At 53.2% G+C, this 392959-nt stretch carries 338 protein-coding genes, 2 tRNA genes and 1 pseudogene; 152 read left to right on the top strand and 189 right to left on the bottom strand.

Features of this window, described 5'->3' with window-relative positions; all coding sequences use genetic code 11:
* The 13 genes from A3841_RS20440 to A3841_RS19195 all read right to left on the bottom strand — a co-directional run.
* On the bottom strand, nt 1–1755 hold a 1755-nt coding region (locus A3841_RS20440; protein ID WP_073854938.1), incomplete at its 3' end, for an Ig-like domain-containing protein.
* 615 nt (nt 1756–2370) lie between these two features.
* Complete coding sequence (locus tag A3841_RS19250) at nt 2371–3621, bottom strand: glycosyl hydrolase (RefSeq protein ID WP_139308020.1); 1251 nt, start codon at nt 3619–3621, stop codon at nt 2371–2373.
* The gene (locus A3841_RS19245) at nt 3622–4461 is read right to left on the bottom strand and encodes a glycosyltransferase family 2 protein (protein WP_073854936.1); all 840 of its coding nucleotides are present in this window, start codon (nt 4459–4461) and stop codon (nt 3622–3624) included.
* 18 nt (nt 4462–4479) lie between these two features.
* Nucleotides 4480–5727: a glycosyltransferase family 4 protein gene (locus tag A3841_RS19240; RefSeq protein ID WP_073854934.1), complete on the bottom strand. Its 1248-nt coding sequence runs from the start codon at nt 5725–5727 to the stop codon at nt 4480–4482.
* A 7-nt stretch (nt 5728–5734) separates the two neighbouring features.
* Nucleotides 5735–6670, bottom strand: coding sequence for a nucleotide-diphospho-sugar transferase (locus tag A3841_RS19235; protein WP_073854932.1), 936 nt, complete (start codon nt 6668–6670; stop codon nt 5735–5737).
* Between the two features lie 63 nt (nt 6671–6733).
* Entirely contained in the window at nt 6734–8029 is a 1296-nt protein-coding gene (locus A3841_RS19230; RefSeq protein ID WP_073854930.1) for an O-antigen ligase family protein, read from the bottom strand.
* Nucleotides 8030–8050: 21 nt separating this feature from the next.
* Nucleotides 8051–9256: a glycosyltransferase family 4 protein gene (locus A3841_RS19225; RefSeq protein WP_073854928.1), complete on the bottom strand. Its 1206-nt coding sequence runs from the start codon at nt 9254–9256 to the stop codon at nt 8051–8053.
* 10 nt (nt 9257–9266) lie between these two features.
* Entirely contained in the window at nt 9267–10814 is a 1548-nt protein-coding gene (locus A3841_RS19220) for a lipopolysaccharide biosynthesis protein (protein WP_073854926.1), read from the bottom strand.
* A gap of 72 nt (nt 10815–10886) precedes the next feature.
* Nucleotides 10887–13259: a GumC family protein gene (locus tag A3841_RS19215; RefSeq protein ID WP_073854924.1), complete on the bottom strand. Its 2373-nt coding sequence runs from the start codon at nt 13257–13259 to the stop codon at nt 10887–10889.
* A 2-nt stretch (nt 13260–13261) separates the two neighbouring features.
* Nucleotides 13262–14029: a polysaccharide biosynthesis/export family protein gene (locus A3841_RS19210; protein ID WP_073854922.1), complete on the bottom strand. Its 768-nt coding sequence runs from the start codon at nt 14027–14029 to the stop codon at nt 13262–13264.
* A 342-nt stretch (nt 14030–14371) separates the two neighbouring features.
* A complete protein-coding gene (locus A3841_RS19205) occupies nt 14372–14593 on the bottom strand; it encodes a hypothetical protein (RefSeq protein ID WP_073854920.1) in 222 nt (73 codons plus the stop codon).
* A gap of 276 nt (nt 14594–14869) precedes the next feature.
* Nucleotides 14870–16165 (bottom strand): sensor histidine kinase, encoded by a 1296-nt coding sequence (locus A3841_RS19200; RefSeq protein ID WP_073854918.1) that lies wholly within the window; start codon nt 16163–16165, stop codon nt 14870–14872.
* Nucleotides 16149–17528, bottom strand: coding sequence for a sigma-54-dependent transcriptional regulator (locus A3841_RS19195; protein WP_073854916.1), 1380 nt, complete (start codon nt 17526–17528; stop codon nt 16149–16151). The genes A3841_RS19200 and A3841_RS19195 overlap by 17 nt, the downstream gene beginning before the upstream one ends.
* 181 nt (nt 17529–17709) lie before the next feature.
* Here A3841_RS19195 and A3841_RS20760 point away from each other — a divergent pair, with 181 nt between their 5' ends.
* Nucleotides 17710–17832 carry a hypothetical protein gene (locus tag A3841_RS20760; protein ID WP_262502626.1) on the top strand — a complete coding sequence of 41 codons (123 nt, stop codon included), beginning with the start codon at nt 17710–17712 and terminating at the stop codon, nt 17830–17832.
* 394 nt (nt 17833–18226) lie between these two features.
* Here the strand turns inward: A3841_RS20760 and A3841_RS19190 are convergent, their stop codons facing one another.
* The 5 genes from A3841_RS19190 to A3841_RS19170 all read right to left on the bottom strand — a co-directional run bounded on the left by A3841_RS19190 (nt 18227) and on the right by A3841_RS19170 (nt 24861).
* On the bottom strand, nt 18227–19405 hold the full coding sequence (locus tag A3841_RS19190; protein WP_073854914.1) for an ABC transporter permease: 1179 nt from the start codon (nt 19403–19405) through the stop codon (nt 18227–18229).
* On the bottom strand, nt 19402–20643 hold the full coding sequence (locus A3841_RS19185) for an ABC transporter permease (RefSeq protein WP_073854912.1): 1242 nt from the start codon (nt 20641–20643) through the stop codon (nt 19402–19404). Before A3841_RS19185 ends, A3841_RS19190 begins: the two co-directional genes overlap by 4 nt.
* 2 nt (nt 20644–20645) lie before the next feature.
* Complete coding sequence (locus tag A3841_RS19180; RefSeq protein ID WP_073854910.1) at nt 20646–21347, bottom strand: ABC transporter ATP-binding protein; 702 nt, start codon at nt 21345–21347, stop codon at nt 20646–20648.
* Nucleotides 21348–21905: 558 nt separating this feature from the next.
* A complete protein-coding gene (locus tag A3841_RS19175; protein WP_073854908.1) occupies nt 21906–23399 on the bottom strand; it encodes a TolC family protein in 1494 nt (497 codons plus the stop codon).
* Nucleotides 23400–23616: 217 nt separating this feature from the next.
* Nucleotides 23617–24861, bottom strand: coding sequence for an efflux RND transporter periplasmic adaptor subunit (locus A3841_RS19170; protein WP_073854906.1), 1245 nt, complete (start codon nt 24859–24861; stop codon nt 23617–23619).
* Nucleotides 24862–25399: 538 nt separating this feature from the next.
* Here A3841_RS19170 and A3841_RS19165 point away from each other — a divergent pair.
* From A3841_RS19165 to A3841_RS19135, 6 genes are all read left to right on the top strand, one after another.
* Entirely contained in the window at nt 25400–26002 is a 603-nt protein-coding gene (locus A3841_RS19165; protein WP_073854904.1) for a short chain dehydrogenase, read from the top strand.
* A 66-nt stretch (nt 26003–26068) separates the two neighbouring features.
* Entirely contained in the window at nt 26069–27844 is a 1776-nt protein-coding gene (locus A3841_RS19160; protein ID WP_073854902.1) for an aminopeptidase P family protein, read from the top strand.
* A gap of 636 nt (nt 27845–28480) precedes the next feature.
* A complete protein-coding gene (locus A3841_RS19150; RefSeq protein WP_073854898.1) occupies nt 28481–28918 on the top strand; it encodes a GNAT family N-acetyltransferase in 438 nt (145 codons plus the stop codon).
* Nucleotides 28919–28921: 3 nt separating this feature from the next.
* Nucleotides 28922–29626, top strand: a complete 705-nt coding sequence (locus tag A3841_RS19145) for a 3'-5' exonuclease (protein WP_073854896.1) — start codon at nt 28922–28924, stop codon at nt 29624–29626.
* A complete protein-coding gene (locus A3841_RS19140; protein WP_073854894.1) occupies nt 29623–31530 on the top strand; it encodes a DUF294 nucleotidyltransferase-like domain-containing protein in 1908 nt (635 codons plus the stop codon). The genes A3841_RS19145 and A3841_RS19140 overlap by 4 nt, the downstream gene beginning before the upstream one ends.
* 146 nt (nt 31531–31676) lie before the next feature.
* Nucleotides 31677–32576: an AEC family transporter gene (locus A3841_RS19135; protein ID WP_235861499.1), complete on the top strand. Its 900-nt coding sequence runs from the start codon at nt 31677–31679 to the stop codon at nt 32574–32576.
* A gap of 64 nt (nt 32577–32640) precedes the next feature.
* Here the strand turns inward: A3841_RS19135 and A3841_RS19130 are convergent, their stop codons facing one another.
* The 3 genes from A3841_RS19130 to hemN all read right to left on the bottom strand — a co-directional run bounded on the left by A3841_RS19130 (nt 32641) and on the right by hemN (nt 36273).
* Nucleotides 32641–33270: a hypothetical protein gene (locus tag A3841_RS19130; protein ID WP_073854890.1), complete on the bottom strand. Its 630-nt coding sequence runs from the start codon at nt 33268–33270 to the stop codon at nt 32641–32643.
* 423 nt (nt 33271–33693) lie between these two features.
* Entirely contained in the window at nt 33694–34224 is a 531-nt protein-coding gene (locus A3841_RS19125) for a CopD family protein (protein ID WP_073854888.1), read from the bottom strand.
* A 672-nt stretch (nt 34225–34896) separates the two neighbouring features.
* Nucleotides 34897–36273, bottom strand: coding sequence for an oxygen-independent coproporphyrinogen III oxidase (gene hemN / locus A3841_RS19115; RefSeq protein ID WP_073854884.1), 1377 nt, complete (start codon nt 36271–36273; stop codon nt 34897–34899).
* A 154-nt stretch (nt 36274–36427) separates the two neighbouring features.
* Between hemN and A3841_RS19110 the strand changes: the two genes are divergently transcribed.
* Together A3841_RS19110 and A3841_RS19105 are read left to right on the top strand one after the other, a co-directional pair.
* Entirely contained in the window at nt 36428–37537 is a 1110-nt protein-coding gene (locus tag A3841_RS19110) for an alanine racemase (protein ID WP_235861496.1), read from the top strand.
* Between the two features lie 45 nt (nt 37538–37582).
* Complete coding sequence (locus tag A3841_RS19105; protein WP_235861495.1) at nt 37583–38419, top strand: glycoside hydrolase family 25 protein; 837 nt, start codon at nt 37583–37585, stop codon at nt 38417–38419.
* Nucleotides 38420–38936: 517 nt separating this feature from the next.
* Here A3841_RS19105 and A3841_RS20115 read toward each other — a convergent pair.
* The 3 genes from A3841_RS20115 to A3841_RS19095 all read right to left on the bottom strand — a co-directional run bounded on the left by A3841_RS20115 (nt 38937) and on the right by A3841_RS19095 (nt 42154).
* Complete coding sequence (locus tag A3841_RS20115; protein WP_139308019.1) at nt 38937–39119, bottom strand: hypothetical protein; 183 nt, start codon at nt 39117–39119, stop codon at nt 38937–38939.
* A 245-nt stretch (nt 39120–39364) separates the two neighbouring features.
* Nucleotides 39365–40276, bottom strand: coding sequence for a hypothetical protein (locus tag A3841_RS19100; RefSeq protein WP_073854880.1), 912 nt, complete (start codon nt 40274–40276; stop codon nt 39365–39367).
* Between the two features lie 75 nt (nt 40277–40351).
* Nucleotides 40352–42154 carry a glycosyltransferase gene (locus tag A3841_RS19095; RefSeq protein WP_083610437.1) on the bottom strand — a complete coding sequence of 601 codons (1803 nt, stop codon included), beginning with the start codon at nt 42152–42154 and terminating at the stop codon, nt 40352–40354.
* A 219-nt stretch (nt 42155–42373) separates the two neighbouring features.
* Here A3841_RS19095 and A3841_RS19090 point away from each other — a divergent pair, with 219 nt between their 5' ends.
* The 3 genes from A3841_RS19090 (at nt 42374) to A3841_RS19080 (ending at nt 45426) form a co-directional block, all read left to right on the top strand.
* The gene (locus tag A3841_RS19090; protein WP_235861493.1) at nt 42374–43687 is read left to right on the top strand and encodes a glycoside hydrolase family 2 TIM barrel-domain containing protein; all 1314 of its coding nucleotides are present in this window, start codon (nt 42374–42376) and stop codon (nt 43685–43687) included.
* A gap of 236 nt (nt 43688–43923) precedes the next feature.
* Nucleotides 43924–44679 carry a nucleotidyltransferase gene (locus A3841_RS19085; protein WP_073854878.1) on the top strand — a complete coding sequence of 252 codons (756 nt, stop codon included), beginning with the start codon at nt 43924–43926 and terminating at the stop codon, nt 44677–44679.
* Nucleotides 44680–44682: 3 nt separating this feature from the next.
* Nucleotides 44683–45426 carry a metallophosphoesterase family protein gene (locus tag A3841_RS19080; protein ID WP_073854876.1) on the top strand — a complete coding sequence of 248 codons (744 nt, stop codon included), beginning with the start codon at nt 44683–44685 and terminating at the stop codon, nt 45424–45426.
* 171 nt (nt 45427–45597) lie between these two features.
* On the opposite strand, the gene A3841_RS19075 is transcribed toward A3841_RS19080, so the two are convergent.
* From A3841_RS19075 to A3841_RS19055, 5 genes are all read right to left on the bottom strand, one after another.
* Nucleotides 45598–45858 carry an acyl carrier protein gene (locus A3841_RS19075; RefSeq protein WP_073854874.1) on the bottom strand — a complete coding sequence of 87 codons (261 nt, stop codon included), beginning with the start codon at nt 45856–45858 and terminating at the stop codon, nt 45598–45600.
* A gap of 132 nt (nt 45859–45990) precedes the next feature.
* Nucleotides 45991–49170 (bottom strand): efflux RND transporter permease subunit, encoded by a 3180-nt coding sequence (locus tag A3841_RS19070; protein WP_073854872.1) that lies wholly within the window; start codon nt 49168–49170, stop codon nt 45991–45993.
* Nucleotides 49171–49367: 197 nt separating this feature from the next.
* Nucleotides 49368–50423 (bottom strand): efflux RND transporter periplasmic adaptor subunit, encoded by a 1056-nt coding sequence (locus A3841_RS19065; RefSeq protein ID WP_073854870.1) that lies wholly within the window; start codon nt 50421–50423, stop codon nt 49368–49370.
* A 20-nt stretch (nt 50424–50443) separates the two neighbouring features.
* Nucleotides 50444–51799: a TolC family protein gene (locus A3841_RS19060; RefSeq protein ID WP_235861491.1), complete on the bottom strand. Its 1356-nt coding sequence runs from the start codon at nt 51797–51799 to the stop codon at nt 50444–50446.
* An 83-nt stretch (nt 51800–51882) separates the two neighbouring features.
* Complete coding sequence (locus A3841_RS19055; RefSeq protein ID WP_073854866.1) at nt 51883–52344, bottom strand: GbsR/MarR family transcriptional regulator; 462 nt, start codon at nt 52342–52344, stop codon at nt 51883–51885.
* A 285-nt stretch (nt 52345–52629) separates the two neighbouring features.
* Here A3841_RS19055 and glgP point away from each other — a divergent pair, with 285 nt between their 5' ends.
* Complete coding sequence (gene glgP, locus A3841_RS19050; RefSeq protein ID WP_073854864.1) at nt 52630–54285, top strand: alpha-glucan family phosphorylase; 1656 nt, start codon at nt 52630–52632, stop codon at nt 54283–54285.
* 773 nt (nt 54286–55058) lie between these two features.
* Here the strand turns inward: glgP and A3841_RS19045 are convergent.
* From A3841_RS19045 to A3841_RS19035, 3 genes are all read right to left on the bottom strand, one after another.
* Nucleotides 55059–56519 (bottom strand): aminoacyl-histidine dipeptidase, encoded by a 1461-nt coding sequence (locus A3841_RS19045; protein ID WP_073854862.1) that lies wholly within the window; start codon nt 56517–56519, stop codon nt 55059–55061.
* Nucleotides 56520–56612: 93 nt separating this feature from the next.
* Nucleotides 56613–57668 (bottom strand): ferredoxin--NADP reductase, encoded by a 1056-nt coding sequence (locus tag A3841_RS19040; protein ID WP_073854860.1) that lies wholly within the window; start codon nt 57666–57668, stop codon nt 56613–56615.
* A gap of 324 nt (nt 57669–57992) precedes the next feature.
* Nucleotides 57993–58583 (bottom strand): RNA polymerase sigma factor, encoded by a 591-nt coding sequence (locus tag A3841_RS19035; RefSeq protein ID WP_139308018.1) that lies wholly within the window; start codon nt 58581–58583, stop codon nt 57993–57995.
* A 234-nt stretch (nt 58584–58817) separates the two neighbouring features.
* On the opposite strand from A3841_RS19035, the gene A3841_RS19030 reads away from it, so the two are divergent.
* The 6 genes from A3841_RS19030 to A3841_RS19005 all read left to right on the top strand — a co-directional run bounded on the left by A3841_RS19030 (nt 58818) and on the right by A3841_RS19005 (nt 69907).
* Nucleotides 58818–59855 (top strand): FecR family protein, encoded by a 1038-nt coding sequence (locus A3841_RS19030; protein WP_073854858.1) that lies wholly within the window; start codon nt 58818–58820, stop codon nt 59853–59855.
* 87 nt (nt 59856–59942) lie between these two features.
* On the top strand, nt 59943–63212 hold the full coding sequence (locus tag A3841_RS19025) for a SusC/RagA family TonB-linked outer membrane protein (protein ID WP_235861490.1): 3270 nt from the start codon (nt 59943–59945) through the stop codon (nt 63210–63212).
* Nucleotides 63213–63227: 15 nt separating this feature from the next.
* Nucleotides 63228–64715, top strand: coding sequence for a RagB/SusD family nutrient uptake outer membrane protein (locus A3841_RS19020; protein ID WP_073854856.1), 1488 nt, complete (start codon nt 63228–63230; stop codon nt 64713–64715).
* Between the two features lie 123 nt (nt 64716–64838).
* Complete coding sequence (locus A3841_RS19015) at nt 64839–66557, top strand: SusE domain-containing protein (RefSeq protein WP_073854854.1); 1719 nt, start codon at nt 64839–64841, stop codon at nt 66555–66557.
* Between the two features lie 378 nt (nt 66558–66935).
* Complete coding sequence (locus A3841_RS19010) at nt 66936–68375, top strand: glycoside hydrolase family 30 protein (RefSeq protein WP_073854852.1); 1440 nt, start codon at nt 66936–66938, stop codon at nt 68373–68375.
* 89 nt (nt 68376–68464) lie between these two features.
* Nucleotides 68465–69907 (top strand): glycoside hydrolase family 30 protein, encoded by a 1443-nt coding sequence (locus A3841_RS19005; protein WP_235861489.1) that lies wholly within the window; start codon nt 68465–68467, stop codon nt 69905–69907.
* Nucleotides 69908–70000: 93 nt separating this feature from the next.
* Here the strand turns inward: A3841_RS19005 and A3841_RS19000 are convergent, their stop codons facing one another.
* The 27 genes from A3841_RS19000 to A3841_RS18875 all read right to left on the bottom strand — a co-directional run bounded on the left by A3841_RS19000 (nt 70001) and on the right by A3841_RS18875 (nt 100828).
* Entirely contained in the window at nt 70001–72439 is a 2439-nt protein-coding gene (locus A3841_RS19000; RefSeq protein WP_073854850.1) for an outer membrane beta-barrel family protein, read from the bottom strand.
* A gap of 541 nt (nt 72440–72980) precedes the next feature.
* Nucleotides 72981–73619 carry a DUF3347 domain-containing protein gene (locus tag A3841_RS18995; RefSeq protein WP_073854848.1) on the bottom strand — a complete coding sequence of 213 codons (639 nt, stop codon included), beginning with the start codon at nt 73617–73619 and terminating at the stop codon, nt 72981–72983.
* A gap of 101 nt (nt 73620–73720) precedes the next feature.
* Nucleotides 73721–74188 carry a hypothetical protein gene (locus A3841_RS18990; protein WP_073854846.1) on the bottom strand — a complete coding sequence of 156 codons (468 nt, stop codon included), beginning with the start codon at nt 74186–74188 and terminating at the stop codon, nt 73721–73723.
* Nucleotides 74189–74202: 14 nt separating this feature from the next.
* Nucleotides 74203–74331, bottom strand: coding sequence for a hypothetical protein (locus A3841_RS20755; RefSeq protein WP_262502624.1), 129 nt, complete (start codon nt 74329–74331; stop codon nt 74203–74205).
* Nucleotides 74332–74343: 12 nt separating this feature from the next.
* Nucleotides 74344–76113, bottom strand: a complete 1770-nt coding sequence (locus A3841_RS18985; RefSeq protein ID WP_073854844.1) for an efflux RND transporter periplasmic adaptor subunit — start codon at nt 76111–76113, stop codon at nt 74344–74346.
* 149 nt (nt 76114–76262) lie between these two features.
* Nucleotides 76263–77687: a TolC family protein gene (locus tag A3841_RS18980; protein ID WP_073854842.1), complete on the bottom strand. Its 1425-nt coding sequence runs from the start codon at nt 77685–77687 to the stop codon at nt 76263–76265.
* Nucleotides 77684–81454: an efflux RND transporter permease subunit gene (locus tag A3841_RS18975; RefSeq protein WP_073854840.1), complete on the bottom strand. Its 3771-nt coding sequence runs from the start codon at nt 81452–81454 to the stop codon at nt 77684–77686. The genes A3841_RS18980 and A3841_RS18975 overlap by 4 nt, the downstream gene beginning before the upstream one ends.
* 97 nt (nt 81455–81551) lie before the next feature.
* The gene (locus A3841_RS18970) at nt 81552–81989 is read right to left on the bottom strand and encodes an HYC_CC_PP family protein (RefSeq protein ID WP_073854838.1); all 438 of its coding nucleotides are present in this window, start codon (nt 81987–81989) and stop codon (nt 81552–81554) included.
* A 128-nt stretch (nt 81990–82117) separates the two neighbouring features.
* Nucleotides 82118–82612, bottom strand: coding sequence for a DUF2231 domain-containing protein (locus A3841_RS18965; protein ID WP_073854836.1), 495 nt, complete (start codon nt 82610–82612; stop codon nt 82118–82120).
* Nucleotide 82613: 1 nt separating this feature from the next.
* On the bottom strand, nt 82614–82931 hold the full coding sequence (locus tag A3841_RS18960) for a hypothetical protein (protein ID WP_073854834.1): 318 nt from the start codon (nt 82929–82931) through the stop codon (nt 82614–82616).
* Between the two features lie 127 nt (nt 82932–83058).
* The gene (locus tag A3841_RS18955; RefSeq protein WP_073854832.1) at nt 83059–83709 is read right to left on the bottom strand and encodes a CatA-like O-acetyltransferase; all 651 of its coding nucleotides are present in this window, start codon (nt 83707–83709) and stop codon (nt 83059–83061) included.
* 57 nt (nt 83710–83766) lie between these two features.
* Entirely contained in the window at nt 83767–84408 is a 642-nt protein-coding gene (locus A3841_RS18950; RefSeq protein ID WP_139308017.1) for a hypothetical protein, read from the bottom strand.
* An 82-nt stretch (nt 84409–84490) separates the two neighbouring features.
* The gene (locus A3841_RS18945) at nt 84491–85951 is read right to left on the bottom strand and encodes an NADH-quinone oxidoreductase subunit N (protein WP_073854828.1); all 1461 of its coding nucleotides are present in this window, start codon (nt 85949–85951) and stop codon (nt 84491–84493) included.
* A gap of 180 nt (nt 85952–86131) precedes the next feature.
* Nucleotides 86132–87703: an NADH-quinone oxidoreductase subunit M gene (gene nuoM, locus A3841_RS18940; RefSeq protein WP_073854826.1), complete on the bottom strand. Its 1572-nt coding sequence runs from the start codon at nt 87701–87703 to the stop codon at nt 86132–86134.
* Nucleotides 87700–89586: an NADH-quinone oxidoreductase subunit L gene (gene nuoL / locus A3841_RS18935; RefSeq protein ID WP_073854824.1), complete on the bottom strand. Its 1887-nt coding sequence runs from the start codon at nt 89584–89586 to the stop codon at nt 87700–87702. Before nuoL ends, nuoM begins: the two co-directional genes overlap by 4 nt.
* Nucleotides 89587–89590: 4 nt before the next feature.
* Nucleotides 89591–89899 (bottom strand): NADH-quinone oxidoreductase subunit NuoK, encoded by a 309-nt coding sequence (gene nuoK / locus A3841_RS18930; RefSeq protein WP_073854822.1) that lies wholly within the window; start codon nt 89897–89899, stop codon nt 89591–89593.
* Nucleotides 89896–90432: an NADH-quinone oxidoreductase subunit J gene (gene nuoJ / locus A3841_RS18925; protein ID WP_073854820.1), complete on the bottom strand. Its 537-nt coding sequence runs from the start codon at nt 90430–90432 to the stop codon at nt 89896–89898. Before nuoJ ends, nuoK begins: the two co-directional genes overlap by 4 nt.
* A 3-nt stretch (nt 90433–90435) precedes the next feature.
* The gene (nuoI, locus tag A3841_RS18920) at nt 90436–90951 is read right to left on the bottom strand and encodes an NADH-quinone oxidoreductase subunit NuoI (RefSeq protein ID WP_073854818.1); all 516 of its coding nucleotides are present in this window, start codon (nt 90949–90951) and stop codon (nt 90436–90438) included.
* 320 nt (nt 90952–91271) lie between these two features.
* Nucleotides 91272–92237: an NADH-quinone oxidoreductase subunit NuoH gene (gene nuoH / locus A3841_RS18915; protein ID WP_073854816.1), complete on the bottom strand. Its 966-nt coding sequence runs from the start codon at nt 92235–92237 to the stop codon at nt 91272–91274.
* The gene (gene nuoG, locus A3841_RS18910; RefSeq protein WP_073855001.1) at nt 92207–94939 is read right to left on the bottom strand and encodes an NADH-quinone oxidoreductase subunit NuoG; all 2733 of its coding nucleotides are present in this window, start codon (nt 94937–94939) and stop codon (nt 92207–92209) included. Before nuoG ends, nuoH begins: the two co-directional genes overlap by 31 nt.
* Entirely contained in the window at nt 94921–96222 is a 1302-nt protein-coding gene (gene nuoF, locus A3841_RS18905) for an NADH-quinone oxidoreductase subunit NuoF (RefSeq protein WP_073854814.1), read from the bottom strand. The genes nuoG and nuoF overlap by 19 nt, the downstream gene beginning before the upstream one ends.
* Nucleotides 96223–96239: 17 nt before the next feature.
* Nucleotides 96240–96704 (bottom strand): NADH-quinone oxidoreductase subunit NuoE, encoded by a 465-nt coding sequence (gene nuoE, locus A3841_RS18900; protein WP_073854999.1) that lies wholly within the window; start codon nt 96702–96704, stop codon nt 96240–96242.
* A 122-nt stretch (nt 96705–96826) separates the two neighbouring features.
* Nucleotides 96827–98575: an NADH-quinone oxidoreductase subunit C/D gene (gene nuoC, locus A3841_RS18895; protein WP_073854812.1), complete on the bottom strand. Its 1749-nt coding sequence runs from the start codon at nt 98573–98575 to the stop codon at nt 96827–96829.
* 240 nt (nt 98576–98815) lie between these two features.
* A complete protein-coding gene (locus tag A3841_RS18890) occupies nt 98816–99001 on the bottom strand; it encodes a DUF4242 domain-containing protein (RefSeq protein WP_235861512.1) in 186 nt (61 codons plus the stop codon).
* A 171-nt stretch (nt 99002–99172) separates the two neighbouring features.
* Entirely contained in the window at nt 99173–99811 is a 639-nt protein-coding gene (locus A3841_RS18885) for an NADH-quinone oxidoreductase subunit B (RefSeq protein WP_073854810.1), read from the bottom strand.
* A gap of 95 nt (nt 99812–99906) precedes the next feature.
* A complete protein-coding gene (locus A3841_RS18880) occupies nt 99907–100335 on the bottom strand; it encodes an NADH-quinone oxidoreductase subunit A (protein ID WP_170866236.1) in 429 nt (142 codons plus the stop codon).
* 61 nt (nt 100336–100396) lie between these two features.
* Complete coding sequence (locus A3841_RS18875) at nt 100397–100828, bottom strand: CBS domain-containing protein (RefSeq protein ID WP_073854808.1); 432 nt, start codon at nt 100826–100828, stop codon at nt 100397–100399.
* Nucleotides 100829–101457: 629 nt separating this feature from the next.
* Here A3841_RS18875 and A3841_RS18870 point away from each other — a divergent pair.
* From A3841_RS18870 to ilvA, 8 genes are all read left to right on the top strand, one after another.
* The gene (locus A3841_RS18870; protein WP_073854806.1) at nt 101458–102591 is read left to right on the top strand and encodes a DmpA family aminopeptidase; all 1134 of its coding nucleotides are present in this window, start codon (nt 101458–101460) and stop codon (nt 102589–102591) included.
* Entirely contained in the window at nt 102578–103429 is an 852-nt protein-coding gene (locus tag A3841_RS18865; RefSeq protein ID WP_073854804.1) for an aminotransferase class IV, read from the top strand. The genes A3841_RS18870 and A3841_RS18865 overlap by 14 nt, the downstream gene beginning before the upstream one ends.
* Nucleotides 103430–103876: 447 nt before the next feature.
* Nucleotides 103877–104758, top strand: coding sequence for a branched-chain amino acid transaminase (locus tag A3841_RS18860; RefSeq protein ID WP_073854802.1), 882 nt, complete (start codon nt 103877–103879; stop codon nt 104756–104758).
* A gap of 276 nt (nt 104759–105034) precedes the next feature.
* Nucleotides 105035–106756: a dihydroxy-acid dehydratase gene (gene ilvD / locus A3841_RS18855; RefSeq protein ID WP_073854800.1), complete on the top strand. Its 1722-nt coding sequence runs from the start codon at nt 105035–105037 to the stop codon at nt 106754–106756.
* Nucleotides 106719–108452 (top strand): biosynthetic-type acetolactate synthase large subunit, encoded by a 1734-nt coding sequence (gene ilvB, locus A3841_RS18850; RefSeq protein ID WP_073854798.1) that lies wholly within the window; start codon nt 106719–106721, stop codon nt 108450–108452. The genes ilvD and ilvB overlap by 38 nt, the downstream gene beginning before the upstream one ends.
* A 23-nt stretch (nt 108453–108475) precedes the next feature.
* Nucleotides 108476–109084: an acetolactate synthase small subunit gene (gene ilvN, locus A3841_RS18845; protein ID WP_073854796.1), complete on the top strand. Its 609-nt coding sequence runs from the start codon at nt 108476–108478 to the stop codon at nt 109082–109084.
* Nucleotides 109085–109230: 146 nt separating this feature from the next.
* Complete coding sequence (gene ilvC, locus A3841_RS18840; protein ID WP_073854793.1) at nt 109231–110271, top strand: ketol-acid reductoisomerase; 1041 nt, start codon at nt 109231–109233, stop codon at nt 110269–110271.
* 9 nt (nt 110272–110280) lie between these two features.
* Entirely contained in the window at nt 110281–111549 is a 1269-nt protein-coding gene (gene ilvA / locus A3841_RS18835) for a threonine ammonia-lyase IlvA (RefSeq protein ID WP_073854791.1), read from the top strand.
* An 870-nt stretch (nt 111550–112419) separates the two neighbouring features.
* On the opposite strand, the gene A3841_RS18830 is transcribed toward ilvA, so the two are convergent.
* Nucleotides 112420–113976 (bottom strand): protein adenylyltransferase SelO, encoded by a 1557-nt coding sequence (locus tag A3841_RS18830; RefSeq protein ID WP_073854789.1) that lies wholly within the window; start codon nt 113974–113976, stop codon nt 112420–112422.
* A gap of 377 nt (nt 113977–114353) precedes the next feature.
* On the opposite strand from A3841_RS18830, the gene A3841_RS18825 reads away from it, so the two are divergent.
* From A3841_RS18825 to A3841_RS18815, 3 genes are all read left to right on the top strand, one after another.
* On the top strand, nt 114354–114566 hold the full coding sequence (locus A3841_RS18825) for a hypothetical protein (RefSeq protein ID WP_073854787.1): 213 nt from the start codon (nt 114354–114356) through the stop codon (nt 114564–114566).
* A gap of 289 nt (nt 114567–114855) precedes the next feature.
* The gene (locus A3841_RS18820; protein WP_073854995.1) at nt 114856–115785 is read left to right on the top strand and encodes a 2-hydroxyacid dehydrogenase; all 930 of its coding nucleotides are present in this window, start codon (nt 114856–114858) and stop codon (nt 115783–115785) included.
* Nucleotides 115786–115787: 2 nt separating this feature from the next.
* On the top strand, nt 115788–116201 hold the full coding sequence (locus tag A3841_RS18815) for a VOC family protein (RefSeq protein ID WP_073854785.1): 414 nt from the start codon (nt 115788–115790) through the stop codon (nt 116199–116201).
* Nucleotides 116202–116251: 50 nt separating this feature from the next.
* On the opposite strand, the gene A3841_RS18810 is transcribed toward A3841_RS18815, so the two are convergent.
* Together A3841_RS18810 and A3841_RS18805 are read right to left on the bottom strand one after the other, a co-directional pair.
* Complete coding sequence (locus tag A3841_RS18810; protein ID WP_073854783.1) at nt 116252–117634, bottom strand: TonB family protein; 1383 nt, start codon at nt 117632–117634, stop codon at nt 116252–116254.
* Nucleotides 117621–118220, bottom strand: coding sequence for an RNA polymerase sigma factor (locus tag A3841_RS18805; RefSeq protein ID WP_073854781.1), 600 nt, complete (start codon nt 118218–118220; stop codon nt 117621–117623). Before A3841_RS18805 ends, A3841_RS18810 begins: the two co-directional genes overlap by 14 nt.
* Nucleotides 118221–118316: 96 nt before the next feature.
* Here A3841_RS18805 and A3841_RS18800 point away from each other — a divergent pair, with 96 nt between their 5' ends.
* Nucleotides 118317–120176, top strand: coding sequence for a vWA domain-containing protein (locus A3841_RS18800; RefSeq protein WP_073854779.1), 1860 nt, complete (start codon nt 118317–118319; stop codon nt 120174–120176).
* 151 nt (nt 120177–120327) lie between these two features.
* On the opposite strand, the gene A3841_RS18795 is transcribed toward A3841_RS18800, so the two are convergent.
* The 3 genes from A3841_RS18795 to A3841_RS18785 form a co-directional block, all read right to left on the bottom strand.
* A complete protein-coding gene (locus A3841_RS18795) occupies nt 120328–120765 on the bottom strand; it encodes a hypothetical protein (RefSeq protein WP_073854777.1) in 438 nt (145 codons plus the stop codon).
* 90 nt (nt 120766–120855) lie between these two features.
* Nucleotides 120856–122214, bottom strand: coding sequence for a sensor histidine kinase (locus A3841_RS18790; RefSeq protein WP_073854775.1), 1359 nt, complete (start codon nt 122212–122214; stop codon nt 120856–120858).
* On the bottom strand, nt 122204–123559 hold the full coding sequence (locus A3841_RS18785; protein ID WP_073854773.1) for a sigma-54-dependent transcriptional regulator: 1356 nt from the start codon (nt 123557–123559) through the stop codon (nt 122204–122206). The genes A3841_RS18790 and A3841_RS18785 overlap by 11 nt, the downstream gene beginning before the upstream one ends.
* A gap of 277 nt (nt 123560–123836) precedes the next feature.
* Between A3841_RS18785 and A3841_RS18780 the strand changes: the two genes are divergently transcribed.
* From A3841_RS18780 to dacB, 9 genes are all read left to right on the top strand, one after another.
* Nucleotides 123837–126263 carry an ABC transporter permease gene (locus A3841_RS18780; RefSeq protein ID WP_073854771.1) on the top strand — a complete coding sequence of 809 codons (2427 nt, stop codon included), beginning with the start codon at nt 123837–123839 and terminating at the stop codon, nt 126261–126263.
* 300 nt (nt 126264–126563) lie between these two features.
* Nucleotides 126564–129056 (top strand): TonB-dependent receptor, encoded by a 2493-nt coding sequence (locus tag A3841_RS18775; RefSeq protein ID WP_073854769.1) that lies wholly within the window; start codon nt 126564–126566, stop codon nt 129054–129056.
* A 171-nt stretch (nt 129057–129227) separates the two neighbouring features.
* Nucleotides 129228–129794: an RNA polymerase sigma factor gene (locus tag A3841_RS18770; protein WP_083610435.1), complete on the top strand. Its 567-nt coding sequence runs from the start codon at nt 129228–129230 to the stop codon at nt 129792–129794.
* Nucleotides 129791–130600 (top strand): HEAT repeat domain-containing protein, encoded by an 810-nt coding sequence (locus tag A3841_RS18765; RefSeq protein WP_073854765.1) that lies wholly within the window; start codon nt 129791–129793, stop codon nt 130598–130600. The genes A3841_RS18770 and A3841_RS18765 overlap by 4 nt, the downstream gene beginning before the upstream one ends.
* 6 nt (nt 130601–130606) lie before the next feature.
* Nucleotides 130607–131476, top strand: a complete 870-nt coding sequence (locus A3841_RS18760) for a DUF4097 family beta strand repeat-containing protein (RefSeq protein WP_073854763.1) — start codon at nt 130607–130609, stop codon at nt 131474–131476.
* Nucleotides 131477–131520: 44 nt separating this feature from the next.
* A complete protein-coding gene (locus A3841_RS18755; RefSeq protein ID WP_073854761.1) occupies nt 131521–132336 on the top strand; it encodes a DUF4097 family beta strand repeat-containing protein in 816 nt (271 codons plus the stop codon).
* A 79-nt stretch (nt 132337–132415) separates the two neighbouring features.
* A complete protein-coding gene (locus tag A3841_RS18750) occupies nt 132416–132973 on the top strand; it encodes a DUF1543 domain-containing protein (RefSeq protein ID WP_073854759.1) in 558 nt (185 codons plus the stop codon).
* A 93-nt stretch (nt 132974–133066) separates the two neighbouring features.
* Nucleotides 133067–133750 carry a hypothetical protein gene (locus tag A3841_RS18745; protein WP_073854757.1) on the top strand — a complete coding sequence of 228 codons (684 nt, stop codon included), beginning with the start codon at nt 133067–133069 and terminating at the stop codon, nt 133748–133750.
* A gap of 661 nt (nt 133751–134411) precedes the next feature.
* A complete protein-coding gene (gene dacB, locus A3841_RS18740) occupies nt 134412–135806 on the top strand; it encodes a D-alanyl-D-alanine carboxypeptidase/D-alanyl-D-alanine endopeptidase (RefSeq protein WP_073854755.1) in 1395 nt (464 codons plus the stop codon).
* An 84-nt stretch (nt 135807–135890) separates the two neighbouring features.
* Here the strand turns inward: dacB and A3841_RS18735 are convergent, their stop codons facing one another.
* The gene (locus tag A3841_RS18735) at nt 135891–136223 is read right to left on the bottom strand and encodes a hypothetical protein (RefSeq protein WP_073854753.1); all 333 of its coding nucleotides are present in this window, start codon (nt 136221–136223) and stop codon (nt 135891–135893) included.
* Nucleotides 136224–136522: 299 nt separating this feature from the next.
* Between A3841_RS18735 and A3841_RS18730 the strand changes: the two genes are divergently transcribed.
* The 8 genes from A3841_RS18730 (at nt 136523) to A3841_RS18690 (ending at nt 147532) form a co-directional block, all read left to right on the top strand.
* Entirely contained in the window at nt 136523–139693 is a 3171-nt protein-coding gene (locus A3841_RS18730; protein ID WP_139308016.1) for an AsmA family protein, read from the top strand.
* Between the two features lie 174 nt (nt 139694–139867).
* On the top strand, nt 139868–140293 hold the full coding sequence (locus A3841_RS18725; RefSeq protein ID WP_073854749.1) for a DoxX family protein: 426 nt from the start codon (nt 139868–139870) through the stop codon (nt 140291–140293).
* Nucleotides 140294–141040: 747 nt separating this feature from the next.
* Nucleotides 141041–142123 (top strand): efflux RND transporter periplasmic adaptor subunit, encoded by a 1083-nt coding sequence (locus A3841_RS18715; RefSeq protein ID WP_073854993.1) that lies wholly within the window; start codon nt 141041–141043, stop codon nt 142121–142123.
* Entirely contained in the window at nt 142120–143379 is a 1260-nt protein-coding gene (locus A3841_RS18710) for an ABC transporter permease (RefSeq protein ID WP_073854745.1), read from the top strand. The genes A3841_RS18715 and A3841_RS18710 overlap by 4 nt, the downstream gene beginning before the upstream one ends.
* 102 nt (nt 143380–143481) lie before the next feature.
* A complete protein-coding gene (locus tag A3841_RS18705) occupies nt 143482–144162 on the top strand; it encodes an ABC transporter ATP-binding protein (RefSeq protein ID WP_073854743.1) in 681 nt (226 codons plus the stop codon).
* 298 nt (nt 144163–144460) lie between these two features.
* Nucleotides 144461–145615, top strand: coding sequence for a zinc-dependent alcohol dehydrogenase (locus A3841_RS18700; protein WP_073854741.1), 1155 nt, complete (start codon nt 144461–144463; stop codon nt 145613–145615).
* An 11-nt stretch (nt 145616–145626) separates the two neighbouring features.
* Nucleotides 145627–146145, top strand: coding sequence for a hypothetical protein (locus tag A3841_RS18695; protein ID WP_073854739.1), 519 nt, complete (start codon nt 145627–145629; stop codon nt 146143–146145).
* Between the two features lie 850 nt (nt 146146–146995).
* Nucleotides 146996–147532, top strand: a complete 537-nt coding sequence (locus A3841_RS18690) for a hypothetical protein (RefSeq protein WP_073854737.1) — start codon at nt 146996–146998, stop codon at nt 147530–147532.
* A 256-nt stretch (nt 147533–147788) separates the two neighbouring features.
* Here the strand turns inward: A3841_RS18690 and A3841_RS18685 are convergent, their stop codons facing one another.
* Nucleotides 147789–148553 (bottom strand): SDR family NAD(P)-dependent oxidoreductase, encoded by a 765-nt coding sequence (locus A3841_RS18685; RefSeq protein ID WP_073854735.1) that lies wholly within the window; start codon nt 148551–148553, stop codon nt 147789–147791.
* 284 nt (nt 148554–148837) lie between these two features.
* Between A3841_RS18685 and A3841_RS18680 the strand changes: the two genes are divergently transcribed.
* Complete coding sequence (locus tag A3841_RS18680) at nt 148838–150217, top strand: HTTM domain-containing protein (protein WP_073854733.1); 1380 nt, start codon at nt 148838–148840, stop codon at nt 150215–150217.
* Between the two features lie 157 nt (nt 150218–150374).
* Nucleotides 150375–150554: a DUF1059 domain-containing protein gene (locus A3841_RS18675; RefSeq protein ID WP_073854731.1), complete on the top strand. Its 180-nt coding sequence runs from the start codon at nt 150375–150377 to the stop codon at nt 150552–150554.
* 56 nt (nt 150555–150610) lie between these two features.
* Here the strand turns inward: A3841_RS18675 and A3841_RS18670 are convergent, their stop codons facing one another.
* From A3841_RS18670 to A3841_RS18655, 4 genes are all read right to left on the bottom strand, one after another.
* Nucleotides 150611–151387: a hypothetical protein gene (locus A3841_RS18670; RefSeq protein ID WP_073854991.1), complete on the bottom strand. Its 777-nt coding sequence runs from the start codon at nt 151385–151387 to the stop codon at nt 150611–150613.
* 73 nt (nt 151388–151460) lie between these two features.
* On the bottom strand, nt 151461–152240 hold the full coding sequence (locus tag A3841_RS18665) for a bestrophin-like domain (protein WP_073854989.1): 780 nt from the start codon (nt 152238–152240) through the stop codon (nt 151461–151463).
* A gap of 165 nt (nt 152241–152405) precedes the next feature.
* Complete coding sequence (locus tag A3841_RS18660; RefSeq protein ID WP_073854729.1) at nt 152406–154481, bottom strand: PAS domain-containing sensor histidine kinase; 2076 nt, start codon at nt 154479–154481, stop codon at nt 152406–152408.
* A 262-nt stretch (nt 154482–154743) separates the two neighbouring features.
* Nucleotides 154744–155259, bottom strand: a complete 516-nt coding sequence (locus A3841_RS18655) for a hypothetical protein (RefSeq protein WP_073854727.1) — start codon at nt 155257–155259, stop codon at nt 154744–154746.
* A 450-nt stretch (nt 155260–155709) separates the two neighbouring features.
* On the opposite strand from A3841_RS18655, the gene A3841_RS18650 reads away from it, so the two are divergent.
* From A3841_RS18650 to A3841_RS18640, 3 genes are all read left to right on the top strand, one after another.
* A complete protein-coding gene (locus tag A3841_RS18650; protein WP_139308015.1) occupies nt 155710–156258 on the top strand; it encodes a hypothetical protein in 549 nt (182 codons plus the stop codon).
* A 233-nt stretch (nt 156259–156491) separates the two neighbouring features.
* Nucleotides 156492–157331 carry a hypothetical protein gene (locus A3841_RS18645; protein WP_073854723.1) on the top strand — a complete coding sequence of 280 codons (840 nt, stop codon included), beginning with the start codon at nt 156492–156494 and terminating at the stop codon, nt 157329–157331.
* A 244-nt stretch (nt 157332–157575) separates the two neighbouring features.
* Nucleotides 157576–157758, top strand: coding sequence for a hypothetical protein (locus A3841_RS18640; protein WP_073854721.1), 183 nt, complete (start codon nt 157576–157578; stop codon nt 157756–157758).
* Between the two features lie 83 nt (nt 157759–157841).
* On the opposite strand, the gene A3841_RS18635 is transcribed toward A3841_RS18640, so the two are convergent.
* Both A3841_RS18635 and A3841_RS18630 read right to left on the bottom strand, forming a co-directional pair.
* Complete coding sequence (locus A3841_RS18635) at nt 157842–158261, bottom strand: hypothetical protein (RefSeq protein ID WP_073854719.1); 420 nt, start codon at nt 158259–158261, stop codon at nt 157842–157844.
* 164 nt (nt 158262–158425) lie between these two features.
* Nucleotides 158426–158905, bottom strand: coding sequence for a hypothetical protein (locus A3841_RS18630; RefSeq protein WP_073854717.1), 480 nt, complete (start codon nt 158903–158905; stop codon nt 158426–158428).
* A 792-nt stretch (nt 158906–159697) separates the two neighbouring features.
* On the opposite strand from A3841_RS18630, the gene A3841_RS18625 reads away from it, so the two are divergent.
* Entirely contained in the window at nt 159698–161446 is a 1749-nt protein-coding gene (locus A3841_RS18625) for an ABC transporter ATP-binding protein (RefSeq protein ID WP_073854715.1), read from the top strand.
* 64 nt (nt 161447–161510) lie between these two features.
* On the opposite strand, the gene A3841_RS18620 is transcribed toward A3841_RS18625, so the two are convergent.
* The gene (locus tag A3841_RS18620; RefSeq protein WP_073854713.1) at nt 161511–162125 is read right to left on the bottom strand and encodes a c-type cytochrome; all 615 of its coding nucleotides are present in this window, start codon (nt 162123–162125) and stop codon (nt 161511–161513) included.
* A 498-nt stretch (nt 162126–162623) separates the two neighbouring features.
* Here A3841_RS18620 and A3841_RS18615 point away from each other — a divergent pair, with 498 nt between their 5' ends.
* Both A3841_RS18615 and A3841_RS18610 read left to right on the top strand, forming a co-directional pair.
* Complete coding sequence (locus tag A3841_RS18615) at nt 162624–162944, top strand: ArsR/SmtB family transcription factor (RefSeq protein WP_073854711.1); 321 nt, start codon at nt 162624–162626, stop codon at nt 162942–162944.
* Nucleotides 162941–163450, top strand: coding sequence for an SRPBCC family protein (locus tag A3841_RS18610; RefSeq protein WP_073854709.1), 510 nt, complete (start codon nt 162941–162943; stop codon nt 163448–163450). The genes A3841_RS18615 and A3841_RS18610 overlap by 4 nt, the downstream gene beginning before the upstream one ends.
* Before the next feature lie 359 nt (nt 163451–163809).
* On the opposite strand, the gene truA is transcribed toward A3841_RS18610, so the two are convergent.
* From truA to A3841_RS18585, 5 genes are all read right to left on the bottom strand, one after another.
* The gene (gene truA, locus A3841_RS18605) at nt 163810–164619 is read right to left on the bottom strand and encodes a tRNA pseudouridine(38-40) synthase TruA (protein WP_073854707.1); all 810 of its coding nucleotides are present in this window, start codon (nt 164617–164619) and stop codon (nt 163810–163812) included.
* A gap of 202 nt (nt 164620–164821) precedes the next feature.
* Nucleotides 164822–165226 (bottom strand): spore germination protein GerW family protein, encoded by a 405-nt coding sequence (locus A3841_RS18600; RefSeq protein WP_083610432.1) that lies wholly within the window; start codon nt 165224–165226, stop codon nt 164822–164824.
* A gap of 219 nt (nt 165227–165445) precedes the next feature.
* A complete protein-coding gene (locus A3841_RS18595; protein WP_139308014.1) occupies nt 165446–166342 on the bottom strand; it encodes a zinc metalloprotease in 897 nt (298 codons plus the stop codon).
* 736 nt (nt 166343–167078) lie between these two features.
* On the bottom strand, nt 167079–167360 hold the full coding sequence (locus A3841_RS18590; RefSeq protein WP_073854703.1) for a transposase: 282 nt from the start codon (nt 167358–167360) through the stop codon (nt 167079–167081).
* A 297-nt stretch (nt 167361–167657) separates the two neighbouring features.
* Nucleotides 167658–170453, bottom strand: a complete 2796-nt coding sequence (locus tag A3841_RS18585) for a TrlF family AAA-like ATPase (RefSeq protein ID WP_073854701.1) — start codon at nt 170451–170453, stop codon at nt 167658–167660.
* A gap of 246 nt (nt 170454–170699) precedes the next feature.
* Here A3841_RS18585 and hrpB (A3841_RS18580) point away from each other — a divergent pair, with 246 nt between their 5' ends.
* Nucleotides 170700–173147, top strand: coding sequence for an ATP-dependent helicase HrpB (gene hrpB / locus A3841_RS18580; RefSeq protein WP_073854699.1), 2448 nt, complete (start codon nt 170700–170702; stop codon nt 173145–173147).
* A gap of 1131 nt (nt 173148–174278) precedes the next feature.
* On the opposite strand, the gene A3841_RS18575 is transcribed toward hrpB (A3841_RS18580), so the two are convergent.
* The 6 genes from A3841_RS18575 to gltB form a co-directional block, all read right to left on the bottom strand.
* On the bottom strand, nt 174279–174743 hold the full coding sequence (locus tag A3841_RS18575) for a COG2426 family protein (protein ID WP_073854697.1): 465 nt from the start codon (nt 174741–174743) through the stop codon (nt 174279–174281).
* Nucleotides 174744–175328: 585 nt separating this feature from the next.
* Nucleotides 175329–176783: an alanine/glycine:cation symporter family protein gene (locus A3841_RS18570; RefSeq protein WP_073854695.1), complete on the bottom strand. Its 1455-nt coding sequence runs from the start codon at nt 176781–176783 to the stop codon at nt 175329–175331.
* Between the two features lie 234 nt (nt 176784–177017).
* Nucleotides 177018–177755: a hypothetical protein gene (locus A3841_RS18565; RefSeq protein WP_139308013.1), complete on the bottom strand. Its 738-nt coding sequence runs from the start codon at nt 177753–177755 to the stop codon at nt 177018–177020.
* Nucleotides 177756–177942: 187 nt separating this feature from the next.
* Nucleotides 177943–180492, bottom strand: a complete 2550-nt coding sequence (gene hrpB / locus A3841_RS18560) for an ATP-dependent helicase HrpB (protein WP_235861487.1) — start codon at nt 180490–180492, stop codon at nt 177943–177945.
* Nucleotides 180493–180956: 464 nt separating this feature from the next.
* Nucleotides 180957–182414, bottom strand: coding sequence for a glutamate synthase subunit beta (locus A3841_RS18555; protein WP_073854691.1), 1458 nt, complete (start codon nt 182412–182414; stop codon nt 180957–180959).
* A complete protein-coding gene (gene gltB / locus A3841_RS18550; protein ID WP_235861486.1) occupies nt 182414–186940 on the bottom strand; it encodes a glutamate synthase large subunit in 4527 nt (1508 codons plus the stop codon). The genes A3841_RS18555 and gltB overlap by 1 nt, the downstream gene beginning before the upstream one ends.
* A 435-nt stretch (nt 186941–187375) precedes the next feature.
* Between gltB and A3841_RS18545 the strand changes: the two genes are divergently transcribed.
* The gene (locus A3841_RS18545) at nt 187376–188236 is read left to right on the top strand and encodes an ROK family protein (protein ID WP_073854687.1); all 861 of its coding nucleotides are present in this window, start codon (nt 187376–187378) and stop codon (nt 188234–188236) included.
* Nucleotides 188237–189091: 855 nt separating this feature from the next.
* On the opposite strand, the gene A3841_RS18540 is transcribed toward A3841_RS18545, so the two are convergent.
* From A3841_RS18540 to A3841_RS18525, 4 genes are all read right to left on the bottom strand, one after another.
* Nucleotides 189092–190903, bottom strand: coding sequence for an AMP-dependent synthetase/ligase (locus A3841_RS18540; protein WP_235861484.1), 1812 nt, complete (start codon nt 190901–190903; stop codon nt 189092–189094).
* A gap of 13 nt (nt 190904–190916) precedes the next feature.
* Nucleotides 190917–191900, bottom strand: coding sequence for an ABC transporter ATP-binding protein (locus tag A3841_RS18535; RefSeq protein ID WP_073854683.1), 984 nt, complete (start codon nt 191898–191900; stop codon nt 190917–190919).
* Nucleotides 191901–192284: 384 nt separating this feature from the next.
* The gene (locus A3841_RS18530) at nt 192285–192677 is read right to left on the bottom strand and encodes a hypothetical protein (RefSeq protein ID WP_073854680.1); all 393 of its coding nucleotides are present in this window, start codon (nt 192675–192677) and stop codon (nt 192285–192287) included.
* A 153-nt stretch (nt 192678–192830) separates the two neighbouring features.
* Nucleotides 192831–193889: an LLM class flavin-dependent oxidoreductase gene (locus A3841_RS18525; protein ID WP_073854678.1), complete on the bottom strand. Its 1059-nt coding sequence runs from the start codon at nt 193887–193889 to the stop codon at nt 192831–192833.
* A 194-nt stretch (nt 193890–194083) separates the two neighbouring features.
* Here A3841_RS18525 and A3841_RS18520 point away from each other — a divergent pair, with 194 nt between their 5' ends.
* The 4 genes from A3841_RS18520 (at nt 194084) to ygiD (ending at nt 197835) form a co-directional block, all read left to right on the top strand.
* Nucleotides 194084–194998 carry a pirin family protein gene (locus tag A3841_RS18520; RefSeq protein WP_073854676.1) on the top strand — a complete coding sequence of 305 codons (915 nt, stop codon included), beginning with the start codon at nt 194084–194086 and terminating at the stop codon, nt 194996–194998.
* Between the two features lie 89 nt (nt 194999–195087).
* Nucleotides 195088–195915: a helix-turn-helix domain-containing protein gene (locus A3841_RS18515; protein WP_083610430.1), complete on the top strand. Its 828-nt coding sequence runs from the start codon at nt 195088–195090 to the stop codon at nt 195913–195915.
* A gap of 48 nt (nt 195916–195963) precedes the next feature.
* Nucleotides 195964–196569 (top strand): reactive chlorine resistance membrane protein RclC, encoded by a 606-nt coding sequence (gene rclC / locus A3841_RS18510; protein ID WP_073854674.1) that lies wholly within the window; start codon nt 195964–195966, stop codon nt 196567–196569.
* A 432-nt stretch (nt 196570–197001) separates the two neighbouring features.
* Nucleotides 197002–197835 (top strand): 4,5-DOPA-extradiol-dioxygenase, encoded by an 834-nt coding sequence (gene ygiD / locus A3841_RS18505; protein ID WP_073854672.1) that lies wholly within the window; start codon nt 197002–197004, stop codon nt 197833–197835.
* A gap of 173 nt (nt 197836–198008) precedes the next feature.
* On the opposite strand, the gene A3841_RS18500 is transcribed toward ygiD, so the two are convergent.
* The 3 genes from A3841_RS18500 to A3841_RS18490 all read right to left on the bottom strand — a co-directional run bounded on the left by A3841_RS18500 (nt 198009) and on the right by A3841_RS18490 (nt 201903).
* Nucleotides 198009–198881 carry a creatininase family protein gene (locus tag A3841_RS18500; RefSeq protein ID WP_073854670.1) on the bottom strand — a complete coding sequence of 291 codons (873 nt, stop codon included), beginning with the start codon at nt 198879–198881 and terminating at the stop codon, nt 198009–198011.
* Between the two features lie 221 nt (nt 198882–199102).
* Nucleotides 199103–200335 carry a nucleoside recognition domain-containing protein gene (locus A3841_RS18495; protein ID WP_073854668.1) on the bottom strand — a complete coding sequence of 411 codons (1233 nt, stop codon included), beginning with the start codon at nt 200333–200335 and terminating at the stop codon, nt 199103–199105.
* A 116-nt stretch (nt 200336–200451) separates the two neighbouring features.
* The gene (locus A3841_RS18490; RefSeq protein ID WP_083610429.1) at nt 200452–201903 is read right to left on the bottom strand and encodes a M14 family metallopeptidase; all 1452 of its coding nucleotides are present in this window, start codon (nt 201901–201903) and stop codon (nt 200452–200454) included.
* Nucleotides 201904–201987: 84 nt separating this feature from the next.
* Between A3841_RS18490 and A3841_RS20750 the strand changes: the two genes are divergently transcribed.
* Complete coding sequence (locus tag A3841_RS20750; RefSeq protein WP_262502621.1) at nt 201988–202116, top strand: hypothetical protein; 129 nt, start codon at nt 201988–201990, stop codon at nt 202114–202116.
* Nucleotides 202117–202121: 5 nt separating this feature from the next.
* On the opposite strand, the gene mreB is transcribed toward A3841_RS20750, so the two are convergent.
* Nucleotides 202122–203144 carry a rod shape-determining protein gene (gene mreB, locus A3841_RS18485; RefSeq protein WP_073854664.1) on the bottom strand — a complete coding sequence of 341 codons (1023 nt, stop codon included), beginning with the start codon at nt 203142–203144 and terminating at the stop codon, nt 202122–202124.
* A gap of 51 nt (nt 203145–203195) precedes the next feature.
* Complete coding sequence (gene rnk, locus A3841_RS18480) at nt 203196–203603, bottom strand: nucleoside diphosphate kinase regulator (RefSeq protein WP_170866235.1); 408 nt, start codon at nt 203601–203603, stop codon at nt 203196–203198.
* 1055 nt (nt 203604–204658) lie between these two features.
* Here rnk and A3841_RS18475 point away from each other — a divergent pair.
* From A3841_RS18475 to A3841_RS18445, 7 genes are all read left to right on the top strand, one after another.
* Nucleotides 204659–205240 carry a Crp/Fnr family transcriptional regulator gene (locus A3841_RS18475; protein ID WP_073854662.1) on the top strand — a complete coding sequence of 194 codons (582 nt, stop codon included), beginning with the start codon at nt 204659–204661 and terminating at the stop codon, nt 205238–205240.
* Nucleotides 205241–205354: 114 nt separating this feature from the next.
* Nucleotides 205355–206017 (top strand): NADPH-dependent F420 reductase, encoded by a 663-nt coding sequence (locus tag A3841_RS18470; protein ID WP_073854660.1) that lies wholly within the window; start codon nt 205355–205357, stop codon nt 206015–206017.
* Nucleotides 206018–206070: 53 nt separating this feature from the next.
* Nucleotides 206071–206643 carry a YceI family protein gene (locus A3841_RS18465; RefSeq protein WP_073854658.1) on the top strand — a complete coding sequence of 191 codons (573 nt, stop codon included), beginning with the start codon at nt 206071–206073 and terminating at the stop codon, nt 206641–206643.
* Nucleotides 206644–206664: 21 nt separating this feature from the next.
* A complete protein-coding gene (locus tag A3841_RS18460) occupies nt 206665–207117 on the top strand; it encodes a DoxX family protein (protein ID WP_073854656.1) in 453 nt (150 codons plus the stop codon).
* A gap of 63 nt (nt 207118–207180) precedes the next feature.
* Nucleotides 207181–207831: an NAD(P)-dependent oxidoreductase gene (locus A3841_RS18455; protein WP_073854654.1), complete on the top strand. Its 651-nt coding sequence runs from the start codon at nt 207181–207183 to the stop codon at nt 207829–207831.
* 67 nt (nt 207832–207898) lie between these two features.
* Entirely contained in the window at nt 207899–208390 is a 492-nt protein-coding gene (locus A3841_RS18450; RefSeq protein WP_073854652.1) for a VOC family protein, read from the top strand.
* 674 nt (nt 208391–209064) lie between these two features.
* A complete protein-coding gene (locus tag A3841_RS18445) occupies nt 209065–209613 on the top strand; it encodes a cysteine hydrolase family protein (RefSeq protein ID WP_073854651.1) in 549 nt (182 codons plus the stop codon).
* A 113-nt stretch (nt 209614–209726) separates the two neighbouring features.
* Here A3841_RS18445 and A3841_RS18440 read toward each other — a convergent pair whose 3' ends face one another.
* Nucleotides 209727–210419 carry a GNAT family N-acetyltransferase gene (locus A3841_RS18440; protein ID WP_139308012.1) on the bottom strand — a complete coding sequence of 231 codons (693 nt, stop codon included), beginning with the start codon at nt 210417–210419 and terminating at the stop codon, nt 209727–209729.
* Nucleotides 210420–210431: 12 nt separating this feature from the next.
* Nucleotides 210432–211586 (bottom strand): LLM class flavin-dependent oxidoreductase, encoded by a 1155-nt coding sequence (locus A3841_RS18435; RefSeq protein WP_235861482.1) that lies wholly within the window; start codon nt 211584–211586, stop codon nt 210432–210434.
* A gap of 315 nt (nt 211587–211901) precedes the next feature.
* On the opposite strand from A3841_RS18435, the gene A3841_RS18430 reads away from it, so the two are divergent.
* Nucleotides 211902–212774 (top strand): helix-turn-helix domain-containing protein, encoded by an 873-nt coding sequence (locus A3841_RS18430; RefSeq protein WP_073854648.1) that lies wholly within the window; start codon nt 211902–211904, stop codon nt 212772–212774.
* A gap of 201 nt (nt 212775–212975) precedes the next feature.
* Here A3841_RS18430 and A3841_RS18425 read toward each other — a convergent pair whose 3' ends face one another.
* Nucleotides 212976–213119, bottom strand: a complete 144-nt coding sequence (locus A3841_RS18425) for a hypothetical protein (RefSeq protein ID WP_235861481.1) — start codon at nt 213117–213119, stop codon at nt 212976–212978.
* 187 nt (nt 213120–213306) lie between these two features.
* Between A3841_RS18425 and A3841_RS18420 the strand changes: the two genes are divergently transcribed.
* Nucleotides 213307–213804 carry a DinB family protein gene (locus A3841_RS18420; RefSeq protein ID WP_073854646.1) on the top strand — a complete coding sequence of 166 codons (498 nt, stop codon included), beginning with the start codon at nt 213307–213309 and terminating at the stop codon, nt 213802–213804.
* A 622-nt stretch (nt 213805–214426) separates the two neighbouring features.
* On the opposite strand, the gene A3841_RS18415 is transcribed toward A3841_RS18420, so the two are convergent.
* The 3 genes from A3841_RS18415 to A3841_RS18400 form a co-directional block, all read right to left on the bottom strand.
* Nucleotides 214427–214627, bottom strand: a complete 201-nt coding sequence (locus tag A3841_RS18415) for a hypothetical protein (RefSeq protein WP_073854644.1) — start codon at nt 214625–214627, stop codon at nt 214427–214429.
* Nucleotides 214628–214767: 140 nt separating this feature from the next.
* Nucleotides 214768–216468: a T9SS type B sorting domain-containing protein gene (locus A3841_RS18410; protein WP_083610428.1), complete on the bottom strand. Its 1701-nt coding sequence runs from the start codon at nt 216466–216468 to the stop codon at nt 214768–214770.
* Between the two features lie 841 nt (nt 216469–217309).
* A tRNA-Glu gene (locus A3841_RS18400) sits at nt 217310–217381 on the bottom strand.
* Nucleotides 217382–217559: 178 nt separating this feature from the next.
* Between A3841_RS18400 and gap the strand changes: the two genes are divergently transcribed.
* The 4 genes from gap to A3841_RS18380 all read left to right on the top strand — a co-directional run bounded on the left by gap (nt 217560) and on the right by A3841_RS18380 (nt 221080).
* Entirely contained in the window at nt 217560–218552 is a 993-nt protein-coding gene (gene gap, locus A3841_RS18395) for a type I glyceraldehyde-3-phosphate dehydrogenase (RefSeq protein WP_073854638.1), read from the top strand.
* Between the two features lie 254 nt (nt 218553–218806).
* Nucleotides 218807–219655, top strand: a complete 849-nt coding sequence (locus A3841_RS18390; protein ID WP_073854636.1) for a universal stress protein — start codon at nt 218807–218809, stop codon at nt 219653–219655.
* Between the two features lie 111 nt (nt 219656–219766).
* Nucleotides 219767–220648, top strand: coding sequence for a diacylglycerol/lipid kinase family protein (locus A3841_RS18385; RefSeq protein ID WP_073854634.1), 882 nt, complete (start codon nt 219767–219769; stop codon nt 220646–220648).
* A gap of 84 nt (nt 220649–220732) precedes the next feature.
* Nucleotides 220733–221080 (top strand): translation initiation factor, encoded by a 348-nt coding sequence (locus A3841_RS18380; RefSeq protein ID WP_073854632.1) that lies wholly within the window; start codon nt 220733–220735, stop codon nt 221078–221080.
* Nucleotides 221081–221472: 392 nt separating this feature from the next.
* On the opposite strand, the gene A3841_RS20745 is transcribed toward A3841_RS18380, so the two are convergent.
* From A3841_RS20745 to A3841_RS18350, 8 genes are all read right to left on the bottom strand, one after another.
* Nucleotides 221473–221604, bottom strand: coding sequence for a hypothetical protein (locus A3841_RS20745; RefSeq protein WP_262502619.1), 132 nt, complete (start codon nt 221602–221604; stop codon nt 221473–221475).
* A gap of 58 nt (nt 221605–221662) precedes the next feature.
* A complete protein-coding gene (locus tag A3841_RS18375; protein ID WP_073854631.1) occupies nt 221663–222088 on the bottom strand; it encodes a hypothetical protein in 426 nt (141 codons plus the stop codon).
* A 61-nt stretch (nt 222089–222149) separates the two neighbouring features.
* Nucleotides 222150–222884, bottom strand: a complete 735-nt coding sequence (gene kdsB / locus A3841_RS18370) for a 3-deoxy-manno-octulosonate cytidylyltransferase (protein ID WP_073854628.1) — start codon at nt 222882–222884, stop codon at nt 222150–222152.
* A gap of 64 nt (nt 222885–222948) precedes the next feature.
* Nucleotides 222949–223650, bottom strand: a complete 702-nt coding sequence (locus A3841_RS18365) for a DNA alkylation repair protein (RefSeq protein WP_073854626.1) — start codon at nt 223648–223650, stop codon at nt 222949–222951.
* 228 nt (nt 223651–223878) lie between these two features.
* The gene (locus tag A3841_RS18360) at nt 223879–224220 is read right to left on the bottom strand and encodes a hypothetical protein (protein WP_073854624.1); all 342 of its coding nucleotides are present in this window, start codon (nt 224218–224220) and stop codon (nt 223879–223881) included.
* A gap of 16 nt (nt 224221–224236) precedes the next feature.
* Nucleotides 224237–224566: a hypothetical protein gene (locus A3841_RS18355; RefSeq protein ID WP_073854622.1), complete on the bottom strand. Its 330-nt coding sequence runs from the start codon at nt 224564–224566 to the stop codon at nt 224237–224239.
* 125 nt (nt 224567–224691) lie between these two features.
* Nucleotides 224692–224805, bottom strand: coding sequence for a lipoprotein (locus A3841_RS20435; RefSeq protein WP_170866234.1), 114 nt, complete (start codon nt 224803–224805; stop codon nt 224692–224694).
* A complete protein-coding gene (locus A3841_RS18350) occupies nt 224802–226163 on the bottom strand; it encodes an NfeD family protein (protein WP_073854620.1) in 1362 nt (453 codons plus the stop codon). The genes A3841_RS20435 and A3841_RS18350 overlap by 4 nt, the downstream gene beginning before the upstream one ends.
* 107 nt (nt 226164–226270) lie before the next feature.
* Here A3841_RS18350 and A3841_RS18345 point away from each other — a divergent pair, with 107 nt between their 5' ends.
* Nucleotides 226271–227038, top strand: a complete 768-nt coding sequence (locus A3841_RS18345; RefSeq protein ID WP_235861508.1) for a DUF4905 domain-containing protein — start codon at nt 226271–226273, stop codon at nt 227036–227038.
* 6 nt (nt 227039–227044) lie between these two features.
* A complete protein-coding gene (locus tag A3841_RS18340) occupies nt 227045–228004 on the top strand; it encodes a DPBB and LysM peptidoglycan-binding domain-containing protein (protein ID WP_083610427.1) in 960 nt (319 codons plus the stop codon).
* 570 nt (nt 228005–228574) lie between these two features.
* Here A3841_RS18340 and A3841_RS18335 read toward each other — a convergent pair.
* The 6 genes from A3841_RS18335 to A3841_RS18310 form a co-directional block, all read right to left on the bottom strand.
* On the bottom strand, nt 228575–229573 hold the full coding sequence (locus tag A3841_RS18335; protein WP_073854616.1) for a beta-ketoacyl-ACP synthase III: 999 nt from the start codon (nt 229571–229573) through the stop codon (nt 228575–228577).
* A gap of 143 nt (nt 229574–229716) precedes the next feature.
* Complete coding sequence (gene plsX, locus A3841_RS18330) at nt 229717–230658, bottom strand: phosphate acyltransferase PlsX (protein WP_073854614.1); 942 nt, start codon at nt 230656–230658, stop codon at nt 229717–229719.
* Nucleotides 230659–230710: 52 nt separating this feature from the next.
* A complete protein-coding gene (gene rpmF / locus A3841_RS18325; protein ID WP_073854612.1) occupies nt 230711–230908 on the bottom strand; it encodes a 50S ribosomal protein L32 in 198 nt (65 codons plus the stop codon).
* A gap of 50 nt (nt 230909–230958) precedes the next feature.
* The gene (locus tag A3841_RS18320) at nt 230959–231504 is read right to left on the bottom strand and encodes a YceD family protein (protein ID WP_073854610.1); all 546 of its coding nucleotides are present in this window, start codon (nt 231502–231504) and stop codon (nt 230959–230961) included.
* Nucleotides 231505–231575: 71 nt separating this feature from the next.
* On the bottom strand, nt 231576–232598 hold the full coding sequence (gene pdxA, locus A3841_RS18315) for a 4-hydroxythreonine-4-phosphate dehydrogenase PdxA (protein ID WP_073854608.1): 1023 nt from the start codon (nt 232596–232598) through the stop codon (nt 231576–231578).
* Nucleotides 232599–232604: 6 nt separating this feature from the next.
* A complete protein-coding gene (locus A3841_RS18310) occupies nt 232605–234038 on the bottom strand; it encodes a leucyl aminopeptidase family protein (RefSeq protein WP_073854606.1) in 1434 nt (477 codons plus the stop codon).
* Nucleotides 234039–234194: 156 nt separating this feature from the next.
* Here A3841_RS18310 and rsmA point away from each other — a divergent pair, with 156 nt between their 5' ends.
* The 6 genes from rsmA to A3841_RS18280 all read left to right on the top strand — a co-directional run bounded on the left by rsmA (nt 234195) and on the right by A3841_RS18280 (nt 239045).
* Entirely contained in the window at nt 234195–234980 is a 786-nt protein-coding gene (rsmA, locus tag A3841_RS18305) for a 16S rRNA (adenine(1518)-N(6)/adenine(1519)-N(6))-dimethyltransferase RsmA (protein WP_073854974.1), read from the top strand.
* A 1-nt stretch (nt 234981) separates the two neighbouring features.
* Nucleotides 234982–236334, top strand: coding sequence for a magnesium transporter (mgtE, locus tag A3841_RS18300; protein ID WP_073854604.1), 1353 nt, complete (start codon nt 234982–234984; stop codon nt 236332–236334).
* Between the two features lie 9 nt (nt 236335–236343).
* Nucleotides 236344–236877, top strand: coding sequence for a hypothetical protein (locus A3841_RS18295; protein ID WP_073854602.1), 534 nt, complete (start codon nt 236344–236346; stop codon nt 236875–236877).
* A gap of 29 nt (nt 236878–236906) precedes the next feature.
* A complete protein-coding gene (locus A3841_RS18290; RefSeq protein ID WP_235861479.1) occupies nt 236907–237860 on the top strand; it encodes an NAD(P)-dependent oxidoreductase in 954 nt (317 codons plus the stop codon).
* Nucleotides 237861–238166: 306 nt separating this feature from the next.
* Nucleotides 238167–238640: a transcription elongation factor GreA gene (greA, locus tag A3841_RS18285; RefSeq protein ID WP_073854600.1), complete on the top strand. Its 474-nt coding sequence runs from the start codon at nt 238167–238169 to the stop codon at nt 238638–238640.
* 3 nt (nt 238641–238643) lie between these two features.
* On the top strand, nt 238644–239045 hold the full coding sequence (locus tag A3841_RS18280; RefSeq protein WP_073854598.1) for an HIT family protein: 402 nt from the start codon (nt 238644–238646) through the stop codon (nt 239043–239045).
* Between the two features lie 695 nt (nt 239046–239740).
* Here the strand turns inward: A3841_RS18280 and ruvC are convergent.
* The gene (ruvC, locus tag A3841_RS18275) at nt 239741–240313 is read right to left on the bottom strand and encodes a crossover junction endodeoxyribonuclease RuvC (RefSeq protein WP_073854596.1); all 573 of its coding nucleotides are present in this window, start codon (nt 240311–240313) and stop codon (nt 239741–239743) included.
* A 24-nt stretch (nt 240314–240337) separates the two neighbouring features.
* Between ruvC and A3841_RS18270 the strand changes: the two genes are divergently transcribed.
* From A3841_RS18270 to A3841_RS18230, 9 genes are all read left to right on the top strand, one after another.
* On the top strand, nt 240338–241327 hold the full coding sequence (locus A3841_RS18270) for a lysylphosphatidylglycerol synthase domain-containing protein (RefSeq protein WP_073854594.1): 990 nt from the start codon (nt 240338–240340) through the stop codon (nt 241325–241327).
* Nucleotides 241324–242472, top strand: coding sequence for a glycosyltransferase (locus A3841_RS18265; protein WP_073854592.1), 1149 nt, complete (start codon nt 241324–241326; stop codon nt 242470–242472). The genes A3841_RS18270 and A3841_RS18265 overlap by 4 nt, the downstream gene beginning before the upstream one ends.
* Complete coding sequence (locus tag A3841_RS18260; RefSeq protein WP_073854590.1) at nt 242453–242710, top strand: hypothetical protein; 258 nt, start codon at nt 242453–242455, stop codon at nt 242708–242710. Before A3841_RS18265 ends, A3841_RS18260 begins: the two co-directional genes overlap by 20 nt.
* A gap of 572 nt (nt 242711–243282) precedes the next feature.
* A complete protein-coding gene (locus A3841_RS18255; RefSeq protein WP_073854588.1) occupies nt 243283–244506 on the top strand; it encodes a PP2C family protein-serine/threonine phosphatase in 1224 nt (407 codons plus the stop codon).
* 122 nt (nt 244507–244628) lie between these two features.
* Nucleotides 244629–245258, top strand: a complete 630-nt coding sequence (locus A3841_RS18250) for a polysaccharide deacetylase family protein (protein ID WP_170866233.1) — start codon at nt 244629–244631, stop codon at nt 245256–245258.
* Entirely contained in the window at nt 245255–246346 is a 1092-nt protein-coding gene (locus A3841_RS18245; protein WP_073854586.1) for a glycosyltransferase, read from the top strand. Before A3841_RS18250 ends, A3841_RS18245 begins: the two co-directional genes overlap by 4 nt.
* Nucleotides 246347–246550: 204 nt before the next feature.
* Entirely contained in the window at nt 246551–247318 is a 768-nt protein-coding gene (locus A3841_RS18240; RefSeq protein ID WP_073854968.1) for a TatD family hydrolase, read from the top strand.
* A 1-nt stretch (nt 247319) separates the two neighbouring features.
* A complete protein-coding gene (locus A3841_RS18235; RefSeq protein ID WP_073854584.1) occupies nt 247320–248390 on the top strand; it encodes an asparaginase in 1071 nt (356 codons plus the stop codon).
* Nucleotides 248391–248451: 61 nt separating this feature from the next.
* Nucleotides 248452–248539 (top strand) — tRNA-Ser (locus A3841_RS18230).
* Between the two features lie 232 nt (nt 248540–248771).
* Here A3841_RS18230 and A3841_RS18225 read toward each other — a convergent pair.
* From A3841_RS18225 to A3841_RS18185, 9 genes are all read right to left on the bottom strand, one after another.
* Nucleotides 248772–249659 (bottom strand): DUF5777 family beta-barrel protein, encoded by an 888-nt coding sequence (locus A3841_RS18225; protein WP_073854582.1) that lies wholly within the window; start codon nt 249657–249659, stop codon nt 248772–248774.
* On the bottom strand, nt 249653–250228 hold the full coding sequence (locus tag A3841_RS18220; RefSeq protein WP_073854580.1) for a YceI family protein: 576 nt from the start codon (nt 250226–250228) through the stop codon (nt 249653–249655). Before A3841_RS18220 ends, A3841_RS18225 begins: the two co-directional genes overlap by 7 nt.
* A gap of 9 nt (nt 250229–250237) precedes the next feature.
* The gene (locus tag A3841_RS18215) at nt 250238–250618 is read right to left on the bottom strand and encodes a hypothetical protein (RefSeq protein ID WP_073854578.1); all 381 of its coding nucleotides are present in this window, start codon (nt 250616–250618) and stop codon (nt 250238–250240) included.
* Between the two features lie 82 nt (nt 250619–250700).
* Nucleotides 250701–251195 (bottom strand): CHRD domain-containing protein, encoded by a 495-nt coding sequence (locus tag A3841_RS18210; RefSeq protein ID WP_073854576.1) that lies wholly within the window; start codon nt 251193–251195, stop codon nt 250701–250703.
* A 110-nt stretch (nt 251196–251305) separates the two neighbouring features.
* A complete protein-coding gene (locus A3841_RS18205; protein ID WP_073854574.1) occupies nt 251306–252532 on the bottom strand; it encodes a hypothetical protein in 1227 nt (408 codons plus the stop codon).
* Nucleotides 252525–253091, bottom strand: a complete 567-nt coding sequence (locus A3841_RS18200) for an RNA polymerase sigma factor (RefSeq protein ID WP_073854966.1) — start codon at nt 253089–253091, stop codon at nt 252525–252527. Before A3841_RS18200 ends, A3841_RS18205 begins: the two co-directional genes overlap by 8 nt.
* Before the next feature lie 361 nt (nt 253092–253452).
* The gene (locus A3841_RS18195; RefSeq protein WP_073854572.1) at nt 253453–254304 is read right to left on the bottom strand and encodes a cyanophycinase; all 852 of its coding nucleotides are present in this window, start codon (nt 254302–254304) and stop codon (nt 253453–253455) included.
* A gap of 4 nt (nt 254305–254308) precedes the next feature.
* On the bottom strand, nt 254309–254644 hold the full coding sequence (locus tag A3841_RS18190) for a plastocyanin/azurin family copper-binding protein (RefSeq protein ID WP_083610426.1): 336 nt from the start codon (nt 254642–254644) through the stop codon (nt 254309–254311).
* Nucleotides 254641–255189, bottom strand: coding sequence for a DUF4142 domain-containing protein (locus A3841_RS18185; RefSeq protein WP_073854570.1), 549 nt, complete (start codon nt 255187–255189; stop codon nt 254641–254643). The genes A3841_RS18190 and A3841_RS18185 overlap by 4 nt, the downstream gene beginning before the upstream one ends.
* A 294-nt stretch (nt 255190–255483) precedes the next feature.
* Between A3841_RS18185 and A3841_RS18180 the strand changes: the two genes are divergently transcribed.
* Nucleotides 255484–256734, top strand: a complete 1251-nt coding sequence (locus A3841_RS18180; RefSeq protein ID WP_073854568.1) for an amidohydrolase family protein — start codon at nt 255484–255486, stop codon at nt 256732–256734.
* A 32-nt stretch (nt 256735–256766) separates the two neighbouring features.
* Here the strand turns inward: A3841_RS18180 and A3841_RS18175 are convergent, their stop codons facing one another.
* From A3841_RS18175 to A3841_RS18165, 3 genes are read right to left on the bottom strand one after another with little or no spacing between them, the layout of a single operon-like run.
* Nucleotides 256767–257237, bottom strand: a complete 471-nt coding sequence (locus tag A3841_RS18175) for a hypothetical protein (protein WP_073854566.1) — start codon at nt 257235–257237, stop codon at nt 256767–256769.
* A complete protein-coding gene (locus A3841_RS18170) occupies nt 257224–259059 on the bottom strand; it encodes a glycoside hydrolase family 15 protein (RefSeq protein WP_073854565.1) in 1836 nt (611 codons plus the stop codon). Before A3841_RS18170 ends, A3841_RS18175 begins: the two co-directional genes overlap by 14 nt.
* A gap of 16 nt (nt 259060–259075) precedes the next feature.
* Complete coding sequence (locus tag A3841_RS18165) at nt 259076–259765, bottom strand: RNA polymerase sigma factor (protein ID WP_073854563.1); 690 nt, start codon at nt 259763–259765, stop codon at nt 259076–259078.
* A gap of 115 nt (nt 259766–259880) precedes the next feature.
* Here A3841_RS18165 and A3841_RS18160 point away from each other — a divergent pair, with 115 nt between their 5' ends.
* On the top strand, nt 259881–260321 hold the full coding sequence (locus A3841_RS18160; protein WP_083610442.1) for a tRNA (5-methylaminomethyl-2-thiouridylate)-methyltransferase: 441 nt from the start codon (nt 259881–259883) through the stop codon (nt 260319–260321).
* 211 nt (nt 260322–260532) lie between these two features.
* Here the strand turns inward: A3841_RS18160 and A3841_RS18155 are convergent, their stop codons facing one another.
* Complete coding sequence (locus A3841_RS18155; RefSeq protein ID WP_083610425.1) at nt 260533–262218, bottom strand: mechanosensitive ion channel family protein; 1686 nt, start codon at nt 262216–262218, stop codon at nt 260533–260535.
* 172 nt (nt 262219–262390) lie between these two features.
* Entirely contained in the window at nt 262391–263269 is an 879-nt protein-coding gene (locus tag A3841_RS18150; protein ID WP_073854562.1) for an AraC family transcriptional regulator, read from the bottom strand.
* Between the two features lie 278 nt (nt 263270–263547).
* On the opposite strand from A3841_RS18150, the gene A3841_RS18145 reads away from it, so the two are divergent.
* The 7 genes from A3841_RS18145 (at nt 263548) to A3841_RS18115 (ending at nt 268304) form a co-directional block, all read left to right on the top strand.
* Nucleotides 263548–263841, top strand: a complete 294-nt coding sequence (locus A3841_RS18145; RefSeq protein ID WP_235861478.1) for a DUF983 domain-containing protein — start codon at nt 263548–263550, stop codon at nt 263839–263841.
* Nucleotides 263842–264349: 508 nt separating this feature from the next.
* Entirely contained in the window at nt 264350–264889 is a 540-nt protein-coding gene (locus A3841_RS18140) for a YceI family protein (protein ID WP_073854559.1), read from the top strand.
* A gap of 81 nt (nt 264890–264970) precedes the next feature.
* Nucleotides 264971–265906: a ring-cleaving dioxygenase gene (locus A3841_RS18135; RefSeq protein WP_073854557.1), complete on the top strand. Its 936-nt coding sequence runs from the start codon at nt 264971–264973 to the stop codon at nt 265904–265906.
* Between the two features lie 53 nt (nt 265907–265959).
* Nucleotides 265960–266328 carry a cupin domain-containing protein gene (locus A3841_RS18130; RefSeq protein WP_073854555.1) on the top strand — a complete coding sequence of 123 codons (369 nt, stop codon included), beginning with the start codon at nt 265960–265962 and terminating at the stop codon, nt 266326–266328.
* Nucleotides 266329–266365: 37 nt separating this feature from the next.
* Nucleotides 266366–267001: an alpha/beta hydrolase gene (locus A3841_RS18125; RefSeq protein WP_073854553.1), complete on the top strand. Its 636-nt coding sequence runs from the start codon at nt 266366–266368 to the stop codon at nt 266999–267001.
* A 4-nt stretch (nt 267002–267005) separates the two neighbouring features.
* Nucleotides 267006–267302 (top strand): GNAT family N-acetyltransferase, encoded by a 297-nt coding sequence (locus A3841_RS18120; RefSeq protein WP_073854551.1) that lies wholly within the window; start codon nt 267006–267008, stop codon nt 267300–267302.
* A gap of 45 nt (nt 267303–267347) precedes the next feature.
* Entirely contained in the window at nt 267348–268304 is a 957-nt protein-coding gene (locus A3841_RS18115) for an adenylate/guanylate cyclase domain-containing protein (protein ID WP_073854549.1), read from the top strand.
* A 1-nt stretch (nt 268305) separates the two neighbouring features.
* Here A3841_RS18115 and A3841_RS18110 read toward each other — a convergent pair whose 3' ends face one another.
* Nucleotides 268306–268890 (bottom strand): NADPH-dependent FMN reductase, encoded by a 585-nt coding sequence (locus tag A3841_RS18110; protein ID WP_073854547.1) that lies wholly within the window; start codon nt 268888–268890, stop codon nt 268306–268308.
* A 401-nt stretch (nt 268891–269291) separates the two neighbouring features.
* Here A3841_RS18110 and A3841_RS18105 point away from each other — a divergent pair, with 401 nt between their 5' ends.
* Nucleotides 269292–269858 (top strand): HdeD family acid-resistance protein, encoded by a 567-nt coding sequence (locus tag A3841_RS18105; protein WP_073854545.1) that lies wholly within the window; start codon nt 269292–269294, stop codon nt 269856–269858.
* A gap of 383 nt (nt 269859–270241) precedes the next feature.
* A complete protein-coding gene (locus A3841_RS18100; RefSeq protein WP_073854543.1) occupies nt 270242–272812 on the top strand; it encodes a phosphoenolpyruvate carboxylase in 2571 nt (856 codons plus the stop codon).
* On the opposite strand, the gene A3841_RS18095 is transcribed toward A3841_RS18100, so the two are convergent.
* Nucleotides 272804–273166, bottom strand: a complete 363-nt coding sequence (locus tag A3841_RS18095; protein WP_073854541.1) for an STAS domain-containing protein — start codon at nt 273164–273166, stop codon at nt 272804–272806. The two genes, A3841_RS18100 and A3841_RS18095, sit on opposite strands and share 9 nt — an antisense overlap.
* A gap of 279 nt (nt 273167–273445) precedes the next feature.
* Between A3841_RS18095 and A3841_RS18090 the strand changes: the two genes are divergently transcribed.
* From A3841_RS18090 to A3841_RS18070, 5 genes are all read left to right on the top strand, one after another.
* Nucleotides 273446–274117, top strand: coding sequence for a response regulator transcription factor (locus tag A3841_RS18090; RefSeq protein WP_073854539.1), 672 nt, complete (start codon nt 273446–273448; stop codon nt 274115–274117).
* A gap of 420 nt (nt 274118–274537) precedes the next feature.
* A complete protein-coding gene (locus A3841_RS18085) occupies nt 274538–274810 on the top strand; it encodes a hypothetical protein (RefSeq protein ID WP_073854537.1) in 273 nt (90 codons plus the stop codon).
* Between the two features lie 218 nt (nt 274811–275028).
* Entirely contained in the window at nt 275029–275367 is a 339-nt protein-coding gene (locus A3841_RS18080) for a hypothetical protein (RefSeq protein WP_073854535.1), read from the top strand.
* A 73-nt stretch (nt 275368–275440) separates the two neighbouring features.
* Nucleotides 275441–276337 carry a cyanophycinase gene (locus A3841_RS18075; protein ID WP_073854533.1) on the top strand — a complete coding sequence of 299 codons (897 nt, stop codon included), beginning with the start codon at nt 275441–275443 and terminating at the stop codon, nt 276335–276337.
* 9 nt (nt 276338–276346) lie between these two features.
* Entirely contained in the window at nt 276347–276736 is a 390-nt protein-coding gene (locus A3841_RS18070; protein WP_073854531.1) for a hypothetical protein, read from the top strand.
* Between the two features lie 231 nt (nt 276737–276967).
* Here A3841_RS18070 and A3841_RS18065 read toward each other — a convergent pair whose 3' ends face one another.
* The gene (locus A3841_RS18065) at nt 276968–277885 is read right to left on the bottom strand and encodes an isoaspartyl peptidase/L-asparaginase family protein (protein WP_073854529.1); all 918 of its coding nucleotides are present in this window, start codon (nt 277883–277885) and stop codon (nt 276968–276970) included.
* Nucleotides 277886–278153: 268 nt separating this feature from the next.
* The gene (locus A3841_RS18060) at nt 278154–280256 is read right to left on the bottom strand and encodes a sensor histidine kinase (protein ID WP_235861477.1); all 2103 of its coding nucleotides are present in this window, start codon (nt 280254–280256) and stop codon (nt 278154–278156) included.
* 313 nt (nt 280257–280569) lie between these two features.
* Between A3841_RS18060 and msrA the strand changes: the two genes are divergently transcribed.
* Nucleotides 280570–281103 (top strand): peptide-methionine (S)-S-oxide reductase MsrA, encoded by a 534-nt coding sequence (msrA, locus tag A3841_RS18055; protein WP_073854525.1) that lies wholly within the window; start codon nt 280570–280572, stop codon nt 281101–281103.
* A gap of 168 nt (nt 281104–281271) precedes the next feature.
* Here msrA and A3841_RS18050 read toward each other — a convergent pair whose 3' ends face one another.
* The 5 genes from A3841_RS18050 to A3841_RS20430 form a co-directional block, all read right to left on the bottom strand.
* Nucleotides 281272–281538, bottom strand: a complete 267-nt coding sequence (locus A3841_RS18050) for a hypothetical protein (RefSeq protein WP_139308010.1) — start codon at nt 281536–281538, stop codon at nt 281272–281274.
* 312 nt (nt 281539–281850) lie between these two features.
* Entirely contained in the window at nt 281851–282936 is a 1086-nt protein-coding gene (locus A3841_RS18045; RefSeq protein WP_073854521.1) for an ABC transporter permease, read from the bottom strand.
* Entirely contained in the window at nt 282933–284060 is a 1128-nt protein-coding gene (locus A3841_RS18040; RefSeq protein WP_083610424.1) for an ABC transporter permease, read from the bottom strand. The genes A3841_RS18045 and A3841_RS18040 overlap by 4 nt, the downstream gene beginning before the upstream one ends.
* An 8-nt stretch (nt 284061–284068) precedes the next feature.
* Nucleotides 284069–285700, bottom strand: a complete 1632-nt coding sequence (locus A3841_RS18035) for an ABC transporter substrate-binding protein (protein ID WP_073854958.1) — start codon at nt 285698–285700, stop codon at nt 284069–284071.
* A gap of 160 nt (nt 285701–285860) precedes the next feature.
* On the bottom strand, nt 285861–286019 hold the full coding sequence (locus A3841_RS20430) for a hypothetical protein (protein WP_170866231.1): 159 nt from the start codon (nt 286017–286019) through the stop codon (nt 285861–285863).
* Nucleotides 286020–286362: 343 nt separating this feature from the next.
* On the opposite strand from A3841_RS20430, the gene A3841_RS18030 reads away from it, so the two are divergent.
* Genes A3841_RS18030 through A3841_RS18020 form a run of 3 tightly spaced genes read left to right on the top strand, consistent with a single transcriptional unit; the run spans nt 286363 to nt 290741 of the window.
* Nucleotides 286363–287844 (top strand): hypothetical protein, encoded by a 1482-nt coding sequence (locus A3841_RS18030; RefSeq protein ID WP_073854956.1) that lies wholly within the window; start codon nt 286363–286365, stop codon nt 287842–287844.
* Between the two features lie 13 nt (nt 287845–287857).
* Nucleotides 287858–289348 (top strand): hypothetical protein, encoded by a 1491-nt coding sequence (locus A3841_RS18025; protein ID WP_073854517.1) that lies wholly within the window; start codon nt 287858–287860, stop codon nt 289346–289348.
* Nucleotides 289349–289406: 58 nt separating this feature from the next.
* Nucleotides 289407–290741, top strand: a complete 1335-nt coding sequence (locus A3841_RS18020; RefSeq protein WP_073854515.1) for an MFS transporter — start codon at nt 289407–289409, stop codon at nt 290739–290741.
* Between the two features lie 303 nt (nt 290742–291044).
* On the opposite strand, the gene A3841_RS18015 is transcribed toward A3841_RS18020, so the two are convergent.
* The gene (locus A3841_RS18015) at nt 291045–292706 is read right to left on the bottom strand and encodes an amidohydrolase (RefSeq protein WP_073854513.1); all 1662 of its coding nucleotides are present in this window, start codon (nt 292704–292706) and stop codon (nt 291045–291047) included.
* 8 nt (nt 292707–292714) lie between these two features.
* The gene (locus A3841_RS18010; RefSeq protein ID WP_073854511.1) at nt 292715–293488 is read right to left on the bottom strand and encodes an AMP nucleosidase; all 774 of its coding nucleotides are present in this window, start codon (nt 293486–293488) and stop codon (nt 292715–292717) included.
* Between the two features lie 150 nt (nt 293489–293638).
* On the opposite strand from A3841_RS18010, the gene A3841_RS18005 reads away from it, so the two are divergent.
* Complete coding sequence (locus tag A3841_RS18005) at nt 293639–294028, top strand: type I restriction enzyme HsdR N-terminal domain-containing protein (protein ID WP_083610422.1); 390 nt, start codon at nt 293639–293641, stop codon at nt 294026–294028.
* 259 nt (nt 294029–294287) lie between these two features.
* On the opposite strand, the gene A3841_RS18000 is transcribed toward A3841_RS18005, so the two are convergent.
* The 3 genes from A3841_RS18000 to A3841_RS17990 all read right to left on the bottom strand — a co-directional run bounded on the left by A3841_RS18000 (nt 294288) and on the right by A3841_RS17990 (nt 298426).
* Nucleotides 294288–296162 carry an LTA synthase family protein gene (locus A3841_RS18000; RefSeq protein WP_073854507.1) on the bottom strand — a complete coding sequence of 625 codons (1875 nt, stop codon included), beginning with the start codon at nt 296160–296162 and terminating at the stop codon, nt 294288–294290.
* Between the two features lie 129 nt (nt 296163–296291).
* Nucleotides 296292–297404 (bottom strand): alanine dehydrogenase, encoded by a 1113-nt coding sequence (gene ald, locus A3841_RS17995; RefSeq protein ID WP_073854505.1) that lies wholly within the window; start codon nt 297402–297404, stop codon nt 296292–296294.
* Nucleotides 297405–297640: 236 nt separating this feature from the next.
* Nucleotides 297641–298426, bottom strand: a complete 786-nt coding sequence (locus A3841_RS17990) for a DUF1573 domain-containing protein (protein ID WP_073854954.1) — start codon at nt 298424–298426, stop codon at nt 297641–297643.
* A gap of 190 nt (nt 298427–298616) precedes the next feature.
* Between A3841_RS17990 and A3841_RS17985 the strand changes: the two genes are divergently transcribed.
* A complete protein-coding gene (locus A3841_RS17985; RefSeq protein ID WP_073854503.1) occupies nt 298617–301025 on the top strand; it encodes an alpha-ketoacid dehydrogenase subunit alpha/beta in 2409 nt (802 codons plus the stop codon).
* 209 nt (nt 301026–301234) lie between these two features.
* On the opposite strand, the gene A3841_RS17980 is transcribed toward A3841_RS17985, so the two are convergent.
* The 4 genes from A3841_RS17980 to A3841_RS17965 all read right to left on the bottom strand — a co-directional run bounded on the left by A3841_RS17980 (nt 301235) and on the right by A3841_RS17965 (nt 303796).
* Nucleotides 301235–301669 carry a putative quinol monooxygenase gene (locus A3841_RS17980; protein ID WP_073854501.1) on the bottom strand — a complete coding sequence of 145 codons (435 nt, stop codon included), beginning with the start codon at nt 301667–301669 and terminating at the stop codon, nt 301235–301237.
* A gap of 6 nt (nt 301670–301675) precedes the next feature.
* Complete coding sequence (locus A3841_RS17975; RefSeq protein WP_083610421.1) at nt 301676–302581, bottom strand: MBL fold metallo-hydrolase; 906 nt, start codon at nt 302579–302581, stop codon at nt 301676–301678.
* Between the two features lie 131 nt (nt 302582–302712).
* Nucleotides 302713–303183 carry a hypothetical protein gene (locus tag A3841_RS17970; protein WP_073854499.1) on the bottom strand — a complete coding sequence of 157 codons (471 nt, stop codon included), beginning with the start codon at nt 303181–303183 and terminating at the stop codon, nt 302713–302715.
* A gap of 70 nt (nt 303184–303253) precedes the next feature.
* The gene (locus A3841_RS17965; protein ID WP_073854497.1) at nt 303254–303796 is read right to left on the bottom strand and encodes a hypothetical protein; all 543 of its coding nucleotides are present in this window, start codon (nt 303794–303796) and stop codon (nt 303254–303256) included.
* Between the two features lie 69 nt (nt 303797–303865).
* Between A3841_RS17965 and A3841_RS17960 the strand changes: the two genes are divergently transcribed.
* Genes A3841_RS17960 through A3841_RS17955 form a run of 3 tightly spaced genes read left to right on the top strand, consistent with a single transcriptional unit; the run spans nt 303866 to nt 305812 of the window.
* Complete coding sequence (locus A3841_RS17960) at nt 303866–304864, top strand: acyl-CoA synthetase family protein (protein ID WP_073854495.1); 999 nt, start codon at nt 303866–303868, stop codon at nt 304862–304864.
* Nucleotides 304865–304897: 33 nt separating this feature from the next.
* Nucleotides 304898–305101, top strand: coding sequence for a hypothetical protein (locus A3841_RS20660; protein ID WP_235861475.1), 204 nt, complete (start codon nt 304898–304900; stop codon nt 305099–305101).
* On the top strand, nt 305102–305812 hold the full coding sequence (locus tag A3841_RS17955; RefSeq protein WP_317042503.1) for a M90 family metallopeptidase: 711 nt from the start codon (nt 305102–305104) through the stop codon (nt 305810–305812).
* Nucleotides 305813–306685: 873 nt separating this feature from the next.
* On the opposite strand, the gene A3841_RS17950 is transcribed toward A3841_RS17955, so the two are convergent.
* Both A3841_RS17950 and A3841_RS17945 read right to left on the bottom strand, forming a co-directional pair.
* Nucleotides 306686–307852 carry a sigma-54-dependent transcriptional regulator gene (locus A3841_RS17950; RefSeq protein WP_073854493.1) on the bottom strand — a complete coding sequence of 389 codons (1167 nt, stop codon included), beginning with the start codon at nt 307850–307852 and terminating at the stop codon, nt 306686–306688.
* Between the two features lie 178 nt (nt 307853–308030).
* The gene (locus A3841_RS17945; RefSeq protein ID WP_073854950.1) at nt 308031–308501 is read right to left on the bottom strand and encodes a DUF4126 family protein; all 471 of its coding nucleotides are present in this window, start codon (nt 308499–308501) and stop codon (nt 308031–308033) included.
* 314 nt (nt 308502–308815) lie between these two features.
* On the opposite strand from A3841_RS17945, the gene A3841_RS17940 reads away from it, so the two are divergent.
* The 4 genes from A3841_RS17940 (at nt 308816) to A3841_RS17925 (ending at nt 312291) form a co-directional block, all read left to right on the top strand.
* A complete protein-coding gene (locus A3841_RS17940) occupies nt 308816–309631 on the top strand; it encodes an MlaE family ABC transporter permease (RefSeq protein ID WP_073854491.1) in 816 nt (271 codons plus the stop codon).
* Between the two features lie 9 nt (nt 309632–309640).
* On the top strand, nt 309641–310414 hold the full coding sequence (locus A3841_RS17935) for an ABC transporter ATP-binding protein (protein WP_073854489.1): 774 nt from the start codon (nt 309641–309643) through the stop codon (nt 310412–310414).
* A 3-nt stretch (nt 310415–310417) separates the two neighbouring features.
* The gene (locus A3841_RS17930) at nt 310418–311467 is read left to right on the top strand and encodes an MlaD family protein (protein ID WP_073854487.1); all 1050 of its coding nucleotides are present in this window, start codon (nt 310418–310420) and stop codon (nt 311465–311467) included.
* An 89-nt stretch (nt 311468–311556) separates the two neighbouring features.
* Nucleotides 311557–312291: an EcsC family protein gene (locus A3841_RS17925; protein ID WP_073854485.1), complete on the top strand. Its 735-nt coding sequence runs from the start codon at nt 311557–311559 to the stop codon at nt 312289–312291.
* A gap of 69 nt (nt 312292–312360) precedes the next feature.
* On the opposite strand, the gene A3841_RS17920 is transcribed toward A3841_RS17925, so the two are convergent.
* The 3 genes from A3841_RS17920 to A3841_RS17910 form a co-directional block, all read right to left on the bottom strand.
* Nucleotides 312361–316857, bottom strand: a complete 4497-nt coding sequence (locus A3841_RS17920; protein ID WP_073854483.1) for a DUF7619 domain-containing protein — start codon at nt 316855–316857, stop codon at nt 312361–312363.
* Nucleotides 316858–317069: 212 nt separating this feature from the next.
* Nucleotides 317070–317519 carry a 6-pyruvoyl trahydropterin synthase family protein gene (locus A3841_RS17915; RefSeq protein WP_073854481.1) on the bottom strand — a complete coding sequence of 150 codons (450 nt, stop codon included), beginning with the start codon at nt 317517–317519 and terminating at the stop codon, nt 317070–317072.
* 152 nt (nt 317520–317671) lie between these two features.
* On the bottom strand, nt 317672–318958 hold the full coding sequence (locus A3841_RS17910) for a citrate synthase (RefSeq protein ID WP_073854479.1): 1287 nt from the start codon (nt 318956–318958) through the stop codon (nt 317672–317674).
* Nucleotides 318959–319343: 385 nt separating this feature from the next.
* On the opposite strand from A3841_RS17910, the gene A3841_RS17905 reads away from it, so the two are divergent.
* Complete coding sequence (locus A3841_RS17905; RefSeq protein ID WP_073854477.1) at nt 319344–319799, top strand: DUF4268 domain-containing protein; 456 nt, start codon at nt 319344–319346, stop codon at nt 319797–319799.
* Between the two features lie 5 nt (nt 319800–319804).
* On the opposite strand, the gene A3841_RS17900 is transcribed toward A3841_RS17905, so the two are convergent.
* The 4 genes from A3841_RS17900 to A3841_RS17885 form a co-directional block, all read right to left on the bottom strand.
* Nucleotides 319805–320116, bottom strand: coding sequence for a hypothetical protein (locus A3841_RS17900; protein WP_073854475.1), 312 nt, complete (start codon nt 320114–320116; stop codon nt 319805–319807).
* Between the two features lie 915 nt (nt 320117–321031).
* Entirely contained in the window at nt 321032–322249 is a 1218-nt protein-coding gene (locus tag A3841_RS17895; RefSeq protein WP_073854473.1) for an MFS transporter, read from the bottom strand.
* A gap of 229 nt (nt 322250–322478) precedes the next feature.
* Nucleotides 322479–322904, bottom strand: coding sequence for a hypothetical protein (locus A3841_RS17890; protein ID WP_073854471.1), 426 nt, complete (start codon nt 322902–322904; stop codon nt 322479–322481).
* A 48-nt stretch (nt 322905–322952) separates the two neighbouring features.
* On the bottom strand, nt 322953–323420 hold the full coding sequence (locus tag A3841_RS17885; RefSeq protein ID WP_073854469.1) for a MaoC family dehydratase: 468 nt from the start codon (nt 323418–323420) through the stop codon (nt 322953–322955).
* Nucleotides 323421–324171: 751 nt separating this feature from the next.
* On the opposite strand from A3841_RS17885, the gene A3841_RS17880 reads away from it, so the two are divergent.
* From A3841_RS17880 to A3841_RS17860, 5 genes are all read left to right on the top strand, one after another.
* Nucleotides 324172–326100, top strand: a complete 1929-nt coding sequence (locus A3841_RS17880) for a PrkA family serine protein kinase (protein WP_073854467.1) — start codon at nt 324172–324174, stop codon at nt 326098–326100.
* A gap of 118 nt (nt 326101–326218) precedes the next feature.
* On the top strand, nt 326219–327481 hold the full coding sequence (locus A3841_RS17875; protein ID WP_073854465.1) for a YeaH/YhbH family protein: 1263 nt from the start codon (nt 326219–326221) through the stop codon (nt 327479–327481).
* Nucleotides 327482–327644: 163 nt separating this feature from the next.
* Nucleotides 327645–327986 (top strand): endonuclease domain-containing protein, encoded by a 342-nt coding sequence (locus A3841_RS17870; protein ID WP_317042502.1) that lies wholly within the window; start codon nt 327645–327647, stop codon nt 327984–327986.
* A gap of 75 nt (nt 327987–328061) precedes the next feature.
* Nucleotides 328062–329576 carry a SpoVR family protein gene (locus tag A3841_RS17865; protein ID WP_073854463.1) on the top strand — a complete coding sequence of 505 codons (1515 nt, stop codon included), beginning with the start codon at nt 328062–328064 and terminating at the stop codon, nt 329574–329576.
* 161 nt (nt 329577–329737) lie between these two features.
* Complete coding sequence (locus A3841_RS17860; protein ID WP_073854461.1) at nt 329738–330634, top strand: aldo/keto reductase; 897 nt, start codon at nt 329738–329740, stop codon at nt 330632–330634.
* Between the two features lie 1167 nt (nt 330635–331801).
* On the opposite strand, the gene A3841_RS17855 is transcribed toward A3841_RS17860, so the two are convergent.
* From A3841_RS17855 to hsdR, 5 genes are all read right to left on the bottom strand, one after another.
* Entirely contained in the window at nt 331802–332131 is a 330-nt protein-coding gene (locus A3841_RS17855) for a hypothetical protein (protein ID WP_073854459.1), read from the bottom strand.
* Between the two features lie 35 nt (nt 332132–332166).
* The gene (locus A3841_RS17850; RefSeq protein WP_073854457.1) at nt 332167–332418 is read right to left on the bottom strand and encodes a hypothetical protein; all 252 of its coding nucleotides are present in this window, start codon (nt 332416–332418) and stop codon (nt 332167–332169) included.
* 373 nt (nt 332419–332791) lie between these two features.
* Nucleotides 332792–333559, bottom strand: coding sequence for a restriction endonuclease subunit S (locus A3841_RS17845; protein WP_073854456.1), 768 nt, complete (start codon nt 333557–333559; stop codon nt 332792–332794).
* Nucleotides 333559–335019 carry a type I restriction-modification system subunit M gene (locus A3841_RS17840; protein ID WP_073854455.1) on the bottom strand — a complete coding sequence of 487 codons (1461 nt, stop codon included), beginning with the start codon at nt 335017–335019 and terminating at the stop codon, nt 333559–333561. The genes A3841_RS17845 and A3841_RS17840 overlap by 1 nt, the downstream gene beginning before the upstream one ends.
* 237 nt (nt 335020–335256) lie before the next feature.
* Nucleotides 335257–338502: a type I restriction-modification system endonuclease gene (hsdR, locus tag A3841_RS17835; protein WP_073854454.1), complete on the bottom strand. Its 3246-nt coding sequence runs from the start codon at nt 338500–338502 to the stop codon at nt 335257–335259.
* Between the two features lie 211 nt (nt 338503–338713).
* Here hsdR and A3841_RS17830 point away from each other — a divergent pair, with 211 nt between their 5' ends.
* Nucleotides 338714–339898 carry a serine hydrolase domain-containing protein gene (locus A3841_RS17830; protein ID WP_073854453.1) on the top strand — a complete coding sequence of 395 codons (1185 nt, stop codon included), beginning with the start codon at nt 338714–338716 and terminating at the stop codon, nt 339896–339898.
* A gap of 148 nt (nt 339899–340046) precedes the next feature.
* On the opposite strand, the gene A3841_RS17825 is transcribed toward A3841_RS17830, so the two are convergent.
* Complete coding sequence (locus A3841_RS17825; protein ID WP_235861472.1) at nt 340047–340712, bottom strand: 3'-5' exonuclease; 666 nt, start codon at nt 340710–340712, stop codon at nt 340047–340049.
* A 246-nt stretch (nt 340713–340958) separates the two neighbouring features.
* Here A3841_RS17825 and A3841_RS17820 point away from each other — a divergent pair, with 246 nt between their 5' ends.
* Nucleotides 340959–341627 (top strand): porin family protein, encoded by a 669-nt coding sequence (locus A3841_RS17820; RefSeq protein WP_235861471.1) that lies wholly within the window; start codon nt 340959–340961, stop codon nt 341625–341627.
* Between the two features lie 133 nt (nt 341628–341760).
* Here A3841_RS17820 and A3841_RS17815 read toward each other — a convergent pair whose 3' ends face one another.
* On the bottom strand, nt 341761–342834 hold the full coding sequence (locus A3841_RS17815) for an MBL fold metallo-hydrolase (protein ID WP_235861470.1): 1074 nt from the start codon (nt 342832–342834) through the stop codon (nt 341761–341763).
* 144 nt (nt 342835–342978) lie between these two features.
* Here A3841_RS17815 and A3841_RS20110 point away from each other — a divergent pair, with 144 nt between their 5' ends.
* From A3841_RS20110 to pcaF, 12 genes are all read left to right on the top strand, one after another.
* A complete protein-coding gene (locus A3841_RS20110) occupies nt 342979–343266 on the top strand; it encodes a hypothetical protein (protein WP_139308009.1) in 288 nt (95 codons plus the stop codon).
* 603 nt (nt 343267–343869) lie between these two features.
* Nucleotides 343870–344310 carry a hypothetical protein gene (locus A3841_RS17810; RefSeq protein ID WP_073854451.1) on the top strand — a complete coding sequence of 147 codons (441 nt, stop codon included), beginning with the start codon at nt 343870–343872 and terminating at the stop codon, nt 344308–344310.
* Between the two features lie 4 nt (nt 344311–344314).
* Nucleotides 344315–345400 (top strand): toxic anion resistance protein, encoded by a 1086-nt coding sequence (locus A3841_RS17805; RefSeq protein WP_073854450.1) that lies wholly within the window; start codon nt 344315–344317, stop codon nt 345398–345400.
* Nucleotides 345400–345576 carry a hypothetical protein gene (locus A3841_RS20425; protein WP_170866230.1) on the top strand — a complete coding sequence of 59 codons (177 nt, stop codon included), beginning with the start codon at nt 345400–345402 and terminating at the stop codon, nt 345574–345576. The genes A3841_RS17805 and A3841_RS20425 overlap by 1 nt, the downstream gene beginning before the upstream one ends.
* Nucleotides 345573–346418, top strand: a complete 846-nt coding sequence (locus tag A3841_RS17800) for a hypothetical protein (protein WP_073854449.1) — start codon at nt 345573–345575, stop codon at nt 346416–346418. The genes A3841_RS20425 and A3841_RS17800 overlap by 4 nt, the downstream gene beginning before the upstream one ends.
* Nucleotides 346419–346528: 110 nt before the next feature.
* Nucleotides 346529–347416 carry an AraC family transcriptional regulator gene (locus A3841_RS17795; RefSeq protein ID WP_073854448.1) on the top strand — a complete coding sequence of 296 codons (888 nt, stop codon included), beginning with the start codon at nt 346529–346531 and terminating at the stop codon, nt 347414–347416.
* Nucleotides 347417–347575: 159 nt separating this feature from the next.
* The gene (locus A3841_RS17790; RefSeq protein WP_073854447.1) at nt 347576–348697 is read left to right on the top strand and encodes a muconate/chloromuconate family cycloisomerase; all 1122 of its coding nucleotides are present in this window, start codon (nt 347576–347578) and stop codon (nt 348695–348697) included.
* A gap of 3 nt (nt 348698–348700) precedes the next feature.
* On the top strand, nt 348701–348997 hold the full coding sequence (gene catC, locus A3841_RS17785; RefSeq protein WP_073854446.1) for a muconolactone Delta-isomerase: 297 nt from the start codon (nt 348701–348703) through the stop codon (nt 348995–348997).
* Nucleotides 348998–349071: 74 nt separating this feature from the next.
* Nucleotides 349072–349989 (top strand): catechol 1,2-dioxygenase, encoded by a 918-nt coding sequence (gene catA / locus A3841_RS17780; RefSeq protein ID WP_073854445.1) that lies wholly within the window; start codon nt 349072–349074, stop codon nt 349987–349989.
* A gap of 123 nt (nt 349990–350112) precedes the next feature.
* The gene (gene pcaD, locus A3841_RS17775) at nt 350113–350904 is read left to right on the top strand and encodes a 3-oxoadipate enol-lactonase (RefSeq protein ID WP_073854444.1); all 792 of its coding nucleotides are present in this window, start codon (nt 350113–350115) and stop codon (nt 350902–350904) included.
* Between the two features lie 26 nt (nt 350905–350930).
* Complete coding sequence (locus tag A3841_RS17770; RefSeq protein WP_073854443.1) at nt 350931–352277, top strand: 3-oxoacid CoA-transferase; 1347 nt, start codon at nt 350931–350933, stop codon at nt 352275–352277.
* Nucleotides 352278–352322: 45 nt separating this feature from the next.
* Entirely contained in the window at nt 352323–353531 is a 1209-nt protein-coding gene (gene pcaF, locus A3841_RS17765; RefSeq protein ID WP_073854442.1) for a 3-oxoadipyl-CoA thiolase, read from the top strand.
* A gap of 1025 nt (nt 353532–354556) precedes the next feature.
* Here the strand turns inward: pcaF and A3841_RS17760 are convergent.
* The 4 genes from A3841_RS17760 to A3841_RS17745 form a co-directional block, all read right to left on the bottom strand.
* On the bottom strand, nt 354557–355960 hold the full coding sequence (locus A3841_RS17760; RefSeq protein ID WP_073854440.1) for a M16 family metallopeptidase: 1404 nt from the start codon (nt 355958–355960) through the stop codon (nt 354557–354559).
* Between the two features lie 6 nt (nt 355961–355966).
* Nucleotides 355967–357424 carry a M16 family metallopeptidase gene (locus A3841_RS17755; RefSeq protein ID WP_206073111.1) on the bottom strand — a complete coding sequence of 486 codons (1458 nt, stop codon included), beginning with the start codon at nt 357422–357424 and terminating at the stop codon, nt 355967–355969.
* Nucleotides 357425–358207: 783 nt separating this feature from the next.
* Nucleotides 358208–359350: a serine hydrolase domain-containing protein gene (locus A3841_RS17750; RefSeq protein ID WP_073854438.1), complete on the bottom strand. Its 1143-nt coding sequence runs from the start codon at nt 359348–359350 to the stop codon at nt 358208–358210.
* Between the two features lie 124 nt (nt 359351–359474).
* The gene (locus A3841_RS17745) at nt 359475–361019 is read right to left on the bottom strand and encodes a hypothetical protein (protein WP_073854436.1); all 1545 of its coding nucleotides are present in this window, start codon (nt 361017–361019) and stop codon (nt 359475–359477) included.
* A 157-nt stretch (nt 361020–361176) separates the two neighbouring features.
* On the opposite strand from A3841_RS17745, the gene A3841_RS17740 reads away from it, so the two are divergent.
* The 4 genes from A3841_RS17740 to leuB are packed head-to-tail and all read left to right on the top strand — an operon-like array spanning nt 361177 to nt 365447.
* A complete protein-coding gene (locus A3841_RS17740) occupies nt 361177–362343 on the top strand; it encodes a 2-isopropylmalate synthase (RefSeq protein ID WP_073854434.1) in 1167 nt (388 codons plus the stop codon).
* A 1-nt stretch (nt 362344) separates the two neighbouring features.
* On the top strand, nt 362345–363742 hold the full coding sequence (gene leuC, locus A3841_RS17735; RefSeq protein ID WP_073854432.1) for a 3-isopropylmalate dehydratase large subunit: 1398 nt from the start codon (nt 362345–362347) through the stop codon (nt 363740–363742).
* On the top strand, nt 363742–364338 hold the full coding sequence (leuD, locus tag A3841_RS17730) for a 3-isopropylmalate dehydratase small subunit (RefSeq protein WP_073854430.1): 597 nt from the start codon (nt 363742–363744) through the stop codon (nt 364336–364338). The genes leuC and leuD overlap by 1 nt, the downstream gene beginning before the upstream one ends.
* On the top strand, nt 364326–365447 hold the full coding sequence (gene leuB / locus A3841_RS17725) for a 3-isopropylmalate dehydrogenase (protein ID WP_073854428.1): 1122 nt from the start codon (nt 364326–364328) through the stop codon (nt 365445–365447). The genes leuD and leuB overlap by 13 nt, the downstream gene beginning before the upstream one ends.
* Nucleotides 365448–365537: 90 nt before the next feature.
* Here leuB and A3841_RS17720 read toward each other — a convergent pair whose 3' ends face one another.
* Nucleotides 365538–365942 (bottom strand): hypothetical protein, encoded by a 405-nt coding sequence (locus A3841_RS17720; RefSeq protein ID WP_073854426.1) that lies wholly within the window; start codon nt 365940–365942, stop codon nt 365538–365540.
* A 237-nt stretch (nt 365943–366179) separates the two neighbouring features.
* On the opposite strand from A3841_RS17720, the gene A3841_RS17715 reads away from it, so the two are divergent.
* Together A3841_RS17715 and A3841_RS17710 are read left to right on the top strand one after the other, a co-directional pair.
* Nucleotides 366180–367898: an arylsulfatase gene (locus A3841_RS17715; RefSeq protein ID WP_235861469.1), complete on the top strand. Its 1719-nt coding sequence runs from the start codon at nt 366180–366182 to the stop codon at nt 367896–367898.
* A gap of 14 nt (nt 367899–367912) precedes the next feature.
* The gene (locus A3841_RS17710; protein WP_073854422.1) at nt 367913–368242 is read left to right on the top strand and encodes a hypothetical protein; all 330 of its coding nucleotides are present in this window, start codon (nt 367913–367915) and stop codon (nt 368240–368242) included.
* A 22-nt stretch (nt 368243–368264) separates the two neighbouring features.
* Here A3841_RS17710 and A3841_RS20880 read toward each other — a convergent pair.
* From A3841_RS20880 to A3841_RS17645, 12 genes and pseudogenes are all read right to left on the bottom strand, one after another.
* Nucleotides 368265–368372: pseudogene (locus A3841_RS20880) on the bottom strand (IS982 family transposase); the annotation flags it as partial.
* Between the two features lie 550 nt (nt 368373–368922).
* A complete protein-coding gene (locus A3841_RS17700) occupies nt 368923–369510 on the bottom strand; it encodes a TlpA family protein disulfide reductase (protein WP_235861466.1) in 588 nt (195 codons plus the stop codon).
* Nucleotides 369511–369779: 269 nt separating this feature from the next.
* Nucleotides 369780–370121 carry a hypothetical protein gene (locus tag A3841_RS17690; RefSeq protein ID WP_139308008.1) on the bottom strand — a complete coding sequence of 114 codons (342 nt, stop codon included), beginning with the start codon at nt 370119–370121 and terminating at the stop codon, nt 369780–369782.
* A gap of 232 nt (nt 370122–370353) precedes the next feature.
* A complete protein-coding gene (locus A3841_RS17685) occupies nt 370354–370653 on the bottom strand; it encodes a hypothetical protein (protein ID WP_206073110.1) in 300 nt (99 codons plus the stop codon).
* A 17-nt stretch (nt 370654–370670) separates the two neighbouring features.
* The gene (locus A3841_RS17680) at nt 370671–371084 is read right to left on the bottom strand and encodes a DUF6691 family protein (protein WP_073854412.1); all 414 of its coding nucleotides are present in this window, start codon (nt 371082–371084) and stop codon (nt 370671–370673) included.
* 105 nt (nt 371085–371189) lie between these two features.
* Complete coding sequence (locus A3841_RS17675; protein WP_073854410.1) at nt 371190–371753, bottom strand: YeeE/YedE family protein; 564 nt, start codon at nt 371751–371753, stop codon at nt 371190–371192.
* Nucleotides 371754–371807: 54 nt separating this feature from the next.
* On the bottom strand, nt 371808–373151 hold the full coding sequence (locus tag A3841_RS17670; protein ID WP_073854408.1) for an MBL fold metallo-hydrolase: 1344 nt from the start codon (nt 373149–373151) through the stop codon (nt 371808–371810).
* 414 nt (nt 373152–373565) lie between these two features.
* Nucleotides 373566–373829, bottom strand: coding sequence for a ferritin family protein (locus A3841_RS17665; RefSeq protein ID WP_073854406.1), 264 nt, complete (start codon nt 373827–373829; stop codon nt 373566–373568).
* A 29-nt stretch (nt 373830–373858) separates the two neighbouring features.
* Nucleotides 373859–374998: an efflux RND transporter periplasmic adaptor subunit gene (locus A3841_RS17660; protein ID WP_073854404.1), complete on the bottom strand. Its 1140-nt coding sequence runs from the start codon at nt 374996–374998 to the stop codon at nt 373859–373861.
* A gap of 4 nt (nt 374999–375002) precedes the next feature.
* Nucleotides 375003–379370 carry a CusA/CzcA family heavy metal efflux RND transporter gene (locus A3841_RS17655; RefSeq protein ID WP_073854402.1) on the bottom strand — a complete coding sequence of 1456 codons (4368 nt, stop codon included), beginning with the start codon at nt 379368–379370 and terminating at the stop codon, nt 375003–375005.
* A gap of 10 nt (nt 379371–379380) precedes the next feature.
* A complete protein-coding gene (locus A3841_RS17650) occupies nt 379381–379854 on the bottom strand; it encodes a hypothetical protein (protein ID WP_073854400.1) in 474 nt (157 codons plus the stop codon).
* A 333-nt stretch (nt 379855–380187) separates the two neighbouring features.
* Nucleotides 380188–380574, bottom strand: coding sequence for a hypothetical protein (locus tag A3841_RS17645; protein WP_073854398.1), 387 nt, complete (start codon nt 380572–380574; stop codon nt 380188–380190).
* 646 nt (nt 380575–381220) lie between these two features.
* Between A3841_RS17645 and A3841_RS17640 the strand changes: the two genes are divergently transcribed.
* The 3 genes from A3841_RS17640 (at nt 381221) to A3841_RS17630 (ending at nt 384665) form a co-directional block, all read left to right on the top strand.
* Complete coding sequence (locus A3841_RS17640) at nt 381221–382945, top strand: ArnT family glycosyltransferase (RefSeq protein ID WP_139308007.1); 1725 nt, start codon at nt 381221–381223, stop codon at nt 382943–382945.
* Nucleotides 382946–383512: 567 nt separating this feature from the next.
* Nucleotides 383513–384268 (top strand): DUF2249 domain-containing protein, encoded by a 756-nt coding sequence (locus A3841_RS17635; RefSeq protein WP_073854394.1) that lies wholly within the window; start codon nt 383513–383515, stop codon nt 384266–384268.
* A 55-nt stretch (nt 384269–384323) separates the two neighbouring features.
* Entirely contained in the window at nt 384324–384665 is a 342-nt protein-coding gene (locus A3841_RS17630; protein WP_139308006.1) for a S41 family peptidase, read from the top strand.
* 34 nt (nt 384666–384699) lie between these two features.
* On the opposite strand, the gene A3841_RS17625 is transcribed toward A3841_RS17630, so the two are convergent.
* The 8 genes from A3841_RS17625 to ureA all read right to left on the bottom strand — a co-directional run bounded on the left by A3841_RS17625 (nt 384700) and on the right by ureA (nt 390601).
* A complete protein-coding gene (locus A3841_RS17625) occupies nt 384700–385386 on the bottom strand; it encodes an urease accessory protein UreH domain-containing protein (RefSeq protein WP_073854392.1) in 687 nt (228 codons plus the stop codon).
* Entirely contained in the window at nt 385383–386225 is an 843-nt protein-coding gene (locus tag A3841_RS17620) for an urease accessory protein UreD (RefSeq protein ID WP_073854390.1), read from the bottom strand. Before A3841_RS17620 ends, A3841_RS17625 begins: the two co-directional genes overlap by 4 nt.
* On the bottom strand, nt 386222–386860 hold the full coding sequence (gene ureG, locus A3841_RS17615) for an urease accessory protein UreG (RefSeq protein WP_073854388.1): 639 nt from the start codon (nt 386858–386860) through the stop codon (nt 386222–386224). The genes A3841_RS17620 and ureG overlap by 4 nt, the downstream gene beginning before the upstream one ends.
* A gap of 46 nt (nt 386861–386906) precedes the next feature.
* A complete protein-coding gene (locus A3841_RS17610; RefSeq protein WP_073854386.1) occupies nt 386907–387596 on the bottom strand; it encodes an urease accessory protein UreF in 690 nt (229 codons plus the stop codon).
* Between the two features lies 1 nt (nt 387597).
* Nucleotides 387598–388104, bottom strand: coding sequence for an urease accessory protein UreE (ureE, locus tag A3841_RS17605; protein ID WP_073854384.1), 507 nt, complete (start codon nt 388102–388104; stop codon nt 387598–387600).
* An 82-nt stretch (nt 388105–388186) separates the two neighbouring features.
* Nucleotides 388187–389908, bottom strand: a complete 1722-nt coding sequence (ureC, locus tag A3841_RS17600) for an urease subunit alpha (protein WP_073854382.1) — start codon at nt 389906–389908, stop codon at nt 388187–388189.
* Entirely contained in the window at nt 389905–390279 is a 375-nt protein-coding gene (ureB, locus tag A3841_RS17595) for an urease subunit beta (protein ID WP_073854380.1), read from the bottom strand. Before ureB ends, ureC begins: the two co-directional genes overlap by 4 nt.
* A gap of 19 nt (nt 390280–390298) precedes the next feature.
* Complete coding sequence (gene ureA / locus A3841_RS17590) at nt 390299–390601, bottom strand: urease subunit gamma (RefSeq protein ID WP_073854940.1); 303 nt, start codon at nt 390599–390601, stop codon at nt 390299–390301.
* 708 nt (nt 390602–391309) lie between these two features.
* Between ureA and A3841_RS17585 the strand changes: the two genes are divergently transcribed.
* Nucleotides 391310–391570: a hypothetical protein gene (locus A3841_RS17585; RefSeq protein WP_073854378.1), complete on the top strand. Its 261-nt coding sequence runs from the start codon at nt 391310–391312 to the stop codon at nt 391568–391570.
* Between the two features lie 609 nt (nt 391571–392179).
* On the opposite strand, the gene A3841_RS17580 is transcribed toward A3841_RS17585, so the two are convergent.
* On the bottom strand, nt 392180–392959 hold a 780-nt coding region (locus tag A3841_RS17580; protein ID WP_073854376.1), incomplete at its 5' end, for a hypothetical protein.

The raw sequence follows: 392959 nt of genomic DNA, 5'->3' as shown, positions 1-392959 counted from the left end.
TTCACCTGCGATCCAGAAAGTATACTGGCCGCTCTCCGGCGCCGTCACGTAGCCGCGGATGCGCTGGCCGTAGTTGTCGCCCACGTTGGAGGGTGCCTCGAACAGGGTCAGCTCCTTGGTGCTGCTAGGCGCGGTGTTCACCGGGATGTCGTTCACGTTCTCGCTCTGCACGCCCTTCCAGTGCTCCAAAACAATCTTGCCTGTGCCCGATGAAGTGCCACTTGTGGACGGAACCTGAGCAATCGGGCTCTCAACCGGTGCCGATATGTTTACAACAGCAATGCCTACTGCGGCAGATGTCTTTGATGCGCCGGCATTGTCATACGCCTTGGCTGTAAGTGAGTAGGTGCCAGTGGCGGCGTTAGTCCAGGTATAGCTGAAAGGCGCACTGGTGTCTTCACCCAGTTTCACAGATCCCTGGTAAAACTCCACCTTCGTAACCGAGCCGTCAGCATCAGTTGCGTTTGCGTCTATCACGATAGAAGAACCGGTAGCGATAGAGGCATTAACAGTTGGGGAGGTGATGGCGATGGTTGGCGCCTGATTAGCCGGGGCCGAGCTGGCTGACCCGTTAGGTCCCAGTACGATGCCGTTCTTGCTAAGCTTGCTCTGCCACATGCTGTACTCATCTTTCTCCATTTGCTCTGTGATGGCCGCAGTAAGTGGCAGGAACGTATTGTTCTTGAAATCAGCGTTCTCAGCTACAGAGACATCGTTACGGTTGTTGGTGTAACCCCAGGCTGTGATACCTACCACGTTGTTGTCTACTGAGTTAGAGAAGGTCGTGTTGTTTCTGTAGTAGTCTTTGCTCCAAAGGCCGGAAGTATACATGTTATACTTCGTACCATTGTCGAAAGTGGCTGCGTTCACGGCTCTGTTGTGGTGGTAGCGGATATTGTTACCGCCGGCAATACCCATAGAGTAGTTGCCAAGGCCAACCAGTTGGTTGTCATGCGCCTCGATGTAAGCAGGGCAGGTGTTAATATCTCCGTCGCCGTCAGTAATGATACCGCCACCGGAGTACGACTTGCTTTCTGCCTGAACAGGGTAAGCACCTTCGATGTAGTTGTTATGGATCTTGATTGGAGAAGACTGTGTGCCTCTGGAATTGTGAATATTGATGTTGTCCTCAACAGCAGAGTTGTTTGGGGTGTTTATTACCTGGTTCCAGGCTACCTCTGCATGGTTGATAGGCTTCTTGAAGTTAAACTGCACGAATTGTGCAAAAGTCGTTCCTCCATATACACGGCCGTCGATGTTTTTAGCTACGTTATAACGGATTTTGATTGTTTCCGAAGAAGTTCCGTTACCCTCATAGCTTTGGCCGATATAGATGCCTGCTGTATTCTCCATATAGCAGTTCTCCACCACTACACTCTTAAAAACATCTATACCCAGGAAGCGACGCGCTTTTGCGGAACCGCTGTAAGGTGTTGGAGCAAGTCCATAGCCATTCGTATGACGAATGGTAAGGTTTATCTTGTTGCCTAAGCTTCTGATCAGCGGACCGGCTCCGCGGATGTTGGAATGCTCAATAATCACGGGCTCACTTGTTTTGATCTCTATTGCAGCGACATCCGAGTTTCTGGATTCCCAGTTGCCTTTGTAGGTGCCGCCCTTGGTGATAACCAGGGGGCCGCTGTAGGTTTGTGCGTGTACTGTGTCAGGAAGAAGCACGAACAAAATATAGGCAAATAGTTGAGCTACGATTGCTCGACCTGCCCTCTTGCTCAGGTTAGAGGCTTTGGTGTTCATTTCCTTTGGCTAAAAGTTGAAAATAAGATTTTTTAATGTTTTGTTTTCTTTAAAAGTCTCACAGTGTCCTTTGGCTAATGCACTGTTAATAAGATTTTTTCTGTTTTTGAGTTTTACCTCCGTAGTTGTTAATGTGGCTAAAAACTTAATATATAATCTGTTGCAAATATAATGGGGAAAAATTTACATTTCATACATATCCCTAAAGAAAATCATAAAAATTTATATAGTTCATTAAATAGTTATATGCTAATATGACCGTTTTTTATTTAGAAACTCGCTTATAAGTTTGTATGAGCACCTTTAAGAAGGTTACAGTAAAATGAAGTTTCATACTTTTGTCCTATACTTATTTCTGGTGTAAAAGTGCCTATATAGTGAATTGACAATGATTTTTCCATCATTACTGTGATAAATTACCCACCAGGAGTATCAGATAGATTATATAAATATGCAATGTTTGTTATATTGTATTTAACTAATGTTACAAAGTTGCATTGATTGTACTTTTCGTGTGTGGAATTTATCCACACTTTAGGTTTGACCGGAGGAGAATATGCGTTTGGGGTAAATTGGAGGGGATGTGGATTCCACACATTGTGGATTTATGCTGTGTTATAGCGTTGGAGTGGGGCCTGGCTTGATGCCATTCAGGCGGAGCTTTCGCTGCCAGCGAACATACTCGGCGTCTTCCAGTTTTGTGGTTATACTATCCGGAAGTATGGTATTGGCAAATTCATCTGCTGCGGCAAAGGTACTGTCAAAAATTTCGTTGCGCCAGTCATGGTTTTTGCCCAGCACCGCCAGGGTATTGTGGTGCATGCTGTTGCTAAAGGTATTGCCCATCTTGTAGTAGTCCTTGGCCCAGATGCCGCTGGTCCAGAAGTGGAAGGGCTTGCCATCGGGGAATACTGCTGCTACTATAGCGCGGTTGTGGTGCATCTCGATGTGGTTGCCACCCGCTATGCCCAGGCAGTAGTTACCCAATCCCACCAGCTGGTTCTCATACACGCTCACATAAGCCGTGGCCTCCAGGGAGTCAGTGCCCGGAGAATCCATGATGATGCCGCCGCCGGAGTACTCAGGTAAATCCAGTGGGTAGGGGAAAGCGCCCTGAATGTAGTTGTTATGGATGCGGATGGGTGACTGTGGGGTGCCCCTGGAGTTGTAGATGTTGATGTTATCCTCCACGGCGGAGGCCCCGGGCTCGTTTATCACTTCATTCCAGGCGATCTCGGCATGGGGAACCTCGCCACGGTAGTTAAACTGCACGAACTGCACCGGCTCCAGGCCATTATACACCTTGCCGTTTATGTTGCGGGCTCTGTTGTAGCGTATCTTTATACTTTGATCGGGGCTCTCGTCGCCGGTATACGCCACACCCAGGTAGATGCCGGCAGTGTTCTCCAGGTAACAGTTCTCCACCACCACATTCCGAAACACATCCACCGCCAGAAAGCGCCGCGGCTTGGGGTAATCGCTGTAGGAGGTAGGAGGGAGGCCGTAGCCTTCTGTATTGCGCACGGTAATGCTGGCGTCGTGCCCCTGGCTGCGAATCAGGAAACCGGCACCGCGTATTTTGGAGTTCTCTATAATCACCGGCTCCTTAGTACGAACCTCTACTGCCGCCACGTTGGAGTCACGGGATTCCCAGTGCCCGCTATAGGTGCCTCCCTTGGTGATGACAAGCGGGCCTTGGTAGGTGGGGGAGGCGGCATGGGGTGAAAAGTTAAGCACGCGCAGCAGGCTGAGCGCCGCCAGTGCCATAAGCAGAACGGCTACCACAGCAAAAAGCCACCCTTTGCCTATCCGCAGCGTGTGGCTGCGGTGCCAAAGGGTGGCTTTTATACTTGCGCTTTGCTGCATTTACTTCAGCATATACCCAAAAATCCGGCGGGCATAGCCATTCGCCAGGTAATAGGGGATGTAGGGAGGAGGGCAGTTCTTGAAGGTGAAACGGGTGAAGTCGCGCAGGTTGCCGCCGCCCTTGATGTCGAACAGGTGCTTGTAGAAGTTCTGCAGCGATTTGCTCTGGCGGTTCTTGCGCTCCCCGCTTTCCTCCGGGTACGTATAAAGCCTGGCGTCGTAGTTCACGTATAGCTCAAACCCGTTGCGCAGGGCAGTGTGGGTAAAGTCGTAGTCGGCCACGTAGTGCGGGAAACGGTCCTGATCCAGCAGGCCGATCTTCTCAAACACGGCGCGGGGTACAAGCAAGCCGCGTCCCGGCAGTTGTGATACCGCGTGCAGCCCCACCTGTTGCTCTTTTGGCAGCTCCTGCAGCAGGTGCCGCACCTTGTTCAGCTTAAAGTCCACTATCTCGCCCCCAAAGGCAGGCTCGCGGGTTCCGGCATCCATCTCCAGGGCTCCAAGTATGGCGTCCGGCTTTTTAGCCATCCACTTGTAGGTATTCTCAATATAGTCCCCGGCTACCTCCAGGTCGTTGTTCAGCGTCATCACATAATCGGCGCCCAACTGCAGCGCGTGCTTGATGCCCATGTTCACGCTGGCGGTCCAGAAGAGGTTGCCGTCGCCGAACAGGGTCTCCACTTCCGGAAATTCCTCGCGCAGCATGTCGGCGGTGCCGTCGGTGGAGCCATCGTCCACCACAATCACTTTGTAGTTTTGGTTGGTGCCACGCTTCAGGGAGAGCAGGCATTCTCTGGTGAAACTCTTTCTGTTAAAAACAGGGATAACAAGGTATATCATTTCTAATAAGGGCTAATGCTAAGGTTGAACGGTTAGTTCGGCAGGCTTGGCCTGGGTATACTTACTGTAAAACTCGTTGATGTGTTGTGTCTTTAGCGTCCAGGTCTGGGATTTGGAGAATTTATAGCCGTTCATGCCCATCTGGCGGCGCAGCAGGGGTTGGTCGTATAATTTCTCCACGGCAGCGGCGATGGCTTTCACCGTCTCGTTTGCCGTGCTCACCGGCACTTTAATTCCGGCATCGTCGGGCACCAGGTTCCGGGCGCCGTGCAAATCCAGGGTGATGATCGGCAAACCGTAGGCCATGGCCTCCAGGAACTGGGCGGCGCTGGAGTCGCGCAGGCTGCAGAACAGGAACAGGTCATGGCTGGTGTAGGCACGCTTCACCTCATCCCAGGGAACCTGGCCTTTCCAGTTTACCTTGCCTTGCAGCTTATACTCCTCTATCCAGCGCGGCACGTAATCGTGCATGGGGCCATCGCCCAAAATGGTCAGCTCATACTTTACGTCCGGGCGAAGTTGGCTCAGGGCCTCCAGCACCAGCGGCAGCCCTTTGCGCGCGAACAGGCGGCCCACCCACAGAATCTTGAGTGTTTCCTCGGGTATGCGCTCCGGGTAAGCCTCGGGGTAAAAGTCCTCCGGCAGGCTGGTATCAAGGAACATCCTGGGGTTGAGGGCGCCGATGCGCTGGGCCATGTCGTAGGTGTCCTGGTTGGTGGTAAGCACCAGGGAAGCATGCTGCATGGCTCTGCGGGCATTCGGGTTAAACGTCAATAGCAGCTCGCTGATAATCTTGCGCATTACCTCTGTTTTCCAGCTGCTGTAGAAATACTTTTTAAATGCCCTTGGTGCTTCCTGTCCGCCACCGGTTGGGCCAAAAATAAGTGGTTTGTTCAGGCGCCACAGCGCCGTGCCCATCTGCAGGCTGCCGATGGTCACGTGGTGCACCAGGTCGAAGTTTACCTTCTCGTCCAGTTCCTTTGCCTTTTGGTAGGCGCGTTGCTGCCAGTACATGTAGTGTGGGTAAAAGCCCAGGTGGTACTCGAACAGCTTATCAACCCAGGCCGGGAGCTCCACAAAAACAATGTGCAGGTTAGGCAGGGCCAGTCTTTCTACTTCTTTCTCGATGCTTTCCCTGCCTTCCACCGTGGTCAGGCACCATACATCGTGGCCGAGCCTGGCGTTGTTGAGCGCCCAGTTCCAGCCGTTGCCCAGTTCGGTGCCCCGGTTCGGTTCGCAGGCGTATGCAGATAAAAGTAACTTCATAAGCTAATTAAAGACTAAAGCTGAACAGCGCTTTCAGCTTGGCGCTTGCCTTGTCGCGCATCAATTTGTTAAAGTTGCGGCGGTCCGACTCCACATCGCGGATCACGAACTTAGGATGGCGCAGCGGGAACGCAATCTCCTCCTCATGCACCTGCGCCTTCTTGTCGTGCAGGTTAAAAGTATGGGTGGCATCCTCGCCAAAGCCGATGTTGCGGACCAGGTTCACCTCCGGCACAATGCAGAGACCGGAGTTGCTGTATACGGTAAACTCCCACTGGTAATCCCACACATCGCCTTTCCGGATGTTGTCGAAGGTTTCCTCCAGCTTGCTCAATCTATACTTCTCCTCCAGTTTGTTCAGGAAAATGCCGTTGAGGTAGCCCTTGTCCTTCAGCTCCGGGTAGTTGCCCAGGTTAAAGTCGTAGAGCTGCCAGGCGCGACGCCAGGTGGCCCAGCCCCAGCTGTTCACCTTGTCGGAGAAGTAGTAAGAGTAGTCGGAGTCGCGGCGCCAGCCATCGAGGTAGTTGTTGCCGCTGATGTGCATCACGCGGGTGTCGTGCTTATACTTCTCTAGCAGCTCCTGGCAAAACCAGAAGAAGCTTTGCGATGGGATGCAGTCGTCCTCCAGGATAATGCCGTACTCCTCGTGCTCGAAAAGCCAGGAGATGGCGCGGGAGGGAGCCACGCCGCAGCCCATGTTCTGTTCCTGGAAAAGCGTCTTCACCTCACACTCCCAATCCACCTGCTCCACAATGCGGCGGGTTTCGGCGCAGCGCTCGGCATCGGTGGTTACGTGCGGCCTCGGACCGTCGGCGGCCACGTAGAGTTTCTTTGGCTTTACCTGCCGGATGCGGTCGAATACTTTCTGGGTGGTATGGGCGCGGTTAAATATGATCAGCAACACCGGGGTGTGCAGTTGTTCTTGCGGTATAGCGGTACTCATACAAGTAATAAGGGTTATGGTATATACATGTACTGCTATTCTGTAGAAGAGGTTATGTAAGATTTAAACAGAATGCAGTGTTTTTTGGAGGGCCCGCCGGCGGGCTCTCATGCGCATGCCCGATTCGCGGATAAACGTGTAGCTCTCCGGCTGTTGCTCCAGGTAGGCTAAGGCCAGACCCAGGAAAGCATAGAAGAAGAAGGGAAGAATATAGGAGATGCCGTAAATGAAGCCGCTGGTTATAAAAGCCAGGATCACGATCTGCTTTTCGTTAAGGGCCTTGCTTGTAAAACCCTTCTTCACAGCATATACCTGCATCATCATAAACAGGGCCATACCTACAAACCCTATGTAAAACAAAACATCTACATAGAAGCTGTGGAAATGGTGGCCGTTGCCATCTTCAAAAACAGGTGCGTCAATATCATCGCGGTAAAACTGGATAGGCAACTCAAAGCCTTCGAACCGCATACCCATCAGGAAGTTATCCTGGATAAAAGGAAGGTAGGATAAGAATTGATTATACCGCCATCCGCCGGTACCCTGCTCACTGGCATTCTCGATATCAGAAAAGTTCTCCTGGAACTTTGTCAGGATCTCAGGGTGCATGGAGAACAGGAAGGCACTGCTTAAAATGCCCAGCACGGCGATGACGAGCACAATAGGCAAAAGCTTCCCAAAGTTTACCGGCTTGTACGCCTTGAACTTCACCAGGTATACATACACCACAATGATACCCGACATGCAAACCCATATGGTTCTGTGCTGGAAGAATATGATGGCAAAGATCACCACGAAGCTCATCATCAGGTTGTACACTCCGCCCTCGAATAAATACTTGCTGGCAAAGTATAGGAAGGGTATCACAATCATGTACATCGTGCTGGCATTCACCCCCCTTTCATGATTGGTGAAAGAAGCAATGCTAAGGGCCTCCGGGTGGATCAGGACTACATTCAGTATAAAGCCAATCAATATGATGTTGATGATATGCCGCAGCTGCAGGTAGTCGTTGTTCTTATAAAAGGTGTAAATAAAGAACACAAAGTAGAAGAGCAGGATCCGCTGGAAAACATGCGGGTAGATGAAGAAGCTACTATACTTGTAATACGACTCCATGATCATTCCGAACAAGTAAATCGTGACCAGCGCAAAGACAAGCCGCATGAAAGGGGACATGGTCTGGAAACGGTAGGCACTGTACAGGAGAGCTACTCCTGCATTCAGCTTTACCAGCATACTCAGTATGGAGCCCAGCGTGTTTTCATCATTCCCGGAAATCAACTCCAGGTACATAGGGTCAAGGAACATGACCATAAGCAGCGGAATGGCGAATATGATACTGTAGTTTAGCTTCATGGTATCAAGTACGAACTATATTCAGGTGTTAAAGAGGGGACTATCAGCCTTCTCTTTCATTAACTTAGGAGGATACGTGTTTCCTGTGTTAAGGATCGAGCTGAACAACTGCAGGTGCTGATTTAAAATCACTTCCTCAGAAAAGTTGGCTTTAGCAAAGGCATTTGCCTTTTTAGAGATTCCGTTGGCCAGGTCCTGGTCGAGCAGCAGCCGCTCTACTGCAGTTGCCATATCGGCTGCTGAGGTCACATCGCACAAGATCCCTGCATTTCCGTGGTCTAGCAAGTATGGCACAAAGCCGCTGTCCTTGCCACCAACCACCGGGGTGTGTGCAAGCATAGACTCCAGTACAGCCATGCCAAAGGACTCCTCGACTGACGGGTGTAAAAGGAGTTTTGCCTTAGCCACATGCTGCATCAGATCATCCTGTGAGAAGGAGCCCAGAAATTGCACGCCTTCCTGTAGGTTGTGTTGTTGCGCATACTGCTGGGCTGCACCTCCTGGCTCCATGTCTACCCCAATCAGGTGATACTCCAGCGACGGAAACTTCTCCCTCAGCTTTGAGAAGGCGTGTAGTGCCCTGGGGATTCCTTTTCGCTTGGTGAAACCATTTACCACGGACACTATAAAGTTTTCCCTGGGCACGCCTGTAGGGATGAGGTCGCCTAAGTATGGCGCGTAAAAGTTGTTGATAACAACCGCCTTCCTTTTACTTCCGGCAGGCAGGTTATCGTATGTGTAGGCTGAGTTTGCTACCAGCCATCTTGCTTTACGCAATACCACAGTATTGATTAAGTAGCGCACCAACCTGAACATATCCGTTTGGGTCAGTAGGATTTTGAGGGCGTTATCGTGTATGCTAACAACGGTGGGGATTCCGCTGTCGATTGCGGCCCAGGCATACTCGTAGGTCCAAAAAGCATAATTGATATCAGCGGGGTTCTGGCGCATGATGGCCTTCAACTGCTCATACTCAAATCTGAAGAACCTTCTGCCGGGCTGTTGCCTGGCCGGGCTGATGCACAGCGTTACCTGTTCGCCACGGATCACAGCTGGCTCCGTTACCTCCAGCGAGTTAGTATATACTACAACGTGATGTCCTTTTTTCGTTAATCCGTTTATGTAGTAAGATACGAGTGGGAAAGAGCTGATCGCGGGTATAGGCACATTTCCAAAGTCACACTCCAACAAATCAATATCTACCGGTCCTGATACTCCAATAACCATAATCTATAACTTAACCTTCTGTACTGTTTGCTACAGTCTTTTTATACTTCGATATCATCCTGCCGTAGTAGCTTGTCGGGTTTTCCTCAACCCCAAGCTTCGAGAGGAACATGTTTATTTGGCTCTTTAGGGTCTTTTGGGGGAAGAATAACGTCAAGACAAGAAAGAGAATGGCCCCCGTGCTGATTTGAATGCCAAGTATAAGTATATGCGACAGCCCGACACTTCTAAGCATTGTGCTGAGCACATAGATTACAGATCCTATTATCGCCCCGTTCACCACACCAGGTATGTATGCCTGCAGCTGCTTTAAGTAGCTGAGCTTCAGGATCCGGTTGAGTACTGTTTGATAGAAAAGGGTCCGGACCAATTCCCCTGCAAGTATGGCAAACGCAAAACCAACGAGTCCATACTGCCTAAACACAAAGAAAAACCCGGTAATCACGGCTATAAATACAAGGGTGAGCACGATCTTGATGTTGAGTACGGCTTTAGCGTCACAGACAATACCGGCAAACATGGTAATAAAGCTCAGCGGGATCGCCAGGCAAAGCACCTGAAGCACAGGAATCGACTCTCCCCACTGGTCACCCAGAAGTAGGTACACCACCTCTGGCGCCGCCGCTAATAATCCCAGGCAGGTGGGTATGATAATGGTTGCCAGTAATGTGGTGCTGGAAATATAAGCGCTCGCCAGCTTTTCGGTTTCTGCCTGTAGCTTACTGAAAGACGGGAATATGACACGGCTTATGGTGCGGGTAAGCATGTACATGGGCAGGTTCACCAACCGGTGAGCCCTGTCGTATATACCGAGACTGTATGGCCCGAGCGTTTTCCCGATAAGTATGGTGGCCATGTCCTGGCTGAGAAACTCCAGAAAACTGATGATAGACATTTTGCTGCCATAGCTGAACAGGGGCTTGTAAGACTCCCACTTAAAGAGCGGCAGGACGTTATGCCTTGTTATAAAGTAGGCCCCAACGGCTACAAGTGTTGCCTGCGTAAGCGTGGCGATAACAAGACTCCACACACCATACCCCAGGAAGGCAAGCAGCACCCCCACGCCTAAGTATGAAATAACGTAGGAAAGCGTCTCAACAATGCTCAGCTCCTTGAAGCGCATGTTGCGCTCAGTCAGACTAGTGGCCGTGGCCGAAAGGCCAGCGATTAAAAAAGCGAGCGACATGGCACGAACAATCGGTATGACAGCCTCGCTCTCAAAGGTGCCATTGTCAAAAAACAAGGCAGCCATAGGGGCCAGGGCCCACACCAGCAGCATGAATAGTAAGCCTAGCAGCGTTGAGGATGTGAATGCTGCCCGGATATTATCCGCTGTTAACTCCTCCTTCTGAATGATTGCCTGCGATAGGCCAAGGTGCGCAAAGTAGCTTCCGAAACGGATGATAACACCGGCAATGGCCACCAGACCAAAAGTCTCCGGGGCCAGCAGGCGGGCCATGGCCGAAGTATAACCAATCTGCATGATGGCATTGGCTATGGTGGACACTGTTCCCCACTTCAGGCCGCTGACAGCTTTGGAGGCTAAATTCTTACTCATCTGTGATACGGTAAAATAGAAGCAGACAGGGTGCAGCTGTTAGAGCTGCACCCGCTGCATGTTGGTATAGGCTTAGGCGTAATAGTACTTGGCGTTCTTCTTGTAGCCGTACTCGTAGGTCTTGTTGTAGTTCAGATCGTTCATGATCATGTAGATGTTCTTGATCCGCTTGGCATTGTAGAGCTCGTTTATTTCCGCCAGCATGTCCTTGTTGGTATACTTGTGCTTCACCACGTACAGGTTCACGTCCATGTGGCGCATCAGCACGAAATACTCCGATACATACCCGATTGGCGGCGTGTCGATCACGATGTAGTCGTAATGCTCCTTCAGCTCGGCTATGAGCTGCTGCATGCGCGGTACTTCCAGCAGGTGCAGTGCATTGTTCGGGATCGGTCCGCATGGGATGATGTCGAGGTTCTCCAGCGGAGTCTTCTGCACCACTTCCCCCAGCGGGAGCCCCTGCGTCAGGTACGAGGAGAGACCAACCGACTCTGCCACCGGGAAGTACTTGCTGAAGGTAGGCTTGCGCATGTCCGACTCGATTAGCACCACGCGCTTGCCCGACATGGCGATCTCCGAGCTCAGGTTCACGGAGCAGAACGTCTTTCCCTCGCCCGAGATGGACGAAGTCAGGCCGATCACCTTGAAATCCTGGTTCGCCATCAGGTACTGCAGGTTAATGCGTATCGACCGGAACGACTCGGCGATGGCGGAGCGTTGGTTGTTCAGCACGGCCAGTTTATCGGACTTGGAGCCATGCGCCACCACCCCCAGAAACGGTATGTTGGTCAGGTTGCTCAGGTCGTTCTTACCCTGTATGGTGTTGTCTACGTTTGATAGCAGCACAATTACGCCGGCAGGTATGGCCAGGCCAATGATCAGGGCCAGCAGGTAGATCATCTTCGGCTTCACGTTGACCGGCGCGGTGCCCACCATGGAGGCCTTGTCCACTATCTTTTTGTCGGTGGCGTTGGTAGCGAGGGCGATAGATGCCTCAGCGCGTTTCTCCAGCAAGAAATCATACTTCTTATCAATAAACTCAGACTGGCTCTGCAGGTCCATGAGCCTGCGCTCATTTTCCGGCAAGGAGGCCAGCGTTGCTTCAATCTTATTGATACGCTCGCTCACGTTGGTAATAGAGATGTTAGCCGACTCCACCAGGTTCTGCAGGTTCGCCTCGATGGCGCCGCGCGTGTTGGCAATCTCGCCCTCGATCTTGCGCAGCATCGGGTTTTCCTCCGTGGCTGTGGTTCTGTAGCCTGCCTTTTTCTGGTTCAGCTCGGCTAGCTGCAGGAACAGATTGTTGAGGATCGGGCTCTGGATACCGCCCACCGTGGGCGAAACCGACTGCGCGATGCCGTTTCCGTTACGGATCTGGTCCAGGATGTTCTCATAGTATGTCTTATCAGTGTTCAGGCGCGCTCGCTCGGCCTCCAGTTGCGAGAGCTTCTCGTAGTTGAGGTTAGACTGCACGTTGATGTTGGCGATGCGGTTGTTGGAACGGAACGAGGAAAGCGCGTTCTTGCTCTGGCGCAGCGAGTCCGAAAGTGTTCCCAACTGGCTGTCGATGAACTCCAGCGTTTTCATGCCGTTCTCGTTCTTGTCTTTCAGGTCGTTGGCCACGTACTCGGCCATCAGCGTGTTCAGGAAAGCCACCTGCTTGTCGGGTATGCTGCCCTTGCTGCCCAGCACCAGCACCCGCGCCTCACGGTCGATCGGGGCGATGCCCAGCGAGCCCTGCTGCTGCTTCACGAGGCTTTCCAGGCTGTTGATCACAAAGTAGTATTTCGTGGCCGGGGGCAGGTTCTCCACATCGCTGCGCTCCAGCGTCAGGCTCAGGTTCTCATCCTTGTAGGGCTCGCCGAACTTAAGCGTTTTCTTAAAGCTGAGTTGCGGGATAGAGCCTATAACGGCATTGGTACGGAAGTCGTAGCGCGGGGCGTTCTGGGCCTCAATCTCCAGCTCGTAGGTGTTCTTGTCCAGCAGGCGCACCGTTATCGGGATATCCACCAACTGAATGGAGCTAGTGTCCAGCTCCACCTCGTACGGGGCTGATTTGTACTCTTCCTCCACCACCAGGTCGCTTATGTTATTAAGCCAGTGATCGGTTACCCGGTAGTAGGCAACGGTAAAGTCCAGTTTCCGAAGGGCCTGCTTTATCATCTCGGCAGACGATAAAAGGCCGATCTCGTCCTCAACCTTTATACCCCTGCTTTGCACATCCAGCACCTCCAGCAGTTCCTGCGCCTTTTTGGAGCCGGTCTGCTGGTCACCGAGCAACAGCGTGGATTTAAACTCGAAAACGCGCGGGGAGCTCTTTACATACACGTACCCTGCAGCCAGGGCAATCACAGCACTCAGGGCGAACCAGTACCAGTTAGACCTGAACTTGAACAACCAGCTCTTTATGTCTATCTCGTGCTCCTGTTTATTTCTTCTCATCGTTATTTAAACAAATTGTACAATAATGCCCCTGTTGAAATTACCCCCAACACCGCGTTCCATACAATCAGGTTGTCGCGCTTTAACTGTGTTTTTCGGGGCTCGACATAGATCATGTCGTTGGGCATCAGGTAATAGTATTGGGATTGTACGAGGTTCGGGTCTTTGAGGTCTAATAATACGATCTCGGAGGAGCTGTCCTTTTTCTGTCTGATGAGTTTCACGTTGTCACGGTCGGCGCCCAAGGTCAGGTCGCCGGCCAGGCTCAGGCCCTCCAGCAGGTTGGCGCGCTCGTTGTAGATGTAAAAGTAGCCGGGGTTGCGCACCTCGCCTAAAACACTCACCTTAAAGCTAATAAGCTTTACTACCACGGTGGCGTCGGTGATGTAGCGGTCCAGGTTCTTCTGGATCAGCTCCTGCGTTTGCGAGGTGGTAAGACCCTCTATCTTGAGCTTGCCCACGGTGGGCAGGTTGATGAAGCCCTCCGTGTCGATGGCGTAGCCGCTCAGGAAAAGGCTGGCCGGCTCCGACATGCCCATGCCATTAACGGGGTTGGTGATGTTGAACAGGTTGGACATGTCCGGGTCCACGCTCAGCACCTTTATGGAGAGGACATCGTTTGTCTGCAGCTGGTAGGCCGCATACTTGGTCTGGAAATCAGTGGGAACGTTCTCTTTAAGATTGTCATTCTGGATGTATACGAGTTCTTTTTTCGTCATGCAGGAGCTAACACCTAGCACAAGCAGGAGAAGGTATACTATATTTCTCATAATAAAGGGTTAAGGGTGATCCTTCAGGGCGGCAGCTTGGTCATGCGCCTGCAGGCTTTGAAAATCGTGCGTTAAAGTATAAGCTTAGGCGTACCGGAAATCCGGTTCAGGCATATATACTTCTGGTTGCATAAAAGGATACCTAATCGGGCCAAATTTTTGGATATTTGTCAGAAAGCTTGTTTTAAGTACAGCCGGGGGTTGGCATAGTGCAAGATGGGCTCGCGCTGGAAGTATGCGAGCGGAAGGAGGGGTAAAAGGGAAAGCCATTTCCGGAGCTGCCTTGGCAAGGCCCCGGAAATGGCTGTTAAATATGTGGGGAAGTATAATCGTAACGAGCCGCTACTCAATCCACCTGGTGCGGCGCTGCTTGGCGGGTTTGCTGTGCTTCAGTTGCTGCTGCTGTACCCGCAGCTTATCCTTGGTGTTGCGCACCAGTTGCTGGGCAAACCCGTCGCCGTGCTCCAGGATGCTGCCCTTCAGTCTCCAACCCTGCGGCAGGAAACCCGCCACTTCCGATGCCAGGCCCTCCAGGTCCGGCGCAATGATAATGTTGTACTCCATGAGTGTTTGATTTGGCTAAAAGTGTAGGTACAATGTATGGAAAAATAAACATAGGACGCACGTCGGCGCTACGAAAATGAATGCAATTATGTTACATTCTTTTGAAAATAAAGGTCAGGCTTGGAATCGTATAGTTTTATGCTGAGGAATAGACTGGATTTAAGCTAATAATCCTATTTGCTAATTATAACTACCCGTGGTTGCAGTTGCATGCTTCTGACAGTCTGCATGGGCCATGCAACAGACACGAAGTAGTAAAGATGCGGGAAACCGTTTTTAGAAGCGGATGTGGAAGGTGGTGTGGCTATTTTCAGAGCTGAGGGAGAAGGCAAAGCCATGGTTCACCAGAATGTCGCGCACCAGGGTAAGCCCGATGCCCTGTCCGTTGGCTTTGGTAGTGTAAAAAGGAGTGAAAAGGTTGCCCAGAACATCTGCCGGTATCCCACCTCCGGAATCGGTTATACGTAGCTGTGGCGGGTTATTAATCGTTTCTACGTGTATCTCTCCGTCTGTACCGATAGCCTCCATAGCATTTTTGAGAACGTTGAGCAGCACCTGCTCCAGCTGCTGTGCATCCAGCGGAACCACCAGCGACACGGGCGCCAACTGCCACTGTATCTGTATATTTCGCCGCTGCAGTTCGGGTTGCAGCAGTCGGTGCAGGCTCTGTAACAGCGTGTGCACATCGGTTGGTACTTTTTTGGGTTGCGGCAGGCGCACTACCTCAGCAAAGTTGGCCATAAACCGGCTTAGGTTGGTGTTACGCTCGGTGGCCACCTGCAGCACGTGGGCAAAGTCCTCCTGGTCCTCGGGCTGCAGCTGCAACGTATAAAATCCCAGTGAGCCAAGTATGGAATTGATGGCTCCGGTCGTATTATTCACCTCGTGCGACATCACCCGGATGACCTTTTCGTAGGCCTGGCGCTCGTTTTGAAGGATGGCCTCGGTGAGTTCCTCGATCAGTATAAAGTAGTGCTGAAAGCCCCGGTCCAGGAAGTGGGCGCGGTGGCAGCGGTAGGTCCAGATGCCGTTGATGCGGAAGGTGACGGACTGGCCGGTGTGCAGGTCCCGTAGCTCCCTGGCCCATACGTCGGGCAGCTGGCTGACGTGTTTGCCTGCAAGCGACGCGGCCGGTTGCCCCAGAAAACGCTCTGCAGCCGGGTTTATACTTTCCACTTGGTTATCAAAACCTAAAAGTATGATGCCGGCAGGGGAGGCCTGGATGAGCTTGTCGAGCAGGAAATGCTTCTCAGCCTGTGCCACGCGCTCGTGCCGCAGCTGGTCGATCATGCGGTTGTACACGTTCACCAGCTCATCCAGATCCTTCTGGCCCACGGCCATGAACTTGGTGGAAAAATCCTTATCCCGGATAGATTCTATCCCCGAGCGAATCAGCTGCAAGGGTTTAAAAAAGGACCGGTAAAGCTGAAAGGTAACGTAGGCGGATACAAAGATCAGCAGCTCCATGCCCAGGAACAGGAACTTATTCTGCTGCAGTACAAACCACGACAGCGCCAGCAAGAGGCCATGCACCAGCACGGCGAAAAGTATAAACTTAGTCCGCAGGGTCATATGGGATGTTGAACTTGTCGAGGCGGCGGTACAGGGCAGCGCGGCTCAGGCCCAGGGCGCGGGCCACTTTGCTGATGTTGTTGTGGTAAAAGCTCATGGACTTGCGAATCATCGAGGCCTCCATCTCTTCCAGCGTCATGGTGCCCACGGCGGGCAGGGTTTTGTCGCCGGGTTTGGCCGGGCTCTGCTGTGCCTGCGCCCGGAAATCCTCGGCCTGCAGTACATCCCGCTCGGCCACCAGCACCGTACGCTCCACCAGGTTCTTCAGCTCCCGGATGTTGCCGGGCAGGGGCAGTTCCTTGAGCCACTGCAGCGCCCGCGGGCTCACCTCCAACTCCGGGCGCTTGTACGTCTTTTTGAGGTTGTCTGTAAAATACTGCACCAGCAGCGGCACGTCTTCCCCGCGCTCGCGCAGGGCCGGCAGCTTTACCTTTATCAGGTTGATGCGGTAGTATAAATCCTCCCGAAACTTGCCCTCCTCCACTAGTTTTGCCAGGTCCTTGTTCGTGGCGCATACTACGCGGATGTCGAGTTTGCGGGAGCGGCTGTCGCCGAGCACTTCGTAGGTGCGGTCCTGCAGCACGCGCAGCAGTTTTACCTGGCTACCCAAATCCAACTCACCGATCTCATCCAGAAAAATAGTGCCTTTGTTGGCCAGCTCGAAACGGCCCATGCGGTCGGACTTGGCATCGGTAAAGGCGCCGCGTTTGTGGCCAAACATCTCGCTCTCGAAGAGGGTGGAGGAGATGCCACCCAAGTTTACTTTCACGAAAGGCTGGCTTTTGCGCAGACTGTTGTAGTGGATGGCCTCAGCGATGAGTTCCTTGCCCGTGCCGCTTTCGCCCTCAATCAGCACCGAGGCATCGGTAGGAGCGATCTGGCCGATCTTTTTAAGGATCTGCAGCAGCTGCGGGTCCTGCCCGATGATGTTGCTAAAGTCGTACTGCTGGTCCAGCTTTTTGCGGGTAAGAGCTCCTCCGGTGTCCACCGTTTGCTGCGACAAGCTCAGTGCCGTACGCACCGCCTGCAGCAGGTAGTCGTTGCTCCAGGGCTTGGTGATAAAGTCGGCCGCGCCCAACCGCATGCCCTCTACTGCAAGATTAATAGAGCCCCAGCCGGTAATAAGTATAACCGGCAGCTTGGGGTACAGCCTTTTGAACTTACCCAGCAGGTCCAGCCCGTCGTGGCCGGTGGTGTTGATCGAGAAGTTCATGTCCATGATCGCCAGTTCCAATGGATGCAGCTCCGCCAACTGCAGCGCCTCCGGTGGGGTGGCAGCCTCCTGGGTCTTGAAACCGTTCTGCTTGAGCAGCAGGCTCAAGGAGGCGCGTACGGCTACATCATCGTCTATTATCAGGATCATGGTGGAGGTTTAAAGTATAAAGGTAAGGGTTTGGGATATAAATAGGTAAGGGAGTATGGTTTCTGTGGTTATACTTTCCTTTCTCGTTTTGCTGTGGATTTTCAGGTTTGTGTTCGTTATACTTTATACTTCTCTTTCATGGCGCAAGTCTTCAGACTTGTGTCCTACAATGAGGTTAAGTTTGCAACTTGACTGGCTTGAAAAGCCATACTTTATACTTGATCTATACTTTTATACTTGCCGGTTTATACTTCTCTGGCGCAAGCGTCCGCTTGTGCCTTATACTTTGGCTATACTTTTTTAGCTGCTGCTTCCTTCTGCTTGAACTAAGCTATTCTTACTAGCTCCCGTTCATCCTCCAGACTTACTTACCTATCGCTTTAACTCCTGCTTTGGCTCCCTCCAGCCCGGGAGGGCTCGTCCTTTGGCATCGCGCTGGGAGCTTTTCCTGCCCTCGTGCCTCGGGCTGCCTCACTATCGTTCGGCACCGGAAAAACTCGCATAGGCGCTCAACCCAAGGACTGGGATCAGATTCGATAGCTGCTGCTTATGCAACTACCACCAAGTCTCCTCCTCAGAGGTGCTAGGGGTGGTTGGAGTCTGCATTGCAAAAACTCCCTCCCCTGTTTTTAGGGGTGGTTGGAGTCTGCACTGCAAAAACTCCCTCCCCTGTTTTTAGGGGAGGGTTGGGGAGGGGTCTACTCTTCATGCAACGCCATGGCCGGGTGTATTTTAGCAGCTTGCCGGCTGGGGCAGAAAGCGCAGATGGCGGTGAGCAGGTAGATGATGCCCACGGCACTCAGGAGCGCTATAAAGTATACTTCCGACTCTACCTGAAAGACCTGCAGCAGCGGAAACTGCACCGCAAAGAACACGCCCAGCAGCAACCCAAACGTGGCCAGCACCAGCACCTCGCCAATGAACTGCCAGTAGATCTGAGAGGAAGCCGCTCCCAGGGCTCTGCGCAGGCCTATCTCGCTGTTGCGGCGGCTGATGTTGTGCCACAGCACGCCAAACAGGCCCAGCGCCACATTAAAGATCAGGAAGCCGCAGACCAGACCCAGCGCGATAAGCGGGACCAGGGCAAGCTTGGATTTGTTCTGCCGCATTTTCTCCAGCGTCGATACTTCGAGCGTCCAGTTTTTGGCCACCTGGCCCAACTGCCTGATCATCTTCTCCTCAAAGGCCACCCCTGTTCCGGGCTTTACCCGAATCAGCATTTCGCCCCAGAACGCTTTCTCATTTTTGGCGGGAAGTATACGTTCGAAATAGCCTGGCTCCTCGGCCGCGTATTCGCTGGCGGGGCGGAAGTGTGCCACCACGCCCACCACCTGAAAGTTGGTGCTGTCGTTCTGTGGGATGAGCTTTCCAAGCGGGTTTTCATCTCCAAACAGTTGCTGGTGCATCACCTCGTTTATCACGATGGGGATGTGGTGCGATGCGTCGTCTTCCTGGCTAAACCAACGCCCTTGGCTCAGTTCTATTTGCATCACGTCTTTAAAGTCATCCTGCACCTCGAAGATGTTGGACAGTATCTTTTTGTTATTGTAGGTGACGTTGTTGTTCATCGTGCTGAAAGAAAACGGGGCGTTGCTGCTGGTCAGCGAGGCGGCCTCTACCTCCGGCATACTTTTTACAAGCTGCAGCGCCTGTGCCATGTTCTGGCGGTTTAGTGCAGTCGAGTCAAGGTCGGGGCGCATGGTCAGCAGCCACACTTGCTCGTGCTTAAAGCCAAGCGGTTTGCTGTAGTTGCGGACGTTGTACACGACCAGGCTGAGTACCCCGAACAGTACCAGAAAGCAAATGAAAATCTCCGTGATCAGCAGGAAGTTGCTTTTCTTCCGGTTCCAGATCAGTTTAAACAGATGGCGTATCATTTTGAACCTCCTCTCAGTGCCTCTACGGCTTGTAAGCGTGACATCTTAAAAGCGGGGTATACCCCGGAAACCAATCCAAAGACAAGGCAGAGCAGTAAGCCCATCCCAAATATGCGCAGGTTCAGGCTCAGGTCTGCATAAACGATAATCCCGCTATCGTTAATGAGCCACAGCGCCAGGGCAGACAGCACAAAACCCAGTAAGCCACCCAGTAGTGTCAGGAAGACATTCTCGACCAGAAACTGCCCGATGATGGTGGAGGAGGAGGCGCCAAAGGCCTTGCGCACCCCAATCTCAGAGGAACGCTCCATAATGCGGCTGATGTTGATGTTGACCAGGTTGATGGCTGGCAGCAGCATAAATAACAGGGCAAGTCCCATCAACAATCCATACAGAATCCCCACACTGGCGTCTTTCCCGTTGCCTAAGAAAGTGCGGGTAACGCTCTCCAGAAAGGTGTCGGGGAAAGAACTTAGCTCCACCCCTTTTTCAGGACGCTGGCGCTCCACTTCGGCCATCATCGTGGCAAACTCTTTTTTGATCTGCGGTACATCCGAAGCCTTTGCCGCTTTGATGGTGGCAAAGTAAGTTCCGTTTAGCCCCGGTTTGTTAAACTCCTGGCTTTTGAGCGAGATAGGCACCCACACATCGGCATAGGAGTGCAGGCGCAGTACGGGTACATTCTCCACCACACCCACTACTTTATACTTTACCTGGTCTACTTCCATGTACTGCCCCAGGGCCTTGCCGCCTCCAAAGTACTTTTGGCGGGTGCTCTCGTTTATCACGGCTACGCGGTTGGCGCTTTTCACGTCCTGCTGCCCGAAAGCAGCTCCTTCCACGAAGTTAAAATCCAGGATATCCCAGAATTCCCGGTCGGTATACTTGATGTCGAGGGCCAGTTTGCGGTTGTTGATGTAGCTGTTGACTTGGAAAAACATGGAGTTGATGGATACCTTTTCAGGCGTTTTCAGCGTGCGTACGTGGCGGTCGAGGAAGTGGTAGCTGAGCGGGCCGCTTCTGGTATGGCCTTCTTTTATCTCCTCGCGCATCATGTTCACGAAAAGCAGTTTGTCGGTGTCGCGCTCCGGCATTTGCGGCCCAAAAGTATGGTCGAAGAGGGATGTGGCCACCACCAGCACCATCAGGGTAAAGCTAATGCCAAAGAGGCTGATGAAGGTGAAGAACTTGCGTCGCAAGAGCACCTTCCAGGCTATTTTCAGGTAATTCTTCAGCATGGCTATACTTGTTGAAGGTTGGCAAAAACCTTAGCGTCAGAAACCTGCTGCCCGTCGAAGAAGCGCACCAGGCGCTCGGTTTTCTGGGCCATGTTCTCGTCGTGCGTCACCATCACGATGGTAGTGCCATCCACCCGGTTCAAGTCCAGCAGGATGTTCATGATTTCCTCACCCATCACTGAGTCCAGGTTACCGGTCGGCTCGTCGGCCAGTATAAGTTGCGGTTGCCCGATCAGTGCGCGGGCGATGGCTACGCGCTGGCGCTGTCCGCCGGAGAGCTGCGTGGGGTAGTGTTTGGTGCGGGCGCTAAGGCCTACTTTCTCCAGGGCGGTTTTGGCGCGTCGGGTACGCTCGGAGGCGGAAATGCCGTTGCGGTAGAGTAGGGGCAGCTCCACGTTGTCGAGCACGCTCAAATCGTTCACCAAGTGGTAGCTCTGGAAAACAAAGCCGATTTTCTCGTTGCGGATGTGCGCCAGTTCCTTGTCTTTATAGCTCGTGATGGGATGTCCGTCTATCTCCACAGTGCCCTGGGTCGGCACGTCCAGCAGACCCATGATGTTGAGCAGCGTGGATTTGCCGCAGCCCGATGGCCCCATGATGGAGAGGAATTCGCCTTTGGGAACCACCAGGTTTACGTGCTGCAGGGCCACCGTCTCGATGGACTTGGTTTGGTAGACCTTTTCGATGTTGGTTAACGTGATCATAGTTTTGAATATAATGTCTTTTGGTTTTTATAGTGATTCTGTGTTTTAGCTGCTTTATCATCTCTAATCCCTGGCGCGAGTCTTCAGACTTGTGTCCTATGATGGTGTCAAGTTTGCAACTTGACTGGCTTGCAAAGCCATACTTATACTTCGGCGATATTTTATACTTAAGCTATTCGGCTGTTCCGGACATCCGTGTCTGGAACTTTTCTGCTGCGGATCTCCAGATCCGCAGCAGCCATACTTTATACTTGACTTGCCTAGCTGCTGCTTCCTGTAACCTGATGCCAGCTATCCTTATTAGCTTCCGTTCATCCTAAGTATTATAAACCTACCGTTGCATTTCATACTTTGGTGCTCTCCAGCCCGAGAGGGCTCGTCCTTTGGCATCGCGCTGTGTACATTTCCTTTGCTTGACCTGCGGTCTCCGCAATTTCGCTGAAGCGAAACCGGAAATCTACAAGGCGCTCAACCCAAGGACTGGGTATCATTTCGATAGCTACAGCTATTACTACTGTCCCCTTGAGGGGACCATAGGGGTGTAATCGTCTGCAGAAATTAGGGGAGGGCCGGGGAGGGGTTATGCGCCTCCGCTACTATCGGCTCCTGCTTCTCAAAATCAAAAAGCGTCAGTTGTCTTAAAGTATAATGTGCTTCCCAGAACGCGCTGAGCGAGGCGATGTAGGCGCGGCGTGCCTGGTCTTTCTCTGCCAAGGCGATGTTCAGTTCGGTAATGCTGATGCGGCCAATCAGAAAAGTATTCTTGGCGATCTCATAGCGTTCAGCGGCGATGGCGTCTGCTTCGGCGGTGGTGCTGATGCGGGTTTTGAGGGTGTTGTACTGGTTTACCTGCGTGAGCACGGCCTGCTCAAAATTTGTCTCTTCCTGGCTGATGGTGTACTCTACCAGCTTCTGGTTCAGCTGCGCCACTTTGGTAACCGAGCGCTGGCGGCCCCAGTCGAGTATGGGCATGGTAAAGCCGATGCGGGCGCGCTGCTGGTTGTCCGGGCGGTCGTAGATATCGCTGAAGGCAACTCCCTGGTTGGTAAGGCCAAAGGTGGCAAACAGGCTGGCGTTAAAGCCGTTGTCGCCGTGGGCTTTTGCTACCAGGCTCTCGGCCTCCAGCATCCTGCGCCGGAAGTTTATACTTTCCTTGCGGTTCTTTTTGGCTTCGGCCAAAGCTACCGCTGCTGCCACGGTGGTTTCGGGTATACTTTCAGGCACGTGCAGGCTGAACTGGGCGCTGTCTTTCAGGCCGATATAGTTGCGCAGGGCCAGCGCGGCTGTCTGGGCATCCAGGTTGGCCTGGGCCAGCGCCAGATCGGAGTTAAGGACCGCCAGGCGCAGCTGCAACAATTCATTTTTGGAGAGACGGCCCAGTTTATACTTTTCCTGCGCTACCTGGTACAGGGTGTCGTTGTTGGCCAGGTTCTTGGCAGCTATACTTTGGTTGGACTGGGCCAGCAGCAGATCAAAGTATAAACCGGTGGCCTTTACGGCTATAATTTCCCGGTTCTCTACATACTCCTTTTGGGACTCCTCGTAGCGCAACGGCTCTATCTTTTTGTTCCAGCTCAGGGCGTTGTAGGCAAACAGCGGCTGCTCCAGCCCGATAATGGCCGGGTTGCCGTTGTAGCGGGTCTGGTCGCGGTCGAAGTCGTCGAAGCGCTGCATCAGGGAGGTCACGAAAATCTTGCCGCCTGTCGGGCTGATGACCTGGCTCAGCGTCAGGCCCAGATCCGTATTGTTGATGGAAACGGGTCTGAACTCAGTGGTACCGTCTGGTTGCGTTACCGGCGTAATCGTGCGGCTGAAGTCGGGCAACGTACCTTCCAGGCTAAGCTGCGGCCTGTATTCGGATTTCACGCTGCGCCATTTCCAGTAGCTGTTCTCCCGGCTGGTCTCCACCTGCAGCGCCTCTGCCGACTGCGACTGCGCCAAAGCGATCACTTCCTGCAGGCTCAGTTGCCGGGTGCCAGGCTGTGCTATACTTTGGACGCAGTGCAGGGCAAACACTACAAACAGCAAACAGTATGGGTAATGCTTTTTCATAGTTTTATGTTGCGTATCACGATGCTCGTATCAGGTAGCACGATTTTTAAAGTATAAATTCTGCGGTTCCTGCTGTTCCGGATTTGCAATCCGGGACTCAGCTAATTGTGGATTTGTAATCCGCTTGTCCCTAATAATCCCTGCGGCTCCATACTTTCGGCTTGCGAATCCCAAAAGCGGAATCGAGCTACGTCTGTCGTGATACTTGATTCGGATCTCACTTCAGCCGCACTTTCTGCACGTGCTCAAAGTCTTTCATGTCGGAGATTACCACCACATCGCCGGGCTGCGCGCCGTTTTCCAGTTCTACAAAGTCCGTGTTGCTCATGCCGGTGCGGGCCGGTACTTGTACCAGTTCATCCTCGCGCAGCACAAACACGTTGTCGGGAGAGCCGCTGTTAAAGTAGGGGCCATTTTTTATGCGGAGGGCGTCGTTTTTGCTGGCGGTCGTCACAAAGAGGTCCACGCGGAGGCTGGGGCGCAGCAGTTGGTGACTTTTCTCCTCCAGGGCCACATAAAACGTCACAGTGCCGTTCTTTACCGAGGGTTCTATGGCCACAATACTGCCTTTCAGGTCGGTGTTGTTGATGCGGGTAATGGCGTCGCCGCCCACGTGCAATTGATCGGCAAAGGCATCCGAAATGCTGGCCTGCACCCGGAAGCTGCTCAGATCGGCCAGTCGGGCGATGACCTCGCCGGTGTTTACGCTGCTGCCAATTTCGTTTTTTACCCAGGTCACCACGCCGGGGCGGGTGGCGCGTACTTCGGCCTGTTGCATCTTGCGCTCCAATTCTTCCAATGAGCGGCCATTCATGGCCAGCGTATATCTCAGTTCCTGCTCGTCGGCTCGTAGCAGTTTGCGCTCGCTTTCAATGTCCAGCTCCAGCTGCGCCAGTTCCTGCTGCGCTATTTTCAGATTCAGCTCTGCCTGTTTTACCTGCTCCTGAGTGCCGCCGCCAATTTTAAGGAGGTACTGCTCATCCTCCAGCCGCGCCTGTAGGCTTTTCACGTTCATGCGTTTAATGGCCAGCTGCGACTCCAGGCTGTTGAGTTTTTTATCCAGTTGCAGGCGCATCTGCACGCTCTTGTGCTGGTTCAGCTGCTGCTCGTCTTTCAGTTTGTCGTAGGCCAGTTGGGTGAAGGAGCGGTCGAGGAGGAGCACCTGGTCGCCGGGTTTTACCTGCTCGCCGGCGTTGCGCACCACCTGCTCGATGCGCGCCTGAATGGGGCTGGTGATAGCTTGCTCATGCTCCGGCACCACCACGCCCGAGGCGCTCAGGGTAGCTACTACCGGACCGCGCTCCACCACAGCCGTGCGGATCTCGCTGCGGCTGATACCCGGCGCCAGCAGGCTTCTGACTCCGAAGATAGCTGCCAGCACCAGGGCCGCAGCTATACTTACCTGCCAGATGCGCTTGCGGCTATGGGCTTGTTTGGTAGCGGCTGATAATTCACGATCCATAGTTTTATTTTATACTTGCTAGGGAGGGTATAGCCAATTTAGATGCCAGTTATGTATGTTATTGGTTTTCTAACCTTTATGCTTTAAAATACTAGTTTTTAGACTTTTAGAAGTGTTCAGTATTGAACAGGTTGTGCGGTTTTGGGAGGGGGAAGAAGCCCTATCGAGATTAAATTCTGAAAGGGGTAAATACTACCTTAGGAAAGCAAGTATACGCTTGATTAAATCTTCTCAGGCAGCTGTCATTCTGTTCTTACAGAGCTGTCATTCTGTTAAGAATCTTGGTAGAAATAGAGGGCCCCTTCTCCGGGAGATGTAGCCTTTGCTACTCGCCAACAAGATCCTTTCAGGATGACAGAAACCGGGTCTTGGCTCTAAATCATTGTGCTTGGTTAGAAATGAAATCAAACAAGTGAAAAAATTACTTTGCTGCCTGCCGTATCCCCCACAAAACTTCTATACTTCCTCCCGCCTTTACTTTCTCTAAAAATCAAAGTAAAACCGTATACTTTACACATCAACCTAAACCTGAAAAACTATGAAAATTTTACTTGTTGGGGGCACCGGCACCATTGGCAAACGCATTTACTGGCGGCTGCAGGACGCGCACGAAATCCTAACAGCGGGCTCCAAGAGCGGCGACGTGCAGGTGGACATGACAGACCCGCGCTCGATTGAGGAAATGTTTACCAAAATAGGCAAGGTAGATGCCCTTGTGGTGGCTGCCGGTAGTGCGCCCATGGCGCCAGTACAAGACCTGACACAGGAGCATTTCCAGGAAGGTATCCGCAGCAAAATGATGGGACAGATAAACCTGGCACTTATCGGGCAGAAGCACCTGAACCCGGGCGGAAGTATAACGCTTACCTCTGGCATACTATCAGAAGACCCGATTGCGCTGGGCGCGGTGCTGAGTACGATAAATGCCGCCGTGAACGGCTTTGTGATAGGGGCGGCAGGAGAGCTGTTGCAGCGGGGAATACGGATTAATGTGGTGAGCCCCGGCATCGTGGAAGATTCGGCGGAGGCCATTGGTAGTTACTTCCCTGGCCATAACCCGGTGCCGATGGAGCGAGTGGTGAACGGCTACCTGAAAAGTATACTGGGCATCTGCACCGGGCAGGTCATCAAAGTATATTAAAACCGCTTCCCTGAGCATTTCTCCCCATCTTTCCTTAATTTGCCCCGAACCTAATGCAAGATTTACATGACCTATAAAGATAGATTAACAGCCATCCGAAGCCAGATGAAAGGGGAGGGCGTGAGCGCCTACATCATTCCATCGGCCGATCCCCATATAAGCGAATATGTGCCCGACAGGTATAAATGCATCGAGTTTGCCTCCGGTTTTACCGGTTCGGCAGGCACTTTGGTGATTACCGAAGAGGCCGCCCACCTGTGGACGGATGCGCGCTACTTTGTGCAGGCCGGCGAGCAACTGGATGGAACCGGCTATGAACTGGCGAAGCTGCGCGTGCAGAACGCCCCGGAGTACATCGACTGGCTGGCGGAGCGGCTGCCGGAGGGGGCCACTGTGGCCTTCGATGCGAAGCTGATTTCGGTGAGCCTGGCGCAGTTGCTGGAGGCGCAGCTGACCCCGATCGGCCTGATAATCAACAGCAACCGCGATTACCTGGACCCGATCTGGCAAAACCGGCCGGACCTGCCTACGGCCCCGGCTTTCCTGCTGGGCGAGGACGTAGTGGGGGAGAGCCTGGAGAGCAAGCTGGAGCGCCTGCGTGCGGCCCTGAAAAAGTATAGAGCCGAGTACCACCTCATCTCCTCGCTGGATGACTTGGCCTGGCTCTTTAACATGCGCGGTTCCGACGTGAAATGCAACCCGGTGGTGCTGAGCTTCGCCCTCATCAGCCAGGACAAGGCCATGTTATTTATAGATGCAACCAAACTTTCGGAAGAAGCACAGGCAAGGCTCGCAAAGGCCGGTGTGGAGCTGGAAACCTATGACATGATCGAAAGAGCTGTGTCGGCCATACCCGGTGACAGTATCCTGATCGACCCGCGCCGCAACTGCTTCGCGCTGTACAAGGAGCTGCCAAAAGAGGTGCGCGTGATTCAGGACACCAACCCCACCACTTTCTTCAAGGCGATGAAGAACGAGGTGGAAGTGCAGCATACGCGGCAGACGATGGTAAAGGATGGTGTGGCGCTTACCCGTTTTTTTAAGTGGCTGGAGGAGAACATTGGCAAGACCCGCATCACGGAGCTGACAGTGGTGGAGAAAGTACGCGAGCTTCGGGCACAGCAGGAGGGCTTTATGGGCGAAAGCTTTGATACTATATCAGGGTACAGAACACATGGCGCACTGCCGCATTACAGGGTAACCGAGGAGAGCGATGTAGAGCTGCAGCCTGAGGGCCTTTTGCTGGTAGACTCCGGCGGGCAGTATACTTCCGGCACCACCGACATTACGCGCGTGGTGTCTTTAGGCAATTTAACGGAGGAGGAAAGTATAGATTATACCCTGGTACTGAAAGGCATGATAGACGGCTCCACGGCCCGCTACCCGAAAGGCACCAAAGGTTACCAGATCGACGCCATCACCCGCAAGCCGCTCTGGGATTATGCCCGCAACTATGGCCACGGCACCGGCCACGGCGTCGGTTTCTTCCTGAACGTGCACGAAGGCCCGCATGTGCTTAACCCAACGCCAACGGCTGTAGACCTGGAGCTGGGGATGATCTCTTCGGTGGAGCCAGGCATTTACCGGCCGGGCAAGCACGGCATTCGCATCGAGAACCTGGTGCTCACCGTGCCCGACGAAACCAACGATTTCGGCGAGTTTTATACGTTCGAGCACCTCACGCTGGCCCTCATCGACACCACGCCGGTGAAAAAAGAGCTGCTGGAGGCCCACCAGATTAAATGGCTCAACGAGTACCACCAGCGCGTTGTAGAAAAGCTCGGCCCACACTTGACAGCGGACGAACTGGCCTGGCTAAAGGATAAAGCGAAAGCAATATAGGGTGAACCCCTCCCCAACCCTCCCCTAAGAACAGGGGAGGGAGTTCTACTTACACCTTTTTCTGTCATCTCGAGCAGGGCGAGAGATCTATTGGGAATACTGAACATATCTCTCGCTTTGCTCGAGATGACAAATAGCCACATCTATCGAATTGATCCCAGTCTTTGGGTTGAGCGCCTATGCGAGTTTTTCCGGTGCCGCAGGCAGCCCGAGGCACGAGGGCAGGAAAAGCTCCCAGCGCGATGCCCGAAGACGAGCCCTCTCGGGCTTGAGAGCACCAAAGCTAGAGATGAAGCGGTAGCTTATGTAATTCTGGAGGATGAACAGCAGCTAGCAAGGATATCTTGTGTCAAGCAGAAGGAAGCAGCGGCTATGGAAGACACAAGCGGACGCTTGCGCAAGGAAATTATAAAGTACAGCTCAAGTATAAGTATGGCTTTTCAAGCCAGTCGGGTTGCAAACCCGACCTCATCATAGGATACAAGTCTGAAGACTTGCACCATGGGAAAAGACAGGTATAAAAGTATAGCCAAAGTATAAGTTTAGCTTTTCAAGCCACTCGGATTGCAAATCAGACAACATAGGAAGACACGAGTTGCAAACTCGCGCCAACGGAAGATATTTCCACAACATCAAATGCAGATAAAAGAAATAACAGCCCGGGAAACCTGGCAACTCAGGCGCGACGTGATGTGGCCGGAGCAAAGTATAAACTATGTGCAGCTGCCGGAGGATGAAAGCGGCCAGCACTTCGGCCTATACTTATCCGGTGAGCTGGTGTCGGTGGTGTCGCTGTTCGTGGAGGGGGAGCGGGCGCAGTTCCGTAAATTTGCTACCTTGCCGCAGAACCAGGGCAAAGGCTACGGCACAGCCTTGCTGCAGCACCTTATACTTCAGGCGGCGGCGCAAGGCATAAAGCAGCTCTGGTGCAATGCCCGGCAGGAGAAAGCAGGTTTTTACAAGCGCTTCGGGCTGCAAGAGACAAATCATACGTTCGGGAAGGGCGGCAAAGATTACGTGGTGATGGAGGGAAGTATACGTTTACCTGAACCGGCCGTAGGGGCAGCAGAATAGGCCATGCGGGACTTTATACTTTTCATCGATACCGAAACAACGGGAATTCCGCAAGACTGGGACGCGCCCTACTCTGACAATGAGAGCTGGCCCTACTCCGTGCAGGTTGCCTGGGCGGTACACACCAAGGACGGGCGGGAGCTCAGGTCCGAGAACCATTACATCTACGAGCCGGAGCTGGAGATATCCGACGCTTCGGGCCGGATCCATGGGATTACGCTGGAGTTTCTGAAGGCGCACGGCAAACACCGCAGTCAGGTGCTCTCCTTGCTCGCGCGGGACCTGGAGCACTATAAGCCGCTGGTGGTGGGCCATTTTATGCGGCTCGATTACCACATGCTGGGCGTTGGATTTCATAGGGCCAACCTGCCCAATCCGCTGCCGCAACTCCCTACTTTCTGCACCATGAACGCGTCGGCTGACTTTGTGCTGCAGCCCCGCCAACGCTTCCTGAGGCTGGGGGAACTGTACGAGCGCCTGTTTCAGGAGCCGCTGCAGCACCAACACGATGCCGCCGTGGACGTAAAGGCCACTGCGGCCTGCTTCTTTAAGCTGGTGGAGCAGGGCGACATCACTGCTGAAACCATTCTGCAGCAGCAGGAGGCGCTACGGAAACCGCCTAAAGGTTGGCGGCTTAAACTAAAAGAGTCCCTGCTGCTTATAGTTGCCCTGTTTATACTTGTAATTTTACTCATCATCCTTCTATGACTGACAAACTAGCGTTTCTGAAAACGGTAAAGCCCTTTAGCCTGCTGCCCGAAGAGGTGCTGCTGGGCGTGGCCGATCTGCTGCAGGAGGTAACCTATACCAAAGACACCGCCATCTACCTGCAGGAAATAACCAGGATGAAAGGGGTGGACCTGATAGCGGAAGGGGAGTACGAGAGCTTTTTTTACGACAGCGAACAGAACAAGCGGGTGCCGGAGCACCACCAAAGCGGCTATTGCTACGGCGGCATTTCGGTGCTGCTGAACCGTAAAAGGTCGCTGCGCTCGGTTATCGCTAAAAAGGGGACGAAGGTATACTTTCTGCCGCGCCGCGATTTCAGGCAGCTTTGCCTGGGCTACGAGGATTTCTTCCACCACTTTACGGCGGAGTTTGGCCGCCGCATGCTCAACGACGAGTTTGCCCACTTTGTGAAGCGGCCCTCTGCCTTCCAGGATAATTTCATCGCCTCCGACCAGCTCTACTCCCGCAAGATAGAAATGCTCGTGTACCGCGACCTGGTAACCTGCCCCGGCGATACGCCCATCTATGAGGCAGCCAGAATGATGGCCGATAAAAAGGTCAGCTGCCTGTTTGTGCACGATGCGCAGGGGCAGATCATCGGCTACCTCACCGACATCAGCATCCGCGATAACGTGGTGGCCCGGCAGGTAAGTGTGCAGGAGCCGGTGCAGCAGGTGATGGACAACCCGATCGTGAGCATCAGCACGCAGGCGTACGTGTATGAGGCCATACTCTTGATGTTCCGCACGAAAACCCGCTACCTGCTGATAGAGCAGAACGGGCAGTACTTGGGCTTTATCAGCCGCAACAAGCTGCTGAGCGAGCAGGCGCAGTCGCCGTTCGTGTTCATACAATCAGTAAAGCTGGCCCAGTCGGTGGAGGAGCTGAAGCGGAAGTGGGAGAAGGTGCCCGAGATCGTGTACCAGCTCCTGGACCGCGGCGTGAAGCCCGAGATCGTGAACCAGGTCATCACCACCGTATCGGATACCATCACCACCAAAGTGATCGAGGGCGTGATAGAGGAGCTGGGAGCCCCGCCCGCCAAGTTCGTGTTCATGGTGTTGGGCAGCGAGGGCCGCAAGGAGCAAACGCTGAATACCGACCAGGACAACGCCATTATTTACGAGGACAAGGCCAACGAGCAGCGGGAACTGGTGCGGGCGTACTTCCTTCAGTTTGCCGAACTGGTGTCGGAGCGGCTGGATACGATCGGGTTTAGCTACTGCAAGGGCGGTTTTATGGCCAAAAACCCGAAATGGACGCACTCGCTCTCGCACTGGAAGCGCAACTACAGCAGCTGGATGCAGGAGCCCGACCCGGAAACGGTGATGAAATTCTCCACCTTCTTCGACTGCCGCTACATCTATGGCGAGGCACCGATCATGGAGGAGTTGCGCGCGTTCCTGGACGAGGAACTGCAGAAACCACTAGGCCGCTTCCTCTACCACATGGCCCAGAATGCGCTGCAGTACGTGCCCCCGCTCACCTTCTTCAAGAACATCAAAACCATTACCAAGGGCAGCCAGGAGGTATTCGACATTAAGAAAACGATGACACCGATTGTGGACCTGGTGCGCGTGTATGCCCTGAAAAGCAGGGTTTTCAAAACCAACACCGGCGAGCGGCTGGAGGACCTGAAGGCGCTGGGAGAGTTTACAGACACAGATTTCCAGGAGCTGATGCACTCTTACTATTACCTGATGAGCCTGCGTCTGAAGAAGCAGGCCGTGCAGATGATTCAGGACAAAGCGGCCCCCGATAACTTCATCGATATCCGCAGCCTGACCAAAATTGAGCAGGTAACCCTGAAGGAGATCTTCAAGACGATCGCCAACTTCCAGGCAAGTATAAAACTCAAGTACACGAACTCGCTGCTGGGGTAGTAGGGTGGGTGACGATGTCTGCTATACTTACCGCCATTTTCTAACCTGCAGCCTCATGGAAAATAACGTTACAGCCGTACCTTTGCCTGCCGCTCCGGGTAAGGGCGGCATGATGTTCTGAGACAGCGATGGGCAGTTTTATACTTTTGTTTGGATGTTTGGGGCTGGGCGTGCTGCTGCAGCGCGTAAAGGAGTTTCCGAAGAATTCGGCGCAAGTGCTCAACCAGTTCATTATCTACATCTCGATGCCGGCGCTGGCGCTCTACTTTATACCTGAGATAGAGCTGAACAGCACGGTGCTGCTGCCGGTGGGGGTGGCCTGGATCTGCTTTGGCGCGGCTGCCCTGTTCTTCTGGAGCCTGGGCAAGGCCTTTGGTTGGTCGCGCAAGCTGGTGGGCTGCCTTATACTTACCGGAGGGCTGGGCAACACCTCTTTTGTGGGGCTGCCGGTCATAGAGGCGCTCTTCGGTCCAGACAGCCTGGAAACCGTGATTCTGATCGACCAGCCGGGAACGTTTGTGGTGCTCTCCACACTGGGCATCGCGGTTGCGGCGAGTTTCTCTAGAGGCACGGCCAGTGCCGGTGTCATTGCCCGCAAAATCTTCCTTTTCCCGCCGTTCGTCGCTTTTCTGCTCGCGCTTTTGCTCAACGTGCTCCACCTGCACTTCCCCAGCGAGCTCAAAGAGGTGTTCCAGCGTTTGGGCAGTACGGTGTCGCCGCTGGCGCTGGTGTCGGTGGGGCTGCAGTTGCGGCCCGAGTGGCGCAGCAAGCACTGGGGATTTCTGGCACTGGGGCTCACCTTCCAGCTTATACTTGCTCCAGCCCTTATACTTGCGTTATACTATGGAGTATTTGGCCTGCGGGGAGAGCTACTACAAATCAGTGTTTTAGAAGCCGCCATGGCTCCCATGATCACGGCTAGTATCGTAGCGGCATCGCATGGCCTTAAACCAAGGCTGGCCAGCATGATGGTGGGTTTCGGCATCCCGCTGTCCTTCATCACGCTCGCTTTCTGGTACTGGGTTTTGAATGTGGTTATCAGTTAAAAGTTGTTAGTTATTAGGGTTAGTAGAGAACAAAAACTAATAACGAGTAACTAACAACTAAAAACTACTCCTCCTGGTACGTGTCCAGCTTTATCTTCTCGATGAGAAGGTAGTTTTTGAACTGGTGGATGATCTTGTCCATCTCGCGCTCTTTCTCCGTCAGGGCCTCTACTTCCTCATCGGAGTCCTGCAGCACGGGGCGCAGGCGCGATAAGCTGTCCTGCAGTTGCGGAAGTGCGGCCTCTGTGTGCTGGCGCAGGCTTGGTTCCATGTCTACATTTAAAGACTCCTCCAGTTCCTTGATGTACAGTTCCAGAAACTGCACCATATGCCAGGGGTTGTTAGGGCGGTTCCAGGTAAAGGAGGTGTTGCAGCGGCGGCAGCGGTAGGTGTTCAGTTTCCAGCCATGCTCGTTGGTGGTTACGGCCTGCTGCTTCAGCATGTCAGCCTTGCGGCACTTCGGGCACTGGGCATTATCCTCGATCAGTTTCTCCAGGCGGGCGCGCTTGTCCATGATGGCTTCGCGGTTTGCAGCGTGCTGCAGCAGTTGCCGCTCCAGGTTCTCGCAGGCCTGCGTCAGCTGCCGCTGGTCCTCACTCAACTCTCCATCCACAGCTAGCTGCTCGGCCCGCTTGCTGAAAAAGCGCGCCAGTTTAATCAACTCTCTCTCGTTTGCCTTCAGTGCTTTGTTCATAGGTGCAAAGGTAAGGCTTATAGTTAAAAAGTTAGAAAGTTTGGAGGTTAGAAAGTTGAGGGAGTGAAAGAGTTGAGGAGTTAGAGCGTTAAAGAGTTGGAGAGTTATGCCGCAAGTGTAGCGACAGCGTAACTTGTGGCGAAGTATGGTAGCAGTTTATAACTGCTTTGCTTTGAAAAAGCAAGGGCTGCAAAGGCTTTAGCGATACTTTATTTTAAAGACTGCGAAAGTATAGGAAGTATTAATTGTTGGTGATAACACCAACAATTAATACTTCCTATACTTTCGCAGAAAGCCAGTTGCAAACTGGCGTCAAAGCTAGCCACAAGTTACGCTACCGCTAAACTTGCGGCATGAACCTAAATTTTTAACTCTCTAACTTTCTAACTCTCTAACCTTTTAACTCCCCAACTCTCTAACTTCCTAACTCTTCTCCCTGGCTCTTTTATAGATGCGGATGGCCAGCATGAGGATGGCGGAGAAAAGGATGAGCCCGATGATGCCCCAAAGCATGCTGAGTGAGCTTTTGAGCACCACCAGGAACACGATGCTGATGAGGAAAAGCGTGGCCACCTCGTTCCAGATGCGGAGTTGGGTGGAGGTATACTTGATGAGCCCCTGCTGTTGTTGCTTAAAAATGGCGTGACAGAGGAAGTGATACACATACAGGCCCACCACAAAGCTGAGTTTCCAGACGAGCCAGCTAGGGATGGAGCCGTACAGGTAGAGCATGATACCGCCGAAAATAAGCGTGAGGATGGCCGAGGGCCAGGTGATGCCGTACCACAGCCTTTTCTGCATCAGGGCCAACTGTTTCTGAAGTATGGATTTCTCCGGCTCGGGCTTTTCGGCGGCCTCGGCAAAGTATATAAAAAGGCGCACGATGTAGAAGAGCCCGGCAAACCAGGTGACCACAAAAATGATGTGCAGCGCCTTGACGTAGAAATAGCTCATAGCAGCGGGTCGTGTTTCTGCAAAGGTAAGCCGAAATGTTTAATTGCGGGAGCAGAAGTATGATTGGAGGGATAGGGCAGGTTTATACTTTGTAGGGACAGGTCGCGCCTGTCCGCGCGATAGCCTCAACTATGAAACTTATACTTTGGAAGCAGCAGTAACAGACTCCCCTCCTTGGCTAAGGAGGGGTAGGGGTGGTTGGACCCCGTGTGCTAAAATCTCCCTCCGAGGCTATAATTTGGACACACCTTACTTTCTTCCCCACTCATTCAGATCTATATGCTGCAAGTATGCTATTGCCAGGATTTTAAATCCGGTTTTATACTTTGCTCGCTGTAGAGCTGCGACTATAAGCTGAAAGTCGGACTGCAAATCCTCATAGCAGGGGCTTCGGGATTCCAAATCCCGAATAGCAATTGGCTTTTATACTTGTGTCCTGATCGTAGCCTCGGAGGGAGAGGGGCGGTTTATCCAATAGTTTAAAAAGATACAAGCGGATATCTGCGCCATGAGCAAAGTATAACCCTCATACTTTAGAGCGAGTATGGAGACTCGCTGCACACCTGGCGTCACCGGTTGGATACCGGCGCCAGTAATGCCAGCAAAGAAAAAGAGACGCCTGTTATGGCGTCTCTTCATCCCCAAACCAATCAAATCACTAAACTCTATTCATTATACTGACTTGCTGAACACCGGCGTGGTTGGCTGGGCCTCCCAAAGCCTGGCGTCGAAGCACATAGCGATGTTGCGCAGGAACGGCCGACCGGCCTCCAGCACCTGTATGTCGTGGTTGCTGTATTCCAGCAGGCCATCCTCCTCCAGCGGCTGCAGCCTGATCAGGGCGTCCACAAAGTAGGGTAGCTCCTCCTCGGTCCAGGAAGTATACAGGCGGCACATCAGGTTCAGGATATGCTTGCGGATGATGAGGTCTTCCTCGGTCAGCTCGTGGCCTTTCAGCAACGGCAGCACACCCAATTCGATTACCTCCTCATAAGCCTCCACTTCCTTGATGTTCTGCATGAAGGCCGTGCCAGTGTCGGAGATGCTGGAACAGCCCAGGCCGATGAGCAGTTCGGTGTGGCGCGGGGTGTAGCCCATAAAGTTACGGTGCAGGGTGCCGTTCTGCGCGGCAATGTATAACTCATCCTCCGGCAGGGCGAAGTGGTCCAGGCCAATCTCCACGTAGCCGGCTTCCTCCAGCATGTTTCTGCCCAGTTCGTACAGGCCGCGCTTCTCGGATGGCTCCGGAAGGTCCTTATCAGAGTAGCGGCGCTGCGATTTGCTCTTCCAGGGCACGTGGGCGTAGCTGTAGAAGGCGATGCGCTCGGGGCGCAGCTCTTTTACACGCTCAATGGTATGGCGCACGCAGTCCGCGTTCTGGAACGGCAGGCCGTATATAATATCCGCGTTGATGGAAGTATAACCGATCTCACGGGCAATGTCAAACGTCTCCTTGGTGCGCTCAAAGGTCTGCATGCGGTTAATCACGAACTGCACGCGCGGGTTAAAGTCCTGGATGCCGACACTCAGCCTCCGGAAGCCCAGGTCGTAGAGCACCTGCAGTTGTTCGGCGTTGGTGGCGTTCGGGTGAACCTCGATGCTAAAGGCCGCATCAGGCGTAACTTCCACTTTCTCCAGCAGGGCCTCCAGCAGCTTTTTCAGGTTTTGTGCGCTAAAAAAGGTGGGTGTGCCGCCTCCCAGGTGCATTTCCGTCAGGCGGGGCTTTTCATCAAACTCGGCCAGGTACATGTCCCACTCCTCCACCATCGCCTGCAGGTAGGGCTCCTCCACCGCGTGGTTTTTGGTGATGCGCTTGTTGCAGCCGCAGTAAGTGCACAGGTTCTCGCAGAAGGGCAGGTGCAAGTATAGACTGATGCCCTCCGAGCTGTTCGTCTTCCGGAAAGCCTGCTTTACGTGCTGCATCCATTGCGCCTGCGTCAGTGGCTTCTCGTCCCAATAGGGCACGGTCGGGTAGCTGGTATAACGCGGCGATGGCACATCATACTTGGCCAGCAGTTCGGCGGGGGTGGTTTTCAGTGCTTCTTGCATTCTTTTCTCCTCTTCTACTTTGTTCTATGCAAATGTCAGGAGTATGGGCGTTTCAGGAAATGATATTTATCACCTAAAGGTATAACAGGCTGTGTTTCTTTCTAAAAAGTGCTTAAATTCACAGGATCAGCTACTTTTTGTATCTTTTACACTTATGAAAATAACGACGCCCACGCTACTGATAGATAAAGAGAAAGCCCTGCGTAACATTAGCCGCATGGTGGAGAAGGCCCGGCGAAACAAGGTGCGGCTGCGGCCGCATTTCAAAACGCACCAGTCGGTGCAGGTGGGGGAGTGGTTCCGGGAGTTCGGGGTGGAGGCCATCACCGTGTCGTCGGTGCGCATGGCCCGCTACTTTGCCTACCATGGCTGGCGCGACATCCTGGTCGCCTTCCCGGCCAACGTGCGGGAGCTGGAAAGTATAAACGAGCTGGCCTCGCGCATAAAACTGCACCTGGTGGCCGTAAACCCGGAAACCGTAACGGCGCTGGCGAAAGGCCTGCAGCACCCGGTGCAGCTCTCTGTTAAAATCGACACCGGCTATCACCGCACCGGCATCCCTGCCACAAACTATGCCGAACTGGATGCCCTGCTGAAGTTGATACAGGGGCAGGAGAAGCTGCAGTTCGCCGGTTTTGTGGTGCACGACGGCCACACTTACAAGCAAACTGACGCAGCTGCTATCCATGCCATTTTCAACAACTCAGTGACGCAACTCAACCAACTGCGCGAGCGCTACAAGGCTGATTTTCCGAACCTGCAGCGCTCCCTCGGCGACACGCCCTCCTGCAGCATCGTGGAAGACCTGCAGGGATTGGAAGAGATACGCCCGGGTAATTTCGTGTTCTATGACCTCACGCAGCAGCACATTGGCTCCTGCTCTTTCGAAGATATTGCCGTGTGTATGGCCTGCCCGGTGGTAGCCAAGCACCCTGATCGCGGTGAGATCATACTTTACGGCGGCAGCGTGCACTTCTCCAAAGATGTGCTGCTGCAGCAAGAGGACGCTCCGCTCTTCGGACGGGTGGTGGAGCTGACGGAGAATGGTTGGTCGGAGCCGCTGGAAGGGATTGCTGTGGTGTCGCTCTCGCAGGAGCATGGGGTGGTGAGAGCCTCTCCGGAGCACTTTGCAAAGTATAACATAGGCGATCTGATGTACGTGCTGCCGGTACACTCCTGCCTTACCGCCGACCTGAGAAAGGCTACCTCACCACGGAAGGCGAGCCGATCGAGCACCTGTCGGGCCTGCCGCAGCGGGAGTTGAATTCTTAAGTATAAAGTATAGCAAATTGCCCCCGGGTTTATACTTTTGCAGGCGAGAGACATGGCCACCACCACCAAACCACCCCTTCCTAAGAAAGCCGCTGCCGTAAAGGCGCCCGCCAAGCGTGTTGCCAGGCCCAGGCAGCCCCGCAAGAAGCAGGCGAGCCAGCCGCCCAGACGCTTCTGGATCGGTGTGGCTGTGCTGCTGGGTATTGCGCTGCTGGTGTTCTATGTGGAGTATTTTGTGGTGAAACCGAAGCCCGTGTGGCCCGAGGGACATACCATTTACGGGGTGGATGTGAGCCATTATCAGAAGGAGATTGCCTGGCCCAAGGTGCGGGAGAGCGAGATTACCTTTGCCTTTGTGAAGGCTACCGAAGGTGTGTCGCTGAAGGACAGGAAATTCAAGGAGAACTGGGAAGGCGCGGCCGGCGCGGGCATTATCCGGGGAGCTTACCATTTCTACCTGCCCTACCTCGACCCCGAGAAGCAGGCAAAGCACTTTACGGCCACGGTGCAGCTGCAAAGCGGCGACCTGCCGCCCGTGCTGGATGTGGAGGTGCGCGGCCGCAAGCCCATCGCGCAGCTGCGCAAAGACCTGAAAGTATGGCTGGACTACGTGGAGAACGCCTACGGCTCCAAACCCATTATCTACACCGGCTATCACTTCTATAAAGATTACCTGGCAGGCCACTTCGACAGCTACCCGCTCTGGATCGCGCACTATGAGGTACCCCGGCTAAGTATAGACAAGACCAACACCCGCAAGCTCTCTTTCTGGCAGCACACCGACAACGGCTTCATAGGCGGCATCGATGCATCTGTAGACTGCAACGTTTTCTACGGTAGCATGCGGGATCTGAAGAGTCTCTGTATTCCGTAGGAGTTGGATAAACTCACCTTGCCCTAAGAACAGGGGAGGGGGTTCTGCAGCACCGGGTCCCACCACCCCTACCCCTCCCCCGGAACAAGTCCGGGATCCGAGACTTAGCCAAGGAGGGGAGTCTGTAGCTGCTGCTTCCAAAGTATAAGTTTCATAGTTAAGGCTATCGCACGGACAGGTCGCGACCTGTCCCTACAAAGTATAAACCTACTTCTCCTGAGAAGGGAGCTATACTTGCTATAACTCCTTGTCATCTCGAGCAGGGCGAGAGATCTATCTGGAATTCTATAGAGATCTCTCCCGAAGGTCGGGATGACAAAAAGCGGGAGCTATCGAACTGATACCCAGTCTTTCCGTTGAGCGCCTTGTGAGATTCCGGTGCCCGTAAGGGCATTGCGACGTCAGGAGCAAAGGAAGGGAACACAGCGCGATGCGGGAAGACGAGCCCTCCCGGGCTGGAGGGAGCCAAAGTATAAATGCAGCGGTAGGTTTATGGGAACTAGAGGATCGGCAGAAGCTAGAAAGGATAGCTTGGTTCAGGTTGTAGGAAGCGGCGGCTAGGGGAGTATAGCCGAAGTATGAAGTATAAATAATAAGGTACAAACGGACGCTTGCGCCAGGAAAGTATAAAGTATAGCCAAAGTATAAGTATGGCTCTGCGGGCCAATCGAGTTACAAACTCGATTTCATAAAAGGACACAAGTCTGAAGACTTGCGCCAGAAGGAGGAAGTATAAAGTTTAGCTTCAAGTATAAATCAGCAAGTATAAAGTATAAAAAGGCAGGAGCTTCAAACCCGCGCCAGCGAGCCCGCTTCAGGTTAAAGGAAACGGAGGGCATAAAATAGCAGCAGGAATACCAAAGGAAAGAACTATCTCCAGAGCTATAAAAGTATAAAAGCGCGACCAAACAGCCGCGCTTTTATACTTTCTATACTTTCTCTGGCTTAATACCTATTCCGGTCCCAGGTGCGGCCGCGGTTGTGGCTGGCAACATAGTAGGGATCCCTTTGCACGTCAAAGCTGTGGTTCGGGTCGTAGTCGTAATCGCTGTCACGGTGCTGGATGCGCGGGTTTTCCCTGTCGCGGGCGTAGGTTTCGTTCGGGTACCCGGTGTGGCGGCGGCTGTAGTCGCCGGCCCCGTAGGGTTCGCCGTAGCTCATGCTGGAACTGCCCCGGTCGTAGCTGCCCATGGAGCCATAGTTGCCGGTGCCGTAGTCGCCCCGGGTGGTACGGTTATAACCGCTGCCCATGTAGCCTCCCTCGGAACCTCCGTAGCCCGAATAGCCCCTGTTACTGTCGCGGTCGGAGCCGCGGAAACTGCCGCTGCCCCGGTTGGAGCTGCCGCGGTCAAAATCGTAGCGGCCCTGGTCTGAACCCTGAAACCTGCGCGAGGTGTCGGAGCCGTATAGCCGGGAGTTGGAGTCGTTCTGGAAGGTCGAGCCATGGCTGTCGTAATCGCTCTCATAGCCGTGGCTACGCGGGCCAGAGCCTCTGTTGCTCCTCTCGCCACCGGAACTTGCGCCGCTGTAGAAGTTGTAGTCGCTTCCCTGCGGGTGCCGGCCGCCCCTGTAGTCGCCGAAGCCCTGTGCGCCCCCATAGCTGCCCATGTTGCCATAGTTGCGGGAGGTGCTGTAAGTGTCCTGGTTGCCCGTGTTGCGGGATCCGCCCATCTCATTGCCCTGGTTACCCCAGGTGCCGCTGTGGCCCTCGTTGCCATAGCCGCCGCGGGCCGAAGAGCCGTAGTCATCAAAGCGGTAGCTGCTGTCCCTTTCGGGGTAGCGGTAGCGCTCGGAGCGGTGCGTACGGTAACCGTGGTTCTCGTTCCTGTCGTAGTGGTTGGAATAATCTGTGTTCATAGCCTTATGGTTTTCGGTTAAAAAGCGATTTGTTCTATCCTCTTAACGCACAGAAAAGGCAGGGGTTGAGGTGAATTACTTCACAGGCTTCCGGGGCTTCGCATCGGGCAGTTGGTAGGCTTGTGCCGATGGCTGTGAGGTCGTTACTGCTTCCGCCGGCTGCTGCTGCCAGAAGTGCAGCAGCTCATCCTTCCCGAAAATATAACTGGCAGAGATTACCGTGGCCAGCAGCACCATGGCCACGGCCACGTGCCGAATGCCGTCGTAAAAGCCGTGCCGGGTGCGCCACACCGCGTAGCGCAGCGGCATGATCAGGGGCTGCAGCAGCGAGGCGTGCAGCAAATACCGGCGTACCCACTCCATAAAGCGTTCCTGGCCGATCACTACAATGCTGCCGAGTATCACCACGTTGGTAAGCGTGAAAAGCGCCATCATCTGCACATAGGGGTTGTCGTAGAGGTGGCCGTACTCCAGTTGGCTGTAGGCAATGGCCCCAAAACTCAGCAGGATCACCATGATGTTCGGAAGGCTGAGCAGCAGGTTGTTCTTGGGCTTGTCGTCCTTTGGAGTAGGGATGTAGGGTACTTTGATTCGGAGAATGGAGTATACCAGCCCCAGCAGGAAAATCCACCAGGTGCCCGTGCGCAGGATGCCGCCGAACAGGTGGAATCCCTTCTCATTCTTTTCGTGGTACCAGCGCTGCGCAAACTGCCTAATGCAGATGGAGATGCAGAAGAAGGGCGCGAACATCACCACAAACTCACCCAGCGACACATACCACGGAAACTCCACCAGCACCAGCGCCAGCACCGGGATCAAGAAGTCCACCAGGTTGAAAACACCGAACAGGTAGTAGAGCGGCAGCGTGAAGTAGTGAATTTTCTGGCGCATAGTGAAATGGCGGAACAGCTTGGGGTACACCATAAAGAGGAGCTCGAAGGTGCCGCGTGCCCATTTTATCTGCTGCTTGTAATAGGCCGACAGCGTGCCCGGCACCAGCCCCCGGCTCAGCATCTTGGGCACATACTTCGATGTCCAGCCTTTGGCGTGCAGCTGCATGGCCGTGTGCATGTCCTCGGCCAGGCCAGGCGCATGCCCGCCTATGCTATCCAGCGCCTTCCGGCGGAACGTGCAGTTGGCCCCGATGGCCTGCACCGTGCCGTAGCTGTTCATGCCCATCATCATGGGACCGTAAAAGCTGTAGGTCTGCTCGGCCGCGCCGTAGGCAATCAGGCTCTCCTTTTGGTTGTAGTAGCCCTGCACCACCTGCACAAAGCCCACCTCCGGGTCCTCGAAGTAGGGCAGCACCTCGTCCAGGAATTCCGGCACGGGCACGTGGTCGGGGTCAAGTATAAGGCAGATGTCGCCAGTGGCCTGTTTCAGGGCGTTGTTGATGTTGCCGGCCTTGGCGTTTATTTTCTCGGTGCGGGTAACGTGCACCACCCCCAGCCGCTCGCATACCGCCTTCAGTACCGGGTCATCGCCCTCGTCGCAGAGGTAGGCGGTGTGGGGGTAGCGGATGTTCTGGATCGCCTCCAGCGTGTTAATGACCATGCTGTGCGGCTCGCCGGGGCAGTAGGTGGTCAGTATGTCCACCGTGAACCTGGTGCGCAGCTCCGGCCGTTCGGGTATGCTGACGGCGTAGTAGTGGTACCACTCATGGAGCGTGCGCAGCAGCTTGAATACCAGCGCCGTGGTCAGCAGCCAGTAGAGCGGCTCGTACCCGATGTGCGACTCGTCCAGAAACCAATAGAGGAAAAGTACCATTGTAACCAGGCCCATCCAGATCATGAACCGGATGGTGCGTACATCCCGGCGGAGTGGCTCCTGCTCGTTTAACAAAGAAGAAGTATAAGTAGAAGAAAAAAAGTGTCGCATGGAAGAACCTCTGCTTTTGGGTGTAAATGTGAAGTGGTGTAAGGTTATTTGGGCGGAGAACTGCTGTTTTAATGGATTGCTATATAGTCCAGCTTAGGCTTGGTTCAGGACTTTATACTTGAAACAAGAAGAAATGTTATGCGTACACCTCCTGATTCTATAGATAAATTTTACCATTTCGCCCCACCTGCCATGCTTCACCCTTTGCTACGGAAGCTCTTGTCCCATACCTTTCTGCCTGCCTTGCTGTGCCTGCTGCTGTTCTCCTGCAGCAGCACCCCCGATCTCTCCGAAAAGTATAAGCCGCAGGGCCGTAAGGTGGAGGTGATCAGGAAGGGGGAGGCGTACGTGCTGCTGCGCAACGGCGAGCCATACTTTATAAAAGGCGCCGCCGGCTACGAATACTACGACCGCCTGAGCCAGTATGGCGGCAACTCGGTGCGGGTATGGCATACCGATGACGCCCAGCAGGTGCTGGACTCGGCCCACGCGCACGGCCTTACCGTGACGCTGGGGCTTTGGATGGCCCGCGAGCGTGAGGGTTTTAACTACTACGATAAAAAACTGGTGGCGCAGCAGCGCGAGGAGCTGCGCGAGGTGGTGCTGAAGTATAAAGACCACCCGGCGCTGCTGATGTGGGGCATCGGTAACGAGCTTTATGCCGATGGCTCCAACGTGAAAGTATGGGATGCCGTGAACGGGATAGCCGAGATGATCCACGAAGAAGACCCGGACCATCCCACCACCACCACCATCATGAACGTGCCGCACAAGGTCGTGAACCTGATCGCCAAGCGCGCACCTGCCCTGGACATCCTCTCCATCAACTCGTTCGGGGCGATGCACAACCTGCCGCAGGAGCTGGCCAAGACCGACTGGGAAGGCCCATACGTGATCTCAGAGTTTGGCGCCCGCGGGTACTGGGAGTCCTACTATACCTGGTGGATGGCGCCCATCGAGCAGACCAGCTCGGAGAAGGCCGAGTTTGCCCGTGCTCGCTACGAGCAGTCGGTGCTGGCCGATACCAGCCGCTGCCTGGGAGCCTACGTGTTCCTGTGGGGCAACAAGCAGGAAACCACGCCCACCTGGTTCAGTTTGATCAACGAGAAGGGAGAGGAAACGGGCCTTGTGCACGAAATGCGCCAGCTCTGGGGCGATACCACCCATACGTTGAACAAGCCGCCCTACATCGCCTACCTTACCCTGGACAACAAGTTCGCCTTCGACCAGATCTACCTGAAGCCGGAGCAGACCTTTGAGGGAGCCGCCTTTACCTTCGACCCGGAGCAGGATTCGGTGGAGGTGCAGTGGGAACTGCTGCCCGAGGCCGAGCAGCAGGATGGCAACGCCGACAAGCAGGTAAAGCCAAAGCCCGTGGAGGATGCGTTTGTGAAGCAGGAGGGCACCAAAGTATGGCTGCGCACGCCACGCCGGCAGGGCGCCTACCGGCTGTATCTTTACCTGCGCGATGGGCAGAATAACCTGACCACGGCCAACATCCCTTTCTTCGTCACGAACGAGCCACTGAAATAATTATACTTGCTATAGTGCAATAAGGTCTTCGTTTATACTTTATTTTACGCTGTTATAGCCTTTAAAACGCATTATTTGTTCAAAAGCAGGCAACCAACGGCACCTTAAGGGAGTACAATCTTTTTACGCTGCTTTGGAGGATACACGTACCTGGCTGCTCCCAAAGCAGACCCTCCATTGCCAGCCGCAGCCTGCCCCGGCGGCTGCCTTACATCTACCATCAGAACAAAACCATAATGGCTAAAGTAATAGAACTACAGGAAGGGATTCACCGGCAGGCTGCGCACGATTTTTACCGGGAGGCCCTGACCATCATGACAGAGAGCAACATTGATTTTATGGTGGGAGGGGGCTTTGCCCTGCGCCTCTACACCGACATCATGCGCGACACAAAGGACCTGGACGTATTTTGCAAAGGGAGCGACACCCCGGCATTACTGAAGGCTTTTAAAGAGAATGGCTTCGAGACAGAGCTGACCGACGTGCGCTGGCTGGCCAAGGCCATCAAGGACGAGCACTTCATGGACATCATCTTTAACAACCCCGGCAACCATTGCGCCGTGGACGATAGCTGGTTCGAGCGCTCTACCCCAAGTGAGCTGCTGGGCGTGAAGGTACGGGTGATCCCGGCCGAAACCCTGATCTGGTCGAAGCTGTACGTACAGAACAGGGAGCGCTACGATGGCGCCGACATTAACCATATTATGCTGCGCTTCGGCGAGCGGCTGGACTGGAAATGGCTGTGGCAGCACATGGAAACCCACTGGCAGCTGCTGCTGGCGCAGTTCCTGTCGTTCCAGTTCGTGTACCCCTCGGAGCGCGACCTCATCCCGAAATGGCTGGTGGATGAGCTGTTTAAACGGGCGCAGGATGAGCTGGAGATGCCGGCACCGAAGGAAAAGATCTGCCGCGGGCCGCTCATCGACCAGACACAGTACAAAATAGACATCACCGAATGGGACTTTAAGGTAGTTACCATCAGATCAGTATAAGGCATGGCTACAAAAAAGGAGAAAAAAACCAGGATTGCGGCAGTTGGCGATATTCATGTGCGGGAGACAGACAGCGGGAAATGGAAGGATTACTTTGCGAAAGTATCGGAGGAGGCGGACGTACTGGTGCTGTGCGGCGACCTGACCGACACCGGGCGCACCGCCGAGGCCGAGGTGCTGGTGGAGGAGCTTAAGTCCTGCAACATACCGGTGGTAGCCGTGCTGGGCAACCACGACTATGAGCGCGATAACCAGAAGACCATCCGCAAAATGCTGATAAAGCAGAACGTGCACATGCTGGACGGCGACAGCGTGGTGATCGGGGACGTGGGCTTTGCCGGGGTGAAGGGCTTCGGCGGCGGCTTCGACAACGCCATGCTGGGCATGTTCGGGGAGCCGATGATAAAGCAGTTTGTGCAGGAGGCGGTGGATGAGGCCCTGAAGCTGGACGGCGCCCTCTCCCGCATCGACAGCGATAACGTGGAGGTGAAGAAGATCGCCGTGCTGCACTACGCGCCGATCAAAGCCACGGTAGTTGGGGAGCCGGAGCAGATTTTTCCGTACCTGGGCTCCTCCCGGCTGGCCGAGCCAATCAACCGCCGCGAGGTGATCGCCGCCTTCCACGGGCACGCGCACATCGGCACGCTGAAGGGCGAAACCTCCAAGGGCGTCAAGGTTTTCAACGTCTCCAAGCCCATACTTGTAAAAGAGGGCTACGACCCGCCTTTCTTTATCTTTGAAGTATAAATGCTGAAGCAAAAGTATGGCTTGAGCTTATACTTTGCTCTGGCTCGTCGGAGGCGAGAGAGTATACAGAGATAAAGGTGTGGCAAAGTGAATTTATACTTTGCATGAAACGAAAAGGGAGCCGCAAGTATAGATTGCGGCTCCCTTTTCTGCTTTTATACTTTTGCCGGCTTAGCTGGCCTTCTTAAAAGTATGGGTATACACGTAGTTCACGAAGTCATCCACCGTGTAAACGGGCACCTCGTCAGGTATGGTCAATTGGTAGGTTTTCTCCACTTTCAGGATGATGTCCACCACATCGATGATATCGAGGCCCAGCCGGGTCAGGTCGCGGACCTTAAGCAGCCGGTTAGGATTAATGTTGGTAACGGAGGTAATGATGTTCACCACCTCGTTCTGGATTGCCTGTGTGTTTTGAATTACATTCGTCATGGCATAAAGGTAAAAGGTAGACTATGGGCTGCCGTTTCAGCAGCTGGCCTGGCGAAGATAAACCTGCAGGGGTCGGTGACTCCCGCAAGCTTATCATCACTAAACCGGTAAGTATAAAATTCAACTACTTTCTTAATGCGCGAACTCGTGCGCCATTTTCTTCTCTTCCAGTTCCTTGGTTTCGTGTTCCAGCTCTTCCAGCGTTTTCTCTTCCAGCTCGATCCTGGTTTTCTTATCCAAACCGAATCTGGCAAGTATGCGGTCGAAGCCATAGTAGATGATCGGCACCACGATCAGGGTGAGGAACATAGACGAGCTCAGACCACCGATCAAAGCCCATGCCAGACCGTTTTTAGTTGCAGCTACTGAACCACCTGCCAGCGCGATCGGCAACATACCAATCACCATCGCCAGCGTCGTCATCAGGATCGGACGGAAACGGATTCTTACTGCTTCTGTCAACGCTTCTTTCACTTCCACGCCTTCGTCCTTCAGCTTGTTGGTAAAGTCCACCACCATAATCGCGTTCTTCGCTACCAGACCGATCATCATAATGATACCCAGGATAGAGAAGATGCTCAGTGACTGTGAAGCCAGCGCCAGGGCCAGCAAGGCACCGATGATCGCCAACGGAATAGAGAACAATACCACCAGCGGGTAAATGTACGAGTCATACAGGGCCACCATGATCAGGTACACGAAGATGATAGAGGCAAGCAGGGCAACACCCAGCGTACCGAAACCTTCGCTCTGGTTTTTCAGGTTACCACCGTACTCTAAGCTAACACCAGCAGGCATTTTTATTTCCGCCATCTTCGCCTGTATGTCAGCACCCACCGAACCGGTTGGTCTACCAATTACCTGCGAGTTCACATTTACCGAAGTTACACGGTTGTATCGCTCCAGCTGCGACGGACCAGTAGACTGGCGAATATCAGCGAACTGTGCCAGGCGAACAATCTGCCCTTTACTATTCACAAAAGACAGGTTACCGATGTCGGTTACGCTACGGCGGTCAAACTCATCCAGGCGGATATTGATGTCGTAGTCTTCGGTACCGGAGCGGAAGGTAACATCAGAGTTACCACTAAAGGCCAGCTGCATGCTCGCACCTACGCTCTCCAGCGACAGGCCAACATTTGCCATCTTATCACGGTCCACTACTACTTCAATTTCCGGGTTACCACCTTCCACTGACATTTCCACGTCGGCGGTACCGTCCACACCTTCTGTAATGGCCAGCACTTTCTGCGAGAAATTCATCACGCTGTCCAGGTTAGAGCCCGAGATGATGATCTGGATCGGGGCCTGTGAGTTACCTACCAGACCAACCGGAACCGGCGTTACTTCCACATCCGGAATACTGCTTTCAATATCGGCCTTTGCCTGGCGGCTGAACTGGTCTGTACTGAAATCTCGTTCCTTTACATCTACCAGTGTTACTGAAACATCTGACTTATAAGCTGTATTCTGACCGGCCTGTGCCGAAGTGGTGGTACCTACCGTGGTAAATACTTTCTTTACTTCAGGCTTGGCAAGCAGGTAGGCTTCTACCTGGCGCGTGGCAAAGTTAGTCTGCTCTACGGTAGCGTTCTTCGGTAATTCCAGCTGTAAGCTAACTTCACCACGGTCACCGGCTGGTATAAATTCAGAACCTATAAAGCCCATTGGCACCAGCGCAAACGAAGCAACTAATAATAGCATGGTTACACCCAGCGTGATGAACTTGTGATTAAAAGCCCACTTCAATGTAGCTGTAAAACCATCGATCACCCGGTCCAGAAAGCGCTCAAAAGCAAGTATGAAGCGTCCAAAAATGTTCTTGTCAGAGATGTGCTCTAATCTGGAGAAACGGCTGGCAAGTAATGGGATCAGGGTAAAGGCTACAAACAAGGAAATCATAGTTGATACGGCAACCACTACGGCAAACTGACGCAGGATATCCGAAACCAGACCTGTTGAAAGTGCGATCGGGATAAACACTACTGTGATTACCAGCGTGATCGAAGTTACAGTTGCCATGATCTCACGGATACCATCGTAAGCAGCCTGCGCTGGCTTTTTGCCCATCTCCATGTGGCGGTGAATGTTCTCGATTACCACAATCGCATCATCCACAAGTATACCAACCACCAGCGACAGTGCCAGCAGCGACATCAGGTTAAGCGAGTAGCCAAACAGGTACATGAAAATAAAGGTCGCTACCAGGGATGCCGGGATCGAGATCATTACAATTACCGCATTACGCAGCGAGTGTAGGAACAGCAACATCACGATCGCCACCAGTATAACGGCAATGATCAAGTCATGTATCACCGAGTCGGCTGCTTCTAACGTAAAGTCAGAAGAGTCGTTGGCTACGTTGAATTTCAGTCCTTCAGCAGCGTAGGTTTTCTCCAGGGAGGCAAGCGCTTCTTTTGTTAAACGACTTACTTCTACCGCGTTGGCATCTGACTGTTTCTGTATTGTGATACCTACCGACGGATTACCGTTAATACGGTTCATTACTTCAATGTCCTTCTGGGTATCCTGCACTTCGGCTACGTCAGCGAGACGTACAATCCCTTTGTCATCCTGGCGGATGATCAGGTTATTCAGCTGCTCCAAAGACTGGAACTTACCAGCCAAACGGATCTGTGTCTGGCCGCTTTCCTGCTTTATTTTACCAGTCGGGAAGTCGAGGTTGGAGTTACGGATCTTCTGCTGTACCTGAAGGATAGACAGGTTGTAGGCTTCCAGTTTGTTGGCGTCGATGTTTACTTTGATCTCACGTTCCTGGCCACCCAGTACTTTTATGGCAGCCATACCCTGTATGCGCGACAGCTCCGGTTTGATCTTCTTGTCGATCAGGTCATAGAACTCCGTAGCCGACATGTTAGCCGTAGCACCCATTTTAATGATGGGCAGGTCATCAAGGTCAAATTTGTTCAGCGTTGGGGCATCGGCATCTTCCGGTAACCTGGCCAGAATGGTGTTGATCTTACGCTGTGCTTCCTGTAAGCTCAGGTCCACATCGGTGCCCTGATTCAGGTTGATCACGATCATCGAAAAGCTTTCCATCGACGTGCTTTTCATTTCCTTCACGTTCTCCAGAGAGGCAAGTGCATCTTCAATCTCTTTGGTAACCGAATTCTCCACCTCATTAGGCGAAGCACCCGGATACAGCGTCATGATGGTAAGCACCGGTGGGTTGAACTTCGGTAGAAGCTCGTAGTTAAGCGATTGGTAGCTGACAACGCCCAGCAGCGTGAGGATGGTAAACACCACCACCACCAAGGTTGATCGCTGTATCGATAATTTGGTTATGTTCATTTTGTAGTTTCTTATTTAAAAGAAATATTCTTGTTTACTCTTATGCTGCTTCGGATTTGCAATCCGGAGCTAAGCAATGTGCGGATTTGTAATCCGCTTTTTAACTATAGCTGCTGCCATAGCCTTTGCGGATTACAAATCCGCAGGTACTATACTTTCGGATTGCAAATCCGAAAGAGCAATTAAACTATAGTTGCTTACTTCAGCACAGACACCTTCATGCCTTCGCGCAGGTTGATCTGGCCGCTTTGTACTACCTGTTCGCCTGACTGCACCCCTTCCAGTATCTCTACTTTATCTTGTGTAACCACACCAACTTTCACTTTGCGCATGTTGGCAACACCATCTTTCACGACATAAACACTTGGGTTTTGGATGCTGCCCACTATAGCCTGGCGCGGTAACAGCATGGCATCACGCTGGTCGTCTACTTTAAAGTAGGCAGTGCCATACATACCGGCTCTCAGGTTATTGTCAGCGGCATTTTTTACTTCCACTTCCACATCAAACTTCAGGGTAGGGTCGGCTTGCGCAGCGATGGCAGTTACCACGCCCTCGTACTCCTGGCCGGCACCGGCATCGGCTTTCACCGTTACTTTATCGCCTTTGCTGATCAGCAATACTTCGCTCTCCGATGCTTTAACCTGTAGTTTCAGCTTGTCCACGTTCACGATGTCGTACAGCTTGGTACCCATGTTCAGGTAAGAACCAACTTCCACGTAAATCTCGTTTATCTCGCCACTGATAGGGGCCGTGATGCGGGTTTTGGTCAGGCGCTGGCGGGCAGCTACCAGTTGAGCCTGCGTGGACTTGGCAGCCAGACGGGCATCTTCCAGCTGACGCTGCGTGATCGCGTCGCCGGCAGCCAGTTTCTCGAAACGCTCCAGGTCTTTTTTGGCTTTCTCGGCGTTGGTCTGGGCCGTGGCCAGGTCTGCGGCCATGGTGTTGCTCTCTACCTGCAGTAGCAGCTCGCCGGCTTTTACCTTCTCTCCTTTGCGCTTCAGCACGCGCTGTATCTGGCCCTGTGTTTCCGAGAGCAGCGTCAGGCTCTGGATAGGGGCGAAGTTGCCCTGCGCCGTAAAGGACTTGTCCAGCCTCTCTGTTTTCACCTCGGTTATACTTACCGGGATGGCATCGCTCTTAATCTCTGCTATGGCTGCATTGGCCGCCATCTGCTCTTTGTTTGCCATCAGCTTATAGCCAACCGCTGCCAGGATAACCAGTACAACTACGATATAAATTACCTTCTTCATGTTCGTGTGTGGTGTATGTCTTATTTGGTAAGTGATTCTAATTCTCCGGTGGCCTGCAGGTAGTTCAGCTGGGCCAGTTTATACTTTAGTCTTTCGTTGTTGAGGTTCGTTTGCGCCTCCCGAAGCGATGTTTCGGCGTTGAGCAGGTCTGTCAGCGGCGAAAGGCCTTCCTTGTAAAGCTCGTTGGTGGTGTCGTATACTTCCTGTGCCAGCTTCACATTCTCTTCCTGGGCCACAATGGAGTTCTGGCTGTTTTGCAGCTGCGCGATGGCGTTGGTCAGCTCTACCTGGGTGTTTTTGTTGTATTGCTGGATATCCACATCCAGCTTTTGCAGCTCCACCTCACGCTGCTGCACCTGCGCCCTCTTGCGCAGGCCATCAAACACCGGGATGTTTAACTGCAGGCCTACTTGGGCGTTAGGGAACCACATGGCCTCCTGGTTAAAGAGCTTGTCGTTGTACTGCGACTGGTAGTTGTAGCTGCCAAAGGCCGACAGGGTAGGGTAATAGCCCGATTTGATGCTTTCCTTTTCCAGCGACCGGAGCTCTTTCTGCTTTTGCAGCACCTGGTACTGGGCGCGGCCCTGTGCTGGCGCGGCGGCATCGGCCAGCGTTGGTTGCTGCGGCAGCAGCACATCGTCGGCGGAGCCGGTAAGGGCTATGGCTTGCTCCAGCGGCATGCCCATGAAGAACTTAAGCACATTCTGTTGTTGCTCGTAGGCCGTGAGCAGGTTTTGCTTCTGATTCTCCAGGTTTATCTTGCTTACCTTAATGCGGTTCACGTCCACTTTCTTCACCAGGTCGTTCTCGTACTGCAGCTGCAGGATGCGCTCCAGCTTGGTGAGCTTGTCAAGGTTGGCGTTGATGTTATGAAACTGCTCCTGGGTTTGCAGTACCTGGTAATAGGCGCTGCCTACGTTGTAGATCACCTGCTCCTCGGTCATCTCCTTGCGGATGCGGTAGAGGTCCTCGGCCGACTTGGCCGCCTTGAGGCCCACAAAGTAGGATTGGCTGAACAGGAGCTGCGACACAGAGAGTCCTCCCTGCATGTTATAGTCGGAGCCGATGGGCAGGATCACCGGGCCGGTGCCTTCTTTATTAAGTTCTGCGGGCAGCACCATCCGTTGTTTTTCCAGCGTTCTGACGGCTGTTCCTTTAATGTCTACCTGCGGCAGGCCTGCGGCGCGTGCTTCCTTTACCTGGTACTGGGAGCCTATTTCGTCCAGAGAGGCTTTCCGAATATCCTCGTTGTGCTCCAGGGCGTAGGTTATACTTTCCTGCAGCGTCAGCTCCTGCACGCCAGTGGCTGGCTGCTGGGCAAAAGCCGGCTTCAGGAAAACCGCCATCAGGCCAATTAAAAAATATTTCTTTATCACGGTTGCGTTGTTATTAATAAATTATTAAGTACTAGATAGTTATGGTTAGTTCTGTATAAAAAGAACCAATTGGGGTAAAAAAATTACTTTTTCTGCTGCTCCCACTGCGTCAGAAGCTTCGGAAGCTCCTGGTGCAGGTATTTCAGAAAATCAGCCACCTCCAGCAGGTTTTGGTTATACTCCTTCGTTTCCCCGGTGCGCTCGGCTACTACCTCCTGCAGTGTCTCCGAGAAGTCGGTGATGGACTCCACGCCCTGCAGCACCAGGTCACGCCATTTATCGAGCTTCAGGCGGAAATAGCGCTTGCGGTCGCCGCTGTAGGTAATGTACTCCAGGCGGTTGAGTTGCTGCAGCAGGTTAAGGGCATTGCTGGTGGCACTCTTGCTGATGCCCAGCGTTTCCCGGATCTCATCGAAGGTAAGCTCCGGCTTGTCAGACACGTAAAGCAGGCCCATGATCCGGCCAGCCACCGGCTGTAATCCCGCTTTCTCCTGGAAAACGCCGATACGCTCTATCAATTCCCGCTGCTTGTCTGTTAGGTTCATGTTTTTATACTTTGCACTTGTGTTTCTATGGTAAGAACAGTGCAAAGGTAAGGCATAGTTCTTTTGGTTCCTAATTTCAAGAACCATACTTTATAAAAAAACCTGCTGCCACAGAAAGTACAGCTTTATTGCCTGAAACAGGGCCCTTGTGGCATATTAAGGCGATAACTATCTATAAAGCTGAAACCTGCGTAGGAGGTTAGGGTATATCAGATATTCCGGGTTGTGGCGTTATGCTACCGGACGATGAAAATGATAGTTTAAAGTACAAAATACCAGCTACACATGGCTTCACAATACAACAGGTGGTTTCACCCCTACGAGATAGATGAGCAGTACAAGAAACGCGTGGCCTACTTCTGCATGGAGTATGGCATTGACCAGGCGCTGAAAGTATACTCCGGCGGCCTCGGCTTTCTGGCGGGCTCGCACATGCGCAGCGCCTTCGAGCTGCGGCAGAACATGATCGGCATTGGCATGCTCTGGAAGTATGGCTATTATGACCAGGAGCGCAACGAGGACCAGACCATGCGGGCGCACTTCCAGCAGAAGTTCTACTCTTTTCTGGAGGATTCGGGCATTACCGTTCGGGTGCTGGTAAACGAACACCCGGTGCTGGTAAAGGCCATGGTGCTCAAACCGGAGGTTTTCGGCACCGTACCCATGTACTTCCTCACCACCGACATCCCCGACAACGACCACCTGGCGCGCACCATCACGCACCGCCTCTATGACCCTGAGCCGCAGGCGCGTATCGCACAAAGTATAGTCTTGGGCGTGGGAGGCGCCAAGGTGGTGGAGGCCCTGGGCGGTGCCGAGATCTACCACATGAACGAGGGACACGCGCTGCCGCTTGCCTTCAAGCTCTTCGAGGACTACGGGAAACTGGACGAGGTGCGGAAGCGCCTGGTGTTCACCACCCATACCCCTGAGAAGGCCGGCAACGAGCAGCACGACATTCACTTGCTGGACAGGATGAGCTTTTTCAACAGCGTTCCGCTGGAGGAGGTGCGGGAACTCACAGCGATGCACGGGCAGCTGTTTGACCATACTTTGGCGGCGCTCCGCCTGGCAAAGGTAGCCAATGGCGTGTCACAACTGCACGGCGAGGTGGCCCGCGATATGTGGTACGAAAACGAAGGCGTCTGTGAGATCAAGGCCATCACCAATGCGCAGAACTTTAATTTTTGGGCCGATGTGGAGCTGTGGCAGGCGCAGGAGCGCGATGATGACCAGGCGCTGGGCAAGCGAAAGGAGGAGCTGAAGCGCCAGCTTTTCAAGGAGGTGGCCAACCAGGCTGGTAAGCTTTTCCGCCCGGATGTGCTCACTATCGTGTGGGCCCGCCGCTTTGCCGCTTACAAGCGCGCCGACCTGATCGTGCGCGACATCGACCGCTTTATAGACCTGGTGAACAACACGGAGATGCCGGTGCAGGTGATCTGGGCCGGTAAGCCTTACCCGTTTGACTATGGGGCGATCAATGTATTTAACAAACTGGTACGGCTCTCGCAGCAGCTGGACAACGTGGCGGTGCTGACAGGTTATGAGATAGAACTATCGCGGAAGCTGAAGCAGGGTTGCGATGTATGGCTGAACACGCCGCGCCGCCCGCGCGAGGCCTCCGGCACCAGCGGCATGACGGCAAGTATGAACGGTGGCGTGAACGTGTCGGTGCAGGACGGGTGGCTGCCTGAGTACGCCCGCCATGGCGAGAACAGCTTCGTGCTGCCCATAGCCGATACCAGCCAGCCCAACGAGGCGCAGGACGACGAGGACCATGGCAACCTGATGCGCCTGCTGGAGAAGGAGATCGTGCCGGTCTACTACCACAACCAGGAGCGCTGGCGCCACATCATGAAGCAAAGCATGCGCAACGTGGTGCCGCACTTTGAGTCGAACCGCATGGCGCATCAGTATTATGAGGAGCTCTTTAATAGTTGATGTTTATTGACGTAGGGGAGAAGCCACATCCGGAAGTATAAAACAGCCTTCCGCTACCCGCGGAGGGCTGTTTTCTTTCTGACGCAAAGCGTATTTATACTTGGGCTACACGTTTATACTTGAACCAGTTGTAGTTTTTGCTTGAGCTATACTTTATACTTGCCATTTCCATGGTGCAAGTCTTTAGACTTGTATCCTATGATGGCGTCGGGTTTGCAACCCGACTGGCTTGAAAAGCCATACTTATACTTGCTTCTATACTTTATACTTTTCTGGCGCAAGCGTCCGCTTGTGCCTTGCCACCGCTTCCCTCCACTAGAACCAGGCTATACTTATTAGCTGCTACTGATCCTCTAGTTCCCACAAGCCTACTGTTGCATCTCATACTTTGGTGCTCTTAAGCCCGAGAGGGCTCGTTTTCCTGCTCGGCGCTGGGAGCTTTTCCTGCCCTCGTGCCTCGGGCTGCCTCGCTGTCGCTCATCACCGGAAAAACTCGCATAGGCGCCTCACAGAAAAACTGGGTTCTAATTCGATAGCCACTGCTTTGAAACTTGAACCGAGCTCCCTTCCCTGTTTTGGGGGTAGGGCCCCTCGATAAAAGGAGAGGGCTAGGGTGAGGGGAAAATTCCCCTCCTTAGCCAAGGAGGGGCAGGGGTGGTTGGACCCACTACTGCATAAAAAAAGCCGCCCAAAGTATGGGCGGCTCTCCTGTTTATACTTAGCTGCGTGAGGAAAGCAGATGAAGCAAGTATACTTCAACCATCAACTAACAACTACTTCATCGGAATTTGCTGCAGGGTCTCCAGCAGGTAATCCCAGTACTTCTGTACCGAGCTGATCTGTACTTTCTCGTCGGGGGAGTGGGCGCCGCGGATGTTGGGGCCGAAGGAGATCATTTCCATACCCGGATAGTTAGCGCCCAGGATACCGCACTCCAGCCCGGCGTGGCAGGCGTTTACATCCGGCTCGCTGTTGAACTTGCTGCGGTACAAATCGCTCATCAACTTAATAATGGAAGCATCCGGGTTAGGCGTCCAGCCGGGGTAGGAGCCGCTCAGCGTCACCTCAGCCCCCGCCAGTTCCAGCGCTGACTGTATGGCCGCCGCCAGGTCCATTTTCTCGGTATCCACCGCGCTGCGGGTCAGGCACAGGATTTTGTAAGCTCCGTCTTTCAGTTCCACACGGGCTACGTTGTTAGAAGTCTGTACCAGTCCCTGTATCTCCGGGCTCATGCGGTAAATGCCGTTTGGCGTGGCGTAAATAGCACGAAGGAAAGTCGATACGAAGGCCTCGGTAACAACCTGGGCAGGCGCTTCCGTCGACTCCACTTGCACCTGCAGGTTGGGGTCGGTCGTTTTATATTCCTGGGCAAGTATGGCGTGCTGCTCGGCCACATACTTTTCAAAAGCAGCCTTGTCTTTTTCTGCCACAGCCACTACCGCTGTAGACTCGCGGGGAATAGCGTTGCGCAGTCCGCCACCGTCTATACTTGCCAGGCGCAGGTCGAATAGCTTGTCGGCCTGGTGCAGCAGGCGGTTCATGAGTTTGTTAGCGTTGGCGCGGCCCAGGATAATGTCCATGCCGGAGTGGCCGCCGGTCAGCCCTTTTACCGTGAGCTTGCAGCCCGCCATACTTGCCGGTGTGGCTTCCTGCTCATACGTTCCGGTAGCCGTTACGTCCACGCCGCCGGCGCAGCCGATGGTCAGCTCGCGGTCGTCTTCGGTGTCCAGGTTTAAAAGTATACTTGCCTCCAGCAGGCCGCCTTTCAGGCCCAGCGCGCCGGTCATGCCGGTTTCTTCATCAATAGTAAAGAGCGCCTCAATGGCCGGGTGGGGGATATCCCTGGAGGCAAGTATAGCCATGATGGTCGCCACGCCGATGCCGTTGTCAGCGCCCAGCGTGGTGCCGCGTGCTTTTACCCAGTCGCCGTCCACATACATGTCGATGCCCTGCGTGTCGAAGTCGAAGGTGGTGTCGTTGTTTTTCTGGTGCACCATGTCCAGGTGGCTTTGCATGGCCACGGTCTGGTGGTTTTCCATGCCCGGGGTGGCAGGCTTTTTAATGATCACGTTGCCCACCTCATCCTTGAAAGCCTCCAGGCCAAGTTTGTGGCCGAAATCAAGTATAAACTGTATCACGCGCTCCTCTTTTTTAGACGGGCGAGGCACAGCATTTAAGTCAGCAAAGTTTTCCCAAAGCGCCTTCGGCTCCAGGCTGCGTACTTGAGTGCTCATAGTATAGATCGTTTAAAATTCCAGATTTTGATGCGGGGCTAAAGTTACGGGTTTCGGCCGGAAAAACGGGCAGCGTATACAGAAAGCCTTTAATCAGGACTTCAACTCCAGCCGGGCAGGGCCGCCCACCGGGTAGCCGACGCAGGTCAGTACCAGCCCCTGGTCCAGGTCGCGCCCGGTCAGCACCTCGTTGTACGACATCCATACGTTGCCCTCGGTGCAGCGGGCGGTGCAATTGCCGCATTTGCCGGCCTCACAGCTGTAGGGCAAGCTCAGTCCCGCTTTCCGGGCGGCGCGTAGGATGGTATCGGGGTACTCCACCGTTAAGTTATACTCCTGGCCTTGGTAGTAAAGTATAACTTGGTGCGGGTCGGTGTCGGGTGGCATTTGTTTGATGGCAACCTTGGTGGTGTCGAAGTTCTCCCGGCGGATGTTCTCCATCGGCACGCCTTGCTGCGTTAGCGCCCAGAAGCACATGCGCATATAACCATGCGGGCCGCAGACGTAGAACAGCACCTGATCCAGCGGCGCCACGGCATATTTCCGTACCAGCTGTTGCAGCAGGTCCCGGTAGAGTCTTGCCTGCGCCAGATCGGGGGAATTGCTGAACAGGAAGTGGAGGCGGAAGCGCTCCGGAAAGGCCGCGGCCAGCTCTTCCAGCTCATTTTTGTAAAGGGTCTTCTCAGGGTTGCTGTTGCTGTAGATGAGCGTTACAGCTATGTCGGGCAATGTATAAAGTATAGTTTTTAGCAGCGAGAGTTCCGGCGTAATGCCGCTGCCGGCTGCCAGCAGAAAAACCTGCCGGTAGTCGGGCATGTTCTCCGGAAGTATAAACAAGCCGGCTGCCCCGGCCGCATAGAGCTTGTCGCCCACCTGCACATCATCCACCAGCCTTCTGGAAAAAAAGCCGTTGGCAATGCGCTTCACGCCGATACGTAAAGGCTCCTGTAGCGCGGGGGAGGAAATAAAGGAGTAAGACCGGCGGTTGTCCTGTTCTTTTTCAGGGTGTACCAGCGTGAGGTATTGGCCGGCTTTGTAAGCGAGGGGCCTGTCCGGCTCCAGAGTGAATGTCTTGAAATCCGGCAGCTCCTCTCGGATGCCGGTCACGGTCAGGGTGTAGTGGTCGGTGGGCAGGGGTTGATTTTCCATAGTATGGTGAATACGGCAAAAGCACGCGGGAATTATCCTTCAACACAAATTAACTTCTTTTCTAAACCAGAACAGCTTTATAAGCGGTGTGTTTATTTTAGGTCTGATCTAACCACCCCTGCCCCTCCTTGTTTAAGGCTGGGAGCCTGTAGCTACTTTGGCTGAAGTATATGTTTTATGGCCGCGGCTGTAGCGAATACAGGTCGCGACCTATCCCTACAAGTATAAACTACACCTCCTAGGAGGGGAATTATACTTGTTGTATCGCTAAAGTGCGGGAGGCGGTACGTTTTAGAGTTAATGCTGCCGGTGAAATCAGAAGCGCTAGAACAGCAGAAATGCAAAGAAGGTAGTGTATACCATTTCGTGAGTCTGCAGCTTTTCCCGGATAAAACGCAGCGCCTTATGCAGGTGGTTCTCGATATTACTGGTGCTGGTATGAAGCTCTGCAGCGATTTCGTTATTACTGAGGCCCTGTATGCGGCTCATTAAAAATACTTGTCGTCGCACAGGGGGCAAGGCCTCATAAATCTTATCAAGCAACGCGCTCAGCTCGTCGAAACTTAGTTCATTCTCAGTGGTGCGGCAGATATCCTGTTCAGAGGCTGCCAGGTGTTTCTGAAAAGCAAAGTGATAGGCACGCTGCTTTGCCTTGTTATATACAATGTTTTTGGCAACCGTATACAGAAAACCGCTAAAGTTCTGCTCGGGATTTAATACCTGACGCTTTTCCCACACCTTTAGAAAAACCTCCTGCACTACTTCCTCAGCGTCATCCTTATCTTGAGTCAGTTTATAGGCAAAGGTGTATAGCCTTGCTTCAAACCTCCTGTACAGGTGGACAAAAGCATCTTCTTTTCCGTTTAGGAGTGCATATACCAGTTGTTCAGTCCCCTCTTTATCTACTGCTTGCATAACGTCCCCGTTGATTATCTGTGCTTCGGAAAACAATAGTGTGCCCGCGGCTTTATAGCGATCAATCGCTTAAAGGTAAAAATTTCTATTTGTAAACGATTGTTTAAACCTTTGTTTTTTCTATATATGATATGCAATTATCGTGGTAAGTGCTTACTGACTTTTATTTTGTTTCAGAAGTGGTGGATGACGCATCTTAATTGTAGTAGTAGGTATAGCTATAGAAATAGGTAAATGGACATTCAGCTCCTTAAAAAATTTTACAGACATGAGTGCACGCCTGATGAGGTAAAGGAGGTGCTAAGCTGGTTTAAGCAGGAGGAACTACAGCAGGCAGAAGAGGAGGCCCTTAGCACTTTGTGGCAGCAGGCTGAGCATGAGAAAAACGAACCGGCCAACTGGCATGATGCAGATAAGGTGCTTTTAAATATCCAAGCACAGAAAAACCTACATGCAGCGCTTTCCGGCGACGAAGTACAGCCTGTGCGAAGATTTTACTTCAGTGATCCTTGGAAGCAGTATCTAAAACTTGCCGCAGCTTTGTTATTGCCCCTTTGCGCTGTGTGGTTACTTACCCAGAAGCTACAAAGCAGTCAGGAGCCGAAACTTTTGACCGTTGAGGCTCGGCCAGGCATGAAGAAAACAATCACCCTGGCCGATGGCTCCGTTGTGAAACTGCATTCTGGAAGCAGCATTTCCTTTTACAGCGACTTCAAAACAAACCGGACTGTCTCTTTAAATGGGGAGGCCTTCTTTGAAGTTGCTAAAGATAGTCTATATCCTTTTACAGTTCGCTCCGGAGCTATACATACCCAGGCATTGGGTACTTCTTTTAACATCGATTATCAAAAGGGAGACTCTACCATACATGTGGCGCTGGTAACCGGGCGTGTGAAGGTCTCCCATCAGGAGCAAAAAGGGGCAGATCCTCTGGCGGTTCTTGAACCAGGGCAGCAACTGGTTTACAGCAAGCCAAGCGCAAGCTATCAGGTAGCACCCTTTAAGGAGCGCATAGTTTTAGGGTGGAAAGACGGAGTACTGCAATTCGAGGATGCTTCCTTACCCGAGGTGATACACGAACTGGAGCGCTGGTATGGCGTCCGGGTAGAGGTTAGGGATAGTGGGGAGAGTGCGGTAAGAGCAGACTGGCACTTTACCGCATCCTATGACCGCCAACCGCTGGAAACCGTGCTACAGGGGATAAGCTTTGTGAAGAAGCTGACCTACACCCGACCAGATAGCAATACAGTTTTACTCTCGCTCGGGCAATAACTATAACATAAGGTGATCATACAGTAGTATAAACGCTTTAATATTAGAAGTATAAATCTGTCTAAAATTCAATAACCTAACCTATTTATGGAAATAATTTACCACTACCTTACCACAAAGGTTGCCAGGGGTAGTCTGCCATTAGTGCTGGCGTGCCTGGTTCTCTTATACTCTTCTGGTGCAGCGGCGGGAGACATTCAGGCGCCAGACCTCCGGGATGTGAAAGTGTCCATGGAACTGAAAAATGCCTCTATGAAGGATTTTATACGTCAGGTGGAGAGCGCTACGCCGTTTACTTTTGCCTATGATGTGAGCGATCTGCAGCAAGGGCAGGCGATCACCCTCAAGGTAAAGGATCAGCCATTATCCAATGTGCTTGACAGAGTTACAGAGCAGACAGCGCTAAGCTTTAAGCAGGTGCAGCTGAATATCCATGTTACGGCTGACGAAAGAAATAGTAGGCCGAGAAAGCTGGGACAGACAAGGCAAACAGTAAACGGCCTGGTGACCGATAAGAACAATGATCCACTGCCGGGAGTATCGGTTTCACTTAAAGGTACTTCTATTGGAACAATCACCAATGCGGAGGGTAACTTCACGCTGGACGTGCCGGCAGGGCAGGAGAACGGTACATTGGTTTTCTCTTATATTGGTTTTATCACCAGAGAGGAAGCGCTCAGCGGCCGCACCAACATCAGCGTGCAGCTTTTTGAAGATGTAAAGCTTCTGGAGGAGGTAGTTGTGGTGGGGTATGGAACGCAGGAGAAGAAGGACATTACTGGTGCTGTGTCACTTATCTCGGAGGAGGCTTTCGAATCCAGACCCAATACCCAGGTAGCTAACCTGATCCAGGGGAAAGCAGCGGGTGTGCAGGTGATTTCCAGTTCAGGGAAGCCGTCAGCGGGCCTGAACATCAGAATTCGTGGAACAAACTCCATCAATGCCGGCAGCGACCCGCTTTATGTAGTGGATGGTGTACCTACCACCGATACCCGCTCCCTGAACCCCGCCGATATTGAAAGTATATCTGTACTGAAAGATGCTGCTTCGGCTGCGATTTATGGTGCGCAGGGTGCAAACGGTGTAGTTATCATTACTACTAAGCGGGGCAAAGAGGGCAAGCCACGATTTGAATTCAGTACTTACAGAGGCTTCTCAAGTGTTTGGAACACACTGCGCGTGCTGAACAGCGAGCAGTACCGCGACCTGATGACGGAACTGGGCTATAACACTGACTGGAGCCGCTATACTCATAATACTGATTGGCAAAAGGAGGTATTCCAGAATGGTACCTCTCAGAACTACCAGCTGTCTCTTTCAGGAGCAAACGAGAATACTTCCTATTACTTGTCTGGTGGCTGGGTGCAGCAGGAAGGTGCCGTGCGTAGCTCCGAAATGGACCGTTACAGCTTTAAAGTTAACCTGGAGCAGAAAGTAAACAACTGGCTGACTTTGGGCACAAACGTTGGTTTTACCCGCTACGCGGATGTAGACGTAAGCGATAACTCTGCCATTAACCAGGGTGGTGTAATTTTAGGCGTGCTTTCAACTCCTCCGGTCATCGGTATTTATAATGAGAACGGCACTTTCACCAGCAACCCTTTTCAGAACTGGGAAAACCCGATTGCCGGCACAGACGGTGCTGAGCGGGGCTATAAAAACCAGCGCCTGCTGGGTAATATCTATGGGGAGGTAGAACTGCTGCCCGGGCTGAAGTATAGAAGCAACTTCGGTATTGACTACAGCAGCGCGATGAGTGATTATTTCCTGGACCCGTTCAGAACCAGCTACGGTGTGGCCATGAAAGGGATAGGCCGTAACCAAACCTGGCTGACGAACTATTACATCTGGGACAACACCCTTACCTATAACAAAGAAGTTGGGAACCACAGCTTTAGTGTGCTGGGCGGTACTGTGGCGCAGAAGTTCCGTTGGGAAAACAACAGCCTGGAGAGAAGGGGGTTTGCTAGTGCGCAAATCACCACGCCGAATGCTGGTGCTGAGCTGATCAGTGCCACCGCGGATAAAAGTGAGAGCACCAATGCTTCCTTCCTCGGCCGTGTTACCTATGATTACGCTGATAAATACCTGCTGACAGCGAACTTCCGCGCGGATGGCTCCAGCAACTTCGGCCCCGGAAAGCGATGGGGATATTTCCCTTCTCTATCCGTTGGCTGGAGACTTTCTGAGGAAGCTTTCCTGACGAATGTCGATTTCATCTCTGACCTGAAGCTGAGAGCCGGTTGGGGTGTTGTGGGTAACGACAAAATTGGTATTTACGCCTATCTGGGTACAGTAGGTAGTGGCGCTAACTACCCCATAGGCGGTGTTCCGGTACCAGGCACCTATCCTGCATCTATCGAAAACAGAGGCCTGAAGTGGGAGGAGTCGGAGCAAAGCAACATCGGTATCGATTTCGCAGTGCTCAACTCCAGAATCACTTTCACGGCAGATGCTTACCTGAAAAACACGAGAGATTTGTTACTGTATGCCCCGCTGCCAAGATCAACCGGTTATGACAATGCCATTCAGAACGTAGGAAAGCTGCAGAATAAGGGCCTGGAGTTCCAGGTATCAACCAGAAACTTTGTGGATGCCTTTACCTGGGATACAGACCTGAACATTTCTTTTAACCGCAACAAAGTGGTTGATATAGTAGGGCAGGAGCAGTTCTTCGGCAACGTAGCAGGCCGCGGTGAGGTGAGCCTTGTAAGAGAAGGCCTGCCGCTTGGCACCTTCTATGGTTATGTGGCAGGTGGAGTAGACCCGGAAACTGGTATGATGTACTATGTCGATAAAAACGGTGAGTCTACTTTCACACCGGGTGCCGACGACCGCACTATTATTGGCAATGCTAACCCAGACTTCCTGTATGGCATCACAAACAGCTTCTCTTACAAAGGTTTTGACCTGAACATCTTTTTGCAGGGAGCTCAGGGGAATGACGTGTTCAATGCTACGCGCATCGAAACAGAGGGCATGCTGGATCCTAAAAACCAAACAATTGGTGTCTTAGACCGCTGGAGACAACCCGGCGATGTAACAGACATGCCGAAGGCTGTTTCTGGTAGCATTGCCAACTCCTTGGCTTCTACCCGCTTTGTTGAAGATGGTTCTTATCTGCGCGTGAAGGCCCTTACGGTAGGATACGACGTTCCTTCAACTCTCCTTACAAAGCTGCACATCAGCAACCTGAGACTCTATGTTACCGGCGAAAACCTGCTGACATTCACAGACTATTCAGGCTTTGACCCGGAAGTAAACGCTTTTGGTGGCAGCAATACAGCCTTGGGTGTCGACTTCGGTACTTACCCGCAAACCAGAAACCTGATCTTCGGCCTGAATGTGTCCTTCTAACCAAGTATTTCAATTATGAAAAAGAAACATATCATACTCTATACACTTGGGCTGTCACTTACCTTTGGGCTGTCCTCCTGTGAAAAGTACCTGGATATTGAGCCAATCTCAAGAGAAACTGTAGACGATGCCTATGCTACTGCCTCTCAAATAGAAGCGGCACTGGCAGGTGCTTATGAAACATTTCAATCGTCAGATTACTATGTTTGGGATAACGTGCTCTTCCAGGATGTTCGCTCCGACAACTATTATGCCGGCGGTGATAACCCGGAGATTTTTGCCATCGATAAACTGGAGATCATCCCAACCAACGGCCGTGTTTTCAGTGCCTGGTCTTCCATCTATAATGGTATCCTAAAGGCCAATACGGTGCTGGAAAGAGCACCTGCTATTACGGACCCGGCTTTATCAGAGGAGCGCAGGGCGCAGATTATAAGTGAGGCCGCCTTCCTGCGTGCGTACCATTACTTCAACCTCGTGAAGATGTGGGGCGGAGTACCGTTGGTGCTGGAGGCGACGAAGTCTACCGATCCGTCGGCTGTGCGCCTGCCTCGTGCTACAGCAGAAGAGGTGTACAACCAGATTATCGCTGACCTGCAGTTTGCGCTGGACAACAGGCTGCCGGATACTTTTGGTGAGGCTAATATAACAAAGGCCCGCGCTACCAGGGGAGCAGCAAACGCTTTGCTGGCAAAGGTTTATGCACAGAAACCTAATCCGGATTACAACAAAGTGCTGGAGCATGCGGAGGCGGTGATCAACAGCCCGGCAGGTTATACGTTGCTGGGCAACTATAACCACCTGTTCGACGGCAACCACTATAACAATGACGAATCGATTATGGAGGTGCAGTTCCTGGGCGGCAATGAGGGCAACTGGGGCCCTCAGATGCACCTGCCACCCTCAGTGAGCGGTGATACCTGGAGAAAGTTTGTGACGCCCAGCCATAACCTGGTAGACGCTTTTGATGCGGAGGGAGACGAAGTGCGCAAGAATGCAACCATTTTGATGGAGGTAGTACCCTGGGCAGACGAGTTTTGGGGTAACCAGACTGGCAGCGAAGTGCCTTTTGCCTATAAGTGGCGAAATGCCAGTGGCTGGGCGAGTGCTGACCGTCAGTACATCTTCCGTTTGGCAGATATCATTCTTCTAAAAGCGGAAGCTCTGAATGAGCTGAACCGTCCTTCGGAGGCGGCGCAAGAGGTGAACAGAATAAGAAAACGTGTTGGACTGGATGAAATTCCACAGACAGTAGCTGCATCTCAGACACAGATGAGGGAGGTGATCCTGAAGGAGCGTCGCCTGGAACTGGCGCAGGAAGCCACGCGATGGGATGATCTCCGCCGCTACAATGTAGCCATCGAGGTAATGAACAGCCTGAATGAGATAGACCTGAGAACAGGGCAGCGCGTGAATTACAATGCCACGGAGGGAGATTTGCTTTTGCCAATTCCGCAGCAGGAGATCAACCGCAACCCGGCTTTACAGCAGAACCCGCTGTAAAAAGTAGAACAGCCCATAGTCCTGGCCATTATATCGGCCAGGGCTGCAGGCTCCATGTTCCCGTACAGCAGTTGCTGTACATAAAAAGGACACTATTCTTATTAGTAGCTAAAAGATAAAAGAATGAAAAAGATCTATTCCATACTGAGTTTACTGACTGTGTTGTTTGTGGCATGGTCGTGCGACGAAAAGGATAACCTGGACCCAACCGGGAATTGGGAGCTTAGCGAGCCCGTTATTGCGAGCCCTTCTCCCAATGAGGAGCTAGTACTGGATGAGGATAAACCTACAGAGACGTTTCCTTTCTCCTGGCAGGCGGCTGTATCCAGCCAGCGCTATCAGGTAAGGTATACTTTTGTGCTGGACTCTGCAGACAACAAAGATTTCAGCTCGCCTATACTTTCTGTAGCATCTGCAAATAATGGTAGAGACCAGTCCATAGCGCCAACGGCACGGCAAATTGATCAGGCACTGTCGGCTGCAGGGTATATAGCAGCTAGCACCGTAAATCTGAAGTGGGGCGTATTGGCTACCTCGCTGAGCAAGCAGACAGTAGCATCCAGCACCATCACCATTACGCGTTTCGCTACGGAGTCTTCGCCCACACAATTGTTTGTATCTGGGGCGGCCACTGAGACTGGGGCAGATCCAACCAAGGCCATTGCCATGCGCGATATCAAAGATGCGGAAGGTAACTCAACCGGTGTGTTTGAACTGTACACAAGCCTGAAAGCGGACGGAACATTCAGGTTTCTGGGGGAGCAGTCAGCGCAGGCGCTCACTTTTGGTGGTACCAGTGGCCAGTTGGCTAGAAACGGAGCAGGCATAACAGCGCCGGAAGCCGGAGAGTACCGCATTTTGGTAGACTTCAATAACAACAGCTACAATCTTCTGAAAATTGATAAATGGAGCGTGGTGGGTGGCAACATCCTCGGTGGCTGGGGAGGCGATGCGCCCCTCGTGTACAAAGGCAACAGCACGTGGCAGGGCAACATTGATCTGACGGAGGCTGCGGGCTTTGTCTTTCGGGCAAACGGTGACTGGGCTTACCTCCTGAAGAGAGTAAAAGGTACTACCAACCAACTGGTCATGGAATCGATGGCCAATGGTGTTGCGTTCGAGGATGTTCCGTCTGAGGGTACCGGCCCGCACATCTTTACGCTCAATCTGGCAGCTGATAAGTATACTTATACCATAGAGGAAGATAACAGCATTACGCCTCCGGCCGACGTACCCGACCAGTTGTACCTGCTGTCTGATGGCCAGGAGGTAGCACAACTCAATAAAAGTGGTAACTCCTTTGGTTCAGGTATTTTCCTGGCCCTGCAGGCTGGAAAGAATTATACTTTAAACACGGCGCCTGATGGTACCGGTACTTCTTACAGTATTGCGGGCAACATCGGAGAGACTGAAAATACGAATGCCGACAATGTGACCGGGGGAGTTGATTTTGGGACAGGCAAGATGGCCCTGGCTGTAGCGCGCGACCAGGCTTATCAGTTAACTGTGAACTTCACCACAGGCAAGTTCACCTGGAAGTACTACAACATCAAGCTTTTCCACTGGGACGACAAAGGTGGCTGGGATAACCGTGATGAGTTCCTGATGACCTACGTGCACCCGTACAAGTATGAGGTAACGGCAAACCTTAAAGCAGGCTATGACCTGAAATTCAACTCGCCGTGGGATGTGCAGTTTGGAACAGATAGCGATGCTTTAAACGGCACTATGTCCAACGGTGGTGCTAATTACAAAGGCATAAAGCAGAGCGGGAGCTATAAGGCTACCCTGGAGGTATCAAACGACTATACTTCAGCTAAATATGCCTTTGTGAAGCAATAAATTAATGGAGCCTTGTATACTGCATCCGCTTGCCTGACTGCAGTATACAAGGTTTTCATGTCTATGATTACCAGCGGGATTGTTAACACCCTGATTTTGAAGTTAAATAAGGAATTTATACTTACCTGCCACGCTATAGGTGTACAAGAATTTGTGCATCAAAGGGGATCTGAAAATTGTTGTGCTGAAGCAGTTAGACGGCCTATTTGCTGAGAGTAAGTATAAACTTGCCGGCAAGTCGGCCCCTCTGGTACACCCATAACGGTGGTTGAGAGGCGGTTGCTATACTTTAATCTTGATATTATTTCAACAGGCTGCCTGCCCGGTTATACCTGCTACTTGTGTAGGTAAGGCGAGGAGGTGCTTCAAAAAGGATCAATGAAAGTTTCCATACACGTACATAACATTTTTCGGCTGCTATTTATACTTGTTGCCGGTTGGCTGACGGGGTGTAGTGATTCAGAAGACGCAAAGCCGGCGCCGCCACCATCTGCCAGTCAAGTGGAGTTCTGGCTTACGAATGCTGATAAATCTGTTTTATTTGCGAAGCAGCACACTTCGTTAAACTTTAAAACCACTACAAACAGCAACCCTACCATCACCATAGACACCGCCACTACTTACCAGGGGATTGATGGGTTCGGGTATACTTTAACCACTGGCAGCGCCCAGGTCCTGAGCCAGATGGGCAACCACGACAGGGCGCAGCTGCTAGAGGAGCTTTTTAAGTATGATGCGGCAAACATCGGCATTAGCTACCTGAGGCTAAACCTGGGCTCCTCTGACCTTAGTGCCAGCGTTTATTCCTACAACGACAGGCCTGCTGGCCAGCCGGATCCGGAACTTAATTATTTTAGCTTAGAGCCCGATCGAGGCTATTACCTGCCCATCCTGAAGGAGATACTGGCCATTAACCCAAACATTACGCTGTTGGCTTCGCCATGGTCGCCGCCCGCCTGGATGAAAACGAATGACAGCCCGAAAGGCGGCAGCCTGAAGCCGGAGTACTATGATGCCTATGCACAATACCTGGTGAAGTACATTCAGGCCATGAAGCAGGAGGGAATCACAATTGATGCGCTTACGGTGCAGAACGAGCCCCTGCATCCCGGCAACAACCCCAGCATGTACATGTCGGCTGGCGAGCAGGCTATTTTCATAAAGAACAGCATTGGACCTGCTTTGCGTGGGGCAGGTCTGGATACCAAGCTTATCATCTACGACCATAACGCCGACCGCCCGGATTACCCGATTAGTATTCTAGATGATCCGGAAGCAAAACAGTATATCGATGGCGCTGCCTTTCACTTGTATGGCGGCACGATCGACGCCCTCTCCAAAGTACATGCGGCGCACCCGGACAAGAATTTATACTTTACCGAGCAGTACACAGGAGCAGGGGGCGACTTTGGGGGTGACCTGGGCTGGCACGTAAAAAATCTGATTATCGGGGCAACCCGCAACTGGAGCCGCAACGTGCTGGAATGGAACCTGGTAGCCGACCAGAACAATGGCCCATACACCAACGGAGGTTGCAACACCTGCCTCCCAGCGGTTACCGTAGGCAATACCGTTACCCGCAATGTATCCTATTACATTATAGCGCATGCTGCCAAGTTTGTGCGCCCAGGCTCTGTGCGTGTGGCTTCCAACGTCATTGGCTCCCTGCAAAATGTGGCTTTCCAGACGCGGGATGGCAAGAAAGTGCTGATCGTGTTGAACGAGGGAAGCGGTGCGCAAACCTTTAACATCAGCTATAAAGGCAAGGCTGTTACAGCCACACTTAACGGTGGATCGGTGGGCACCTATGTGTGGTAAGTATAGCAGCGCTTACACGAAATTGATCTTTTAACTTTTGTGGCTTTGCAAGTAACCTGTAAAGCTGCCCTAATAAATCATACCCTACTATGCATAAGAAGAACCTTAGTATGAGCCTGCTGCGCCGCACCCTTGCGCTGTCTTTGCTGGTTGCATCATTTTCGGCCTGCCAGGAGAAAGACACCAGCCAATCAGAGAGCGAATCGCCGGGTGTAGCCCTGTGGCTGACAACCCCTGATCAGTCCGTTTTGTTCGAGCGCCAGGATTCAAGCCTCGAGTTTGGTAGCAGCACAAATCAGCAGCTTACCATTGAGGTGAACGAGAATGAAACGTACCAAACCATGGATGGCTTCGGTTTCTCGTTGACAGGGGGAAGTGCCCTGCTTATTCACCAGATGGACCCGCAGAATCGTGCCGCTCTACTGGAGGAGTTATTCGGTACGGAAGGTAAAAACATTGGCATCAGCTACCTGCGTGTAAGTATAGGTGCCTCCGACCTAGATCCGGAGGTGTTTTCGTACAACGACCTGGCTGCCGGTGAGACGGATGTGAACATGGAGAAGTTTGACCTGTCGCCGGACAGGAAATACCTGATTCCGGTGCTGAAGGAAATCCTGGCTATCAATCCAGACATTAAAATTATGGGATCGCCATGGTCGCCACCTACCTGGATGAAGACCAACAATAACTCAAAAGGAGGAAGCCTGAAGCCGGAGTATTACGATGCCTATGCCAAGTACTTTATGGAGTATATTCAAGGTATGGCGGCAGAGGGGATCACCGTAGATGCCATAACGGTGCAGAACGAGCCCTTGCATCCCGGCAACAACCCAAGTCTGCTGATGCTGGCGGAAGACCAGGCAATTTTCGTAAAGAACCACTTAGGGCCAACTTTCGAAGCAGCCAACCTGGAAACCAAGATTGTAATTTACGATCATAATGCCGACCGCCCTGATTACCCAATTACTATTTTAAATGATCCGGAGGCGAAGAAGTATATTGATGGCGCTGCCTTTCACCTGTATGGCGGCACAATAGACGCGCTCTCCAAAGTACACGAAGCCCATCCGGATAAGAATTTATACTTTACAGAGCAGTGGATTGGCGCACCGGGCGATTTCCCGGAAAATCTCCACTGGCACACCAAGAACCTGATCATCGGTGCCCCGCGTAACTGGAGCAAAAACGTGTTGGAATGGAATCTGGCAGCTGATCCGGAGCAGAATCCGCATACCCCCGGCGGTTGTACAGAGTGTCTGGGTGCTGTTACAGTTGATGGCAACTCAATTACCCGCAATCCGGCCTACTATATTATAGCACATGCTTCAAAGTTTGCCCGTCCAGGTTCCGTACGCATTGCCAGTAATATGCCGGATACCTTACCAAATGTTGCGTTCAAAACTCCCGAAGGACAATTGGTGCTGATTGTACTGAATGACAGCACGACTACCCAAAGCTTCAACATCAGCCATAAAGGAAAGCAGGTAGCATCCAACCTGCCTGCGGGCGCTGTTGGCACGTATGTGTGGTAAGTATAATCGACCGCGACCACAGCCCATACTTCTAACCGATAAAGGCCTGTAGCAAACGCCGCAGGCCTTTATCGATTTTACACAAAACAAGTGCTAGTTACCGCCGGTGCGGTTCAGTTCATCCAGGTCCACGTTACGTTTCTTCGACTCAAACTCGGAGCCCTTGCTGAAGCGGTAGCGCAGGTTAATTCGGAAAGAGCGGGCGCCGTGGTACTGCTCAATGGCGTTCACGTTCCCGTTCAGGTTGGTGTTCACCTTCAGCACACGGCTCTTGAAAATGTCGGTAACGTTCATGCTCAGCGTCAGCCTATCGTCCAGGAAGGTGCGCTTTAGGCCGGCATCCACCCACCACTGCTCACCTATCTGGTAGAGGCCATATACGGCAGGGCTCTGGTAGCTGCCACCCAGTTCCAGACGGATGCTTTGCGGCAGCAGCACGTTGTTGGTCGTCTGGGCGATGGCCGTTACCTGGTCGTTTACCACCATGTCGCTATTGACAGCGTTCGTATACTCCTGGTACATCACCACCACGTTGTTGCTGATATCCCAGTTGTTGGAGATCTTGATCGGGGCCACTAGGGTGGCTCTGGCGCTCTTCAGGTCACGCACGTTCTGCCGCTGGAAAACGGTGGTGTTGTTCTCCGGGTTCTGGTTGGGCACCTCCGCTATAAAGTCTTTCGTTACTGCGTAACCGAGTATGAGGTTGTAAGTCTGCTTTAGGGTGTGTGTTACCTCATAGGAGTTGGTGTACTGCGGCCGGAGTTCCGGGTTGCCCTGGGCCCAGGTATACGGGTCGAGGTAGAAGATGAACGGGTTCAGTGCCTCGTAGTGCGGCCTGTTGATACGGCGGCTATACTTGTAGCCGATCTGGTAGTTGTCGCTTACCTTCTGCTGCAGGAACACGCTGGGGAACAGGTTCAGGTAGCTGCGGTCTTTCTTCGATTTTTTGGTGATAGAGGTGCCCGTGGATGCTGTCTGTTCTGCGCGTAAGCCCGCCTGCAGAGTCCATTTCGCACCCAGGCTGGTATTCAGGTTGGCATAAGCCGCATAGATATTTTCCTTAAAAACGAAGTGGTTCGTGCGTTTGGGGTCCAGCGACTTTCTCTCGTCGGAGGTCTCGAAGAAGCGCAGTTCGTTATCTGATACTACATGGCTGACCTTGGCGCCCAGTTCGAGCTTGGTTTCTTTGTTGAGCGGCTTGGTATAGTCTACCTTGGCTGAGTAGATGTCGTAGCTGGTGGGGTTTTCGCTCAGCAGCAACTCGTGCCGTACCGGCTCGTCGCTGCCCAGGGTTTCATAGCGGTTCCTGAACTCGAAGTCATCGTCGCTGAGGATGTGCACATAATCCAGGTCGGCCGAAAGGGTAGTGCCCAGGGTATCGAGCTTGCCCATATAGTGCAGGTTAAACGTGCCGTTGCCATAATAGCCCTCGGCCGAGTTCAGGGCATCGATGTACAGGGGAGCGGTAGCGCCAGGCTCCCGCAGGTAGGAATCCGTCTGGAAGGCAAACTCGCTGCGGTTGTAGATCAGGTTGGCCATCACCCCCACGCTGTGTTTGTCGTTAAAATCGTAGTCGGTGCCGAGGCGCAGGGAGGGCTCCAGCCGTTTTACCTCTTCTTTGCCGATCTGGTCGAAGCTGGTTTTGCCGCCGTCCCGGTTCTGAAAAATGCGGTTCATCTCCATGTCGCGGTAGCGCATGCGGCGGGCAGCATCCAGGCTGGCAAACGAGTTCCACTTGCCGCTCTTGTAGCTCACCTCCGCACCGGAAGTATAAGTGCTCAGGTTGTTGTACTGGTAACCGGCGTACACACTGCCGTTCATACCCGTATCCGCATTCTTTTTCAGGTTGAGGTTGATCACCCCGGAGGCACCCTCCGCGTCATACTTGGACGAAGGGTTAGAAATGATCTCCAGGTCCTTTACGTTCTCGGCCGTCATGCCTTGCAGCAGCGTCTGCAGCTCCTTACCGGAAAGATAGCTGCGCTTGCCGTTGATCATGATCTGCACGCCGGATTTGCCATTGAGCTGGATGTTGCCGTCCTGGTCTATCCACACGCCCGGCGATTTGGCCAGGATCTCATAAGCGGTGCTGCCAGCAGCCAGGGCGGTGCCTTCCACGCTCACCACCATTTTATCCGCCTCTGTCACCACCGTGGGGCGCAGGGCCTGCACCTGCACCTCTTTCAGGGTTTTCACATCCGGCTTTACCTGCAGCTTGCCGAAATCCTTCGAAAAGTCCGGGCCCGACACCTCAAAGGCAGGTGTCTGCAGGTCCAGGTAACCCAGGCCGCTTAGCTTGAGCAGGTACGTGCCTTTGGCAGGGGTCATGATCTGGAAGTTGCCATCCATGTCGGCAATGGCGCCTGTAACAACCTTAGCCGTGGCGGCCTCCAGCACGGCCACATTCACAAAGCCTACCGGCTTTTTTTGGTCGTCTATTACAGTGCCTGTGAGCATCCCCGCAGATTGCGCGAAGGTATGGCTGCTGGATAGAAAAAAGAGGAAGATGAGGTAAACGTAAAATCTTTTCATGGTTTTATTTTGTGTCGTAGTTGATAGATGGATCGATGATGCAAACTTATACTATAGTACTTTGTATTGCAAGGTACTGTTTGGGTTCTGATTTACTTTTTAGACGAACGAGCAGATTTTATCTTCTAACAGCAGCCATGCCCGGGCGAGAAAGCCTTTCCTGTGTTTGCGGATTCGTGGCGCGGCGCATTGTGTAGAAAGATGCCCGAAGGAGGGAGTTGGTTGCCTGGCGGGGTAAAATTTTTGTAGGGAAGCATGCCGCGTGGCCCGGTAAGCCTGTAGCTATACTTTCATCACTGCGCAGGTATGGCAGGAAGTGTCTCTAGCGCCGGCCATACTTTAAAGCTTTTGCCGGCGGTGGCCACAGCATAACGAGGATAGGAGCAAATTCGAAAAGGAGTTATACTTGGTTGGTGAATTATTGCTGGCTCAACTTTACCCAGCGCCTCTTTCATTCGGCAGGGAGGACAGATTTCTGAAACAAGAAAGGCAGAGAACCCTGAAGTCCTCTGCCTTTTATACTTGTAGTGTCTTTTTATACTTAGTTGAGCACTTCCTCGGTGCTGCCGCACTTCAGCATTTTGTCGCCAAAGTATGGGTTGCGGATTTCCTCGTTCGCGCTCAGCCAGTAAGCGCCCTTGTCGTTCAGAGCCATGGGGCAATGCTGGTAGTATAGTTTCTGGTCAGTGGCACCATAGGCCTTGGCCAGAGCATAAACCGACTCAGAGAGCTGCTCCAGGCTCTCGCGCTGCGCGTCGATGCTGGTTGCGCCGGCAATGCTGGAGGCGCTGCTCACGATATTTCCGGTTTTTTCCTCGGCATACGCCTTTGACTCCGCCTCAGCGATGTCCGCTACAGGCACGGCCTTGGCCAGATTAAGCACCTGGTTGGCAGCGGCCTTGGCAGCTGCTGCGTCTGAGGCAACCAGGGCATCCTTCAGCTTCAGGTACTCCTCCACCAGCTGCACTACCTGCGTTTTTACAGGCTCAGCCACAGACGAGTAGTCAGGCGTTTCCACTACCGCCTGGTTTGCGGCATCGGCCTTGGTCATGTCTCCATGGTCCATGCCCTCGTGGCCCTGGTGCTCTGTTGATGCTTCTGTATGCTCAGAGCTGCTCTCCGAGCAAGAGGCAAAGGTGAAGGCGGCTACTACAGCAGCTGCAAAAAGTGTCTTTTTCATTTCAAGAGATTTAATGGACTGTATGTTACAAAGGTATACATTCATTTCTGAAAAGCAGAAACTATGTATGCCGTTGATGCTTACGCACTACCCGGTATGCGCTATTGCACATACTTTTCATAGTTTTCCTCAGAGGCAAAGTATAGCACATCGCCGTTGGTGCTGCCTGGCTTCAGGGCAATAAAGGCCGTTGACTTGTCCACTTCCTCGCCCGTTACGGGGTCGGTGGCGTAGCGCACCTCGCGCTGGTTCTTGATGGTGTTCACGCACATTTCGCAGCAGCCATAGTACATTTTGTCCTCAAAGGCCACCGGGTACTGCTCTTTGCCCATAAAGGCGTTGTTCACCATGCACACCAGGTCCTTGGGCAGACCATCTTCTGTCATCAGGTCGGCAGGGGAGGCTTGTTGCTGTGGTTGCATGCTGGCCATGTGGCCTTCGTGTCCGGTAGGAGCTTGGGTGGTGGTCTCGGGGGCTGCGGTAGCCTGCGTTACCGGGCTGTTCTCCGAGCTACACGAGGCCAGCAGTACTGCCGATAAAACGGTGGTGTAAAACAGGTTCTTTTTCATGGGTACAGTATAAGTTAAGTAGTAAACTGTTCAAAGAATACCAGCCCGAGGGCCAGCAATAGCACCAGGTACAGCAGCCACTTCAGCCAGTTCTGCTTTGGCTTGCGCGGCTCGGTGTCGCCGGTTCTGCAACATTCTTTCATGGCAAAATAGTTTTAGTGCACGTGCCCTTGTGCCGGTTTGGGCTTTTCTCCGGCAGGTGCTCCTGCGCCCTGCCGGAAGGTCTGTTCCGTCTCACCGCAGGTCATCATGGCTTCTCCAAAGTATGGGTTGCGGATTTCCTTCTGCTCACTCAGCCAGTAGGCACCCTGGTCGTTGGAGGCCATCGGGCATTTCTGCTTGTATACGGTTTCCTTGTTCGTGCCAAAAGTCTCCACTACCTCGATCAGGTGGTCGGAGAGGGGCGAGAAGGCCTCGCGCTGTTTCCCGATGTCGGTGCTTTTCTGGATAGCTGCGGCATTCGCCTGCAGCGCGGGCAGCAGCTGCATCCATTTGGCGTGGGTACTGCCATCCAACAGGCTCATGTCCACTTTGTTCAATGCCTGGCCGAAGGTGGCAGCCGCCTGGCTGGCCCCGGCCGCATCAGAAGCCACCAGCTCGTTCTTCAGCGTATAATAAGCATCTACCAGTGCCGTCACCTGCTGCCGGAACTGCTCCGGCACCTCCAGTAGTTTGCTGGCCGGCGCCGACATCATACTATAGTTGCCGCTAAGCTGGGCGGCTCCGTCCACGGCGAAGACACCGTTGGTTACCACCTGCTCCCCTTCGCTCAGCCCGGACTCCACCAGGTACATATCGCCCAGGCGAGGCCCCAACGTTACCTCCCGCATCTCAAAGGCCGGCGCGTCACGGTCATCCACCTTCACATACACCACCGAGCGCTTTCCGGTCCATAACACGGCGGTGCGCTGTACGGCCAGTGCATTCTCCTTGGTAGTGGTTTTTGAGGATGTTATGATGCGGGCGTTGGCAAACATGCCTGGCTTCAGTTGGTTGCCCGGGTTGCTGACCTCTGCGCGCACCTGCACGGCGCGGGTGCTGGCATCCAGCACGGGCGTTACGAACTGTACCTTAGCAGTGAACTCCTTGCCCGGTATGCCCGGCACGGTAAAGCTTACCGTCGCGCCTTCCTTAACCCAGGAAAGGTCGCTTTCATAGGCATCCAGCACCACCCACACCGACGACAGGTTGGCAACCTCTACCAGCACAGACCCTGTGCTTACGTAATCGCCTACAGCCACCAGGCGCTCGGTTACCACCCCGGAGGCATCCGCGTAGATATCAAAGTTGGTGAGTAGTTCGTTTGCATTCTCGATGCGCTGGATCTGGCTGCTGGAGATGTTCCAGAGCCGCAGCTTTGTTTTGGCTGCCTCGTAAAGCTCCGGCATCAGGTCCTTTGATTTGGCCGCCTCCTGCAGCTCGCGCTGGGCCGTTAGCAGTTCCGGGGAGTACAGGGAAGCCAGCTTCTGGCCCTTGCGCACCTCCTGGCCCGTGAAGTTTACATACAGCCGCTCGATGCGGCCCGGGAACTTGGCCGTGATGGAGGAGACCTTCTGCTCGTTCAGCTGCACCGTACCAGAGAGCAACAGCTCATTTTCCGGGTTCATCAGCTGTACCGGCGAGGTCTGGATGTTGGAAAGCGCGATGGCCTCCGGCGTCATCTCCAGCACGTAGGGGCTTGCCTCGCCGGAGCTGCCATTCGCCGTAACCGGAATCAAGTCCATACCGCAAAGCGGGCACTTGCCCGGCCCATCCTGCCTGATCTGCGGGTGCATAGAGCAGGTATACTCCGTTGCGCCTGCCGTTTCGGCCGCATGGTTGTGCGCTTCTTCAGAGGATCGTCCCCCAAAGATAAGCCAGCCCAGCAGCAGGCCCCCCAGGGCGATGAGCAGGTAAGTTGCGAATTGTTTATTTCTTGGTTTCATCTGTTTATCCTGTAGATACTTTTCAGTTTTTTAATAGGGTGGGTCTCCGGACCCCTGCATACTATACCTGGGCCAGAGGCCCAGTTGAGTCGGAGACTCAACATTCACGCCAAGGCACGAATCATAAGATGCGCGCCAAGGTAGGTTTATCAATTGTCGCTGTTCATCATGCGATTAATCGCTGAGACAGCCGTGTGCTGATCCGTGATGGCCTGCAGTTGCTGCTGCCGGAAGCCAAGTATGGCCTGGCGCTGCCGCAGGATCTCCTCAATACCTGCTCCTGCCACGCTATAGTTGGTGGTAAGCAGGCGGATGGCCTGCTCGTTGAGCGTGATCTGGTCCTGCAGCAACTGCAGGGTGCTGGTGGCGCGCTGGTAGTCGTAGAGCAGGGTGCTCAGCTCGGCGAACAGCATGTTCTCGGTGGCCTCTTTGTTGGCTACGGCAGCCTCCTGCGCAAACTGTGCCTCCTTCCGGGCCGCTTTATACTTTTTGCGGTAGATCGGCAGCGTTACGGTTACCATCGGCATCACCATGTTCTCGCCGCCCATCGGCATCTGCGTCATCTCGTCCGGCCTGGGTTTGAATACCATGTAGTTGAGGCCCACGCCAAACATAGGCCTGCCCATGAGCTGTGCCATGCGGAGCTGTGCCTCGCGCGCCTTTGCGTCCCATTCATACATCTTCAGCATGGGGTGGTTCTGGCGGATAGAATCCTGGATCAGGGATAGCGAGGCGGGCAGGGCAACGGGCTCCAGCGTATCAGCAATCTGCACCTCCAGGCTATGGTCCCGGTTGAGCATGCTGTTGAAGGCGATCTGCTTTGGCCTGCGGGAGTCGCGGAGGAGCTGCAACCTATTCTCCAGGTCCTTCACCTGCACCCTGATCAGGATGACATCCACCATGCTGTTACCTGAGGAAGCCATACTTGACATACCGCCGCTCATACTTCCTCCGCCGGAGGAGCCGCTGGTGCTGCCGGTCGCGCCGCCCATACCCGCCATGCCACCAGAGGCATTGCTGCCTCCACCCGTTTTAGAAGTAGTGCCCATGCTTTGGCGCGGGGTGGATGGAGCTGATGAGGAAGCCGCGGGCGCCGATTTATACTTGGCCAGCGCCAGTCGCTCCAGCGCCTGCAGTATCTCCAGTTCCCGCTCCAGCAACAGCACTTCCCGGTCTATCTGATAGAGGCTGAGCCAGGTGGTGCGCACGGTGTGGTAGAGGTTGATCTTTGCCTCGATAAAAGACGAAAACTGCATCTGTGCCATGTAGTTCGCCTCTGTTTTGGCAGCATCCAGCGAGCCGAACCACGGGAACATCTGCATGATGGAGATATCGCCCACCTGACTGCCCATGAACCGGTCCATCGGCTTGAGGAAGAAGTTGAAGGTAGCTTCCGGGTCCGGAAGGCCACCCGCCTGCGGCACTTTCTGCAGCGCCGCCTGGTACTCGGCGTAGCGGGCCTTCAGCTGCGGGTTGTTCTCTCCGGCCATCACCAGGTACTCCTCCAGGGTTTGCGCCTGCGCGAGTGGGGCGAGTGCCAGCAGTATCAGTATACTTAAAACGATCTTTTTCATGCTACTTGCTTGGTTTGCTTTTTTACCCTCAGTTCCTCGCGCCAGCTGTAGAGCACCGGCACGATGAACAGCGTGATCAAGGCCACTGTCATACCTCCGAAGGTTGGAATCGCCATCGGCACCATGATGTCGGAGCCCCGGCCGGTGGAGGTGAGCACCGGCAGCAGCGCCAGCAGGGTAGTGGCCGTGGTCATCAGACACGGCCTTACACGGCGCATGCCGGCCTCCAGCACTGCCTGGCGCACCTGTTTTCGGGACTCCGGATGAAGGTTGTCAAAACTCTGCTTCAGGTAGGTGCCCATCACCACGCCGTCATCCGTGGCGATGCCGAACAAGGCAATAAAGCCCACCCAGACGGCCACGCTCAGGTTAAAGTTGCGCATCTGGAACAGGTCCCGTATGTTGGTGTCTGCAAAGGAGAAGTTCATGAACCAGTCCTGTCCATAGAGCCAGAGCATCAGGAAGGCGCCCGAGAAAGCCATTGCGATGGCCGTGAAAATGAACAGCGTGGTCCAGACGGAGCGGAACTGGAAGTATAAAATCAGGAAGATGATGAGCAAACTGAGTGGGATGATGATGGCCAGGCGCTCTTCGGCGCGAATCTGATTCTCGTAGTTGCCCGAAAACTTGAAGCTTACACCAGCCGGCACCACCAGCTCACCAGAATCGATCTTCTGGCTCAGGAAGCGCTGCGCATCCTCCACCACCGTTACCTCGGCAAAGCCGTCCTGCTTGTCGAGCAGCACGTAGCCTGTCAGGAATGAATTTTCGCCGCGAATCATCATCGGGCCAGGGCGGTACACCACCTCTGCCACTTCTCCCAGCGGAATCTGCGCCCCACTAGCCGTCGTGATCAGGATCCTATCAATGGATTCAGGGTCGTTCCTGTATTCGCGGGCGTAGCGGGCGCGGATGGAGTAGCGCTCGCGTCCTTCCACGGTGGTGGTCATGGCCATGCCACCCATTGCAACCTCAATGTACTCCTGCACGTCGGTCACGTTCAGGCCATAGCGTGCCATGGCCTTGCGGTTCAGCTCAATCTCCATGTAGGGCTTGCCCAGCGACCGGTCGGCGAACACGGCTTCCGGTTTTACGGAGGGCACCTGCTTCAGCAGGCGCTCCAACTGCAGGCTGAAGTCCTCGATGGTCTCCAGGTCCGGGCCGAATACCTTCACGCCCATCGGCGCGCGCATACCTGTCTGCAGCATCACCAGTCGCGTCTCGATGGGCTGCAGTTTCGGAGCCGAGGTTACGCCCGGTATGTTGGCCACCTTTACGATCTCATCCCAGATGTCATCCGGGCTCTTGATATGGTCGCGCCACTGGCGGAAGTATTCCCCGTTGCTATCTGCTATTAACTCACCGGCCTCGTTACGCACGAACTTACCCTCCTCGTCTACCTTAAAGCGCAGGCGCTGGCCGTTCGCGTCGGTTTTATACTCTGATTTATACTGGATCATGTTCTCGAACATCGACATCGGAGCGGGGTCCAGGGCGGTTTCAGCGCGGCCGGCCTTGCCTACCACCGACTCCACCTCCGGGATAGCCGTGATGAGCATGTCCAGTTGCTGCACAATGCGCAGGTTGGCCTCTACGCCGGAGTGCGGCATGGAGGTGGGCATGTACAGGAAGGCCCCCTCGTCCAGGGATGGCATGAACTCCTCGCCCATACCCGGGAACGTATGCGCCAGTCCGCTCCATATGGAGGTGGTGCGGATGTTATACCCTGTCTTGTCGATGCCGCTGGCAAACCACCCGAACAGGCCGTTAAATCCCACCCATATGGTCAGGCCGAGCAGCATTATGAAGGCAGGTATAAGCAGGAACGTGCTTTTGTGATCAAGGCACCACATCAGGATGCGCGGGTAAGCGGCAATGAACAGGGCAAAAGCGCCCAGAAGCAACCCGATAACCAGCAGGATGAAGATGAAGTTGGTCAGCAGGCTAACGGAGGCACCCAGCGGCATCCATTGGGTGGCCAGCAGCCACGACACCGCGAGCACGGCAATCCCCACCATAACCGGTGTATTATACTTGCCATAGCGCTCCGGCTGATAGTAGGTAAGCAGGTTGTTGGCAGCGATAAGTATAAGCACGATGCCTGCCAGCGGAAGTATAAACAGCGCCACTACTCCCAACACCAGCAGCCCCCAGTTCAGAATTTTGGACCAGCTAACGCTCTTTGACCTCAGCCCAAAGACAGTATGCGCAAAGGCCGGCATGATCAGGAGCGTAAAGATAAGGGAGGCGATCAGCGCAAAGGTTTTGGTATAGGCCAGCGGGCCGAACAGCTTTCCTTCCGCGGCCTCCATGGTGAACACCGGCAGGAAACTCACGACGGTAGTGGCCACGGCGGTGAGGATGGCGCTGCTCACCTCAGCGGCGGCGTTGTATACCGTTTTCAGCAGCGACTGCCCGGGCGGGGCCTCCTCCATGTGCCGCAGGATGTTCTCATTGAGTATAATCCCCAGATCCACCATGGTGCCGATGGCAATGGCAATACCCGACAGGGCCACGATGTTGGCGTCCACATTGAACTGCTTCATCATGATAAAGCACATGAGCACGGCCAGTGGGAGCAGGGCTGATATAAGGAGCGAGGCACGCAGGTTGTACACCATCACGATGATGACGATGATCGTGATCAGGATCTGAAGTATGATCGCCTCGCTCAGGGTGCCCAGGGTTTCGTTAATCAGTTGGGTGCGGTCGTAGAAAGGCACTACGGTTACTTTGGAGGTGCGCCCGTCGGCCAGCTTCTTGGAGGGCAGGCCGGCAGCGATCTCGTCCAGCTTCTCCTTCACGTTGTTGATCACGGCCAGCGGGTTATCGCCATAGCGGGCCACCACCACACCCCCCACCGCCTCGGCACCGCTTTTATCCAGGATGCCCAGCATGGAGCGGTCGGCCGGGCCGATGTTGACCCGGGCAATGTCGCGGATACGGATGGGAACGTTGGCGTTTACCCGGACCACGGCCTCCTCAATGTCCTCCAGGTCCTGCACGTAGCCGAGGCCACGCACCAGGTACTCCACCTGGTTTATCTCCACGGTATTGGCGCCCACATCCTGGTTACTGTTCTGCAGGGCAGTCATCACCTCCATCATCGAGATGTTGTTGGCCTTCATGGCCACCGGGTCCAGGTCCACCTGGTACTCCTTGATATATCCTCCCACCGAGGCCACCTCGGCCACACCCTCGGCCCCGGCCAGGGAGTAGCGCACATAGTAGTCCTGGATGGTGCGCAGTTCGTGGAGGTCCCAGCCGCCGGCAGGCTTACCCTCTTCGTCGCGGCCTTCCAGGGTGTACCAGTACACCTGCCCCAGCGCCGTGGCATCCGGGCCCAGCTTTGGCGTTACCTCGTCGGGCAGCAGGTCGGAGGGCAGCGAGTTTAGTTTCTCCAGGATGCGGGAGCGGCTCCAGTAGTACTCCGTGTCCTCGTCGAAAATGACGTAGATGCTGGAAAACCCGAACATGGAAGTGGAGCGGATGGTCTTCACACCCGGCATTCCCAAAAGGGAAGTGGTGAGGGGATAGGTGATCTGGTCTTCCACGTCCTGCGGGGAGCGCCCCATCCACTCGGTGAAAATGATTTGCTGGTTCTCGCCAATGTCCGGGATGGCATCCACCGGAACCGGATCGCTTGGCAGGAAGTTAACGTTCCAGTTGAACGGGGACACGACAATGCCCCAGCCAAGGATGAGCAGCAGGAGCAGCACGGTGACCAGTTTCTGCTCCAGGAAGAATTTTATTACGCTGTTTAACATGCTTTAATCGATTGAATGCAGGGAAGGATGGCCACCGGAAAGGCAGCGCAAAACCATACCAGCCGGAGGGCGGGTAGCTATCGAGAAAAAGCAGGGATTATAGAAGGAAGGACTGCACCAGCACCGGTATGTCGCGGGCCAGCGGGGGGGAAGTATAAAGCGCGTAAGTCGGCTCTAGATCTGTTTCGGAAGTATAAAACCGGAAGATAACCGCCTTTATTATTGCCAGCAGCTGCAGATCCTGCAGCTTGGTCAGCGAGATGACGTCGTGCTTGGAAGTGGCGTCAAGACGCTCCACCACAAAGGCATGATCCTTACAGCAGGTATCCTCTTTTTGATCAAGTACCGGTGTATGGCAGGCGGGGAACTTCTCTGCCGGCTGGTGCATGTCCATCGGACAGTCGGCCTCAGCGCCAAACAACGTAATGTCGCGCAGCTCGCCACCACAAATATGCAGCCCTACGGCCATGCCCGTCGAGGAGACGAGCACTAGCAGCGTAAGGGTTAGCAATATGACCTGGCGGTAAAGCTTCATGGTATATGTTTATACTTGCTGCAAAGGTAAGCCCCAGGCGGCAAGTATGGTTATACAATTATGAAAAACTTTTACAACATTCCCATGAAGTTTCGGCGAAATGCAGCTAAAGTCCGATACAAAGCAGGTTATCTGAACTCAGCACAATCCGGGGAAGGCACGTAGACGCCACCCGCCTGTTGGTATACCACCCGGGCGCCCAGGTGGCCGGCATAGGTCAGGAAACCGGTGCCCGCGACGAGCAGCAGGAGAATCACAGCCTGCACCAGGCGCGGTTTAAAGGTGAGCAGGCCCGTGCGCCAGGCTAGGTCCAGGAGCGCGGCGGCCGTGAAAGTATAGGTAAGGTACTCGGCAAAAATCTGGTGCTGCTTGAGCACGGTGGGGTCGCATAATTTGCGGGAGACCACGCCATCGGCCAGGTTGCCGGTATAAAGGCTGAGCCAGGCGGCCAGGGCGCCGGCGTACAGTAAATAAGAACCCGCCTTCTGCCAGAAATCAGCAGAAGCGGGCTTTAAGAAGATAGCAATCAGTTTTACAAGCGTGGCAAAAGTCAGCAGCGCTATCGGGAAATGCACCGTGAGCGGATGCCATACTTCTGTTCGCCAGAATGTTGGCTCAGGCATGCTATTCCAGGATTCTTACTGCCTTCGGGTCGAGGCGCTGGCCTACTTTCTCTACCTCCACTTCTACACGCTGGCCTTTCTGCAGCTGGTCAAAAGTTACCGTTTCGCCGTTGCGGGTCAGGGTGGTGTTCTCGGTAAAGTATAGCTCCAGGCGTCTGTCGTCGTCGGTCTTTACATAGATCTCGGTTTTCTCCGGCTCTACCTCATCCACGGTGCCCTGGTAGGTGCCAGACTCCACCACGTCGGTGCCCTGGCTGCAAGAGAACAGAAGCGGGACCATGAAAAGGAAGGCCAATAAGAATGGTTTAATGCGGTTCATAGTTTTTGGTTTTAAAAGATGAAAAATGATTGCCTTACCGGTAAAGTATAGCAAATTGTATATACGCAACTATTAGAAAAGGGTAAGAAAAAGCTCGCTTTTTATGGATGATGAGCTTTACGCCTGATCAACCCAGTGCCTTTATACTTGCTTCCATGTGCTGCAGGAAAAGGTGAATGTGGTAGCCGTCGGCCAGGGCGTGATGCACCCGCACGCTCAGCGGCAGCAGTACTTTTTCATCCTGCATCTCCAGCTTTCCGAAGGCTAGCTTGGGGATGGCATCGTTAGGGTCATCGGCGTGCGCATGCTCCATACCTTTAAACTTGAACCAGGGCAGGGTGGTGGCATGCAGCAGGTCCGGGCCGTTGTAGCCGTAAAACAGGCGATTGCTCTTTTTAACCTCCGCCACAATCTCGGCGCTGTTGTGGCAGAAAGTATGGAGATCCGGGTGGTGGGGCAGATGCACGAAAGCAACCGTCTTCTGATCGGTGAGCATGGTAGTGGAAATATCCACCGCCTCATACTTTACCACCTCGTCTCCTTCCAGGCGCAGCAGGAAATTCTCCGTTTTGCGGGCCGCCGCGGTGGCAGCGTGCAGGTAGGCCAGGAAAACCGATAAACCGTTTTGTTTGCAGTAATGGTAGAGGTTGGTAATCTCTATCTCGGTGTGGACATTGAAGAAGGGATTGGCAAAGGTCCTAAAGAAATGGAAGTGTTCCTCCCGCTCCCAGCCTTTTACCTCGAACCGGGTTTTGGGAGATCGTGTATGCGTGTTCATGTAAGCTTGAAATGAGGCGCAAAGGTACGATTTCCCCGGAAAGTGAGAGTGGTTCTATTAAGGGATAATCTTGAACCCTACGCCCAGCAGCCCATGCAAGGCCACATTCGAGAGGCGGGCTTTGCCGTTGGCTACAGGCACCTCCACATACGAGGCCGTCACACGTCCTTCGCCAAGTATAAACCACCTATCGGCAAAGTATAAACGCTTGACTACAGCAGCCTCCGCCATGGGCCCGGAAATGTAATAACCTTTGTTAAAGATGCCTTTATTCTCAGGATAGGGAACCCCGCGTATGGTGGATTCCGGATGCGTGATAACAAGTCCGGCGCCGGCAGAGAGGGAAAGGCCATGCACCAGCCAGAGGCGGTTTAGGGTAAGCAGGTTATAGCCATTCGTAATAGAAAAGCGCTGCACCTCTGGCGGGAGGTTGTCGAGGATCAGTTTGTGGTGGGTGAACTTGAGTTCGAAGCCCTTGTCGTTTTGCCAGGTGCTCACCCGGATGTCGTAGTACACGGGCGGGCGGAAGGGTTCTGTTCTATACCTGGCGTCTACCTCCAGCTCTGGCGCATCGTTTTGCTCCATGTGCAACGGAGTCCGGAAGTTATGGGCTGCACCGCCTGCCACCGCCACTTCCCAATTTCTGCCTTGCCCCAGGCCCGCCAGAGGCAGGCTCCAAAGTATCGCTAGTAGCCACAAAACATACTTTCCCCTCATCCCCGTTACCTCCTAAGTATACATACTTTGGTTAAAAGCAGGACGTTGTGCCGTGCAAACGAACTTACTTTGCCACCATCTCCGGGGCCGTGGAGAACACATTCTGAATGACCTCGACCAGGGCGGCCGGGTATACGCCCACCAGCACCAGCAGCAGCGTCAGCACAGCCAGCGTGCCTACACTGGCCAGGTAAATGGAAGGGCGAAGGCGCGGACGGGGTTCTGCCTCTGCCTCGGGTTGCTGAAACATCACGGCCACCACTTTTATGTAGTAGTATAAACCGATCACGGAGTTAAGCACGAGCATGGCCACGAGCAGCCACAGTTGCGTATTTACCCCGGCGGCCAGCACATAAAACTTGCCCACAAAACCGGCGGTAAGCGGAATGCCCGCCAGCGAGAGCAGCATGGCGGTAAAGGCGGTGGCGGTCCAGGGGCGGCGCCAGAGCAGACCGCGGTAATCGTCTAACAGTTCCGCATCGCGTTCCGTATCCGAGAGCATCGCCACCACGCCAAAGGCACCTACCATCGTGATAAAGTATGCCACCAGGTAAAACGTAATCGCCTCCACGCCCAGCCGGTCGCCGGCCAGAAAAGCAACCATCAGGTAGCCCAGATGCGAAATGGAGGAGTAAGCCAGGATGCGCTTGACGTTTGTCTGCATCAGGGCCAGCAGGTTACCGGCTATCATAGAGGCAATCGCGACAATTGAGAAAATGGTGATCAGGGTAGGGTAGCGGAAGCCGTCCACCTCCATAAAAAAGCGAATCAACAGGCCCAGCACGCCTCCCTTGGAAACGGTGGCGATAAAGGCCGTCACCGGGGCAGGGGCGCCTTCATACACATCAGGCGTCCACATATGGAAAGGCACCACGCTCAGCTTAAAACCAATGCCGATGATCATCATGCCAAAGCCGGTGAGCAGCAGAATAGGAAGTTCCTGAAAATCCTTCATGGCCGTGGCGATGCCGGCAAAGGTCATGGTGCCGGTGCTGTAATAAACCAACGCCATCCCGAAGAGCAGGAAAGCTGAGGAAAAAGCAGCCAGTATGAGGTATTTGATGCCGGCCTCGTCGGAACGCTCGCGGGTGCGCAGGTAGGAAATGAGCGAGTATAAGGCTACGCTCAGCACCTCCAGGCCCAGAAAAAGCGAGGCAAAGTGCGTGCTGATGACCAATGTGCAGGCTCCCAAAGTCGATAAGATCAACAGGATGTAATACTCCTCCTTCTGCTCCTCACGCTGCTCAAAGTAGGCATAGGACAGCATGCTGATGACCAGCGCCGTCGCCAGGATCAACCCGATGTAAAACACGCCAAAGCCATCGATCACAAAAAGCGGCTCTATGGCGTGAGCCGTGATGTCCCGCAGCTCAAACAACGACAGAAAGGCGGCCACAAACGACACGGCTGTGATGACATAGATGATCTTGTGGTTCCGCCAGGCCGCCACCACCAGCATGTTGAGGAGTGCAGCTATCGCAAGTATAATCAGCGGCATCAGGTGCAGGAAGTCTGTTTGGCTCATGGCGTTTTTGATTTGTAGTAGTTTATACTTTGTAAACTTTTAAGTTCCCCTTTGAGGGGGGTAGGGGGATGATTGCACGTGCAGAAGCAAATGTTTAATAATACTAGCAATGCTATTTATTTTACTTTGAAGCCAAAGCTGTTTAAAGCTTTCTATCAACTTATCATCCCCCCGCCCCCTTCAAAGGGGGACTTTTGTTTTACCTCTCTTATCTTTTCCAATACTTAGCTCGGCTTTGGGCACTGCCTCCACCACCGCCACTTTCTCTTTCACTTCCGGTTCCTGATAGGCCTGCAATTGCTGGTTTATACTTGGCTGCACGGTGTCTAATACCGGCTGCGGGTAGAGGCCGAGCCAAAGTATAAGTGCTATCATCGGCACGGCAATCAGCATTTCTCTAGCGGACAAATCCGGCAGGGGATGATCGGTAGGAGCGGGCTCGAAGAAGACTTTCTGCATGATGCGCAGCGAGTAGGCCGTGGCCAGAACAATGCCAATCGTAGCGATAACCGTGAGCCAGTTGTTGGCCTGCCAGGAACCTACCAGCGTTAGGAATTCGGCGATGAAGTTGCCCAGGCCCGGCAGGCCGAGCGAGGCCATCACAAAGACCATCGCAAACACGCCCAGTTTCGGCGCCTTGGCCCAGAAGCCACCCATCTGCCCCATGTCGCGGGTGTGCAGGCGCTCGTACAAAAGGCCCGCGACGATGAACAAGGCCCCTGTGCTAAGGCCGTGGGCAATCATCTGCATCACCACGCCCTGCAGCGCCCACACGTTAAAGGCAAACACGCCCAGGATCACAAAGCCCATGTGGCTCACGGAAGTATATGCAGCCAGGCGCTTCAGATCGGTTTGAGAATAGGCCATAACAGCGCCATAGATAATGCCGACAGCGCCCAGCAGCATCGCCCAGGGAGCAAACTCCACCGCTGCTGTCGGGAATAAGGGCAGCACGAAACGCAGCAGGCCATAGGCGCCGGTTTTCAGCAGCAGCCCGGCCAGAACTACGCTACCGGCAGTGGGCGCCTCCGAGTGCGCATCGGGCAGCCAGGAGTGGAAGGGCACCACGGGCAGCTTCACCAGGAAGGCAGCCAGAAAACCGGCCATCAGCAAGCGGGCGGCCTCCGGAGCCAGGGTCGTGCCGAGCAGCTCAAAGTAATTAAAAGTATAAGTTCCTGTCTGAGAGCCGTGGATAAAGTATAAACCAAGTATGGCCAGCAGCATCAGCAGCCCCGAAGCCTGCGTGAAGAGGAAGAACTTGAAGGCGGCGTAGGTACGGTTGGCGTGCCCCCATATGCCGATCAGAAAGTACATCGGGATGAGCATCACCTCCCAGAAAAAGTAGAACAGGAACAAATCCAGAGTCAGGAAAACGCCCGTAATGCCCGCCAGCACCCACATCAGATTAAAATGGAAGAAGCCGGATTTGGTCTGAATCTCCCGCCACGAAACGAGCACGCACAGAATTCCCAGGAAAAAAGTGAGCAGCAGCATGAGCAGGCTCAGTCCGTCCAGGGCAAGTATAAAATTCACGCCCCATTGCGGAATCCAGGGAATCTCCAGTTGCAGCAGCCAGGGCGAAGCGCCCAAGGTGGCCGCCGGCAAAGTCAGCCACAAGTATACGGCAAGTATAAAGTCAGCCAGCACGGCAAACAGCGCGATCCAACGGGGCAGCTCGGGGTGCCACTTCTTGGAGAGCCACGCCAGCAGTCCGCCGGCCATCAGGATCACGATCATCCAAAGGAGTATCATAGCAACAGGCTTATGGTGAGAATCATGATAGCGCCGACCACAACGCCGGCCACGTAGTTGCGCAGCACACCGCTCTGGGTTTGCGAGATCATCACATGGAAACCCTCGGCCGTGCGGGCCAGGCCAGTGTAAAAGCTGTCGATGATGTCGCGCTTGTTGAGGTTGGCCAGGAACACGTAGGGCCGCACGATCAGGGCATCATACAGCGCATCGAAGCCCCAGCCGGAGAACCAGAAACGGTGCAGCGCCATAGCAAAAGAAGAGCGTTCTATACTTGCCAACAGTGCCGGGCTCTTCTGGTAAAACAGGTAGGCGACAAACACGCCGCCCAGCGAGACAACCGCCGCCAAAACCTGGAATAGCCACTCGTTGGCTGCCAGCAGCTCGTTAGCCGTAATGCCCGGCAGTACCGGCGCCATTAGCCCGGAGAATAAAGCCACATGTGCAAAATTGTGCGGCAACTCTATAAATCCGCCCACCAACGAAAGTATGGCCAGTATAACCAACGGGATGGTAATGATTTTGCCCGGCGGATGCGCCACATGCGTTTTAGGCTCCCCATAAAAGGTCATGAACACCATCCGAAACGTATAAACCGAGGTGATGAACGCTCCTACGAGCCCAGCCAGGTATAACCAGATGCTGCCCTGCGGACCAGCCAACGCATACCATAGAATCTGGTCTTTGCTATAGAAACCGGCCGTAATAAGGGGCAGCGCCGCCAGCGAGGCCGCACCAATCAGGAAGGTCCAGAACACAACGGGCATACTTTTGCGGAGGCCACCCATCTGGCGCATGTCCTGCTCGTGGTGCAGGGCAAGTATAATGGCTCCGGCACAAAGGAAGAGCAGCGCCTTGAAGAAGGCGTGGATCATAAAATGGAAGATCCCCGCCGACCAGGCCCCTACCCCAAGCGCCAGGAACATATAGCCGATCTGGCTGATAGTGGAGTAGGCCAGCACCCGCTTGAGATCGTATTGGGTGAGGGCGGAGAAGCCAGCCAGCAGTAAAGTTACTGCACCTATCACGGCCACGGCCATTTGCGCCACCGGCGCCAGGTCGAAAATCACGTACATGCGGGCAATTAAGTATACCCCGGCCGTTACCATGGTAGCCGCATGTATGAGCGCCGAAACGGGCGTCGGACCTGCCATGGCATCGGGTAACCAGGTTTGCAGTGGCAACTGACCCGATTTACCTACCGCGCCACCTAAGAGCAGCAATCCCACCAGAACGGCTGCCTGTGCCCCAACGCTCCATACTTCCGGTGCCTGGCTAAGTATCGTTTGGATGTGGAGCGTGCCGAAGGTTTGGAAAAGTATAAATAGCCCGATGGCCATCGCTACATCGCCTACGCGGGTGATGATAAAGGCCTTGCGGGCAGCGTAGCCGTTGGCGGGGTCTTTGTACCAAAAGCCGATGAGCAGGTAGGAGCAGAGGCCCACACCTTCCCAGCCAAAGTATAAAAGCAGCAGGTTATCAGCCATCACCAAGAGCAGCATCGAGCCCACAAACAAATTCATGCAGGCAAAGAAGCGGGAAAAGTCCATATCCTCGGCCATGTAGGCGGTGGAGTAGAGGTGAATCAGAAATCCCACAAACGTGATGACGAAGATAAAGACAATCGAGAGCGCATCCAGATGAAAGGCGATGGACGGACTGAAGCCCGCCACGTTAAACCACTGCCATACTTCCTGGTGGTAAAATGCCGGCTTTTCAGCCAGATACTGCAGGCCTAAAAGTATGGTGATAAGGGCTGAAATACCCACGCTGCCCACACCAAGTATAGCCACGCCTGCGCGTGACAAGCGGGTGCCGAAAAGGATGAGCAGGAGCGAGCCTAAAAAGGGCAGGGCCGGTATGAGCCAGATGTAATTTTCCATAGTCTTATCCTTTCATAAAGCTGGCAGCGTCGCTGTCGAGGGTTTTGAGTTGATGGTAAATCTGCAGGATGAGCGCCAGCCCGACCGACACTTCCGCAGCCGCCATCGTGAGTATAAAAATGAACATCACCTGTCCGTCCGGCTGCACCCACCGGGAGCCGGCCACGATAAAGGCAAGGCCGGCAGCGTTGAGCATGATCTCCACTGAGATGAGCATGAAGATGATGTTGCGGCGAATCAGCACACTGATCAGCCCAAGTATAAAAAGGACGCCTGCCAAGAGCAGGGCGGCTTCCATGGGTGCTCCACTCATGCGGCTGCGCTCCTTTCCTGTAAAAACCGGTGAATAACTTTTTTCTTGTGCCTGCCCAGGTGGTAGGCGCCCACAATTCCCGCCGTCAGCATGATACCACAAAGCTGAACACCTAAGATATAGGGTCCGAACAAGGACAGGCCAACCAGTTTAGCGTCTACAGCCACGACGGCCTCCGTTTGCGGCGACGTACCGGCTGCAACGATGTATACCAGTTCAGCCAGCAGCACCGCCGAAAGTATGGCCGGACCCACCCAGACCGAAGGCTTCAGCCATTCCTTTTCCCGCCGCACATCTTCCTGCGTCAGGTTGAGCATCATGATCACGAAGATGATGAGCACCACGATGGCCCCGGCGTAAATGATGATCTCCAGCGCCGCCATAAACGGAGCGCCCAGGGTGAAGAACACCACGGCCACTGCCAGAAAGGACACAACTAAGTATAGCAGGGCATGGATGATGTTGTAGCGCGTAATCACCATGATCGTGGAAAGCACGGCAACAGCCGCGGCGATATAAAATGTCAGTTCCATAGGTTAGGGGAGTAAGCTTTTGATGTCTACCGGAGGGCTTTCGTTCTCAGCCTCGCCTTTGTCTTTTCCGCCGATGGCCATGCCCGCCACTTTGTAGTAGTTGTAGCCATGGTACTTGCCCTCGCCGTTGATGAGCAGGTCTTTTTTCTCATACACCAGGTTCTGCCGGTTATACTCGCCCATCTCAAAATCGGGGATGAGCTGGATGGCGTAGGTGGGGCAGGCCTCCTCGCAGTAGCCGCAGAAAATGCAGCGCGAGAAGTTAATGCGGAAAAAGTCGGGGTAGCGGCGGCCGGTCTCGTCTTCCGTAGGCTGTAGGGCAATACAGTCCACGGGGCAGGCAGCAGCGCAGAGGTTGCAGGCCACACAGCGTTCGCCACCGTCGGGGTCGCGCGTAAGTACGATGCGGCCCCGCCACCGGGTTGGAAGTATGGGTTTCTCTTCCGGGTAAAGTATGGTCTCCCGCTTATGAAATGCGTGCAGAAACGTGAGCCACATACTGCGCAACAAACTAAACATAGCTGCTCCTTTCGTTTTAATAGTTCTTTTATATTGGTGCTGTGCCGGGCCCAACCACCCCTAACCCCTCCTTAGCCAAGGCGGGGAACTTTGTCTTACTACTTATCCTGAGTTGTTCTTTAGCACAGGTCTATTCACTTGTCGCTGTTCCGGATTTGTAATCCGGAACCCTGCTAAATGCGGGTTTGCAACCCGCTTGCTTGCCATTAGCCACTGCCTTTGCAATGCGGATTACAAATCCGCGGCTACTATACTTTCGGATTACAAATCCGAAAGAGCGGTTTACTGGCAACTCCTAAACTCTCTAACTCTCTAACTCCTCAACTCTCACCCATCCACAGCACCACCCCAGCCGTTACCATCAGGTTCAGCAGCGTGAGGGGCAGCAGCACCTTCCAGCCATACTCCATTAGCTGGTCATACCGTGGCCGGGGCATCGAGGCGCGCAGCAGGACGAAGGTCATCAGGAAGAAGAGTGTTTTGAGGATGAACCACACAATCGGTGGCAGGAAATCCGGACCCAGCCAGCCGCCAAAGTATAAAGTCACGATCATGCAGGAGATGAGCGTGATGCCCATGTACTCGCCAATGAAGAACATGCCGAACTTCATGCCCGAGTACTCCGAGTGGAAACCGGCAATGAGCTCACTCTCGGCCTCCGGAATATCGAAAGGCAGGCGGTGCGTCTCGGCGATGCCGGCTATAAAGAAGATCACAAAGCCCACGATCTGCGGGATGAAAAACCACAGCCCCCGCTGCGCCTCTACTATCTCCACCAGGCTAAAGGAGCCGCTGAGCAAAACTACGCCCATCAAGGAGAGGCCCATGAATACTTCGTAGGAGATCATCTGCGCTGCGCCGCGCATGGCACCCAGCAAACTATACTTGTTATTGGAGGCCCAGCCACCAAGTATAATACTATAAGCGCCCATCGACGACATAGCCAGAAAGAAAAGCAGCCCAATGTTCAGGTCGGCCACAATCACGCCCGGCGCGAACGGGATCACCACGAAGCTCATCAGCACCGTCACCACCACTATGGCCGGGGCCAGCACGAACACCGGCTTATCGGCAAACGGCGGTATCCAGTCCTGCTTAAAAAACAGCTTGATGGAGTCGGCGGCAACGATGAGCAGGCCAAAGGGGCCTGCGCGGTTCGGGCCGTAGCGGTCCTGGAACAGGGCGAGGCCGCGGCGCTCTACCCAGATGAGCAAGGCGGCCACGTTGAGCATAACGAACAGCACGCCGCCGATGATCAGAAAGTAGTTTGGGGTTGCTGTTTCCATTGGATGTCTCGGTTAAGAATGGCCCAGGCAGGTAATTCGGCAAAAGGTACCCCAGGTAAGCCGTTGGGCATGCCGGCGGTGCCGCTCGGGATGGTCTGGCTTAATTTTACTGGTAACTGGTAGATCTGTCCCTCGATGGAGAAACTCAGCAGCTGCCCTTCGTCCAGCTTCATGCGGAGCGCATCGGCAGCGTTGATGGCCACATACGCCTCCGGTATGCGCTCCCGGATGGAGGGCGAGTGGTTGCTGAGCTCTTCGGAGCCAAACGTGTGGTGCAGCGGCAGCATGTACAGGTGCCCCTCCAAAGGAATAAACTTCTGCGGCACGGCCGTAGAGTATGGCGCAGAGCCGGCAGGTGCGATGAGCCGCACACCAGGATCCCCGCCTTTCAGGTGCCCGCCTACTTCTTCCTGGTACTTGTTGGTGGCCTGCTGGTTCGAGTTCCAGCCCGGTGTCCAGAAGAAGGGGATGAGGGAAGAAGGTGGCTGACCGCGGTAGCCCTCCATGGTATAGGAGAGCGCCGAATCAGGGTCTTCGGCAGGCTTGGGCTCGCTCACATTGATGTTGGCCTGCATTGCAGTGCGCCCGCTGAAACGCTGCGGCTCGCGCGGGATGCGCTGGCCGGCAATGCGAAAATCTGACGGTGGCGCCGTTTTCCTGACTCCTTCCAGTTCCGGGTATTCTTTGGCGATGGCTTTCACGATGTCGTCGTAGCCGTGCCAGCTGCTAATCTGCTCATCGGCCATGATGGTACCCACCTCAGCCAGCCAGTGCCAGCTTTCCTGTATCTCTTCGGAAGTTGGGTGCACCTGGAAAAAGCGCTGCGCACGCCCTTCGTTGTTGATGAGCGTCCCGTCTGCCTCGGAGAAAGGTGCGGCCGGTAACAGTATGTCGGCCTTTTCGGTGGTGGCGTTGTGCAGGTGGTCGAGCGCGATCACCTGTTTGCAGTTTTTCAGAAACTGGTCGATGGTAGCGGCGCCAGCTCTTCGGTACAGGTCGTTCTCAAGTATAATTACGGTATCGGCATAGCCGTTCATCACCGCCTCAAACGCCGATTCCAGTTTATGGCCGCCGAGCATGGCCAGGCCCATGCTGTTGCACTCGGGCACCACCAGGCTTATACTTGCCGCTTTCTCTTTGGCTACCAGCGCATGGGCAATGTTGGCGGCGGCTTTCAGCACGCGTTCGCTGCCTGAGGAGGTGCCGGAAATGATGAGCGGGTTTTTGGCGGCCATCAGTGCGTCGGCGATCTGCTGTGCCAGTTCCTGTCCTTCCTCCGTTATCCCGCGTACTTCCGGTGAATCAGGATGAATGAGGTTAGCCACGGCAAAACCCAGCCGGGCGATGGTTTCCGGGGAATCGAAGAACGTAAGGGTAGCCAGTTCATCGAGCTTGGTGGGCGTATAATGGGCAATAAACAGCGGTCCTTTCTCCGACTGCACTAACTCCCGCACCGCCGCATCCTGCCATACCGGGATCTTGGCCTGGGATACTTCCTCCAGCAGTGGCTTTTGCCGTACCGACTGCCGCACAGCCAGCGCAAGCATCGGGGCGGTACTGGTGAGATCTTCGCCAAGTATAAATACCGCGTCGGCTTTCTCCACCTCCCTTAAAGAGGGCGTGCGGGCCGCACCATCTCGAAGTATACTCAGCGACAGGTCCACCAAATCATGATCCACATCCGAAACGCCATGATGGAAATTATCCTCTCCCACAAGCTTCTTGAGTACATAGTTTGACTCCAAAGAAGCGCGCGGAGAACCAATGCCGATGACGCGGCCGGCGCTAATGGCCGAGGAAGCCGCTTTCAGGGCCGGGTATTTCTCCGTGGCCTCAGGCAGCCGACTGCGCACCAAAGGTTTTCGGATGCGGCCGGGGCTGTTCACAAACTCATAGCCGAAGCGGCCGCGGTCGCAGAGGAAGTAGCCGTTTACCTCGCCGTTATAGCGGTTGGTGATGTTGCGCAACGTGCCGTAGCGTTCGCCGGCGATGGTGTTGCAGCCCAGGCTGCAGTGATGGCAAACCGATGGCGCCATCCGCAGGTCCCATTTGCGGGTATAATGCTGTTTAAGGGTTTTGTCGGTGAACACCCCGGTGGGGCATACTTCGGCCAGGTTGCCACTGAACTCGCTTTCCAGCACCCCGTCTTCGGCGCGGCCAAAGTATAAATGGTTGTGGGCGGCAAACACGTCCAGGTCCTTGCCGCCGGCATAGTCTTTATAATAGCGCACGCAGCGGTAGCACTGGATGCAGCGGTTCATCTCGTGGTTAAGGAAAGGGCCCAGGTACTGGTTGTGGTAGGTGCGTTTCTGAAAACTATAAGTCCGGTAGTTATGGCCCGTCATCACGGTCATGTCCTGCAGGTGGCAAGCGCCACCCTCGTCGCACACGGCGCAGTCGTGGGGGTGGTTGGTCATGAGCCAGCCGATGATGTGCGCCCGGAACTCCTTGGCCTCCAGATCGGCAATCGAAATCCGCATGCCGTCGCGCACCTGCTCCATGCACGACATAAAGAGCTTGCCCTTGGTGTCGTTCTCGTCCTTGTATACTTTCACGGCGCACTGGCGACAGGCCCCGATAGAGCCCATGGCCGGGTGCCAGCAAAAGTAAGGCAGGTCCTTGCCGAGGGTGAGGCAGGTTTCGAGCAGGTTTTTGCCCGCCTGTACTTGGTAGGGTTGGTTATCTATATAGATGGTTGCCATACTTTGCTTTTGCTCCAGGGACAATGGTGTTCGTGAATGTGCCGTTCAAAATCCTCTCTGAAGTATTTCAGAGCGCTCTGCAGGGGTTCCATGGCGCCGGGTGCCAGGGCGCAAAAGGTGTTGCCAGGGCCAAGGTATTTGGTATGAAAATCTAATGTGAGCAGGTGTTCGGGTTTGCCCTCGCCTTTATCGATAGCCAAGAGAATTTTCTCTACCCAAGGCAGACCTTCGCGGCAAGGCGTGCAAAAGCCACAGGACTCCTGCGCAAAGAAGTGCTGCAGGTTCAGCGTAAAGCCCACCGGACAGGTCTGGTCGTCAAGTATAATCATGGTGCCCGTACCCATGCGGCTGCCGGCCGCTTGAATGGAAGGATAATCCATCGGAAGGTCCAGGTGCTCTTCCACGAGAAAATCGGTGGAGGCGCCGCCGGGCAAAAGGCCGCGGAAGAGGTAGCCATCCTGCATGCCGCCGGCGTGTTCTTCGAGTATCTCCCGGATGGTAGTGCCCATCGGCAATTCCCAGCAGCCAGGCTTTTTCACGCGGCCGCTCACGCCGTACAGTTTAGTGCCGGCATCCTCTGTCAGGCCCAGCTTTTTAAACCATTCGGCGCCGTTATTGACGATGTGCGGCAGGTTGCAGAGCGTCTCCACGTTGTTCACGATGGTGGGTTTGCCGAACAAGCCGCTGACCTGCGGGAACGGCGGCTTGGCTCTTGGGTTGGCGCGTTTGCCTTCCAGGGCGTTGAGCAAAGCGGTTTCTTCGCCACACATGTAGCGGCCCACGCCTGTGTGCAGGTGCATTTCCAGATCAAAGCCAGAACCCAATATATTTTTGCCGAGATAACCGGCGGCGTATGCTTCCTGAATGGCCTGGGTGATTTCCCGGGCGGCCAGCTTGTAGGCCCAGCGCAGGAACACAAAGCTTATACTTGCCTGAATGGCATAAGCGGCCACGATCATGCCTTCGATGAGCTGGTGCGGGTTACCCTCCAGCAACAGGCGGTCTTTAAAAGTGCCAGGCTCCATCTCGTCGGCGTTGGCCACCAGGTACTTGGGCTGTGCCGCCTCAGGCCCCATGGGCACGAAGCTCCACTTCAGGCCTGTGTTAAAGCCAGCTCCGCCACGGCCTTTCAGGTTGGAGTCTTTCACCAGCGTCTGTACTTCCTGGGGCGCCATCTCTTTCAGTACTTTACGCACAGACTGGTAGCCGCCCACTTTCTCATACTCTTTCAGGTTGAGCGGTTTGCGGCCAGGGACAATGTGTTGGGTCAGGGGCTTCTCCATAGGTGCCCGCTTTGGTTTTAGGTATACTTGCTCAGGATCTCATCCAGTTGGTCCACCGTCAGGTTACGGTACAGGTCGTTGTCAATCATAAGGGCGGGGGCACAGTCGCAGGTGCCGAGGCAGCAGTTGGGAAGCAGGGTAAAACGGCCATCTGCTGTAGTCTGGCCGTATTGTGTGCTCAGTTTATTGAAAAGCTGTTCTTTGATGTCCTCATAGCCCATTACGTAGCAGCTGATGCTGTCGCAGAGAAGGATTACGTGCCTGCCAACCGGCCTGCGGAAGATCAGGTTGTAAAACGTCGCCACACTGTCGAGTTCCGCAGTGGACATGCCCACATAGTCGGCCACGTCCTTCAGGCTCTCATCCGACACCCAGCCATGGTTTTGCTGCACGACCTTGAGTGCCTCGATACAGGCGTTCTTCGGCGAAGGCACCAGGCTTATCTCATGGTCGATCTGATGTTTTTCCTCTGTGGTGAGCATGGGCATTATAGTTTAGAGTTAAAAGTGTGCGTGAAAAGTTAGAGAGGTTTTTATACTTGGCTCCTTCGATGTATTATGTTTTAGATACATGTTAACTCATAGCTTTAAACCCTTAACTCGCTTTATCGATCAACATCTGCCAGCACGTAATCCATCGCGCCAAGTATAGACAGCAGGTCTGCCACGGTATAACCTTTGGTAATGTAAGGCAGCATCTGCATGTGCGGGAAAGAAGGCGTGCGTATGCGCAGACGGTAGGGGGAGGTGTTACCGTCGCTGGTCACATAGTAACCGTTGGCCCCTTTGGTCGCCTCAATGCAACTCATGGCTTCCCCGACCGGCATGACTGGGCCCCAACTCACGCCCAGAAAGTGGGTGATCAGGGTCTCGATGTCATGCATGGTGTGCTTCTTAAGAGGTGGCGTGGTGAGCGGATGGCCCGATTTATAGGGTCCTTCCGGCATGTTTTTCAGGCACTGCTCGATGATGCGCAGGCTCTGGCGCATCTCCGCCACGCGTACCAGGGCCCGGTCGTAGCAGTCGCCGTTGGCAGCGGTGGGTACCTCAAAATCAAACATTTCGTAGCCGGAGTAGGGCTGTTTTTTGCGGAAGTCCCACTCCATGCCACAGGCGCGCAGGTTAGGACCTGTTACGCCCCATTCTATGGCTTCATCCAGCGTAAAAATGCCGATGCCTTTGGTGCGCGCCTTGAACAGGCTGTTCTTCATCACCATGCCATCGTACTCTTTCAAGCGTTTCGGGAAGTAGTTGACAAAATTCTGCACGAGCGTCTCCCAACCTTTGGGCAGGTCCTGCGCCACCCCGCCGATGCGGAACCAGTTGGGGTGCATGCGCCCGCCCGTAATGGCCTCCACAATATCAAACACCTTTTCGCGGTCGGTGAACATGTAGAATACCGGCGAGAGCTGGCCCACGTCCTGCGCAAAGGTGCCATACCACACCAAATGGCTGGCAATGCGGAACAACTCGCACAGCATCACGCGGATCACTTTCACGCGGTCCGGCACCTGTATACCGGCGAGTTTTTCCACGGCCATCAGGTAGGCCAGGTTGTTCATCACGCCGCCCAGGTAATCCACGCGGTCGGTGTAGGGGAGGTAGGTGTGCCACGACTGGCGCTCAGCCATTTTCTCCTGCCCCCGGTGGTGAAAGCCAATATCCGGTATGGCATCCACAATATCCTCGCCGTCTAATTGAAGTATGATGCGGAGTACCCCGTGGGTGCCGGGGTGCTGGGGCCCGATGTTGAGGAACATAAAGTCGCTGTCATCGCTCTGCCGCTGCAGGCCCCATTCCTCCGGTTTGAACTGCAGAGCAGCCTGCTCCAGGTCCATTTTGTCGTCATACAGGGCAAAAGGACCCATTTCGGTGGCGCGGGCAGGATGCTCTTTACGCAGCGGGTGGCCCACCCAGGTGCGCGGCATCAGGAGGCGGTACAAATGCGGGTGCCCTGTAAATCGGATGCCGAACATATCGTATACTTCGCGCTCGTACCAGTTGGCGTTTGCCCAGAGGCTGCTTATACTTGGCACAGTAGGAAACTCGTCGCGGTAGCCTACTTTGAGCCGGATAAAGCTGTTGCGCTCAAAAGAGAGCAGGTGGTAGACGATGGTGAAGGTGTAGGGGATGTGGCCGTTATCGGGCTTGCGGGTGCGCTCGTCGATGGCTGTGAGGTCGTAGAGCATGCGGAAGGGCTGTGGGATATCCTTCTTCAGAAAGGTGAGTACCTCCACTATTTTGGCAGGAGGCATCCAGAGGGTGAGGATTTCATCCTTTGTTGCCTGTGGGGTAAACGTATCTGCCCCAAACTGCGCCTGCAGTTGCTCTAATGTACTGTTCCCGTTTTCCATGGGTGAATTCTGAAAAATGACCGTACTATGCTACTTCATGCTATACTTTATGTAGTTGATTATTTATGATAAGTAAAACTGTTTTTATACGTTAGTAAAGAAACCCTATTCTCCTCCTCTCATACTTAGAAGGGTGGAAGCATACGTTGGTATTTATTCTTTAACTCCCAAACCCTCTAACTCCTCAACTCCCTATACTTCACTCGGCTGTTACCGGATCGATTATGGACTTTACCTCGCTCACAGAGTTTGCAGGGAAGCCCCTTGCCGAGCATGTTCGCGTATCATCTCTTCATCCGGGGCATTGTAGATGCAATAGATTTTATCGCCTGTCACGTAGCTGTGTACCCATTGTATGTCGGGCCCCATATTTCGGAGCACGCCACAGGAGGTCTGTGAAATATTTTTTAATTCCTCGGGAGTCATTTTACCTGCTCCCGGAACTTCCCGCTCAATAACATACTTAGGCATAGCTTTTATACTTTAGAACATCCACAAAACTGAAAATACGATGAGGTGTTAAGGCTTCTTGGCCAAACGCATTGTATGACATCTTTTTAACTCCCAAACTCTTTAACTCCTAAACTTTCCAACTCCCTATACTTCATCCGGTGACCGAAACTCTGTCATTTTTGACCTGGCTTCCTGCCGCCTTTCTTTCACATCAATTTTATCCGGCCTGATCACACCCTGCTCCCCGATCGTCCAGCTGAGGGGCCTTCGCTCTTTGCCCACTGATTCAGCCAGAAGCATCAGGCCTTCCATAAAGGCGTCGGGACGGGGAGGGCAGCCGGGCACGTATACATCCACGGGCAGGAATTTGTCCACCCCCTGCACCACACTATAAATATCGAACATGCCGCCCGAATTGGCGCAACTGCCCATCGAGATCACCCAGCGGGGCTCCATCATCTGCTCGTGCAGGCGCTTGATGATCGGGGCCATTTTGATGAATACCGTGCCGGCAATGATCATCACATCGGCCTCGCGTGGCGTACCCCGGATTACCTCGGCCCCAAAACGAGCCAGATCATACTTGGGTGTCATGCTGGTGGCCATCTCCACAAAGCAGCAGCTCAGCCCGAAGTGAAAAGGCCACATCGAGTTCTTTCGGCCCCAGGCTACCAGGTCCTGCACAGTGGTGAGCATGATGCTTTGCTGCACCGTTTCCTCGTAAGAGCTGGTGCCGCTTGTTGCCTTTACAGGATCATCGGGTTTGCTTAGCCACCATTTCATGGGCGTTCGTTGTTAGGTAGTCGTTGTTCGTTATTCGTCCGGACAAAGTATAACCAGTAGAATTTTGTCCTTTGCCAATTCGTCTTTTGTTAAACTCAGGCCGCCGGCTTTTGCGTCAGCCGCTTGTAGGCCGCCAGAATTTTATTGCCATCGGGGCCGAAGTCCAGAGCGCCGTTGCGCCACTCGTATACTAGCACCACGACCAGCATCAGGATAAACACGGCCACGCCGGCATAGCCATACCAACCCAACTCCCTAAATGCAATGGCCCACGAAAGTATAAACACCACTTCCACGTCGAAGATCACGAAGAGCATAGCCACCAGGTAAAACTGCGAGGAGAAGCGTATACGGGCGCCTCCGGTGCTTACAATGCCGCCTTCGTAGGGCTCGCCGGTAGCGCGTTCCTTATGCCGTTGTCCCAGCACGTAAGACAAACCAAGTATAATCCCCACCAGACTCAGCACAATGGCGGCATAGACCACCAGGGGCCAAAGCAAAGTTGTTGTTTCCGTGGTATCCAAAGCTGTTCGCCTCCTGCGAATAAGGTTATTGCCTAGCGGCCGGCAACACTGCCAACCAGTTTTACTGCCCTGTTATATAATGCTCGAGGTTGTCGATGATGAATTTCTGGTCCTCGATGATGTACTTCACGATATCGCCGATTGAAACCAGTCCTACCAGCCTGTTTCCCTCCATTACGGGCAGGTGGCGGATGTACTTCTGGGTCATTAGTTTCATGCAATCCTCTACTGTGTCGTCGGGTGTTACGGTAACAGGGTGTTCGCTCATGATCTCCCGCACCAGCGTCTCCTTCGAGGCCTTTCCCCTCAGGATCACCTTTCGGGCGTAGTCCCTTTCCGTGAAAATGCCTGCGAACCGCTCCCCATCCGTGACCAGCAGGGCTCCCACGTTTTTCTCGACCATGTACTCCAGCGCATAGTAGACGGTGGTGGAAGGATTGATAGAAAGAACGCCGTGTCCCTTCTTCTGAAGAATGTGTCTTACTGTGCCCATAGCTACCTCCTTTTGGCTTTTTTGGGTGGGATATTCAAAAATGTTATCGTTGTATACGATTATTTAAAATTTATGGTGTAATTATTATATATAATTTATAAAAAATTCTTCTTCGGGCAGATCAACACCCCGTAAAAAGTAGTTTCACCCTTTAAATAATACTGGTAGCCACTATATTTCATTCTGTTTACACTATAACTTCTATTTTTTATTTCGTATATTGGGGGTATGGAAACACTGATCATCGGTTTGGTTCTGGCCCTGTATGGAGTGGCATACTTCATTTACTACTGCTACGGAAAAAAGCAGCGCCCCAGGCGCAAGCGTTACGACCACTATTGGTAGTGCGTGCTGCGTGTAAGCTGGCTTACATGCCCGGCCACTTGGTCTGCCTTGGTTCAAGCGCTGTAACCTGAAGGCTGAGATTTCGTGTGCCTATAGTATCAGCTATAAAGCAAGCTGATTATAACAAAGAGCCGCCGGGTAATAGCCCCGGCGGCTCTTTGATTTTACAGGGAAGTATAAAAAGACAAACTGCCGCTGAACTGCTACTGTTTATACGTCCAGACCTATAGCTTTTCTGCTGCAGCCTCTCTATATTTAGGCAGTGCTATACGTAGGAGAAGCAAATGAGACCAACCCTTATCCTTATACTTTTGGTGATGATGTACGCACAAGCAAAGGGCCAGGACCGCAAGCGTGTCCAGGACTATGGCGTAACAATAGGGGTGCTGCCAACCGGAAAGTATAATGCCATTACTGACGTGGCGGGCGTGCAGGTGGGGCATACCACGCTCATAGAGGGAGACCAGATTCGCACGGGCGTTACAGCCATACTTCCACATGAAGGGAATATTTTCCAGGAGAAGGTGCCGGCCGCCATTTTCGTGGGCAACGGCTTTGGTAAACTGGCGGGCAGTACGCAGGTGCAGGAGCTGGGCAACCTCGAAAGCCCCATTATACTTACTAGCACGTTAAGCGTAGGCACTGCCATGAACGCGGTGGTTGACTATACGTTACGGCAGCCCGGCAACGAGCAGGTGCAGTCGGTAAACGCCGTGGTGGGAGAAACAAACGACGGTTACCTGAACGACATTCGGGGCAGGCATGTGCGGGAGGAGCATGTGCTGCAGGCCATACAACAGGCAAAGGAGGGACCCGTGCAGGAGGGAAATGTGGGCGCTGGAACGGGCACCGTGTGCTTCGGATTTAAAGGCGGTATTGGCACTTCCTCCAGAAAATTACCGGAGAGCGCGGGGGGCTATACCGTGGGCGTGCTGGTGCAGACCAACTTTGGCGGGGTGCTGCAGGTAAACGGCGTGCCGGTGGGAGAGGAGCTGGACCAGTATTTCATGAACCAGCAGATCAAGGACAGCGCCGACGGCTCCTGCATGATCGTGGTGGCTACCGATGCGCTGGTGGATGCCCGCAACCTGGAGCGCATGGCTAGTCGTGCCATGCTGGGACTGGCGAAAACCGGCGGCATCGCCTCCAACGGCAGCGGCGACTACGTTATCGCCTTCTCCACCAATCCTGAGTTGCGCATTCCTTATACATCCGGAAGCAAAACGCAGGCCGTTCCCATACTTCGTAACGATGACATGTCGCCGCTGTTCATGGCAGTGATCGAGGCCACCGAGGAGGCCATCATCAATTCCCTGTTCAAGGCCGAAACCATGACCGGCAAAGACGGTAGGCAGGTGGAGGCGCTGCCGCTTAACAAAGTCCTAAAGCTGTTAAAGAAACACCATGCAATCAACTAACTATGCCTATGTGCGCGGCCAGGTGCTGCCACTGGAGCAGGCCACGCTGCACATCAGCGATTTATCCATCCAGCGCGGCTACGGCGTGTTCGACTACTTCAGGGTCTTCGATGGCAGGCCCGTTTTCCTGGACGAGTACCTGGCGCGCTTCCGGGCTTCGGCGCAGGCGCTGCACTTGCCGGTGCTGCTCTCGGATGAGGAGCTGAAAGCGGTGATTCAGGAGTTGATCCATAAGAATGCCATGCCTGCGTCGGGTATGAAGATGATCCTGACCGGAGGCTACTCTGCCAATGGCTTCGACCTCGCCGAGCCGAGCCTGCTTATACTTCAACAGCCGCTTAACCTGCCTGGCCCGGACATGCTGGAGCAGGGCATCAAGATCATTACCCACGATTATGTGCGGGAGGTGCCCAGGGCCAAGACCATCAACTATACCATTGGCATCCGGCTAATCGAGGAGATCCGCAGGCGCGGCGCCAGCGATGTGCTCTACCAGCGCGGCGGCGTGGTGTCGGAGTTTCCGCGCTGCAACCTGTTCATCGTAACCCATGACAATACGGTGCTTACTCCTTCGGAGAACGTGCTGCTGGGCGTAACGCGCAAGCATGTGCTGGCGCTTGCCGGCAAAAAGTATAAAGCCGCAGAGGACACCGTAACGCTGGAAGAAGTATACAACGCCAAAGAGGTATTCCTGACCAGCACTACCAAGCGCATCCTGCCTGTGGTGCAGGTGGATGAGCGGGTGATCGGGACAGGAAAGCCGGGTGAGGTGACGCTAGCGCTGCTGCAGGACCTGGTGCGCTTAGAAGAGGAAGCAGGGGCCAGGGAGAAAGTATAAAAAGTATAAAAAGGAGTTCCATTTCGGGTGCAAAACAATCGTTTGCATAAAAAATATTTAAAATTCTGCTTGCATCTTTGGTTTTAGCCTTTACATTTGCAGGCAACAAACATCATCAGAACAGACAATGTATCAGCTACACCTACTCATTTCCATTATTATTCGCGTGGTCATTCCACGTGAGGTAGAGATGGTACGCTGATACTGAATATAACGCATAGTTTATACGAACTGCAGCCATCTCCCCAAGAGATGGCTGTTTTTGTTTCAGGCTGATTTTAAAGAAAAGATAATGCTTTTAGCACTCATAGTAGTCATTATTATTCTCATTCGTCCTCTACCGCCGGGTTGAAGGAATGGCCGACTATTATCCACATGCGCCCTTCTGACCACCCGGTTGGAAGGGCTTTTTTATGTATGAATACCTAACCTTATACTTTTAAAACCATGTATTTCAACAGCAACACGCTCGTTTACCTCGACGGAGAATTCGTGAAGGCCGCAGATGCCTCCTGCTCCGTTTATGCCCAAAGCCTGCACTACGGTTATTCCGTTTTCGAGGGAATCCGGGCCTACAAAACGCCGGACGGCACACGCATCTTCAAGGCCGAGGAGCACTATGAACGCCTCCATTTCTCCTGCCGCGCCGTGGGGCTTCCGCTAAAGTACTCCGTGGCGGAGCTCACCCAGTTAACCTACCAGCTGCTGGAAATGAACAACCTGCAGGATGCTTACATCCGCCCGCTGGTCTATGCCGCGACCCCGAACATGAGCCTGACCGCGCCGCAGGAAAGCAACCTGATGGTAGCCGCCTGGGAGTGGGGCAAATACCTAGGCGACAGGACCCTGCGCGTGATGGTCTCTCCCTACGAGCGCCCAAACCCGAAGTCGGTGCCAGTTGAGGCGAAGGTTTCCGGCCACTATGTTAACTCCACCATTGCCTGCTCCGATGCCAAGGCCAAGGGGTACGACGAGGCGCTGCTGCTGGACATGAACGGATTTGTGGCCGAAGGACCCGGGTCGAACTTCTTCTATGAGAAGGACGGGGAGCTTTACACTGCCCCTCCCGGAAGTATACTTCGTGGCATCACCCGCAACACGGTTATTGAGCTGGCAAGAGAAGCTGGCATCACCGTGCACGAGAAATTCTTTACCCCGGAAGTGCTGCAAGAGGCGGATGCCGCTTTTCTGACAGGCACTGCCGCAGAGGTAGTAGGAGTGCAGTCCATCAATGCGCATGTCTTTAAAAAGCCTTTCGAGGAAAGTATAGGTGCCCTTCTGGGCCGACGCTATTCAGCCCTGGTAACCGGCGGGCTTGTGCCGTGCTAACAGCTGTTTGATCATGGGCAAGTATGAATCCGGCAGTTAGAGATGGTAGATTGCTCTTTTTATACTTTCTCATAATCAGCCAGTTATGTGTTTAAACTCCGAGGTTAGAAAGTATGGAACTGGCGAAAGATTGCCCCAACCTACTATCCGGATACCTGAACTTGCGATGCTGATGCTATGGTCTGGCTGTCCGCTGCGCTGTGGCATATACCAAATTAACCTGTGACGATGCCTCTCTTCAGGGAGCTTCAGTTTACCACTAACCACCTTAAAACAATGGCATTAAACAAATACAGCCGCATCTATACCCAAGACGACAGCCTTCCGGCCTCACAGGCCATGCTCATCGGCTCCGGCCTCTCGGAAGAGGACCTGCGCAAGCCTTTCGTGGGCATCTGCTCGACGGGCTTTGACGGAAACACATGTAACATGCACCTCAACGCGCTGGCCGACGATGTAAAGCAGGGCGTGAACCAGGCGGGCATGGTAGGGCTGCGCTTTAACACCATCGGTGTGAGCGATGGCATCACCAACGGCACACCGGGCATGCGCTACTCGCTGGTTTCCCGCGAGGTGATCGCCGACTCCATCGAGACCATCACCGGGGCCCATAACTACGATGCGCTGGCCTGTGTGGTAGGCTGTGATAAGAACATGCCCGGCTCCCTGATGGCCATGGCGCGCCTCAACCGTCCGTCGCTGATGGTTTATGGCGGCACCATCAAGGGCGGTGATTTTAAAGGGCAGAAACTCAACATTGTGTCCTGCTTCGAGGCCTATGGCAAAAAGCTGAACGGCGCCATTTCCGACGAAGACTACAAAGGCATCATCCGTAACGCTTGTCCGGGACCGGGTGCCTGTGGCGGCATGTATACGGCCAACACCATGGCATCGGCCGCCGAGGCACTGGGTATGTCCATCCCTTTCTCTTCCTCCTCTACGGCCATCAGCGCCGAGAAGAAACAGGAGTGCCTCACCACGGGCCAATACCTGCTGCGCCTGCTGGAGCGCGACATCAAGCCGAAAGACATCCTGGTGCGCGAGGCTTTTGAGAACGCGCTGGTGCTCATCACGGTGCTGGGCGGCTCCACGAACGCCGTGCTGCACCTGATTGCCATTGCGCATGCGGCCGGCGTGAAGCTGACCTTGCAGGACTTTCAGGAGGTGAGCAACCGGGTGCCGGTGCTGGCCGACCTGAAGCCAAGCGGCAAATACCTGATGGAGGACCTCTCTGCCCTGGGTGGCGTGCCTGCCGTGATGCGCACCCTGCTGGATGAGGGCCTGCTGACTGGCGACCTGCTGACCGTGACCGGCCAGACCGTGGCTGAGAACCTGGCAGACATAAAACCGCTGGGCCAGGAGCAGGACCTGCTGCGCCCGCTGTCTAACCCGATAAAAGCGGACGGCCACATCCAGACGCTGTTTGGCAACCTGGCTACGAAAGGCGCGGTGGCGAAGATTTCCGGAAAAGAGGGACACAAGTTTGAAGGCCCGGCCATTGTGTTTGACTCGGAGGAAGAACTGAACGAAGGCATCACACTGGGTAAGATCAAACCCGGCCATGTGGTCGTCATCCGTTACGTCGGCCCGAAAGGCGGACCGGGCATGCCGGAGATGCTGAAGCCTACTTCGGCCATTATGGGGGCAGGCTTGGGCGATAAGGTAGCCCTGATCACGGATGGCCGCTTCTCAGGTGGTACCCACGGCTTTGTGATCGGCCACGTTTGCCCGGAGGCGTACGACGGCGGCACGATCGCCCTGGTAGAAGACGACGACCTGATCACGCTGGATGCCACCACCAACACGATTCACCTGCATGTGGCTGATACCCTGCTCCAGCTTCGCCGTGATAAGTGGCAGAGGCCCGCGTCTGAGGTGAAGCAGGGCGTACTGCTGAAGTATACGCGAACAGTGAGCGATGCCAGCAACGGATGTATAACAGATTTAGAGGAAGAATCCCATGTTAACGAAAGAGAAACAAGCACCAGCATTGCCTAAGGAAGCTAAAACCATCTCCGGAGCAGAGGCGCTTATACTTGCCTTGCTCGAAGAAAAGGTAGACACCATTTTCGGCTATCCAGGCGGCGCCATCATGCCGGTGTACGATGCTTTGTATGATTACACTGATAAACTGAACCACGTACTGGTGCGCCACGAGCAGGGTGGCATCCACGCGGGGCAGGGCTACGCGCGCTCCTCGGGAAAGGTGGGCGTGGTGTTTGCCACCAGCGGCCCCGGCGCCACCAATTTAGTAACCGGGCTGGCCGATGCGCAGATCGACAGCACACCGCTGGTTTGCATCACCGGGCAGGTGTTCGCGCACCTGCTGGGCACAGATGCCTTTCAGGAAACGGATATCCTCAACATCACCACCCCGATTACCAAATGGAACTACCAGATAACCGATGCCAGTGAGATTCCGGATGTGCTGGCGAAGGCCTTTTACATTGCCCGTAGCGGCCGGCCGGGGCCGGTGCTGATCGACATCACCAAAAACGCGCAGCAGCAAAAATTCGAGTTTACCGGCTACCAGCCCTGCAGGCATATCCGCAGCTACAAGCCAAAGCCAAGTGTACGGCAGGAGTATATTGTGCAGGCGGCTGAACTGATCAACGGGGCTAAAAAACCCTTTATACTTTGGGGCCAGGGCGTGATACTTGGGTCCGCGGAGCGAGAGTTCAAGGCCTTCGTGGAGAAGAGCGGCATTCCGGCTGCCTGGACCATCATGGGTGCGGGCGCTTTGGCAACAGACCACCCACAGAACGTGGGCATGCTGGGCATGCACGGCAACTATGGCCCCAACGTGCTCACCAACGAGTGCGACGTGCTGATCGCTATCGGCATGCGCTTCGACGACCGCGTGACCGGGCGGCTGGACAAGTATGCCAGACAAGCCAAGGTCGTTCACCTGGACATAGACCCGACGGAGATAGGAAAGAACGTGCCGGCAACCGTGCCGGTTTGGGGTGATTGCAAAGAGACGTTGCCGCTGCTGACCGCCTTAATTGAAGCCAAAGAGCACAGTGAGTGGCTCGGGCAGTTCCGAAAGTATAACAAGGAGGAAGTAGAGGTAGTGATACAGGAGGAGCTTTTCCCGACATCTGAGGAGATGACGATGGGGGAGGTGATTCAGCAGCTGAACGACCTGACCGCAGGCAACGCCATTGTGGTAACGGACGTGGGGCAGCACCAGATGGTGGCCTGCCGTTATGCCAAACTCAACCATACCCGCAGCAACATCACCAGCGGCGGCCTGGGCACGATGGGCTTTGCCCTGCCGGCTGCCATTGGGGCAAAGTTTGGAACACCCGACAGAACCGTGGTGGCCGTGATCGGTGACGGCGGTTTCCAGATGAACCTGCAGGAGATGGGCACCATCATGCAGACGGGCGTGGACGTGAAGATCCTGATCCTCAACAACCAGTTCCTGGGCATGGTGCGCCAGTGGCAGGAGCTTTTCCTGGAGCGCCGCTACTCCTTTGTTGACATCACCAGTCCGGATTTCGTGAAGGTAGCCAGCGGCTACGGCATTAGCGGCCGGAGCGTCAGCAAACGGGAGGAGCTGCAGGAGGCGCTGCAGCAGATGCTTTCCCACCAGGGTTCCTTCCTGCTGGAGGTGATGGTGACCAAGGAAAACAACGTGTTCCCTATGGTGCCACAAGGGTGTAGTGTTAGTGAGATCAGGCTGAAATAAGAGCCGCCTAAACAAGTATAAGTATGAGTATCGAGAACCATACCGACAAGCAGGAGTTCAACATCACGGTGTACACCGAAAACCACATCGGGCTCCTAACCCGCATTGCCATCATCTTCTCCCGCAGAAAGATCAATGTGGAATGCCTTAACACCTCCCCGTCCGAGATTGAGGGAATCCATCGCTTCAACATCGTGATCACCGAAACAGCGGAAGTGGTGCGCAAGATCGCCGGGCAGATCGAAAAGCAGGTGGGCGTGCTGAAGGCATACTATAACACCAACCAGGATGTGATCTGGCAGGAGATGGCGCTTTACAAAGTGCCGACCGATGTGATCGCCGAACGCGCCATCGTGGAGCGCCTGCTCCGGGAGAACGGCGCCCGCGCCGTGGTGATCCGGAAAGATTATACTGTGTTCGAGACCACCGGCCAGCGCGAAGAGACAGACAACCTGATTAAGGTGCTGGAGCCTTATGGGCTGATCGAGTTTGTGCGCAGCGCCCGCATCGCCATCATCAAAGACAGCGAGGGATTCCACCGCAAGCTGCAGGAATTCGAGGAAAGCGAGCCACACGACGAGGTGGTGGAGAACGAGTTCCTGAGCAGCCGCGAGAAAGTCTTTACCATGTAATTCTTTGTATCAAGTATCAGGATGCATGTATCAAGACACAAGACTCTGTGTGGACAAAGGCTAAGTATAACTAAATAGTCTTACGTCTAGTTTCTTGTTACTTGTGTCCCAAAAAATAAAAAATCTAACCTTAAATCAACTTAAAAATGGCAACTATCAATTTTGGAGGAGTAGACGAAACCGTAATCACCCGCGATGAATTTCCGCTGGCACAGGCCAGAGAAGTACTGAAAGACGAAGTAATTGCCGTGATCGGCTATGGCGTGCAGGGCCCGGGCCAGGCGCTCAACCTGCGTGACAACGGCTTTAATGTGATTGTGGGCCAGCGCAAGGATTCGGCCTCCTGGGAGAAAGCGAAAAGCGACGGTTGGGTGGAAGGCGAAACCCTTTTCACGATAGAGGAGGCTGCCGAGCGCGGTACCATCATCGCCAACCTGCTGTCGGACGCCGGCCAGATTGCCGTGTGGCCAACGCTGAAAGAAAGACTGACCGCTGGCAAAACCTTATACTTCTCGCACGGCTTCGGCATCACCTTTAAAGAACATACCAGCATTGTGCCTCCTGCCGATGTGGATGTGGTGCTGGTAGCGCCCAAAGGCAGCGGCACCAGCCTGCGCAGGTTGTTCCTGGCCGGCGGTGGCCTGAACTCTTCGTTTGCCGTGTACCAGGATGCAACCGGCAAAGCCTATGAAAAGGCAATTGCCCTGGGCATTGGGGTGGGATCGGGCTACTTGTTCGAGACCGACTTCCGCAAAGAAGTATTCAGTGACCTGACTGGCGAGCGCGGCGTGCTGATGGGCGCTCTGGCCGGCATCATCGAGGCCCAGTACCAGGTGTTGCGCCAGCGCGGCCACTCGCCATCCGAAGCCTTTAACGAGACCGTAGAAGAGCTGACCCAAAGCCTGGTGCCACTGGTAGGCGAAAACGGCATGGACTGGATGTTCGCCAACTGCTCGGTTACGGCCCAGCGCGGCGCCCTGGACTGGAAAGGCAAATTCAGAGAGGCTACCCTGCCTGTGCTGAATGAGTTGTACGACAGCGTGGCATCGGGCAAAGAGGCTGAGCGCACTATCCAGCGCGGCTCCACACCCGGCTACCGCAAGGAACTGGAGGCGGAACTGGCAGAGATACGTGAATCAGAATTATGGAAAACAGGGGCAACGGTACGCCAGCTCCGCTCCAAATAACCTTAGCAGATGAATAAAGATGTAGCTTTAGATACCGTTGTGGCCCTGGAGAAGGTAGAGGAGGCAGCGAGGAATTTGAAAGGGGTGATCTATAAAACGCCCCTGTTGCAGAACCACTGGCTTTCGCATACTTACGGTGCCAATATTTACCTCAAACGCGAAGACCTGCAGATCGTGCGCTCCTACAAAATCAGGGGTGCATACAACAAGATTTCTACGCTGTCTGCCCAACAGGCGGAGCGGGAGATTGTCTGCTCCAGCGCCGGCAACCATGCCCAGGGCGTGGCCTATGCCTGCCAGCTGCTCGGTATTAAAGGCTACATCTTTATGCCTGCCAACACGCCTGCCCAGAAGGTAGGAAAGGTGCGCTTGTTCGGAAAAGATAAAGTAGAGGTGGTGCTCACCGGCCATACGTACGACGATACCTATGCCGCCGCAAAAGAATTCTGCGACAGCCACGGCGCCACTTTTATCCATCCCTTCGATGACATGGCCATAGTAGAGGGGCAGGCTACCGTGGGGCTGGAAGTGCTGCAGGACGCCAATTTTGAAATCGATTACTGCTTTGTGCCGATCGGTGGCGGCGGCCTGGCCTCGGGCCTGGCCAGTGTGTTTAAACAACTGAGCCCGAAAACCAAGATCGTGGGCGTGCAGCCGATGGGGGCCCCTTCCATGTACAACTCCATCCGGAACGACAGGCGGCAGGCGCTGGAAAGTATAGAGAGCTTTGTGGACGGAGCCGCTGTGAAATGCCCCGGCGAGCTGACCTTTGCGCTGTGCCGCGAACTGCTCGACGACATCGTGCTGGTGCCGGAAGGACAGGTGTGCGTAGACCTTCTGAAAATGTACAACGAAGAGGGAATCGTGCTGGAGCCGGCGGGCACGCTGACGGTATCAGTACTGAAGACCTACGCCGATAAAATTGCCGGCAAAAACGTGGTCTGCGTCATCAGCGGTAGCAACAACGACATCACCCGCATGGAGGATATCAAGGAGCGGGCCATGCAGCACCAGGGGCTCAAGCACTACTTTATGGTGACCTTTAACCAGAAGCCCGGTGCTCTGCGTACCTTCGTTAACGAAGTATTGCACCCTGGCGACGACATCATCCACTTTCAGTACATCAAGAAGAACAACAAGGAAAAAGGTCCCGTTTTTATTGGCGTTGAAGTGAAGCAGCCCCACGACGTGGAGCACATCAAGCAGCGGATGGTGGAGGAAGGCTTTGCCTACGAATACCTCAACGGCAAGCAGGATTTCCTGAATCTATTGGTGTAGGTTATACTTTCAAAGTATAGCTATTTAGTAAGGTTAAAGTATAAAGCCCGCTGCAGGTTAAGTTCTGCAGCGGGCTTTATACTTTAATCGCAACCTGGCGTGTGTTTTTGCCTTGGTGGATATGGGGGCTATGTCGGGTTGCCGTTAAAGCATTGGGTGATTTATACTTATCAGGCACCTGGTTTTATACTTTGGCTATACTTTATACTTGGGTTGGCTTACTTGCACAAGTCAAACTTTTATACTTTGGCATGTGCTTTTATACTTTGCATAGCCCCCGCTTCCTTCCACTTGATATAAGCTATCCTTTCTAGCCACTGTTCATTCTTGGCTTTACAACCCGCTTGTTTCAATTCCAGCTTTGGCTCCCTCAAGGCCGGGAGGCCTCGCCTTTGGGCATCGCGCTGGGAGCTTTTCCTGCCCTCGTACCTCGGGCTGCCTCACTATCGTTCGGCACCGGAAAAACTCGCATAGGCGCTCAACCCAAAGGCTGGGATCCGATTCGATAGCTCCTGCTGATGCAACATGAACCAAAGTCCCCCTTTGAAGTCGCAGATCCCGAACTTGTTTCGGGAGGGGCAGGTGGATGTAATCGTTCCCGAATTCCCCTCTCGGGAGGGGTTGGGGTGGGTTTATACGCTACCTCTTTTGTTCTTTGTCAAATAGTCTTTTGTCTAAATCCGCGTGAAGGCCACGGCAATGCAACTTATACTTTAGCAACAGCAAGTACAGATTCCCCGCCTTAGCCAAGTCTCGGATCCCGAACTTGTTTCGGGGGAGGGGCCAGGGGTGGTTGGACCCGGTTCTGGTAAAAACGCCCTCTCCTGGTTTTAGGAGAGGGCGGATAAGATCTATACTTCGCTTTTTTCCTTACGAACTACACGACAACATAGAGCAGCCCGCCTGTTGGGTAGCCCATCCCGGCCGGGTTTCGAAGAACTCATCATACTTATTGGAGTATGGCTCTTTAAGTGCCTGCTGCAGTTTCCCGAACAAGGCCGGATCTCCTTTCTCCAGCCCCTCAATGGCTTGGTGCAGCAGGTAGTTGCGAAGTATAAACCGCGGGTTGGATTTACGCATCAACTCCTGCGAAGCCTGGCGGGTAATGGTGTTTGTGTTGAGCCGCTCCAGGTAAGCTGTTACTAAAGTATAAAGCGCCTGCTGCTGCTCCTCGTTCAGGTCCTCATACAGGCTCTCTTTGAAGTAGGCGGCCGCTTCCGCAGCGCTGCCCACGTACAACGGCAGGTCGATGAGGAGTTGGTAGAAGATCGTCATGTCAGGTTTAAAGGCAGCCAGCGTTTTCTCGAACTGCGCAATCAGATCCGTGTCGCCGCTCTTAAACCTACCCAGCCCCAGCTTATTGCCCATCATAGTATAGTATTTGCGCCAGTATACTTCCTTATAGCTTTCCAGCGCCGGAAGCAATTGGTCTTTGTCCACCAAAGGCAACAGCGCAGCGGCCAGGCAGCCCAGGTTCCAGTAGGCTATACTTGGCTGCTTGCCAAAGGCGTAGCGGCGGCCGGGCAAATCGGTGGTGTTGGGCGTAAAGTCCGGGTCGTAATCATCCAGGAAGGAGTAGGGGCCATAGTCTATGGTCAGGCCCAGAATAGACATGTTGTCGGTGTTCATCACGCCGTGCACAAAACCCACGCGCTGCCATTCCACCATCAGGCTGGCGGTTCGCTCCACCACTTCCTTAAAGAAGGCAAGCACTTTGCCTTCACCCTCCAGGTGCGGGTAATAGCGGCTGATGGTCCAGTCCACGAGCTGGCGCAGGTGCTCGTGCTCCTTACAGGCGTTGAGCAGCTCAAAGTTGCCGAAGCGAAGAAAGCTCGGGGCTGCGCGCATCACCACGGCGCCGGGCTCATAGGCAGCGTTGCCGTTGTAGAACATGTCGCGCAGCACGGGCTCGCCGGTGGATACCAGGCTCAGGGCGCGCGTGGTCGGGATGCCGAGGTAATGCATGGCCTCACTCATTAGGTATTCACGCACCGAGGAGCGCAGCACAGCGCGGCCGTCGGCGCGGCGGGAGTAAGGGGTAGGCCCGGCGCCCTTCAGCTGCAACTCCATGGTTTTTCCGTCGGGTGTTTGCCACTCGCCCAGGGTAATGGCGCGGCCATCGCCCAGTTGCCCGGCCCAGCTGCCGAACTGGTGCCCGGCATAGCAGGCGGCGTAGGGATACATGGCAGGGGCCACATAATTTCCACCCAGTATATCGAGCTCCTGTTGCGCTTCCGGTTTTTGGATGCCCAGTTCAGCTGCCAACTCCTCCGACCAGGCCAGCAGGGTTACCTGCTCCACAGGGGTGGGGATGGCTTTGCTGTACAGCACACCCGGTGTTTGGCGCGGCGTCAGGTCGCCGGTCTCGTCGCCGGAGAAAGCAGTTACAAATTCTTTTTTATAGTTGTCGGAGCGAAGGCTCTTCATAGGTAGCGGGTTTATAGTTGATGTTCGGCCCGGGTATACTTGCGGGGGCACTCAAGGTAACAAGTATAAGGCGTAATTAGTTGGTGAGTTTCCCGAATCTTACTTCCGGAAGTACCAGTTTATACTTGGAACGAAGTAATCCGAAGGGGATTTTATACTTTAGCGACCTGTAGTTCCTGAGTTATACTTTCACTTTCCGGCTCCTGCTGCTCATCTTCCGGCGAGGCAAGTATAAATCAAGCCTAATTAACCAGGGATTGTTCATCCTCCACCCAGGTAGAAGGCCACTAACCGCCAGCCCATGCAGCCCCAGGTATATCTAATCCACTATTGCTGACGTATCTACTAAAAGATCATTAAAAACAGCTACGAAACACATGGAAAACTCATTGACAAATACCTCGCTGCGGAGCCTTATGCAGAACCCTTCTCAACTGGCGGACATCATCAAGGAACCTACCAAAGGACTGGACTTTTACAAAGGGCTGTCGGTAAAGGAGCAGCAGTACTTACTCTTCGCCGCCGCCGCCGGCCTGGTTGGCTATGCCATTTACCTGGGCAGGCAGCACAACCAGGATACGAACGTATAACAAATTGTAAAGTGCTGCGTATAAGCAGAATACATCTTTTGTTTCGGAACAGAACAGGTGACAAGCCTGAAATAAAGCTTGTAGAAGCTTTGCGAAGTAACGTACAATGTTTGTTCGGGACACAAGAGAAAAGCCTGCCTTAGGTATCACTAAGGCAGGCTCTTTTTTTCCGGTCGGGCTCTCCCTTCTTAATTTTAGGCCCGCATGCCGGTTTTTAATAGTATAGATTGTAACTTAGTGACTGTGGCGGCAGATGATGTTGGCCGCCGCCGATACCTTAACCTTACCTATGTCCATTACGATCGTTAGCCAGGGAAGAGACGTGAGCCCCTGGGTGAAAGCACTTAAAAAGAAAAGACCAGACCTGGAATTATACGTCTTCCCGGACGACCAGCCGCGCGAAGAGATCACTTTTGCTTTGTCGTGGGGCCACCCGCTGGGAATGTTCCGGGAGTATCCGAACCTGAAATGCATCTCCTCGCTCGGAGCCGGCGTGGACCACATCCTCAAAGACCCCGACATCCCGGAGCAGGTGCAGATTGCGCGCATCAAAGACGAGAACCTGACCAGCGACATGGCCAACTTTACCATGGCGCTGGTGCTCAACCACCTGCGGGACCTGCACCACTACAAGGCCGCCGAAGAAACCCAAACCTGGAAGCCGCTCAGGTATAAACGCAACGCAGAGGTAACCGTGGGCGTGATGGGCATCGGCACGCTCGGCAGCGAGGTAGCCCGCCGCCTGAGCAGTATCGGGCTCAGGGTTACCGGCTGGGCAAGCTCAGCCAAGCAACTGGAAGGGGTAGGCGTATATGCCGGCCAAGGGGAGTTCGATGCTTTTCTGGCCACCGCTGATATTCTCATCTGCCTGCTTCCGCTTACCCCGGATACAACCGACATCCTGAACAAGGAAACTTTCCTGAAACTGCCCAAAGGAGCTTTCCTGATTAACGTGGCCCGGGGCGAGCATCTGGTGGAAGAGGACCTGCTGGAGATGCTGGAGACCGGGCACCTGTCGGGCGCCAGCCTGGACGTGTTCCGGGAGGAGCCCTTGCCGGAGAGCCATCCGTTCTGGGCGCACCCCAGAATCAACGTGACGCCGCACATTGCCAGCGTTACCAACCCGGAGTCGGCGGTGGACCAGATTTTGGAGAATTACGACCGCATTCAGAACGGGCAGCAGCCCCTTAACCTTGTTTCACGCGCCAAAGGATACTAAGCATGAACCCTTTTCACTACGCCTTTAAAATAAAAGACATTGAATCCACCCGCAAGTTTTATGTAGACATATTGGGTTGCCGGGAAGGCCGCAGTAGCGAACACTGGATCGACTTCGACTTTTTTGGGCACCAGCTTTCGGGCCATGTGTCGGACAATATTCCAGAACTAGACTACTGCGGTAAGGTGGACGGCGTGAGCGTGCCTGTGCCGCACTTTGGCTGTATCCTCTCCTACGAGCAGTTTGAGCAGGTGCAGCAAAAACTGCAGCAGCATGCTATAAAGTTTGTGGTAAAGGCGCACACGCGCTACGAGGGGCAGGTGGGGGAGCAGCGCACCATGTTTGCGCTTGATTTGAGCGGCAACCCGCTGGAGTTTAAAGCTTTCAAAAACCCGGACGAGGTGTTTGCCTCCTAAGAGGTATCCACAAGTATAAAATAGCCCTTCTGCCTGCCCAGGCATAAGGGCTATTTTTTGAACCGTACCGTAATTTTTACCTCCTGCGGTACTGCCTGACCATTCTGTGTGGCAGGTTTCCAGGCGGGACCTTCCTGCACCAGGCGCAGCGCCTCCGCATCGCAGGCTGTACAAAGGCTTTTCACCACGCGCAAGTGCTGCGGCCTGCCGTCCGGTGCCACCGTAAAAGCTATTTTTACCTTGCCCGGCTCCGGCACGGGTCGGCTGTTTTCCCGCAGGTACTTTTTATACTTGTACATACCTGCTGTAGGCCTTGCCGGTTCGGTTTTCGGGGCCGCTGCAGTGCCATACGATATCACCACCACCTCGCTCAGGGCGCGTTGGTCCGGCGCAAGTGTAATGTCTGCAGAGGTATCTTTGCCGGCCAGCGCTCTTTCTGCTGTCTCGTATCCAATGTAACTGAAGCGCAAGGTTTGCTCCCCTGCCGGCGCGGCCAGGCTATACTTACCCGCAGCATCGGTGGTAACCGCGGCTCTCTGGTCTTTCAGCGCTACCACCACGCCCGGCAGCGGTTCGCCCTCCGGCGACAGCACCTGTCCGGTAATTAGCTTTTGGATGGACGCTTTTTCAAGCTTTATAGTACTGTTCCCTCTGATGGTTACTCCCGCCGCTCTGCCTGCCAGCGCCCGGGAAATATCCGTAGACTCCGGTTCAAGTGCCATGGCAGCCTTCCGTTCTTGTCGAAAAGTGGCAACAGAGGTGTCATGTACTGTAGAATGCTTTTCTGTGACATCATTTAAACCTGCCAAAGACCCCGGTTCAACTGGCTTGCCTTCCAAGGCAACAGCCTCAGCTTCCGCATTCACCAAGGAGTTTTCCGCCAGCATCTCCTGGCTATACATTTCTTCCTTATCCTGTTTTACAACCGGGGAAGTATACTTTCTTCCGGGAACTACTGCTGCTATACTTGCCGCCGGTAGCTGAGCTACTTCAGAGCTATCGGGTACTGCTGCTGAGGGCGGGGGAGGTATACTTGCTGGCGCTGCGGAAGGCTTCACGACGGTTTCCTGGTGTGCCATCTCTAGCCCCGGCTGCTGCGAAGTATAGTTATAGTATAGCACAAGTATAGCCGAGGTAGCAAGTATAAGTATGGCCGCAGCACGTTGCCAGTACCCAGGCAATACTCGCTTTTTCCCCTGCTTTACCCGGGCACTGATGCGATGGTTGATATCGGCAACGGCAACACTGGTCTGCTTCACGTCAGCAGCGGCCATGCCTTCGAGCACGTCTGCGCAGAGGGAACAGCCCAGCAGGTGCCGCTCCAGCTGGTGGTGCAGGGCAGGAGGCAGGTCCCCGTGCTGGTACTGCCGCAGCAGCTCCAGCGAAGGGTGGTCGCCGTCCGGCCAAAGTATATGGTGCTTAGCGCGTAGCATGGTGCTTTTCCATGTAAAGTTTAAGGTTGCGTTTTCCGTTCTGGATGTAGCTTTTCACTTTAGACAGTTCAAAGCCCGTCAAGTCGGCAATCTCGGCATAGCTCTTCTGCTGCAGGTAAAACAGCTCGATGCAGGTACCCTGTTCCACCGGAAGTTGCTGCAGGGCCTTCCGCAAAAGCTGCTCGGTCTCCTCGGTCTGCTCTGCCTCTGTAAGATGCAGCGGCTCGTAGTTTTCCATAAGCGGGAGCCAGGTATCTCCCTGGTACGTGCCTGTTGCCCCTTTTTGCGCCCGCAGCTTCATCAGGCAGTGGTGTTTGGTGGTGGTGTAGAGCCAGCTTTTAAAATTACTTACCTCGTGCTGCAGCAAAGCGGTTGCCAGGTGTTCGAACAGCTGCATCGTGGCGTCCTTGCTCTCCTCCTCGTCCTTCAGGTACTTGAGGCAAACCAGGTACACCAGCTCCGAGTGGCGTTGAAATAGCTCGCCCAAATGTTCCAGGTCCCCGCTCTGCCGGTACAGGCGCAGCAATTCCGCATCCGGGGAAGGCGACTTGGCGTTGGTGAACAGCTTGAGGAAAAAGGGCAGCATCAGGAGGATCGTTTCCTAAAGAAACTAAATTTTTTTCAGACCGGCTTATGGAAAAGCTGTGACGGCTGCATCCTATAGGAAACAAAACACAAAGCCATGAAAAAACAACTCTACACCTTGGTGCTGGCCCTGCTGATGTTGGGGCTGCACGCGCAGGCACAGTCCGTTACTGTAACGGGTACCGTCACCGATGCCGCCAACGGAGCCCCGCTGCCAGGGGTAACCGTCACTGAAAAAGGAACAGAGTCGGGCGTTGCCACCGACCAGTTTGGCAAGTATAGCCTGCAGGTAAGCGGTGAGCAGGCCATACTTGTTTTCCGCTTTATCGGCTACCAGACCAAGGAAGTGAAGGTAGGGAAAAAGCAGGTGGTGGATGTGCAGCTTCAGGTCGACATCCATAATTTAAAAGAGGTAGTGGTGACCGGGTATGGAAAAGGTAAAAGTATACGGCTAAGAGGCGTGGCGGCCGGGGTAGCGGTGCAGAAGCACACCAGTAGCTATGTGGTCTACGATCAGGAGGTGCTGCACAACACGGAGAATTACAGCCATCTGCCGGAGAGCAGGTTTCAGGACGCCAAAAAATCGCCGCTTTCCACCTTCTCCATCGATGTGGACCGTGCCGCTTACAGCAACGTGCGCCGCTTCCTGCAACAAGGGCAAAAGCCGCCGGTAGATGCCGTGCGCATCGAGGAAATGATCAATTACTTTACCTACGACTACCCGCAGCCGACCGGTGAGGCGCCCTTTGCCGTGTACACCGAACTCTCTGCATGTCCCTGGAACAAAGAGAACCAGCTGCTGCACATCGGTTTACAGGGAAAAGAGATTGCAACATATAACCTGCCGCCTTCCAACCTGGTGTTTCTGCTGGATGTGTCGGGTTCCATGGCCTCGCCAGACAAACTGCCGCTGCTCAAGTCCGGGCTCAACCTGCTCGTGGACCAGCTGCGCCCGCAGGATAAGGTCGCTATTGTGGTGTACGCCGGTGCCGCCGGATTGGTGCTGCCCTCTACGTCCGGAAACCAGAAAGAGAAGATATGGCAGGCCCTGGATAAGCTGGAAGCCGGGGGCTCTACGGCCGGAGGCGCAGGAATTAACCTGGCCTACCAGGTAGCGCAGGAGCAGTTCCTGAAAGGAGGCAACAACCGGGTGATCCTGGCCACCGACGGCGATTTTAACGTGGGCGTGAGTAGCGATGGAGCCTTGAACCGGCTGATCGAGGAGAAGCGCGAATCCGGCATCTTTCTGACCGTGCTGGGCTTCGGAACCGGCAACTTAAAAGACTCCCGCATGGAGCAGTTGGCCAACAAAGGCAATGGCAACTACGCCTACATCGACAATATCCTGGAGGCGAAAAAAGTGTTCATCAACGAGTTTGGCGGCACCCTGTTCACCATCGCCAAAGATGTAAAGCTGCAGCTCGAGTTCAACCCGGCCAAAGTAAAAGCTTACCGCCTGATTGGTTATGAAAACCGCACCCTGCAGAGCGAGGATTTTAACGATGATAAAAAGGATGCCGGAGAGCTAGGCGCCGGCCACACGGTCACAGCCCTCTACGAGATAGTGCCGGTTAGTGCCAGAGGGACTAAAACAGCCACAGTGGATGAACTCAGGTACCAGCAGGCCCAGATGAACAAACAAGCCACGGACACAGACGAACTCCTGACGCTGAAGCTACGCTACAAAGAGCCGGAAGGCAGCAAAAGCCAGCTCCTCACCACCACGGTTTCCGGTAAAGCCGCGGTGCAGCCAAGGCAGACCTCGGACAATTTCCGTTTTGCTGCGGCAGTAGCTTCCTTCGGCATGCTGCTCCGCGATTCGGAATTTAAGGGGAATGCCACCTATGCACAGGTGCTGGAGCTAGCGCAAAGCGCGTTAGGCAAGGATGCGGAAGGCTACCGCGCAGAGTTTATGAACCTGGTCAGGTCTCGGACCCTGCTCAGCGACCGGCGTTAATACAGCAGTTCCTGTAAACTTCAAGGGCAGCTTATATTAAGTATAAGCTGCCCTTGCTTTGGAGTATAAAGTATAAAAACGGCCTCTGCGCCTGCTGGAAAGTATAAACTCTAGCGGACGCAGAGGCCGTTTCAGTAAAACAAAGTATAAACTACCGGCCTTTTTTACCGCGTCCTTTTTGCTGCTGCTTTTTCTGCTTAATGTGCTCGGCCTTCAGCTCCTTAAACTCCTCGTTCGACACGGTAACGGTATAGTAAAGCGAGGACAGGATCGTTACGTCCAGGTCGAAGTCGTATTCTATACTTAGCGAGAGCTGCTTTTCCGGGTTCAGCACATACGCATTATCTACTATATCATATACCTCAAATTCATACTCGCCTTTCTCCAGCAGCGGGTTCTGAATGCGGGCCAGCCGATCGCCGGTGATCACAATCGGTTCGGTCAGTTCCACTTCCAGGTCGAAGGGCTGGAAAAAGCGGCCGTCCTTTTTATGGGTGATGTACTCCACCTTGCTGATGTGCAGGGCAGTGTCCTGGTTCTTGTTCTCGCGGCTATACTTGATGTCGTTGATGTTTCCGATCAGCTTCATATACTTCTTTCTGTGCTTTGTAGCTGCAAAGGTAGTTAATAAAGCAGGACGATGCAGGTATAAACCAACTGCTTTAAAGTATAAACCGGGCTAATGATTTTTGGGAAAGCGCAGCAAAAAAGCCGTGCCCACGCCCTCCGCCGACTGCACCTGGATGGAGCCCTGGTGCAGCATGAGAATCTGCTTGCACAAACTCAGGCCGATGCCGGTACCGTTCTTACGGGTGCTAAAGAAAGGAATAAAGATCTTCTCCTGCACCTCCCGCGCCATCCCGATGCCGTTGTCCTCCATCTTTACAAACGTGCTTTCCCCGGAAGTATAAGCCGACAGCACAATGGTAGGTTCCGGTTCGTTTTTCACCGCCTCGATGGCATTTACCAGCAGGTTGATGAGCACCTGGTCGAGCAGGTTTTTATCGGCCTGCAGCCGTATGCCAGGGTCTTCCAGGATGAGCTCCAGCGAAATGTTTTTCTGATCCAGCGTAGGGTGCATGAGGTGCTCCAGGTTTGTGAACGCTTCCTGCACCGAAACATCGGCCACATTGAGTCTGGTGATGCGGTTGAGGTTGCGGTATACTTCGGCAAAGCGCAGCAGGCCCAGGCTCCGGGTTTTAATGGTGCTCACGCTCAGTTCAAAATCCTCCATGTCACGCGCCGAAGGGCCGGCAGCGGCTGTCTCGTGCAAACGTGTTTTCAGGGTATCGGCCAGGGAGGCGATCGGGGCCACCGAATTCATGATCTCGTGGGTGAGTACGTTCAGCAGCTTTTGCCAGGCCCGGGATTCTGTTTCGTCCAGCGCCTCGCTCACGTTCTGGAAGGCCACCAGTTTATAGGTGCGGTCCTCGCTGCGGAAAGCCGTAGCCGAGAGCAGTACTTTCAGGGTGCTCTCCTCGAAACTGGAAGTATAGGCCGTGGCGATTCGGGAGCGTCCGGGTGACAGCTCCTGCACGGCGCGGTAGAGCTCCTGGTCCCTTTTCTCCAGGTAGTGGATCGTTTTCATGTAGGGCAGGTGCAGGAGCTTTTTCAGGGAATCGTTCAGCAGCACCACCTCGCCGCTTTCCGTGTCGTAAGACAGGATGCCGGTATCGACCAGCTCCATGATCTTTTGCAGGTGCAGGTGCTGGCTTTCCTTTTCCTTGTTTATACTTTTTAAAGTGGAGTTGATTTCGTTAAAGCCCTTGTGGAGCAGTTGCAGCCTGGCGTTCGGGTACTGCTCGTTATAATACCTGGAGAAGTCGCGGTAATGGACCGATTCAATGAACTGGCCCAGCTCGTCCTGCGCCTTCCTAACGTAGCGGATCAGGTCCACTACCTGGTAGACGATGATGGGAAGTATAAACACAAGCGCCTCCGACCAGCCGTTCAGGATAACGATTGCCGGCATGCTCAGCGTGAGCAGGAGCAAGGTTACCCGCCGGGTGATGCTCCAGTCGATCTGCTTAAAGCCCATACTTGCCTAAACGTCTATACAACGCAGTGCGCGTAATGCCTAGCTCTTTGGAAGCCCTGGTCAGATTGCCGCCATGCTTTTGCAGCACCCGGTTGATGGTCACCCGCTCCAGCTCCTCCAGGTTAGATTCCTCTGCCAGCTTTTCCTCCACGGGTGCTGCCTCAATTGGGGAAAAGAGGATGTCATCGGGCCCTAGCACAGGACCATCGGCCATGATCACGGCCCGCTCCATGGCGTATTGCAGCTCCCGCACGTTGCCCGGGTAATGATACTGCTGTAATTTATCAAGGGCGGCCTTGCTCAGCTCCGGCACCGGCTTTAGGTACTTATCGGCGTACACGGCGGCAAAGTGGTGGGCCAGCAGCAGGATGTCTTTGCCCCGTTTGCGCAAGGGCGGGATCGTAATTTCCACGGTGTTAATGCGGTAGATCAGGTCTTTGCGGAAGCGGGATTCATTGGCCAATTGAGCCAGCGGCACGTTGGTGGCGCACAGCAGGCGCACATCGATAGGGATGGGTTCGTTGGTGCCCAGGCGGATAACCTGCCGGTTCTGCAGTACGCTAAGCAATTTGGCTTGCTGGTGCAGCGAAATGTTGCCGATCTCGTCCAGAAAGATCGTGCCACCGGTTGCCGCCTCAAAGCGGCCGGGGCGGTCTTCGCGGGCGTCGGTAAAAGCGCCTTTCTTGTGCCCGAACAGCTCGCTTTCAAACAGCGACTCGGTCAAGGCGCCCACATCCACTTTTACAAAAGGCTTCGCTGCCCGGAGGGAGTACTCATGGATGGCCTTGGCCACCAACTCCTTGCCCGTGCCGTTCTCGCCCAGAATCAGGATGTTGGCATCTGTGGGCGCTACTTTTTTGATCTTCAGGAAAATATCCTGCATGGCCTCCGACTCGCCCAATAGTTCAGCGCCCAGTATATCCGCCGGGCCGATAGGCAGGCTTATTTCCGGGCGGCCTTTCTTCCCGAGGGCGTCTGTCAGTATTGCCAGCAGCTTTTCGTTGTGCCAAGGCTTTACCACAAAATCGGCGGCGCCCTCTTTCAGCGAGCGGATGGCCAGGTCAATGTCGCCGTAGGCTGTGATCATCACCACGGCCACCTCGGGTTTTAGCTCTTTTATTTTCCGGAGCCAGTACAAGCCTTCGTTACCGGTGTTGAGCGCGCTTTTAAAGTTCATGTCCAGCAGGATCAAATCGAAGCTTTGCTGGCGCAAGAGGGCAGGGAGCGTCTCAGGGTTTTTCTCTACCACAATGTCCCCTACATGTGGCCGCAGCAGCAGCCGTACAGCGGTCAATACATCTGCATCATCATCCACAACCAGTACCGAGGCTTTCTTTAACTGCATAACTGTAGGTTTATATGACCTAAAGAAACGATTATTGTGCCATTGATGCAAAGCGCTCAAGCAGAGCTCCTATGGCAACAGGGGCCAACCTTTATGCGTGCGATTTCGCACACTTGTTGCGCGATTTTGCACAGGGCGGAAGTATAAAAGGTTTGTAAATAGCTGATTTGTAAGGGTATTTCGTTTTGGCACTTCCTGTGCATCCGTGTCTGTGCAGCTCGGTGAGCCATCCTTTTGTCGCCCAAGCTGCTACATTTTCCTTTAACTACATAAAGCTATGCTCCGGAACTACCTCCTCACCGCTTACCGCAACCTCGTTCGGCACAAAGCCTTTTCCCTGATCAACATTGCCGGGCTGGCGCTCGGGCTCACGGCTTGTTTGCTGATCGGCTTGTTTGTCTACGACGAGCTGCAGTACGACAACTTTCTGCCGGACGGGGACCGGGTCTACCGCATTTACAACGACATGTCGGCCAAGGAGGCGGGCTCGGTGGTGGCGCCGGTGCCCCCCATGTTCGGCACCACGCTGGAGCAGAGTTTTCCGCAGGTAGAGCGGGTGGTGCGCATCCTCATGCTGAACTTTGATGCCAACAACCTGGTGGAAGTAAGGGAGAAGAGCCTCTACGAGAAAGGCCGCACCTTTACGGACCCCACCTTTTTTGAGGTCTTCCAGCTTCCCTTCAAGTATGGCTCCCCCGAAAAAGCCCTGGCCGACCCGTCCTCCATTGTGATTTCAGATAAAATGGCGGAGCGTATCTTTGGCGACGCCGACCCGGTGGGCAAACAGATTAGTGTGGATAAGCAGCCTTTTATTGTGAAGGGCGTGTTTTACAGCAACAACCGCTTTCACCTGCCTGTAAATTTTGTCCTGCCTCTGGAGGCGGCTGGGCTCCCGGCCGAGCGCATGAAGATGTGGGGCTGGCAGCAGTTTTATACCTACGTGAAGCTGCGCGAGGGCGCCGACGTGCAACAGGTGGAGGCAACGTTCCGGGATATCGTTGGCAAGCAGATCGACCCGGACCAGAACAAGCCGTTTGAGTACAAACCTTACTTTCAGCCTTTGCATGAAGTATACTTATACTCTGCCAATTTCAAGTATGACCAGGCTATTAGGGGCAACATCACCTATGTAAAAGCCCTGAGCATTATTACCATATTTATACTTCTGATCGCCTGCTTTAACTTCGTGAACCTGGCTACGGCCAAGTCGGCGCAACGAGCCAAAGAGGTGGGGGTGCGGAAAGCCGTGGGTGCCAGCCGCAGTCAACTGGTGGTGCAGTTTCTGGCCGAGACCCTCTTGCTCACGCTCATCAGCGTTATTTTTGCGGCGGCGCTTACCTCGCTGCTCCTGCCATCGCTCAATGCCTTCACAGGCAAGCAGATGGCCTTCAACATCTTTACCCAACCCTCGCTGCTGCTCCTGCTGCTCTTGTCAACCCTGGTAGTGGGCCTGCTGGCAGGCTTTTACCCGGCGCTGGTGTTGTCCGGCTTTCAGCCCGTGAAAGTGCTTAAAAGCGCCGTGGTGATCGATAGCCGGGTAGGCAGGATACAGTGGCTGCGCCACGGGCTGATCGTGGTGCAGTTTGCCCTGTCCATTTTCCTGATCATCAGCGCGTTTGTGGTTTTTCAGCAGGTAGCTTATCTGCACAACAAGGACCTTGGGTTTAGCAAAGAGCAGATCATGTTTTTCCAGATGCGCGGGGACAAGATGTTCGAGAACTATGAGACTTTTAAACAGGAACTGAGGCAGGTGCCGGGCGTCAAAAACGTATCCATCGGTTACGGTTTTCCCGGGGATGCGACCGCCGGTGACAGAATCATCACGCTTCATAACGGCGAGCAGAAAAACCACAGCGTGACCCAACTGATGGTGGACTACGACTACCTGAATACGCTGGATGTAAAGCTGCTGGCCGGAAGAGGTTTTTCGAAACAATACGGTACCGATGCCGACCACGCCTTTCTCCTCAACGAAACCGCGGTACGGGAGCTGGGTTTTGGCACCCCGGAGGCCGCCTTAGGGCAACCGCTGCGCTGGCAAGTTTGGAGCGATGAAAATCCGGACTCGCTGAAGGAGGGTAAGGTCATCGGCGTGGTAAAAGACTTTCACTTCAAGAGCCTCTACGAAAAAGTGGAGCCGACCGTGCTGCAGATCTTCCCCGGCGCTTACTGGAAAGTGGCCGTGAAGATCGACGGCGGGGACGTGGCCGGCTCCATCGCGCAGATAAAAGACGTATGGCACAAGTTCTCGCCCGATTACCCGATTGAATATGTGTTCATGGATGAGAGTTTCCAGAAAATGTACCAGGCCGAAGATAAGCTTAGGACCCTGCTCTGGATCTTTACCGGGATCGCCATTTTTGTGGCCTGCCTGGGCTTGTTCGGGCTGGCCGCCTTTGCCGCCGAGCGCAGGAAAAAGGAGATCGGTATCCGCAAGGTGCTGGGCGCCGAAAACGCTGCCATTGTGGCCCTGCTCTCCAAAGAGTTTCTGATCCTGGTGGTTGTGTCGGCGCTCATTGCCTTTCCGCTGGCTTGGTACGCCATGCACGTATGGCTGCAGAACTTCGCCTACCGCATCGATATTCCGGTCTGGGTGTTTCTGGCAGCAGGAATTACGGCGGCGGCGGTGGCTTTCCTGACGGTGAGTTACCAGGCGCTAAAGGCTGCCTCCGTTAACCCGGTGGCCAACCTGAGGTTTGATTAAAGCACTTCATGCTGTCCTGGTCTAAGATGAGGAAGGCAGTTAAGTATACTTTTATACTTTGTGGATGAAAAACTTTCTTGACAAAACCTGTAACCATTCTCAAAACCGGAGTTCTCTAAAGTATAAACAGACGCTGGAGCTACGGCAGGTGTTGGGAGTATGGCAGCACCTGCCAGGGCTTGGGTGAATGAAAATTTTGTCAGGTGCAGGTGCAACCATTGCGCTCTGCCTGTGTCTTTAGCCCAAGAATACACTCTTCGCTGCGAGGTCAGGCATCCTAACACATCTAACTAAAAAACTATGAAAAAAAGAGAACTCTTTTTGCCGGGTTTACTATGCCTTTTGCTCAGCTTTTGCACGGAGGCCTGGGCGCAGGATAACAGCCAGCAGCCAGCTAGAACCAATCCGCAGGCAACTGGTTCCATCTCCGGCACCCTGGTAGACTCGCTGACCGGAAAACCGCTGGAGTATGCCACGGTCGCGCTGCTGCAACAGGGCACCACGCAGGCAGTGAACGGCACCCTCACCGACGGTAAAGGCAACTTTATACTTTCCGGCCTTGGCCTGGGGCAATACGACCTGACCTTTAGCTTCATCGGGTACGCGCCCAAAACCATCCGGCAGGTTAGCCTGACGGCGGATAAGCCGCAGGTAGCGGTGGGCAGCGTGAAGTTGGCGGTGTCCGGTGCCACTACCCTGAAGGAAGTGCAGGTGCAGGCGCTGCGACCTACCATCACGCAGGAGGCCGACCGCTTGGTAGTCAGCATCGAGGGCACGGCACTGGCTGCCGGCAGAACGGCCTACGATGTGCTGTCCACCTCTCCCGGCGTGTTCATCGATCAGGAAGGCAACATCCAGCTGAACGGCCGCAGCGGGGTCACCGTGATGGTAGACGGCAAGCTCACCTACCTTTCGGCCCGCGACCTGCGCTCTTTGCTGGAAGGAATGCCGGCTGAGAACATCCGTAACATCGAGATCATTACCAACCCCTCGGCCAAGTATGACGCGCAGGGCTCCTCCGGCATCCTGAACATCAACCTGAAAAAGAATACGCAACAGGGCGTGAACGGCAGTGTGTACACGGGTGCGACCTACAATGGCAAGCAGTATGGCTACACGGGCGGGGCCGCACTCAACCACAAAACCGGCAACTGGAACTCCTTCCTGAACCTGGATGCGGCCCGCCGCGTGGGAGGGCGTAACTCCACGTTTGACCGCGTGTTTAAAGGAGCCGAGGAATCCGTATACTTTGACCAGGTGGCCATCGAAAACTATAAGGTACAAGGGCCTCCCGCGGTGCGCCTGGGCACCGACTATAGTATAGACGAGCGCCACAGCGTGGGGGTGATGGGCTACTTTGTGACCAACAAGCTGAACGCAGACTTTCTGACGGAGACGTACCTGGGCGACGCACCGGGGCAGCCGACGCAGTTTATCGATGCGGATAACTTCCGGGAAAACCGCTTTACCAACTATACCGGCAACGTGCACTACCTGGGTAAATTCGATACGCTGGGCACGCAGCTCAGCGCCGACCTGGACCTGGTAAAGATTCGCAACCGGGGAGACGCCTACTTCTATAACTACTTTTACAACCTGGCGGACGGAGGTCCGGCCACGCAGGATTTCCTCTTTACCGAAACGCCCAGCGGGTTCGACATCCTCTCTGCGAAAGTCGATTTTACGAAAGCTCTCTCCAAAGACCGCAAGTTGGAACTGGGCCTGAAGGCCAGCAGCGTGGCCTCCGACGCCGACTCCCGCTTCTTTTTTAACAACGGCGACGTGCCCGTGCCGGACATGAAGCGCACCAACCACTTTATCTATGACGAAAACATCTACGCCGCCTACGTGAACTGGAACAGCAAGCTTGGGGAGCGTTTCAGCCTGCAGGCCGGCCTACGGGCCGAGCAGACGGTGTCGGAGGGGGAGTCGCTGACGATGAAGGGGAGCGAGAAGAAGCGCAGTTACCTGGATCTGTTCCCGAGCCTTTTCCTCAAGCAGAAGGTGAACGAGAACTACGAGCTGAACTACAACTACAGCCGCCGCATCTACCGCCCCAATTACGGTTCCCTGAACCCCTTCTTCGCCTACCGCGACCCTTATACCTATTGGCTTGGCAACCCGAACCTGCGGCCGCAGTACACTCACTCCTTCGGTATCACGCAGACCTACAAGAAAAACTACAGCCTGGCGCTCAGCTACCAGCACGAGCAGGACGTGATCTCAGAGATAGCCCTGATTGATCCTGAGACCTCCACCACCATTTACACCATTGGCAACGTGGACGATGCCAAAAACCTGAGTATGACGGCCATAGTGCCCGTTAAGATTTCGAAAAACTGGGATACGAACAATACGCTGCTCATCGCCTACGACGAGTATAACACCATCGTGGACAAGCAGCAGGTCCTCAACGAGCAGGTATTCTACATGCTGCAGTCCAACCACACCATCCTGCTGCCCTGGAAGCTGAAAGCGGAGATCAACGGCACCTACCAGGGACCGGCTGCCTACGCCCTCTACCACGTGGATCCCCGCTGGTGGGTGAATGTGGGCCTTAAAAAGAGCTTTATGGAAGAGAAGCTGGATGTGAGCCTGAATGCGAACGACATTTTCCATACCCAGCACCTGATTGTTTCGGCTGATGTGGGCGAAGGCAATGTGAGTGATTGGGACCAGTATTTCCGGCAGCGCAACATCGGCTTTACGCTGCGCTACAAGTTTAGCAGAGGCGCGAAACTGGAGGAGCGTAAGCGCAACAACCTGGAAGAGTTGAACCGCACCGGCGGATAAAAAAGCATTGTGTTTTAAGTTTAAAGTGCAAGTGGGACTTTCTGAGTCCCCTTTGCTTTTTATACCGGACACCAGCAAAGTACTTGCTCCTCAAAAAAACTACCTGCAAGGCTGTAACCTTTCCCGAAATCGAAGTTTCCTATATTGAAGACCAAAACCACATCTGATCATTTGGAACAACTATCAGATAATGCCTTGATGCTCCAGGTAAAGGAGGGAAACCTTGCCAGGCTGGGCCTGCTCTTCGAGCGGTATGGCAAAAGCCTGTATGGCTTCTATTTCCGGCTCACGCGCAACGCAGCCCTGAGCGAGGACCTGGTGCAGGATGTGTTTGAGCGTGTGCTCAAGTATAAGCACACGTTCCGGGGCGATGGCAAGTTCTCTACCTGGCTCTACCACCTGGCCCGCAACGTGCTGGCCGACCATGTGAAGAAGACCAAACGTGCCGGCGTGAGCACCGACCTGGAGCAGCAGCAGGATGCGCTCGCGGAACTGTCGGTGCCGGAGGAGGCTCTGCAGAAAGAGGAGCACCTGCAGCTCATGGAACTGGCCCTCGACCACCTGAGCCACGAAAAGAAAGAGCTGCTGCTGCTTACCAAGCTACAAGGCCTCAAGTATAAAGACATCGCCGCGCTGCAGGGCTGCACCGAAACCAATGTGAAGGTAAAAGTCTTCCGGGCCATTAACGATTTGCGGGAGGTCTTCACCAAACTACAAGCGAAAGGGATAAACATATGAACACGGAAAGATATCAGGAGCTGCTGCTCGATTATTTGGAAGGAAACCTAAGCGAGGCGGAGCGGCAGGAGCTCGAGGCGCTGGTACAAACCGGCCAGGTGCCCGAGGAAGAGCTGCAGGCCCTGCAGGCGGCCTTCTCCGGGCTGCAGGCATTGCCCGAGCCGGAGCCAGGACCAGGGCTGCAGGCTAAGTTTAACAGCATGCTGGCCACCAAAATGGCCGAAGAGCGGCAGGCCAAACAGCAGCAGTATACCTGGGGCGATCTGTGGCAGGGCCTGCAGACGCTGCTGAGTCCGCTGCGGCTGGCTTATACGTTGGTGGTATTTGCTTTTGGATTCTTTGCTGCCTGGCTTGCCTTTGCGCCTGGCCAGCAGCAGCAAACGGATACGCTTCAGCTGGCCGCGGAGCTGAACCAGATGAAGCAAGTCCTGTTCACCACCCTGATTGAGCAGCCGGCAGCGGTAGACCGCCTCCGGGCCGTGAATATCTCCGGCGAGATTTCGGATGCTGACGCGAAAGTGCTGGACGCGCTGTTTAACTCCCTCAACCACGACCCGAACGTGAACGTGCGCCTGGCCGCCGTGGAAGCCCTGAGAAAACACACTGACAACCCGCAGGTGCGCGAGCGGCTGATCCTTTCCATCAACCAGCAGGACTCCCCGATGGTGCAGGTGGCGCTGGCCGACCTGATGCAGGCTCTGCAGGAGCGCAACGCCGTGCCACAGCTCCGGCAGTTGCTGCAGGATAAAAAGACAAACGAGCTGGTGAAAGCTAAAATCAAGGAAAGTATAAAAGTCCTCATCTAAAAAACTATGAAAAAGAAAACATCCCTGATCCTGTTGTTGCTGGTGGTGCTAAGCAATGCAGGAGCCTTGGCGCAAAACCAGACCGAGAAAATTGTGCGGGAACTGCGCTTTAACCGCAACGCCCCCGGAAACGTGGTCAAAATTGAAAACATCGACGGCTACGTGCACGTGGAAACCTACAAGGGCGACAAAGTCCTTTTCGAAGTGGAGCGCATCATCCGGCCCAAAACAGCGGATGGCCTGGAGAAAGCCAAAGAGCTGAGCCTGGAGTTTGCCGTGAGCGGCGACAGTATCATCAGCTACCTCAAAGCGCCTTACATTCAGTCACACCGGACGGGCAACAAAGGCAACGGGATCAATATTGATCGGAAACTGGAGTATGGTTTCACGCACAACTTCACGGTAAAGGTGCCGCAAAACACCAACCTATCCGTCATCACCATCAACAACGGCGATATCAAGATCACCAACCTCACAGCAGATTATATCCAGGCCTCCAACATCAACGGGCCGATCCTGCTGGAGAACGTGGCCGCGGCGGTGGATGCCAAAACCATCAACGGCAACGTGGTGGTGAGTTACCGCGAGAACCCAAAAAAGCAGGCCAGGCTGGAGACGCTCAACGGTAACATCGAGCTGCTGTATCAGAAAGCACTTTCAGCCACCATCAGCTTCAGCTCCTTCAACGGGGATTTCTACACCGACCTGGAGGACCTGCAAAAGCTGGCCCCGAAGGTAGAGAAGGTGAGTAGCTCCGACGGCGCCAAAACCACCTTTAAGCTGGGCAAGGCCTCCTCCTTTAAAACAGGCACCGGGGCAGCCCTTATCGAACTGAAGACCTTTAACGGCAAAGCGACCGTGAAGAAAAGGGGCTAAGCCCCATAGACCAAATCATACTTTAATATTCTTATCAAACAAAAATGAAACGCAGCCTTTTTATACTGATCCTGCTGGCCCTGAGCGCACACGTCTTTGCCCAGGGAGGCAACACGGAAGAGATCGTCGTACCCCTAACCCGCCCCAATGATGCTGGCTCGATGGAAGTAAGTCTGTTCTCCGGCTCCATCCAGGTGACCGGCACCAAGGGCAAGGACGTGGTGATACGGGCCCAAATGGAAGAAAGAGCCTCTAAAGCGCAACCAAAGGAAGAAGCGGGCGGGCTGAGGCGCATTGCCAACAATAGCATGGGACTCACCGTGACCGAGCAGAACAACCGCGTAGAGGTGAACTCCGAGGCGATGAACAGGTCGGTGAACCTGGAGATACAGGTGCCCCAGAACTTCAACCTCACCCTCTCCAGCGTGAGCCGCGGGGATATTACGGTACGCAACGTAAACGGCAACCTGGAAATCGACAACGTGAACGGGTCCATCAAACTGGAAAACGTGTCGGGCAACGCGCTGGCCAATACGGTGAACGGCACGATCAAAGCCAATTTTATCCGGTGGGATAGCAAATCGCCGATGGCTTTCTCCACCTTAAACGGAAACGTGGACATCACCCTGCCGGCCAACTCCAAATTCAACGCCAAACTCAACTCCGACAGAGGCGAGATTTACACGGACTTTAACATGGTGCGGGAGGCCAAACAAGGCCAGGCGAAAGGAGCCAGAACAGAGGGCGGCGTGTACCGGGTGAGCACAGCCGACTTTGTGACCGGTAAGGTAAACGGTGGCGGTGCCGAGATCATGGTCAAAAGTATGAACGGCAACATCTACATCCGCAAGAGCAAGTAAACGGCCTGGTTTATACTTTGGGATTATACTTACAGAAGCAAGCTATACGTTGATAGCTTGCTTCTTTTTATCTTGCGCCATGCAAACACCCAAACTTTTTATGCTGATGCTGGGCTGTCGGCCCCCCGGCAGAAACACCGAGCAGCACGACATGTTCTTCAGCGTGGCCGAAACCATCAAAGACCTGGTGCCCGAGATCAAAGCCTTCTGGCCCGAGGCCAAGGACAAGATCCACGTGGACGCCTGGCGCGAAGTAACGCACGTGAACGGCTATGCCATCAAAGTGGTGCCTCGGGAAGAAGCCTCCGAGGCAGCAGAAAAGTTGTTCTTCCTTAACCTGGGCGGCTACAAACCCGGCGAGTTCGATGAGTTTCACTATAAAATGCTGGCCGTGGCCGAGAACACCGCCGGGGCCGTGCAGCAGGCCAAGCAAACAGCCTTCTATAAACATACCGGTTTTACAGGGGCCACCTCGCACATCGACGATAAGTATGGGGTGGATGTGGACGAGCTTTTCGAGGTGCAGGACATTCTGCCCGAGGCCGTAAGACAGAAGTATAAACTGCAGGTGACTCCCTTTGAAAGTATGACTGAAGACGAGCTGCATCTGGGCTATTTCCAGCTGCACAAGCTGTAGGGCAAAGTATAAACCGGAGCCTGGTTAGGGGAACAAGTATAAGTCGGCTGCGTTAGTAAGGGAAGTGTTTTTAACTTAAAACCGACTGACGCAATGGACAGACACTATGAAAACGACAACCCCCAGCGCAAGAACCACTATGCCGATTTCGACGAGCATGGCAACCCGCTGACCGGTAACCGAAACAGTTTATCCCGCCACAACCCGGAAGGCGACTATGGGAGCGGCATGTACGCCCGAGACGAGCGCCGACGCGGAGAATATACTACCAACGCAGCCCGTGCTTACGGCGACATGAGCCATGGCACCCGCTACGGCGAAGGCGGCAGCTACGAGGGCGGAGGCTCTGCTTACGGACACTCCTACTATGGCCTGTCGGGCCAGCAGGGGCCGCGCATCACGCAGCACGACCGGGGCTGGGATGAGAGCCGGCAGTACGATGCCTACGGCGACTCCAGGCATTACCACAACCGCGACCAGCGCTTTAGCGACAGCTTTGGGCGCAGCAGCGACGGGGGCTACATAAACGAAGGAAGCCGGGACCGGGATCGCCACCGCAACAACCCCGGCCATTACGACGACAGCTACCAGGGTTACCGCAGTTCTGGCTACGACCGTGGCTACGAGGATTTCCGGGGTACTGGCTATGGTTCTACCGGCTATAACAACCGCGATGAGGACCGCATGCGCAGTCTTCGTGGAAACCGCGACAGGGATTGGGAAGGAAATCGCAGCTACACCGAGCGCAACCGCTTCAACAGCGGGCAGGACTGGTAAACCTGTTTATACGTTATCGGAAAGCGCAGCCGCCAGTTTATACTTTGGCGGCTGCGCTTTTTGCTGCTTTATACTTTTGCAGCGGTTTATACTTTCATGCTGGAACCCAATGATCTGAATGTGATAAAGCAGCCCTCGCTCGCCTCTGGCGAGTGTGATGTATCTATCGGCCTCTGGCCACGTTAGTTTTCCTTCACCTACACATTATACTTGCTGCATAACGTGGCGGGACGCCACCTGATAACCCACACTCGCCGGAGGTGAGCGAGGGCAAAAAGTTAAATGAAGGGAAGTTCTGGCTGCACCTGCAATACCTCACGCCGTTGTTGCGTCTTCTGACCAACAACGTGTAACGGACAGGCTGTACTTTATAACCTAAGTTGCGATTAATCCATCCCTAACCCCTCCGAGGAGGGGAATTATACTTGAAGCTAAGTCCCCCTTTGAAGGGGGCAGGGGAATGTGAATCGTTCTCCGATTCCTTTCCTCAGAGGGGTGGGTTTACACCTTTATTAGAAGTAGTTAACTACAGCTTATACTTTATACTTGACTTCGGGAGGAGCACCTAACGGCTATACTTCGTTTCATACTTTGCACAGCTAAATCAAGAATCTTTATAGCCTGGCAAGTATAAGTCTGCTGAAATACTTAAATTTTGGCTATGAATCGCCTCAACCAGAAAATCACCCTCACGCTGGCCCTGTTGCTCATCCATGCTTTCGCCTGGGCGCAGACGGTGCCGGAGAAAGTGGCCGCGGCCTACCAGGCCTTTGAGCAGGACCCGCAGCTGCAGAACGCCATTTCCTCGCTCTATATCACCGACGCCAAAACCGGTAAGGTCATCTTCGACAAGAACAGCCGGATAGGCCTGGCGCCCGCCTCCACCATGAAGCTCATCACCAGCATCAGCGCCTATGAACTGCTGGGCACCGACTTCAAGTATGAAACTAAGTTTGCCTACCGCAAGGGCAAGGGGCCGGCAGAGCTGCTCATCCTTCCGAGCGGTGACCCCACGTTGGGTAGCTGGCGCTGGCCCGAAACAAAGGATAATGTGGTGCTGCAGGAACTCACCAAATCCATCCAAAAAACAGGTATAAAGAGTTTTGGCAAGGTGCTGGTAGCCAACGAGGGCTGGAACGACGAAACGGTGCCCGACGGCTGGATGTGGCAGGACATTGCCAACTACTACGGCGCGGGACCAGCCAAGCTGAACTGGCGCGAAAACCAGTATGATGTTATACTTCAATCGGGTGCAAAAATAGGCGACCCGGTGGCCATCGTAAAAACGGTACCTACCCTGAATGGCTATTCGCTGCACTCCGAGCTTACTGCCGCTGCGGCCGGCACCGGCGACAACGCCTACATCTATTTCCCGCTCAGCACCTCGGCTGCCACCATCCGGGGCACCATCCCGGTAAACGAAAGCAGCTTTAAGATCTCCGGAGCCTTGCCTTCGGCCGCGCGTCAGTTTGTTGCCACCCTGTCGGATACCCTGCAAATGCTAAAAATAAAGCTGCCGAAGCAGCCGGTGGAACAGCACACAGCGCTCCCGCAAAATGGCTATACCGTGTTCCATACCATCACCTCCCCGCCGCTCGACAGCATCATCTATTGGTTTAACCGCAAAAGTATCAACCTCTATGGCGAGGCGCTCGTGAAAACCATTGCCGCCCAAAACACCCCCGACAGCCAGACCAGCAACGGCCTGAAGGAGATCCGCGCCTTCTGGAAGCAGCGGGGCGTTCCGGAAACAGAATTAAGTATGGTGGACGGCTCCGGCCTCTCGCCGCTGAACCGGGTGACCACCCACGCGCAGGTGCAGCTGTTGCAGCACGCCCGCTCGCAGCCTTGGTATAATGGCCTCTACGCTTCGCTGCCGGTCTTTAACGGCATGAAAATAAAGAGTGGTACTATTCGTGGCGTGAAGGGCTTCTGCGGCTATCACAAAAGTGCGGACGGGCAGGAGTATGTGTTCTCTTTCCTGGTCAACAACTACAACGGCTCGGCCTCTGCGCTGGTAAAAAAGATGTATAAAGTGCTCGATGAGTTGAAATAGCCGCTTGCCGAAGTACAAGTATAAACGCCAGCGCCCCTGCTCACTGCAGGGGCGCTGGCGTTTATACTTGTACGTTACCAGGCTTTAGCCGCGTTTTTTAATGTCCTCGTTGCTCTTGTGGCTTTTCAGCGTACTGGCGTTCGGCTGGTTGTTGCGGAACTCCTTGTCGGTGCTATCAGCCCCGCGTGAGGTAGTGGTTAAGTTGGCATTCGAGCCCTGCGGACTGTCCTGGTTTGGCCGGTCCTTGCCTTGCTTGGCGCCACCGCTACTGCCTTCACGGCTGGGCTTATTCTCACCGCGTGTGTTGTCGGCACCGCCAGCCACCGGGCCGGTCTGCTTGCCCTTGCCCAGCCCGCTCACGCCTTCGCCTTTTCTTGAATTAGGGTCCTCCGGGATATTTCTGTTGTTGCTGCTCATCGTTTGTTTTCTTTAGTGTAACACATCGTTCATCTACCCGATCGGGTACGTTAGTTGTACGGCAGAGTAGGAGGGAAGGGTTAAGAAAAGAGTACAAACCAGGCCAACAGCAAAGCGGGGTGCGCCCACAAATAGGAGGCGAAAACAGGAGGAATACCACAAGTCGCCAAGGGCAGCGGCCTGCTGTGTGGTACAAGTTTTCGGGGTAGCTGCGTGCCTTAGAACTTTCTTTTAAAAGATGAGTTTAAGGATAAGCTAATGGAGGAAATTTCTTCCGTAGAGGCTGTTGAGTGTAGGTTATGAGATGGCACCCCTTGGTTAAATTCCTCCTGCTGATTCCGGGACTGATTATACTTTTCGTTCTGGCAGCATTGCTATTGCTACCCTCATTCTACCAGGAGAAAGCACCGGCCTATATAAAGGCAAAAATTGCCAGCGAAACCGGTTTAGCTTTCGGTCCCTTCCAAACAGAGGTGTCCAGCTGGAAGAACTTTCCTGACATTACCATTTCCCTCACCAACTTCTCTTTAGTGGATACCTCGCACACCGCTCCCCTGCAGGTGCTGGGGGTAAAGTATGCCGAAGTACAGCTTCCCCTATTTCAGTCCTCCTACGGCGGCATCCGGGTCAGCGAGGTGTATCTGGAGGGCGTGTCTTTTCACCAGCGGATAGACTCGGCCGGAAACAAGATCAGCCTTTCTTTTAAGAGGAATAAAAAAGAATCCTCCGGTTCAGATGCTTTTTCACTAAGCATCCAGAAGGTCGTTATCCGGAATGCCAGGCTACTGAGCGAGAACCACTTCAAGCAAAGTGCCTTCTCCCTGCAGTTGCTCGACTCCGAACTGGCTGCCCGCGTGCAGGATAACATGCTGGAGCTGAAAGGCAAGCTGGCGGGCAGGATCAACCACATCTCCAGCCGCGACCTGCACCTGTTCCGGGATAGGGAATTCACTGCTGATGCTTCTTATACATTCGACCTGCGGAAGAAACAGGGCAGGATACAGAATAGCCGGGCTATACTTAACGGAAACGAGGTGCTGATCTCGGGCACACACCAAAAGTCCACTTCTGGTATTGGCTCTGAACTGGACCTTCATTTTAAAGGGTACCAGCCTTTTTTCTTTCTCCTGAACCAGATGGCCTCCGTGCGGTCGATCCCGTTGCTGAAGCAGGTGGAGAGCGATGGCCGCGTAAAGCTGCACTACCACCTGGCCGGTCACTCCAGCCCCAAACAGCGCCCCCGAAGCAGGCTATACTTTGACCTTGAGAACGGCATGCTGCACTGGCCCACCAGCCGCATCACGCTGTCGCAGATTCAGATCGCCGGGCAACTGGACAATGGCCCGCAGCGCTCCCCGGAGTCCAGCTCCTTTACACTGCACCGCTTGTCGGCCCGCACCGGCAGCGACAGCCTGCAACTCAAAGCCAGGATCACCAACTTTACCAGGCCCTACATTGATGCCCAACTCAGCGGGCGCTATACATTGGATAGCCTGGCCCAGGTGCTGCCCCCGGATTACATATCGTTGCCACGGGGCACGCTGGCCGGTAACGTAGCTATTAAAGGCAACCTGCATGCCAGCGAGGGCCGCCAGCCGAAGCAGGACCTGCAGTGGCAAGGGGTGATCAGCCTGCATGAGGTCGGCTTCCAGCCGGCAAAACTTACGGTGCCCTGCACTGAGGTGAACGGCGAGGCCAGGCTGGCGGGCAATGAGCTGCGGCTACACCAACTGGCCGGCAAGCTGGGAGGGGAGCCATTCAGGATAGAGGGATCCATGAAGTATGCGATGAACTACCTGCTGGGCCAGCACCCCACGGTTTCCGTGGATGGGGCTGTCCTGCTGAAACAGGTAAAGACAAACTGGATAAAGCTGAAGCCGGAAAATGGGCCCGCTGCACCTCCCGGTGCGGTGGCTGCCGCTGGGGAAGCCGCCACAACTATACTTCCTCCTTTTCTGCGGCTGAACATGCGTTTGGCCTGCCAGCAACTGGAGCTACAGTCCACCTCCGTGCAAAACATGCGGGGCAGGCTCCGCAGCAATGGGCGGCAACTGACTCTCTCGAACATAGCCCTGGCAACACAGGAAGTAGCGGTCAGTGGAAGCGTGGTGGCGCCGAACGACAGCAGGCAGTTATATGCTGCCGACCTGCAGCTATCGGCCCGACTCGACACCCTGGATCTGACCAGTATGAAGCAGGTGAACTCTTTGGCCGGCTCAGCGGGAACTAAAAAGCCCACTGCTGCAACAGGCAATTGGATGACTTATGTGCTGCCCTTGCAGAAGGCAAAAGTTACCCTGCGGGTTGGGCGGATAAACCTGCCGGGGGCGGAGGACCTGGAAGATCTAACGGTGCAGCTGCAAAAAAGCAAGAGTCACATCATGATGCAGGACATGCGCTTTCGTACCTCAAAAGGCGGTGCGGCAAGCGCGTACGGCGGCTTCTACCTGATCAACTCAAGCCTGACCAGGCCCTACCTGGATGTAACCATGCAATATGGCTTTCTGGACCTGCAGGCTTTTATGCAGAACATGGCGGCGCTCAAAACGCTTCTTCCGCCTCAGGAGCCAGGGGCTGCTCCGGCCAGGACAAATGAAAAAGAGAAGCTCAATGAGAAGGTCTACGACCTGGGCCTGCACGTGAAGGCGCAGGAACTGAAGTATGAATACCTGAGCGGGACCAACCTGGCTTTCGATGCCCGGATGAACCGGGAGCAGGCCCAGCTGGACGAGCTCTACCTGAATACCTTCGGAGGAACGATTTACGCGCATGGCGTCATGTTCCTCAACGAGCCTTCCGACACCATCCCTGTCAGGCTGAAGGCGCAGGTGCAGGATATCGACCTGGAGCAGTTGTTTGCCTTTGCGGAACAGATGGAGCTGGACGTGCTCAGCAGCCAGAACATCAAAGGAACTGCTGATTGCTTTGTGACAGTCCACACCAAACTGGACCAGACCTTTACACCGAGCTTCGACAGAACCGTAGCCTACTCCAGGGCTACCTTCCGCGACCTGGAGCTGATCGATGTGAAGCCGATACAGGAGGCGCTTGGATTTATGCGGAAAGAACGCACCGGACACCTGTTTTTTGAGGATGTGGGGGCAGACTTCGTGCTTTACAAGAACAAGTTCGTTGCGCCCGGTTTCAGCCTGAATAACAACCTGTCGGACTTTGAGCTGCGGGGAGACTACACCATGAACGGCGGCGCCAACCTGAGCCTGGATGTAAGTGTGCTGAATATCCTGTTCGGAAATAACGAGCGCCGCATCGAAAAAATACGGGAAGACTCTTTGTCCCTGAAGGATAACCTGAGCAAACAGCACCTGCTGCTGGTGCGCGAACAGGACAAGTATGAGGTAAAGCTGAGTAACCGAAAGGAGCGGGAGGATATCTCGCTTGTGCTCCGCAACGAGTTTTTAGATGTGCTGCGGCATTACCAGATCGATACCAGCTTTACCGAAGTCAAGTAACTCCGGCCTCCTTTATTAATCCCTGGCCGCATTGAAACTCCTATCCCCGGGGAGGTGCTGGCAAGGTGGCTGCTTCTTTAACTTATTACTTGGAACTACGTTTATAGTGCTGTGTAAATATTTGCCTGACAAATCGTTATGTGCTTGTTATAGTCTTATGTTAACTAAACAACTATGGAAAGATTTTTAGGTAATTACAGCCCGCAGCTCTATGCACTGCTGCGCATTGTGGCCGGCCTGCTGTTTGCCATGCATGGCACGCAGAAATTGTTCGGTTGGCCGGGAGACGGCGACACTGTGGAACTGGCTTCGCTGATGGGGTTGGCCGGTACTATAGAACTGGTAGCCGGACTCATGATCGCTTTCGGTTTTCTGACCAGCTGGGTCGCCCTTATTGCGAGCGTCGAGATGCTGGTAGCTTATTTTATGGCCCATGCCCCGCAGGCTTCGTGGCCCATCCAGAACCAGGGCGAGCTGGCCGTGCTGTACTGCTTTCTTTTCCTTTACATGGTCGCGCGGGGCTCCGGCATCTGGAGCGTAGATGCCGCCAGGCATAGTGGCGTGCGGACCGGCGCCGAAAACCACCATCGGGTAGTATAGCGATCTATACTTGGTACAGGAAGCTGCAGAAACTTTAGTGCCAACTAAACTGCTGTGCAGCAGACAAGTATAGTGCCGTGATAGAAAGAAGGACAGCCCCTGTAGGTGACGCAGGGGTACGGGAAAAGTATGTCTGAAGCGAAGCGGGTAAGGCCTTTAGATGCTCATAAAGTATAACGATGTTATTTTATACTTGCATCCTCTGTCTTATACTTTGGGAGCGCACCTTCATCGCTGGCAAGGCAATTGGGCTGGATGTTGTCTGGCAGAACAGGCGCCGGGCTCATTTAAGCCACAAATCAACCGATGGTAAGTATGGCCAAAGGCGTTTTCCTGACGATGTTTTCGATAGCCGGTCCCTAAGCCTGATCAGCGATTCCCCATTTCTTCTTTCCCTGCTTTCTCCTCCGGCTCTGTAAGCAAAGTATAAAACGGTTCCCGGTCAATAGGTTTGCTTCTCGTGGTATCCTTGATCCTGTATACCCTCCCGAAGTCCTGCAAACTAATAGAATGACCGTATGGGACGGTTTCTGTTTTACCGGGTTTTCGGGGTGTGGAACGATTGGCTGGCGCGGGCAAAACAGGCTGAACCAAAATTACTTTTCAGCATGCCTCCATACTGCGAATAACGTACATTTGTAACGTTACCAGAAAACAGACAGGTATAAGGTTTTGTACCTGCAAAGGCCGCCTATGATCCTCCAACACTTCCCTTGCTGTAGCTCCCTCAAAAGCCGGATGGCGCCCATGAAGCCATACTTTCTTATTACCCTGATGCTGTTCCTGCTTGCCGCCTGCTCCGGCAAGGAGGAAAAAACGCAGCCAACGGTAGCGGACATCACGGAATCGGTGTATGCCTCGGGGGTGGTGAAGAGCCGCAGCCAGTACCAGGTTTTTCCGACGGTGAGCGGTGTGATTCTGGATATCCTGGTTACCGAGGGCGACGTGGTGAAGAAAGGCGATCCGCTTTTCAGGCTCGACAACGAAGCCGCCCGCCTGAGCACCGAAAACGCCCGGATCGCCGCCGAGTACGCCCGCGTGAGCGCCAACTCCGAAAAGCTGAACGAGCTGCGCGCAGCCATCGACCTGGCCCGGAGCAAAAAGGCGAATGACTCGCTGCTGCTGGTGCGGCAACGCAACCTATGGGCCAACCAGATCGGGACAAAGGTACAGCTGGAGCAGCTGGAGCTGAACTATAAAAATTCCGCTACCGCCTACAAATCGGCCATACTTCGCTACAACGACCTTAAAAAGCAACTTGACTTTGCGGCCCGCCAATCGCAGAAAAACCTGCAGATTAGCGAGACCCTATCGGAGGATTACACGATCCGGAGTGAAACCGACGGCAAAGTATACAGCGTGCTGAAAGAGGAGGGGGAACTGGTGAGTCCGCAGACGCCGGTGGCGGTGGTGGGCGATGCCGACGAGTTTGTACTGGAGCTGCAGGTGGATGAGTATGATATTGCCCGCGTAAAGCCGGGCCAGAAAGTGCTGCTGAACCTGGACAGCTACAAAGGGCAGGTGTTTGAGGGCAAAGTATACAAAGTGAACCCGGCCATGAACGAGCGAACCCGCTCCTTTACCGTGGAGGCCAGCTTTGTCACCACGCCGCCGGCCCTGTTCCCGAACCTCACCACCGAAGCCAACATCCTCATCCAGACCAAAAAGGATGCGCTCCTTATCCCCCGCGAGTACTTAGTGGACGGGGCATTTGTGCTAACGGAAAACGAGGAGAAAGTACCCGTTAAGACAGGCCTGAAAGACTACCAGAAAGTGGAGATACTGGAAGGCATTACACAGGAAGACGTGCTACTGAAGCCAGCCAGATGAACACCAGGCTCATATACGGCATAGCAAAATCGCTGCTGCTGGCCCGCTGGCGCCAAACGCTGGTGGCCGCCGTGGGGGTTGCGTTCAGTATTGCCATGTTTATCACGCTGCTCGGCTTCATGAACGGCCTCAACGACCTGCTCGACGGCCTTATACTGAACCGCACCCCGCACGTGCGCCTCTACAACGAGATAAAGCCCAGCGAAAACCAGCCGGTAAATGCAGCTGCCGAATACCAAGATTCCTACAACTTTATCAGTTCGGTCAAGTCCGGGATTTCGCGGCAGGAGATCTACAACAGCGGCCCCATTCTGCAGGCTGTAAAAGACGATGCGCGGGTGCTGGGCGCTACACCCAAACTCACGGCGCAAGTGTTTTTTAACGAGGGCACCATTGAGATTACGGGTGTGATAAACGGGGTGGACGTGGAGGAGGAAAGCAGGCTGTTCAACTTCCGGGATTACGTGACGGCCGGGAATGCCATTGACGCCAAGAACGTGGCCAACAGCATTATACTTGGCAAAGGCCTGGCCGATATCCTGGTCGCGGATATAGGCGATGTAGTACAGGTGACCACTATACAGGGCGAGCGCATACCGCTCAAGGTGGTGGGCTATTTTCAGTCCGGCATCCAGGAGATTGATAAGGTGCAGAGCTATGCCTCCATCAGCACGACGCAGAAACTGCTGGGCAAACCAGCCAACTACATCACCGACATACAGGTAAAGCTGCACGAACTGGACATGGCGCCTGCCGTGGCAAAAGAGTATGAGCAGTTGTTCGACATCGATGCCGAGGATATCCAGACAGCCAATGCGCAGTTCGAGACCGGTAGCAGCGTGCGCTCCATCATTTCTTACGCGGTGGGCATCGTGCTGCTTATCGTGGCGGGCTTCGGCATCTTCAACATCCTGAACATGATGATCTACGAGAAGATGGACTCGATCGCCATCCTGAAAGCCACCGGTTTCTCAGGCAACGACGTGAACCGTATCTTCCTGCTCATAGCCTTAAGTATAGGTTTCTTTGGTGGGTTGGTGGGCTTGCTCTTCGGCTTTGTTTTCTCCATCATCATCGACAACATTCCGTTCGACACCGCTGCGCTGCCAACCATTAAGACGTATCCGATTAACTATAACCCGATGTTTTACTTTATCGGTGCTTCTTTCTCGCTGATCACCACTTACTTTGCAGGCTTCTTCCCGGCCCGCAAGGCCAGCAAAGTAGATCCGGTGGAGATTATCAGAGGGAAGTAAGGGGGAGGGTTAAGAATGGTTTTGGTCACCTTGGATATGGCATAACACGCGAAGAGAAATTATTTATACTTTATACTTTACAGCACCCGACACAGGCATACCATGCACGACATCATACTTGAGGCAAAGCAGATCAGCAAGGAATTCCATGACCCGGTAACGGTGCAGGTGCTGACGGATATTAGCTTTTCGGTGCAGAAGGGCGAGTTTGTGTCGGTGATCGGTAAATCGGGGAGCGGCAAGTCCACGTTACTCTACATCCTCTCCACTATGGATACCGATTACCAGGGCAAGCTGCTGCTGGACCAGGAACTGATGACGGGCCGGAGTGACGTGGAACTGGCCCGCGTGCGCAACGAGAAGATCGGCTTTGTGTTCCAGTTCCATTACCTGCTCAACGAGTTTACAGTGCTGGAGAACGTGATGCTGCCCGGCATGAAACTGGCAAAGTATAGCGCGCAGGAAGTGGAGCACCGCGCCATGGAACGGCTGGGAATGCTGGGCATCGGGCACCTGGCAAAGAACAAGGCCTATAAGATTTCGGGTGGCGAGAAGCAGCGCGTGGCCATAGCCCGTGCCCTCATCAACGACCCGCTGATCCTGATGGGCGATGAACCGACCGGCAACCTGGATGTGCGCAACAGCGAGATCGTGTTTGAGATCTTCAAGGAACTGACGGAGGTGCACAACCAGACCCTGCTCATCGTTACCCACGACCAAAGCTTTGCCGAACGCAGCGGCCGCATCATCGAAATGGAGGATGGCAGGATCATCCGGAGTTAATCGGTAGAAATAAGCCTTATCCCCCCGTTTATACTTGCCTGCTTGTGGTGCGCTTATATGTTAGGCAGCTGTTCCCCACTCTTTTCCCCTACTTTCCGCACACCAGGTTTTCCATACTTTATAGCACTTTTTAAATATAGCGCTGTCTGATAAAAATGCCATTTTTGAAACTTTGGGGCTGCATACAAGTATCTACATATCCAAGCTATTGGAACCTGTATCTGCTTTGAAAGAAAGGTTTTAAGGCTGGAAGCGTACCTGAACCAAGATGAATGTAATGTAAACTGAAAACAAACTTATGCTGGCAATGAACTACCGGGGACCCAAGCGGGTCCGCATCGACCACAAACCCATACCCGAAATCCTGCATCCGGAAGATGCCATCGTTCGGGTAATCCGCTCCTGCATCTGCGGCTCTGACCTCCACCTCTACAACGGCAACGTGCCCGATACCCGCGTGGGCTCTACCTTCGGGCATGAGTTTGTGGGCATTGTGGAAGAGATCGGCGAGGATGTGCAGAAACTGAAAGTGGGCGATAAAGTCATCGTGCCCTTTAACATTTCCTGCGGCAGGTGCGCCTTCTGCAAGCAGGAACTCTACGGCAACTGCCACGAAGCTAACTCGCAGGCCACGGCGGTAGGAGCCATTTATGGTTACTCGCACACAGCCGGCGGCTACAATGGCGGCCAGGCCGAATACGTGCGCGTGCCTTATGCCGATGTGGGGCCAACCGTGCTGCCCGAAGGCATGGACTGGGATGATGCCGTTATGCTGACCGACGTGGTGCCGACCGGCTACCAGGCCGCCGAAATGGCGGGGATACAGAAAGGCGATACCGTGGTGGTTTTTGGGGCGGGCCCTATCGGGATTATGGCCGCCAAGTGCTCCTGGCTCTTCGGGGCTGGCCGCGTGATCGTGATCGACAAAGAAGAGTACCGGCTGGAGTTTGCGCGCAACTACTCGCAGTGCGAGGCCTATAACTTTGAGGAAATGGACGACCCGGTGGTGTTTATAAAGAAGACCACGGACTGGTTAGGCGCTGATGTCTGCATTGATGCCGTTGGGGCGGAGGCTGCCGGTAACGTGCTGCAAACCATCACCGGCCGTAAGTTGCTCTTGCAGGCAGGCTCGGCCACGGCGCTGCACTGGGCCATCAACTCAGTAAAGAAGGGCGGCATTGTCTCGATTGTGGGCGTGTACGGGCCTACCGATAACCTGGTGCCGATCGGCAACGTGCTGAACAAGGGCCTTACCATCCGGGCAAACCAGGCCTCTGTCAAGCGCCTGCTGCCGCGCCTGATCGATCACGTGCAGAAGGGCATCATCAACCCGAAACTGCTCATCACGCACCGCGTGCCGCTGGAGGAAGTGGCAGATGCCTACCGCATGTTCTCTGAGAAATTAGACAACTGCATTAAACCGGTTCTTATTCCACCATCAGCTAACATGTAAAACAAACTATCATGGAAGAACAAGCAAAAGACTATTCGCATATAAATGGCTGGGGGATAGACGCTGATCCGAAGAATGATCCCACTTACCCCATGAAGCACCGCACCAACGAGGAGCATAAAGGCTATACCTGGGAGCGGCCCCCGCAGCAGCCCATTACCATGGAGGTGCTGCACTCCATTGAGCGGCCTAACGTGTCAGCTGTGTTCGGCACGGCAATGCCGCCAAGCGGTCTGAGCGGCATGATTCGCCGGTTTGCCTTTAAGTACAGCGAGAACAGCTATCTGCACTGGCTCCCGCTCCTGGTGGCCGACCGCGTGAATGTGGTGGAAGGACTGATCGAGGATGTGGCCGGAGGCAAAGTGCCGAATATATTCTCGGAGAAAGGATACTCCGCCGACTGGGATCACAACCGCAGCGGCCTGGCCGTGCGCGCAGCCGTGGGGGCTGCCGTAGTGGGGGCTATCGTGTTGATGTGTGCAGGAGAGAAGAACAGGAAGAAGTGGTTCTATCAGTTGATGGACCGCTAAATCTCCCCAAGGTTGAATAGAGGAAAATCCACCAGGTGCCATAAGTCCTGGTGGATTTTCCTTTTATACTTCCTTCGTTACGCTTTTGATTTTGCAACTGCGCTGTCGCACGTAAGTACACCAGTCATTCGCTCATACAAGTATAAAACCCACGTTACGATTTCCAAATGCAAAGCAGGTATAAACCCACCCCTAGCCCCTCCGAGGGGGGGAATCACCTGCTCATTTCCAAAATTTCTCTCCACGAACAGGAAAGTTAATCGTAACTTGAAGTATAAAGTATACTTACTATTATAAAGTATAAAACTACTGACAGGATTTTATTACTAAACAAGAAGCTTCTTTGATTCAGAATACCAGTCAGGCCATACTTCAGCGTACGATGAAAGCCGCGTCTCATTAAACTCTCCCCGGAGGGTAGCGCGGAATCCTCTGTGGCATTAGGTAGCCAATGTGTACCTACAGCAGTGGTCTGAGCTAGTATATAAAACTATTATTTAAAAATTTCTTTAAATAAGAATATTTATAGCTCGAGTTGCGTATAGCAAATATTACAGCAATTTTTGAAGTCCGCCTCCCTGAAACCATGTAGTAAAAATCCCTCAAGCATTATGCTTCACCCCAGTGGCCGGTACACCCGCCCAAATGGCCATGCTGCTTCTGACTTTCCTAGTACTAAAGCCATGTAGCCTTTGACTTGGGCAGCTGTGCTATAGGGTGCGTTTGTGTGCTCAATCTTTCCTCACATCTTAATTTATGGATTATGGTTACAAGAAAAAACTATCTGAAACCTGTACTAATTGCTTTCTTCTGCTCCTGTCCCTTTCTGTTTATAAGCTGCGACCCTAGCGTGTCCGATGACCCTGCACCACTTGCTACAGTGGATGAGCAGGCCCTGCGCCCGGACCTTCCAGACAATGCGCAGCAGATGAGGCTGCTGGCGGAGATACGCCGGGCCACGGCACGCTACCATCGGGTAGAGGCCGCCGAGGCTGACGGTTATGTATTGTCCAGCGAGTGTGTGGCTAGTCCGGCCGGCGGAATGGGGCACCATTTCGTGAAGGGCCCGCTGGTAGACGGTGTGGTGGAGCCTACCATGCCCGAGGCACTTGTGTATGAGCCCCAGTCCAATGGGCGCCTGCGGCTGGTGGCGGTGGAGTACATTGTGGTAGCCGCCGCCTGGGATGCCACACACGACTCGCCACCGATGCTGGGCAGCGTCGTGTTTGACGATCATCGTCCGGAAGGCTCCGGAGGTCCTCCTTTCCCACATTATCAGCTCCACGCATGGATCTGGAAGCACAACCCAGCTGGCATGCACGCGCCGTTTAACCCGAACGTAAACTGCGCCTACGCACTGGATTTTCCGCCTGCCCCTGCCGAGTGATAAGTGCTGCAACGTACGAACCCGAGCCTATTCCATACTTTTGGAACTGGCTCGGGTTCATACGTTACAAGCCCTGCTTTGCTGTGCCGGATCGCTGGAATCCAAAGGGTATACTTTTGCCGCCAGGCGCACTGACAGAAGTATACTTATACTTTACCTACTTGCTTTGTCCTTCACTAAAGGCAAGTACAGCCCTGGCCTTCGTTCAGCAGAGACGAGGGCTATACTTCATACTTCAGACCTATGCTACCGCACCTTACTGGGCCAGGTAGGCGCCATCTACAGCATAGTAAGCGCCTGTTACGAACGAGGCCTTGGCAGAGCTCAGCCAGATCACCAGTTCCGCTACCTCCTCTGCCTCACCCAGACGGCCGATGGGGTGCTTGCTTTTCAGCATCTGCAGGGCCTCTTCGCCCATACTGGCAAGCAATGGAGTGTTTATAAAGGCCGGCCCCACCGCATTCACGCGTATGCCCTGGGCAGAGTACTCCAGTGCCCCGCTTTTGGTAAGCCCCACTACGCCGTGCTTGGCTGCCACGTAGCCCGCCGATGTGGCAAAGCCCACCTGCCCCAGGATAGACGAGTTGTTTACGATGGCACCGCCGCCGTTTTGCAGCATCTGCCGGATCTGGTAATGCATGCAGTAGAACACGCTGCTTAGGTTCACGGCCACCACTTTGTTCCAGCCCGCTATGCTCATGTCGCCTACAGGGTTTGCCTCTCCGCCGATACCGGCGTTGTTAAAGGCAACATCCAGGCGGCCAAACGCGGCCACGGCCTGCTTCACTACCTGCTCGCAATCTTCGGGTTTAGAGACGTCTGTCTTCACGAAAATGGCCTCGCCACCGCCGGCCTTTATCTTGTCCACCACCTGGCCGCCCTTGTCTTCGGCTATGTCCGAGACCACCACGCGGGCTCCCTCGCGTGCGTACTGCAGGGCAGTTGCCATGCCAATACCCGACGAGGCCCCGGTTACGAGGGCTACTTTTCCTGTAAATTGCTTTTGTGTATCTTCCTTCATGGTTTCCTCCCGCTATGGTATGAATGATTTGCTATATTTCAATATTAGGAAGATAATTAGGTTTGCCTGATGATTCCGATCACTTTACAGGCTGCTGTATATCATTGCTTTAACCTCGTAAAACGCTTACTCAGTACCTAAGTATAGGTTGATGAAATACAGCGTGTTAAAGTAAAAAGTATAAATTAGGGGAGCTGTAGTTATGGTGTTTGGTTTCGGCAGCGCATCAGGCGTAATTATAAAAGTACAGTTCAGGCTCTGGTAAAGTATAAATCACTCTGACGATGAAGATCACACAGCAGCTCCTTAAGCCGATCAGTATTTACCCGCTGGTATACTTCCGGGTGTTGTTCGGGCTGCTGATGTTCTGCGAAGGGGTGGGGGCCGTGCTGATAGACTGGGTGCAGGAGCATTATGTGGAGCCTACCTATCATTTCGGTTATATCGGGCTGGAGTGGATAAAGCCGCTGCCCGGCTACGGCATGGTGTACGTGTACCTGCTGATGGCGCTGCTGGGCTTCCTGATGATGGTGGGCTGGCGCTACAAACTCTCCTCCTTCCTGTTTTTCCTGCTGTTCGGTTATGGCTTCTTCTCTGAAAAAACGCACTACCTCAACCACCACTACCTTATCTGGCTCATCAGCGGGCTGATGGTGCTGCTGCCGGCGCACCGGAAACTGTCGTGGGACGTGCGGCGGCGGCCGGAGCTGGAAAGCGAGGTGGCGCCACAATGGACGCTGTGGCTCTTCAGGGGGCAGCTGCTGCTGGTATACTTCTACGCCGGCGTGGCCAAGTTGCAGCCCGACTGGCTGGCAGCCAAGTCCATGAGTATCTGGCTGGCGGCCAAAACCCACTTCTTCGTGATCGGGCCGTACCTGAACACACCTGCCATGATTCAGCTGGTGGTGTGGGGCGGCGTGGTGTTCGATCTCCTGATCGGGTTTGCGCTGCTCTGGCCCCGTACGCGCATAGCGGCCTTCTGGGTGGCCTTTGCCTTTCACATCTTCAACTCGGCGGTGTTCCATGTGGGGGTGTTCCCATACTTTATGATAGCGGCCAACGTGCTGTTTTTCAGTCCGGAGCAGATCGCGCGGTGGTTTTTCAGAAAGGACATTGACCCGAAGGCGCTGGCGCAGCAGTTCCTGAAACAGCCCGGGTGGCAGCAGCAACTGGGGGTGCGCTTCTTTATACTTTACCTGGGCTGGCAACTGCTCTTCCCGCTGCGTCACTTCTTCGTGCCCGGCGACGTGAACTGGACCGAGGAGGGCCATCGGTACTCCTGGCGCATGATGCTGCGTACCAAGCGCGGCGCGGTGTACTACATCGTAAAAGACGCGGCCACGCAGCGGCAGGAAACCGTCTTCCCGAAACAATACCTGGTAAAAGAGCAGCTGAAAGAGCTTCCCAAGCACCCCGACATGATTTGGCAGTTCGCGCAGTTCCTGAAAGAGGAGTACAAACGGAAGGGCATGCAGGAGCCAGAAGTATACGCCATTTCCAACCTCAGCCTCAACGGCTATCCGCGCCACCCCCTCGTTGACCCCAGCGTGAACCTGGCCGCCGTGCCGTATACCTGGGGTGCCAAAAGTTGGGTAACGCCCCGCCCCGAGGCCGATGGCTGGCCCTGGCAAAAGCGCACGACGGCAGGGGCAGAGCATCAGTAGTAGACCTTTAGCGGTGATTTATACTTGTAGCTGTTTAAAATTATCTTTTTAAAGTATAACTAAATGATTCTCAGGGGGTATAAAGTATAATATACTTGCGCGATGCTTCATCCGGCGCAGCAGCAAATCAGATTGTTATACTTTAAAACCTACAACTATGAAAACCCTAAAATGCCGCGACGTTGGCTTTGATTGCAATGCCGAAGTGCGCGCCAGCACCGAGCAGGAAGTACTGACCCAAGCCAGCAAACACGCCCGCGAGGCGCATGGCGTAGACGTAACACCGCAGATGGCCGAGCAGATCAAGACTAAAATAAAAGAGGATGGGGTGAGGTAAAGGCTGCCAGGTATAAAACCAACATGAGTGGGGAAGGGTCTGACGATTTATAATCCTCAATCCCACTCGCCTGGATCATCTTCCTCCTCCTCGAAATACGCTTCGTCCAGTTCATCGGCCCACGCTGTTGCTTCATTCGCATCCCCTTCATCCGCTACGCCAGATAAGCCGGCATCAGCCAGTAGCCTGTCTACCAGTTCCTGCTGTTGCTCCTCATAGATCAGCTCGCCGCGCTGCAGAAAGCGGTTGGCATCGAGCAGCACCTCGTAGATCGGCGTGTGGATGTGCTTCGGGATCCTGAACAAGCGCGGGTCCTGCTTATCAAAAGGGGTGGCCACTTTGGAACTGTACAAGTATGGAATGAGCGTTTTGGAGCAGCTGATGGCGATGCGGTGTACTTCGTGCGCCTTGAAATACGCCTGCAGCCGCTCATTTATGTTCTCGAAGAACTCCATCGTTTCGCCCAGCCGCACCCGGGAACCCGCCCGCGACTTGCCTTTGGTTTTAAGGTACTTGATCTGGCTCTTGCCCTGCTTTTTGCGCACCATGTAAGACCGGAACACCTTGTGGTTCAGGCAGCGGCCGTTTTCAAAGTAGCCCAGCGCACAGTTCCCCGACTGGATCAGCAGGATCACATAGTGTATGCTTTCAGTTGCCTGCGTGGCGTACGGAAAAGGGAGCGTTAAGGGCAGACGGAAGTATAACGGCTCCTGTCCGGCCTCGTTCAGCAGCGTGAGCCGGTGCTTTTCCGGGTCATACTCCGTCCTGATGTCAGCCTTCCGGATAGTGCGGAGCAGTTTGGACGACGGCTCCTGGGGTAAAAAACGGTTCATGGGCATTGCGGGCTAAAGCTGGGGTTTTTACAGGGAGAAAGCAAAAAATGCAACAGGAGGCCCAATTCATACTTTACTCTGTCTTCAGTTGCCGCATGCTTTCCTGGTTTACCTTAATGATGCCCCTGTTGGGCCTGTCCAGGTCTATGATGATGAAGACGACGAGCGAGATCAGGAACGACATCATGGCCGAAGGTATAAAAGTGCGCTTCCGGCCCAGGCCGCTGGCGTAGCCCATCAGCGCCCCCGATGCGATGAACACGATAAAGAGCATGAACAGGATCACCTCGGGCACATGCAGCTGCAGCCGGGCGTTGCGCTCCCCGTAGGCACTAATCATCGTGTTGAGCGCGCTGAGGAAGTACCCTGTGGTGACGGGGCGCGGATCGAGGCGCGCTGCGTTTACGGCGTTCATCCAGATCTCGCGTTGCAGGTTTTTCGTCTCCTTAGTCAGCGCCTTTTGCTCCGTCACGTTAGCGTAATCGGTGTTGCTCAGGGCCAGCCGGAGGTCTACGTATTGCTGCAGTTGCCTGTGCGTAAGCGAGTCGAAGGGTTGTGGCAGCAGCCTGGTGTGCATCAGCGCGGTGCTGATGGCGTTGGCCTCCTGGATTACGGCCTCGCTGCGGCCGTTGTACCTTTGCAGCGACATGTTAAACGTAAAGCCGAGTATGAGCGCCAGCAAGCCGAGCATACCGGCCTGGATGGTGTTGGTGTGCGCCTTTACATCCACATCCGTTTTGCCCTGGTGGTACTTCCCCAACCGGTATCCGCCCTCCTCTGCCACCAGGATCAGCACAAAAAGAATTGCTACTATAAGGATACTGTTCTGGTCATACATAATTTCTTTTGCCATACTTGTTACACCATGGAAGAACACTGCCAACGCTTTTCGCTAGGCTGTATACGCTTGTGAAAGTATAAATGCGATAGGAGGGGAGACTTTGTTGCTGCAGGCTAAGCGCCGTAGCGCGTGAGGCCGCGAGCAATACCTGGCGGTGCGGCCGGGTTGCTACAGAGGTTACCCTCTCAGGTATACCCGGAAGGTGGACCCGGTACCCGCCTTGGTTTCCACCTCAATGTGGCCTCCGGCATTCTCCACTATCTTCTTTACCATGTATAGCCCGATGCCGGCCCCCTCCACGTGGTCGTGCAGGCGCCCGAACATGGTGAAGAGCTTTTCCCGGCCCAGCCTGTTCATGCCCAGTCCATTATCCCGCACGGTCAGGACCGCATAATCCTCTTTCCGGTCGCAGGAGATATGCACCTCCGAGCGACGGTCGGGGGAGTTGTATTTGATGGCGTTGGAGAGCAGGTTGTAGATGATAGAGCGCAGGTTCTTCTGCGAGAACTGAACCGTAGTGCAGTTCCCGACAGCCACCGACAGCCTTGTGCCGGTGGCTTCCAGCTGGGGCAAAAGATCGAGCCGCACATCGCTGATCACCTCGGCCAGGTCAACCTCCTCGGTTTTGGGGTTGTTCTCCTTCTGCAGCTTAATGACCTCGGTCAGGTGCTCAATGGTGCGCTTAAAGCGCTGCACAGAGCCTTCGATCATACTTTTAACCTGCTTCACTTCGGCGGTGGCCATAACCTCCGCTGGCAGGAATTCCAGCACGATCTCGATTAGTCGCTCAATGTTATAGATGGGGGCCTTCAGGTCGTGGGAGGCCGTGTAGATAAAGTTGTCCAGATCGACGTTGGTGCGGACAAGCTGCGCGTTGGTAAGTATGAGTTCCTCGTTCGTGGCCTCAAGCTTCTCGGAGAGGGTCCGGGCCTCTTTCCCCCGCTGTTCTACCTGCAGGCGGGCCAGCGTCTGCTCTGTCACGTCGCTCACCAGGGTATAAAAGCCCGCCACTTTCCCGTTCCGCACATCAGGCACGTAGCTGGTCTTGATATACTTCACGAAATCCTCGCGGTAGGGCATTTTGCTTTCAAAGTCGAGGCGCTCACCGGCAAGGGCCCGGTTGATGTAGTGCTTCACGCCGGCGTAAGCTTTATCGCCTATCACTTCGCGCACAGGCCTCCCCAGCAGCGCTTCGGGCTTCATCGAAAACCACGCCTCGTAGGCCTTGTTGGCGAAGCGGTATTTCTCCTCATGGTCCAGGTAACCGATGAGCACCGGCAGGGCATCGGTAATAAGCTGTAGGCGTTCGACGCTTTGCTCCACCGCCTTCCGGGCCTCCACCTGCGCGGTTACCTCCAGCGCAAACACCACCACACCATCTACCTGCCCCTGCTCGTTGAACCGTGCCTGCTGGATGTACCTGAAGTACCTGTCTTCCTGTATGCCGTCTTCAGGGCTGATGAAAGGAATGAGCAACTCCATTTCCTCATGGGTAATGCCGGTATCAAACGTTTCGCGGAACGTGCGGTATACCTTGTTGTTTCTTATCTCCGGCAAGGCCTCCACTATCGGCTTGCCCAAAAGCTGCCGGCCCGGGAAAAGCCGGGCATAGCTGGGGTTCACCAGTTCGTAAACCAGGCTTTCTCCACTCAGGATGCAGATCGGGGCCGGGGCTTCCATAAGTAGCTGCTGCAGGCGGTTGCGCTGCGCCTCTGTTTCGGCTTTGGCCTGCTGCAGCTCCCTGATCCTGTCGGCCACCCGCTGCTCAAGCTCCTGTTCCTTCACCTCCTGCCGCGCCGCTACCTGGGCTGCACCTTTCCCTTCCCGTGTCCCGTTGGTTTCCTGTGCTGTGGCGTCTTCCACCCGCAGGATAAGGTAGTGTACTTCTCCCGATGCGGTCAGTACAGGCGTGGCAAGGGCATTCCGGTTTTTTCCCGTAAAAGCAGTCGACGTGATGGACTCTTTCGCGTCGTTCCGTGTCAGTGCTATGCGCTGTGCCTGCATGTGCTCCAGCACCCACTCCAGCGATTGGCGGAGCCTGGCAGTACTTCCGGGCTCCGGCAGGTCCGGGTTGTCGGGAAATACTTCGAAGAGGTTCTTTCCTTGTATGTCGGCAAGCTGGCGCATCGCGACCTGCAAGTATGGCTTACTGGCTGTCAGGATGGTGAAGTCGGGGGAGAGAAGCAGGTATGGATCTGGAAGGGCCTCGAAAGCTTGAAGTATCTCCGGGTGCAGGCAAACGGCTTTGGGCATAGTTTTTTTGTTCAGTCGGGAAAATTCCCTTGTGGGAGGCCATGCGTTTCATCAGGGAAGAAGGGTGCCTCAGCTTCCAGCCGGTGCTATAGAACGTATGGTAGAGAGGTAGGTTTTGCAGGCGCAGAAACCTCAACCTGCAACAAGGTAGCGTTTAAAGCGGAGACTTACAACTGGCGGGGGAGTCTTATACTTTAGCAGGATATTATACAGACGCACACCTGCAGGCGCAGCATAGCAGCGCCGCTGCTTCCGCTTCAGACTAGCGCAGCAGCAATATCTCTTCTTCAATTGCCGGGCTCAGCACCGTGATCAGGTGCTCGGCAAAGGCGGCGTTCTCTATCTGTTTCACATCCATCAGCGCTGCCAGGCCAATAGGCTCGTTTTCCTCCGACAGCAGGATGCTGCCCAGGTAGCTTTCTATCTGCAGGTCCTGCAGTTCCTTATCCTCCGGAAAGGAAGGGGCCACATCAAAGGGGTGGTAACAGAAGCGGTGGGCAAGGGCTACCTCGCAGGGAGTGCCCTTTAGCGGGTAGGTGTAGTTATCCAGCAGTTTTTTATCCTCCATGAACACAAGGGTATGGATATGCTCCCGGTCTTCTGAGAGCTGCCCGATGAGGATATATTTTGCGCCAGTGTGTTCCGAGATGAAAGAAGCTATCTCCGAAAGATATGCATTGTGCCTTCCCTGCAAGGTCAGTGCCAGGGCCGCCTCCAGCACACGCTCCTCCTTTTCCCCCGGCTCGTATTGCCAGTATTGTATCTTTCTGTACTCCATCAGGTTGTTTATGGAAAAAAACAGTTCAAAAGTATGAATCGTTTCCTTAAAATTTAAATTTTTCGTGTATAGCGTGGTGTTTTAAGGGTCGAAGTATGAATCCTGCCTGTAAGGGGTAGCGCCCGCTCCTTAGTTCGGTTTCCGGCGCATAGTCCGGGCAGACTCTCCGGAAATACTTTCCGCTAAAACCTTTTCCAGTGGTGCAACCCCGCAAGCGCCGCAAAGTATAACTTCTCTCCGTCTTTATATTTATACTTCCTGATATAGCGTTTTAAGCAAGTATAAGATGGCAATCCAGTGCTTAATTTTTTAAGTTGCCCGGGCAGCCGGCTGCTTTGGGCCACGCATACGTTATAAACCGGGGATGTCCCACGTACGAGTTGTTTCCGTAGGAGGCTATGGAGGGCCACCCCACGGCCGGGCGCAAAACTAACAGGCATATACGCAAACATGAGGGTTACATTGCTGCTACTGCTACTGCTGTGCTCCTGCGCCACCCAGCGCCAGGCCGAGAAGTTCTTTGAGGAGAACCCGGACAAGCTGGCGGAATATGTGGCGAAAAAGGAAGCCCGCACTCCTGACAACGGCGGCGCCTACGCAGCAGGGAGTTTCCCACCGAGGTTCTATCCCCCCGCCATACCTGCCCGGCAGCGGCTGCAGGCGGGCAGGCTGGTCCCGAGTCCGATGCTGGTTTCACGGCCCGAAGCCGTCTTTGCCCCCCGCTACAGCAGCTGCCCCGAGTGCCCTGGCACCGCTGCTACAAACATCGTTTACCTGCCCGATACCCTGCAACTGGACTCCCTGAACCGGGAACTGAAGATAGAGCGTCTGGCCAACACAGCCATCAGGCAGAAGCTGAAGGACACCGAGGCCGACCGGGATTATTGGCAGGAGCTGAACCGCAAGAAACGCTGGGCACTGATCGCCATGGCCGTTTTCGCTATGCTGTACATCCTGTTTAAAGTGCTGGCCTGGCGTGTGCGGGAAACGGAGGAGTAGGAGTGCCCTTGCCGGAAACCTGCCGGAAAGGGCACGGCCTTCATTTATGCCTTAGCTTAAAGTATAGGTTGCTTTGTGGGAACCGGAAAGGGCAGCAAGTATAAAACCCGCGTTGCGAATTACTCATGCAGTGCAGGGGTGGGATGATCGCAACCTGAGATATTAAAGTAAACCGCCTGGCCCCTGTGTCGTTAATAGGAAGAGTAAATATTTAACGAACCTATTTTACAACTATGGACAGACGAGAAAGAGATCGCTACGAAAACAACAACTACGGCCCGGATTACAGTGGGTACGAGGGCTACGGAAATGATTCCCACTACCACAGCGCCAGAAACCTGACAGATGAGTTTGAGCGCCACTACCGGGGCGATGACTACGGGCGCACCAGCCCTACCCGAAGCTACCATGAGGGCGATATGGGGGATGCGTATGAGCGGCGCAGGAGAGACGACGACAGCTTTAGAGGCAACTCCGGTTATCAGCGCACCGACTGGAGCCAGAACAGAAGCTACCCGCAAAGTATGAGCCGCGACCGCGACAGGTTCAGTAACTACCAGGATGACTACAGAAGCTACGAAGACAGGAACAGCGGCAGCCGCGATAACGACCGTAACCTGCGCCAGGGCTACGGCATCTCCAGCTACGAGGGCACCTCAGACAGGTACAACACCCTGGGCAGCTCCCGGAGCAGGGGAGGTTCAGGCGATGACCAGTCCTACTACTCGGGTAGGGGAGATAGGTACAGCAGCGCTCGCTTCGGCGGTGGCATGGGCGATTCCTCCATCCACTCAGACCGTGGCATACCAAACTATAATACGCGCAGCTTCTCCGATAACTACGGCACCGGCATGGGCAGCTCTTATGGCGGCAGCAACTACGGTGGCGGCACCGGCTACTCGGGCGGTCATCGGGGAGGCTCGTTTGGCCAGGGCACGTACGGAAGCTCTTCGGGAAACTATGGCGGCTCCAGCTCGATGGGCGGCGGCAGCTATGGCGGCCGGAGCAACAGCGGCCGGGGAGAGACCTCGCATAACTCCGACAGAGGTACGAGAGAGTTAGGCGGGTTTTAACCTTGCGTGATCAGAGTACCAGCAAAGCAGCCACTGCCTTCAGGCAGTGGCTGCTTTGTTTATAAAGCCCTTGGACTTTAGCTGTACAAGATTACACTTCCAGGCGTCTTTGTTGCGTCGCTTAGCTTAAATGGAAATACCTCATGGCAGGTTTTTCCTGAACAATCCTACAGTGCAAAAGTATAAGTACTATAAAATTCCGGGGTTGATGCATTATGTTAGGTAGCGTGAACTGCCGCAGGCTGTGCGGGATGCTATTAGCCAGCAGTACGCCGGCCGCACCATAGAGGAAGCGAAGACGGTGGAGAAGGACGGCAAAACCATGTATAAGACCAAGCTGGATGGCGACGGAGAAGTCCTGAAAGTTAACTTTAACGCAGACGGCACCGTGGTAAAGGAGAAAGACAAGGACAAAAAGAAGCACTAAAGTATAAACGCGATAAATAAAATGGCTGCCCGTACTCGGATCGCCCATCTATTTTATCTACCGGCCGTACGGGCGCACTTTTCCTAGATGCCTTCCTCTACCCATAGTTTACGGGCTACTCCAACGCCGTACAGGGTGCCCCGTCCGCCGCCCCGCAACAGGATGGCTACGTTTTGCCCCTGGTGCAGCTCACTTATGCTGATAGGCCCGCCATCCGGGCCAATTTTCTGGGCGGTTGGCGTTACCAGCACATAGGCCCGCTGGTAGCGCGAGTCTATGGACGGAGCAACCGCCTCTACCTCCAGGATAACCTGCCCTTCGGAGTACCGGCTCGAGATGACCCTTCCTCTGATATCCACCCGCTGCGGCGCCAGGCTTGTGCTTTCCGCCGCAGCCGAGCCAGCAGGTCCGCCGGGAGCGGAGGTAGCCTGGCAGCCACTTAACCACAGGGTTCCCAGAAAAGCCATTGCCATCAACCCGCGCCTTATGTGCTTCTTGTTCATATACTTACCTTTTATACCGTATTTAACGGTAGCACACCAGGGCAGGATATACTTATTTCATACTATGGGGGCAGCCAGGGCGGAACAGCAAGTATAAATAACGCGGAACAAAAAAAGCCCGGACAATAAGCCCGGGCTCAGAAAAAGTATAGCTACCTGTAGGGTTAGTTCTTCCGAACGAACTTCCAGACGTAAATGCCTTTTCGGGAAGTGGTTTTTTCCTGATCCGGCACTTCCTCGGGGAAGCCAGCCCAGTCCAACTCGTCTACCCAAACCATTTCAGTATCTGACATGGAGGTCACCACATAGTCATTCACCTCAGAGCCCTGCTTTAGTTGTATGTACGTGGAGTCATTTGGGTCCGGGAAGCTATAGGTCCATACATCCTCATCCCCGCTGCCGGGCAGGGTTACGGTCATCTTCTGACCATTGAAGTGAAAGTTCGCATTGCGTTCCGACGTATCGGCATACATCACTGTGCCCGCATCGGAGTAGTACGTTCTTTCCACGGAAGTATTGGTCCAGTCGCCGCGCATGTCGGCATCCAGTTCCGAAACGGCCGGGATGACTGCCTCGCTGTCATCGTCGTTGCAGGAGGTCAGGAACAGGGATAGGAATAGAGGTAATATTAACAGCTTTTTCATTAAAAGTACAATTAGGGTGAAATAAAGAAATTTTGAGGAAAGGTGTTTCGATAAGGGTTCTGTTAATACTTCTAATCTTTTTGCTACCATAGTACGTGCTCTTTTAATTTGGGTTTATTGGAATCTTTATAACGAAGTATAAACTAACCGGAAGTGGCTGATTCTTATAAAACTATGTTCTTGTAATAACGGAAGCATGCCTGCGACATCGGGGAGGATAGAAGCCGTGCCTGGAGGGGCTGTTACATTTTAAAGGACTTGTCCCCTAGAGGGCAGGGTGGTTTGATTCTAATAAGAAAGGCTATTTATACCCCTAATTGCCCTCGCTCGCCTCCGGCGCGTGTGAGCTATCTGGTGGCGTCCCGCCACTTGTGCCACAAGCCTGGTTTAAAGTGGCCGGAGGCCAAATTATTTCGCACACTCGCCGGAGGCGAGCGAGGGCAAATGTGTAAGGCATTATACCAAACGCCAGCAGTTCCTCCAGGAATTTCGCTCGCAAGTTTCCGATTCCCGCTCTCACTTGTCCTCAAGGGGATCATGATTCTTAACATTATTACCATGCCTCCACGCTTCCAGGTAGCGCTTAACGAGCCTACTTCCTAGAAGGGGCAGGGGGATGACCTGCTCGTGCAGAATTCCCTTCTGATCGGCCAGGTATGATTACCATTTGAACATTCTCTGACTGTAACCCGGAAAACAGCTAACTTGCAAGCCGGTAGCCAAAGTATAAACCTACTTCAACCTAACGAACCACCGCCTTAAATCCCTTTGCCGGGAGACAAAAGATAAACTATGTCAAAATCGAAGAAACTGCAGAACGTTACCATGGCCCAGGTGTTCAAAACCATCATCTGGCCGCGCAAAAAATACCTCGGTGTGGGACTGGTCCTGATCATCATCAGCCGGGTGGCGGGGCTGGTGTTGCCGGGCGCAAGCAAGTACCTGATCGACGACGTGATCCCGAACAACGACAGCACCATGCTGTGGTGGCTTATCGGGGCGGTGGTGGCGGCCATTGCCATCCAATCGGTTACTTCGTTTGCGCTTACGCAGATCCTGAGCGTGGAGGCGCAGCACCTCATTTCGCAGCTGCGGGCCAGGGTGCAGCGGCACATCATCCGGTTACCCATCCGCTTCTTCGACAACACCAAGACAGGTGAACTCGTGTCCCGCATTATGACGGACGTGGAAGGCGTGCGCAACCTGGTGGGCACCGGCTTTGCCCAGATGGTGGGCGGCGTGCTGACCTCGCTCATCTGCCTGGTGCTGCTCATCTACATCAGTCCGCTGATGACAGGGTTCGCCCTGATTCCGGTGGCTATATTCGGGGTGATCTCTACAAAAGCTTTTGGCAGGATACGACCCATCTTCCGGGAGCGCGGCGTGATCAATGCCGAGGTGACCGGCCGCCTGACCGAGACGCTGGGCGGGGTGCGCGTGATCAAAGGCTTTAACGCCGAGGAGCAGGAGATCAAAACCTTCGAAAACGGCGTGACACGACTATTCCTGAACGTGAAGCAAAGCCTGGTGACGACAAGTATGGTGACGAGTGCGGCTACGCTTTTGCTGGGCCTGGCCTCGGCGGGCATTATGGGCATTGGCGGTTACCTGATCATGAACGGGGAGCTGACCTTCGGCGATTTCCTGGCCTTTACCTTATACTTGGGTTTCATGATCGCGCCCATCCTGCAGATGAGCAACATCGGCAGCCAGTTTACCGAAGCCTTTGCCGGCCTCGACCGCACGCAGGAGATTCTGAACACACCCTTAGAAGATGCTACCGGCCAGCGCACGCTGCACCTCCATCCAATTCACGGCGACATCGTGTTTGACCGGGTATCGTTCGCCTATGAAACCGGGAAGGACGTGGTGAAAGAGGTGAGCTTTCAGGCTCCTGCCGGCTCTGTTACCGCGCTGGTGGGTACTTCCGGCTCCGGTAAAACCACCATTGCCGGACTGGCCGCTTCGTTCCTCAATCCTGACAGCGGTACCATCACCGTAGACGGCTATGATCTGCAAACCATATCCCTGCAGAGTTTCCGCAGCCAGCTGGGCGTGGTGCTACAGGACGATTTCCTATTCGAGGGCAGCATCCGCCAGAACATACTTTTCCCGAGGCCCGACGCCACCGAGGCGCAATTGATGCAGGCGGTGGAGGCCGCCCACGTGCAGGAGTTTACCGACCGTTTCCCGGAGGGGCTGGACACCCTGATCGGGGAGCGGGGCGTGAAGCTTTCGGGCGGACAGCGGCAGCGCATTGCCATTGCCCGGGCTATACTTGCCGACCCGCGCATCCTCATACTCGACGAGGCCACCTCCAACCTCGACACCGAGAGCGAGAGCCTGATTCAGGCCAGCCTGAAGAACCTGATGCAGGGCCGCACCACCTTCGTCATCGCCCACCGCCTGAGCACCATCCGCCAGGCCGACCAGATACTGGTGATCGAGCAGGGACGCATCGCAGAGCAAGGAAAGCACGAGGAACTCCTGGAAAAGCAGGGAAGGTACTACCAACTGTACACGTACCAGGCAAGGATTTAAGGACGTATCACGTAAGTTGCGCTTATGCGGGCTTTGGCTGGACGCGTTAAACAAAGTATAATGCTTATTTGCCGGGTGCGTTGGTTACCGGAGGCTCAGGGGCCGGAACAACGTTCTTGATCGGTTTGGTGGATTTGAGGTAGGCGAAAATGGCGCTTAACTCCTCGTCGGTCATATTTTTGTACATATCCCAGGGCATGGGGGGCAATAAACTCCGGCTGGTCTCTATGCCTTTATACTTGCCTTTCCGTATGGCCGTAAAGAATTGTTTTTCGGTCCAGTTGCCGATGCCGGTCGCATCGGAGGTTAAATTGGCGGCATACGAAATACCCCAGGGCCCCACCCAGGCGGTCAGGGTTTGGGTGACCACCAGGCCTTTCTGCTCCATCTCCTTGCGGTTCACGTCAGGTGGCGGCATATCAGCCGGATGTCCGGATAAAGCTCTGGAAAAATCAAACTCCTGGCCTTTAGCTGTCATTTTCTTGGGCGTATGGCAATCGTGGCAGCCAGACGTAAGAACCAGGTGCTCCCCGAGCTTAATCTTTTCCTGATCTTCCTGCAGTGCAGCAGCAGTGCCAGCGGGCTTCCTATTTTTTTCAGGCAAGTCTTTTAAAGGCAGTGTAAAAAGCAATAAGAAGGAGAAGAGGAGCAGCGAGGAAATAAATAAAAAGATTTTCATAGCGGTAAGATTTTAGGTAAAATAAGTGTGTAAACTCTGTTACCTAATTTACCTGTAATCTGTAACATCCTGAACAACAAATCGGATTACCGCGTGAACAGCCTGGGGCCTGATGTTAAGGTTCTAAATTCCGGAATAAATCGTTTGTACTGCAGTCTTTGGTGCGGCTATACTTTCTAAGGCGTGGCTTGAGTACTAGGATAGCCTTTTTCAGTTTTTCTGATCCGTTAGCGCTATGCTCCACAACCCGATGGGTTGGCCGTGGTGCTGCCAGAGTTGCCGGTTTTCACGTTGGGTAAGTATGGAAAAGTACAACCTCCCGCATGTGAACCCGCTGCTGCAAGCTTTGTGTAGGTGCTGCAGGGGAAAAGGCTCCATCATAGTAGCCCTGTAACTGCTCCTGTTTGAGTGTGATAAAAAATAAATCAAAAATGATTAGCGCAACCAAGTAGTTGCGCGTATATTAGCAATGAAACGGTTGCATATTTTAATTCTAAAATGAGAAGAGACGTTTTCCAGGCGATAGCAGACCCTACCCGAAGAGCCATTATCGGGTTAATTGCCCTGCAGGCCATGACGCCGAATGCCATAGCCGAGCATTTTGACACTAGCAGGCAGGCCATATCCAAGCACTTGCAGATCCTTGTAGAATGCCAGCTGGTGAAACAGGAGCAGCAGGGGCGGGAGATTTACTATCAACTGGAGGTAGCTAAAATGAAAGAGATTGACAACTGGCTGGAACAGTTCAGGAAGATCTGGGAAGACCGCTTTAACCAACTCGACACTATATTTTCTAACATAAAACAAAATAAGCCATGAAGAAAGACCTTGCATTCGAGTTCTCCGTGAACAAAGAAAACAACACGATCACTGTAAAAAGGGAATTTGCCGCAGAACTCCCGCTTGTGTGGAACGCCTACACAAAAAGCGAGATACTGGACCAGTGGTGGGCGCCTAAACCCTGGAAAGCCCGCACCAAAACGATGGATTTCAGGGAAGGTGGCCACTGGCACTATGCCATGCTTGGCCCGGAAGGGGAGGAGCATTGGGCACTAGCCAAGTATAAGGCCATTGATCCTAAAAAGCACTTTACCGCGCTGGATGGTTTTGCAGATGCGGAAGGCGTGGTAAACACAGAAATGCCGCAATCGAAGTGGGAAGTAAGCTTTACACCCAAAGCCGATGTTACCTTAGTAGAGAACCTGATCACATTCGATGACCTGGCACAGCTCGAAACCACCATCCAGATGGGCTTTAAGGAAGGCCTGACCACGGCTATGGAAAACCTTGATCAGTTACTGGCTGCTCAGAAGCAGGAGGCGTAAGGCCCTATAGGCTGCGGAAGAGCGAACATAGTAATTTCATACTATAAAAGCGGGGCTGGTGCAAAACCTTTGGGCCCCGCTTTTATACTTTACAGTGATCATTTATTGGCTGCTAGTTTAAGCCAGTGGCTCTTATTTATACTTGTGCTGAAAGTATAGCTCTGCTTGAAAAGCAAAGACACGAACTGCAAGGATTATCTTGTTCCATAATTTTACCTGGCAATGCGTCTGTTCAAGAACCATTGTCCCCTTGAGGGGACAGTTTGCTTTACTTGCTGTCACACTTGTTCACTTAAGATTATACTTTGAAAATGTTAAGGGACAAGACAAATCTACTAGCACACACCAGCGGAGTGTTTTCAGATTGTTTGCCAGCTGGCATCTGCTACCTGATGGAATGCAGGAGAGAAAGTAGGGCGGGGCGCCATGTCCAGGAAAGGGTAGGTTACTTTGGAAAGGTACAGCCCCTGCGGATACGCCGGTGAAAGGTGTTTGGGTGCTTTCTCAAGGGACAGGTAACTTTCAAACTCCTGCAGGCTGAGCGCGCCGGTTCCGGTCTTCAGGAGTTGGCCTACTAGAATGCGAATCATGCGGCTCAGAAACCTGTTTGCCGTTATCTGGAAACGCAGCCTGTCACCCTGCTGGTCCGAAAACCACCGGGCTTCTGTTATATGGCAGATGGTGCTGTCCTGCTCTGCTGGTGTTAGGCACAGGTTACGGTAATCGGTGTAAAGGGGGAGCAGGGCAGCGGCCGCCTGCATGGCATCCAGGTTTAGGTTCCGGACCTGGTACAGGGCGCTTGCCTCGTGCAGAAACGGATCTTTGTAGGTATGTATAAAATAGTCGTAGCTTCTTTTGCTGGCATCGAACCGAGCGTGGGGCAGGCCCTCCACCGGAATGATGTCGAACACAGCGATGTCGGGCGGTAACACTTTGTTCAGCCGGAAAAGCATGTCGAATTCCCAGGGCTGCGCTACATCCAGGTGAAAAAAGAACTGGCTTGCATGTACCCCGGCATCTGTCCGGCCACAGCCCACGATCGCTACGGGCTGCTTCAGAATCTTTTCAAGGCTAGCCTCTATCACCTGCTGCACCCCAACCCCATAGGGGTGTCGCTGCCAACCTTTATAGTGTGTGCCGCTGTAACCGATATGAAAGAAGTAGCGCAAGGTATTGCTCAGGTTTATGTGATGGAGATTTCCTTGCAAGATAGTGATAAAGGAGGTGCATGCTGCTTGTTAGCGCCATGAATACGGATGTACCTTGTACTGGTACGAGTGCTAAAGGTATGGCTGCGTGGGTTGAACCAGGCACGAGCTACAAGCTCGCGGTAGGATATGCAGCACTTTAATCTGGTACTCCACCGAAAGCTTACTTCTTCAGTAGCTTAACCATCTTCTTGTTTTTAAAGATACTGACAATGCTCTTGGTGGTCAGCAACAAAGCCAGGCTCCCGATGGCTACTATTTTTACCACCATTTGCGGGTCGCGGATGGTGCGGAACCGGGTAGTTCCGTCTTTGATTTCAATATAACCTACAGGCGTTAAACGCATGCCACCGCCACCGCCATAACCCTCTCCTTTTTTCTCTGTGCCAGTACCTGCACCGCCACCAAAACCATAAGCAGCTTTTGCAACAGGAATGACCGTAACACCCTCGCGTTCTACCGGCTCACCATAAATAGTGGCGCTGTTAGCTGCTGTGCCTAATTTTTCGGCCAGCCTTTCCACAAGGCTGCGTTCAGCAGCGCCAACCGACGTTTTGTTTTCATCCATATGCAGGTAATTGATTTAGGTTAAACCGGAATATACAGGTACGAAGGCCTTATGCTGAAGTTGGGTTATAAGGGGGCCGTACATAGGATAGGAGTATATGCTGCTCCAGAAAGTATAGCTTCGTGGAAACGAAAAGGCACGCGCTACAAGCTTGCGCTAGCGAAGGGGAGCCCTTCCAGCTCCATGGAAAGGCTCCTTCTTTGCTAATATGCTTTCATCTTACTTCGCCCAGTTCGCCCAATTGCTGCAATGGCCGGCCAGGTCGGTACCTGAAATTTCGGTTTGCACCTGCGAATAGGCCGCATTCATCATCGCGCGCGGAGCAAAATGCAGCTTGCCATTTCCCAGGGTTACAAATGCTTTTCCAAAGTGATCCTGGCTCAAGCCATGTCCTGCCTCATGCAAAGCGACTGTCTCCACATCATAGGTATACCCATCATTCCAGGTGAAGGCATCATTGTAATAAATCTCTCTCCAGGCGACGTCCGCTTTTCCATTTCCGTCCATGTCTGTAGGGTACCCTTCGGCATCTACATAGATGAGGGTGAACGTTACGGCGAGAATGTTATAGCTACCACCTGGTCTGATCATATCAAAGAATTCAGCCGGAAGCCAGCCTGCATGCACGACATCCGCTACATAGTCATAGCTACCACCATAGCCGAATAGGGCAGAGATGAATCCGGTTGTTCGGCCGTCGTATGGCACCTTGGTCATACCTAGATCGGAGCAGGTTGCGTCATCCCAGGTGTCCATGGCCCTGTCGATGGCAGCTTCGGTAACGTCCGCAGACAAATCCTCCGAAGGCCTGTTGTTGTCGACGTAGTAGGTGATGTCGCTGGTGCCGTCTTCGCTGTAGTCCTCTACAAAGTCATCGGAAAGCTGCTTGTTGCCCCGATGGTTGAAGTAAACCACGTTGCCCACTTCTTTTCCCTCGCCGGACGTGATGTACTCGGCTTTGTACAGCATGTATTTCCCGTGCCGGGTCTTGGTTTGCAACATGCTTTCTGAAGAGGCGGCCAGAGGCGCTACCTCTTCTTCCTGAAGCTGATCCTGACACGAGAAAGCCAGGATAGTTACCAGCACGACTGATAGAATAGGTTTAAATTGTTTCATAGATGATACGTTTAAATGGTATATGATGTGAATTGCTAAGACTCGGCAGGGAGAGGGCAGAAGAAGGCTATGGTAGTGGAGGCGATATAGGAAATGATACGTTAATATTATGATTATAATAAGATTAAATTTAATTATTGGTTAAGTATGAAGTGAGTGCCGCTATTTTGTTAGCTAGCGTAGGGCAGGAGCCGGTAGGGTGCGGGTAAATCCACAAATATACTTTGAGCCTCTAACCTGGAAAGATGTCTTGTTGAAACGTAAGCGTCTAGGTGAAGGGCATTCTTTAAGAGCACAGGCTACTATAGTTTACTAAAACGTTGAGTTATCCCTGTTGAGAGTCCATAGTTTCCGCTGTTGTTGCCGGCACAAGTACACGCTTTGTACAATCCCTCCGCTGGCGCGGTCTTGCAGCTCGTGCCTCCATTCTTCAGGCAATAGCAATCTCCAGCATACCTTTCCGTTAAAATCTAGGGCGCTGCTATACTTTCAATGGTGCGGCTCGGACACAAAAACGGCCTGGTACCAAGGGAATCAGCAAACGCAGCTAGTTGAAAGAAAACTTTGCTTATTTACCCACTCCTGACCCCTCCGAGGAGGTGGGCCGTAAAGTTCTCAGTTAAAGGATAACCCTTGCCAGTAAAGTTGAAAATAGTAAGAGCCGAATTCTCCCCTTGAGGGGAGTTAGAGGGGTGTTAGAATTTAGCAGATGACTTTAGCAACAGGCTTTACACCCCTATAGTCCCCTCAAGGGGACAGTTTCGTGTTTGGAAGTATAGGTCTTCAGCTTCAGCAGTACGCACGGGTTGTTAGCCTTGGCCCGGAAGATGAGGTGCACGTGGCTGGGCATGATACACCAGGCATAGATCTCCATGCCTTTGTGTTTCCGGCAGTAGTTCAGGCTGTCGGTAAGGAGGGCAAAGTACTCTTCCCGCGTAAACACGTCTACCCAGTACACCACCGCAAAACTCACAAAGTATAGCCCTTCCTTGTTATGAAATTTATACTTCCTGCTCATCAGCAGCTTATACTTCTAACAGCTGCTTCCGGGTTGTGAGCAGGTTGTTTGTACATAAGTAATTACGCTACTGTGAATAACTATGCTAGTGGAATGTGCTAGTGCGAGCTTGTAGATCGTACTATTATTTGTGCTGAAATATAGCTGCGTGGAAAATAAAAGACACGAGCTACAAGCTCGCGCCAGCGGGGGAGTATGTAGCTTGTACTGTTACTTTGGTTGAAGGTATAGCTGAGTAGAAAAGAAAAGCCCGAACTGCGAGTTCGGGCTTTAAAATGTAATGTTTAAACTTTTTTTCTAACTAAGAGCTATTTCCTTATATCTTTTTGCTCTCATTGTGAATGCATGTTTGGTACCCTCCATGACATCACAAATTTCTTTTTTAATATCAGGTATATCAACTGTTCCAGAATATAGAACACCTAATTTTTTACTTTCAGAGTTCATTGAAACAATATACTCTGCATCACCATTAACTGGGATATTAGCGTTATGAGTAACAACGATTATTTGGCGTTGTTCTTTTGCAAATTTTAGTCTATCAACTATTAGCTCATATACTAATCTATTATCTAAGTCATCTTCAGGTTGATCTAATAATAGAGGCACATTACCATGCGAAAGTATAAATGTCAATATTGCCGTAGTCTTTTGACCTGCAGAAGCCGTGGATAATGGTCGAAAAGAAGCATCATTTGTTGGTTTATACTGAATCTCAATTTCATCTTCAGGCCACAACAAATCAATTTCATCAATTTGAGCATCATTTAGTTTTTCGACTAAGTTATAGAAGTAACCAGTAACCTCTTCCACTTCTTCTTTATTTCGAATTCTGTGAAAGATATTTCTAATATCGGTTATTGTTTTCTCAACATTCCCATTAAAGCATATTTCAACTATTACATTGATATCTTTATCGAAACTATTTTCTTTTTGTAGAATTGTTCTAAGTTTAGTTTCGAAATCTGTTTTATTCCTAAAAGGCTTTATTAAGATCTTAACCTTATCATCAGGAAGGATTGATGCTACGGCTACCTTTCTTTTTTTTGTAATCTCTTTAGTTGTGTCTAAAAATTCTTTCTGGATTTCTTCCCGAGATTTTAACTCCTGATCTAATTTATCCTCTAAAGCGAATATCTTATTTAGATCATTTTCTTTTGAAATTTTTTGTGACGTTATTTTCTCAAAGTTTTTGATATCTTCTATACCCTGAGCTTCTAAATCAGCTTTTTTTGCATTGAAATCGGAGAGATTTTTATTGTACTTATCTTTCCAATCTGACACCTTGATTTCATCTAGCAAAGTATCTTTCACATTTAATACTTTACTTTTAAGAACTTCGATTTCTTTTTTAATGCTCTCTAGGTCTTTTTGAGCTTTGGCGTTTATTTCATAGAGTTCTATAGATTCGTTAGCATCAAAAGTTGTAAGATTAAATGAATCTAAGTGGACTTGATCAATTAAGTCATCAAATGAATTTTCAATATTCACAAACTTCAATAGTTCATTATTGATCAGAATTTCCTGTGTTGATAGTAATTCCTTTTCAGTCAATAAGTCTGCTATTCCGCTCTCATGAAAAAGCTTTATTCTTTCTTCTAAATCTTTGATTTCAGTTTGTAATTTACCTTTACCAGCTATTTGTTGCTGAATGGATCTAATAGTCGTAGATTTTTCTAAAAATAGCCTTTTTGTTGTTTCTCTATTGTCTTTTAATGTCTCTATATCATCATCCAATTTATCAATTCGCTCTCTTAAGCAATTGGGGTCTTGAGCTATTTCATATATCTGCTTTTGAGAATACTGTTCATATTCAAAGAAATCAATAAAACCCTCTTCTTCTACAGTTACCCAACTACTAGAGGATGTGTCAAACTTTTGTATCTCTACCTTTTGAGACTCTTGATGAGTTATATCAGTAGCTTTTATCTGATATTTAACTTTATGCCGAATGAATTCAATCAGTATTTCAGAGTTTTCAGTTAGGACTCCTTTTTTTGATTTATTGTCAAATCTTTTATAGAAATCTTTTTGATCAGCAAAAATCTCTTTCAAATCACATATATCTGCACACTTATTGAAGGCTCCTCTTATAAATCTAAAAATACTTGACTTTCCACTTCCTCTTCCACCTATTATAGTTGTTAGTTGAGGATTAAAATCAATTCTTAAAGGAGCATTATTATCTGTAATAGTGGTGTTAGTTATCTCCAACGATTTTATCCACAGTTCAGGTGTTTCATAAGGTATATCAGAGCAGTCATGATTGGTTTTAACTCTTCTCTCAGGGATGAGAAACGCTTGTCTTAATCCTTCTAAAGATGGCTTCTCATCCATCTTAATCCAGCTATAGCAGCTTCCAATTCCCCACAAACCATGTTTTGGATTATTCTGTTCATGAGGATTATCAGAAAATGAAAGTATAGCTAAGTTGGCATCAGTAGCGTATTTTACTGTAGTTGACCACTCTTTTATAATTGAATCATCAATTTGTGGATTTGGATAAGAATAATAAATATTAAGTTTCTCTTTAAGCTCATCGTCATATGGTGACGAAATAGGTGATAAAAACTCGGGGTGTACTACCTGAACAGCATTAATGTAATCAAGGTCGTAGAGTTTTTTTAAATTGGCTACGCTTATTGAGCCTAAACCATTGTACTCATCTATATGAGCGGGAATAATAAGAGCTTTTGCACTTTTTGCTTTTTCTGCAATTTCAAAGATACTAAGCGAAGTGAAGGCTTCTTGTGTTCCAAACTCACCTCTAGAGATACCACATGTTATTAGAAAATCATTGATATCATCCGACGTTTTATCGATATCGAAAATTATTAAAAGGTGTACCTTCGATGGATCGCACGTAATTTCTACACCAGGGAAAACAGTGAGCCCTGTTCCTTCAGCAGCTAATTTAATTTGATCAATCATAGCTCCAGTATTATGATCAGTAACTGCTACACAGTTTAAACCTTTATCTAGAGCTTCTTTCACCCACTGTTCTGCAGTAACGGTTTTATCTTGAAAGCAAGCACTCGCTGTTGTATGAATATGAAGATCACATTTAAACCATCTTGCACCTTTGTATTTCATAGCATCTATTCTTTTTGTTCGTTAAGGGGAATCTAAAATCAATTAATTCTTAATTGGGTGTTACTCAAAGTTAGATGCTTAATATATATAAACCGCTTAATATAGAGTTTTATTTATCAACTAATTCTCCACATTTACTTGCTGTAGCTCAAGAATGACGCAGCCTAAAATTTTTAGAATCTTTGGATAAGCTATTTTATTAGTTTTGTAAATATCTTACTGCATCACGATATTAAATTACTCCCCTTGCCCTTCAACCCATTTACCATAGACTTACCCGTTCGGGAAATTATACCTGCCGTTAGGGAGCACCTGGCGGCGCAGAACACGCTGATCGTAAACGCCCCTCCCGGAGCCGGTAAAAGCACTTTGCTGCCGCTGGCTATACTTGATGAAGTATGGCTGAAAGATCAGAAGATCATCATGCTGGAGCCCCGGCGCCTGGCGGCCAAAACCATTGCCGAGCGCCTGGCGCAGCTGTTGGGCGAGGAGGTAGGCCAGACCGTCGGTTACCGCATCCGTTTCGAGAACCGCACCTCCGCTGCCACCCGCATCGAGGTCGTAACAGAAGGCATCCTCACCCGCATGATCCACAGCGACCGCTCGCTGACAGGCATCGGCATCGTGATCTTCGACGAGTTTCATGAGCGCAGCATCCACGCCGATGTGGCCATGGCCCTGAGCCGGGAGGCGCAGCAAGCGCTTCGCCCGGACCTGCGCATCATGGTGATGTCGGCCACCCTGGACATGCCCCAGCTCACGAGCCTGCTCAAGGCCCCTGTGGCGCAAAGCATGGGGCGGCAATACCCCATCAACACCATCTATACCGGCGACGCCGACGACCGCATGCTGCCCGAAATGACGGCCAAAGTAGTGCAGCAGGCAGCGCAGGAGCAGGGAGGCGATATCCTCGTGTTCCTGCCCGGCGAAAACGACATTCGGAAAGTAGAAGAACTCTTGCGCAGGCAGCTGCGCGGCGTGCAGATACACCCGCTGTTTGGTATGCAGCCCTTCGGTAAGCAGTACGCCGCCATCATGCCCGACCGCCAGGGCAGGCGCAAAGTGGTGCTGGCCACAAGTATAGCCGAGACCAGCTTAACCATAGAAGGCATTTCGGTGGTGGTGGATACGGGCTTCGGCAAAACCTCCCGCTTCGATCCGAAGTCCGGTTTGTCGCGCCTCGAAACACAGCGCATCTCCAAAGACGCCGCCGACCAGCGTGCCGGTCGCGCCGGACGCCTGGGCCCCGGCACCGCCTACCGCATGTGGAGCAAAACCACGCAAGAGCGCATGGCCCCGCACCGCACCCCCGAGATCATGGAAGCCGACCTGTCCTCGCTGGTGCTGGACATGGCGCAGTGGGGCATTACCGATATCCGTGGCCTGACCTGGCTGAACCCGCCGCCGCGCGCTGCCCTGGCCTATGCCACCGACATGCTGCACCAGCTGCAGGCGCTGGAGCATGGCCGCATTACTGAGCACGGTAAGAAGATGCACCGGCTGCCCTGCCACCCGCGCATCGCGCACATGCTGCTCAAAGCCGAAGAAACCGGCCAGGTGCCGCTGGCCTCTGATATTGCCGCCGTCTTGGAAGAGCGCGACCCGCTGGACCGTAACGCCGGCATCGACATTAATTTAAGGGTGGAAGCCCTGCGCAAGTATCGGAAAGAGCAGGGGCAGGGCAAGCGCTTTGCTAAGATCGAGAAGATTGCTCTCTCGTATCGCCAGCTCTTTGAGGTGGAGCCCGACAACGGCACCTTCGATGAGTATGAAACCGGTGTGCTGCTGGCGCATTGCTACCCCGAGCGCATCGCCTACGCCCGCCCCGGCAACAACGCCCAGTTCCAGCTGGCCAGCGGCAAGTATGCTTCTGCCGGTCACCGCGACGACCTGGCGCACGAGCCCTGGCTGGCCATCGCGCACCTGCACGCGGGCACCGGCGATAACCCGGGCCGCATTTTCCTGGCATCCCCGCTCAACCCCCGCGATCTGGCCCCGCTGTTAAAGCAGCAGGAAGTCTACCACTGGGACGTAAACGACGGCGAACTCACCGCCTCGCTGGATACGCGTATCGGCAGCATTGTGCTGCAAAGCAAACCGCTGCCACCACCCGACGAGAAGCACCGCGTACCGGCCATCTCCGAAGCCATCAAAGCAGAAGGCGAGCACCTGCTGGACTTCAACCATGAGCTAACCCAATGGCAAAACCGCGTGCTGAGCCTCCGCAAATGGCGCCCCTCCGAGTTCTGGCCCGATGTGAGCACCTCCACGCTCCTCATCACCAACTGGGACTGGCTGAAATCATACTTGTATGACATTGAGCACCCCGACGAGCTGATGGAGCTGGATCTTTTGCCCATACTTAATGCGAAGTATTTGGATGAGGAACAGCGCGCCCGGCTGGACTTACTGGCCCCAGCAAGTATAGCTTTGCCGGATGGATCAAGTATAGAGCTGGAGTATAAAGCCGATGGTTCACAGCCTAAGCTGGAGATTCGCCTGCAGGACGTGCTGGGCTGGGAGGTAAGCCCGACGGTGGATGAAGGCGAGATGACGGTGGAACTGGCCTTGCTTACGCCTGATCTCAAGCCGATCACTACTGTCTCTGACTTGGCGAGTTTCTGGAAAGGAAATTACCGGGTGATCAAACGGCAGCTGGAGGTGGTGTTTCCGGAAGTGGAGTGGGAGAGGTAAGGTAGTTAGAAAGTTAGAAGGTTAAAAAGTTAGAAAGTTATTTTATATCTCGTGGTGTCCGGAGGTCACACGAGTCGAAGATCCCGAAGAATTTCGGGGTGTCTGGCGTAGGCTATACTTTATACTTTGTCTGGATCAGGACTTGCAGTGTTACCCCACCCCAGCCCTCCCCTTTTATCGAGGGCCCCTACCCCCAGAACAGGGGAGGGAGCTTTTGCAGTACCAAATCAAACCACCCCTACCCCTCAGAGCTGCGCTCGCTACCATCGAACTCGCGTTCTCGGTAGTCCAAGGAGGGGAATTCGTAATTACTACTTCCAAAGTTTAAGTTTCATAGCTGCTGTTCTTGCGCGGACAGGTCGCGACCCGTCCCTACAAATTTTAAACCCACCCCTACCCCTCCAAGGAGGGGAATTTAGTACTTGCTATACTTTATTGTCATCTCGAGCAGGGCGAGAGATCTATCTGGAATTATGAAGAGATCTCACATTTCATTCGAGATGACAGTAAGGCCGTAGCTATCGAACTGAACCCAGTCCTTGGGTTGAGCGCCTTGTAGATTTCCGGTTTCGCTTCAGCGAAATTGCGGAGACCGTAAGGTCAAGCAAAGGAAATGTACACAGCGCGATGCCCGAGGACGAGCCCTCTCGGGCTTGAGAGCACCAAAGCCAGAGATGAAACGGTAGGTTTGTGTGAACTAGAGGATCAGCGGAAGCTAGAAAGTATAGCTTGGTTAAAATAGCAGGAAGCAGTGGCTAGGGAAGTATAGCCAAAGTATAAAGTATAAAAGTATAAAAAGACACAAGCGGACGCTTGCGCCAGAGAAAGTATGGCTTTAGTATAAAGTATAGCCAAAGCAAGTATGGCTCTGCGAGCCAGTCAAGTCAGAGACTTGACACTATCCGTAGGACATAAGTCTGAAGACTTGCGCCAGAGAGGGGGAAATACACGAATTTCAAACTCGCGCCAGCAGGAGGTAGCAGTTGTGCCAGCAAGTAAAGAAGTATAGTCAAGTATAAAGTATATCCGCTAAGCACATACTTCACCAAACAAGGGAATCAAGCGGTTTCATAAACAAAAGCCCTCACCGCTTCTAAAAAACAGTGAGGGCTTCATTAAAGTCTTATCAAGTTACAGTTTCTCCCAGCCTGCCACACCCAGGTAGGTGCTAACACCTATGATGATGGAAGACATGACCACGCCAATGGTAATGGCGGCGAAGGCTTTCTTTCGTTCTATTTTGAAGATCTCAGCGGCAATAGCGCCCATATAAGCCCCGGTTCCGGGAAGCGGCACCATCACAAACACCATCAGCCCCCAAAAGCCATACTTGTTCACGTTGCTGCCGGCTAGCTTTTTGGCCCTTTTGCAGAAGAAGATCACCCCCCTTTTGTAAGCACGGAAAGGCCAGAATTTCTTGCTGAACGTATCCACCAGCCACAAGAACATGGGGTAGATCAATATGTTACCTACAACCCCTACCAGCACGGCCCAAACCAGCTGCACATTGTTCAGCACAGCGTAAGGGATACCGGCACGGGCCTCCCCGAACGGGGAAATGCTAAGTAAAAAAGTAAGAATGAGCGTTTCCAGCATAAAATAATTCGTAAATAGATCCTGCACTTTTTTCGGTCGCCACCAGCGCAAAGGCAGGGTGCACCCCAAACCACACGAGCCAATCTCCATCCTTGGTGCAACAGAGGGGTAACAGGTACCAAACGATAAAAATTCAAACAACGTATCTGTGATGCCCTGAGCCTTTGCCGATGCATACTTCATCCGGTGCAGATCACAAATTTAGCAGTAAATGAAGCCTGCGGGGTGTCAGTTCCGCACCTCCAAACCTCTCCGTTACGCCTGCCTTTAGCTACCCTGAAGATAGACTTTGCGCTTATAGGCGGTAAAAGTCACTTCCGCCCGTATCCAAAGGCTTACTATCTCTTACGAGATGTAGAATCAGTAAAATTGTACTATGAGTGGAATTTAGCGCTGTTATACAGCGTAAGGAGGTGCTTCCCGCCCGATTCGGGTGCAAATATAGGGAGAGGAAAGCCCAAAAGTATGCATCCGTCGAAGTATAAAGCAGGATATTTAGTAAAATAAAGACGATGAGCGGCTTATAAAAAAAGCGCGGACCCATTTCTGAGTCCGCGCCATACAGTAGCTATACCGGGGAAAGGGCTACACGGCCTGCAACTCCTTCTCCTCCTGCTCGGTCTTGTCCCAGTATGCTGCGTTCCTGATGCCCAGCTTCTTTGCGTTGAACACCGGGTCCAGGCCTGCCTTGCGTTGCTCCTGGTAATCTTTCAGCGCCCGTAAGGCAGGCTTTCTCAATAACAGGATCGCCACAACGTTCAGCCAGGCCATCACACCTACACCAATATCGCCCAGCATCCAGGCGGATTCTGCCGTTTTAACGGAGCCGTAGAACGTAGAGGCAAGTATGAGCGCCCGCAGTACCCAGATCATCCACTTGTTGCCCTTTGTGTTCAGGTAGCTCAGGTTGGTCTCGGCGATATAATAGTAAGCCATGATGGTGGTAAAGGCGAAGAAGAACAGGGAAATAGCCACAAAGCCGCTGCCCAGGGTAGGGAAGTAGGTGTTAACGGCTGCCTGCGTATACTCCGGCCCGAACGGCACGCCCGGCAGGTTCTCCACAACAAAGCCGCCTTCCGGGTTTACCACGTTATATTGCCCCGTGAACAGGATCATGAAGGCGGTGGCCGTACAAACAAACAGCGTATCCACATACACGGAGAACGCCTGCACCAAGCCCTGCTTGGCCGGGTGACTTACCGCCGCTGCCGCAGCCGCGTGTGGTGCCGTGCCCTGTCCGGCCTCGTTTGAGTAAATGCCACGCTTCACGCCCCATGAGATAGCCATACCGAAGATACCTGCAAAGGCCGGCTCCAGGTCGAAAGCAGACCGGAAGATCAGGCTAAAGACAGCGGGTACTTCCGTAATGTTCATCATTATGATCACCACCGACATCAGGATATAGGCGCCAGCCATAAACGGGACAACCACCTGTGCCACCTTGCCAATGCGCTTGACGCCACCCAAGATGATGAGCGCCAGCAGCAGGGTAACGGCACCGCCGGTATACGCCATCGGGATCTGGAAGGCATTGTTCATGCCTGAGGCGATGCTGTTGCTCTGCACGCCCGGCAGGAAGAGGGCCATGCTCACGATCGTGGCCACAGCGAAAACGACGGCGTACCATTTTATACCCAGTCCTTTTTCGATATAGAAGGCAGGGCCGCCTCTGTATTGCCCGTCTTTCACCTGTTTGTAGATCTGCCCAAGGGTAGCCTCAATAAAAGCGGAGGCGCTCCCCAGGAAGGCAATGGCCCACATCCAGAACACAGCACCCGGTCCGCCCATGGCAATGGCTGTGGCCACACCCGCAATGTTGCCCGTGCCCACACGGCCTGCGATGGCTACGGTAAAGGCCTGAAACGAGCTGATGCCCTTCTGTGTAGACTCGCCTTTGAACAGCAGTTGCAGCATTTCGCGGAGGTAGCGCACCTGCAGAAACTTAGTAACGATGGAAAAGTAAACCCCTGCCCCGAGGCAAAGTATGATGAGTGCGTTGCTCCAAACAATGTCGTTGACGGCAGAAATAATGTTCTCCATAAGGGAAAGAAAGCTGTTAGGTTTTCAGTAGTAGACTATACTTTGGCCTGGAAAGAAGAGGCCGTCCCTAAAATTAAAGGAAATTTTCTGGACTGGCGCAACAGAACCGGTAGCTTATGAGAAGAAAGAAAGAAAAAAAGGAGGGACTGCTTCTGAGGCCGGTGCCCGTGCAGGTATATGGGGTGATTCCGGCACGGCCTTCTACGTGAAGCGCCGTGCCGGAACAGGAAGTGCTTACTTCTGGGAATGTCCTTCTATGTATTGTATCAGTTCCCTTAGCTGCGCTTCGTTGTCAAAATCCACTTTGTTGGTTCTAAAATATTCGATCAGAGCGTCTTTGGCGTTAGGATAAAGCCGGGAGATATTGCGCTTACTCGCCTCATAGTAGTGGTCATTCAGGTCGGCCAGGTAGTAGGAGGTCTTTACCTTGAACTTGTAATTGTCGCTCGACTTGAGGTTATATGTCTGCGACTTATCTGCATACTGGGTGGCGCTGGTGGCCGCAATAGAACTTGGGCTGGAGCCCATGGCACCCTTGCTCTTGATGTCAGCCACCTCATACTTTTCCTTTACAAGCAGCGTGGCCGATCTGAACTTTTCCAGCTGCTGTAGCAAGCTCTTGCTTTCCTGATCATAGAAATACAGGTCGTCCCCGATAGAAATGGAGGAGATGGTGAACAGGTTATCGACGGCCAACGTATCTTCGCCCTTCACAAACTCCGCTTCACCTGAGAAGACGTTGTAGTTAAGGTTGGCGATGGTGGCTGTTCCATTCTTAAACGTCACTTTCCCCTCTTTAAACTCCGGATAGCGATACATTTTATTTTGGATTACGCTGGAGCCATTGCCGTTAGTTGGGGCCACTTCTATACTTTTACCGACGCTTTTTTGTGCCGACAGCGGCAAAGGCAAAATAGGCAGGAAGCCCATGGCAAGAGCTAAGGCGCAAACATAAACGTGTTTCAATTTCATACGCTTCTATCGTTACTGGTGAGAACCTGGTGTTGATCAGTCGCAAAGTATGGCTAAAGCCAAACTAAAGTGAGATAATTTAAACAAATATCCTAGAATTATTCCTGTTTTTGATGTAGCGTTCAAAAACCCTGAACGATAGAGCCATTTTCTGACGTGAACAGCAGAAGCATACGCTTTGCCGCAGCTACTGTGGCCGCTTCTTGGTTCCTCGCGTAGGCGGGGCTGAAAGCGGATCGTCGGGCCAGTGGTGCTTGGGGTAGCGACCGCGTAAGTCTTTTCGCACCTCGAAATAGCCATTGCTCCAGAAGCTGCGCAGGTCGCGGGTAACCTGTACGGGTCGTGAGGCAGGTGAGAGCAGGTGCATGAGGAGCGGCACCTTACTGCCCCCAATGCGCGGCGTATCCAACAAACCGAACACCTCCTGCAGGCGCACAGCCAGCACCGGCGCACTTGGGTCCGTATAGTCCACCGCAATGCGCGAACCGCTGGGCACCTGCAGGTGGGAGGGGGCCAGCCGGTCCATTTCCTGCCGCTGCTCCCAACTCAAATCAGCCAGCAGTATTTCGCCCAGGTCCAGGCGACCTACCTGGTCAAGTGAGCGGAGGCCGTAAAGGTGGGGCGCCAGCCATGCGTCCATTCTCTCTGCCAGCGCTGCATCCGATACGTCGGGCCAGTTCTCCGGGTCGAGTTGATGCAGGAAGGTCAGGCGTTGCCGGATGCTGGTGGCTTCCTTGCCCCAGGGCAGCCTGTCGATGCCTTTCTCCCGTAGTGCCTGCAACAGCGCCTGCGTTACGATTTCCGGATCGGGTTTGGAATTCATACTTTCATCCAGCACCAGGGCGCCGAGCTTTTTTATACTTCGGGCTACTACCTGCTGCGAGCTTTCCTGCCAGCGCACTTCCTGCAACACTTCTACCTGATCAGCAAAATGTTGGAGCACGTCAGCTTTTTCCAGCGGTGCAGCTAACAGGATGCGGGGCTGCTTGCCCAGGTCCAGGTGCGCGACGGCGTAGAAATCCGCCTCCCCGAAGAGCTCCGTGGGCAGGGTGGCCCGCTGTCCGCTGATCAGCCTCACCCTGCCGGACGACTCGCGTTGTGCCAGCCGGTCGGGGTAAGCGAGAGCCGTCAGGACGCCTGCCTGGTCCGGATTTATACTTGGGTTCGTTTCGCGCAGCCGCTGCCGCAGGTTCTGGGTTTGTTCCTTCACCCGGCGCAGGGCGTTTTCATCCAGGCTATAACCCGGCGTAAGTGGTCGCTTTCCGGCCAGCAGTTCCAGGCGCAGGTGCAGGTCAGGCAGGCCGTCGCCACGAGAGAGTTGCACGGGTTTTAGCACATCCCGCTCTGAAAGTATGGCTGCCAGCGCACAGGCTGTCGCCCCGTATCCGAGATCCTGCCCGCGGATAACCAGGTGTCCCAAACGCGGATGCATTCCCAGCGAGGCAAGTGCCTTCCCATGCGGGGTAGGATTGCCAGACACATCTATAGCCTCCAGGCGAAGCAGCAGATCTTTGGCCAGGGATAGGGCGGTGACAGGAGGCGTGTCGAGCCAGTGAAGGGCCGTCGCATCCTTTGCGCCCCAGATAGCCAGTTCCAGCGCCAACCCCGACAGGTCGGCATCGAGTATTTCCGGGTCCTGGCGCTCGGGCAGCTGCAGCTGGTCGGCAGTAGACCAGAGGCGGTAGCAAATGCCCGGCCCCAGTCGCCCGGCGCGGCCGCGCCGCTGGTCAGCCCCGGCTTTCGAGACAGGCACGGTGTCGAGGGTGGTGAGGCCGGTGCGGGGCACGAACTTGGGCACGCGGGCATAGCCCCCGTCCACCACAATCCGAACGCCCTCTATGGTTAAGCTCGTTTCGGCGATGCTGGTGGCCAACACTACTTTGCGCTTCTTCTTCGGGGAGGGCTGTATGGCGGCCACCTGTTTGGAGAGCGGCAGGTCACCGTGCAGCAGGTGCAGTTCTATTTCGGAGGAGAGTTTCTCCTCCAGCAACTGCGCCACCTTCCGGATCTCGCCCATGCCTGGCAAAAAGACAAGTATATCACCTTCCGTCACCTCGCTGAGTGCCTTCCGAATGGTTCTGGGGGCTAGCTCCGCCAGTCGCTGAGAAGGGTAATTGCCGGCGGAGGCTACTTCGGCAGGGGAAAGATAGTGCGTTTCGACAGGGTACATGCGGCCCTCGCTGCGCACCACCGGCGCGCTGAGCCAATTGCCAATGGCGGTTGCGTCCAGCGTAGCCGACATCACCAGAATGCGCAAATCAGGACGCAGCACCGCCTGGGCGTCCAGCGCCAGCGCCAGCCCCAAATCAGCCTGCAGGTTGCGCTCATGAAACTCGTCGAAAATGATGGCAGCTACACCCTCCAAGGCCGGGTCTTCCTGAATCATGCGGGTGAGAATGCCTTCGGTCACCACCTCCACACGTGTTTTGGGCGATACCTTGTGGTCCATCCGTACCCAATACCCCACGGTTTGCCCCACCGGCTTGCCCAGCAGGTCGGCCATGCGTTCGGCAGCGGCGCGGGTAGCCAGGCGGCGTGGTTCCAGCACCAGAATTTTACCGTCGTTGCGCCAGCTTGCCTGTAGCAGCGCCAGCGGCACCAGCGTGGTTTTACCGGCCCCCGGAGGAGCTTCCAGCACAGCGCGGTTATTGGCTTCCAGGGCCTTCAGCAGCCGTGGCAGCGCCTCTTTTACAGGCAGGTCGGGGAGTAGGGGGAGTAAATCAGCAGTCGGTATCACCTCCCAAAGTTCGGGATTGTTTTTGAAATTCGCTTTAGGGTGGTTAGAGAAGTAGAGTTCAGAGAAGTTATACTTTCTCCTCTTGTCATCTATTAATACCGCCAGTTTGAGCGCAGCGGAAACTGGTGGTGGAGCATGGAAGCCAGTTTGTAACTGGCGGAAGTGTAGTACTGTGTAGTGCCAGTTACAAACTGGCAGCATCGTACACCACAAGTTGCGCTAACGCTAAACTTGCGGCATGGAATGTAAGTTGGAACTGTCCAGTCATACAGCTTAAATTGTCTGGATATGGATTTACAGCATGATTGGATTAACAGGATTGCAGAACCGGGTCCAACCACCCCTGGCCCCTCCTTAGCCAAGGAGGGGAGCTTGCCATTACTGGTGCTGAAGTATAAATTTCATAGCTGTTGTTCTGTGTGGACAGGTTATATACTACCTGTCCACACAGAGGCAATTCAGTACTATCCCTCCAGCACCAACTTCGATACCTCCTTAGAAGGCAGGTCGGATGTGCCCATCAGGTAGGTGTCGATGGCGCGGGCGGCTTCGCGGCCGTCGGAGATGGCCCATACTACGAGCGACTGGCCCCGGTAAGCGTCGCCGGCGGCGAAGATGCCTGGTACATTGGTTTGCCAGTTCTGCAGTGTAAAGTTTCCGCGGTTGTCTGTGTCAAACCCGAAGCTGGCTTTGAAGGCGTCGTGCAGCGGGCGTTCGTAGCCGATGGCAATCAGGGCCAGGTCGCAGGGCAGGATCTTCTCGCTTTCCGGCTTCTCAGTATACTCGTAGCTGTTCTTCCACTCCAGCTCTACCACCTTCAGGCCTTTTACATGGCCATTTTCATCAGCAATGAATTCCTTCGTAAGCCAGCCCCAGCTACGCTCACAGCCCTCTTCGTGCGAGCTGGAGGAAGTATACGTCATAGGCCATTCCGGCCAGGGGTTCTGCGGCGTGCGTGCCGAGGAGGGCATGGTGCGGTACTGCAACTGACTGATAGACCGGGCAAACTGCCGGTTGGCCGTGCCCACGCAGTCGGAGCCCGTGTCGCCGCCGCCAATCACCAGCACATGTTTGTCAGTTGCCAGCAGGTCTTCTTCAGACGCTATACTTTCGCCGGCTACCCGGCGGTTGTGCAGCGTCAGATAGTCCATCGCAAAGTGGATGCCCTTCAGGTGATTGCCCGGGATGTCGAGTACGCGCGGTTTGCTCGAGCCGATAGCCATCAGTACCGCGTCATACTTGCGGTGCAGCTTTTTCAGGGTGACTTCTTTGCCAATCTCAATACCCAGATGGAAACGAATGCCTTCTTCTTTCAAAATGTCCAGGCGGCGGTCGATCACCCACTTTTCCAGCTTAAAATCCGGAATACCATAGCGCAGCAAGCCGCCCGCTTTGTCATCCTTGTCATACACGTGCACCTCGTGGCCAGCCTGGTTGAGTTGTGCCGCTGCCGCCAGTCCGGCAGGACCGGAACCCACAATGGCCACCTTTTTGCCGGTGCGGCGCAGCGGTGCCTGTGGTTTTACCAGCCCCAGCTCAAACGACTTCTCGGCTATACTTTTCTCGATGTGCTCGATGGCCACCGCAGGCTTATTAATAGACAGCACGCAGCTCGACTCGCAGGGGGCAGGGCAGATGCGGCCGGTAAACTCCGGGAAGTTGTTGGTGCTGTAGAGAATCTGCGCCGCGCGCTCCCACTCGCCCTCATATACGGCATCGTTAAAATCCGGTATCTGGTTACCCAACGGGCAACCGCTGTGGCAGAACGGCACGCCGCAGTCCATGCAGCGGTTGGCTTGCTGCCGGGTCTTTTCCTCCGGAAAGGAAGTATAGATTTCGTTTGAGTCGTTGATTCTTTCTTTAGGGTCGCGAGCCTGTGGCAGCTCGCGGGTATATAACTGGAATCCGTCTATCTTTCCCATTAGGCAACTGATTTAACTGTTTCACTTTCACTTTTCTGCAGAGCCTTCTTCAGGTCGTGCGGCATCACTTTCTGGAAAAACTTCTGGTGCACATGCCAGCCTTTGAGCATATCCTTGGCCAGGGAGCTATCCGTATAGGCGGCGTGCTCTTTCAGTTTCTGCTCGATCCAGGCCAGGTCAGTGGCGTCAGGCTGCTCCAGGTCCGCCATACTTAGGTTACACTGGTCGGGGAAGGCATTGGTAGGGTCGTAGACGAAGGCCAGGCCGCCGCTCATGCCGGCCGCAAAGTTGCGGCCCACTGCGCCAAGTATAAGCACCTTCCCGCCGGTCATGTACTCGCAACCGTGGTCGCCGATGCCCTCTACCACCGCCTCAGCGCCGGAATTACGCACGCAGAAGCGCTCACCGGCCATCCCGTTGATGTATACTTTACCTGAGGTGGCCCCATAAAGCGCCACGTTGCCCGTGATGATGTTCTCAGAGGCCACATAGGTGGAGCCTTCGAAAGGCTGCAGGATCAGCTTACCTCCTGATAAGCCTTTGCCCAGGTAGTCATTTGCTTCGCCTACCAGGCGGAAGGTAAGCCCTGGTGCCAGGAAAGCCCCGAAGGTTTGGCCCGCCGAGCCGTGGAAGGTGGCGTTGAAGCTATCCTCCGGCAGACCATCCTTGCCATACTTGGTGGAGACATCATAAGATAGCATCGCGCCTACAGAGCGGTCCACGTTGATGATGCGGTACTCGTAAGGTGCATTTTTGTCTCTCTTGAAATCGCGGATGAGCTTCTTGTCCAGTACGTTGTCGATGTCGTGCTCCTGATGGATCTGGTGGTAAATGCCCACGTTGTTAGGCGCTACCTCCTGGTGCAGGATCGGGTCGAAGCTGAGGTTCTTGAGCTTCCAGTGATTCAGGTCGTTGCGTACTTTGAGCACCTGCGGCTGGCCTACCATCTCGTTTATACTTCTGAAGCCAAGCGAGGCCATGATTTCGCGCAGTTCCTGAGCCATAAAGCGGAACAGGTTCACCACATGCTCCGGATCGCCGGTAAAGAGCTGGCGCAAGTCCGGGTTTTGGGTGGCGATGCCGACCGGGCAGGTGTTCAGGTGGCACTTGCGCATCATTATGCAGCCTTCCACGATCAGGGCGGCCGTAGCCACACCAAACTCCTCAGCACCCAGCAGGGTAGCCACCGCCAGGTCGAAACCCGTCATCAGCTTGCCGTCGGTCTGCAGTACCACGCGGCTGCGCAGGTTGTTTTTCACCAGCGTCTGGTGCGCCTCTGCCAGGCCCATTTCCCAGGGCAAGCCGGCATGGCGGATGGAGCTAAGCGGACTGGCACCCGTACCGCCGTCAGCGCCGGAGATCATGATGGCGTCGGCTTTGGCTTTGGCTACACCGGCGGCGATGGTGCCCACGCCCGCCTCGGCCACCAGCTTCACATTGATGCGAGCCTTGGGGTTGGCGTTTTTCAGGTCGAAGATCAACTGCTTTAGGTCCTCGATGGAGTAGATGTCGTGGTGCGGGGGGGGAGAGATCAGGCCTACGCCCGGGGTAGAATGGCGCACGCGGGCAATCCACTTGTCTACCTTGTGGCCCGGCAGCTGACCGCCTTCGCCGGGCTTGGCCCCCTGCGCAATTTTGATCTGGATCTCGTCGGCATTGGCCAGGTAGTGGCTCGTCACGCCGAAGCGGCCGGAGGCTACCTGTTTGATGGCGGAGCGTTCGGAGTCACCGTTCTCTTTTAAAGTATAACGGGCCTCGTCTTCGCCGCCCTCGCCGCTGTTGCTCTTGCCGCCAATACGGTTCATGGCGATGGCCAGGGTGCTGTGCGCCTCATGCGACAGGGAACCGAAGGACATGGCTCCGGTGGCAAAGCGCTTGAATATATTTTCCACGGGTTCTACTTCCTCCAGGGGTACCGACTGGCGCTTGCGGAACTCGAAGAGGTGGCGCAGCGTAACAGCCGACTGCTGGTGCTCGCGCACAAGCTTAGAGTATTCTTTATAGAGGCGGTAGTCACCCAGACGCGTGGACTTCTGTAGCAGGTGAATCACCTCGGGGCGCAGCAAATGCTCTTCGCCGCGTCTTCGCCACTGGAAGAAGCCGCCCGCCTCCAGCAGCTTGTCCTCGCTGGCAAAGGCAGACCAGTGTTTCGTCAGCGCTTCCTGCTCCAGGTCCTCGAAGTTGAGGCCCTCCAGGCGGCTAACCGTGCCTTTGAAGCATTTCTGAATCACTTCCTGCCCAAAGCCGATGCACTCAAAAATCTGCGAGCTCTGGTAAGCTTGCAGCGTGCTGATGCCCATCTTGGAGAGTATCTTCAGCAAGCCGTTGCCCACTGCCTGAATGTACTGCTCGGCATAATAGGAGAAAGGCTTGGTGGTGTCCAGTTTCTCCTTCTCCAATAGGTGCTGCACCGTGTCGTAGACCATGTAGGGGTACACGCAGCTGGCTCCGTAACCAATGATGGTGGCAAAGTGATGCGTTTCCCAGGCATCGCCTGCCTCTACCACCAGACCAGTTTTGGTGCGGATGCGCTTTTCTACCAGGTGGTGGTGGATGGCACCCACCGCCAGCAGCGAAGGAATGGCGGCACGGTCTTTTTCCACTGCCCGGTTGGAAATGATGAGGATCTTTTTGCCTCTGCCAATGGCCGCTTCAGCCGCCGCGCATATTTCATCCAGGGCGTTTTGTAGCGCGCCTTTCTCTCCGGTGGAGAAGGTGGCGTTGATGGTATGGTTGTCGAAGCCTTCGGCTTTCAGGTTGATGAGCTTGTTGAAGTCGCCGTGGCTGAGCACCGGGTGCGAGATATGGATCTGGCGTGTGTGGGCCGGGGTCTCGTCCAGCACGTTCAGCGACTCTCCCAGGCGGGTAAACAGCGACATCACCAGCCGCTCCCGGATCGGGTCGATGGGCGGGTTGCTGACCTGCGCGAAGTGCTGCTTAAAGTAGTTGGCCACATGCTGGCTCTGGCGCGAGAGCACCGCCAGCGGCGTGTCAGAACCCATACTTCCCAAGGGCTCCTTGCCGGTCGTGGCCATGGGCTGGACGATGAGTTTGAGGTCCTCGGAAGTATAGCCATAGGCTTTCTGCTTCTGCCGCAGCTCTTCCGGCGACACTGTGTTCAGGCAGAAAGCGGGCTCCGGACGCTGGTGCAGCTTGATGCGGTTCTGCTGGATCCACTCAAAGTATGGCTTGTCGTTGCAGACCAGCTGTTTGATCTCCTCGTCTTCGTAAATTCTGTTTTCCTCCAGGTCAGCAAGCAGCATCTTGCCGGGCTGTATGCGTCCACGGCGTACCACATCCTTCGGGTTCACCGGCAGCGCGCCTGCTTCGGAGGCCATCACCAACCGGCCTTGCTTTGTGATGCAGAAGCGGGCCGGGCGCAGGCCGTTGCGGTCGAGGGTGGCGCCAATCTGTTTGCCATCAGTAAAGAACAGCGCGGCCGGGCCATCCCACGGCTCCATCAGCGCCGCATGGTATTTATAAAACGCTTTGCGTTGAGGATCCATAAACGGGTTATCCTGCCAGGCCTCGGGCACGAGCATCATCATCACATGGGGGAGCGGGCGACCGGCCAGCGTGAGCAGCTCTACCATGGCGTCGAGGTTAGCCGAGTCGGAGTTGGCTGGATTGGTGATGGGCAGGAGCCACTTGAGTTCCTCCTCTGTGAAAAGCGGCGAAGACATCAACGCCTCCTTCGACTTCATCTTCGTCACGTTGCCCCGGATGGTGTTGATCTCGCCGTTGTGCGCGATAAAGCGGAAAGGCTGTGCCAGCTTCCAGTTCGGGAAAGTGTTGGTGGAGAAACGGGAATGGATCAGGGCCAGGGCAGATTTAAATTCCGGGTGGCGCAAGTCGTGGTAATAGGCCTCCACCTGGTCGGTTTTCAGTTGCCCCTTATAGATAATAGTGCGCGAAGAGAAGCTGGGCATATAAAAGGTGCCGTTCTCGCCGCTTACCGTTTTGTTGATTTCGTGGGTGATGAGGCTGCGCAGCACAAATAGCTTGCGCTCCAGATCTCCCTGGTTTATACTTGCATCTGTGGGCTGCACAAACACCTGCTCGATGTAGGGCTCCACCGCTTTGGCCTCGTGCCCCGGCACGCGGCTGTTAACGGGTACCAGGCGGTAACCCAGCAAGGTAAAACCCAATTGCTTGATGCACTGGTTCATGACCTGCCTGCACTTGTCCCTGACTTCGTAGACAGTGGGGAAGAAGATCATCCCGACCCCATAGCTGCCTTCCTGCGGTAGCTTTATGGCAAACTCGCGCAGTTGCATCTTAAAGAAGCTGTGCGGGAGTTGTACCAGAATGCCTGCTCCGTCGCCGGTTTCAGGGTCGCTGCCTGTGGCGCCGCGGTGCTCCATGTTGGTGAGCATCGTCAGCGCATCTTTGACAATGCTGTGCGACTTCCTACCATCCAGGTTTACGACACATCCCACGCCACAGGCATCGTGCTCAAACTCGGTTCTGTACAATCCTTGGGGTAGGCTATTTTGCTGAATCATTTCACGAAATCTATTAGTCATACATGGTATTAAGGGAGAGAGAAGTCATAAATTATAATTTAAATATTTAATAGGCAAGTTTTGTTGATTATAAATTTTTCAATCATTCCAGTGTATTTTTCTGAAACATCAATAAAAGCACTGTCGATTTGCTAAAAACAAACAGCTATACGTGTTTCTTTAGCTGTTTTATACTTGCTGCCAAACTGGGGCTACAGGGCTGTACTTTAGGTGGGGAAGCTAGCCGATAGGTATTTGACTATATACCGGGAAGTGAGTCGTTACTTAGCGTTATTTAAAAAGTTATAAAACATCCTGTGTTGTGGCGACTAAGCTGATTATGCCGGCCTGGACAGAGCGATACGGGTTTATAATTAATTATGGAACCCTCTTTTCATTTTCGGGAAAGTATTAGTTATTTCGACCCCTCATGACCTGCATCGTATAAAATAAACTATGAATTCTTTTGTATTAGGAGTTGACATTGGCGGCAGCCACATCACGGCGGCAACAGTGGATATGGAATCGAGAACGCTGCTGCCTCAGACACAGGTGCGGGAGCCTATACATGGGGATGGCTCTGTAGAAGAAATTATGACAGCCTGGGCAGGCGCGATGGAGGCGGCTATGGCTAAAAGCAGCGAGCCGGTAAGCAGGATCGGGATCGCCATGCCGGGGCCTTTCGACTATGTTAACGGCATAGCGCTGATGCAGGGGCAGGGCAAGTATGACGCGCTGTATGGCGTGGACGTGATTGCCCTAGTAGCCGAAAAGCTCGGTTTTGACAAATCAGCTATCCGTACCTTGAATGACGCCGCCTGCTTTCTGCAGGGAGAAGTGTTTGGAGGGGCGGCAAAGGGCTTCAATAGGGCCATCGGCATGACCCTCGGCACCGGACTGGGCACTGCCAGGTATAAAGATGGCCTGGCCGAGGACGCTGATCTGTGGAAAACACCTTTCGGAGAAAGTATAGCCGAGGAATACCTGAGCTCGAGGTGGTTTGTGAAGCGCTACACCGAGCTGACGGGAAAGCAGGTGCCTCATGTAAAAACAATGGTGGACCGCATGCCGCAGGAGCCGGTGGTAGGGGAGATTTTTCGTGAGTTTGGCGAGAACCTGGCTACGTTTCTGGTGCCTTTTATCCGGGAGGCAACGCCGGAGGTGCTGGTGCTGGGTGGCAATATCAGCAAGGCTTATACTTTATTTGGCCCCGCCCTGCAACTGGGGCTGGCGCAGCAAAACTGTTTGATCCCGATCAAAACGGCTATACTGGGTGAAGAGGCTGCGCTGCTGGGCGCGGCTAGTTTGTGGGTGTAGAATTACCCCACCCCAACCCTCCCCTAAAAACAGGGGAGGGAGTTTATACTTTGCCGGGTCCAACCACCCCTGGCCCCTCCCCCGGAACAAGTCCGGGATCCGAGACTTAGCCAAGGAGGGGAGCCTGTAATTACTATGGCTGAAGTATAAGTTCTATAGTTTCTGTCCCCCGCACGGACAGGTCGCGACCTATCCCTACAGGTATGAACTCACCCATAGCCCCTCCCAGGAGGGGAATTCAGAACTTATTATACTTTATTGTCATCCCGAACTTTGTGAGGGATCTATCTGGGATACTGAATAGATCTCTCCCGTAGGTTGAGATGACAAAAGCGGCGGCTATCGAACTGATCCCAGTCCTTGGGTGGGGGTAGGGGCCCTCGACAAAGAGCGCCTTGTGAGATCCGGTGCCGCGAAAGCGGCAGCGCCCTGGCGCAGGAGGGAACACAGCGCGATGCCAAAGAGAGTTTACCCCGATGCATATCGGGGAGCCCTCTCGGGCTGGAGAGCACCAAAGTATGAAATGAAACAGTAGGCTCGTAAGACTGAGGATCAGCAGAAGCTAGAAAGCATAGCTTGTGTCAAGAAGCAGGAAGCAGCGGCTAGGGAAGTATAGCCGAAGTATAAAGTATGGCTTACGCGGATCTAGAGATCCGCAGCAGAATTGGTTCGGGACAAGGATGTCCCGAACAGCTTTAGCTCAAGTATAGCTCAAGTATAAAGTATAGCCAAAGCAGGTATGGCTCTTTGAGCCAGTCGAGTCACAGACTCGACATCATAAAAATGACACAAGTCTGAAGACTTGCGCCAGGAAGAAGGTATTTGGGAAGTATAAAGCTACTTCCTTACATCACGCTACCTATACATCGCCCCAATCAAATCCTCATACTTCTGCATGATCACCTTCCGCTTCAGTTTGAGGGTAGGGGTGAGCTCGCCGTTGCTGATCGTCCAGTGGTGCGGTAAGAGCTCGAAGCGCTTTACCTGCTCCACGGGGTTGAAGAACTGGTTGTAGTGGTTGATGGCTTCCTTGATGAGCGTACGTACCTGCTTGTCCTGGGCAGCGGCATCGTCGCCGGGATAGGGCAGCCCTTGCTTGGCGTACCACTCCTTTAGGGCATGGAAGGCAGGAACAATCAAGGCCCCCACATACTTCTGTAGCTCGCCCACTACCATGATCTGCTCAATCCAGGGGCTTTCCACCATCCTGTTCTCGATGGGTTGCGGGGCTACGTACTTGCCGCCGCTGGTCTTGAACAGCTCCTTCTTGCGGTCGGTAATTTTAAGGAATTTGCCGTTTACCAACGTGCCGATGTCGCCGGTGTGTAGCCACTCGCCGGAGATGACCTCCGCCGTCAGGTCGGGGCGTTTGTAGTAGCCCAGCATCACGTTAGGGCCTTTGCACAGGATCTCCCCGTCTTCAGCAATTTTCACCTCCACGCCTTCCAGCAAGGGGCCCACCGTGCCGAACATGCGGTTCTTCTCGGGATAGCGGTTGCCGCTGATGATAGGGGAGGCTTCGGTCAGGCCGTATCCCTCCTGAATCACAACACCGGCTGCAGTGAATACTTTAAGCAAACGCACCTGGCAGGCGGCGGCTCCGGTGATGATGGCTTTTACCTCGCCGCCCAGTGCCTGACGCCATTTGCTGAAGATGAGCTTGTCGGCCAGGGCCAGCTGCAGGCGGTAGTTTATAGGTTGCGGCTGGTTTATCTCAAAGCGCTCGGCCAAGCCCAAGGCCCAGAAAAAGAGCTTCTTCTTGGTGCCGGTGAGGGCATTGCCTTTGGCCAGTATGGTTTCGTATACTTTCTCCAGCAGGCGCGGCACCGTGGTGAAAAGCGTGGGCTTAACCTCCCGCAGGTTCTCGCCAATCTTCTCCATCCCCTCGGCATAGTAAATGGACACCCCGCAGTAGAAGTAGCAGTAGGTGGCCATGCGCTCGAAGGCGTGGTTGAGGGGCAGGAAACTGAGCGCACGCTTGCCGCGCACCCCGATCTCTTCGATGATTTTGGCGCTGCCGAACACGTTGCTTACTAGGTTGCGGTGCGAAAGCATCACGCCCTTCGGAACGCCGGTGGTGCCGGAGGTATACAGGATGGTCGCCAGGTCTTCCTCGCCGATGGCCTCGCGGTGCCTGGTTACCGCTTGCTCCGCCTCCGGCGTGAGGGGCAAAAGCAATTCGGCCCAGCTTTTGGCGTGGGGCACCGGTTTGAACGTATAGATTTCCTGCAGGTCGGGCAGGGCGTGGGTAATTTCCTGCAGCTTCTCATAAAGCGCCTCATCCCCCACAAAAACCACTTTAGCACCTGAGTCGCTAAGTATAAACTTAAGCTCGCTGTTGTTGATGTTCGGGTAAACGGGCACCGATACGGCCCCTGTCTGCTGAATGCCCAGGTCCACGATCATCCACTCCGGGCAATTCTGACTGATGATGGCTACTTTGTCCCGGCCCTCGGGCGTGCCGTCGCCGCTGGATAGACCCCTGGACAGCAGGGTGGCGCTAATCTGGTTGGCCATGTCGCGCACCTGCGCGGTGCTATACTTGCGCCAGATGCCGTTTTCCTTGGCGCACAGCATATCCGGCAGCGGGAAGCGCTCCAGCTGGTAGGTGACACAGTCAAACAGGCGTTTGGGGGCAGGCATCAGGCCCGAATTATGATCTTGCATCTGGTGCTATACGTTAGACAAACCACACCGACTCCGGCTCCAGCGAGACCTGCACGGCATCACCGGCGCGGAAGGCGTTATCCCATACTTTGGCTTTGACCACGTCGTGCGGTAGTTGTACCTCCACCTCGTAGAAACTGCCAAAATATTGTATACTGTTTACTTCGCCGGGCAGTGCCTTGTTGCCTTCTGCCGTTAGCTTAAGCCTTTCGGGCCGCACCAGTAGGCTTTTGCCTTCCGGACTCAGGTCGTAAAAAGCGGCAAAGGCGTTGGTGCCGTCTTCGCTTAAGAGGTTGTAGCCCCCGAAAAGGGCGGCCGTATACTCGTTGGCCGGCTGCCGGTACACCTGCTCGGGCGTGCCCTGTTGCTGCAGCTCCCCATCCTTCAATACCACCAGTTCGTCAGCCCAGGAAAGGGTGTCGTGCGGGTCGTGGGAGATGAGGGTGCAGGTGATGTCGAGCTCCTCGCTGATGTCGCGGAGCACGTCTTTGAGTATACTTTTATGGGCGGTGTCGAGGTTGGAGAAGGGCTCGTCGAGCAGCAGCAGGCGCGGGGCGGTGCTGAGCAGGCGGGCCAGGGCGATGCGCTGGCGCTCGCCACCCGAGAGCTGGTTTGTCCGGCGGGAGAGCAGGTGGTCTACGCGACAAATCTCGTAGAGGAAATCCGCCCCCTCGCCTGAAAGAGTATTGGCATATTTTAGCACCTGCTCCACACGCAGCGAGTGCGGCAGCTCGAAGTGCTGCGAGAGGTACGCGATGCCGGGATGACCGGGCACGAGTTTATCCACCGGGCCAATCACGCGTTTGCCCTCAAAAAGTATGGAGCCGGCAGAGGGCTCCACCAATCCGGCAATGACTTTGAGCAGGGTGCTTTTGCCAGCGCCCGTTTCTCCGGCGATGGCTACCTTTCGGAATTCCTCCTGGGTGAAACTGATGTTATGGAGGATGGTTTTACCTGCCTCCTCTACAGAGATACCGGTAACGTCTAAAAAGCTCATGTATAACGAGGGGCAATAAGTTTAAATCGCATGCATCAAATTAGGGCAAAGGTACTGCAAAGCGATAAGCTTTCCCATCTCCGGATAGGATTTGGCGGAGGATGTTACGGGTTTATACCCTTGTCATCCCTCCCATGTCTTTTTCAGATTCAGACAGAGCCAAGGGGAGTGGAAAACTATCCCCTTGAGGGGATTATAGGGGTGTTTACACCTGCTTGCTCACCTGTTTTTGCACACACAAGGCGCCTGCTCCGTAGCTTTACACCCCTGTAGTCCCCTCAAGGGGACAATACTCCAGAATTACAGCTTATTCCAAAGAAGTTATGGGACAGGATAAGGTTTATACCTTGCGTCCGACGCTGCAAAGTAATACGGTAGGCAAACTCAGGCATTCAGCCAGGCCAGCGCTTCCGCCATCGTGTAGAAGCTGCGCACCTGAAAGCAGTCTTTCATATCCTCAGCGGCTTTCCCGGCTGTTTTTTCACGGTAGTCCAGGCCGGTGGTAAGCCTGGCAAACTTCCGGAGGCGCGTCGTACTTAGCTCGTGCGCAAACTTTTCGACAATGGCGCCATACTCCTGCTCCGGCAGCGTGAGGGCTGAGTTCCGTGAGTCTGCCAGAATCTTCTTAATGTCATAGTTTTTGACGGTGCTTACCAGCTCAGCCAGGATGAAGCGAAGCTCATGTACGGTGTAGTCGTGGATGTTGGGCCATTCCACAGAGAGAATATCCAGGGCGGGGTTAAACTCGAGCTTAATGAATTGATTGGGTATGAGCATCAGAATTTATGCGTATTGCGGAAACAAGTATAATGAAAAACTTATACTTATACATTGAAACACTGGCTCCTGCAGCTATAAAAAACCGAAGCCAGTCTACCTGGCGCCTACTAGGTAAACTGGCTTTGGAGTATGGCTTCCGGTTTATACTTGCTATGACTGGCCGGTTGTGTTTTTCTGCTTTGCCACCGCCTTCTTTACCGCCGGCGCCACCACCGTTCCCAGCAGCTCAATGGCGTGCAGCATCTGCTTGTGCGGCAGCGTACCCACGCTAAACTGCAGCAGGAAGCGGGTGTTGCCAAACAGCTCGTACTCGTAGAGGATTTTATCAATAACCTGTTGCGGGCTGCCCACCAGTAGCGAGCCCTGCGGCTGGCGCATCATTTCGTAGTGCTCCCGGCTCATGGGCGACCAGCCCCGCTCGCGCCCCAGCTTGCTCATCACCTGGGCATAAGGGCCGTAAAACTCATCCGCCGCCTTCTGCGAGTCTTCCGAAATGTAGCCGTGCGAGTTAATGGCCAACTGGAACCTGGCCGGGTCGTGGCCCGCCTTTTTGTAGGTTTCTTTGTAGAGGTCGGCGAAGGGCACAAAGCGGTCGGGCATGCCGCCAATGATGGCCAGCGCCATGGGCAAACCCAGGCTGGCGGCGCGCACTACCGAGGCCGGGGTGCCGCCTACGGCAATCCAGATAGGCAGTTCCTTCCCGTACGGCCTGGGGTAAACGCCCCGGTTTTTGATGGATGGGCGGTGCTTGCCTTCCCAGCTCACATGCTCGTGCTTGTTGAGCTCCAGCAGCAGCTCCAGCTTCTCGGTGAAAAGGGTGTCGTAATCTTTCAAATCGTAGCCAAACAGCGGGAAAGACTCGATAAAGGAACCGCGGCCAGCCATGATCTCAGCGCGCCCTTTGGAGAGCAGGTCCACGTGGGCAAAATCCTGGAAAACCCGCACCGGGTCGTCGGAGCTGAGCACGGTGACGGCGCTGGAAAGCTTGATGTTTTTGGTCCGGGCAGCGGCAGCGGCCAGCACCACGGCCGGCGAGGAAACCAGATAATCGGAGCGGTGGTGCTCGCCAATGCCAAACACATCCAGGCCCAGCTGGTCGGCCAACTCGATTTCCTCCAGCAGGTTGCTCAACCGTTCCTGTGGCGAAAGCAGGTTGCCGTTTGTGGGGTCCGGGGTGTTTTCTACGAAGGTGGTGATGCCGATTTCCATAAGGTTTCTATACTTAGGTTTTACAAGGGAATGGTGCAAACTATAAAGTATGAGCAGAAGTATAAAGCAATAGCTGCCTGTGGCCTGTCTTTTAGCTTTACTTTCTGCCGGTCTTTTTCGTTCTTTAAAAGCAGGTAAGAGGCAAAATTGTTTTGCAGCTTTAGTCTACCACCCCTAAACCGTATCAGATCATTATGCACGACATCGTTATAGAAGCCCGTAAAGCCGCCATCGCTCCCGGCATGAGTGTGCGCCGCATCCTTCCTTTCCGTCTGCGCCGGATGGTGGGCCCTTTTATCTTTATGGACCACGCCGGGCCGGTGGACCTGCAGCCGGAGCTGGTGCACAACATGGACGTGCTGCCGCACCCGCACATCGGCCTCTCTACGGTCAGCTACCTTTTCGGCGGGCAGGTTACGCACCGCGACAGCCTGGGTGTGGAGCAGGTGATCCGGCCGGGGGAGGTGAACTGGATGACGGCCGGCAGCGGCATCGCCCACTCCGAGCGCTTCGAGGACCCCGCCACGCTGGCCGGCGGCGAGTTGGAGATGATCCAGACCTGGGTGGCCCTGCCGGAAAAAGACGAGGAGTCGGTGCCAGCCTTTACCAACTATAAACCAGAGCAGCTTCCGGTGTTTACCGACACGGGGGTGTGGATGCGCCTGATTGCGGGCAATGCCTACGGGCTGCAGAGCAACGTTCACACGCACTCGCCTATGTTCTACCTGCACGTGGTGCTGGAGCCGGGCGCCCGCTTCGGCCTGCCCAGAGAGCATGCGGAGCGCGGTATCTATGTAGCCAAGGGAAGTATAGAGATAGCCGGCAGCACCTATACCGTGGGCCAGATGCTCGTTTTCAACAAAGGCGCAAGTCCGGTGATACGGGCCAAAGAGCACACGACGCTGATGCTGCTGGGAGGCGAGCCACTGGGCGAGCGCTACATCTGGTGGAACTTCGTTTCCTCGCGGAAAGACCGGATTGAGCAGGCAAAGGCCGATTGGAAAGAAGGACGCATCTTGTTGCCGCCTTCGGATAACCTGGAGTACGTACCCTTGCCGGAAGATAAATCAAAACCGGCGGGAGGCCCTGCGCCGCAGGCGCTTTCGTGAGGTGAACTGCCAATTCAAACCAGGCGGCGATTTACTTTGTTAGCGGTTTATACTTTTGCTACACCCAATTTCCGAACCGAATCACCTGCATGATAGCACCTCCTGATTTGTTCCGGCTGCAGCGGCTCCGCTGCAGCGCCTTTTGCCAGCCCGCCTCCTCCGAGTTCTACAACATCCTGCTGTTGGAGGGGAACGGCCAGCTCAGCCTGGACTTTACGGAGTATACTTTTGAGGGCAAGATCGCGCTGTTTACCTCGCCGTATCAGCATTTAAGTATAAACAGCACGTCGGATGTGGCGGTGGAGCAGCTCACCTTTCACGGCGACTTCTACTGCATCGAGTACCATAAAAATGAAGTGGCCTGCAACGGACTGCTGTTCAACAACCTCTACAGCCAACCCTTCATCAACCTAAATAACAAGGAGCTGCACCAGGTGTTCGATAAGCTGCGGGTGGAAATTGAAAAGAACGAAGCCTACTCCGAGCCGGTGCTGCGCACCTACCTGCAACTCATCTTGGCCATTGCCAGCCGGGTGAAGCGGCAGCAACAACTCGATGCCGCTGTCTCCCCAAATCCGATGGAAAAGTTCAGGGAGCTGCTGGAACAGCACTTTCTTACCGAGCGATCCATCACCTTCTATGCCCGGGAGATGGCGCTTTCGCCAGGGGCTTTCTCGCGCAAGTGCCGGTTATACTTTGGCAAGTCGCCTTCGCAGCTGCTGCAGGACAGGGTGGTGCTGGAAGCCAAAAAACAGCTGCACCTTACGCACAAAAGTATAAAAGAGGTGGCCGTGGCCCTAAACTTTGACGACGAGCATTACTTCAGCCGCTTCTTTAAAAAGCACACGGGCGTGTCGCCCACGCTGTTCCGGGAGAAGGTGGGCATCTCGGTGGTGGCGGATTTGTCCATGAGATAGAAAAATATGTCCATGTTGCGGAGGCAAAGTATACAGTAGGTTTGCAACATGAAAGAACTCACTCAAAACCTGCTGGTTCAGTTAGCTGATGCACAGCGCTACTTTATTCATTTCGTCCAGATATCTATTTTCATTGTCATGGCCTGGATTGGGGGGCTGAAAGCCTTCCAGTACGAGGCCGATGGTATTGTGCCCTTTGTGGCAAACAGCCCGTTCATGAGCTTTTTCTACAGCAAGGAGGCGCCGGAGTATACCCAACATAAAAACAAGGAAGGGGAGGTGGTGCCCGAAAACATCGCCTGGCACCAGGAAAACAACACCTATGCCTTCTCTTACGCCCTCGGCGCGGTGATCATCGCCATTGGCACCATTACGCTGCTCGGTATTTTCAGCGCCAAGCTGGGCTTGGTGGGCGGTTTACTGACTTTTGGCATGTCCCTCGTGACGCTTTCCTTCCTCATCACCACTCCCGAAGTATACGTGCCGGACCTGGGCGGTCCGGATCACGGATTCCCCTTCTTGTCAGGTGCGGGGCGGCTCGTGATCAAAGACATCATCATGATGGCCAGCGGGCTGGTAGTTGCCTCGGATGCCGCCAAGCGGCTGTTGGCGGAAAACCGGGTAAGAGCCCAGAAAGTATCTGTAGGTGCATAAATTCTGGTGAGGCTATACTTTTCACCGGAGCACCTGGCTGCGGCACAGGCTCAAATAGTTGCGGCCGGTCCATAGGAAAGTATAAATCGGCTATAGGAAGTATAAAATGCGCGCATCCGCACAGCATTTACCGGGAAGCCGCACATATCCGGACGCCGCCATCAGATCCCGAACCCATACTTGTCTCCTGTACCAGAACGCCTCTCACCTGATTGGCCTTCCTGAGACGCTAAGCCGTATTACCCGGCATCGCAGCAAAATGCTTTCTTGATTTATGTCAATGACTTGCGGCCTCAGTTGGCGGTATCTTTGCAGTAGAAAGAATGTCAGTTGGGCTTGAACCTTACAGGGGTACGAGGTCCAGCTGTACAAAATACATAAGCAATGAACAGGAAGAATTTTATCAAGACATTAGCGATAGGAGCAGCAAGTATGACAAGTATAGCAGCATTCAGCCGGTTTACCAGTGACCTGAAAGAGGACGGATACCTGATGCCGGTGCTGTTCATGGGGCATGGCTCCCCGATGAACGGTATTGAGGACAATGAATTTACCCAGAAATGGAAGGAGCTGGCTAAGGATATCCCTACCCCGAAAGCCGTGGTGGTTGTCTCGGCCCACTGGCTCAGCAAGGGCACCCGCATCACCGCCATGGACTTCCCGAAGACCATACACGACTTCGGCGGCTTCCCGCAGGAACTTTTTGCTGTGCAGTATAAGGCGCCCGGCTCCCCGGAGATTGCCAAAGAAACGGCTTCCCTGATTAAATCGGCCACCGTGGAGATGGACCACGACTGGGGCCTCGACCACGGCGCCTGGACAGTGATCCGCCACATGTACCCCGAGGCCAACGTGCCGGTGCTGCAGCTCAGCATCGACTACACCAAGAGCCCGCAGTACCACTACGACCTGGCCAAGGAACTCTACAACCTGCGCCGGAAGGGCGTGCTGATCATGGGCAGCGGCAACATGGTGCACAACCTGCGCATGGTGGCCTGGGACAGGCTGGATGACAACGCGTATGGGTTCGACTGGGCCATCCAGATAAACGATACCTTCAAGGAACTGATCCGGAACGGCCACCACGACAAGCTTATAAAGTATGAGCAGCTGGGCCGGGAGGCAAGACTTGCCATCCCGACACCGGAACATTACTGGCCATTGCTTTATACCTTGGGCCTGAAAGGCAGCAAAGACGACGTTTCCTTTTTTAACGACAAGGCCGTAGGCGGCTCGCTCACCATGACCTCGGTAATGCTCGGGTAAGCCCGCATCCCTTGGTGCTGACACCTAGATGAGAGAGTGCCAGCCTTGAAAGTATAAAGGAGAAAGCAGCTCCTGCTTGATACAGATAAAAAACATCGGGTCCGACTTCGTTAAGTCGGACCCGATGTTTTTTTTAAGTATAAATGCTGTGCGCTTCATAGAGAAATTGACGTTTAGGGGCGGGCGCCGACCTTGTCTACTTTGTTAAAGTACTCCCGCTGCAGTTCCAGGGTTTTGGTGTCTGCCTTTACGGCTTTCAGCGCCTTTACCAGGGTTTCCACCTTGTTCTCAGTTATCAGCTTACCCATTTCCTTCGAGGCTTTGGCGCCCTCGCCTGCATAGTGGTTCGGGTAGCTGGCGTACCACCAAATGCCGGTGTAGAGGTTCGGCAGGGAAGCCATGCGTTTCTGATCTTCGCCGGACTCGGTTGTAGCCAGTTTCTGTTTCACCAGGTCAGGGCGCAGGTAGAGCAGGGTGGAGGTCTCATTCTCACCGGCATGCATGTCGCCGGCCGCATCGGACTTGCGCAGCTTCTTTGCCTTTTCCGAAAAATCCGGGTCCTGGCCGGGGTCGAAGAAATACACGGCGTAATCCCGGGGCTTCTCCAACTGGGCCTGCACAAAGTAGCGCAGCAGCTGCGGGTTGCCGCCATGGCCGTTCACGATGACGATCTTATCAAAGCCATTGCGGGCAATTTCCTCCACGGTTGCCTCCAGCAGGTCCCAAACCACCCGGCTCGGTAGCGCGAAGGTGCCCGGTTGTTGCTGTGCCTCGTATACCTGCCCGTAAAAGTAATCGGGGAAAACGACGGCGTACTCCTGTTTGGCGGCCCTGGCCGACCATTCCCGCACATGGATCAGATCCGAGCCGAGCGGCGCGTGCGGGCCGTGCTTTTCCAGAATACCGATAGGAAGAATGCAGGTGCGCTTGGATTTCTCCAGGGCCTGGGGCCAGTCGCTGGCGGTTAGCTCGTCCCAGCGGTAGGGGATGTCCTGCGCCGTGGCGGTAGACGCAGCGAACAGAAGTATAAGTAGAAGAAATCGCATAGGCTGCTATGGGTTAAGGTGAGATTATACTATGTGAATATAGCATTTTGTCGATTCACTTGCAAGGTTCTTTCCTTTGTTTATACTTGAAAGTATGATAGTTGCCCTGGTGGCTTTCCGGTAACTGCAGCCTTGGTGGTTACTGCATAGGAAAAAAAGCAGCGGGTCCGGCCATGTTAGGCCGGACCCGCTGCTTAAAAGTATAAATTCTTGCCTGGCGCTTAATGGAAGAACAGGTAAGCGATGAAGATGGCGGCAATGATGCCTGCCAGATCTGCCAGCAGGCCGCAGGTAAGCGCGTACCTGGATTTGCGGATGCCCACGGAGCCAAAGTATACTGCCAGGATGTAAAAAGTTGTTTCGGTGGAGCCCTGGAAGACGGAGGCCATGCGGCCCACAAAGGAATCGGCACCGTAATTGGTCATGGCCTCCACCATCAGTCCGCGGGCGCCGCTACCGCTCAGGGGCTTCATGAAGGCTACCGGCAGGGCAGGCACAAAGTCCGTGTTCACGCCGGTCAGCCCGATCAGGTAGGCGATGCCGTTTACCAGCATATCCAGCGCACCGGAGGTTCGGAACACCCCGATGGCCACCAGGATGGCCACTAAGTATGGGATGATGGTAATGGCGACGGAAAACCCTTCCTTGGCCCCCTCGATAAAAGCATCGTACACGTTTACCTTCCGCACCAGCGCCAGGCCAATGAAGGAGATGATGATAGAGAAAAGGATAACATTGCTGGCTACCGTGGAGATAACGCTTACCTGCTCCTGCGGGATGACCGAGAAATAATACATCAGCCCGCATATCAGCAACAGTAAAGTGCCCAGGTAAGCCAGTATCACCTTATCAAACAGGTTGATGCGCTGGTAAAGTGCTACGGCTATCAGGCCTACCAGCGTGGCGAAAAAGGTAGCCAGAAGTATGGGAATGAAGACATCGGAAGGATCGACGGCACCCAGCTGCGCCCTGAAAACCATGATGCTGATGGGGATGATGGTAAGGCCGGAGGTGTTGAGCACCAGGAACATGATCTGGGCATTGGAGGCCGTGTCCTTGTCCGGATTCAGCTCCTGCATCTCCTTCATGGCCTTGAGGCCCAAGGGCGTGGCGGCGTTATCCAGGCCCAGCATGTTGGCCGAGAAGTTCATCAGGATGGAGCCGAACACCGGGTGCCTGTTCGGGATCTCGGGGAAGAGGCGGTGAAAGAAAGGCCCCACCAGCCGGGCCAGTATGGCCACCACGCCCCCTTTCTCGCCCACCTTCATCAGGCCCAGCCAGAGCGTCATCACGCCCGTAAGCCCCAGCGAGATCTCGAAGCCCAGCTTAGCATTGTCGAAGGTGCTGGCCACGAGCTTCTGAAATATCTCGGTATCGTTGAAGAAGATGAGCTGAAAAAGGGCAATAGCAAAGGCGACCAGGAAAAAGGTGGCCCACAGGTAATTTAAAACCATTGGCTAAAAGGTTGGATAAGTTCAGATTCAGCCTGTAAGATACAAAGCCTCCCTAAGAAAAACCATTGGCCCCTGTACCCAACCAATGGTTTCTATGGCAAAAGTATGAATGCGGTCTATAGGACTACGCCGTGGAACAGTTCCGGCCTGTCGCCACGCACATCATACACAAACCCGTTCAAAATGGCGTAGCGCAGTTTCCCTTTCTGATCAGTAAGTATAAAGTTGGCGCCGCTGTTCAGGTTTAGGTCGTGGCTGACCTGACCGGAGGCGCTCACCACGTTTAATGGCAGCTCCAGCGGGTTTATCCTTTCCGGATCGTCGGGAAGCGCCTCCACCTGCACGGTGGTGTAGCCCTTGGCGAGCAGGCGCCTTGCGCGGCGCTGATTCAACTCGTTTATACTTTTAAAAGGCTTCTCGTATACTTTGCCCGCCACCAGCGTCAGCCCCGCGCCATCCACCTCCTCATACCCGTGGAAGACGCTCAGGTCGCCGATCTGGTCCACCGTGCTTTGGTGGTAAAAGCCCTTGCCGGTTGGCGCATCCACCTCCTCCCGGAAAATCCCGACATCCAGCAGCACATCATGGCCGCTCATGGTATAGCGCACGTTGCGCAGCAACAGGTCGTAGAGGTTGCGCTCGTTCTGGGGGATTTTATAGTAATCTTCTAAGTCATACTTAGTATAGCCGTTGTCCGAGATCAGGTGCAGGGCCGAGAGGATGGAGGCGAAGTTGAGCCGGCGGATGTGCTGCTTCTCCGTGTCGTTGGGATACCCACCCGACTCAATCAGAATCACGCTGGTGCCCCACTTCTGAATATTGTCGCCGAAGGCGCGTGGCTCGAACTCGTCGGAGTACTTGGCCACGTGGCCCGGCACGAGCTGCTGCAGCGCCTCGTTCATTCCCACAATGGTGCGCATGGCGCGCTCCCGCACGTGATTCACGGTCTGCGCCTGGTCGAAGGCGGGAGCCAGGAAAGAGATGGTGGCGGGCTTGGGGCCGTTGCCTGCCGTGTAGTAGCGGCTCTGGTCGTGCAAATTAAAGCCAAACTCCGGGTCCAGGCTGTCGCGCAGGCTTTTGAGCAGGCGCGCCTCCGGGCTCTGCAGGCGCAGCGCGTCGCGGTTCAGGTCAATCTCCAGGGCATTGTGGCGTTTATACTTTTGCGCCCCGTCGGGGTTGAGCATCGGCACGAAGTATAACGTGGTGTTTTCGAGTATCTGTTGCCGCAGCGGGTTCAGCTCGTCGGACTGCTGCAGAAAGTTGAACAGGTCGAACAGGGCCATGGTGGCGGTGGGCTCGTCGCCGTGCATCTGCGACCAGAGCATCACTCTGGTTTTGCCGGTTCCGGCCTTTACCAAGTAGATATCGCGCTGCTCCACCGACTTCCCCGCCACCTGTACCTCGAACATGGGGTTTTGGTGGAGTTGCTCCAGCAGCGGTACGATGTCCTGGTGCTTGAAGCGGCGGTGCTGCAGGGTAGGCTCCTGGTAAGTGGCGTGTTGGGCAAAGGCCTGCTGTGCCACGTTGGTAGCAGGCCGCGTCTGGGCCTGCGCTTGTAAAAGGCTCATGGGCAGAAGTATAAGTAGGAGGAGGTTCCGCATCGGTCCACAGTTTTTGGTGGCACAAGTATACCCGGGTAAGGTATAAAGTATATGGATGCGATGGAAGTGGTGGCGAAGAATTTTGCGACAGAAAGGGGAGGAGCACCCCTAAAGGCAGACGTGCCGCCCCAGGCACAGGGCGGCACGTCCGGCGTGCCTCACGCGGCACCTTTCAGTTGAGGCGGCTATCGCATCAGGAACCTGAACTCGTCTATTTTCTTCAGGGCGATGGCCGTGCCTTTTACAACGGAAAGCAAAGGCTCGTCTGCCACATGGACCGGAAGCTTCGTGCGGGACGCGATCCGCTTGTCGAGCCCCCGCAGCAGGGCGCCGCCCCCCGTCAGGAAAATGCCCGAGTGGTGTATGTCTGATGACAGCTCCGGCGGCGTTATTTCGAGGGTCTTAAGTATGGCTTCCTCTATTTTGGTGATGGATTTATCGAGGTAATAGGCTACCTCCTGGTAAGAAACCATGACCTGCTTGGGCAAGCCGCTCATCAGGTCGCGGCCCTTGATGGCAAAGTCCAGGGGAGGGTCCTGCAACTCAGGAAGGGCGGCGCCAACCTCCAGCTTTATCTTCTCGGCCATAGAGGCGCCGATGTGAATGTTATGCTGGCGGCGCACGTGGTGGATGATATCGGCGTTAAAGTTATCGCCGGCCACCCGGATGGACTGGTCGCACACGATGCCGCTCAGTGCGATGACGGCGATCTCGGTGGTGCCGCCGCCGATATCAACGATCATGTGCCCGGTTGCGTCCTGCACATCAAGGCCGATGCCAATGGCTGCGGCAACCGGCTCGTGCACCAGGTACACGTCCTTGGCCCCGGCAATCATGGCAGAGTCGCGGATAGCGCGCTTTTCTACCTCCGTGATGCCCGAGGGCACACAGATCAGCATTCTGTAGGACGGAGAGAACATGCCCTTGCCGTTGTTGGCCAGCTTGAGCATGCCCCGCATCATGTGCTCGGCCGCATGAAAGTCTGCGATGACCCCATTTTTAAGCGGGCGGATGATGCGGATGTTCTCATGCTCTTTTCCTTCCATCTGCTCCGCCTTTCTGCCTACGGCAATGGTAGCCCCGGTGGTGCGGTTAAAAGCGATGACCGCAGGCTCATCCACCACGACTCTGTCCTCAAAAATCATCAGAAAGTTTGCGGTGCCCAGGTCGATTGCGATGCCCTGTGTGCGAAAGTTAAAAAAGCTCATACTATAGTAAAGAATTAGGGCGCTGTTATTGTTCCGGATCAAGCCGGGGGATTAAAGATAAAGATCGCCAGCCGCCTCTGGCTGATACATAATATCCATTACTTTATACGTTCGGGCACCTTTGGGGGTAGGCCACTGCACTTCATCGCCTACTCTGCACCCAAGTATAGCCGTGCCAACAGGAGCCAGTACGGATATTTTGCGCTGGCTCAGGTCGGCGTCCTTGGGGTATACCACGGAGAGCTCCATTTCTGTCTGGCTGCTCATTTCCTTCAGGCGTATAAGCGAGTTCATGGTGACCGCATCCTCAGGAATTTCTTCCGTAGGCACCACCTTCGCCCTTTTCAGCGCACTGCCCAGTGCCTCAACAGCGAACCGGTTATTTTCCAGCCGATGAACCTGCACCAGCGTGTGCAGACGCTCGTAGTCCTTCTCTGTTAAATAAATTGTGTGCATCATCTGCTTCGGAGTATTGTCCATGGTTGTCTTATCTGTTTTTGTTTTTGTCAGCCTGCTTTTTGCTCCCGGCTCGTCCCGCCGCAGGATATATCGGTTCCAATGCCTCTGCTGACTTCTTCCGCTTAGAGCTTTGTGTTCCGGCTGGCTTATGCTTTTGCATGCCTGGCACGGGCTGGCAAGTATAAACTGCGTTGCGCAAGTTTTGTTGGAACAGCCTGTATCCGAATACCCGCCGTTCTGGCTGTATGGGTGGCAGCGGGCCAATCTTATACTTTATACTTTGCGTTGGAACGCTGTCAGGCGTGCGGCAAGCGCTGCATCGTACAGGCAAATCTGAGGCAGCGTCCGTGGTGTGCGCCGGTGATTTTCCGGCTTACTGAATGAAGTCCTTGGGAACCGTATAAAAGTGAAGGCAATAGCCATTCAGCACATCACTCAGAGATACGTGATGCGAAGCTGCGACAAGACCGGTGAATGGCTTTGAGAAGGAACAAAGAAATCTGTTTGGGGGCAGCACGACTATTTCAAAAATATATACCAAAGTAAACCATTGGCGCCCATAAAAGCAATTTAATCTGGTGGGTTCTTGCAGCTGGAGAACGCAGTGGTCTCATTGTCAGGATATAATGCAGGGCTTTATCTTAAGGCCGTCGCAGGCACTCCGTCACGGGTGGAATCAGGACGCTGCTGTTGCACACATGGCACCCCGCTAAGGCTGACCCTGTTACCATAAGTGCCTGCTTTCTGCCTGTGCAGGGAACTCGACGCTGGTAGGAGGCAGGATGGAAAGTACAGGATTCTTGATACCTTGGCAAACGCTGCCATACTATGGTGCAGAAGCCTGTGTTTGTTGCCACGAACTATAAAGCGGCGAAGGCAGTAAAAAAGGCTAGATTTGCGAAGGGGTGTGCCAGATATGGCGAGGCAAGCTAAAAGAAGTATAACGCTGCCATCCTTTAGGTGCGTGAGGAGCGGGCACTGCGCCAAAAGTATACACATGTCCCTTGAGCACTGTGCACCGAAAAGAGTAGAATTAATTCAGCAAGCCACCAGGTATGCACGAACTATACTTCCAGAAGTTTAACGAGAAAGTCCGGCTGACAGAAACTGAGCAGGAACGGATAAAAACATACCTTACCTACAAGAAGCTCCGCAGGAAACAGTACCTCCTGCAGGAGGGGGATGTCTGTAAGTTTATTGCCTTTGTAGAAAAAGGGGCGCTGCGGGCCTACTCCGTAGACGATTCCAGCGCGGAGCATATCATTCAGTTTGGGCTGGAGGGATGGACCATCTCCGACCTCTACAGTTTCCTGACAGGAGAGCCCGCCACCTATAACATCGACGCCCTAGAGGATTCCGAACTGGTGCTCATCAGCAAATCGGCGCATGAGGAACTGCTGCTGACCATGCCCAAGTATGAAACCTTCACCAGGCTGAACATCACCGGCGCATACCTGGCCATGCAGCGGCGCCTCACCTCCATCATCGGCTCGTCGGTGGAGGAACGCTACCAGGATTTCATCGCCCTCTACCCACACATCGCCCAGCGCGTGCCCCAGCACATGATCGCCTCCTATATGGGCCTCACCCCCGAAACACTTAGCCGCATCCGGAAAAGGATCTCCACCAACAAGTAAACTATCCCATGATTTCCCAAAAGCATTGATTCAAGTCAATGCTTTTTCTTGACTGCGCGCAATGCGCTGAGGCCTTGCGTGGTCGTACCTTTGTATTGTTACAAAATCAGAGTTATGAGGACGACGCAAAGTATAGCCATCATTGGAGCCACCGGAAACATGGGCTCCGCCCTTTCAAGAAGCCTGGCGGCGGGCAACTACAGGTTGCTGCTGTGCACCAGTAACCTGGATAAGGCAACAGCGATGGCGGAGGACATCAGAAAGGGTAACCCTGCCGCCATGGTAGAGGCTACCGATTGCACGATGGAGGCATCCTGGGAGGCAGACATTATCATTGTGGCGGTTCCCTATGCGGCAGAGAAAGAAGTGGCTCGTAGGATCAGGGAAGTCGCCAACCAGAAGATCGTCATCAGCATTGCCAACCCGCTGAACGACACCTATGACGGATTGGTGACAGCACCCGGTACCAGCGCGGCAGAAGAGCTGCAAAAGCTGCTTCCCAACTCTAAAGTGATCAAGGCCTTTAATACCACCTTCGCGGCTGATTTCGCAACACCCCTTATTGATGGCAGGCAGGTGGACGCCTTTATAGCAGGCAACGACGGGGAAGCCCTGCAGAACGTTTCCGAGCTGGTGAGCACGGTGGGTTTCAACCCTATCGTGGCCGGTGACCTGGCCGCGAGCAGAACGCTCGAGGACATGCAGCTCCTGCTCATCCGGCTGAACGCCAAGTATGATTACAACTGGCGGGCGGGCTGGAAAATCCTGCATCAGTAAGCAAAACAACCATTATTAATACAAATACACACACAATTTAACTTACACATAACATGAAAAGATTATCCATTATTTTTTTCGCATTCCTGTCTCTTTCTGCCTTTACGACACTGAGTAGTGTTTGGACGAACGACGACGCGCATTCGCAGCTTGGCTTTACGGTATCGCACCTGGGCATAGCGGACATCTCCGGTACTTTCAACGATTTTGATGTAACCATCACCTCCACCAAACCCGATTTCAGTGACGCCGTGGTGGAAATGACTGCCAAAACAGCCTCTATCGACACAAGAGTGGAAGACAGAGACAATCACCTCAAGAGTGCAGACTTCTTCGATGTAGCCAAGTATCCGACCATGGACTTTAAGAGCACTGCTGTTAAGAAGGCAGGTAAAAACAACTACAAGCTCACCGGCAACCTGACTCTGAACGGCGTGACCAAACCAGTTACCATGGACATGGTATACAAAGGCACGGTGGAGAACCCAGGCAACAAGAAGCAGACTGCAGGCTTCCAGGTAACAGGCACCATCAAGCGCTCGGACTTTAACCTGGGCAACGGTTTCCCGGCTCCCATGATCAGCGATGAAGTACGCATTAAGGCTGACGGCGAATTTATTCAATAAGTATAAACGGAAGGATTGACGATGAAAAAGCTACTTAGCGTATACCAAAGCGCAAACAGCATAGATGTGGCGCTGCTGATAGCCCGGGTAGGCATTGCCGCCCTGATGCTTGGCCATGGCTTGCCGAAGCTGGAAATGCTCTTCGCTGCCGATCCGGTCCAGTTTCCTGAAGTCTTTGGCCTGAGTGCCACCACCTCACTTGCATTGGCCGTTTTTACCGAGGTCATCTGCTCCATACTCATCCTGATCGGGCTGGGCACCAGGCTGGCCGCCATCCCGTTGATCATCACCATGCTGGTGGCTGTGTTCCTGGTGCATAGCGCAGACCCGTTCGCCAAGCAGGAACTTGGCCTCCTGTTCCTGCTACCCTATGTGGTGCTGTTGCTAACGGGAAGCGGAAAATACTCTCTGGATTATTTGTTGCATCAAACGGAGGCAAAACCAACGTATAGCAGAGAGTTAGCAGTAAAGTAAATCAAGTATAAAAATTAGGGCTCCCGGGGCGAACTGCTTCTGGGAGCCTCTAACTGTGTAATAATGAAAGTAGCATTGATAGGAGCGTCCGGCTTCGTAGGTACAGCCATATTGAAAGAGCTGGTGCAACGAGGCCACCAGGTAACGGCAATCGTCCGCCATCCTGAGAAAGTAGCACAGGCGGAGAACGCAACTGCTGTAAAGGCAGATGCCTTGAATGCCGATGAGGTAGCGGAAGCAGTAAAAGGAAATGAAGCTGTGATAAGCGCTTATAATGCCGGCTGGAGCAACCCTGATTTGTACAATGATTTCATGAAGGGCTCCGAGGCAATACAGCGCGGCGTTAAGAAAGCCGGGCTGAAGAGGCTGATTGTAGTGGGCGGAGCGGGCAGCCTTTTCATTTCGGAAGGGGTACAACTCGTGGACACGCCTGATTTCCCGGCAGACTGGAAGCCCGGCGCGCTGGGGGCAAGAGATTACCTCAATGCCCTGAAAAAGGAGCAGGAGCTGGACTGGACCTTTCTGAGCCCGGCTATCGAGATGCATCCGGGCACGTCAGGCGAAAGGAAGGGGAATTACAGGGTAGGTTCGGATAGCCCCGTGTTTGATGAGAATGGCAAAAGTGTGATCTCGGTGGAAGACCTGGCCGGGGCAGTAGTGGATGAACTGGAAAAGCCGAAGCACATAAGGCAGCGGTTCACCGTAGCGTATTAAATGCGAGGGCACAGTGTTTTTAAGACCTGTGCCGCGCTTTTATTTCTAACATTTACTTCTGAAAAGTATGGAAACAGCTTATAAAATACCCGCCGCAGCAAGAATCGGCCATGTTCATCTCAAGGTGTCTGACCTGAAGCGCTCCCTAGCCTTTTACTGCGACCTGCTGGGCTTTGAGTTCATGATGCACTACGGGGAGGAGGCTGCCTTCATCTCCGCAGGGGGATACCATCATCACATCGGGCTGAACACCTGGCACAGCAAGGGTGCGCCGCCTGCTCCCCGGGAGGGAGTGGGGCTCTACCATCTGGCCATTCTGTACCCTACCCGCAAGGACCTCGCCCTGATCTATAAAAGGCTGCGTGATGCCAAGTACACACACATAGGCGCCTCCGATCATGGCGTTTCCGAGGCGTTGTACTTAAGAGACCCTGATGACAATGGAATTGAGCTTTACTGGGACAAGCCTAGAGAGCAATGGCCAAGGCTGGCAGACGGTTCGCTGACGATGTACACCAAGCCACTGGACCTGGAAGACCTGCTGAAGGAAGCAGAATAATTCCTGTAGGAGGTACTTTAAAACAACAAGTATGGGCTGTCCTTCAAGTATGGGCTGTCTTTAAGGTATAGCCTGTGTCCCAATAGAGGCATTTCACTGAAATAGGCTTCTTAAGTCGTGAGGAAGGAAATGAATGCAAAAAACCGCTCCAGTTTTAACTGGATCGGTTTTTTTATTAGCCCCTAAGTTTGAATTATCGAACCTTATCTACAATGATCTAACTGCTGTTGAAGAATTCCTGGTACCAGGAGAGAAGGAGGTCAAAGTATAGACTCTTCAATTGTGATTATAGGGCACATAGAGCTGTTGGCTAGCCTCACTAGTCCTAGCAATATGTGCTTTATGGACAGCCGTCCCTAAACATCTGCAATTAACTCTTCAATGCTGCACCTACAGCTGGTAGAATCTTAATTCTTTAGTTGTAAAGTATACCAGCTACCAATGGGATAGCAATGATTTTAAAGTCTGTTACCTACATCAGCTTGTGTCGGTTTACTTAGATAACAGGATTTAATAAAAGTAAGAAAATCGTAGGAATTGAAGGGATTGATACTAGTATGAGCCTATTGTTTTTACTTATCAAAATGATAGGTATCTGTCTGATTATGGTATAAAGGCAGTACAAGCGATGTGGTAACTTTGATGTATCATTTAGTTTAATAAAATAAAACATTATGAGTAAGAAAGCATTGCTTGTCATAGACATACAGAACGATTATTTTGAAAACGGAGCCTGGGAACTGGAAGGACCGGTAGAAGCGAGTTTAAATGCAGCTAAGCTCATTGATCACTTTAGAAAGAATGATTTGCCGATCGCACATATCCAGCATTTCGCGGCTGATGCGAACATGCCTTTCTTTCAACCGGATACTACTGGCGTAGAGATCCATGAAAATGCAAAGCCACTGGAAGGTGAGAAACTAGTTAAAAAGTATTATCCCAACAGCTTCAGAGAAACAGATCTATTGGATTATCTGAAAGCCAATGAAGTGACGGAAGTAGTAGTGACAGGTATGATGACACATATGTGTGTAGATGCTACGACAAGGGCCGCAAAAGACTTCGGTTTTGAATGTACAGTAATTGGTGATGCCTGTGCCTCCCGCGATCAGGAGATCAATGGAAGACTGGTGAAGGCAGACGATGTACATCACGCCTTCTTGGGGGCACTCTCCTTCTTTTATGCGAACATCCAGAATACAGAGGAATTCCTTTCTGCTTAAGCACCATCCTGGAAGTACTAGAGGTTTAAAAAACTTCCCGCCAATTATTAGACGGGAAGTTTTTTATTTTCAGAGAATTCCCATTAGCTGAAATACTAGAAAATAAATATGTATTAAATCTTCTTACTGTAAAACAGTGTCCGGTAATCTTCTTCCATCATGTTAGCATTGGCATTAGCAAAGCTTAGAATTTCTTCAAATCCTTGTTTAGGATAATAGTGGTGATTGCAGCTCGAGTCTGTCCATAAGTACATTTTGTCTTTGCCTTTTACCTGAGACTCTTTCATAAAATGATTCAGAAGCTTAGTGCCATAACCTCTTTTATTACTGATAAATAATGCAAGTTTTATGTCGATATCAGTTAAATAAGTTGCTAATAGATCATCAGATTTAACAAGATAATCTTTTTGATTGTTCATGATCAAAAGCTCTGAACCGTGGAGATCTTTTGTCTGAAGTTCCACCCATTCCAAGGCATTATTTTTATCATCTTTTTCACAACCAAGCAAAATTGCTCTTATGATTCCGTCTTCACTGATCTTATACCTATAGTCATTTTCATAGTAATTCTTCCGCACTATAAATTTACTGACTTTTCTTATAAAAGCATCTGATTGCCCAGGATATGCGTCTTTCCACGCTTCAAATGCCATTTCATATACCTGTGGCAGGTCACTGTTATTTAATTTACTAATCTCCATTTTAAATAGATGTTGTTTGAAAAAGCAGGTGCTAACCTCAAAATTATTTCCGGATGAATGATGTGCAGGAAAGGTCAATCGATTAATTGTTGTTTCCTGATCCACAGTCATGATCGTCTATAAATCAGTCAGGCCTGAAGGCATCTGGTACGCATCAGCGATCAGTTCAGCTGAGCGAAGTATCCCTTTTGGTGAGTGTCCGAGATTTACGATCATCAGTTCGTCTGCTTCTGATCGTTTCTGAACTTCATTGAGACTTTTGACAACAGTTTCGCCTGTTCCATAGAACATTCTGTGTCTCCAGCCTTCCATAAGCTGCCTTTCCTGTGCCGTGTAAGGGTATCTGGCAAGAGCTTCGGGAGAAGGCATCAAATAAGACAGCCCTCGCATCATGCGCATCATGCTGTGCGCAAAACTTTCGGTCTGCAACAATGCTTCTTTTTCTGTCTCGGCTGCATACACGCCAAAGCAAGCCAATGTATGTGGTTTGTCGAGCACCTCCGAAGGCTGGAAATTCTTTCTGTAAAGGTCAAAGGCCATCAGCAGATTTTCAGGGGCCAGCTGGGCTGCAAAAGCAAATGGCAATCCCATCTTACCTGCCAATTGGGCCGAATAACCCGACGATCCGAGCAACCACACGGAAGGGCTGTTAAGAGAACGCGGTATCCCGTTTTGGCGGTCTTGCCCTGGACCCGGAACTGCCCATACCTTATCCTTATAGGGATCATCTTCAGGAAAGTCATCATCTAAAAAATGGAGCAGTTCCTGTAGTTGATCAATATAGTTTTCCGCGCCAAAACTATGGCCTCTACGCAGTGCTGTGGCAGTATAGCCATCAGTTCCCGGAGCGCGCCCAATGCCCAGGTCTATCCTGCCTGGGGCCATGGCCTCCAGCATACCAAACTGTTCTGCAACTACCAGTGGCGGAAAGTTGGGCAGCATCATCCCGCCCGCACCGAGCCGTATCTGTTTGGTCTCTCCGATTAACCTGGAAAGCATGACAGCTGGAGATGTAACCGAAATGGCCGGCATGGAATGATGCTCGGCTACCCAATAACGGGCATACCCCCGGCCGTCAGCAAGTTTTGCCAGTTCTATGCTGTTCTGTATCGTCTCTATCGCGGAATTGCCTTGTCCTGTAACAGCAAAGTCGAGCAGCGACAGCGGGACAGGAGCGTTTCCTTTTTTTGTTACTGGTTGGAAAGCAGCCATGTTATTTTCTTTTGGTGTGTTATTATTATCAGTCATTTCTTCAGTCAATTCATAGTGCATTAAAAATCAGATGCAAAATTACCGATGCAGAGGAAAAGGACTTGTATCAGGAATGTACTGAATCCTACCAATTTGATAAGGTCTATACCGAACTACATTTATTTTAAATAAATCCGTACCTAAAGAGTGAAGCCAACTATTGAGACCAGTAGTCGAGGAATCAATAGGTGGGTGATAGATGAGATAGGAGATGTTCATTTTTTGTAAATTGCATGTTAGCAAATTCTATAGATCAGGTATACAACTATTCTGGTTGTAGCATTTTCTTAATGAGAATCTGCTATTTCTTGTGCTCAGGTTTAGTAGTGGTAATGTATGGAAACCCTTAAATTTTTAAAGACGGAATGTGGAGTAGAAGTGCTCCTGAACGTACTGCACTTTACAAGTGCTGACAGCAACTATTTAAAAAAGGTACCATTCAACACGGATTTTTTTGAGGTTGTTTTCTTTAAGAAAGCCAAAGGGGAACTGCTGCTGAATGATCACCAGATAGAAATGACCGGCAACAGCGTCGTCTTCCTGTCTCCATACCAGAAAAGGCAGTGGCATTTCGATGAGGGTGAACAGGATTTCACCATCCTTCTATTCCAGGAAGACTTTCTGAACGACTTTTTTGCTGATAAGCTGTTTGCTTACCGCTTGTTATACTTCTACCAGCTGGACTATCCGTTGAAAATGGAGGTCGGTAAAGAAACTGTACAAAGCTTCTGCACGCTTCTGACCGAAATAAAATCAGAGCTTGTGCATCCAAAGACTGACAGCGGGCACATCATACGGTCGCTCCTCTATTATATTTTGCAGAAGCTGAACAGGGAATATGCTGCAGCTAACCAACTGAAAATGGAAAGGGACAATGACCATTATGCCTTTCAATTCAAACGGCTGGTTGAAAAGAATATAAAGCATAAACAGCGGGTAAGTGACTATGCCGACATGCTGGGCATTACGCGGGTTTCATTAAACAAAGCGGTAAAAGAACAATTTAATGTGACGGCCAAACACCTGCTCAAGCAAAGGTTGCTGCTCGAAATAAAGAACTATCTTTTCCATTCCAAGCTGACGCTCAGTGAGATTGCCTATGAGCTTAACTTTCCCAAACCCAACCACCTGATGCGTTTCTTCAAAACCCAGACCGGAATGACTGCAGGTGAATTTCTGCAGGCAAATGGTAATGAGACTACTTTGTAAGTGTAGACTTCTCTGTAGGTCAGTGATATATAAAAGCCGCTCTAGTTGATGTGGAGCGACTTTTTTAGTAGCCCGTAGAATTGAAATATCGAACTTTATCCATATGGACCTGATTTCACTAAAAGAATATTCGAAGGTATGAAGACCGTAGTCGTGGTAGCGAGAATTCTGATCACTTGGCTATGGTCAAGAATATATTTATTATAAATAGAGGGTATGGCGTAGTATCATACTAGCTAAAGTAGCAGACAGGTATGAAGCCAGCGTTCCGCAAATCAACGTTCTGGAGCTCAGGGCTGCCAGGTCCTGTTTGCGGTCGGGTGCCAACTGGCATATACCTCCCACCCAGATGGCATAAGATTGAAATTGGCAAAGCCACACAAAGCAAAACTGCCAGTGATAAGGGGCAGCATATTTAGCCTGCTATTTACTTAATGGACAAAGGTTGATAAACATTAATTTAAACTAAATGCATTGGCATACGCTAATTTATTTAGTAATATTGCTCTGTTCAAACTAACAAAATAGATCTATGAAACTCATCGAAAAGCTTCTGAAGGAAATCGAGGAAGAAGGGCAGAAAACCCGTAAAATGCTCGTTATCGTGCCAGACGACAAATACGATTGGCGGCCTCACCCCAAGAGCATGCCTATAAAAGACCTCGCACTGCACATTGCCGATTTGCCCACCTGGGTAACCTTAGCTGTTACAACCAATGAACTCGACTTTGCTGCCAGCCCTTACAATCCAGGTGATGTAAAAAACACAGAGGGGCTCTTAGCGCTGTTCGAGAAGAATCTGGCAAAGGCGCAAGCAGATATGGAGCAGGCGACAGAAGAGCAACTGGAAGAGCCCTGGACGTTGCGTAACGGTGCTGTTGTATACATGACCCTGTCGAAGTATGAAACAATCCGTCATGCGCTGGCGCAAACAATCCATCACAGGGCACAGCTTGGCTTGTATCTGCGGCTGTTGAACATTCCTATCCCGGGTAGCTACGGACCAAGTGCCGACGAGCAAGGGCTGTAGACGACAGCACAGGAGCTGTCTTGGAACTGGCAGCTCCTGTGCTGCCTTCAGCATCCTCAGCTCATTGGTTAAAAGCTTGCCGTAATCTTGAAAGTGAGACTATCTTTTATAGCGTTGATAGGTAAAGATTCAGTAATACGCTACAGTTAAGCTCATTGATCAAGTCATGCATCTACCTTCTCAGTTGAAATCTTGTTTGCAGCAGATGCCATAGGTTAGTTAAGACAATAAACCAGTACCGCTACCTTATTTAACATGAGATATAATAAAGGAAGGCTCCTCAAGCCTCAGGAGATCTTTAAGAAGCATTGAACCACTTGGTAGTAAAGTCTTACCACGCGTTCGTAGAGCTCTAGTTTAATAAGTTTTTTGTAGGTGCAAGGCCGAAGGGGAAGTATATCGAACCAAAAAAAGCCGCTCCAGTTTTACCTGAAGCGGCTTTTTAGTAGCCCGTAGGATTGAATTATCGAACTTTTTCCACAGGGATTTGGTGGCTGTGAGTAAATACCTGGGGGTTGAGAGGAGAGGTAAAGCTTGTTTAAGTTACTATGGGAGGGTGAAAAGCTAACTATGTCAAGGATTTTTGAGTAATACCCTTAACGCATATTACCATTCAGATGCTTTATTCTACCTGCTCTGTTTCCTTGGCTGGCTTTTCTCCCATAAACTCCACCAAGGCCTTCTTGATGCACGGATATTGCTTATAGGCTTCCACCAGGTTCATGAATGCGACCATGTTGTCCTGAATCTGAATCGCCAGGGTTTCATTTTTTAGGTTGCCGCCTGCATCCAAGGATTCGTGGGCTGAGACCAGCGAGAACATATTGTTATACCTGGATGCCTAGGTGTTCAAATAGAACCCGCAATGCTCTCAATCCGCGGCTGCCGCTTGCCATGGAGGAGTGGCAGGTATGAGCAAGGCATGGTGCTGGGGAAAATGCTGGGGTCGGAAAAGGGAGGTGCCTACCTCACTACACTCACCCAGCCTTTGACGTACTTGCTTTCCTTTTCTAAATAGAGCACATAGTAGTATGTTCCCTCTGCCAGACCCTCTGCCTCCCAATTGTTTTGATAGGATTTTGATTGGTATACCTGTTTTCCCCAGCGGTTAAAAATAACCAACGTATTGTTTTGGCTTAAGTCCAGATGGACAATCTCAAAGAACTGGTTCTTAGTATCCCCGTTGGGTGTGAATATATTGGGTATGATCACCTGTTGGTATTCAGTTGGCTCAGGTTCCGCTTCATTTCCCGGATCAGGTTGACTTTCCTCAGCTGTTTCTAGCATTTTGATATGCAGCTTGTAAAGGAAAATGTCCCAGTTGGAGGTAGGTTTAGTGGCAAGTTGGTTGGGGAAACGGAATGTTGATGAGAGTGTATGACCTACGAGGTATAAATGATCTGTTGGGGTTAGACCAAGATTGATAGCGCTGGAAGTCCCATCACCGTTCGACTGAATCACCCCGGTTATCTCACCTTTAACATTTATCTTTGTTAGGAACACATCGTATTCGTTTTCGCCACGCTGCGAATCTAGCACAATGTTTCCAAAAGCAACTTTTTCCCTAAAATGCCCCGCTAAAATAATAGCCTGGTCTTTGTTGCTGATTTTAATCGCACTGCCTGCAATACCACCCATATAGAATGTATCTACATTTCTGGCCACTGAGAATCGCTGGGTTTGCTCTCCCTCCGTATTAATCCTAAGCACCAAGTCTATCTGATCCGATTTATTTGCGAAGCGGCCAGCCAGGTAGATATTCTCCCTGCTATCCAAAGTCATATCCATGATCGAGCTAAAACGCTCACCTTTCCCCACGTGCCTGGCCCACTTGACTGCTCCATCGGCATTGAATTTGACCAGGTAGCAGTCTGCCATGCTACGGCCTTCGAACAGCTGATCGCCGATCTTCATGGAATTCATAAACTGCCCGGAAATGATTGGCTGCTGGTTAGCATCCACGATAATGTCACGGATGTAGGCAGGGTTCGAGGGATTGACAGAGGCAATTAAATTTTCCTGTAGCAGAGCCCCGTTACTATCGAATTTGTACAAGACAAGGGCCCTGGTTTCTATGCCATTGCCGCTAGGTTTTCCTTGGCTGCAGGCGATATACAGGTTATCCTGCTTATCGATGCAGAGCTTTGCCTCAGCAGTTAGTTCTCCCGGGAGGTACTTTAGCCACAAAGGCTTGCCGGAAGCATCGTATTTAGCAAGAAAGTGTCGGGGCGAGTAGGAATTTTCGGTATAGGTTTGGTCACCAAATACGAGTATCCCATGAAAGCGACCTATCACATACAGGTTGCCGTTTGTATCCAGCACTAATTCTTCTATTGACCCAAACCGGTTACTCCTTAACACTTGTCCCCATATGACTTGTCCCTCGGCATTGAATTTTGCGATAAACCCACATCTGAAATCTGCTGGAGCCTCACTTTTTAAGGTGACATTCCCTAGTGGCATGCGGCCATCACCATAAATAAATGATCCCGTCATCACCATATCTCCGGCAGGAGTCAGCACCGTCGAACTCACTATATTTTCTTCTTGGCCGCCAAACCGCTTCAACCAGGTGCTTTCCTGGGCGGTCAAGTCAAATCGCAAACACACCATTAAAAAGAGCGTGAGAAGACAAACTAGTGAGGCGCTAAATGATCTGATCATGAGGTAAATGCCCAGGAACCATACCTGGTGTCAAAGCTTGGTGAAAGGTCGTCTAAAATTAACAACTTTTTTGCACTTTTTTAGCAGGAATTGGTTTGAGAGATTTTGGCTTGTGAGTATACCAAAGCATACGCCTGTCCAGCAAATGCGTGTAATGCTCTTCCCAATCAGGAACAGGCATGTTAGGGACGATTGGCGTGAAGAGTACCTGTTTGGGCATTCAAAATTACGACTTTGGCTGATTTAGTAGGGTGCGCTGGTCTGCTTGTTCAGGGCTGCTTCCATGCTTTATCTCTTTTGTTTTTTCTATGATGATTCGCCAATGCGCACACCTACAGAAAAGGCATTGCAGGTACTATGAAGTAACAAAAAAGCAGGCTATAGGATCCAGAGTCAATAGTTTATTTATAAGTTTAAATTGCTGACAATCAATTTGTTGAAATGCAATTCTTATGAGCATGGTACTAGTGTAGATGTCAATGTAGGGTACGCTGAAATTCAATTCATTCACTATCTTCTCTACCCCAGATACCTTGAATGCGCGTGGGGAAATGAGGTGTTCACGTACCCTGATGTAGTGCAGCACATCAGACTCCCGGCGCTGGAAGGCAACCATCACGATGTAAAATTGGATCTGCTGCTGGGGCGCCTGAAAATGCTGGTGTGCAGTGAGAATGACCGAAGTTCTGACTTCATATCGCTCAGCTTGGCCAATGTTCTATCCGATATTTATTTTAAATAAGGGCTTGGCTAATGAGGTATTGGAAAGCTGAGAATCGGAAGGGGAGAATATTCACAAAACAAAAAAAGCCGCTCCAGTTTTACCTGGAGCGGCTTTTTGTAGCCCGTAGGGGAATCGAACCCCTGTTACCAGAATGAAAATCTGGCGTCCTAACCCCTAGACGAACGGGCCGTTCTGTCTGATTGTGGTGCAAATATAGCGGGTGTTTCTGTATATCCAAAAACTTACGGCAAATATTTTCTGCTTTCCTGCGTAAGCTACTAAGGGCCAGGATGGAAAAAAATGTTGGTTTTACTCTAGCGTAAATCGTAACTTAGCAGCATTAACATAACTCTCATAACTAGATACCATGTCTAAAATTAAAGTTGCAATTAACGGCTTCGGCCGAATCGGCAGACTTACTTTTAAGGCTCTGCTTCAAAAAGAGAACGTAGAGGTAGTTGCCATTAACGACCTGACAGATACTAAAACACTGGCACACCTGCTGAAGTATGATTCTGTACACGGCAGATTTAACGGAACGGTAGAGGCCTCTGAGGGTGGCATCATCGTGAACGGAAGAGAAATTAAGATCACGGCAGAGCGCGAGCCGAAAAACCTGCCTTGGGGCAAGCTGGGCGTGGACGTTGTGCTGGAGTCTACCGGCCGTTTTGTGGATGATGTGAGCGCCGGTGCTCACCTGGAGGCTGGTGCCAGAAAGGTGGTTATCTCTGCTCCTGCTAAGGGCAATGTGAAAACGGTAGTGCTGGGCGTGAACGAGGAAGTGCTGACTGGTGATGAAAGAATCGTTTCCAACGCATCCTGTACCACTAACTGCCTTGCGCCGATGGCGAAGGTGCTGGACGATGCTTTCGGCATTGAGAAGGGCTACATCACAACGGTACACGCGTACACAGCAGACCAAAACCTGCAGGACGCGCCACACAAGGATCTGCGCCGTGCCCGTGCAGCCGCTTACTCCATCGTGCCTACCTCTACAGGCGCCGCTAAGGCCGTTGGCCTGGTGATGCCCCACCTGAAGGGCAAGCTGGATGGCGTGGCCATGCGCGTTCCTATTCCGGATGGTTCCCTGACCGACCTGACCTGCATCCTGAAGAAGCCGGCTACGAAAGAGGAGATCAACGCAGCCATGAAGAAGGCCGCTGAGAACGAGATGAAGGGTATAATGGAGTACACCGAGGACCCGATCGTGTCTATCGACATCATTGGTAACACGCACTCCTGTATCTTCGACGCCGAGATGACTTCTGCCAACGAGACGCTGGTAAAAGTGATAGGCTGGTACGATAACGAGGCTGGTTACTCAAACCGCGCCGCCGACCTGATCACGCGCATCGGCTAAGCTTAGCTGCACTTTAAAGTATAAAAAGGGCTTCCCCGCTGCGGGGTGGCCCTTTTTTTGGAAGCCTGCTGAACAACATACCAGGCAACAGAGTATAAAATGACGAAGGTCATAGTTTATATTAAGCAAACGCTATACTTTTATACCTGAAGTATGAGGATTCTTTCTGCCGCTGCCGCTCGGTTATGCTGCCGGTCGAAACAGAGGCTATACTTCAAGAGAATATGAAAACATCCATCTAAACCGCACTAAACATGAGAAGGATTCTAGTACCCACTGATTTTTCGGAGGAGGCGCGCAATGCCTACGAAGTTGCCATTTCCATAGCACGCCGCACCGGCGCCGCCATTAAGCTGCTGCACGTGGTGGAAATGCCTTATAACTCTAGCTTCAACACCACTGGCGAGGCAACGACGGGCTCTAATGGCATGGAGCAGGTATTTATGCTGCGCCTGCTCGAAAGCACCAAGCACAAGATGAGCGAGCTGCTGCGCACGGTACCGCACGAGGGAGTGGAAGTGGTGCAGGAGGTGGATGTGGACCGCCCGATAAACAAGATCAGGAGAACGATAAAAGAGGATGCGGTAGACCTGGTGGTGATGGGCTCCAAGGGCTCCAGCGGGCTGGATGAGTTCCTGATTGGTTCTAATACCGAGAAAGTGGTGCGCACCTCCGAGTGTCCTGTGCTGACGGTGAAAAGCCGCCTCCAGGACTTTGACCCGCGCGAGATCGTGCTGGCCTCTGACTTCAGGCGGGAGATCCGCGGAGCCATGGACAGGTTCAAGGAGTTTCAGCAGATCTTCGGGTCGCGCATCCACCTGGTGTACATCAACACGCCCGGGGCCTTTGAGTCGAGCGCCAACGTGCAGCAGAAGCTGGAGTACACCGCCCAGAAGTATGGCCTGCAGAACTACACCATCAATGTGTACAACGATGTGATGGAGGAAGACGGTATCCTGCACTTCGCCAACGACATCCGCGCGGACATGATCATGATGGCCACCCACGGCAGAACCGGCCTCTCGCACCTGCTTAGCGGAAGTATAGCCGAGGACTTGGTGAACCACACCCGCATCCCGGTGCTGACTGTGCAGCTGAAGTAGAAGTATAAAATATACCTATACCTACCCAAAGCCTGATGCCCTATAGCGTCAGGCTTTTTTTATTACCGCCCGAAAAAGGTAATTTTGTGCGCAAGGCCATCGCCCATACTTATGAGTACACGTACCAAAATCCGCTTTATCATAAACCCGACCTCTGGCACCAGCAGCCGCGTAGATGTGGAGGCCCGCATTCAGGAGCACCTCGACCGCCGGAAGTATGACCACAGTGTGGTGTTCACGGAGCGGGCCGGGCATGCGCCTGAGCTGGCACGTGCAGCTGCGGGGGAGGGAGTGGAGATCGTGGTGGCGGTAGGCGGCGACGGCACCATGAACGAGGTGGCCCGCGGCTTGCTGCATACCGAGACGGCGCTCGCCATACTGCCGAAGGGCTCCGGGAACGGACTGGCGCGCCACCTGGGGATACCCATGGGGCTCGAAGGGGCCCTGCGCGTGATCAACAAGGGGAAAACGACCACCATCGACAGCGGCCAGATAAACGGGCATCCGTTCTTCACCACCGCCGGCATCGGCTTCGATGCTTACATCAGCTCGGTGTTTGCCGGCAATAAAAAGCGCGGGCTGCAGACCTATGTGGAACTGGTGATGAAAGAAGTGCGCAACTACCGGCACTTACCCGTGATAGCAAGTATAAATGGCAACACCCTGGATACCGACTGCTTTGTGATGGCCTTTGCCAACGCCGCGCAGTATGGCAACAACGCCTACATCGCGCCAGCCGCCGACATACGGGACGGCCTGCTGGACGTGTGCCTGGTGCGGCGCCTGGACCTGGTGAAAGCCCTGAACCTGAGCTACTGCATGCTCACCAAACAACTGGCCAACGCCGACAGTGCCGAGTACTTTAAAACGGAACGAGTAACTGTAGAGGCAGAGGAGGAGATGATGTACCATGCCGACGGCGAGTACTTGGGCAAGGCCAGCGAGTTCGAGGTGAAGATGCTGCCGCTCTCGCTGAAGGTGCTGGTGCCGTAGTATAATTACGAATGCGTAATCAGGAATGAATAATGGGAAATGAGTAATCATTAGTCATTCATAATTATTTAATTAAAAAGAGCGATGAGCGATAAAAATAAGAAGGGCCGGCAAGGGGTGGTTTACTCCACCAACCAGGACTTTAACTACGACTACGAGCAGGGCCAGGCGCAGGAAACGCTGCCCCCGCAGCAGCAGAACCTGAAAGTCATGCTCGACAAGAAAGCCCGCGGCGGCAAGCAGGTAACGCTGATCACCGGCTTCGTGGGCACCGAGGACGACCTGAAAGAACTGGGCAAAATGATCAAGAGCAAGTGCGGCGTAGGTGGCTCCGCCAAAGACGGCGAAATCCTCATCCAGGGCGACTTCCGCGACAAAGCCCTGCAGGTGCTGCTAACCGCCGGCTACAAAGCCAAGAAAGCGGGAGGATGATTTGGAGTTAGAAAGTTAGAGAGTTAGAAGGTTAGAAAGTTAGAAAGTGGTGGGTTCTGCCGCCAGTTTAGCCGTAGCATAACTTGCAGCTACGTTTGGCAACAGTTTGTTAAGCTTTGCTTTAAAAGCAAGGATGCGAAGACTTCGTCTATACTTTATAATCCAAGTTGCGATCTACTCATGAAGTGCAGGTGTAAACCCACCCCTAACCCCTCCCAGGAGGGGAATCATCTACTCTTTTGCGAAATTCCCCTCCTCGGAGGGGCAGGGGTGGGTTAATCGCAACTTGAGTTTTATACTTCGATTAAAAAGCATGCAAAGCTCGCTCACAAAATCTGCAGAAGTATAAATCGTCGGTGATAACACCAACAATGGCGGAAAAAGTTACAAAGTCATGGCTCAGCTATACTTCCGACAGTCACTACTAAAGTATAAACCAGCTGCAGCCAAAGTATAAGGTATAGCACAAAGTATAAATCAACTGCTCCTATACTTGCTGCCTGTGCTGCTGCTGCTAAAGGCACAAGCGGACACTCGCGCTATCAACTCTCCAACTCCTAAACTCTTAAACTCCCAAACTTATTAACTCTCCAACTTCCCCAGGTATTTCTTCGGGCCCTCCAGCAGGTAGAAGTTGGTGGTTTGCTGCACGAAAAGGTTTCCGGCAAGGGCGGAGGCTTTAGGAGGGGTAGGCTTGTACACCTGCAGCGGCTGCTTTGGCTCGCTGGCTTTCACGAAGCCGATCTCCTCCAGGCGTTGTTGCAGCTGCTTGGAAGTATACTTGTTCACCGGCACGCGCAGCCTGGTGCGGCGGTACAAAATCAGCATGGTGATGCTAAAGAGCAGCGAGAAAACGGCGGCGTTGAACGCGATCTCCTGCAACAACATACCCGTGCTCATGTCAGAGAACTTTCCGCTCAGGCCATACCAGATCGCCGTCAGCACGAAGTACATCGCAAAGAAGTATAGGTTCAGCCGCACGAAGCGCATCAAAGTATAATTCCGCATTTTAATGAGTAGTGATTAATGACTAATGATTAATTATTAATTATTAATTATTAATTCATCATTACTCATTATTCATTACCCGCTCCAAGTCCTCGGGGGTGTCGATGCCGATGGTTTCGTGGTGGGTGAGGGCCGTGGTGATGCGGAAGCCGTGCTCCAGCCAGCGCAACTGCTCCAGCGACTCGGCCAGCTCCAGCGCGGAGGGCGGCAGTTGCGTGATCTGCTCCAGGATATCGGCGCGGTAGCCGTAGATGCCAATGTGCTTGTAGTAGGTGTGCTGCTTGTGCCAGATATCGCTGGGCACGTTGCGGCAGTAGGGGATGGGCTGCCGGCTAAAGTATAAGGCCTCCCTGGACTGGTTCAGCACCACTTTCGGCGAATTCACATTAAAAAGCTCCTCGGCCGTCTCCACCTTTTTTACCAGCGTGGCCAGCTGCGTCTGTGGTCTTTCGAAGCAACGCGCCACCAGGTCTATCTGCTCCGGATGTATAAAAGGCTCATCGCCCTGAATGTTGATGATGTACTCGTAAGGCTGGTTGTGGAGCTTGTAGGCCTCAAAGCAACGGTCGGTGCCGCTCTGGTGCTGGCTGCCCGTCATCACGGCCTTGCCGCCAAAGCCCTGCACGTGATCCAGAATGCGGGTATCGTCCGTGGCTACTATCACCTCCGCCAGGCTCGATTTCTTCGCCTGCTCGTACACCCGCTGGATCATACTCTTGCCTTGGATGTCGGTGAGGGGTTTGCCCGGGAAACGGGTGCTGGCGTAGCGCGCCGGGATGATGCCGAGTACTTCCATACTTCTGAGGTTTGGGATGAACTCAAAGGTACACAAGTATGGCCATTTATCCAGCGGGAAGGGTTTAGCAGCGGGCAGTTTTCTTTTTCCCCCTCGGCCGTTGTTCCACTTTCTCTATGTAGGCAAGCGCGTCCGGCACCTTGCAGGCTGTTCCGCCCATATCTACCTGCACTTTGCCCACTTGCCTGGCTACGGTTTTGGCCTGCTCTGCTAGCTGGGGCACAAAGGTAGCGGCGGCAATCACAAAACCATTCATAGTATAGCGCACGCGGTTGGGTTGCTGCTGCAGGGTGTCGGCTACGCGTTTAAGCAGCCGCTGCAGGTGGGGCAGGTCGAGCTCTTCATCCGGTTTTATACTTAGCAGATGGATGACGGTGGCCCAGCCGGCGGCGGCTATACTTTCTTCAGGCGATTCTATCCACTGCAAGGCTAACTCCCATCCGTAATCCGACTCGGCCGCCACCCCGGCTACGGCATGCTCGCTCAGGTAGTACCAATAGGCCTTTTGCACCCACTCCTGGAGGTCTTCTCTGGTCATGGCTTTCTCGTCGGCGATGAGGCCGGCCAGGTACATGGCATCGGAGTTGCCGGTGCTGTAAAGCTCCTTGCTGAGGGCATGGTTCTTTCTGATTTTCTTCTGCAGCGGCTTTAGGTCGCCTACTCTTACGCCAAAGAAAGGCTCGCGGGCGCCGTGTTTGAGGAGGGTGTTCTTGGTGCTGCTGTTGCCGAGGGATTCCAGCTGCTGCATTACTTCGGTCAGGGTCATGGGTGATAGGATCTAGCTTGTCTGTCAATATAATGCAAAGCAGCGGTTTAGGCAAAAGTTGCTGCTATTACTCGCTCTCCGGGTCGCGCGAGGTGAACAGCAAGAGGCTGGAAAGTATGGAAAGACCAAGGAAAAGGTATTTTTTCATAAACTACCGGTAAAGCTATACTTAACAGAGTCTGCGGAAAACCAAATGGTTGCATGCAGCGGTGAGAAAATGCAGGATAGCTAGAGCGCCTCTACCGAAAGTATACGAACGGCGGGCAGAACGCGTGGCTGTGGCAGCATGCCGCAGCGGCGGTCGATCGGGTCCGGAAGTATTCTATACGTTAGCCGTACGCCACTGCTGTCCTGGGCTTTATACTTGTGCGGTATGGCCTCCTCGTTCTCAGGCAGGTACCGCTTGCCGGCAATTTCTACCTCAAAGCCACAGCCATCCGCGGCAATCTCACCGGTCCAGTAAAGGGTGGCGGCGGCACTGTGGTTCAACTCAGTCAACTCGTCCTGCCGCGCCTCTTGCTGGCAGGAGGCGATGAGAAAGAGGAAAGCAGGCAAGAGGATCCGTTTCATACTTTACAAGTTAAGGTTAGCGCCTGCGGAGTTCCAAAATTTTAACCGTGTTGATCTCTATGCCAGCCATGCAAAACCGCTCTTTTTTGTGGAAATTGATAATCCGAACTTCTACCTCCGTGGGCGAATCTTCCCTATAAGAGCTGCTGATGGCCTCTTCGTTGAGCGGCTTATGGTCCATTTCCCCTATACGCAGCATATAGCCGCAGCCATCTACGGCATAGTCCCCCATCCAGACAAGGGTGGCGTCCACGGTTTCTACCGTTGCAGAGGTATCTTCCTCCTTTTCACAGCCGGAGCAAAGGAAAAGTATACTTGCCAGCAGGGGTAGCAGCGTCTGTTTCATACTTGTCTCTTTTATAGAAGAGCCCGGTTTGGCTGTTGGGGTTGCAAGGGGGAGGCTGGAAGTGCGAAAAAGCTTCGTTAGTTCAATTCCTGGCAGCCGGAGGTGGTGTATACTTTACAGCAGCTCTAACCGGTGGAGGAGAAATGTACTTCATTAATGCCGTGGCTTTTGACAACCTCCTGCTGCTGGCAACCGGCAAGTATAACTGCAGCTACAAGTATAAAGTAGAGTTGTTTCATACCGGGGTTTCGATCTTCTTCACCCGCAGGGCAAAGGTGCTCTGGTCAATTACCTGCACCACGTCCCCTTTCTCGATAAAGCCGTCGCGGGCCTGGGCGTCGTAGAGGGTGTCGTCTATCATCACGCGGCCGGAGGGGGTCATGCGGGTATGGGCAACGCCGGTTCTGCCGATCAGGTGATCGGTGTTGTTGGCCGAGCGGTAGCCTTCGTTGCTGTGGAAGGTGCTTTGCAGCACCACATGCCGCATGGAGCGGCTGTTGAGCAGGTGGTTCCAGGTCAGCCCGATCACCACGGCAGCCCCCACCATGCCGGCCACTACCGCCACAATGCTTTTCATCAGGTTCTCAGAAGGCACAAAGGTAAAGTCGAATAGGTCGTTGTTCACCATCATCAGCACCAGCGAGACCACGGTGAGCGAAATGCCGCTGATGCCGGCTATGCCAAAGCCGGGAATGACGAGCACCTCCAGCAGGATAAGGATAATGCCGGCCACAAACAGCAGGATCTCCCAGTTGGCAGCCAGGCCGTTGAGGTAATAGGGCACCAGGTAAAGTATACCGGCCACAATGGCGGCAACGAGCGGGAAACCCACACCCGGCGTCTGCAGCTCAAAGTATAAACCGCCCACTATAACGAGCAAAAGTATGCCGCTGATAAACGGGTTCAGGAAAAAGGAGATGATGCGGTCGGTGGTGCTGAGCTCGTAGCGGATCACCTCCGCATCCTGAAGGTTGAGTTGCGCCAGCACCTCGTCTACAGAAGTGGCTGTGCCCTCACAAAAGCCATACTTTATAGCCTCCGATGTGGTGAGGCTGAGTACCTGCCCGGCAGAAAGGGTGCTGTCTACACTGGCCTCTACCATAGCTTCCGCCAGGTGCGGGTTACGGCCGTTGGCCTCTGCCGTGGAGCGCATGATGGAGCGCATGTAGCTCTGGTACTTGCCCGGTGCAGCCTGCCCGTCAGCGCCTACCACGGTGGCGGCGCCGATGTTGGCGCCCGGGGCCATGTAAATGCTGTCGCAGGCCAGGGAGATGAGGGCACCCGCCGAGGCGGCATCCTTGTTAATGAACACATACACTGGCTTGGGGAACTCGAGGATGCGCGTACGGATCTCGTCGGCATCGTTCAGGGCGCCCCCGAAAGTGTCCAGCTCCAGCAGCACATGGTCTGCCCCGCGGGCCGTGGCCTCCTGCAGGGCCAGCTCCACGTAGCGGTTGGTGCGCGGGTCAATCTCCGACTTCACCTCCATCAGCAGCACCTTAGGCCTTGCCTGCTGCGCGGCGGCAAGCAGGGGCAGCAACAGGAAAAGCAGTAGGGTGTAGCGGGGCAGATACCGGAGCTTTGGGTATATTTCCATAAATTTGCGGCAGGTTAAGAATCAGGTTCAGCAGATAAGATACTAAAATCCCCAAGCATATCATACCAATCCTTTTTACATACGATTTTCAGGCCCCTGTGTGGCGGATGCGCCTCGACAGCAGTACCGCCTGCCTGGCCCTGGAGGTGCGCGACCCCGACCTGCTGCTCACGCGCTTCTATACCCTCGACACCCATACGTATACTTTGCAGCAGCTGGACCTGCCGCAGGCGAAGGCCTGGTGGCAGGGACTGGAGGATGCCGAGCACGGCCACGTGTACGTGCACGGCTACGGCAACCGGCAAATGGGCCAGCACAAAGGCATTGCAGCCTTCAGCGAGGCGGGCTACGGCAAAGTATGGGAGGCGGAGGAGCTGGCTTTCTATGGCATCGCGGCAGCCGGCATATTGGCCTATAACCCGCAGCAGCCAGAGCTGCCGCTGCTCGCGCTGAACCCGCAAACAGGGAAGTCCACAGGCATCACCTACACACAGCAGCAGGCCGCGGAGGAGGTGGCGCGTCATAGCCAGACCCGCCTCGGCCATTGCCTGTACCCGGTGCTGTACCGCGAGGGAGAAGTATACTTTGAGCAGGTGCAAACGTTCTTGCAGGAGCAGCTGCAGGTGCAGCCCGTGCAGGCCCTGGAGTATGCCGAGACGCAAAACTGGCTGGTAGTGAGTTTTTATACCTCCGGTGAGGAGGGTAAACTGCAGAACGAGCTGGCTGTTTTCGACCTGGAGGGAAAATTGCACCGAAAGATGAAAATTGCAAGTGATTTAAATGGGTTTGGTTCAGATACTTTTTTTATCTTTAACCACAAATTATATTACATCCTCAATAAAGACATTCTACAGGTTTTCCAACTTTTAGCCTAGCCCCTTATGTTACGAACTTTATTACTTTCTCTTGTAGCAGTGCCTGTACTCTCTTTTTCGGCTAATGCGCTGGACCTCACCGCCGTACGCGACTCGGTGGGTGTGGAGCGCAAGGGCGGGAAGCTCTTCGTGCAGCACAAAGTGGAGCCTAAGGAGACGCTCTATGCTCTCTCCAGAAAGTATAGCATTCCGGTTGCACAGATCGTGGAGGCCAACCCGGGGGTGCAGACAGCCATCAAAATAGGGGAGGTCGTGCTGATTCCGCGCGGCCTTGTGTCGCTGGCAGCCACTGCCCCGAAGAACACGGCGCCGGCAGCCAGCAACCGCACCTACACGGTGAACAGCATCGGCAACAAGCTGCACACCGTGGAGCCCAAGCAGACGCTTTACTCGGTATCGCGCATGTACAACATCTCGGTAGAGAACCTGAGGTTCTGGAACAAGCTGCCGGGCAACACCATTGAGATCGGCCAGGAACTGATTGTGGGGGTAGGGGAGCCAACGCCGACCCAGAAGCCGCTGTACATGCCCGAGCCGGACGATGAAATGACGAAAGGGGCGGACTCCAACGCCGTAGCCTCGGCCGGACCAGCCAACCCGGCGCCCGTGAACGCCACGCCAGTGGTTGTGACCACGAAGGAAAGAGTGATGGAGGAGGAGGAGCCCGAAGAGGATGCCTCTCCCGCTGGTATGAACAAAAGGATCGAGGCTGGCATGGCCGAGATGATCGACCCGAAAACAAACGATACGAATAAATACCTGGCATTGCACAAAACGGCCCCTGTCGGCACTATTATGCAGGTGAAGAACGCCATGAACGGGCAAGTGGTGTATGTGCGCGTTATCGGGAAGCTGCCGGAAACGGGCGAGAACGAGCGTGTGGTGGTGCGTCTGTCTAAGAAGGCCTACCAGAAGCTTGGCGCTGTGGATCCCCGTTTCAGAGTGGAGCTTTCCTACATGCCGTAAGCATCTGCCAAGTATAAGGTATAGGCAAGTAGACGTATTAAGTATAAAAGGCGAGTACGGTTTTTCCGGCTCGCCTTTTTTGTGCTTTTAAATAAGGTGTATAGCTCACAGCCCGACAGTATTATACTTTGGTTGCTGTTAGAAAGTATGCAGCCTGCATTTTTAACGTTATGACAGCAGGCAAGTATAGCTCCATCTGATTAGCTACTAGATCCTACTTATACATCTAAGTTACGATTTACTGATGCAGTGCAGGTGTAAACCCACCCCTAACCCCACCCAGGAGGGGAATCAGCTACTCTTTCGCAAAATTCCCCTCCCTGGAAGGGTAGCGGTGGGTTAATCGCAACTTGAGTTTATACTCTTGCAGGTTGAGTTGATTGGAAAGTATGGGAGCCATTAAGCGAGTCCGGAGATTCACTCCCACAGTGCGTCACCGGTTAGATACCGGCGCCAGAGGCCAGATTATACTTTCAAACTGATGCTCATTTTCCCTATCCGACACCTCCTGACATGAAAAAGGCGGCCCTTTCACAGAGCCGCCTTTACTTTTATACTTTATACTTTTCGTCACTTCGGATCATAGGCCCACTTGAGGTAAATGGCGCCCCAGGTAAAGCCGCCGCCGAAGGCTGCCAGCACGATGTTATCGCCTTTCTTGAGTTGGTTCTCATACTCCCACAGGCAAAGCGGAATAGTGCCGCTGGTGGTATTGCCATACTTGTGGATGTTCAGCATCACCTTTTCGTTGCTAAGGCCCATGCGGTTGGCCGTTGCCTCGATGATGCGCTTGTTTGCCTGGTGCGGCACGAGCCAGGCCACGTCCTCGCCCGTCAGGTGGTTGCGCTCCATGATCTCCGCCGATACGTCGGCCATGCCCTTCACGGCGAATTTAAACACCTGCTGGCCCTCCTGGAAGGCAAAGTGCTCCCGGTTCTGCACGGTCTCGAGCGTAGCCGGTCTGCGGCTGCCTCCGGCCTTCATGTAGAGGTACTGCGCGCCCGTTCCGTCCGACTTCAGGATAGAGTCCTGGATGCCCAGCCCCTCCGTGTTCGGCTCCAGCATCACGGCGCCGCCGCCATCCCCGAAGATAATGCAGGTGGTGCGGTCGGTGTAATCCACGATAGAGGACATCTTATCAGCCCCCACCACAATCACTTTCTTGTACTGGCCCGACTCCACAAATTTGGAGGCAGTGGCCAGCGCGAACAGGAAGCCCGAGCAGGCGGCCTGTATGTCGTAACCGAAGGCGTTCACCGCGCCCACCTCAGCCGTGATCAGGTTGGCTGTGGCCGGAAAAACCATGTCCGGGGTGGTGGTGGCGCAGATCAGCAGGTCTACTTCCTCCGGCTTTGTATTCGTTTTCTTGAGCAGTTCCCTTACCGCCGGCACCGCAATATGCGACGTACCCTTGTCTTCACCCTTCAGGATGCGCCTCTCCTTGATACCTGTTCGTGACGTGATCCACTCATCATTGGTCTCCACCATCGTCTCGAGCTCCTTGTTGGTGAGCACGTAATCTGGTACATAGCCACTTACACCGGTAATGGCGGCAGTAATCTTACTCATTTGCTAATTCTGTTAAGGTGATAAAGATTAAGTGGGGCAATTTAATAAAAAAAACTTGGCATAGCCTGTCAGTTTCTTCAAAAAGAATCTTTTAACAGATTATGCCAAGTATGAAATGCGTTTGCGGGCTTGCGCCGGCTATGTTACTCGCTGTAGTGCTTCTTAAAGCGCTCCCAAACTTTGGTAGAAGCCATTTTCTGGGCCTGCAGCACCATGTGCTTCACGGCCGTAGGGCTGGAAACACCATGACCGATCACCACGTTTCCGTTCACGCCCAGGATAGGGCTGCCGCCTTCCGCCTCGTAGTTAAACTTGTCGAAGAAGGGGTCGTGGATGCCTTTGTGGTTGAGGATGTCGTAGATCGACTCGGCCATTTTCAGGATGATGTTGCCGGTGTAGCCGTCGCACACAATCACGTCAGCCTTGTCGTTGAAGAGGTCGCGGCCCTCAATGTTCCCGATAAAGTTGAGGCTTGTGTTGGCTTTCAGGCGCTGGTAAGCCGCCTGGATAACCGTGGTGCCCTTGCCTTCTTCCTCCCCCAGGTTCATCAGACCCACCTTAGGATTTGGGATCTCGAGCACATACTTGGCGTAGATATAGCCCAGCATGCCGAACTGCTCCAGCACCTCGGGCTTGCAGTCCGCATTGGCGCCTACATCCAGCATGATGCCGTACCCGCCGCCTAGTTTCGGAACAAAGTTAGCGATAGGTGGTCTCAGGATACCCTCAATTGCTTTTACGCTGAACATGGACCCTACCAGCATGGCCCCGGTATTACCGGCGCTGCAGAAGGCATCGGCTTTCTGCATTTTAAGCAGGCCGTAGCCTATGGATATGCTGGAGTCGGTTTTCTGTGTCAGGGCCTTGGTGGGGTGTTCCCCCATCTCAATTACCTGGCTGGCGTTTACAACTGTGATGTTGTTGCCGGTGTAACCATATTCCTTGAGCAGACTGCTGACCACGTCCTCCTTGCCAATAAGCAGGAGGCTTGTGCCTTCGTCTATCTCCTGAGCAGCCAAAATAGCACCCTTCACAATTGCTTCGGGTGCATAATCACCGCCCATGGCGTCTAAAGCGATTCTCATCTAATAGGGGGTGTTAAAATTATACAGAGCTAAAACTAAAGCAGGCTACTGCTTACTGGGCGTTAGTTGTATAATTTTTGATAGCCAGTTTGCCTTTGTGGTACAGGTCGCCGTCTACCACGTAAGCATGGTGGAACAGGTGTGGCGTGTCTGTGGTAGGGCAAATTGCAATGGCTTTTTCAGAGAGACCCTGATGTGTTCTTCTCTTATCTCTTCTGGTCTTCGAAATCTTACGTTTTGGATGTGCCATTTTTAGTTAATGATTTACTTGCGTTTATACTTTATACTTCTGAATTTCTATTAGTTCAGGTTTCGGAGGGCGTCCCAGCGCGGGTCCGTGTCATCCTCGTCGTCCTCATCCTCGTCTGTGTCCGAATCGTCGCGGGAGCTGTAGATCAGGATATCCCGATCGTCCTCTTCCTCATCCGCTTCTTCCTCCACAAAGCGTGGGTGCAGCTTCTTCATTGGCAGGGCCAGCCCGATGTAGTCGTACAGGTGCTGCGCAATGTTGATGGCCTGCGTGTTGGGCGTTATCTGCCACAGGTCGTCGGCCAGTTCTGCGTTCTCGTCCCCATACTTGATGCGGAACGTGGCCTGCACATCCAGCGGGTGGTCAAACTCCTCCAGACTCCTGTCGCAGGTCAGGCGCACCTGGCCCTTAATGTCGAAGTGGAAGGTAAGCAGCGACTCTGTCTTATCCAGCTCCACATCGGCTTTCATGTTACCGCCAAGTATGATGTCTTTGCCGAACTCCTCAAAAAAAGCGTCGTCCAGCTGAAACTCATACTTGTGTTTCCGGTTACTGAGCTTGGCAATGCCGATTTCGTAATCTCTTAGCTTCTTCACCCCAATCGACTCTTTATTGCAAGGTTGCAAAATTAGAACTTAATTCTGATAAATAAAATACCCGGCCTTAATTATACTGCAGGATTTGCCTCCAGCTGGCGCATGCGCACAATGTCGCAGGCTAGGAACAGCGCTTCGCGGAAAGAGGTTTCATGGGCAATGTGCTTTGCTGCAATATCATAGGCCGTGCCGTGGTCGGGCGAGGTGCGCACAATGGGCAGCCCGGCCGTGTAGTTCACGCCGCTCTCAAAGGCCAGCGTTTTAAACGGAATCAGCCCCTGGTCGTGGTACATGGCCAGCACGGCGTCTACCTGTTTGTACTGCTGCATGCCAAAAAAGCCATCGGCCGGGAACGGGCCGAACACCAAATGGCCGCGCTCCTTCATCTGCAGAATCGTCGGGCGGATGATCTCCATATCCTCGGTGCCCAGCAGGCCCTGCTCGCCGGCGTGCGGGTTGAGGCCCAGCACGGCAATGCGTGGCTTCAGAATACCGAAGTCGGTGCGCAGCGACTGTTGCAGGATGGTCAGCTTGCGGATAAGCAGCTGCTCGGTGATTTTGGCCGATACATCCTTCAGGGGCATGTGCCCGGTGACGGTGGCCACGCGCAAATCGCCGCTCACCAGCAGCATCAGGCTCTCCGGCGCATCAAAGTAGGAGGTGAGGAACTCGGTATGGCCCGGAAACTTAAACTCCTCAGCCTGTATGTTGTCCTTGTTGATAGGGGCCGTAACCAGACCGTCCAGTAAACCAGCCTTCAGATCCCGGGAGGCGGCCAGCAGCGAGTCCAGCGAAGCCTTGCCTGACTCCGGGGTGGGCATGCCGGGGTTCAGCTCCAGGTCGTGGTCCCAGCAGGAGATCAGGTTTACCTTGCGCGGCGCCAGGGCCTGCGCCGAGTCTACCTGCTGGTAATTGAAGTGCTCGGAGTGCAGCGACTTGCGTACGGCGTTCAGTACCCCCGCAGAGGCGTAGATCACCGGTGTGCAGTAGTTGAGGATGCGGTTGTCAGACAGGGTCTTCACGATCACCTCCGGGCCGATGCCGTTGGTGTCGCCGATGCTGATGCCTAGCTTTATTTTATACTTGTTGTCCATGTGTGGTTATCGTGCCAATGCGCTAAGGTAGTTGTAAACGAGGCGCACGCAGGTGCCCGTGCCCATTTTGCCGCGGTAGGAGTCCTCGCCCTGCAGGTAGGCCGTGCCGGCGATGTCGAAGTGCACCCACGGGTAGCTGGTAAACTCCTCCAGGAACTTGCCCGCCGTGATGGCGCCCGCATCAGCGCCGCCCAGGTTCTTCAGGTCCGCCACATCCGACTCGATCTGCTTTCTGTACTCGTCCCACAGCGGAAACTCCACCAGGCGCTCATGTACGTTCTCCCCGGCTTTTCTCAGGGCGTTCATGGTCTCATCCCCGGCCGTGCCCATGGCCACAGAAGCCTCCTTGCCAATCGCACGCATCGCGGCACCGGTCAGCGTTGCGAAATCCAGCACCAGCTCCGGATTATACTTTTTGGCAAAGGAGAGGGCATCGGCAAGTATAAGCCGCCCTTCAGCGTCGGTGTTCAGCACTTCCACGGTCATGCCGTTGAACATCGTGATCACGTCGCCGGGGGCCACAGCCTGTCCGCCGGGGCGGTTATCGGTGGCGGGCACCAGGCCGATCACGTGCAGCGGCAGCTTGTTTTTGGCCACCGCGTAAAGTATACCGGCCACAGCGGCAGCGCCTGCCATATCAGATTTCATGAAATCCATGGAGTTGGGTGTTGGCTTCAGGCTCAGGCCGCCGGTATCATACACCACGCCCTTGCCCACCAGCACGTAGGGCTTCGTGTTTTTGGCGTTCTGCGGTTTCCACTCCATAATGGTGAAGGTGGCCGGCTCCTCGCTGCCCTGGTTCACGGCCAGCAGGCCACCCATCTTCAGCGACTGTATCTGCAGCTCGTCGAGCACCTCTGTCTTGAAGCCTGCTTCCTGGCCCAACTCCACCAATTGCTCGCTAAACTGCGTAGCCGACTGGTGGCTGTGCGGTTCGTTTACCAGGTCGCGGGCCTGCACCACAGCCTCCAGTACATGGGCCAGTTCCTGCACCTGCTGCTCGGTTACCTGCGCATCGGCCAGGGTTATACGTTGCAGCGGGCTCGGCTTGGCATCCTTGGTTTTATACTTTAAGAAAGTATGGTTACTCAAATAAATGCCTTCGGCCAAGTATAAACCGGCGCCGGTTTCTGTTTTATCAAGTATGGTGATGTCTGCTACTTTATCCGCCTTCAGCTGCTTCAGCAACGTATGGCCTGCCTGACGGATGGCTTCCTTGCGGGCGTTCTCGGTCTTGCAGTCAGGAACTACCACCACATACACGCGGTGCGTATAGCGGTTCAGGAAGATAATTTTGGCCTCCTGCTGTACCTGCTGCTGCACATACGCCTGCTCTCCGGGCTGCAGCTCGGGGAGCTGTGCCGCCTCGCCGGCCGCCGTTAGCAGGGCCAGGTCGGTGTTTCCCGCGAAGCTTGTATCGTATTTAAGTTGTGTAGGCATCTGTCGTTCGTATCTTTGTTGCGCAATATAGTAAGTATAAAACGTAATACGAAAACGGCACCGCCGCGGCAGTTTCCGGAATCGTACTCAATTAAAGTATAACGGCTGCGGGCTGAAAAGTATACTTTGTACCCGCAAAACCATAAGCAACACAACGTGAGTAAGGTAAGACCCAAGAAGCACCTGGGCCAGCATTTCCTGGTTGACCAGAACATCGCGATAAAGATAGTGGAGCAACTCACGCTGCCCGGCGGCGTGCGGGACGTGCTCGAAATTGGGCCCGGCATGGGCGTGCTCACACAGTACCTGTTGCAGCACCAGGAGTACCGCACCACGGTGGTGGACATCGACCGGGAGTCGATCGCCTACCTGCAGGAGCACTTCCCGCAGCTCGGCGACCGCATCATCTCCGCCGACTTCCTCAAAACCGACCTGAGCACGCTCTTCCCGGGCAAGTTCGCTGTCATCGGCAACTTTCCTTATAATATATCGAGCCAAATCTTCTTTAAGGTGCTCGAGCACCGCGATGTGGTGCCGGAGGTGGTGTGCATGATACAAAAAGAGGTGGCCGAGCGGCTGGCCTCGCCGCCGGGCTCCAAAGCCTACGGCATCCTGAGCGTACTGCTGCAGGCATTTTATACGATTGATTACAAGTTCACGGTAGGAGAGAAGGTATTTAACCCGCCGCCGAAGGTGAAGTCGGCGGTGATAAGCCTGGTGCGCAACAACGTGGAGCGGCTGGCCTGCGACGAGAAGCTTTTCCACCAGGTGGTGAAATTAAGTTTCGGAACCCGCCGCAAGACGCTACGTAACTCCCTCCGAAGTTATAACTTGCCGCCCCAAGTGCAGGCCCTGCCTGTTTTCGACAAACGCGCCGAGCAGCTTTCGGTGCAGGACTTCGTAGAACTGACACAACTGATAGAGCAGAACATAAAGCAATAGTATGCAGGTAGAGATCACACGTGAGTATATTGAGCAGGTAGAGGAGGCCATTGCACGCCAGGACCGGGAGTATATCCTGAGTACCATGGACGAGATGCACCCTGCCGATATCATCACGGTGCTCTACGAGCTGGATGCTAACGAGTCGCGCTACATCCTGGACATGCTGCCACCGGAGATAGGCGCCGAGATCCTGAGCGACCTCGACGAGGACATCCGCAACGAATTCCTCGACAAGTTCACAAGCCAGGAGATCGCCCGCTACATCAACCTGATGCACTCCGACGACGCGGTGGACATCCTCAACGACCAGTCGGTGCAGACGCGGGAAGAGGTGATCGCCCACATCGACAACGACGAACAGACTGCTGCCATTCTGGACCTGCTGCACTACGAGGAGGACTGCGCCGGCGGTCTGATGGCAAAAGAGCTCATCAAAGTAAACCTGAACTGGCGCGTGCGGCAGTGTATAGAGGAGGTGCGCCGGCAGGCCGAGCGGGTGGCCCGCATCTATACCGTATATGTGGTGGATGATCGCGATAAGCTACTGGGCCGTGTCAGTGTAAAGCGCCTGCTCCTTTCCAAGGACGATACGCTGGTAAAGGATATCTACAGCGAGGACGTGATCTCCATAGAGTCGTACAAAGACGAAGGCGAGGTAGTGAGCGTAATGCAGCGCTACGACCTGGAAGCCATTCCGGTGATTAACATCCAGGGGCGTTTGCTGGGCCGCATCACCATCGACGACGTGGTGGACGTGATGCAGGAGCAGGCCGAGCTCAGCCGCCAGCTCATGACCGGTATCACCGAGAGCGTGGAGGAAGACGACAGCGTGCTGCGCATCTCGCGTGCCCGCCTGCCCTGGCTGATCATCGGCATGGTAGGCGGTTTGCTGGCGGCGCACTTCATGGGTTTCTATGAGGATGACATTGCCATGCTGCCTGCCATTGCCCTGTTTGTGCCGCTCATCACGGCCACGGGCGGGAATGTGGGTATCCAGTCCTCCTCCATCATCATCCAGACGCTTTCCTCCAACGAGGTGGTTTTCGACAACATTGCCCAGCGTTTGCTTAAGGTGGTGCTGGTGGCCCTGCTCAACGCACTCATCATATCCATACTTGTGTTCTCGGCCACCTACCTGTTTAAGAGCGATCTCACGCTGGCGGTGGTGGTGTCGGTAGCGCTGTTCTCGGTGGTGATGCTGGCCTCGCTGATGGGCACCATCACCCCGATGATCCTGGATAAGTTTGGCATCAATCCCGCCGTGGCCGCCGGCCCGTTCATCACCACCGCCAATGACCTCTTAGGCCTGACCATTTACTTTGGTATCGCGCATGTGCTGTATAGCTTATAGATATAGCTCATGTCAGTTCTTTTTCAAACGCGTGTTTATGTTTCAGGTCGGGAGAAGCCTGATCTGACAAACTATGCGATTATATCTATGTTGTTAGGCATTGTTTTTTATCTTTTGTGGCCTGATAGCTGGTACTCTATACCATTTCTCGTCTTTGGAGCCGGCCTGATGTATTTCCAACAATTCTACCTTGACAGCGGAAAACAAAAGCTATACGGCTACTTAGGAAGATACTTAACTATAGAAAGAGAGGGTTTACGTATTAATGGTGCTTTTTATCCTTTTTATGAAGTTATGGATCTGACAGTGAACGTTCTAGATCATGATGGAGAGGAAAGGATATCGGCTTATGCAGTCTCTGTGCAAGCAGGCGTGGATAATTCATTAGCCTTTACGTTTAAAGGTCAAAATTTTAAATTCCCTTTTCACCTTAGCTCCAAACACCACCAGGCTGAATTATGGGATGCTTTAAATACTTTGCATATTATTAATGGAACTGAGGTGAAGGCTTTCTATAAAGGAAAGACAGCGAAGCTGAACTGAATTTACCCAAATTATACTTTAACTACCCCGTGCCTACAAAACGCTACACTTCCACAGTACTGATCATCGACGAGATCCACCCGAGCATTTTCCCGATGCTGGAAAGTATAGGCGTGGAGGCCGATTATCGGCCAGGCATAAAGCCGGAGGAGGTGCGGGAGGCGCTGCAGGGCTTCGAGGGGCTTATAGTGCGGAGCAAGATGCACATCACAGCGCAGACGCTGGAACTGGCCCAAAAGCTAAAGTATGTGGCAAGGGCCGGCGCGGGCGTGGATAATATCGATCAGTTGGCGCTGCAGGAGCGGGGCATTATACTTCTGGCTGCCAACGAGGGCAACAGCCAGGCGGTGGGCGAGTTTACTGTCGGGCTGCTGGTGTCGCTGTTGCGCAACATCTCGCGGAGCCACAGGCAGGTGCAGCAGAAAGTATGGCTGCGCGAGGAAAACCGTGGCGAGGAGATCTTCGGCAAGACAGTGGGCATTATCGGCTTCGGAAACATGGGGCAGAGCCTGGCGCGCACGCTGGCGGGCTTCGGTTGCCGCCTGCTGGCCTATGACCGCTTCGCACCGGAGAAGATCAGCGGGCCGGTGGCGCGCGTATCGCTGGAGCAACTCCAGGCTGAGGCAGACATCGTAAGCCTGCACATCCCGTTCATACTAGAGAACCTGTCCTTCGCCAACGAGGCCTTCTTCAGTGGCTTCAGCAAACCGGTCTGGTTCCTGAACACCTCACGCGGCGATGTGGTGGACCAGCAGGCGCTGGTGCGGCACCTAAAAGCGGGAAGTATAAAAGGCGCCGCCCTGGACGTGCTGGAAAATGAAAAGCTTCATACTTTAACAGCGCAGCAACAGCAGGATTTCGACTACCTGGCCTCAGCGCCGAATGTAATTTTAACCCCCCACATTGCCGGCTGGACGCACGAATCCTACGTAAAGATAAACGAGGTGCTGGTGCAGAAAGTGCAGCAACTGCTGGCGAAGTAGCAGCTGCTTATACTTACCTGATCGGCTGGCAGCCTAAGGACGGGTGCGGTTTTAGCACAGAAAAAATTTTAAGCAGGATATCATAAATATTTTTATCTTTGCTTTACTTACGCTGTGAGGGAGGAGCCCTTCCGGCGATCAGGAAAGCAAAAAGTCAGGCTTATGCTAAACGGGGAAGCAGCTTTATTTTACCTGCCGCCTCACTGGAAAAGATTTAAATAATTTTACATATTTGGCAAAGAGAACGGTTATGCAGGCCATAACCGTTCTCTTTGTTTTTGTGTTTTAAAACGTGAAAACCTAATTATGAGCAAGTTCAATTATTACACTGCTGAAGGGCTGCAAAAGCTGAAAGACGAGTTAGCAGAGCTCAAGACAAAGGGCCGCTCTGAGGTGGCCCGCCAACTGGCCGAGGCACGCGATAAGGGCGACCTGAGCGAGAACGCCGAGTATGATGCCGCCAAAGACGCCCAGGGACACCTGGAACTGAAGATCTCCAAGATGGAGGAGATTGTGGGCAACGCACGCCTCATCGACGAGTCGAACCTGGACGCCAGCAAGGCGCTGATCCTCTCCAAAGTAAAGATCAAGAACCTGAAGAACAACATGGTCGTTGATTATACTTTGGTAGCCGAGGAGGAGGCCGACCTGGCAGCAGGGAAGATCTCCGTGAAGTCGCCGATCGGCAAGGGCCTGCTGGGCAAATCGGTAGGCGATGTGGCCGAGATCACGGTGCCGGCCGGAAAAATAAAATTTGAAGTATTAGAAATCAGTCGCTAAACTATGGAAGCCTCGCTATTCACCAAGATCGTAAACGGGGAGATACCGGCCTACAAGGTGGCCGAGGACGACCGCTACCTGGCCTTTCTGGACGTGTTCCCGACCGCCAAGGGCCATACCCTGGTGATACCGAAGCAGCAGATCGACTATATCTTCGACCTCGACGATGAGCTATACCTGGGCCTGATGGCCTTCGCCAAGAAAGTGGCGGCCGCCGTGGAGAAGGTAGTGCCCTGCGAGCGCATAGGCGTAGCCGTGGTAGGCCTGGAAGTGCCGCACGCCCACGTGCACCTCATCCCGCTCAACAGCATGCAGGATATGAACTTCGCTAACAAAAAGCAGTTCAGCAAAGAGGAGTTCGAGGAGACCGCTCAGAAAATAAAGCAGGCTTACGACGCTTTGTAGAAGATATCTGGAAAAAGAAATTTGGGAGAGCCGGCGCTGCAGAAGCGCCGGCTCTTTTTGTTTTGGTGGATTCTATCTGATGAGTAATCGCTGCTCCCGAGTAGGAGAGGGTATTAGTGCCGGGTCCAACCACCCCTAACCCCTCCTTATCCAAGGAGGGGAGCTTTTCAGCACAGGATTACATCCCCCAGCCCCCTTCAAAGGGGGACTTATACTTGTTCCATAGCAATGACCGTGGCTATCGAATCTGAACCCAGTCCTTGGGTTGAGCGCCTTGTGAGATCCGGTGCCCGTCAAGGGCAGCCGTAGCGCAGCGGAGGCAGGAGGGAACACAGCGCGATACCAAAGAGAGTTTACCCCGATGCATATCGGGGAGCCCTCTCGGGCTTGAGAGCACCAAAGCAGGAAATGCAACAGTAGGCTTGTGGGAACTAGAGGATCAGCGGTTGCTAGTAAGTATAGCTTAGTTCAAGTGGAAGGAAGCAGCAGCTAGGAAAGTATAATGAAGTATAGCTCAAGTGTACAGTATAATTCGTGCAAGTATGAAAGTATGGCTCTTCAAGCCAGTCAAGTTACAAACTTGACACCATAGTAAGACACAAGTCTGAAGACTTGCGCCATGAGAGGAAGCGGCTAAAATAGGCAAATCTACAGGCGCCCGGCTGCGCCAGGAATAGCTTATAGCAAGTATAAACTTACTTCCCCGCCAACCGATCCGGGTTATCCGTCAGAAAACTCTTCCAGGATTTCCCGCCCTGCTTGGCATTATTGCCTTTCTGGTAATGGTGGCAGAGCGCCACGCCCAGGGCGTCGGTGGCATCCAGCAGCTTCGGCACTTCCTGTATCTTCAGAATCTGCATCAGCATAGCCGCTACTTGCTCCTTGGAGGCGTTCCCGTTGCCGGTGATGGACTGCTTGATCTTCTTGGGCGCATACTCCACGTAAGGGATGTCGCGGGAGAGGGCTGCGGCGATGGCTACCCCCTGCGCGCGTCCCAATTTGAGCATGCTCTGCACGTTGGTGCCGTAGAAAGGCGACTCGATGGCCAGCTCGTCGGGGAGGTACTCGTCGATGAGCTGTATCATCCGGTCAAAAATTTTCTTTAACTTGATGGCGTGGTTACTGTAGCTCTTCAGGTGGATGACGCCAAACTGCAGCACCTGCACCTTAGCGCCAGTCACTTCGATCAGGCCGTAGCCCATTACCTGTGTGCCGGGATCGATGCCAAGGATGAGTTTGTGGGGTGGTAGTGCAGTAGAGTAAGCCATAGGGCGCAAAATTAAGACATTAACTTGAACATCAAGCCGCATAGAAAATTCCTTTTGGTCCTGGCAAAGGTGCTGGTGGTAGCGCTCACGCTGTTCCTGCTCTACCAGGCCATCTTTACGGCACCCGACACCCTGCTGAGTTGGGGCGGGATTTTAAGCAATGCGCTGCAGAGCCCGCTGCGCTTTCTATTTATACTTACAGCCGCCCTTATTCCTGTGAATTGGGGCTTTGAGGCGCGCAAGTGGCAGCTGCTGGGCCAAAAACTGGAGCCCATCTCGTTCTGGCGCGCCTACCGCGCCGTGATGGTGGGCCTTACGCTGGGCTTTATAACTCCCAACCGTTTAGGCGACTATGCCGGCCGGGTACTGGAACTGAAGAGCCGGCAGCGGCTGGAGGCAATCGGGGCCATCTTCATCGGGAGGTTCTGCCAGCTGGTGGCCACGGTGCTGGCCGGTTCGGTGGGTTTGCTATACTTTGTACTTGCCTTTGGCTGGCAGCGCTACCCCGGCGTGTCGCTGAGCGTTTTTGTGCTGCTGCTCTGCCTGAGCGGGGCCATGTTGCTGCTGCTCTACAACGCCAGGGCGATGGTGGCTGTGGTGGCTGCCATCCGGCCGCTGCGCAAGTTTGTGCCATACCTGTCTATTATGGGGACTTATACTTCCGGTGAGATGATGCGGCTGCTGTGGCTCTCGTTGGGGCGCTATGCGGTGTTCCTGGTGCAGTTTATACTTCTACTCATACTTTATGAGGTGCGCCTTAGCCCGCTGCAGTATATCAGTGGCGTATCGGGGACATTCTTCCTAAAATCGGTGGTGCCGTCGGTTAGCCTTATTTCTGATCTGGGGGTGCGGGAGCTATCGGCCATGTACCTGTTCGGGCTGCTGGGGCAGGAGCGCCTGCAGGTGCTCAGCGCCAGCCTCAGCCTGTGGCTGCTCAACATTGCGGTGCCCAGCGTGTTGGGTTTATACTTTGTGCTGCGCCTGCGCCTGGCCCGGAAAGGAGTGGCGGCATGACGTGGCTGCTCCTGCTCTCGCTGCTCTGGTACAGTTGGATTATTCTGAGTCGGTGGCTGGCCTGGAAACGTATGCCTGCTGTGGTTGCACCTCCCAGCTTTCAGCCCTCCACCCGCCTTACCGTCATCATTCCTGTCCGTAACGAAGCCGGAAATATCCTGTACTTGCTGCAAGACCTGGAGCGCCAGCAGTACCCCCGTGAGCTGGTGGAGGTGCTGGTGGTGGACGATCACTCGGATGACACAACGGCGGCCTTGGTAGAGCAATTCATACTTTCCTCCAGCCTTTCGGTGAGGTGTCTTCGCCTAGGTGATTATGCAAAGTATGGCGGAAAGAAAGCGGCCGTGCAGTTGGGGGTGGAGCAGGCCCGGGGCGAACTGCTGGTGTTTACCGACGGCGACTGCCGGGTAGGACCGGGGTGGCTGCGCAGCTATGCTTATCTCTACGAAACCGAGCAACCCTACTTCATCAGCGGACCGGTGAGTTTTCACCACACCCACACCCACTTCGAGCGGATGCAGTTGGTAGAGTTCTCCAGCCTGATCGGGATTGGGGGTGCTTCCATTGCGATGGGCCAACCCAACATGTGCAATGGTGCGAACCTGGCCTACCGCAAAGATATTTTCGAGCGGGTAGGCGGCTTTGCCGGAAACGAGAATATTGCCAGCGGCGACGATGAGTTCCTGCTGCACAAGGTGCACCAGGCATATCCGGGCCGGGCGAGGTTCCTGAGAGATGCTGAAGCAATGGTTTATACTTCGGCGCGCAAAACACTGATTTCCTTTGTACAACAGCGGGTAAGGTGGGCCAGTAAGTGGAAGTCTTATCAGAACCTGCGGGTGCAGCTGGTGGCGCTGTGTGTTTTCCTGGTAAACCTGCTGCTGTTCCTGGCCATACCGCTGGCTTTGTGGGGCAGCCTATCCATCCGGGTCTTTTTAGCGACGTATCTTACCAAGTTTGCCGTTGATTTCTTATTTTTAAAAGAGATAACTGATTTCCTGCAGGCGCGCCGCTACCTCTGGTACATGCTGCCGCTGCAGTTGGTATACATCCCATACGTGCTTGTTACAGCTGTTCTGGGCCTTTGGGGCCGCTACAACTGGAAAGGCCGAACCATCAGAACTTATGAGCAACAACGAGTTTGACATCCTGGACGAGCTATACTTTGTAACCTCGTACCCCGACCTTAAAACTACCCTTTCTTTAACTGATCAAGAGCTTTGTGCTGCTTTACAGGAGCTTATACAGAAAGGGTACGTCAGGATATTCTATCCTGACCCGGACACCGAGCATGCGTACGAGGAAGCCACTTTCGGAAAACATTGCCAGCACTACTTTTTCCTGGCCACCAAGGCTGGCCTGGTGGCGCACAACTCCATCTGAGCTGCAGAAGCGGCAGCATAGTACCTGTTCTGGGCTGCAAGCATGACCGCAGTTGCTACGTACGCTGCGCTAGCTGAAGAAATTTATTCTGATTTGTCTTCAAGTAGCTTCGTAAGTATGATATGTAAAGTAACTGATAAGCAGCCCGCTATGTGCTGTAAAGTGCTGATACTCGCTAGAGAAGTATAAAATGAAAGCTTTATCGCTAGTCTGGTGCGGATCCAAAAGCAGCCCAGCTATATAGTATGAATTAATATTGAGCGGAAGCAATTCAGGTACTGAGAGTTTCGGAGTGGCTGGTAATAATTCCCCTACTGCGGTCAAACAAGTGGGGCCTGGGTATCGTTATGGGCACAGGTTGGCAGCACCTTTGAGCCACCCGGCCAGGCAGCCTTTAGTGCGTTAGGGAAAGTGCGGCTTACCAAATCACCTGAGGAAAGAGGCGCGAGGTTTTACGTGAACAGCTGCCAAAGCTGGCCTTTTTTTTATATGTTTACTGTACCTTAGCATCCACCCGCACTTACGAATACAGAAAGAATAGGGATGCTTGCGATCTAAAATGCTGATAGTGAATGTCTGATATATCCGTACCGAACCCACAGCAGGAACTTAACTTGAAGAAGCTGGAGTTGTCGGCGCTGCTTGAGATCACGCAGGCCATCAATGCCAACCTGCCGGAGGCTTCGCTGTACAAAATATACCGCTTTACCCTGCTGGCTCAGCTAAGCATAGCCCGCATCACGCTGTTTGTGCACGACGAGAACTGGCAGTGCATGATATGTACCGGAACCGAGCAGGACTTCACCAAAGTGCAACTGCCGGAGGAGGTCTTGCAGCTGAAGGAGATCACGAAAGTATCGAAGATGCAGGTGGAGAAGAAGTGGCGCTGCTTTGATATCGTAATCCCGATTTTGCACAATGGCAAGGTGCTGGCCTTCGTGATGATCGGCAAGATCGAGAAATACTCCAGCAGCCTGGACGCGCTTAACTTCATCCAGACGATCAGTAACATCATGCTCGTGGCCATCGAGAACCACCGCATGGCCCGCCAGCGACTGGCCCAGGAGTCCATCCGCCGCGAGATCGAGATTGCCCGCGAGGTGCAGTCCATGCTGTTCCCCAAGAGCCTGCCTAACGACAAGGACGTGGCCATCCATGCCAGCTACATCCCGCATTCTTCCATTGGCGGCGACTACTACGATTTCATCGAGATCGACGCGGACCAGTTTCTGTTCTGCGTGGCGGACGTGTCGGGGAAGGGGGTGCCGGCCTCCTTGCTGATGTCGAACTTCCAGGCGGGCCTGCGCACCATCCTGCGGCAGACCTCTGACCTGAACACGGTGGTGTCGGAGCTCAACCACCTGATCTACCGCAACGCGATCGCCGAGAAGTTCATCACCACCTTTGTGGCCCTGTATAACCGCCGCACCCGCGAGCTGAGCTATGTGAATGCCGGCCACAACGCGCCCATACTGCTGTATGAGGATAGCACGCACACGCTCCTGAACGATGGCTGCACCATGCTGGGCGTGTTCGACGTGCTGCCGTTCATGAACGTGGGCAGGGTGCACGTGCCGGAGAAATCCATAGTGCTGGCCTATACCGATGGCCTGACGGAGGTTTTTGACGAGGACGAGGCGGAGTTTGGGGTGGAGGGCACGATCGAGTTCCTTATCCGCCACCGCTACCTGAGTTCCAAGATGCTGCACCTGCAGCTGCTCCGCGAGATAAACCTCTACAACGAGGAGGCCAACTTCAACGACGACATCACCTTGCTCTCCTGCCGGTTTAAGTAAGTTGCCAATTTGAAGGTTTGCAGATGTGAAGATGAAAATAGTGGCCTGAGGAGAACGAATCTAATCTTTATCTTACCCTACATCTTCTAATTTTATCATCTCCAAATTCCCAGATCTAGAACGTGTTTCGCCTCTATAAAACGCCCTGGTTGCTGAAGAAGCTGATGCCTGGCTACACCTGGCACCGCGAGGTGCAGGGCAAGGTGCTGTTCCTAACGTTTGACGACGGCCCGATTCCGGAGGTAACGCCCTGGGTGCTGGAGCAGCTGGAGAAGTATGAGGCCAAGGCTACCTTTTTTTGTGTGGGCGATAATGTGGCAAAGCACCCCGAGGTGGCCGGGCAGGCGCTGGCGCAGGGGCATAAGCTGGCAAACCATACTTACAACCACCTCAAGGGCTGGCACACGCCGCTGCAGCAGTATGTCGACAACGCTGAAGCTTGCCAACTGGAGCTGGAGAAGTTGCAGGCCGAAGCGCCTACTTTGTTCCGACCACCCTACGGGCGCATTACCGGCGGGCAGGCGCAACAACTGCGCGCAAAGTATGAACTGGTGATGTGGGATGTGCTCACCAACGACTACGACCAGCGCCTTTCGCCGGAGGAGTGCCTGCGCCAAAGTATAAAAAGTACCCGGAGCGGTAGTATCATTGTATTTCACGACAGCCTGAAGGCACGTCGGAATTTGATGTATGCCCTGCCGCCCTACCTGGACCATTTCACGAAGCTGGGCTATACTTTCGAGACCTTATGATCGTATCGGTAGCCTATTTTATACTTTATTTCTCCCTTTTCCTGGTGCTGCTGGCCCTGCTGGTGCTCAACCGACGGCGCTATACGTTAGAGCTGCGGGAGCAGCCGCGCATCAGCATCCTCATCGCTGCCCGAAACGAGGAGCACACCATCCTGCGCTGCCTGCACGCCATCGAGGCGCTGGACTACCCCAAAGATAAGATCGAAGTGCTGATCGGAGATGACGCCTCCACAGACAGGACCCGCGCTGTCATCGAAAAATTCATCCAGGATAAGCCCAGCTATACTTGCATCCCCATCACCCATACGTTGGGCAAGGCCAGGGGAAAGGCCAACGTGCTGGCCCAGCTTGCCAAAACCGCCACCTCAGACTATTTTTTCTACACTGATGCCGATATCGCCGTGCCGAAAGAGTGGGTGCAGGCCATGCTCTCGGAGATGAAGAAGGAGGTGGGCGTGGTAACAGGTATCACCACCATAGAAGGCAACAGCTTTTTCGCCCGGCTGCAAAGTATGGATTGGCTCTATGTGCTGGGGCTGATGCAGGTGGTGTCGGATGTGGGGCTGCGGGTTACCACCATGGGCAACAACATGCTGCTGCGCCGGCAGGCATACGAAGAGGTGGGCGGCTACGAAAGTATAAACTTCTCGGTAACGGAGGATATTGCCATTTTTAACGAGGTGCTGAAACGCGGCTGGAACTTCCGGAATATCTACAGTCCGCATGTGCTGGCGCTCTCCACACCGGCTCCCACCTTCATGGCCTTCCTGCAGCAGCGCCGCCGCTGGATGCGCGGTTCCATGCACCTGCCCTGGTACATGGCCATCATCTTTATACTTCACTCAGCGTACTACCCGGTGCTGCTGCCGTTCTTTGCTTATACTTCGGTAGGCGTGATGCTGGCCATCTTCACCTTGAAACTGCTGCTGCAGAGCCTCTACCTGCACCTCTGCCTCCGCCGCCTCGGCTGCAGCGCCCGCTGGTACCTGTACTTTTTCTTCGAGCTATACCTGGTCATCTCATCTATTATCCTAATCGTATACTTCTTCCTGCCACTCAGGATCAGATGGAAAGGGAGAAAGTATTAGGAGTTGAGTTGGAGAGTTAGAAAGTTAAAAGGTTAGAAAGTTAGAAAGTGTAAAATTCCCTCCAAGACGGGCTAGGGGTAGGTTTAGCCATTTAACAATGCAGCCATGTACCTATCCAAAAGCCATAAAATCCCTAACTTGCAGGCTGATGTTTTACTTATACTTGAAGCCGTAGTCGTGATACCTGATACGTACTAAAAGATGATGAACTTAGTTGATTCGCACGCGCATATTTATTCGGAGAAGTTTAACGCCGACAGGGCTGAGGCGGTGGAGCGCTCGCGGCAGGAGGGGGTGAGCAAAATCTACATGCCCAACATCGACCATACGTCCATCGACGCCATGCTGGAAGCCGAGGAGAAGTATGAAAGTGTCTGCATCCCGATGATGGGCCTGCACCCGACCTCCGTAGACAAGGATTTTGAGCGTGAGCTGTACCTGGTGGAGGAGTGGCTGGGCAAGCGACCGTTTGCGGCGGTGGGGGAGTGCGGCATCGACCTCTACTGGGACAAAACCTTTCTGCCGCAGCAGCAGGAGGCCCTGAAGGTGCAGGTGGCGCTGGCCAAAAAGTATAAACTGCCCCTCGTGCTGCACACCCGCGACTCATTTAACGAAACTTATGAGATCATTTCTGCCGCCCAGGACGGCACCCTGAAAGGTATTTTCCATTGCTTTAGCGGCACCGTGGAGGAGGCGGAAAAGGTGAAGGAACTGGGCTTTCTGATGGGTATAGGCGGCGTGGCAACTTTTAAGAACGGGGGACTGGACAAGGTGCTGCCGCACGTGCAGCTCGAGGACCTGGTGCTGGAAACCGACTGCCCTTACCTGGCCCCAGCCCCGCACCGTGGCAAGCGCAACGAGCCGGTATACCTGCCCCTGGTTGCGCGGCGCGTGGCGGAACTGATGCAGAAACCGGAGGAAGAAGTGGCCGAGAAAACAACAGCCAACACCTTAAACCTTTTCAAGCTATAGCATGCAGGTTGTAAAAGTAGACATCGACACCGCCGCGCCGCTCCACCCGGAGGCCTCCATCCTTATCATCTACACGGGCGGCACGGTGGGGATGGTATTTGATGAGAAAGAGCAGCACCTGATGCCGTTCAATTTCTCGCAAATCACGGAGCACGTGCCGGAGCTGCGGCAGTTCAACTACCTGCTCACGGTGCTGAGCATAGAACCGGCCATCGACTCCTCCAACGTGTCGGTGCAGGACTGGCTGATGCTGGCCCGGCTGATTGAGGAGAATTACCAAAAGTATGACGGTTTTGTGGTGCTGCACGGCACCGATACCATGGCCTACTCCGCCTCTGCCCTGAGCTACCTACTGGAGAACCTGCAGAAGCCCGTGATCTTTACCGGTGCGCAAGTGCCTATTGGCCGTATCCGCACCGATGCCCGCGAGAACCTGATCACCGCCCTGCAGATTGCCGCCACCAAAAAAGAGGGCAGAAGCGTGGTGCCGGAAGTGTGTATCTATTTCCGCAACCTGCTGCTGCGCGGCAACCGCTCTAAGAAAGTAGAGAGCAGCCACTTTGATGCCTTTAAATCCGGCAACTATCCGCCGCTGGCCGAGACCGGCATCGACATAGAGTATAGCTACGAACACATTCTGCCCCACCCGCAGCAGCCGTTTAAGGCACATCATACGCTGAATGATAAGGTGGCCATCCTGAAGCTGTTCCCGGGCATCACGCCGCAGGTGGTGCAAAGTATACTGCAGGCGCCAGGGCTGCAGGGGCTGGTGCTGGAGACCTTCGGCTCTGGAAACGCGCCGACAGTGCCGTGGTTCCTGGAACTGTTGCAGGACGCCGTGGGGCGTGATATACTTATCCTGAACGTATCGCAGTGCGATGAGGGGCGTGTGGACCAGGGACGCTACGAAACGAGCAAGTACCTGCTGAACATGGGTGTGATAGGCGGGGCCGATATTACCACCGAGGCGGCTATCTCCAAGTTGATGTATGTGCTGGCACAAGAGGGACTTAGCCACCGGGAGCGCGTGCTGCTGGTGCAGCAGAACCTGCGGGGCGAGATCAGTCTTTAAAAGTATAAAAAACTATACTTGCAGATGTGCTTCCTGTTAGCGTATATTTGCATCTCCATTCAGAGAGTTGTCCGAGTGGTTGAAGGAGCACGCCTGGAAAGTGTGTATACCTCAAAAGGGTATCGAGGGTTCGAATCCCTCACTCTCTGCCGGTAGCGATACCAAAGTCAACTTAAAGCCCGTAAATCAGCGATTTACGGGCTTTTTTGTTTCTCATATCTTGTCCTGAAATAGAACCGGAGTCCGCACAGCTTTTTGGCAACTGGAAAGCGAGCCCCGCAGGTGGAGGAGATTTTTCTGGCTCTGGTCTCGGATAGAAAACCTTGGTAGAGGAGCTTCCATGGGATCCGGAAACGTAGACCTCCGTGCCTGTTTTGCCAATCACCATTCCTCATCCCCCTTCAGATCGAATGTGCGCGAGATATTAAAACCGAAGTAGATGTCTCCTTTCGACCAGTAGCCTGTGTTCTGTGGCACGAAAAACTTCTCGACCATGCCTTGCGCGTTGGTGAATATCAGCTGGAAAACATGCCCACCCGTCTCAATATCAAATCCCAGGGAAAGGGTGTTCCTGAAGGCTTCGCGCGTCTGGTCGGAGAGCAGGTAATAATACTCTGCGTTGAAGGAGGTGTGTTTCGTGATTTTAAAGCGTCCGCCGCCTCCGAGTGCATAGACATTGTTTTCGTCCTGGCGCGCTGGCACCAGGTTGCGGTGCACAAGGGTAGGGGATAGCTGCAGGGACAGCCGCTCCGTGAACTTGCGGGCAATCAGCAACTGGTGCGTGTAGGTAAACCGGTGCTCCAGATCAAGGCTTTCCTCCTCATCCGGCCACTTAAGAGACCGGACAGCGGTACTGGTAAAGAGCGTAAGTGTTACCGGCATGCCCTGTTTTGTTTGCTGCTGCAGTAGCTTGTATTTCAGAAAGCCGTCAAACGTTTTTTCAAGCGAGCTTCTCCCGATGCCCACATTAAGGCAATCGGTCAGGCCATACTCCAGGCCAAGGCGTATGGTGGCCTGGTCGAGGCCAAAGAACTCATAGGCGCCACTGTTCAGCGTGCCAAAGCGGTGGGAGATCAAAAAGAGCAGCACGCCTTCGCCGTTCGTCTCCACCGAGTGGCCGTTTACCAGACGCGTTGCTTTGAAGGTACCCGTCACCGTTTCAGAGGCGGCGCTGTCGGTGGCTCCTGCCAGTTTCAGCAGCTCGTCCTGTGCCTGCGCAAACGTCAGGGGCAGACAAACCAGCACCAGAAGAAAGCTTATTTTTACCATAGCTGAAGGCTGTTTTCTGTGAGAGGCTCATACACTACGTCCACTGTGATGTCAATTTGCCTGGCGATGTTGTTTCGCACCAGCCGGGGTATCTTAATCCCGAACTCCTGCGGGGTAACGGTGAAAGTGGATTTGCCAAACAGCCGCCCCGCTTTTACTTCCAGTATCCCGACGGTGTCTATGGATTTGTCCTGCCCATGTATGTGGAGCACGCCTTTCACCCGCACTTCATAGGCTGCATCCTTTTCCAGGTCGACAACCTGAATATTTATCACCTTCCCCTTAAAAGTAGCCTTTGGGTATTTATCGGATTCCACATAGTTTTCATTGAAGTGTGTTTGCATCAGCGATTTCCGGAACTCAAACTCCTTCATCGGCACTGAGAAAACCATGTCCCCGGTACCTACATCCAGTATAGATGCCGCCTTTCTGTTATGTGCTTCAATGTCTTCCAGGGGAGCATCGGAAAAGAACCAAATGTGACCGGTCCTGGTAAAGAACCGCTCCTGCGCCAGAACGTGGGTGCTGCTAAGAAAGAATATGGCAAGGAGTAGGGTAAGTTGTCTCATGATCAGAAGTTAATTGTTAGGGGCACCTGCATCCACCCATTTCCGGATCTTCTCAATGTCACAGTCAGGGAGTTTAGCAGCGCCCTGTGGCATGGGTGGGAACCCGGGGGCATGTGTGATAGCCCCCACCAGGTGCCCGTGGCCCGCCTCTTCCTTCACTCCGTTGTAATTGTCGAGTACCACACCTCCCTCTGCTATACCTGCTGCATGGCAACTGTAGCAGTTCGCTGCCAGTATGGGCACAATCGAACCGGAAAAGGTAATGGCGGTGGTATCACAATCCTGATGGTCCGGCTGCGGGGCCAGGTCCTCTTCGTTGTCGTTGGTACAGGCAGTGGTAACCGGAAGTAGCAAACCGAGTGCGAGGCGTATAATAGTTATCCGTTCCATACATACCTTGTTGTTAGCTACCGAAAAATGATGCTGCCCGGCTGTGAGTAAGCATTACAGCCAGGCAGCAGGTTACCGGGGGCTACTGTGTGATCTGCGCTCTGATCTCTCCATCAGGAAACTCAGCACTGTGTATGTTCAGGAACCAATTGCCGGCCAGCAGGTCCGCCTCTTGTTCTGTTGTCAGGGCTGAGGTGGATCCTGAGAGGGGAGTATTGAAAGGATTGGAGCCTGAATAAGGGTTTGAGCCAGGGTTTATCGGAATAACGATAGGCCCGGCCATACCTGGCGCCCCCTTATGAAAGTGCATGGCGGTGGGGGTTATGCCCTCAAAGGTGATGGTGTAGGACAGCCTCTTTGTATCCTTATTGTATTGGCCTTTGAAGGTGCCTGTTGCCTCTGAACTGTTTGACGGCACCTCCTGTGAACCGCTGAGGGTTGCATCGTCCAGCATCACGATCTCGTCTGCCGGATCTGGCAAGTTGCCGTCATCATCATCATTGCAACTACTAAACCCGAGCATCAGACTCAGGAGTAAAGCAGTTAGGATTCCATAGGAAATGCGATACGTTTTCATAATAATAGAATTAGAGTACTAAAGGAAACTTAGGTCATAGGGTACTTCCTAACACAGCGCACAAGCTGTGTTATACCAGTGGTATATATATGCTGCCGGAAGCGGGTTATTTACCTGTTCAAAGTATAGCCTGCCATAAAAAATACGCCTGCGCTCGTCAATTTTAACCGGCCCGCGCCAATGTCCGACAAGGGGATCTTCACGAAGGGCTCAGCGCCAACGAAGAGAGCGGGTGATAGCCTGCGCGTGTACCCGATGGACAGGTTCTGAACGCCAAACCAGTGCTTATTCTCGTTCGAAACTTCCCATATCTTACTGTATGGTTTTTGCCCGGCGTGCTGGTAGGTATAAGTATACTTCTCCTCCAGCATGAGGTAACTGGAAACGCCAGCCTGCACAGAAAGTATGTTCTTGCCCCGCTTCAGGAAATGGTATTGCAGGTTCAGGGGGATGTCCAGTACCTGGCATTTCGCCTCAATTCCATCAGGCAGCGGCCTGTTATCCCAGAAGCCCGGGTAAGGTTCATACTCGCTTGCCTCTGTACGGTAGATCTTTTTGGCACCTACTGCCCCGGTTACCAGGCTGAGGCGTTCGGTCAGAGGCACGCTTACCATGATGCCGGCGTTCATACTTACTGCGTCTGCGTTCCTGAACCTGACGGAGGTTATGTCCGGGGCCAGAACAAGGGCGAGGCTAATGTTTTTCAGGAACACCGGCTCCTTTTGGTCCTGCCTTGGATCGCTGCTACCAGCAATTTCCGTTTGCGCTGCTTGCTCCGGGCTCGCCTGCGTTGCCGAGTCAGGCAAAAGCGTCTGAGGGTTTACCACAGTAATGTCCGCGGCTTCCATGGCTGTTGCTATACTTGCTGTGCTCTTTTTTAGCGCTATGGAGATCAGTTTCAGCGGCTTTACAGGCACCACATCACGTTTTGCTGGTGTTTTATGGTCACCCTCCACGGAAACTCCAATACCGGGACCTGTGTGCTTCTCCTGTCGCTGTGACTCCACCACTGGAGGCTCCGGTAAAATAGCAGCCTCTCCGTTTCTGGCTCTAGCTTGTTGCTGAGTCCCGGCGGCTTCTGTTGCCTGCGCTGCGGCAAGATTTTCAGTTTTTGGCGTTTCTGCTGTTGAGGTAGCGGGTGAATCTGCTAATTGCCAAATCAACACCATGCTTCCCAGCAATGCCAGCAGCAAGGGCAGAAAGCGCCTTACCCCAGACCATCCCCCGTGCCTGCCATCCAGTTTGCGGTCCATAGCTCTCCAGGCCTCCGGATCGAAGGGTGGATCATACCTTTCGGCTGATTTCCGGAACAGATCATCAAGTTCTTCGTCAGACATATTGCTTAAACTCTTCTATCCTGCTTTCCTTCAGTGCTTCCCGTAAATTTGCCCTTGCCTTAGCAAGATTCGACTTCGAGGTGCCAACGGCAATGCCTAGTATCACGGCAATCTCCTCGTGCGTGTATCCGTCAATCACGTAGAGATTAAACACGGCGCGGTATCCCGGGGATAACTTTTGCACCAGTGAGATCAGGTATTCATAGCTGATCTGCTGTACTACATCGTAAGGGTCCGATGTGGGGGCTGCCGCTTTCAGGTCGAGATGGTAGTAGCTCCTCAGATTGTGGCGGTAGCTATCCAGTGCCGTATTGATCATGATCCGGCGCAGCCACCATTTAAAGGGCTTTTGCGGATCGTACTGCTTTAGCCGGGTAAATACTTTCATGAATCCATCGTTGAGGACCTCCTTGGCTTCTTCGATGTCCTTGGAGTAGCGGGCGCATATACTCATGGCATAGCCGAAGAAATGCTTATACAGCTTTCTCTGCGCCTCACGGTCCTCTTTCAGGCACCCCTGAAGCAACTCCTCCAACCCTTTGCTTTCTGTTACGCTCACTATTCCAGAGTTTGCGCTCCCATCACGGAGCTTTTCCAAGAATGGTTGCCTTGGCTAAAAGAAATATTTATACTTTGTTTGTGTGATTTCAGTGGTTTCCAGGCCAGTGGATCGGGTGTATGGCTGGACGCAACAGGTAGGCTGCAGCGGAAGGTGTGCCTTTGCATTCGTTGGCATTGAAAGCCACTGATTTGGAGGATAGGTACACCGTCTTCCGCAACTGTAAATAATTCGCCGGGAAGTATGGCAGTCATCCGAGTGCAGCGGGCTTATTTTACCCGGCTACCAGGAAGGCAATGAGTAAGCATTGTTCCAGTTGGGGGGAGGACTAGGGTATAAATAAAGTATACAAGCGCCCATCCTACATAAACTCGCCCGTAAGTATGTTGTAGGCTTGCCCTTTGGGGAGCACGTGCAGGATCAGGTTTTCAACACAAAGCGCCTGGCCCGGGTCAATCTGCGGGTAATTGTTTTTCTGAGCCCTGCGCCCATCTATGATGATGACCAGCCCGGAGCCAATGGTTTCTATGCAGGAATTTTGTTTAATCAGAATGCCGGTATCCTCGCCCAGCCCGATGCCAATGTGTGAGGGCGTCGCGGCAACAGCCTCGATCAGACGGGGTATACGGCGGCGGTTTACAAAGTGGGTGTCGATGATGATCTGTTCCAGCAGCCCCAATCCTTCTGCTAACGCGACCGTCCCTTTCAGGAGCGGGTCCCTCTCCAGCGATCCGTTTATCATGATGTGCGACAAGGCCATAGCCCCGGCGCTTGTGCCGGATACCAGGAATTTCTCTTCCTGCTCATACCTGCTTTTAATAATGTGCAGTACCTCAGAGCCCAGGAGGATTTGGGGAAGGCGACTCTGGTCCCCGCCTGAAAACATGATGCCATCCGCCTTTCTGATGCGCTCCAGGTAGTCCTGCCTGCCGGTATCCTCTGGCTGTTGAATCGGAAGAATGCCCACGTTGTCGCAACCAAGCCTCAGGAAGGCCTCCAGATACACTTGCCCCACCTCTCTCGGGAAGTGGGTGGCGGTTGTGATCACCTCAATGCGCGTTCCGGGGCCATAAAGCTCATCATGGATGCGTTTGAGTATCCCCTGGTCAAAAAAACGGGAAGGCATTTTCAGCTCATCTGCCTCTGCGGTAGGCATTGCGCCTTTGTCCTCGTTGCCCCCTATGGCCACTATTCTTCCTCTGGCAGCCTGCATACATTTACTTTACTTCGATCTTTCCTTTCATCACGGGATGATAGCTGCAGTAGTAATCCGCGGTTTTCCGGGCAACCAGGCGCCATTTAGCTCCGGAAGCCAGGGCGGGTGATTTCCATGACTTGCCGGAAGATTCTGTCACATCATGAGTTACCATGTCCTTGTTCACAAATTCAATGGTATCTCCCATACTGACGACTAGCACTTGCGGATTAAACTGCATCCGGCTAATTTCTACCGTGTGCACTTTGGGCGACACGGGCGGAGATGTTGCTCCGGACAGGAACAGGCAAAGCAAGTATAAACCTGTCGGCAGAAGCCACGGTTTCAGGCGTTTCATTTGCCGTTAAGGTCTTTCTGCACCATTTGGGCATGTTCCAGGTGTGCCTGAAGCGCCGGAACTATACTTTCCAGCAACGATTTCAGCTCAGCGTTCTCTGATTCGGGGATAAGCAGCCCTTCTACGGCTGCTATCACGGCTTTGTGGTAGGCCACTTCATTGTCGATATAGGCTTTGTTAAAGGCGGCGCCGGTTTTTGTGCGCAGCATCTCCTTTGTTTTTTCAGCGTCGGATAACAGCTGCTTGCTCACGGCATTGACTTCTGGCGTCACGCCCAGCTTGGTAACAAGCGCTACGGCCTGGTCGATCACGGCTTTGTGGTCGCTTGCCATAGTCTCCGCAAACTTAAGCACCTCCGCATCTTTCGACCGTTCTTGGGCGATTTTGGCATAGTCAATGTCTATCTGGTTGGCTGTTACGGCAGTATGGGCCACTTCTGCATCAGATAGTGTCGGATTATCCTGGGCCACAGCAGGCGAAAGTAACATAAAGGAGCCAAAGAGAAGCCCGATGGCACTTGCACTGATTGATTTGCGTATTTTCATAGTATTTGAGTTTATGGTTTCTCATTAGATGGTAAAAGTGAAGTATGGTTACAAAAAAGCACCTTTTAAATCATCGTGAACCGGAAATTATACTTGTGTGCAGGCGGGCTTAAAGAACACTTCCACGACTTTAGAGTTATTTATGATAAGACGCACAAGGTTAAGGTTTAGGGGAAGCAATCTGTAGTCACTTATGCTTCATTAATAGCCTGCTTTATTTACGTAAGTTTCTGAACTTCAATTGTTAGAATCCATTATTTGCGTTAAAGTTTCAATACAAAAAGAGACAACCTTATGAAAAAATATATTCATGCCAGTATCTATGGAGATTCCGAATCCAAGGAGATTTTAGTGGAGAACGGCCGGTTCAAAGCCATTGGCAATGATCTGGGCAATGCAGATGAAGTGATTGACTTAGAAGGCCGCCTGGTGTTGCCGCCTTATGTTGACCCTCATCTGCACTTGGATTATATCTTTTCTGGGCTAGGCGAAGGGAATGCGAACGTGTCGGGTACGTTGTTTGAGGGCATTCAGCGCTGGAGTGAGAACAAGAAATCCCTGACAGAGGAAATCGTGCGGGAACGTGCGTTGAAAGGGATTCAAAAAGAATTGAGTCATGGGGTTCAGTTTATTCGCACGCACGTGGATATCACGGACCCGAACCTGACCGGGATGAAAGCCTTGATTAAACTGCGGGATGAATTAAAAGACATCGTCACCCTCCAACTGGTGGCATTTCCGCAGGAAGGGTTTTTCCGCTATAAAGGGGCAGAGCAGCTGATGGAGCAGGCCCTTGAGATGGGGGCCGACGTGGCAGGAGGGATCCCTCACTTTGAAATTTCCTACGAGCAGGGGGTTGAATCCTTGAAGCGTATTGTGGACATGGCCATAAGACACATGGTCATGATCGATATTCACTGCGATGAAAACGATGATCCCAATAGCCGGTTTCTGGAGGTACTGAATGCGCTTGTGATGGAAGAAGACTATGGCCCATACACCACAGCAAGCCATACCTGCAGTTTTGGATCGGTAGAGAACAGTTATGCCAATAAAATGCTGGGCTTGTTTAAAGAATCTAGTATCAACTTCATTTCCTGCCCAACTGAGAATGCGCATTTACAGGGCCGTGGCGACACTTATCCGAAACGCCGAGGGCTGACGCGAGTAAAAGAGCTGTTAAACAACGATAATAATGTCGCGTTTGCTCAGGATTCCATTGCGGATTACTGGTATCCGTTAGGGAACGGGAATATGATGAACATCCTGGACAATGGAATCCATTTAGCCCATTACACACACATCGATGAAATCAACAAGGCGTTCGACCTGATCACGTATAACGGCGCAAACATCATGCGGGTGAACGATGCGTATGGCATTGAAGCAGGGAAACCAGCCAACTTCATCGTCTTGGATGCACAGGATGCCTATGAAGCCATTCGGGAGCGCGCAGAAGTGCTTGCTTCCATTCGTAATGGGGAATATCTCTTCAGGCGTGAACCCCGAAAGAATGAGATAGAAGTTGATTTTCTAAAACTATGAGGCGGTAGGTTCCCTGCATAAAACCTGACTGCTTAGCTATAAAACGCCCCAAGCACGGCGCCATACACGAAATGGCCCAGCAGCGTGACAAGCGGGGTACCTTTGCCATAGTTTAGCGCCAGATACCCGGGGGGCTCCAACTGCCTGGTGGGAGTTGGCCCCTGGTACGGCCGCGCCATTCTTGGATGGATATAATTCATGATCTCCAACCCGACGGTGAGTACAAAAGCCCCGTGTACCAGACCGGTTGCTGCCCCAAACCACCAGGTAGCCAGACCAGCGCTTTCGAAGGCGGCACCGTAAATCATAGCAAACAGCCAGCCCATTGTTAAGTGTGCTGCAAAACCCAGCCAGGGCGCATTGTTGCGGTTGGAGGTAAAAATTGTGCCCAGCATAAAAGGCAGGTCCATACGGGTTAAGCCGAGCGGCCTGGAAGCCGACAGTAAAACGGTCAGGATTAGCGTGGCGGCAAAACCCCAGAGAAGCAGGTTAGAGATATGCATAAGGCTTGGGAGTTTGCTGGTATACTTCGTTGATGGCGTAGGCCGCATTGATCAGGCCGATATGGGTAAAGCCTTGCGGGTAATTTCCCCAGAGGGCATGCGAGGCAGGGTCAATCTCTTCAGATAAAAGCCCGGTGGGGCTGGCGCATTTCACTATATTTTCAAAGAGCGCCATGGCTTCCTCTAATTTTCCGGACCTGGCCAGGTTTTCGATCAGCCAGAAATTGCAGATGCCGAACGAGCCTTCCTTTCCTTCCAGCCCATCATCCAGGTTCAGGTAGCGGTAAAGCAACTTGTTCTCTGTCAGGCGTTCCTGTATCAGCTTTGTGGTAGCAACCATTCTGGCCGATGTAGGCTCGCAATAACCAACAAGGGATAACGTCAGCAGACTGGCATCCAGCGTATTGCCTTCCAACTCGTGGGTGTAGGAATTCAGCGCGCTGTTGTAACCGAACTGCTCTACTTTATACTTTATACTTGCAGCGACTTTCCTGAACTTATCGAGCGGGGCATCGTGCCATGTATACTTTTCTGTAAGCTTGATGAGCCGGTCCAGGCCAACCCAGGCCATAACCATGGAGTGGGTGTGCTGTACGGCGGACGAGCGGACTTCCCAGATCCCGTTATCCGGTTTATCCCAGGTCTCGCAGATGATCTTGCCCAGCCCGATCACAAATTTCCTGGCATCACGGTCGAGCTTTTTTACCAACGGGGAGTAGGCATACACCGCATCCAGCACTTCGCCATACACGTCCAGCTGGAACTGTTGATCCGCCCCGTTCCCGACCCGCACAGGACTAGAATCGGCATAGCCTTTTAGCCAATCAAGCGTTTGCTCGGGCAGGGAGGCATGGCCAAAGACGGAATAAACTACCTGCAGCCTGGGCCGCGTAAGCCGTGTGGCATGCATGATCCAGTTCATGTAAGCATGTGTTTCTTCCTCAAAACCAAGTTTTAGCAATGCCCGAACGGTAAAAGACGCATCACGCAGCCAGCAGTAGCGGTAATCCCAGTTTCTTTCGCCTCCGGGTTTTTCGGGCAGCGAGGTGGTGGGGGCAGCAATAATAGCACCCGAAGGCGCATAGGTTAACAGTTTAAGTACAAGTGCGCTCCGCCTTACTTCCTCTTTGTAAAGGCCCGCGTAAGTGCATTTACCGATCCAGTTTTTCCAGAAGCTGATCGTTCGCTGCATGCGTGCCCAGCCTGTCGTTTTAAGCTCGGGAAGTATGGCCGGGCTTTGATTGGAGTGGCTGAAAGAAAACAGGACCCGCTCACCCGGATGTAGACTGAAGCTAGCAGTCGCTTTCCCTGTAGCCTCGACGGTTAGCTGCTCCGGCGGCAGGGTGCTCAGCAACGTATAAATGTGCTCTTTCCAGACGAAATGGACGCCAAAATTTTGCCGGTCTTCCAGGTGCGGTGTGTTTTTGCCATAGTAGGTTCTGGGAACATATTCCAGCTTGAAATTCACCGTTTCGGAAATACCTTCCACTACACGCATCAGCTCATGGTCAGGGAACAGGTTGCGTTTTTTTTCTTCTTCGGTCTGGGCTACGAAGGCATCCAGCAAGCGGGCTTTGCCTGCTGCAGTTTCAAATACCGTTTCCACCACGTTCGTATCCGGCAGGTAGCGTTGCGCTGAGCTATACTTGCCAATTGGGCTGATGGAAAAATGGCCACCTCGCGCTTTGTCTAAAATAGCAGAGAAAATACCCGGGGAATCAAAATCAGGCAGGCAGCACCATGCTATTGCCCCTGATGTATTAACCAGGGCAGCTGCGTGCGCGTTTCCGATCAGGGCATAGTCTGATAGCCTGGTGGTCATTTTGGCGAGTGTGGGTTTATAATTTTCTTCCGGCAGGTAGTGCTTCCATCACCCGCTCCACGATGGCATCGCATCGCTTGTTGCCAAATTCAAACACATCACGGCTTTTGGATAACTTGAACAGGCTCTCTTTGAGCATCGCTTTAGCCCGGTGCAGCCGTACCTTTACATTGCTCTCTGAAAGATCCAGGCATGCAGTGATCTCGCTTACGGGCATGCCTTCCACTTCGCGCAGGGTGTAGATGATTCTATACTTTTCGGGAATGCTGTCGATGGCTTTTTCCAGGAGTTGCTTCGTTTCCTGCTGGATAGCGATATGCTCGGGATTCATAAAATTTGTTTGTGTTAGTAGCTTCGAAATATCTTCCGGCTGGCCCGTCAGGAGCGAAAAAGGGAAGACTCTTTTGCGTTCCCGCAGCTTTTCCAGGGCTGTGTTTATCCCGATCCGGATGAGCCAGGTGGAGAACTGCGCTTCGCAGCGAAACTGGCAGAGCTTCTCAAATGCCTTCAGGTAAGTATCCTGCATGGCATCTTCCACTTCCTGCTCTTGCTTCAGGTAACTTCTTATGGCGCGGTAGAGTTTCTGGTTGTGCCGCCGCATCAGGAGCTCATACAACGAAATTTCCCCGGCAAGAACCCGGGAAACAACTGTTGCATCGGGGAGGGCTGCTTCTCCGGATGCGCGTATATGATTTACTGCTTCCATAATGTTTTATTTTTATAGTTAGATACGTTCCCTGTCAGTTAGTTACATTATCCTGTAACGTTTTTAATTCACTTTCATCTAATTACCAGAATCAACTAAAATGGAGGAAAAAACTATGGACACCTTAGCACATGCATCCGCAAACGCGCAAGGAGCTGCGCAACCGGCGTACAACCGCCTAGCTACCACCACAAGCCTGCTGAAGTATACTTATGCCATTGTTCCGATCGTAGCCGGGCTCGACAAGTTCACGCATCTGCTCACTGATTGGAATAAGTACCTGGCACCGGTGATAGCTGATATGCTACCATTCAGTGTGGATACGTTCATGCGTGTAGTTGGAGTAATAGAGATAATAGCCGGTATACTGGTGCTGCTGAAACCAAAGATCGGGGCGCTGGTGGTAAGCTTATGGCTGGTAGGTATTGCCTTTAACCTGCTGCTATCGGGGGAGTACTTTGATGTGGCCGTCCGTGACCTGGTCATGGCCATCGGCGCGTTCTCGCTGTACCTGCTGCTTCCTGACAGGGAGGAGGCTCACCGGGAAATGCACTAGCCTGGTATGCAGCCTATAACACGATTCCGCTTTCCATGAGTGGAAGGCAGTGGTGCGCCCTTTCCCCATCAACATCGAGGTAATAAGCTAATGCGCCGCATGACGGTGCTGTAGCGAGCACCCCGGAGAAGTGAGTCGAATGAGGTGCAGGGTTGACTCGCCTTATTTATACTTTCAAAGTATGGCCCCCTGCCAGTTGGAGCCATAGCTATCACGCCCCCTCCGCCGGAGGCGACTTATCCCCATCGCCGCCCTTATCTCCGGCCAGGTAGAGCACCTGCGACGGCAGGGCAAAGCCTTTTCCGCCTTTGTGTACCGCTTCCATCATCTGTAAGATCAATTCTTCCTTCAGCTGCAGGAACTCATTAAAATCATCTGCAAGGATATAGGTGAACACCTCCAGGTTCAGGGAGTCATTTCCTATTTCTATAAACCTGACGCGCGGGTCCTCCGCAACCTTGGGCTGAGACACCAGGATGGAGCAGAGGGTGACGAGGAGGGAACGGATCTGGTCGGGGGTGGTGTCATACTTGAGCCGCAGAACGGGGTTGAACAGGAAGCGGTCACGGTGGGCGTAGTTCTCGATCCGCTGGGAGGAGAAGTCCCCGTTGGGTATGGTCACGATGGTGCGCTCCGAAGTGCGGATGCGGGTGGAACGCATGCCTATCTGCTCCACGGTGCCTACTGTCTCGCCCACCTTGCAGAAATCCCCCACGCGTATGGGCTGGTCAGCGATGAGCGTGACGCTGCCCACGAAGTTCTCCACTGTTTTCTGCGCCCCCAGCGCCAGCGCAATACCGCCAATGCCCAGCGCGGCGAGTCCGGTGGTCACATCGAACCCCAACGTGCCCAGTATGGCGATGGTACCCAGCACGATCAGAGCGATCTTGGCGCCGCGGCGAAGGAACAGGGCAATGGAGATACCGGCCATGTTGCCGCGCCGGATCAGCCTCCTTTCACTGAAATTGGTGACAGCATCTATCAGCCGCCAGATCAGGAGCAGCACGGCCACCAGCCCGATAATAACGGTCAGTTCGCTGAAGCGCTGCCGCACAATGATGGAGATACCGGCCTCCTGGCTCAGGATCACCAGAATCCATACTGCTAAATACAGGCGAATAGGTAAGGCAAATGCCTTTACGATGCCGAGGGTGGGTTCTTCCCTGGCTTTTCGCCATCCCAGGCGGATAAGGTACGTGACGACAGCGGTGATGCACCAGGCAATCAGGTAGGCAAGCACCGCACTGGCCAGCATGGCCAGCCAGTGCCCGATTGGCACGCCGCCCCATTTGTTTTCCTCCAAAACGGAAGGTAGCACTTTATCCGTGATGGGGGGCGCCGCCTCTTCCTCCAGGAGAGGGGTTCGCTTGACTGTTTGAGAGGAGAAGAGCCAGATGGGGCCGCCGTCGGGACCGGCTGTTTTCTCAACGAACACGTCGAAGGATTCCCCCTCAACTGTAGCGGTACCCACGCGGTCCAGGTTGGGGCCCGTGTCATCTTCCAGGTAGCCATTGGGGTCGTCGCTCAGCCAGGACAAGGGCATGATCCTGCCCCGCTGGTCCAGCATGCGTTGCAGCGCCTGCGCCAGCTCGGGCCCTTTCTGGCTTTCCTGCAGGGTGCTGTCGAGGTTTAAGTAGAGAGCCGCCCTGGGGTAATTCTCGTCTGCCACCGCTTCAATAAATCCATCCACTGTTCCCTTGGGCGTGCGCCGGCCCAGCGAATCTTCGGGCCAGGTTGCTTCCGTTGCTTCCTGAAGGCTTTCGGTTGTGTCGCCGGGCGTTTCCTGCGCGCTGGAGGGCGTGGGAAAGGCGAAGGCATGCAACAGGAACCCCAGGAGCAAAAGCAGGAGGGGAAGTTTCCGGACACTTAAGTATGGTATGGTTGTGTGATGAGGCATATCTGGGAAAGCAGGCTTGCGTCTGTGACTCAATTCAACGGGAGCACCTTGATGATGTACTTTTTAGGGTGACGCCCGGCTGTTTTCTCGGATTGTAACGGTGCCGGGCAACCAGAGTTGCTCAGAAAGGGCATGAGGGCTACGAAAGCGGCAGGCCTGATGCTTAAGGGATTTACTTGTTCTTTGCCCTGAACTGCTCCGGGGTGAGGCCTGTATGTTTCTTGAAAAAGCGGAAAAAATAGGTGCTATCGAAGTAGCCAAGCGCTGCGGCAATCTGAGTGCTTGTCAGCTCGGCGTGCACCAACAACCTTTTGGCCTCCAGCAGGGTCCGGTGCTGAATCAGTTCCTTTGTGGTTCTGCCCAGCGCGTTCTTACAGGTTTCATTCAGGTACTTTGGCGTCACATGCAGGCGCTCGGCATAAAAAGCCACCGGCTGGTGCTCCTTGTAATGCCCTTCGATGAGTTTCTCCAGGCTTTGCAGGAGTGTCCGCTCTTTAAGCTTAAACCCTGTTTGAGCGTCACTCGGCTGGAAAAGCCGCGTAAGTTGGATCAAAAGGATATCCAGGTACCTGCTCAGCATGACCTCTCGCATTGGCCTGGCCTGCTGATGTTCCTCCCGGAGTTTGAGCAGGGTCGGCACCAGCGCGGCTTCCTGCGCTTCCGTGACGCTGAGAACCGGGTTGTAGAGCAGGGCATTGAAGAATGGGAACTCGAAAAGCAGCCTGTCAGGGTACTCTTTGGTGTAAAATGCCTGCGTGAAGAAGATAATAAAGCCGTCAGCCTCCTGGGAGAGTTGCCAGCTGTGCACCTGCCCGGGCGTCATGAAGAACACGGTTCCCGGCTTTACCTCATATGCCTTAAAATCGATGGTGTGCGTACCGCTGCCCTGCGTCACGAAAAGGATGATGTAGAAATTATGCCTGTGCGGCTCGCGGATAAAAAGATGCTCCTGCAGGTGACTGGCAAAGGAGCTGAAGTAGAAGTACCGGTCTCCTTGCGTCAGGGCATTAAAATCCTGTATCTGGTAAATGGGCAAGTGTTCCTTCTGCATAGGTGGTGTTTACGCAGCCCGGCTTTGTAAAGGATTACCGCGCGGGCCTGCCTGTTGCTGCTTTGCCATAACGTGAGGTGTAAAAGTACAGTAATTCGGCGAGTTTGTGCCGAGATACTGTCCTGGTGATGTCGTATCTTTGCTTTGTTAGCAGATAAACAAAGCAGATGAGCCAGCGACATTCCCTTTTATACAGTATAGCGACAGTGAAGTGCCCCCGATGCCGTGAGGGGAACATGTTTCCGGAAGGTACCCTTTACACGACGAAGTTTGCGGACATGCACAAGAACTGCCCGTGCTGCGGACTGGATCTGGAACCTGAGCCGGGGTATTACTATGGCGCGATGTATGTGAGCTTCGGTTTTAACGTGGGAATCTTCCTGGTATCACTGTTTGTACTTTACCAGATTTTAGGAGAGGTGACCATGGCCATGATGCTTACGGTGGTGGGTGTGGTGGTGGTCGGGCTGCTGCCAATCATCTTCAGGTTATCAAGGATTCTCTGGATCAGCATCTTTGTCAGGTACGAAGGTCCGTGCAGCGAAATCGCGCGGAAAGTTGAATCCCGGTAACCATGTTCCCTGCGCGCTGCCTGATTGCGAATCAGGCGCGCGCCTGGCAGGTTTAGCGCAATCCTAGGGGCGGCCCACCAGCAGCACGCACATGCCACACAAAAGTATAAGCCGCGGCTTATACAAGTATAAACAGAGCCGGCGCGCTTTCCCGCGACCGCCGCAAAACTTTTTAACCCAGGTTTCACTTCACTCCAGCCACCACTCCATGGAAGAGTAGGGGTAAGTGCAACCTGGGTTTTATACTTTCCGCCGGCTATACTTCTCCGCCCCATACTTTGATGAACGCCATTAAATAAGCTTCCAACTTCTCCTGCCACTTGCGCTATCCCATTCATCACCCCCAATTCTCCCCAAACGCAAAGCCTTAAATACAGCGGTCTGTGCCGTTTTTTATAAAAATAGCAGAGGAATAGAAACAATTGATTACATTTGTATGTATATACATTAAATGTACATACAATAAATTTTATCAAAGCATTCAATCACTACTTAAAAGTATAAAGAAATGGCTAACATTAGATGGATAGCAGACCCGACGCACAGCGAAGTACAGTTTAAAGTAAAGCACCTGATGATTACCACCGTAACCGGTTACTTCGGGAGTTTTAATGTGGAGGCGGTTACGCCTGATGATGCGTTTAGCAGCGTGGAGAGCCTGGTGTTCACCGCCGACGTGAATTCCATCAGCACCAACAACGAGCAGCGCGATACACACCTGAAGTCGGCGGATTTTTTCGATGCTGAGCAGCATCGCCAGGTGCGCTTCGGGGCCTCCGGGTATGAGCAGGTATCCGATGAGAAGTATAAACTCCTGGGCGATTTGACCATCCGGGGAATAAGCAAGCCCGTGACGCTGGATGTAGCGTATGGCGGCACGGTCGTGGATCCTTACGGGCAGACAAAGGCCGGTTTCACGGTGAATGGCAAGATTAGTCGCAAGGAGTTCGGCCTGACCTGGAATGCCGTGACAGAGGCAGGAAGCGTGGTGGTGAGCGATGAGATAAAGCTGCACGCAGAGGTTCAACTGGTGAAGCAGTCCGCCTAATTCCCACTGGCAGTTAATCAATCTCTAAAACCTCCGTATACCTTCATACCGGGGACATCCTTCAGCTAAATAAGTTATCGCATGGAAAATAGAATAGTAGGCCTGCACCACATTACGGCAATTGCCGGTATGGCCAAGAAGAACCTTGATTTTTATACCAAAGTACTGGGGCTGCGGCTTCTCAAGAAAACAGTGAACTTCGACGACCCCGGCACATACCATTTTTACTTCGGTGATGAGAAAGGAAGCGCCGGCACGATCCTTACCTTCTTCCCTCATGAAGGGGCGCGGAGAGGAAGCGCCGGAACAGGTATGGCCACCAACATTGCCTACGCGGTGCCGGAAGGCAGCTTCGATTTCTGGATAGACCGCTTCGAGAAGTATAACGTCATCTACAACAAGCCCTCGGAGAAGTTTGGGGAGCGTTACCTTACCTTCCTGGACCCGGATGGGCTGAAGCTGGAGCTCGTGATCCCTAAAAACGAGGATGGCCGTACACCCTGGGAAACAGACGAAGTAAAGGCTGAGGTGGCGACCCGAGGCTTTTATGGGGTGACGCTGACGCTGCAAAACAAGGAGAAGACTGCCCAGGTGCTCACCGATATCCTGGGGTATACTTTCCGGGAGCAAAGCGGCAACCGCTACCGCTACGCCACCGACGCCGTGGACACAGCCAACATCATCGACCTGGTGGAGCTGCCCAACGAGGCGCGTGGCATTGGCGGCGCAGGCACCAACCACCACATCGCCTTCCGGGTGAAGAACGAGGAGGTGTTGATGCACTTCCACGACAAGATTGCGGGCCTGGGCTACAACATCACCAACAAGATAGACCGCAACTACTTCTACTCCTTATACTTTAGGGAGCCGGGCGGCGTGCTGTTCGAGATTGCCACCGACAACCCGGGCTTCGGTATTGACGAGCCGTGGGATGAACTGGGAGAGCACCTGCTGCTGCCGCCGCAGTACGAGCCGCGCAGAGCCGAGTTAGAGGCCGTTTTGCCCAAGCTTGATTAAGCCCGGGCAGGAGCCTGTATCCGAAAATATAAGTTTAACATTAAACCCAACGTATGGAAGCATTTGCCGTTACCCGCTTGTACGCCGATGAGAATGGCGACAGCCGCTTCGAGGACATTTCAAGGCACCTGGACCCGGAAGGGGAGATCGGTTTTCTGTCGGAGCCGGAGGCGGTGGAAAGCATCATTTTCCGGAAGGTAGTGTCTACCTACGACTATGATTTCCATAATGCTCCCGAACGGCAGTACCTCTTTTTGCTGGATGGGGGAATAGAGATCGAAACCTCGCTGGGTGAGAAGCGGCGCTTCGAGACCGGGCAGGTGCTGCTCCTGGAGGACACCACCGGCAAGGGGCACAAAACGCGCAACCTGCAGCCTGAAGTCCGCAGCTCTGTTTTCGTCACGTTGAAGGAGAAGCGCTAACGACAACGCGTTATACTTGATAAAACTGAAAAATAGTATGTATACCCATAGCAACGAAGTGATCACGGAGGGCAAGCCCCTTTCAGAGACCGGCAAAGCGCTGATTCTGGTGCATGGCCGCGGAGCCACCGCCGAAAGTATACTTGGGCTGGCCCAGCAGCTGCCGGTGCAGGACTTTACACTCTATGCCCCGCAGGCCACCAACCACAGCTGGTATCCCTACAGCTTTATGGCGCCCGAGGAGCAGAACCAACCCGCCCTCGACTCCGCCCTGGAGCGGCTGGACGAGCTGGTGAAAAGTATACTGGACCAGGGTGTAAAAAGTGAGGATTTATACTTTGCGGGCTTCTCGCAAGGGGCCTGTCTCACCTCAGAGTATACTTCACGGAACGCCCGCAAGTATGGCGGCCTGCTCCTCTTTACCGGCGGCCTTATCGGGCAGCAACTGGACACCAGCAAGTATAAAGGAGACTTTGCAGGAACGCCCGTCCTCATCACCACCGGCAACCCCGACCCGCACGTGCCGGTGAGCAGGGTGGAGGAGACGGTGGGAGTGATGGAGAAACTCGGAGCCTCCGTCACCAAGAAAGTATACCCGGGCCGCCCGCACACCATCGGCCGGGAGGAGCTGGAGCTTGCCAGCCAGATACTGAAAGCACCTAATAAAGACTAAGGCTATGGAGATCGAAGTGAAGGACAACCCGGCGCAGCACCGGTTCGAGACAACAATAGAAGGGCACACATCAGTAATAGAGTATAAGCTGCGGCCCGGCGTGATGACGGTGCTGCACACCGAGGTGCCGAAGGAACTGGAGGGCCGTGGGATTGCCGGCACCATGACAAAGTACACCCTGGAGCACATAGCCGCCAACAGCCTGCAGCTGGTGCCGCTGTGCCCCTACATGAGGGCATACCTGAAAAAGCATCCGGAATACCAGTACCTGGTGAAAGACAATGCCGGGGAAAGCGTATAAATCCAACTATAATCCTGACTTTGTAAAAGTGATACTTCAAGCAACATGCCCTTCCAGGTAAAGTTTAAAGGTGAGAAAGTGATTCCCGTAGAAGCGGGCCAGACGGTGCTGCAGGCATCGCTGGCGGCCGGCATTCCCCATTACCATGCCTGTGGCGGAAAGGGACAGTGCACCACCTGCCGCATCCTGGTGCTGGAGGGACAGGAACAGCTCACCCCGCCCACCACTTCTGAACGGGCCATCAGGAATGTGAAGAAGTTCCCGGACAACGTGCGGCTGGCGTGTCAGTCTTACATAACCGGGGATGGCGTGGAGGTACAGCGCCTGATCCGGGATGAGGCCGATCGCTATATCTTCCTAAACGGCGGGGAGGAGAATATGACCCGGGTAATGGGGGAGCGGCGCAAACTGGCGCTCTTCTTCATCGATATCCGCAACTTTACCCCTTTTATAGAGGCGCACCTGCCCTTCGACGTCATCCACATCATGCGCCGGGTATTTGCACTTTTCCGCAACGCCATCAGTCAGTACGGAGGTGAGATTATTGATACGGCCGGCGACGGGCTGTATGCGGTCTTCGGGTTGAAAAGCGGGATCAGGAAGGCGGCCGAGGCGGCTGTGCTGGCCGGGCTGAAAATACTGGAAGACATTAAGATATTCAACAACACATACATGCGGCCATACTTCAACCACACGTTCGAGTTAGGCATCGGGGTGCATGTGGGGAAGGTGATCGTGGGTAACGTGGGCATCGGGTTGAGCGATAACCTGACCGTGATGGGCTACCCCGTGAATGTGGCCGCCCGGCTGCAGGCGGCCACCAAGGAACTCAACAACAGCTTCGTGATTTCGGACCGCGCCTTCCGGTTGCTGAAGAACCCGCCCTACTCGGCCGGTTGCGCCCACCTGACCCTCAAGGGGGTGAGCAATCCCTATGAAGTAAAGCTGATCGGCAAGCCTTACGCGTTCAGCAAGGCAGCGCCGCCGCCCAGCGTCACCTGATTTAACCTTTCTGCTGTCCGCGCACTTGCTTCAGGGCCGTTCCCCAACTTACCAGCCGGTCCAGCAGGGCGTTCAGCTTCTTTTCCTGGAAAGAGGCGGGCTTAAAGACGCTGTAGTTCTCGAAATCGGTAAACAGCGAAAGGGCTACCTGCTCCCGCACGTCGGCCATCTGCAATTCGGCCACGGTGCCGCGCAGGTGCTCCACGGAACGGGCACCGCCGGCGTTGCCGTAGGCCACAAAGCCAGCCGCCTTGTTGTTCCACTCCTTATACAGAAAGTCCAGCGCGTTTTTCAGTGCGGCCGGCACGCCGTGGTTATACTCCGGCGTAACGAACACAAAGGCATCGAAGGGGTTGATCCGGGCGGACCAGTCCTTGGTGTGCTGCTTGGTGTACTTTTGCATGGCCGGCGAGTTGGGCTCATCCAGGAAGGGCAGGTTTACCTCCAGCAGGTCTATTAACTCGTAGGAGGCGTCGGTGCGCTTGGAGGCGATCTCGTATACCCATTTTCCGACCGCCTCGCCGTTCCGGCCGGGCCGCGTGCTGCCAATTATTACAGCAACTCTTAACTTGTCTGTGGTGCTCATATCTGATAAAGTTGATAAAATACGGCTACGATGGCCTTCTGCTGGTAAGCAATACGGCGCTGTCTGTAGTACTCCGTTGGGGATGGCATGGTTGCCCGGGCATCGGGCAAAGCCCTGGTTAAGGGAGGAGAGAAGCCGTTTTATACTTTAGGAAGGCTCCTGCATGTTTTCCGAACCTACTCCCATACTTCTCACAGAGTTATTTCCATCGCTTCACTGGGATAATGCGTTGGTTTACAAAGTATAAAATGTTCGTGATGCGTAACGGATCGTATAAAGCAACAGGTGCTGAATGGTTGTAGGAACCTAAAAGTATAAACGAGCGGCATGAACGGCTCCGGACGCCAAATGCGGTAGAATTAGTGGTTAGTGAGTGAACAGAACCTTTTAAAGCCAGCGCTATGTCTGAAAGTATGAATCCCTCCAGAGCCAGAATAACCAGTCATTGGTACCTCCCTTTACTGCTGGGGATTCTGTTTATCGCCCTGGGTGTTTGGGTCCTGGTCACCCCGCTGGAGTCCTTCCTGGCACTGGCCATATTTTTTGCCGTAACCTTTCTTATCTCCGGTGTCCTGGAGATTGTCTACGCCATCACGAACCGGCATAGTATAAAAAAGTGGGGATGGTCGCTGGCGGTTGGGATTGTGGATCTGGTGATCGGTATCATTCTGGTTTCTACACCTGCCTTAAGCATGGTGGTGCTGCCGCTGTATGTTGGGTTGGGCGTGCTGTTCCGCGCCATCCTGGCCATAGGGTGGGCCTTTGAGTTGAGGCGAAGGGAAGTGCCCAACTGGGGCTGGCTACTGGTAATTGGTATACTGGGACTGCTGTTTGCCCTCATCATGCTGTGGAACCCGCTTTTCGGCGGCCTCACCATCGTTATCTATACCGGCCTGGCGCTCATCTCGATCGGTGTTTTCCAGGTTTTCCTCTCGCTCAGGCTTAAAAAGTACAGGGATTTGTGGTAAGAAGAGTGCTCATCGTCAAACAGCCCCGGCACCTGCAGGTTTATACGTTACACAGGTATCTCACCTGAAAGTTCTCAGGCCCCGGCAAGCCATACTCTGAAAGTATAGGCAGGCATTTCTCACAGTAGAATCTGTTCAGAAATCTGCCTGCTCATTTCTAAGTATCAGCGTGACGTATAAACCTCACTCACTGCTGCAAATGCTGCCCTCATACAGTCTAAAGTATAAATTTCAGATGACAGTGGCTGTGGCCGTAGCGCCATTAGGCGGTATACTTTTGCGGGCGGTTTGACAGCCGCGGGTGGCATTTGATTGGCATACTTCTATATTAATCCCTATCTTAAGTAAAATTTGCGCCTATGACTCCCCCCGAAACCAAGCGAATGGATACTGCATTGGAAGCTTTCAGCAACCAGGTTGGCACCCGCTACGAAATGTATAACAGCCTGTTCTCGTCCCTGCCTTTCCACCGGGTCGAGAAAACCGGAGTGCTGCTCTCGTTGCTGGTGCTGCATTGCGAGGACGGCTACCTGCGCCAGCTCAGCCCGCAGGAGATCATCCACAGCTTTTTCGAGCAGTATACCCATTACCGCACCGGGCAGGAGCAGCACGACCTGTTGTTCCGGTTTGTGCAGTACGCCGAGCGCCAGGTCGTGCTGTTCGACGCCCTGGAGGAAGCCGCCTTCCGCGAAACCCACGACATGCATGGCATCGGCACCCTAAAACAACTAAGTGCCGCGGTACTACAACAGAAGGCACAGGAGCAGCTGGCCCTCAAACTGCAGGACTTTGCCGTGCGGATGGTGCTGACCGCGCACCCCACGCAGTTTTACCCGAGCAATGTGCTGGGCATCATCAACGATCTCTCACAGGCGCTGGCTACAGACAATACCTCCCTGGCACACTCATACCTGCGGCAACTGGGCAAGACGCCCTTCTTCAAAAAAGAGAAGCCCACCCCTTACGAGGAGGCCATCAGCCTGATCTGGTTCCTGGAGAACGTCTTCTACCGGGCTGCCGGTAACATCATCTCCTTCCTGAGCTCTCAGTTTCCGGATGCGGTGCGCGCCGGCTCTAAAATGCTGCGCATGGGTTTCTGGCCGGGCGGAGACCGGGACGGCAACCCCTTTGTAAAATCCGACACGACGCTGCAGGTGTCTGATGCCCTGCGTGGCGCCATCATCAGGGCGTATTACAAGGATGTGCGCCAGCTTAGGCGGCGGCTGACCTTCAGAGGCGTGGAGGATGTGGTAAAGGACCTGGAAATAAGGCTGTATAATAACCTGTTCGTGCCGGATTACAAGCTGGACATAAAGCAGGAGGATATTCTGAGCTCGCTGCGGGAGATCAGGAGGCTGCTGCTGGAGGAGCACAACAGTTTGTTCCTGAGCCTGGTGGAGGAACTGATCACCAAAGTGGAGCTGTTCGGCCTGTTTTTCGCCACCCTGGACATCCGCCAGGACTCCTCCGTGCACGCCAATCTTTATGAGGAGCTGTCGGCGCGTACCGATCTCCTGCCGAAGGACTATGCGCAACTGCCGGAGGAGGAGAAGCTGGCTGCCCTGCTAAGTATAGGTGAAAGTATGGTTTCCCCGGACCTGTTCGGGGATGATGAGCTGCTGCAGGACACGCTTCGCACGATTCCGGCCATCCGGAAAATTCAGGAGCGCAACGGGGAGGAGGGGTGCCACCGCTACATCATCAGCCACTGCACCAGCGCCCTGAATGTGGTGGAGGTTTATACTTTGTTCAGGCTCGGGGGCTGGCAGCCTGAGGAGATCAGCGTGGACATCGTACCACTTTTCGAGACGATAGCGGACCTGGGCGAGGCGGCGGGCGTGATGCGACAGCTCTACGAGAACGAAGTATACAGAAAACACCTGGCCCGTCGGGGCGATACGCAGACCATCATGCTCGGCTTTTCCGATGGCACCAAGGACGGCGGCTACCTGATGGCCAACTGGAGCATCTATAAGGCGAAGGAGGCCCTCACGCAGGTAAGCCGGGAGTATGGCGTGGAAGTGATCTTCTTTGATGGCAGGGGAGGACCGCCAGCGCGCGGCGGCGGCAAAACGCAGCAGTTCTACGCTTCCCTGGGCAACAACATCGCCAACAAGGAGATCCAGCTCACTATCCAGGGGCAAACGGTAAGCTCAAACTTTGGCTCTGTGGATGCCGCGCAGTTCAACCTGGAGCAGCTCCTGCACGCCGGTATCAGCAACGCGCTGTTCAGCCGCAGCGGGTCTGACCTGGCCCCGGAGGATGATGAGCTGCTGCAGCAGCTGGCCGAAGTGAGTTTCGAGTCCTACGCCGGGCTCAAGAACCACCCGGAGTTCCTGGAATACCTCAACTTCGTGAGCCCCTTGCGCTATTACGGCGAGGCCAACATCGGGAGCCGCCCCTCCAAGCGCAAGGCCGGAAAGCTGAACCTGGACGACCTGCGGGCCGTGCCTTATGTGGGCGCCTGGAGCCAGCTGAAGCAGAACCTGCCGGGATACTATGGCGTGGGAACAGCCCTGGAGACGCTTCATCAGAGAGGGGACTGGGCACGGCTGCAGCAGCTTTACAAGAGCTCGCTATACTTTAAGACCCTGCTGGATAACTGCGAGATGGCGATGAAGAAGTGCTTTTTCCCGGTGACGGCATACCTGGCCGACCATCCGAAGTATGGCCCGCTCTGGAAGCAGATCTATGAGGAGTTTGAGCGCACGAAAAAGTATGTGCTCCTGCTGGCCGGTGCCGATACGCTGATGGCGGACAAGCCGCTGGATGAGCTTTCCATCGACCTGCGGCAGCGCATCGAGTTGCCCCTGATCACGATTCAGCAGTATGCCCTGGCCAAGATCCGGACGTTGGAGGAGCAGGACCCGCAGCACCCGGGAAAGAAAGTATACGAGAAACTGGTGGTGCGCTGCTCCTTCGGGATCATCAACGCGGAGCGGAACTCAGCCTGAGGCGGCCTCTATGGCCTTGCAATGCAGGTAAGCGTCCTGGAAGTCCTTCTTAATGTGCAGCAGGGCGTCAAGGCCGGTTAGTTTTATCTGCTCGACGTGTTGTGGCTGTACCTGGTAGAGTACCAGGTTAATGCCTGCCTTATCGGCCTCAGAAGTTCTGCTGCGCAGGGATCTGAGGGCGTCCGGATGGAGGGAGGTGATGTAGGCACAGTCTATGAGGATATGCTTTGTTTGGCGGACACTCTCCTCGCGGCATTTTATTTCCAGCTGTCCAAGCACACTGCTGCTACACACGCCGTACACGCTCATCACCACTATGTCTCCAATCCGCCGTGATACCAGCTCTTCTCTCATTAAAACCTGTCTTGCTGTAACATAAGTCAAATGTACAACTTCCAATGTGCCGGGCTATGTGGCTAACACTGATTTTGCACTGCGTGAATTACTTAAAAGAGAAGTGTAACTTTCTGTTATTTAGAATAGTAAGTATAGCAGACATGGCGTTGGTCTGACCAGCAATATTGATTAAGCTGTACCTTTCTACCTAAAATTATAGGTATATTGTGCGCCGGGAACCAAACATAGTCAGCACGTAGAGTCCGACTCCTCTCAAATTAATTCTCTGCACGCATAATGATTGAAAACAGCACCATCAGAACAATCATCACCGACGACCACAGGATTGTCAGGGAAGGGTTGCGCTCTTTATTGGAACGTGACGGTGAAATAGAAGTGGTAGGGGAGGCTGGCAATGGCCAGGATCTCCTGCAATTACTAACGTATACGGCAGCCGATGTGGTGCTACTGGATGTGAGCATGCCCGTGATGGATGGTTTCGAAACGCTGCAGCACCTAAAAAAGCAATACCCGGACCTGAACGTGATCGTGCTGACCATGCTGGATAGCCCCGCTACGTTGCACCGGCTGATGGAAAGCGGCGCCATCGGTTACCTGCTGAAGGACACAGGCGCTGACGAGCTTTGCACGGCCATCAAGCTGGCCTCCAAAGGCACTCCCTTTATCAGTTCGGGCATGTCGATGAAGATAGTGCAGAAAGCGATGCAGCCCGCAGAGGAGAGTGGCGCAAAGGCCGGAGGCAAGTTCCTCTCGAAGCGCGAACGGGAGGTGCTGGCGCTTATCTCCGAAGGGTATACCAACGCCGAGATTGCCGAAAAGCTTTTTACCAGCAAGCGCACCATCGAAACGCACCGGCAGAACATCCTGGAGAAGACGCAGGCCAAGAACACGCCCAACCTGATCAGGTACGCCATCCTGCACAACCTCATCGACCTGAACTCCAACTAGCGTCATCGCACTTCTATACTTTCGCTGCCTCCGGCAAGTATAATCCGCAACCTGTACTTCATGCAGGGATGGCGAAACATGCCGCTTCAAAATCCTGTATTTCTAATAAGTGATGAGGCTGGCGCTGTACCTTCCCGCCACATGCGGCTGCGTAAAATACGTAGTGCTTTCGGTAAACCGGTAATTACTTTCGCTAGATACTTAAATAGCTCCATGAGTCCGGCACCGGGTGCTTTGGCTCCGTATACACGGGGCAGATGCCTGCTTAGGAACGGTGAAAGGGCGCTATCTTTAGCGTACTAAGCAAGCCTTGAAAACAGGGAGTGGCTATACCTATTTGGGTGCTGAGGGTGGCCCTCCCTTTTTTACGCTTCCCTTCGCCAACAGTTCAACTTAAAGGCAGGCAGTAACCTCTAGACCATGGCGATAAAAAGATACCCCCGCAAGGTAACCGTCCAGAATGCAGTGGCCAGCAGCAGCAACATGTACCTGCCACGGAAGGCAGGCGCACACACCGCAAACAGCGGCTGCATGCGAGGCAACGATACCTACGGCAAAAACGGGAGCGCTTCGGTCGGTATTGCCCCGGAGCCGAAAGGGCAGCCGGAACCGGAGCAGACGTACAGCGATTTCATGAACTTCAACTACGGATTGCAGTCGCAGCGGCGCTACAGCCGGCCTGAAGAGGGCTGATCCATATCTGACAATCTCTTCTGGCGGGCACACGCTCAGGGAACTGAGGAATTTCTGTAGACTTCTGTATTAAAATCATACCTGTAGAGCGCCAGTAAATTTTACTGGCGCTGTATGTTTTGAGGAATTATACTTTTTGCTGCACGCTGCAACAAATTTAGGCCGGTGTATAGTAATAGGCGTACAAGTATAACAGCAATATAAAAGTATGAAAAGCTATGGAAGATAAAGTTGAACTAACCTCGATGATTAATGTGCTGGCACGGCTACGCAAAGAGGGATACACAGAGGATTTCAGGGTGACGGAAGATGGCGGCAGGCTATGCACCCTGAACGGCAGTCAGACCTTCACGCCGGAGCAGGTGCAGATCGTGAATTTCTACCGTTTTGAGGGCGACAGCTACCCCGGGGATATGGCCATACTTTACGTGCTGGAGACTGGCAGCGGCGCAAAGGGCACCATGTCGGATGCGTACGGCACCTATGGCGATGAGATGGTGGAGAACTTCATGAGGAAGGTAAAAGACCTTGGCAAGAACCTCGATAAACACAAATAAGGACATCAACAATACCTCATAATAAACTTTCTTTGCCACACCCCGGAGAAGAAGTATAGAAGGTACAAACACTATGGCGAAACATAAGGTATCTGATCATTATAAAAACAAAAAAGAAGCGCCGGTGCCAAAAGGCAGGCTACTGGCGGTAGGCGGCAGGGAGGACAAGGGGAAGCAGGAAGGCCTGAAGCCTGAGCAGGAAAACAACACCGACTTTGAGAGCGAGGAGATCCTGAAGTTCCTGGTACAGGAGATGAAGGGCAGCAATCCCACCATTGCCGTCGTCCCGACAGCCTCTAACCTCCCCGACAAGACAGGCCGGGAATATACCCGGGTTTTTAAGGAGCTGGGGATAAACAACGTGGAAGTGCTCGACATTAGAACCCGGGAGGATGCCCGTGCCCCTCATAACTGTGAGGTGATCGAAAAGGCCGCCGCTATTTACTTTACCGGCGGCGACCAGCTACGGCTCACCTCCATCCTGGGAGGCACCAGGGTGCTGCAACTGATGAAGGAGCGCTTCACCTACGAGGACATTCTGGTGGCGGGCACCAGCGCCGGCGCTATGGCTCTGTCCACGCCGATGATTTACGAGGCCGACACCAAAGGCGGTTACCTGAAGGGCGATGTGCGCATCACCACCGGCCTGGAGTTCCTCAAGAACGTGGCCGTAGACACGCACTTTATTGAACGGGGGCGTTTGGTGCGCATGGCACAATGCATTGTTACCAACCCTGGCTGTATCGGTATTGGCTTGGAGGAGGACACGGCTGCCTATATTACCGAGGGGCGCGAGCTGGAGGTGGTGGGCAGTGGCCTGATCACGATTATAGACGGGATGCGGCTGGCCAAAACCAATATCTACGATATCGGAACCGGCGAGCCCTTCTCGGCGCATAACCTGTGCGTGCACCTGTTGGCGCCGGGCGAGAAGTATACCATCCCCACCTTCGACCAGCTGCACCTGTAACTCCCCGCCATGGCCGCGCCTATCCCTAAACCCGATGTTAGCCTAGTCTCCGTATTACAGGGTGCCTATTGGCTGGTCACGGGCGTCTGGCCTTTCCTGCACTTAAGGAGCTTCATCTGGGTAACCGGCCCTAAGGAGGATTACTGGCTGCTGTATACCGTTGCCGTGCTGATAAGCGTAATAGGGGCCACGCTGCTGGCGGCAGGCCTGCGGAAGGGGGTAACCCTGGAAATAAAATGGCTGGGAATGGGCGGGGCCGCCGGGTTGATATTCATAGACGTATACTTCGCCCTGCAGGATGTCATCCGGGACGTGTACCTGCTGGACGCCCTGGCCGAGGCGGGCCTGATCATACTTTGGCTGTGGGCAGGTAACAAAGGCCTAAGAAGTATAAAGTAGTCACGGGAAGTATACTTGTGTTGAAAGCCGGCAAGGATCCCGCCTGCGCAGGAGGCCCAACGCGCAGGCGAGGGGAGACATTTGGGAGCAGTCCGGCTTCAGGGTGCGCATCCCCATCCATTTATTGCAGCTTCCGGCCCGGTACACTGCATGAAGAAGTAGGGAGAGCCGCGAAGTAGTGAATCATACTTCTAAGCGCCCTCGGTCCCTTCGTTATTTATACTTTCATACTTATAGCTTTTCGGTGTCCCAAAGGGCTATGTGTGGTTTTTTGCCGCTTATACTATAGCCGCGCTTCATCAGGTTGGTGTTAAAGGCGAAGGCTACCTCGCCCTGCTGGTTCAGCGCTATCAGCCCAATATCGCCCTGTAGCAACTCCTCGTACATGGTAACGGCTTTGTCTGCAGCCTTTTCCAGCTTCTCTCCCGCATACTTTACAAGCGCATATACTTCATGGGCAGTAGCGCCGCGCATGATCACCTCGCCCTCGCCGGTACAGCTTACGGCGCAGTAGGGATTGTTGGCATAGGTGCCGCCGCCGATAATCGGGGTATCGGAGATGCGGCCTTTCAGGCGATTTTCAAGTCCGCCGGTGGAGGTGCCGGCAGCCAGATTGCCGTGCTGGTCCAGGGCCACGGCCCCTACCGTGTCATGGCTTTTCTGCCGATGATCCCCCAGCACACTCTCATGCCATTCCTTTTGCTTCTCCTCCGTTACGAAGTAAGAGGGCTTCTCCAACTCCAGGCCCTGCGTAAGCGCGTACTCCTCGGCCCCCGTGCCTGACAGGAAAGAGTGTTTGCATCGGATCATGATCTCCTTTGCCAGCTTAATAGGATTTTTAACATAGCGCACACTACCCACTGAGCCCACGTTCAGGGTGTGGCCATCCATGATGGCGGCGTCAAAGTCATTCTCTCCGTGGAGGTTCAGGCTGCCGCCCTTCCCGGCGTTAAACAGCGGGTTGTCTTCCATCCTTTCGATGGCGGCGGCCACGGCGTCAATGGCGCTGCCGCCTTTCTCCAAAACGGCATTACCGGCCTGCAGGGCCTCCTCCAGCCCCTCCCGGTATCTATTCTCCAGCTCTTTGGTTACCTCTGCACGCTTCACGGTTTCTGCACCGGCATGTACGGCGATAGCAAACTTACTCATCCTGTAAAATCTAAGGCGTTTGTATTGGGTGGGTGCTGAAAGTTGTACGGCAGGGGAGAAAAGTGGTTGGGGCGCTGCTGCCGGATAGTTATACTTTTACAGGCTGTTCGGCTGTGAAATCTTTAGCGTTGCGATGGTTTATACTTGCCATGGAGTCAAAAAAAGCAGGATTCATACTTTACTGTTGCAGCTACAGCAGAAGCAGCAGCCCGGAGTATGGTGCAATTTAGATAGGGGCCTGCGGTTATACTTTGCCGCCGGGAAGCGGCTACTTTTTAAAATATATTCTGACTGTAGTGCCCTTGCCCGGATTGCTTTCCACCTCAATTTTTCCGCCCGCGTTCTCCACAATCTTCTTCACGATGTAAAGGCCGATGCCCGAGCCCTCCACGTGGTCGTGGAGGCGCTTGAACAGGGAGAACATCTTTTTTACGTCCTCTGGGTTAACGCCCAGGCCATTGTCCTTTACCGCAAGTATAAAGTGCTCCGTGGTGGCCGCTGCGGAGATGGCAATGCGCGGGCTTCGGTCAGGGGCTTTGTACTTCAGGGCGTTGCTGACCAGGTTATACACCACGCTGCGCAGGTTCTTTGCCGAGAAACGGATGATGGCTGCGCCCGGGGCCAGGTGTGTTTCCAGCGTGGCGCCGGTCTCTGCTACGACAGGCTTAAAGTCCCTCCATACTTCCGAGATGAGCGTTTCCAGTTGAATGGTGGAGGCATCCTCGCTGCCTTCCCGCTGAATCCTGGCAACCTGTGTCAGGTCCGTTACCACTCGCTTAAACCTATCGATGGAAGTATGGATGTGGGTGGTGAGTTGCTGCACCTCGGCAGAAGAGGAGACCTCGCGGGGCAGGTGCGCCTGCAGCTCGTTCACCAGCCCCTCGATGTTAAAGATCGGGGCTTTCAGGTCGTGGGAGGCGGAGTACACGAAGTTGTCCAGGTCGGCGTTGGTGGCAAGCAGCTCCCGGTTGATAAACTCAATCTCCTGCCGGGCCTTTACCTGCTCGCTTATGTCGATGGCTACCGCGATAACGCCGGTTATAAAGCCTTGTTCATCGCGCAGCGGGTGGTACACAAAGTTAAGGTATACTATTTCCTGTATGCCCTTGCGCTCCAGCACCAGCGGCTGCTCCTTGGCCACGTAGGGGATGCCGGTGGCCATTACGCCGTCCAGCAGGTCCTTGAAGCCCTGCTCCCCGGCCTCGGGTATCACCTGCAGAATCGGTTTGCCCAAAACGTCCTCCTGCTTCACGCGCCAGATCTCACACACGCCAGGGTTGGCAATGTCCACGATATAATCCGAGCCCCGCAGCATGGTGATGCCCACCGGTGCCTGCTGGAAAATATCCTTCAGGTACTCCTGCCGCTTCAGGATCTCCTGCCTTGCCAGTACACTGTTAATGGAGGTGCCGATCTGCCCGGTGAGCAGGTCATGAAAGCTTCGGATGGCCTCGTTGTATTCCTGCTTGTCGCTCAGTCCGGCTATAAAGAAGCCAACGACAAGGTCCTGGCCGGGCCTGAGGATGGGAAGTATGGCAGCGCGCTGCGCGGCCCCGGCAGCTGCATCTCCCGGAAGGTCAACCACCAGACTTTTGCGTGTTTGCTGTACCTGGGCAAGCGGCCACGCTGCCTCGCCTGCGCGGAGTGGTATCTTGTCCGGCACCAGGTTGTCCGCCAGCTCCCCACTTTTGCCCGCCAACACAGCCTCTGAGCCGCTGCTATTGGAAAGGTAGAGCAGGCTGTAGGGCAGGTCCATGGCATTCTCCTCCAGCACGGCGCAGGCCGTGCTGCCCAGCTGCTCCAGCGTCTGCACCTGCGCGAGCGCATCCGAGATGTCCTTCAGCGTCTTGAGCCTGCGCTGGCTAAACACAAAGCTGGTTTCCTCGCTGCAGGCGCAGAATATCCCCTCTACCTCGCCCGCGTCGTTAAAGGCCGGGCTGTAGGAGAACGTCCAGTAGGTTTCCTCGGCAAATCCCTTGCGTTCCAGGAACAGCAGCAGGTTCTCAGCGTAAAACTGGCTGCCGTTCTCCAGTATGTCGGTGGTGATGCCCCCAATCTGCTCCCATATCTCAGCCCACATTTCCCGGGCTGATGCCCCCAGCGCCTGGGGGTGCTTTTTCCCCAGGGCCGGTAGGTACGCGTCGTTATGGAACATGTAGAGCCCCTTTGTCCACCAGATGAACATGGGGAAGCGGGAGTTGAGCATCAGCCTGATGTTGGCCTTCAGGCTCTGCGGCCAGTGTTCGGCAGCACCCAGGGGATGGGATTCCCAGTCGTAGGCACGCATCAGCGCCCCCATTTCGCCTCCTCCGCTGAAGAAGTCAAGGGGTTCCGGGGTGAAGTCAGCTGTGGCGAGATCGGATAAAGGCATCAGGCAGTAGTGTAGGTTGCTTTCTTGGAGTTCTAATTTACCATATCTCTAAGAGAATCATAACGTGGGGGAGAGGCGTGGGGTTATGTTAGGAACGATGGTTTCTGAGGCAAGGAAGTTCAGGTGCTGATTGTGAGCAATATGTATGGCGAGGCAGCATAAAATTCCGAGTTTGCTTAAACAAAAAAACATTTTTATACTTTATCCTTAGGATAAGGAAGTATAAGAGCTTGATTTAACTGCGGGCAATATAAGGCAGCGTCTTCCTTCGGGATAAGGCGTGCCGGCCCTGAAGTATAACTATTCAGAAAGTATGGAAACAGCAACGTTTGGCAATGGATGCTTCTGGTGCACAGAGGCCGTGTTTCAGGAATTAAAAGGTGTGGAGAAAGTGCTGTCGGGCTATGCCGGCGGCCACGTGGAAAACCCTACCTACAAGCAGGTGTGCGCCGGCACCACGGGCCACGCCGAAGTGCTTCAGGTAACCTATGACCCGGAGCAGATCAGCTACCAGGAGCTGCTGGAGGTGTTCTGGGCCACCCACGACCCTACCACCCTCAACCGGCAGGGCAACGACATCGGAACGCAGTACCGCTCGGTGGTCTTTTACCACAACCCCGAACAAAAAGAGCTGGCCGGAAAGTATAAACAGGAACTGGATGCCTCCGGTGCTTTCGATGCGCCTATTGTCACGGACATAGAGCCGTTGGAAAAATTTTACCCGGCCGAGGATTACCACCTGAATTATTTCAACACCCACGGGCACGAGCCCTACTGCAGCTTCGTGATCCGGCCCAAGGTGGATAAGTTCCGAAAGGTGTTCGGGGCTAAGCTTAAAACGACTTAGGAATCAGGGAGTTGGAATTCTGGGGACGAAAAGTTACCTTAACTCCCTTAAACGAGCAAAAGCCCTGTAGTGGGGGAGACTACAGGGCTTGCCTAATCTAAACACAAACAACCAACAAAATCTATTAAATTAAAGGGTAATAAGGGTTACACCAATTGGAATGCTAATCTAGTAACGTACGAACGGTGTTATACTTGCCGAATCGTAGCTGTCTGCAAGCCCTACAAAGTAGTCTCCGATGAAGATACCCGCGCCGCTGCTCACTGCGCTGGAGCCGGCATGGTAGGTAATCATGTTGCCGTCGATGGTTGCAAAGCCGGCAGGCTCATCATTTGGCAGGGTAGCCTTAGAGCTTGTACTTCCTGGTAAGAGCGCGGCCTTTACCAGGCAAGGCTCAACCAATCGCTTGGGTGAAGGGGCTAATGTCGAATTCATGTGACGATGGGGTTTTGGGTTCTAACACGCTACAAGTATAAGCATGCCCCCTCTCCAGAAACAGGAATATTAACCGGCAAGAGTAACATGTTAATTTCCGATATTGAATAGGATGCGTAAAGTATAAACAGCCTTTTCGAGAAGCCTCTTCCAGGAGCTATACTTGAATTATTGACCTTGTAGATACCTATAGTATACTGATAGAGTGTATGTTGAAGTCGTAAGGGGCGTGATAAAGGAGTTGCGTTTACAATTCCATACCCCTTGAAAGATCAGTAGCTATGATAGGAAAAAACGTTAAAAGGTAACGTTTCAGAGGCTGGATTTTGAGCTAAATACCTGACTTAAATAGTAGCTGCAAGTATAAAGCGCGAGAACTGTCAGGCTCAGCATACCACCGGGAAACACCACCAGCCACCAGGCCGCGGTATTGCTCCGGATACTGGAGATCGTGCGGCCCCAGCTAACCAACGTTGCCGGCACACCGATATTCAGGAAAGAGAGCGAAGACTCCAGCGCCAGCAACCCACCCAATCCAAACGTAAATGCAATCAGCACCGGACCAGCCAGGTTAGGCAAGGCATGTCGCCAGATAAGCCGCGCCGGACGGTTACCTATACTTTGGGCCGCCTCAAAGTATGGCAACTGCCTGATGCGCAGCATTTCGGCGCGTGCTAACCGGGCGGTGGCGGGCCAGAGGGTAAAAACCAGCAGCAGCACGAGCAGGGGCAGGGAAGGAGGAATAAAGGAAGCCAGCACCAGGATGAGCACAAAGCGCGGAATGCTGGTAAGCGTCTCCGTCAGCCGCATCACTGCCTTGTCTACAGGAAGGGCTACCGCTTTTCGCCAGTAAGGGAACCAGCGCTTCAATCCTGTCGAGACAAGCCATAGAAGTATCAGCAGGCCCAGCAGCAGAACCATGGAAAGCATTGCGTGCCTGTACCCCAAATCCCATTTAGAAAAATTTAAAGGCAGGTATAAGCCATAGTACAGCAGCGCAGGAACACCTAAAGCCCAGCACATTACCCTGTGTAATGGCTGTTTAAGCCCGCCATTGCCGAAATATCCTGCCATGGTTCCGAGAGCCACACCAATAAGGGTAGCGCCTAGCATCACCGGCAGGCTGATCAGGAAGGCGGTGCGGGCGCCATAGAGCACGTTCGCCAGCAGGTCGCGGCCCAGGCCATCGGTGCCAAGCGGGTGGCCCGACGCCATAGCCGCTGCGGTGAAGGGACTCAGGAAGGGGTGCCGCAGGTCGAGGTAGTTCGGGGCGTACGGCAAAGGCAGCAACGGAAGCACCAGCGCCAGCAAGAGCAGCAGCGCCAGGTATAGCAGGGCGGTTTTGAACCCCCACTTGCTCCTCCAAAGGCTTTTTATACTTTGCCAGATGTGCCTCATGCCAGTTTCCGCTTTATACGGGGGTCTGCCCAGGCGTAGGCCGTGTCGGCCAGCGCATAGGCAACTATGCGCACCACCAGCACCAGCAGTATGATCGCCACCAGCACCGGGTAGTCGCGCGCCAGAACCGACTCGATCAGCAGGCGGCCGATGCCGGGTATGGCGTAGATGGTCTCCACAAGTATGGAGCCACTCACCAGCGCCGGGAAAAAGTCCGACACAATGGTAATGAGTGGCAGCAAGGCGTTGCGCAGCGCGTGCCGGCGGATGACCAGGTGCTCCGGTAAGCCTTTTGCCCTGGCCGTACGGGTATAAGCGGCCTGCAGCGACGCCTTTAGTGAGCTGTAGACTTGGTTGGTGATATAGGGAAGGTTAACCAGCACCAGGGCCAGGAGCGGCAGCGCCATGAACTGTATCCGCTGCCCCATCGCTTGCCAAATGCTCAGGCTCTCCGATACATAATACCCCATGCCGTACACCGGGAAAAGTTGCAGGAAATCCGGGTTGGCAAGCAGTACGAGCAGCAGCAGGGCTAGCACCAGCATCGGGATGCTATCCACAACGAACAGAGACGGGAGCAACAGGCGCCTGAGCCACTGCATCCGTTTCTTAGCCATCAGTATGCTCAGTTCGAGCGCCAATGCGAGGGTAACCACCATAGCCGCTAAAAGCAGCCAAAAGGTGTTGCCAATGCTGTTCCAAATCATTTCCAGCACAGGCTGGCCCGTGCGGTACGAGGTGCTGAAATCGCCGGTGAGGATGCCTGAGAGCCAGCGGTGATACTGGTTGGAGGTGCCGTTCCAGGTAAACTGCGGCAGCAAGTATGAATAGGAGGATGGGCTGGGTTGCTCTTCTGCGGCCTCGGGATGCGGGTTTGGCTGCGACACAGGCGGGAAGCTGAAGTAGAAGAGGGGCAGGTGTTGCCCGGTTCTTTGACGATACTCTATGAAGGCTGCTTCGCGGCTGCCCTGGCTGCTTTGGCTGTAGAAGCTGGCCTCCGGGTTCAGAAAACGCTCCTCCCCAAACGAGCCGGGTAGCATCCTGCTCAACAGAAACACCAGCGTTCCCAGCAGCCAAAGCGTGGGTATGGCCAGCAGCATTCTCCTGAGCAGGTATACGACCATAAGGCTTGCTAGTCCTCTTTTAGGGTGAAGGCGCTAACGTCATAGTTGGGCTTTAAACCAGAGATCTTGGCGTTTGCAAAACGGCGGTGGATGGCCACGCGCTCCTTCGTGTAATACATCGAGATAAAGGCTGCCTCCTCGTACATGATCTCCTGCAGGCGTTTGAGCAGGCGCGCCTGTTCCTCGCGGGAGGTAACGGTGCTGCTGATCCTGTCGAGAATCCGGTCGCTCTCCGGCGTGCCGAAGCCGGTGTAGTTCAGCCCGCCTTCTTTGGCATAGTTGGAGTGAAGCAGTGGCTTGAAGTTAAAGGCAAAGGGGTTGCCGCCCAGCGAGCGGAAGAATAAGTCGAAGTCGTGCTGCCTGGACTTGCTTGCCAGCAGGCTGCTTTCTACTCCCAGCACCTGTACCGGTATCCCTACCTGATCTGCATTCTGCTGCAGGATGCTGGCCGCATTCTCATAACTGTGGCTGCCTGCACGGTAGATCACCTCAATCGTGAGCTGCTCTTTCTTGCCGTTGATGTGCTTGTGCCAGCCTCCGTTTTCCTTTACCCAGCCAGCTGCCTTTAGTAGCTCCGTCGCTTTTTCGGGATCAAAAGTATACGGCCTCAGGCTTGTGTTATAGAAATCGGTAACCGATGGCGGAATGGGGCCAACCGTAGGGGTGGCATAGTTCTGCTGCGACACCTTGATCACGCTTTCAATGCCCAGGAGATGGGCAATCGCCTGCCGTGTGCGCTTGTCAGCAAACTTTGGCCGGCGGGTATTGATGCCCGCATACGTAAACTCGTACGCATCCGGCGTGTGCAGCGCGTAATCTTTCAGAAAGGAGTCTTGCTGCTTTAGTTGCTCAAACTCAGCTGCCGGTATGCCCTCCAATACATCCAACTGCCGGTTCTTAAGGGCAAGAACGGCCGTTGTCATGTCCGGGATTACCTGAAAGCTGACGCGCTGTGGAATGGCTGTCAGATGTTGTGTGTTAGATGTGTTGTTCCCCCACCAGTCTTTTTTGCGCGTCAGCGTCAGGTATTGTCCGTTTTCCCAGTTCTCCAACGTATAGCCGCCACTGCCTTGCAGCAGTTTTGGGTTGCGCCCGTAATCAGGCGAGTTGAATTTGGCTGCGAATGCTTTTAGTTTCTCATCGTTTTCCAGCTCGGAAAGATCTCCGTTCAGGTTTGCCACCTCAATGTGCTGCAGTAGGTTCTCAGGGTCGTACAGATAGGCCGGAAGTATAAAGAAATCGCCGGTGAGCAATTCCATCTCGGGCGCATACCCGCTGCACACAAACGTGAAGCGACGCGGGTTAGCTGCATCCATTCTGATATCCTGTATGAACTCGAGCTGCGGTTTAAGACTCTCGTTGTTCAATAGCGGCGCTTTAGCCACTTTCAGCGTGAAAGCTACATCTTCGGCTGTTACAGGGCTGCCGTTCGTCCATTCCGCCTCTTCCCTTATTTCATAGGTGAAAAGCGTGGTGGAGTCATTTCGCACAACGGTGGGCATGTCCTTAGCCAGGTATGGCATAATTTCATTTGTGCCCAGGTCGGCGCTCAGCAAACTATGGAACAGCAGGTTAATGATCTGTAGTGCCCCGGCGTTGCTGTAGCTTACAGGGCTCAGCGTCTCCGGTTCAACTGCCATCCGCACCCGCACCTCTTCAGGCGCCCGTTCCGGCTGGCTACAGAAAGTAAAAAGTAATAGAAAGAAGCAGGTTAATGCTACGTTAATTTTCCTCATGTACTTACCTTTTGGCTAAAAGCTTTTAAAGGCAAGTTAGGGAAAATTAGAAAGAAGCTGCTAACTACTGTGTAATTTCAGTCCAGTTGCCGGATCCACCAAAGGCAGTTACAGTCTGGGTATCAGAAGAAGTTGTAGTTGTAGTAGTGCTGTTTGTCTGCTGGGTATTTACGCTGCCACCTGTGGTTAAAGAAATGATAAGCGCGATGATGATTGATATCATGGTTGAAAAGTTTTGGTTAAAAGATTATGAGGCAAAGATGAGGGAGTAACTATTCCTGAAAAAGGAAAGTTCGTATTTAAAAGTAACTTATATTTGTTACATATAGCATTAGCTATTTATGTTATAAGTTTCTTAATTAGGTAATAGAGCAGTGTTTATACAAAAAAGTAATGTACTTCCCTGTTAAAAGTAACAGGATTCTTTGTACCTTTCCTACCTCTCGATATGCAAAATTACACATCATTTTACTCTTCATAGAAGAAGGATTTTGATGAACAGTAACTTTTCTTATTCTTTTCTTTAATATAAATATAAGCCACTATTGGTAGAGATTGTACTGTTTATGGAGGAGATAAAAGCTTTAGTACGAATAACAGCAGACGATAATAACGTAAATCTGCTTTTCCCGCAAGCGAATAAAAACAATAAAGAAGGTATGCTGTATCAAAACCTTCTAACTGATGTGTATAGCGACGATGCCATCGCCTCTAAGGATTTATATAACTCGCATCCAAATGATGTGAAGTATAAAATGCTAAAGCATAGATTAAAAAAGAAGCTATACAATAACTTGTTCTTTTTCGACTATAGTAAACAGAAGCTAAAAAAGGCACATCAGAAGGAGCAGGAATGCATACATCTTCTACATCACGCGCATCTATTGCTTCGGCTGTATGAGCGGGACATCGCTTTAAACCTAACTTCTAAGGTAAAAAGTATTGCCAAGGATTACGAATACATAAACTATCTAATAGATGCTCTTGAACTGGAAATGACGAATTTTTCAGACAAAGGCGACCTGACCAAATATAATTCTGCCAGAGAAGAGTTAGAGTATTATTTATATATAAAAAAATACGAAAGAGAAGCAATTACATTATTTCAACTACTTAGAATTCAATTAAAAAAGTCTGTAAAGTCTAGAAGAGGCAACCTGTTAACTTTTGAAGAAGATCTTGTAAGGCTGAAGTTGCTTTGGCAAAAAACAAAATCCTATGAAACATTTAACGCATACTATAAGGCGAATATTATTTACCACGAGATGACGGGGGATTTCTCTTCCATTGTTGACTTAACTGTTCATTCCGAAGAGTTATTACAAGCAGGGCAAGTAAATAAGATCAGGTTTGATGCGGATTTTAATAAATATATCCTCGTATATGCCCACCTAAGGGCTAAAAAGCTTGAGCGCGGACTAAAATACGCCGCTGAATTTTTATATGCTTTCGAGGAAGATAATCCAAACTGGTTCGCATACATGGAAAATTATTTTCTGTTAGCTCTTTATACTAGGAATTATCTTCTTGTGGAGACGCTGCTTCATAAAGTGTTTAATAACCCATCATTCAAAAAGCAGCAGGGTGCCGCAAAAGAAAGATGGACTCTTTATCAGGCATATTTTTTACTTTTAAATAGTACCGTCGCGAACTTTAACAACAGCATAAATCCTTTCCTGCTTTCCCTGCCTGAGTATAGTAAAGATAAACAGGGCTTTAACGTAGCTATCCTAATACTTCAGTTTATTCATTACCTTCAGAAAAAAGATACTGAGGCATTACTTTACAGAATCGAAAGCCTAAAGAAATATATACTTACCCACCTAAAAGAGACTTTTAGCCTACGCAGTAAAACCTTCCTCAAGCTTCTGATCCTCACAGTTACAGAAGATTATGACGCTAAGTCTAGCAGGACAAAAGGGCAGAAACTCTATCAAAAGCTTGTTGAGGCACCAACACCAGGAGATGCTTTCGCAGAAATTGAGATAGTGCCCTACGAACACCTTTGGGATCATATCCTCTTTATATTAGAGAATAAGTATCAATAGAATCTCTACTTTCATGAAGGAATTACAGAGACTTGTCAAGATAATTGATAAGAACGCATCCGCATCCTCCCCATTAATTAATTTTCAGGATGAATCTACACTGGAATACAAGCTTTTTCATCTGCTAAAGAATAATTCTGTCGATTCTGATGAGGCTGTTGCTAAGGTCCTCTATGGGAGCGAAAAACTTACTGGCAGTTATCGGATGCTGAAGTCACGCTTCCGGAGGAAGCTCTACAACCATTTATATTTTCTTGATTTCGCTCCTGACGCCTTTTACAGTGCAAATAAGGTGAATTACACCTGTCTCTCCTTACTAACAGAGGCTCAGGCGCTGTTGATTAGCTCTGAACTTAAGCTTGCCTTGAAGGTACTAGAACAAGCGATGGTGTTAGCAACAAAGTATGAAAATAATGAGATAAAGGTACTGGCCCTTGAAATGATATGCAGTATTAACAGGGACCTATCGAAGAAAAGAGAACTTGATAAAAGGAGGGAAGAATTACTGGCATGTTATGAAGTGCAAGTTTCTGAACGCGAGGGGTTCTGGTTGTATGAAAAAATGTTAGGAGGACTGAAAGTAGTAACTTCAGAGAAGCTAAGTGTTTTGCAGGATTTCCCCGCTGCTTTGGCTCGAATGTGGGAGTTGTGGAAGGTATCAAAATCTTCTAAAATTTTTTTCTGGAGACATATTCTTCAGATAGCTTACCTGGAGCAACAGGGAGAATATGTTGAAGTTGTTAATGCTATTGCGACTACAGAGAGGTTAGTTAAAGAAAAGAAAGTGAATACCAGTTGGTATAACAGAAAATTTAATGCCTTTATTGAAGTATACGCCTTGCTGCAAAGCCGTCAGTATGAAAGAGGGCTTGAACTGGCTGAAAAGAATATCAAGCTCTTTGAAAAGTATACGGCAAACTGGTTCGGGTTCATGGAGAACTACGTTTTGTTGGCGATACATGATCAGCAATACCAGCTGGCAGAAAACCTGCTCAAAGATGTTATTGAGGGCGAACATCTTAGAAAGCTGAGTGATAGCAGCATTGAACGTTGGGAGCTGTATAGGCGTTATTTTGTGTTTCTGGAAGAGCAAGTGGTGGGGGAGCGGCGGCAGGCCCTGTCATTTGAGATTACCGCTAAGCTCCTTATTCTTCCTAATGACAAATCCGGCTTTAACCTGGCGCTGCTGGTGCTGGACGTGCTGGAGAAGCTCTCGGAGGGAGCGCTGGATGACCTGGAGGTGCAGGCCGAGCGGGTGCGCAAATATACGCAGAAGTACCTAAGAGGGGAAAAAGCCGAGCGCCCGCGCCTGTTCATGCGCCTGCTGCTGCTGGCCCTGACCAGGCAAAACGCACGGGAGGCCAGGGAGCAGGGACAGGTGCTGCTGGAGAAGCTGCAGGCCACGCCCCTTCCCGGCGACGCCTTCACGGAGGTGGAGATCGTGCCCTATGAGCACTTGTGGGAGCACGTGTTGCAGCTGCTGGGGCAGCAGGGGCGGTGGTAAGCCGGTCTTGCCGGTACGAGGCCTATGCTGGTAAGGGTTATTTTTAGTACTTTTCGGGATGGAGAAAAATAACCCCACCGTTACCCGGGCCTGGTGCTTCTACGACTGGGCCAACTCGGTCTACTCACTGGTCATCACTTCCACTATTTTTCCTATATACTTCAGTGCGGTGGCCAGGAGGCCAGACGGAACTTCCGTGGTTAATTTCCTGGGGTTTGAGCTGGATAGCGCGGTGTTGTTTACCTATGCCATCTCGGCTGCCTTCCTAATCATCGCCTTCCTCAGCCCCTTCCTTACCGCCATTGCCGACTACAGTGGCCGCAAGAAGCTGTTCCTGCAGCTGTTCTGCTACCTGGGCTCGCTTTCCTGCGCGGGTTTATACTTCTTCACTGCCGAGACGTTTACGCTTTCGGTTATACTTTTCGTGCTGGCTACCATTGGCTTTAGCGGGAGTATCGTGTTCTATAATGCATACCTGCCGGAGATCGCCACTGAGGACCGGTACGACCGCCTGAGTGCGCGAGGCTTCTCAATGGGGTACATCGGCAGCGTAATCCTGCTGATTTTTAATCTGGCCATGATCATGCAGCCGCAATGGTTTAGTATAGCGGCTGATAATACTTCACTGCCGCCGCGTATCGCCTTCCTGAGCACGGGTATCTGGTGGCTGGGCTTTGCGCAATATACTTTCTACCACCTGCCGGGAAACGTGTACCAGCGCAAACCAAAAGGCAGCTGGATCCTGAATGGCTTTAAGGAGCTGAAGAAGGTGCTGGACCAGGTAAGAGACCTGCCGCTGCTGAAGCGATTCTTGCTGGCTTACTTTTTCTACAACATGGGCGTGCAGACGGTGATGTACCTGGCGGCTATCTTCGGGGAGGTGGAGCTGCGGCTGCCAAGTGATGTGCTCATCATTACCATCCTAATCATACAATTGGTGGCTATTGCCGGGGCCCATGCCTTTGCCAGGCTGTCGGAAAAGTATGGCAACGTGCAGGCGCTGATCGTGGCGGTAGGCATATGGATTGGCATTTGCATCGGCGCATACTTTACGCACGGGCAGCTTCAGTTCTATGCGCTGGCGGCTGTGGTGGGCTCCGTGATGGGGGGTATTCAGTCGCTGTCGCGCTCTACCTACTCCAAGCTGATACCGGCCAGCACCAAAGACCACGCCTCTTACTTCAGCTTTTATGATGTGACCGAGAAGGTCTCCATTGTACTGGGTACGCTGGCATACGGCCTGATCACGCAGCTGACCGGCTCCATGCGCAACAGCATCCTGGCGCTGATCACCTTCTTTGCGCTGGGGCTGCTCTTCCTGTTCCTGATGCGCAGTAATAAGCTTCGGGAGGCTCAGCCGGAAAGTGCCCATGCCATCAGCGGCAATCAGTAGATTTTATACTTATACTTTAGTAGCCAGACAAAGGAGCATTAAAAAAAGGACAAAAGACTTTAAAGTATAAATCGTCATAGCTCAGGAATAGATGTATAAACAGTTTCTCTGTTTATACATCTATTCCTGAGCTATACTTGCCGTTTATACTTGAGATAGACTTTTACTTAAGCCTTACTTATACTTGCTCCACCAAACAAAAAATCCGCTGAAGTATAAACCCCAACGGACTTTCATTTTTAAAGAGCGAGTATGCTCCAACTCCCAAACTTTCTGACTCTCTAAATCTCTAACTCAACAGGCTTACTTTTTAAAAACCAATTTGCCATTCAGGTATGTGCGCAGCACCTGCGTGTCGCGGATTTGCGTTGGCTCTACGGTCATCAGGTCGCGGTCTACAAGTATAAAATCGGCAAATTTACCGGGCTCTATACTTCCTTTTTCCAGTTCCTCAAAGTTTGATTTGGCTGCCCAGATCGTCATGCCGCGCAGGGCTTCTTCGCGGCTCAGGGCGTTCTCCATCTGGAAGCCTCCTTCCGGCCAGCTCTTGGCATCCTGCCTGGCTACGGCCGAGTGAAACGTATAGAACGGGTTTATACTTTCAACCGGGAAATCGGTGCCAAGCGCCAGGTATCCGTTTTGGTCTAACAGCTCCTTAAACGGATAAGCGTGTTTGATGCGCTCCTTGCCCAGCCTGTCACCGGCCCAGTACATATCCGAGGTGGCGTGCGTTGGCTGCACCGATGGGATGATGTTATACTTGCCAAACTTGGCCATGTCGCCAGGGTTGATGATCTGCGAGTGCTCAATGCGCCAGCGTTTATCGTTCTCGCCACCCAGCACTTCACCATAGATATCCAGCAGCAGGCGGTTGGCAGAGTCGCCGATGGCATGTGTGTTCATCTGAAAGCCGTGCTCGTTCAGCTTGGCGGCGATGTCGCAGAACTCCTGCTCCGAGGCCAGCAAGAAGCCGTAATGGTTGTGCTTGTCGGCGTAAGGCTTCAGCAAACTGGCTCCCCTCGAACCCAGCGCGCCGTCGGAATAGATCTTGAAGGAGCGCACGTTCAGCCGGTCGGTTTTGTAGGGGCCGTTCTTAAAGTAGTGGTCCTGGTTCTCCTGGGATGGGGTTAGCATGGCGTACACGCGCATCTGCAGCTCACCTTTCTGGTGCATGTCGTCGATCAGGTCCACCGTTGCTTTATCCAGGCCGGCATCATCCACGGTAGTCAGACCCACGGCAAAGGTGTTGGCCTCCGCAATTTTCAGGGCCTCGCGGCTTTCCTCTTCCGTTGGGGCCGGGATCTTCGATGATACGCGATCAATGGCGTTATCCACCAGGATGCCGGTCATCTTGCCGTTTTCAACCTCTACCAGGCCACCTACCATTTTGGTTTGCGGTGTAACACCGGCCAAATCCAGCGCTTTCTGGTTGGCCAGGGCCGCATGCCCGTCGATGCGGGTCAGCAGCACCGGCGTGTCGGGGAAGAGCAGGTCCAGCGTGTCCTTGGTCGGGAATTCCTTCACAGGCCAGTCATTCTGGTCCCAGCCGCGGCCGATGATCCACTCTGCGGCCGGGAACTTCTCGCGCTGCTCCGTCACCTTCTGCACCACTTCCTCAAACGACTCCGTACCTACCAGATCAGCCGATTGCAGCGATAGGCCATAGCTGTAAAAGTGGGCGTGGGCGTCGATGAAGCCCGGGTAGATGGTCTTTCCCTCGGCGTCAAGCTCCTCGGCGGCGGTATACATGCCGCGGATTTCCTCCGAAGTGCCCACCGCCAGGATCTTACCGTCTTTCACGGCAAAGGCCTCAGCCTTATCGAAGTTCTCGTTCACCGTATACACGTTGCCGTTGTATACGACCAGGTCGGCTGCCTCGGAGCCTGTCTGGGTGCTGGTGCAGCTGCCCAGCAGTGTGCCGCCCAGCAGCAGGGCGGCGGAAAGGGTGCGTAGGTGTTTTGTCATAGTATGGTTTATTCGAATCGCATGTGTTTAACGGATTCCCCGGAGTTGATGAGCTCCAGCAGCGAGTCTATCCCAATGCTCAGGTGCTTCTCCACATAGTTGGTGGTAACTAGCTTGTCGCTTTCCGATGTCTTCACACCCTCCGGAATCATGGGATTATCGGATACCAGCAAAAGGGCGCCGTGGGGGATTTCGTTAATAAAGCCCACGGTGAAGATCGTGGCCGTTTCCATGTCGATGCCCATGGCGCGGATCTGGCGCAGGTAATCCTTAAAGTCATCGTCGTGCTCCCACACGCGGCGGTTGGTCGTGTATACCGTGCCGGTCCAATAGTCCATCTCGTGCTTCTTGATCATGGAAGAAACGGCGCGCTGCAGGCGGAACGAAGGCAGGGCCGGGATCTCCGGTGGCAGGTAATCGTCGGAAGTACCCTCGCCGCGGATGGCCGCGATCGGGAGTATAAGGTCGCCGATCTGCGTCTTTCTTTTCAGGCCGCCGCACTTACCCAGGAACAGGGCCGCTTTGGGCTTGATGGCAGACAGCAGGTCCATCACGGTGGCGGCCATGGCGCTGCCCATGCCAAAGTTGATGATGGTGATGTTGTTGGCCGTGGCCGTCTGCATCGGCTTGTCCAGGCCTTTTATCTCGGCGCCGAAGCGGTCGGCGAACATGCGCACGTAGTTTATAAAGTTGGTGAGCAGAATGTACTCCCCAAACTCATCGAGCGGCACACCGGTGTAGCGGGGCAGCCAGTCGGATACGATTTCCTCTTTGGATTTCATGGGTTTAGTGATTAGTTAGGTACAAAAAAACCGCCTTGGCAGCAGGGGCTACTGGGGCGGATAGCGTGGGAAAAATGGCTAAATTGCAGCATGGATGCACTCAATTTACCTCCTTTTGATTACAAAGTTACGAAATCAGGTGCTAATTACATGATTTTCGATATACTTCGTCGCAAAAACGTGGTGTTGACGCCGGAGGAGTGGGTGCGCCAGCATTTCGTGCATTACCTCATCCATTCGCTGGGCTACCCTAAAAGCCTGATCAGCATTGAGCGCGGTACCACATACAACAAGCTGCAGAAGCGCACGGACCTTTGTGTTTACAACCAGGAGGGAAAGCCGCACCTGCTGCTCGAGTGCAAAGCCGCCCATGTTCCTATTACGCAGGAAGTGGTGAAGCAGGTATCCACCTACAACCAAACGATACAGGCAAAATATGTCGTCATCTCCAATGGCCTGCAGCACTACTGCTGGCAGGTCGATTTCGAGACCCGGAAGTTTGAGCCGCTGGCCCAGGTGCCAAGATATGATTTAGAATGAGTGATTGAGTGAATGAGTGAATAGGGCTACTGAAGTGCTCTGCCCTCGCTCGCCTCTGGCGAGTGTGCGTCATGAGATGACCTCTGGCCACTTTATACCTTTATAAAGTATAAATGAAGAAAGGCTCTATCTGAAGTCACCAGGGATGGCAAGTGGAGGTAAAATCTACCCCGAATTTTAAAGAGTTTCCTCCCGCTGATCGGAAAATGAAAAAGACATTCACTCATCCACTCAATCACTCATTCAAAATTCAAATTATTCACTCCTTCCAGAAGTATAGCCTGTTGCCCACCATGCCATTCCTGAAATACTGCACCTGCGCCTTTAGCAGCTGCGCGGACTGCGGGGCAGGGGAGGCCGTGGGAGCGAGATCGGGGAAAGTATAAAACCGGAGCGCATCCTGCTGGTTCAGCTCGGTTACCACCTCTGGATCTACCAGCAGGTTAGCCGTACCGTTGAAAAGTATGGCGCGCCCCGAAGTTGTGGTATCTAAGAGTGATTGCCCGAATGGCAGCAGTTTGTCGGTTGGCAGGTTCAGGTAATCGATCACCGTGGCCTGGATATCGGCGTGCTGGGCTACTTTAGCAGGATTTATACTTTTAAGCCCCTTACCCGGATGGAACAGCAGCAGCGGCACCCGGAAATGGCCCAGCTCATTCTGATAGGCGGGGTTTATACTTTTCTGGGTGTGGTCGGCGGTAAGGATGAACAGCGTGTTTTCGTACCAGGGCTGCTGCGAAGCCGTTTTAAAGAACTGCCGCAGCGCGTGGTCCGCATAGCCAATCGACTCGTGTATCTCCAGCTCCCCCTTCGGAAATCGGCCTTTATACTTGTCGGGGATGGTGTAGGGCTGATGTGAGCTCAGCGTGAAAAGCGTGGCCATAAACGGCTGCTCAAATTCCGTCAGCTCCCTCGAAACATATTGTAAGTATGGCTCGTCAAAAATGCCCCACTGCCCGTCGAAATCCTGCTTGCGCAGCTCCCCCGGGTACTCATCCAGTCCATAGTATGCCTGCACCCCCACGCGGGCGGCAAAATTGTTGAAGCCCATCGAGCCGTTAGCCGCCCCATGGAACATCGCCGTTTGGTAGCCGGCCTCCTGCAGCAGCGTACCCAACCCGTAGAGCTTGTTGGCCTGGTAAGGGGAGGTGATAAAGGGCTCCGGCATGAGGGAAGGAACCCCGGCAAGTATGGAGGGCAGCGACTCGATGGATTTGCGCCCGTTGGCGAAGGCATACCGGAACATGACCCCCTCATTTGCTAGCGAGTCCAGGAACGGGGTATAGCCCTGGCCCTTGTTCAGCGCCCCCACATACTCTGCGGCGAAGCTTTCCAGTATGATGATCACCACATTCTCTTTCAGCGGCGCCCCTTCCGGCCGGGCATACTTTTGCGGATCGAACTGCAGTGCCGCCAGCAGTTCCTCGTCTGTTTGAAAGTATTGTTTCTCCTCGAGCGTGGTTTTGCCGATCCCTTTAATAAAGGTGAAGGGGCTGTTGAGGGTGAGGTGGCCCAGCGCGGCCGGCTCCTGTATAAACGCATGGCTCGGGCGCAGCGGCTTCAGTTGCAGGCCTCCCCGGATGCCCAGCACCACAAACCCGGCCACTAGCACCAGGCGCAAACTGCGCAGCCATACCTTGGGTGCCGTCTCCGGCAGGGCAGGGGCTTTGGGGAAAGCTTTGGCCAAACCGATTACCAAAAGTATAAACCCTAGCGCCAGGTACCAGTAATAGCCCAGCAACTGCACCAACTGGCTGGCAATATCGCCGGTGATGGAGAGTAATTCGTTGCTGGTGCGGCGCCCGATAAATTTAAAGAACTCCACATCCACAATGGCCAGGGCGATAAACGGGGCGTTGCCAAGTATAAACACCCACTCGAGCACGCGCTGGTAAGTGGGGTGCAGCGTGTTTCCTATAGGCAGCAGCGAGAGCAGGATGAACAGGCCGTTCACGGCAAGTATGGCCGCCAGGTCGAAGCGCAGGCCGTGCACAAAGGCAAACAGCAGCTCCCCCGCGCCGGCCTCGGCAAACTCAGAGTAGTTGAACACGAAGAAAAGCAGACGCAGCAGCGTGTAGAGCACCAGCAGCAGGCCCAGGCGGCGCAGCATCAGTTTAAAAGCTGTATCGAACATCTCAGTTCTCTAAATAGAAAAGTATAATGCTGCCTCAGGCTGTATTATCAGCGGCAGCAGTAAGGCAAAAATAAGGGCGCCTTTCTGACAATGTCAAAAAGGCGCCCCACTTTATACTATTGTCTGTGGTTACAGGACCTCTTCAACCGGGGTATACGGCAGGTTAAACGCCTCTGCCACACCACGGTACACCACTTTGCCATTCACAACGTTGAGGCCTTTTTTCAGCTCCTCGCTGTCGGCGCAGGCTTTTTTCCAGCCCTTGTTCGCTATCTGAATAGCGTACGGCAATGTCGCGTTGTTTAGCGCAAGTGTGGAAGTATAAGGTACGGCGCCCGGCATGTTGGCCACGCAGTAGTGCACCACATCATCTATGATGAAAGTCGGGTTCTCGTGCGTAGTTGGTTTGGCTGTCTCGATGCAACCGCCCTGGTCAACGGCAACGTCTACCAGCACAGTGCCCGGACGCATTTCCTTCAGCATTTCCCGCTTGATCAGGTGTGGCGCCTTGGCACCAGGTATCAGCACGGCGCCGATGATCAGGTCGTGCGTTGGCAGCAGTTCGCGGATGTTATATTCATTCGACATGAAGGTGTTCACGTTGGCAGGCATGATGTCGTCCAGGTAACGCAGCCTGGCCAGGTTGGTATCTAGTATCGTTACGTCGGCGCCCATACCGGCAGCCATTTTAGCAGCGTTCGTGCCTACCACGCCACCACCCAGGATCAGCACCTTGGCAGGACGCACACCCGGTACGCCACCCAAAAGTATACCGCGGCCTTTCATGGGCTTCTCCAGGTACTTGGCACCTTCCTGAATCGACATGCGGCCGGCAACCTCCGACATAGGGATCAGCAGGGGCAGGCTTCTGTCGGCGCGCTCCACGGTCTCGTAGGCAAGGCAAACGGCGTTGCGCTCAATCATGGCGCGCGTCAGCGGCTCATGCGAGGCAAAGTGGAAATAGGTGAAGAGTAACTGGTTGTCCTTGATCAGGTTATACTCAGACTCGATCGGCTCTTTAACTTTGATGATCATCTCAGCGATGGCGTATACTTCCTCTATCGTGGGGAGGATCGTGGCGCCGGCCTTCGTATAATCTTCGTCGGAGAACCCGCTGCCTTCTCCGGCTGTGGCCTGTACATAAACTGTATGGCCATTGCGCACCAATTCGTTCACACCTGCAGGAATCGTTCCCACGCGGTTTTCATTATTCTTGATCTCCTTAGGAACACCAATTATCATGTCGCGATCAGATTAAAATTAACAAGTTTTTAGTTTAGCTGCGCAAAGATACCATTAGTTTACAGAAATAAAATAGTTCTGCACCCATGCAGCGTAAAGGATTGATTCATAGTGCGTAAAAGTATAAAAAGGGTGCAATGGCGGTAACCTTCGAACCGTAATATGGACAGGTATAAAATGAAAAAGGGCAGTGATAAAATCACTGCCATTAGTACAAAATAAAACTATGAAAAAAACTATCTGAAAGGTGTCGGCTGTGCGCCTTCCCTTAACATATCTTTGGATGCCTTGCCCTCTACTACTTTTGCCTTCAGCGTCAGCCTGAGGTTGGGCATAATCAAATCATTCGAAAGAACGGTTACTACCTCGTTTTGCTCCCCTAACATTGCCGCATTATACCTTAGTTCCAAAGTTGCTACCTCGCCGGGTTTTATTTCCGATTTGGAGGTGCGGTATATAACGCAGTTGCAAGCACTTTTCACTCCCTGTATCACAAGTGGCTGGCGGCCAGTGTTTCGGATCAGGAATCTGGCTATAGCTTTTTGTCCTTTTTCAAGTTTTCCGAAGCTGTAGCTGGTGCTTCCGATTGCCAAACGCGGCGAAAGTGCCTTTCGTTCCGGCGTAAGCTCAGAAATTAAATCTTTCGGTCCAACCTCTCCTTTAATGTACAAAACATGTTGCGGCTGCACGGAGTTGTTAGAGTACACCGTGATGCTTTTATGAAACGGGCCAGGCCGGCCCGCTGAGTTATAAACAGCTGTAATCGTGCCAGTATCGCCGGGCATGATCGGTTTTTTTGTCCAGGTGGGGGTGGTGCAGCCGCAGGAGGCCTGCACACTCGGTAAAACCACCGGCTCGTTTCCCTCGTTTCTGACTTTAAAAACGTGTGTGGCCTGCGTGCCTTCCGCTATGATGCCAAAGTCATGGGTTTCGGTATCAAAAACCAGTTTTCCCTGTGCCTTAGCGGTATAGCACGCAAATATAAAACACAACAGCGTTAATAGAAATAGTTTACTTCTCATAAAACAAGGCAACCAGGAAATTGCACTCAAATTCGGTTAATTTTCGTGCAAAACAAATTTACAGATTACTTTTTTCAAACATAGGATCTCACCCGCCTGGCGGCCTGCCCCCGGCACCGCTAAATTTGATTTTAGGGGAATCTTACGTACTTTTGATAAGAAAAAACGCAATTGGTTTAATCGAGACGACATGCAAACTGCTGAAGCATCTATAACTCAGAGATTAACTTCCGAAGAAATACTACATGACTACCGCATTGCCTGGGAGAGCCGCCAAGCCAGCCTTACAGGGCGCAAGGAAGTGTTCATGGGGAAGGCCAAGTTCGGTATTTTCGGGGATGGCAAAGAGGTGGCACAGCTGGCCATGGCAAAGTTCTTTCGCAACGGCGATTTTCGCTCCGGCTATTACCGCGACCAGACCTTCATGTTTGCCGTCGGGGAGCTGACGCTGCAGCAATACTTTGCACAACTGTATGCCCATACCGATGTGGAGGCTGAGCCATCAACCGCCGGCCGCGCCATGAACGGCCACTTTGGCACCCGCTCCCTGAACGAGGACGGCCAATGGAAGAACCTGATGGAGCAGAAGAACTCCAGCGCCGATATTTCCCCGACTGCCGCCCAGATGCCGCGCCTGTTGGGTTTGGCCTATGCCTCTAAACTGTACCGACAGAACCCGGCCCTGCAAAGTATGAGCGACTTTTCAGTGAACGGAAACGAGGTGGCTTTCGGAACGATCGGCAACGCCTCCACCTCCGAGGGCATGTTCTTCGAGGCCATTAACGCGGCAGGAGTGCTGCAGGTGCCCATGCTGGTATCCGTCTGGGATGATGCATACGGTATCTCGGTTCCTGCCGAATACCAGACCACCAAAGGCAGTATTTCCGAAATTCTGGCCGGCTTCCAGCGCAACGCCGAAGGGGAGCAGGGCTACGAGATATTTAAAGTAAAAGGCTGGGATTACGCCGCCCTTTGCGATACATACGAGGCAGCCGTGCGCGTGTGCCGCGAACAGCATGTGCCAGTGCTGGTGCACGTGGAGGAGCTGACACAGCCGCAGGGCCATTCCACCTCAGGTTCGCATGAGCGCTATAAATCAAAGGAGCGCCTGGAGTGGGAGGCGGAGTACGACTGCCTGAAGAAGATGCGCGAGTGGATCCTGGAAAGCGAGATTGCCTCCGTGGAGCAGTTAGAGCAGCTGGAGGCAGAGGCAAAAGACGCCGTAAAGGTGGCCCGCAGCAATGCCTGGAATGACTTTGCCGAAGACATTAAGGTGGACCATGAGGAGGCGCTGCGCCTGCTGGATGGCCTGGCTGAGGCTAGTGAGCATATTACGGAGATTGCCACCATTACCGAGGAGTTGCGCAAAACTCTGAACCCGATCCGCAGTGACGCAGTTAGAGCCGTCCGCAAAGCCCTTCGCTACGTGCGCGACGAGCATAACATGGCTAAACGTGAGTTGGTGGGCTGGCTGGAGCAGACGCTGGGCGAGAACGCCGACCGCTATAACTCATACTTATACAGCCAGTCTGAAGAGGCGGCGCTGTTGGTGGAGGAGGTAAAGCCGGAGTTCGATGAGAGCTCGCCGGTGGTGGATGGCCGCGAGGTGCTGCAGGCCTGCTTCGATGCCATACTTTCCCGCGACCCGCGCGTGTTCGCCATTGGCGAGGACGTAGGCTTTATCGGCGACGTGAACCAGGCCTTTGCCGGCCTGCAGGAGAAGCACGGCGAGTTGCGCGTTACCGACACCGGCATCCGGGAGTGTACCATCATCGGGCAGGGGATAGGCGCTGCCCTGCGTGGCCTGCGCCCCATCACAGAGATTCAGTACCTCGATTACCTGCTGTATGCCATTCAAATCCTGTCGGATGACGTGGCCTGCTTACAGTACCGCACCAAGGGCGGCCAGAAGGCACCACTGATCGTGCGGACACGTGGCCACCGCCTGGAGGGCATCTGGCATTCCGGCTCACCGATTGGCATGATCCTAAACAGCATCCGGGGGATGCACGTGCTGGTGCCGCGCAACATGACACAGGCCGCCGGTTTCTATAATACGTTGCTTAAGTCTGATGAGCCTGCGTTGGTGATCGAGTGCCTGAATGGCTACCGCCTGAAGGAGCGCATTCCGAACAACATCGGTGAGTTTACCGTGCCGCTTGGCAAGCCGGAGGTCCTGAAGGAGGGCGCGGATATCACCATTGTTACCTATGGCTCTATGTGCCGCATCGTGATGGAGGCTGCCCGCCAGCTGGAGGAATTTGGTATCTCGGCCGAGGTAATTGACGTGCAGTCCCTGCTGCCCTTCGACGTGGACCACGTGGTCACCGACTCCATTCGCAAGACAAACCGCGTACTGTTTACCGATGAGGACGTGCCGGGCGGCGCATCCGCTTACATGATGCAGCAGGTGGTGGACGAGCAGGGTGCCTGGAGATGGCTGGATTCCAAGCCGCAGTGCCTGTCGGCGCAGGCGCACCGCCCGCCGTACGGCTCAGACGGAGACTACTTCTCTAAGCCGAACACAGAAGATGTATTCGAAGCGGTTTACGAGATCCTGCACGAGGCAGACCCGAAAGCATTTCCAAGTATTTACTAAGTTTAAAGTATAGCTATAAAAGAACGTCCCCGGTAGCCGCGGCTACCGGGGACGTTCTTTTATACTTATAGCGGACACTAACGTTAAGTATAAGCGTAGTGCGGGTTTCGGAGCGATTCACTGTCCGTCCAACACAAAGTTTTTTAGAAGCAGAAAAACTCAATTTTGCTGTTTAGCCCGCATTACGCCTAGATAGTGTTAGCGGCTGGCTATTCATTTTCCGATAATTTTTCAAATATTGCTGGCATAGATTCCTCATCTATCGCTTCCATATCTAGCAGCTTTAAAGACTTTACCATTTTTAGGGTAGTGGTCTTGTAATGCTTGAAGTGTGGTGTCTCTAAATGAGAATCATAAGCCTCTTTGTCTTTGTATATTTCCAGAATCCTAATCTGGGTCGGATTTTCTTTCTGATACATCGGGTAGATTGAAATTACCCCTGGCTCTAATCTTACAGAAGCCTCTGATTCTTCTTTAAGTATTGAAATATACTCTTCAAGGTCTGCTGAATCTATTTCTATTTCAGAAATTCTTATTATCATCTCATCAGCATTGAAGGATTTTTCATTTTCTGCTCGTTGCGTACAAGAACTCACAAAGATTAATAAAAGGAAAAACAGTGATGCTTTATTTACTGACTTCATAGTCGATTACTTTACAATTCTTTTAAGCGTAAAAGGCTCCCCCGGTGCCAAAAGGACAATCCTTTCCGGATTATCAACCAACTTTCTCAATTCCTCAGGGTCTGCGTTAAATGGTGGAAAATCAGGGGCATCTACAGAACCCCAATGATGTAATAAAAGAGGTGTATTTGGATAGGCATTTGCCAATTTTACAGCACCTTCTAATGTAAAATGCCATTCGCTATCTGAAAAATCGAAAAGGATGGCATCGGGTGTTGGCATTTTTAGGTGTTCGGGCATCAGTCTTGAATCTCCCGTAGCCCAGATATTTCCGTCAGGTGTTTCAATCCAAAATCCCGCGCAATCTTCTTGTTTCCAATATCGACCTTCGTTCATTTCAGGACTGGCGTTTTGCCAAGCATGGTCGGCAGGAGTTAAGGTAACCTTGAGTCCGCCAATATTAAATGAATCTCCGATATTATGACCAAAGGAGGGCAAACCCTGATTTTTCATTAATGAATCAACATAAATGGTTGAATGGAATTCCCTGGTTACAGATTTCAAATCGGCACATGTCGGTCTACTGTAATGGTCATTATCACTATGGGTTATTAAAACAGCATCCAAACCGGGGACTTCATTGGCTTTAATGGGAAACTCAATCATTATTGGCATATCAAATCCTCCGAGCAAAGGGTCTATCATAAGTGTTGTACCTCTGCTATTAACTAAAAATCCTGCCATCCCTAACCACCTTAGCGTTGTGCTGTCTGATTCTTCAAATGCTTCTGTTCCAAAATATTGAGTAGGAGGTGCTTTGGCTTGATACTTTTCTTCCACCTCCGGTTGATTACCTTCGATCTTTTCCTTCTTTGCTTGTTGACAGGAAGAAGTCAGCAAGATAACCGCAAGTGTTAAAAGTATTTTATTCATAAAATCACTCTTTTCATAGTTTGGCGTATTGGTTCTCTTGTTGGCTCAGCTTGCCGCGAACGTCTCGTATAAACAGTGTACAAGGCCGTCGGCCGAAGTATGGTATTTATACCTTGTTGGACAAGGTTTTTCTATTTCATCATTATTGACACAACCCAAAAGACAACCAAGCCAGCAGGTATCAACGATAGAATCAATTTTGTTGAGTGTTTGATACTTTTGTCTGACGAGTCCCACCCTACAGATTCTTCTTGCAATGTTTTTACTGCAAGAAAAGACGCCAATGCTGCAACAACAAACAATATACTGAAGACAACTAATTCTTCTGTGCTTGTTATATTGTCTTTACTCGAATTGAAAACACCGTTTACAATAGCCGTAAGATGCCACAGAACTATAGGTATCAAACAGATTAATCCTACAAGGGAACCTATCTTTGGTTTATACAAAGTCAACCATGGACAGAATGCAAATAGAAGCAAAGCACCTAATATCGCAAATACAGGTAAGTAGCTAGCAAAGCCTGCTGAGAATCCAAGGTACAACAGCAATAAGTAGAGATTCAGAACTCCACTAACCAGAAACAGAATGTATTTTTTCATTATAAATTACGTGCAACTGCTGGCTAAACGAAAACATACGCTTACCTGCACTATGTACGTAGTAATGTGATTACTGCCCCTGGTACAGGACCACATCATCGGTATACACCACGTTGCTTTGGTTGAGGGCGCGATCGTAGATGTATACTTCAAAGCGCACAGTGTCGCGGAAGGGATAGCTTTCTGTGGTGAAGCTGGTGATGGTGTAGCGGATCTCGCCCTCCAGGGCCTCAGACTTTTCGTCGCTGGAGAGCCTCGGAAAGCGGCCATTGAAGTTGACGAAGCTTGGCTGGTAGGTATTGCCGCGCTTCACCTGCATGTTCACGATAAAGTTGTCGAAATACTGGGAGCCAGGCTCAAAGGGAGGCTCAAAGTCCGGGCCGGTCTGGGAACCGCCTTCGCCCCGGCTCAGTCCCAGGTCTCCGTCTCCATCCTGGTAGTCCACGGCAATCACCAGCGAATCAAAAACGATCCGGTTCTTGGTAAAAGTATACTGTTCCACCCTATCAAACGTAATGGCAGGTATGTCGCTGTAGTTCGGCTCTTCGCGGCAACTGCCCAGGGCAATTACCAGCACCAGCAGCAGGGGGCTATACTTTAGCATGTATTTCATGTGGAGTATCAGAAAATGAAGCTAAATTTACTAAATCAAACGCAGGAAATATAGCAATTGTTGTATTCAATGGATTTTAAAACCCAGCACGCCAGCCTACTGTGTCAGCAGGAGCCTTTCGACTTTGATTCTACGGCTTTGGCGCTGTTCCGTTTCCAGGCGCAGCACAACCCCATCTACAAAAATTACCTGCAAAACCTGCACGTGAACCCAGCGGAGGTAAAGGTGCTGGAGCAAATTCCCTTTCTGCCGATCGAGTTCTTTAAAGAGCAGCAGGTGGTAACCGGTGAATTTAAGCCTGAGGTCATTTTCTACAGCAGCGGCACCACCAGGCAAGCACGCAGCCGCCACCTCGTTTCCAGCCTCAGCCTGTACCACCAGGTGTCGGAGCGTATTTTCGAGCATTTCTACGGACCGCTGCAGGAGTACGTGGTGCTGGCGCTCTTGCCCTCTTACCTGGAGCAGGGCGGCTCGTCGCTGGTAGCCATGGTGGCTCATTTTGTGAAGCGAACCGGCCAGCAGGAGGAAGGCTTTTACCTGCGCAACCACGGCCAGCTGCTCCAGGCGCTGCGGCAGGCCAGGGGCCGGGGCAAGAAAGTGTTGCTGATCGGGGTGTCTTACGCGCTGCTGGATTTAGGCGAGGAGCTACGGGGGCAGGAGGACTTTGCCGGCGTAACCGTGATGGAGACCGGCGGCATGAAAGGGCGCCGCCGGGAGATGATCCGCGAGGAGCTGCACGCGCAGCTGAAGCAGGGGCTCGGCGTACCGGCCATTCACTCCGAGTACGGCATGACGGAGCTCCTCTCGCAGGGATACTCCCAGGGGGAAGGCATTTTCCGGCCCGGCTATACCATGCGCATCCTGCTCCGCGACCTAAACGACCCTTTCGACATGAGCAACAGCGCCCGTAGCAGCGGCGGTATCAACGTCATCGACCTTGCTAACGTGGATTCCTGTGCCTTTATCGAGACCAAGGACATCGGCCGCCTGCACCCGGACGGCAGCTTCGAGGTGCTGGGCCGTTTCGATAACTCAGACATCCGGGGTTGTAACCTGCTGGTAAGCTAGCATCCGCAATGTATAAACTGCGTTAACGAACCTATGGGATACCTTGCCTTTATACTTTTTGTAGCCGCCATTGGCTTTGTGTTTTACCGCTGGGCCACCCGGCAAAAGCGCCGCCGCAGGCAGGTGCTAGTTTCGGATTTTCCGGTGGCGTGGCGCAAGATCCTGCAGGACCGTGTAGGCTTTTATCATACTTTGAAAACCGAGGAGGAAAGGCAGCGCTTCGAGAAATTGGTGTAACTGTTCCTGTCCGAAAAGCGCATCACGGGCATTGATGTGGCGATTGATGACCTGACTAAGGTGCTCGTTGCTTCCAGCGCCATCATACCCATCTTCGGCTTTCGCGATTGGGAGTACCGTAACCTGGGTGAGGTGCTGGTGTTTCCGGGAAGTATAAAAAAGTATAAAGACGAGAAAAGCGAGGCTGTGAGCGAGGTGCTCGGGCGCGTGAACCCGTTTCAGAACGACCACTACGTTACGCTCTCCAAGCCTGCCCTGGAACAGGGCTTTAATGACATGGCCGACCGCAAGAACGTGGGCATACACGAGTTCGCCCATATGCTGGACCAGGCCGACGGGGAGATAGACGGAACGCCCGCCGCTTACATGCCGGCAGAACTGGTGCAGCCGTGGCAGGAGCTGATGTACCGCAAGATTCAGAAGATCCGGCAGGGCAAATCAGAGATTGACAGCTACGGCGCCACCAGCGAGGCCGAGTTCTTCGCCGTAGTGACCGAGTACTTTTTTGAGAAGCCCGAGCAACTGGCCGAAAATCATCCAAAACTATACGAGCTGCTCACCGAGGTATTCGCCCAGAACCCCAGGCGTCGCTTCCGGCTGAATTTCAGGGAGCTGCTAAACCCCTACGGCAAGCGCTTGGGCCGCAATGAAGCCTGCCCCTGTGGCAGCGGCAAAAAGTATAAGCAATGCTGTATGCTGAAACGGAAGTAGTTGAAGAGGATTGACGATGCAGGTCTTTATACTTTTATCGTGTCATGGCGTCAGGGCTGTGACTCGATAGGCTTGGGAAGTTATACTTTATGCTTGTGTTATACTTGCTGATTTATACTTCCCTGGCCGCTGCTTCCTACTTTTGACACAAGCATCCTTGCTAGCTTCCGCTGATCCTCTAGTTCCCACAAACCTACAGTTGCATTTATACTTTGGTGCTCTCAAGCCCGAGAGGGCTCGTCCTTTGGCATCGCGCTGTGTTCCCTCCTGCGCCAGGGCGCTGCCACTAACGTGGCACCGGATCTCACAAGGCGCTCAACCCAAGGACTGGGAACAGATTCGATAGCTGCTGCTTTTGCCATGCAACAAGTATAGACTGTCCCCTGGAGGACAAGTGAGAACGAGAGTTCGAAACTTGCGACCTTAGGTCAATAGGGGTGTTTATACTTTGACTATGAGACTCATACTTTAGACCTAGCAGTAACAGATTCCCCTCCTTGGATAAGGAGGGGTAGGGGTGGTTAGATTCGATACTGCAGAGCTCCCTCCCCTGTTTTTAGGGGAGGGCTGGGGTGGGGTGAAAACCCGCTCCCTGGAGGAGCGGGTTCATGCTTCGTAGGGACAGGTTGCAACCTGTCCGCAGCTTTCGCGATGCCGCAAGTATAAGTATAGGTATAAGTGGTTTTATGCTTTATCTCCTTCACCAAATTGCCTTTTGCTAAAATTCCTAATCAAGATACCCCGCAGCAGCGCTGGCTCTTTTTGGCTCCCGCCTCAAGAGTGTTAGGAAGAACAGGGAAAGTAGTAAGTATAAAAAAGCCCCGGTAAGATTATACCGGGGCCTCTTCAGCTTTTCATTCTCTTTGTTTTGCGCTACGCAACCACAGGCCTGGCATAGGCCCTGGCGTCCTCGGCCGTAATCTCCGGGCCGCTCATGATCACGAGGCGCTCCACCACGTTGCGCAGTTCGCGCACGTTGCCGCGCCAGTCCAGCCCCTGTAGGTACTCCAGCGCCTCGGGTGTGATGTCTTTGGGCTTGTTGCCGTAGTCGTTGGCAATGTCGTTCAGGAACTTCTGCACCAGGTCCGGAATGTCCTCCCGGCGTTCGTTCAGCGGCGGCACATGAATAAGTATAACGCCTAGGCGGTGGTAGAGGTCCTCGCGGAAGTTCCTATGCTCTATCTCCTCCAGCAGGTTCTTGTTCGTGGCCGCTACCACGCGCACATCCACCTGTATGTCCTTGTCGCCGCCCACACGCGTAATCTTGTGCTCCTGCAGCGCGCGCAGTACCTTCGCCTGCGCCGACAGGCTCATGTCGCCCACCTCATCCAGGAACAGGGTGCCGCCGTCGGCCTGCTCAAACTTGCCGATGCGCTGCTTCACTGCTGAGGTGAACGAGCCTTTCTCGTGGCCGAACAGCTCACTCTCGATCAACTCGCTTGGGATGGCGGCGCAGTTCACCTCCACCAGCGGGCCGCCGGAGCGGTTGCTGTGCTCATGCAGGGCGCGGGCCACCAGCTCCTTACCCGACCCGTTCGGGCCGGTGATCAGCACGCGGGCATCAGTCGGGGCCACTTTCTCAATGGCTTGCTTCACGCGGCTCAGGGCAGGGGAGGTGCCTACCATCTCGTAGGTCTTGGAGATCTTCTTTTTCAGGATCTTCGTCTCCGTCACCAGGTTCGATTTATCCAGGGCGTTGCGCACCGTTACGAGCAGGCGGTTCAGGTCCGGTGGCTTCTGCAGGAAATCGTAAGCGCCTTTTTTGGTGGCTTCCACGGCGGTATCGATGGTGCCGTGGGCGGATATCATGATGAATGGTGTATCGGGTGTGATTTCCATTGCTTTCTCCAACACCTCGATGCCATCCATGCCAGGCATTTTAATGTCGCAGAGCACCACGTCATACCTGGATTTGCCGAGCAGCTGCAGGCCTCGCTCGCCGTCCTCGGCTTCATCCACGTTATAGTTCTCGAACTCCAGGATCTCCTTCAGGGTGCTTCGGATGGCCCTCTCGTCGTCGATGATCAGAATCTTGGGCATAGTTTTATATTGATTATCTCGTTAAGTATAGCCAATTCACGGCCGCTTGTCAAGGCGGCTGCTGCACTTTTACGCTGTTAGCGCCTAACTTGGTGAGCTGTTGCGCATTTTTATTACGGGCCAGTAGCTGCGGCAGGGCCATACTGCTGCGTCGCTCCAGCAACGTATCATGTAGGACTCACGCCTTTGCGGCTTTCAGGCCAGCGCCCAGCACCAGCGTATCCTCCAACATGCCTAGTACAGGGTCTGCGATTTCAGTCTTGTCACTCAGGAACTTGCGCAGGTAGAAGCTGGCATAAGTGGCTGCCACGGCAGCGGACGCACCAGCGAGCGCCCCTTTGGTCATACTTTTGTAGCTGCCTGCAAAAATCGCTGCTCCCACCACCGCCCCGGAACCCGCCCGCATCAGCAGGGAAGGTAAAATGATACGGTCGGGCGCCACGGGTAATTTATCGCCTAGCAGCTCTGTGGCGGCCAGCCCGGTTAGCGCGTAAGCTACATACTTATTTTGCAGGAACGCAAGCGGGGTGCCGGACAACCCGCCCTGAGGATTTTCCTGCAGAGCGCTGCTCAGTAGCGCCGGGGCTGCCAGGCTCCTCATGCCCGCCAGGGCACCCATGGCCAGTGCTTTATATAGTTCTGTTTTCATGCGGTGGTTTTTTTGTTTCCCTACATGTACGGGGCTTCGAGGGTGCAGGCTGTTTTGCGGCACGCGGTATTGGGATTTTAGAAGCAGTCATCCACCCCTTGTACAAAGAGAGACTGTCCCGGGCCATGCTCCGGTCGTATCATAAATTTTAAACAGGCCCAGGGTAAACACAGTTTGATGTAAATGGCGTATAGGTATAGCTATAACGGAAGGAAAATGAATTATTCGTCCCAGTCTACATGAAAAATACTTAATTTCGCTACTCGTTATACACACGTGGTTCATTCACGTCTCATTCTGAATCAGAACTTTTAATGGGATTAAAAGATAATAAGGTAGATACGGAAAGAAAGCGGAGGTATTTTGTGTCGCGCAGGGTAGACCGGATCTTCCTGGAGCTTTACAAGGTCTATGCTTTCCATGTCCGCTTTTTTAAAGAAGTCTTTGTGCCGCCTTACGAGTTGAAGGAAGTGGTGCGGCAGTGTTATGAGGTGGGGGTAAGGTCGCTACCGCTCATCTCGCTCACAGGCTTCATCATCGGCATCGTGTTTACCAACCAGTCGCGGCCCTCGCTGTCGGAGTTCGGGGCCACCTCGTGGCTGCCCTCACTGGTATCCATCGCCATTGTGCGGGCGCTGGCGCCCCTGGTTACCGCCATTATTGCCGCCGGCCGGGTGGGCTCAGCCATTGGGGCAGAGCTTGGGTCGATGCGCGTAACCGAGCAGATCGATGCCATGGAGGTGTCGGCCACTAACCCGTTTAACTTCCTGGTGGTCACGCGCGTGCTGGCTACCACGCTCATGGTGCCGGCCCTGATGATCTACACTGTTTTTGTATCCCTGATGGGGGCCTACCTCAACGTAAACCAGAACGAGCTGACCAGCTTTACCACCTATATGACACAGGTGTTCGAGGCTATCACCTTCCTGGATATCTTCTCCTCCATTATTAAAACGTTCATCTTCGGGTTCACGATAGGCATGGTGGGCTGCTACAAAGGGTACTACTCTTCCAAGGGAACGGAGGGAGTGGGCAAGGCGGCTAACTCGTCGGTGGTAACGGCTATGTTCCTGGTTTTTATCGAAGAACTGTTGTCCCTGCAGATCATCAACCTGTTCAGGGCTATGTAAGCAGGAAGTATGAAGAAGATCAATCCAAACATAAATTACGAGAACAAAGTAATCGAGATCAAGGGGCTGAAAAAGGCTTTCGATGACTTTGAGGTGCTGAAGGGCGTGGACCTGAACCTGTACCAGGGCGAGAACCTGGTGGTGCTGGGGCGCTCGGGCACCGGTAAGTCAGTGCTGATCAAGATCATTTCTGGGCTCCTCGACCCAGACGAGGGGATGGTGAGGGTTTTGGGCCAGGAAGTGAACAAACTGAAGCCCAAACAGCTGGACCAGTTGCGCCTCAAGGTTGGCTTCTCGTTCCAGAACAGTGCCCTGTACGACAGTATGACGGTGTATGAGAACCTGGAGTTTCCGCTCATCCGCCATGCAAAAGATATGAGCAAGGGCGAGCGCGACAGGCGGATACACTTTATACTGGACGGCGTGGGACTGTTGCAGGCCATCAACCAGATGCCATCAGAGCTTTCCGGCGGACAGCGCAAGCGCATCGGCATTGCGCGCACACTTATACTTAAGCCGGAAATAATGCTTTACGACGAGCCAACGGCCGGCCTGGACCCCATTACCTGCATCGAGATCAACGCGCTGATCAACGACGTGCAGGAGCGGTTCAATACCTCGGCCATCATCATTACCCACGACCTGACCTGTGCCCGCTCCGTAGGCGACCGCATGGTGATGCTGCTGGAAGGACAGTTCCAGCGACAGGGTACATTCGAGGAGGTGTTTAACACGGATGATGAGCGGGTTAAGATGTTTTACGATTACAACTTTGTATACTAACGTATGAATTCGGCAGAAAATAAGCGTTCCATTATGGTCGGGATCTTTGTCCTGATAGCCATCGTTATTTTTGTGATAGGTATTCTGACCCTGGGTGGCCAGCAGAAGAAATTTATCGAGAGTATTACGGTGAGTACTGTTTTTAGTGATGTGGAGGGCCTGAAGGTGGGCAACAACGTCTGGTTCTCGGGCGTCAAGATCGGCACGGTAAAGGATATCAGGCTGCATGGCGAGTCGCAGGTGCAGGTGCTGATGAACCTGGAGCAGTCGGCGCAGCAGTACATTCGCCAAAACTCAAAGGCACGCATCAGCTCCGAAAGCCTCATCGGCAACAAGATCATAGAGATCTTTGGCGGCACACCGGCCACAGGGCAGGTGCAGGACGGCGATGTGCTGGCATCCGAGGCGAACCTGAACACCGACGACATCATGAAAACGCTGCAGGAGAACAACAAGAACCTGTCAAACATTACCAGCAATTTCAGTGTGATAAGCGATAAACTGGTGCGGGGCGAGGGAACCGTTGGCACGCTGCTCAACGACTCCACGTTGGCAAAAGACTTTAAGAGCATGGTGGCCAGCCTGGAAACCACATCCCAGAACGCGGCGCGCGCCTCCCGCGACCTGAGCCGCTTTACCAGCAAGCTGAACACAAAGGGTAGCCTGGCGGATAACCTGCTGACGGACACCACCGTTTTTAGCAGCCTGGAGAGCTCGATGGCGGAGCTGGAAAAGGCCACGCAGTCGGCCACGCAGATGGCGCAGAACCTGGAGCAGGCCAGCAGCAAGTTTAACAACGAGAACAATGCCGTGGGCGTGCTGCTGAACGACCCTGACTTTGCGGGCCAGCTGCAGCGCACCATGCAAAACCTGGAGACCAGCAGCGAGAAGCTGGACGCGAATATGGAGGCCTTGCAGAGTAACTTCCTGCTCAGAGGCTATTTCCGGAAGAAGGATAAAGAGCAGCGGGAAGCCGCCGAGGAGGCCCAGGAGAAGCAACCGGAACAAGAGCAACAGCAACCGGTGCAACAGCCGGTTAAAGAAGAGAAATAACACGTATAAAAGCCGGCATTTGCCGGCTTTTATACTTTAATACCAGTACAAGCATAACACTCTCTAACTCCCAAACTCTCTAACTTCCCATGTCTCCCTACGAAGCTCAGGCCCTATATGAACTGCGGCGGTGGCAGCACGAGATGCTGCGCGACCCAGGTATGTTTAACGCGCTTGCCCGCAGGGCGCAGGTCAAGCTCAACAGCTTTATACCGGAGAAGGTGCACAAGGCCATTACCTCGGCGATGAAACAGATGATCCAGGGGGTGCTGTTTGGTGCCGGGTACATTTCACAGAAGCCCTTGGAGCAGGTGCCGCTGGAAGTGCGGGAGGGGCAGGTGCGGGGGCAGATAAAATACTACCAACAGGCGGCAGCGGCTGAGGGCGGTGTGACGGGGGCAGGTGGTATTCTGCTCGGACTGGTGGATTTCCCGTTGTTGCTGGGCCTTAAGCTCAAGCTGCTCTATGACATTGCCGCCCTGTATGGGTATGATATAAAGGACTACCGTGAACGGGTATACCTGCTGCACATCTTCGAGTTGGCTTTTAGCTCACAGGAGCATCGCCGCAATGTATACCTGCACCTGGCCGACTGGGAATCGCAGAAACTGCTGCTGCCCGAGGACATCAATGCCTTTGACTGGCGCAGCCTGCAGCAGGAGTACCGCGACTACATCGACCTGGCTAAGATGGCCCAGCTGATTCCCATCATCGGCGCGCCGATCGGTGCGGTGGTAAACTACCGCCTCATTACAAAGCTTGGAGAGACGGCCATCAACGCTTATCGCCTGCGCTTGAAGGAGCAGGGGCTGCTGCAGGCCTAAAGGCAAGTATAAAAGTAATAGGGCCGGCAACGTATGCCGGCCCTATTACTTTTATACTTGCATTACTTGTTACCGCACATAGAGTTTAAACAGGAGCAGGCCACGGTCGGTGTGCAGGTGTAACAGGTAGATACCGGCCTGGGTTTTAGGCAACTGCACCAATAGCGTATCCGGGCGCGGCGCTGTTAAGCGTTGCTCCAGCACCAGTTGGCCCAGGCTGCTGTAAACCTGCAGTTGCTTTAGGTCGAAATCGGCGCGGTGCAAGTCTAGTTTAAAGCTGCCATTGCTTGGGTTAGGGGAGATGATGATAGACTCGGCCAGTGAAAGGTCCTCTACCACAAAATCAGCGGTGCTGTTGGCTTTCCCGCCGAATCCTGTTATCTCTACCTTGCCCGTGGTGGCCCCACGTGGTACCTGTACCTTATACTTGTCACCGGAGGCCTCCAGCACTAACGCCTCCTGCCCGTTAAAGGCGATCTTGTCCTGCAGTCCCATGATACCGAAGTGCTGGCCGCTGATCTCCACCACTGTGCCCACACTTCCCTGCGCCGGCTGCATAGCCGTGAATCTTGGCCCCGGAATTACCTGAAACTTGCCAATTGCTGAGCCGCCTGGTGTCTCCACGATGAGTATGTCAGATTCAGCCTGCTCCGGCACCTGCACCAGCAGGTGTTGCGGGCTTGCCTCCAGTACCTGGGCCTGCACTAACCCAAGAAGCACGTTGATCCGAGCCTTATCCGCAGTAAAATTCTCGCCCCTGATGGTGAAGGTGCTCCCCACGATACCGCTTTCTTTACTCAGGCTGCTGATGACCGGGTTATACCAGACGGTATAGGCGGAGGCGCTCTCCACCTCACCTCCTTTGGTTCGGATCGCGAAAGTGCCCGTCTCGGCTCCGGCAGGCACCTTTACCGCCACCAGGTTGCCATCGTGGTGAACAATCTCGCAGTCGAGGTTGCCAAGGGTTACCGCCTCTATAAGCTCCGGTTGCAGGAGTAGCCCGTGCAGGTTTACGATATTGCCTACCATCCCCTCAGCCGGGCTGAAGGAGTTGAGCACCGGCGGCTGGTATATCTCAAAGCTCTCTGTGGCCGTAACCCCACCATCCGGAGTAATGATTTTCAGGGCACCCGTAGCCGCGCCTTCCGGCACCAGCACGCGCAGCTCGGAGTAGGTCGCGCTAACCACGGTGGCGGCCGTCCCGTTCAGGTATACTTTGTTGTCGGCCGCGATGCCTGCAAATCGATTTCCTGTAATGGTTACTTCCGTGCCATACTTGCCGGCCGCCGGTTCAAACGCTGTGATGGCCGGTGTGGCCAGCACGTCCTCCAGGTTCACCCGCACCGCCTCGTCCACCACCGGGGGCATGTCATAGATGCGGTTGAGGGTGACGTTGGTGCGGACAGGGGAGTTGAAGTCGAAGAAAATGTCAGCGAAATTCTCCACGGCGGTCTTCTCGGGCAGGCCTGCCTTGGGTTTGATGCTGAACTGGATGTAGCCATGGCTGCCCGGCTCGTTGGCGTTGCTGTCGGGCAGCATGATGTTATCGAAGGTCCAGGTGAGAACTGGCCGGCCCTTGCCGCTCACTTCCAAACGGTGGGTATGCGAGGCAGCCCCAACCTCCAGTGTGCTTAGGTCCAGGTGCTCGGAGAGCGTGTCCACTACCACCACGCGGTAAGCCACATCGGTCCCCGTGTTCTGAAAGCGGATCTTATACTTAAGCGCTGTGTTGGTAGGCGTATAGTTTTCCTCTGTCCTTCCCACCGGCGTCACCAGCTTGTCGTTCGGATCAAAGGAGTCCGTAATCAGCACGCACTCCTCCGACACCTCAGCCTCCTCGTCATCTGTCGGCATCAGGTTTACAAAGCCAGAGCTGAAAGTCGTGTCCGCAGAAGCGGCGGTACAGGCCTCCATCGTCACGCTGGCTAGGGTATTGTCGCCGTTGCCTTCCGGCTGGTCCGCCTCCAGCCGCCAGGTATAGCCCATGGAAGGCACCCAGAGCACCATGCTGTCGCCGGCCGCGAGGCGGAACTGCTCCTTGGAGGCCAGCCTGCCATCCCTAAACTTACGGAACAGCTCGTGTTGCTCCATGTCGGCGGTGCCGGAGTTCCTGATCACGAAACGAATCCTGCCCGACTCTGCATCGCAGCGGCCCGTGATGGAAACCGTCGGTGTCGGCTGAACAGGCGCGTTATTCGATGGCGTGATCCAGGCGCGGGTGCAGACGGTGCGGCCGCGCACCGCTTCGTTTCCGCAGGTTACGATGTCTGTGATGGTGATCGTGCCTTGTTGCCCGGCTGCCAGGTCGCCTACGACGAACTCATACGTCCCGTCGGAAAGGCGATTATAGGTCCTGTCTGCAGAGAGCAGTTCTACTTCCTTTGGCAACTGCACATATACCTTGGCATCGGGTGCCGTGGCAAAACCGGAGTTCACGTAGCGGACGGTGGTGGTACTCTCGAAGCAGCGCCGGCGGCGGTCGGAGGAGACGCTGACGGAGAGGTAAGGGGAGAGGGTGACCTGGTTGCCAAGGTGAAGTGTCTGGTTTCGCCCAAGCGAAGAAAAGGTTATTTGTATGGCTTCGGCTTGGCAGGCAATGATTTTCTTAGTGGCCTCGTTTGCAGGCAGGATTTCCTTTACTTGATAGGTTCCGGAGCCAACGGGTAGCGAATAGTTGCCGTTTTTGTCGGAAAACGAATAGTAAGGACCAGGAGTGGCTTCGACTAAAATCCCGGGAAGCGGGCTGTCGTTCTCATCAAAAATGCAGTTGTTGTTCCTGTCGTTAAATACTACGCCGGTTATATTATTTGTTTCAGGCAAGGTAATCGGCTCGTTGTTGGTAAAACTCGCTACTGTATTGTTTGGGCTTAAAACGATGATGCGGGATCCCGATTTGTTTACCGAAAAAGAATTCTGGAGAATGTGGAAGATATAGGAGTAGTTCCTTGAACTAGCCACCAGGGCTTTTGTGTGAGCATCATACTTGTAAATGTGTCCCCAGTTGGAAAGATACATGTTGTTTTGCCCGTCAAAATCCATATCATAGGCTGTAAATCCGTCCGGGTAAGCGTTTGGTGGAAGAAAGTCCCCCAGAAACTCGCCATTTAGGGTAAACTTTTTAGATTTCCGGACAAGTAAAATGTAAAGCGCCCCTTCTTTGTCTATACTGAATTTAAGTCGGCTGTTAAATACGCCTTCCTTAAAATTAATAGGAGCTCCGGTTTCATTGTTGATATATGATTGCCTTTTTATAAGTCTCCCCTCAGCGCTATACTGGTACAGATAAATGTCATCAGAAACATAGACATTACCCTGAGGGTCCAGTTTAAGGTATATGGGATTGGCTAAGGTTGTCGGGCTCGCTGTGCCTGTACTGGAAGCAGGTGCAAACCTGGAGATGAACACACCGTTTGGCGTAAACTTTTGAACGCTGCCTGCCGGATCTTTCGAAAGTACATACAGGTTACCTGCCTGGTCCAGCTCCATACTTGTTATCTGGCTTGTAAACTTTCCGTTGTCCGTGCCCTTGCCTCCGAACGCGAACAATAAGTTTCCTTCCGTGTCATACTTCTGGATGATACCATTGCTGAACGCAACATAGTAATTCCCCACCTGGTCTGACTTGACGGCATAAGGGTACAGTTTATCGGCGCTTCTACTCTCAAAATTGCCGAAGTCCAACAGGAATTCGCCTTCCGGAGAAAATTTTTGAATACGGCTATCATTATCCCTGTCGGCTACATATATGTTTCCTTCGTTGTCAAGCGTCAGACTCATTCTGGAGCCGGTAAACTGACCGTTCCCGGTTCCTTCTGACCCAAAGTTCATGTGCCAATACCCCGTAGTGTCAAACTTAATAACCTGATGAGAATAACGCTCGGTTATATAGACATACCCGTCCGCATCTAAGGCGATGTCATCAGGGTAAATTGCCCAGCCACTACCGAAATACGTGAGGAGTTTCCCTGATTTATCAAATATCTGAATGCGGGCATTATGGGGGTCGGAAACGTACAGATTCTCTTCCCTATCGAGGGCAAGGCTGTTAGGCATGTTGAATTGCCCGGGCAGTTCCCCGAAACTCCCGATCACGGAAAGCAGATTTCCCTTCTGGTCAAATTTCTGGATACGATGGTTTTCGGTGTCCGCTACGATGATGGTGCCGTCTTTAGTTACGACCAAGGAATACGGATCATTTAGTTGCCCAGGTAAGCTGCCTTCTTCTCCAAAGCTGAGCAGTATCTCGTTGTCAGGGCTAATCTTATGGATGCGGCTGCCAAAGCTGATCGTGTACATATTTCCCTCGCTGTCCAGGCTGGTTGCCTTGTGCGAGTTAGAGTCATGGTACCGGCCAGTGAGATGGTACTCGTCCAGCATGGTGCCGGAGAGGTTGAAAACGCGCGTGCTGTAATCATCGGCCAGGTATAATTTATTGTCTGGGCCAACGGTAATATCATAGGGAAAGGAAACGGTGTTTCCGATCACGTAACCGAGCTTGTAATCCTGCGCAAGGGCAGCAGAAACAGAAATACACAGAAAAGTAAGCGAAAGTAAAGCTGTTCTCATAGGCTAAAAGTGAACGGTGGTCAATAAAGTATAGGTGGTTCAGTAACAGGGCCTAAAGGTATACATTTTGACTTAAATATATATCTTTTCAGGAGGTGGTACAGCCGCAAATTATACTTGCAGGAGTTGGTGAACGACAGGCAGCAAAAACGGCGGCCTTTATACTTCAAGGCAAAGTATAAAGGCCGCCGCCAACGAATAGATGCTGCGTTTTACCGGTTATCCTCTGCGTACCACTCGGCGAAGGAGTTTTGCGTTTCCCAGAGCTTGAGGTGGTGCAACTGCACGTAGTCGGGCATGTGGCGCTGCAGGCGGTGCTGAAAATCGATGAGCATGTTCTCGCAGGTGGGCTGGTAGGGCGTGTGTACCAGTTTGTGTTCATACTTGCGCAGCCGCTCGAGCAAGTCCTCCGGGGTGCCCTGCGGCAGCACCAGCGCATGGTCGAAGGGCTGCACGATGTGCTCCTGCACCAGTTGCTTCAGGTCGCCAAAGTCCATCACCATGCCGTTTTTATGGTGTTCCTCCTCCACCAGCGGCGTGCCGATAACGGTTACCTCCAGCTTGTAGGAGTGGCCGTGGATGCGGCGGCAGGGGCCGTCGTAGTTGAGCAGGGCATGCGCCGTCTCGAATGTGAAAAGCCTGGTAAGCCTGATCTTGGTCATCAAAGTATAAAGTATGGGTATTGCATATTTTACGTGCAAGGTAGCGGGGCGGTGGGAAGTATAAAATGACGCAGGTCATTATAGGACAGGGGCAAAAGAAAAAGGCTGGCCCCTCGGAGCCAGCCTTTCGCTGTACGTATACTTTGAAGGGATTAACGCTTCTCCACCGGAACGTAGTCGCGTTTGGTCTCGCCGGTGTAGATCTGGCGCGGACGGCCGATAGGCTCCTTGTTCTCGCGCATCTCTTTCCACTGCGCGATCCAGCCTGGCAGGCGACCCAGGGCGAACATCACCGTGAACATGTCTGTCGGGATGCCGATGGCGCGGTAAATGATGCCGGAGTAGAAGTCCACGTTCGGGTACAGCTTGCGCTCCACGAAGTAGGAATCGTTCAGGGCAGCCTCTTCCAACTCCTTGGCAATGTCCAGGATCGGATCGTTGATGCCCAGGGCAGTCAGCACCTCATCCGTCGCTTTCTTAATGATACGGGCGCGCGGGTCGAAATTCTTGTACACGCGGTGTCCGAAGCCCATCAGGCGGAACGGATCGTCTTTGTCCTTTGCCTTGGCGATGAACTTCTTAGAGTCGCCACCGTCCGCCTTGATCTGCTCCAGCATCTCGATTACGGCCTGGTTGGCACCGCCGTGCAGCGGGCCCCACAGCGCGCCGATACCGGCAGACACGGAGGAGTAGAGGCTGGCGTTGGCCGAACCCACCAGGCGCACGGTGGAGGTAGAGCAGTTCTGCTCGTGGTCGGCATGCAGGATCAGCAGTTTGTTCAGCGCATCCACCACCACCGGGTTCAGCTCATACTCCTCGGTAGGGTAGGCGAACATCATGTGCAGGAAGTTGGAGCAGTAATCCAGCTTGTTCTTAGGGTAGTTTACCGGGTGCCCGATGGAGTTTTTGTAAGACCAGGCGGCTATCGTCGGCATTTTCGCCATCAGGCGGATGATCGACAGGTCCACCTCGTCCTTGGACTGGTTCGGGTTAAGCGACTCCGGGTAGAAGGCCGTGAGCGAGCTGATCAGGGCCGAAAGAATGCCCATCGGGTGCGCCGCGGAAGGGAAACCGTCCAGGATCTTGCGCATGTCCTCGTTCACCAGCGTGTGCAGTCTTATCTTGTTGCTGAAATCGTCCAGCTCCTGTTGTGTCGGCAGCGAGCCGTAGATGAGCAGGTAAGCCACCTCGATAAAGCTCGACTTCTCCGCCAGCTGCTCAATAGGGTAGCCTCTGTAGTGCAGAATGCCCTGCTCCCCGTCCAGGAAAGTGATCTCGCTGGTCGTGGCTCCCGTGTTCTTGTAGCCTGAGTCCAGGGTGACATAGCCCGACTGAGCACGCAGAGAAGAAATGTCTATCGCTTTTTCGTTCTCAGTACCCTCAACAACAGGCATCTGGTAAGATTTACCATCTAAAATTATTTCAGCAAATTCTGACATGTGTATTAGTTTTTTTGCGTAGTTGTGTCTCTTAATGAAGCGAAATTAGGTAAAATAGTTCTAAAAAGAAACGTGCTGCTTGCATAATATCGCAATCCGGCAATGTAGTAGCGAGCCACCTCATCTTACCCACCTCTTAAAGTGAAAATGCCGTAAAATGTTTCACTTTTCCGAAATCATTTATCAGGATGGCAGTGCCGGAGGATGAAACAAAAGGGGTTTATACTTGCACGATGGGTGGGCTCTGAGGCATGCAAGCCTGCAGGCCCTTATAGAGACGGCGCTATGCTTTAAGGGGCGCAGACCCTGTTTTTTGCAGGTGTCCGGATTTTGACCAAAGTATAAACCAATAGCGTTGATCACGTAATTTGGCTATTTTTGCAGCATGTATACCCGCGAGCAGGCATCACAAATCAGGCAGCAGTTCTGGACCACCTTTGGCCAGTACCTCTCGCCGCAGCTCTCCGCCGATGGCTGGAAAGTGAACTGGCTAAACTATAAAACCGGTGTGAAGGACGTCTACTTCCGGATGAACGCCGACAACAAGCGCGGCTACATCGCCATTGAGCTGACGCACCCTGACACGGAGATGCAGGAGCTGGTGTTTGATCAGTTTCTGGAGCACAGAACCATGCTGCGGGAGGCGCTGGGCGAGGAGTGGGAGTGGCTGCTGCATACTTCCGACGAGTCGGGGCGGGTGGTGAGCAGGATTTACAAGGAACTGGCCCCGGTAAACGTGTTCAGTAAAGACGACTGGCCATCCCTGATCTCGTTCCTGAAGCCCCGCATTATCGCGCTGGACGCGTTCTGGAGCGATGCAAAGTATAGTTTCGGAGGGTAGGCTGGCTACCAGGTTGTGTCGTCATCGGGCTTTATAAACCCGAGGCCCGGACGGAAGCGGGTGCCCCGACCATGCAGGTGGTCCCACATGTCGGCCTCCAGCTTCAGTTTGTCCAGTTGCAAAAACTCTTCCCAACGCTCCCTGTCATCGGCATCGAACTCGTTTACCAACTCCTGCAGGTGCATGTTGCCGCTTTCCTGCTGCTGCGCCACCAGGTGCGGGTTGGTGCGCAGCATGTGCTCTATCTTGATGCGGAAGTAGGTGTTCAGCTCCTTGTACCGTGCCTCGTCCCAGTTCTCCAGGTTCGGATTTTCCATGATTTTCTTCGTAAAGGCTTTGGTTAAGTATACCCAAAGTAGCAGGCGAAGTTATGCAGATTTGCTTAACCCGCTACTCTCTGGTATGCCTGTCCGGAGCCAAAGCTGCTGCGGATCTCCCTTTCCGCGGAAGCTATACTTTATACTTGTCTGAATCAGGATTTACAGGATGCACGAATGAGCAGGATTTCATACTTGCGCAGAGACTTTGAATCTGCGCTTTTTCTGGCGCAAGTCTCCAGACTTGTGTCTTACTATGATGTCGAGTCTGTGCCTCGACTGGCTTGAAAAGCCATACTTGCTTTGGCTATACTTTATACTTCAGCCATACTTCCTTAGCCGCTGCTTCCTTCCACTTAAACCAAGCTATGCTTTCTAGCTGCTGCTGATCCTCAGTCTTACGAGCCCATAGTTTCATTTCCTGCTTTGGTGCTCTCAAGCCCGAGAGGGCTCGTCCTCGGGCGTCGCGCTGGGAGCTTTTCCTGCCCTCGTACCTCGGGCTGCCTCACTTGCGTTCGTCACCGGAAAAACTCGCATAGGCGCTCAACCCAAGGACTGGGATCAGGTTCGATAGCTTCGGCCTTATTGTCATCTCGAATGAAATGAGAGATCCCTTTAGAATTCCAGATAGATCCCTCACTAAGTTCGGGATGACAGGGAAAGTGGCAAGTATAAATTTGGAGCTGTAGGGACAGGTCGCGACCTGTCCGCGTGATACCAGTTGTCATAAAACTTATACTTTAGCAACAGTAATAGCAGAGCTCCCTCCCCTGTTCTTAGGGGAGGGTTGGGGTGGGGTGAAAGCAGCAGTGGTTGGACCCGGCGGCGCCAATTTCTGCCCTTGCTTTTGGGCCAATGGGCAAGAGTGAAAATCCCCGGTGTTCATGCGTGATGTACTCCGAGCCTGAAGAGAAATTATACGGCCCTGCCACGCTTACCAGAAAACAGTAAATGCACGGCCAGCGCCAGTACCGAAAACACCAGCCCCACCAGTACCACCCCGTCCCACTGCCATAGCTGCCAGGCCTGGCTGGCAAGGATGGTTCCGGTGGCGCCGCCCATAAAGTAAGTGAACATGTAGACCGTGTTCAGGCGGTTGCGGGCCTCAGGGTTCAGCGAGAAGATGAGCGTTTGGTTGGAGATATGGGAGCCCTGCAAGCCAAGGTCCAGCAGCATGACGCCCACCACCAGGCCCACAATGCTGTAGCTGAAGAACCCGAACACGATGTAGGAAACGAGGATCATGGCCAGGGTGGCGATCTGGATGTTTCGCGTATCAAACCTGTCGCTAAGCCTGCCCATCACCGAGGCCATGATAGCTCCGCCGGCACCAACCAGCCCGAAGGCGCCCGCCACATCGCTGCCGGCAAAAAAAGGCGGACCCTCCAGCAGAAAAACCAGCGTGGTCCAGAAGCCGCCGAAGCAGGCAAACGAAAGTGCCCCGCGCACGGAGGCCAGGCGCAGTACCGGCTCGGTTCGGAACAGGTGCACCAGCGATTGCATCAGGCTCTTATAGCTCCCCTTAAACTGAGGGTGTATCTCCGGAAGCAGGAAGTAGATGGCCACCCATAGCAGCAGCATCAGCCCCGCAGCGATCAGGAACATGGCCCGCCAGCCCAGGTGCTCTCCCACAAAACCACTGAGCGTGCGCGAGAAAAGGATGCCCACCAGCAGGCCGCTCATCACCGTACCCACCGCCTTGCCGCGCTCCTCCGGCCGGGCCAGGTGCGCCGCCATCGGCACAAAAAGCTGGGGCACCACACACGTGGCCCCAATCAGCAGGCTGGCTGCCATCAACGTATAAATGTTGGGGGAGAAAGCCGCCAGCAGCAGCGAAAGTATGATGAGCACAAAGTCGAGCAGGATCAGGCGCTTGCGTCGCAGCATGTCGCCGAGCGGGATGATGAACAGCAGCCCGATGGCGTAGCCCACCTGCGCCAGCATCGCCACCATGCCCGCGCTGGACTCCGACACCTGAAAGGTATCCGCAATCTTCACCAGCAGGGGTTGGTTGTAGTAGTTGTTGGCCACCACCATGCCCGAGGCAATGGTCATAAGCCAGAGGGTGGAGCGGGTAAGCTGCGGATCAGTGGTGGAAGTATGGTTGGGCGTCATGATAGGTAAACGGATCATACCTCACTATCTGCCGAAACAGGAGCTACAAAGTATAAAGTGTCGTGTATCAAAGGTTGTTGTCGCTTGCGGGGTCTCTGATTTTATCTTCGGCGGAAGTATGAATCGGGCTAAGAATGAATGAACCCTAAAGTAGGGCACCACTGGCAGCGGCAGCAAGATAAGTATAGCCAGGCACTGAAAGGCACAAAAAGCCAAGCGGGAAGCGATGCCCCTACAGGGCCGGCGGCTAAAAATCCTCCTGCCGGCTTGCGCCGGGCGGGTTAAACAGGCCCCACTCATCCCATACATAGTTCCACGGGTCGAAGCCGGAAACCCAGTCCACGAACAGCAGCCGGTACTCCTCGATAGCCTTGCGCAGCAGGGGCAGGTAGGTGGTGTCCTTAAAGCCGTACATCTCCAGGGCCGTGCAGTTGGTGAGCAGGTCGCGGGCGGCCTTGCGTATCAGCACGGCGTTTTCCATCTGTATGTCGTAGAGGTCGGCACCTACGGCCCCGGCTACCTTCACCGTCAGCAGGGCGGCATCGGTCAGCATGCGTTCCCGCAGGTGCTGCAGCAGCGCGTTGTCCTCCGGCACCAGGTCCACGATGTAGGAGGTCAGCTGGTAAATCTCTTCCCCTTTCCGGAAGATTGGGAGATGCTCGGGTTTGTGCATGGGGCCAGTTTTAATAGCGTATACGGCAGCTGCTGCGGCTGCGGCAGGTTATTCGTTAAAGTGGTACAGGAACGTGATGATACCCGTGAAAGCCGGTTTTTTGCTGTCCTCGATCTCCAGCGTTACCTCCAGGCGGGCCTTGGCGATGCCGCGCAGGTTCTTTACCGACAGCAGCTTGGCGCGCAGGCGCACGCGGCTGTTCACGGTTACGGCCTGGTTAAAGCGGAGGGTCTCAATCTCATAGTTCACCTGCATCTTCAGGTTACGGATGGAGGTGATCTGCAACCACAGGTAAGGCAGCAACGACACGGTGAGGTAGCCATGGGCGATGGTGGCGCCAAAGGGCGTCTCCTGTCTGGCGCGCTCGGCGTCCAAGTGTATCCACTGGTGGTCCAGGGTGGCATCGGCAAACTTGTTTATCTGCTCCTGCGTGATGGTATGGTAATCCGATACACCCATTTCGGTGCCTTCATACTTCGTGAGTTCTTCAAGGGTGCTAATGACTAACTGGCTCATAAGGTAAGGTTGTATGTGTTTGTGTGGCAGCGCGCATTCTTTGTTCCTGCTTTATACTTCAGCCCGGCTCAAAACTTAACAATACAGCAAACAGGCGCTGGTGCGAGGCCTAATATACGAAACTTCAATATGTAGTGGAACGAATAAATGCGGAGAGCGCCTTAAAAGTATGGTGTGTTAGGCGGATAAAGTGCCTAAAACTAAATTTTTTAGCCGCTCCTAGCATATTTATAGCATAAAAAGTATACTTTTTATAATCTTGATAGTATAAAATATAAACGTTTTTGAATCTAAAAATCAAAAGCAATGTTTCTAAGATAGCCACCAATGCCTGCAGCAGGTGAACCTAAGGTTCCCGCCAAGAGAGAAACGGAAGCGGTAGAGAGGTGGTGCCGCAGCCTGGTATAACACAGGCTACAGTAGTAGGCGGCCAGGGACACCCAACCACCCCGGCTTAGTAGATAGGGCGCTTTGAAAAAAGGTCCTTGCAGCGAGCGAGTTTATACTTTCAGGCACCCGGAACCTATACGGCTTAAGTATGGCGCACACGGGGAGCCGGACCAGCATCAACAGGAATCCTGACACAAACCAGGCAGCAGGCTGCCGGTTCTAAATAAATAGATCAGCAATAAACCCTAATTTCTATGATCATATTAAGTGCTTAGCAGTACCCCGGGCCCCAGTTGCTGTTTGAGATACTGTTTTGAAAGCTCCTAAAAAATGATTCTGACCATGTTAAGGAACACCCGCTATGAACATTTTAGAAAAGATCAAGACGAATTACAGCGCCTCCATGAACGAGATGACAGTAGCTGCCTATCTCGAGGAGTGTAAAAAGGACCCGAAAATGTATGCCAAGCCCGCCGAGCGGATTCTGGATGCCATCGGGGAGCCGGAGGTTCTGGACACGCGCCAGGACCCGAAGCTAAGCCGCATCTTCTCCAACAAGAAGATCAAGATCTACCCCGCCTTCCGGGATTTTTATGGGATGGAAAGCACCATTGAGCAGATCGTGTCCTACTTCCGGCACTCGGCCCAGGGGCTGGAGGAGAAGAAGCAGATCCTCTACCTGATGGGCCCGGTGGGCGGCGGCAAGAGCTCGCTGGCCGAGAAGCTGAAGCACCTGATGCAGCAGCACCCCATTTACGTGCTCAAGGCCGGCGACGAGGTGAGCCCCGTGTTCGAAAGCCCGCTTGGCCTGTTTGCCGACTATACCGACGAACTGGAGGAGGAGTACAGCATCCCGTCTCGCTACATTCCCAGCTGCATGAGCCCCTGGGCTTCCAAGCGCCTGCGCGAGTTCGATGGCGACGTGAACCGCTTCAAGGTCATCCGGATGTTCCCCTCTATTCAGGAGCAGATCGCCATCTCCAAAACCGAGCCGGGCGACGAGAATAACCAGGACATTTCCACGCTGGTAGGTAAGGTGGACATCCGCAGGCTGGCTGAGTTCCAGCAGAGCGACCCGGATGCCTATTCCTACACGGGTGGCTTGTGTTTGGCCAACCAGGGTTTGCTGGAATTTGTGGAGATGTTCAAGGCGCCGATAAAGGTGCTGAACCCGCTGCTCACCGCCACCCAGGAAAAGAACTACAAAGGCACGGAGCCCATTGGCGCTATTCCGTTTGACGGCATCATCCTGGCCCACTCCAACGAGTCGGAGTGGGCCAAGTTCCTGAACGATAAGAAGAACGAGGCCTTTCTGGACCGTATCTACAAAGTGCAGGTGCCCTACGTGCTGCGCGTGAGCGAGGAGATCAAGATCTATGAAAAGCTTATCCGCGAAAGCTCGTTGCGCGAAGCGCCTTGTGCCCCCAAAACTATTGAATTATTGGCTGAATTCTCGGTGATGTCGCGGTTGAAAGAGCCGGAGAACTCCAGCATTTACTCCAAGATGCGGGTGTACAACGGCGAAACGCTGCGCGAAACCGATCCTAACGCTAAATCCATTCAGGAGTACCGCGACGATGCGGGCATTAACGAGGGCATGCAGGGCATTTCGACCCGCTTTGCCTTCAAGATCCTTTCCAAGGTCTTTAACTTTGACAGCGAGGAGATAGCCGCCAACCCGGTGCATTTGCTCTATGTCCTGGAGCAGGAAGTGATCAAGATGATGCTGCCGCCGGAAACGGAGACGAAATACCTGCACCTGATCAAATCGGTACTGGCCAGCAAGTATGCCGAATTTATTTCGGATGAAATTCAGAAGGCTTATATTGAGTCGTACAGTTCGTATGGCCAGAATATCTTTGAGAAGTACGTGGTGTACGCCGACCACTGGATGCAGAACAACGATTACCGCGACCCGGACTCCGGCGAGATCTTCGACAGAAGTATACTTAACGAGGAGCTGGAAAAGATCGAGAAGCCGGCTGGCATTGCCAACCCGAAGGATTTCCGCTCCGAGGTGACGAATTTCTTCCTGCGCTACAAAGCCAACCACGGCGGACAGAGCCCACGCTGGGACTCGTATGAGAAGATCAAGAACGTGATCGAGAAGAAGATCTTTACTAACACCGAAGACCTGCTGCCGGTGGTGTCATTCAACGTGAAGTCGAACGAGGAGGACGAGAAGAAGCACCGCGACTTCACGCGCCGCATGCGCGACCGTGGCTACACCGACAAGCAGATCCGCATCCTGGTAGACTGGTTCATGCGCGTACGCAAAACGATGGCCTGATTGAAGTTAGAAAGTTTGGAAGTTAGAAGGTTAGAAAGTCGTAATCTACAGACTTAAAAAGTGGAAACCTTCAACTCTTAACTTTCTAACTTTTTAACCTTCTAACTTTCTAACTCCCATGTCCCACATCATCGACAGACGCAAGAACGATAGGGGAAAGTCTACGGGTAACCGGCAGAAGTTCCTCAAGCGGGTGGAGAACCAGATCAAGCGCGCCATTCCCGACATCCTGAGCCAGGAGAGCATCAAGGATACTAAATCGGGCGGCAGCGTGAAGGTGCCCGTGCGCGGGCTGGAGGAACCCCATTTCCGCCACGACCCTAAAACCGGTAAAAAGTATATCGTGCAGCCGGGCAACGACAAGTTCAGCGAGGGCGACCGCGTGCCCAAGCCCAAGAGCGGCGAGGGCAGTGGCAGGGGCAAAGGCTCCAACAGCCCGCAGGTAACAGAGGATGAATTTACGGTGGTGCTCTCCAGGGAGGAGTTTCTGAAGTATTTTTTCGACGACCTGGCGCTGCCCCACATGGTGAAGAAGCTGATGGAGAGCACCGAGAGCTTCTCGATGCGCCGCGCCGGCTATACCCGCGACAGCGTGCCCTCCCGACTTAACATCAAGACAAGCTACCAGCAATCTTTAGGGCGGCAGCTGGCCCTGCGGGGCGTGTTTGAGAAAAAGCTGAAGGGGCTGGAGGAGCAATTGGCCAAAACCCGGAAAAAGGCGGAGCGGGAGGCGCTGGAGCTGGAGATGGAAAGAGTTCGACGGCAGGCCAACACCATTCCGTTTTTCGAGGACATCGACCTGCGGTATAACAACTTCGAGCGGGTGCCCATACCGGTAACTTCGGCTGTCATGTTCTGCATCATGGACGTGTCGGCTTCGATGGGCCAGCACGAGAAGGACATTGCCAAGCGCTTTTTCACGCTGCTCTACATTTTCCTGACGCGCCAGTACAAGAACGTGGAGCTGGTCTTTATCCGCCACCACACCGAGGCCAGGGAGGTAAGCGAGGAGGAGTTCTTTAACTCGCGCGAGAGCGGCGGCACGGTGGTGGCACCATCGCTGAAGCTGGTGGACAAGATCATGCGCGAGCGCTATGACGAGAGCTGGAACGTGTACTGCTGCCAGGCTTCCGATGGCGATGTGTGGTCGAAGCAGGATGCGCTGGAGTGCAAGAACCTGGTGCTGGAAACCATACTTCCGAGCATCCAGTTCATGGCCTACATCGAGATCAGCAACAAGGAAAGAGAAAGTGACCTGTGGCAGGCTTACAAGCGCATCAGCAACGATGATGACTTTGCCATCCGGCATGTGTACGAGCCCTACGAGATCTGGCCCGTTTTCCAGGGACTGTTTAGGAAGCGGAGTGAAACAACAAAATAAGACACAGGACTAGTTGAAATGGGCGGGAAGTTTAATTGGGTAAAGCTAGTATAACGCTGGCTTGTTGCCACTCTGAATTGTCCCCTTGAGGGGACTACAGGGGTGTTTTACAATAGAAGGAATGCAAGTGAGGAAGAACAAAATTATACCTTACCGAGAGGATTTGAAATCTAAGGCCAGAGAGCTGCGGAAGAACAGTACCCTATCAGAGGTCCTTTTATGGCAGGAAATCAAAGAGCGAAAGATTCACAGATACCAGTTCCACCGCCAGTTGCCCATGTTAAACTACATAGTAGACTTTTACTGTCATGAGCTACAGCTTGCTATAGAGGTAGACGGTGATAGCCATGATAGAAATTATACATACGATGTAGAGCGGCAGAAGGAATTGGAGCAGCTTGGCGTCCGTTTTCTCAGATTTGACGACCTGGCGGTAAAGCGGAATTTGTCTGATGTTCTGAGAGCTATAGAAGGCTGGATTGCAGAGCAAAAGGATATTGTCTAAAACGATTACACCCCTGTAGTCCCCTCAAGGGGACAATTGGCACTAAAGAGGAAAAGAGAAATTAAAATTACCTCCATGACAGACATAGAAAAATATCGCACGCTGTTCTGTAATCCCAACTGGGACGGAGAGACGCTGGAGGCCGCTGATGAGGTGATCAGCAGGATAGGGAAGGAGTACCTCAAGCTGAAGACCTACCCCAACCAGATCGAGGTGGTAACCTCGGAGCAGATGCTGGACGCCTATTCCCTCACGGGCCTGCCTACCTCGTACCCGCACTGGAAGTTCGGCAAGGACTTCGTGCTCAACCAGAACAACTACACCAAGGGCCGCATGGGGCTCTCGTACGAGCTGGTGATCAACTCCAACCCCTGCATCAGCTACAACATGGAGAACAACTCCACCTGCATGATGCTGCTGGTGATCGCCCACGCCTGCCAGGGCCACAACGCCTTCTTTGCCAACAACTACATGTTCCTCGATTGGACCTCGGCCGACTCCATAGTAGACTACATGTCCTTTGCTCGGGAGTATATTCTAAGATGCGAGGAGGAGTATGGCGAGGAGGAAGTGGAACGGGTGCTGGACGCGGCCCATGCCCTGATGCACCACGGGGTGGACAAGTATAAAAAGCCCTCCAAAGTATCGGCAAAAGAGGAGAACGAGCGCCTGAAGAAACTCACGCTCATCAAGCGGGAGAATTACAACGAGCTCTGGCGCACGCTGCCCTCCATGCCCGATGTGCAGGAAACCAGCACCAGCGACGATTACAGGTTCCCGAAGGAGCCGGAGGAGAACCTTTTATACTTTATAGAGAAGTATGCGCCGGCCCTGCCACCCTGGAAACGTGAGATCATCCGGATTGTGCGCAAGGTGGCGCAGTATTTCTACCCGCAGGGCGCTACCAAGGTGATGAACGAGGGCTTTGCCACCTTTACGCACTACCACATCATCAACAGGATGTTTGACGAGGGCTATGTGAACGACGGCTTTATGCTGGAGTTCCTCAAGAGCCACAGCAGCGTGCTCTACCAGCCGGAGTATAAGAGCAAATTCTACTCGGGCCTGAACCCGTATACCTTGGGTTTTAATATTTTCATGGACATCAAGCGCATCTGCCAGAATCCTACCGCCGAGGACAAGCAGTGGTTTCCCGACCTGATCGGGAAAGACTGGCTGGAGCAGGTGCACTACGTGATGGAGAACTTTCGCGACGACAGTTTCATTCTGCAGTACCTCTCCCCGAAGGTGATCCGCGACATGCGCCTGTTTACTGTTGTGGATTGCGAGTATGAGGATGAGTATGAGATCGGGGCCATCCACAACGAGCGCGGCTACCGCAGGGTACGGGAACACCTGAGCAACCAGTACGACCGCGCCTCGCTGGTGCCTAACATACAGGTTACCAAAGTAGACCTCCACAGAACCAGCAAGCTGCACCTGACGCACTACATCCAGAAAGACCGCCGCCTGGACGCCAGCAGCGCCAAAGACACCCTGGATCACATCCGCTTCCTGTGGGGCTTCCCGGTGGAACTCCACTCCAAGAACAAGCTCGGCATTAACGAGACCTCTTTTGAGGTGAAGTAGTGACAAAGGCACCTACAGGTTTGAAAGACGCCGCAGGATCATGGCGTCTTTCTTGTTTCCGGCCTTTGCGTACAGTGACGGGTATCGCTGCAGCCCCAAAGCAGCAACCATTTATACTTTCTATGGTTATTTATACTTTAGTGAACTAACAAACCTGAAGTATGAAGTATAAACAGCTCGGAAAATCAGACTTAAGTATAAGCGAAGTAAGTTTTGGCTGCATGTCGCTGCAGGGCGATGAAAACGAAAGTATAAAACTGCTGCACCAGGCGCTGGACAAGGGCATTACTTACTTTGATACCGCCGACCTGTACGACAAGGGGAAGAACGAGGAGACGGTGGGCAGGGCCTTTAAAGGTATGCGCGACAAGGTGATCATCGGCACGAAGGTAGGCAACCAGTGGCGCCCCGATGGCAGTGGCTGGGACTGGAACCCCTCCAAAACCTACATCCTTCAGGCGGTGGAGCAGAGCCTGAAACGGCTGCAAACCGACTACATCGACCTCTACCAGCTGCACGGCGGCACGATTGATGACCCGATAGATGAGACTATCGAGGCCTTTGAGCAACTCAAGCAGCAGGGCAAGATCCGGCACTACGGCATCTCATCCATCCGGCCCAACGTGATACAGGAGTATGTGCGCCGCTCCAATATTGCCAGCGTGATGCTACAGTACAGCCTGCTGGACCGCCGTGCCGAGGAGAAGGTGCTGGAACTGCTGCAACAAAACAATATTGGTGTGCTGGCACGGGGCAGCCTGGCGCAGGGGTTGCTGGCCGGTAAACCTGCCAAATCTTACCTGAATTATACTTTGGAGGAAGTGCAGCAAGCGGCCAAGGCTGTGACAGAAGTAGCCGGAGCTTCCAGAAAGGCTTCTGAAACGGCTGTCCGGTTTACGTTGCATCACCCTGCGGTTACCTCTGCCGTAATGGGTATCCGGACGAAGCAGCAGCTGGAAGAGGCCCTGCATGCTGCCAGCGCCGAACCGTTGGACCAGGCGGAAGTGCGGCAACTGGAGGAGGTGCTGCCTGCCAACAAGTATGAGCAGCACCGGTAACCTTTCTAACTCGGGCTTGCAACATGTGCCTTTATACGTAGGCTATACTTCTATACTTGAAGCTATACTTTATACCTAATCTTTCTGGCGCAAGTCTACAGACTTGTGTCCTACGGGTGGTGTCAAGTCTCTGACTTGACTGGCTTGAAAAGCCATACTTGCCTTGGCTATACTTTCTACTTTTCCTGGCGCAAGCGTCCGCTTGTGCCTCTAATAGCCGCTGCTTCCTTCCACTAGATACAAGCTATACTTGCTAGCTGCCGTTCATCCTCTAGTTCCCACAAGCCCATAGTTGCATTTCATACTTTGGTGCTCTCAAGCCCGAGAGGGCTCGCCTTCGGGCATCGCGCTGTGTTCCCTTCCTTTGCTCCTGACGTCGCAATGCCCTTACGGGCACCGGAATCTCACAAGGCGCTCAACCCAAAGGCTGGGATCAGTTTCGATAGCCACTGCCTTTTGTCATCTCGAATGAAATGAGAGATCTCTATAGAATTCCCGATAGATTTCTCGCGCTGCTCTTGATGACAAAAAAGAATAGCAACAAGTATAATTCTTCTAAGTAGGAGCGGCTTTATACTTTGTAGGGACAGGTCGCGACCTGTCCGCGCGATAGCCTCAACTATGCAACTTATATTTTTGAAGCAGCAACCACCCCTACCCCTCCTTGGACAAGGAGGGGTAGGGGTGGTTGGATTCGGTACTGCAGAACTCCCTCCCCTGTTCTTAGGAGAGGGTTGGGGAGGGGGAAAAGCAGGGGTGGTTGGACCAGGCACCACAAGCAAAGCACATAGCTAGAGGCCCGCAGAGGGGCAGCAAGTCAAGTATAAATTATACATAGCGCAGAGGTATGTGCACACTCCGGCAGCTACAAAAAACGGAGCAGCAGCAAATGATCTTTTGCTGCTGCTCCGTTTATACCTGTGCTATACTTTTGTCGGATAGCGCCAGTGGCTCCTTAGTCGTAGCTGTTCTTTTTCTTTTCCAGTTTAGCGGCCTTCTTTTCCTTTTCGGTTTTAGCCGGCTTCTTCTTTACGTCCTTTTTCGCGTCTTTAGATTTTGCCATGGTTTCAGGGTTTTGAGGTTTAGCTAAAGGTACGTTATTTTCGGATGCGTTGCCTGTTTTCGTGCTTTTAAAGAAAAAATATTGCCGCCTGCCCCATAACCCGGCTACGCGTAATGCACCTCCAGCTCTTCGGCCTCCAGGCCCAGCGCGATGCCCTGCAACAGAATGCGGGAGTTAGGGTGGGCCGGGTCGCGCAGGTCGTTTTCGATGTCGCGGATGGTGGTCTGGAACGGGTCTCCGCTGAAGAAGCGAAACCACAGCACTTTACCCGTTTCCGCTGGTTCTTCCTCGTCTTCTTCCTCTGTGTCGTCATGCATCACCTGCAGTTCTATCTCCCGCAGACGGGCAATCAGGTCGTCCAGGTCTATCTGGTTGTCCAGGTAATCGTTAAAAGCCCTGCTGGCGATGGGGGTGTAGTGGGGTAGTTGGGACATAAAGGATATATGCTAAACAAAGTATAAAACGGCCGCTAAAGTACAGAACTGATCACAAACTTCGGCTTATACTTCTGTACTGATTTCTGGTAAAACCATTTCAGTTCTCCGTCGTGCAGCTCTACCACAAAGCGCCAGCCCCTTTTTGGCGTGTGTTTTATTTTCCGTACTACGCCCAGGGCTCCGAAAGTAAATTTTTTTCCTTCTTCTGTATACGATCCTTTTACGGTTACTTCTTCGCCCATGCGGAATTTGGACGGGTAGGGGAGTTTGTTTTCTGCGCTCATACTTAATAAATAGGTTATTTTCGGAGGGAGTACCTTTTGTTATACCAGTTCCTGCGCCTTCTTCCAGTTCTTTCTCAGGATGGGGCGCTTCACGCTGGTTTCTCCGTTAGACGGCTCGCCGGAGAAGTGACAGAATTTCTCAGGGTATTCTGCTCTTTCGGATTTGCAATCCGAAAGTATACTAGCCGCGGATTTGTAATCCGCAAAAGAAGGAAGTAGCTACTGGCAGGCAGCCGGATTACAAATCCGCCATTACTCGGGTTCCGGATTGCAAATCCGGAACAGCAGCGGGAGAGATCTTGCAGTACGCAATTATCATCCCCCTACCTCTCTGGAGGGGCAGGTTTATACTTTGCTTATACTTTATACCTGGCTACAGCACCAGCTCGGCCTGCTTACCGCCTTTGGTTTTTTTGCCTTTGGCTGCGGCGGCTTTGGCGGCTTTTATCTTTTCCAGCAACACGCTGGCGGGCTCATCGTTGTGATCTTGTGGCACCAGCTCGCCGCGGAAGGCTTTGGCAAGTATGGCTTGCGGCAGCTTGTCTATCATTACTGCTCTGCGGAAGTTTTTAAGAAGCTCCGGTATACGCTCCAGCTTCGCTTTCAGAGTATCGAGGTGCTGAAAGGCTTCATCCAGTTTGGCTACTATGCGCTTTTGCTCGGCAAGGGGTGGGAGGGGGAATGCAAATCTTTGTAAATGCGATGGCCCAATATTTCTTTGTGCAGTACCGGTGCTGTATTCATCAGCTTGTTCATGGAACCAATCAGATTTCAAGAAGTAGTATACAAATTGTCTTGTTACTACATCATCTTGTAAGCTTCTGAATCTTACTATACTTGTATTCAGCATTAGAGGCAAATCCACTTCTTGAATAATCGCAGTTTTGCCAATTGTTCCTGATGTTGAACAAATAATATCACCTTCATTCAACAAAAAATGTTGGTATTTCTGATCTACTTCATCCTGATCAAGAAATCCACATAAAGAAGTATCTACTCTTTCATTAGATAAGGTTCTGATATTCAAGAAGGGAATGCCACTATCGCGGTATTGAAATTTACGCAAACCCGGCCCTTCTTGAAAATAAACCACCTCTGGTAAATTAACTACTTCCCAACCCTCTGGTAATTCTCTCTCCATTATCCCAACAGTTCAATTATCTGGTTCAACTCTGTTTGTATGGCTTTTAGCTCGTCAGCGGCCTGGCGGGCGAGGTCTATCGGCTCTTCGGTGTGGGCGCTGCTGCTGTAGTTGGCGTCGGCAATCAGGCCGAGGTCCAGCGAGTCGTTCTTTTTGGCAATCTCTTCGCGGCTGAGGCAGCTCCAGCGCTCGTCCTGCACCTGGGCGCGGCGGGCATGGTCTATACTTCCGTCATAGCTTTCCTTCAGCTCGTCTAGGGCAAGGCCGCCGGTATAGGCTTTCACAAAATCGGCGAAGGCGTTGCGGGTAAAGGGCGTGCGCTTGCCGTAGCTGGGGGCGTTGGTGCGCATGTCGTATAGCCATACCTGGTCGGTGTTGCCGGTTTCTGTTTTCCCGCGCTCAAAAAACAGCACGTTGGTTTTTACGCCGGCGGCATAAAATATACCGGTTGGAAGGCGCAGGATGGTGTGCAGGTTGCACTTGTCCATCAGGTCGCGGCGTATCTTGCGGCCGTCGCCGTCTTCAAACAGCACGTTGTCGGGCAGCACCACGGCAGCCCGTGCCTTGCCATCCTTTTTAAGCGAGCGGTAAATGTGCTGCAAAAAGTTCAGCTGCTTGTTGCGCGAGAGGTATACCAGGTCGTCGCGCGTGGGGTTTTCGCCGCCCTGTTTCGTGCCGAAAGGCGGGTTGGCCAGCACGCCGTCAAAATTTTTAAAGTCCTTGCCCAGCTCCGAGAGCGTGTCGCCCATCTCGATGCGGCTCTCCAGGCCGTGCAGCTTGGCGTTCATCAGGGCTAGGCGGTGGGCATCCTGCACCAACTCGCAGCCGCTAAAGGCATCTTCTACCTGAAACCTGCGGTCTTCGGAGTTCAGTGTAAAGTAATTGTTGGTTTTGTCGCGCAAATATTGGTCGGCAGCGATCATAAAGCCGAAGGTTCCGGCAGCAGGGTCATTCCAGCGCTCTTTCAGCTTCGGGGCCATCAGCTCCACCATCACGTTAATGAGCGGGCGAGGGGTAAAGTACTGGCCGGCACCGCTTTTCTTTTCGCCGGCGTTGCGCTCCAGCAGCTCCTCGTAAATGGTAGCGATCTTGTCCTGCTCCACATCGTCGTACCAATCGATGGCGTCTATACTTGTCACCAGCGTTTTCAGGTTCACAGGCTTGCGCAGGGTAGTGGAGGCGTTGGTATAGATCTCCTTCACGGCCGCGTTATCAGACTTGGTGCTGATGGTAGCCAGCAGCTCGCGGTAAGTATCGAACAGGTCTTTGTTATCGGTTATACTTTTGAGTTTGCCCCAGCGGTATTCTTCGGGTATGGCTTCCTCAAAGTCTTTTACCTCCGATAGGCGCAGGAAAAGGATATAGGTTAGTTCGTTCAGGTACTGGTGGTAAGTAACTCCGTCGTCGCGCAACACATTACACAGGTTCCAGAGTTTATTCGCAATTTCTTCGGCACTCATTTAAGTTGGGAAGTTAAAAAGTTAAAAAGTTAATCGTTGTTAAAGTCCCCCTTTCAAGGGGGTAGGGGGATGATTTACACCTGCGAGGTACATCCCCAACAGCATTTTACACTTCATGATACTTCAGTAGCTAAAGCTTCTGCCAGTTCAAACGTCTTGTCATCCCCCTTCACCCCCTTCAAAGGGGGACTTTGTTTCATACCCTCTCCTGTTTTTAGGAGGGGGCCGGGGGAGGTGTTAAGCCGTTTGGATGTATAGATTATCGTTTATGGTATTGATCACTTCTGTCAGTTGGCTTTCAAATATCTTGTCGAGCTTCTGGAACCCGCCGGAGTCTTTGAACGGCTCCTTGTTCAGGTCCTCTACCTGCAGCACTGTTTCGGCCAGCAGTTGGCTCTCGAAGCGGCTGATCCAGTTGAGCTGTGTTTTGTTCCAGTTGCGCATGGTCCGTACCTTGCTTACGGCACGCTTAATGCGTTCTTCGCGGCTTTCCAGTGCGCTGCCAATGGCCAGCGTCCGGATAAAGGCAATGATGTCGGCGGCAATATCCTGATTTTTTACTTCCTTCCAGGCCTCTTTCAGCGATTTATCGTCAAAGCCTTTCAGCCCCAGCTCCAGGTATAAATTCTTCAGAGATTCCCGGTTCAGCGCCTTCGGGTTGGTACAGATGATGTTAAGAGCGGCAATCTCGTTCTGCTTTTCCTTGATGAACTTGCTGAAGCTTTCGAGGTAATCTTCCGGTTTCTGGCCTTTGCCATAACCTTTCTCTGTTGTGAGGTAGGCATCCTCATGCTCCGACACATATTGTACGGCCGGGGCTGGCTTTAGCTCATCTAGGAACTTCCACAGCCCCGACAGCTGCACCACCTGCTGTATACCTTGCTGCACCGGCTCATCGAGTAGCTGCATGATGAGCTCGTCTATCTCCGTGCCGCCGGATTTATACTTGAACTGCGCCTCGTGGTGTTCGTTCATTTTGTGCTTTTTGCGCTGCAGTTTGGCCACGATCTGCTCCAGCTGCTTTTTGGCGCGCTCGTTGGTGTCAATGTGGTGCAGTTCTTCGGCCAGTTGCTCGAAGCTCACTTTGGGATCTGCAACCACCGGCTTCATCTGGGTATAGTCCTGCAGCGTTTCGTACAGCCGCACGGCATCAAAAATCCGGAAGGTCTCTTTCTGAATATCGTCGCAGCGGCGCGTGGCGCGTCCCAGCATCTGCTCATACAGTATGCGCGACTTCACCTTGCGCAGGAACACAATGTTGCAGATGGCAGGAACGTCTATACCGGTGGTGAGCAGGTCCACGGTAACGGCGATGTTCGGGTACTTCTCGTTTTTATACTTCTTTACCTGCTCGGCCGGGTTGTAAGAGTTGCCTGTGATTTTCTCGATAGCATTGTCTGGTAGCTCTATCCCTGCCTTGTTGAATTCTTCTTTCAGCATCGCCACCACCGTATCAGCGTGGTTATCTGTAGCGGCAAAGATCAGTGTTTTTTCGTCGCTGTTCGGGTCCAGCTCTTTTACCAGCTGCTGTACCACGGTGCGGTTAAAGTTCTCGTTTAGCACCAGCTTGTTAAAACCGGCCACGTCTATGTTCAGCTCGTCATCCAGTTCCTCCAGCTCTAAAATGGAATTGCTCTCCTTGTCGTAGGCTTTCGGTTTTTCGCCTTTCTTCCAGTTAATGCCTTCCTCGTTCAACTTCGTCTTGATCAGGTAAGGCGGATCGTGGTCTATCAGGAAGCCGTCTATTACTGCCTCGCGGTAAGAGTAAGTATAAACTGCCGTGCCGAAGATTTCTTTGGTATGCAGGGCAGGGGTGGCGGTCAGGCCCACGGCATAGGCGTCGAAGTAATCGAGCACCATTCTATACTTGCTGATGTAGTCGAACTGGTCCTTGAAGTTGAGGTCTTCCTCGTCCAGTTGCTTATCCAGCAGATAGCCCCGGTGCGCCTCGTCGATGATGATGCAGTCGTACTGGTCCACCGATGGCAGCTTCTCCTCCGACTCGTTGTAGAACAGACGCTTGACCATACCTTGTACGGTGGCAAAATGCAGGCGCGTGTCAATGCCGGGCACCATGTCCTTCAGCTCCTTTACCTCATACACATCAGCAAAGGTGTTCAGGTCTACTATCTTGTTGTCTTTAAAAGAATTGAGCGCCTGCGTGCCCAGCAGGGTGCGGTCAACCAGAAACAGGATGCGATTAAAACGGTTGGTCTGGATAAGGTGGTAGCACAGGCCGATCACAGTTCTGGTCTTGCCGGTGCCGGTGGCCATGGCAATTAAAGCCCTGCGCTCCTCTGGCTGCTGTATCAGCTTCTGCTCCACAGCTTGGATGGCTTTGATCTGGTACTCGCGCAAGCCCAGCCCACTTTTGCTCATCAGGAAGTCCAGCGAGGTGGTCAGCAGTTTTTCGTTAGCAGCGGCAATATCGCGCTCCCGCAGGTTTACCAGGCCCTCCGGTGAGTACCAGCCCTGCAGCGGCTTGGAGTTGTTCGTTTCCTGGCGCACATCCAGGAACCAGATACCGCTCTTGGTCTTGATCTGCTCCAGGTATGGCCGGCCATTAGTCGAAAATAGGAAAGGCACTTTATACTTGCCCCATCGGCCCAGCAGCTTTGCCTCGTGTTTTGCCTCTATCAGTTCAGCGTATACTTTGCTCTGGCCCAGGTTGGTGGAAATATCCTGCGCATACTTCTTGGCCTCTACAATGGCGTATAGCTCCAGGCCTACAAATAGGGCATAGTCAGCCCACTTCGGTCCGGCTGGCCATTCGGCAATGGCTATGTTCCGGTTGGGTTGGGGCAGGGTTTTGTGTTTCTTAAAATTGAGGGCAGGTGTATCGGCTTCCCATCCGGCTTTTCGCAGCTGCTCGTCTATCAACTGACGGGTTTCCGCCTCGCTCATTTCCAGTTTGCTGGCGGCTTTCTCAGAGCGTTGTTTGATGGCCTGCTGCTTTTCCTCCGGCAGGCCCTGGGTGTTTCGTTCCGCTAAAAGCTTGCTAAACCGCTCTTCCAGCTCTTTGTAATCCTCTTCCAGCAGTTTGAGGGCATGGCGGGCATCCAGGTTGGCCGGCACCTGAAATTTTACAGCGGAAATATCTGTGTGCAGGCTGCCGTAGGTTTCATAAAACCACTTTGCCAGCTTGAAGGCCAGCAGCAGGCTGTGCTTTGCCTCGCCCGATTCTGATTCGCCGGTATGCGACGCTGTGTTGCCGGATTTGCGGATATGGTGCAGGATGTCCTTGATGTTGTAGGGGAGTACCTGTTCATAAGCCAGCAGTTTGAGCCGCTGGTGCTGCGTGTTCTCTTCCGGAAACTCCAGGGCATGCTCTTCGAATAGCTTTACCGTCAGGCGCTCCGCAAAAAGCCGTAGCTTCATCAGGCTTGCTGTCGGGTCGGTATGTAAATGATACTCCGCTGACTGCCCGATGTTGAACAGGATGGGGTACTCTGCTTCTAAAAAGCTAAAGTTGGAAGGCGTCATGGCAAGTTTGTTTCAGGCGAGTAGTACTTCTGAAGTAAACTTATAAAGATAGCAATTTATATATAAACAGGAAATGTGTAATGTAAAGTTAGTAGCGTTATAATGGGAGATACGTTTGATTTTGAATGGGTTATATTGCGTAAGTGCCTCATTTTTCATAGTATAGGAGATCCTGCGCTTTTAAACTGCAAATCCTACAACCAGCTCTCCTATGAAAAACCTCTACCTTCTCCTCTTCACCATACTATACTTCCCCACTCACGCCCAAACCATCACCAAACTCGATGGCAGCAACATCACTGCGGCGGCCTTAGACCAGAAGATACAGCAGCTCATGCAAGCTGCCCAGGTGCAGGGCCTGGCAGTTACGGTGTTCAACCAGAACCAGCCGGTCTACAAAAAAGCTTTTGGTTATAAGAATATCGTAACGAAAGAGCCGCTGAAAACCAGCGCCAACCTGTATGGTGCTTCGCTGAGCAAAGCGGTGTTCGCGGTGCTGGTGATGCAACTGGTGGAGGAAGGTGTGCTGGACCTGGACAAGCCGTTACAGCATTACCTGCCGAGGCCTATCTATACCTATACACCTCAAACCAAATGGCACGACGATTACAGCGCGCTGAAAACAGACAGCCTCTACAGGTTTATCACGGCCCGTATGTGCCTGGCCCATACTTCCGGTTTTCCGAACTGGCGTTGGGTGGAGGAGGACCAGCAGCTGCGGGTAAAGTATAAACCCGGCACCAGGTATAGCTACTCCGGCGAGGGGCTGGTGTACCTGCAGGTGGTGCTGGAGAAGATGACCGGCAAAACGCTGGAAGAACTGATGCAGGAAAAAGTGTTTGCGCCGGCAAACATGAAGCAGTCGTCGTATACCTGGCAGCCGCGCTTTGAAAAGGATTTTGCCCTGGGCCACAAAGCAAACGGAGAACTTTATCCAAAAGACAAAGACAACGAAGCCCGCTCGGCCAGCACCCTTGAAACCACCCTCGATGATTATACTTTGTTCACGCAGGCGGTGCTGCAGCACAAGCTCCTGAAGCCGGCCACCACTAAAGAGATGTTCTCGCCCCAGATCAGGATTCGGTCTGTGAAGCAGTTCGGCCCCCTGAGCCAGCGCGACACCACCGCAAACGACGCCATTGCCCTGAGCTACGGGCTGGGGTGGGGGCTGCTGCAGTCTCCGTACGGAATAGGAGCTTTTAAAGAAGGCCACGGCGACGGCTTTCAGCATTATTCTATCCTCTTCCCGGAAACCGGCACGGGCATCATCCTCATGAGCAACTCCGATAACGCGGAGAGTATATTCAAATACCTCCTCGAAGCCACCATCGGCGATACATACACGCCTTGGTATTGGGAAAATTACATCCCCTACGATCAGCAGGCATCAAAGTAAGTATAGGAGTGTCAACGGGCTTTATCCGGAGAGAAGCTGTGCTCCTCCGGGGAAGAGCGCTTTGGCCTTTGAGTAGATGGAATCAGGGATGAGCCGGGCAGGCAACTATTCCAGCAGCCAATCTTTCCTGAGTTATAAGGCTATCCTATTAAATGGGGCTGATCTTGCTGCCCATTTTAGTAGCAAAATCTGCTTCTGTGGTCGTGCCGGTCAACTCTATGGCTTTGATGGATAACCTGGCGCAGGCATCGGCGTCGGAGGCGGCGCGGTGGTGCAGGAAGTCGATGCGGTGCATGGTACAGAGCGTTTTCAGGTCATATTTGTGCATGCCTTTCCAGATATTTTTAGAGAACTTCAGGCTGCAGGCATAGCGCGCTTCCGGTAGCGGAATCTGGTAGGTGGCCAGCGTTTTGCGCAGCACGCTCATGTCGAAGCTGGCGTTGTGGGCGATCAGGAACTGCCCTTCCAGGTACGGTTTCAACACCGGCCACAACTCTCTGAAATCAGGCTGGTCTTTCACGTCGGCGGGCTGTATGCCGTGCACGGCTACATTAAAGTGGTTAAAGTGCGGATAGTACAGAGGCTTGATCAGCCAGGACCGGGTCTCTACGATCCGCCTGTCGCGCACCACGGTTATGCCAATCTCACAAGGGCTGTCACGCTGCGGTGTAGCCGTCTCAAAGTCTATCGAAATAAAATCCATGGCCAAAGGTAGGAAATTGTAGGGAGAAGCGCTTTCGGAGGGGGAGGCCACGGATACCGGGGCGGTGGCCAAGGCAGTGCGTTCCCGTACTTCATACTTATCTCCGGGCATTATCAAGCAGCACCGTCATACTTTAACAGCTTCACTTATTCAGGGAAATATTACCCCAATCGAAGAACTTTTTTGGCACTATACGGAGGTTGTTTTTCTTGTCAGGTAATAGGTATCTGATATCCTGATACATAGCTGAAATTATAACTATGCTGATGTACAGGTGCGGATAATAACATCGTAACCTCCTATATAAGAAGGCACGTATATTGCCCGTTTACTACCAAACTAACATACTTATCACTTATGATGAAGAAGTTTTTCTTTGCAGTGGCCCTGGCCTTTGGCACTTTTACCGCTGCGCAGGCACAGGCAACCTTGGGCGTAAGGGCAGGAGCAAACCTGACCAACGTTTCCGGCGATCTGAAGAATGAGGACAGGTTCGAGAACAAGGTGTCCTTTCATGGGGGCGTAACGCTGAACTTTCCGGTAGTGGAGGATTTCTTCTCCATCCAGCCGGAACTGCTTTACTCCAGAAAAGGCTTCAAAAACAACAGCGAGGAGTATACCAACCTGCTGCTGCAGAAAAGAAGACGCGAGGGCAGTGTAGACTACAACTACCTGGAGCTGCCGGTGCTGGGCCATTTCAACGCCGGTCCGGTATACTTTGAGTTTGGTCCGCAGCTGAGCTACCTGCTGAGCGTGAACAACAAGACCGAACTCTACGACAGCGACGGAACGCGCCTCTCCAGCGAGACCGATGCCAAGAGCAAAGACGGCCTTTCGGAGTTTGAGGTCGGCTACGCGGCTGGACTTGGCTTTAAAGCCAGCAACGGTATCAGCCTGGGCCTGCGCTACAACGGCGCCTTCTCCGACTTCGTGAAAGAGGACCTGAATTTTGAGGGAGACCTGACGAACGCCCGCCACTCGGTGTTCATGCTCACGCTGGGCCTGCGTTTCCCGTCGGGCAACTAAGTATAAAGTATAAACTATGGAAGCTGCCAGCCTCGCCCTTCGGGTGGGGCTGGTTTTTTTATACTACCTTTTTGTACAGATATTTTGCGAGACCTCCTTTAGGTGCTTTGCGGTATCAAAACGTCTGTTCTGGTTACGGACGCCACCACTTGGTGTGAGGCGCGGCGCGGTGCAATAAAACTGGCTCGCCGATAAGTGGCGTGGTGATAGGTACCTTAAGTTCTGCCGCCCTTTTAGTAACGCGTTGGATTGGGTCGGTCCAGCTGTGCATGGCCAGCGAAAAGGCTCCCCGGTGAATGGGCATAAGCAGCTTGCCCTTCAGGTCAAGGTGGGCCTGCACCGTTTGCTCGGGCATCATGTGGATGTTCTGCCAGAGCTCGTTGTACTGCCCGCACTCGAGTAAGGTGATATCAAAGGGGCCATACTTCTCGCCAATCTCCGCAAAGCCGGAAAAGTAGCCCGAGTCGCCGCTGAAGAAAACCCTGTCTTCCCGACCTATGATTACCCAGGAGGTCCAAAGGGTTCCCATTCTGTCCGTAAGGCCGCGTCCGGAGAAGTGCCGGGATGGGGTGGCCGCAAAAGTTAGTCCCTGCAAGGTTGCTTCCTGCCACCAATCCATTTCCGTTATCTTTTCAGCTGGCACGCCCCAGCGCTCCAGGTGCGCGCCCACACCCAAGGCTACGTAGAAATGGCCGGTCTTCTCATTGAGATCTTTTATGGAGCCATAATCGAGGTGGTCGTAGTGGTCGTGGGAGATCAGGACAGCGTCGATGGGAGGCAGATCAGCAGCCGTGATGGGTAAGGGGGCAAATCGCCTGGGGCCTATGAAGCTGAGCGGGGAGGCGATATCTCCCAGCATTGGGTCCAGCAGCAGGCGTTTGCCGTCTATCTCTACCATAAAGGCAGAGTGCCCGAGCCAGGTCACTACGGTAGCCGTATCCTGTACAGAATTGGTGGTAGCTGCCTTTACAGGTAAGTATGGAATGGGGCGGCCGGGCAATTGTTCATCATTTTCTCCGAAAATTTGGGTGTGCAGAAGCTTCATGTATCCACTAAAACCGATGTCCATGTTGGTAGGCACGGTGTTATGGAATTGCCCGTCCGCGTAGTTTGGCGATTGCTGCATTGTTTTCAGGCGTTCGCCCTTTGCCTCATCCCCAAACTGAGGAGATAGCCGAAGGAAGGAGCAGCCGGCTATGGTAGCCAAAAGTATAAAAAAACTGAGGGTGAAAAGTATGTACCGGGTCATGGAGGCGAAAGGGTAGTTGCTTCTGGAGAAGTGATGCTTTGGGTTTGCAGGGCAAAGATATGAATAACTTGAGAACGCACTTGTCAGTGATAGAATTACCTCGTGTCTTCTGACCGGCGTAAGCCATACTTTATACTTGGGCTATACCTTATACTTGCCGGTTTATACTTTATGCTTTGGCTATACTTTCATCGCCCTTGCTGGCGCGAGTTTGCAACTCGTGCCTACTATGAGGTTGGGTTTGCAACCCAACTGGCTCGCAGAGCCATACATATACTTGCCGATTTATACTTGAGCTATACTTTTATACTTTTCTGGCGCAAGCGTCCGCTTGTGCCTTTATACTTTAGTTCCTGCTTCCCGCAACCTGAGCCAAGTTATACTTATTAGCTTCCGTTCTTCCCTCTGGCTTTACAACCAACTCGTTTCATCTCTGACTTTGGCTCCCTCAAGGCCGGGAGGCCTCGCCTTCGGGCCTCGCGCTGGGAGCTTTTCCTTTGCTCCTGCGTCGCAACGCCCTCCGGGCACCGGAAAAACTCGCATAGGCGCTCAACCCAAAGGCTGGGAAGCAATTCGATAGCTAGTTGCTGATGCAACTTCAGCCAAGTCCCCCTTTGAAGGGGCAGGGGTGGGTTTTCACCTGTAGGGACAGGTCGCGACCTGTCCGCGCGAGGACAGCAGCTATGAAACTTATACTTCAAGCTGCAGTAACTACAGATTCCCCGCCTTAGACAAGGAGGGGCAGGGGTGGTTGGACCCGCTACTACAGAAGCTCACGTGAAGCCTGCTCTAAAGAAAAAAACAGGTATGGCCTCTTTCTCACCGGCAACCATATCGGTTATACTTTGTTATACTTTCCATACGCCCTCTTTCGGGTAAGTGCCATCAGTAAAAGTAGTGGCAAAGGGCAGGAAAAGCCGTTCATCTACACGTCCCCGTTACCCGTATAGGAAGTATAAATGCAGGCATGTCAGCTAAAAAGCACAATCAAATATGTTAATCTTTTGGACGTTAGTTATTGGTGCAGTGCTCGGGTATGTGTTTGGCTACTACATAAAGCCTAACCAGCAACTGCAAAAAGCCATCCAACAGGCCAGGCAGGCAAGCATGGCGGTGCTGGAGCAAGGCCGGCAAGGGGTGTACCGCACCGTGGTAACAGACCACAACCAGCAATCGGAGCTGGTGGTGGAGGTAAAGGAGCTGGCCGTAACGCAGGCCGGGCAGGTAAAGGTGGAATACCTGAGCGCCTACTACAAGAACCCCGAGTTCCGGACAAAAAAAGGGGAGGCCCTGATGCGGGAAGTGCGCGAATTATTAGGAGATTATCTGCCTTTATCCGATATTGAATGGTACGAAAACGCTGAGCGCCAGCAACAGGCCCGCCAGAGCCTCGAATCGTTAGACACCCTAGACAAACACCATTACCGAACCTAAGACCATGGAAAACACGAACATCACCATCAGCGAGAACAAGGAAGCGCTGCAGCAGAAAGCCCAGGACCTCTCCAAATCCATAGACCCGGAGAAACCCGAGAGCCTCACCAACTTTGGCGTGGAAACGCAGCGCAAGCTGGGGCAGTACTCCAACGAACTGCTGGCAAAGGTGAAAGCAAAGGACTCGGGTGATGCCGGCGAGGCCATAAACGAGCTGCTGGCCCAGATCAACATGATCAAGATTGACGAGGAGGAGAAGCGCGGCCTGCTGTCCCGGCTCCCCTTTGGCAAGAAGCTGCAGGACCGCTCCAAGAAGCTGGCCATTCAGTACAACTCCATCTCGGAGAACGTGGATGATGTGGTGATCAAGCTGGAGAAGACGCGCCAGAGCGTACTCAAGGACTCTACCAGCCTGGAGGTGATGTTCAAGCAGGCTGTGGAGTACATACACGAGGTGCGCGCCGTGATCGCGGCCGGCAAGCTGAAGATCGAGGAGATCGAGAACACGGGCATCCCAAAACTACAGGAAGAGGTGGAGAGCAGCGGCCAGGACGAGCTGGTGGTGCAACGCCTTAGCGACCTCATTGCCTTCAAGGACAGGCTGGAGAAGAAGGTGCACGACCTGCAGCTCTCGCATACCATCGCCACGCAGTCGATGCCGCAGATACGCATGATCCAGACCACCAACGATGTGCTGGCCCAGAAAATTCAGAATTCCATCGTGACGGTGATTCCGGTGTGGCGCCAGCAGGTGGCCATCGCCCTGGGGCTGGAGAAACAGCGCAAAGCCCTGGAGATACAGAAAAAAGTGACCGACACCACCAACGAGATGCTCCTGAAGAACTCGCAGCTTCTGAAAACCAACGTGGTGAACGCCGCCAAGGAGAACGAGCGCGGCATTGTGGATGTGGACACGCTCAAGAAAGTGAACCGCGATATGGTGGAGACACTGGATGCCGTGGTGAAGATTTCAGAGGAGGGAAGTAAAAAACGCGCCGAGGCCGTGAAAGAGCTGGCCACGGTGCAGGAGGAGCTTAACAGCAAGATCATCGGCACCTTCGGCAAATCAAAGCAAATAGAAATTGAATAATGGCTGACGGAAAAAACCACAGGGGCGATACAGGAAAGCTGCTGACGCAGGAGCAGGAGGCGCTGCTGGCCCTATACCTGCAGAAGCTGGACGCGCACTACGAGGAGCTCAAGGCCGCTGACGCCATCCAGGTGGAGATAGAAACGCAGCACCTCAAAAAGATTCTTCATAAATGATAAAGCTTTTGCGCTCCCTTTTCGGGCTGAACGGGGTTACCGGCAACAGAAAGGTGGTAGGCAGTCCCGAAAGTATAGAGGCCAGGGATGTGCCCTACATCCGGGAGTCGAACCAGCGGCTGGTGGCGCTGCAGGAGCTGTATGGCAGGTATAAAAACACGCCCTACGCGCAGCAGCTGCAGGCCGCTTACGAGAAGACAAGGCGCATCCACACCTACCTGTCCGCCCGCGGCCGGGGGCATGAGTTGGAGCTGTTTCATGTGCAGCACACCGACCATTTCCTGAGCACCTTCTCGGCTATTATGGATGCCCACCAGGAGCCGCAGGTACACGTGCAGCTGCCGCCCCAGCGCATACCGCAGCCGCAACCGGCCGGCAGGCCCGACGTGCTGGGCAGAACGGTGGTGTTCGGGCCCTTCCGCAGCGATAGGAAGGAGGTGAAAGCCGCCCGCACCCTGAACCGCGAAACCAGCCAGCGCGCCTTCCAGGACATTGCCGAGTCCCGGACCGAGGTGCCGCGCCTGGACCTGCCGGAGATTTCCATCAACACCTACTCTAAAATTGTGTATTTGCGCGAGGATGTGTCGGATGGGCTGACCACGAGCGAGATTGGTTTTACCTCCACGCCCGAGGAGAAAGAGGCCTTTGTGAATTATATTACCGCGCGTCTGGGCCTGCACGACCTTACCTATGCCGGCAATGCCATGGTGTATGTGCCCACCCACGACAGCAAGCATCCGGCCGAGATGCTGCCCGTGCTACACTGGCACGGCTGCCCCTATGTGCTCAGCATGGACGAGCTCCGCCTTTACCCGGTGCGCACGTACAGGAAGAGGAGGTAAGCCACGTCGCCTCGCGCTAAGCTCGGTTTAAAAGTATGGATGAGGCCGCCATACTTCCACGTCAACTCCGTATCTTCACATCAAGTATAAGCCACGCATTCACCTGAAGCATGCCCGACCAGCGGTTCTACAACGGCCTTTATGGCACCGATTCCATTGAGTTGGCGAAAGGCCTGGTGAACGTGCACCCGTTCGGTGAAATAGGGAGGAAGCATGAGGGGCAGGTGAAGCGACACGCGCACAATAACCTTTTCCAGGTGTTTATGATGGCGTCCGGCACGACAGAGCTGCACCACGCCGCATCCAAAACAATCCTACAGGGACCTGCCATCATCACCGTCTCTAAAAACCATGCACACGGCTTTTTGCACCAGGGCGAGGTCTCCGGGTGGATCGTCAGCCTGTCGGACACGGTGCTGGAGCACATGCTGCAGCGCGAGGCGGAGGTGGTATACGCCATGGAAGCCATACATGTCTTTGAGGTGAGGGAAGGCAATTCCGGTGCGCTGGAGGTGTTCGATACCCTGCAGAAGTGCGTGCAGGAGTATAACCGGCAGTTGCCGGGCAGGCTGCTGATGCTGCAGCACCTGGTAGGGCAGCTGCTGGTGCAGCTCTACCGCCTTTCCCTTACTACGCAGCAGCAGGTGGCGGGTGCCGACAACGCAAGCAAGCTATACTTCCGCAGGTTTCAGCAGCTAATCAAACAAGAGCACTCCTACAAAATGAGCGTGGAGGAATATGCCCGCCACCTCCACATCTCTGCCGGTCACCTGAGCCGGGTATGCCGAAGTATAGCCGGCAAATCCCCTAAAGACATCATCATCGACTACTTTATCACCGAGGCGCAGCTGGCCCTGTCCGATGTGGAGAAAACCGTTTCGGACATCTGCTATACTTTGGGCTTCGACGATCCCGCCTACTTCACCAGGCTCTTCCGGAAAAGGACCGGCCTGACCCCTATGGCCTTCCGCAAGAAGATCGGTGTAAAGGGTTCTTAAGCACCATTTCCCTCCATTATGTTCGATTTGTCATACTATTAAACCGATAGTCCTACTCCGAACAGGCGAGACTGGCTAAATTTGTTTATACAAGTGAGTGGTTACTTCCTTAATGAAATAATTTACTCACTATTAAATGATTAGCCCGTATTGTTATATATGAGAGGAGCGAGGATAGAGCAAATAGAAACCCTTATCGTGGACCTGCCCACCATCAGGCCGCACCATTTGTCGATGGCCGTGATGCGCCAGCAAACGATGGTGCTGGTGCGGCTGTTTTGTAGCGATGGCATAGAGGGGATCGGTGAGGCCACCACGATCGGTGGCCTGAGCTACGGCGATGAATTCCCGGAAGGGATGAAGTTTACCATCGATACCTACATTGCGCCCCTGCTGGTAGGCAAAGCCGCCACAAGTATAAACGCGGTGATGGCGGAGCTGGAGCACCAGGTGCAAGGGAACAATTTTGCAAAATCAGCCATCGAAACCGCTTTGCTGGATGCACAGGGCAAGCACCTGGGCGTGCCGGTGGCCGAGCTGCTGGGCGGAGCGGTTACCCATACTTTGCCTGTGCTCTGGACCCTGGCCAGCGGCGATACGGCCAAAGACGTGGAGGAGGCGCAGGAGCTGCTAGCCAATGGCCGGCACAACACCTTTAAGCTGAAAATAGGCCGTAACGACTGGAAAGTGGACGTGCGCCACGTGGCCGCCATAAAAGAAGCCGTTGGCCCGGATGTGAAAGTTACCGTGGACGTGAACCAGGCCTGGACAGAAAGTATAGCCAAGCAGGGGATCGCGCAGCTACAGGACGCGGGCATCGACCTGATCGAGCAACCCATTGTCAAGACCAATTTCGAGGGGCTGGCCCGGCTCACGCAATACTTCCGCGTGCCCATTATGGCCGACGAGGCGGTGGCCACGGTTTCCGATGCCTTTAAACTGGCCAGGATCGGAGGGGGCAGCGTGTTTGCCCTGAAGATTTCGAAGGCTGGCGGCTTATCCAACATAAAGAAACAAGCTGCCATTGCGCAAGGGGCGGGTATCAGCCTGTACGGCGGCACCATGCTCGAAGGCACGGTCGGCACCGTCGCCTCAGCCCATGTTTTCAGCACCCTCCCCAACCTCGACTGGGGCACCGAACTCTTTGGGCCGCTGCTGCTCACCGACGATATCGTGAAAACCCGCATAAGCTACGGAAACGGAAAACTGGAAATCCCGCAGGGACCGGGGCTGGGTATTGAGCTGGATATGAATCAAGTAGAAAAGTATAAACGACGATAGACTATGATATTTCACGTGCACATGACAGTGAACATCCCCCTGGATTTAGATAAAAGCTATGTGGATGATCTGAAGGCCAAGGAAAAAGCCCTTTCCCAGGAGTTGCAGCGGCAGGGAAAATGGACGCACATCTGGCGCATTGCCGGCCAGTATGCCAACATCAGCATTTTTAACGTGGACAGCGCCGGCGAACTGCATGATATCCTGATGTCGCTGCCGCTATACCCGTTTATGGAAGTAGAGGTAACGGCCCTGTGCCAGCACTATTCTTCTGTGAAGAACGAGGAAGAGGCCCACTAGCGAATTCGATCCTATAGCCATCACGCAATCATCTTAAAACGAACAAAATATCAACCTTAAAAACCGAAACCACCATGGAAAGAAGTCAGATAGATGCCGTTATCGAAAGGATAGAGTCTACAGAAGCACAGGGCCAGGGGGACGAGCGGATCAAAGAGATCGTGAACCGCCTCACCCGCGACCTGTTTTACGCCATCGAGGACCTGGACATACAGCCGGAGGAGATTTGGAAGGCCGTGGACTGGCTCACGCTTACCGGTAAAAACAACGAATGGGGACTGGTTGCCGCCGGTATCGGCCTGGAGCACTTCCTGGACCTGCGCATGGACGAGGCCGAGGCCAGAGCCGGTATAACCGGAGGCACGCCACGGACGATAGAAGGACCACTTTACGTGCCGGGCGCGCCGGAGTCGGTAGGCTACGCCGAGCTGGAAACCGTGCCGGAAGTTGGTGGCGAGCGGCTGTACATGCAAGGGCAGGTGCGCGACGAGAATGGCAAGCCGGTGCCACACGCGAAGGTGGAAGTATGGCATTGCAACCTGCGGGGCATGTACTCTATTTTCGATACGTCGCAACCGCCGTACAACCTGCGCCGGGCCATCATCACCGACGAGCAAGGCAGGTACAGGTTCAAGAGCATTCTGCCGGTGGGCTACAGCTGCCCGCCGGGCGGGGCAACAGACCAGTTCCTCAAAGCCGTCGGCCGCCACGGCAGCCGTCCGGCTCACATTCACTTTTTTGTGACAGCCCCGGGGTACCGTAAACTTACCACGCAGATTAACATAGAGGGCGACCCGCTTATCTGGGATGACTTTGCCTTTGCCACCCGCGAGGAACTGGTGCCGCACATTACGCGCTACTCCGAAGCCGAAGCCAAAGAGAAGTTCGGTATCGATGAGCCGTTCGCCTCTATCGATTTTGACTTTGAGATCCACAAGGAAAAAGCCGGTGTGTTCTCCGCAGAGATTGAACGCACGCACGGGCCCGCCTAAGTATCATATCCGGAGGGAGATGGGTTTATAAGGTATAGACCCACCTCCTCCTTTCAGCTGCGCCAGTTATACTTTGGATGCGCAGCCGGGAAAGGCTAAAGTATAAAGTAGCAACAACAAGGTATGCCAACTATCAAAATCGCGAATAACGACTGTTTTTATACTTATGAGGACAGGGGCCACGGGGATACGATCGTGTTTTCGAACTCCCTGGGCACGGACCTGACCATGTGGGACGAGGTGGCCCGCATCGTAAGCCAGCACCTCAACGTGCTGCGGTATGATACACGCGGCCATGGGCAAAGTACCATTAACTCAGATGTGGTAAGTATAGCCGAGCTGGGCCAGGACTTACTGGACCTGCTGGACCAGCTAAAGCTGGGGAAAGTATACTTCTGCGGCCTTTCGATGGGCGGGCTGATCGGGCAGTGGCTGGGTATTCATCATTCGGAGCGGTTCAAAAAGATCATCCTTGCCAATACAGCGGCAAAAATTGGTACTGCCGAAGGCTGGAACGCCCGCATAGAGCAGGTACGAAAGCATGGCCTGGAAAGTATACTGGATGGCACGGCGCAGCGCTGGTTTACCCCATCGTTCAGAGAGAAGCACCCGGGGAAAGTAAGCGCAATTTTGCAGAAGTTCGAGCAAACTTCCCTGCAAGGCTATATTGCCAACTGCACCGCCGTGCGCGACGCCGACTTCCGGGAGGAGCTTCAGCGGCTGAGCGTCCCAACCCTGATCATCAGCGGCAACCAGGACGAAGTGACCACGCCCGCAGACGGCGATTTTATGGCCGGCAGGATTCCCCACTCGCGGCACGTGCAGCTTCCTGCCAACCACCTGTCCAGCGTGGAGTTGCCCCAGGCGTTTGCGGAACTACTGTTGCAGGCCACTACGCCTAAGGGCGACTTTTAATATAAAATCATACGCAAGATAAACATATGAAATCGGTACCACAGATAACCCTTGAAGAAGCCGTGGCTTTGGTAAAGGATGGCGATATACTACTGCAGGGCGGCTTTGGAATGACGGGTAACCCGGTGCACCTGATGCACGCGCTGGCTGAAACCCAAACAAAGGACCTGACCTTCATCGGCAACAATGTTGGCGAGGCGGGCATTGGCGGCGGCAAACTGCTGCGCAACGGACAGATCAAAAAGATGATCGGCTCTTTCTTTACCAGCAACCCGGAGGCGGTGAAAGCTGCCCAGGAGGGTAAAGTGGCGTACGAACTGCTGCCGCAGGGAACCCTTGCCGAGGCCATTCGGGCGGGAGGGGCAGGCATTGGCGGTTTCTTCACCCCCACATCGGCCGGAACAGAACTGGCCAAGGGCCGCGAGACGAAAATGATTCAGGGGAAGGAGCAGGTGTTTGTGGAGGGTATCCGCGGCAACGTGGCCTTCGTGCGGGCCTGGAAAGCAGACACCGCCGGCAACCTGACCTACCGCATGACGGAGCAGAACTTTAACCGCGCCATGGCCACCGCTGCCGATATCGTGATAGCGGAAGTGGAAGAAATCGTGCCAGTGGGGGAGATTGCGCCGGAGCACGTGCACACCCCGGGCTCTTACGTGGATTACCTCGTGGAGGCAAAGCTTACGATGGAAGATCTGGGCTCCTCTGCTTCCGTGTCTTCTTCCCGAAAGGTGAGCGAAAGACGCATGAACATGGCCAAACGTGCCTTGCAGGAACTCAAAAGAGGCGACGTGGTGAACCTGGGTATCGGCATACCGACCCTGGTGGCCGATCTGATTACGCCGGAGGATGGCATAGTGATGCACACCGAGAACGGCATGCTGGGCGTGGGTCCGGCCCCGAAAGACGGCGGCGGCGCGATGGATTACCCCGTGAACGCCGGCAAAATTCCGGTTACCGCGCTGCCAGGCGCCAGCTACTTCGACTCCGCCGACTCCTTCGCCATGATCCGCGGCAGACACGTGGACGTGGCGGTGATGGGCGGTCTGGAGGTAGATGAGAAAGCCAACCTGGCTAACTGGGCCGTGCCGGGGCAGCCGCTGCTGGGCGTTGGCGGTGCCATGGACCTGGCATCGGGGGCCAAAACGCTCATCATCACCATGACACATACCGACAAAAGCGGCGCCTCCAAGATCGTTCCGAGCTGCACCCTGCCAGTGACCGCACTGCAGGCCGTGGACCTGATCATCACCGACCTGGCGGTGTTCAGGTTCATAAACGGGGAGCTGACACTGATCGAACTGATGCCGGGCGCGACGCTGGAAGAAGTTAGGGCTAAGACAACAGCCAGATTTGCAGAGAAGTTAGGATAGGCAGGAGAAGATCTATCCGAAGTATAAAAGTATAAAAACGGAAATATGAGCAAAGAAGCCTATATCATAGACGGCATCAGAACCCCGATCGGAAACTTTGGCGGCGCGCTTTCGGCGGTCCGCACCGACGATCTGGCGGCGATGGTGATCAAAGAACTGGTGGACCGCAACCCGAACATCCCGAAGGAAGTGGTTGACGATGTTATTCTGGGTTGCCATAACCAGGCTGGGGAGGACAATCGCAATGTGGCGCGCATGGCGCTGCTGCTGGCCGGCCTTCCGGTTACGGTGCCCGGCGAGACGGTGAACCGCCTGTGCTCTTCGGGCATGTCGGCGATGATACACGCGGCCAGGGCCATCAAGGCCGGTGACGGCGACGTGTTTATCGCCGGAGGCGTGGAGCACATGACGCGCGGCCCGCTGGTGATCTCCAAGCCGTCTAAAGCCTTTGGTACCGATTCGAAGATGGAGGACTCCAGTTTTGGCTGGCGCTTCGTGAACCCGAAGATGAAGGAGTTATACGGCGTGGACCCGATGGGCATTACGGCCGAGAACCTGGCGGAAAAGTATGAGATATCGCGTGAGGACCAGGACCTGTTTGCCTACCATTCCCAGAGCAAGGCAGCCATGGCGCAGGAGAACGGCAACCTGGCCGAGGAGATCATGCCGGTAACTATACCGCAGCGCAAGGGCGAGCCGGTGGTGGTGAGCAAAGATGAGTTTGTACGCCCGAACACCACCCCGGAAACGCTGGCGAAACTGCGCCCTGCCTTTAAGGAGGGTGGAACGGTGACAGCAGGTAATGCCTCCGGACTGAACGATGGCGCAGCCGCGACCTATGTAGCGTCGGGAGAGGCGGTGGAGAAGTATAACCTGAAGCCCCTGGCCAGAATCGTGAGCTCGGCGGTGGTGGGAGTAGAGCCGCGCATCATGGGCATCGGGCCGGTGCCGGCTACGCGCAAAGCACTTGAAAGAGCCGGACTCAGCCTGGACGACATGGATGTTATAGAACTGAACGAGGCGTTTGCGGCACAAAGCCTGGCCTGCACGCGGGCACTTGGTCTGGCTGACGATGACGCACGGGTTAACATAAACGGGGGCGCCGTCGCCCTGGGCCATCCGCTGGGCATGTCCGGGACGCGCATTGTGTACAGCGCCGCCTTGTCGCTGCAGCGCCTGCAGAAACGCTATGCCCTGGCTACCATGTGCGTAGGCGTGGGGCAAGGCTATGCCGTTGTCCTGGAGAAAGTATAATTCCGGGTTTCAAAGTATAAACGGTAGCATAACCCTTTGTCATCCTGGAAGGATCTTGTGAGCAAGTTGTGGGAGGCTTGAGCTATACTTGAATAGCTCAAGCATCCCTGGCGCAAGCGCCCGCTTGTGCCTCTACGTGTATAGCCCTGGCTGTACTTTATACTTTGGCTTTTCCGCTGTTCCGGACATCCTTGTCCGGGACCAAAGCTGCTGCGGATTTCCTAATCCGCGTAAGCCATATTTTCATACTTGATCTATACTTCCTTAGCCGCTGCTTCCTTGCGCTTGAACTAAGCTACACTTGCTAGCTACTGCTGATCCTCAGTCTTACGAGCCTATAATTGCATTTCCTGCTTTGGCTCCCTCCAGCCCGAGAGGGATCGTCCTCGGGCATCGCGCTGGGAGCTTTTCCTGCCCTCGTGCCTCGAGCTGCCTCATTTACGTTCGTCACCGGAAAAACTCGCATAGGCGCTCAACCCAAAGGCTTGGATCAAGTTCGATAGCTACCGCTGACGAAGCTTGAACCAAAGTCCCCCTTTGAAGGGGGCAGGGGGATGATGATCGTCTGCGTAGGAAGGGATTGGGTATCATTCCAATAGCCGCCGCTTTTGTCATCACGACCTTCGGGAGAGATCTTGGTTAGAATTCCTTATAGATCTCTCGCCCTGCTCGAGATGACAGCGAAAACAGTAAGTATAAATTCCCCTCCTTGGAGGGGTAGGGGTGGGTTTGTGCTTCAACAGACTTAAAAAGCACTTAAGCCATAAAGAAGGCAAAGGCAATAGTTTATACCTGAAAAGGCACAAGCGGACGCTTGCGCCAGAGATAAACTGAAGCTCCCTCCCCTGTTTTTAGGGGAGGGTTGGGGAGGGGTTATCCTAGGGCAAGGGTGAGATCTACACTCTGCTCACGATCAAGGAATCGACGTACAGCAGGCTCTTTCAAAGTATAAATCAAACCGAAAGAGGCCATGCCCCGGAAATAGCTCCGGGACATGGCCTCTCTCGGGAAGTATAAAAATCAGCTTACTGCGTAACAGGTGCCTTTTTCAGGTCCTCCTGAAACTTCTTCAGCTGCTTGTCGATCTGTTTCTTATCCCCTACCACCACAAGTGTCATGTCTTTGGGGCGGAGGTAGGTGTTAGCGGTCTGCTGCACTTTCTGCGGGGTTACAGCATGGATGGCCTGTACCTGGTTGGTCAGGAAAGTCTCCGGCAGGTCGTGCAGGTCCAGGAAGCTGAGTTGGCCAATGATACCGCTGGGGGTGGAGTTGCGAAGCACGAAAAGCCCGGCCTCATAGTTCTGGATTCCCTTCAGCTCTTCCTCCGAAGGCGGCTCCTTTCTCAGCTTCTCAATCTCGTAGACGATCTCCTTCAGGGAGTTGCCCGTGTGCTCGGTCGTCACGTCCGCCTGCTCCGACCAATCCCCCACCTTATACTTGGCAGCTACCGAGCTGGAGGGAGAATAAGTGTAACCTTTGTCTTCGCGGATGTTGCGGGTGATGCGGGAGCCGAAGGAGCCGCCCAGCAAGGAGTTAGTAACGCGAAGGGCCATGTAATCCGGGTGCGAGGGGTCAATTACGGGCATGCCTATAATAATCGTTGACTGGGGCGCCCCCGGCCGGTCTACCACGATCATATCACTCTTCGTAACGGGCTTCGCCACCGGTATGGCGGGGGCAGGCCCTTCTGTCCAGTCGCTCAGCGAGGAGGTGATCGCCTCTTTCATAGCACCTTCGTCAAACTTGCCGGCCACGTATACATCGGTGCGCCTGGCCCCGAACTGCTTCTGGTAAAAGTCCTTCACCTGCTCCAAAGTATAAGCGTCTATCTCTTTGTCGGTGGGCAGGTCGCGGCCATAGGGATGGTCGCCGTAAAGCGCCTTGTTATACTTCATGTACGCCTGCGTGCCCGGCTGCGCCCTGGACAGGTTCATCTGCCGCTTAAAGTCGTTCTTCACCCGCTCCAGCTCCGATTCCGGGAAGGCAGGTTCTGTCAGGAGGTCAGCTATCAGCCGTACCAGCTCCGGGCCAAACTCAGAGAGCGCATCGCCGCTGATGTAGGTCTGGTTAGGGCCGATGCTGATGCTCAGCGAGCCGCCCATCCTTGCTACTTCCCCGGCAATCTGCTTGGCATCTTTGGTGGTGGTGCCTTCCTCCATCAGCTTTCCAGTTATGTCGGCCAGGCCGTTCTCGTTTGCCTGCTCGTGCACATTACCGGTCTGCACAATCATGCTGATGGTTACTTTTGGGATCTCACCGTAGGGCACCAGAGTAGCCTCCAGGCCATTAGGTAAGCTAAATTCCTGCTTGGGCGGCAGGTTAAAGTTCTTGGGCGATCCGCCCTCCGGCGGCGTTTGCTTTTGCGCCTGAGCCATACCTGCGCCCATGGCCAGGAGCACGCTCAGCGATAGTGTCAGTAGCTTTTTCATGATGCTTTAGATCTGTGCCTGTGGGTTTATGATTAAAATGGTGCGGTTGGTAGGCCGCAGGTACTCCTGTATGGTTTGCTGCATCAGCTCCGGCGTTACTTTCCGGAACTCCGCCTCCAGCTCGTTGATGCGGGCCGGGTTGTCATCGAACAGCGCGAAGCTTGCCAGCAAATCGGCTTTGCCGAAACCATACAGCTGGCTTACCTGGTCGTAGAGCGAGGACCGTATTTTAACCATGGCCAGGTCGAGTTGCTGCTGCGTAACGCCATTTTGCTGTAGCCTTGCGATCTCCTGGTCCAGCACATTGATGATGGAGTCGGCGGCCACGTCTTTATCGTAAACCAGGTCACCCATCCACAGCATCGGGCCGTTGTAGTTGTACATGTTGCCCAAGTACGCGTTGATGCCGCCACTCACCGAGCCGGTATAGCCCCGGTCCTGCACCAGTGCTTGGTGCAGGCGGCTGTCGTCGCCCTGCAGCAGGATCTGGTCCAGCAGGCCCATGGCATAGTAGGCTGGCGTATTGCGCTCGGGCATGTGGTAAGCGAAAGCCAGTGCCGGTTTGTTGGCCAGCTTATCGTCTTTGGTAAAGCGCTGCTCTTTCTCCTGGCGCGGCTCGGTCAGGTCGGCCGGTTCCGGCAGGTCTGCGGAAGCTATGCCACCGAAATACTGCTCTACCCACTGCTTTGCCTGGGCAGGATCAAAATCTCCCACTATCACCAGTGCCGCGTTGTTGGGAGAGTAGAATGTCTTGAAAAACGATTGCACATCCTCCAGGCTGGCGGCGTCAAGGTCCTCCAGGTCGCCGTAGAAGTTGTGGGCGTTGTACCAGTTCTTGTTGGCGTACTGCGGCATGTCGAGCCACGGGAAGCCGCCGTACGGCTGGTTGAGCACGTTCACTTTCACCTCGTTCTTCACCACGCCCTGCTGGTTGGTCAGGTTCTCTTGGGTGATATTGAGGCCTTTCATGCGGTCGGCTTCGGCCCAGAGCATGGTCTCCAGCTTGTGCGCCGGCACAATCTCGAAGTAGTTGGTGTAGTCGAAGCGCGTGCTGCCGTTGAGGATGCCGCCGTTTTTCTGCACCAGCTGGATGAACTCCATCTTTCCCAGGTTATCCGATCCCTGGAACATCATGTGTTCAAACAGGTGCGCAAAGCCGGTGCGGTCCTTGGGCTCAATGCGGAAGCCGATGTTATAGTAGGCCGCCACGGTGACAATGGGCGCGGTCTTGTCCGGCGAGAGCACCACTTTCAGGCCATTGTCCAGTTTGTAGTACTCCACGGGGACCTCAAACGCAGGGGGAGCAGTGCTTTCCACGGCCTCGGCGGTTTGCGTGGTGGCGGCGGTCTCTGCTGTTGGAGCCGTGGTTTTCTGGCTACACGAAGCCATCAGCACCCCCACACCTAACACCAGCGAAAAGAGCCGGTTTGTACGGGAGGTAATTCGTTCATAGTTGCTATGCATGGATGCAAAGGATTAAGGGTTAGTTTCTGATTCCGTTAAACATAGCATTATACGATTATCTAATAAATAAATCCATGTTTCTGTGAGTTTGTTTCTATAGCTTGGATGAGCAGCTGCTTTTGCGCTCGCCAGGGCAGCTATCTTGATCGGGGATAGGGTGGAAAGTATAAACCACACCACAGGTTACGGCCGCTTTCACCAAGTATGGCTTCGCTGGATCTTCCCTTTGCCCAGGTATGAAAAAGACTGATTTTAGCACTGCTTCTGCCAATGCAGTGTGAAGCAGCGGAAGCGCTGTAAGGTTAAATAGAGGGGAACTGTTGGCCTGGAAGTATGGGAGATTTGCCAACGGGAGCAAAGTATAAAGTATAAAACCCAAGTTGGGTTTTACGCATGCGATGCAGTTTTTTACCCCCGTAGTTCTTCCGAGGAGTATGGTCATTTCATTCTCTCTTTTTTGTCATCCTGCAAGTCTCGGATCCCGAACTCGTTTCGGGGGATCTTGTGGGCTAGTAGCAATAGCTTAGCCTCCCTTCTACCAAGTTTCTTAACAGAATGACAGTAATTTTTGAGCCGGTTTTGCTACAATGAAACAACCCTACTCCCAGGAGGGGAAGCACCTACTCTTTTGCGAAATTCCCCTCTTGGGAGGGGTGGGTTGATCGCAACTTGATCTATAAAGTATAAAGTATAAATCAGGCACGTACGCCAGTGGAACGTTTATACTTTACTTCTGATCATCCAGGATTAGAAACGTATTTATGACATTACGAATCGAGCCTTCTATTTGACCAGAGTTTGGTACAGGCTGTTAATCGTCTCAACAAGCAACTTGTTCAACTCATCAGACTCCGGGGCGCTGCAACCGTTCGTGATGACAACGAACCCGAATTTCTCCTTCGGGTGGAAGAACATGGCGCTGTAGAGGCCATAGGCAGAGCCCGTGTGGCCTATCATGGTTTTGCCGGGAATCAGGTCCGTTTCCGTGGTGAGCGCCAGTCCGTAGCCGTTTTGAGCGATCTGTTGCTGCATGGCCCTGGCGCTCTTCTTCGAGATGATACGGGTGCCTTTATACTTGCCTTTTTGCATGTGCATCGTCATGTACCGGGCCAGGTCCGGGGCGGAGATCTTCATGCCTCCCGTTGGGGAGAAAACAGGGGTGCTATAGCCCAGGACATAGTTCCGGATCTCCTCACTGCGCGGCGCGTAGGCAGACGGCGACGGAGTGTACTGGCCTGTGAGGGGATTGTAGGCGTACAGCGTGGTGAAAAGCGACGCGTCCAGCGAGTCTACTGCATAGCCGCCGTACAAGCCCAGCGGGTCCAGAATATGTTGCTTTATATACTGATCAAAGCGCTCTCCCGACACTTTCTCGATGATGGTGCCCACCATGTTGAAATTCAGGTTGCAGTACTCGTAGTCTTTGCCAGGCTCGTAGGCATTGTAGCACTGGGCCCAGTCCGGGTTTTTGGCAGGGTTGATCGCATCCAGCGTAAAGTAGCCCTGGCTGTCGTTTATACTTGACGTATGGGAGAGCACCATCTTAAGCGTGATCGGCGTTTCCGGGTACTTCGGGTTCCGTACTTTGAATCCTACCAGGTTGCTCATATCATCATCCAGCGAAAGCTTGCCCGCCTCCACCAGCTGCATAATGGCCGTGGCAGAGAATGATTTGGAGATAGAGGCAATCCGGAAGATGTCGTCCGGGGACAGCTTCGTGCCCGACTCCACATCCTTCAGCCCGAAAGCGTTCGCGTAGGTTATCTCCCCGTTTTCCACGACGGCCACGGAGAGGCCCACCGCATCATACTTCTGCATGATGGCCTGTATTTCTTCTTCGGCTTTCTGCACCTGGCCGTAGGCATTTACCACCGCAAAGATGAGGAGGAGAAGGAGGTAGCGGGATTTCCGGAGAACGTGTTTCATAAAGTATAGCAATGCGTTAATACAAATGAAGGCATTTGTTTTTAAAGTATAAAATTATACTTATCTCCTCCAAGCTTTCGAAAACAGGGAAGGCTTTCTTGCTCCTCCGGTCTGCTACTCGTGCCTATTTTAGCTGCTGGAATTTACGCTTGATCACCTCCTGAACCGGGATGCCCTCTATCTTGCTCTCCAGCCAGGAGATGATGTCCAGGTAGAGGAAGGGGCGGCGCTCAGCGGGATTTTCCGCGATGGAGGTCAGTTTCTCCTTCAGTGTCACAAAGGCTGGCCGAAGCTCCTGCGGCGTTACCCGCCCCAGGTTACGCAGGAACCGAAAGATCTCCACCTGCATCTGCTGCTGGTCATTCATCTTCCCCAGGAAGCGGTACACCGACCTGACCTGCAGCTCCAGCGCATAGTCATCCCCCTCCTCATAATAGGCGATCAGCCTCAGGATGCGGGCAAAGCACTGGATATCCTCCCGTAGGTTCGTGTCAGTATAGTTGATGATCTTGTTCAGGTACTTTATGGCTGTCTCGTTATCCCCGCTCCCAAAGTATAAACTGGCAATCTTGAAGTAAAAGATAAGCCTGCGGTGAGGGTCCAGCTGCTGCTCGTGTTGTTCCAGGTTCCGCAGCAGCTCAGGCACCAGGTGCACCCCCTCGGAGAACGCGCCGCGCATAAAGTATAAATTGATCTTGTTGGTGTAGATGTAAAGGAACAGCAGCACCTCGGTATTCGGGGTATCGCGCCGATTAGGGTCGTTGGCAAAGCGCTCCATCTCCTGCAGCACCTGCTCGAACCGGGTAAAATACTGGAGGTTAAACAAGGCGGCCAGCAGGTTGTGCAGGCCCTTGATGTAAAGGGAGGGCTGGCTATACTTCATCTCGGGGCTTTCCTCAAAAAGATCCACCCACTTCTGTGCATAGCGGTAACAGGACTTAAAATCCTGCACCAGGTAGTTATACCACACATGCGCCTGGTAATAATAAAGCTTTTCCATAAAACTGGCGGCGTTGAGGTCTACTACAGGAAGGTTCTCCCGGAAGAAGGCGCTAAAATGATCAGCGTCCTCCTGCGTTTTGGCGTGCCCGGCCTGCAGGTAGAGCCCGTACAGCCGCAGGGCCAGGTTGGAGAGCACATGCGCCTGCGAAACATGCAGCGCCAGTTCGATGGATTCATTGGAAAGCTGGTCGGCCCTGCCACTCAGGCTCCTGGTGATGTACTGCGACTCGATCTGCTTCTCAAAGTCGATGGCGGTTAAAGCTACGTGCTGCAGTTGGGCCTGCGTAGCGGCAGTTTTTACTTTGTCGAGCATCTTCAGGCACTGCTGATAAAGGCCCTTATTGTAGAGCACCCGGGCGTACCCCAGTTGTTCCTGCAGCTGAATGTCCAGGTTCTGGCCTGTATGGTAGATCCTGAGGCTGGCGAGCAGCTGCCGGTACAGGTTGGCCTTGAGGTTTGGCAGCTGTACCTTCTTGATGCTGGCCACCTGCTCCAGGATTTTCTCGTCATCATACTGCTCCAGGCCATCAAGGGCATCGAAAAGTTGCAGAAACTTTAAGCCCTGCGTTGCTCCCTGGCGCTTGGTAAACAAGCGAAAGTGTCTTTTCTCAGAGCGCGTCAGAGACTTTATCAGCTGGAATACAGGATCGGGGCTTGGGTTGGACATAGTAGGTGAAACTTTTGCAATATGTTGTTTTGCAGTTAGTTATCTCTTTAGGAGAAGCCTGTAGAAATGGTAGCTAAACATTGAAATTTGTTTTTTTTGCCACTCATCAAGTTAGACCTTTAAAACAATACTCTAACTGTTAAAGACCAAATAAAGGATGTCTGTTCAGAAAATACAAATATTTGATACCACCTTACGGGACGGGGAGCAGGTACCGGGCTGTAAACTTAACACGCAGGAAAAGTTGGTTATTGCCAAACAACTGGAGCTTCTGGGCGTGGACGTTATCGAGGCGGGCTTCCCCATTTCAAGTCCTGGCGACTTTGAGGCTGTAAAGGCTATTGCCAAACAGACAAAGGAGTCTACGGTTTGTGGCTTGTCCCGGGCTGTGGAGAATGATATTCGCACGGCGGCAGAGGCACTAAAGGGTGCGCGCCAGCCAAGAATTCACACAGGTATCGGCACGTCAGACCTGCATGTGCGCTACAAATTACGCACCACCCGCGAGGAAGTAATGGCCAGGGCCGTGGAAGCAGTAAAACTGGCAAAGAGTTTTGTAGAGGATGTAGAGTTCTACGCCGAGGACGCCGGCAGAACAGACAATGAATTCCTGGCCAGGATATGCGAGCTGGCGGTAAAGGCGGGCGCTACGGTGCTCAACATCCCCGATACCACCGGCTATTGCCTGCCCGAGGAATATGGTGCCAAGATCAAGTATCTGTATGAAAATGTGAAGGGCATTGAGAAGGTTTGCCTCTCCACGCACTGCCACAACGACCTGGGCCTGGCCACAGCCAACTCCATTGCCGGTGTGGTAAACGGTGCCAGACAAATAGAGTGCACCATAAACGGAGTAGGGGAGCGCGCCGGGAATACCGCCCTGGAGGAGGTGGTGATGATCCTGCGCCAGCACCCATACCTGAACCTGACCACCGGCGTTAACAGCAAGTTGCTTACCGAGACATCCACCCTCGTCTCGCACATGATGCGCATGCCGGTGCAGCCTAACAAGGCTATCGTGGGGGCCAATGCCTTCTCGCACTCCAGTGGCATTCATCAGGATGGTGTGATCAAGCATCGCGAAACGTATGAGATCATCGACCCGCGTGATGTGGGCGTAGACAGCTCTTCCATTGTGTTAACTGCCCGCTCAGGCCGCGCCGCACTGGCGTACCGGCTGCAAAAGCTAGGCTATAATTTCGATAAAGAGACACTGGATAAAGCCTATGGCTCATTTTTGCAAGTGGCCGACGAGAAGAAGGAAGTACGGGACAATGACCTTCATGTATTGGTAGAGAAACAGAATCTTGTTACCGCAGGCTAATATGGGAAAGAAGACCTTATTCGATAAAGTATGGGACGCGCACGTGGTGCGTACCTTACCGGGAGGGCAGGAGGTTTTTTATATCGATAAACACCTGATCCATGAGGTGACCAGCCCACAGGCCTTCGAGGAGTTGGAGAACCGTGGCCTTTCGCTGTACCGCCGGAACCAGATCGTAGCTACTGCCGACCATAACGTGCCTACAAAAGACCAGCACCTCCCGATCCAGGAGCCGCTCTCACGCTTTCAGGTAGACAGGCTGACGGAAAACTGCGAGAAGCACGGGGTGCAGCTCTATGGTTTAGGGCACCCCTACCAGGGCATTGTGCACGTGATCGGGCCTGAGCTTGGCATTACCCAGCCGGGTATGACCATCGTTTGCGGTGACAGCCATACTTCTACGCACGGCGCCTTTGGGGCCATCGCCTTCGGGATCGGCACAAGCCAGGTAGCGCAGGTCATGGCTTCGCAGTGCCTGCTTTTGTCGCGGCCAAAGCGCATGCGCATTACCGTGGAGGGCGACCTTAGGCCCGGCGTCACGGCCAAAGACCTGATCCTCTACATCATCGCTTCGCTTGGTACAGGCGGCGCCACCGGCTATTTCGTGGAATACGCTGGCAGTGCCATCCGCTCTCTCAGCATGGAGGGCCGCATGACGGTCTGCAACATGAGCATCGAGATGGGCGCACGCGGCGGTATGATAGCCCCGGATGAAACGACTTTTTCTTACCTGGAGGGCCGCCCTTTTGCCCCGCAAGGGGAGGAGTGGGAAAAGGCAGTCGCCTACTGGCAGACGCTATACTCTGATGAGGGCGCGCAGTTTGAAGTGGAGTATCACTTCAAGGCTGCCTCCGTCACCCCTATGATCACCTATGGCACCAATCCGGGTATGGGCATTTCCCTGAACGCAACCGTTCCTCAGAAGGTGAAAGCCAGTGAGCAGGCGAGCTTTGAGAAGTCGCTGCAGTACATGGGTTTTGCGCCGGGAGAGTCACTTATAGGAAAGCCCGTGGATTACGTATTTATAGGTAGCTGCACCAACTCCCGGATCGAGGATCTTCGGTTGGTGGCAAACTACGTGCAGGGCAAGAAGAAAGCCAGCCATGTGGAGGCCATTGTGGTGCCCGGTTCGAAGCAGGTGGAAGAGCAGGCAAAAGCCGAGGGACTCGATAAAATACTGGCTGAGGCAGGGTTTGAGCTACGGGAGCCCGGGTGCAGTGCCTGCCTGGCCATGAACGAGGACAAAATTCCTGCCGGGGCGTACTGTGTCTCCACCTCTAACCGCAACTTCGAGGGGCGGCAGGGGCCAGGATCCCGAACCTTGCTGGCCAGCCCACTGGTGGCGGCGGTTTCGGCGGTGGAAGGAAAGATTACGGACATAACTCAATACCTGAGCTAATGGAAAAGTTTAACGTGCTTCAATCAACGGCTGTGCCGTTGCCGATAGAGAACATCGATACCGATCAAATCATACCTGCGCGCTTCCTGAAAGCTACCTCACGGGAGGGTTTTGGGGAGAACCTGTTCCGGGACTGGCGCTACGATAGTAGCGGTCAACCCAATACGCAGTTCGTCCTGAATGATCCGCGGTTCCAGGGGCAGGTCCTGGTGGCCGGGAAGAACTTTGGCTGTGGCTCCAGCAGGGAACATGCCGCATGGGCCTTGTTCGATGCTGGCTTTAAGGTGGTTATATCCAGTTACTTTGCTGACATCTTCCGGGGCAACGCACTGAACAACGGGCTTCTGCCGCTGCAGGTGGAGGACTCGGTACTGGAGCGGCTCCTGAAGCAGATCGAGGAGGATCCCGGAACAGAGCTTATCATCGACCTACCCGCCGAGCAGCTGTATGTGCCGGCATGGGAGCAGCGCATTCCATTCGAGATCGAATCTTATAAAAAGGAGTGCCTGTTGAATGGTTATGATGACATTGATTATTTGGTAAGTCAGAAAGAGGCGATTGAGGCCTTCGAAAAAAACAGAGTATGGGTATATTAAATAAAAAAATCGTTGTGCTGGCCGGGGATGGTATTGGGCCTGAAGTCTGCCAGGAAGCCATCAGGGTTCTGAAAGCCGTAGGAGAGCGGTTCGGGCATGAATTCTCGTTCGACATGCAGCTGATGGGCGCCTGCGCCATTGACGCTACCGGAGACCCGCTGCCAGAGGCAACGCTGCAAGCTTGTTTTGAGGCCGATGCCGTATTGCTGGGCGCGATCGGTGATCCTAAGTATGACAACAACCCCGCTGCCAAGGTACGGCCGGAGCAGGGCCTGTTAAAGCTCCGGAAGTCGCTTGGCCTTTTCGCCAACATTCGTCCTGTAAAAGCCTACGAGGCCTTGCTGCCCCAGTCGCCGCTGAAGGAGGAGCGCATCAAGGGAGCCGATATGTTGTTCTTCCGGGAGCTTACCGGGGGCATATACTTTGGAGAGAAAGGCCGCCTGGCTGACAGTGCCTACGATCACTGTACCTACAGCAGGTATGAGATAGCACGCGTTGCCCACCTCGCCTTCCAGGCCGCGCAGAACCGCCGCCGCAAGCTAACGCTGGTGGATAAGGCAAATGTGCTGGAAACCTCCAGACTCTGGCGGGAGGTAGTGCAGGAGGTTCGCGTGTCATACCCTGACGTCGCCGTAGACTATCTGTTTGTGGATAATGCGGCCATGCAGCTCATTCTGAACCCAAGCCAGTTTGATGTTATCCTGACGGAGAACATGTTCGGGGATATTTTGTCTGATGAGGCCTCTGTGATTGCTGGGTCACTGGGTATGCTGCCTTCTGCCTCGGTGGGGGAAGAGGCCGCGCTGTTTGAGCCCATCCACGGTTCTTATCCCCAGGCGAAGGGCAAGAACATCGCTAACCCCATTGCCATGATTCTTTCAGGGGCCATGATGCTGGAGCACTTCGGATTGTACCAGGAGGCAAGCCTAGTTCATCACGCGGTGCAGGAAGCGCTGGATAAAAAGATTCTGACACAGGACCTTACAAGCCCCACTCTGGCCTATTCTACGGAGCAGGTAGGTGCATTCATTGTGTCCTGCGTGCTGGGCGGCGTTCTGGAGGGCCTGCATAAAGAAAATGTTCAGGTGGGTATGAGTACCCTGATTTAGGTTGCTCGTACTGACGAAAGAAAAGTTTTCCAGAGTTAACTGAAGAGGAATAGCCGCAAACGGTGGCGATAGATATGCCTTTGGTCAATTCTACCCTGCCAAAGTATAAATGTTTACTGCAAGCGGTAAGCCATGGGTCATAAAATGGCCATTACTGATTAAGAGCATTAGATTAAGGTGAGTACAGTGCAAGTCAGCCATGTAACAAAGCAATGTTATGTGGCTGACTTTTTTCATTTTGACCCCACGGCATAGCATGATGGTATGGGCCGCTATGCCGGACAGCGCGATAACGATCAGGGTCAACGCCAAGCCGGAAAAAATGACTGCCCACCGGGTTTGTGCTCTGGCCAGCACGTTAACGGCTGTGGTGCCTAACGAGCCACCTACCGGCAGGTCCTGCATAATTAAGCGACGCTTCTGTAGGCGTTCAGGATATTCATTCGTATAGAAATCAAACGATTCGCTTGCCTGTCTTTCAGAGGCAGTGGTCATACTATTGATGGCCAGGAAAAGCGGCAGATTAATGCTATCAAACTAACTGTTGAAGCTTCCTAAACGCCCCGACTGCGGATAAATAACCACCCCTTAAATCCGCTGCCGCACATACGCTTTTTGCTCATATCCGGGCAAACCCGGAAGTGGATGGCGGCTATACTGTCACCTCCTGCTTGTATAGTATACTTATAAGGAAGAGGGAGAATGTAATCTCAAGGATATAAAATAATAAGTATGAGTTCACAAGGCCAACCTAATTTCCTGCTCCTGGTAGTGGATGACATGGGATATTCTGACTGCCAGCCTTTTGGCGGCGAGATCAGCACGCCTAACCTGCAGCAACTGGCAGAAAAAGGAGCCCGCTTCCGAAACTTTCATACTTCTGCGCTGTGTGCGCCTACCCGGTCCATGCTGCTTTCCGGCTGCGATAACCACCACGCTGGGTTAGGTAATATGCCCACGGCGCACGCCACTAACCAATACATGCAGCCCGGCTACGAAGGTTACCTTAACAAAGATGTGCTGACCATTCCTGAAATTTTGAAAGAAGCTGGCTACCATACGTACATGGCTGGTAAATGGCACCTGGGCGAGTTGGAAGGCTTCCGGCCACATGCCAGGGGTTTTGAACGCACCTTCTCGTTTTTAGGCGGCGGTGTCAGCCACTTTAACGACCAGCGTGCCCTGAGCGAATTCGAGCAGCCGCACACAGAGTATTCGGAAGACGGAAAGACGGTGGAGAACCTGCCGGAGGATTTCTACTCCTCAAACTACTACACCGATAAAATAATCCAGTACATAACGGAGCAGGGTGACGACAAACCCTTTTTTGCCTACCTGGCCTTTACGGCACCGCACGACCCTTTGCAGGTGCCGGATGAGTGGCTGGATAAATACAAAGGCACGTACGATGGCGGGTATGATGCCATCCGGGACCAGCGTCTGCAGCGGATGAAGGAGCTGGGGCTGGTACCCGATGTTCTGACCCCGAACGAAGGCAGCGGCGAGTATAAAAAGTGGGAGGAACTGACGAAGGAAGAGCAAAGGGAAGCGGCCCGGAAAATGGAAATCTATGCCGCCATGATCGAAAACCTGGACTGGAACCTGGGCCGCTTGTTCGCTAAATTGAAAGAACAGAATAAATTCGATGACACCATCATTTTCTTCTTGTCCGACAACGGTGCCAACCCCAAAGAACCTCAATTTTATGCGCCGAATACCAAAGAGTCAGTTGCCAGAGAGTATGATAACCGGTTAGAGAATTACGGCAAGATCAATTCATTTATTTCCATTGGCGGGACCTGGGCCGAAGTGGCCAACACGCCTCTGTCATACTTTAAAATCACCACCTATGAAGGGGGCACGCAAACACCGCTCATCATTTCGGGCAGGCGCATGCACAAACGCGGCGTAGTGACTGATGAAATGCTCCACGTAACAGATATTTTGCCCACTATGCTTGATTATGCCAATGTCCAGTATCCGAAAGAAACTGATGTAAAACCGCTTTACGGCACCTCGCTCAAGCCATACTTGCAGGAAGAAACAAAACAGCCGGTGCGAAATGCCTTTGACGTGCTCGGCTTCGAAATAACCGAATGCAAAGCCGTGATGAAGGGCGATTGGAAACTCATCTTTATGCCGCCGCCCTATGGAGAAGGGGATGAATGGCATTTGTTCAACTTAAAGAAAGACATCAAGGAGGAAAACAATGTGGCGGCGCAATTCCCCGAGAAGTTTAACGAACTAAAAGCCGAGTGGGAAGCCTACGCGCTTTCGGTGGGTTATATAAAAGCCAATGGCGAAAGGGCCGTAGCCAAACTGGGATTTGAAGAATTTTACCGTTTCGATCCAAAGCACCGGATAGAACCTAAAGCGGGAATCGGGAGAGCTGCTACAAAGGCTGGGCGAAAGTCTAAAAAGAACGTGCAGCCAACCGATCTGGGTGATTAAACTTCTGCAAGCGTATGTTTGAAATCCTGATCCGCACAGTCGGAATCGTGCTGCCGGTCTTTGTCTTCCTGACGATGCTAAACGTAGGCTTGACCCAGCAGCTGCACGACATTGTGAAGTACCTGCAAGACAGGAAATCCAGCCTGCGGATGTTAGTGGCCAATTTCATTTTAGCACCATTGCTTTTGTGGGGAATACTGCAGCTTTTTCCGCTCGATCCTTACCTGCGGGTGGGGCTTACTAAATTCAGTATTTGTGCCAGCGCGCCCTTTCTCATAAAGCTCACCCAGCTCTCCGAACACGACATGGCGCTTGGTGCCAGTACCACCCGGAAGTACTCGTGATTAATTAACGTGAACCCGGCAATTAAGCCTGCATTCTGGCCGGCTTAAAGCGGCTTGTTTGGTCCAGAAAGGTGTAGGCGGTGAGCTCGGAGAAGATCTGGACCAGGGCATTCGCAGGATTTCGGTGGCGGGCTTTGTAATCCTACGAGGACATTTCGGACCAAAGCTGGTCCAGGAACTGTCCAAGAAATGGGGGATACCGAAAAATTTCATGTTCATCGGCTCGCCCGGTGACCACTTCCCTTACGGACTGCAGGAAATGGGCGGTGTCAGGTTGGTTATTTGATAAACAAAGAGGCCACAATGCTGCCGTCACTGTGCTTACTGAAGGGAAAGCTTAAAGCAGCATCGTAAAAAGTGAAGAAGACCATACTTCTCCTGAAAAAGACGTAACACAACCACCCAGTTGGCTTCTGCATACACTTTCTCCAGGGAGAAATGCACCCGCTAGTAGGTGACAAAGTGGACCCGTAGGCGCTTCCCGGCGTACTTTCTGCCTTAGTCACAGTACCTATGTCCTGCAACTCGTCGCCAGACGATTCGGCACTTCATGAGGCAGGGCCGCTGCCATAACTGCAATTAGTAACCTGCTTACTATTATTAAGTTGAATGTATAGGTTTCTGGTATTAACATAAGCAAACTACCCCTAACTTAATGAAGGGCAGTTTGCTTATTTGTATTATTTCTTAGCCATACTTTGCAGGAACTCGCGCACCTCCTTAGTATCGTAGTCGGCCATGCCTTCCTGTTTAGCTACAATTTTGCCTTCCGGCGAAATAATGAATGTAGTAGGAATGGCATTCGAGTAAAATTCCTGCGGAAACTGGCCGGCCGGCATGTATACCGGGAAAGTATAGTTCTTCTTGTCGATGAACTTCTTTACTTTCTCCATGCCACCCTCATCCACTGAAAGCATTACAAAAGCAATTTTATCGGAGCCTACCTTTTCGTATAGTTTCTGGATGTTTGGCATCTCGGCAATACAAGGCGGGCACCAGGTCGCCCAGATGTTCAGGAATACCACTTTGCCCTTCAGACTTTCAAAATTTACCTGTTTGCCTTGAAGGTCCACCATCCTAAAGCCCGCTCCGGCCATTTCCTTATTGGCCACTGCTGCCGCATCCACCACTGCCGAAGCATCCGGGTTTTGCAAAGTTTCTGGCACATCAGCATTTTTGATGCCAGTAGCCAGCAGTAGGCGTTGCACCTGCCCGATAGCTTCCGTATGCAGGCCAGTTAAGTATAAAAAGCCAAAAACTGCCAGCATTATAGCCCAGCCAGGTATATCTTTTATCGAAAGTTTCTTGTTGTTCATGATGTTAAATTGTTAATAAAGCTAATAAGGCTGCCCATGATGCGGAGCACCAGGAACGCTAATTTCTGCAAAGGAGTAAATTCCATTTGTTTGATCTTAAAATGAATAAACACATAATTCCCTTCTGCTCTCAGCATGAAATGCAGAAGTATAGCTATGACCTGGCGAGGACTATAAAGTATGGCCTGCGCGTTTGCCACAGCATTTAATGTAAAATCATTTTAAGACAGCCGGGGAGGGGCGTGTTCTGTTTCGAGGTACGGGGAAATATGTTGGTTACTATCGGTAACTATAATTGCCTGAACCATAGCCATCGTATAAAAAGAAGGGAGTTGCTGCACCGTAACAATCGCATAGACTTGCTGCGTGCAGTCAGTAACCATATTGGCAGCACCTTTAGATTCTGAATGTGTCTGGTGTTTCAGGCACTTTTTAGTGCAGGGCTTTTTCAATCCAGAGTTACCATACTTACAACCCTTCGCCACCAGACTCTGCTTAAAATCAGCAACACCCGGCAGGTTGCTGCTCTTCTGTAAGGCAAAAAGCAGAAATAGGGTGCTCATAAATAAAAGCAGGTATATTTTCATTTGGTATCAAGAGGCAGCAATTATAGTTAGTGAGGTGCTGCAAGTTGCGTTTCTAACAGAAAATAAATTATAAATTGTTTCATCTGCTGTGAAAGCAATAGTTAAAAGTAGTCAATTAAGCCTGCTGAAGCAAACCGGTACTATATTCCTTGCTGTGCCAGAGCTGCTTTTTGGTGCAGCACATCCGTAGTTCAGACATAACACCGGCCTAGACAGTAAGCATAGCCGTTCCGATAATAACGGTGCCAAGCCCGAACAGATCGCTGAATACGCCTGCCGCTACGGCACCGGCCACATATCCAAAGTCACGCCAGAACCTGAAAATGCCCAGACTTTGCGGGCGCTGTACCGGATGCGTATTTTCGGCTACCACTGCCAGAAAGTTAGGGTAAACCATAGCTGAACCGGCACCAAAAATATTCCATAGTTCAAAATGCTGGTTTAGCTTTGTTTTGAGATAACTGAAAGCCACCGTTTTGTTTCCGGTGACGTTCAGAACATATTCCACTTCTAGTCAATGGGTATTTAACGCGGTAATCTGTCTTTTATAACTCCATACATGTAAGTTCCTGCTAAAGCACCAACTACCGCTATCAGGATGGACCAGTACTGAAAACCGATGTTTACGAACATAGGACCCGGGCAAGCACCTGTCAGCGCCCAGCCTAATCCGAAAATGATGCCCCCGATCAGGTACCTCGAAACGGACATTTCTTTGGGTGTAAAGACGATTGGGTTGCCCTGGTAGTCGCGTAGTTTATACTTTTTGATCACGTACGTGATAATGATTCCCAGAACGACTGCTGTACCAATAATGCCATACATATGGAACGACTGGAAACGGAACATCTCCTGGATTCGGAACCAAGAAATGGCTTCCGACTTGCTCATCACGATACCGAAAAGTATTCCGGCTATTATAAATTTTAATCCTTTCACGGCGAATTAATGACTAATGATTAATGAATGATTATGGATGTGTAATGATTAACTGATGTGATCAGCACTTAGCCTCACTTCTTATTATTCATTACTCATTAACAATTATTCATTAAAAATAAGCGGCATCAATATCCAGGTAGTAAATAATCCACCTATAAAGAAGCCAATAACAGCTATAAGCGATGGCAACTGCAGGTTAGAGATACCACTGATAGCGTGACCAGACGTACAACCACCCGCATAGCGTGCACCGAACCCCACAGCAAATCCGCCCAGCAGCAGGATCAGGAAGCCTTTCAGTGAAAAAGCGTTCTCCAGGCTAAAGATTTCTTCCGGTTGCATGCCTTCCGGTGCTGAGATACCCAAGGCGCTCAGGTCCTGTATCGTTGCCTGCGATATCTGCACGGCTTCTCCGTTAGAAAGGAATTCTGAGGCGATAAAGCCACCGATGATGGCACCGACCAGGAACAACAGATTCCAGATTTGCGAGCGCCAGTCGAAGTCAAAGAGCTTCACTGTTTTACCGGCACCACAAGCAGCGCAAATGGTGCGCAGGTTTGATGAGAAACCAAATGATTTACCAAAAAAGAGCAGGACCAGCATAACAAGGGCAATAACGATTCCCGATGTATACCACGGCCATGGCTGACTCAAAATTTCTAACATTTCTTACTCGTTTAGTTCAGGTTTAATAGGTAGGGCAGGAGCTACTGCATGTTATTATTTTTGCTTCAGTTCTGTAACCGCTTCGCTCATATCAAGCACCTCCACATTAGGCAGGGCAGCTCCTAGAATGCTGCTACCTGCTGCTGAGCGGTAACCGCCGGCACAATGTACTACCACCGGTTTATCGGTCGGGATTTCCTTCACGCGTTCACGCAGTTCTGGTAACGGGATGTTAATAGCCTTATCGAAAAACTTACCTGCTTTTACTTCAGACGTATTGCGGATGTCCACGATGGTGTATGCGTCCTTATTCTCTTCAAACTTAGATCTGTCGAATGTGTCGCTCGTTTCGCCCTCCGGCTTGTCATACACAAAAGCACCTTTTACCAGCAGTTCATACCCGATCTTAGAAGCCTTGGAAATCAGCTCGTTCAGTTGCTTTTCACCTTCGCCTACCAGGTAATAGCTTTCGTTAGGGCTAACTATAGATCCCAGCCAGGTCTCAAACTTGCCGCCATTCTGGATGTTGATCGCCCCTTTGTAATGACCTTTCTTAAACACCTTTTCGCTGCGGGTATCTACGATCACGGCGCCATCTTCGGGGGTAAAGTTCTTCTCGAGTCTTACAACACCCTCTATACTTGGCTTATAGTCCGGAGCTCCCTGCTTGTTCAGGCCCACATCATAACCGAAGTATTTCGGAATAAAAGGCTGGTCTTCTGTCAGCACTTTTACAAACTCATCTTCGCTCATCGGCTTCAGGGCATAGTTGCCCAGCTTCTCGTCGCCGATCGTGCTGGTATTGGCATCGCTCAAACCTTTGCCGCAAAGCGAACCCGCGCCGTGCGCCGGATAAACTACCACATCGTCAGCCAGTTTCATTAGCTTTTCGCGGGTGCTCTTATACATCTGCCGGGCCAGTTCTTCGCGCTTGGCCATTACGTTACCGGCACTCTCGCGCAAATCCGACCGTCCTACATCGCCAATAAACAAAGTGTCACCCGTGAACACGGCCTTGTCTTTACCTTCGTGCTCCAGCACAATGCTGATCGAGTCAGGGGAGTGGCCAGGCGTGTGCAGCGCCTTTAATTTGATTTTGCCAACCTTCAATAAAGCACCTTCGTCAAAAGCCTGATGCGGGTAATCTGCACCAACCAGACTGTGAGTGTAGATGGTGGCTCCGGTCTTCCGGTGTATCTCCAGGTGTGAGCTCACAAAGTCCGCGTGCGGGTGTGTTTCAATTACCCCTACAATGTTGGCATTGTTCTCTGCAGCATAGTCATAGTATGGCTGCGGGTCACGTGCCGGATCAACCAGTACTATCTCGCTGGCGCATCCACTTAAAATGGCGTATGCATATTGGGCCAGGCCTTTGTCTTCAAACTGTTTAATTTTCATTGATTCCTGATATTTTATAGTTGATTAAACTTTCTGATACAAAATTAAGGCATACACTAGCTAAGTTCAGTGATGTTTGTCACACAGTACTGATAGAATTGTAAAGCGATGCTGTTTATAGTTTTTGCAGGTGATGTTGCCTGTTGCAGCTCTTCTCTTGTTCGCAGTTATATTTGAAACAAGCTAGTTGAGATGGTAGGTCATCAATGGCCGCCCGCAACGCGTTCCCGCCAATGGTGCGCTGCTTGCGAGGTGCTCGCCGGTGACCTTGCTCTTGTTATTGAGTAGCTTTTACAGAATTTTGACATGGTTCGCTTCGTCTCCGGAAACAGGGAGGTGGTGTTTTTCTTTTTGCGCCAGCTGCGCATTGGTGATGCTTTTCACGGTATCCAGCAGCACCCCGATCACATAGTCTTAGCTTAAAACCTTTCTGATACGGTCCAGCACACGGGTCCACCAGGAGGGAGGCGGCAACGCGACGGCAATGCCATCGCGCTGAAGCTTCGCCTGCATTTTGGTGGCATGTTCCTGCTCTATTTCGCCAAGCTCCCGGAACATGCGGGCAATGGCCGGCACTTCTTCTGCGGCAGCGATGTGCCCGTACAAAAAGCCGGCATCCACTTCTGTCTGCAGGCTATCGGTATACTTTTTATCCGGTAAAGAACCTGGTGCGGCCATCGGTGGAGTGTTTTTAAAGTATAACCTGCTTACTCTTCTTCCTTGTTCTTGAGCTTCATCATCAGCGAATAAGCGCCTTTGGTGACGTAGGTCTGTTCTTCACGCTGCAGGGCCGGGCCGGGCAACAGGGCAGTGAAACCGTGTTCGGAATTGCCGGTCTTAGCTTCCACCATCTCGAAAATGCTGCTGTCCCGCACTGCGAAAACGTATTGTTTGTTGCCGTAGCGCACAATGGCATCTTCAGGTAAAGTATAGGCTTCCTTGCTTTGCACTTCAATTTCAGCGTTCATGAACATGCCAGGTACCAGCGAGGGGTCTTCTTTTTCGAGGTGGCAGTGCACTTCTATGGCGCGGTCATCGGCCACATCTTTGCCAATGTAAATGATCTTCCCGGGGTGCTTTTTCTCCGGCTGGTTTGCCCGGAATGCCAGCACCTGCTGCCCGATCTGCAGCTTATCCAGGTCTTTCTCAAACACAGTGAGCTTGAGGTGCAGGTCGCGCGGGTCTACCAGTTCAAAGAGCACATCCGTCGGCACCACATACTTGCCCACATTCACGTTTACTTTGGTTACATAGCCGTCAATGGGCGCGTAAAGGCGCAGGGTGCGGGTAAGGGTATGCTCTGTCAGCCGGTTTGGGTTGATGCCTGTCATGCGCAGCTTTTCGGCCAGCGCCTGCAGCAATACACGCTGGCTTTTATAGTCGGCCTGGGTTTGCTGGTATACTTTGTCGCTGGTGGCTTTGCTTTGGTTGAGGTCGCGCTGACGGGCATATTCCTGCTCCAGGTACGCCAAACGGGCTTTGGCTGTCAGGTAATCCTGCTGCAACTCTATATAGCCCTGGTCTTCGAGTTCGGCCATCAGCTCGCCTTTTTTCAGGTGCATACCCGGCAACAGGCTGGTCTTTTTAAGGTATCCACCCAGCGGCACACTTACCGAAATCATACTTTGTGGCGGCGCTTCCATTACGCCATTTACACGCAGTACTGTGGAAATGGTTTTGCGTTCGGGTTTGCCCACTTCTACGCCTGCATTTTTCATTTGTGCCTGTGAGAGCTGTACCAAATTGGTTTCCTGCGGCTTTTCAGCGACAGCAGATTCGGTTGGTTTTTCGGAGCTGCAACCTGTCAGCAACAGGGCAGCTAAAGTTATAGAAAGGATATTTTTCATGATGTTATCTGCTTCCGGTTAGGGCACTGATTTCAAGTATACTTTGGTTGTAGGTTCGCACGGCGTCGAAGTAGCCGGTTTGCAGGGCAATGGCCTGGTTGGTGAGCAGCACCCACTCCAGGTAATCGATCTCACCGCCCCGGAACTGCTCGTCGGCAGTGCTGATAATGGAGGAGGCATTGGGCAGGGCGATCTTCTCAAAATAAGTCAGGTTTTCTGTAGCGATCTTGTATTGCTCCAGGGCCTTGCGCATTTGGGTTTCCAGCAATCGTTTTCCTGCCTCGTAGCTGTTACCGGCCACCTGCTCCTGTATCCTGGCGGCCTGTATCCGTGCCTTCTGGGCCCCAAAAAAAAGCGGGATGCCCACGCCCAGCTCTACCGAGCTAAACCGGTCCGAGGAAGTATAACTTCGTTCCACGCCGTTTATGTTCTGCAGGCCTTTTATACTTTGGTTGTTGTAGCGCAGCTGCAGGTCGGGGAGGAGGTGGGCTTGCTCGGCTTTGGTTTTTGCCTGGTTTACTTCCTGTTGCTGCTGCAGCAATTTTAAGTATGGATGGGCGGCCACGGTAGCTGAATCATGAAGTAGGGCCAGCTCCATTTTGAGGGGCAGAGCAGCGGGCATGTACACGGTATCGGTGTTGAGCAGCAGCTGGAACTGCTGCTGCAAGTCCGCCAAGTCGTGCTGCAGTTGCCGTAGTTGCTGGCCTACCTGTCCACGCTGGGTCTGGGCGGTGCTTTTTTCGAGGATGTTGCTGGCGCCTTTTTCAAACCGCAGCTCGGCTGTCCGCAAAAACTCGGCATACAGGCTGTCTGTGCGGAGCAGCAGGCGCTGCTTTTCGCGCGTAAAGAGCAGCTCGTAGTACAGCTGCGTTACCTGCCAGGTAAGGTCAAAGGCGCTGAGTTCCGACTGCAGTACCCCCTGCTGCCACTGGCCCCGGAGGAGCTCCTTTTGCCGGGCATACACCGTCGGGAATTTTATACTTTGCGCCACACTAAAACGGGTGTCGTTGTAGGCGCTGTTGATTCGACCATACTCCCCGGCCACAACAGTTTGCGGCACGTCCCAGGCGGTGCCCTGCAGTTTTTGCAGCGAAGCCGCCTGCAGGCGCTCGTTCTGCAAGGGTAGGTTTTGCTTCTGGGCCTTGGAAATGGCTTGATCCAGCGTTATCGTTTGCTGTGCCGACGCCAGCATGGGGAGCAGCAACAGCAGTACAATGCCCACGACCGTAGAGACAGGCTTTTTGGGTTTTGTTTCGTGATGAGCCGCTTTCTCAAAGAGGATGTAGAGCGAAGGGAGCACGAACAAGGTGAGCAGCGTGGCCACGATCAGGCCGCCGATCACCACGGTGGCCAGCGGGCGCTGCACTTCGGCGCCTGCACCGGTGCTCAGGGCCATCGGCAGAAAGCCCATACTGGCCACGCTTGCCGTCATCAGCACCGGCCGTAACCGCGAGCGGGTGCCTTCCAGCACGATCTCCTGCAGGCTCATACCGCCGCCCACACGCAGCCGGTTAAACTCCGCGATCATCACAATGCCATTTAAAACCGCTACGCCGAACAGGGCAATAAAACCCACACCGGCCGAAATGCTGAAGGGCATGTCGCGCAGCCACAAGGCAAAAATACCGCCGATGGCCGACAACGGAATAGCCGAGTAAATGAGCAAACCGTAACGCACCGAGCGGAAGGCAAAGTATAGCAAAAGAAAAATCAGCGCCAGCGACACGGGCACGGCCACCGTCAGGCGTTTTTTGGCAGCCTCCAGGTTCTCGAAAGCGCCGCCGTACACCACGTAGTAGCCGGGAGGCAGGCTGAGTTGCTGCTGTACCTTTTGCTGCAGCTCGTCCACTATACTTTGCACGTCGCGGCCCCGCACGTTAAAGCCTACCAAAATGCGGCGCTTGGCGTCTTCGCGCTGGATCTGGTAAGGGCCGTCCTGCAGCCCGACATCAGACAGCAAGTATAAGGGCACCTGCCCGTTTGGCGTCGGGATCAGCAGGTTCTGCACGTCGCCCAGGTTCTGGCGCAGCTCGCCTTGCAGGCGCACCACCAGGTCAAAGCGCCTTTCGCCTTCAAACACCAGCCCGCTGCTTACGCCGGCAAAAGCCGCATTTACCGTCCGGTTGATGTCAGCAATGTTGGAGCCGTGCTGCGCGATGGCGGCATGGTTATACTTTATCACGATCTGCGGCATACCGGTCACGGTTTCTACGTACAGGTCAGTGGCACCCTCCACCGTGGTAACCAGGTTGCCCAGGCGCTGGGCATAGCGCGCGAGCGTGTCCAGGTCCTCGCCAAAGATCTTGCACACCACATCCTGCCGGGCACCGGTCATCAGCTCGTTAAAACGCATCTGCACCGGGTATTGGAAACCGGCCGTAATGCCAGGCACCTCCTGCATGGCGGTTCCCATTTTTTCGGCCAGTTCATTAAACGTGGTAGCCGAAGTCCATTCCTTTTTCGGTTTCAGGATCACCATCATGTCACTGGCCTCGATGGGCATGGGGTCGGTGGGTATCTCGCCGGAACCTATCTTGGTGACTACTTTCTCTACCTCCGGAAAACGGTCCAGAAGTATACCTGCCGCCTGTTGGGTGGCTTTGATGGTGGTGTTCAGGTTGCTGCCCGTCAGCACGCGGGTATCCACAGCGAAGTCACCTTCCTCCAGGCTGGGGATAAACTCGCCGCCCAGGGTCATGAGCACCATCACGGCGCCGGCAAAAAGGATGACAGCCCCGGCAATCACGGTTTTAGGGAAGTCGATCACCCGACGCAAACGCTTCTCGTAAAAATGCTCGATGCGGGCCATCATGCGGTCGGAGAAGGTAGGTTTGTGGCTGATCTTTTTGCTCAGGAACAAGGCGCTCATCATGGGCACGTAGGTAATGGAAAGTATGGCCGCCCCGATCAGGGCGAAGGTGACCGTCTGCGCCATCGGCTTGAACATCTTGCCTTCTATGCCCTGCAGTGTAAGTATGGGCAGGTACACGATCAGGATGATGATCTGCCCGAAAATGGCGCTGTTCATCATACGACTCGCCGATTGCTGCACCGTGTCGTCCATCTGGGCCTGATCGATGCGGTCAGTTGTGGCAAAGCGCTTGTTGAAGTGAAACGTATGCAGCACGGCCTCCACAATGATCACCGCCCCGTCCACGATCAGACCGAAGTCCAGCGCTCCCAGACTCATCAGGTTGCCGCTCACGCCAAAGGTGTTCATCATGGTGATGGCAAAGAGCATGGCCAGCGGGATCACCGACGCCACGATAAGCCCGGCCCGTAGGTTGCCCAGGAACAGCACCAGCACAAATACCACGATCAGTGCGCCTTCTGCCAGGTTTTTCTCGACCGTGCTGATGGCGTTGTTCACCATTTTGGTGCGGTCCAGGAAGGGCTCAATCACCACGCCTTCGGGAAGCGATTCCTGAATCTTGGCAATGCGCGCTTTTACCTCTTTGATCACCTGGTTGCTGTTAGCGCCTTTGAGCATCATCACCACGGCACCGGCCACCTCGCCCTGATCGTTGTAAGTCATAGCCCCGAAGCGGCTGGCATGGCCATAGCCCACCTCGGCCACATCACGCAGGTAAACCGGCGTGCCGTTTTCGGTAATGGTAACGGCTATACTTTGGATGTCTTCTATACTTCCCAGCAGGCCCTCACTACGGATAAAGAGCACGGCGTCGCCTTTGTCGATGTAGGAGCCGCCGGTGTTCTGGTTGTTGTTTTCCAGCGCTGTGAAAATATCGGCAATGGTCAGGCCGTAGGATTTCAGCCGGGAGGGGTCCACGGCGATCTCGTACTGTTTCAAAAAGCCACCAAAGCTGCTGACATCGGCCACGCCCGGTACACCCAGCAGCTGCCGGCGCACGATCCAGTCCTGGATGGTGCGCAGCTCCGTGGCGCCATACTTGCCTTCGTAGCCTTTTTCAGGGCGCACCACGTACTGGTATATTTCCCCCAGGCCGGTGGTGACAGGCCCCAACTCAGGCGTGCCGACGCCTTCTGGTATCTGCTGCTGCACGAGTTGCAGACGTTCAGCCACCTGTTGCCGCGCCCAGTATACATCCACGCCATCCTCAAACACGATGGTTACCAGCGAAAGCCCGAAACGGGAAAAGCTCCGGATCTCTTTAATGCCCGGAATGTTGCTGTTGGCCTGCTCGACGGGGAAGGTAACAAGCCGCTCGATGTCGGGTGCGCCCAGCGAAGGGGCCACCGTAATAACCTGGACCTGGTTGTTGGTGATGTCGGGCACGGCGTCTATCGGCAGCTGCGTCACATTGTAGCCCCCTACAATGATCAGTGCGATCACAAAAAGCCCGATGATGAGCTTGTTCTGTATCGAAAAGGAAATGATCTTGTTGAGCATGGGACCTCCTTTAATTCTTACGCGGGTGATCTTGCAGGACAGCCTGCGGGTCAGTGTGGAGCTCAGAATGCCGGATCTGGCCGCCGTAGTAGCCAGCCCGGGCCATCGCTGCAAACGCCAGCAGCGTGATCAGGGTCGCCAGGGTAAACGCCGGTTTGGAGGAGGATTTGTGTCGGAGCGCCAGGGCCGCCAGGGAAGCCACGCCTGCGGCAGCCATTATCCAGATAGCGAGTTCGGCGGCTTCTTCGTGTTCTTCCACCATCGGTTCAGAGATTCCTGTCAGGTCTTCTACCCGCTCTTCGGCAGGCTCGCCCGTCAGGAATACCGGTATGGCAATCAAGGCCATGGCCAGCACAATGGCGGCGGCAGTGTTCTGGATGTTTTTTTGTTTTTTAGCCACGCCCCAAAGCATGACCATACCGCCGATCAGGGTTCCTACGATGGGGAAGTGATTGAGCAGCAAATGGATGTGTGTTAAGTCCATTGTTGATTTCTTTTGAGTTTGATAAAACTGTTAACAGGTGCCCCTGCTCGTTGTTAAACTGCCGGAAACGGGCGTTAACGCTTTCTCAAACAACTACTTGTACCAGTCAATCGACCTTCATTCGTATCGTTTATATAAACGAATGATAGTAAAGATCGATGAAACAATTACCTTTATCTATGACCTTGGTCATTTTAAAAGATGATACAGTAACTGAAGGAGAAACAGCCGTGATGCGGTGCTGAATGTAGCAGGCATTTATCCGCAGGGCAGTATATGCGTATGCCTTGCACAAAAGTGCAGAACCGGAATGCAGCAAGGGCAAAAAGGAAATCAGCAGGACTTTGGCGGCTGCCAGATACTGGAAAGAAATCGGGAGGAGTGAAAGTCTACGTCTAGTACTGCGCCATGCACATGGGCAGATGGCGGTAAAGTAAAGTTGAGTTCAGGGAAAGGAACTGGTATCACCAGGGGAGTGGTAGCCGATGCTACTACATCTGTCGTTTTGAACGGCAACTGCATGTCGCGGGCGTAGTCGCCATCTTTTACATTGCCACTCAGGTAGTGGAGCACTAAAAATTGAGTCAGGGAGATATCAGATGTCATTTCCTGGTGTTCCAGATAATGCGCGGCCAGTACAGGAGCTTTTTGCAGCTCTTGCAGGGTTGTACCGGTGCAGGTGTAGACCACAAGTAGGAATATGGCTAGTATCTGTCTCACGTGGTATGAAGTTACATAGTTTGAACAACAAAGTATAATATTTTAGTTTAAAATTTGAGGGAATAAAAGGAGTTTGTGAGTCAGGCTGCATTTTTAATATCTGTTAACCAGAATGAACAGTTCGGCAGTAGCTGCTACGCTCTATGAAAGCTATTGCCTGTTTAAAGCTTTTGACTGACGGCGGGTAGGTTGAAAGCTATTTATACTTTATATACGTTTCACAAATAGCTGCATGATCATTGTGCTCGTCTTGGCGCGGTTTGTTGTAGCGCGGCCCGTATAATGAACATATGGAGAGAAAACCCTCCCGGAAACTCCATGACCCTTACCGGATGTAGCAGGGTCAGACAATAACAATAACAGGAGGGCCCCTGAACGTCGGCTGAATAGAGTTCTGAATGATTGCAGATCGGGGCACCGGTCTTGAGAACCAACTTAAAACAGAGCTGTCCTTTCTTCGCCCTTACTTGAAAGACAAAGCTGCATTGTGACATCTTTTGCTTTAAAAGTATTTGATGTAGTGTAGTGGTAAACCTGGCGGCGCAGGCTGAGGCTTTGTAGTCTGCAGTAACGCCTCGGCAAGCTAAAGGCGCACAGCTGACAAGTTTTGAAATAGTACGCGGAGTCGGAAAAAGCACGAGAGTTGATGTGTAATAAGGCACTTATAGCGGCTGAAGCAAAGAGCACCAAACTTTTACTAAAAACCAGGGTGCAAGTAGCACTGCTTGGTTTAATTGTCATGCTTACTTTCTTCCTGAATCTGGGGAAGGCGGCACCAAGTATAATGGAAGCCCGTAATTTTATTACCGTCAGGGAAATCACGCAACATAAGGCATGGCTGATCCCCACCATGAATGGCTATGCGCGGCTGGCAAAGCCGCCGCTCCCTACCTGGATTACAGCACTGGCAGGTTTAGGAGCCGGAAACATAGAAAATCTTGCTGCATTGCGCTTTCCTTCCTCTGTGATGGCCGGCCTCACCGTCTTTTTCCTGTTTTTTCTTGCCCGCCAGCTTTCCGCCGACCGGCTTGTTCCTTTGCTTGCTGCTCTCGTACTGGCCTCCTCTTTTCTGTTCATCAATGTCGGTCGTCAGGCCACCTGGGATATTTACTGCTACAGCTTTATGTTGGGCGCCATATGGCTTCTGGTTTCCGCAATACGCCAACCCGGTTCCCGTTACTTTGAGTTTGCTGTGGGTGGTATACTTTTAGGCTGTTCCTATCTTAGCAAGGGACCGGTGGCCTTTTATGGCCTGTTCTTTCCCTTCATGCTGGCCTACGGCTTTTCCTATCCGCTGCGGGGTGTAAGAGGAAAACGTAGCGGTTTGCTGCTGATGCTGTTCGTGTGCCTACTCGTAAGTTTCTCCTGGCCGATGTATGTATATTTGATGGAGCCGACGGGTTTTACCCACACCGTTTCACAGGAAAGCACTGCCTGGGTAAACAGGCATGTCAAGCCTATCTGGTATTACTGGGGCTTTTTTGCTCAATCCGGCATCTGGACGCCCTTCTTCCTGGCAGCCCTGGCTGTGCCCTATGCAAAACGAAGAGTTGGTCAGTATGGGAATTACCAATTCCTGCTCTCCTGGATTCTGCTCACTTTCGTCCTGTTATCCATTATACCGGAAAAAAAAGAGCGGTACCTGTTGCCGGTTCTGATACCGATGGCACTGCTCACAGCACACTACCTGCGCTACCTTATTTATGCCTTCTCTGAAAAAAAATATACTGGCTGGGAGAAGGGGTTTTTGGTGACTAGCGGATTCCTTCTTGCGCTGACAGCTTTTGCCGTACCCACATATATATTCTATGCGGCACAGACATTACAGGCTGCACCCGGAGGGCAGCAGGTTCTCGCAACCTTGTTATTTTTACTCCTCGGAATAGTGATTCTAGAACTAACAAGAAAGTATAAGGTAATCTGGTTAGTCATTGCCGCTGCCTTGCTTAATGCCTTGGCATTTGTGTTCGTTATGCCATTTTACCAGGACATGGAAGAGTTGGGTGGCAAACAGCAAGGTGTGCCCGAACTGGAAGAGGTGAGAAAGAACGCTGAATTAAAATCGATGGAGTTTTATGCCGTAGGTGGCATGCGTCCTGAAAATGTCTGGGAAGTTGGCAAAGAAGTGGATACGCTTAAAATCATTAAGGGGCATCTGCAGCTTCCTGTGGATCTGCCTGCCGCTGTTTTTTCGCTCTCGCCACTGCACCACGCAAATCTTTCCGATAAGGGTGCTTATTTATACTTCGTGGGCCAGTATCAGTATATGGACGGCGTGGGGGACAAAAGATATTTCCTGTACATTCTTGCCCGAGACACGGTGGAAGTCAACACACCGATAGATGTGGTAGAGCAGCTGCCGAGGAAATAAATGTTGCGGCATGTTGCAAGGTTTGTCCCCAAAATAATATTTAGGGACAAATTGAGATCGTGAGGTAAAAGTACGGTACATAAGCAGGAAGAATGGCTTGTTGGTAAAGTACCTTAAAGATTAGTAGGGTGTAAAAAACCCCTTAATGATTTATTTAGGAGCTTTTGTTACAGTTTACTACAAGGTAGTTGGAAGGCATTATTTGCCGAAGAAATAATTAAAGTTAAAGGCAACAAACCTACTATTGAAACCGGAGGTATTGACAATGGAATTCATATTGACATTTTCTTTGAAGAGAGCAATGGGCAATGGAAACTGAAAACCTGGACAGACTCCTCGACTTAAAAGATCTGTAGGCAACAACGGCTCTGTTGCAATTGCGACTGACGTAATGTGTGCTGTTTTGTTGGTAACAACACCAACAAAGTAGGGGGCCGGGAGGGGAAAGTGCTAATTCATACCTTAATGGCGACGACGGTCAAAGGTATCCCGAATTAAAAGAAGTAGTTTTGTTCCTGTAGCGCCGGATAATAGAGATAACCGGGCTTAATCATTTAAATTACAGCTATGAGCGAGGAAATAAGATCGAATGATGAATTGGACGTTAGAGTGCTGGTTCCGATAAAAAGGCATGAACTACTATTAAAACTATTTTCTGAACTAGAGGTCGATAAGAGTTTTGTTTTTATAAACGACCATGATCCGATACCTCTGTATTATGAATTCAAATCAATTCACGGCGATGTGGTAGGCTGGGAGTATCTTAACCGCGGTGGCAGGGATTGGAAGGTAAAGGTTACCCGTACTGCAGCCTCCGAAGCCAGGGACTTTGAAGGCGTTTCCACTCTTTTGGATCTTCGGCAAATGGATAAGAAAGACTGGAAACAGGTTGTATTCCATCGTTATAGTATGATGGAAACGGGAACCGTTATGGAACTTATTGCGAAGGAAGACCCTGAGGAGATTCATGCTGTTTTCAAAGCTAAATTTAAGGGGAAGCATAGCTGGACTTACCTGAAAGAAGTGCCTGAGGCGTATGTTATTCATATCAGGAAGGATGCATCAAGTGGATTGGGAGACGATGGGTTTGCGGTGGTAAATGAATTTGACATCCGGCCTTATCCCCCAACAGAGCGACACGAAATGTTTTATAGGGCTTTCGCGGATATAAAACCCGGAGAAGCATTTGAATTTATCAATGATCATGATCCCAAGCCCTTATACTATCAGATGGAAGCCGAAAGCAAAGAACCCTTCCGCTGGGAATATCTTGAAAAAGGGCCCGACGAGTGGAAGGTAAGGGTGACCAAAATTAAGGAATGATGATTTTCCGGGGCACACTTTGCCCTTGTTGGTGCTTGCCTTTTTTGGCGCAAGTATGAACTATGAAACATGCCGCGGTGGCGAAATTCTAAGTGCTGCGCCATCCTTAAAATACTATGGGGTTGTGGCCTACCTTAATCCCGGCCCCTTTAGTTCTGCTGAAGCAGATGGAGAGGAGCGTTTCAAGGATTTTATTGACTCTTCCTTTGCAGACATCAATTCCAGGGACACGAAGTGCCTGGTAGTTGATCTGAGAAACAACTCCGGTGGCCATAATGCCTACATAGCCATTGTGCTGATATGGCAATTAATCCTACTGATTGTAATGGAAACACCTTGTGCGACACTGGAAATAGGAGGGTATGCAATGAGTTCTTTGAAAAGGAAAAGTATATAGCTATAGTTTGAATTGTTTGTCTGGCTGCACGGATCTACCATCCAAGGAAGATCATGCCGACTCCGCAGATGGTAACAACTGCGCCGCTGATGGCATGCATGTAGCGCTCTAACTTATCTGTCCGGAAGAAGGAGAATCCGTACATGCCCAACAGTACCATAGCAAGCATAGTGAGTACTGTAGCTAAAGCAAATACGGCTACTACAACTCCTATTTCAAAAACTGAATTGTTGGCGCCGGAATAAAAAAGCAGGGGCACCAGCGGCTCACTTGGACCCATTACGAAGATGGCCAGCAGCACCAGCGGCGTTACTTTTACCCGCTGCTGCGGATACACCGGTCTTCCGTGCCGGTGCTCATATACGTACACACTGTCGTCATATACATCGAAGTGCTTGTGTGGCTTGTCTGCATAAGCGTTCCAGATGCCCCATATCAGGTAGATCAGACCAAACAGGAGCAAAGCCCAGCTCGAAATATCCCCGCGCATCTCCTGGAACCAGGTAAGCTTTGCCAACTGCCAGCCCAGCGCAACACCAATCAAGCCAATAACGACAGAGCTCAGGATATGACCCAGCCCGCAAACAACTGTCAGGCCCACTGTTTTGTACATCGACCAGTTGCGGGACCGGGAGAGTACAATGAATGGCAGGTAATGATCGGGCCCGGAAATAGTGTGTAAAAAGCTGATCGTGATGGCCGATAAGATCAATGCAGTCATACCTGTTGTGCTATAAGTGACGATTCTATTTTAGATGGGACATTGGTTTCAGGGATAGATCTGCTTGCCCATACCACCTCTTCCACGCGTTTAAAGCAGTTGAACAATTGTTCGCCGCCAATGCCCAGGATGCGCAGCACAAACCCGTTGTTCGCACTCTCCGATAGTCCGAAACTGATGCCTTTTTCTTCTTCTAAACGCTGCTGTATTTTAGCCAGGTGTGCCTGTGCCTTTTTTTCGCCTGTGCTGATGTACATGAGCGTTCCCTGGTGTGTGTAGCCTTCCCACTGGCCAATGGTGCCCGGCGGCACCAACTGCGGCTGAAGCAGGATATTGTCTTTCAGCACCAGCTTTTGCCTGTCGTAGATCTCGGTCAGGTTCTGGAAATACGTAAACAGGAATACTTCGCCTGAATGCTTTCTACCGCAGGTGATGATTTCGCTCAGTAGTAGTTCGCAATCCCCCTGCAGGTGAACTATAGAATGGCTTTTAAACTTTGAGTTGGTATGCGGCACTACAGGATGGGGTACGTAGCTGAAAGCGCTGCCGGGCTCCAGCACGATCTTCATTTTCTGGGTAGCGCCTTCCTGCATGTTGTACAGGCGCTGGTAGGCCTGCGACTGCAACTGCAAACGGGCTCCAGTCTCTAAATGGATGGAAATATCATACGCGTCCTTATCTAGTATTCCAGGCGAAGAACTCATCACCATCAGGTACAGGTCGTTATCGGTCTTGTATTGTCCCACGTTTGCTACCCGGAAAGGACGGGTAAAAAATGTGTCCTTTAAATAAGACCTGCCTTCCCTGAAGCCGGCCACGATCTTCAGTTGGTTGATCATTTCAGCAGGTTAGGTTCAGCAACGTTCTCCAGTAACGCGTATTTCTTGATCCAGCCGATCACCTCATTCAGGCCCTGTAAACTCATCAGGTTGGTGAACACGAACGGCGCTCCTTTGCGCATGCGCTGCGCATCGCGTTCCATCACTTCCAGGCTGGCTCCCACAAAAGGCGCAAGGTCTATTTTGTTGATCACAAGCAGATCAGATCGGGTAATGCCGGGACCACCTTTGCGAGGTATCTTATCGCCGGCAGCCACATCAATTACGAAGATCGTCACATCGGCCAGATCGGGACTGAAAGTGGCGGACAGGTTATCCCCGCCGCTCTCGATCAAGATGATCTCTGCTTTCGGGAAACGGGTTATCATTTCATCAATCGCTTCCAGATTCATGCTGGCATCTTCGCGTATGGCCGTGTGCGGACAGCCGCCGGTTTCCACCCCAATGATCCGCTCTTTCGGGAGCAGGCTGTTCTTGGTCAGAAACTCCGCATCCTCCCTGGTATAAATATCATTCGTTATCACGCACACGTCGTATTCATCCATCAGCTTGCGCGTCAGTCGCTCAATCAGCGCAGTTTTACCAGAGCCAACAGGTCCGGCCACTCCAATCTTTATATAATTTCGCTCATCCATAGTATAGCTTTCCGTAAGAATGATTTATCGCTTTTTAAAAATGGCCTTACGACATATAGAGCCGTGAATACAGGTGCTCGTGCTGCATACAATGCACATCAAATCCGATGTTACAGATACCCACCAGGTCCCTTTCCAGGTCAAGCGTTTCCTGCACCAGTTGCTGTAGCAGCGGGTGCAGGCGAAAAATAATATCCTGCCCGTCCAGCTGACCCAGCGGAATCAGCTTTACACTGTTGGTAACCATCCCTACCGTTGCATTGTAATAGAAGGCCATCAACGCATCTTCGACAGGGATATGCATCAGAAAAGCATAGACTCCGAAAGCAATGCAATAATGACCCGCAGCTTCATTTTCCTGGATAGCTCTTTCGTATTCCTGTGCCAGTGGGTGCTCTTTTTGCCGGGTAAAGATCTTAAGGAGCCGCACACCGAGTTTTGTACTTGCCTGCCTGGTTTCCTTTGGGCTTTTCAGTGCGGTGCATTCCTGGTCCAGTCCTATTATTTCCTGCACGTTCCCGGAAGCCGCTGCCTGATAGCTCAGGCGCACAAAAGCAGCATCGTTATACTTGATGTTATGACTAAGCATGCTTTTTACAAAGCTTTCCGCCGAAGCTGCGTTATGTACAATGCTTTTCTGCACATACGTTTCCAGGCCGTTGGAATGGGAGAAACCACCAATGGGCAGGGTGGAGTCGGAGAGATGCAACAGGCTGCTCAGGTAGTGGTTTTTCATGCTATTGTTTGGAAGCCAGGTTAATGATTTTGGTAAATAAGGAAGTACCGCCACCATTATGCTCGTGTGGTTCCACATTTGATTTAAGCATATTTACCAGTTGTCTTTCAGCTTTAACCGGCTCATACCCGCTTGCCAGAAGCCACCGGAACAGCGGTTCTTCGAAAGGGATGAGCACCTGGTCGTCCTGAATGAACAGCGGTAAATGTTTGTTGCCAATCTCATAACAGATCGTACCCATTTGCAGCAGAGATTGCGGACTCACCACAATCGCATCGCAGGGTTTGATATGGACCACCACAGCTTTCTGCTCGTCCATGTACAGCACATCATGCTGCAGCAGACGCTGTCCTTCTCTCAAAAACCGGATGGCTATTTCCATGCCGCCTGCTGTTGTTTTCCGCTGTATCCGTTTGGTTGTTTCAAACCACTCCAGTTCCAGCCGGTCAATGGTCAGTCCGTTTAACAAGAGCGTAGCAGTATTGCCTATAACCTGTTTTATGATCATGAAATCTGAAGGAATGGATAGCGTTGAAATGCCTCACACCAATCTTATAAATAGCAAATATCTACAGATACTGCGTTCAGGATCAGAATAGAAAGTACCGCTGCGCCATGGGCAGCACGCTGGCCGGTTCGCAGGTAAGCAGTTCCCCGTCCACCCGTACCTGAAAGGTTTCCGGATCCACATCTATAATTGGCGTTAACCCGTTATGGATCATGTGCTTTTTGTAAATATTGCGGCATCCGAATACGGGTAATACCATTTTCTTCAGGCCATATTTTTCTACAATCCCTCGTTCAAGCGCTATCTTAGAAACAAAGGTGGCACAGGTTTCAGACATGGCGCCGCCAAATGCTCCGAACGTACGACGGTACAATACAGGCTGTGGGGTGGTGATAGTTGCATTAGGATCTCCAATCTGTCCTCCGGCAACCATTCCCCCCTTTATGATCATTTCTGGTTTTACGCCAAACATAGCGGGGTTCCAAAGTACAATATCCGCTATTTTACCAGGCTCCAACGACCCTACATAGTCCGCTATGCCATGCGTTATGGCGGGGTTGATAGTGTACTTGGAGATGTAGCGCTTCACTCTGAAGTTATCATTGTCATTTCCTTTATCTTCTTCTAAAGGCCCCCGCTGCTTTTTCATGCTGTCTGCTACCTGCCAGGTCCGGATCACTACTTCTCCCACCCGGCCCATTGCCTGGGAATCGGAACTAGTCATACTAATCACGCCCATATCGTGCAGCACGTCTTCAGCAGCCACTGTTTCAGGACGAATTCGGGAATCGGCAAAAGCCACGTCTTCAGGAATATCCTTGCTAAGGTGATGGCAAACCATCAGCATATCCAGGTGTTCGTCTATAGTATTTACTGTATAGGGAAGCGTTGGATTGGTAGAAGCCGGAAGCACATTGGGGTACATAGCCGATTTAAGAATATCGGGCGCATGGCCTCCGCCAGCTCCTTCGGTATGGAACATGTGAATTACACGCCCGTTTATCGCGCTGATGGTATCCTCTAGAAAACCTGCTTCATTCAAGCTGTCGGCGTGCAGTGCAACCTGTATATCGAATTTGTCAGCTGTTTTTAAAGCTGCATTAAGGACGGCAGGCGTGGCGCCCCAGTCTTCGTGGACTTTTAACCCTAAAGCTCCTGCCTCTATTTGTTCCTCTAACGGGCCGATTGTGGAACTACTTCCTTTGCCTAAGAACCCAAAGTTCATAGGAAACGCTTCTACTGATTTGATCATTTTTTCCAGATTCCAGGAACCCGGTGTCACCGAACTGGCTGTAGAGCCACTGGTGGTGCCTACACCGCCGCCAATCATGGTCGTAATTCCACTGAACAGTGCATGGTCTATCTGGTCAGAAGCAATAAAATGTACGTGTGTGTCAATACCGCCTGCTGTCGCTATGAGGCCGCTACCGTCGTGTACTTCTGTGGCTGCGCCTATGATCATATCAGGTTCAACACCATCTATAGTATCCGGATTACCGGCTTTGCCAATATGCACGATTCTTCCGTTCCGTATGCCAATATCTGCTTTTATGATACCCCAGTGATCTATAATGATGACACCTGTTATTGCCAGATCCAGCACGCTCTCGCTGCGCATGGCTGTTGAGGATTGCGCCATGCCATCCCGGATGGTTTTGCCGCCCCCGAACTTATTTTCATCCCCGTAAACACAAAGGTCTTGCTCTATTTGAATAAACAGGTCGGTATCTGCCAAACGCACCTTATCGCCTATAGTAGGACCGTACATATGGGCATATCTTTTTTTATCTATGGGCAGACTCATATAGTTTGGTTTTTAAAGCCGTTTTCTTCCATCCTTCGCATTGCAGCTGTTTTGCTTCGGTCTAAAACCGTATCTCCGTCCACTAAGTTATTGATGCCGAAAACCCGCCTGGCACCGCCTATCGGTACCAGTTCAACCTCTTTTTCCTCGCCAGGTTCAAAGCGAACTGAAGTGCCTGCTGCCACATTTAAACGCAACCCGAAAGCCTTCTGTCTATCAAAAAGCATTTGCCTGTTTATCTCAAAAAAATGGCAGTGCGAACCCACCTGAACAGGTCGGTCCCCGGTATTGGTCACTGCTATACTTATAACAGGCCGCCCTGCATTACACTTGATCTCTCCTTTTGCGACTATGTATTCTCCTGGTATCATCTTGAGTGCATCTATAAAGTTAGCGGATTGGGTTTATCACAGGGACAAGCTTAGTGCCATCTGGGAAAGTTGCCTCAATGTGCACCTCTTTGATCATTTCCGGAATACCCTCCATTACATCCTCTCTTGTCAGTAAAGTAGCCCCATATTGCATCAACTCGGCTACGGATTTTCCGTCCCGAGCGGCTTCCATCAAATGGTTGCTAATAAATGCTATAGATTCAGGATAATTAAGCTTAAGCCCTCTTTCTTTCCGTTTAATAGCTACTTCACCTGCCAGGTGCAGCAACAGCTTTTCTGTTTCGCGGGGAGTTAAGTGCATATTGAAAGGAGAGTTTAAGTGATAGATAGCCTGATTTATCAAATACCAGTAATTGAGGATTTGGTATTGTTTTTATAACGATATGTACTTTAAAAAGTTAAGTGGTAGCTATAGAAAACACAATAATTTAACTTGAGTTATTTATAAAGATCTTTAAAACAGAAAAGTAATTTTTGAATTACCACCTAATACAGCTGCTTGGTAATCATTAAGTTTCAGAGCTAAACGCTGGAGTAGCGAGGTGGGGGAGGTGAGGTAAAACTAACTTTATCAGTAACTACTGACTGTTGATTATGACATGTGTAGAAGCTGAAAGCCCTGCTTCAGTAGGAGTGCAAAGACGACACATTTACTGCCTTTACTCTATCAAGAGGTGGCAGCTTCGGGAAAGGGTTGTCGGCTTGTGGAGAAACTCACGGAGTTAAAGGCGGACGACAACTTTAACTGACACGGACTATGCTAGACTTTCTACAATTCCTGATTTTGAGATTCTTGACAGCCTCGTCGAAGCCGCTGATCCGCGTTTGAAAGTACTACAGTAGCAATCAGCTGTTGAAGAATCCAAAATAGACGTTACCTGTACGCTTGCATTGCCGAACCTAGAAGGTGCGTACAAGCTATCCTGGTATTTTGGTGCCACTATGGGAGTACCGGGACACTATTTAAACACAACAAGGTTATAACCTGTTTGCGCAGGCACAGCTGGAAATGGTACGGTTTTCCTACCGGCAAGAAGTGAAGCAAAATTATGAGCAGTACCAGGCCTTACAGTCAGCGCTGAATGAGTATCAAGAATTGCTTAGCAAATCAGACATAGGGGTTTTGGAAGAAGCTTTGTGGTTTGGGGAAATTTCAGCTGTAGAGTATTTTATGAAGCCGAGCTATTATTATAAGGCTTGCGATAATTTCCTTGAGCTGAAAGCAGCATCACAGCAGGCTGCTGTGCAGTTGTTGAAGTATACATTATAAGCTAGTTCCGTCTCTCTATATCAACAAAGATATTTTCATAACGAGTAGATACAGGAATAACGGTAAAAGATCCTATGTTCAACGTAAATCATAGAAAAGCCACATCCTGATAGAGGTGTGGCTTTTCTAGAATAAAGTACTTTTACGTTATTGCTTGATCTGGTTCTGCCCAGCTTTCATTTTTTTGACCATTTTTATCTGCTGATCAATCGTCTTCTCCGCCATCTGCTTCATCTGGGATGTTTTTTTCTTGATTAAGAAAGGTTTCTCATTTCATCTCTCATCTGGGGATGGTGGATCATCATCTTCGCAAATTTTTGATCAACACTCACATCGATCGTAATACTTTTATCTAAAAACTAACTTGACAACCGTCGGTATGGTTTTTAAATTTATAGGTAAACTTGACTATAGGAATTTGCAGAAATGAAGGCGCTCTTAGCTAGAATGAAATAAGTCTGATGCTACATCTAAGGACGAGTCCTGTGCTTGGTGATGCATGAATTAAACAAAGCCGCTCCCCAATAAAGGTGCGGCTTTGTTTAATGTCATCCCTGCCTATGTAATATGTAGAGAGCGGTCCAGAATCGTTGAGCGTTTTAGTTGCTGCTATATTATCCTGAAGCGTATCTTGTTTTCAATTTCCCAGACACAAAGCGTTTTATTATCCGGCATTTCAGCTGTTTCAATATAGCTGCCTTTTCCTACTACTATTTCAGTAGCTGCATCCAGGAATTTTAATTTCAGATCTGCACCGTCCTTCCAAGCTATTACCGGATTTGTTTTTCCGCTGATCCGGCAGTTTCGGCCTTTGCCAACAGGTACTTCCTGCTGGCCAGGCTGCGCATAGAAGATATTCCCTTCGCGTTGCCAGACAGTGTGGAGCACATTCTTACTGTCCAGCAGAATTCCCCCACCGTCCATGGGGCAGCCCTCCAGTTTCCAGGTGCCTTTTCCAAGCTTCTGTGGCTGGGAAAAATGCTGTCCGTTATCAGAGGATCTGGTCAGGTAAAAATCCCGGGAGCCCTCCATCCAGTTTCTGAACATCAGGTTGACTTGCTTGCCGTTCACGGCTATACTCGGCTTACAGCATTCGCACACGGTGCTGTCAGGTGATTCGTACACTATTTCGTTTTCTGACCAAGCGTCTGCTTTTCCTGTAGTGGAGGCAAACACGATCTTGTTTTGCTTGTTGTTTCTCACATCCAGCCACACCGCATAAAAGGTGTCTTGCTCACCGGAGGCGATGCTCATCAGGCCCTCAGGGGCAACACCGGGTACATCATTTACACCAGCAGTCTTTTCCCATGTATCCGTTGTATGGTCCAGTCTGTAAGTATGAATATTGCCCTGCTTATCTATAGCGGTCACGACCGAGTAATTAGTTGA

It is taken from the genome of Pontibacter flavimaris, from assembly GCF_001907195.1.
In the GTDB taxonomy this organism is placed as follows: domain Bacteria; phylum Bacteroidota; class Bacteroidia; order Cytophagales; family Hymenobacteraceae; genus Pontibacter; species Pontibacter flavimaris.
This window is presented reverse-complemented; position numbering and strand designations above follow the sequence as displayed.

What these genes read in the sequence shown, in the direction of transcription:
- A3841_RS19250 (WP_139308020.1), bottom strand. Translation starts at nt 3,621, where the DNA reads ATGCAGCAAAGCGCAAGTATAAAAGCCACCCTTTGGCACCGCAGCCAC.
- A3841_RS19245 (WP_073854936.1), bottom strand. Translation starts at nt 4,461, where the DNA reads ATGATATACCTTGTTATCCCTGTTTTTAACAGAAAGAGTTTCACCAGA.
- A3841_RS19240 (WP_073854934.1), bottom strand. Translation starts at nt 5,727, where the DNA reads ATGAAGTTACTTTTATCTGCATACGCCTGCGAACCGAACCGGGGCACC.
- A3841_RS19235 (WP_073854932.1), bottom strand. Translation starts at nt 6,670, where the DNA reads ATGAGTACCGCTATACCGCAAGAACAACTGCACACCCCGGTGTTGCTG.
- A3841_RS19230 (WP_073854930.1), bottom strand. Translation starts at nt 8,029, where the DNA reads ATGAAGCTAAACTACAGTATCATATTCGCCATTCCGCTGCTTATGGTC.
- A3841_RS19225 (WP_073854928.1), bottom strand. Translation starts at nt 9,256, where the DNA reads ATGGTTATTGGAGTATCAGGACCGGTAGATATTGATTTGTTGGAGTGT.
- A3841_RS19220 (WP_073854926.1), bottom strand. Translation starts at nt 10,814, where the DNA reads ATGAGTAAGAATTTAGCCTCCAAAGCTGTCAGCGGCCTGAAGTGGGGA.
- A3841_RS19215 (WP_073854924.1), bottom strand. Translation starts at nt 13,259, where the DNA reads ATGAGAAGAAATAAACAGGAGCACGAGATAGACATAAAGAGCTGGTTG.
- A3841_RS19210 (WP_073854922.1), bottom strand. Translation starts at nt 14,029, where the DNA reads ATGAGAAATATAGTATACCTTCTCCTGCTTGTGCTAGGTGTTAGCTCC.
- A3841_RS19205 (WP_073854920.1), bottom strand. Translation starts at nt 14,593, where the DNA reads ATGGAGTACAACATTATCATTGCGCCGGACCTGGAGGGCCTGGCATCG.
- A3841_RS19200 (WP_073854918.1), bottom strand. Translation starts at nt 16,165, where the DNA reads ATGACCCTGCGGACTAAGTTTATACTTTTCGCCGTGCTGGTGCATGGC.
- A3841_RS19195 (WP_073854916.1), bottom strand. Translation starts at nt 17,528, where the DNA reads ATGATCCTGATAATAGACGATGATGTAGCCGTACGCGCCTCCTTGAGC.
- A3841_RS19190 (WP_073854914.1), bottom strand. Translation starts at nt 19,405, where the DNA reads ATGATACGCCATCTGTTTAAACTGATCTGGAACCGGAAGAAAAGCAAC.
- A3841_RS19185 (WP_073854912.1), bottom strand. Translation starts at nt 20,643, where the DNA reads ATGCTGAAGAATTACCTGAAAATAGCCTGGAAGGTGCTCTTGCGACGC.
- A3841_RS19180 (WP_073854910.1), bottom strand. Translation starts at nt 21,347, where the DNA reads ATGATCACGTTAACCAACATCGAAAAGGTCTACCAAACCAAGTCCATC.
- A3841_RS19175 (WP_073854908.1), bottom strand. Translation starts at nt 23,399, where the DNA reads ATGAAAAAGCATTACCCATACTGTTTGCTGTTTGTAGTGTTTGCCCTG.
- A3841_RS19170 (WP_073854906.1), bottom strand. Translation starts at nt 24,861, where the DNA reads ATGGATCGTGAATTATCAGCCGCTACCAAACAAGCCCATAGCCGCAAG.
- A3841_RS19165 (WP_073854904.1), top strand. Translation starts at nt 25,400, where the DNA reads ATGAAAATTTTACTTGTTGGGGGCACCGGCACCATTGGCAAACGCATT.
- A3841_RS19160 (WP_073854902.1), top strand. Translation starts at nt 26,069, where the DNA reads ATGACCTATAAAGATAGATTAACAGCCATCCGAAGCCAGATGAAAGGG.
- A3841_RS19150 (WP_073854898.1), top strand. Translation starts at nt 28,481, where the DNA reads ATGCAGATAAAAGAAATAACAGCCCGGGAAACCTGGCAACTCAGGCGC.
- A3841_RS19145 (WP_073854896.1), top strand. Translation starts at nt 28,922, where the DNA reads ATGCGGGACTTTATACTTTTCATCGATACCGAAACAACGGGAATTCCG.
- A3841_RS19140 (WP_073854894.1), top strand. Translation starts at nt 29,623, where the DNA reads ATGACTGACAAACTAGCGTTTCTGAAAACGGTAAAGCCCTTTAGCCTG.
- A3841_RS19130 (WP_073854890.1), bottom strand. Translation starts at nt 33,270, where the DNA reads ATGAACAAAGCACTGAAGGCAAACGAGAGAGAGTTGATTAAACTGGCG.
- A3841_RS19125 (WP_073854888.1), bottom strand. Translation starts at nt 34,224, where the DNA reads ATGAGCTATTTCTACGTCAAGGCGCTGCACATCATTTTTGTGGTCACC.
- hemN (WP_073854884.1), bottom strand. Translation starts at nt 36,273, where the DNA reads ATGCAAGAAGCACTGAAAACCACCCCCGCCGAACTGCTGGCCAAGTAT.
- A3841_RS19110 (WP_235861496.1), top strand. Translation starts at nt 36,428, where the DNA reads ATGAAAATAACGACGCCCACGCTACTGATAGATAAAGAGAAAGCCCTG.
- A3841_RS19100 (WP_073854880.1), bottom strand. Translation starts at nt 40,276, where the DNA reads ATGAACACAGATTATTCCAACCACTACGACAGGAACGAGAACCACGGT.
- A3841_RS19095 (WP_083610437.1), bottom strand. Translation starts at nt 42,154, where the DNA reads ATGCGACACTTTTTTTCTTCTACTTATACTTCTTCTTTGTTAAACGAG.
- A3841_RS19085 (WP_073854878.1), top strand. Translation starts at nt 43,924, where the DNA reads ATGGCTAAAGTAATAGAACTACAGGAAGGGATTCACCGGCAGGCTGCG.
- A3841_RS19080 (WP_073854876.1), top strand. Translation starts at nt 44,683, where the DNA reads ATGGCTACAAAAAAGGAGAAAAAAACCAGGATTGCGGCAGTTGGCGAT.
- A3841_RS19075 (WP_073854874.1), bottom strand. Translation starts at nt 45,858, where the DNA reads ATGACGAATGTAATTCAAAACACACAGGCAATCCAGAACGAGGTGGTG.
- A3841_RS19070 (WP_073854872.1), bottom strand. Translation starts at nt 49,170, where the DNA reads ATGAACATAACCAAATTATCGATACAGCGATCAACCTTGGTGGTGGTG.
- A3841_RS19065 (WP_073854870.1), bottom strand. Translation starts at nt 50,423, where the DNA reads ATGAAGAAGGTAATTTATATCGTAGTTGTACTGGTTATCCTGGCAGCG.
- A3841_RS19055 (WP_073854866.1), bottom strand. Translation starts at nt 52,344, where the DNA reads ATGAACCTAACAGACAAGCAGCGGGAATTGATAGAGCGTATCGGCGTT.
- glgP (WP_073854864.1), top strand. Translation starts at nt 52,630, where the DNA reads ATGGCTTCACAATACAACAGGTGGTTTCACCCCTACGAGATAGATGAG.
- A3841_RS19045 (WP_073854862.1), bottom strand. Translation starts at nt 56,519, where the DNA reads ATGAGCACTCAAGTACGCAGCCTGGAGCCGAAGGCGCTTTGGGAAAAC.
- A3841_RS19040 (WP_073854860.1), bottom strand. Translation starts at nt 57,668, where the DNA reads ATGGAAAATCAACCCCTGCCCACCGACCACTACACCCTGACCGTGACC.
- A3841_RS19035 (WP_139308018.1), bottom strand. Translation starts at nt 58,583, where the DNA reads ATGCAAGCAGTAGATAAAGAGGGGACTGAACAACTGGTATATGCACTC.
- A3841_RS19030 (WP_073854858.1), top strand. Translation starts at nt 58,818, where the DNA reads ATGGACATTCAGCTCCTTAAAAAATTTTACAGACATGAGTGCACGCCT.
- A3841_RS19025 (WP_235861490.1), top strand. Translation starts at nt 59,943, where the DNA reads ATGGAAATAATTTACCACTACCTTACCACAAAGGTTGCCAGGGGTAGT.
- A3841_RS19020 (WP_073854856.1), top strand. Translation starts at nt 63,228, where the DNA reads ATGAAAAAGAAACATATCATACTCTATACACTTGGGCTGTCACTTACC.
- A3841_RS19015 (WP_073854854.1), top strand. Translation starts at nt 64,839, where the DNA reads ATGAAAAAGATCTATTCCATACTGAGTTTACTGACTGTGTTGTTTGTG.
- A3841_RS19010 (WP_073854852.1), top strand. Translation starts at nt 66,936, where the DNA reads ATGAAAGTTTCCATACACGTACATAACATTTTTCGGCTGCTATTTATA.
- A3841_RS19005 (WP_235861489.1), top strand. Translation starts at nt 68,465, where the DNA reads ATGCATAAGAAGAACCTTAGTATGAGCCTGCTGCGCCGCACCCTTGCG.
- A3841_RS19000 (WP_073854850.1), bottom strand. Translation starts at nt 72,439, where the DNA reads ATGAAAAGATTTTACGTTTACCTCATCTTCCTCTTTTTTCTATCCAGC.
- A3841_RS18995 (WP_073854848.1), bottom strand. Translation starts at nt 73,619, where the DNA reads ATGAAAAAGACACTTTTTGCAGCTGCTGTAGTAGCCGCCTTCACCTTT.
- A3841_RS18990 (WP_073854846.1), bottom strand. Translation starts at nt 74,188, where the DNA reads ATGAAAAAGAACCTGTTTTACACCACCGTTTTATCGGCAGTACTGCTG.
- A3841_RS20755 (WP_262502624.1), bottom strand. Translation starts at nt 74,331, where the DNA reads ATGAAAGAATGTTGCAGAACCGGCGACACCGAGCCGCGCAAGCCAAAG.
- A3841_RS18985 (WP_073854844.1), bottom strand. Translation starts at nt 76,113, where the DNA reads ATGAAACCAAGAAATAAACAATTCGCAACTTACCTGCTCATCGCCCTG.
- A3841_RS18980 (WP_073854842.1), bottom strand. Translation starts at nt 77,687, where the DNA reads ATGAAAAAGATCGTTTTAAGTATACTGATACTGCTGGCACTCGCCCCA.
- A3841_RS18975 (WP_073854840.1), bottom strand. Translation starts at nt 81,454, where the DNA reads ATGTTAAACAGCGTAATAAAATTCTTCCTGGAGCAGAAACTGGTCACC.
- A3841_RS18970 (WP_073854838.1), bottom strand. Translation starts at nt 81,989, where the DNA reads ATGAAGCTTTACCGCCAGGTCATATTGCTAACCCTTACGCTGCTAGTG.
- A3841_RS18965 (WP_073854836.1), bottom strand. Translation starts at nt 82,612, where the DNA reads ATGCCTGAGCCAACATTCTGGCGAACAGAAGTATGGCATCCGCTCACG.
- A3841_RS18960 (WP_073854834.1), bottom strand. Translation starts at nt 82,931, where the DNA reads ATGAACCGCATTAAACCATTCTTATTGGCCTTCCTTTTCATGGTCCCG.
- A3841_RS18955 (WP_073854832.1), bottom strand. Translation starts at nt 83,709, where the DNA reads ATGAACACGCATACACGATCTCCCAAAACCCGGTTCGAGGTAAAAGGC.
- A3841_RS18945 (WP_073854828.1), bottom strand. Translation starts at nt 85,951, where the DNA reads ATGAGCCAAACAGACTTCCTGCACCTGATGCCGCTGATTATACTTGCG.
- nuoM (WP_073854826.1), bottom strand. Translation starts at nt 87,703, where the DNA reads ATGATACTCCTTTGGATGATCGTGATCCTGATGGCCGGCGGACTGCTG.
- nuoL (WP_073854824.1), bottom strand. Translation starts at nt 89,586, where the DNA reads ATGGAAAATTACATCTGGCTCATACCGGCCCTGCCCTTTTTAGGCTCG.
- nuoK (WP_073854822.1), bottom strand. Translation starts at nt 89,899, where the DNA reads ATGAGTGGAGCACCCATGGAAGCCGCCCTGCTCTTGGCAGGCGTCCTT.
- nuoJ (WP_073854820.1), bottom strand. Translation starts at nt 90,432, where the DNA reads ATGGAACTGACATTTTATATCGCCGCGGCTGTTGCCGTGCTTTCCACG.
- nuoI (WP_073854818.1), bottom strand. Translation starts at nt 90,951, where the DNA reads ATGTTTAGTTTGTTGCGCAGTATGTGGCTCACGTTTCTGCACGCATTT.
- nuoH (WP_073854816.1), bottom strand. Translation starts at nt 92,237, where the DNA reads ATGGAAACAGCAACCCCAAACTACTTTCTGATCATCGGCGGCGTGCTG.
- nuoG (WP_073855001.1), bottom strand. Translation starts at nt 94,939, where the DNA reads ATGGCAACCATCTATATAGATAACCAACCCTACCAAGTACAGGCGGGC.
- nuoF (WP_073854814.1), bottom strand. Translation starts at nt 96,222, where the DNA reads ATGGAGAAGCCCCTGACCCAACACATTGTCCCTGGCCGCAAACCGCTC.
- nuoE (WP_073854999.1), bottom strand. Translation starts at nt 96,704, where the DNA reads ATGCTCACCACAGAGGAAAAACATCAGATCGACCATGAGATAAGCCTG.
- nuoC (WP_073854812.1), bottom strand. Translation starts at nt 98,575, where the DNA reads ATGGAAAACGGGAACAGTACATTAGAGCAACTGCAGGCGCAGTTTGGG.
- A3841_RS18890 (WP_235861512.1), bottom strand. Translation starts at nt 99,001, where the DNA reads ATGACTCCCGAGGAATTAAAAAATATTTCACAGACCTCCTGTGGCGTG.
- A3841_RS18885 (WP_073854810.1), bottom strand. Translation starts at nt 99,811, where the DNA reads ATGAAATGGTGGCTAAGCAAACCCGATGATCCTGTAAAGGCAACAAGC.
- A3841_RS18875 (WP_073854808.1), bottom strand. Translation starts at nt 100,828, where the DNA reads ATGGGCACAGTAAGACACATTCTTCAGAAGAAGGGACACGGCGTTCTT.
- A3841_RS18870 (WP_073854806.1), top strand. Translation starts at nt 101,458, where the DNA reads ATGAGACCAACCCTTATCCTTATACTTTTGGTGATGATGTACGCACAA.
- A3841_RS18865 (WP_073854804.1), top strand. Translation starts at nt 102,578, where the DNA reads ATGCAATCAACTAACTATGCCTATGTGCGCGGCCAGGTGCTGCCACTG.
- A3841_RS18860 (WP_073854802.1), top strand. Translation starts at nt 103,877, where the DNA reads ATGTATTTCAACAGCAACACGCTCGTTTACCTCGACGGAGAATTCGTG.
- ilvD (WP_073854800.1), top strand. Translation starts at nt 105,035, where the DNA reads ATGGCATTAAACAAATACAGCCGCATCTATACCCAAGACGACAGCCTT.
- ilvB (WP_073854798.1), top strand. Translation starts at nt 106,719, where the DNA reads ATGTTAACGAAAGAGAAACAAGCACCAGCATTGCCTAAGGAAGCTAAA.
- ilvN (WP_073854796.1), top strand. Translation starts at nt 108,476, where the DNA reads ATGAGTATCGAGAACCATACCGACAAGCAGGAGTTCAACATCACGGTG.
- ilvC (WP_073854793.1), top strand. Translation starts at nt 109,231, where the DNA reads ATGGCAACTATCAATTTTGGAGGAGTAGACGAAACCGTAATCACCCGC.
- ilvA (WP_073854791.1), top strand. Translation starts at nt 110,281, where the DNA reads ATGAATAAAGATGTAGCTTTAGATACCGTTGTGGCCCTGGAGAAGGTA.
- A3841_RS18830 (WP_073854789.1), bottom strand. Translation starts at nt 113,976, where the DNA reads ATGAAGAGCCTTCGCTCCGACAACTATAAAAAAGAATTTGTAACTGCT.
- A3841_RS18825 (WP_073854787.1), top strand. Translation starts at nt 114,354, where the DNA reads ATGGAAAACTCATTGACAAATACCTCGCTGCGGAGCCTTATGCAGAAC.
- A3841_RS18820 (WP_073854995.1), top strand. Translation starts at nt 114,856, where the DNA reads ATGTCCATTACGATCGTTAGCCAGGGAAGAGACGTGAGCCCCTGGGTG.
- A3841_RS18815 (WP_073854785.1), top strand. Translation starts at nt 115,788, where the DNA reads ATGAACCCTTTTCACTACGCCTTTAAAATAAAAGACATTGAATCCACC.
- A3841_RS18810 (WP_073854783.1), bottom strand. Translation starts at nt 117,634, where the DNA reads ATGCTACGCGCTAAGCACCATATACTTTGGCCGGACGGCGACCACCCT.
- A3841_RS18805 (WP_073854781.1), bottom strand. Translation starts at nt 118,220, where the DNA reads ATGCTGCCCTTTTTCCTCAAGCTGTTCACCAACGCCAAGTCGCCTTCC.
- A3841_RS18800 (WP_073854779.1), top strand. Translation starts at nt 118,317, where the DNA reads ATGAAAAAACAACTCTACACCTTGGTGCTGGCCCTGCTGATGTTGGGG.
- A3841_RS18795 (WP_073854777.1), bottom strand. Translation starts at nt 120,765, where the DNA reads ATGAAGCTGATCGGAAACATCAACGACATCAAGTATAGCCGCGAGAAC.
- A3841_RS18790 (WP_073854775.1), bottom strand. Translation starts at nt 122,214, where the DNA reads ATGGGCTTTAAGCAGATCGACTGGAGCATCACCCGGCGGGTAACCTTG.
- A3841_RS18785 (WP_073854773.1), bottom strand. Translation starts at nt 123,559, where the DNA reads ATGCAGTTAAAGAAAGCCTCGGTACTGGTTGTGGATGATGATGCAGAT.
- A3841_RS18780 (WP_073854771.1), top strand. Translation starts at nt 123,837, where the DNA reads ATGCTCCGGAACTACCTCCTCACCGCTTACCGCAACCTCGTTCGGCAC.
- A3841_RS18775 (WP_073854769.1), top strand. Translation starts at nt 126,564, where the DNA reads ATGAAAAAAAGAGAACTCTTTTTGCCGGGTTTACTATGCCTTTTGCTC.
- A3841_RS18765 (WP_073854765.1), top strand. Translation starts at nt 129,791, where the DNA reads ATGAACACGGAAAGATATCAGGAGCTGCTGCTCGATTATTTGGAAGGA.
- A3841_RS18760 (WP_073854763.1), top strand. Translation starts at nt 130,607, where the DNA reads ATGAAAAAGAAAACATCCCTGATCCTGTTGTTGCTGGTGGTGCTAAGC.
- A3841_RS18755 (WP_073854761.1), top strand. Translation starts at nt 131,521, where the DNA reads ATGAAACGCAGCCTTTTTATACTGATCCTGCTGGCCCTGAGCGCACAC.
- A3841_RS18750 (WP_073854759.1), top strand. Translation starts at nt 132,416, where the DNA reads ATGCAAACACCCAAACTTTTTATGCTGATGCTGGGCTGTCGGCCCCCC.
- A3841_RS18745 (WP_073854757.1), top strand. Translation starts at nt 133,067, where the DNA reads ATGGACAGACACTATGAAAACGACAACCCCCAGCGCAAGAACCACTAT.
- dacB (WP_073854755.1), top strand. Translation starts at nt 134,412, where the DNA reads ATGAATCGCCTCAACCAGAAAATCACCCTCACGCTGGCCCTGTTGCTC.
- A3841_RS18735 (WP_073854753.1), bottom strand. Translation starts at nt 136,223, where the DNA reads ATGAGCAGCAACAACAGAAATATCCCGGAGGACCCTAATTCAAGAAAA.
- A3841_RS18730 (WP_139308016.1), top strand. Translation starts at nt 136,523, where the DNA reads ATGAGATGGCACCCCTTGGTTAAATTCCTCCTGCTGATTCCGGGACTG.
- A3841_RS18725 (WP_073854749.1), top strand. Translation starts at nt 139,868, where the DNA reads ATGGAAAGATTTTTAGGTAATTACAGCCCGCAGCTCTATGCACTGCTG.
- A3841_RS18715 (WP_073854993.1), top strand. Translation starts at nt 141,041, where the DNA reads ATGAAGCCATACTTTCTTATTACCCTGATGCTGTTCCTGCTTGCCGCC.
- A3841_RS18710 (WP_073854745.1), top strand. Translation starts at nt 142,120, where the DNA reads ATGAACACCAGGCTCATATACGGCATAGCAAAATCGCTGCTGCTGGCC.
- A3841_RS18705 (WP_073854743.1), top strand. Translation starts at nt 143,482, where the DNA reads ATGCACGACATCATACTTGAGGCAAAGCAGATCAGCAAGGAATTCCAT.
- A3841_RS18700 (WP_073854741.1), top strand. Translation starts at nt 144,461, where the DNA reads ATGCTGGCAATGAACTACCGGGGACCCAAGCGGGTCCGCATCGACCAC.
- A3841_RS18695 (WP_073854739.1), top strand. Translation starts at nt 145,627, where the DNA reads ATGGAAGAACAAGCAAAAGACTATTCGCATATAAATGGCTGGGGGATA.
- A3841_RS18685 (WP_073854735.1), bottom strand. Translation starts at nt 148,553, where the DNA reads ATGAAGGAAGATACACAAAAGCAATTTACAGGAAAAGTAGCCCTCGTA.
- A3841_RS18680 (WP_073854733.1), top strand. Translation starts at nt 148,838, where the DNA reads ATGAAGATCACACAGCAGCTCCTTAAGCCGATCAGTATTTACCCGCTG.
- A3841_RS18675 (WP_073854731.1), top strand. Translation starts at nt 150,375, where the DNA reads ATGAAAACCCTAAAATGCCGCGACGTTGGCTTTGATTGCAATGCCGAA.
- A3841_RS18670 (WP_073854991.1), bottom strand. Translation starts at nt 151,387, where the DNA reads ATGAACCGTTTTTTACCCCAGGAGCCGTCGTCCAAACTGCTCCGCACT.
- A3841_RS18665 (WP_073854989.1), bottom strand. Translation starts at nt 152,240, where the DNA reads ATGGCAAAAGAAATTATGTATGACCAGAACAGTATCCTTATAGTAGCA.
- A3841_RS18660 (WP_073854729.1), bottom strand. Translation starts at nt 154,481, where the DNA reads ATGCCCAAAGCCGTTTGCCTGCACCCGGAGATACTTCAAGCTTTCGAG.
- A3841_RS18655 (WP_073854727.1), bottom strand. Translation starts at nt 155,259, where the DNA reads ATGGAGTACAGAAAGATACAATACTGGCAATACGAGCCGGGGGAAAAG.
- A3841_RS18650 (WP_139308015.1), top strand. Translation starts at nt 155,710, where the DNA reads ATGAGGGTTACATTGCTGCTACTGCTACTGCTGTGCTCCTGCGCCACC.
- A3841_RS18645 (WP_073854723.1), top strand. Translation starts at nt 156,492, where the DNA reads ATGGACAGACGAGAAAGAGATCGCTACGAAAACAACAACTACGGCCCG.
- A3841_RS18635 (WP_073854719.1), bottom strand. Translation starts at nt 158,261, where the DNA reads ATGAACAAGAAGCACATAAGGCGCGGGTTGATGGCAATGGCTTTTCTG.
- A3841_RS18630 (WP_073854717.1), bottom strand. Translation starts at nt 158,905, where the DNA reads ATGAAAAAGCTGTTAATATTACCTCTATTCCTATCCCTGTTCCTGACC.
- A3841_RS18625 (WP_073854715.1), top strand. Translation starts at nt 159,698, where the DNA reads ATGTCAAAATCGAAGAAACTGCAGAACGTTACCATGGCCCAGGTGTTC.
- A3841_RS18620 (WP_073854713.1), bottom strand. Translation starts at nt 162,125, where the DNA reads ATGAAAATCTTTTTATTTATTTCCTCGCTGCTCCTCTTCTCCTTCTTA.
- A3841_RS18615 (WP_073854711.1), top strand. Translation starts at nt 162,624, where the DNA reads ATGAGAAGAGACGTTTTCCAGGCGATAGCAGACCCTACCCGAAGAGCC.
- A3841_RS18610 (WP_073854709.1), top strand. Translation starts at nt 162,941, where the DNA reads ATGAAGAAAGACCTTGCATTCGAGTTCTCCGTGAACAAAGAAAACAAC.
- A3841_RS18600 (WP_083610432.1), bottom strand. Translation starts at nt 165,226, where the DNA reads ATGGATGAAAACAAAACGTCGGTTGGCGCTGCTGAACGCAGCCTTGTG.
- A3841_RS18595 (WP_139308014.1), bottom strand. Translation starts at nt 166,342, where the DNA reads ATGAAACAATTTAAACCTATTCTATCAGTCGTGCTGGTAACTATCCTG.
- A3841_RS18590 (WP_073854703.1), bottom strand. Translation starts at nt 167,360, where the DNA reads ATGAGCAGGAAGTATAAATTTCATAACAAGGAAGGGCTATACTTTGTG.
- A3841_RS18585 (WP_073854701.1), bottom strand. Translation starts at nt 170,453, where the DNA reads ATGAAATACAAAGGTGCAAGATGGTTTAAATGTGATCTTCATATTCAT.
- A3841_RS18575 (WP_073854697.1), bottom strand. Translation starts at nt 174,743, where the DNA reads ATGCTGGAAACGCTCATTCTTACTTTTTTACTTAGCATTTCCCCGTTC.
- A3841_RS18570 (WP_073854695.1), bottom strand. Translation starts at nt 176,783, where the DNA reads ATGGAGAACATTATTTCTGCCGTCAACGACATTGTTTGGAGCAACGCA.
- A3841_RS18565 (WP_139308013.1), bottom strand. Translation starts at nt 177,755, where the DNA reads ATGAAATTGAAACACGTTTATGTTTGCGCCTTAGCTCTTGCCATGGGC.
- A3841_RS18555 (WP_073854691.1), bottom strand. Translation starts at nt 182,414, where the DNA reads ATGGGAAAGATAGACGGATTCCAGTTATATACCCGCGAGCTGCCACAG.
- gltB (WP_235861486.1), bottom strand. Translation starts at nt 186,940, where the DNA reads ATGACTAATAGATTTCGTGAAATGATTCAGCAAAATAGCCTACCCCAA.
- A3841_RS18545 (WP_073854687.1), top strand. Translation starts at nt 187,376, where the DNA reads ATGAATTCTTTTGTATTAGGAGTTGACATTGGCGGCAGCCACATCACG.
- A3841_RS18540 (WP_235861484.1), bottom strand. Translation starts at nt 190,903, where the DNA reads ATGCAAGATCATAATTCGGGCCTGATGCCTGCCCCCAAACGCCTGTTT.
- A3841_RS18535 (WP_073854683.1), bottom strand. Translation starts at nt 191,900, where the DNA reads ATGAGCTTTTTAGACGTTACCGGTATCTCTGTAGAGGAGGCAGGTAAA.
- A3841_RS18530 (WP_073854680.1), bottom strand. Translation starts at nt 192,677, where the DNA reads ATGCTCATACCCAATCAATTCATTAAGCTCGAGTTTAACCCCGCCCTG.
- A3841_RS18525 (WP_073854678.1), bottom strand. Translation starts at nt 193,889, where the DNA reads ATGGAAATCGGCATCACCACCTTCGTAGAAAACACCCCGGACCCCACA.
- A3841_RS18520 (WP_073854676.1), top strand. Translation starts at nt 194,084, where the DNA reads ATGCACGACATCGTTATAGAAGCCCGTAAAGCCGCCATCGCTCCCGGC.
- A3841_RS18515 (WP_083610430.1), top strand. Translation starts at nt 195,088, where the DNA reads ATGATAGCACCTCCTGATTTGTTCCGGCTGCAGCGGCTCCGCTGCAGC.
- rclC (WP_073854674.1), top strand. Translation starts at nt 195,964, where the DNA reads ATGAAAGAACTCACTCAAAACCTGCTGGTTCAGTTAGCTGATGCACAG.
- ygiD (WP_073854672.1), top strand. Translation starts at nt 197,002, where the DNA reads ATGACAAGTATAGCAGCATTCAGCCGGTTTACCAGTGACCTGAAAGAG.
- A3841_RS18500 (WP_073854670.1), bottom strand. Translation starts at nt 198,881, where the DNA reads ATGCGATTTCTTCTACTTATACTTCTGTTCGCTGCGTCTACCGCCACG.
- A3841_RS18495 (WP_073854668.1), bottom strand. Translation starts at nt 200,335, where the DNA reads ATGGTTTTAAATTACCTGTGGGCCACCTTTTTCCTGGTCGCCTTTGCT.
- A3841_RS18490 (WP_083610429.1), bottom strand. Translation starts at nt 201,903, where the DNA reads ATGAGCCTTTTACAAGCGCAGGCCCAGACGCGGCCTGCTACCAACGTG.
- A3841_RS20750 (WP_262502621.1), top strand. Translation starts at nt 201,988, where the DNA reads ATGGATGCGATGGAAGTGGTGGCGAAGAATTTTGCGACAGAAAGGGGA.
- mreB (WP_073854664.1), bottom strand. Translation starts at nt 203,144, where the DNA reads ATGAGCTTTTTTAACTTTCGCACACAGGGCATCGCAATCGACCTGGGC.
- rnk (WP_170866235.1), bottom strand. Translation starts at nt 203,603, where the DNA reads ATGATGCACACAATTTATTTAACAGAGAAGGACTACGAGCGTCTGCAC.
- A3841_RS18475 (WP_073854662.1), top strand. Translation starts at nt 204,659, where the DNA reads ATGCACGAACTATACTTCCAGAAGTTTAACGAGAAAGTCCGGCTGACA.
- A3841_RS18470 (WP_073854660.1), top strand. Translation starts at nt 205,355, where the DNA reads ATGAGGACGACGCAAAGTATAGCCATCATTGGAGCCACCGGAAACATG.
- A3841_RS18465 (WP_073854658.1), top strand. Translation starts at nt 206,071, where the DNA reads ATGAAAAGATTATCCATTATTTTTTTCGCATTCCTGTCTCTTTCTGCC.
- A3841_RS18460 (WP_073854656.1), top strand. Translation starts at nt 206,665, where the DNA reads ATGAAAAAGCTACTTAGCGTATACCAAAGCGCAAACAGCATAGATGTG.
- A3841_RS18455 (WP_073854654.1), top strand. Translation starts at nt 207,181, where the DNA reads ATGAAAGTAGCATTGATAGGAGCGTCCGGCTTCGTAGGTACAGCCATA.
- A3841_RS18450 (WP_073854652.1), top strand. Translation starts at nt 207,899, where the DNA reads ATGGAAACAGCTTATAAAATACCCGCCGCAGCAAGAATCGGCCATGTT.
- A3841_RS18445 (WP_073854651.1), top strand. Translation starts at nt 209,065, where the DNA reads ATGAGTAAGAAAGCATTGCTTGTCATAGACATACAGAACGATTATTTT.
- A3841_RS18435 (WP_235861482.1), bottom strand. Translation starts at nt 211,586, where the DNA reads ATGCACTATGAATTGACTGAAGAAATGACTGATAATAATAACACACCA.
- A3841_RS18430 (WP_073854648.1), top strand. Translation starts at nt 211,902, where the DNA reads ATGGAAACCCTTAAATTTTTAAAGACGGAATGTGGAGTAGAAGTGCTC.
- A3841_RS18420 (WP_073854646.1), top strand. Translation starts at nt 213,307, where the DNA reads ATGAAACTCATCGAAAAGCTTCTGAAGGAAATCGAGGAAGAAGGGCAG.
- A3841_RS18415 (WP_073854644.1), bottom strand. Translation starts at nt 214,627, where the DNA reads ATGTTCTCGCTGGTCTCAGCCCACGAATCCTTGGATGCAGGCGGCAAC.
- A3841_RS18410 (WP_083610428.1), bottom strand. Translation starts at nt 216,468, where the DNA reads ATGATCAGATCATTTAGCGCCTCACTAGTTTGTCTTCTCACGCTCTTT.
- gap (WP_073854638.1), top strand. Translation starts at nt 217,560, where the DNA reads ATGTCTAAAATTAAAGTTGCAATTAACGGCTTCGGCCGAATCGGCAGA.
- A3841_RS18390 (WP_073854636.1), top strand. Translation starts at nt 218,807, where the DNA reads ATGAGAAGGATTCTAGTACCCACTGATTTTTCGGAGGAGGCGCGCAAT.
- A3841_RS18385 (WP_073854634.1), top strand. Translation starts at nt 219,767, where the DNA reads ATGAGTACACGTACCAAAATCCGCTTTATCATAAACCCGACCTCTGGC.
- A3841_RS18380 (WP_073854632.1), top strand. Translation starts at nt 220,733, where the DNA reads ATGAGCGATAAAAATAAGAAGGGCCGGCAAGGGGTGGTTTACTCCACC.
- A3841_RS18375 (WP_073854631.1), bottom strand. Translation starts at nt 222,088, where the DNA reads ATGCGGAATTATACTTTGATGCGCTTCGTGCGGCTGAACCTATACTTC.
- kdsB (WP_073854628.1), bottom strand. Translation starts at nt 222,884, where the DNA reads ATGGAAGTACTCGGCATCATCCCGGCGCGCTACGCCAGCACCCGTTTC.
- A3841_RS18365 (WP_073854626.1), bottom strand. Translation starts at nt 223,650, where the DNA reads ATGACCCTGACCGAAGTAATGCAGCAGCTGGAATCCCTCGGCAACAGC.
- A3841_RS18360 (WP_073854624.1), bottom strand. Translation starts at nt 224,220, where the DNA reads ATGAAACGGATCCTCTTGCCTGCTTTCCTCTTTCTCATCGCCTCCTGC.
- A3841_RS18355 (WP_073854622.1), bottom strand. Translation starts at nt 224,566, where the DNA reads ATGAAACAGACGCTGCTACCCCTGCTGGCAAGTATACTTTTCCTTTGC.
- A3841_RS20435 (WP_170866234.1), bottom strand. Translation starts at nt 224,805, where the DNA reads ATGAAACAACTCTACTTTATACTTGTAGCTGCAGTTATACTTGCCGGT.
- A3841_RS18350 (WP_073854620.1), bottom strand. Translation starts at nt 226,163, where the DNA reads ATGGAAATATACCCAAAGCTCCGGTATCTGCCCCGCTACACCCTACTG.
- A3841_RS18345 (WP_235861508.1), top strand. Translation starts at nt 226,271, where the DNA reads ATGCGCCTCGACAGCAGTACCGCCTGCCTGGCCCTGGAGGTGCGCGAC.
- A3841_RS18340 (WP_083610427.1), top strand. Translation starts at nt 227,045, where the DNA reads ATGTTACGAACTTTATTACTTTCTCTTGTAGCAGTGCCTGTACTCTCT.
- A3841_RS18335 (WP_073854616.1), bottom strand. Translation starts at nt 229,573, where the DNA reads ATGAGTAAGATTACTGCCGCCATTACCGGTGTAAGTGGCTATGTACCA.
- plsX (WP_073854614.1), bottom strand. Translation starts at nt 230,658, where the DNA reads ATGAGAATCGCTTTAGACGCCATGGGCGGTGATTATGCACCCGAAGCA.
- rpmF (WP_073854612.1), bottom strand. Translation starts at nt 230,908, where the DNA reads ATGGCACATCCAAAACGTAAGATTTCGAAGACCAGAAGAGATAAGAGA.
- pdxA (WP_073854608.1), bottom strand. Translation starts at nt 232,598, where the DNA reads ATGGACAACAAGTATAAAATAAAGCTAGGCATCAGCATCGGCGACACC.
- A3841_RS18310 (WP_073854606.1), bottom strand. Translation starts at nt 234,038, where the DNA reads ATGCCTACACAACTTAAATACGATACAAGCTTCGCGGGAAACACCGAC.
- mgtE (WP_073854604.1), top strand. Translation starts at nt 234,982, where the DNA reads ATGCAGGTAGAGATCACACGTGAGTATATTGAGCAGGTAGAGGAGGCC.
- A3841_RS18295 (WP_073854602.1), top strand. Translation starts at nt 236,344, where the DNA reads ATGTCAGTTCTTTTTCAAACGCGTGTTTATGTTTCAGGTCGGGAGAAG.
- greA (WP_073854600.1), top strand. Translation starts at nt 238,167, where the DNA reads ATGAGCAAGTTCAATTATTACACTGCTGAAGGGCTGCAAAAGCTGAAA.
- A3841_RS18280 (WP_073854598.1), top strand. Translation starts at nt 238,644, where the DNA reads ATGGAAGCCTCGCTATTCACCAAGATCGTAAACGGGGAGATACCGGCC.
- ruvC (WP_073854596.1), bottom strand. Translation starts at nt 240,313, where the DNA reads ATGGCTTACTCTACTGCACTACCACCCCACAAACTCATCCTTGGCATC.
- A3841_RS18265 (WP_073854592.1), top strand. Translation starts at nt 241,324, where the DNA reads ATGACGTGGCTGCTCCTGCTCTCGCTGCTCTGGTACAGTTGGATTATT.
- A3841_RS18260 (WP_073854590.1), top strand. Translation starts at nt 242,453, where the DNA reads ATGAGCAACAACGAGTTTGACATCCTGGACGAGCTATACTTTGTAACC.
- A3841_RS18255 (WP_073854588.1), top strand. Translation starts at nt 243,283, where the DNA reads ATGTCTGATATATCCGTACCGAACCCACAGCAGGAACTTAACTTGAAG.
- A3841_RS18245 (WP_073854586.1), top strand. Translation starts at nt 245,255, where the DNA reads ATGATCGTATCGGTAGCCTATTTTATACTTTATTTCTCCCTTTTCCTG.
- A3841_RS18240 (WP_073854968.1), top strand. Translation starts at nt 246,551, where the DNA reads ATGAACTTAGTTGATTCGCACGCGCATATTTATTCGGAGAAGTTTAAC.
- A3841_RS18235 (WP_073854584.1), top strand. Translation starts at nt 247,320, where the DNA reads ATGCAGGTTGTAAAAGTAGACATCGACACCGCCGCGCCGCTCCACCCG.
- A3841_RS18225 (WP_073854582.1), bottom strand. Translation starts at nt 249,659, where the DNA reads ATGGTAAAAATAAGCTTTCTTCTGGTGCTGGTTTGTCTGCCCCTGACG.
- A3841_RS18220 (WP_073854580.1), bottom strand. Translation starts at nt 250,228, where the DNA reads ATGAGACAACTTACCCTACTCCTTGCCATATTCTTTCTTAGCAGCACC.
- A3841_RS18215 (WP_073854578.1), bottom strand. Translation starts at nt 250,618, where the DNA reads ATGGAACGGATAACTATTATACGCCTCGCACTCGGTTTGCTACTTCCG.
- A3841_RS18210 (WP_073854576.1), bottom strand. Translation starts at nt 251,195, where the DNA reads ATGAAAACGTATCGCATTTCCTATGGAATCCTAACTGCTTTACTCCTG.
- A3841_RS18205 (WP_073854574.1), bottom strand. Translation starts at nt 252,532, where the DNA reads ATGTCTGACGAAGAACTTGATGATCTGTTCCGGAAATCAGCCGAAAGG.
- A3841_RS18195 (WP_073854572.1), bottom strand. Translation starts at nt 254,304, where the DNA reads ATGCAGGCTGCCAGAGGAAGAATAGTGGCCATAGGGGGCAACGAGGAC.
- A3841_RS18190 (WP_083610426.1), bottom strand. Translation starts at nt 254,644, where the DNA reads ATGAAACGCCTGAAACCGTGGCTTCTGCCGACAGGTTTATACTTGCTT.
- A3841_RS18185 (WP_073854570.1), bottom strand. Translation starts at nt 255,189, where the DNA reads ATGAAAATACGCAAATCAATCAGTGCAAGTGCCATCGGGCTTCTCTTT.
- A3841_RS18180 (WP_073854568.1), top strand. Translation starts at nt 255,484, where the DNA reads ATGAAAAAATATATTCATGCCAGTATCTATGGAGATTCCGAATCCAAG.
- A3841_RS18175 (WP_073854566.1), bottom strand. Translation starts at nt 257,237, where the DNA reads ATGCATATCTCTAACCTGCTTCTCTGGGGTTTTGCCGCCACGCTAATC.
- A3841_RS18170 (WP_073854565.1), bottom strand. Translation starts at nt 259,059, where the DNA reads ATGACCACCAGGCTATCAGACTATGCCCTGATCGGAAACGCGCACGCA.
- A3841_RS18165 (WP_073854563.1), bottom strand. Translation starts at nt 259,765, where the DNA reads ATGGAAGCAGTAAATCATATACGCGCATCCGGAGAAGCAGCCCTCCCC.
- A3841_RS18160 (WP_083610442.1), top strand. Translation starts at nt 259,881, where the DNA reads ATGGACACCTTAGCACATGCATCCGCAAACGCGCAAGGAGCTGCGCAA.
- A3841_RS18155 (WP_083610425.1), bottom strand. Translation starts at nt 262,218, where the DNA reads ATGCCTCATCACACAACCATACCATACTTAAGTGTCCGGAAACTTCCC.
- A3841_RS18150 (WP_073854562.1), bottom strand. Translation starts at nt 263,269, where the DNA reads ATGCAGAAGGAACACTTGCCCATTTACCAGATACAGGATTTTAATGCC.
- A3841_RS18145 (WP_235861478.1), top strand. Translation starts at nt 263,548, where the DNA reads ATGCACAAGAACTGCCCGTGCTGCGGACTGGATCTGGAACCTGAGCCG.
- A3841_RS18140 (WP_073854559.1), top strand. Translation starts at nt 264,350, where the DNA reads ATGGCTAACATTAGATGGATAGCAGACCCGACGCACAGCGAAGTACAG.
- A3841_RS18135 (WP_073854557.1), top strand. Translation starts at nt 264,971, where the DNA reads ATGGAAAATAGAATAGTAGGCCTGCACCACATTACGGCAATTGCCGGT.
- A3841_RS18130 (WP_073854555.1), top strand. Translation starts at nt 265,960, where the DNA reads ATGGAAGCATTTGCCGTTACCCGCTTGTACGCCGATGAGAATGGCGAC.
- A3841_RS18125 (WP_073854553.1), top strand. Translation starts at nt 266,366, where the DNA reads ATGTATACCCATAGCAACGAAGTGATCACGGAGGGCAAGCCCCTTTCA.
- A3841_RS18120 (WP_073854551.1), top strand. Translation starts at nt 267,006, where the DNA reads ATGGAGATCGAAGTGAAGGACAACCCGGCGCAGCACCGGTTCGAGACA.
- A3841_RS18115 (WP_073854549.1), top strand. Translation starts at nt 267,348, where the DNA reads ATGCCCTTCCAGGTAAAGTTTAAAGGTGAGAAAGTGATTCCCGTAGAA.
- A3841_RS18110 (WP_073854547.1), bottom strand. Translation starts at nt 268,890, where the DNA reads ATGAGCACCACAGACAAGTTAAGAGTTGCTGTAATAATTGGCAGCACG.
- A3841_RS18105 (WP_073854545.1), top strand. Translation starts at nt 269,292, where the DNA reads ATGTCTGAAAGTATGAATCCCTCCAGAGCCAGAATAACCAGTCATTGG.
- A3841_RS18100 (WP_073854543.1), top strand. Translation starts at nt 270,242, where the DNA reads ATGGATACTGCATTGGAAGCTTTCAGCAACCAGGTTGGCACCCGCTAC.
- A3841_RS18095 (WP_073854541.1), bottom strand. Translation starts at nt 273,166, where the DNA reads ATGAGAGAAGAGCTGGTATCACGGCGGATTGGAGACATAGTGGTGATG.
- A3841_RS18090 (WP_073854539.1), top strand. Translation starts at nt 273,446, where the DNA reads ATGATTGAAAACAGCACCATCAGAACAATCATCACCGACGACCACAGG.
- A3841_RS18085 (WP_073854537.1), top strand. Translation starts at nt 274,538, where the DNA reads ATGGCGATAAAAAGATACCCCCGCAAGGTAACCGTCCAGAATGCAGTG.
- A3841_RS18080 (WP_073854535.1), top strand. Translation starts at nt 275,029, where the DNA reads ATGGAAGATAAAGTTGAACTAACCTCGATGATTAATGTGCTGGCACGG.
- A3841_RS18075 (WP_073854533.1), top strand. Translation starts at nt 275,441, where the DNA reads ATGGCGAAACATAAGGTATCTGATCATTATAAAAACAAAAAAGAAGCG.
- A3841_RS18070 (WP_073854531.1), top strand. Translation starts at nt 276,347, where the DNA reads ATGGCCGCGCCTATCCCTAAACCCGATGTTAGCCTAGTCTCCGTATTA.
- A3841_RS18065 (WP_073854529.1), bottom strand. Translation starts at nt 277,885, where the DNA reads ATGAGTAAGTTTGCTATCGCCGTACATGCCGGTGCAGAAACCGTGAAG.
- A3841_RS18060 (WP_235861477.1), bottom strand. Translation starts at nt 280,256, where the DNA reads ATGCCTTTATCCGATCTCGCCACAGCTGACTTCACCCCGGAACCCCTT.
- msrA (WP_073854525.1), top strand. Translation starts at nt 280,570, where the DNA reads ATGGAAACAGCAACGTTTGGCAATGGATGCTTCTGGTGCACAGAGGCC.
- A3841_RS18050 (WP_139308010.1), bottom strand. Translation starts at nt 281,538, where the DNA reads ATGAATTCGACATTAGCCCCTTCACCCAAGCGATTGGTTGAGCCTTGC.
- A3841_RS18045 (WP_073854521.1), bottom strand. Translation starts at nt 282,936, where the DNA reads ATGAGGCACATCTGGCAAAGTATAAAAAGCCTTTGGAGGAGCAAGTGG.
- A3841_RS18040 (WP_083610424.1), bottom strand. Translation starts at nt 284,060, where the DNA reads ATGGTCGTATACCTGCTCAGGAGAATGCTGCTGGCCATACCCACGCTT.
- A3841_RS18035 (WP_073854958.1), bottom strand. Translation starts at nt 285,700, where the DNA reads ATGGCAGTTGAACCGGAGACGCTGAGCCCTGTAAGCTACAGCAACGCC.
- A3841_RS20430 (WP_170866231.1), bottom strand. Translation starts at nt 286,019, where the DNA reads ATGATATCAATCATCATCGCGCTTATCATTTCTTTAACCACAGGTGGC.
- A3841_RS18030 (WP_073854956.1), top strand. Translation starts at nt 286,363, where the DNA reads ATGGAGGAGATAAAAGCTTTAGTACGAATAACAGCAGACGATAATAAC.
- A3841_RS18025 (WP_073854517.1), top strand. Translation starts at nt 287,858, where the DNA reads ATGAAGGAATTACAGAGACTTGTCAAGATAATTGATAAGAACGCATCC.
- A3841_RS18020 (WP_073854515.1), top strand. Translation starts at nt 289,407, where the DNA reads ATGGAGAAAAATAACCCCACCGTTACCCGGGCCTGGTGCTTCTACGAC.
- A3841_RS18015 (WP_073854513.1), bottom strand. Translation starts at nt 292,706, where the DNA reads ATGACAAAACACCTACGCACCCTTTCCGCCGCCCTGCTGCTGGGCGGC.
- A3841_RS18010 (WP_073854511.1), bottom strand. Translation starts at nt 293,488, where the DNA reads ATGAAATCCAAAGAGGAAATCGTATCCGACTGGCTGCCCCGCTACACC.
- A3841_RS18005 (WP_083610422.1), top strand. Translation starts at nt 293,639, where the DNA reads ATGATTTTCGATATACTTCGTCGCAAAAACGTGGTGTTGACGCCGGAG.
- A3841_RS18000 (WP_073854507.1), bottom strand. Translation starts at nt 296,162, where the DNA reads ATGTTCGATACAGCTTTTAAACTGATGCTGCGCCGCCTGGGCCTGCTG.
- ald (WP_073854505.1), bottom strand. Translation starts at nt 297,404, where the DNA reads ATGATAATTGGTGTTCCTAAGGAGATCAAGAATAATGAAAACCGCGTG.
- A3841_RS17990 (WP_073854954.1), bottom strand. Translation starts at nt 298,426, where the DNA reads ATGAGAAGTAAACTATTTCTATTAACGCTGTTGTGTTTTATATTTGCG.
- A3841_RS17985 (WP_073854503.1), top strand. Translation starts at nt 298,617, where the DNA reads ATGCAAACTGCTGAAGCATCTATAACTCAGAGATTAACTTCCGAAGAA.
- A3841_RS17980 (WP_073854501.1), bottom strand. Translation starts at nt 301,669, where the DNA reads ATGAAGTCAGTAAATAAAGCATCACTGTTTTTCCTTTTATTAATCTTT.
- A3841_RS17975 (WP_083610421.1), bottom strand. Translation starts at nt 302,581, where the DNA reads ATGAATAAAATACTTTTAACACTTGCGGTTATCTTGCTGACTTCTTCC.
- A3841_RS17970 (WP_073854499.1), bottom strand. Translation starts at nt 303,183, where the DNA reads ATGAAAAAATACATTCTGTTTCTGGTTAGTGGAGTTCTGAATCTCTAC.
- A3841_RS17965 (WP_073854497.1), bottom strand. Translation starts at nt 303,796, where the DNA reads ATGAAATACATGCTAAAGTATAGCCCCCTGCTGCTGGTGCTGGTAATT.
- A3841_RS17960 (WP_073854495.1), top strand. Translation starts at nt 303,866, where the DNA reads ATGGATTTTAAAACCCAGCACGCCAGCCTACTGTGTCAGCAGGAGCCT.
- A3841_RS20660 (WP_235861475.1), top strand. Translation starts at nt 304,898, where the DNA reads ATGGGATACCTTGCCTTTATACTTTTTGTAGCCGCCATTGGCTTTGTG.
- A3841_RS17950 (WP_073854493.1), bottom strand. Translation starts at nt 307,852, where the DNA reads ATGCCCAAGATTCTGATCATCGACGACGAGAGGGCCATCCGAAGCACC.
- A3841_RS17945 (WP_073854950.1), bottom strand. Translation starts at nt 308,501, where the DNA reads ATGAAAACAGAACTATATAAAGCACTGGCCATGGGTGCCCTGGCGGGC.
- A3841_RS17940 (WP_073854491.1), top strand. Translation starts at nt 308,816, where the DNA reads ATGGGATTAAAAGATAATAAGGTAGATACGGAAAGAAAGCGGAGGTAT.
- A3841_RS17935 (WP_073854489.1), top strand. Translation starts at nt 309,641, where the DNA reads ATGAAGAAGATCAATCCAAACATAAATTACGAGAACAAAGTAATCGAG.
- A3841_RS17930 (WP_073854487.1), top strand. Translation starts at nt 310,418, where the DNA reads ATGAATTCGGCAGAAAATAAGCGTTCCATTATGGTCGGGATCTTTGTC.
- A3841_RS17925 (WP_073854485.1), top strand. Translation starts at nt 311,557, where the DNA reads ATGTCTCCCTACGAAGCTCAGGCCCTATATGAACTGCGGCGGTGGCAG.
- A3841_RS17920 (WP_073854483.1), bottom strand. Translation starts at nt 316,857, where the DNA reads ATGAGAACAGCTTTACTTTCGCTTACTTTTCTGTGTATTTCTGTTTCT.
- A3841_RS17915 (WP_073854481.1), bottom strand. Translation starts at nt 317,519, where the DNA reads ATGACCAAGATCAGGCTTACCAGGCTTTTCACATTCGAGACGGCGCAT.
- A3841_RS17910 (WP_073854479.1), bottom strand. Translation starts at nt 318,958, where the DNA reads ATGTCAGAATTTGCTGAAATAATTTTAGATGGTAAATCTTACCAGATG.
- A3841_RS17905 (WP_073854477.1), top strand. Translation starts at nt 319,344, where the DNA reads ATGTATACCCGCGAGCAGGCATCACAAATCAGGCAGCAGTTCTGGACC.
- A3841_RS17900 (WP_073854475.1), bottom strand. Translation starts at nt 320,116, where the DNA reads ATGGAAAATCCGAACCTGGAGAACTGGGACGAGGCACGGTACAAGGAG.
- A3841_RS17895 (WP_073854473.1), bottom strand. Translation starts at nt 322,249, where the DNA reads ATGATCCGTTTACCTATCATGACGCCCAACCATACTTCCACCACTGAT.
- A3841_RS17890 (WP_073854471.1), bottom strand. Translation starts at nt 322,904, where the DNA reads ATGCACAAACCCGAGCATCTCCCAATCTTCCGGAAAGGGGAAGAGATT.
- A3841_RS17885 (WP_073854469.1), bottom strand. Translation starts at nt 323,420, where the DNA reads ATGAGCCAGTTAGTCATTAGCACCCTTGAAGAACTCACGAAGTATGAA.
- A3841_RS17880 (WP_073854467.1), top strand. Translation starts at nt 324,172, where the DNA reads ATGAACATTTTAGAAAAGATCAAGACGAATTACAGCGCCTCCATGAAC.
- A3841_RS17875 (WP_073854465.1), top strand. Translation starts at nt 326,219, where the DNA reads ATGTCCCACATCATCGACAGACGCAAGAACGATAGGGGAAAGTCTACG.
- A3841_RS17865 (WP_073854463.1), top strand. Translation starts at nt 328,062, where the DNA reads ATGACAGACATAGAAAAATATCGCACGCTGTTCTGTAATCCCAACTGG.
- A3841_RS17860 (WP_073854461.1), top strand. Translation starts at nt 329,738, where the DNA reads ATGAAGTATAAACAGCTCGGAAAATCAGACTTAAGTATAAGCGAAGTA.
- A3841_RS17855 (WP_073854459.1), bottom strand. Translation starts at nt 332,131, where the DNA reads ATGTCCCAACTACCCCACTACACCCCCATCGCCAGCAGGGCTTTTAAC.
- A3841_RS17850 (WP_073854457.1), bottom strand. Translation starts at nt 332,418, where the DNA reads ATGAGCGCAGAAAACAAACTCCCCTACCCGTCCAAATTCCGCATGGGC.
- A3841_RS17845 (WP_073854456.1), bottom strand. Translation starts at nt 333,559, where the DNA reads ATGGAGAGAGAATTACCAGAGGGTTGGGAAGTAGTTAATTTACCAGAG.
- A3841_RS17840 (WP_073854455.1), bottom strand. Translation starts at nt 335,019, where the DNA reads ATGAGTGCCGAAGAAATTGCGAATAAACTCTGGAACCTGTGTAATGTG.
- hsdR (WP_073854454.1), bottom strand. Translation starts at nt 338,502, where the DNA reads ATGACGCCTTCCAACTTTAGCTTTTTAGAAGCAGAGTACCCCATCCTG.
- A3841_RS17830 (WP_073854453.1), top strand. Translation starts at nt 338,714, where the DNA reads ATGAAAAACCTCTACCTTCTCCTCTTCACCATACTATACTTCCCCACT.
- A3841_RS17825 (WP_235861472.1), bottom strand. Translation starts at nt 340,712, where the DNA reads ATGCCCGGAGATAAGTATGAAGTACGGGAACGCACTGCCTTGGCCACC.
- A3841_RS17820 (WP_235861471.1), top strand. Translation starts at nt 340,959, where the DNA reads ATGATGAAGAAGTTTTTCTTTGCAGTGGCCCTGGCCTTTGGCACTTTT.
- A3841_RS17810 (WP_073854451.1), top strand. Translation starts at nt 343,870, where the DNA reads ATGTTAATCTTTTGGACGTTAGTTATTGGTGCAGTGCTCGGGTATGTG.
- A3841_RS17805 (WP_073854450.1), top strand. Translation starts at nt 344,315, where the DNA reads ATGGAAAACACGAACATCACCATCAGCGAGAACAAGGAAGCGCTGCAG.
- A3841_RS20425 (WP_170866230.1), top strand. Translation starts at nt 345,400, where the DNA reads ATGGCTGACGGAAAAAACCACAGGGGCGATACAGGAAAGCTGCTGACG.
- A3841_RS17800 (WP_073854449.1), top strand. Translation starts at nt 345,573, where the DNA reads ATGATAAAGCTTTTGCGCTCCCTTTTCGGGCTGAACGGGGTTACCGGC.
- A3841_RS17795 (WP_073854448.1), top strand. Translation starts at nt 346,529, where the DNA reads ATGCCCGACCAGCGGTTCTACAACGGCCTTTATGGCACCGATTCCATT.
- A3841_RS17790 (WP_073854447.1), top strand. Translation starts at nt 347,576, where the DNA reads ATGAGAGGAGCGAGGATAGAGCAAATAGAAACCCTTATCGTGGACCTG.
- catC (WP_073854446.1), top strand. Translation starts at nt 348,701, where the DNA reads ATGATATTTCACGTGCACATGACAGTGAACATCCCCCTGGATTTAGAT.
- catA (WP_073854445.1), top strand. Translation starts at nt 349,072, where the DNA reads ATGGAAAGAAGTCAGATAGATGCCGTTATCGAAAGGATAGAGTCTACA.
- pcaD (WP_073854444.1), top strand. Translation starts at nt 350,113, where the DNA reads ATGCCAACTATCAAAATCGCGAATAACGACTGTTTTTATACTTATGAG.
- A3841_RS17770 (WP_073854443.1), top strand. Translation starts at nt 350,931, where the DNA reads ATGAAATCGGTACCACAGATAACCCTTGAAGAAGCCGTGGCTTTGGTA.
- pcaF (WP_073854442.1), top strand. Translation starts at nt 352,323, where the DNA reads ATGAGCAAAGAAGCCTATATCATAGACGGCATCAGAACCCCGATCGGA.
- A3841_RS17760 (WP_073854440.1), bottom strand. Translation starts at nt 355,960, where the DNA reads ATGAAAAAGCTACTGACACTATCGCTGAGCGTGCTCCTGGCCATGGGC.
- A3841_RS17755 (WP_206073111.1), bottom strand. Translation starts at nt 357,424, where the DNA reads ATGCATAGCAACTATGAACGAATTACCTCCCGTACAAACCGGCTCTTT.
- A3841_RS17750 (WP_073854438.1), bottom strand. Translation starts at nt 359,350, where the DNA reads ATGAAACACGTTCTCCGGAAATCCCGCTACCTCCTTCTCCTCCTCATC.
- A3841_RS17745 (WP_073854436.1), bottom strand. Translation starts at nt 361,019, where the DNA reads ATGTCCAACCCAAGCCCCGATCCTGTATTCCAGCTGATAAAGTCTCTG.
- A3841_RS17740 (WP_073854434.1), top strand. Translation starts at nt 361,177, where the DNA reads ATGTCTGTTCAGAAAATACAAATATTTGATACCACCTTACGGGACGGG.
- leuC (WP_073854432.1), top strand. Translation starts at nt 362,345, where the DNA reads ATGGGAAAGAAGACCTTATTCGATAAAGTATGGGACGCGCACGTGGTG.
- leuD (WP_073854430.1), top strand. Translation starts at nt 363,742, where the DNA reads ATGGAAAAGTTTAACGTGCTTCAATCAACGGCTGTGCCGTTGCCGATA.
- leuB (WP_073854428.1), top strand. Translation starts at nt 364,326, where the DNA reads ATGGGTATATTAAATAAAAAAATCGTTGTGCTGGCCGGGGATGGTATT.
- A3841_RS17720 (WP_073854426.1), bottom strand. Translation starts at nt 365,942, where the DNA reads ATGACCACTGCCTCTGAAAGACAGGCAAGCGAATCGTTTGATTTCTAT.
- A3841_RS17715 (WP_235861469.1), top strand. Translation starts at nt 366,180, where the DNA reads ATGAGTTCACAAGGCCAACCTAATTTCCTGCTCCTGGTAGTGGATGAC.
- A3841_RS17710 (WP_073854422.1), top strand. Translation starts at nt 367,913, where the DNA reads ATGTTTGAAATCCTGATCCGCACAGTCGGAATCGTGCTGCCGGTCTTT.
- A3841_RS17700 (WP_235861466.1), bottom strand. Translation starts at nt 369,510, where the DNA reads ATGCTGGCAGTTTTTGGCTTTTTATACTTAACTGGCCTGCATACGGAA.
- A3841_RS17690 (WP_139308008.1), bottom strand. Translation starts at nt 370,121, where the DNA reads ATGAGCACCCTATTTCTGCTTTTTGCCTTACAGAAGAGCAGCAACCTG.
- A3841_RS17675 (WP_073854410.1), bottom strand. Translation starts at nt 371,753, where the DNA reads ATGTTAGAAATTTTGAGTCAGCCATGGCCGTGGTATACATCGGGAATC.
- A3841_RS17670 (WP_073854408.1), bottom strand. Translation starts at nt 373,151, where the DNA reads ATGAAAATTAAACAGTTTGAAGACAAAGGCCTGGCCCAATATGCATAC.
- A3841_RS17665 (WP_073854406.1), bottom strand. Translation starts at nt 373,829, where the DNA reads ATGGCCGCACCAGGTTCTTTACCGGATAAAAAGTATACCGATAGCCTG.
- A3841_RS17660 (WP_073854404.1), bottom strand. Translation starts at nt 374,998, where the DNA reads ATGAAAAATATCCTTTCTATAACTTTAGCTGCCCTGTTGCTGACAGGT.
- A3841_RS17655 (WP_073854402.1), bottom strand. Translation starts at nt 379,370, where the DNA reads ATGCTCAACAAGATCATTTCCTTTTCGATACAGAACAAGCTCATCATC.
- A3841_RS17650 (WP_073854400.1), bottom strand. Translation starts at nt 379,854, where the DNA reads ATGGACTTAACACACATCCATTTGCTGCTCAATCACTTCCCCATCGTA.
- A3841_RS17640 (WP_139308007.1), top strand. Translation starts at nt 381,221, where the DNA reads ATGTGTAATAAGGCACTTATAGCGGCTGAAGCAAAGAGCACCAAACTT.
- A3841_RS17635 (WP_073854394.1), top strand. Translation starts at nt 383,513, where the DNA reads ATGAGCGAGGAAATAAGATCGAATGATGAATTGGACGTTAGAGTGCTG.
- A3841_RS17630 (WP_139308006.1), top strand. Translation starts at nt 384,324, where the DNA reads ATGAACTATGAAACATGCCGCGGTGGCGAAATTCTAAGTGCTGCGCCA.
- A3841_RS17625 (WP_073854392.1), bottom strand. Translation starts at nt 385,386, where the DNA reads ATGACTGCATTGATCTTATCGGCCATCACGATCAGCTTTTTACACACT.
- A3841_RS17620 (WP_073854390.1), bottom strand. Translation starts at nt 386,225, where the DNA reads ATGATCAACCAACTGAAGATCGTGGCCGGCTTCAGGGAAGGCAGGTCT.
- ureG (WP_073854388.1), bottom strand. Translation starts at nt 386,860, where the DNA reads ATGGATGAGCGAAATTATATAAAGATTGGAGTGGCCGGACCTGTTGGC.
- A3841_RS17610 (WP_073854386.1), bottom strand. Translation starts at nt 387,596, where the DNA reads ATGAAAAACCACTACCTGAGCAGCCTGTTGCATCTCTCCGACTCCACC.
- ureE (WP_073854384.1), bottom strand. Translation starts at nt 388,104, where the DNA reads ATGATCATAAAACAGGTTATAGGCAATACTGCTACGCTCTTGTTAAAC.
- ureC (WP_073854382.1), bottom strand. Translation starts at nt 389,908, where the DNA reads ATGAGTCTGCCCATAGATAAAAAAAGATATGCCCATATGTACGGTCCT.
- ureB (WP_073854380.1), bottom strand. Translation starts at nt 390,279, where the DNA reads ATGATACCAGGAGAATACATAGTCGCAAAAGGAGAGATCAAGTGTAAT.
- ureA (WP_073854940.1), bottom strand. Translation starts at nt 390,601, where the DNA reads ATGCACTTAACTCCCCGCGAAACAGAAAAGCTGTTGCTGCACCTGGCA.
- A3841_RS17585 (WP_073854378.1), top strand. Translation starts at nt 391,310, where the DNA reads ATGGTACGGTTTTCCTACCGGCAAGAAGTGAAGCAAAATTATGAGCAG.